Source organism: Pseudomonas sp. GW456-L13 (assembly GCF_017350115.1).
Taxonomy (GTDB): Bacteria; Pseudomonadota; Gammaproteobacteria; order Pseudomonadales; family Pseudomonadaceae; genus Aquipseudomonas; species Aquipseudomonas jessenii.
Window position 1 is genome coordinate 1,120,001 of the sequence record NZ_JACNAS010000001.1, and the last position, 461,373, is coordinate 1,581,373.

At 59.3% G+C, this 461,373-nt stretch carries 414 protein-coding genes, 15 tRNA genes, 1 other RNA gene, 7 pseudogenes and 1 riboswitch (2 of these 438 only partly in view); of the genes and pseudogenes, 201 read left to right on the forward strand and 236 right to left on the reverse strand.

Annotated elements, in window-relative coordinates:
• Both J4D25_RS05000 and J4D25_RS05005 read right to left on the reverse strand, forming a co-directional pair.
• A protein-coding gene (locus J4D25_RS05000) for an OsmC domain/YcaO domain-containing protein (protein ID WP_057715524.1) crosses the window boundary here: on the reverse strand, window positions 1-1,227 show its 5' portion. Its footprint begins 978 nt before the window's first position; the window shows 1,227 of its 2,205 coding nt (coding positions 1-1,227); it begins with the start codon at window positions 1,225-1,227; its stop codon lies beyond the left edge, outside the window.
• 77 nt (window positions 1,228-1,304) lie between these two features.
• Window positions 1,305-2,183, reverse strand: coding sequence for a LysR family transcriptional regulator (locus J4D25_RS05005; RefSeq protein ID WP_057715525.1), 879 nt, complete (start codon window positions 2,181-2,183; stop codon window positions 1,305-1,307).
• 100 nt (window positions 2,184-2,283) lie between these two features.
• On the opposite strand from J4D25_RS05005, the gene J4D25_RS05010 reads away from it, so the two are divergent.
• The 11 genes from J4D25_RS05010 to J4D25_RS05060 all read left to right on the forward strand — a co-directional run bounded on the left by J4D25_RS05010 (window position 2,284) and on the right by J4D25_RS05060 (window position 19,356).
• Window positions 2,284-3,675, forward strand: a complete 1,392-nt coding sequence (locus tag J4D25_RS05010; protein WP_057715526.1) for an aldehyde dehydrogenase family protein — start codon at window positions 2,284-2,286, stop codon at window positions 3,673-3,675.
• A gap of 526 nt (window positions 3,676-4,201) precedes the next feature.
• A complete protein-coding gene (gene bcsQ, locus J4D25_RS05015; protein ID WP_057715527.1) occupies window positions 4,202-5,380 on the forward strand; it encodes a cellulose biosynthesis protein BcsQ in 1,179 nt (392 codons plus the stop codon).
• Entirely contained in the window at window positions 5,377-7,608 is a 2,232-nt protein-coding gene (gene bcsA, locus J4D25_RS05020) for a UDP-forming cellulose synthase catalytic subunit (protein WP_057715528.1), read from the forward strand. Before bcsQ ends, bcsA begins: the two co-directional genes overlap by 4 nt.
• Window positions 7,605-9,908, forward strand: coding sequence for a cellulose biosynthesis cyclic di-GMP-binding regulatory protein BcsB (gene bcsB / locus J4D25_RS05025; RefSeq protein ID WP_258536483.1), 2,304 nt, complete (start codon window positions 7,605-7,607; stop codon window positions 9,906-9,908). The genes bcsA and bcsB overlap by 4 nt, the downstream gene beginning before the upstream one ends.
• 22 nt (window positions 9,909-9,930) lie before the next feature.
• Window positions 9,931-11,157, forward strand: a complete 1,227-nt coding sequence (gene bcsZ, locus J4D25_RS05030; RefSeq protein ID WP_057715530.1) for a cellulose synthase complex periplasmic endoglucanase BcsZ — start codon at window positions 9,931-9,933, stop codon at window positions 11,155-11,157.
• A complete protein-coding gene (locus tag J4D25_RS05035; protein ID WP_057715531.1) occupies window positions 11,133-14,996 on the forward strand; it encodes a cellulose biosynthesis protein BcsC in 3,864 nt (1,287 codons plus the stop codon). Before bcsZ ends, J4D25_RS05035 begins: the two co-directional genes overlap by 25 nt.
• Window positions 14,997-15,013: 17 nt before the next feature.
• Window positions 15,014-15,682 (forward strand): SGNH/GDSL hydrolase family protein, encoded by a 669-nt coding sequence (locus J4D25_RS05040; protein ID WP_057715532.1) that lies wholly within the window; start codon window positions 15,014-15,016, stop codon window positions 15,680-15,682.
• Window positions 15,679-16,353 (forward strand): alginate O-acetyltransferase AlgF, encoded by a 675-nt coding sequence (locus J4D25_RS05045; RefSeq protein ID WP_057715533.1) that lies wholly within the window; start codon window positions 15,679-15,681, stop codon window positions 16,351-16,353. The genes J4D25_RS05040 and J4D25_RS05045 overlap by 4 nt, the downstream gene beginning before the upstream one ends.
• Window positions 16,354-16,371: 18 nt before the next feature.
• Window positions 16,372-17,781, forward strand: a complete 1,410-nt coding sequence (locus J4D25_RS05050) for an MBOAT family protein (protein ID WP_057715534.1) — start codon at window positions 16,372-16,374, stop codon at window positions 17,779-17,781.
• Entirely contained in the window at window positions 17,781-18,935 is a 1,155-nt protein-coding gene (locus tag J4D25_RS05055) for a cell division protein FtsQ (RefSeq protein ID WP_057715535.1), read from the forward strand. The genes J4D25_RS05050 and J4D25_RS05055 overlap by 1 nt, the downstream gene beginning before the upstream one ends.
• 79 nt (window positions 18,936-19,014) lie before the next feature.
• Window positions 19,015-19,356 (forward strand): hypothetical protein, encoded by a 342-nt coding sequence (locus tag J4D25_RS05060; RefSeq protein ID WP_057715536.1) that lies wholly within the window; start codon window positions 19,015-19,017, stop codon window positions 19,354-19,356.
• A 159-nt stretch (window positions 19,357-19,515) separates the two neighbouring features.
• On the opposite strand, the gene J4D25_RS05065 is transcribed toward J4D25_RS05060, so the two are convergent.
• On the reverse strand, window positions 19,516-19,797 hold the full coding sequence (locus J4D25_RS05065) for an excalibur calcium-binding domain-containing protein (RefSeq protein WP_079246776.1): 282 nt from the start codon (window positions 19,795-19,797) through the stop codon (window positions 19,516-19,518).
• A gap of 129 nt (window positions 19,798-19,926) precedes the next feature.
• Between J4D25_RS05065 and J4D25_RS26920 the strand changes: the two genes are divergently transcribed.
• A complete protein-coding gene (locus J4D25_RS26920) occupies window positions 19,927-20,055 on the forward strand; it encodes a hypothetical protein (RefSeq protein WP_258536484.1) in 129 nt (42 codons plus the stop codon).
• Between the two features lie 102 nt (window positions 20,056-20,157).
• Here the strand turns inward: J4D25_RS26920 and J4D25_RS05070 are convergent, their stop codons facing one another.
• Complete coding sequence (locus J4D25_RS05070) at window positions 20,158-20,406, reverse strand: hypothetical protein (protein ID WP_057715537.1); 249 nt, start codon at window positions 20,404-20,406, stop codon at window positions 20,158-20,160.
• Window positions 20,407-20,724: 318 nt separating this feature from the next.
• Here J4D25_RS05070 and J4D25_RS05075 point away from each other — a divergent pair.
• Both J4D25_RS05075 and J4D25_RS05080 read left to right on the forward strand, forming a co-directional pair.
• Window positions 20,725-20,982, forward strand: a pseudogene (locus J4D25_RS05075) (hypothetical protein); the annotation flags it as partial.
• Window positions 20,980-21,300 (forward strand): annotated as a pseudogene (locus tag J4D25_RS05080) (integrase); the annotation flags it as partial. The pseudogenes J4D25_RS05075 and J4D25_RS05080, both read left to right, overlap by 3 nt.
• Before the next feature lie 89 nt (window positions 21,301-21,389).
• Here J4D25_RS05080 and J4D25_RS05085 read toward each other — a convergent pair.
• The 9 genes from J4D25_RS05085 to thrS all read right to left on the reverse strand — a co-directional run bounded on the left by J4D25_RS05085 (window position 21,390) and on the right by thrS (window position 28,843).
• Window positions 21,390-21,466: transfer RNA gene (locus J4D25_RS05085), tRNA-Pro, on the reverse strand.
• Window positions 21,467-21,555: 89 nt separating this feature from the next.
• Window positions 21,556-21,912, reverse strand: coding sequence for a MerR family transcriptional regulator (locus tag J4D25_RS05090; RefSeq protein ID WP_003179985.1), 357 nt, complete (start codon window positions 21,910-21,912; stop codon window positions 21,556-21,558).
• Complete coding sequence (gene ihfA, locus J4D25_RS05095) at window positions 21,893-22,195, reverse strand: integration host factor subunit alpha (RefSeq protein ID WP_002553164.1); 303 nt, start codon at window positions 22,193-22,195, stop codon at window positions 21,893-21,895. Before ihfA ends, J4D25_RS05090 begins: the two co-directional genes overlap by 20 nt.
• Before the next feature lie 3 nt (window positions 22,196-22,198).
• The gene (gene pheT, locus J4D25_RS05100) at window positions 22,199-24,577 is read right to left on the reverse strand and encodes a phenylalanine--tRNA ligase subunit beta (protein WP_057715538.1); all 2,379 of its coding nucleotides are present in this window, start codon (window positions 24,575-24,577) and stop codon (window positions 22,199-22,201) included.
• A 26-nt stretch (window positions 24,578-24,603) separates the two neighbouring features.
• Complete coding sequence (pheS, locus tag J4D25_RS05105) at window positions 24,604-25,620, reverse strand: phenylalanine--tRNA ligase subunit alpha (protein ID WP_007975711.1); 1,017 nt, start codon at window positions 25,618-25,620, stop codon at window positions 24,604-24,606.
• Between the two features lie 109 nt (window positions 25,621-25,729).
• Window positions 25,730-26,086 carry a 50S ribosomal protein L20 gene (gene rplT / locus J4D25_RS05110; RefSeq protein ID WP_007905879.1) on the reverse strand — a complete coding sequence of 119 codons (357 nt, stop codon included), beginning with the start codon at window positions 26,084-26,086 and terminating at the stop codon, window positions 25,730-25,732.
• Window positions 26,087-26,114: 28 nt separating this feature from the next.
• On the reverse strand, window positions 26,115-26,309 hold the full coding sequence (rpmI, locus tag J4D25_RS05115; RefSeq protein WP_002553160.1) for a 50S ribosomal protein L35: 195 nt from the start codon (window positions 26,307-26,309) through the stop codon (window positions 26,115-26,117).
• Between the two features lie 60 nt (window positions 26,310-26,369).
• The gene (infC, locus tag J4D25_RS05120) at window positions 26,370-26,921 is read right to left on the reverse strand and encodes a translation initiation factor IF-3 (protein WP_172435703.1); all 552 of its coding nucleotides are present in this window, start codon (window positions 26,919-26,921) and stop codon (window positions 26,370-26,372) included.
• Complete coding sequence (gene thrS / locus J4D25_RS05125; RefSeq protein ID WP_057715539.1) at window positions 26,921-28,843, reverse strand: threonine--tRNA ligase; 1,923 nt, start codon at window positions 28,841-28,843, stop codon at window positions 26,921-26,923. The genes infC and thrS overlap by 1 nt, the downstream gene beginning before the upstream one ends.
• 375 nt (window positions 28,844-29,218) lie before the next feature.
• Here thrS and J4D25_RS05130 point away from each other — a divergent pair, with 375 nt between their 5' ends.
• Window positions 29,219-29,521: a hypothetical protein gene (locus J4D25_RS05130; protein ID WP_057715540.1), complete on the forward strand. Its 303-nt coding sequence runs from the start codon at window positions 29,219-29,221 to the stop codon at window positions 29,519-29,521.
• 292 nt (window positions 29,522-29,813) lie between these two features.
• Window positions 29,814-30,026, forward strand: a complete 213-nt coding sequence (locus tag J4D25_RS05135) for a cold-shock protein (protein WP_003179963.1) — start codon at window positions 29,814-29,816, stop codon at window positions 30,024-30,026.
• A gap of 70 nt (window positions 30,027-30,096) precedes the next feature.
• Here J4D25_RS05135 and J4D25_RS05140 read toward each other — a convergent pair whose 3' ends face one another.
• Window positions 30,097-30,417, reverse strand: a complete 321-nt coding sequence (locus tag J4D25_RS05140) for an I78 family peptidase inhibitor (protein WP_008047240.1) — start codon at window positions 30,415-30,417, stop codon at window positions 30,097-30,099.
• A 165-nt stretch (window positions 30,418-30,582) separates the two neighbouring features.
• Window positions 30,583-30,888 (reverse strand): hypothetical protein, encoded by a 306-nt coding sequence (locus J4D25_RS05145; protein ID WP_007975706.1) that lies wholly within the window; start codon window positions 30,886-30,888, stop codon window positions 30,583-30,585.
• A 132-nt stretch (window positions 30,889-31,020) separates the two neighbouring features.
• On the opposite strand from J4D25_RS05145, the gene J4D25_RS05150 reads away from it, so the two are divergent.
• Window positions 31,021-31,233, forward strand: a complete 213-nt coding sequence (locus J4D25_RS05150; protein WP_057715541.1) for a hypothetical protein — start codon at window positions 31,021-31,023, stop codon at window positions 31,231-31,233.
• 33 nt (window positions 31,234-31,266) lie between these two features.
• Here J4D25_RS05150 and J4D25_RS05155 read toward each other — a convergent pair whose 3' ends face one another.
• The 8 genes from J4D25_RS05155 to J4D25_RS05190 form a co-directional block, all read right to left on the reverse strand.
• Window positions 31,267-32,235 (reverse strand): nucleoside hydrolase, encoded by a 969-nt coding sequence (locus tag J4D25_RS05155; RefSeq protein ID WP_057716637.1) that lies wholly within the window; start codon window positions 32,233-32,235, stop codon window positions 31,267-31,269.
• 103 nt (window positions 32,236-32,338) lie between these two features.
• Window positions 32,339-32,743 (reverse strand): D-ribose pyranase, encoded by a 405-nt coding sequence (rbsD, locus tag J4D25_RS05160; RefSeq protein WP_057715542.1) that lies wholly within the window; start codon window positions 32,741-32,743, stop codon window positions 32,339-32,341.
• Entirely contained in the window at window positions 32,740-33,657 is a 918-nt protein-coding gene (gene rbsK / locus J4D25_RS05165; protein WP_057715543.1) for a ribokinase, read from the reverse strand. Before rbsK ends, rbsD begins: the two co-directional genes overlap by 4 nt.
• 74 nt (window positions 33,658-33,731) lie before the next feature.
• On the reverse strand, window positions 33,732-34,751 hold the full coding sequence (locus J4D25_RS05170) for a LacI family DNA-binding transcriptional regulator (protein WP_057715544.1): 1,020 nt from the start codon (window positions 34,749-34,751) through the stop codon (window positions 33,732-33,734).
• 3 nt (window positions 34,752-34,754) lie between these two features.
• Entirely contained in the window at window positions 34,755-35,732 is a 978-nt protein-coding gene (locus J4D25_RS05175; RefSeq protein WP_057715545.1) for an ABC transporter permease, read from the reverse strand.
• Entirely contained in the window at window positions 35,729-37,282 is a 1,554-nt protein-coding gene (locus J4D25_RS05180; RefSeq protein ID WP_057715546.1) for a sugar ABC transporter ATP-binding protein, read from the reverse strand. Before J4D25_RS05180 ends, J4D25_RS05175 begins: the two co-directional genes overlap by 4 nt.
• 55 nt (window positions 37,283-37,337) lie before the next feature.
• Window positions 37,338-38,294: a sugar ABC transporter substrate-binding protein gene (locus J4D25_RS05185; RefSeq protein ID WP_057715547.1), complete on the reverse strand. Its 957-nt coding sequence runs from the start codon at window positions 38,292-38,294 to the stop codon at window positions 37,338-37,340.
• 191 nt (window positions 38,295-38,485) lie between these two features.
• A complete protein-coding gene (locus J4D25_RS05190; RefSeq protein WP_057715548.1) occupies window positions 38,486-38,947 on the reverse strand; it encodes a hypothetical protein in 462 nt (153 codons plus the stop codon).
• Window positions 38,948-39,297: 350 nt separating this feature from the next.
• Between J4D25_RS05190 and J4D25_RS05195 the strand changes: the two genes are divergently transcribed.
• From J4D25_RS05195 to J4D25_RS05205, 3 genes are all read left to right on the forward strand, one after another.
• On the forward strand, window positions 39,298-40,386 hold the full coding sequence (locus J4D25_RS05195; protein ID WP_057715549.1) for an asparaginase: 1,089 nt from the start codon (window positions 39,298-39,300) through the stop codon (window positions 40,384-40,386).
• Window positions 40,387-40,567: 181 nt separating this feature from the next.
• On the forward strand, window positions 40,568-40,837 hold the full coding sequence (locus J4D25_RS05200; RefSeq protein ID WP_046041595.1) for a DUF1654 domain-containing protein: 270 nt from the start codon (window positions 40,568-40,570) through the stop codon (window positions 40,835-40,837).
• A 4-nt stretch (window positions 40,838-40,841) separates the two neighbouring features.
• Window positions 40,842-41,531: an endonuclease gene (locus tag J4D25_RS05205; RefSeq protein WP_057715550.1), complete on the forward strand. Its 690-nt coding sequence runs from the start codon at window positions 40,842-40,844 to the stop codon at window positions 41,529-41,531.
• An 83-nt stretch (window positions 41,532-41,614) separates the two neighbouring features.
• Here the strand turns inward: J4D25_RS05205 and J4D25_RS05210 are convergent, their stop codons facing one another.
• A complete protein-coding gene (locus J4D25_RS05210; RefSeq protein ID WP_057715551.1) occupies window positions 41,615-41,980 on the reverse strand; it encodes a hypothetical protein in 366 nt (121 codons plus the stop codon).
• A 250-nt stretch (window positions 41,981-42,230) separates the two neighbouring features.
• Between J4D25_RS05210 and csrA the strand changes: the two genes are divergently transcribed.
• The gene (csrA, locus tag J4D25_RS05215; protein WP_007975691.1) at window positions 42,231-42,422 is read left to right on the forward strand and encodes a carbon storage regulator CsrA; all 192 of its coding nucleotides are present in this window, start codon (window positions 42,231-42,233) and stop codon (window positions 42,420-42,422) included.
• A gap of 185 nt (window positions 42,423-42,607) precedes the next feature.
• On the opposite strand, the gene J4D25_RS05220 is transcribed toward csrA, so the two are convergent.
• Window positions 42,608-43,063 carry a DUF2214 family protein gene (locus tag J4D25_RS05220; protein ID WP_057715552.1) on the reverse strand — a complete coding sequence of 152 codons (456 nt, stop codon included), beginning with the start codon at window positions 43,061-43,063 and terminating at the stop codon, window positions 42,608-42,610.
• Between the two features lie 203 nt (window positions 43,064-43,266).
• Between J4D25_RS05220 and J4D25_RS05225 the strand changes: the two genes are divergently transcribed.
• Window positions 43,267-44,019: a carbonic anhydrase gene (locus J4D25_RS05225; protein ID WP_057715553.1), complete on the forward strand. Its 753-nt coding sequence runs from the start codon at window positions 43,267-43,269 to the stop codon at window positions 44,017-44,019.
• Window positions 44,020-44,094: 75 nt separating this feature from the next.
• On the opposite strand, the gene J4D25_RS05230 is transcribed toward J4D25_RS05225, so the two are convergent.
• On the reverse strand, window positions 44,095-44,289 hold the full coding sequence (locus J4D25_RS05230; RefSeq protein ID WP_057715554.1) for a hypothetical protein: 195 nt from the start codon (window positions 44,287-44,289) through the stop codon (window positions 44,095-44,097).
• Between the two features lie 251 nt (window positions 44,290-44,540).
• Here J4D25_RS05230 and J4D25_RS05235 point away from each other — a divergent pair, with 251 nt between their 5' ends.
• The gene (locus J4D25_RS05235; RefSeq protein WP_057715555.1) at window positions 44,541-44,747 is read left to right on the forward strand and encodes a hypothetical protein; all 207 of its coding nucleotides are present in this window, start codon (window positions 44,541-44,543) and stop codon (window positions 44,745-44,747) included.
• Window positions 44,748-44,996: 249 nt separating this feature from the next.
• Here the strand turns inward: J4D25_RS05235 and J4D25_RS05240 are convergent, their stop codons facing one another.
• Window positions 44,997-45,653, reverse strand: coding sequence for a trypsin-like peptidase domain-containing protein (locus tag J4D25_RS05240; RefSeq protein ID WP_057715556.1), 657 nt, complete (start codon window positions 45,651-45,653; stop codon window positions 44,997-44,999).
• A gap of 945 nt (window positions 45,654-46,598) precedes the next feature.
• Between J4D25_RS05240 and J4D25_RS05245 the strand changes: the two genes are divergently transcribed.
• Window positions 46,599-46,781, forward strand: coding sequence for a hypothetical protein (locus J4D25_RS05245; RefSeq protein WP_057715557.1), 183 nt, complete (start codon window positions 46,599-46,601; stop codon window positions 46,779-46,781).
• Window positions 46,782-47,568: 787 nt separating this feature from the next.
• On the opposite strand, the gene J4D25_RS05250 is transcribed toward J4D25_RS05245, so the two are convergent.
• Window positions 47,569-47,645, reverse strand: a tRNA-Val gene (locus J4D25_RS05250).
• A 183-nt stretch (window positions 47,646-47,828) separates the two neighbouring features.
• Here J4D25_RS05250 and J4D25_RS05255 point away from each other — a divergent pair.
• The gene (locus tag J4D25_RS05255) at window positions 47,829-49,112 is read left to right on the forward strand and encodes an FAD-binding oxidoreductase (protein ID WP_057715558.1); all 1,284 of its coding nucleotides are present in this window, start codon (window positions 47,829-47,831) and stop codon (window positions 49,110-49,112) included.
• A 117-nt stretch (window positions 49,113-49,229) separates the two neighbouring features.
• On the opposite strand, the gene J4D25_RS05260 is transcribed toward J4D25_RS05255, so the two are convergent.
• The 5 genes from J4D25_RS05260 to J4D25_RS05280 all read right to left on the reverse strand — a co-directional run bounded on the left by J4D25_RS05260 (window position 49,230) and on the right by J4D25_RS05280 (window position 55,925).
• Window positions 49,230-50,201 carry an XdhC family protein gene (locus J4D25_RS05260; protein WP_057715559.1) on the reverse strand — a complete coding sequence of 324 codons (972 nt, stop codon included), beginning with the start codon at window positions 50,199-50,201 and terminating at the stop codon, window positions 49,230-49,232.
• A gap of 1 nt (window position 50,202) precedes the next feature.
• Window positions 50,203-51,441 (reverse strand): cytochrome c, encoded by a 1,239-nt coding sequence (locus tag J4D25_RS05265; protein ID WP_057715560.1) that lies wholly within the window; start codon window positions 51,439-51,441, stop codon window positions 50,203-50,205.
• A gap of 2 nt (window positions 51,442-51,443) precedes the next feature.
• A complete protein-coding gene (locus J4D25_RS05270; RefSeq protein ID WP_015095868.1) occupies window positions 51,444-51,983 on the reverse strand; it encodes a (2Fe-2S)-binding protein in 540 nt (179 codons plus the stop codon).
• On the reverse strand, window positions 51,976-54,807 hold the full coding sequence (locus J4D25_RS05275) for a xanthine dehydrogenase family protein molybdopterin-binding subunit (protein ID WP_057715561.1): 2,832 nt from the start codon (window positions 54,805-54,807) through the stop codon (window positions 51,976-51,978). The genes J4D25_RS05270 and J4D25_RS05275 overlap by 8 nt, the downstream gene beginning before the upstream one ends.
• A 176-nt stretch (window positions 54,808-54,983) precedes the next feature.
• The gene (locus J4D25_RS05280) at window positions 54,984-55,925 is read right to left on the reverse strand and encodes a LysR family transcriptional regulator (RefSeq protein WP_057715562.1); all 942 of its coding nucleotides are present in this window, start codon (window positions 55,923-55,925) and stop codon (window positions 54,984-54,986) included.
• Window positions 55,926-56,050: 125 nt separating this feature from the next.
• On the opposite strand from J4D25_RS05280, the gene J4D25_RS05285 reads away from it, so the two are divergent.
• The 4 genes from J4D25_RS05285 to aldA are packed head-to-tail and all read left to right on the forward strand — an operon-like array spanning window position 56,051 to window position 60,816.
• Complete coding sequence (locus tag J4D25_RS05285) at window positions 56,051-57,346, forward strand: MFS transporter (RefSeq protein WP_057715563.1); 1,296 nt, start codon at window positions 56,051-56,053, stop codon at window positions 57,344-57,346.
• 17 nt (window positions 57,347-57,363) lie between these two features.
• Window positions 57,364-58,548 carry an L-rhamnonate dehydratase gene (rhmD, locus tag J4D25_RS05290; RefSeq protein ID WP_057715564.1) on the forward strand — a complete coding sequence of 395 codons (1,185 nt, stop codon included), beginning with the start codon at window positions 57,364-57,366 and terminating at the stop codon, window positions 58,546-58,548.
• Window positions 58,549-58,562: 14 nt separating this feature from the next.
• On the forward strand, window positions 58,563-59,363 hold the full coding sequence (locus J4D25_RS05295; protein WP_057715565.1) for an aldolase/citrate lyase family protein: 801 nt from the start codon (window positions 58,563-58,565) through the stop codon (window positions 59,361-59,363).
• 19 nt (window positions 59,364-59,382) lie between these two features.
• Window positions 59,383-60,816 (forward strand): aldehyde dehydrogenase, encoded by a 1,434-nt coding sequence (gene aldA / locus J4D25_RS05300; protein ID WP_057715566.1) that lies wholly within the window; start codon window positions 59,383-59,385, stop codon window positions 60,814-60,816.
• 180 nt (window positions 60,817-60,996) lie between these two features.
• On the opposite strand, the gene J4D25_RS05305 is transcribed toward aldA, so the two are convergent.
• The 19 genes from J4D25_RS05305 to leuC all read right to left on the reverse strand — a co-directional run bounded on the left by J4D25_RS05305 (window position 60,997) and on the right by leuC (window position 80,118).
• Window positions 60,997-61,073, reverse strand: a tRNA-Asp gene (locus J4D25_RS05305).
• Window positions 61,074-61,178: 105 nt separating this feature from the next.
• A tRNA-Asp gene (locus J4D25_RS05310) sits at window positions 61,179-61,255 on the reverse strand.
• Window positions 61,256-61,308: 53 nt separating this feature from the next.
• Window positions 61,309-61,384 (reverse strand) — tRNA-Val (locus tag J4D25_RS05315).
• 218 nt (window positions 61,385-61,602) lie between these two features.
• A complete protein-coding gene (locus J4D25_RS05320; RefSeq protein WP_057715567.1) occupies window positions 61,603-62,379 on the reverse strand; it encodes an SDR family oxidoreductase in 777 nt (258 codons plus the stop codon).
• Window positions 62,376-63,587: an O-succinylhomoserine sulfhydrylase gene (locus J4D25_RS05325; protein WP_057715568.1), complete on the reverse strand. Its 1,212-nt coding sequence runs from the start codon at window positions 63,585-63,587 to the stop codon at window positions 62,376-62,378. The genes J4D25_RS05320 and J4D25_RS05325 overlap by 4 nt, the downstream gene beginning before the upstream one ends.
• An 81-nt stretch (window positions 63,588-63,668) precedes the next feature.
• On the reverse strand, window positions 63,669-65,174 hold the full coding sequence (gene purF, locus J4D25_RS05330) for an amidophosphoribosyltransferase (RefSeq protein ID WP_007975670.1): 1,506 nt from the start codon (window positions 65,172-65,174) through the stop codon (window positions 63,669-63,671).
• Window positions 65,175-65,215: 41 nt separating this feature from the next.
• A complete protein-coding gene (locus J4D25_RS05335; RefSeq protein ID WP_007975669.1) occupies window positions 65,216-65,776 on the reverse strand; it encodes a CvpA family protein in 561 nt (186 codons plus the stop codon).
• A gap of 98 nt (window positions 65,777-65,874) precedes the next feature.
• Window positions 65,875-66,543 carry an SPOR domain-containing protein gene (locus J4D25_RS05340; RefSeq protein ID WP_057715569.1) on the reverse strand — a complete coding sequence of 223 codons (669 nt, stop codon included), beginning with the start codon at window positions 66,541-66,543 and terminating at the stop codon, window positions 65,875-65,877.
• Complete coding sequence (gene folC / locus J4D25_RS05345) at window positions 66,527-67,834, reverse strand: bifunctional tetrahydrofolate synthase/dihydrofolate synthase (RefSeq protein WP_057715570.1); 1,308 nt, start codon at window positions 67,832-67,834, stop codon at window positions 66,527-66,529. The genes J4D25_RS05340 and folC overlap by 17 nt, the downstream gene beginning before the upstream one ends.
• Window positions 67,831-68,751, reverse strand: coding sequence for an acetyl-CoA carboxylase, carboxyltransferase subunit beta (accD, locus tag J4D25_RS05350; protein ID WP_008047319.1), 921 nt, complete (start codon window positions 68,749-68,751; stop codon window positions 67,831-67,833). The genes folC and accD overlap by 4 nt, the downstream gene beginning before the upstream one ends.
• A 191-nt stretch (window positions 68,752-68,942) precedes the next feature.
• Window positions 68,943-69,569 (reverse strand): phosphoribosylanthranilate isomerase, encoded by a 627-nt coding sequence (locus J4D25_RS05355; RefSeq protein WP_057715571.1) that lies wholly within the window; start codon window positions 69,567-69,569, stop codon window positions 68,943-68,945.
• Window positions 69,570-69,632: 63 nt separating this feature from the next.
• The gene (gene truA, locus J4D25_RS05360) at window positions 69,633-70,457 is read right to left on the reverse strand and encodes a tRNA pseudouridine(38-40) synthase TruA (protein ID WP_057715572.1); all 825 of its coding nucleotides are present in this window, start codon (window positions 70,455-70,457) and stop codon (window positions 69,633-69,635) included.
• Between the two features lie 280 nt (window positions 70,458-70,737).
• Complete coding sequence (locus tag J4D25_RS05365) at window positions 70,738-73,347, reverse strand: FimV/HubP family polar landmark protein (RefSeq protein WP_057715573.1); 2,610 nt, start codon at window positions 73,345-73,347, stop codon at window positions 70,738-70,740.
• Window positions 73,348-73,553: 206 nt separating this feature from the next.
• Window positions 73,554-74,564: an aspartate-semialdehyde dehydrogenase gene (locus J4D25_RS05370; RefSeq protein WP_057715574.1), complete on the reverse strand. Its 1,011-nt coding sequence runs from the start codon at window positions 74,562-74,564 to the stop codon at window positions 73,554-73,556.
• A 254-nt stretch (window positions 74,565-74,818) separates the two neighbouring features.
• Window positions 74,819-75,931, reverse strand: coding sequence for an aspartate-semialdehyde dehydrogenase (gene asd / locus J4D25_RS05375; RefSeq protein ID WP_057715575.1), 1,113 nt, complete (start codon window positions 75,929-75,931; stop codon window positions 74,819-74,821).
• A gap of 66 nt (window positions 75,932-75,997) precedes the next feature.
• Complete coding sequence (gene leuB / locus J4D25_RS05380; RefSeq protein WP_007997553.1) at window positions 75,998-77,080, reverse strand: 3-isopropylmalate dehydrogenase; 1,083 nt, start codon at window positions 77,078-77,080, stop codon at window positions 75,998-76,000.
• 50 nt (window positions 77,081-77,130) lie between these two features.
• Window positions 77,131-77,898 (reverse strand): class I SAM-dependent methyltransferase, encoded by a 768-nt coding sequence (locus J4D25_RS05385; protein ID WP_057715576.1) that lies wholly within the window; start codon window positions 77,896-77,898, stop codon window positions 77,131-77,133.
• A gap of 145 nt (window positions 77,899-78,043) precedes the next feature.
• Window positions 78,044-78,688 (reverse strand): 3-isopropylmalate dehydratase small subunit, encoded by a 645-nt coding sequence (leuD, locus tag J4D25_RS05390; RefSeq protein WP_015095895.1) that lies wholly within the window; start codon window positions 78,686-78,688, stop codon window positions 78,044-78,046.
• An 11-nt stretch (window positions 78,689-78,699) separates the two neighbouring features.
• Window positions 78,700-80,118, reverse strand: a complete 1,419-nt coding sequence (gene leuC / locus J4D25_RS05395) for a 3-isopropylmalate dehydratase large subunit (RefSeq protein WP_057715577.1) — start codon at window positions 80,116-80,118, stop codon at window positions 78,700-78,702.
• Window positions 80,119-80,266: 148 nt separating this feature from the next.
• Between leuC and J4D25_RS05400 the strand changes: the two genes are divergently transcribed.
• On the forward strand, window positions 80,267-81,157 hold the full coding sequence (locus tag J4D25_RS05400) for a LysR family transcriptional regulator (RefSeq protein ID WP_057715578.1): 891 nt from the start codon (window positions 80,267-80,269) through the stop codon (window positions 81,155-81,157).
• A gap of 65 nt (window positions 81,158-81,222) precedes the next feature.
• The gene (locus J4D25_RS05405) at window positions 81,223-84,501 is read left to right on the forward strand and encodes a PAS domain S-box protein (RefSeq protein WP_057715579.1); all 3,279 of its coding nucleotides are present in this window, start codon (window positions 81,223-81,225) and stop codon (window positions 84,499-84,501) included.
• Between the two features lie 46 nt (window positions 84,502-84,547).
• Here the strand turns inward: J4D25_RS05405 and J4D25_RS05410 are convergent, their stop codons facing one another.
• The 10 genes from J4D25_RS05410 to gltX form a co-directional block, all read right to left on the reverse strand.
• Window positions 84,548-84,994, reverse strand: coding sequence for an Hsp20 family protein (locus tag J4D25_RS05410; protein WP_057715580.1), 447 nt, complete (start codon window positions 84,992-84,994; stop codon window positions 84,548-84,550).
• Window positions 84,995-85,126: 132 nt separating this feature from the next.
• Window positions 85,127-86,086, reverse strand: coding sequence for a tRNA-dihydrouridine synthase (locus tag J4D25_RS05415; RefSeq protein WP_057715581.1), 960 nt, complete (start codon window positions 86,084-86,086; stop codon window positions 85,127-85,129).
• A 201-nt stretch (window positions 86,087-86,287) separates the two neighbouring features.
• On the reverse strand, window positions 86,288-86,725 hold the full coding sequence (locus J4D25_RS05420; RefSeq protein WP_057715582.1) for a thioesterase family protein: 438 nt from the start codon (window positions 86,723-86,725) through the stop codon (window positions 86,288-86,290).
• A 49-nt stretch (window positions 86,726-86,774) separates the two neighbouring features.
• The gene (locus tag J4D25_RS05425) at window positions 86,775-87,608 is read right to left on the reverse strand and encodes an alpha/beta fold hydrolase (protein ID WP_057715583.1); all 834 of its coding nucleotides are present in this window, start codon (window positions 87,606-87,608) and stop codon (window positions 86,775-86,777) included.
• 29 nt (window positions 87,609-87,637) lie between these two features.
• The gene (locus J4D25_RS05430) at window positions 87,638-88,177 is read right to left on the reverse strand and encodes a TetR/AcrR family transcriptional regulator (protein ID WP_057715584.1); all 540 of its coding nucleotides are present in this window, start codon (window positions 88,175-88,177) and stop codon (window positions 87,638-87,640) included.
• 194 nt (window positions 88,178-88,371) lie between these two features.
• Window positions 88,372-88,447 (reverse strand) — tRNA-Glu (locus J4D25_RS05435).
• Window positions 88,448-88,527: 80 nt separating this feature from the next.
• Window positions 88,528-88,603: transfer RNA gene (locus tag J4D25_RS05440), tRNA-Ala, on the reverse strand.
• 53 nt (window positions 88,604-88,656) lie between these two features.
• Window positions 88,657-88,732 (reverse strand) — tRNA-Glu (locus J4D25_RS05445).
• A 79-nt stretch (window positions 88,733-88,811) separates the two neighbouring features.
• Window positions 88,812-88,887: transfer RNA gene (locus J4D25_RS05450), tRNA-Ala, on the reverse strand.
• A 203-nt stretch (window positions 88,888-89,090) separates the two neighbouring features.
• On the reverse strand, window positions 89,091-90,572 hold the full coding sequence (gene gltX, locus J4D25_RS05455; RefSeq protein ID WP_057715585.1) for a glutamate--tRNA ligase: 1,482 nt from the start codon (window positions 90,570-90,572) through the stop codon (window positions 89,091-89,093).
• A 230-nt stretch (window positions 90,573-90,802) separates the two neighbouring features.
• Between gltX and J4D25_RS05460 the strand changes: the two genes are divergently transcribed.
• Window positions 90,803-91,891 carry an HlyD family secretion protein gene (locus J4D25_RS05460; protein ID WP_057715586.1) on the forward strand — a complete coding sequence of 363 codons (1,089 nt, stop codon included), beginning with the start codon at window positions 90,803-90,805 and terminating at the stop codon, window positions 91,889-91,891.
• A gap of 49 nt (window positions 91,892-91,940) precedes the next feature.
• Window positions 91,941-93,431 (forward strand): MDR family MFS transporter, encoded by a 1,491-nt coding sequence (locus J4D25_RS05465; protein ID WP_198530265.1) that lies wholly within the window; start codon window positions 91,941-91,943, stop codon window positions 93,429-93,431.
• Between the two features lie 117 nt (window positions 93,432-93,548).
• On the opposite strand, the gene uvrB is transcribed toward J4D25_RS05465, so the two are convergent.
• On the reverse strand, window positions 93,549-95,564 hold the full coding sequence (uvrB, locus tag J4D25_RS05470; protein ID WP_057715588.1) for an excinuclease ABC subunit UvrB: 2,016 nt from the start codon (window positions 95,562-95,564) through the stop codon (window positions 93,549-93,551).
• Window positions 95,565-95,899: 335 nt separating this feature from the next.
• On the opposite strand from uvrB, the gene J4D25_RS05475 reads away from it, so the two are divergent.
• Window positions 95,900-97,096, forward strand: a complete 1,197-nt coding sequence (locus J4D25_RS05475; protein ID WP_057715589.1) for an amino acid aminotransferase — start codon at window positions 95,900-95,902, stop codon at window positions 97,094-97,096.
• Window positions 97,097-97,333: 237 nt separating this feature from the next.
• Window positions 97,334-97,543 (forward strand): hypothetical protein, encoded by a 210-nt coding sequence (locus J4D25_RS05480; protein ID WP_057715590.1) that lies wholly within the window; start codon window positions 97,334-97,336, stop codon window positions 97,541-97,543.
• Here J4D25_RS05480 and J4D25_RS05485 read toward each other — a convergent pair.
• The gene (locus J4D25_RS05485; RefSeq protein WP_057715591.1) at window positions 97,540-97,770 is read right to left on the reverse strand and encodes a hypothetical protein; all 231 of its coding nucleotides are present in this window, start codon (window positions 97,768-97,770) and stop codon (window positions 97,540-97,542) included. The two genes, J4D25_RS05480 and J4D25_RS05485, sit on opposite strands and share 4 nt — an antisense overlap.
• A gap of 227 nt (window positions 97,771-97,997) precedes the next feature.
• Between J4D25_RS05485 and J4D25_RS05490 the strand changes: the two genes are divergently transcribed.
• A tRNA-Asn gene (locus J4D25_RS05490) sits at window positions 97,998-98,073 on the forward strand.
• Between the two features lie 134 nt (window positions 98,074-98,207).
• Here the strand turns inward: J4D25_RS05490 and J4D25_RS05495 are convergent.
• Complete coding sequence (locus tag J4D25_RS05495; protein ID WP_057715592.1) at window positions 98,208-99,725, reverse strand: nucleobase:cation symporter-2 family protein; 1,518 nt, start codon at window positions 99,723-99,725, stop codon at window positions 98,208-98,210.
• A gap of 254 nt (window positions 99,726-99,979) precedes the next feature.
• On the opposite strand from J4D25_RS05495, the gene J4D25_RS05500 reads away from it, so the two are divergent.
• Window positions 99,980-100,261 carry a BrnT family toxin gene (locus J4D25_RS05500; protein ID WP_057715593.1) on the forward strand — a complete coding sequence of 94 codons (282 nt, stop codon included), beginning with the start codon at window positions 99,980-99,982 and terminating at the stop codon, window positions 100,259-100,261.
• A 3-nt stretch (window positions 100,262-100,264) separates the two neighbouring features.
• Window positions 100,265-100,570, forward strand: coding sequence for a BrnA antitoxin family protein (locus tag J4D25_RS05505; RefSeq protein WP_057715594.1), 306 nt, complete (start codon window positions 100,265-100,267; stop codon window positions 100,568-100,570).
• A 55-nt stretch (window positions 100,571-100,625) separates the two neighbouring features.
• Here the strand turns inward: J4D25_RS05505 and J4D25_RS05510 are convergent, their stop codons facing one another.
• Entirely contained in the window at window positions 100,626-101,456 is an 831-nt protein-coding gene (locus J4D25_RS05510; protein ID WP_057715595.1) for an arylamine N-acetyltransferase, read from the reverse strand.
• A 113-nt stretch (window positions 101,457-101,569) separates the two neighbouring features.
• Window positions 101,570-102,364 (reverse strand): exodeoxyribonuclease III, encoded by a 795-nt coding sequence (locus tag J4D25_RS05515; protein ID WP_057715596.1) that lies wholly within the window; start codon window positions 102,362-102,364, stop codon window positions 101,570-101,572.
• A gap of 348 nt (window positions 102,365-102,712) precedes the next feature.
• On the opposite strand from J4D25_RS05515, the gene J4D25_RS05520 reads away from it, so the two are divergent.
• On the forward strand, window positions 102,713-103,039 hold the full coding sequence (locus J4D25_RS05520; RefSeq protein ID WP_198530247.1) for a hypothetical protein: 327 nt from the start codon (window positions 102,713-102,715) through the stop codon (window positions 103,037-103,039).
• A 35-nt stretch (window positions 103,040-103,074) separates the two neighbouring features.
• Here the strand turns inward: J4D25_RS05520 and J4D25_RS05525 are convergent, their stop codons facing one another.
• Together J4D25_RS05525 and J4D25_RS05530 are read right to left on the reverse strand one after the other, a co-directional pair.
• The gene (locus J4D25_RS05525; protein ID WP_057715597.1) at window positions 103,075-104,481 is read right to left on the reverse strand and encodes a DUF1254 domain-containing protein; all 1,407 of its coding nucleotides are present in this window, start codon (window positions 104,479-104,481) and stop codon (window positions 103,075-103,077) included.
• 112 nt (window positions 104,482-104,593) lie between these two features.
• Window positions 104,594-106,165 (reverse strand): GGDEF domain-containing protein, encoded by a 1,572-nt coding sequence (locus tag J4D25_RS05530; protein WP_057715598.1) that lies wholly within the window; start codon window positions 106,163-106,165, stop codon window positions 104,594-104,596.
• Window positions 106,166-106,408: 243 nt separating this feature from the next.
• Here J4D25_RS05530 and J4D25_RS05535 point away from each other — a divergent pair, with 243 nt between their 5' ends.
• Window positions 106,409-106,876 (forward strand): hypothetical protein, encoded by a 468-nt coding sequence (locus J4D25_RS05535; RefSeq protein WP_057715599.1) that lies wholly within the window; start codon window positions 106,409-106,411, stop codon window positions 106,874-106,876.
• Between the two features lie 187 nt (window positions 106,877-107,063).
• Here the strand turns inward: J4D25_RS05535 and J4D25_RS05540 are convergent, their stop codons facing one another.
• Window positions 107,064-108,818: a murein L,D-transpeptidase gene (locus J4D25_RS05540; protein WP_057715600.1), complete on the reverse strand. Its 1,755-nt coding sequence runs from the start codon at window positions 108,816-108,818 to the stop codon at window positions 107,064-107,066.
• Window positions 108,819-108,899: 81 nt separating this feature from the next.
• On the opposite strand from J4D25_RS05540, the gene J4D25_RS05545 reads away from it, so the two are divergent.
• From J4D25_RS05545 to J4D25_RS05570, 6 genes are all read left to right on the forward strand, one after another.
• Entirely contained in the window at window positions 108,900-109,601 is a 702-nt protein-coding gene (locus J4D25_RS05545) for a murein L,D-transpeptidase catalytic domain family protein (protein WP_057715601.1), read from the forward strand.
• 107 nt (window positions 109,602-109,708) lie between these two features.
• On the forward strand, window positions 109,709-111,415 hold the full coding sequence (locus tag J4D25_RS05550; RefSeq protein WP_057715602.1) for a copper resistance system multicopper oxidase: 1,707 nt from the start codon (window positions 109,709-109,711) through the stop codon (window positions 111,413-111,415).
• A 10-nt stretch (window positions 111,416-111,425) separates the two neighbouring features.
• Window positions 111,426-112,328: a copper resistance protein B gene (locus J4D25_RS05555; protein WP_057715603.1), complete on the forward strand. Its 903-nt coding sequence runs from the start codon at window positions 111,426-111,428 to the stop codon at window positions 112,326-112,328.
• Window positions 112,329-112,380: 52 nt separating this feature from the next.
• Window positions 112,381-112,764 (forward strand): copper homeostasis periplasmic binding protein CopC, encoded by a 384-nt coding sequence (gene copC / locus J4D25_RS05560; RefSeq protein ID WP_057715604.1) that lies wholly within the window; start codon window positions 112,381-112,383, stop codon window positions 112,762-112,764.
• A 3-nt stretch (window positions 112,765-112,767) separates the two neighbouring features.
• A complete protein-coding gene (copD, locus tag J4D25_RS05565) occupies window positions 112,768-113,691 on the forward strand; it encodes a copper homeostasis membrane protein CopD (protein WP_057715605.1) in 924 nt (307 codons plus the stop codon).
• A 90-nt stretch (window positions 113,692-113,781) separates the two neighbouring features.
• Complete coding sequence (locus J4D25_RS05570; protein ID WP_057715606.1) at window positions 113,782-114,567, forward strand: transporter substrate-binding domain-containing protein; 786 nt, start codon at window positions 113,782-113,784, stop codon at window positions 114,565-114,567.
• 68 nt (window positions 114,568-114,635) lie between these two features.
• On the opposite strand, the gene J4D25_RS05575 is transcribed toward J4D25_RS05570, so the two are convergent.
• The gene (locus J4D25_RS05575) at window positions 114,636-114,857 is read right to left on the reverse strand and encodes a hypothetical protein (protein WP_057715607.1); all 222 of its coding nucleotides are present in this window, start codon (window positions 114,855-114,857) and stop codon (window positions 114,636-114,638) included.
• A 412-nt stretch (window positions 114,858-115,269) separates the two neighbouring features.
• Between J4D25_RS05575 and J4D25_RS05580 the strand changes: the two genes are divergently transcribed.
• The 8 genes from J4D25_RS05580 to J4D25_RS05615 all read left to right on the forward strand — a co-directional run bounded on the left by J4D25_RS05580 (window position 115,270) and on the right by J4D25_RS05615 (window position 123,327).
• Window positions 115,270-116,220, forward strand: coding sequence for a glycosyltransferase family 2 protein (locus J4D25_RS05580; protein ID WP_157858931.1), 951 nt, complete (start codon window positions 115,270-115,272; stop codon window positions 116,218-116,220).
• Window positions 116,221-116,222: 2 nt separating this feature from the next.
• The gene (locus J4D25_RS05585) at window positions 116,223-117,119 is read left to right on the forward strand and encodes a DapH/DapD/GlmU-related protein (protein WP_057715609.1); all 897 of its coding nucleotides are present in this window, start codon (window positions 116,223-116,225) and stop codon (window positions 117,117-117,119) included.
• The gene (locus J4D25_RS05590; protein ID WP_057715610.1) at window positions 117,119-117,745 is read left to right on the forward strand and encodes a hypothetical protein; all 627 of its coding nucleotides are present in this window, start codon (window positions 117,119-117,121) and stop codon (window positions 117,743-117,745) included. Before J4D25_RS05585 ends, J4D25_RS05590 begins: the two co-directional genes overlap by 1 nt.
• 294 nt (window positions 117,746-118,039) lie before the next feature.
• Window positions 118,040-118,276, forward strand: a complete 237-nt coding sequence (locus J4D25_RS05595) for an acyl carrier protein (protein ID WP_057715611.1) — start codon at window positions 118,040-118,042, stop codon at window positions 118,274-118,276.
• Between the two features lie 137 nt (window positions 118,277-118,413).
• On the forward strand, window positions 118,414-119,376 hold the full coding sequence (locus J4D25_RS05600; RefSeq protein ID WP_057715612.1) for a lysylphosphatidylglycerol synthase transmembrane domain-containing protein: 963 nt from the start codon (window positions 118,414-118,416) through the stop codon (window positions 119,374-119,376).
• A gap of 17 nt (window positions 119,377-119,393) precedes the next feature.
• Window positions 119,394-120,146 carry a trans-aconitate 2-methyltransferase gene (locus J4D25_RS05605; RefSeq protein ID WP_057715613.1) on the forward strand — a complete coding sequence of 251 codons (753 nt, stop codon included), beginning with the start codon at window positions 119,394-119,396 and terminating at the stop codon, window positions 120,144-120,146.
• A gap of 14 nt (window positions 120,147-120,160) precedes the next feature.
• Entirely contained in the window at window positions 120,161-121,300 is a 1,140-nt protein-coding gene (rffA, locus tag J4D25_RS05610) for a dTDP-4-amino-4,6-dideoxygalactose transaminase (RefSeq protein WP_079246778.1), read from the forward strand.
• Between the two features lie 383 nt (window positions 121,301-121,683).
• The gene (locus tag J4D25_RS05615; protein ID WP_057715614.1) at window positions 121,684-123,327 is read left to right on the forward strand and encodes a hypothetical protein; all 1,644 of its coding nucleotides are present in this window, start codon (window positions 121,684-121,686) and stop codon (window positions 123,325-123,327) included.
• A gap of 55 nt (window positions 123,328-123,382) precedes the next feature.
• Here J4D25_RS05615 and J4D25_RS05620 read toward each other — a convergent pair.
• Window positions 123,383-123,604, reverse strand: a pseudogene (locus tag J4D25_RS05620) (site-specific integrase); the annotation flags it as partial.
• A 107-nt stretch (window positions 123,605-123,711) separates the two neighbouring features.
• Between J4D25_RS05620 and dusA the strand changes: the two are divergent.
• A complete protein-coding gene (gene dusA / locus J4D25_RS05625) occupies window positions 123,712-124,716 on the forward strand; it encodes a tRNA dihydrouridine(20/20a) synthase DusA (RefSeq protein WP_079246828.1) in 1,005 nt (334 codons plus the stop codon).
• Between the two features lie 54 nt (window positions 124,717-124,770).
• Here dusA and J4D25_RS05630 read toward each other — a convergent pair whose 3' ends face one another.
• Window positions 124,771-125,604: an undecaprenyl-diphosphate phosphatase gene (locus J4D25_RS05630; RefSeq protein ID WP_057715616.1), complete on the reverse strand. Its 834-nt coding sequence runs from the start codon at window positions 125,602-125,604 to the stop codon at window positions 124,771-124,773.
• A 524-nt stretch (window positions 125,605-126,128) separates the two neighbouring features.
• Here J4D25_RS05630 and J4D25_RS05635 point away from each other — a divergent pair.
• From J4D25_RS05635 to J4D25_RS27255, 5 genes and pseudogenes are all read left to right on the forward strand, one after another.
• A complete protein-coding gene (locus J4D25_RS05635; RefSeq protein ID WP_057715617.1) occupies window positions 126,129-126,869 on the forward strand; it encodes a winged helix-turn-helix domain-containing protein in 741 nt (246 codons plus the stop codon).
• A gap of 29 nt (window positions 126,870-126,898) precedes the next feature.
• Window positions 126,899-127,642, forward strand: a complete 744-nt coding sequence (locus J4D25_RS05640; RefSeq protein WP_057715618.1) for an EAL domain-containing protein — start codon at window positions 126,899-126,901, stop codon at window positions 127,640-127,642.
• A gap of 34 nt (window positions 127,643-127,676) precedes the next feature.
• Window positions 127,677-128,363 carry a winged helix-turn-helix domain-containing protein gene (locus J4D25_RS05645; protein WP_057715619.1) on the forward strand — a complete coding sequence of 229 codons (687 nt, stop codon included), beginning with the start codon at window positions 127,677-127,679 and terminating at the stop codon, window positions 128,361-128,363.
• 352 nt (window positions 128,364-128,715) lie between these two features.
• Window positions 128,716-130,110, forward strand: coding sequence for an undecaprenyl-phosphate glucose phosphotransferase (locus J4D25_RS05650; RefSeq protein WP_057715620.1), 1,395 nt, complete (start codon window positions 128,716-128,718; stop codon window positions 130,108-130,110).
• Between the two features lie 283 nt (window positions 130,111-130,393).
• A pseudogene (locus tag J4D25_RS27255) lies at window positions 130,394-130,571 on the forward strand (IS3 family transposase); the annotation flags it as partial.
• A gap of 23 nt (window positions 130,572-130,594) precedes the next feature.
• On the opposite strand, the gene rfaH reads toward J4D25_RS27255, so the two are convergent.
• Window positions 130,595-131,101, reverse strand: a complete 507-nt coding sequence (gene rfaH / locus J4D25_RS05655; protein ID WP_057716639.1) for a transcription/translation regulatory transformer protein RfaH — start codon at window positions 131,099-131,101, stop codon at window positions 130,595-130,597.
• 665 nt (window positions 131,102-131,766) lie between these two features.
• Here rfaH and J4D25_RS05660 point away from each other — a divergent pair.
• From J4D25_RS05660 to J4D25_RS05735, 16 genes are all read left to right on the forward strand, one after another.
• A complete protein-coding gene (locus tag J4D25_RS05660) occupies window positions 131,767-132,207 on the forward strand; it encodes a low molecular weight protein-tyrosine-phosphatase (RefSeq protein ID WP_079246779.1) in 441 nt (146 codons plus the stop codon).
• Window positions 132,208-132,244: 37 nt separating this feature from the next.
• Window positions 132,245-134,470 (forward strand): polysaccharide biosynthesis tyrosine autokinase, encoded by a 2,226-nt coding sequence (locus J4D25_RS05665; RefSeq protein ID WP_057715622.1) that lies wholly within the window; start codon window positions 132,245-132,247, stop codon window positions 134,468-134,470.
• 336 nt (window positions 134,471-134,806) lie between these two features.
• Window positions 134,807-135,925, forward strand: a complete 1,119-nt coding sequence (gene wecB, locus J4D25_RS05670) for a non-hydrolyzing UDP-N-acetylglucosamine 2-epimerase (RefSeq protein ID WP_057715623.1) — start codon at window positions 134,807-134,809, stop codon at window positions 135,923-135,925.
• A gap of 88 nt (window positions 135,926-136,013) precedes the next feature.
• The gene (gene wecC / locus J4D25_RS05675; RefSeq protein ID WP_057715624.1) at window positions 136,014-137,282 is read left to right on the forward strand and encodes a UDP-N-acetyl-D-mannosamine dehydrogenase; all 1,269 of its coding nucleotides are present in this window, start codon (window positions 136,014-136,016) and stop codon (window positions 137,280-137,282) included.
• 161 nt (window positions 137,283-137,443) lie between these two features.
• The gene (locus tag J4D25_RS05680) at window positions 137,444-138,877 is read left to right on the forward strand and encodes a hypothetical protein (RefSeq protein ID WP_057715625.1); all 1,434 of its coding nucleotides are present in this window, start codon (window positions 137,444-137,446) and stop codon (window positions 138,875-138,877) included.
• Window positions 138,798-140,006, forward strand: coding sequence for a hypothetical protein (locus J4D25_RS05685; protein ID WP_131726880.1), 1,209 nt, complete (start codon window positions 138,798-138,800; stop codon window positions 140,004-140,006). The genes J4D25_RS05680 and J4D25_RS05685 overlap by 80 nt, the downstream gene beginning before the upstream one ends.
• Window positions 139,969-140,490 carry an acyltransferase gene (locus tag J4D25_RS05690; protein WP_079246780.1) on the forward strand — a complete coding sequence of 174 codons (522 nt, stop codon included), beginning with the start codon at window positions 139,969-139,971 and terminating at the stop codon, window positions 140,488-140,490. Before J4D25_RS05685 ends, J4D25_RS05690 begins: the two co-directional genes overlap by 38 nt.
• Before the next feature lie 373 nt (window positions 140,491-140,863).
• Complete coding sequence (locus J4D25_RS05695) at window positions 140,864-141,568, forward strand: WecB/TagA/CpsF family glycosyltransferase (RefSeq protein ID WP_277814394.1); 705 nt, start codon at window positions 140,864-140,866, stop codon at window positions 141,566-141,568.
• A 272-nt stretch (window positions 141,569-141,840) separates the two neighbouring features.
• The gene (locus J4D25_RS05700) at window positions 141,841-142,131 is read left to right on the forward strand and encodes a hypothetical protein (RefSeq protein ID WP_079246781.1); all 291 of its coding nucleotides are present in this window, start codon (window positions 141,841-141,843) and stop codon (window positions 142,129-142,131) included.
• 88 nt (window positions 142,132-142,219) lie between these two features.
• Window positions 142,220-143,332: a polysaccharide biosynthesis/export family protein gene (locus J4D25_RS05705; protein ID WP_079246782.1), complete on the forward strand. Its 1,113-nt coding sequence runs from the start codon at window positions 142,220-142,222 to the stop codon at window positions 143,330-143,332.
• Window positions 143,333-143,345: 13 nt separating this feature from the next.
• Entirely contained in the window at window positions 143,346-144,005 is a 660-nt protein-coding gene (locus J4D25_RS05710; protein ID WP_057715627.1) for a YjbF family lipoprotein, read from the forward strand.
• Window positions 144,002-144,769 (forward strand): capsule biosynthesis GfcC family protein, encoded by a 768-nt coding sequence (locus J4D25_RS05715; RefSeq protein WP_079246783.1) that lies wholly within the window; start codon window positions 144,002-144,004, stop codon window positions 144,767-144,769. The genes J4D25_RS05710 and J4D25_RS05715 overlap by 4 nt, the downstream gene beginning before the upstream one ends.
• Entirely contained in the window at window positions 144,766-146,850 is a 2,085-nt protein-coding gene (locus tag J4D25_RS05720) for a YjbH domain-containing protein (protein ID WP_057715629.1), read from the forward strand. The genes J4D25_RS05715 and J4D25_RS05720 overlap by 4 nt, the downstream gene beginning before the upstream one ends.
• On the forward strand, window positions 146,847-147,236 hold the full coding sequence (locus J4D25_RS05725) for a VanZ family protein (protein WP_057715630.1): 390 nt from the start codon (window positions 146,847-146,849) through the stop codon (window positions 147,234-147,236). The genes J4D25_RS05720 and J4D25_RS05725 overlap by 4 nt, the downstream gene beginning before the upstream one ends.
• Before the next feature lie 122 nt (window positions 147,237-147,358).
• On the forward strand, window positions 147,359-148,192 hold the full coding sequence (galU, locus tag J4D25_RS05730; protein ID WP_057715631.1) for a UTP--glucose-1-phosphate uridylyltransferase GalU: 834 nt from the start codon (window positions 147,359-147,361) through the stop codon (window positions 148,190-148,192).
• Window positions 148,193-148,260: 68 nt separating this feature from the next.
• Window positions 148,261-148,722 (forward strand): mannose-1-phosphate guanylyltransferase, encoded by a 462-nt coding sequence (locus J4D25_RS05735; protein ID WP_109790591.1) that lies wholly within the window; start codon window positions 148,261-148,263, stop codon window positions 148,720-148,722.
• Window positions 148,723-148,760: 38 nt separating this feature from the next.
• On the opposite strand, the gene J4D25_RS05740 is transcribed toward J4D25_RS05735, so the two are convergent.
• Window positions 148,761-149,390, reverse strand: coding sequence for a hypothetical protein (locus J4D25_RS05740; RefSeq protein ID WP_373423030.1), 630 nt, complete (start codon window positions 149,388-149,390; stop codon window positions 148,761-148,763).
• Between the two features lie 71 nt (window positions 149,391-149,461).
• Window positions 149,462-149,830 carry a hypothetical protein gene (locus J4D25_RS05745; RefSeq protein WP_057716643.1) on the reverse strand — a complete coding sequence of 123 codons (369 nt, stop codon included), beginning with the start codon at window positions 149,828-149,830 and terminating at the stop codon, window positions 149,462-149,464.
• 472 nt (window positions 149,831-150,302) lie between these two features.
• On the opposite strand from J4D25_RS05745, the gene tal reads away from it, so the two are divergent.
• The gene (gene tal / locus J4D25_RS05750) at window positions 150,303-151,229 is read left to right on the forward strand and encodes a transaldolase (RefSeq protein WP_057715632.1); all 927 of its coding nucleotides are present in this window, start codon (window positions 150,303-150,305) and stop codon (window positions 151,227-151,229) included.
• 204 nt (window positions 151,230-151,433) lie between these two features.
• Here the strand turns inward: tal and rssC are convergent, their stop codons facing one another.
• From rssC to J4D25_RS05765, 3 genes are all read right to left on the reverse strand, one after another.
• Complete coding sequence (gene rssC, locus J4D25_RS05755) at window positions 151,434-151,916, reverse strand: anti-sigma factor antagonist RssC (protein ID WP_057715633.1); 483 nt, start codon at window positions 151,914-151,916, stop codon at window positions 151,434-151,436.
• Complete coding sequence (gene rssB, locus J4D25_RS05760; RefSeq protein WP_057715634.1) at window positions 151,916-153,097, reverse strand: two-component system response regulator RssB; 1,182 nt, start codon at window positions 153,095-153,097, stop codon at window positions 151,916-151,918. The genes rssC and rssB overlap by 1 nt, the downstream gene beginning before the upstream one ends.
• Window positions 153,098-153,486: 389 nt before the next feature.
• Window positions 153,487-154,176 carry a VacJ family lipoprotein gene (locus J4D25_RS05765; protein ID WP_057715635.1) on the reverse strand — a complete coding sequence of 230 codons (690 nt, stop codon included), beginning with the start codon at window positions 154,174-154,176 and terminating at the stop codon, window positions 153,487-153,489.
• A gap of 202 nt (window positions 154,177-154,378) precedes the next feature.
• Between J4D25_RS05765 and J4D25_RS05770 the strand changes: the two genes are divergently transcribed.
• On the forward strand, window positions 154,379-154,999 hold the full coding sequence (locus J4D25_RS05770; RefSeq protein WP_057715636.1) for a phosphatase: 621 nt from the start codon (window positions 154,379-154,381) through the stop codon (window positions 154,997-154,999).
• Between the two features lie 112 nt (window positions 155,000-155,111).
• A complete protein-coding gene (locus tag J4D25_RS05775) occupies window positions 155,112-155,375 on the forward strand; it encodes a DUF4404 family protein (RefSeq protein ID WP_057715637.1) in 264 nt (87 codons plus the stop codon).
• Between the two features lie 174 nt (window positions 155,376-155,549).
• Here the strand turns inward: J4D25_RS05775 and queF are convergent, their stop codons facing one another.
• The gene (gene queF / locus J4D25_RS05780) at window positions 155,550-156,380 is read right to left on the reverse strand and encodes an NADPH-dependent 7-cyano-7-deazaguanine reductase QueF (RefSeq protein WP_057715638.1); all 831 of its coding nucleotides are present in this window, start codon (window positions 156,378-156,380) and stop codon (window positions 155,550-155,552) included.
• Window positions 156,381-156,441: 61 nt separating this feature from the next.
• A complete protein-coding gene (locus tag J4D25_RS05785; protein ID WP_057715639.1) occupies window positions 156,442-156,963 on the reverse strand; it encodes a plastocyanin/azurin family copper-binding protein in 522 nt (173 codons plus the stop codon).
• A 155-nt stretch (window positions 156,964-157,118) separates the two neighbouring features.
• On the opposite strand from J4D25_RS05785, the gene J4D25_RS05790 reads away from it, so the two are divergent.
• Window positions 157,119-157,799: a heavy metal response regulator transcription factor gene (locus J4D25_RS05790; protein ID WP_057715640.1), complete on the forward strand. Its 681-nt coding sequence runs from the start codon at window positions 157,119-157,121 to the stop codon at window positions 157,797-157,799.
• A complete protein-coding gene (locus J4D25_RS05795) occupies window positions 157,799-159,148 on the forward strand; it encodes a heavy metal sensor histidine kinase (RefSeq protein ID WP_057715641.1) in 1,350 nt (449 codons plus the stop codon). Before J4D25_RS05790 ends, J4D25_RS05795 begins: the two co-directional genes overlap by 1 nt.
• Window positions 159,149-159,254: 106 nt before the next feature.
• On the opposite strand, the gene J4D25_RS05800 is transcribed toward J4D25_RS05795, so the two are convergent.
• From J4D25_RS05800 to J4D25_RS05810, 3 genes are all read right to left on the reverse strand, one after another.
• Window positions 159,255-160,499, reverse strand: a complete 1,245-nt coding sequence (locus tag J4D25_RS05800; RefSeq protein WP_057715642.1) for a lipoprotein-releasing ABC transporter permease subunit — start codon at window positions 160,497-160,499, stop codon at window positions 159,255-159,257.
• 66 nt (window positions 160,500-160,565) lie between these two features.
• Window positions 160,566-161,249 carry a lipoprotein-releasing ABC transporter ATP-binding protein LolD gene (gene lolD / locus J4D25_RS05805; protein WP_173677889.1) on the reverse strand — a complete coding sequence of 228 codons (684 nt, stop codon included), beginning with the start codon at window positions 161,247-161,249 and terminating at the stop codon, window positions 160,566-160,568.
• A gap of 7 nt (window positions 161,250-161,256) precedes the next feature.
• A complete protein-coding gene (locus J4D25_RS05810; protein ID WP_057715643.1) occupies window positions 161,257-162,507 on the reverse strand; it encodes a lipoprotein-releasing ABC transporter permease subunit in 1,251 nt (416 codons plus the stop codon).
• 94 nt (window positions 162,508-162,601) lie between these two features.
• Here J4D25_RS05810 and J4D25_RS05815 point away from each other — a divergent pair, with 94 nt between their 5' ends.
• Entirely contained in the window at window positions 162,602-163,183 is a 582-nt protein-coding gene (locus J4D25_RS05815; protein WP_057715644.1) for a PilZ domain-containing protein, read from the forward strand.
• A 14-nt stretch (window positions 163,184-163,197) separates the two neighbouring features.
• Complete coding sequence (locus tag J4D25_RS05820) at window positions 163,198-163,920, forward strand: glycerophosphodiester phosphodiesterase (RefSeq protein ID WP_057715645.1); 723 nt, start codon at window positions 163,198-163,200, stop codon at window positions 163,918-163,920.
• 42 nt (window positions 163,921-163,962) lie between these two features.
• Here the strand turns inward: J4D25_RS05820 and sthA are convergent, their stop codons facing one another.
• From sthA to J4D25_RS05835, 3 genes are all read right to left on the reverse strand, one after another.
• Entirely contained in the window at window positions 163,963-165,357 is a 1,395-nt protein-coding gene (gene sthA, locus J4D25_RS05825) for a Si-specific NAD(P)(+) transhydrogenase (RefSeq protein ID WP_007984277.1), read from the reverse strand.
• Window positions 165,358-165,564: 207 nt separating this feature from the next.
• Window positions 165,565-166,602, reverse strand: coding sequence for an FAD:protein FMN transferase (locus tag J4D25_RS05830; protein ID WP_057715646.1), 1,038 nt, complete (start codon window positions 166,600-166,602; stop codon window positions 165,565-165,567).
• Window positions 166,603-166,897: 295 nt separating this feature from the next.
• Window positions 166,898-168,361 (reverse strand): glyceraldehyde-3-phosphate dehydrogenase, encoded by a 1,464-nt coding sequence (locus tag J4D25_RS05835; RefSeq protein ID WP_057715647.1) that lies wholly within the window; start codon window positions 168,359-168,361, stop codon window positions 166,898-166,900.
• A gap of 363 nt (window positions 168,362-168,724) precedes the next feature.
• On the opposite strand from J4D25_RS05835, the gene mfd reads away from it, so the two are divergent.
• The 3 genes from mfd to J4D25_RS05850 are packed head-to-tail and all read left to right on the forward strand — an operon-like array spanning window position 168,725 to window position 175,463.
• Window positions 168,725-172,174, forward strand: a complete 3,450-nt coding sequence (mfd, locus tag J4D25_RS05840; protein WP_057715648.1) for a transcription-repair coupling factor — start codon at window positions 168,725-168,727, stop codon at window positions 172,172-172,174.
• A 10-nt stretch (window positions 172,175-172,184) separates the two neighbouring features.
• Complete coding sequence (locus J4D25_RS05845) at window positions 172,185-172,763, forward strand: CsiV family protein (protein ID WP_057715649.1); 579 nt, start codon at window positions 172,185-172,187, stop codon at window positions 172,761-172,763.
• A 6-nt stretch (window positions 172,764-172,769) separates the two neighbouring features.
• Window positions 172,770-175,463, forward strand: coding sequence for a DEAD/DEAH box helicase (locus tag J4D25_RS05850; protein WP_057715650.1), 2,694 nt, complete (start codon window positions 172,770-172,772; stop codon window positions 175,461-175,463).
• A 145-nt stretch (window positions 175,464-175,608) separates the two neighbouring features.
• On the opposite strand, the gene J4D25_RS05855 is transcribed toward J4D25_RS05850, so the two are convergent.
• From J4D25_RS05855 to J4D25_RS05865, 3 genes are all read right to left on the reverse strand, one after another.
• On the reverse strand, window positions 175,609-176,346 hold the full coding sequence (locus tag J4D25_RS05855; RefSeq protein ID WP_057715651.1) for an S-methyl-5'-thioinosine phosphorylase: 738 nt from the start codon (window positions 176,344-176,346) through the stop codon (window positions 175,609-175,611).
• A 12-nt stretch (window positions 176,347-176,358) separates the two neighbouring features.
• Window positions 176,359-177,369 carry a beta-N-acetylhexosaminidase gene (nagZ, locus tag J4D25_RS05860; RefSeq protein WP_007974039.1) on the reverse strand — a complete coding sequence of 337 codons (1,011 nt, stop codon included), beginning with the start codon at window positions 177,367-177,369 and terminating at the stop codon, window positions 176,359-176,361.
• A gap of 158 nt (window positions 177,370-177,527) precedes the next feature.
• Window positions 177,528-178,235, reverse strand: a complete 708-nt coding sequence (locus tag J4D25_RS05865; protein ID WP_007974041.1) for a TetR/AcrR family transcriptional regulator — start codon at window positions 178,233-178,235, stop codon at window positions 177,528-177,530.
• A 229-nt stretch (window positions 178,236-178,464) separates the two neighbouring features.
• Here J4D25_RS05865 and lexA point away from each other — a divergent pair, with 229 nt between their 5' ends.
• Window positions 178,465-179,073, forward strand: coding sequence for a transcriptional repressor LexA (gene lexA, locus J4D25_RS05870; protein ID WP_007995278.1), 609 nt, complete (start codon window positions 178,465-178,467; stop codon window positions 179,071-179,073).
• A gap of 10 nt (window positions 179,074-179,083) precedes the next feature.
• Window positions 179,084-179,560, forward strand: a complete 477-nt coding sequence (gene sulA, locus J4D25_RS05875) for an SOS-induced cell division inhibitor SulA (protein ID WP_008052977.1) — start codon at window positions 179,084-179,086, stop codon at window positions 179,558-179,560.
• Window positions 179,561-179,652: 92 nt separating this feature from the next.
• Here sulA and J4D25_RS05880 read toward each other — a convergent pair whose 3' ends face one another.
• The 7 genes from J4D25_RS05880 to J4D25_RS05910 form a co-directional block, all read right to left on the reverse strand.
• On the reverse strand, window positions 179,653-179,886 hold the full coding sequence (locus J4D25_RS05880) for a hypothetical protein (RefSeq protein ID WP_046041430.1): 234 nt from the start codon (window positions 179,884-179,886) through the stop codon (window positions 179,653-179,655).
• Window positions 179,887-179,980: 94 nt separating this feature from the next.
• Complete coding sequence (locus tag J4D25_RS05885) at window positions 179,981-180,505, reverse strand: DUF6586 family protein (RefSeq protein WP_057715652.1); 525 nt, start codon at window positions 180,503-180,505, stop codon at window positions 179,981-179,983.
• 240 nt (window positions 180,506-180,745) lie between these two features.
• Entirely contained in the window at window positions 180,746-183,373 is a 2,628-nt protein-coding gene (gene topA, locus J4D25_RS05890; protein ID WP_057715654.1) for a type I DNA topoisomerase, read from the reverse strand.
• A gap of 114 nt (window positions 183,374-183,487) precedes the next feature.
• A complete protein-coding gene (locus tag J4D25_RS05895) occupies window positions 183,488-183,724 on the reverse strand; it encodes a DUF1653 domain-containing protein (RefSeq protein ID WP_057715655.1) in 237 nt (78 codons plus the stop codon).
• A gap of 95 nt (window positions 183,725-183,819) precedes the next feature.
• Entirely contained in the window at window positions 183,820-184,995 is a 1,176-nt protein-coding gene (gene fadA / locus J4D25_RS05900; RefSeq protein ID WP_008023006.1) for an acetyl-CoA C-acyltransferase FadA, read from the reverse strand.
• 29 nt (window positions 184,996-185,024) lie between these two features.
• A complete protein-coding gene (gene fadB / locus J4D25_RS05905; RefSeq protein WP_057715656.1) occupies window positions 185,025-187,172 on the reverse strand; it encodes a fatty acid oxidation complex subunit alpha FadB in 2,148 nt (715 codons plus the stop codon).
• 619 nt (window positions 187,173-187,791) lie between these two features.
• Entirely contained in the window at window positions 187,792-188,229 is a 438-nt protein-coding gene (locus tag J4D25_RS05910; RefSeq protein WP_057715657.1) for a hypothetical protein, read from the reverse strand.
• A gap of 104 nt (window positions 188,230-188,333) precedes the next feature.
• On the opposite strand from J4D25_RS05910, the gene J4D25_RS05915 reads away from it, so the two are divergent.
• A complete protein-coding gene (locus J4D25_RS05915; protein WP_046041383.1) occupies window positions 188,334-188,774 on the forward strand; it encodes a universal stress protein in 441 nt (146 codons plus the stop codon).
• Here the strand turns inward: J4D25_RS05915 and J4D25_RS27140 are convergent.
• Window positions 188,768-188,902: pseudogene (locus tag J4D25_RS27140) on the reverse strand (outer membrane lipoprotein carrier protein LolA); the annotation flags it as partial. The gene J4D25_RS05915 and the pseudogene J4D25_RS27140 sit on opposite strands and share 7 nt — an antisense overlap.
• A gap of 55 nt (window positions 188,903-188,957) precedes the next feature.
• Window positions 188,958-190,877, reverse strand: a complete 1,920-nt coding sequence (locus tag J4D25_RS05920; protein WP_008022990.1) for an ATP-binding cassette domain-containing protein — start codon at window positions 190,875-190,877, stop codon at window positions 188,958-188,960.
• Between the two features lie 215 nt (window positions 190,878-191,092).
• Here J4D25_RS05920 and J4D25_RS05925 point away from each other — a divergent pair, with 215 nt between their 5' ends.
• Window positions 191,093-193,021 carry a transglycosylase SLT domain-containing protein gene (locus J4D25_RS05925; protein WP_057715658.1) on the forward strand — a complete coding sequence of 643 codons (1,929 nt, stop codon included), beginning with the start codon at window positions 191,093-191,095 and terminating at the stop codon, window positions 193,019-193,021.
• Window positions 193,022-193,120: 99 nt separating this feature from the next.
• Here the strand turns inward: J4D25_RS05925 and J4D25_RS05930 are convergent, their stop codons facing one another.
• Window positions 193,121-194,908, reverse strand: coding sequence for an ABC transporter transmembrane domain-containing protein (locus J4D25_RS05930; RefSeq protein WP_198530267.1), 1,788 nt, complete (start codon window positions 194,906-194,908; stop codon window positions 193,121-193,123).
• A 251-nt stretch (window positions 194,909-195,159) separates the two neighbouring features.
• On the opposite strand from J4D25_RS05930, the gene J4D25_RS05935 reads away from it, so the two are divergent.
• A complete protein-coding gene (locus J4D25_RS05935) occupies window positions 195,160-195,339 on the forward strand; it encodes a PA1571 family protein (protein WP_057715660.1) in 180 nt (59 codons plus the stop codon).
• Between the two features lie 90 nt (window positions 195,340-195,429).
• Here J4D25_RS05935 and pdxB read toward each other — a convergent pair whose 3' ends face one another.
• Window positions 195,430-196,572, reverse strand: a complete 1,143-nt coding sequence (pdxB, locus tag J4D25_RS05940; RefSeq protein WP_057715661.1) for a 4-phosphoerythronate dehydrogenase PdxB — start codon at window positions 196,570-196,572, stop codon at window positions 195,430-195,432.
• 255 nt (window positions 196,573-196,827) lie between these two features.
• Between pdxB and J4D25_RS05945 the strand changes: the two genes are divergently transcribed.
• Window positions 196,828-198,222 carry an MATE family efflux transporter gene (locus J4D25_RS05945; RefSeq protein ID WP_057715662.1) on the forward strand — a complete coding sequence of 465 codons (1,395 nt, stop codon included), beginning with the start codon at window positions 196,828-196,830 and terminating at the stop codon, window positions 198,220-198,222.
• A 126-nt stretch (window positions 198,223-198,348) separates the two neighbouring features.
• Here J4D25_RS05945 and tusA read toward each other — a convergent pair whose 3' ends face one another.
• Together tusA and rlmM are read right to left on the reverse strand one after the other, a co-directional pair.
• Entirely contained in the window at window positions 198,349-198,600 is a 252-nt protein-coding gene (tusA, locus tag J4D25_RS05950; protein WP_056721984.1) for a sulfurtransferase TusA, read from the reverse strand.
• 191 nt (window positions 198,601-198,791) lie between these two features.
• The gene (rlmM, locus tag J4D25_RS05955) at window positions 198,792-199,865 is read right to left on the reverse strand and encodes a 23S rRNA (cytidine(2498)-2'-O)-methyltransferase RlmM (protein ID WP_057715663.1); all 1,074 of its coding nucleotides are present in this window, start codon (window positions 199,863-199,865) and stop codon (window positions 198,792-198,794) included.
• A gap of 222 nt (window positions 199,866-200,087) precedes the next feature.
• Here rlmM and acnA point away from each other — a divergent pair, with 222 nt between their 5' ends.
• From acnA to J4D25_RS05970, 3 genes are all read left to right on the forward strand, one after another.
• Complete coding sequence (acnA, locus tag J4D25_RS05960) at window positions 200,088-202,829, forward strand: aconitate hydratase AcnA (RefSeq protein WP_057715664.1); 2,742 nt, start codon at window positions 200,088-200,090, stop codon at window positions 202,827-202,829.
• 193 nt (window positions 202,830-203,022) lie between these two features.
• Entirely contained in the window at window positions 203,023-203,814 is a 792-nt protein-coding gene (locus J4D25_RS05965) for a CPBP family intramembrane glutamic endopeptidase (protein WP_057715665.1), read from the forward strand.
• Window positions 203,815-203,919: 105 nt separating this feature from the next.
• Window positions 203,920-205,485 carry a PAS domain-containing methyl-accepting chemotaxis protein gene (locus J4D25_RS05970; protein ID WP_057715666.1) on the forward strand — a complete coding sequence of 522 codons (1,566 nt, stop codon included), beginning with the start codon at window positions 203,920-203,922 and terminating at the stop codon, window positions 205,483-205,485.
• 188 nt (window positions 205,486-205,673) lie between these two features.
• Here J4D25_RS05970 and J4D25_RS05975 read toward each other — a convergent pair whose 3' ends face one another.
• Window positions 205,674-206,351 (reverse strand): alpha/beta family hydrolase, encoded by a 678-nt coding sequence (locus tag J4D25_RS05975; RefSeq protein WP_057715667.1) that lies wholly within the window; start codon window positions 206,349-206,351, stop codon window positions 205,674-205,676.
• A gap of 94 nt (window positions 206,352-206,445) precedes the next feature.
• Here J4D25_RS05975 and ccoN (J4D25_RS05980) point away from each other — a divergent pair, with 94 nt between their 5' ends.
• The 8 genes from ccoN (J4D25_RS05980) (at window position 206,446) to ccoP (J4D25_RS06015) (ending at window position 213,353) form a co-directional block, all read left to right on the forward strand.
• Window positions 206,446-207,870 carry a cytochrome-c oxidase, cbb3-type subunit I gene (gene ccoN, locus J4D25_RS05980; RefSeq protein WP_057715668.1) on the forward strand — a complete coding sequence of 475 codons (1,425 nt, stop codon included), beginning with the start codon at window positions 206,446-206,448 and terminating at the stop codon, window positions 207,868-207,870.
• 10 nt (window positions 207,871-207,880) lie between these two features.
• Window positions 207,881-208,489, forward strand: a complete 609-nt coding sequence (ccoO, locus tag J4D25_RS05985; protein WP_057715669.1) for a cytochrome-c oxidase, cbb3-type subunit II — start codon at window positions 207,881-207,883, stop codon at window positions 208,487-208,489.
• 3 nt (window positions 208,490-208,492) lie between these two features.
• Window positions 208,493-208,705, forward strand: a complete 213-nt coding sequence (locus J4D25_RS05990) for a cbb3-type cytochrome c oxidase subunit 3 (protein WP_057715670.1) — start codon at window positions 208,493-208,495, stop codon at window positions 208,703-208,705.
• A complete protein-coding gene (ccoP, locus tag J4D25_RS05995) occupies window positions 208,702-209,655 on the forward strand; it encodes a cytochrome-c oxidase, cbb3-type subunit III (protein WP_057715671.1) in 954 nt (317 codons plus the stop codon). The genes J4D25_RS05990 and ccoP (J4D25_RS05995) overlap by 4 nt, the downstream gene beginning before the upstream one ends.
• Before the next feature lie 482 nt (window positions 209,656-210,137).
• On the forward strand, window positions 210,138-211,580 hold the full coding sequence (ccoN, locus tag J4D25_RS06000) for a cytochrome-c oxidase, cbb3-type subunit I (protein ID WP_008050393.1): 1,443 nt from the start codon (window positions 210,138-210,140) through the stop codon (window positions 211,578-211,580).
• Window positions 211,580-212,188 carry a cytochrome-c oxidase, cbb3-type subunit II gene (ccoO, locus tag J4D25_RS06005; protein ID WP_009042961.1) on the forward strand — a complete coding sequence of 203 codons (609 nt, stop codon included), beginning with the start codon at window positions 211,580-211,582 and terminating at the stop codon, window positions 212,186-212,188. Before ccoN (J4D25_RS06000) ends, ccoO (J4D25_RS06005) begins: the two co-directional genes overlap by 1 nt.
• Before the next feature lie 5 nt (window positions 212,189-212,193).
• Window positions 212,194-212,379: a CcoQ/FixQ family Cbb3-type cytochrome c oxidase assembly chaperone gene (locus tag J4D25_RS06010; protein ID WP_003175465.1), complete on the forward strand. Its 186-nt coding sequence runs from the start codon at window positions 212,194-212,196 to the stop codon at window positions 212,377-212,379.
• Window positions 212,376-213,353: a cytochrome-c oxidase, cbb3-type subunit III gene (gene ccoP / locus J4D25_RS06015; protein ID WP_057715672.1), complete on the forward strand. Its 978-nt coding sequence runs from the start codon at window positions 212,376-212,378 to the stop codon at window positions 213,351-213,353. The genes J4D25_RS06010 and ccoP (J4D25_RS06015) overlap by 4 nt, the downstream gene beginning before the upstream one ends.
• A 241-nt stretch (window positions 213,354-213,594) precedes the next feature.
• Here ccoP (J4D25_RS06015) and J4D25_RS06020 read toward each other — a convergent pair whose 3' ends face one another.
• Complete coding sequence (locus tag J4D25_RS06020; protein WP_131726882.1) at window positions 213,595-213,813, reverse strand: hypothetical protein; 219 nt, start codon at window positions 213,811-213,813, stop codon at window positions 213,595-213,597.
• A gap of 417 nt (window positions 213,814-214,230) precedes the next feature.
• Here J4D25_RS06020 and ccoG point away from each other — a divergent pair, with 417 nt between their 5' ends.
• From ccoG to J4D25_RS06060, 8 genes are all read left to right on the forward strand, one after another.
• Window positions 214,231-215,646, forward strand: coding sequence for a cytochrome c oxidase accessory protein CcoG (gene ccoG, locus J4D25_RS06025; RefSeq protein ID WP_057715674.1), 1,416 nt, complete (start codon window positions 214,231-214,233; stop codon window positions 215,644-215,646).
• 11 nt (window positions 215,647-215,657) lie between these two features.
• On the forward strand, window positions 215,658-216,197 hold the full coding sequence (locus J4D25_RS06030; RefSeq protein ID WP_057715675.1) for a FixH family protein: 540 nt from the start codon (window positions 215,658-215,660) through the stop codon (window positions 216,195-216,197).
• A 119-nt stretch (window positions 216,198-216,316) separates the two neighbouring features.
• A complete protein-coding gene (locus J4D25_RS06035) occupies window positions 216,317-218,770 on the forward strand; it encodes a heavy metal translocating P-type ATPase (RefSeq protein WP_057715676.1) in 2,454 nt (817 codons plus the stop codon).
• 22 nt (window positions 218,771-218,792) lie between these two features.
• A complete protein-coding gene (gene ccoS / locus J4D25_RS06040; RefSeq protein ID WP_056721958.1) occupies window positions 218,793-219,011 on the forward strand; it encodes a cbb3-type cytochrome oxidase assembly protein CcoS in 219 nt (72 codons plus the stop codon).
• Window positions 219,004-219,687 carry a sulfite exporter TauE/SafE family protein gene (locus J4D25_RS06045; protein ID WP_057715677.1) on the forward strand — a complete coding sequence of 228 codons (684 nt, stop codon included), beginning with the start codon at window positions 219,004-219,006 and terminating at the stop codon, window positions 219,685-219,687. The genes ccoS and J4D25_RS06045 overlap by 8 nt, the downstream gene beginning before the upstream one ends.
• Window positions 219,688-219,924: 237 nt before the next feature.
• Window positions 219,925-221,307 carry an oxygen-independent coproporphyrinogen III oxidase gene (hemN, locus tag J4D25_RS06050; protein ID WP_057716644.1) on the forward strand — a complete coding sequence of 461 codons (1,383 nt, stop codon included), beginning with the start codon at window positions 219,925-219,927 and terminating at the stop codon, window positions 221,305-221,307.
• A gap of 90 nt (window positions 221,308-221,397) precedes the next feature.
• Window positions 221,398-222,132: a fumarate/nitrate reduction transcriptional regulator Fnr gene (fnr, locus tag J4D25_RS06055; protein WP_046041331.1), complete on the forward strand. Its 735-nt coding sequence runs from the start codon at window positions 221,398-221,400 to the stop codon at window positions 222,130-222,132.
• A gap of 80 nt (window positions 222,133-222,212) precedes the next feature.
• Window positions 222,213-222,761: an adenine phosphoribosyltransferase gene (locus J4D25_RS06060; protein ID WP_008057870.1), complete on the forward strand. Its 549-nt coding sequence runs from the start codon at window positions 222,213-222,215 to the stop codon at window positions 222,759-222,761.
• Between the two features lie 139 nt (window positions 222,762-222,900).
• Here the strand turns inward: J4D25_RS06060 and J4D25_RS06065 are convergent, their stop codons facing one another.
• From J4D25_RS06065 to dnaX, 5 genes are all read right to left on the reverse strand, one after another.
• Window positions 222,901-224,049 carry an acyl-CoA dehydrogenase family protein gene (locus J4D25_RS06065; RefSeq protein WP_057715678.1) on the reverse strand — a complete coding sequence of 383 codons (1,149 nt, stop codon included), beginning with the start codon at window positions 224,047-224,049 and terminating at the stop codon, window positions 222,901-222,903.
• A 208-nt stretch (window positions 224,050-224,257) separates the two neighbouring features.
• On the reverse strand, window positions 224,258-224,860 hold the full coding sequence (gene recR, locus J4D25_RS06070; protein WP_057715679.1) for a recombination mediator RecR: 603 nt from the start codon (window positions 224,858-224,860) through the stop codon (window positions 224,258-224,260).
• Window positions 224,861-224,939: 79 nt separating this feature from the next.
• Window positions 224,940-225,971: an NADP-dependent oxidoreductase gene (locus J4D25_RS06075; RefSeq protein WP_057715680.1), complete on the reverse strand. Its 1,032-nt coding sequence runs from the start codon at window positions 225,969-225,971 to the stop codon at window positions 224,940-224,942.
• Between the two features lie 277 nt (window positions 225,972-226,248).
• Window positions 226,249-226,587 (reverse strand): YbaB/EbfC family nucleoid-associated protein, encoded by a 339-nt coding sequence (locus tag J4D25_RS06080; RefSeq protein ID WP_007971455.1) that lies wholly within the window; start codon window positions 226,585-226,587, stop codon window positions 226,249-226,251.
• A 67-nt stretch (window positions 226,588-226,654) separates the two neighbouring features.
• Window positions 226,655-228,736, reverse strand: coding sequence for a DNA polymerase III subunit gamma/tau (gene dnaX / locus J4D25_RS06085; RefSeq protein ID WP_057715681.1), 2,082 nt, complete (start codon window positions 228,734-228,736; stop codon window positions 226,655-226,657).
• 123 nt (window positions 228,737-228,859) lie between these two features.
• On the opposite strand from dnaX, the gene J4D25_RS06090 reads away from it, so the two are divergent.
• Entirely contained in the window at window positions 228,860-229,657 is a 798-nt protein-coding gene (locus tag J4D25_RS06090; RefSeq protein WP_057715682.1) for an ABC transporter substrate-binding protein, read from the forward strand.
• A gap of 60 nt (window positions 229,658-229,717) precedes the next feature.
• On the opposite strand, the gene ffs is transcribed toward J4D25_RS06090, so the two are convergent.
• From ffs to J4D25_RS06120, 6 genes are all read right to left on the reverse strand, one after another.
• An RNA gene (gene ffs, locus J4D25_RS06095) (signal recognition particle sRNA small type) lies at window positions 229,718-229,814 on the reverse strand.
• Between the two features lie 111 nt (window positions 229,815-229,925).
• The gene (locus J4D25_RS06100) at window positions 229,926-231,092 is read right to left on the reverse strand and encodes a putative zinc-binding metallopeptidase (RefSeq protein WP_057715683.1); all 1,167 of its coding nucleotides are present in this window, start codon (window positions 231,090-231,092) and stop codon (window positions 229,926-229,928) included.
• A 222-nt stretch (window positions 231,093-231,314) separates the two neighbouring features.
• The gene (gene ligA, locus J4D25_RS06105) at window positions 231,315-233,672 is read right to left on the reverse strand and encodes an NAD-dependent DNA ligase LigA (RefSeq protein WP_057715684.1); all 2,358 of its coding nucleotides are present in this window, start codon (window positions 233,670-233,672) and stop codon (window positions 231,315-231,317) included.
• A gap of 212 nt (window positions 233,673-233,884) precedes the next feature.
• Window positions 233,885-234,739 (reverse strand): cell division protein ZipA, encoded by an 855-nt coding sequence (gene zipA, locus J4D25_RS06110; RefSeq protein WP_008050196.1) that lies wholly within the window; start codon window positions 234,737-234,739, stop codon window positions 233,885-233,887.
• Window positions 234,740-234,996: 257 nt separating this feature from the next.
• Window positions 234,997-238,485 carry a chromosome segregation protein SMC gene (smc, locus tag J4D25_RS06115; RefSeq protein ID WP_057715685.1) on the reverse strand — a complete coding sequence of 1,163 codons (3,489 nt, stop codon included), beginning with the start codon at window positions 238,483-238,485 and terminating at the stop codon, window positions 234,997-234,999.
• 2 nt (window positions 238,486-238,487) lie between these two features.
• Window positions 238,488-239,147: a GntR family transcriptional regulator gene (locus J4D25_RS06120; RefSeq protein ID WP_057715686.1), complete on the reverse strand. Its 660-nt coding sequence runs from the start codon at window positions 239,145-239,147 to the stop codon at window positions 238,488-238,490.
• A gap of 277 nt (window positions 239,148-239,424) precedes the next feature.
• Here J4D25_RS06120 and xdhA point away from each other — a divergent pair, with 277 nt between their 5' ends.
• The 4 genes from xdhA to guaD all read left to right on the forward strand — a co-directional run bounded on the left by xdhA (window position 239,425) and on the right by guaD (window position 245,562).
• Window positions 239,425-240,879, forward strand: coding sequence for a xanthine dehydrogenase small subunit (gene xdhA / locus J4D25_RS06125; protein WP_057715687.1), 1,455 nt, complete (start codon window positions 239,425-239,427; stop codon window positions 240,877-240,879).
• Window positions 240,872-243,271 (forward strand): xanthine dehydrogenase molybdopterin binding subunit, encoded by a 2,400-nt coding sequence (gene xdhB / locus J4D25_RS06130; protein ID WP_057715688.1) that lies wholly within the window; start codon window positions 240,872-240,874, stop codon window positions 243,269-243,271. Before xdhA ends, xdhB begins: the two co-directional genes overlap by 8 nt.
• Window positions 243,272-243,406: 135 nt before the next feature.
• Window positions 243,407-244,249, forward strand: a complete 843-nt coding sequence (xdhC, locus tag J4D25_RS06135; protein ID WP_057715689.1) for a xanthine dehydrogenase accessory protein XdhC — start codon at window positions 243,407-243,409, stop codon at window positions 244,247-244,249.
• 8 nt (window positions 244,250-244,257) lie between these two features.
• Window positions 244,258-245,562 (forward strand): guanine deaminase, encoded by a 1,305-nt coding sequence (gene guaD, locus J4D25_RS06140; protein ID WP_057715690.1) that lies wholly within the window; start codon window positions 244,258-244,260, stop codon window positions 245,560-245,562.
• 176 nt (window positions 245,563-245,738) lie between these two features.
• Here guaD and J4D25_RS06145 read toward each other — a convergent pair whose 3' ends face one another.
• Window positions 245,739-246,503 carry a GntR family transcriptional regulator gene (locus J4D25_RS06145; RefSeq protein WP_007971481.1) on the reverse strand — a complete coding sequence of 255 codons (765 nt, stop codon included), beginning with the start codon at window positions 246,501-246,503 and terminating at the stop codon, window positions 245,739-245,741.
• A 355-nt stretch (window positions 246,504-246,858) separates the two neighbouring features.
• On the opposite strand from J4D25_RS06145, the gene J4D25_RS06150 reads away from it, so the two are divergent.
• Entirely contained in the window at window positions 246,859-248,073 is a 1,215-nt protein-coding gene (locus J4D25_RS06150; protein WP_057715691.1) for a benzoate/H(+) symporter BenE family transporter, read from the forward strand.
• Between the two features lie 112 nt (window positions 248,074-248,185).
• Here the strand turns inward: J4D25_RS06150 and J4D25_RS06155 are convergent, their stop codons facing one another.
• Window positions 248,186-248,530: a YggL family protein gene (locus J4D25_RS06155; protein WP_007971486.1), complete on the reverse strand. Its 345-nt coding sequence runs from the start codon at window positions 248,528-248,530 to the stop codon at window positions 248,186-248,188.
• Window positions 248,531-248,765: 235 nt separating this feature from the next.
• Here J4D25_RS06155 and dacB point away from each other — a divergent pair, with 235 nt between their 5' ends.
• A complete protein-coding gene (gene dacB, locus J4D25_RS06160; RefSeq protein WP_057715692.1) occupies window positions 248,766-250,226 on the forward strand; it encodes a D-alanyl-D-alanine carboxypeptidase/D-alanyl-D-alanine-endopeptidase in 1,461 nt (486 codons plus the stop codon).
• A 138-nt stretch (window positions 250,227-250,364) separates the two neighbouring features.
• Here the strand turns inward: dacB and J4D25_RS06165 are convergent, their stop codons facing one another.
• From J4D25_RS06165 to rlmKL, 3 genes are all read right to left on the reverse strand, one after another.
• A complete protein-coding gene (locus J4D25_RS06165) occupies window positions 250,365-252,764 on the reverse strand; it encodes a GGDEF domain-containing protein (RefSeq protein ID WP_057715693.1) in 2,400 nt (799 codons plus the stop codon).
• 211 nt (window positions 252,765-252,975) lie between these two features.
• Window positions 252,976-253,131 (reverse strand): hypothetical protein, encoded by a 156-nt coding sequence (locus J4D25_RS06170; RefSeq protein WP_157858933.1) that lies wholly within the window; start codon window positions 253,129-253,131, stop codon window positions 252,976-252,978.
• A 67-nt stretch (window positions 253,132-253,198) separates the two neighbouring features.
• Window positions 253,199-255,469, reverse strand: a complete 2,271-nt coding sequence (rlmKL, locus tag J4D25_RS06175; RefSeq protein ID WP_057715695.1) for a bifunctional 23S rRNA (guanine(2069)-N(7))-methyltransferase RlmK/23S rRNA (guanine(2445)-N(2))-methyltransferase RlmL — start codon at window positions 255,467-255,469, stop codon at window positions 253,199-253,201.
• Between the two features lie 530 nt (window positions 255,470-255,999).
• Between rlmKL and rmf the strand changes: the two genes are divergently transcribed.
• Window positions 256,000-256,215: a ribosome modulation factor gene (gene rmf, locus J4D25_RS06180; protein ID WP_003223300.1), complete on the forward strand. Its 216-nt coding sequence runs from the start codon at window positions 256,000-256,002 to the stop codon at window positions 256,213-256,215.
• A 284-nt stretch (window positions 256,216-256,499) separates the two neighbouring features.
• On the opposite strand, the gene J4D25_RS06185 is transcribed toward rmf, so the two are convergent.
• A complete protein-coding gene (locus J4D25_RS06185) occupies window positions 256,500-257,519 on the reverse strand; it encodes a quinone-dependent dihydroorotate dehydrogenase (protein WP_057715696.1) in 1,020 nt (339 codons plus the stop codon).
• A 228-nt stretch (window positions 257,520-257,747) separates the two neighbouring features.
• Here J4D25_RS06185 and J4D25_RS06190 point away from each other — a divergent pair, with 228 nt between their 5' ends.
• The 8 genes from J4D25_RS06190 (at window position 257,748) to cobA (ending at window position 269,322) form a co-directional block, all read left to right on the forward strand.
• On the forward strand, window positions 257,748-258,959 hold the full coding sequence (locus tag J4D25_RS06190; RefSeq protein ID WP_057716645.1) for a CmpA/NrtA family ABC transporter substrate-binding protein: 1,212 nt from the start codon (window positions 257,748-257,750) through the stop codon (window positions 258,957-258,959).
• 15 nt (window positions 258,960-258,974) lie between these two features.
• Entirely contained in the window at window positions 258,975-259,550 is a 576-nt protein-coding gene (locus J4D25_RS06195) for an ANTAR domain-containing response regulator (RefSeq protein ID WP_057715697.1), read from the forward strand.
• 336 nt (window positions 259,551-259,886) lie between these two features.
• Window positions 259,887-261,098, forward strand: coding sequence for a NarK/NasA family nitrate transporter (locus tag J4D25_RS06200; protein WP_057715698.1), 1,212 nt, complete (start codon window positions 259,887-259,889; stop codon window positions 261,096-261,098).
• Between the two features lie 7 nt (window positions 261,099-261,105).
• Window positions 261,106-262,773 carry a bifunctional protein-serine/threonine kinase/phosphatase gene (locus J4D25_RS06205; RefSeq protein WP_057715699.1) on the forward strand — a complete coding sequence of 556 codons (1,668 nt, stop codon included), beginning with the start codon at window positions 261,106-261,108 and terminating at the stop codon, window positions 262,771-262,773.
• A gap of 289 nt (window positions 262,774-263,062) precedes the next feature.
• Complete coding sequence (nirB, locus tag J4D25_RS06210) at window positions 263,063-265,516, forward strand: nitrite reductase large subunit NirB (RefSeq protein ID WP_057715700.1); 2,454 nt, start codon at window positions 263,063-263,065, stop codon at window positions 265,514-265,516.
• A complete protein-coding gene (gene nirD, locus J4D25_RS06215) occupies window positions 265,513-265,830 on the forward strand; it encodes a nitrite reductase small subunit NirD (RefSeq protein WP_046042889.1) in 318 nt (105 codons plus the stop codon). Before nirB ends, nirD begins: the two co-directional genes overlap by 4 nt.
• Entirely contained in the window at window positions 265,830-268,547 is a 2,718-nt protein-coding gene (locus tag J4D25_RS06220; RefSeq protein ID WP_057715701.1) for a nitrate reductase, read from the forward strand. The genes nirD and J4D25_RS06220 overlap by 1 nt, the downstream gene beginning before the upstream one ends.
• Window positions 268,548-268,557: 10 nt before the next feature.
• The gene (gene cobA, locus J4D25_RS06225) at window positions 268,558-269,322 is read left to right on the forward strand and encodes a uroporphyrinogen-III C-methyltransferase (RefSeq protein WP_057715702.1); all 765 of its coding nucleotides are present in this window, start codon (window positions 268,558-268,560) and stop codon (window positions 269,320-269,322) included.
• Window positions 269,323-269,395: 73 nt separating this feature from the next.
• Here the strand turns inward: cobA and J4D25_RS06230 are convergent, their stop codons facing one another.
• From J4D25_RS06230 to ppsA, 8 genes are all read right to left on the reverse strand, one after another.
• A complete protein-coding gene (locus tag J4D25_RS06230) occupies window positions 269,396-270,427 on the reverse strand; it encodes an OmpA family protein (RefSeq protein ID WP_057715703.1) in 1,032 nt (343 codons plus the stop codon).
• Window positions 270,428-270,534: 107 nt separating this feature from the next.
• A complete protein-coding gene (gene sigX / locus J4D25_RS06235; RefSeq protein WP_015096065.1) occupies window positions 270,535-271,125 on the reverse strand; it encodes an RNA polymerase sigma factor SigX in 591 nt (196 codons plus the stop codon).
• Window positions 271,126-271,215: 90 nt separating this feature from the next.
• Complete coding sequence (locus J4D25_RS06240; RefSeq protein ID WP_008048604.1) at window positions 271,216-272,040, reverse strand: mechanosensitive ion channel domain-containing protein; 825 nt, start codon at window positions 272,038-272,040, stop codon at window positions 271,216-271,218.
• 2 nt (window positions 272,041-272,042) lie between these two features.
• Window positions 272,043-272,291, reverse strand: coding sequence for a hypothetical protein (locus J4D25_RS06245; RefSeq protein ID WP_008017601.1), 249 nt, complete (start codon window positions 272,289-272,291; stop codon window positions 272,043-272,045).
• 62 nt (window positions 272,292-272,353) lie between these two features.
• Window positions 272,354-273,349 (reverse strand): zinc transporter ZntB, encoded by a 996-nt coding sequence (locus J4D25_RS06250; RefSeq protein WP_057715704.1) that lies wholly within the window; start codon window positions 273,347-273,349, stop codon window positions 272,354-272,356.
• 26 nt (window positions 273,350-273,375) lie between these two features.
• Entirely contained in the window at window positions 273,376-273,867 is a 492-nt protein-coding gene (rraA, locus tag J4D25_RS06255; protein WP_008027412.1) for a ribonuclease E activity regulator RraA, read from the reverse strand.
• Between the two features lie 120 nt (window positions 273,868-273,987).
• A complete protein-coding gene (locus J4D25_RS06260; protein WP_057715705.1) occupies window positions 273,988-274,977 on the reverse strand; it encodes an alpha/beta fold hydrolase in 990 nt (329 codons plus the stop codon).
• Between the two features lie 197 nt (window positions 274,978-275,174).
• The gene (gene ppsA, locus J4D25_RS06265) at window positions 275,175-277,550 is read right to left on the reverse strand and encodes a phosphoenolpyruvate synthase (protein ID WP_007988920.1); all 2,376 of its coding nucleotides are present in this window, start codon (window positions 277,548-277,550) and stop codon (window positions 275,175-275,177) included.
• A 174-nt stretch (window positions 277,551-277,724) separates the two neighbouring features.
• On the opposite strand from ppsA, the gene J4D25_RS06270 reads away from it, so the two are divergent.
• Window positions 277,725-278,543, forward strand: coding sequence for a pyruvate, water dikinase regulatory protein (locus tag J4D25_RS06270; protein WP_008048584.1), 819 nt, complete (start codon window positions 277,725-277,727; stop codon window positions 278,541-278,543).
• A 117-nt stretch (window positions 278,544-278,660) separates the two neighbouring features.
• On the opposite strand, the gene prpD is transcribed toward J4D25_RS06270, so the two are convergent.
• The 6 genes from prpD to J4D25_RS06300 all read right to left on the reverse strand — a co-directional run bounded on the left by prpD (window position 278,661) and on the right by J4D25_RS06300 (window position 287,285).
• Window positions 278,661-280,145, reverse strand: coding sequence for a 2-methylcitrate dehydratase (gene prpD / locus J4D25_RS06275; RefSeq protein WP_057715706.1), 1,485 nt, complete (start codon window positions 280,143-280,145; stop codon window positions 278,661-278,663).
• Between the two features lie 196 nt (window positions 280,146-280,341).
• The gene (prpF, locus tag J4D25_RS06280; RefSeq protein WP_057715707.1) at window positions 280,342-281,532 is read right to left on the reverse strand and encodes a 2-methylaconitate cis-trans isomerase PrpF; all 1,191 of its coding nucleotides are present in this window, start codon (window positions 281,530-281,532) and stop codon (window positions 280,342-280,344) included.
• Window positions 281,533-281,598: 66 nt separating this feature from the next.
• Window positions 281,599-284,193, reverse strand: coding sequence for a Fe/S-dependent 2-methylisocitrate dehydratase AcnD (gene acnD / locus J4D25_RS06285; protein WP_057715708.1), 2,595 nt, complete (start codon window positions 284,191-284,193; stop codon window positions 281,599-281,601).
• 196 nt (window positions 284,194-284,389) lie between these two features.
• A complete protein-coding gene (gene prpC, locus J4D25_RS06290) occupies window positions 284,390-285,517 on the reverse strand; it encodes a 2-methylcitrate synthase (protein ID WP_057715709.1) in 1,128 nt (375 codons plus the stop codon).
• A 161-nt stretch (window positions 285,518-285,678) separates the two neighbouring features.
• On the reverse strand, window positions 285,679-286,569 hold the full coding sequence (prpB, locus tag J4D25_RS06295) for a methylisocitrate lyase (protein WP_057715710.1): 891 nt from the start codon (window positions 286,567-286,569) through the stop codon (window positions 285,679-285,681).
• Window positions 286,566-287,285: a GntR family transcriptional regulator gene (locus J4D25_RS06300; RefSeq protein ID WP_008048579.1), complete on the reverse strand. Its 720-nt coding sequence runs from the start codon at window positions 287,283-287,285 to the stop codon at window positions 286,566-286,568. The genes prpB and J4D25_RS06300 overlap by 4 nt, the downstream gene beginning before the upstream one ends.
• 297 nt (window positions 287,286-287,582) lie before the next feature.
• Between J4D25_RS06300 and J4D25_RS06305 the strand changes: the two genes are divergently transcribed.
• From J4D25_RS06305 to pabB, 4 genes are all read left to right on the forward strand, one after another.
• Window positions 287,583-288,119 carry an ATP-dependent zinc protease gene (locus tag J4D25_RS06305; RefSeq protein ID WP_046042906.1) on the forward strand — a complete coding sequence of 179 codons (537 nt, stop codon included), beginning with the start codon at window positions 287,583-287,585 and terminating at the stop codon, window positions 288,117-288,119.
• A 5-nt stretch (window positions 288,120-288,124) separates the two neighbouring features.
• Window positions 288,125-289,660, forward strand: coding sequence for an inactive transglutaminase family protein (locus J4D25_RS06310; protein WP_057715711.1), 1,536 nt, complete (start codon window positions 288,125-288,127; stop codon window positions 289,658-289,660).
• Window positions 289,660-290,646, forward strand: coding sequence for an alpha-L-glutamate ligase-like protein (locus J4D25_RS06315; protein WP_057715712.1), 987 nt, complete (start codon window positions 289,660-289,662; stop codon window positions 290,644-290,646). The genes J4D25_RS06310 and J4D25_RS06315 overlap by 1 nt, the downstream gene beginning before the upstream one ends.
• 218 nt (window positions 290,647-290,864) lie before the next feature.
• Entirely contained in the window at window positions 290,865-292,208 is a 1,344-nt protein-coding gene (gene pabB / locus J4D25_RS06320; RefSeq protein ID WP_057715713.1) for an aminodeoxychorismate synthase component I, read from the forward strand.
• A gap of 109 nt (window positions 292,209-292,317) precedes the next feature.
• Here the strand turns inward: pabB and thrH are convergent, their stop codons facing one another.
• A complete protein-coding gene (thrH, locus tag J4D25_RS06325; RefSeq protein ID WP_057715714.1) occupies window positions 292,318-292,935 on the reverse strand; it encodes a bifunctional phosphoserine phosphatase/homoserine phosphotransferase ThrH in 618 nt (205 codons plus the stop codon).
• A gap of 173 nt (window positions 292,936-293,108) precedes the next feature.
• Here thrH and J4D25_RS06330 point away from each other — a divergent pair, with 173 nt between their 5' ends.
• The 3 genes from J4D25_RS06330 (at window position 293,109) to J4D25_RS06340 (ending at window position 296,724) form a co-directional block, all read left to right on the forward strand.
• Window positions 293,109-293,849, forward strand: coding sequence for a phosphoadenylyl-sulfate reductase (locus J4D25_RS06330; protein ID WP_057715715.1), 741 nt, complete (start codon window positions 293,109-293,111; stop codon window positions 293,847-293,849).
• Window positions 293,850-294,397: 548 nt separating this feature from the next.
• The gene (locus tag J4D25_RS06335) at window positions 294,398-295,939 is read left to right on the forward strand and encodes an NCS1 family nucleobase:cation symporter-1 (RefSeq protein ID WP_057715716.1); all 1,542 of its coding nucleotides are present in this window, start codon (window positions 294,398-294,400) and stop codon (window positions 295,937-295,939) included.
• Between the two features lie 56 nt (window positions 295,940-295,995).
• A complete protein-coding gene (locus tag J4D25_RS06340; RefSeq protein WP_007988885.1) occupies window positions 295,996-296,724 on the forward strand; it encodes an aspartate/glutamate racemase family protein in 729 nt (242 codons plus the stop codon).
• Window positions 296,725-296,853: 129 nt separating this feature from the next.
• On the opposite strand, the gene J4D25_RS06345 is transcribed toward J4D25_RS06340, so the two are convergent.
• Window positions 296,854-297,777 (reverse strand): LysR family transcriptional regulator, encoded by a 924-nt coding sequence (locus J4D25_RS06345; protein ID WP_057715717.1) that lies wholly within the window; start codon window positions 297,775-297,777, stop codon window positions 296,854-296,856.
• 124 nt (window positions 297,778-297,901) lie between these two features.
• Here J4D25_RS06345 and J4D25_RS06350 point away from each other — a divergent pair, with 124 nt between their 5' ends.
• Window positions 297,902-298,648 (forward strand): 3-oxoacyl-ACP reductase family protein, encoded by a 747-nt coding sequence (locus tag J4D25_RS06350; RefSeq protein WP_057715718.1) that lies wholly within the window; start codon window positions 297,902-297,904, stop codon window positions 298,646-298,648.
• 137 nt (window positions 298,649-298,785) lie between these two features.
• On the opposite strand, the gene J4D25_RS06355 is transcribed toward J4D25_RS06350, so the two are convergent.
• A complete protein-coding gene (locus tag J4D25_RS06355) occupies window positions 298,786-299,481 on the reverse strand; it encodes an HAD-IA family hydrolase (RefSeq protein ID WP_057715719.1) in 696 nt (231 codons plus the stop codon).
• A 248-nt stretch (window positions 299,482-299,729) separates the two neighbouring features.
• Here J4D25_RS06355 and J4D25_RS06360 point away from each other — a divergent pair, with 248 nt between their 5' ends.
• Window positions 299,730-303,062 (forward strand): RHS repeat-associated core domain-containing protein, encoded by a 3,333-nt coding sequence (locus tag J4D25_RS06360; protein ID WP_057715720.1) that lies wholly within the window; start codon window positions 299,730-299,732, stop codon window positions 303,060-303,062.
• A gap of 55 nt (window positions 303,063-303,117) precedes the next feature.
• Here J4D25_RS06360 and J4D25_RS06365 read toward each other — a convergent pair whose 3' ends face one another.
• From J4D25_RS06365 to J4D25_RS06400, 8 genes and pseudogenes are all read right to left on the reverse strand, one after another.
• Entirely contained in the window at window positions 303,118-303,327 is a 210-nt protein-coding gene (locus J4D25_RS06365; RefSeq protein ID WP_057715721.1) for a hypothetical protein, read from the reverse strand.
• Between the two features lie 107 nt (window positions 303,328-303,434).
• Window positions 303,435-303,617 carry a hypothetical protein gene (locus tag J4D25_RS06370; RefSeq protein ID WP_057715722.1) on the reverse strand — a complete coding sequence of 61 codons (183 nt, stop codon included), beginning with the start codon at window positions 303,615-303,617 and terminating at the stop codon, window positions 303,435-303,437.
• Between the two features lie 16 nt (window positions 303,618-303,633).
• Window positions 303,634-304,047 carry a YMGG-like glycine zipper-containing protein gene (locus tag J4D25_RS06375; protein WP_109790620.1) on the reverse strand — a complete coding sequence of 138 codons (414 nt, stop codon included), beginning with the start codon at window positions 304,045-304,047 and terminating at the stop codon, window positions 303,634-303,636.
• 167 nt (window positions 304,048-304,214) lie between these two features.
• Complete coding sequence (locus J4D25_RS06380; protein ID WP_007988063.1) at window positions 304,215-304,583, reverse strand: hypothetical protein; 369 nt, start codon at window positions 304,581-304,583, stop codon at window positions 304,215-304,217.
• 311 nt (window positions 304,584-304,894) lie between these two features.
• Entirely contained in the window at window positions 304,895-305,083 is a 189-nt protein-coding gene (locus tag J4D25_RS06385; RefSeq protein ID WP_057716647.1) for a hypothetical protein, read from the reverse strand.
• 146 nt (window positions 305,084-305,229) lie between these two features.
• Window positions 305,230-305,550, reverse strand: coding sequence for a YbjQ family protein (locus tag J4D25_RS06390; protein WP_057715723.1), 321 nt, complete (start codon window positions 305,548-305,550; stop codon window positions 305,230-305,232).
• Window positions 305,547-305,723: pseudogene (locus J4D25_RS06395) on the reverse strand (6-aminohexanoate hydrolase); the annotation flags it as partial. The pseudogene J4D25_RS06395 and the gene J4D25_RS06390, both read right to left, overlap by 4 nt.
• Before the next feature lie 16 nt (window positions 305,724-305,739).
• Window positions 305,740-306,393: a hypothetical protein gene (locus tag J4D25_RS06400; RefSeq protein WP_131726883.1), complete on the reverse strand. Its 654-nt coding sequence runs from the start codon at window positions 306,391-306,393 to the stop codon at window positions 305,740-305,742.
• A 1,018-nt stretch (window positions 306,394-307,411) separates the two neighbouring features.
• On the opposite strand from J4D25_RS06400, the pseudogene J4D25_RS26935 reads away from it, so the two are divergent.
• Window positions 307,412-307,642, forward strand: a pseudogene (locus J4D25_RS26935) (site-specific integrase); the annotation flags it as partial.
• Between the two features lie 295 nt (window positions 307,643-307,937).
• Window positions 307,938-308,969, forward strand: coding sequence for a DUF4062 domain-containing protein (locus J4D25_RS06405; protein ID WP_057715727.1), 1,032 nt, complete (start codon window positions 307,938-307,940; stop codon window positions 308,967-308,969).
• A 521-nt stretch (window positions 308,970-309,490) separates the two neighbouring features.
• Here the strand turns inward: J4D25_RS06405 and J4D25_RS06410 are convergent.
• Window positions 309,491-309,580 (reverse strand) — tRNA-Ser (locus tag J4D25_RS06410).
• Between the two features lie 308 nt (window positions 309,581-309,888).
• Here J4D25_RS06410 and J4D25_RS06415 point away from each other — a divergent pair.
• From J4D25_RS06415 to J4D25_RS06425, 3 genes are all read left to right on the forward strand, one after another.
• A complete protein-coding gene (locus tag J4D25_RS06415; protein ID WP_057715728.1) occupies window positions 309,889-310,578 on the forward strand; it encodes a crotonase/enoyl-CoA hydratase family protein in 690 nt (229 codons plus the stop codon).
• A 214-nt stretch (window positions 310,579-310,792) separates the two neighbouring features.
• On the forward strand, window positions 310,793-311,515 hold the full coding sequence (locus J4D25_RS06420) for a 1-acyl-sn-glycerol-3-phosphate acyltransferase (RefSeq protein ID WP_057715729.1): 723 nt from the start codon (window positions 310,793-310,795) through the stop codon (window positions 311,513-311,515).
• A 159-nt stretch (window positions 311,516-311,674) separates the two neighbouring features.
• The gene (locus tag J4D25_RS06425) at window positions 311,675-312,646 is read left to right on the forward strand and encodes a magnesium and cobalt transport protein CorA (RefSeq protein ID WP_057715730.1); all 972 of its coding nucleotides are present in this window, start codon (window positions 311,675-311,677) and stop codon (window positions 312,644-312,646) included.
• Window positions 312,647-312,746: 100 nt separating this feature from the next.
• Here J4D25_RS06425 and J4D25_RS06430 read toward each other — a convergent pair whose 3' ends face one another.
• The 3 genes from J4D25_RS06430 to J4D25_RS06440 form a co-directional block, all read right to left on the reverse strand.
• Window positions 312,747-313,469 (reverse strand): amidotransferase, encoded by a 723-nt coding sequence (locus tag J4D25_RS06430; RefSeq protein WP_057715731.1) that lies wholly within the window; start codon window positions 313,467-313,469, stop codon window positions 312,747-312,749.
• A 95-nt stretch (window positions 313,470-313,564) separates the two neighbouring features.
• Window positions 313,565-315,709 carry a 3-hydroxyacyl-CoA dehydrogenase NAD-binding domain-containing protein gene (locus J4D25_RS06435; protein ID WP_057715732.1) on the reverse strand — a complete coding sequence of 715 codons (2,145 nt, stop codon included), beginning with the start codon at window positions 315,707-315,709 and terminating at the stop codon, window positions 313,565-313,567.
• Window positions 315,710-315,733: 24 nt separating this feature from the next.
• Window positions 315,734-316,939: an acetyl-CoA C-acetyltransferase gene (locus tag J4D25_RS06440; RefSeq protein WP_057715733.1), complete on the reverse strand. Its 1,206-nt coding sequence runs from the start codon at window positions 316,937-316,939 to the stop codon at window positions 315,734-315,736.
• 595 nt (window positions 316,940-317,534) lie between these two features.
• On the opposite strand from J4D25_RS06440, the gene J4D25_RS06445 reads away from it, so the two are divergent.
• Window positions 317,535-318,356 carry a cytochrome c gene (locus tag J4D25_RS06445; protein WP_057715734.1) on the forward strand — a complete coding sequence of 274 codons (822 nt, stop codon included), beginning with the start codon at window positions 317,535-317,537 and terminating at the stop codon, window positions 318,354-318,356.
• Window positions 318,357-318,476: 120 nt separating this feature from the next.
• Here J4D25_RS06445 and J4D25_RS06450 read toward each other — a convergent pair whose 3' ends face one another.
• The 10 genes from J4D25_RS06450 to J4D25_RS06495 form a co-directional block, all read right to left on the reverse strand.
• Window positions 318,477-319,286, reverse strand: a complete 810-nt coding sequence (locus J4D25_RS06450) for a transglutaminase family protein (protein WP_057715735.1) — start codon at window positions 319,284-319,286, stop codon at window positions 318,477-318,479.
• Window positions 319,283-320,233, reverse strand: coding sequence for an alpha-E domain-containing protein (locus J4D25_RS06455; protein ID WP_057715736.1), 951 nt, complete (start codon window positions 320,231-320,233; stop codon window positions 319,283-319,285). Before J4D25_RS06455 ends, J4D25_RS06450 begins: the two co-directional genes overlap by 4 nt.
• Window positions 320,234-320,245: 12 nt before the next feature.
• Window positions 320,246-321,655 (reverse strand): circularly permuted type 2 ATP-grasp protein, encoded by a 1,410-nt coding sequence (locus J4D25_RS06460; protein WP_057715737.1) that lies wholly within the window; start codon window positions 321,653-321,655, stop codon window positions 320,246-320,248.
• Between the two features lie 365 nt (window positions 321,656-322,020).
• The gene (locus J4D25_RS06465) at window positions 322,021-322,365 is read right to left on the reverse strand and encodes a ribonuclease E inhibitor RraB (RefSeq protein ID WP_007971898.1); all 345 of its coding nucleotides are present in this window, start codon (window positions 322,363-322,365) and stop codon (window positions 322,021-322,023) included.
• Window positions 322,366-322,575: 210 nt separating this feature from the next.
• Entirely contained in the window at window positions 322,576-322,809 is a 234-nt protein-coding gene (locus J4D25_RS06470) for a hypothetical protein (RefSeq protein WP_057715738.1), read from the reverse strand.
• A 216-nt stretch (window positions 322,810-323,025) separates the two neighbouring features.
• A complete protein-coding gene (speE, locus tag J4D25_RS06475) occupies window positions 323,026-323,901 on the reverse strand; it encodes a polyamine aminopropyltransferase (protein WP_057715739.1) in 876 nt (291 codons plus the stop codon).
• 160 nt (window positions 323,902-324,061) lie between these two features.
• Window positions 324,062-324,253: a PLD nuclease N-terminal domain-containing protein gene (locus J4D25_RS06480; protein ID WP_057715740.1), complete on the reverse strand. Its 192-nt coding sequence runs from the start codon at window positions 324,251-324,253 to the stop codon at window positions 324,062-324,064.
• A gap of 80 nt (window positions 324,254-324,333) precedes the next feature.
• Window positions 324,334-324,864, reverse strand: coding sequence for a hypothetical protein (locus tag J4D25_RS06485; RefSeq protein ID WP_057715741.1), 531 nt, complete (start codon window positions 324,862-324,864; stop codon window positions 324,334-324,336).
• Between the two features lie 235 nt (window positions 324,865-325,099).
• Window positions 325,100-325,618 (reverse strand): ankyrin repeat domain-containing protein, encoded by a 519-nt coding sequence (locus tag J4D25_RS06490; RefSeq protein ID WP_057715742.1) that lies wholly within the window; start codon window positions 325,616-325,618, stop codon window positions 325,100-325,102.
• 97 nt (window positions 325,619-325,715) lie between these two features.
• A complete protein-coding gene (locus tag J4D25_RS06495) occupies window positions 325,716-327,554 on the reverse strand; it encodes a long-chain-acyl-CoA synthetase (RefSeq protein ID WP_057715743.1) in 1,839 nt (612 codons plus the stop codon).
• A 357-nt stretch (window positions 327,555-327,911) separates the two neighbouring features.
• Between J4D25_RS06495 and J4D25_RS06500 the strand changes: the two genes are divergently transcribed.
• On the forward strand, window positions 327,912-328,190 hold the full coding sequence (locus J4D25_RS06500; protein WP_057715744.1) for a DUF3509 domain-containing protein: 279 nt from the start codon (window positions 327,912-327,914) through the stop codon (window positions 328,188-328,190).
• 60 nt (window positions 328,191-328,250) lie between these two features.
• Here the strand turns inward: J4D25_RS06500 and mtnC are convergent, their stop codons facing one another.
• From mtnC to aroC, 5 genes are read right to left on the reverse strand one after another with little or no spacing between them, the layout of a single operon-like run.
• A complete protein-coding gene (gene mtnC, locus J4D25_RS06505; RefSeq protein ID WP_057715745.1) occupies window positions 328,251-328,934 on the reverse strand; it encodes an acireductone synthase in 684 nt (227 codons plus the stop codon).
• A 4-nt stretch (window positions 328,935-328,938) separates the two neighbouring features.
• On the reverse strand, window positions 328,939-329,484 hold the full coding sequence (locus J4D25_RS06510) for an acireductone dioxygenase (RefSeq protein ID WP_057715746.1): 546 nt from the start codon (window positions 329,482-329,484) through the stop codon (window positions 328,939-328,941).
• Window positions 329,485-329,504: 20 nt separating this feature from the next.
• On the reverse strand, window positions 329,505-330,125 hold the full coding sequence (locus tag J4D25_RS06515; protein WP_057715747.1) for a methylthioribulose 1-phosphate dehydratase: 621 nt from the start codon (window positions 330,123-330,125) through the stop codon (window positions 329,505-329,507).
• Complete coding sequence (locus tag J4D25_RS06520) at window positions 330,122-331,273, reverse strand: MFS transporter (protein WP_057715748.1); 1,152 nt, start codon at window positions 331,271-331,273, stop codon at window positions 330,122-330,124. The genes J4D25_RS06515 and J4D25_RS06520 overlap by 4 nt, the downstream gene beginning before the upstream one ends.
• 29 nt (window positions 331,274-331,302) lie before the next feature.
• A complete protein-coding gene (gene aroC, locus J4D25_RS06525; RefSeq protein WP_057715749.1) occupies window positions 331,303-332,394 on the reverse strand; it encodes a chorismate synthase in 1,092 nt (363 codons plus the stop codon).
• 83 nt (window positions 332,395-332,477) lie between these two features.
• Here aroC and J4D25_RS06530 point away from each other — a divergent pair, with 83 nt between their 5' ends.
• The gene (locus tag J4D25_RS06530; RefSeq protein ID WP_057715750.1) at window positions 332,478-333,476 is read left to right on the forward strand and encodes an alpha/beta hydrolase; all 999 of its coding nucleotides are present in this window, start codon (window positions 332,478-332,480) and stop codon (window positions 333,474-333,476) included.
• Window positions 333,477-333,564: 88 nt separating this feature from the next.
• Entirely contained in the window at window positions 333,565-334,356 is a 792-nt protein-coding gene (locus tag J4D25_RS06535; RefSeq protein ID WP_057715751.1) for a hypothetical protein, read from the forward strand.
• A 128-nt stretch (window positions 334,357-334,484) separates the two neighbouring features.
• Here the strand turns inward: J4D25_RS06535 and prmB are convergent, their stop codons facing one another.
• Window positions 334,485-335,393 (reverse strand): 50S ribosomal protein L3 N(5)-glutamine methyltransferase, encoded by a 909-nt coding sequence (prmB, locus tag J4D25_RS06540; RefSeq protein WP_057715752.1) that lies wholly within the window; start codon window positions 335,391-335,393, stop codon window positions 334,485-334,487.
• 238 nt (window positions 335,394-335,631) lie between these two features.
• On the opposite strand from prmB, the gene J4D25_RS06545 reads away from it, so the two are divergent.
• The 5 genes from J4D25_RS06545 (at window position 335,632) to J4D25_RS06565 (ending at window position 338,409) form a co-directional block, all read left to right on the forward strand.
• Window positions 335,632-336,222 carry a cysteine hydrolase family protein gene (locus J4D25_RS06545; RefSeq protein ID WP_056721821.1) on the forward strand — a complete coding sequence of 197 codons (591 nt, stop codon included), beginning with the start codon at window positions 335,632-335,634 and terminating at the stop codon, window positions 336,220-336,222.
• A 131-nt stretch (window positions 336,223-336,353) separates the two neighbouring features.
• Window positions 336,354-336,674, forward strand: coding sequence for a hypothetical protein (locus J4D25_RS06550; RefSeq protein WP_008048404.1), 321 nt, complete (start codon window positions 336,354-336,356; stop codon window positions 336,672-336,674).
• 78 nt (window positions 336,675-336,752) lie between these two features.
• Window positions 336,753-337,310 carry a Smr/MutS family protein gene (locus J4D25_RS06555; RefSeq protein ID WP_057715753.1) on the forward strand — a complete coding sequence of 186 codons (558 nt, stop codon included), beginning with the start codon at window positions 336,753-336,755 and terminating at the stop codon, window positions 337,308-337,310.
• A 77-nt stretch (window positions 337,311-337,387) separates the two neighbouring features.
• The gene (gene folE, locus J4D25_RS06560; RefSeq protein ID WP_007988130.1) at window positions 337,388-337,933 is read left to right on the forward strand and encodes a GTP cyclohydrolase I FolE; all 546 of its coding nucleotides are present in this window, start codon (window positions 337,388-337,390) and stop codon (window positions 337,931-337,933) included.
• Window positions 337,934-338,037: 104 nt separating this feature from the next.
• Window positions 338,038-338,409: a glutathione S-transferase N-terminal domain-containing protein gene (locus J4D25_RS06565; RefSeq protein WP_046042961.1), complete on the forward strand. Its 372-nt coding sequence runs from the start codon at window positions 338,038-338,040 to the stop codon at window positions 338,407-338,409.
• Between the two features lie 166 nt (window positions 338,410-338,575).
• Here J4D25_RS06565 and J4D25_RS06570 read toward each other — a convergent pair whose 3' ends face one another.
• On the reverse strand, window positions 338,576-339,742 hold the full coding sequence (locus J4D25_RS06570) for a PLP-dependent aminotransferase family protein (protein WP_057715754.1): 1,167 nt from the start codon (window positions 339,740-339,742) through the stop codon (window positions 338,576-338,578).
• Between the two features lie 82 nt (window positions 339,743-339,824).
• Between J4D25_RS06570 and J4D25_RS06575 the strand changes: the two genes are divergently transcribed.
• The 3 genes from J4D25_RS06575 to J4D25_RS06585 all read left to right on the forward strand — a co-directional run bounded on the left by J4D25_RS06575 (window position 339,825) and on the right by J4D25_RS06585 (window position 342,606).
• Complete coding sequence (locus J4D25_RS06575) at window positions 339,825-340,268, forward strand: MarR family winged helix-turn-helix transcriptional regulator (RefSeq protein ID WP_057715755.1); 444 nt, start codon at window positions 339,825-339,827, stop codon at window positions 340,266-340,268.
• A 289-nt stretch (window positions 340,269-340,557) separates the two neighbouring features.
• On the forward strand, window positions 340,558-341,907 hold the full coding sequence (locus J4D25_RS06580) for an NCS2 family permease (protein ID WP_057715756.1): 1,350 nt from the start codon (window positions 340,558-340,560) through the stop codon (window positions 341,905-341,907).
• Window positions 341,908-341,979: 72 nt separating this feature from the next.
• Window positions 341,980-342,606 (forward strand): LysE family translocator, encoded by a 627-nt coding sequence (locus J4D25_RS06585; protein WP_057715757.1) that lies wholly within the window; start codon window positions 341,980-341,982, stop codon window positions 342,604-342,606.
• A 209-nt stretch (window positions 342,607-342,815) separates the two neighbouring features.
• On the opposite strand, the gene uraH is transcribed toward J4D25_RS06585, so the two are convergent.
• Window positions 342,816-343,169 carry a hydroxyisourate hydrolase gene (gene uraH / locus J4D25_RS06590; RefSeq protein WP_003223171.1) on the reverse strand — a complete coding sequence of 118 codons (354 nt, stop codon included), beginning with the start codon at window positions 343,167-343,169 and terminating at the stop codon, window positions 342,816-342,818.
• Between the two features lie 434 nt (window positions 343,170-343,603).
• Between uraH and puuE the strand changes: the two genes are divergently transcribed.
• From puuE to J4D25_RS06630, 8 genes are all read left to right on the forward strand, one after another.
• On the forward strand, window positions 343,604-344,530 hold the full coding sequence (gene puuE / locus J4D25_RS06595) for an allantoinase PuuE (RefSeq protein WP_057715758.1): 927 nt from the start codon (window positions 343,604-343,606) through the stop codon (window positions 344,528-344,530).
• A complete protein-coding gene (gene uraD, locus J4D25_RS06600; RefSeq protein WP_057715759.1) occupies window positions 344,527-345,042 on the forward strand; it encodes a 2-oxo-4-hydroxy-4-carboxy-5-ureidoimidazoline decarboxylase in 516 nt (171 codons plus the stop codon). The genes puuE and uraD overlap by 4 nt, the downstream gene beginning before the upstream one ends.
• Before the next feature lie 91 nt (window positions 345,043-345,133).
• A complete protein-coding gene (alc, locus tag J4D25_RS06605; protein WP_057715760.1) occupies window positions 345,134-346,129 on the forward strand; it encodes an allantoicase in 996 nt (331 codons plus the stop codon).
• A gap of 124 nt (window positions 346,130-346,253) precedes the next feature.
• A complete protein-coding gene (locus tag J4D25_RS06610) occupies window positions 346,254-346,757 on the forward strand; it encodes an ureidoglycolate lyase (RefSeq protein WP_007993087.1) in 504 nt (167 codons plus the stop codon).
• Window positions 346,758-346,807: 50 nt separating this feature from the next.
• Complete coding sequence (locus J4D25_RS06615) at window positions 346,808-348,112, forward strand: urate hydroxylase PuuD (protein WP_057715761.1); 1,305 nt, start codon at window positions 346,808-346,810, stop codon at window positions 348,110-348,112.
• A 164-nt stretch (window positions 348,113-348,276) separates the two neighbouring features.
• Window positions 348,277-349,635, forward strand: a complete 1,359-nt coding sequence (locus J4D25_RS06620) for a nucleobase:cation symporter-2 family protein (RefSeq protein WP_057715762.1) — start codon at window positions 348,277-348,279, stop codon at window positions 349,633-349,635.
• A 168-nt stretch (window positions 349,636-349,803) separates the two neighbouring features.
• Window positions 349,804-350,589, forward strand: coding sequence for an outer membrane protein OmpK (locus tag J4D25_RS06625; protein ID WP_057715763.1), 786 nt, complete (start codon window positions 349,804-349,806; stop codon window positions 350,587-350,589).
• Window positions 350,590-350,966: 377 nt separating this feature from the next.
• Window positions 350,967-351,752: an outer membrane protein OmpK gene (locus tag J4D25_RS06630; protein WP_057715764.1), complete on the forward strand. Its 786-nt coding sequence runs from the start codon at window positions 350,967-350,969 to the stop codon at window positions 351,750-351,752.
• Window positions 351,753-351,867: 115 nt separating this feature from the next.
• Here the strand turns inward: J4D25_RS06630 and J4D25_RS06635 are convergent, their stop codons facing one another.
• Both J4D25_RS06635 and J4D25_RS06640 read right to left on the reverse strand, forming a co-directional pair.
• A complete protein-coding gene (locus J4D25_RS06635) occupies window positions 351,868-353,040 on the reverse strand; it encodes a patatin-like phospholipase family protein (RefSeq protein WP_057715765.1) in 1,173 nt (390 codons plus the stop codon).
• Between the two features lie 132 nt (window positions 353,041-353,172).
• Window positions 353,173-354,105 (reverse strand): lipid A biosynthesis lauroyl acyltransferase, encoded by a 933-nt coding sequence (locus tag J4D25_RS06640; protein WP_057715766.1) that lies wholly within the window; start codon window positions 354,103-354,105, stop codon window positions 353,173-353,175.
• Window positions 354,106-354,223: 118 nt separating this feature from the next.
• Here J4D25_RS06640 and minC point away from each other — a divergent pair, with 118 nt between their 5' ends.
• From minC to J4D25_RS06675, 7 genes are all read left to right on the forward strand, one after another.
• Window positions 354,224-354,961 (forward strand): septum site-determining protein MinC, encoded by a 738-nt coding sequence (gene minC, locus J4D25_RS06645; RefSeq protein ID WP_057716648.1) that lies wholly within the window; start codon window positions 354,224-354,226, stop codon window positions 354,959-354,961.
• A gap of 202 nt (window positions 354,962-355,163) precedes the next feature.
• On the forward strand, window positions 355,164-355,976 hold the full coding sequence (gene minD, locus J4D25_RS06650) for a septum site-determining protein MinD (protein ID WP_057715767.1): 813 nt from the start codon (window positions 355,164-355,166) through the stop codon (window positions 355,974-355,976).
• Between the two features lie 3 nt (window positions 355,977-355,979).
• On the forward strand, window positions 355,980-356,234 hold the full coding sequence (minE, locus tag J4D25_RS06655) for a cell division topological specificity factor MinE (protein WP_007974947.1): 255 nt from the start codon (window positions 355,980-355,982) through the stop codon (window positions 356,232-356,234).
• Window positions 356,235-356,415: 181 nt separating this feature from the next.
• Window positions 356,416-357,051: an RluA family pseudouridine synthase gene (locus J4D25_RS06660; RefSeq protein ID WP_046037585.1), complete on the forward strand. Its 636-nt coding sequence runs from the start codon at window positions 356,416-356,418 to the stop codon at window positions 357,049-357,051.
• 207 nt (window positions 357,052-357,258) lie between these two features.
• Window positions 357,259-358,548, forward strand: a complete 1,290-nt coding sequence (locus J4D25_RS06665) for a M18 family aminopeptidase (protein WP_057715768.1) — start codon at window positions 357,259-357,261, stop codon at window positions 358,546-358,548.
• 36 nt (window positions 358,549-358,584) lie between these two features.
• Window positions 358,585-358,899 carry a hypothetical protein gene (locus tag J4D25_RS06670; RefSeq protein WP_057715769.1) on the forward strand — a complete coding sequence of 105 codons (315 nt, stop codon included), beginning with the start codon at window positions 358,585-358,587 and terminating at the stop codon, window positions 358,897-358,899.
• 126 nt (window positions 358,900-359,025) lie between these two features.
• Window positions 359,026-361,128 carry a mechanosensitive ion channel family protein gene (locus tag J4D25_RS06675; RefSeq protein ID WP_219733049.1) on the forward strand — a complete coding sequence of 701 codons (2,103 nt, stop codon included), beginning with the start codon at window positions 359,026-359,028 and terminating at the stop codon, window positions 361,126-361,128.
• Between the two features lie 81 nt (window positions 361,129-361,209).
• Here the strand turns inward: J4D25_RS06675 and J4D25_RS06680 are convergent, their stop codons facing one another.
• Complete coding sequence (locus J4D25_RS06680; protein WP_131726885.1) at window positions 361,210-361,746, reverse strand: hypothetical protein; 537 nt, start codon at window positions 361,744-361,746, stop codon at window positions 361,210-361,212.
• A 201-nt stretch (window positions 361,747-361,947) separates the two neighbouring features.
• Window positions 361,948-362,661 (reverse strand): UTRA domain-containing protein, encoded by a 714-nt coding sequence (locus tag J4D25_RS06685; protein ID WP_057715771.1) that lies wholly within the window; start codon window positions 362,659-362,661, stop codon window positions 361,948-361,950.
• Between the two features lie 362 nt (window positions 362,662-363,023).
• Between J4D25_RS06685 and J4D25_RS06690 the strand changes: the two genes are divergently transcribed.
• From J4D25_RS06690 to J4D25_RS06715, 6 genes are all read left to right on the forward strand, one after another.
• Window positions 363,024-364,088 carry an ABC transporter substrate-binding protein gene (locus tag J4D25_RS06690; RefSeq protein WP_057715772.1) on the forward strand — a complete coding sequence of 355 codons (1,065 nt, stop codon included), beginning with the start codon at window positions 363,024-363,026 and terminating at the stop codon, window positions 364,086-364,088.
• A gap of 178 nt (window positions 364,089-364,266) precedes the next feature.
• Entirely contained in the window at window positions 364,267-365,073 is an 807-nt protein-coding gene (locus J4D25_RS06695) for an alkaline phosphatase family protein (RefSeq protein WP_057715773.1), read from the forward strand.
• 5 nt (window positions 365,074-365,078) lie between these two features.
• Window positions 365,079-365,915, forward strand: coding sequence for an ABC transporter permease subunit (locus J4D25_RS06700; RefSeq protein ID WP_198530268.1), 837 nt, complete (start codon window positions 365,079-365,081; stop codon window positions 365,913-365,915).
• On the forward strand, window positions 365,902-366,702 hold the full coding sequence (locus J4D25_RS06705) for an ABC transporter permease (protein WP_057715775.1): 801 nt from the start codon (window positions 365,902-365,904) through the stop codon (window positions 366,700-366,702). The genes J4D25_RS06700 and J4D25_RS06705 overlap by 14 nt, the downstream gene beginning before the upstream one ends.
• Window positions 366,699-367,688 carry an ABC transporter ATP-binding protein gene (locus J4D25_RS06710; RefSeq protein WP_057715776.1) on the forward strand — a complete coding sequence of 330 codons (990 nt, stop codon included), beginning with the start codon at window positions 366,699-366,701 and terminating at the stop codon, window positions 367,686-367,688. Before J4D25_RS06705 ends, J4D25_RS06710 begins: the two co-directional genes overlap by 4 nt.
• Window positions 367,689-367,722: 34 nt before the next feature.
• Window positions 367,723-368,376, forward strand: a complete 654-nt coding sequence (locus J4D25_RS06715) for an HAD family phosphatase (RefSeq protein WP_057715777.1) — start codon at window positions 367,723-367,725, stop codon at window positions 368,374-368,376.
• A gap of 114 nt (window positions 368,377-368,490) precedes the next feature.
• Here the strand turns inward: J4D25_RS06715 and J4D25_RS06720 are convergent, their stop codons facing one another.
• Window positions 368,491-369,453, reverse strand: coding sequence for a zinc-binding dehydrogenase (locus tag J4D25_RS06720; protein WP_057715778.1), 963 nt, complete (start codon window positions 369,451-369,453; stop codon window positions 368,491-368,493).
• A gap of 138 nt (window positions 369,454-369,591) precedes the next feature.
• Here J4D25_RS06720 and J4D25_RS06725 point away from each other — a divergent pair, with 138 nt between their 5' ends.
• On the forward strand, window positions 369,592-371,673 hold the full coding sequence (locus J4D25_RS06725; protein ID WP_198530248.1) for a carboxy terminal-processing peptidase: 2,082 nt from the start codon (window positions 369,592-369,594) through the stop codon (window positions 371,671-371,673).
• 145 nt (window positions 371,674-371,818) lie between these two features.
• Window positions 371,819-373,609, forward strand: coding sequence for a bifunctional diguanylate cyclase/phosphodiesterase (locus J4D25_RS06730; RefSeq protein ID WP_057715780.1), 1,791 nt, complete (start codon window positions 371,819-371,821; stop codon window positions 373,607-373,609).
• Window positions 373,610-373,633: 24 nt separating this feature from the next.
• Here J4D25_RS06730 and J4D25_RS06735 read toward each other — a convergent pair whose 3' ends face one another.
• The 5 genes from J4D25_RS06735 to J4D25_RS06755 form a co-directional block, all read right to left on the reverse strand.
• Entirely contained in the window at window positions 373,634-374,041 is a 408-nt protein-coding gene (locus J4D25_RS06735; RefSeq protein WP_057715781.1) for a sel1 repeat family protein, read from the reverse strand.
• On the reverse strand, window positions 374,042-374,413 hold the full coding sequence (locus J4D25_RS06740; RefSeq protein WP_007898892.1) for a hypothetical protein: 372 nt from the start codon (window positions 374,411-374,413) through the stop codon (window positions 374,042-374,044). It lies immediately after the preceding gene.
• Complete coding sequence (locus J4D25_RS06745) at window positions 374,410-374,751, reverse strand: helix-turn-helix transcriptional regulator (protein WP_007974980.1); 342 nt, start codon at window positions 374,749-374,751, stop codon at window positions 374,410-374,412. Before J4D25_RS06745 ends, J4D25_RS06740 begins: the two co-directional genes overlap by 4 nt.
• A gap of 114 nt (window positions 374,752-374,865) precedes the next feature.
• On the reverse strand, window positions 374,866-375,321 hold the full coding sequence (locus J4D25_RS06750; RefSeq protein WP_057715782.1) for a YkvA family protein: 456 nt from the start codon (window positions 375,319-375,321) through the stop codon (window positions 374,866-374,868).
• A gap of 292 nt (window positions 375,322-375,613) precedes the next feature.
• Complete coding sequence (locus tag J4D25_RS06755) at window positions 375,614-376,330, reverse strand: FKBP-type peptidyl-prolyl cis-trans isomerase (RefSeq protein ID WP_057715783.1); 717 nt, start codon at window positions 376,328-376,330, stop codon at window positions 375,614-375,616.
• Between the two features lie 270 nt (window positions 376,331-376,600).
• Between J4D25_RS06755 and J4D25_RS06760 the strand changes: the two genes are divergently transcribed.
• Window positions 376,601-378,403, forward strand: coding sequence for a di-heme-cytochrome C peroxidase (locus tag J4D25_RS06760; RefSeq protein ID WP_057715784.1), 1,803 nt, complete (start codon window positions 376,601-376,603; stop codon window positions 378,401-378,403).
• A 28-nt stretch (window positions 378,404-378,431) separates the two neighbouring features.
• Window positions 378,432-379,568 (forward strand): catalase family protein, encoded by a 1,137-nt coding sequence (locus J4D25_RS06765; protein ID WP_057715785.1) that lies wholly within the window; start codon window positions 378,432-378,434, stop codon window positions 379,566-379,568.
• Between the two features lie 190 nt (window positions 379,569-379,758).
• Here the strand turns inward: J4D25_RS06765 and J4D25_RS06770 are convergent.
• The 4 genes from J4D25_RS06770 to J4D25_RS06785 all read right to left on the reverse strand — a co-directional run bounded on the left by J4D25_RS06770 (window position 379,759) and on the right by J4D25_RS06785 (window position 380,295).
• Window positions 379,759-379,835, reverse strand: a tRNA-Asp gene (locus tag J4D25_RS06770).
• Window positions 379,836-379,850: 15 nt separating this feature from the next.
• Window positions 379,851-379,926, reverse strand: a tRNA-Val gene (locus J4D25_RS06775).
• Between the two features lie 197 nt (window positions 379,927-380,123).
• Window positions 380,124-380,200 (reverse strand) — tRNA-Asp (locus tag J4D25_RS06780).
• A gap of 19 nt (window positions 380,201-380,219) precedes the next feature.
• Window positions 380,220-380,295, reverse strand: a tRNA-Val gene (locus J4D25_RS06785).
• 159 nt (window positions 380,296-380,454) lie between these two features.
• Between J4D25_RS06785 and rdgC the strand changes: the two genes are divergently transcribed.
• From rdgC to sugE, 3 genes are all read left to right on the forward strand, one after another.
• A complete protein-coding gene (gene rdgC / locus J4D25_RS06790; RefSeq protein WP_007969735.1) occupies window positions 380,455-381,375 on the forward strand; it encodes a recombination-associated protein RdgC in 921 nt (306 codons plus the stop codon).
• 137 nt (window positions 381,376-381,512) lie between these two features.
• Window positions 381,513-382,478 carry a bile acid:sodium symporter family protein gene (locus J4D25_RS06795; RefSeq protein WP_057715786.1) on the forward strand — a complete coding sequence of 322 codons (966 nt, stop codon included), beginning with the start codon at window positions 381,513-381,515 and terminating at the stop codon, window positions 382,476-382,478.
• Between the two features lie 131 nt (window positions 382,479-382,609).
• Entirely contained in the window at window positions 382,610-382,924 is a 315-nt protein-coding gene (gene sugE / locus J4D25_RS06800) for a quaternary ammonium compound efflux SMR transporter SugE (protein ID WP_007977599.1), read from the forward strand.
• Window positions 382,925-383,050: 126 nt separating this feature from the next.
• Here sugE and J4D25_RS06805 read toward each other — a convergent pair whose 3' ends face one another.
• The 3 genes from J4D25_RS06805 to J4D25_RS06815 all read right to left on the reverse strand — a co-directional run bounded on the left by J4D25_RS06805 (window position 383,051) and on the right by J4D25_RS06815 (window position 387,527).
• On the reverse strand, window positions 383,051-384,925 hold the full coding sequence (locus tag J4D25_RS06805; RefSeq protein WP_057715787.1) for an MFS transporter: 1,875 nt from the start codon (window positions 384,923-384,925) through the stop codon (window positions 383,051-383,053).
• Between the two features lie 110 nt (window positions 384,926-385,035).
• Complete coding sequence (locus tag J4D25_RS06810; protein WP_057715788.1) at window positions 385,036-386,187, reverse strand: TDT family transporter; 1,152 nt, start codon at window positions 386,185-386,187, stop codon at window positions 385,036-385,038.
• 149 nt (window positions 386,188-386,336) lie between these two features.
• Window positions 386,337-387,527, reverse strand: coding sequence for an MFS transporter (locus J4D25_RS06815; protein ID WP_057715789.1), 1,191 nt, complete (start codon window positions 387,525-387,527; stop codon window positions 386,337-386,339).
• A 148-nt stretch (window positions 387,528-387,675) separates the two neighbouring features.
• Here J4D25_RS06815 and J4D25_RS06820 point away from each other — a divergent pair, with 148 nt between their 5' ends.
• Both J4D25_RS06820 and J4D25_RS06825 read left to right on the forward strand, forming a co-directional pair.
• Window positions 387,676-388,212: a TetR/AcrR family transcriptional regulator gene (locus J4D25_RS06820; RefSeq protein WP_057715790.1), complete on the forward strand. Its 537-nt coding sequence runs from the start codon at window positions 387,676-387,678 to the stop codon at window positions 388,210-388,212.
• 215 nt (window positions 388,213-388,427) lie between these two features.
• Window positions 388,428-391,898 (forward strand): PAS domain-containing hybrid sensor histidine kinase/response regulator, encoded by a 3,471-nt coding sequence (locus J4D25_RS06825; protein WP_057715791.1) that lies wholly within the window; start codon window positions 388,428-388,430, stop codon window positions 391,896-391,898.
• Window positions 391,899-392,069: 171 nt separating this feature from the next.
• On the opposite strand, the gene rmuC is transcribed toward J4D25_RS06825, so the two are convergent.
• Entirely contained in the window at window positions 392,070-393,434 is a 1,365-nt protein-coding gene (gene rmuC / locus J4D25_RS06830) for a DNA recombination protein RmuC (protein ID WP_162252406.1), read from the reverse strand.
• A 175-nt stretch (window positions 393,435-393,609) separates the two neighbouring features.
• Entirely contained in the window at window positions 393,610-393,933 is a 324-nt protein-coding gene (locus tag J4D25_RS06835; RefSeq protein WP_079246787.1) for a hypothetical protein, read from the reverse strand.
• A gap of 1,007 nt (window positions 393,934-394,940) precedes the next feature.
• On the opposite strand from J4D25_RS06835, the gene J4D25_RS06840 reads away from it, so the two are divergent.
• The 3 genes from J4D25_RS06840 to J4D25_RS06850 all read left to right on the forward strand — a co-directional run bounded on the left by J4D25_RS06840 (window position 394,941) and on the right by J4D25_RS06850 (window position 397,351).
• Window positions 394,941-395,165 (forward strand): hypothetical protein, encoded by a 225-nt coding sequence (locus tag J4D25_RS06840; protein ID WP_008051046.1) that lies wholly within the window; start codon window positions 394,941-394,943, stop codon window positions 395,163-395,165.
• 276 nt (window positions 395,166-395,441) lie between these two features.
• Complete coding sequence (locus tag J4D25_RS06845) at window positions 395,442-395,924, forward strand: hypothetical protein (RefSeq protein WP_057715794.1); 483 nt, start codon at window positions 395,442-395,444, stop codon at window positions 395,922-395,924.
• Between the two features lie 146 nt (window positions 395,925-396,070).
• Window positions 396,071-397,351 carry an OmpP1/FadL family transporter gene (locus J4D25_RS06850; protein ID WP_057715795.1) on the forward strand — a complete coding sequence of 427 codons (1,281 nt, stop codon included), beginning with the start codon at window positions 396,071-396,073 and terminating at the stop codon, window positions 397,349-397,351.
• 180 nt (window positions 397,352-397,531) lie between these two features.
• Here J4D25_RS06850 and J4D25_RS06855 read toward each other — a convergent pair whose 3' ends face one another.
• The 14 genes from J4D25_RS06855 to cobO all read right to left on the reverse strand — a co-directional run bounded on the left by J4D25_RS06855 (window position 397,532) and on the right by cobO (window position 409,070).
• On the reverse strand, window positions 397,532-398,098 hold the full coding sequence (locus J4D25_RS06855; protein ID WP_057715796.1) for a glutathione peroxidase: 567 nt from the start codon (window positions 398,096-398,098) through the stop codon (window positions 397,532-397,534).
• Between the two features lie 55 nt (window positions 398,099-398,153).
• A complete protein-coding gene (locus tag J4D25_RS26945) occupies window positions 398,154-398,276 on the reverse strand; it encodes a hypothetical protein (protein WP_008051054.1) in 123 nt (40 codons plus the stop codon).
• Window positions 398,273-399,481, reverse strand: a complete 1,209-nt coding sequence (locus J4D25_RS06860; RefSeq protein WP_057715797.1) for an MFS transporter — start codon at window positions 399,479-399,481, stop codon at window positions 398,273-398,275. The genes J4D25_RS26945 and J4D25_RS06860 overlap by 4 nt, the downstream gene beginning before the upstream one ends.
• 52 nt (window positions 399,482-399,533) lie before the next feature.
• The gene (locus J4D25_RS06865; protein WP_057715798.1) at window positions 399,534-399,938 is read right to left on the reverse strand and encodes a MarR family winged helix-turn-helix transcriptional regulator; all 405 of its coding nucleotides are present in this window, start codon (window positions 399,936-399,938) and stop codon (window positions 399,534-399,536) included.
• A 173-nt stretch (window positions 399,939-400,111) separates the two neighbouring features.
• Window positions 400,112-400,843, reverse strand: a complete 732-nt coding sequence (locus J4D25_RS06870) for an adenosylcobinamide-GDP ribazoletransferase (RefSeq protein WP_057715799.1) — start codon at window positions 400,841-400,843, stop codon at window positions 400,112-400,114.
• A 2-nt stretch (window positions 400,844-400,845) separates the two neighbouring features.
• Window positions 400,846-401,421 carry an alpha-ribazole phosphatase family protein gene (gene cobC, locus J4D25_RS06875; protein WP_057715800.1) on the reverse strand — a complete coding sequence of 192 codons (576 nt, stop codon included), beginning with the start codon at window positions 401,419-401,421 and terminating at the stop codon, window positions 400,846-400,848.
• Window positions 401,418-402,473 carry a nicotinate-nucleotide--dimethylbenzimidazole phosphoribosyltransferase gene (gene cobT / locus J4D25_RS06880; RefSeq protein ID WP_057715801.1) on the reverse strand — a complete coding sequence of 352 codons (1,056 nt, stop codon included), beginning with the start codon at window positions 402,471-402,473 and terminating at the stop codon, window positions 401,418-401,420. Before cobT ends, cobC begins: the two co-directional genes overlap by 4 nt.
• Complete coding sequence (gene cobU / locus J4D25_RS06885; protein ID WP_057715802.1) at window positions 402,470-402,991, reverse strand: bifunctional adenosylcobinamide kinase/adenosylcobinamide-phosphate guanylyltransferase; 522 nt, start codon at window positions 402,989-402,991, stop codon at window positions 402,470-402,472. Before cobU ends, cobT begins: the two co-directional genes overlap by 4 nt.
• A gap of 148 nt (window positions 402,992-403,139) precedes the next feature.
• Complete coding sequence (locus J4D25_RS06890; RefSeq protein WP_057715803.1) at window positions 403,140-404,591, reverse strand: cobyric acid synthase; 1,452 nt, start codon at window positions 404,589-404,591, stop codon at window positions 403,140-403,142.
• On the reverse strand, window positions 404,588-405,580 hold the full coding sequence (cobD, locus tag J4D25_RS06895) for a threonine-phosphate decarboxylase CobD (RefSeq protein WP_057715804.1): 993 nt from the start codon (window positions 405,578-405,580) through the stop codon (window positions 404,588-404,590). Before cobD ends, J4D25_RS06890 begins: the two co-directional genes overlap by 4 nt.
• Window positions 405,573-406,481: an adenosylcobinamide-phosphate synthase CbiB gene (gene cbiB, locus J4D25_RS06900; RefSeq protein ID WP_057715805.1), complete on the reverse strand. Its 909-nt coding sequence runs from the start codon at window positions 406,479-406,481 to the stop codon at window positions 405,573-405,575. The genes cobD and cbiB overlap by 8 nt, the downstream gene beginning before the upstream one ends.
• The gene (gene bluB, locus J4D25_RS06905; protein ID WP_057715806.1) at window positions 406,478-407,128 is read right to left on the reverse strand and encodes a 5,6-dimethylbenzimidazole synthase; all 651 of its coding nucleotides are present in this window, start codon (window positions 407,126-407,128) and stop codon (window positions 406,478-406,480) included. The genes cbiB and bluB overlap by 4 nt, the downstream gene beginning before the upstream one ends.
• Window positions 407,125-408,462: a cobyrinate a,c-diamide synthase gene (locus J4D25_RS06910; protein ID WP_057715807.1), complete on the reverse strand. Its 1,338-nt coding sequence runs from the start codon at window positions 408,460-408,462 to the stop codon at window positions 407,125-407,127. Before J4D25_RS06910 ends, bluB begins: the two co-directional genes overlap by 4 nt.
• Window positions 408,459-409,070: a cob(I)yrinic acid a,c-diamide adenosyltransferase gene (gene cobO, locus J4D25_RS06915; protein ID WP_057715808.1), complete on the reverse strand. Its 612-nt coding sequence runs from the start codon at window positions 409,068-409,070 to the stop codon at window positions 408,459-408,461. The genes J4D25_RS06910 and cobO overlap by 4 nt, the downstream gene beginning before the upstream one ends.
• A gap of 81 nt (window positions 409,071-409,151) precedes the next feature.
• Window positions 409,152-409,386, reverse strand: a riboswitch (cobalamin riboswitch).
• 153 nt (window positions 409,387-409,539) lie between these two features.
• Here cobO and J4D25_RS06920 point away from each other — a divergent pair.
• Together J4D25_RS06920 and J4D25_RS06925 are read left to right on the forward strand one after the other, a co-directional pair.
• Complete coding sequence (locus J4D25_RS06920) at window positions 409,540-410,124, forward strand: hypothetical protein (protein WP_057715809.1); 585 nt, start codon at window positions 409,540-409,542, stop codon at window positions 410,122-410,124.
• Window positions 410,125-410,190: 66 nt separating this feature from the next.
• Window positions 410,191-411,504: a sorbosone dehydrogenase family protein gene (locus tag J4D25_RS06925; RefSeq protein ID WP_057715810.1), complete on the forward strand. Its 1,314-nt coding sequence runs from the start codon at window positions 410,191-410,193 to the stop codon at window positions 411,502-411,504.
• Between the two features lie 141 nt (window positions 411,505-411,645).
• Here the strand turns inward: J4D25_RS06925 and J4D25_RS06930 are convergent, their stop codons facing one another.
• The 6 genes from J4D25_RS06930 to J4D25_RS06955 all read right to left on the reverse strand — a co-directional run bounded on the left by J4D25_RS06930 (window position 411,646) and on the right by J4D25_RS06955 (window position 416,978).
• Window positions 411,646-412,299, reverse strand: coding sequence for an O-methyltransferase (locus J4D25_RS06930; RefSeq protein ID WP_057715811.1), 654 nt, complete (start codon window positions 412,297-412,299; stop codon window positions 411,646-411,648).
• Window positions 412,300-412,317: 18 nt separating this feature from the next.
• Window positions 412,318-412,854: a C40 family peptidase gene (locus tag J4D25_RS06935; RefSeq protein WP_057715812.1), complete on the reverse strand. Its 537-nt coding sequence runs from the start codon at window positions 412,852-412,854 to the stop codon at window positions 412,318-412,320.
• A gap of 165 nt (window positions 412,855-413,019) precedes the next feature.
• Complete coding sequence (locus J4D25_RS06940; RefSeq protein ID WP_057715813.1) at window positions 413,020-413,652, reverse strand: C40 family peptidase; 633 nt, start codon at window positions 413,650-413,652, stop codon at window positions 413,020-413,022.
• A gap of 222 nt (window positions 413,653-413,874) precedes the next feature.
• On the reverse strand, window positions 413,875-414,579 hold the full coding sequence (hda, locus tag J4D25_RS06945) for a DnaA regulatory inactivator Hda (protein ID WP_007984552.1): 705 nt from the start codon (window positions 414,577-414,579) through the stop codon (window positions 413,875-413,877).
• 230 nt (window positions 414,580-414,809) lie between these two features.
• Window positions 414,810-415,883 carry an AI-2E family transporter gene (locus tag J4D25_RS06950; protein ID WP_057715814.1) on the reverse strand — a complete coding sequence of 358 codons (1,074 nt, stop codon included), beginning with the start codon at window positions 415,881-415,883 and terminating at the stop codon, window positions 414,810-414,812.
• A 36-nt stretch (window positions 415,884-415,919) separates the two neighbouring features.
• Entirely contained in the window at window positions 415,920-416,978 is a 1,059-nt protein-coding gene (locus J4D25_RS06955; RefSeq protein ID WP_057715815.1) for a DUF2066 domain-containing protein, read from the reverse strand.
• Between the two features lie 384 nt (window positions 416,979-417,362).
• On the opposite strand from J4D25_RS06955, the gene purM reads away from it, so the two are divergent.
• From purM to J4D25_RS06980, 5 genes are all read left to right on the forward strand, one after another.
• Window positions 417,363-418,421, forward strand: coding sequence for a phosphoribosylformylglycinamidine cyclo-ligase (gene purM / locus J4D25_RS06960; protein ID WP_057716649.1), 1,059 nt, complete (start codon window positions 417,363-417,365; stop codon window positions 418,419-418,421).
• Complete coding sequence (purN, locus tag J4D25_RS06965) at window positions 418,421-419,071, forward strand: phosphoribosylglycinamide formyltransferase (RefSeq protein ID WP_057715816.1); 651 nt, start codon at window positions 418,421-418,423, stop codon at window positions 419,069-419,071. Before purM ends, purN begins: the two co-directional genes overlap by 1 nt.
• An 8-nt stretch (window positions 419,072-419,079) precedes the next feature.
• Window positions 419,080-419,793, forward strand: a complete 714-nt coding sequence (locus J4D25_RS06970) for a DUF3108 domain-containing protein (protein WP_057715817.1) — start codon at window positions 419,080-419,082, stop codon at window positions 419,791-419,793.
• Window positions 419,794-419,994: 201 nt separating this feature from the next.
• Window positions 419,995-420,411, forward strand: a complete 417-nt coding sequence (locus J4D25_RS06975; RefSeq protein ID WP_057715818.1) for an OsmC family protein — start codon at window positions 419,995-419,997, stop codon at window positions 420,409-420,411.
• Between the two features lie 62 nt (window positions 420,412-420,473).
• Window positions 420,474-421,334 carry a pirin family protein gene (locus J4D25_RS06980; RefSeq protein ID WP_057715819.1) on the forward strand — a complete coding sequence of 287 codons (861 nt, stop codon included), beginning with the start codon at window positions 420,474-420,476 and terminating at the stop codon, window positions 421,332-421,334.
• Window positions 421,335-421,618: 284 nt separating this feature from the next.
• On the opposite strand, the gene J4D25_RS06985 is transcribed toward J4D25_RS06980, so the two are convergent.
• From J4D25_RS06985 to J4D25_RS07000, 4 genes are all read right to left on the reverse strand, one after another.
• Window positions 421,619-422,347 carry a dienelactone hydrolase family protein gene (locus J4D25_RS06985; RefSeq protein ID WP_057715820.1) on the reverse strand — a complete coding sequence of 243 codons (729 nt, stop codon included), beginning with the start codon at window positions 422,345-422,347 and terminating at the stop codon, window positions 421,619-421,621.
• Window positions 422,348-422,414: 67 nt separating this feature from the next.
• The gene (gene htpG, locus J4D25_RS06990; RefSeq protein WP_057716650.1) at window positions 422,415-424,319 is read right to left on the reverse strand and encodes a molecular chaperone HtpG; all 1,905 of its coding nucleotides are present in this window, start codon (window positions 424,317-424,319) and stop codon (window positions 422,415-422,417) included.
• 81 nt (window positions 424,320-424,400) lie between these two features.
• On the reverse strand, window positions 424,401-424,853 hold the full coding sequence (locus J4D25_RS06995; protein WP_057715821.1) for a PaaI family thioesterase: 453 nt from the start codon (window positions 424,851-424,853) through the stop codon (window positions 424,401-424,403).
• Entirely contained in the window at window positions 424,850-425,326 is a 477-nt protein-coding gene (locus J4D25_RS07000) for a PaaI family thioesterase (protein ID WP_057715822.1), read from the reverse strand. Before J4D25_RS07000 ends, J4D25_RS06995 begins: the two co-directional genes overlap by 4 nt.
• A 158-nt stretch (window positions 425,327-425,484) precedes the next feature.
• Here J4D25_RS07000 and J4D25_RS07005 point away from each other — a divergent pair, with 158 nt between their 5' ends.
• A complete protein-coding gene (locus J4D25_RS07005; protein ID WP_057716651.1) occupies window positions 425,485-425,757 on the forward strand; it encodes a hypothetical protein in 273 nt (90 codons plus the stop codon).
• A gap of 67 nt (window positions 425,758-425,824) precedes the next feature.
• Here J4D25_RS07005 and J4D25_RS07010 read toward each other — a convergent pair whose 3' ends face one another.
• The 12 genes from J4D25_RS07010 to sdhC all read right to left on the reverse strand — a co-directional run bounded on the left by J4D25_RS07010 (window position 425,825) and on the right by sdhC (window position 440,307).
• On the reverse strand, window positions 425,825-426,226 hold the full coding sequence (locus J4D25_RS07010) for an MAPEG family protein (RefSeq protein ID WP_057715823.1): 402 nt from the start codon (window positions 426,224-426,226) through the stop codon (window positions 425,825-425,827).
• Complete coding sequence (locus J4D25_RS07015) at window positions 426,226-426,963, reverse strand: DUF599 domain-containing protein (RefSeq protein ID WP_057715824.1); 738 nt, start codon at window positions 426,961-426,963, stop codon at window positions 426,226-426,228. The genes J4D25_RS07010 and J4D25_RS07015 overlap by 1 nt, the downstream gene beginning before the upstream one ends.
• Window positions 426,964-427,235: 272 nt before the next feature.
• Window positions 427,236-428,549 (reverse strand): branched-chain amino acid transport system II carrier protein, encoded by a 1,314-nt coding sequence (gene brnQ, locus J4D25_RS07020; protein WP_057715825.1) that lies wholly within the window; start codon window positions 428,547-428,549, stop codon window positions 427,236-427,238.
• Window positions 428,550-428,951: 402 nt separating this feature from the next.
• Window positions 428,952-429,833: a succinate--CoA ligase subunit alpha gene (sucD, locus tag J4D25_RS07025; protein WP_007919877.1), complete on the reverse strand. Its 882-nt coding sequence runs from the start codon at window positions 429,831-429,833 to the stop codon at window positions 428,952-428,954.
• Window positions 429,833-430,999 carry an ADP-forming succinate--CoA ligase subunit beta gene (gene sucC, locus J4D25_RS07030; RefSeq protein ID WP_007919879.1) on the reverse strand — a complete coding sequence of 389 codons (1,167 nt, stop codon included), beginning with the start codon at window positions 430,997-430,999 and terminating at the stop codon, window positions 429,833-429,835. The genes sucD and sucC overlap by 1 nt, the downstream gene beginning before the upstream one ends.
• 196 nt (window positions 431,000-431,195) lie before the next feature.
• Entirely contained in the window at window positions 431,196-432,632 is a 1,437-nt protein-coding gene (gene lpdA, locus J4D25_RS07035) for a dihydrolipoyl dehydrogenase (RefSeq protein WP_007998079.1), read from the reverse strand.
• A gap of 98 nt (window positions 432,633-432,730) precedes the next feature.
• Window positions 432,731-433,951: a 2-oxoglutarate dehydrogenase complex dihydrolipoyllysine-residue succinyltransferase gene (gene odhB / locus J4D25_RS07040; RefSeq protein ID WP_057715826.1), complete on the reverse strand. Its 1,221-nt coding sequence runs from the start codon at window positions 433,949-433,951 to the stop codon at window positions 432,731-432,733.
• 42 nt (window positions 433,952-433,993) lie between these two features.
• On the reverse strand, window positions 433,994-436,825 hold the full coding sequence (locus J4D25_RS07045; RefSeq protein ID WP_057715827.1) for a 2-oxoglutarate dehydrogenase E1 component: 2,832 nt from the start codon (window positions 436,823-436,825) through the stop codon (window positions 433,994-433,996).
• A gap of 253 nt (window positions 436,826-437,078) precedes the next feature.
• Complete coding sequence (locus tag J4D25_RS07050) at window positions 437,079-437,783, reverse strand: succinate dehydrogenase iron-sulfur subunit (RefSeq protein ID WP_008063297.1); 705 nt, start codon at window positions 437,781-437,783, stop codon at window positions 437,079-437,081.
• Between the two features lie 11 nt (window positions 437,784-437,794).
• Complete coding sequence (sdhA, locus tag J4D25_RS07055) at window positions 437,795-439,567, reverse strand: succinate dehydrogenase flavoprotein subunit (protein ID WP_057715828.1); 1,773 nt, start codon at window positions 439,565-439,567, stop codon at window positions 437,795-437,797.
• Between the two features lie 3 nt (window positions 439,568-439,570).
• Complete coding sequence (gene sdhD, locus J4D25_RS07060; protein WP_008049683.1) at window positions 439,571-439,939, reverse strand: succinate dehydrogenase, hydrophobic membrane anchor protein; 369 nt, start codon at window positions 439,937-439,939, stop codon at window positions 439,571-439,573.
• Entirely contained in the window at window positions 439,933-440,307 is a 375-nt protein-coding gene (sdhC, locus tag J4D25_RS07065) for a succinate dehydrogenase, cytochrome b556 subunit (RefSeq protein WP_057715829.1), read from the reverse strand. Before sdhC ends, sdhD begins: the two co-directional genes overlap by 7 nt.
• 364 nt (window positions 440,308-440,671) lie before the next feature.
• Between sdhC and gltA the strand changes: the two genes are divergently transcribed.
• Window positions 440,672-441,961, forward strand: a complete 1,290-nt coding sequence (gene gltA / locus J4D25_RS07070) for a citrate synthase (protein ID WP_007977501.1) — start codon at window positions 440,672-440,674, stop codon at window positions 441,959-441,961.
• A gap of 929 nt (window positions 441,962-442,890) precedes the next feature.
• On the opposite strand, the gene J4D25_RS07075 is transcribed toward gltA, so the two are convergent.
• The 3 genes from J4D25_RS07075 to J4D25_RS07085 all read right to left on the reverse strand — a co-directional run bounded on the left by J4D25_RS07075 (window position 442,891) and on the right by J4D25_RS07085 (window position 445,993).
• The gene (locus J4D25_RS07075; protein ID WP_057715831.1) at window positions 442,891-444,549 is read right to left on the reverse strand and encodes a cation acetate symporter; all 1,659 of its coding nucleotides are present in this window, start codon (window positions 444,547-444,549) and stop codon (window positions 442,891-442,893) included.
• The gene (locus J4D25_RS07080; RefSeq protein WP_057715832.1) at window positions 444,546-444,857 is read right to left on the reverse strand and encodes a DUF485 domain-containing protein; all 312 of its coding nucleotides are present in this window, start codon (window positions 444,855-444,857) and stop codon (window positions 444,546-444,548) included. Before J4D25_RS07080 ends, J4D25_RS07075 begins: the two co-directional genes overlap by 4 nt.
• Window positions 444,858-445,141: 284 nt before the next feature.
• Complete coding sequence (locus tag J4D25_RS07085; protein ID WP_057715833.1) at window positions 445,142-445,993, reverse strand: glycine betaine ABC transporter substrate-binding protein; 852 nt, start codon at window positions 445,991-445,993, stop codon at window positions 445,142-445,144.
• A gap of 288 nt (window positions 445,994-446,281) precedes the next feature.
• Here J4D25_RS07085 and J4D25_RS07090 point away from each other — a divergent pair, with 288 nt between their 5' ends.
• Window positions 446,282-447,877 (forward strand): hypothetical protein, encoded by a 1,596-nt coding sequence (locus J4D25_RS07090; protein ID WP_057715834.1) that lies wholly within the window; start codon window positions 446,282-446,284, stop codon window positions 447,875-447,877.
• Between the two features lie 126 nt (window positions 447,878-448,003).
• On the opposite strand, the gene J4D25_RS07095 is transcribed toward J4D25_RS07090, so the two are convergent.
• A complete protein-coding gene (locus tag J4D25_RS07095; RefSeq protein WP_057715835.1) occupies window positions 448,004-448,372 on the reverse strand; it encodes a hypothetical protein in 369 nt (122 codons plus the stop codon).
• A gap of 225 nt (window positions 448,373-448,597) precedes the next feature.
• Here J4D25_RS07095 and J4D25_RS07100 point away from each other — a divergent pair, with 225 nt between their 5' ends.
• Both J4D25_RS07100 and J4D25_RS07105 read left to right on the forward strand, forming a co-directional pair.
• A complete protein-coding gene (locus J4D25_RS07100; protein WP_057715836.1) occupies window positions 448,598-449,896 on the forward strand; it encodes a serine/threonine protein kinase in 1,299 nt (432 codons plus the stop codon).
• Window positions 449,889-450,677, forward strand: a complete 789-nt coding sequence (locus J4D25_RS07105; protein WP_057715837.1) for a VacJ family lipoprotein — start codon at window positions 449,889-449,891, stop codon at window positions 450,675-450,677. Before J4D25_RS07100 ends, J4D25_RS07105 begins: the two co-directional genes overlap by 8 nt.
• A 147-nt stretch (window positions 450,678-450,824) precedes the next feature.
• Here the strand turns inward: J4D25_RS07105 and J4D25_RS07110 are convergent, their stop codons facing one another.
• Window positions 450,825-451,739, reverse strand: coding sequence for a DUF808 domain-containing protein (locus J4D25_RS07110; RefSeq protein ID WP_057715838.1), 915 nt, complete (start codon window positions 451,737-451,739; stop codon window positions 450,825-450,827).
• Window positions 451,740-451,873: 134 nt separating this feature from the next.
• On the opposite strand from J4D25_RS07110, the gene J4D25_RS07115 reads away from it, so the two are divergent.
• On the forward strand, window positions 451,874-452,479 hold the full coding sequence (locus J4D25_RS07115; RefSeq protein WP_057715839.1) for a TetR/AcrR family transcriptional regulator: 606 nt from the start codon (window positions 451,874-451,876) through the stop codon (window positions 452,477-452,479).
• Window positions 452,480-452,550: 71 nt separating this feature from the next.
• Here the strand turns inward: J4D25_RS07115 and J4D25_RS07120 are convergent, their stop codons facing one another.
• The 3 genes from J4D25_RS07120 to kynU all read right to left on the reverse strand — a co-directional run bounded on the left by J4D25_RS07120 (window position 452,551) and on the right by kynU (window position 456,704).
• Window positions 452,551-453,960: an amino acid permease gene (locus J4D25_RS07120; protein ID WP_057715840.1), complete on the reverse strand. Its 1,410-nt coding sequence runs from the start codon at window positions 453,958-453,960 to the stop codon at window positions 452,551-452,553.
• A gap of 74 nt (window positions 453,961-454,034) precedes the next feature.
• Complete coding sequence (locus tag J4D25_RS07125) at window positions 454,035-455,348, reverse strand: OprD family porin (protein WP_057715841.1); 1,314 nt, start codon at window positions 455,346-455,348, stop codon at window positions 454,035-454,037.
• 105 nt (window positions 455,349-455,453) lie between these two features.
• On the reverse strand, window positions 455,454-456,704 hold the full coding sequence (kynU, locus tag J4D25_RS07130; RefSeq protein WP_057715842.1) for a kynureninase: 1,251 nt from the start codon (window positions 456,702-456,704) through the stop codon (window positions 455,454-455,456).
• Window positions 456,705-456,914: 210 nt separating this feature from the next.
• Between kynU and J4D25_RS07135 the strand changes: the two genes are divergently transcribed.
• A complete protein-coding gene (locus J4D25_RS07135) occupies window positions 456,915-457,388 on the forward strand; it encodes an Lrp/AsnC family transcriptional regulator (RefSeq protein WP_057398413.1) in 474 nt (157 codons plus the stop codon).
• Between the two features lie 102 nt (window positions 457,389-457,490).
• On the opposite strand, the gene J4D25_RS07140 is transcribed toward J4D25_RS07135, so the two are convergent.
• The 4 genes from J4D25_RS07140 to kynB all read right to left on the reverse strand — a co-directional run.
• The gene (locus tag J4D25_RS07140) at window positions 457,491-458,504 is read right to left on the reverse strand and encodes a helix-turn-helix domain-containing protein (RefSeq protein WP_057715843.1); all 1,014 of its coding nucleotides are present in this window, start codon (window positions 458,502-458,504) and stop codon (window positions 457,491-457,493) included.
• A gap of 22 nt (window positions 458,505-458,526) precedes the next feature.
• Complete coding sequence (locus J4D25_RS07145; protein WP_057715844.1) at window positions 458,527-459,930, reverse strand: amino acid permease; 1,404 nt, start codon at window positions 459,928-459,930, stop codon at window positions 458,527-458,529.
• A 98-nt stretch (window positions 459,931-460,028) separates the two neighbouring features.
• On the reverse strand, window positions 460,029-460,883 hold the full coding sequence (kynA, locus tag J4D25_RS07150; RefSeq protein WP_057715845.1) for a tryptophan 2,3-dioxygenase: 855 nt from the start codon (window positions 460,881-460,883) through the stop codon (window positions 460,029-460,031).
• A protein-coding gene (gene kynB, locus J4D25_RS07155) for an arylformamidase (RefSeq protein WP_057715846.1) crosses the window boundary here: on the reverse strand, window positions 460,880-461,373 show its 3' portion. 172 nt of this gene lie beyond the right edge of the window; 494 of the gene's 666 nt are visible here — the last part of the coding sequence; the start codon falls outside the window, past its right edge — the gene reads right to left on this strand; it ends in the stop codon at window positions 460,880-460,882. The genes kynA and kynB overlap by 4 nt, the downstream gene beginning before the upstream one ends.

Sequence of the window (461,373 nt, forward strand, 5' to 3'; positions counted from 1 at the left end):
CATCAAGGTCACACACATCACCGGGAACTCCCCGCCCAACGATGCATCCTTGACCAGCACCGGGAAGCCCTGCTCTTCCAGGGCCTGGATACCAGCCAGAATCCCCGGGTATTTCGCCAGTACTTCCTGCGGCACATCCGGCAGGGCCATTTCGCCTTCGAGGATTTCGCGTTTGACCGCGCGCTCGAAGATCTCCGACAGGCACTGCACCTGGGCTTCGGCCAGGGTGTTGCCGGCGCTCATGCCATTGCTCAGGAACAGGTTTTCGATCAGGTTGGACGGAAAGTACACCACCTCATTGTCCGACTGGCGCACAAACGGCAGTGAACAAATGCCGCGCTGGGTGTTGCCGGAGTTGGTGTCGTACAGATGCGAACCACGCAACTCGTCATCCCGGTCGTAAATCTTCAGGCAGTACTCGTCGAGGATTTCAGTCGGCAGTTCGTCCTTCGGGCCAGGCTTGAACCAGCGCTCGTCCGGGTAATGCACAAACGCCGCGTTGGCGATGTCCTCGCCCCAGAACTGATCGTTGTAGAAGAAGTTGCAGTTGAGCCGCTCGATAAACTCGCCCAGTGCCGATGCCAGCGCGCCTTCCTTGGTCGCGCCTTTGCCGTTGGTAAAACACATTGGCGAGTGCGCATCGCGGATGTGCAGCGACCACACATTGGGAACGATATTGCGCCACGAAGCGATTTCAATCTTCATGCCCAGGTCAGCCAGGATGCCCGACATGTTGGCGATGGTTTGCTCCAGCGGCAGGTCCTTGCCCACAATGTAGGTGCCCGCCTCGCTGGTCGAGTGCGGCATCAGCAACGCCTGGGCATCGGCGTCGAGGTTTTCGACCTCTTCAATCACAAACTCAGGCCCGGTTTGCACCACCTTCTTTACCGTACAACGGTCGATGGAGCGCAAGATCCCCTGACGGTCCTTGGCGGAAATGTCCGCCGGCAATTCAACCTGAATCTTGAAAATCTGGTTGTAGCGGTTTTCCGGATCAACAATGTTGTTCTGCGACAGGCGGATATTTTCGGTGGGGATATTGCGAGTTTCGCAATACAGCTTCACGAAGTACGCCGCACACAACGCCGACGAAGCCAGGAAGTAATCGAACGGCCCCGGTGCCGAGCCATCGCCCTTGTAGCGAATGGGTTGATCGGCAATCACCGTGAAGTCGTCGAACTTGGCTTCAAGTCGAAGGTTGTCGAGAAAGTTGACCTTGATTTCCATGTGCGATTACCAGAATTACGAGCTAAACGATTTGGCCGCCATTATCCGGTTTTTCGGCACAGACCGTTAACTTTCCGCTATTTATCGATCAACACCACACCGCGCTCCTCAAGCAAGCGCACAAACATCGTCAGGCTCTGCGACACGGTCCCCCTGCGCCACACCAGCCAGGTGCGTAAATAGCGGAACGACTCCGACAACGGCCAGACACTGACCGTCGTGCATCCAGGCATGCTTTCGAGCATGCTGCGGGGCATCAGCGCCAGGCCGGCACCGGCGCTGACGCAGGCCAGCATGCCGTGATAGGACTCCATTTCGAAAATCTTGCCGGGCACCGCCGCGCCATTGGCGAACCAGCTTTCGAAATGATGGCGATAAGAGCAGTTGGAGCGGAAGGCATAGATGTTTTCGCCATTCACATCCTTGGCCCGATGAATCGGGTCATGGTTGATTGGGGCGATCAGGACCATTTCCTCCTCGAATGCAGGCACGCCCTCCAGCGCCGGATGCAACACCGGACCATCGACAAATGCAGCGGCCAGCCGCCCGGACAGCACTCCATCGATCATGGTCCCGGAGGGGCCGGTGGACAGGTCCAGTTCGACCTTGGCGTGCTTCTGGTTATAGGCGGCCAATAGCTCTGGAATACGTACCGCTGCAGTACTTTCCAGCGAACCCAGGGCGAAGGCTCCCTGCGGTTCTTCACCCGCCACGGTGGCGCGCGCCTCCTGAACCAGGTCGAGAATACGTCGAGCGTAATCCAGAAAGCTCCAGCCGGCCGGCGACAGGCGCAGGCGACTCTTCTCGCGAATAAACAGATCCACACCCAGGTCCAGTTCAAGCTGTTTGATTCTGGTCGTGAGATTCGATGGCACCCGGTGAATATGCTGGGCGGCCACGCTGATGCTGCCGTGCTCGGCGACAGCCTTGAAAATTTCGAGCTGAACCAGATCCAAGACATTCTCCAAACGTGAACGTTATGCTCAGTATTATTCAGTTTCCAGAAAACATATAGCCCCATAACCTGAGCACATTCCTACCTCGCAGGACGGTGCCATGACCAACGTATCCAGCCTTACCCATGCCATTTCGATCAACCCCGCCACGGGCGAGCAGATCGGCCATTACCCTTTCGAATCCGATTCGGCATTACAGGCCGCGCTGACGCGGGCCGCTACCGGGTTTCGCGCCTGGCGCGGCAAACCGGTTGAACAGCGCGCGCAACTGTTGATCAACCTCGGTCAGGCCTTGCGCAACAATGCACAGGCTATGGCGAACATGATCACCCAGGAAATGGGTAAGCCGATTGCTCAGGCCCGCGGTGAAATTGAAAAATGTGCGCAGCTCTGCCAGTGGTACGCCGAACATGGCCCCGCCATGCTGAGCCCGGAACCGACCCTGGTTGAAGGCGGCAAGGCACGCATTGAATATCGCCCCCTGGGCCCGATTCTCGCCGTGATGCCGTGGAACTTCCCCATCTGGCAAGTCCTGCGCGGCGCGGTCCCCACCCTGCTCGCCGGCAATACCTACGTACTCAAGCACGCGCCAAACGTCATGGGCAGCACCTACCTGCTGCTGGAGGCCTTCAAGCAAGCGGATTTCCCCGAAGGTGTTTTCGAGGTCATCAACGTCACCCCGGACGGTGTATCCAAGGCGATCGCCGATCCACGCATCGCGGCCGTCACCCTCACCGGTAGCGTGCGAGCGGGCATGGCCATCGGTGCTCAGGCCGGAGCCGCGCTGAAGAAATGCGTATTGGAACTGGGCGGCTCCGACCCGTTTATCGTTCTCGACGACGCGGACCTCGATGAGGCGGTAAAAGCCGCCGTGATCGGGCGCTATCAAAACACCGGACAAGTCTGCGCCGCAGCCAAACGACTGATAGTCGAGCAAGGCATTGCCCGGGAATTTACCCGCAAGTTCGTCGAGGCCACCCAACAACTGGTTGTCGGTGATCCACTGGCTACCACCACCTATATCGGCCCGATGGCTCGCTTCGATCTGCGCGATGAACTGGATCAACAGGTGCGCGACACACTAAAAGAAGGCGCGACGTTGCTGATGGGTGGAAAGAAGGCTGAAGGCCCAGGTAACTACTATGAGCCCACTGTACTCGGCGACGTGACCGATCAGATGACATCATTCAAACAGGAGTTGTTTGGTCCGGTGGCCTCAATCATCACGGCCCGAGACGCAGCCCATGCGCTGGAGTTGGCCAATGACAGCGAGTTCGGCCTCACCGCCACCCTCTACACGCGCAATGTTGAACTCGCCCAGCAGATGGCCAGCGAACTTGAAACCGGCGGCGTGTTCATCAACGGCTATAGCGCCAGCGATCCGCGTGTCAGTTTTGGTGGCGTGAAGAAGAGTGGCTTTGGCCGTGAACTCTCGCATTTCGGTGTGCGTGAATTCTGTAATGCACAAACGGTTTGGCTGGATCGGCGCTAGGGCCGGTATAAATAGGGGTAATTTTCAGACACGAAAAAGCCCAGCCTTCTCAGGCTGGGCTAATTCATTGAAAAACAGGGTCGGGACGGAGTGATTGAAACTCGCTCCCTGGCACCCCATACAGTTAATCAATACTCATCCCTGGTTCAATTTACCCATCTTCAAGCCCAGTAAAAACGGACCATCCTGCGCATCACTCTTCTCATCGAAGGCGATCAACATTCACACTCCATCGCACCGAAAGTTATTTATCCGGACAAGTAACCCCATTACCTTTCATCCTGTTACACCTTATTGAACAGTGATTACTTGACAAACTCTAACACTCACACTTTCCACAAATAACACCCCCCAATAACAGTCAGACCAACATCAATTAGTCTCGCTGACTTCTTATAACATTCGTTGACACTAAGACGTAGACACCCTAGATTAATGGCACTCTGCCAACGCCAAGACGACGCATCAACTTTTAAAAGTTAATGGAATGCTGAGTTTCTGAGTTATTTCATAACTGGTACAACGCATGAAATATGTAGACGATATTGCGAAACTCTTTACACGTTTTGGCGCCAATGCGGAGAGTTACCAGGAAATACAACCGAACTACAAAGATTTCAAAGACGACCCGGTTACACCAGAACTCGCTGAGCCAGAACCGTCGGTGGCCTTGCCTCCCCCAACACCAACACCAACACCAACGCCCCCTGTATTTCTAATGGACGAGCCACAGCCTTCTTTATTGGTTGGTGCGTTGGTCGAGCCTGTGAAGAATGTTGTCCTCTCGCAACCTTCACCCATATCCCCTCCCCTGACCAAGCCACCTGCGAGTTCTGCTACGTGCGATCGTCAGCGATTGAGCGACCTGTTGCGTGAACTCAACCAGGTTCGTCGGGACGGTCTACCAGAAATAACTCGCAAGCGGACCAAGGCGAAGGTCATTGCTATCGTTTCGGCGAATGGTGGAGTGGGTAAAAGCACCGTCGCCGCCGGCCTCGCAAAAACCCTTCGGCGCCCTGGCGGGCGTACCATCGCTATTGATCTGGACCCTCAGAACGCGCTGTCCGGCCACTTGGGTATCACCCGGCAGGTTCCCGGGCTGATCCAGCTCAAAGAACAGCACGCAGACTGGGGCGCTCATTGCCTGCCGGGCTTTAGCGACAGCGAGTGCCTGCCCTTCGGCACTGGCGAGGTGAACGACCGCCGATTGCTCAAGCAGTTGATGCTTGAAGATTCTGACTGGTTGAATCAGCACCTTGCGTCAATGAACCTCAGCGAAAACGATACCGTGATCCTGGACACTCCTTCGGGTGCGACCGTCTATTCGCAACAGGCACTCGACGCCGCCGATCTGGTGCTGGTAATGACGGTGGCCGACGCGGCCTCCTACCTGGCACTGGACACTATGACCCAGTGGCTGGAAACCAGCCCAAGACGCGCGCAGCGGCACCGGTATGTGCTCAACCAACGGGATGACTCGCGTTCGTTCTGCAGGGACATGGGCGTGCTGTTTCGGCGGCGGCTCGGCGCCAACCTGATCGGGACGATTCGCCTCGATCACCAGTTCAACGAGTCGCTGGCCTATGGTCGGGACCTGCTGCAGTACGCACCTGAGAGCATTGGCTGTCAGGACATTCTCTCGCTGTCAGGCGCGGTCCATGCCCTGCTTTTCGCGGATGCTTCCAGCCTGCAGGGCACGCCATGACCGCCCGGCTGAATCAGGCACCTGCGAAGGCGTGGTGGCTGGAGGAGCTATTGGACACTTTCCAGGCTCACGTCAGTCGATGGCCCAAGCGTTGGCGCCAAGGCCTGAAGCTCTCAGCCGTGTTGTTCGCCGCATTGCTGGTGCTGGGTATCCTCACCGCGCCGCTGAACCTGTATTCCCAGGCCGCGTTTGCTGTCGTCTGTTTCGCCACCAGCCTGATCATCCGCAAGCAAGCCGGGCGTCTGGCGATCCTGACGCTGATCACCCTCTCGCTGATCGCTTCGCTGCGCTACATGTACTGGCGCCTGACCGACACCCTGGGCTTCGACAATTGGCAGGATGCCGTATTTGGCTACGGGCTGGTGCTGGCCGAGCTGTATGCCTTGCTCATCCTCGTCTTCGGCTACGTACAGACCGCTTGGCCGCTGCATCGTAAACCGCAGTTTCTGCAACAGCCGCCCGCTGAATGGCCGACGGTAGACGTTTTCATTCCCACCTATAACGAAGCGTTGGGCATCGTCAAACTGGTGGTGCTTGCCGCTCAGGCCATCGACTGGCCCGAGGGCAAACTGCGGGTGCACATGCTCGATGACGGACGCCGGGAGGAATTCAAGGCTTTCTGTCAGCAGATTGGTGTCAACTACATCACCCGCGACAACAATGACCATGCCAAGGCCGGCAACCTCAACGAAGCACTCAAAGTCACCGACGGCGAGTTCATCGCCATATTCGATGCCGACCACGTGCCCACCCGCTCCTTCCTGCAGATCACCATGGGCTGGTTTTCAAAGGACCCGAACCTGGCGTTGCTGCAAACACCGCACTTCTTCTATTCACCCGATCCGTTCGAAAAAAACCTCGATACCTTTCGCTCGGTACCCAATGAAGGTGAGTTGTTCTACGGCCTGGTGCAGGACGGCAACGACCTGTGGAACGCAGCGTTTTTCTGCGGCTCTTGCGCGGTCATCCGGCGGACTCACTTGCTGGAAGTCGGCGGCATCGCCACCGAAACCGTGACGGAGGATGCGCACACGGCACTCAAGCTCAATCGCCGTGGCTTCAATACGGCCTATCTCGCCATTCCACAAGCGGCGGGCCTGGCCACCGAAAGCCTTTCCCGACACATCAGCCAGCGCATACGTTGGGCGCGAGGCATGGCGCAGATTTTTCGGACCGACAATCCGCTATTTGGCAAAGGTCTGAACCTGGGGCAGCGCATCTGCTACCTCAACGCCATGATGCACTTTTTCTACAGCCTGCCCCGGCTGGTGTTCTTGACTGCACCCTTGGCCTATCTGTTTTTCGACGCGCAGATTTTCCATGCCTCGGCGTTGATGGTCACGGTCTATGTACTGCCGCATATTTTCCATTCCAGCCTGACCAACTCCGCCATCCAGGGGCGTTTCCGCCATTCCTTCTGGAACGAAGTGTATGAGTCGGTTTTGGCCTGGTACATCATGCGACCAGTACTGTTGGCCCTGATCAGCCCTTCGCTGGGCAAGTTCAATGTGACCGACAAGGGCGGCACCATCGAGAAGGACTATTTCGACTGGAAGCTTGCACGGCCTTACATCGTGCTGCTGACCTTGAACATGATCGGTCTGGTGATTGGCGTGATGAAGCTGGTCGGGAGTGATTCGGCCGAGGTCACGACCCTGCTGATCAACCTGGCCTGGACCGTGTACAACATCATCATCGTCAGCACCGCCGTAGCGGTGGCCACTGAGTCCTCCCAGGTACGCAACGAACCCAGGGTGCCCGCTGACCTGCCCGTGCGTGTCTACCGCGAAGACGGCACCTGGTTCGATTGCAAAACTCAGGACTTCTCACAAAACGGCGTGGGTCTGGCACTGCCACCGCAGGTGCAGCTCAGCGTCGATGAGAAGCTGCGGCTGTGCATTTTGCGCACGCCGCCTTCAAGCCTCTTTCCCGCAACAACGATCTTCAACAACGACGGCGTGGCAGGCGTGCAATTCGAGGGCCTGACCCTGCGCCAGCAAAGCGAACTGGTGCGACTGACCTTTTCACGGGCCGACACCTGGGCCAATACCTGGGGTAACGGCCGCCTCGACGCGCCCATGTCGGCATTGCGCGAGGTCAGCAGCATTGGCTTACGCGCCATCCTGCGCTTGTTCGTTGCAAGCCTGAAGGACAGCCACGCGCTGCTGCGCAAACGCCCCGACACTCCATCACCCATCGACTCCACCGCGGACACGCAACGATCTTGAAGCCTTCCACTCGCCGGACCTTTCTTCCTCGTCGCTCACTCATGCTGATCGCCTGCTCGCTAGTGGGCTGGAACGGCTGGGCATTGAGTGCTGCCGCCCAAATCAGCGCCACAGAGCCGGCGGTGTTGCCGGTCGCATCGTTGCCCGTGACCGATGCCCCGGGCAACAGCTATACCCGCACCCTCAAGGAGCTGGGCAAAAGCTATTCGATGACCCTAAAAGGCGTGGAGGCGACCGACAGTGTGAATTTCGATGTGCGCGCCGATGAGGTCGTCACGGCTGCACAGGTCACGCTGCAGTACAGCTACTCACCGGCGCTGCTGGCCGACCTTTCGCAAATCAACGTGCTGATCAACGATCAAGTGGCCGCCAGCCTGCCCCTCCCGAAGGAAGAGGCCGGTAAATTGCAGACCCGGACCGTGCAGATTCCGCCGCAGACCATCACCGAATTCAATCGGCTCAGCCTGCAGTTCATCGGTCATTACACGATGCAATGTGAAGACCCTTTGCACTCCAGCCTTTGGGCCAGGATCGGCAACGAGAGCCAGCTGAGCCTCCAGGTGACGTCGATTAAACAGCCCAACGACCTGTCCGCTCTGCCGCTTCCCCTGTTCGATCGTCGAGACGCCTCGCCCCTGAAGCTGCCCTTCGTGTTCGCCGCGCGCCCGGGCGGTCCTGAACTTGAGGCCGCCGGGATCCTGTCGTCCTGGTTTGGCGCCCTGGCCAGCTACCGTGGCGCAACCTTCCCCGCCAGCCTCACCAGCCTGCCGGCCAAGGGCAACGCGGTGGTGTTTGTCATCGGTAACGAATCAACGACCTTGAGTGGTTTGCCGATCAAAGAGGCCACGGGGCCGACATTGACCCTCATGAGCAACCCGAATGATGCTCAGGGCAAACTGTTGATCGTCTCCGGGCGCGATGGCGCCGATCTCAAGGTCGCCGCGACAGCGTTGGTCCTCGGCGGCTCGGCCTTTTCCGGGCAGAGCGTGGTGATCGACCGGATCGACTCGCTCAAGCCACGCCAACCGTACGACGCGCCAAACTGGCTGCCCTCCGATCGCCCGGTTCGCCTGGGTGAGCTGGCCAAGCCCGCAGAACTCAATGTGTCGGGTTACAACCCGGGACAAATGACGGTGGCGCTGCGCTTGCCACCCGACCTGTTCAACTGGCGTGAGCCCGGTGCGCAACTTGACCTGAAATACCGCTATACGCCGCAACCGGTCTCCACAAACTCTTCGTTGCTGATCAGTTTCAACGACACCTTCATCAAGTCGATCGACCTGCCCTCGATCGAGAAACTCGGCAACAGCGACAGCCTGCTGTCGATGCTCAAAACCGACGACAGCCTGGCCCGCACGTCGCGCATGCTGTTGCCGCTCAATTCAGTTGCGCTGCAATCGCGCCTGCAGTTTCGCTTCATGTATGACTACATCAAACAGGGCGAATGCCGCGACATCATCATCGACAACATGCGCGGTGTGATCGACCCGGACTCGACCCTGGACCTCAGCCAGTACGAACACTTCATGGCCATGCCCAACCTCGGGGTGTTCAAGGACAGTGGCTTCCCGTTCACCCGCATGGCCGACCTGTCTGAAACATCGGTGATCCTGCCCGACGAGCCAGGCCCGGCCGATCTGAGCGCCTATCTGACCCTGCTGGGCCGCTTCGGCGACTCCACCGGTTATCCGGCCACCGGCGTTAAGGTGGTCCACGCCGATCAGGTGGCCGAGCAAAGCGACCGGGATTTGCTGGTGCTCGCCTCGGGCAACAATCAGCCGCTGCTACAGCAATGGCAAAGCCTTCTGCCGGCTAAAGGCGAAGACGCTGCGCAGTACTTTGAACTGTCTGACCTGCCCTTGCGCCTGCGCAACTGGATCAGCCCGGATACGAAAACCAATCTACGCGAAGCGCGCAGCAGCTTCAGGTTTAGCGCTGAGGACGGCAGTGCTTATCTGACCGGATTCGAATCGCCGCTCAAGAGTGGCCGTAGCGTGGTGTTTATCGCCGGCACAAGGCCAGACGGCCTGGCCGACGTGACCAACGCCCTGCTCAGCAGCGAAGAAAATGCCCAGCAATTGCAAGGCAGTCTGGTGGTGGTCAGGGGCAAGCATGTCGAGTCGTTAGTCGCCGAGCAGGATTACTACGTCGGGCGCCTGGGTCCGTTGCGCTATCTGCAGTGGTACCTCTCGCAGAACGTAATTGCGCTCATGCTGTTCACCCTCCTCGGGGTCCTGCTGCTTGCTTGCATGGCCTATCTGGCCCTGCGCTTACGGGCCAAACGTCGTCTTGGCCAATGAGCGGCGCAGGCCTGTGTCGTCCATGAGCAGCCGGGGTACTTCACTTTGCCAGGGCCTGTGCGGTAACGCGCGCAGGTTGAGCGCGGTGCTTGCGCTTGCCCTGCTGGCGCCGGCGATAGCGGCCGCAAACTCCTGCGAGTCGCCAGCCTGGCCACTGTGGCAAACCTACGCAACGCGCTTCGTCCAGGACGACGGCCGGGTTCTGGAATCGAGCCTGAAGAGCAATCACAGCACCTCTGAAGGGCAGTCCTACGGCATGCTCTTCGCACTGATCGGCAACGATCAGCCACGCTTCGACACGCTCTGGCGCTGGACCTCGGCCAACCTCGCCGGCGCAGACATCGCCACACGCCTGCCGGGCTGGTTATGGGGGCAAGGCACGGACGGTCAGTGGCGCCTGCAAGACGCCAATTCGGCCGCCGACGCCGACCTGTGGATCGCCTACGCCCTGCTCGAAGCCGCACGCCTGTGGGATCGGCCGGACTATCGCCAGGACGCCCTGCACCTGATGGCGACGATCGAAGCGCAATTGGTCGTCAACCTGCCCGGGCTGGGTCCGATGGTATTGCCTGGACCACAGGGCTTCGTCCAGCCGGACGCACTCTGGCGCCTGAACCCCAGCTACCTGCCACTGCCACTGTTACGGCGGCTGGCCAAGGAAGCACCGTCCGGGCCCTGGCAAGCGATTGCCCGCAACACCGCGACGATGATCGCCCAATCCAGCCGCCACGGCTTCGTCGCGGACTGGGTCGGTTATCAAGGCACTTCAGCGCAATCGGGTGTTTTCGTCAGCGACCCGATCAATGGCGACACGGGCAGCTACGACGCCATTCGCGTGTACCTCTGGCTGGGCATGAGTGATACCTCCGAGCCGCTGGCAGCGCTGCTGCTCAAACGGCTGGACGGCATGGCCCGCAACACCGTAGCGACGGGTTCCCCCCCGGAAACAGTCGAGGTTCGCCACGGCAGTGCCCGGGGTCAGAGCCCGTTCGGATTCCGGGCTGCGCTGATTCCCTACCTTCAGGCCAAGGGGCAACCCGGGTTGGCCGATCAGCAGCGACACCGCGTGGAACTCGCCTTGCGCGAGGCACTGGCCAGGCCTGATGCCGACGTCGGTCCGCCGCGTTACTACGACTTGATGCTCAGCCTGTTCGCGCTCGGCTGGGCAGATAAACATTACCGATTCCGGGAAGACGGAACGCTGAAACTCTCCTGGGAGACCGCATGCACGCGCACCACCGCACGCTAGTCATCGCCGCCATGAGCGCATGGACGGCTGCTGCCCACGCTCAAAGTCCGACGCCACAGACATTACTCGTCGAGCAAGGGCAGTACTGGCAGTTGCACAAAAACCCTCAACGCGCTGCGGAAGTCTGGCGGAAAGTCCTGCTGCTGGACCCGGTCCAGGTTGACGCACTGTATGGCCTGGGTTTGATCGGCGTGCAACAGGGCAAGCCACAACAGGCGCAGCAATACCTCGCCCGCTTGCAGGCCATCGAGCCAGCGCCTCGGCAGGCACTGCAATTGGCGCAGGATATCGCCCTGGCACAACCGCAGAGCCAGCAGCGCCTGGAAGAGGCTCGGCGCCTCGTCGATGCCGGTGAGCGCGACAAGGCGACCGCCGAGTTTCGCTCGCTGTTCGATGGCCGTCCGCCTCAAGGCACGATCGGTCGCGAGTATTACAACAACCTTGCCTTCAATCAGGCTGACTGGCCTGAAGCACGCAGCGGATTTCAGCGCCTGCAACGAGAAATGCCCAATGACTCGATCGTCGCGCTGTTTTACGCCAAGCATCTGGTGCGCCATGAAGACAGCCGTGCCGAAGGTATCCGCGCCCTGGCCGCGCTGACCCAGCGTACCGACATTGCCGGTGATGCCGACGAAAGCTGGCGCCTGGCGCTGACCTGGATCGGTCCACCCAATCCGGCACAAGTGCCGTTGTTCGAGGCGTACCTCAAGACGCATCCGGATGACGTGGAAATTCGGGCGCAGATGGACAAGGGCAAGCAACAGGTAGTAGCAACGACGGCCAGTAAGGGATGGCAACCGCCCGCCGACGTCGCGCGCGGCCTGAAGGCGCTCAAGGCAGGCGATCAGGCCACCGCCGAACAGGCTTTTCAAGCGCGCTTGAAAAGCCAACCCGATGATGCCGATGCGCTGGGCGGTCTTGGGGTTGTTCGCCAACAGCAACGCCAACTGGCCGAAGCGGAAAAGCTCCTGGGTCAGGCCACGCGACAACCTGACGGCAGCCAGTGGCAGGTGGCGCTGAACGAAGTGCGCTACTGGTCTGCGTTGCAGCAGGCTCGGGACGCCCAGGCCAAAGGCCAGACAGCCCAGGCACAGGCCCAGGTAAACCAGGCGCTGCGTCTGGCCCCGAACGGGGTGGACGCTCGCCTCGCCCTGGCGGATATTCAGGCCAGCGCGGGCCAGTTCGATGACGCTCAGGGCAACTATCGCCTGGTATTGAACCTGCGCCGCGACGACCCTCAAGCACAGGAAGGGCTGGTCAACGTGCTGCTCAAGAGCGGCAAGAACGATGAAGCGCTGCAACTGATCAACAGCCTGCCCGCCACCGGGCAGGCAAAGATCGGCCAGTCCGCACGCCTGAAAGCCTTGCGTGCGACGCAACTGGCCGCCCTCGCCGAACAACGCAACGACCTGCCCGCAGCGCGCAACGCCTTGCAAGACGCGTTGCGCTACGAACCGGACAACATCTGGACGCGTTTCGCCCTGGCCCGCCTGAACCTGGCGATGGACGAACCGCAAAAGGCCCGGGACCTGATCAACGCCATGCTCCAGGCCCATCCCGACAATGCCGATGCGCTTTACGTCAGCGCCTTGCTGTCGGTCCAGTTGGGTGAGTGGAAAGCCGCACAGACAACATTGGGACGCTTGCGCCCCGACCAGCGCACCCCGGACATGCAAGCGCTGGCCGCTGATGTCAGCCTCAACCTGCAACTCAGCCAGGCGATAGAGTTGGGCAAACGCGGACAGCGCCAGGAAGCCCTGACCTTGCTCGATCGTATTCAGCCGATGGCCAACAACAGTCCGGATCGCACAGCGAGCCTGGCTACGGCCTATGTCGACATCGGCGAACCGACCCGTGCACTGGCCCTCATGCGCGGCCAGTTGCAACACACCACGGCGCCCTCGGCGGATTTCATCCTGCAATACGCCGCTGTCCTGCTTAAATCCGGAGAAGACGCACAGGTCAACGAGATTCTGCGCGACCTTCAGAACAGGCCCTTGAACGCGCCGGCTCGCAAGCGTTTCGACGACCTGCTCTACCTCTATCGCATCCGCCAGGCTGACCAACTGCGTGAACGCGGCGATCTGGCCAATGCCTATGACACGCTGGCGCCCGCACTGGCACAACGTCCCGGTGACAGCGCTGCCGTCGCAGCCCTGGCGCGGATGTACTCGGCCAATGGCGACACGGCAAAAGCCCTCGAACTCTACAAACCGCTGTTACAGCGCCAGCCAAACGACCCACAACTGCTGCTGGGTGCTGCCGACGCGGCGGTGCTGGCACATGACACGGCCTTTGCAGAACAGGCGCTGCAACAGCTGCTCAAGACCGAATCCGGTAACCCTCAAACGCTGACCGAGGCCGCACGTCTCTACCAGAACATGGGCAAAACCGGCACGGCCACCGATCTGCTGCGCAAGGCAGTGGCCATCGAACAGAACGAGAAACGCAGAAGCCAGGGCGGCCAACTGGCCGGTTCGACGGTGGCGCCCAACCCTTTTGCCGGGGTGTCGGGTTCACGTAACGAAGTCAGTCGCGACACCTTGCTGGCAGCCATCCCGCCACCGGCTCAAGAGATGCCGGGCCGCATGACGTCCCACACCCCTTTCGGCGTCGATGCCCCGCCAAGGCCGCAGCAGGCGAGCAATCCATTCGAGTCGCAGCTGCCACGTGCAGCATTGGTGAGCGAGGACATCAGTCCCGCACAACTGGCACTGAGTAAAATCCTCCAGGAGCGCAGTGCCTACGTGACCCAGGGCGTGAGCATTCGTAGCAACGACAGTGAGTCGGGACTGAGCAAACTGACCGACATTGAAACACCGCTGGAAATCAATATTCCGCTGGATGAAAGCCGCGTCGCCCTGCGCGTGACGCCGGTCTCGCTGAACGCCGGCAGTGCCAGCAGCGAGGCGTTGTCGCGTTTTGGCAATGGTGCGCAGAGCGGCAGCGTCGGTTCGCAAAAAGCCGAGGGCGTCGGCCTTTCCGTCGCCATTCAACGGCCCGCGGATGGGCTCAAAGCCGATCTCGGCACCACCCCCCTCGGCTTCAAATACAGCACAGCCACCGGCGGCATCAGCGTTGATCGCCCCATCAGCGACACCTCTAATGTCCGTTACGGCGTGAGCGTTTCCCGGCGTCCGGTGACTGACAGCGTCACCTCGTTTGCCGGCACCACGGACAAACGCAGCGGGCAGTCCTGGGGCGGTGTGACCGCCAACGGCGGGCGCGGCCAGTTGAGCTTCGACGACAACGAAGTCGGCGTATATGGCTACGCCTCCTGGCACCAGTTATTGGGCAACCATGTCGAGTCCAACAGCCGCAGTGAACTGGGCAGCGGTGTGTACTGGTACCTGCAAAACGCAACGGACAGCAAACTGACCGTCGGCCTGAGCATGACCGGCATCAGCTACGCCAACAACCAGGACTATTTCACATACGGCCACGGCGGCTATTTCAGCCCGCAGACGTTCTTCGCCCTGGGCGTACCGGTGACCTGGGCACAACGCACCGGGCGCTTGACGTATCAAGTCAAGGGTTCGGTCGGCGTGCAGCACTTCGAGCAGGACAGCGTCGACTATTTCCCGACCGACAAAGCCCTGCAGGCGGCCTCGGGCCTGCGCTACGCCGGGCAAAACAAAACCGGGATCGGCTACAGCGTCGCCGCGGCGGCTGAATACAAGGTCGCTTCGAACTTCCTGCTGGGCGCCAATCTGGGCCTGGACAACGCCCGCGACTACCAACAAATCAGCGGTGCCCTGTCCTTGCGCTACCAGTTCGAGGAGATCAACGGCCCCATGAGCCTGCCGGTCAGTCCGTACACCTCGCCTTATTCCAACTGATCATTCTGGAGCTTTCGATGCCCACTTCTGCCCTTGCCGGTCTGACTCTCCTTGTCCTTGGGGAGAGCCACATGAGCCTTGCGGACCATTTGCTGGAGCCGCTGCACGACAACCTGACGCGCCAAGGCGCCCAGGTCCACTCCATCGGTGCCTGCGGCGCCAGCGCCGGCGACTGGCTGATCAGCAAGAAGGTCGACTGCGGTGCCGAGCGCAAAGGCAACGACAAGATCGTGATCAAGGGCCGTGACGCCACTACCACACCGATCCAGGACCTGATCGCCGCCGACAAGCCCGACCTGGTGGTACTGGTCATCGGCGACACCATGGCGTCCTATGACAAGCCGGTGTTTCCGAAGGCCTGGGCATGGCAAAGCGTCACCGGCCTGGCCAAGGCCATCGCGGCCACCGGGACCCGTTGCGCCTGGGTGGGCCCGGCCTGGGGCAAAGCCGGTGGCATGTACCAGAAGAATGACGCCCGCACCCAGTTGATGTCGCAGTTTCTGGCCGCAAACGTGGCGCCTTGCACCTACATCGATTCGCTGACGTTTTCCAAACCCGGACAGTGGATCACCACCGACGGCCAGCACTTCACCGTCGCCGGTTATCAATCCTGGGGCAATGCGATCGGTGATGCCGTGGCCAAACTGCCCGCCGACCGCATCAGCAGCACAGGAGCCGGTAAATGACCCGATTCGCATTCAGCTGGGCACTGTTCGCGCCCTTGATGCTGAGCCTGCAAGCCGAGGCTGCCGACATTGCCCTGTACCCGACGGGCCCGGATCAGGACTCGGCCTTCCTGCGCTTTATCAACGCCGCCGACCACCCCCTGCAACTGCTGGCCGAAGGCTCGCGGGCTAGCCTCAAACTCGAAGGCACCCATGCTGTGTCCGACTACTTGCCCGTGCCCGCCAACCAGCCGATCAAGGGCACCCTGGAACGCAACGGCAAGAGCCAGCCGCTGGACATCCAGGTGGCGGCAGGCGAATTCGCCAGCGTGATCGCCTTGCCGGATAGCGCACAAGGTATCCGCCAGGTCGTCATCCGTGAGCAACCCGACGACTTCAATAGCCTGAGGGCCTCGCTGGCGTTTATCAGCGCCGATCCTGCGTGCACCCAGGCCGGTTTGCGCGCTGCGGGGAAGAACGCCGACCTGTTCAAGGAAGTGGCCAACGGCAGCGTGCAACGCCGAGCGATCAACCCGGTCAGCCTGTCGGTTCAATTGGTCTGCGCCCAAACCAACGTCGGTGCCCCGCTTGACCTGGGCCAGCTCAAGGCCGGCGAGCGCTACAGCGTCGTGCTGCTGCCTGGCGCAAATGGCCCTTACCTGTTGCTCGCGACTGACGTCCTGGCCCACTGATCGGATCGCGCCACCACCATGGTTTTTGCTTCTCTCGAGTTTCTGACGTTGTTCCTGCCGCTGTTCCTGTGTGCCTATGCAGTGTGCCCAACCGCCTGGCGCAACGTCACGCTACTGATCGGCAGCTGGCTGTTCTATGGCTGGTTGAGCCCACAGTTCCTCGCGGTGCATGTGGCGCTGACGATCACGGCGTGGGTCGGCGGCTTGCTGATTGACGCCTTACGGGAAGAAAGCAAGGGCCGCGTACGGCTACTCGCAACGCTGATCGTGCTCAACACGGCGGTGCTGTGCTGGTACAAGTACGCCAACATCGTCGCCGGCACCTTGATCGATGCCGCCACCTGGTACGGCGCCATGCCCCTGGACTGGCAGCGGGTCATCATGCCGGCCGGGCTGTCGTTTATCGTATTGCAGGCGATTTCCTATCTGGTGGATGTGCATCGCCACACCGTGCCGGTTGAACGCAGCTTCATTAACTACGCCACCTATATTTCGATGTTCGGCCATTCGGTCGCCGGCCCCATCATTCGCTATGACTGGGTTCGGCGCGAGCTGAATCAACGTTGTTTCAACCTGCAGAATTTCTCGCTGGGTGCGCGCAGGTTCATGGTCGGGATGAGCATGAAGGTGCTGGTGGCCGACACCCTGTCGCCCGTGGTCGATGTGGCGTTCAATGTGCAGAACCCAAGTTTCTCTGACGCCTGGATAGGCTGCGTTGCCTATTCCTTGCAACTGTTCTTCGACTTCGCCGGCTACAGTGCCATGGCCATTGGGCTGGGACTGATGCTGGGTTTTCACTTTCCCGAGAACTTCGACCGTCCGTATCTGGCCAACAGCATCCAGGACTTCTGGCGCCGCTGGCACCTGTCGCTGTCCAGCTGGTTACGTGACTATCTGTACATTCCGCTGGGTGGCAATCGCAACGGCACCTGGAAAACCTACCGCAACCTGTTCCTGATCATGGCCATCGCCGGCCTCTGGCACGGTGGCGACAGCTGGAACTACCTGTTGTGGGGCTGCGCCCATGGCCTCGCGTTATGCGTTGATCGTGCCTGGAGCCGTTCCACCCTGCCCTCTGTACCGCCGGTGCTGTCCCATGGCCTGACTCTACTGTTTGTGTGCCTGGCCTGGACACTGTTCCGCGCCCCCGACTTTCATAGCGCGTTGAGTCTGTATGCCGGGCAGTTCGGCCTGCAGGGCATCGCCCTCGGTGATGAACTGTCCGTGACCCTGCGCCCGGTACACGGCCTTGCAGGCTTGCTGGGTGTGTTCGGTGTCATCGCACCACTGCTGCGCCCTTACTGTGAGAAACGACTGGGCGGCATTGCGTTTTACGCCGCAGCCCTTTGGCCCATCGCCGGTTTCATGCTGTCGTTCGCACTGATCGCCAGTCGCGAAACCGTACCTTTCCTGTACTTCCAATTCTGATGACGACCCCAAAGCACACCCCGCCACCCACTCAGCCAGATGAGCTGGCGACACGCAGCAGTCGGCTGGCAGGCGTGGCGTTGCTGATATTCCTGTTCATCGGGCTGCTGTCCTCTGGCCGTCTGATCGTCTCAGGGCAGATCTCGCTGTTGCCCGATAAAGTGCTGACCCCGCAGCTTTTTGACGGCGATATCACTCATCGGATCGCCAGGGAACTGTCGAACGCTCAACTCCCCACGACCTTCGCCGAGCTGGAGCGCGGTGTCAGCTGGCTCCTGCTCAGTGACAGCGGGCCAAGGGTTCGCTCGGGTTGTCCTGACTGGTTGTTTTTGGCCGATGAGCTCAAGGTCAATCATCAAGCACAGCGCAATGCCGATGCCAAAGTCCAGGCAGTGATTGATCTGAAGCAGCAGCTCTCCCAACGTGGCATCAGCCTGCTGGTGGTCATCGTTCCAGACAAGAGCCGCATCGCTTCCGGGCAGCGTTGCGCACTGCACCGCCCAGCCACTCACGAAAGGCGCATCCAGGCCTGGACCTCGAAGCTGGATGTGGCTGGCGTGGCGAATCTGGACCTCACCGGTGCGCTGACGCCACTGGGGGCCAGTGCCTGGTTGCGCACCGATACGCACTGGAGCGAGTCCGGCGCGAAGGCGGCGGCCGAGGCTATCGCGCAGCGACTGAAGACCCTGGGCATCAGCGCAACGCCACGCAGGTCGTTCAACGAAAGTCATGCCCCGCTCGCGGTGCGACCTGGCGATCTGGTCCATCTGGCGGGCATCGACTGGCTGCCGCTTAAATGGCAACCCGCACCCGAAATGGTCGCCCAGACCAGCACCCACGAACTTCCCGTTGCGTCAGCCGCCAGCCCTGACACGGAGGCAGACCTCTTTGGCGATGCCGACCTCCCCAACACCGCGCTCATCGGCACTTCATTCTCACGCAACTCCAACTTTGCAGGGTTTGTGCAGCAGGCGCTGGGCGCCCCCGTAGGCAACTTCGCCAAAGACGGTGGAGCGTTCTCTGGCGCTGCCAACAGCTACCTCAACAGCCCGGCCTTCAAAGAAACGCCGCCAAAGCAAATCATCTGGGAGATCCCGGAGCGGGACCTGCAGTCGGCTTACATCGAACCCATTGCCTATCGCTTGTTGCGGTAGGCATGCCTTCCCTTAAACTCCACCAGGAACGCGCCTACACTGAAATGCACAGCGATTGAGAGGACATGGAGCTCCACGCATGCGGACTAGCGCCCTTGTGATACTCCTTATCAGCTATGCCGTGCTGATGGTGATTTTTTTCAAGCTAAATGCTCGAAACAATCGACGCCGCAGAGAGGGTCTTTACGAAGCTTTTGAAACGACTATGCGACAGCATGGGATCAAATCTTTCGAGATCCTCAAGGAAAGTATTTATATCGGTAACAACTTTCGGCCATCAGAACTGTGCCGGGTATTGCTGGACGATTCAGGGCACTACTTTCTTTACTTGCACGCCAGCAACGCGCAACCAACTTTAACGCCGCTGACCGAGGAGCGAGCGTTACAAGCTGCACAGGGTGACATAGGAATTCAGGCATAGATCATCGCAACCGCTGCCACCAGTCACCTCCGGGGAGAGTGCGTGTAATGCAACTGGCGAGGTGAACCAATAGAACGTAGCTCTCCTTCAAAGCGTGCCTTACGCCCTTCATCAGATTTCCACGACCCACTTACTAGCCTGCCGGTGAACTGCGAATAGTCACCGGCACCACTGCGACTCACAGGGTACTCCGTCGTTGTCGCCATCCATTTTCATTCCTGGGCAATTACGCAGAAAATTTTTGGCCTCTGCGCACGACGTCATCTGCGAGCAATACTTGCGTCCGTCGCATTTGACTGGAGCCGAAACAGGCTTCGGCGCAGTCAAGACCACGGAGATTCTTTGAGGACTCGATAGCTGAGCCTCAGCCCAGGACTGTAATTCAGGGGAAAGCTTCCAAGCCAACAGACCAACAACAAGCACAACCAAAATCAGTTTCATCTTGATCCATCCATGATGAGAGACCGTTTGTGTTCTCACGTTGCCTGCTTTACAGCGTAATCCACTAATCCACATACAGCCTGCCGGTGGGAGGCGGCAAATTGCTACGCGAGATGGAAGGAAGAGCAGATGCCAAATACTGACCTGCTCCCTTCCCCGCTGTTCAGGATCAGCGAAAACCAACTCGCCCTGAAGGCCATTGATAAAAATGGAGAACTCATCAAGATGACGCTCGCGGTGATGATGACGTCGGTGTGACTCAGGCCAGTCACGCCCGACAGCGCATTCGGAGCAAGGAAATACCTCCCCTTTTCCTCGGCATGCTCACGCCATCACCCGGCGTGAGCATGCGCTGATTACTCAGGTAAAGGCGAAGTCCGCCTCGGTGATGGCTGCCTGTGGGACGCCGGTCAACGTGATGCTTCCCACACCCGGCTGGCCAGTGACGGTTATGACGGCCTCGCCGAACTGTTCTCCAACAGTGAGATTCGCGAAGGTCAATCCGCTGACGCTAAGGTTGATCAGGTCAGTGCCGCCCTCGAAGTCGGCGATAGTGTCCGTTCCCCAGAGGGAGGGAAAGTTCACTGCGAAACGTCCGCAGGGATTCATCGATGAGATCGTGGCAGCGCGGGTGGCGGCATGACCCTCTTACCAATAGCAGCCCCGCTCTACATGCTCTGGCTCATCTACAAGGGGCCGCGACGGTAAAGTCAGGGTCGCTTATTTCCCTTTGCCCAACCTGCAATCATCAGTACCAACCCAGGAATCCAAAGACCGGGCGCGGTGATAGTAACGCCGCAGATCGCCAGTGGCAGCCCAGTTAAGAACAACGGATTTCGAAACGCCTTTTCCATAGCATCAACTCCTTTAAGAACGTATCTCATTAAACCACAAACCCTGCCGGTGAACGGCGGGCGAAGAATCCCTATGTCCAATCGAAGCGCGGCCCAAGTCGCGCCCGTCCCTCCCCGTTTTATCCGAGCCATGGATGCACCTGGCTACTTGGGAATGTGCCGGGATGTATTCAAAAAAACTGTCCGGCCGAACGTTCGCGAATTTCCCATAGGAAAACAGAACGTTGGCTTCGACCGGATTGAGCTCGACCCGTGGGCGGACGTCTATATCGAAGCCATGGCAATTGAAAAGACCGCAAATCAGGACAGCAATCGCCCTCGCAGCGAGCGCCAGCCCGAACGCCGTAAACAGAAACAAGCGCAGCACAAAGATCACTGGACGAAGGTTGAAGAGAGGTATTTGACGCAAGCATTCAAAGAAGCCCGGGAGGCGTCGAACTGCTACGCAGGATGGAAAGAAGAAGAGATGCCGGGCTTTCACGAAGTGCGCGCGCTGTCGCTGCACCTGTACAAAAAAGCCGGAAAGGATGGACAGAAAATCGCTGGTCATGCGAGCGAAGGCATGACCAAAAACTACCAGCGGGACCACGAGGACATCGTCTGGTCCGAGGCAATTCCGGACCTGAATATCAGTGAAATCACCGGGTAGTTTTGCGCCAGTTTTGTGCAGGTTTTGCGCAGGCACAAAAAAGCCGATCTATATGATCGGCCTAAATGCCTGATATTACTCAGTAAATATGGTCGGGACGGAGTGATTCGAACACTCGACCCCTAGCACCCCATGCTAGTGCGCTACCGGACTGCGCTACGCCCCGACTAGGCGTGAAACCCATCCCTCATCTCGAGGAACGCTCAAGAATATATCGCAAGCTTTTGAAAACTGGAAGTATTTAAAAGCGAGAATTTATTTCTTGAGTACCACCAGAACATCTTCGAGCTCGGCGATCATCTGGCGGATCATTTGCTTGTATTGGGTGGTGTCGTCTTTGGCTTCATCACCGGACAAACGCAGGCGCGCTCCGCCGATGGTGAACCCCTGATCGTAAAGGAGCGCGCGGATCTGCCGGATCATCAGCACGTCCTGGCGCTGATAATACCGGCGGTTTCCGCGGCGTTTGACAGGGTTGAGTTGAGGAAACTCCTGCTCCCAGTAGCGCAGCACGTGTGGTTTTACCGCACACAGCTCGCTGACTTCACCAATGGTGAAGTAGCGTTTGCCCGGGATGACGGGGAGCTCGTCGTTATGACTTGGTTCCAGCATAAGCCTCAACTCGGGCCTTCAACTTCTGCCCTGGACGAAAGGTGACCACACGGCGAGCCGTGATCGGGATTTCTTCCCCCGTTTTCGGATTGCGGCCAGGCCGCTGGCGTTTGTCCCGAAGGTCGAAATTGCCGAAACCGGACAATTTGACTTGTTCGTTGTCTTCGAGAGCGTGCCTGATTTCTTCAAAAAACAGTTCGACCAATTCCTTGGCCTCCCGTTTGTTCAGGCCCAGCTCTTCATACAGACGTTCCGCCATCTCAGCTTTCGTCAGAGCCCCCATACGTCACTTCCTTAACGTGGCGTTCAACCTTTGTTCGAGCGAGGTGAGGATGTTTTGTGTTGCGGTATTCACCTCATCGTCATTAAGAGTGCGCGATGGATGCTGCCAGGTCAAGCCGACTGCGAGGCTTTTTCTATCAGGATCAATGCCTTTACCCTGATACACGTCAAATAGCCTGAGGTCTGTCAGCCATTCGCCTGCATTTTCACGGATTACGTCCAGTACAGCCGTGGCTGCAACGTCTTTGTGCGCAATCAGTGCAAGGTCACGACGCACTTCAGGAAAGCGCGATAACTCGTGGAATTTTGGCATTTTGCCCGACGCCACTTCCGCCAGAACCAACTCGAAGACGAAGACCGGACGGTCGAGACCGAGGGTTTTCGACAATTCAGGGTGGATCGCGCCAATGAAGCCGACCAGACGACCGTCACGTTCGATGCGCGCGGTTTGACCCGGGTGCAGCGCTGGGTGCTTGCCTGGCACGAAAGTGAACGAATCCAGGGCACCGGCAAAACCCAGCACCGCTTCCACGTCTGCCTTGACGTCAAAGAAGTCGACGGTATCGCGACCCTGCGCCCAGCCTTCCGGCAGGCGACTACCGCAAACAACACCCGCCAACATCGGCTCTTGCTTGAGACCTTCAAGCTGGCCAACGAAACGCAGGCCGCTTTCGAACAGACGCACGCGATCCTGCTGACGGTTCAGGTTGTGCTGAAGCGCCTTGACCAGACCCGGCCACAGCGACGAACGCATGGCAGCCATGTCATTGGAGATCGGATTGGCCAGCAGCAACGGCTCCACACCCGGATTAAACAGTTCGAACTGTTTCGGATCGATGAAGCTATAGGTAATTGCTTCCTGATATCCACGAGCAACCAGCAGGCGGCGCAGTTCAGGCAGGTCGCTGCGGGCTTCTGCCTTGGCTTGCGGCGCCAGACGCGCTTGCGGATAACGAACCGGCAAACGGTTGTAGCCATACAGGCGTGCCAGTTCTTCGATCAGGTCGACTTCCAGGCTGATATCGAAGCGATGGCTTGGAACTTCTACACGCCACTGCCCTGCCCCATCGGCAGTAATGGTCAGGCCCAAGGCGTTGAGCAGACGCTCCACCTCGGCCGAATCCATTTCCATACCCAGCATCTGGGTAATACGCTGGGCACGCAGGGTGATCGGAGCAATTTTCGGCAGGTGCTGTTCGCTGACGGTCTCGATGATCGGACCCGCTTCACCACCGGTGATTTCCAGCAGCAAACCAGTCGCGCGCTCCATGGCTTCGCGGGCCAGCTGCCAGTCCACGCCACGCTCATAGCGATGGGATGCATCGGTGTGCAGGCCATAGGAACGGGCCTTGCCTGCTACGGCGATCTGATCGAAGAAGGCGCTTTCCAGGAACACATCACGTGTGGTCGCGGAAACACCGCTGTGCTCGCCACCCATGACACCGGCAATTGCCAGTGCGCGGGAGTGGTCGGCAATCACCAGCGTATCGCTACGCAGGCTGACTTCCTGGCCGTCGAGCAGCACCAGCTTCTCGCCCTCTTCAGCCATGCGCACGCGGATGCCACCGTTGATTTCGGCGAGATCGAAGGCGTGCAGCGGCTGACCCAGTTCCAGCATCACATAGTTGGTGATGTCGACGGCAGCGTCGATGCTGCGCACGTCGGCACGACGCAGACGCTCGACCATCCACAGCGGCGTTGCTTTGGACAGGTCGACGTTACGGATCACACGCCCCAGGTAACGCGGGCACGCGGCGGGCGCCAGCACTTCTACCGAGCGCACTTCGTCGTGGGCGGCAGGAACCGAAGCCACCACCGGACGGACCACCGCAGCGGCGTACAGGGCACCCACCTCACGGGCCAGACCGGCCAGGGACAGGCAGTCACCACGGTTCGGGGTCAGATCGACCTCGATGCTGGCGTCTTCCAGGTCCAGGTAAACGCGGAAATCCTCGCCCACCGGCGCATCGGCAGGCAGTTCCATCAGGCCGTCATTGCCTTCACCAACCTGCAGCTCGGTTTGCGAGCACAGCATGCCGTTGGACTCGACGCCACGCAGCTTGGCCTTCTTGATCTTGAAGTCGCCTGGCAGCTCGGCGCCGATCATGGCGAAAGGAATCTTCAAGCCCGGGCGCACGTTTGGCGCACCGCAAACAACCTGGAAGGTTTCCGAACCGTTGCTGACCTGGCACACGCGCAGTTTGTCGGCGTCCGGGTGCTGCTCGGTGCTCAGCACCTCGCCAACGACCACGCCACTGAAAACACCGGCGGCCGGCGTAACGCTATCGACCTCAAGACCGGCCATCGACAGACGAGCAACCAGCTCGTCGCGACTTACCTGCGGGCTAACCCAGCCACGCAGCCATTGTTCACTGAATTTCATCCTGCTCTCCTAAGAATTCGTTACGACTAGCGAAATTGCGCGAGGAACCGCAAGTCGTTGTCGAAGAACAGACGCAAGTCGTTCACGCCGTAACGCAGCATGGCCAGACGCTCTACGCCCATGCCGAAGGCAAAGCCCGAGAACTCTTCCGGGTCGATCCCGGACATGCGCAGCACGTTCGGGTGAACCATGCCGCAACCCATCACTTCCAGCCAGCCGGTCTGCTTGCAGACGCGGCAGCCTTTACCGCTGCACATCACGCATTCCATGTCGACTTCAGCGGATGGCTCGGTGAACGGGAAGTACGAAGGACGGAAACGCACCGCCAGTTCCTTTTCGAAGAAAACCCGCAGGAACTCTTCGATGGTGCCTTTGAGGTCGGCGAAATTGATGTCGCGATCGATCAGCAGGCCTTCGACCTGGTGGAACATCGGCGAGTGGGTGATATCGGAGTCGCTGCGGTATACACGGCCTGGGCAGACGATGCGGATCGGCGGCTGTTTCGACTCCATGGTGCGGACCTGTACCGGCGAGGTATGGGTGCGCAACAACATGTTCGCATTGAAATAGAAGGTGTCATGCATCGACCGGGCCGGGTGGTGGCCGGGGATGTTGAGCGCTTCGAAGTTGTGATAGTCGTCTTCGACCTCAGGGCCTTCGGCGATGCCGTAGCCAATACGGGTGAAGAACTGTTCGACGCGTTCCAGAGTACGGGTAACCGGATGCAGACCACCGGAGGTCTGACCACGGCCAGGCAGGGTCACGTCAATGGACTCGGCGGAGAGTTTGGCAGCCAGATCGGCTTCTTCAAACAATGCCTTGCGCGCATTAAGGACCTCTGTGACACGCTCCTTGGCAACGTTGATCAGCGCACCGACCTGCGGACGCTCTTCTGCCGGCAAATTCCCCAGGGTCTTCATCACCTGAGTCAATTCACCCTTCTTGCCAAGGTAGTGAACCCGGATTTGCTCCAGGGCATTGATATCTTCAGCGCTTTGCACAGCCTCTAGAGCTTGAGAGACGAGCGCATCCAGGTTTTCCATGTACAGACTCCAGATACAAAATAGGGGAAGAGCTTGAAGGCTCTTCCCCTATTTATGACGTTTAACACCTGACCCCACAGATGCGAGGCCGGGTGACTGTCGGGGGTACTTAAGCCAAGGTGGCTTTAGCTTTCTCGACAATCGCAGCAAACGCCGCTTTTTCGTTCACTGCCAGATCAGCCAGAACCTTACGGTCGATCTCGATGGACGCTTTTTTCAGGCCGGCGATGAAACGGCTGTAGGACAGACCGTTGATACGAGCACCAGCGTTGATACGAGCGATCCACAGAGCGCGGAACTGACGTTTTTTCTGACGACGGTCACGGTAGGCGTATTGGCCTGCCTTGATTACCGCTTGCTTGGCAACACGGAATACGCGGGAGCGTGCGCCGTAGTAGCCTTTAGCAAGTTTCAGAATTTTTTTGTGACGCTTACGGGCAATGACGCCACGCTTTACACGAGCCATGAGTTACTTCCTCTATTCTTGACTAAAATTAACGAAGGCGCAGCATGCGCTCGACTTTTGCCACGTCAGACGGATGCAGCAAGCTGCTACCGCGCAGTTGACGCTTACGCTTGGTCGACATTTTGGTCAGGATGTGGCTCTTGAAAGCGTGCTTGTGCTTGATACCGTTAGCAGTTTTCAGAAACCGCTTAGCAGCACCACTTTTGGTCTTCATTTTTGGCATGTTCGGATACTCCGCATTCAGTTGATAAACATAATCAGAAGGCCTGCCGTGCCCTGTTGATTACTTCTTCTTTTTCGGGGCGATGACCATGATCAGCTGGCGTCCTTCCATCTTAGGATGCTGTTCGACCGAACCGTACTCGAGCAAGTCACCTTCAACTCGCTTGAGGAGTTCCATCCCCAGCTCCTGGTGGGCCATCTCACGGCCGCGGAATCGCAAGGATACCTTGGCCCTGTCCCCGTCACTCAGGAAACGTACCAGGTTGCGCAGTTTTACCTGGTAATCCCCTTCCTCCGTCCCTGGACGAAACTTGATTTCTTTAACCTGAATCTGCTTCTGGTTTTTCTTGGCCGCAGCAATCTGCTTCTTCTTTTCGAAGATCGATTTGCCGTAGTCCATCAGTTTGCAAACAGGTGGTACTGCATCGGCGGAAATCTCCACCAGATCCAGCTTGGCCTCTTCAGCCTTAAGAAGCGCGTCTTCAATTGACACAATCCCGAGCTGTTCACCTTCAGCCCCAATTAACCGAACCTCGCGTGCCGAGATATTCTCGTTGATCGGGGCTTTCGGTGCAGTTCGTTTATCTTGTCTCATTTCACGCTTAATAATAATTACTCCGAATCTTGGCGACCACGCCGGGAAACCGCTTGCGCGAGGAACTCAGCGAACTGGGCGACGGGCATCGAGCCCAGGTCAGCACCTTCACGAGTACGCACAGCGACAGTCTGCATCTCGACTTCCCGATCTCCGATAACCAAGAGATAAGGAACCTTGAGCAAAGTATGCTCGCGGATTTTAAAGCCGATTTTTTCATTTCTCAAGTCAGACTTGGCACGAAATCCGCTTTCGTTGAGGGTTTTTTCAACCTCGGCGGCGAAATCAGCCTGTTTGTCAGTGATATTCATCACCACTGCCTGGGTCGGAGCAAGCCACGCCGGGAATGCACCCTCGTAGTGCTCGATCAGGATTCCGACGAAACGCTCGAAGGACCCCAGGATCGCCCGGTGCAACATCACCGGGTGCTTGCGACTGTTGTCTTCGGAGACGAATTCGGCTCCCAGACGGACCGGCAGGTTAAAATCGAGCTGCAGGGTACCACACTGCCAGACGCGACCGAGACAATCTTTCAACGAGAATTCGATCTTCGGACCGTAGAACGCACCCTCGCCCGGCTGCAGATCGTACGGCAGGCCCGCGCTATCAAGGGCTGCGGCCAGCGCAGCTTCGGCGCGATCCCACAGCTCGTCGGAACCGACGCGTTTTTCCGGACGAGTGGACAGCTTCATCTCGACGTCTTTGAAGCCGAAATCGGCGTAAACGTCCATGGTCAGCTTGATGAACGCAGCGGACTCGGCCTGCATCTGCTCTTCGGTGCAGAAGATGTGGGCGTCGTCCTGAGTGAACGCGCGCACGCGCATGATGCCGTGCAAGGCACCCGATGGCTCGTTACGGTGGCACGCACCAAACTCTGCCAGGCGCATTGGCAGTTCGCGGTAGCTTTTCAGGCCCTGGTTGAACACCTGCACGTGGCAAGGGCAGTTCATTGGCTTGATCGCGTAGTCGCGGTTTTCCGACTGGGTGGTGAACATGTTGTCGGCGTAGTTGGCCCAGTGCCCGGATTTCTCCCACAGGCTGCGGTCAACGACTTGCGGCGTCTTGATTTCCAGGTAGCCATTGTCGCGCTGAACCTTGCGCATGTACTGCTCGAGCACCTGGTACAAAGTCCAGCCGTTCGGATGCCAGAACACCATGCCCGGCGACTCTTCCTGGGTGTGGAACAGGCCCAGGCGCTTGCCGATCTTGCGGTGGTCGCGCTTTTCGGCTTCTTCAATGCGCTGGATGTAAGCCGCCAGTTGCTTCTTGTCCGCCCATGCGGTGCCGTAGACGCGCTGCAATTGCTCGTTCTTGGCATCGCCGCGCCAGTAGGCACCGGACAGTTTGGTCAGCTTGAAGGATTTCAGGAAGCGGGTGTTCGGCACGTGCGGACCGCGGCACATGTCGACGTATTCTTCGTGATAGTACAGGCCCATGGCCTGCTCGTTCGGCATGTCTTCGACCAGGCGCAACTTGTAGTCTTCGCCACGGGCCTTGAACACTTCGATCACTTCGGCGCGCGGAGTGACTTTCTTGATCACGTCGTAATCTTTCTCGATCAGCTGCTGCATGCGCTGTTCGATGGCCGCCAGGTCGTCCGGAGTGAAAGGACGCTCGAAGGCGATGTCGTAATAGAAACCTTCATCGATGACCGGACCGATGACCATTTTGGCGGTCGGGTACAACTGCTTGACCGCGTGGCCAACCAGGTGGGCGCAAGAGTGGCGAATGATCTCCAGCCCCTCTTCATCCTTTGGCGTGATGATTTGCAGCGACGCGTCGCTGTCGATGATGTCGCTGGCGTCGACCAGCTTGCCATCGACCTTGCCGGCAACGGTGGCCTTGGCCAGGCCTGCACCGATGGATGCGGCGACGTCGGCTACGGAAACCGGATGATCGAATGAACGTTGACTGCCGTCGGGAAGAGTAATAGTTGGCATGGCGCCTCCTCTCCTAGTGGTGACCCCTACCAAAGGTCACGTGGGTTGGGATGAGCCAGTACAAGATCCGGTCCAGGCCGTTCAATGACGAACGCCTGCCTTACAGCGGCAGGAGCCTTGCGGCCAACCGGGAAACCGAACCAGAGTGACTGGGATTCAAATCAGGGTTAATCGTGCATCTGCCGCCACCGGGACTGAAGGTCCATCGGAGCCTGCAAACGCCCGAGCCACGCATGCTAGCACAGATGAACGGTTGCCACCGTGCGCAGGTTTTGCAGCAGGGTAAATTGGCTGTTTTTATGCCAGAGTGCTGAACTTGAAGCGCACTATCGCCCTCAGATAACAAGATATCTGACCCACAAGGAGTATCTCAGCATGCGTCTGAATCGTTTATTCGCCGTAGTCGCCCCCGTCATTCTCCTCCTGCCACTGGCCGCCCATGCAGAATGGCCAAAAGGCGAACGACAGAAATACATGGCTCAGTGCGTTCCTGCCGCTGCCGAGAAGATTGGTACGCCGGCAGCAAAATCCCACTGCGCCTGCGGTGCCGATGCCATCAAATCGTACCCTGCCGCCGACATTCAGGCCCTGATGAACAACACGGCCAGCGACACATTGAAGCAGCAGGCACTGAGCAAAATTGCAGCCTGCAAGGCCACCAAAACAGAGCAAAAATAAGCCCGCCCCCACGCTTTCAGCCCCTGAAATACTGTTAAAAAGCCGCTGAAACAGGACCTTTCGTACAATTTATTCAGGTTTTTCAGCTTTTTTTATTGCCTTAACTTTCGGCCGAAAGCCTTATAGAACGGGGCTTTCAGCCGCTAAAGGACACAAAGAAAAAACGTCTGATTGGCAAACAGTGCGTCCGGGGGGCTCCCAAACCGAACATTTCGACTATGATACTCGGGTGTGCCCAGTTGGCCTGAGCAGCACAGTACTACTGAAAATATATGTTTCTTGGAGATACACCATGTCTAATCGCCAAACCGGCACCGTTAAATGGTTCAACGATGAAAAAGGCTTCGGCTTCATCACTCCTCAAGGTGGCGGTGACGACCTGTTCGTACACTTCAAAGCTATCGAAAGCGACGGTTTCAAAAGCCTGAAAGAAGGCCAGACTGTTTCCTTCGTGGCTGAGAAAGGCCAAAAGGGTATGCAAGCTGCTCAAGTCCGCCCAGAGTAATTTCCAGGCGCACTAAAAAAACCCCGTCCATGTGACGGGGTTTTTTATGGGTGAAACAAAAGTCGAACGATCAGCCGCAGTTGACGCGGGTCACTACCCGGCTGGCATCGGTGTTCAGGTTCAGGCGATCGGAACGGTACTCCAGCGTCACCATATCGGTTGGCAGCAGGAACCGTGCACTTTGCGCCCCGGCACGGGTACGCGCCTGCTCGAGCAGCTGCGGCGATGCCTGTTTGCCGATGGTGAACTCGGCAGCCTTTGCCTCACAGCGACTGTGACCCGTGTCAGTCGTCGCAACATCCGTTGTTGCCGACTCCGTAGAGGGAGTGCTGCAACCGGCCAGCGTGGCAACGGCCAACAAAGTACCCAATGACGCGAGCTTCCAAGGCATGAAGCCTCCTTATTCAATGATTAAGCTGAGATCGTGCGACAACCAGACTGGCGTTTGGTTTCACAGGGAGCGCTGGCACCCTGCCCATGATCCGGACGAGCCGCGATTCTGCCTGAGCGTCGCCCTGCCCTTAATCACTGAATCGTGACTGAATATGAACGACGCTCAATAGACGTCGATGTAGTCGTAAGGAGGATTGGGCCAGTTCTCTTTCAAGGCATTGAAGATTTGCATGACCCAGACTTCATCGCTGGCCGCGACCCGCCCGACATAACCGGAGCCCTTGGCCCAGGTTTCGAGCCGGAACAACAACCCGTCGATATCGGTACCGCCCACGACACCCGAGGAGATGTAGGCAATGCCCCCCTTGGTGACCCGCAACTGGGTGTGCTCATCGTCACTGGCGCCAGCCAGCAACTGACGCACCGCCTCGAGGGTCAGGCCATCCGGGGAGTTCAAATCGATCTGCACAGCGCGTTCCTTGAATATTCGTCAGAGACCAAGTGTCGCACAGCCCTCCTTTCATGCCTAAGTCGACGTGTCAAAAGCCCCGCAAAATGGTTAACTCGGTACTCAGACTTCCCCGACCTCCCGAGTGCCATCATGACCACCGTAAGCATCGACGCTGCCATCAAGGCCAAGTGGCAAGACGGCCACAGCTCCTACAGCCCAAGCAGCACGGAAGAGCTCGCCATTATCGGTATCGACCTTCTGGTCAGGGACCTTGGAACCGAAGCCGCCCAATCGTTCATCGAGCAAATTTTCGAGAAACATCTATCGGACCAAAAGACCGAAGCGGTTAGTACGAGGGAGTAAAGCCCGCAGGCAAGCACCTGCGGGAGATGATGCTTACTTCAGGCGGGCCAGGCGCTCGGTCAGCAAATCGAAGAAGCCCTGGGCGTCGCCGCTTTCTACCCAGAAGGCGTTCTTTGGCGCCTTCAAGCCGTCATACCAGTCGACGATGGTTTGTCCAAAGGTCGGTCCTTCGCGGCTGTCGACCACCACGTTGACCGAACGACCGCTGAACAATTGCGGCTTGAGCAGATAAGCGACAACCGTGGCGTCATGCACCGGGCCGCCCGGAAGGCCGTAGTGTTCCATGTCGCCCTTGATGTACTCATTGAGAATACTGCCCACCAGACGACTGGCGTTGTTGTTCAGCGCGGCAATCTGGTTCAGTCGCGCCTCGCTGGTAAGGATCTTGTGGGTCACATCCAGCGGCAGGTAGGTCAGCTTCACGCCACTGTTGAGCACCACCTCGGCCGCTTGCGGATCGGCGAACAGGTTGAACTCGGCCACCGGCGTGATGTTGCCGCCATTGAAGTGCGCGCCGCCCATGACCACCACTTCCTTGATGCCCTGAACGATACCCGGCTCCTGGATCAACGCCAGGGCCAGGTTGGTCTGCGGGCCAAGCATGGCGATGGTAATGCTGTGGGGCTCGGCAGATTTCAGGGTGTCGATCAGATAAGTGATGGCGCTGCCCCTGGCCAGACCTTTCCTGGGCTCATGCACGGCAATGCCCGACACCCCTTCCTTGCCATGAATGTCCTCGGCGTAGATGGGTGTGCGCATCAGGGGCCTGGGCGCCCCCGCATAGACCGGCACCTCTTCGCGCCCCGCCCACTCCCGGGCCAGCCGCGCATTGCGTGAGGTCTTGTCCAGGCGAACGTTGCCGGCAACGGTGGTCAATGCCCGGACATTCAGTTCGTCCGGCGACGCCAGGGCGAACAACAGGGCAACGACGTCGTCAGCCCCCGGATCGGTGTCGATGATCAGGTCGATCTTTGGTGCCGCCTGGGCGTTGGTTGCGGTCATCAGGGTCAAAAGCAGCAGGCTCCGGAGCAGTGGGTTCAGTTTCCGAGCATAGCGATACGGGGCGCACGCCTTGTGCCAGGGACATCAAAACGCGGACAGCCAGTCAAAACGTAACCCCGGCGACCAGCACAATGTTGCAGTACGGCTGGCATTCGCCTGTACGAACAATCGCCCTGGCTTGTCGGCTCAGGACCTTGAATTGTTCATGGGTGAGCAACTCACGCCGACCCAACGCGCCTTCGCCATCCAGCGCTTCCAGCGTGACCAGGGCCGACGGCTTTTTATCGAAGATTTCCTGAGCCAGCACATGGCTTTCGACCTGCATTTCACTGAGCACGACCTTCAAGGTGCTGACAAAGTCCGGAATGCCATGGGTCAGGGCCAGGTCGATCAATTCAACGCCCGGAGGAACCGGCAGCCCCGCATCCCCGATGACGACCCTGTCGCCATGTCCCAATGAAGCGATCAGTCGCGACAGCGCAATGTTGAGCAGAGGTGTCTTTTTCATGGGGTTTTAAACGCCTGTACATCGCTCAAGGCGGGAATTGAAGGCTGCGCGCCGGCACGGGTGACCGACAGCGCCGCGGCCACCTGCCCGAAGCGGATCGCCTGCGCCTCATCGTTACCCGCCGCCAGTGCCGCAGCGAAACCGCCGACGAACGTATCGCCGGCCGCCGTGGTATCCACAGCCTTTACCACGGGCGCGGGGAAATGTTCGAAGCGTTGGCCATCGGCAAACAGCGAACCTTGCGCACCGAGAGTGATGATCACCTTGCCGGCGCCCAGGGCAATCAGGCGGGTTGCCGCGGCTTGTGCGGTGTCCAGGGAGTCCACTGACAGTCCGCTCAGGGCCGACGCTTCGCTTTCGTTGGGAATCAGGTAATCGATGGACGCGTACCAGTCCGATGGCAGTGGACGACTGGCCGGAGCCGGGTTGAGGATGACTGTCTTGCCCAGCTCGCGGCCGCGCTTGAGCGCATGGCCAACAGACGCATCGGGCACTTCCAGCTGACAGATGAGCACGTCTGCCGCACGTATCACCGAATCAAAACGGTCAATGGTTTCTGCGGTCAATGCACCGTTGGCACCGGGGACGATCACGATGGAGTTCTGACTGCTGTCGTCGACCACAATCAACGCCACGCCGCTGGAACCGTCAACGGTGCTCACCGCCCGGCAATCGATCTGCTCGGCCAACAGCGCCCCGCGCAGTGCCTCACCATAAGCGTCATTGCCCACGCAGCCGATCATCGACACCTGGGCTCCCAGCCGCGCCGCAGCCACGGCCTGATTGGCGCCCTTGCCACCGGAGACGGTGGTAAACGATTGACCAATCAGCGTTTCACCGCCCTTGGGCAAGCGCGGGGCCCGGGTCACCAGGTCCATGTTCAAACTGCCAATTACCACTACTTTTGCTGACATACATTGCTACTCATCGATTCTGTTTCGGCGGCGCTTTTGATTCAGCGGCTTTCTGTTTTCAACGGCTTTTTGTTTCAACGGAATTGGGCAAACACGCTGGCCAGCGGCGCCGTCGATTCACGCATGACGATACTCGGCGTCACGATCCGCTGATCGGTCGCCAGACCCGGCGTGGCGATTCGGCGCAAAAGCACTTCGGCAGCCATTTCGCCGAGCTGCAGGATCGATTGCCCGACCGTGGTCAGCGACGGGTAGACATACCGACTCATCTGGATATCGTCGAAGCCGATCACCGACAACTCGCTCGGTACGCGAATATTGCGCTCGGCGGCGGCCCTCAGCACACCGATGCCGATCATGTCGTTGGCCGCAAAAACAGCGGTAGGCGGATTGCTTTCCAGCAGAATCGCGGCAGCGCTGTAACCGCCGGTGCTGGTGAAATCGCTTTCCAGCATGCGCCCGGGAGAGACTTCGACGCCCGCCTCCTTCAAGGCCCTGCGATAACCCGCCAGACGCATCTGCGCCACACTGGTGCTTTGCGGCCCGCTGATCGTGGCGATATCCCGGTGCCCCAACTCCAACAGGTGCCGGGTCGCCAGATACGCGCCGTATTCATGGTCGATGCGCACCAGGTCCGCATCGACACCGTCCAGTCCGCGGTCGACGATCACCATGGGCGTGCGGACGCCTTTCAGGCCTTGTGCCAGGCCACTGTCGCCGCCGGCCGAGGCGACGATCAGGCCGTCGATGCGTTTTTCCAGCAGCACACGCAGGTAGCTGCGCTGCTTGTCCGGATTGTCGTCGGAGTTGCACAGGATGACGCAGTAGCCGTTTCGCTCGCAGTAATCCTCGATACCCCGGGCCAGTTCGGCGAAATACGGGTTGAGACTGTTGGGCACCAACAGGCCGATGGTCGCCGTGGTCTTGGCCTTGAGCGAACGGGCCACGGCGCTGGGGACGTAGTCGAGGGTCTGGATCGCCGCCTCGACCTTGATCCGCACCTCTTCACTGACCGGGCGGGTCTTGTTCACCACATGGGAAACCGTGGTGTAGGAAATGCCGGCAAGGGCTGCCACATCTTTGATAGTCGCCATGACTCAGGTCCGCCGGCTTGCGCGCTGACTGCGATAAGTATCCAGCACCACCGCCACCACGATCACCGCGCCGGTAATGATGCGCTTGGTCGGTTCGGTTGCCCCGATCTGCGCCAGCCCCGCGGCCAGCACGGAAATGATCAGGACGCCAAAAAACGTGCTGATCACCGAGCCGCGCCCGCCCATCAGGCTGGTCCCGCCGATCACGACGGCCGCGATCACCTGCAATTCAAGACCGGAGCCAGCATTCGGGTCGGCGGCTTCCAGGCGAGAAATCTGGAACAACGCGGCAACGCCGGCCAGCAACCCCATCAGGCTGAAGACCAGGACCTTGTAAGGCTTCGGGTTGATCCCCGCCAGCCGCACAGCCTCTTCGTTGGTGCCGATACCGATCAGGTAGCGACCGAACACCGTCCGGGTCAACACGGCCTGAGCGACGAAAATGATCAGCAACGCAATGATGAACGACGGCGAAATGCCGAAGGCAATCGGATTGGACAGCCAGGCGAACGCATCGCCGATGTAGGCCGTACGCGAACCGGTCATCTGGTACGCCACACCGCGAGCCATTTCCAGCACGCCCAGGGACACGATGAATGATGGTATCCGCCACGCCACAGTGATCGAGCCGGTGATGGTACCGGCAAGCGCCGCGACGGCCATGCCCAGCAACGCCGCCGGCAGCACGCCCCAGCCCCACCCAAGAATCGCCACGCTCACGGTCGAGGCCGCCAGCGCCAGCACCGAGCCCACCGACAGGTCGATGCCACCGATGATCAACACAAAGGTCATGCCGACCGCCAGCACCATCAGGTCCGGAATCTGGTTGGCCAGAGTGCTGAAAGTATCGTACGACAGGAAGTGACTGCTCAGCACCGAGAACAGCACGATCATCGCCAACAAGGCACCCGCCAGCCCCAGATAGGTGCCCAGGCCGTAGAAGTTGCCACTGCGTTTGCCGGCATAAGAAGCGGTATTCATGGAAGATCCCTAGGCGCGGCTTCAACGAGCTGCGCATCACGTTTTTGGTAGCCGGCGAAAGCAGCGGCGAGCAACTCATCCTGGGTCCAGCTGTCGCGATCGAAGGTATCGATCAGGCTTCCTGCCGACAGCACGCCGATCCGGTCGCAGATCAGCATCAGCTCGCGCAAGTCGCTGGAGACCACCACCAGCGCCTTGCCCTGGCGGGTCAATTCACCGAGCAGGTTGTAGATATCGAACTTGGCGCCGACGTCGATGCCGCGGGTCGGCTCGTCGAACAGCAACACCGAGCAATCGCGCTCCAGCCAACGGCCGATAACGACTTTCTGCTGATTGCCGCCGGACAACTCGGACACCAGTTGTGCCGGACCGGAACTGCGGATGCGCATGGCGTCAATCTGACGCTGGGCCAGGGCGCGTTCCTTATCGTTGTCGACAAAGCCCGCGCCGGAGATGCCGGGCATGTTGCCCAAGGCGATATTGGCGCCGATCGACTGCGTCAACAAAAGGCCTTCGCCCTTGCGATCTTCAGTGATCAACGCGATGCCATGCCCGACCGCATCCACTGGCGAACGCACATTGATGACCTGCGCCGGCGCACCCAGGGCAATCGTGCCGCTGTCGGCGATATCCGCACCGAAGATCAGTCGCAGCAATTCAGTGCGCCCCGCGCCGATCAAACCGGAAATCCCGAAAATCTCTCCGGCACGGACTTCGAACGACACGTCGCGAACCTTGTCGGACCGGCTCAGGCCGTTGACCGTCAACACCGGAGCGCCGATCTTGCGCGCCCCCATATCGATATGTTCGCCGAGTTCGCGGCCGACCATCAGCGTGACCAATTGCTCGCTGTTGTAGTTGGCCATCGGCTCGACACAGACCAGGTTGCCGTCGCGCAGCACGGCAATGCGTTGCGCGACCCGCGCCAACTCTTCGAGGCGATGGGAGATGTAGATAATCGATACGCCGCGAGACTGCAGGCGGGTGATCTGCTCGAACAGCATTTCGACTTCGCGGGCAGTGAGCATCGCGGTCGGCTCGTCGAGAATCAGCACATGACAATCGCCAATCAGGTTGCGGGCGATCTCCACCATTTGCTGGTGGCCGATGCCCAGCTCGCCGACCAGGGTGTCCGGGTCGATGGCGTCTAGCCCGACATGAGCCATGGCCTCGATGGCGGCCTTGCGCAACTGCTTGCGACTGATCCAGCCGCCTTTGCTGGGCAAGTTGTCGAGAAACAGGTTTTCCGCCACCGACAGGGTCGGCAGCAGATTGAGTTCCTGCATGACCATGCGGATACCCAGCGCTTCAGCCTGAGCCCGGCTACCCGGACGGTAGTCCTGCCCCTGGTACTGCATCTGGCCGGTGGTCGGCGTGACCAACCCGCCAATAATCTTCGAAAGCGTGCTTTTGCCCGCACCGTTCTCGCCGGTCAGCGCCAGCACTTCCCCGCGCATGAGCGTCAAGTCGATGCCGGCCAGGACCGGTTGGGCGTAAGTCTTGCCGATACCACTGACCGAAAGGACAGCGTTCGGAGCGCAAACTGACATAGAAACTCTCCATGCGCCCGTCCGGCTGGACGAGCGCCGTTACGTCGCCAGAAGGCTACTTGGTGACCAGTTCTACCGGCGTTTCGATCACGCCATTGGCGCCGCCGTCGACCTTCTCGCCCTTGAGAATCTTCAATGCAGTCTCGATGCCGAACACCGCCTGTTTAGCCGCGAACTGGTCCGCAGTGGCCAGCACGCGACCATCCTTGAGCATAGGCTGGATGGCATTGATGTTGTCGTAGCCCACCACCTGCACCTTGCCGGCCTTGCCCGCGGCGCGCACCGCAGACACCGCACCGACCGCCATGCTGTCGTTGCCGGCCAACAGGGCCTTGGTTTGCGGGTATTCGCTGAGAATCGACGCAGCTACCTTGTTGCCCTTGTCGATCTCCCAGTCTCCGGACTGCAGGGACACGACCTTGATCTGCGCCGCCTCCATCGCATCCTTGAAACCTGCGGTCCGCTGCTGGGCATTGGTAGTGGTGGACACACCTTCGATGATGCCGACTTCGTCACCGGCCTTCAGCTGTTTGGCCAGGTAGTCCCCCACCAGCCGTGCGCCCTTGCGATTGTCCGGGCCTACGAACGGAACATTGATGTTTTTGCTTTTGACGACGGCGGGGTCCAGCTGGTTGTCGATGTTGATCACGGTGATACCGGCATCGATGGCTTTCTTGATCACCGGGACCATGGCCTTGGAGTCTGCCGGCGCAATCACCAGTGCATTGACCTTGGCCAGGATCATCTGCTCGACGATACGCGTCTGGCCTGCGGTGTCGGTTTCATCCTTGATGCCGTTGGAGATGAGGTCGAATTCGCCGGAGTGATCTTTCTGGTAGGCCTTGGCGCCGTCCTCCATTGTCAGGAAGAACTCGTTGGCCAGGGATTTCATGACCAGAGCGACTTTCGGTTTTTCAGTGGTTTCAGCAAAAGCCGAAGAGACAGGCAATGCAGCGGATGCAGCAGCCAACATAGCGACAGCGAGAAGACGTCCAGCGAATGGCAGCTTCATGGGTTCACTCCGATCTTATGATTATTGTGAGCAACGCTTGCGCTGGCGTAAGCTTCACGGCCCGCCGTGATGAAAAGCCATCATTGGAGCCGCGCAAACGTTTGCGTGAACCAAACTATGCGAACCCTGCCGGTATTTGTCAACGACCTGAAAAGCGCTTTCAGCTATGTTTGGCGAAAAACGGCATTCAGCTATGCCGTGGTATTGACCACCGATCCCGTGCCAGAACTCTTGGCCATTTCCTTGATCAGGCTCGCACTCACTTGCAGGATGGCGCCGTTGGTGTCGGCAACTTGCCCCTGTATGGCTGCTACTGCTGTGGTCTTGGCTTCCGGGGTTGGATAGGACGCTGCCTGGGCTTGTGCCAGTTGCTGCTGTTGCTCGCGCAATTGCTGCTGCAATTCCTTCAGACGCTTGAGCAAGACCTTCACCGCAACGCTGGTGTTATCGCTGGCTTCCGATTCGGCCTTTACGCCGGCACCCTCCCCCAGACCTACCGGGCCCGTCTTGACCTGGTTGCCATCGCTTTCCTTTGCACCCAGCGCTTGAGCAGCCGAATCAGCGGCTGCGTCGCTCAAGGCACGAAGGGTGGTGGCCGATTTGCCAGCGATGGTGATGCCGGCGGCATTGGGAATGCCAACAGATAACGACATGTGAACTCCTGAAGAAAAAATCCCTTGAAGGAGCATCGACCGGCGCCGGCGTTTCTTTAGTCATGACGGATGATTTGATCCGTTTAAATCCCAAACAAGACCACGATCCGTTTCGGAGAGCCGAACGCGAAAGTTAAACATGTTCGGCATTCCGGACGCCCAGCCCCGAAACCGCTCTGGACACAAACAGCAATACCGTTACAAATCATTAACTTAGGTGTGTTTTTCAATTCAGCGTATTACTGGTACAGATCCTGCTCTTCCCCTCGCACCCCCGGCGTTCAGATTCGCCCGGGGCGTATCTAGATGAACCTGCATCTGCACCGTCTCACAACTAGAAGAGAAAAATAATGACATCTGCACTCAAGACCTTCGTTCCGGGCGCCTTGGCCCTGCTGTTGCTTCTACCCACTGCCCTTCAGGCCAAAGAAGCCGAAACCCAACAAAAACTGGCCAACGTGGTGATCCTCGCCACCGGCGGTACCATTGCCGGCGCGGGGGCCAGCGCCGCCAATAGCGCAACCTATCAAGCGGCGAAAGTCGGCATTGAACAGTTGATCGCCGGCGTTCCTGAGCTGAGCCAATTGGCTAACGTTCGCGGCGAACAGGTCATGCAAATCGCCTCCGAAAGCATCACCAACGAAAACCTGCTGCAACTGGGTCGCCGCGTAGCCGAGCTGGCCGACAGCAAAGACGTCGATGGCATCGTGATCACCCACGGCACCGACACCCTGGAAGAAACGGCGTACTTCCTCAACCTGGTGGAAAAAACCGAGAAGCCGATCATCGTCGTGGGCTCCATGCGCCCAGGCACCGCGATGTCCGCCGATGGCATGCTGAACCTGTATAACGCGGTGGCCGTGGCCAGCAGCAAAGACGCGCGAGGCAAAGGTGTACTGGTGACCATGAACGATGAAATCCAGTCGGGTCGCGACGTCAGCAAAATGATCAATATCAAGACCGAAGCGTTTAAAAGTGCCTGGGGTCCGCTGGGCATGGTGGTAGAAGGCAAATCCTACTGGTACCGCCTGCCGGCCAAGCGTCACACCATGGATTCCGAATTCGACATCAAGACCATCAAGAGCCTGCCTGACGTCGAGATCGCCTATTCCTATGGCAACGTCAGCGACACCGCCTACAAGGCCCTGGCTCAGTCCGGCGCCAAAGCCATCATCCACGCCGGCACCGGCAATGGCTCGGTATCGTCGCGAGTGGTGCCCGCCCTGCAAGCCCTGCGCAAGGATGGCGTGCAGATCATTCGTTCCTCCCATGTCAACGCCGGCGGTTTTGTACTGCGCAACGCCGAACAGCCTGACGATAAATACGACTGGGTCGTGGCCAACGACCTGAATCCACAAAAAGCCCGGGTCCTGGCGATGGTCGCGTTGACCAAAACCAATGACAGCAAAGAGCTGCAACGGATGTTCTGGGAATACTGATTCGCCCTCGCCCGACCGGATCCGGTCGGGCACCCCGTGCGCCACTCGCCAGCCTTGGCGAGTGGCTGCCGCGGATCTGACAAAAAAACTCCCTTCGCCTTACGCCAAACGGAACAAATCGCTGTCAGAGGATTTTCTTGGTTTTTAAGCAGTTGCGAAATGGCCTACAGTTAAATACTGTATGCACGTACAGCTTAATAAGGATAATTCCGTGGACACCACCTCAGCCTCTCCCGACACCTATGTACGCATGGGCCTGCGCGTTCAGAAAATCATCAACTCCCCTACCGCACAAAAAGCCAGGGCAGCGTTGATCTTCCGCCTTCCCGACGAGCCGGTGGATGAATGGGAACGCTTACTGGAAGAAATAGACGAAAACGACAACGTCACCCTCGCCTATCGCGACGATGGCGGTGTGCAGATTTTCTGGGTTGTGCCGAAGGAAGATTGAGTCGATGAGTGTCCGCTGGTTTGCTTTGCTGTTTCTGTTTTTTGTCATGGGGGCGCAAGCCGACGCGCCGCGCACTTTTACCGAAGCGAAAAAGGTCGCCTGGAAGCTCTACGCGCCCCAGTCCACCGAGTTTTACTGTGGCTGCAAGTACACCGGCAACCGGGTGAACCTTGAAGCCTGCGGTTATGTGCCACGTAAAAATGCCAAGCGCGCATCCCGCATCGAGTGGGAGCATATTGTTCCGGCCTGGCAAATCGGCCATCAACGCCAGTGCTGGCAAGAGGGCGGTCGCAAGAACTGCACCCGCTACGACCCGGTTTACCAGAAGGCCGAGGCTGATTTGCACAACCTGGTGCCCAGCATTGGCGAGGTCAATGGCGATCGCAGCAACTTCAGCTTTGGCTGGCTGCCCGAGCAGTCGGGGCAATATGGTTCCTGCCTGACCCAGGTCGACTTCAAGGCCAAGAAAGTCATGCCCCGCCCTTCCATTCGCGGCATGATCGCCCGGACCTACTTCTACATGAGCAAGCAGTATGGCTTGCGCCTGTCGAAACAGGATCGACAACTGTACGAAGCCTGGGACAAGACCTATCCGGTACAGGCCTGGGAACGCCAACGCAATCAGAGCGTGGGGTGCGTCATGGGGCGCGGCAACGAGTTCGTCGGCCCGGTAGACATGAAGGCCTGCGGCTGAATCCAGGACGGGACACTGAAACAAAAAAGGCCCCGGTGCTAAACGCCCGAGGCCTTTTTTGTTTCTTCAACGTCTGCGCTACGTTATTGAGCGGCTGGACGCTCAAGCACCAGCAATTCGATGTTCTGTTTCTTCGCGCGAGTGAGTGCCGCGCGAACTTCATCCTGTTTGGCTTCGGCTTCGGCTTTCGAATTGAATGGCCCCACCAGGATTCGGGTATTGCCATTCTCCTTGACGACACTGGACATGAAACTGTGCTCGATCAGCCAGCCACTCAGATCACTGACCGCCTGAGGGGTTTCACCTCGCACTTCAAGATCCCATTGCGGACCGGAAACTGGCGCGGGTACGGCAGCCATGGCCGGCTTGGGCTTCGGCGCATCCACACGGCTGCCCTCGCCACATCCCGCCAGTGCCAATATCGCGATGATCAAAACCATTTTGCGCACGACGCTTCCCTCCAAATGCATAAAGCGGCGATTTTAACACCCATGAATACTTCACGAGTGCCGTAAAATGGGCTCAAAACAACGAGATTGATGATTGCGGCCTCTGTATAGTTACACCTTGGGAATTAATGCCACATCTGCGCGTCAGAAAGAGGCACCCAAACCACGAGACTTCGCACTAATCTATACATACCACCGACCTCTGCACTGTCCGAATCAGGTGCCCCACAAAGCAATCAAGGAGAAGACCATGCTGATACTCACCCGCAAAGTCGGTGAAAGCATAAACATTGGTGATGACATTACGATCACCATCCTGGGCGTAAGCGGCCAGCAAGTCAGGATCGGCATCAACGCTCCGAAGGACGTTGCAGTGCATCGTGAAGAAATTTACCAGCGCATTCAGGCCGGCCTGACCGCCCCGGAAAAGCCGCAATCCTGAATCCTGTTGCAGTCAGTAGCCAGCCCGTTCAGTCCGGAATTACGGCTGGCTAAAGATTCAGCACCCCATCGCCCTGCGCTTTCGCCCCCACCCAAACCCCTGGGGCCGATACTAGCGGCAAGCTCCATCCTTTTGCTGTCAGACTTTTCTGGTTTACCCCAGGGAAGGATGCGTTCACTGCGCAGTCAACCAAGCATCACGCCTCGCGCCATGCCAGTCGCTGCCACCACCATCAGCAACACCAGCAGCGCCTCGATATGACTGATCCGTGCAAACAGCTTCGCACGGCCGGTATCGATCGCCACTTTACGGGCAAGCGCTATCCGCCATTTGATCAGCGTCACCATCGGCGCAATCTCCAGCAACAAGATCAGGACGAACAGCGTCATCTTCAGATGAAACAGCGGCTGATGCAGGTAATAGTCCGCGCCCTTCTCGTACCCGCCAAAGGCTCGCATCCCGCCACTGATCAATAAAACGACAGCTGAAATACCCCAGATATTGTCCGCCATCAAAACACTGCGCACCTCTGTGGCGCCATCGGCCAAACGCCGAAAAGCCGTGCCTCGAACCAATACCGCCCAGAATCCCAAGGCAAATGCCAGAAGATGAACCGCCGCCAGAAACCATTGAGTCAGCATCGAGAAACTCCTGCCAGGTCGAAGTTGTATGAGCCTGTCAGTAGTAGCCCATGAAATGGCTGCGTGCACGCCATCCGCAGACAATGCCCGGAACACAATATGACAGACCTACTAGACTCCACTGCGCCGGTATTGAGCGTCCGTGACAGTACCCGCCCCAACAGCAACTCACTCTCACCCCATTGAACTGAGTAAACAAAATCATGTGTAAATCATGTGATTCAAGCTCTGCTTCAAACACAACAGGCCGTCGTCGTTTTCTTCAATTTGCCGGATTGAGCGCAGGCGCCCTGCTGCTGACCGGCACACTGCCCGGCAAGATCATCCAGGCAGCCGAAAAAGCGTCAGCCCCACCCAAACCTCAAAACGTAATCAGTCCCGACATGGCGTTGAAAAGACTGATGGAGGGCAATGCACGATATGTAGGCGGCACTTCCACGACGCACGATTTCAAGGCAGAGCGAGAGGCCTTGGTGTCCGGCCAAAATCCGTTCGTGGCCGTGCTGAGTTGTTCTGACTCGAGGATCGCCCCGGAATATGCGTTCGACACCGCGCGCGGCGATCTTTTCTCCATCCGCGTTGCGGGCAACTTCGTTACACCGGAAGGCTTGGCCAGTCTTGAATACGGGGTTGCCGTACTGGGCGCCCCGCTGATTCTCGTACTCGGGCATGAGAGTTGCGGTGCCATCGAGGCCGGTATCAAGGCGGTCAAGGATCAGACAATTTTTCCCGGTCATATCCCGAAACTGACTGACGCACTCAAGTCGGCAGTCGAGGCAGTACTCAAGCAGCCCGGGAACCTGATGGAAAACGCCACCGCGCAAAACGTCAAAAATTCGGTCAACAACCTGAAACAGGCCTCGCCATTGCTGACTGATGCGCAGAGCAAAGGCGCGCTCAAGATCGTGGGCGGTATCTATCGCCTGGCGAGCGGCAAGGTGGAGTTGATCGTTTGACCCGCAATGCGCACGCCCCCAGCATCGGTGCATGACCCCGCATGCAAAGAGCCCAGCGCGACGGCTGGGCTCTGGTTATCTTCGGTTTTGCATCATTTTATCCGCGAGGACTCTGGCCCTCTCGATCAACAGGTTCTGCCTGTCCTCGTGAGTAGCCTCGCCCACAATCGGGGCAGTCAGATTGCTTTCGGCAATCAATGCAGCGCAGAAATATCGATCCCAGACAGTCGTGTCCACAGGTGCCTGTTTGCTCATTTGATCGGCGTTCATAGGCGGCTCCTTTTGATAAGGTCGCCTTGCTAGTTTACGCCTGAATAACAAAAAATCCGGACCATCATTCACAGGCACCCGCCATTCGTCGCCTGCCGGAACACAACGAGGAATTCGCCCGTATCCATGGCTTGAGGCTTGCTAAGATCGCCCGTAGCAGCGCCGGAACGACATGATTCTGACGCCGCAGCCATTCAATCAATGCTTAAGGACGCCAGCGATACGCTTGGTCAGTCACCGGGAGATGTAACGTGTCAACGCTCAACGAAATCGCAATGAACCACGCGAGAATGGCCAAGGAAAAAGCAGGAAAGTCGACCGAACTGAGCGAGCGCCACCTCCAGATCGTAGGGAGCTTCGAAGTACCGTCCATTGAAGTACAACAGAACATCCCAATGCACCTGATCGCAGGAGCACAGGAAGGCCACCACGGCCTTGCAGCGACCTTTGCCCTCTGACGCCTATTGAGGCTGGCGACGACCTGAACGATTACCTGGCAATCACTGGTGGCCCGGTATCCGCTCAGCAATCGTCGCGCCCGCATCAACGTTCACATTGCCCAGCGTGAACGAGCCCGATACGTTGTGAACACCTGAAGAAATCCGGGACAACAAAAAGGGCCCACCTTTCGGTGAGCCCTTCCAGGCCGCCCAGCAGAGCGGACTTTATCTGGTACGCGCGATGGCCAATGGGTTGAAAGCTAAAAGTTATTTCGCGACATACTTCGCGCCGTGCGGGTCGTCAAGTTTTGCCTGCAATATCCCCCACTCGCGCTGAATGATCGAGTATGGAATAAAGATGCTGAGCCTCTCAGCCCCCTTTACGCCGGAGTGATTGCTCACATCGTTCAGGGTGGTTGAATAGAAACCAATATTGATGCCGACAATATGGCCGTCACTTGCAAGGACCGGCCCGCCCGACATGCCCTTGATCAGCGGGGCATCGTGGATGGCATAGAGATCACCGCTGTGTTCAGCGGCATTGACGAAAGGCGTTTCATACACCTTGCCCTTCCCGGTAGTGGTCATGAAGTAAGGACTCGCCCCAACGGCAGTTATGCTCTCGCCCACACGCGGTGCGCGCCATGACGGGTAGCGGCCGTTGGCCTTGTGCAGGATGAAGACGAGATCACAACCAGTGCTGCAGCTGTACTTCACGTTGGGGATGAACGGAGTGTGGCGAGTGGTTACGGCGTAGTCCTCGTTCCATTGCACGGCCGAGGCCATGTATAGATACGGTGCGGGAAAGCCCGAGTAGACTAAAAAATATGAATCATTCGCAGATCCCGAAAAGTCGGGTTTTACGATGCCGTTGCATCCTGCAGTTACAGCTCCTATTAAAAAGCAGGCCATGATCTTGATCATGATATATCACCGACTTAATAGGGAGAATGTGACTGTTTTTTGTTGTCAATATTTTGTCTTTTATTGGGTTGCAGTACTCCTCGCCGCTTGTTCCAGTTTGACGCTTTCTTACTTATGGCTGAGATTGTAATGGGGCGTATGAATAAATCGCGCTAAGACCAATCGCTTTTCGATCAACTTAAAAAGTTCAAATATTTGGCGCCTGAAAAACGTTAAAGACGAGAATAAAAACCAAGAGTTTCTATGGACTCCCTCGTTAATTACGCCAACGGTCATGGGAAGTAGCACCTACCTGAATCATTCGCCATGCCCTTCACCCACAAAAGCAACAAGAAGCCTGAAGGCAATCCAGTTGTCCTGCACTACAGCGGCGCCGTAACTCACTAACGAAACTCAATATATGCTGACGGATCAGCACCCACCCTTTTTTTCTCACCCGTTAAGCCCGCCCATACGGGAGTTTTTCGCCTGCTACCTACAGTGTGCGCACCTCTTGGCTACGATTTTTTTCATGGAGGAAGCGCGATGTCAGAATGTCTTACCGCCGCCCCGCTCAATCCTCCCGACGAAGACTTTATTGCCCTCGATGAAGTTGCTGCCTGGATCGACCAGCGCGGCTCTAAGTGTGTATTTGATCGCATCAACAGGCCGACGTTACGGTGTTTAACAAACCCCAACGCCTGTCTTCTAACAATCTGACGATTATCAAATTAACTCGCATGAAATGTGTAGTGCTTGAATTACTAACAAGCGGTGAGGAGCGTGTTATTGGCAACGAGGAAATCCTTATGAAGTTAAATAAGGACCCTTATAATTACAAAGGATTGCCCATGTGCCACAGTAGACTGCAAGTGAAATCCAAGAAGCTCACTAAAGGCAACAACTTCCTCCGTACAGTAAGAAGCCGTGGTGACTGCTTGATCATGTGCATCAATCATCACTTGAATGGCGTTTAACACATGCGTCAAGGTGATGAAGAGCATGCCGGACAACAGCGTCGACAGGGTGCTGGCCGATCTGCGCTACTGCACTACCCAGTGCGCGCGGGGCATGATTATCCCCTTCGAACGGCTCTGGCGTGAGCACCTGCGGATCGCTAAACCGGAAGCGGCCATTGTGGCTACGTGACTTCAGCAAGCGGCAGCTCAAAGTCATGTTCTGTTTTTTTTTGGGGGGGGGGAGGCGCGAATGCACCTTCGACGAGGCGAAGGATCATCTGCTTGAGGCTTTGGCCCAAGTAAAGAGGCCTTGCCGTTCTTATCGCCTTGCCAGGGCTTTGACTTCTCCGGCAGAGGCGGCCCCGACAAGGGGCGTGCGCTGAACGCCTGCAAGGTGCGAAAGCATTGGCAGATCCGCCACGCTGAACTACTTGGTTTTTGTCGCCTGCACCTTGTCTCGAATTGGTGCCCACCCTGACCAGTTGCTGGCCATTCAGTAATCCATCTGAAACACACCAGGCCGGGCAAGCGGTAATGACTTTACCCAGCGCAACGCCAAGTGTCCCGAACACAACCCTGAAAAAAAATAACATTGAACCTGCAGGTGAACGGAGGGCGATGAAACGCTATGAGGGCCGCGCTACATGAGGTTGTCAGTGAATGTCTGCAGGCGCCGCGCACACCTACGACCACGTACCGGCCGGCGAGCGCCCCACTTTTCATGAGATCCGAGCCTTGGGGACATGGCTGTACGAGCGGTAGAAATTCCCACAGGAGTCCTTCCAAGCGCTGATGGGGCATGCAGACGAGAAGATGACGAAGCACTATCAGGAGGGGCACGACGAAAAGTAAATCGAGTACATGGAGGTGGGCGCCAAGTTGGCGTTTTGAGCGGGGAGTTTGCAAATCGCAGACAACAAAAAAGGGCCCACCTTTCGGTGAGCCCTTCTAGACCGCCCAGCAGAGCGGATTTTGTTTGGTAGGCGCGATTGGACTCGAACCAACGACCCCCACCATGTCAAGGTGGTGCTCTAACCAACTGAGCTACGTGCCTGCTGTGAGGCGGCATTCTACGGAATTCCGGAGGGGTGTCAACACCTTTTTTCGCGCTAACCCTATGAATATGCAAAATATTTAATTTTGCCGGTACAAAGAAGATTTTCCGGGTGCTGGCGGGCGATTTTCAACTCGGGTAGGATCAACGCACTCGTAAAATATATTAAACAGAGGCTGCCGGATGGCTAACACTCCCTACCCAGAATCCTATTACGCCGCATCGGCCAATGCGGTTCCACCGCGCCCGGCGTTGCAGGATGACGTGGAGACCGATGTCTGTGTGATTGGCGCCGGTTATACGGGGCTGTCCGCTGCCCTGTTTCTGCTGGAGAACGGCTTCAAGGTCACGGTGCTCGAGGCTGCCAGGGTGGGTTTCGGGGCGTCCGGGCGTAATGGCGGCCAGATCGTTAACAGCTATAGCCGCGATATCGATGTCATCGAGCGCACGGTCGGTCCCAAGCAGGCCCAGTTGCTGGGGCAGATGGCGTTCGAGGGTGGGCGAATCATTCGTGAGCGGGTCGCCAGGTACAACATTCAGTGCGACTTGAAGGACGGTGGCGTGTTCGCCGCGATGACCGCCAAGCAGATGGGTCATCTCGAATCCCAGAAGCGCCTGTGGGAGCGTTTCGGGCACACCCAGCTTGAGTTGATGGATCAACGCCGCATCCGCGAGGTGGTTGCCTGCGATCAATACGTCGGCGGGATGCTCGACATGAGTGGCGGCCACATCCATCCGCTTAACCTGGCGCTGGGTGAAGCGGCGGCGGTCGAGTCCCTCGGCGGGACGATCTATGAGCAGTCGCCGGCCGTACGCATCGAGCGCGGGGCCAGCCCGGTGGTGCACACGCCGCAGGGTAAGGTCCGGGCCAAATTCATCATCGTCGCCGGCAACGCTTACCTGGGCAATCTGGTGCCGGAACTGGCCGCCAAGTCGATGCCTTGCGGCACACAGGTGATTACCACCGAGCCATTAGGTGAAGAACTGGCCAAGACCCTGCTGCCTCAGGATTACTGCGTCGAAGACTGCAATTACCTGCTCGACTACTACCGCCTCAGCGGCGACAAGCGTCTGATTTTCGGTGGTGGCGTGGTGTATGGCGCGCGGGATCCGGCGAACATCGAAGCGATCATCCGGCCGAAGATGCTCAAGGCATTCCCGCAGCTCAAGGACGTGAAGATCGATTACGCGTGGACGGGCAACTTCCTGCTGACCCTGTCGCGCCTGCCCCAGGTCGGACGCCTGGGCGACAACATCTACTATTCCCAGGGCTGCAGCGGCCATGGCGTGACCTACACGCACCTGGCGGGCAAGGTGCTGGCCGAAGCGCTGCGCGGCCAGGCCGAGCGTTTTGACGCCTTTGCCGACCTGCCCCACTACCCGTTCCCCGGCGGCCAGTTGCTGCGCACACCGTTTGCGGCATTGGGTGCGTGGTATTACGGATTGCGGGATAAATTCGGGTACTAAGCGACACGCAATACATTGTGGGAGCGAGCCTGCTCGCGATATCGGTCTGGCAGCCAACGAATGTGTTGGATGTTACGACCTCATCGCGAGCAAGCTCGCTCCCACAGGTTTTGGGGGTTAGAGACGATCTCGTGGGATACCGCTTCGGATCCGCAAGATATCGGCCAGTACCGCCAGCGCGATCTCTGCCGGCGTCTTGCTGCCCAGGTTCAGCCCGATGGGAGCATGAATCCGCCCCAACTCGACATCCCCCAGACCACCGATGCGCCGCAACCGCTCGAAGCGCTTTTGCGAGGTCTGCATGGAGCCCATCACACCGATGTAAAACGCGTCGGTGCGCACTGCCTCCATCATCGCCAAATCGTCGATACGTGGATCGTGGGTCAACGCCACCACCGCCGTGTCGCTGTGGCAACCGCCGTCAGCGATGAACACCGACGGAAGTTGACGGCGAATCTCCACATTTTCCAGCACGACGCCTTCGAGCACTTCGTCCCGCGGGTCACACAGAATCACCTCGAACCCAAGCCCCACGGCAAACTCCGCACAGGCCTGGGCGACACTGGAATACCCCGCCAGCAGCAAGCGCTGGGCCGCGCCGACGCGTACACGCACCCGGTCGATTTCACGCTCGATACGCACACCCTGCTCACGATCATCGAACAGGCTGCGCACACCACTTTGCAGATCAACCTCGCGGATCAACCGACGTCGGCCCAACAGCGCCGACTCCAGTTCCCGCAGATGCGCTTGCACCTCGCAATCGGCCTCGAGCTTCTCGACCAGCACGTCCAGCACCCCGCCACAGGGCAGGCTGACGCGTGAGCGTGGATCGTCGCCTTCGCCGTAACGAACAACGCTGACTGGCTCCAGAAACGCGTCCTCGGCGACTCGCTCGAGAAAGTCTTCCTCGACACAGCCACCGGACAGCGAGCCAATCCAGTACCCCTGCGTGTTCACCGCCAGCAGCGAACCCGGTGCGCGCGGTGCCGAGCCGTAAGTGGCCAGCACCGTACACAGCCAGATGCGCTGACCGGCCGCCGACCACTCCAGCGCCCGACGCACCACTTGCAGATCCAGATGCTGCATATCAGTGGGCCTTGTGCTCGAGCGGCGGCGCATCGGCCCGCAACTTCTGCACGTCGTTCACTGCCAGATCATTCGGCTGACCACCCCAGCCCTGACGCAGGTAGTTCAGCAGGTCCGTGAGTTGTTCGTCATTCAGCTTATCGACAAACCCTGGCATCGGTTGCATGTGTTCGAATCCGGAGAACTTCTGCTCACCGATACCGTCGTCGATCACCCGCACCAGGTTGCGCGGATCTTCCAGGCGCAGCGTGGTGTTGCCGCGCATGGCGACGGCGATGTGCGGTTTGCCCTCACCGCCCGGTGCATGGCAACCGGCGCAGACATTCAAATATTCCTGACGGCCACGCTGGACACTCGGGCTCAGTTTGTCCAACGGCACTTCGACGAGCACTTTCGCCGCAGGCGGCTGATCGCCGAGCAGGAAAGTCGCCATCGCCGCCAGATCCGGATCGCTGAGGCCCTGGGTGCTGTTGTGGAACACCGGGAACATCTCGTTGAACATCGTGCCCTGGGCGCTCATGCCGTGTTTGAGGAACGAGCTCAGGTCCTGATGATTCCAGCCACGGGCCGCCAGGTCAGTGGCCAGCAGACTCGGCGCCAGATAACCATTGAGAATGCCGCCGGTCATGCGTTTGTCCATCTGCATAGCACCGGGCAGGCCGCGCGGGGTGTGGCACTCGCCACAGTGCCCCAGCACGTCGACCATGTACTGGCCGCGCTTCCAGGCTTCGCTTTTGCCTTCAGCCGGTTCCAGCTTCACGTCCTTGCCGTACATCATGTTCCAGCCCATCAGGCCCAGGCGCACGTTGAACGGGAAGCTCAGGCTGGTGACCGGTGCTGCGCGCTCGATCGGCTCGACGGTTTTCAGGTAGGCATGAATCGCGTCGGAATCTGCACGCGGGATCAGGTGATACGAGGTGTAGGGCATCGCCGGATACAGGTTCGCGCCATCACGGCGCTTGCCTTCGGTCAGCGCGGCGAAGAACTCGTCATCGTTGTACAGACCGATACCGTGCTCTTTGCTCGGGGTGATGTTGGTGCCGTAGATCGTGCCGAACGGCGACACGATCGGCAGGCCGCCCGCGTACGGCGCGCCACCCGGTGCGGTGTGGCACGCCATGCAGTCGGCGGCGCGGGCGAGGTACTCGCCTTGCTTGACCTGCGCATCATCGGCGTGAGCTGCCACCACAGGCGCAGCCAGACCAACCGCCAGCGCCAGGCGGCTAAGTAGAAGCTTCATGCTTAACCCTCCTTGACCAGGCCGAGATCGGTCAGCACGTTGCGGGTGGCGCTGTAGTAGCGCACGTACCCGGTGCAACGGCAGATGTGATGACCGAGGCTGTCCTCGATGACTTTTTCCAGCTGGCTTTTGACGATGGGCTGACGCTGCAGCTTTTCCACCAGCACGGTCGCGGCATTCACGAAGCCCGGCGCGCAGTAGCTGCACTGGAAGGCGAACTCGTCGACGAAACGCTGCTGGATCGGGTTCAGCTCGGTGACCTTGCCCTGCTCGTCGCAGGTCGCATGGCCTTCGATGGTCCGAACCTTCTTGCCTTCGAAATAGTGCGCGCCGGTGATGCAGGTGCGCACTTCTTCACTGGTGCCGTCCGGGTTGTCGACGATCACCACGCAGGCGTGGCAGATGCCCTGGCCGCAGCCCAGGCGCGAACCGGTGAGGTTCTTGTATTCGTGCAGGTAGTCGATCATCGGCAGGTCATCAGGGATGTCCACCGGGCCGACGGATTGACCGTTGAGGGTCAGTTGAAGCGGACGGTTAGCCATTGAGGGCCTCCTTGATGCGTGCAGAAGTGATAGGCAGGTCGCGGACACGTTTACCGATGGCATGGGCCACGGCGTTACCGATGGCACCGACCACCGGGATCATCACCACCTCGGCGATGCCCTTGGACGGGTCGCTCGGCGACAATGGCGGCAGGATTTCCGCAGTCTGTTTCCACACCGCGACGTGACGCGCCATCGGCAAGCGGTAACGGTTAAAGTTCCAGTCACCCTCCCCCGGCCCGCCTTCGTACAACGGCATCTCTTCCATCAGCGCATGGCCGATGCCCATGGCGATCCCGCCTTCGAGCTGACCCCTGACCAGTTCTTCCACCAGAACCCGACCGCACTCGACCCACGAGTGATGGTTGAGCACCGACACCTCGTTCGAACCCTTATTGACCTTCACTTCCACCAGCGTCGCGACCGGGCTGTAGTAAGTCACCGCCGCGTTGTTCAGCTGGGTCGCCGGGTAGGCGATGCCCTGCCGATCCAGCAGATGGAAACCGGCGCTGTTCATCTGCGCTTTCTTCGCCTTCGGTGCACCGTCGCCGTACTTCACGGCCAGACCGTCGAGCGGCAAGCGCTCACGCACGCCGTCGATGCTGAACTCGGCCTCGGCCCAGCTCCAGCGGTTGAAACCGTGCACGGTGGCGCCGCTCACCAGGCCACGCTCGTGAACGCGCTTGGCCAGCATGGCGAAAGGCAGTGGCTCCATACCGTTGGCCGTGAGCTTACCGTCGACCCAATGGGCGTCTTCGCGGCGCACCACGTAAGGGTTGGCCTGACCGCCGTAAGGGCCTTGTCGCCAGATTTCCAGCGCCGCCGGCCACAGGCCGTGGTTGAACAGCACGCGCGCCGCTTCACGGGTCGCGTGGCTGAAGTAGTACGCCGAGTTGGTGGCCGACGAAGCCGAAGCGACCTTGCCGACCCAGCGCGGATTGCGCAGGAAGTTGTCCTGCTCGGCCTGGCTCATGATGTACGGGTTGCCGCCACTGACCAGCTGCAACTCTTTCCATTCGGTTTCGCCGGTCTTCACTTCGTGCGCCGGAACACCGAGGAAATCGGCCACGACCATGGCCTGAGAGGTGGACATGCCGGTGCCGATTTCGATACCGATGTGGCGCAGGCTGATGCGACCTTCGGCGGTGAATTCAATGCTGGCCATCGGCGCTTCGGAACCGGTACCGAAGTCTTTCTGGCAGATGGCGAAACCCACCCCGTACCAGTTGTCCGGATCGGCGGCTTCGCGTTGTTTCTTGATCGCCTCGCGGTTTTTCCAGACTTCGTGAACCGCGGCCTTGTCGAGAATCTCGTGCAGGCGCAAGGCACCGGCCGGGATCGCGCCCTGGGTGTTTTTCATGCCCGAGCGCAGTGCGTTCTTGCGACGCAGCTCAATCGCATCGACACCGAGGCGACCGGCGATTTCATCGACCATCATCTCGGTCGCCGCCATGCTTTGCAGGGTGCCGTAGCCACGCATCGACCCGGCTTCAACGGCGCGGGAGTGATAAGCCGTGACCTGCAGATCGTTCTGCGGCATGTAGTAGATCGACTGTGCCGCCGTGGCGCCCACCGCAGCCACCGATGGGCTGTAGTTGATTCGTCCGCCACCGTCGACGCTCATCTCGGAGCGGAAAATCTTGAAGCTGTGGTCGTTCTTGTCCACCGCCAATTGGTAGCGAATGTCGAACGGGTGACGCTTGATGCCGCTCTGGAACTGCTCGTAGCGGTCGTTGGCCAGGCGTACCGGTACACCGGCGCCGTACAACGCCGCGAGGGCTGCGTAGTAGACGAAAATGTTGTGATCTTTCGAGCCATAACCGACGGTGTAACCCGGGTGCATGTTCAGGTTGGCCAGGCCGAAACGCGACGGCGCGATCATCTTCGCGGTTTCGGTCGCGGTTTCCAGTGGGCACTGTGTCGCCACCACGAAATGCAGGGTTTTGGTGGCCGGGTCGTACCAGCCGTTGCCGTTGTCCGGCTCGAGGGCGGCCGGTTCGATCGACGGGGTCTTGTAGCGCTCGTCGAACACCAGCCAGTTGTCCGGCGGCGTATCGATCTGCTGCTTCATGCGCTCGGCGTAGAACAACCCGCGCTCGGTCAGGTTGCCGTGCAGGTTCGGCTGGGAGTTCCACACCGGACGACGGTTTTTCAGCATCGGGAACAGAATCGAATCCTTGAGGCTGGCGAATTCGTCTTCGTCCGCCGAGGTCGCGCCGCCGACGCGCACGTAGCGGAAGCTGCCGTACGGATCGCCTTCGTAGAACGGCACCTGGGCACCGTAACGAATCGCCTTGTCATTGAATTTGAGTTGGTTCTTGGCCTGACGGAAGCGCTCGAAGTCGTTCCAGATCAGGATCGCCACCGGGTGGCCGATGAACATCGGCACCTTGCCGGCCGGCAACAGCGGATCCGGGGCGTGCTCCTCAGGGAACACGATACCGTCCTTGACCAGGTCTTCGGCGGTGACGATGCGGTCCGGTTGCAACTCGGCACCGAGCCACGACAGGTCGATGCCAGCAAAGATGTGGTCGGCCTTGATGGTTTTGAGCAGCATGGCGTGGCCTTGCTGCTGCGGCCAGCCCGGCATGTCCTTGGCGCGGATGTCGCGGGCAAAGACCTTGCTGCCGCAGACCTTGGACAAGGCATCGTTACGGGCGCGCGCCTTGCCATTGTTGCCGAGCCACTGCTCGGACGGCACGGTCACGCTGTTTTCCATCAAGGCGGCCAGCGCCTGGCTGCTCAATGGCGTGAGCGTCACGCTCACACCCGCTACCAGCCCGCCCTGAAGGAACGAGCGCCGGGATATATCACGGTTGGACATGGATCATCCTCTGGGCGGTTATGGGGTCCGCCCTTCTGGTTATGTTCTGGAAATCTCGAGTCTTGCAGAAGCCCTTTTCGACGATACAAAGGGCTGTTGTTGACAGTGCAAAGCTGACCGAAAGGTTAAGTTTATAGGCTTATGCCTTCGCGGAAAACTAAAAACTGACCAAGAAATCAAAAAACCGCGGCTTTTCGTCGCAGCAGATCGATGAACAACCCCAACTCCCGGCTGATGTGCTCGCCCTTGCGCAACAACAACCCGAAGGGCGCCATCTGCACATCCAGTTCCACCGGCAGCGCCACCACCAGGCCCATTTTAAGATAGTCGCGCAATGCGGTTTCCGACAGGACCATGATCGCGTCGGTCAGCTGAATCAGTTGCTGCATGGAGTACACCGAACTGCATTCGATGATGTCTGCCGGCAACGGCAACGCCAGGCGCTGCAACGCCTGATCCAGACCGATGCGCGCCGGACTGGTTTCCGGTTGCAGGATCCACGGCCAACCGCTGACCAGCTCCGCCATCTCCAGTTTTTTGCGTCGCGCCAGCGGGTGGCCGGCGTGCACCACCACCAGCAAGCGTTCGTTACCCAGTTGCTCGAAGACGTAATGCTCACTGTCGGTGGCGGCATTGCGCCGGGCGATGGCAAGGTCGATGCGACCCTGTTCCAGCAACTGGATCACCTGGTCGCTGGTGTCGCCCATGATGCGGATCCGCAGCTGCGGATTGAGCGACTTGATTTCAGCAATCGAATCCATCACCAGGCCCGGCGCCGCGCCCATGATGGTACCGATCGACAGATAGCCGTAGCCGCCCAGCTGCCGCGCCATCAGATCCTCGGCACAACGGTCGAGGCCACTGAGGGCCGACTCGGCAAAGCGAATCAGCTCCTGGCCCAACGCTGTCGGGCGCATCCCCCGCGGCAGGCGTTCGAACAGATCGCAGCCGAACATGTCTTCAATCTCATGGAGCATGCGGGTTGCCGCCGGTTGCGACATGTTCAGGCTTTGCGAAGCGCGGTGCAGGTTCTGGCTGCTACTGAGCGTCACCAACATGTGCAGATGCTTGTAACGCAGGCGATTGAGCAGGCTGCGGGAGATGATCGGCGTGGTCATGACGGGCCTTTTTTATCGATACCCTGAAGGTATCAGTTGTGAGCTAGATTCGATTTGTAACGCATCGATCAGCGGCCGTACAGTCTTCCCCATAAGAACAAATGCCCTACCAAAGGAAAACTGCGATGAAGACTCTACCCGCGCCTCTGCTCGCCAAAATTTCCTGGCGGCTACTCCCGTTTCTCCTGCTGATGTACATCATGGCCTTCCTCGACCGCGCCAACGTCGGGTTCGCCAAACAAGCCTTTCAAGCCGACACCAATATCAGCGATGCCGCCTTCGCCTTCGGCGCCGGGGTGTTTTTCGTGGGTTACGCGTTGCTTGAAGTGCCGAGCAACCTGATCCTGCACCGCGTCGGCGCCCGCCTGTGGATGTGCCGGATCATGGTCACCTGGGGCCTGGTCTCCGCCGCCATGGTCTTCGCCCACACAGAAACCAGCTTCTACATCCTGCGCTTTCTGCTGGGCGTGGCCGAAGCCGGCTTCTTCCCCGGCGTGATCCTCTACCTCACCTACTGGTTCCCCAGCGCCGTGCGCGGCAAGGCCATGGGTTTCTTCTATTTCGGTGCACCGCTGGCCTTCATCTTTGGCAGCCCGCTGTCCGGCCTGCTGCTGGAGCTGGACGGCTTCGCCGGCTTCCACGGCTGGCAATGGCTGTTTGCCGTTGAAGGCCTGATGGCGACGGCTGTGGGCATCTGGGCCTACTGGTACCTGGACAACCGCCCGGCCGACGCCAAGTGGCTGACCGTCGAGGAACGCCAACAAGTGCAAAGCCTGCTCAATCAGGAAGACAGCCATAAACAGAACCACGGCCGCAGCCTGCTCAACGTGATCTGCCAACCCTCGGTGCTGTACCTGTGCCTGATTTACCTGCTGATCCAGGCCAGCGTCTATGGCGTGGTGTTTTATCTGCCGAGCCAGGTCGGAGGGCTGCTGGGGACCAAGGTCGGGCTGATGGTCGGCCTGGTGACAGCGATCCCCTGGATCTGCGCATTGATCGCCGCCTACCTGATTCCCGGCTACAGCGACCGCACCGGCGAACGCCGCCGCACCGCGTGCCTGACCTTGCTCATGGCCGCCGCCGGGATCGCCTGCTCGGTGACCTTCAGCAACCCGCTGCTGGGGATCATCGCCCTGTGCTTTGCCGCCTCCGGCTTCATCGCCGTGCAACCGGTGTTCTGGACCTTCCCCTCCAGCTACCTCGCCGGCAGCGCCGCCGCGGCCGGGATCGCTCTGATCAACTCGTTCGGCGCTCTCGGTGGCTTCATCGCCCCGGTGCTGAAGAACTGGGCCGAAGGCGCCTTCCACTCACCGGCAGCAGGCTTGTACGTGCTGGCCGCTACCACCGTCATCGCCGCGTTGCTGGTGCTGGGCATACGCGCGCCCGGCCATAAAGCCTCGAACAAACCGGCCACCGTTTAAACCTGAGGAGTCACACCATGGGCATTCCAACCATCAAACACGTCCGCGCTTTCACTCTGCGAGGCGGCGGCGCGGATTATCACGACCAGGCCGACGGCCACTGGATCGACGATCACATTGCCACGCCGATGAGCAAATACCCCGAGTACCGTCAGAGCCGCCGCACCTTCGGCATCAACGTACTCGGCACCCTGGTGGTGGAAATCGAAGCCAGCGACGGCACCGTCGGTTTTGCCGTGACCACCGGTGGCGAACCTGCCGCGTACATCGTCGAGAAACACCTGGCGCGCTTCCTTGAAGGCGTCCGGGTCACCGACATCGAAAAAATCTGGGATCAGATGTACCAGTCGACCCTGTATTACGGGCGCAAGGGCATCGTCATCAACACTATCTCCGGCGTCGACCTGGCGCTGTGGGACTTGCTCGGCAAGATCCGCCAGGAGCCCGTGCATCAGTTGCTCGGCGGTGCGGTGCGCGACGAGTTGCAGTTCTACGCCACCGGCGCCCGTCCGGACCTGGCGCAGAAAATGGGTTTCATCGGCGGCAAGATGCCGCTGCACCACGGCCCCGCCGAAGGTGAAGAAGGCCTGCGCAAGAACCTCGAAGAACTGGCGACCATGCGCGAGCGTGTCGGCCCGGACTTCTGGCTGATGCTCGATTGCTGGATGAGCCTGGACCTCAACTACGCCACCAAACTGGCGGTTGGCGCCCACGAATACGGCTTGAAATGGATCGAAGAAGCCCTGCCGCCGGACGACTACTGGGGCTACGCGGCCCTGCGCAACAACGTGCCCAAAGGCATGCTGGTGACCACCGGCGAACACGAAGCCACGCGCTGGGGTTTCCGCATGCTGTTGGAGATGGGCTGCTGCGACATCATCCAGCCGGATGTCGGCTGGTGCGGCGGGATCACTGAACTGGTGAAGATCTCGGCCCTGGCCGACGCCCACAACGCGCTGGTCATCCCCCACGGCTCTTCGGTATACAGCTACCACTTCGTCGCCACCCGGCATAACAGCCCGTTCGCCGAGTTCCTGATGATGGCGCCGAAGGCCGACGAAGTGGTGCCGATGTTCCACCCGCAATTGCTCGGCGAACCGGTGCCGGTCAATGGCCGCATGCGCCTGTCCGCGCTCGACCAGCCAGGTTTCGGCGTGACCCTCAACCCCGAATGCCAACTGCATCGGCCGTATAACCGCTGAGAAAGGAGTTCGACATGAACATGCCGCACAACGCGTTCAAGGCAGCGCTGAACAGCTCAGGGACCCAATATGGCATCTGGGCCGGGTTCGCCACCGGCTACGCCGCCGAGATCGTCGCCACCACCGGTTACGACTGGATGCTGATCGATGGCGAGCACGCGCCCAACACCGTGCCCGGGGTACTCGCTCAGTTGCAGGCCGTGGCGCCTTACTCGACCGCGCCAGTGGTGCGCGCAGTGAATGGCGATGCCAACCTGATCAAGCAACTGCTGGACATCGGCGCACAGACGCTGATGATCCCGATGGTCGAAACCGCCGCGCAGGCACAGGCACTGGTGCGCGCCATGCGCTACCCGCCCCACGGCATTCGCGGTGTCGGCGGCGGCCTGACCCGCGCCACCCGCTGGGACGACGTGCCGGATTATCTCAATACCGCCCACGAACAACTGTGCCTGATCGTGCAGGTGGAGTCGCGCACCGGCGTGGAAAACGTCGCAGCGATTGCCGCCGTCGAGGGTGTGGATGCGGTGTTTATCGGCCCGGCGGATTTGTCGATCGGCCTGGGCCACGCCGGCAACCCCGGCCATCCGGAAGTCCAGGAGCGGATTCAATACGCCGTGAACGCCACACTGGCAGCCGGCAAGGCCTGCGGCATCCTCGCCCCCAACGAAGAAGACGCCCGCCGCTACCAGCGCTGGGGCTGCCAGTTCATTGCAGTGGCCATCGACATCAGCCTGCTGCGCCAAGGCGCCATGGCCAGCCTCGCCCGCTACCGCGAACCCGCTGCCACTCAAGCGCCGTCACGCACTTACTGATCTGCCAAGGAGTCGCACCATGTCATCCGTGCCTGTTTACGAAAACTTCATCGACGGCCAGTTCGTGGCCAGCGCTGCCCACCTCGATGTGATCAACCCGGCCACCGGCGCCGTGCTGTCGAAAGTCCCGGCCTCGACCGCCGAGGACGTCGAGCGCGCCCTCGCCGCCGCCTGTGCCGCCCAGAAAGGCTGGGCGCGCAAACCGGCCAATGATCGCGCCGGTTACTTGCGCCGGATCGCTGCCAAACTGCGGGAAAACGTCGCGCACCTGGCGCGCACCATCACTCTGGAACAAGGCAAGATCAGCGGGCTGGCGGAAGTCGAAGTCAATTTCACCGCCGACTACCTCGACTACATGGCCGAATGGGCCCGGCGCATCGAAGGTGAAATCATCACCAGCGACCGCCAGAACGAAAACATCTTCCTGTTCCGCAAACCACTGGGCGTGGTGGCCGGGATCCTGCCGTGGAATTTCCCGTTCTTTCTGATCGCTCGCAAGATGGCCCCGGCCCTGCTGACCGGCAACACCATCGTCATCAAGCCCAGTGAAGAAACCCCGAACAACTGCTTCGAATTCGCCCGACTGGTGGCCGAAACCGACCTGCCGCCCGGTGTGTTCAACGTGGTCTGTGGCGACGGGAAGGTCGGCGCCGCCCTGAGTTCGCACAAGGGCGTGGACATGATCAGCTTCACCGGCAGCGTCGACACCGGCTCGCGGATAATGGCCGCCGCCGCGCCGAACATCACCAAGCTCAATCTGGAGCTGGGCGGCAAGGCTCCGGCTATTGTGTTGGCGGATGCAGACCTCGACCTGGCCGTGAGGGCGATCCGCGATTCGCGCATTATCAACAGCGGGCAGGTGTGCAACTGTGCCGAGCGGGTGTATGTCGAACGCAAGGTGGCGGATCAATTTATCGAACGCATCGCGGCAGCAATGAGCGCGACCCGCTATGGCGACCCGATTGCCCAGCCCGACGTGGAGATGGGTCCGCTGATCAACCGCCAGGGGCTGGACAGCGTCAACCGCAAAGTCCGCACCGCGCTGAGCCAGGGCGCAAGCCTGATCAGCGGCGGGCAGATGGCCGACCTGCCCAATGGCTTCCATTTCCAGCCAACGGTGCTGGCGGGTTGCCGCGCGGACATGGAGATCATGCGCGAAGAGATTTTCGGGCCGGTGCTGCCGATCCAGATAATCGACGACCTGGACGAAGCCATCGCCCTGGCCAATGACTGCGACTATGGCCTGACTTCATCGATCTACACCCGCGACCTGAGCAAAACCATGCAGGCCATGCGTGAACTGGATTTTGGCGAAACTTACGTCAATCGCGAGAACTTCGAAGCGATGCAGGGCTTCCACGCCGGCGTGCGTAAATCGGGTATTGGTGGCGCGGATGGCAAGCATGGGCTGTATGAGTACACCCATACTCATGCGGTGTATTTGCAAGGCTGATTGCCGAAAACCAACAACCGAGCAGGAGCGTGCTTGCTCGCTCCTGCAGAATGGGTCGCAAAAACTTAAATCGCAGAAACAAAAAACCCCGGTCTTTCGACCAGGGTCTTTGCTATCGACTCGAAGTAACCAGTGGTTTCTTCGTAGCTCCAAGGCGTTCAGTGGGCCTCGGGGTAGATATGGCGCAGCGGACGGGACTCGAACCCGCGACCCCCGGCGTGACAGGCCGGTATTCTAACCGACTGAACTACCGCTGCGTATCGCTTTGAGCTGACGCTCAAGTAACTTGTCTGATTGAAAGCTCCGAGACTTTTCAATCTCTCTTTCAATCTCGAATCAAGGCATGCCTGACTCGGAAAATATGGCGCAGCGGACGGGACTCGAACCCGCGACCCCCGGCGTGACAGGCCGGTATTCTAACCGACTGAACTACCGCTGCGCGTCGGTGGAGGCATTTCAGCCTACCTCTTGCTTTCGCAAGTATCTCGGAAGTGGTGGGTGATGACGGGATCGAACCGCCGACATTCTGCTTGTAAGGCAGACGCTCTCCCAGCTGAGCTAATCACCCGTTTGCATCTCCGAGGCCGCGAAATTTACGCAGGTAGCGAACCTAAGTCAATAGCAGGATTGAAGTTTTTCTGAAAAAGACAAAATTATGTATGTGCAGCAAGTGCGCTTTCGCGAGCAAGCCCGCTCCCACAGGGGAATGCATTCCAAATGTGGGAGCGGCGGTGCGACGATTCGACTTGCTCGCGAAAGCAGCACATTCAACATCAATCCCGGAGCTTACTCGCTGTAAATCATCTTCTTGGTCATGCCGCCATCGACCACGAATTCCTGGCCGGTGACAAATCCGGCATTCCTCGACAGCAGCCAGGCCACCATCGCCGCGACATCCTCGACCTTCCCCACCCTGCCCGCCGGATGCTGGGCATGATCGGCCTCGGTCAAGGGTTCGGCACGTTGCACCGAGGGGTCGCGCGCATCGATCCAGCCAGGACTGACGGCATTGACCCGGATCTCCGGGCCAAGGCTGATGGCCAACGCATGCGTCAGGGCCAACAAACCGCCCTTGCTCGCCGCATAGGCCTCCGTGTCGGGCTCCGACTGCCCGGCGCGGGTCGAGGCCAGATTGACGATGGCGCCGCTGTGAGCGCGCAGATACGGTGCACAGTGCTTGGCCAGCAACATCGGCCCACTGAGGTTCACCGCCAACACCCGATTCCAGTGAGCCAGGTCGAGGCTTTCCAGGGTGATGTTGTGCGGATCGGCAACCGCTGCATTGCATACCAGCGCATCCAGGCGCCCGAACTGACCGAGCACCTCGGCTACGCCCAGCGCGACTTGCCCCTCGTTGGAGACATCCATGGCGATGAACCAGGCGTTGTCGCCCAGCACTTTCGCCACTTTCGAACCCCGCTCACGGTCCAGATCCGTCAGCACGACTTGCCAGCCTTCGCTGATCAGCCAGGCCGAAATCCCCAGGCCAATGCCCCGCGCAGCACCGGTCACCAGCGCTACGCGGCCATTTGAGCCGGTGGCCGGCGCAGACAACTCGATCACAACGCAGCCAGGCCGCGCGCCAGATCGGCTTGCAGGTCCGCCACATCTTCCAGGCCGACCGCAACGCGGATCAGGCTGTCACGAATGCCCGCCGCTTCACGCTCTTGCGGCGCCAGGCGACCATGGGAGGTGGTGCTCGGATGGGTGATGGTGGTTTTGCTGTCACCCAGGTTGGCGGTGATCGAAATCAGGCGCGTGGCGTCGATAAAGCGCCAGGCGCCCTCTTTGCCGCCCTTGACCTCAAAACTGACGACCGCACCGAACCCCTTCTGCTGGCGCAGCGCCAGTTCGTGCTGCGGATGGCTCTTGAGGCCGGCGTAATGGACTTTCTCGATACCGTCCTGCTGCTCCAGCCACTCGGCCAGTTGTTGGGCGTTGGCGCAATGGGCCTTCATCCGCAGGTTCAAAGTTTCCAGGCCCTTGAGGAAGATCCAGGCGTTGAACGGGCTCAGGGTCGGCCCGGCGGTGCGCAAGAAACCAACCACCTCTTTCATCTGCTCGCCGCGACCGGCCACGACACCGCCCATGCAACGACCCTGGCCGTCGATGAATTTGGTGGCCGAGTGCACGACGATGTCCGCGCCCATTTTCAGCGGCTGTTGCAGCGCCGGGGTGCAGAAGCAGTTATCGACCACCAGCATCGCGCCTTTGGCGTGAGCGATTTTCGCCAGTTCGGCAATGTCCACCAGCTCGGCCAGCGGGTTGGACGGCGATTCGACGAACAGCAATTTGGTGTTGGCCTTGATTGCCGCGTCCCAGCCGGACAAGTCCGCCAAGGGCACGTAATCGACTTCGATACCGAAACGCTTGAAGTACTTCTCGAACAGGCTGATGGTCGAGCCAAATACGCTGCGCGACACCAGCACGTGATCGCCGGCGCTGCACAGGCTCATCACCACCGCCATGATCGCGGCCATGCCGGTCGCGGTGGCCACGGCCTGCTCGGCGCTTTCCAGCGCGGCAATGCGCTCTTCAAAGGCACGCACAGTCGGGTTGGTGTAGCGCGAGTAGACGTTGCCCGGCACTTCGCCGGCAAAACGCGCGGCGGCATCGGCGGCGGTACGGAATACATAGCTGGAAGTGAAGAACATCGGATCACCGTGCTCACCTTCCGGCGTACGGTGCTGACCGGCACGTACGGCCAGGGTATCGAACGCTACGCCTTCGAGGTCGCTGTCCAGCCGACCGGCATCCCAATCCTGACTCATGCTGTCACTCCTTGCCTTGCTCTTGATAGATAAAAGTCTTTTTGCCAGATACAAAACCGGCCCCTCAGGGCCGGTAATTACTCAGTTGTTGTACAGATCGATGATCGCACTGACTGCCTGCGTCTTGACCTTGGAGGCATCGTTGCGTGCCTGCTCGATCTTGTTCAGATAAGCCTCGTCGACGTCGCCGGTGACGTACTGGCCGTCGAACACCGCGCAATCGAACTTGTCGATCTTGATCTTGCCGCCCCCGACCGCTTCGATCAAGTCAGGCAAGTCCTGATAGATCAGCCAGTCGGCACCGATCAGGTCTGCCACGTCCTGGGTCGAACGGTTGTGGGCGATCAGCTCGTGAGCGCTCGGCATGTCGATGCCGTAGACGTTCGGGTAGCGAACCGCTGGCGCCGCGGAGCAGAAGTAAACGTTCTTGGCACCGGCTTCGCGGGCCATCTGGATGATCTGCTTGCAAGTGGTACCGCGAACGATGGAATCGTCCACCAGCATCACGTTCTTGCCGCGGAATTCCAGCTCGATGGCGTTGAGCTTCTGGCGTACGGATTTTTTCCGCGCAGCCTGGCCCGGCATGATGAAGGTCCGGCCGATGTAGCGGTTCTTCACGAAGCCTTCGCGGAACTTCACGCCCAGGTGATTCGCCAGCTCCAGGGCCGCGGTGCGGCTGGTGTCCGGAATCGGGATGACCACGTCGATGTCGTGATCCGGACGCTCGCGCAGGATCTTCTCGGCGAGTTTCTCGCCCATGCGCAGACGGGCCTTGTAGACCGAAACGCCGTCGATGATCGAGTCCGGACGCGCCAGGTAGACGTGTTCGAAGATGCACGGGGTCAGGGACGGGTTGGTCGCGCACTGACGGGTGTACAGCTTGCCCTCTTCAGTGATGTAGACCGCTTCGCCCGGAGCCAGGTCGCGAATCAGGGTGAAGCCGAGTACGTCCAGGGAAACGCTTTCCGAGGCGATCATGTACTCGACGCCTTCGTCGGTGTGACGCTGGCCGAAAACGATCGGGCGGATGCCGTGCGGGTCGCGAAAGCCCACGATGCCGTAGCCGGTGATCATTGCTACGACGGCATAACCACCGACGCAACGGTTGTGCACGTCGGTGACGGCGGCGAAAACGTCTTCTTCGGTCGGCTGCAACTTGCCGCGCTGGGCCAGTTCGTGCGCGAACACGTTGAGCAGTACTTCCGAATCGGAACTGGTGTTGACGTGGCGCAGGTCAGATTCGTAAATCTCCTTGGCCAGTTGTTCAACATTGGTCAGGTTACCGTTGTGCGCCAGGGTGATGCCGTAAGGCGAGTTGACGTAAAACGGTTGAGCTTCAGCCGACGTCGAGCTGCCCGCGGTTGGATAACGCACATGGCCAATACCCATGTGACCGACCAGGCGCTGCATGTGACGTTGCTGGAACACGTCACGCACCAGGCCGTTGTCCTTGCGCAGGAATAACCGGCCATCATGGCTGGTCACGATACCGGCAGCGTCCTGGCCGCGGTGCTGGAGGACGGTTAGCGCGTCATACAGCGCCTGATTGACGTTCGACTTACCGACGATACCGACGATGCCACACATGCGACGCAACCCCTACTTAATGGATCTGAACTGAGCACTACTCACTGAGGCGTTTTGGCCATCGGCAAGAGTTGCTCCTTGAACGGAATATCAGCGGGTACGCTGATTCCGCTGGCAAGCCACTGACTGCTCCACCCGAGGATCAGGTTTTTGGACCAGTCTGCAACCAATAGAAATTTTGGCACGAGCTGTGACTCTTTCCACCACCCGTCCTGCTGTACCGGCCCCAGGCTCAACAGCCCGACGGCGATAACCACCAGCAACCCGCCACGCGCGGCGCCGAAGGCCATGCCGAGGAATCGGTCGGTCCCGGAGAGCCCGGTGACGCGAACCAGTTCGCCGATAAGATAATTGATCATTGCGCCTACGATTAAAGTGGCGACAAACATGATGGCACAGCCCGTTATTATACGTGCCGATGGCGTTTGAATGTACCCGCCGAGGTACTCGGACAGTGAGCCACCGAACATCCAGGCTACGACTCCTGCGATGATCCAGGTCAACAGCGACAGTGCTTCCTTGACGAAGCCGCGGCTCAGACTGATCAATGCGGAGATGGCGACGATTGCAACGATCGCCCAGTCAACCCAGGTAAATGGCACAGTGCAGCCTACAGACGGATAAGGCGGCGCATTTTAGCAGAGCCCATGCTTATCGGTAAGCTGCGATTGTCAGTGCATTTCATATCGGGGCGATAGTTTTAGCCACGTTCCGGTTGAAAGCGCACCACAAACCCCTTGAGGTTCTGCTGGCGGTTGAGCAAGTCACGCAGCCGGTCGGCTTCGGCACGCTCGATCAGCGGCCCGACAAACACCCGGTTTTTGCCGTCGGCGGTACGGATGTAGGCGTTGTAACCCTGGCTGCGCAGGGTTTTCTGAAGTTTTTCCGCGCTTTCACGGTTCGACAGGCTGGCCAGTTGCACCGACCAGCTGACAGACAAACCATTGGCATCGACACGGCTTTGCGTGGTGTCCGGCTTGCCCGGTGCCGCGGTGATCGGCTGGGCAGGCGCCGTTGCAGGCTTAGCCGCCAAAGCCGGGACCGGCGCGGGTGCAGCCGGCTTGGCTGCTGGCGCTGGAACCGCAGGCGCTGGAGCCACCGGAACAGCTGGCACCGCCGATTCCTGCTGGGCGATTTCGTCATCGCTCGGCACGGGCTCCTGAGGCAGGGCTTGCGGCTCAGGCACCGCCACGGGCTCGACCTGCACCTGGGGCATCGCCGGCGCCTGCGGAGCCGCGGGCGCTTCGACCGTCACCTGGCGCTGTTCGTCCTGGCGGGAAAACAGCATCGGCAGAAAAATCACCGCCAGCGCGACCAACACCAGGGCGCCAACCATGCGCTGCTTGTATGCCTTATCCAGCAATGCCATTTGCCGCTTCCTCCGTGGAGCGCCGGGCCAGCCATTCAAGGGCCTCGGCGACACAATAAAATGATCCGAACAACAGGATTTCGTCGTCGCTCGTGGCCTGAGCGCACTGCCCTTCCAGGGCGGCCGCGACACTGTCGTATGACGTGACCGACGCACCAAGACCTTGCAACGCGGCGTGCAAATCCGCAACCGAACGCGCCCGAGGCGAATCCAGAGGTGCGACAGCCCAGTGCTGGACACTAGCATTCAATTCGCCGACAACACCACCCAGGTCTTTGTCCGCCAGCAACCCGAACACCGCCAGACGCTTGCCGATCGGCGGACGGCTGGCCAGGCGACGAGCCAGATACTCCGCCGCATGGGGGTTATGCCCCACATCCAGCAATAGATTCAAGCGCTTGCCTTGCCACTCGAACTCACGGCGATCCAGGCGACCGACCACCCGGGTGGCCCGTAGCGCCTCGATAATCTGCGCATCTGCCCAAGGCAAGCCGAGCAGCAGGTAAGCCTGCAACGCCAGCGCGGCGTTTTCCATCGGTAGATCGAGCAGTGGCAGGTCGCGCAGCTCCACCACGCGCCCTTGCCCATCGACACCGCGCCATTGCCAGTTGTGATCGGTCACACCGAGGTCAAAATCGCGCCCACGCAGGAAAAACGGGCAATTAAGCTCGCGCGCCTTGTCCAGCAGAGGTTGTGGAGGATTCAGATCGCCGCAGAGCGCAGGCGCGCCCTGACGGAAAATACCGGCCTTCTCAAAGGCCACGGACTCCCGGGTATCACCGAGGTAATCCGCATGATCGACACCGATACTGGTGACCAGCGCCATGTCGGCGTCCACCACGTTGACCGTGTCCAGGCGACCGCCCAGACCGACTTCCAGCACCACTGCATCGAGCCCGGAGCGCTGGAACAGCCAGAATGCCGCCAGGGTGCCCATTTCGAAGTAAGTCAGGGAAGTGTCGCCGCGCCCGGCCTCTACCGCGGCAAAGGCCTCGCACAGCTCGGTATCCGTGGCTTCGACGCCATTGACTGTTACCCGCTCGTTGTAACGCAGCAGGTGTGGGGAGTTGTAGACCCCCACTTTCAAGCCCTGGGCCCGCAGCAAGGACGCCACGAACGCACAGGTGGAACCCTTGCCGTTGGTCCCGGTGACCGTGATCACCCGAGGCGCCGGCTTGCCCAGTCCCATACGGGACGCTACCTGCTGCGATCGCTCCAGGCCCATGTCGATGGCCGAAGGGTGCAACTGTTCAAGGTAGGCGAGCCATTCGCCAAGGGTACGTTGGGTCATAGGCTGGCGGGTACCGGTGGAACCACGATCGGCTCGATAGGGGCAGCAACGAACTTCGGCGTCGGCAGGCCCATCATTTGCGCCAGCAGGTTGCCCAGACGCGGACGCAGTTCCTGACGGTCGATGATCATGTCGATGGCACCGTGCTCCAGCAGGAACTCGCTGCGCTGGAAGCCTTCCGGCAGTTTTTCGCGCACGGTTTGCTCGATCACACGCGGACCGGCAAAACCGATCAACGCCTTCGGCTCGCCGACAATCACGTCGCCGAGCATCGCCAGACTGGCGGAAACGCCGCCGTAGACCGGATCGGTCAACACGGAGATGAACGGGATGCCTTCTTCACGCAGACGGGCCAGCACCGCGGAGGTCTTGGCCATTTGCATCAGGGAAATCAGCGCTTCCTGCATCCGCGCACCGCCGGAAGCGGCGAAGCAGATCATCGGGCAACGTTTTTCCAGGGCGTAGTTGGCGGCGCGAACGAAACGCTCACCGACGATGGCGCCCATCGAACCGCCCATGAAGGAAAATTCGAACGCCGAAACCACGACCGGCATGCCCAGCAAAGTGCCGCTCATGGAAACCAGTGCGTCTTTTTCGCCAGTCTGCTTTTGTGCAGCGGTCAGGCGGTCCTTGTACTTCTTGCCGTCGCGGAATTTCAGACGGTCAACCGGTTCCAGGTCTGCACCCAGCTCGGCACGGCCTTCAACATCGAGGAAGATGTCGATACGGGCGCGGGCGCCGATACGCATGTGATGGTTGCACTTGGGGCAAACGTCCAGGGTCTTTTCCAGCTCCGGACGATACAGCACAGCCTCGCAAGACGGGCATTTGTGCCAAAGACCTTCAGGCACCGAGCTCTTCTTGACCTCGGAACGCATGATCGAAGGGATCAGTTTGTCTACTAACCAGTTGCTCATGCTTTCTTTCTCCAGTACCGGCGGCCCGAACGCTCTGGTTCGCGGCCCCGTGTATGCCCTAGCGCTAAATTCATGTGTGCGGCGATGATCAGTGAATGGCCGGGTCAGCGAAACGTGACCTGCGTACCACCCCATAACCCTCAGCCGTTTTGTACAGTGCAGTGGACGGCGGCAGACTGCCAGCCGTCACATCAACGGGTGCTACCGCGTACCGCTTTGATAAATGCCTGAATCTTTGCGTGATCCTTGATGCCCTTGCTCGCCTCAACCCCGCCGCTGACATCCACGGCATAAGGCCGAACGCGGGCAATCGCTTCGGCGACGTTATCCGGCGTCAGACCGCCCGCCAGAATGACCGGCTTGCTCAGGCCTTGCGGTATCAGTGACCAGTCAAACGCCTCCCCGGTTCCTCCGGGAACGCCTTCGACATAGGTATCGAGCAAGATTCCGCTGGCACTGGCATAAGCATCACAGGCCGCGGCGATGTCATCACCCGCCTTGACCCGTAGCGCCTTGATGTACGGCCGGTGCCAGCCTTCGCATTCAGCGGCGGTTTCGTCGCCATGGAACTGCAGAAGGTCCAGCGGCACGGCGTCGAGGATTTCCCCCAGCTCGCAACGGCTGGCATTGACGAACAAGCCCACGGTGGTCACGAACGGCGGCAGCGCCTTGATGATCGAGCGCGCCTGCTGGACCGTCACCGCACGGGGGCTTTTGGCGTAGAACACGAATCCGATGGCATCCGCCCCGGCCTCGACGGCTGCCAACGCATCCTCTATGCGGGTAATCCCACAGATCTTGCTGCGAACGGCTGACATGTCGATACAACTCCAAGACAAATCCGGGAAAGTCCCGGATGGTAACAAAAGCGTTCGAGGGCGTCAGCCGCCAAGTTCCGAGAAGCCGGTCAGGAAGTGCGGACCGATGTAGCGCTCGGGCAACTCGAACTCGTCACGGTACTCGACCTGAACCAGATACAAGCCGAATGGATGCGCGGTCACGCCACCGGTCCGTCGAATCCGGCTCTCCAGCACCTCTTTCATCCACTCCACCGGACGCTCTCCGGCGCCAATGGTCATCAGCACACCGGCAATGTTGCGCACCATATGATGCAGGAAGGCGCTGGCGCGAATATCCAGCACGATCATCTTGCCGTGACGGGTAACGCGCAGGTGATGCAATTCCTTGATCGGCGACTTGGCCTGGCACTGACCGGCGCGAAAAGCACTGAAATCATGGATGCCGAGCAGGTACTGGGCGGCCTCGGCCATGCGCTCGACGTCCAGCGGACGGTGGTTCCAGGTCACCTCTTCGTTCAAGTGCGCCGGGCGGATCTGATCGTTGTAGATCACGTAGCGATAACGCCGGGCAATGGCCTTGAACCGCGCATGGAAATGCGCCGGCATGACCTTGGCCCAACTGACACTGACGTCATGGGGCAAGTTGATGTTGGCGCCCATGGTCCAGGCCTTCATCGAGCGCTCGACCTGAGTGTCGAAATGCACCACCTGTCCGCAGGCATGCACCCCGGCGTCGGTACGCCCGGCGCACATCAGCGAAACGGGCGAGTCGGCGACTTTGGACAAGGCGTTTTCGAGGGTTTCCTGCACGGTGAGCACCCCGGACGCCTGGCGCTGCCAGCCGCGGTAGCGCGAGCCTTTGTATTCGACGCCCAGCGCGATCCGGAAAAAGCCGTCGGCTGCCATTTCGGCGGCCGGGTTATCTATATTTGCCAAGGAGGGACAGCCTGATGATGTACCAAAGGCGGGCATTATAAGGCCGCCGGGCGGGGATGCCAGAGAGTTCTCCATTGACTGTCCCGGCCTCATCGCGGGCAAGCCCGCTCCCACAGGTTTTGTGAACGACATAAATCTCTGTGGGAGCGGGCTTGCCCGAGATGAGGCCCGAGCAAACAACATCAATTAATGAGCCAAACAAAAACGGCAGCCTCAATGGGCTGCCGCTTTTTTTCAACCTGCCGATCAATCAAGCCAGGCGCGAAAGCATCTCCTCGGCTTCACTCTTCTGCTCGGCACTGCCTTCGCTTACCACCTCATTGAGGATGTCGCGAGCACCGTCGCTGTCGCCCATGTCGATATAGGCCTGAGCCAGATCGAGCTTGGTAGCGGCTTCGTCAGTGCCCGAGAGGAAGTCGAAGTCATCATCGCTATCCAGCGCGGCATCAGCTTCGGTAAAGGTCGGCTCGCCGATGCTGTTGGACAAGCTCTCCAGTTCGGCGTTGACATCATCCAGCTCTGCCGCGAACGCATCCGGCGCGTCCAGTTCCTCGGCCAGCGACAGATCGAAATCGGCCGGCAACTCCAGATCATCCAGCGCGACCTCAGGAACAGCCGGGGTTTCGGCAACCGGGAAATCCTTCACGCCCTCATCCAGATCCAGCAGGAAATCGTCTTCAGCCAGCATCGCCGGCGACGGTTGCGCACCGAGATCCAGGTCAAGGTCGAAGTCCGACAGATCGTCGAGGTTTTCCTTGATTTCTGTCTGCTGCTGCAACACCGACTCAAAGCTCAGATCGTCGTCCAGCGGGAACTCACCAAGGTCTGGCAACGCCGCCACTTCAGGCTCCGCTGCAGGTGCAGGTGCAGGCGCCAAAGGCGTAATCGCGTCCAGATCATCCAGGCTCAGGTCGAAGGCGCTGTCGAGGTCATCCTCGAACGGTGCTGGTTCTGGTTCTGGCGCCGGTGCTTGCGGCTCATCGAGCAACAGCTCCTTGACGTATTGCGCATCCAGTTCGGCAGCAACGGCGGCCGCGGCGATGCCACCGGCAGCCACCAGCGCCATGGCCGGGAAGCGACTTTTGAGTTTTTCAACCTGGGCGAAGTTGTCGCCATTAGCCACCAACTGACGCTCCTGGCCGACGAACGCATCGCGGTCGCCTTGCTGGCCGTAGACTTCCATCAGTTTCAAGCGCAGATCGCTGCGCTTGGGCTCTTGCTTGACGCCGTCCTCCAGCAACGCGGCGGCCTGGTTCAGGCGACCGGCATTGATGTGCGACTGAGCCTGACCCAGCACGTCGTCGGAACGCTCGGCAGCCGGCGCCACCAATGGTGCGGCGATCGGCGTGGTCATCACCACCGGAGCAACCACCGGCGCTGGCGCGGGAGCAGGCGTCGGGGCAGTCGCCAGCTTCACGCTCGGCGGCGGAACTTCCAGGCCTTCGAAGCTGCTTTCCGGCAAGTCGAAATCGGCCGAGAACGGCTGATCTTCGGCCAAGGCACGGGCCATGCGCAGATGTTTCTCGGCTGCTTGCTGGGCTTTGCGTCGACGCGCCAGCAACAGCAGCAGGAGCAGGAGAATCACCGCACCGCCACCGACCAGGCCCAGCAGCAGCGGATTGGTCAGCAATTCATTGAACTTCTGATCGTCAGATGCCGCCGGTGTCGCCTCGACGGGCTTCTCGGCTGGCGCGGGCGTTGCCTCAGGGGCAGGCGCAGCGGCAACCGGTGCAGGCGCTGCCTCCGGGTTGGCAGCCAGCTCGGCCGACATTGCCGGCGCGGTCGCAGCCGCTGGAGCAGCCGCAGCGCCCTCGGTTTGCAACTTGGCCAGTTGGTTGTTCTTCAACTCGAGCAGGCGCTGCAGCTTGTCCACCTGGCTTTGCAGATCGGCCATGCGGCTTTTCAGTTCGGCGTTATCACGACGACTGGTGTCGAGGCTTTCCTGGGTCACCGCCAGCTTGTTGCTGAGGGCCTTGGCATCTCCGGCAGCCCCTTTACCAGGGTTCTTGCCGGACTCGGCAGACACCAGGCTCAACTTGTCGGTGGCTGCTTGCGCCGGAGCACCCTCGGTACGAGCGCGATTGGTGGCGTCGAGCTGTTGCTGCCCTGCCCCGGGTTTTGCCACATAGCGGCGACCCTGGCGCCAGGCCTTGTTCTGTGCGGCCACTTCGGCAATGGCCTTGACTTGCGGCAGGCCAGTGCTCTGCGCCTGGTCCGGCATGCGCAGCACCTGGCCGGTTTTCAGGCGATTGATGTTGCCGTCGATAAAGGCATCCGGGTTCAACGCCTGGATGGCCAGCATGGTTTGCTGGATCGAGCCGCCATTACGCGCTTTTGCGGCGATTTCCCACAAGGTATCGCGCGGCGTGGTGGTGTATTGGGACGGTTTGGTCGCACCGGTGACGGGCGCGGCAACCGTCGACGTCGGCTGTGCAGCCGCTTCAGCGGTTTGCGGCGAGAATTTGGACGGATCGAGCAGCACACTGTAGTCGCGCAGCAAGCGGCCGTTCGGCCACATGACCTGAACCAGGAACTTCACCATGGGTTCGGAAAGTGGCTTGCTGGAGGTCACGCGCAGGATGCTTTTGCCGCTGGCGTTGAGCACCGGGGTGAAGGTCAAGTCGTTGAGAAACGCCTGGCGGTCGACACCGGCCTTGGCGAAATCGTCTGGTGAGGCCAGGCTCGGTACCACTTCGGCTGCGGTGAGATCCTTGACATCGAGCAGCTCGATTTCCGCCACCAACGGCTGGTTGAGCGTCGATTTCAGGGTCAACTCCCCGAGCCCGAGGGCATGCGCCATACCGGAGGACAGCGCCGAGGCGGCCGCTATTGCTAACACCAGTTTGCGAACTTGAACCATTAGCTCATCCTTAGTTTGAACATTCCTCGGCCAGCGAGAAGGTATTGATAGTCGCTGCCGTAAGGCATTGCACGCAACGGCGAGGGTCGTCGCGCGCGGTCATTTCATTGATGCCCGGCAAAGCCCCGCAGAGTGGCTCTGCCTTCAGCACTCCGGCAAGCATAGGCTCGCGCGGAATCATTCGACAAATTGTTGCAAAGTATCTTTTACAGCAGGTCTTTTATCAACAACTCGGCCAGCTGCACAGCGTTGAGCGCCGCGCCTTTGCGTACGTTATCTGACGTCAGCCACAGATTAAGTTCCGACGTGTCGTCAATACCATGGCGAACCCGACCAACGTAGACCACATCCTGGCCTACCGCATCGCCCACCGGGGTCGGGTAGTCGCCGGCTTCCACCAGTTCGATGCCGGGAGCGTCTTCCAGGGCCGCATTGACTTTCCCCAGGTCGATTTCACTCGCGGACTGCAGGGTCACGCTATAGCTATCGCCAAAAAACACCGGGGCTTGAATGCAAGTGACGGAAATCTTCAATGAAGGCCGCGCCATGACCTGGCGCAGCTCACGCACCAGGCGTTTTTCCAGCAGCGTATGACCTTGCTCATCCGGTTTACCGACCTGGGCCAACAGGTTGAAGGCCATCTGCCGATCAAAGAATTTCGGCTCCAGCGGCCGCACATTCAGCAGTTCGGCGGTTTGCCGGGCGAGCTCACTCACGGCTTCGCGGCCCTGGGCCGATACCGCCAGGCTGGCGGTCAGGCTGATGCGCTGCAAATCAAGCAAATCCATCAGTGGCGCCAGCACCACCGCCAGCGTGGTGGCCGACGGGCTTGGACTGCTGACCTGAAAGGGTTTTTTCAAGCCGGCCAACACCTGGGCATTGGCTTCAGGCACAACCTGTGGCGCCTTTTCGGCCGGCAGGGCACCGGAGAGATCGATAACCGAGCAACCGGCATCGGTCGCGCGGGAAGCGAAACTCAACGAAACCGCCGGGCCGGCGGCAAAGAATGCCAACTGCACCTTGCTGAAGTCGAACTGATCGACTTCCCGCACCCGCACGTTCTTGCCACGAAACGGTACCGAACTGCCGGCCGACTCGCTGCTGGCCAACAGGTGCAGGTTGCCGATCGGGAAATCGCGCTCTTCGAGAATCTGCACAAGTGTTTCGCCGACAGTACCGGTGGCGCCGATCACGGCAATATCAATGGACTGGCTCATGGTTTGACCTCTGGCGAAACGGGGGGAGCGGCACTTTACCGGGTGGGTGGGATACAGGCAATTTCTGCCGGGGATTTGTAGTGTCTGTACCGGCCTCATCGCGAGCAAGCTCACTCCCACAGGGTACGCATTCCAATGTGGGAGCAAGCTTGCTCGCGATGACGGAATATCAGGCAACCCATAAACATCAGGTTGCCGGGAATAAAAAACCCGCGCCTCTTTCAAGGCGCGGGTTCTTTCATTGCATCAACCGATCAACGCTCGAGCAGGATCCGCAGCATGCGACGCAGCGGTTCGGCCGCGCCCCACAGCAACTGGTCGCCGACGGTGAACGCGCCGACGAATTGCGAGCCCATGTTCAGCTTGCGCAGACGACCAACCGGGATGTTCAGGGTGCCGGTGACCTTGTTCGGGCTCAGCTCCTGAATGCTGGTTTCGCGGTTGTTCGGCACCAGCTTGACCCAAGGGTTGTGCTGGCTGATCAACCCTTCGATATCAGCGATCGGTACGTCTTTGTTCAGCTTGATGGTCAGCGCCTGGCTGTGGCAGCGCATGGCGCCGATGCGCACGCAGATGCCATCGACCGGGATCGGGCTCTTGAAGCGACCGAGGATCTTGTTGGTCTCGGCCTGGGCCTTCCACTCTTCGCGGCTCTGACCGTTCGGCAGTTCCTTGTCGATCCACGGGATCAGGCTGCCGGCCAACGGTACGCCGAAGTTTTCAGTCGGGTAAGCGTCGCTGCGCATGGCTTCAGCCACACGGCGGTCGATGTCGAGGATCGCGCTGGCCGGATCGGCCAGTTGATCGGCAACAGCGGCATGGGTCGCGCCCATTTGCTTGATCAGTTCACGCATGTTCTGCGCGCCGGCACCGGAGGCCGCCTGATAAGTCATGGCGCTCATCCACTCCACCAGGCCAGCTTCGAACAGGCCACCGAGGCCCATCAGCATCAGGCTGACGGTGCAGTTGCCGCCGATGTAGTTCTTGGTGCCCGCGTCCAGTTGCTGGTCGATGACCTTGCGGTTGACCGGATCCAGAACGATCACCGCATCATCCTGCATACGCAGGCTGGAAGCGGCGTCGATCCAGTAACCCTGCCAGCCGGCTTCACGCAGCTTGGGGAAGACTTCGCTGGTGTAGTCGCCACCCTGGCAGGTCAGAATCACGTCGAGGGTTTTCAGCTCTTCAATGCTGTAAGCGTCCTTGAGCGGAGCAATGTCCTTGCCCACGGACGGGCCTTGGCCACCGACATTGGAAGTGGTGAAAAACACCGGCTCGATAAGATCGAAATCCTGCTCTTCCAGCATCCGCTGCATGAGCACGGAACCGACCATGCCGCGCCAACCGATCAGACCTACACGTTTCATCGCAACTACACCTTCTTGAAATGTGGGCCGCTGCCTTGTCTTGAATTTGGCAGCGGGCCCGAGAGATTACAGATTCCGCAGCGCGGCGACTACTGCGTCACCCATTTCCTGCGTACCGACTTTAGTGCAACCGGCCGACCAGATGTCACCGGTGCGCAAGCCCTGATCCAGCACCAGGCTGACGGCTTTCTCGATGGCATCGGCCGCGGCCTGCTGGTTGAAGCTGTAACGCAACATCATCGACACCGACAAAATGGTCGCCAGCGGGTTGGCGATGCCCTTGCCCGCGATGTCCGGGGCCGAACCGTGGCACGGCTCGTACATGCCCTTGTTGTTGGTGTCCAGGGACGCCGACGGCAGCATGCCGATGGAACCGGTGAGCATCGAGGCCTGGTCGGACAGGATGTCGCCGAACATGTTGTCGGTAACGATCACGTCGAACTGCTTCGGTGCGCGCACCAGCTGCATCGCGGCGTTGTCGACGTACATGTGGCTCAGTTCGACTTCAGGATAATCCTTGGCCACTTGTTCGACCACTTCACGCCACAGTTGGCTGGAGGCCAGTACGTTGGCCTTGTCCACCGAGCACAGCTTCTTGCCACGAACCATGGCCATGTCGAAACCGACACGGGCGATGCGGCGGATTTCGCTTTCGCTGTACGGCAGGGTGTCATAGGACTGACGCTCGCCGTTTTCCAGGGTACGGGTACCACGAGGCGCGCCGAAGTAGATGCCGCCGGTCAGCTCGCGAACGATCAGGATGTCCAGGCCGGCCACGATTTCCGGCTTCAGGCTGGAAGCCTCGGCCAGTTGCGGGTACAGGATCGCCGGACGCAGGTTGCCGAACAGGCCCAGTTGCGCACGGATTTTCAGCAGACCGCGTTCAGGGCGGATGTCACGTTCGATGGCATCCCATTTCGGGCCGCCAACGGCGCCCAGCAACACGGCGTCGGCCGCGCGGGCACGCTCCAGAGTCTCGTCGGCCAACGGCACGCCGTGCTTGTCGATGGCAGCGCCACCGATCACGTCGTGGCTCAGTTCGAAACCCAGGGCGAACTTGTCGCTGGCCAATTCCAGCACCTTGACCGCTTCGGCCATGATTTCCGGGCCAATACCGTCACCTGGGAGAATCAGAATCTGCTTGCTCATGCTTTCCTCATGTCATCAGTCGGTGCGCCTTGGGCGCACCCGGAAAAATTCTATCGCTCGGCCATCAGTACCAGCACATCCGTACTGAACGAACCATCGGCCTCAATCTCAAAATATTCGCGCACTTCATTGCCCATCGACTGCTGCAACTCGCGGATCGCCGCGCGCATCACTTGCGGTGTGCGCATGCGCTCGACCCAGCTGTTGTATTCCAGGCGCAAGCGCTGACGGGTGGTACTGCGGGTGTGCAGCCCCGCCTCGCTGACCTGGCGCAACCACTCGCCAGCGGAATAATCGCGCACATGGCTGGTGTCGCGCAGCACTTCGACGCTTTGCAGGTAAGTGTCGAACAGCGGGCTACCCGGTGACAACACGTCGACGAACGCCGCCACACCGCCCGGCTTCAGGACTCGACGCACCTCCCGCAGGGCCACGCCCAGGTCGCTCCAATGGTGCGCCGAATAGCGGCTGAAGACGAAATCGAATTCGCCATCGGCGAACGGCAGGCGCTCGGCGGCACCGTTGACCGTGGTTACGTTGCTCAAGCCACGGTCGACAGCAGCGGCAGCGACCACGTCGAGCATTTGCTGCGACAGGTCGTAGGCCACCACCTCTTTCACCAATGAGGCTACGTGAAAACTCACGTGACCTGCGCCGCACCCCAGATCCAGGACCCTGGCCTCGCCCTGCCCCGCCAGTTCGGCCTGTAGCAGCGCGAATTCGGTGCCTTGAGCGTGTACGGCGCTGCTCAGGTAGGCCGAGGCCTGTTCACCGAATTGCTTCTGGACTACCTGGCTGTGTCGGGCGGTGCTGGTCATGGGGACTTCCTTTTTGGGGTGAGTCTTGGGGGTGTCTGTTCTGGCCTCATCGCGAGCAAGCTCGCTCCCACAGGTTTTGTTTACGCCGCAAATCCAATGTGGGAGCGAGCTTGCTCGCGATGGCGTCATTACGCCTTAAGCAAATTCAAGCGTCGCGAAACAACCAAGGCTGGCTCGCACGATGCTTGGCCTCAAATGCCGCAATCGCATCGCCGTCCTGCAAGGTCAGGCCGATATCGTCCAGGCCGTTCAACAGGCAATGCTTGCGAAAGGCATCAATCTCAAAGCTCAACACCTTGCCATCCGGACGGGTCACGGTCTGGGCCTGCAGGTCAACCTGCAACTGATAACCCGGATTGGCCTCGACCTGCTGGAACAGTTCGTCGACTTCGGCGTCGCTCAGGATGATCGGCAGCAAGCCGTTCTTGAAGCTGTTGTTGAAGAAGATGTCGGCATAGCTCGGCGCGATGATGCTGCGGAAACCGTACTCTTCCAGCGCCCACGGCGCGTGTTCACGGCTGGAGCCGCAACCGAAGTTCTCGCGGGCCAGCAACACGCTGGCGCCCTGGTAACGTTCGGCGTTGAGGACGAAGTCCTTGTTCAGCGGACGCTTGGAGTTGTCCTGGTAAGGCTGGCCCACATCCAGGTAGCGCCATTCATCGAACAGGTTCGGGCCAAAGCCCGTGCGCTTGATCGACTTCAAGAACTGCTTCGGGATGATCTGGTCGGTGTCGACGTTGGCACGATCCAAAGGCGCGACAAGACCAGTGTGCTGGGTAAAAGCTTTCATGCTGCGCTCCTTCAGATCAATTCACGGACGTCGACGAAACGACCGTTTATAGCAGCGGCCGCGGCCATGGCCGGGCTGACGAGGTGAGTACGACCACCGGCACCCTGACGGCCTTCGAAGTTACGGTTGGAGGTCGAGGCGCAATGCTCACCGGACTCCAGGCGGTCCGGGTTCATCGCCAGGCACATCGAGCAACCCGGCTCACGCCATTCGAAACCGGCTTCGAGGAAAATCTTGTCCAGGCCTTCCGATTCAGCCTGGGCTTTAACCAGGCCCGAGCCCGGCACCACGATGGCCTGCTTGATGGTCGAGGCCACTTTACGGCCCTTGGCGATCACGGCCGCCGCACGCAGGTCTTCGATCCGCGAGTTGGTGCAGGAACCGATGAACACGCGGTCGAGCTGAATGTCGGTGATCGCCTGATTGGCGGTCAAACCCATGTACTTCAAGGCACGGACGATGGAGTCGCGCTTGACCAGGTCCATTTCCTTCGCAGGATCCGGCACGTTCTGGTCTACCGCCAGCACCATCTCAGGCGAAGTACCCCAGCTGACTTGCGGCTTGATCTGGGTCGCATCGAGCTCGACAACCGTATCAAACGTGGCATCGGCGTCAGACACCAGGTCTTTCCAGGCTTCAACGGCCAAGTCCCATTCCGCGCCTTTCGGGGCAAATGGACGGCCCTTGACGTAAGCCACGGTTTTTTCGTCCGCAGCCACCAGGCCTACGCGAGCGCCGGCCTCGATGGACATGTTGCAGATGGTCATGCGGCCTTCGACGGACAGGTCGCGAATCGCGCTGCCGGCGAACTCGATGGCGTGGCCGTTACCGCCGGCGGTGCCAATCTTGCCGATCACCGCGAGCACGATGTCCTTGGCGGTCACGCCGAACGGCAATTGGCCTTCGACGCGCACCAGCATGTTTTTCATTTTCTTGGCGACCAGGCACTGGGTGGCGAGCACATGCTCGACCTCGGAAGTGCCGATACCGTGAGCCAATGCGCCGAATGCGCCATGGGTCGAGGTATGGGAGTCGCCGCAGACCACGGTCATGCCGGGCAAGGTTGCGCCTTGCTCCGGGCCGATGACATGGACGATGCCCTGGCGAACGTCGTTCATCTTGAACTCGACGATGCCGTATTCATCGCAGTTGTCATCGAGGGTCTGGACTTGCAGGCGCGAAACCTGGTCAACGATGGCGTCGATGCCACCCTTGCGCTCCGGCGTGGTCGGTACGTTGTGGTCCGGGGTCGCGATGTTGGCATCGATGCGCCATGGCTTGCGGCCGGCCAGACGCAGGCCTTCGAAGGCTTGCGGCGAGGTCACTTCGTGGATGATGTGACGATCGATGTAGATCAGCGCAGAGCCATCGTCGCGCTGCTTGACCAAATGCGAATCCCAGAGCTTGTCGTAGAGCGTTTTGCCGGCCATCAGACGGTTTCCTCATCAGCTTGTTTCTATGCCCTGGGTCTTGAGCGACTCAATAACCCCTTGGCTTGTGAGGCTGATCCTATGGGGTTACATTAAATAACTCAAATTCATATTTTTTATGCTTTGGATAACCAACTGGAATGCAACTATGGACCTGGCCAACCTCAATGCCTTTATTGCCATCGCCGAGACCGGAAGCTTCTCCGGCGCCGGGGAACGGCTGCACCTGACCCAGCCGGCCATCAGCAAGCGCATCGCCGGGCTGGAGCAGCAATTGAAGGTGCGGTTGTTCGACCGTCTGGGTCGTGAAGTGGGTCTGACCGAGGCCGGGCGCGCCCTGCTGCCGCGGGCTTATCAGATTCTCAATGTCCTCGATGATACGCGCCGTGCCCTGACCAACCTCACCGGCGAAGTGACCGGCCGTCTGACCCTGGCCACCAGTCACCACATCGGCTTGCACCGTTTGCCACCCTTGCTGAGGGAGTTCACCCGACTCTACCCACAAGTGGCGCTGGATATTCAGTTCCTCGATTCGGAAGTGGCCTACGAGGAAATTCTCCATGGCCGCGCCGAACTGGCGGTCATTACCCTGGCGCCAGAACCCCATGCGCTGGTCAAGGCCACCCCGGTATGGGACGACCCGCTGGACTTCGTGGTTGCGCCGGAGCATTCGTTGCTCAATAACGGCAAGGTCAGCCTGGCGGACATCGCCCGACACCCGGCGGTCTTCCCCGGTGGCAATACCTTTACCCACCACATTGTGCAGCGGCTGTTTGAAGCCCAGGGCCTGACGCCAAACATCGCCATGAGCACCAACTACCTGGAAACCATCAAGATGATGGTCTCGATCGGCCTGGCCTGGAGCGTTTTGCCGCGCACCATGCTCGATGACCAGGTGGCGCGCATACCTTTGCCGGGCATACAGCTCACTCGCCAGCTAGGCTATATCTTGCACACAGAAAGGACGCTGTCGAATGCTGCGCGGGCCTTCATGGCCTTGCTGGACGCTCAACTCGATCAGCCAGGGACTCAAGGCTAAGCTGTGCTAATCCTGTAGAGCCGCGAATTCCTGCCCCAAACGCCCATTCAGCCCAAGGCTTGCCAATGCCCAAATCTGTTGACCGTATTCCGCCAATGCCGCGTATACAGGCACTTGACCCGAAAAGCTCCGAACAGAGCTGGGAAAGTGCCCCGCAATTGTTGGCCGCGCTCAACGGCGCGCGCTTGGGTGCGTGGTATTGGGACATCGAGCGCGGAAAGATCAGTTGGTCCCGGGGCACGCAGGCGCTGTTCGGCTTCGATCCCCGCAAACCGTTGCCATCGGATCTGGAATACCTCGACTTGCTGCCTCCGGAGGATCGCGCGAAAACCGTTCGCGCGTTCCACGCAGTCATCGCTGGCGCACCGCTGGAGCAAGCGATGCATCACCGCATCCGCTGGCCCGATGGCAGCCTGCACTGGCTGGAAATCAGCGGCAGCCTGTTACCGGACAAGCACGGCCGGCCACGGATGATCGGTGTAATCCGCGAGATTACCCACCAGCGCCAGCGCGAACAGGCGTTGAGCAGCTCGGAAAAACGCTTCGCCACCCTGTTCCACCTGTGCCCCAACATGGTCCTGCTGACCCGCCAGGAAGACGGCCTGATCACCGAAGCCAACCAGTATTTCGAAAGCCTGTTCGGCTGGCCGGTGCAAAACGCGATCGGCCGCACCACCTTGGAACTGGGCCTGTGGGTGCATCCCGAACAACGGGCCGAACTGGTCAAGGCCACCAAAGCCAAAGGCGACTTGGTCAGCATGGAAGTGCAGTTTCGCGCCAGCAATGGCCAGGTCCACGACGGCATCCTCAGTGCGCAAAAGGTCGAGCTCGAAGGCCAGCCCTATCTACTGAGCACGTTCCTTGACACCACCGAGCGCAAAGTCGCCGAACAGGCCCTCAAGGACAGCCAGGAACGCCTCGACCTGGCACTGGACTCGGCGCAACTCGGCACCTGGGACTGGCACATCCCCAGCGGCATGCTCTACGGATCGGCACGGGCCGCCCAACTGCACGGTCTGGACGCCAAGCCCTTCCACGAGTCCTTCGACGAGTTCTTCGAAGGCGTGCCCGGCGAAGAACGCGACACCATGCGCGACGCCTACCGCAGTCTGCGTGAAGGCCCGGCCGGCAACTATCAATTGACCTACCGCGTGCAATTGCCCGACGGCACCTCGCGCTATCTGGAAAGCCGTGCCCGTCTCTACCGCGATGACAACGGCGTGCCGGTGCGCATGGCCGGCACCTTGCTCGACATCACTGATCAGGTGGAGCGCGAACAACGGCTGGTGGCCTCCGAAGAGAAATTCGCCACGCTGTTCCAGGTCAGCCCCGATCCGATCTGCGTCACCCGCCAGGACTCCGGCCAGTTCATTGAAATCAACTCCAGCTTCACCCAGACCTTCGGCTGGAGCACCGCCGATGTGATCGGCCGCAGCGCCGACGAAATCGGCCTGTGGGACGCTTCGGCGAAAAGCCTGCGACGAATCGAACAAGTGATCCGCGAACAAGGCCTGAACAACGTGGCCATTCTGGTCCAGCACAAGGAAGGACAGACCCTGACTTGCGTGATTTCCAGCCGCCAGATCAGCGTCGGCGACCAGCCCTGCATCGTCACCACCCTGCGCGACATCACCCAGCAACAGCGCTCGGAAGCGGCGCTCAAGGCCAGTGAAGAGAAATTCGCCAAGGCCTTCCACTCCAGCCCCGACGCCATCACCATCACCGAGCGCGACACCGGACGCTATCTGGAGGTCAACGACGGCTTCTGCCGCCTGACCGGCTACCGCGCCGAGGAGGTGGTGGGCCGCACGGTGTACCAGGTCGGGATTTGGGCCGAAGAAAAACAACGCTCGGCGCTGCTGGCCGAATTGCAGATCAAGGGACGGGTTCATCACCAGGAAATGCTCGGGCGCAACAAGCGCGGCGAACTGCTCACCGTCGAAGTCTCGGTGGAACCGATCACCCTCAATGAAACCGCCTGCCTGCTGCTGACCGCGCGCGACGTCAGCCTGCTGAAAAATGCCGAAGCGCAGATCCGCCACCTGGCCTATCACGACCCACTGACCAACCTGCCCAACCGTGCCTTGCTGATGGACCGCCTGAGCCAGCAGATCGCCCTGCTCAAACGGCATAACCTGCGGGGCGCGCTGATGTTCCTCGACCTCGACCATTTCAAGCACATCAACGACTCCCTCGGGCACCCGGTGGGCGATACCGTGCTGAAAATCATCACCGCGCGCCTGGAGGCCAGCGTGCGCATGGAGGACACCGTTGCGCGCCTGGGCGGTGACGAATTCGTGGTACTGCTCAGCGGCCTCGAAGGCTCGCGCAGCGAGGTCAGTGAACAGGTTCGCGAAGTGGCCGACACCATCCGCGAGCTGCTGTCCGAACCGATGTTCCTCGACGGCCAGCGCCTGCAAGTGACACCCAGCATCGGCATTGCGCTGATCCCCGATCACGGCTCGACCCCGACCGACCTGCTCAAGCGCGCCGACATCGCGCTTTATCGCGCCAAGGACTCGGGTCGCAATACCACGCAGATGTACCACAACACCATGCAGAAGGCCGCGAGCGAACGCCTGCGCATGGAAACCGACCTGCGCCTGGCCCTTTCCCGGGGCGAGTTTCGCGTGCATTACCAACCCCAGGTCGACGCCCGGGGCGACCGCATCGTCGGTGCCGAGGCCCTGGTGCGCTGGAATCATCCGGAACTCGGCCCGCAGTCACCCGCCGAGTTCATCAAGGTGCTGGAAGACAGCGGACTGATTCTGGAGGTCGGCACCTGGATCCTCGACGAAGCCTGCCAGGCCTTCAAACGGTTGATCGACGACGGTCTGGTGAATCCGTATAAATTCAGCCTGTGCGTGAACATCAGCCCGCGCCAGTTCCGCCAGAACGATTTCGTCGAACGTGTCGAAAACAGCCTGAACACCTATGGCCTGCCCTGCTCCCTGTTGAAACTGGAAATCACCGAAGGCATCGTGATCCAGAACCTGGAGGACACCATCAGCAAAATGCGCCGCCTGAAAAAACTCGGTGTCAGCTTCGCCATGGACGACTTCGGCACTGGCTACTCCTCGCTGACCTACCTCAAGCGCTTGCCGGTCGACACCCTGAAAATCGACAAGTCATTCATCCGCGACGCCACCAGCGACCCGAACGACGCCGAGATCATCCGCGCCATCGTCGCCATGGCCCACAGCCTGGATTTGAAAGTGATTGCCGAAGGGGTGGAAACGGCAGAGCAGCTTGAGTTCCTGCAGGGGCTGGAGTGTCACTTCTACCAAGGGTATTTGCACAGCCTGCCGTTGCCGGTGGAGGAGTTTCAAAAACTGCTGAAGTGACGGGCACAAAAAAGGGCGCCAGTGGCGCCCTTCTTCTTGCTCCGACTCAGTGTTGCAGAGCCGGCTTTTGCGTCCCGTTGATCGGGATGCGCTTGGCTTTCGCCTCTTCCGGAATCACCCGTAGCAGGTCGATGCTCAACAGACCGTTGCTCAGGCCGGCAGCCTTGATCTCGATGTGGTCCGCCAGACGGAAGGACAGCTTGAACGCACGCTGGGCAATGCCCTGATACAGATAAGTGACGTCTTCGTTCGCGTCGCGTTTACCGCCACTGATGGTCAGCACACCTTTCTCGACTTCGAGCTCCAGATCTTCTTCCTGGAAACCGGCCGCGGCAATTACGATGCGGTATTGATCGTCGCCGTGTTTCTCCACGTTATAGGGTGGATAGCTGCTGCCTGGCTCGTTGCGCAGGGCGGTCTCGAACAGGTCGTTGAAACGGTCGAAACCTACCGAGGAACGGAACAGTGGGGCCAAGGATAATGTAGTAGCCATGATGCAAATCTCCTGAAAACAATCAGCAAGGTTTTTTGTCTCCGCGACCCGAATTCGGCATCGCGTAATCCTTAAATAGGGACCGCTGATTGCATTTCAAGAGATTGTTTTCTGCTTTTTTTACAAAAAATTTCAGGCCGCTTCCGCCACCGGCAGCCCCAGCAAACGCGAGACGTTATCCGGCTCGGTCTCACGACGCAGCACGGTAAAGAGCTCTACCGCCTCGGGATAATTGCGGGTCAGCATCGCCAGCCATTGCTTCAGACGACCCGGCGACTGGCGTGGCGTCATTTGTGCCTTGGCTTGCAGCCAGAAGTCCTGAATCAGCGGCAACAACTCGCTCCAGGTCATCTCGACCACCTCTTCACCGGCCCGCGCCGCGGCGATCTGCCGGGCGAGATCCGGGCGCGAAACCAGGCCGCGACCGAGCATGATGTCTTCCACGCCGCTGATCTCGCGGCAACGACGCCAGTCTTCGACGCTCCAGATATCGCCATTGGCGAACACCGGCACCTTGACCACGTCCTGCACCCGCGGAATCCACTCCCAGTGTGCCGGCGGCTTGTAGCCGTCGACCTTGGTCCGCGCATGCACCACGATATGTTCGGCACCGCCTTCGGCCAGGGCCGTGGCACACACCAGCGAGCCGTCCGGGCTGTCGAAGCCCAGGCGCATCTTGGCGGTGACTGGAATGTGCGCGGGGACGGCACGACGGACGTGCTCGACGATCTGGTTGAGCAGCTCGGGTTCCTTGAGCAATACCGCACCACCACGGGATTTGTTGACGGTCTTGGCCGGACAGCCGAAGTTCAGGTCGATCACTTCGGAACCCAGCTCACAAGCCAGCGCGGCATTTTCCGCCAGGCACACAGGATCGGAACCGAGCAGTTGCACACGCAGCGGCACACCGGAGGCCGTCCGGGCACCGTTGAGCAACTCCGGACCGAACTTGTGGAAATAGGCAGGCGTGAGCAACTGGTCGTTGACCCGAATGAACTCGGTCACGCACCAGTCAATACCACCCACACGGGTCAGCACATCGCGCAGGATGTCGTCGACCAACCCCTCCATGGGCGCCAAAGCAATTTGCATGAAAAACACACTCGAGGAAAAACGTGCGGCAGTTTACTGGATAATCGAGCGAAAGACTTGCGCATACCCTTGTGGCGAGGGGGCTTGCCCCCGTTGGGTCGCGAAGCGGCCCCGGCATTTCGTCAGATAAATTGCATCGACAGGTTTTGCGACTGCTTCGCAGCCGAACGGGGGCAAGCCCCCTTGCCACAGGAACCAGTGTCAGGCCGGGGTTTGCAACGCCGGGCCATAACCCTCGATGAACTCCGCCGGCATGCGCTTGGGCTTGCCCGTGGACAGTTCGATGCAGACGAAGGTGGTCTGCGCGCGCAATAGCGTGGTGTTGTCGCTGGGACGGACCAACTGGAAGTGCCGGGTCATTTTAAGGCGCTGATCCCAATCGACGATCCAGGTCGCCAATTGCAACTCATCGTCCTCATAGGCTGCCGCCAGGTAATCGATCTCGTGCCGCACCACCGCCATCGCCCGGTCCAGCCGCCGATACTCGACCAGGTCCAGGCCAAGACGCTGGGAGTGGCGCCAGGCACAGCGTTCGAGCCAGGTCACGTAGACCGCGTTGTTCGCGTGCCCCAACCCGTCAATGTCCTCGGCGCTCACTTGCAGATCAATGATGAACGGCGTTTCCCGATCCCAGCCCATGCCCGACTCCCTGGTCAGATAATTTCGACCGGGGCAGTGTAACGGAAGCTCAGGCGGATTGGCGTGATTGCAGACTGCGCCCGGCCAGCAGTGATAACACGCCATCAATCACCCGAGGGTCGGCCAACACTCGCTGATGACCACCGTCTTTCAAACGCAACAAGCGGCTGTCGAACCAGGCTTCATGGATCAGCTGGGATTCCTTCACAGAGACAAAGTTGTCGTCTTCGGCGTGGACAATCAGGCCGGGCATGTCGAGTTGATAGTGCGCGACATCCAGCGTCGCGGCTCGCATGCCGACGTCTTGCTCGACCTGGCGAATGAACGCCGAGCGGGCCTTCGGTGGCAGCCCGACATAGCGGGCAAAACCACGCAACACACCAAGAATCCGCGCCGGGGCCGCAATGCTGACCAGGGTTTCGGTGCGCAGGCCCAACTGGACCGCGAGCATCGCACTGGCGCCGCCCATGGAGTGGCCGATGACCGCTTGCAGGGGTGGCAGTTCGGCGGCCGCTTCCAGCATGGCGCGGGCGAACAGCACCACATTCGCTTCACTGCCCGGTGAGCGACCGTGGGCCGGGCCATCCAGGGCCACGACCGAGTAACCGGCATCGACCAGCGCGGTGATGAGGCTGGCAAACTGCGTCGGCCGCCCTTCCCAGCCATGCATCAGCAATACTGCCGGGCCCTGACCCCATCGCAAGGCCGAGAGACCGAAACGCAGGGTGACCCGCTCGGACTTGGCCAACAGTGGCAGCTCCCAGTCACGCAGCGGCAGATCCCGTGGCGTCATGAACGCCTGTCGCATTTTGCTTGCGACCAGTTTCGGGGCAAACCAGCCCAAGGTGCCATTAACGCCACGAACCCACTTTAACGTGCTCATCGCATTCTCCTCAGGCCGCAGCCTTCAGGTCAACGCACTGCCGATTTGGCCGCGCGCAGTAATCGATCGGACAACTCTCCTGGCCCCAGCGCCCGCGCCAGAGCCAGCCCACCCACCATCAAGGCCATGTCGGCCAGGGCTTTTTCGGTTTCTTCAGGGCTGGCCGCCAACTGCGCGACCATCAATTCCACATGCTCATTGAGCGCGACACGAAACGCTTCCGGCAGCCGCCCCAGTTCGCCGACCGATGCCGGGATCGGACAGGCCGATTCGGAGGAATCACGGTGCTTGCGCGACAGATAGAACGCCGCCACCAGCGCGCGGCGCTCTTCGCCGGTCAACTCCGCGTCCATGTCGGCAATCAAGTCACGGCGGTGACCGAGCAATTGCCTGAACGCCTCCAGCATCATCGCGTCCTTGCTTTCGAAGTGGGCGTAGAAGCCGCCGACCGTCAGGCCCGCCGCGCCCATCACTTCGCCCACGCTTGGCTCGGCCGGGCCGCGCTGAATCAGCGCTGCGCTGGCAGCCTTGAGGATGCGTTCGCGGGTCTGGGCTTTTTTATCGTTCATCGTTGCCTCCGAATATTACGATTGAAATATTATTCTCATAATAAATTTTAGCAAGTCATGGGCGTGACCGCTGGTCTGAAGAACAGTTTTTTTTGGAAATTTTGGAAATGGAGGAATTTGGCCAAACACCAGACAAACAAAAGGGCCATTCAATAATTGAATGACCCTTATAAATCCCGCAGAGCGGGTAATCGTGGCGTCCCCTAGGGGACTCGAACCCCTGTTACCGCCGTGAAAGGGCGGTGTCCTAGGCCACTAGACGAAGGGGACACAAACCCTTCTATACAACTGATCAGTGCTGAGTGCTGATCGATTCAAGGCCGGTGTGGCCAGACCTTGAACTGTAAAATTGGTGGAGCTAAGCGGGATCGAACCGCTGACCTCCTGCATGCCATGCAGGCGCTCTCCCAGCTGAGCTATAGCCCCGGATTTTTCGCCTCGCGGCGGAGCGACATCTTGCAACATCGCTTCTGTAAAACTGGCGTCCCCTAGGGGACTCGAACCCCTGTTACCGCCGTGAAAGGGCGGTGTCCTAGGCCACTAGACGAAGGGGACGCAAACCCTTCTATACAACTGATCAACGCTGAGTGTTGATCGCTTCAAGGCCGGTGTGGCCAGACCTTGAAGTGTAAATTGGTGGAGCTAGACGGGATCGAACCGTCGACCTCTTGCATGCCATGCAAGCGCTCTCCCAGCTGAGCTATAGCCCCTCATCGTTGATGTCATCGCTGAGGACGGGGCGAATCTTAAGGGCGTATCGAAAGCCTGTCAAACTTATTTTTCAAAAAAATTAAAATTTTTTGCCGACATAACAATCACTTACCGCCCTCCCCCCCGAAAAATCGGGGTCTGAGGACCACTGCGCGCCCAACGACGGGCACACACAATGGCCATCAGCCCTTCATCAATCGCTTCAGGCAATCGCGCCCAACAGCTTTTCCCACTCCTTGTTTTCTTTCTTCGACACGCCGCCCAGCAGGTCAATGGCCTGGCGCAGACGGAAACGGGTCAGGTCCGGCCCGAGGATTTCCATCGCATCGAGCACCGACACCGAGCTGGCCTGACCAGTGATCGCAGCGAACATCAGCGGCATGGCATCACGCAGCTTCAGCTCCAGGGATTCGACCACCGCCTGAATGGTCGCGGTGATGCTGTCCTTTTCCCACTGACGCAGGCTTTCGAGCTTCCACAGGATCAACTGCATCAACTGACGAACCTGATCACCCGACAGTTTCTTCGATTCGAACAACTTCGCATCCGGGTTCACGCCACCGGCAAAGAAGAACCCGGCCAGCGGTGCCACCTGGCTGAAGGTTTCGACCCGGCCCTGTACGTGCGGTGCGATCTTCATCATGTATTCGGAATTGAACGCCCACTTCTGCACGCGCGCGGCGAACTCTTCCACCGGCAGGTCGCGCAGCCACTGGCCGTTGAGCCACGACAGCTTCTCGATGTCGAAGATCGGCCCGCCGAGGGACACGCGCTTGAGGTCGAAGTTGTCGACCATTTCCTGCAGCGAGAACTTCTCGCGCTCGTCCGGCATCGACCAGCCCATGCGACCCAGGTAGTTGAGCATCGCTTCCGGCATGAAGCCCATGCGCTCGTAGAACGTCACCGAGGTCGGGTTCTTGCGCTTGGACAGCTTGCTCTTGTCCGGGTTACGCAGCAGCGGCATGTAGCACAGCTCCGGTTGTTCCCAGCCGAAGTATTCGTAAAGCAGGATCAGCTTCGGTGCCGATGGCAGCCACTCTTCGCCACGCAATACGTGGGTGATGCCCATCAGGTGGTCGTCGACCACGTTGGCCAGGAAGTAGGTCGGCAGGCCGTCGGTCTTCATCAGGACTTGCATGTCCATACGGTCCCACGGGATTTCAACGTCGCCACGGAGCATGTCCGGCACCACGCAAACGCCTTCGCTCGGTACTTTCATACGGATGACGTGCGGCTCGCCAGCGGCCAGGCGACGGTCGACTTCTTCCTTGGACAGCAGCAGCGCGCGGCCGTCATAACGCGGGGTTTCGCCGCGAGCCATCTGCTCGGCGCGCATCTGGTCCAGCTCTTCGGCGGTGCAGAAGCACGGGAAGGCATGGCCCATTTCGACCAGTTGCTGGCAATACTTCTGGTAAATGTCGCCGCGCTCGCTTTGACGGTACGGACCGTGCGGGCCGCCGACATCCGGGCCTTCGCTCCAGTCGATCCCGAGCCAGCGCAAGGCGTCGAAAATCTGCTGTTCGGACTCGCGGGTCGAACGCAGCTGGTCAGTGTCTTCGATCCGCAGGATGAACTCACCGCCGTGCTGCTTGGCAAAGCAGTAGTTGAACAAGGCGATATAGGCGGTACCTACGTGGGGATCCCCGGTAGGCGATGGCGCGATGCGAGTGCGGACGGTGGTCATGGCATGTCTCGAAAAGAATAAAAGCGAAGTTCAAACAAGGCGCGAATGGTAACAGGCGACACCCGCCCGGCTCCAGTGAACAGGGCATTTAAGCCAAGGTTGCGTCTGTAACGCCCGTATAGGGAGGTGAATGGCCGAAAATCAGCCGACAGCATTTACCGCTTATCGGCTGTATGCCAGATTTGCCCGCTGATAACTTCTCTTACAATTTCTCGACTACAGTTTGCCCCATGCCTGCCCAACTCAAGCGTCGCCTCTTCTCGTTCCTGCTGATTGTCCTGTTGGTTGCCGGGGGCCTGTTTGCCCATTGGCTCTTGAAGGGGCGCTTTTATGAAAGTACCGACAACGCTTATGTCCAGGGCGAGATCACCCGCGTGTCGAGCCAATTGGGCGCGCGTATCGATCAGGTGCTGGTGCAGGACAACCAGCATGTCGAGAAAGGCCAGTTGCTGGTCAAACTCGAAGGCGACGACTTCCGCCTCGCTGTCGACCGCGCCAATGCCGCCCTGGCCACCCGCCAGGCCGAACGCCTGCAAGCCCAGAGTAAACTGACCCAGCAGGCCAGCCTGATTGCCGCCAGCGAAGCGCAGGTCGCGTCCAGCCAGGCCAGCCTGGGTCGCTCGCAGATCGACCTGACCCGCGCCGAGACCTTGCGCAAACCCGGCTATATCTCGGAAGAACGGGTGACCACCCTCTCCGCCGACAACCACATCGCACGCTCGCAAGTGGCCAAGGCCCAGGCCGACGCGCAAAGCCAGCGCCAGCAGGTCAATGCGCTGAATGCAGAGATCAAACGCCTCGATGCGCAGATCGCCAACGCCAAAACCGACCTGGCCCAGGCCGAACTGAACCTGACCCGCAGCGAAATCCATGCCCCCATCAGCGGCCTGATCGGCCAGCGTGCAGCCCGCGAAGGCCAATATGTGCAGGCCGGCGCTTACCTGTTGTCGATCGTGCCGGACGAAGACATCTGGATTCAGGCCAATTTCAAGGAAACCCAGATTGGCCACATGCAACCCGGCCAGGAAGCCGAACTGACCTTCGACGCCTACAGCGACACCCCGATCAAAGCCCGGGTCGACAGCCTGTTCGCCGCCTCGGGCGCGCAGTTCAGCCTGTTGCCGCCGGACAATGCCACGGGCAACTTCACCAAAGTCGTACAACGGATTCCGGTCAAACTGACCTTCGCCGCGGACAATCCGCTGCGCGGCAAGATCCGCCCGGGCATGTCGGTCACCGCCAAGGTGAACATCAAGGACACCCCTGAAGAAATCACCCCCAAAGTGAGCCACAAAGACGCCCCTGACGATGGCCGGTGATCAACTGATCCGCCCGGTCGGCGAACCGACCCGGCGGGACTGGATTGCGGTGATGAGCGTGATGCTCGGTGCGTTCATGGCGGTGCTGGACATCCAGATCACCAACTCCTCGCTCAAGGACATCCAGGGTGCACTGTCGGCGACCCTGGAAGAAGGTTCGTGGATTTCCACCTCGTACCTGGTGGCGGAAATCATCATGATCCCGCTCACGGCCTGGCTCGTGCAGCTGCTGTCAGCCCGGCGCCTGGCGGTATGGGTGTCCCTCGGATTCCTGGTCGCGTCCCTGCTCTGCTCCATGGCGTGGAGCCTGGAAAGCATGATTGTGTTCCGCGCCCTGCAAGGCTTTACCGGTGGCGCGCTGATTCCGCTGGCGTTCACCCTGACCCTGATCAAGCTCCCGGAACACCACCGCGCCAAAGGCATGGCCATGTTCGCCATGACCGCCACCTTCGCGCCCTCCATCGGCCCGACCCTCGGCGGCTGGCTGACGGAAAACTGGGGCTGGGAATACATTTTCTACATCAACATCCCGCCCGGCCTGATCATGATCGCCGGCCTGATGTACGGCCTGGAGAAGAAAGAAGCCCACTGGGAGTTGCTGAAAAGCACCGACTACGCCGGCATTCTCACCCTCGGCGTCGGGCTCGGTTGCTTGCAGGTGTTTCTGGAGGAAGGCCATCGCAAGGACTGGCTGGAATCGAGCCTGATCGTAACCCTGGGCAGCATCGCACTGGTCAGCCTGATCAGCTTTGTGATCGTGCAGACCTCCAAACCCAACCCGCTGATCAACCTCGGCATCCTGCGCAATCGCAACTTTGGCTTATCAAGCATTTCCAGTGTCGGGATGGGGGTCGGGCTGTACGGCTCGATCTACCTGTTGCCGCTGTACCTGGCGCAGATCCAGAACTACAACGCCCTGCAGATCGGCGAAGTGATCATGTGGATGGGCGTGCCGCAGCTGTTTCTGATTCCGCTGGTGCCCAAGTTGATGAAATACGTCTCGCCCAAATGGCTGTGCACACTGGGCTTCGGGCTATTCGGGTTGGCGAGTTTCTCTTCAGGCGTGTTGAACCCGGACTTTGCCGGGCCGCAGTTCAATCAGATCCAGATCATCCGCGCCCTGGGCCAACCACTGATCATGGTCACCATCTCGCTGATCGCCACCGCCTACATCCTGCCCCAGGATGCGGGATCGGCCTCGAGCCTGTTCAACATCCTGCGCAACCTCGGCGGCGCCATCGGCATCGCCCTGCTCGCCACGCTGCTGGATGCGCGGACCAAGGTTTACTTTGATTACCTGCGTGAATCCATCGTGCCGAGCAATCCGCAGGTCGCTGAACGGATCGCCTCACTGGCTGACCGGCTGGGCAATGAAACGGCAGCCCTGGGCAAACTCAGCGAGATCGCCCACCAACAGGCGTCGATCATGGCCTACAACGATGCGTTTCATTTTGTCGGGATTGCGTTGGGGATCAGCATGGTGGCGGTGTTGCTGACCAGGAAGTTGCCGGAGGGGTTGAAGGCTGGGGAAGCACACTAATTGATACTTGCAGCGCCCTGACCGGCCTCATCGCGAGCAAGCTCGCTCCCACAGGGATCACACCGAACCTTGTGGGAGCGAGCTTGCTCGCGATGAGGCCAGTTCAGACACTACAAATCAAACAGTAATCAACCGCTCGCGCAACTTGCCAATCTCATCGCGCATCTGCGCCGCCGCTTCAAACTCCAGATCGCGCGCCAACGCATACATCTTCTCTTCCAAGGCCTTGATACGCTTGGCGATCTCGCCCGGCGAACGCAATTCCGCTTCGTATTTGGCGTTCTCTTCCGCCGCCTTGGCCATGCCCTTGCGCTTCTTGCTGCGCGAACCCGGCACGGTGGCGCCTTCCATGATGTCGGCGACGTCCTTGAACACACCTTTGGGGGTGATGCCGTTGGCCAGGTTGAAGGCGATCTGCTTGTCTCGACGGCGCTCGGTTTCGCCGATCGCGCGCTCCATGGAACCAGTAATCCGGTCGGCATACAGAATCGCCCGGCCATTAAGGTTACGTGCCGCACGCCCGATGGTCTGGATCAGTGAGCGCTCGGAACGCAGGAAACCTTCCTTGTCGGCATCGAGGATCGCCACCAGCGACACTTCCGGCATATCCAGGCCTTCGCGCAGCAGGTTGATCCCCACCAGCACATCGAAAGTACCCAGGCGCAGATCACGGATGATCTCGACCCGCTCCACGGTGTCGATGTCCGAGTGCAAATAGCGCACGCGCACACCGTGATCGGCCAAATAATCAGTCAAGTCTTCAGCCATGCGCTTGGTCAGCGTCGTGACCAGCACTCGCTCTTCCAGAGCGACGCGCTTGGTGATTTCCGACAGCAAGTCGTCGACCTGGGTCAGTGCCGGGCGAATCTCGATTTGTGGGTCCACCAGCCCGGTCGGGCGCACCACCATGTCAATGACGCGGCCAGCGTGTTCGGCTTCGTAGTTGCCCGGGGTCGCCGATACGAAAATCGTCTGCGGGCTGATGCTTTCCCACTCATCGAAACGCATCGGCCGGTTATCCAGCGCCGAAGGCAAGCGGAAACCGTATTCCACCAGTGTCTCTTTACGCGAACGGTCGCCTTTGTACATCGCACCGACCTGCGGAACGCTGACGTGGGACTCGTCGATCACCAGCAAGGCATCGGCAGGCAGGTAATCGTAAAGGGTTGGTGGTGCCGCGCCGGCTTCGCGGCCGGACAGATAGCGCGAGTAGTTTTCGATGCCGTTGCAGTAACCCAGCTCGAGGATCATCTCCAGGTCGAAACGGGTGCGCTGCTCCAGGCGCTGGGCTTCCACCAGTTTGTTGTTGGAGCGCAGGTATTCCAGACGCTCCTGCAACTCGACCTTGATGCCCTCGACCGCGCCCATCAGGGTTTCCCGTGGCGTCACGTAGTGGCTCTTCGGGTAGAAGGTGAAGCGCGGCAGTTTGCGAATGACTTCACCGGTGAGCGGATCGAACGCCGACAGGCTTTCCACTTCATCGTCAAAGAGCTCGATGCGGATCGCCTCGAAGTCGGATTCCGCCGGGTGGATATCGATCACATCGCCACGCACGCGGAAGGTCGCACGGGCAAAATCCATGTCATTGCGGGTGTATTGCAGGTCAGCCAGGCGTCGCAGCAATTCGCGCTGGTCGAGCCGGTCGCCGCGATCCACGTGCAACACCATCTTCAGATAGGTTTCCGGGCTGCCCAGACCGTAGATGCACGACACCGTGGTGACGATGATCGCGTCCTTGCGCTCGAGCAATGCCTTGGTCGCCGACAAACGCATCTGCTCGATGTGGTCGTTGATCGATGCATCCTTCTCGATGAAGGTGTCCGAGGACGGCACGTAGGCTTCAGGCTGGTAGTAGTCGTAGTAGGAAACGAAATACTCCACCGCGTTGTTCGGGAAGAACGCCTTGAACTCTCCGTACAACTGCGCCGCCAGGGTCTTGTTCGGCGCCAGCACCAGGGTCGGGCGCTGCACCTGGGCGATCACGTTGGCGATGCTGAACGTCTTGCCCGAGCCGGTCACACCGAGCAGCGTCTGGTGCGCCAGCCCGGCTTCGATGCCCTCGACCATCAGGCGGATGGCTTCCGGCTGATCGCCGGCGGGCTCGAAACGGGTGACTAGCTGGAATTCAGACATGAAATACCTCTGGATCACTCTTGCCGGCAAAACCGGCACGAACGAGAAAGACCGCAAACGACCGATGTCGCCCGAAGAAAAAACTGGATTGTGCTCAATGTGGAGCCGATTGCCAGCGCTTTCAAGGCAAACGTCCTACATCGCGCAAAACCATTGCCGACGCCTTTCGACTAACGGTCGCAAAATAATCGGAAAAACTTACCTTAAAAGCCGAATAGCCTGTCGCCATTGATCGCGGATGGCCTCTATACTAGCTCCCCGTTTGTGCACCGCTCTAGTGCATTCGGCTGGAGCGCGACACGTCCCTCCACTCTCCATTCAGAGCCGCCGCAATAATGAGCCTGTTCTCCGCTGTCGAAATGGCACCACGCGATCCAATCCTGGGCCTCAACGAAGCATTCAACGCCGATACCCGGACCAACAAAGTCAACCTGGGGGTCGGTGTTTACTGCAACGAGGAGGGGCGAATTCCACTCCTGCGCGCCGTTGTCGAAGCCGAAACCATTCGCGCCGCTCAACACGTTTCCCGTGGCTACCTGCCAATCGACGGTATCGCCGCTTACGACCAGGCTGTGCAAAAGCTGCTGTTCGGCAATGATTCGCCACTGATCGCTGCCGGCCGTGTAATCACCACCCAGGCCGTTGGCGGTACTGGCGCACTGAAAATCGGTGCCGACTTCCTCAAGCAACTGCTGCCGAACGCCGTTGTGGCGATCAGCGACCCGAGCTGGGAAAACCACCGCGCGCTGTTCGAAACCGCCGGTTTCCCGGTGCAGAACTACCGTTACTACGACGCCGCGACCCACGACGTGAACCGTACCGGCATGCTGGAAGACCTGAACGCGCTGCCAAACGGCTCGATCATTGTGCTGCACGCCTGCTGCCACAACCCGACCGGCGTGGACCTGAGCCCGGCGGACTGGAAAAACGTCCTGGACGTGGTCAAAGCCAAAGGCCACGTGCCGTTCCTCGACATGGCGTATCAAGGTTTCGGCGATGGCATCGACGAAGACGCCGCTGCCGTACGCCTGTTTGCCGAGTCGGGCCTGACTTTCTTCGCCTCCAGCTCCTTCTCCAAGTCGTTCTCGCTGTACGGCGAGCGCGTGGGTGCCCTGTCGATCGTCAGCGAATCGAAAGAAGAAAGCGCGCGCGTGTTGTCGCAAGTCAAACGCGTGATCCGCACCAACTACTCCAACCCGCCGACCCACGGTGCCAGCGTTGTCGCTGCAGTGCTGAACAGCCCGGAACTGCGCGCCCAGTGGGAAGCCGAACTGGCCGAAATGCGCCTGCGCATTCGTGGCATGCGTACCCAGATGGTCGACCTGCTGGCACAAAAAGCGCCTCAGCGCGATTTCAGCTTCGTCGGTCGTCAGTGCGGCATGTTCTCCTACTCCGGCCTGACGGTTGAGCAAGTTCACCGCCTGCGCAACGAGTTCGGCATCTACGCCCTGGACACCGGCCGCATCTGCGTGGCCGCGTTGAACCAGAGCAACATCAAGGTTGTGACGGACGCTATCGTCCAAGTCATCTGATGACACCTTGAAATGAAAAACGGGAAGCCATGTGGCTTCCCGTTTTTTATTTGTCACAGATAATTTTCGGCAACTAGAGCGAGCCCTCTAAACTGCACACAACTATCCACTGTGGGAGCGAGCTTGCTCGCGATAGCGATTGTCCTGCCAACATCAATGTTGAATGTGATGCCCTCATCGCGAGCAAGCTCGCTCCCACAGGTTTGAATACACCCTGGAATTCCTGCGAGAACCCACATGAAAAACGATGACCTGCGCGCCGACCGTGATGACCTGGATGACCTGGATCACTTCACCCCCCGCGCCCCGGCAAAACGCGGCAACAACCTGGTGATGCAAGTGGCCGCCGGTGTGTTTCTCGGCGGCCTGGCCCTGTGGCTGGTGCAATTGGGTGCCACGGCGCTCTACGCCAAACTGATGCTTGGCACGATTACCTTCGGCGGTTAAGCCAGTTCGGTCGCACGCTGGCTGGCAGCGTCGTCGTAGGCGACATACAGCGATTCAGCGACCTGGCTCTTGATCGCTTTAGTGCTTTCCAGGCCCAGGACAAAACCTTCGGCCTTGCCGCCAGCACGGTTCAATGCTTCAGCGGTGCCGGCCTGAGTGATGGCGTCGAACAACTTTTCGGCGTGAGGGCCGACACCTTTGGGCAGGCTGATCAGAGAGATGCTCATGGGTGCACCCCGTGGTGTCGAGGTGTGAGGGTCAAATGATTCATGGCGCGTACCTTTTCGGCGAATGGCCGGCAGCGCGTGTCACCACTTCCGGGCGGCCATGGTAGACCTCTGGGGCGATCCTGGTAACCGCCAATCGCCGCCAAACCACCGTCCGTCCCGATGATTCGCTCCAATTGTTATTCAATGCTTGACTTCTCTTTTTGAATCAGTAAGATACGCGCCATTCCGCGATAGCTCAGTTGGTAGAGCAAGTGACTGTTAATCACTGGGTCCCTGGTTCGAGTCCAGGTCGTGGAGCCAGACAGCAACATCGAAAAGCCCCTGAATCGAAAGATCCAGGGGCTTTTTTGTGGTCGATTGAAAAGCCAACGCCTGAAAAGCAAAAAGCCGATCTGTCTATTCGACAGATCGGCTTTTTTCAGTTGCCGTGAACGTCAGACATGCTCACTGCTTTTCGTGTGGACCGCCCGTGGTTCCGCCACGCCGTGTTCCGATTCCAGCACCGGAATCTCCTTGCCGTCGCAATCGTGCAGTTTACCGTCACTGAAGTAGTCCCCTTCACGCAACGCCGCCAGATCCTGATAACGCAGCACCCGCTCGGTACCGGCCGCAAACACCGATTGCTGGTCGGAGTTACCGGCAGTCAGATGGTTGAAGGTCAGGTTCAGCACGATGGCCATGATTGCCGAAGAACTGATGCCCGAATGGAAAATGGTCGCGAACCAGCTCGGGAAGTGATCGTAGAAGCTAGGTGCCGCGATCGGGATCATGCCGAAGCCAATCGAGGTCGCGACGATGATCAGGTTGACGTTGTTGCGGTAGTCGACCTTGGACAAGGTCCGAATGCCGCTGGCCGCGACGGTACCGAACAGCACGATGCCGGCGCCACCCAATACGGAGGTCGGTACGGCGGCGATGACCCGGCCCATGAAGGGCAGCAGACCGAGGATCACCAGGAACAGACCGCCGGTGGCCACCACGTAGCGGCTCTTGATGCCGGTGACTGCCACCAGACCGACGTTCTGGGCGAAGGCGCTCTGGGTGAAGGAACCGAAGATCGGCGCGAACATGCTCGACAGCATGTCGGCGCGCAGACCGTTGCCCAGGCGCTTGGAGTCAACCTTGGTGCCAATGATCTCACCGACGGCCAGAATGTCCGCCGAGGTCTCCACCAGCGTCACCATCACCACGATGCACATCGACAGGATCGCAGCGAAGTGGAAGGTCGGCATGCCGAAGTGGAACGGCGTCGGGAAGCCGAACATCGGGCCCTGGGTTACGGACGAGAAATCCGCCATGCCAAGGAACACCGCGATCACCGTACCAATGACCATGGCCAACAGAATCGACAGGCGGGAGATGGTCGCACTGCCGATTTTGCTCAGAAACAGCACCAGCACCAGCGTTACCGCCGCCAGACCGATGTTCGCCATGCTGCCGAAGTCCGGCGCATGGCTGTTGCCGCCCATTGCCCAGCGCGCGGCTACCGGCATCAGCGTCAGGCCGATGGTGGTAATCACGATGCCGGTCACCAGCGGCGGGAAGAACTTGGTGATACGCGAGAACACCGGGGTTATCAGCAACCCGATCAGGGACGCCGCTATCACCGCCCCCAACACCGATTGAAACCCGCCCTCCCCGCCACTGCTGACAATCGCCACCATGGTCGCGACGCCGGAGAAGGATACGCCCTGCACCAGCGGCAATTGACAACCAAAAAACGGTAAACCCAGGGTTTGCAGCAGTGTTGCCAGCCCCCCCGCAAACAATGAAGCAGCAATCAACAAACCGATGTCCGCCGGCGAGAGCCCGGCCGCCTGGCCGATGATCAATGGCACCGCGACGATACCGCCATACATGGTCAGAACATGTTGCAGGCCATAAGCCATATTCGCGCCGATCCCAAGATTTTCGTCCTCGGGCCGTTGGTGTGAAACATGGGGCGTTTTCATGGAGGGGGTTCCCTGGTTTTTGTTATGCGCACACTGTATGCAAGACATAGGACAAATGTCTATAGAGTTGTATACAACTTATCGGTCACAAAATGGATACTTGTCCATTTCCGCCTGACACCCACCCTCCTGGCCACGCCAAAAACCTTGAAATACATCCCTCGCCGCCCACACCCGCGTGCTGACTAGTCTTTTGAATTCCTGGCGACCATCGGTAAGGCCCGCCTCTTCTATATACATATAAAGTATGCATAATGAAGTCATTCGAAATTCAGTTCCACAAGGCCAAGAACGCAGCCAACAAACTCAAGCACCAAGGCATCAGCCTCGCAGAGACTGAACCGGTATTCCATGACGAGCGAGCGCTGACCATCGAGGACAACCACCATGATGAACAACGCTGGATCACCCTGGGGCTGGACGCCAAAGGCCGGTTGCTGGTTGTCGTGTACACCCACCGCGATCCGAATTTCGTTCGAATCATTTCCGCGCGCATCGCCACCAAAAGCGAGCGTCGTCAGTACCTGGAGGCATGACCGATGAAAGACGAATACGATTTCAGTAACGCCAGGCGCGGGGCCGTGGCGCCCGCCAAAGGCAAGACCCGCATTACCATCATGCTCGATGACGCAGTCATCGAAGCAGCCCGCACACTGGCAGAACACGAGGGGTACGGCTACCAGACGGTGATCAACAATACCTTGCGCCGAGCCCTGCTCAACGAAGGCAAGAGCGCACACCTGAAACAAACCCTCACCCCTGCCGAACTCAAGGGGCTGGAGCAGAAACTGGCAGAGGCCTTGCGCGAAATCCAACGGGTGATGGAGCCGGGTGTTCGACCCTGAAACACAAAGGGCCGATCAATCGGATCAGCTCTGTGCGATGCCCAGGATCAGCCTGTTACTGCGGCGCTGCGATCAATCGTTTCAGAGTCCGTGCCAATTGCGCCTGTTCCGGTACGCGAATGCCGAACTCGCTGCCCAGCAGGCCAATCAGTTCCTGAACGTCCGTCACCTCCCGCCGCTCGCTGTCATGGCCAATCCGGTGAATCGCGAAGCTGCCATTGTTGAGCGTGCGTCGCCACCCCTCCCCGGTGCGTGCCACCATCAACTGCTTGACGAAAGACGACTCGGGGTGGGTCGAGACGTACCAGTTGCCCACAGCAAAATCGATATCTTCCTGGCGTTGCAGGTCGAAGATGTACATCGCTCGCCATTCACCCGCAACGTTGGCGCGCAGGGTAAAGCCGTCGACGTGCAGATCGATGCGATACGACTCGTGCGGGGTTGGTTGTTCGGCGCGGGTATCAAGCAACAGGGGCGCGGTCGGTACCATGCCGCCGAAGCCGACGTCGGTGATGTAGCGCACGTCATTGATGATGACCAGGCTCAGGCGGTGGGTCCGGGCAGTCCAGGAGCCCTCCGGCTGACCCATCACCACCCGGCCGCTGATGGCACGGGCGTCGAAACCCAATTCCTGTAGCAAGGCCAGGAACAGGTTGTTGAGTTCGTAGCAGTAACCGCCACGACCATCGTGCAAGACCTTCTGCTCTATGGACGGCAAGTCGATCAGCACCGGCTCGCCGGATAATGTGGTGAGGTTTTCAAACGGGAAAACGCCGGTATGGCGCAGTTGCAGCTGGCGCAAGGTTTCCAGTGTCGGTGCTGGAGGTGCATCGAAGCCCAGGCGTTGCAGATACAAAGCACGGTCGGTCAGGCGTGGCTCGCTCATCGTTCAGTCCTTTTGCACGCAGCGGCGGATTGCTCCGCCAGTGGCCGCTATGTATACGGGATCAAGCATTGCCGCCGACAATTGATTTAGCCAATCACCCGGTATGAAAACACTCAACACCGCTTGTGCGAGCCCAATTGAATCCAGGTCGGCGCGTGATCACTGGCATGGGGCTCGTTGCGCACCCACGCATCCACCCCGGCGTCTTGCAGATACGGACTCAGGGCCGGGTTGAGCAGCAGATGGTCAATGCGCAGCCCCGAGTTTTTCTGCCAGTGCTGACGGAAATAATCCCAGAACGTGTAGAGCCGATCCTGTGGATGCAAGTGCCGCAATGAATCGGTCCAGCCCTGGTCCAGCAACCGCTGGTAGCACTCGCGACTTTCCGGTTGCAGCAAGGCGTCCTTGAGCCAGGAGCGCGGGTTGTAGATGTCCAGGTCGGTGGGCACCACGTTGTAGTCCCCCGCCAGCACCACCGGATGTTCGCTGCCTTCAAGCGTCTGCGCGTAACGGATAAGCCGTTCGAACCACGCCAGCTTGTAATCGAATTTCGGCCCCGGTTGCGGGTTGCCGTTGGGCAAATACAGGCAACCCACCAGAACTCCGTGGACAGCGGCTTCCAGATACCGACTATGGTTGTCGCTGTCATCGCCGGGCAACCCGCGTCGGCTTTCCAGCGGCTGCGCATCCCGCGCCAGGATCGCCACGCCGTTCCAGGACGCCTGACCCTGCCAGATGGCGCCGTAGCCGGCCGCTTCAAGCTCAGCCGCCGGGAATGCGCTGTCCACTGCCTTCAATTCCTGCAGGCAGGCGATATCCGGTTTTTCCCGCTCAAGCCAGGCCAACAGATTCGGCAGGCGTGCGCGCAGGCCATTGACGTTGAACGTGGCGATCCGCAACTTTTTCATGAACGGACACTCCTGAGGACGAGGTGCCTGACGTGTGACACCGGCAGGTTTCGCAGGTTGCGTCAGCGATCCCGGGGGCGCTAGCACCTTGAGCGCAAGCTGGTCGATCATAGGCCTTGCTGACGCTGAGAGCTGTGTGGGAGCGAGCTTGCTCGCGATGGCGCCGTATCAGTGGCCAACCATTTGCCTGACCTGTCGCTTTCGCGGGCAAGCCCGCTCCCACAGGGTTCTCGTTTGGCCATGGATCGGTGGCCCCCTGAGGCCCCGTGCCACTCGTCAACCGGGGCGGCACCAACCGCGTGCCCCTTCACACTAACATCAGGTAACGACTCATCCCGGGAGACGACCATGGTGAACAGAAAAATGACTTCGCTGGTCATGGCCGGATGGTTGTCGGCTACGTCCCTGGCCACGTTTGCGGCGTCCGGCGATGGTCCTGGCGCGACCGGTACGGCACCCGGCGCAACCCGCAATTCAACTCTGCTGCCAGACAACAACAGGCCCAGCGATCCCTCGGGTAATAACGGGCGCGGACAGAGCCCCGGCTCGTCAAGCGGCAGCACCGGCGTCAATGGCCCGGGCAGTGGCGCGGGCGGCGGCACCGGTGCGCCCGGTGGCGGAACCGGCGGTGCTGGCGGCGGAACAGGTAGCTGGACAGGCAAAAGCCGCCAATGACATGCCGTCATTGGCCGCTTTTAGTGACCTGAGGCCTACATCGGCTTGACCGCTGGCGGGTTCCACTTGCCATTCAGCGCCTCGGCTTTCGGGCCGTACAGACGCATGGTCAGGTTGAACGGCCCTTTGGGTGCCGGTAGCCAGTTGGCCTCCAGATCCTTGCCAGGGCTTTCGTTCTGGAAGTAGAGATCCAGCGAGCCATCGGCGTTGTTCTTGAACGGCATCCAGCTACTGACCGCAAAACGATTGAGTGAGTTGGCGACCTGGAACCCTTCCGGGTCATACAGGGTGATCGACCAGAAGGCATTCACTGGCGGCGCCTCGCCCTTGTTGAAATGCAGCACATACTTGTTTGCGCCCTCGAGCGGCTTGCCGTTGCTGTCGCCGATGTTCAACGGATAAATCGCGTCCTCGGGCAGGTTGGCACCGAGCCCCACCTGCGTAACGATGGCGCGTTTGAGGTAGTAGTTGCCATAGACGCCCATGGTGTCAGTGTTCATCGACCAGCCATTGACCTCTCGCGCCAGGGTCGGCACTTTCCAGGTCATCAAGGCCTGCGCATCCTGGGGCACCCTTTGCAGCGCGGCCTGGATTTGCGGATCCAGCGTGTCCATGTCGAACGACTTGCCGGGTTCGATGCCGATCCGTTTGATCTGCGCCAGCATGGGCTGGTCGGTGCTGTGCGGCGGATTCACTTTCAGCAGTTCGGCAGCGTAAGTGAAGTAGTTGGCAGCCGACATGGAATCGACCTGAATCTTCGGTGGCGTTTTCATGTCCACCGCCGGGTCGACCTTCACGGTGACGGCTTCAGGCTCCTTGCCCAACCGGGACAACGGCGTAACCGTGTAACCGGCCTGGATCTTGTGCACCGCCGCGTAATCCGCCGCGCCATCAGTCTTGGTACGGCCGATGACCCAGACAAACGGAGTTGGCGCCGGCAGGTGGCTCATCCCGGCGGGCACCGTCCCGGTCCATCCCGGCGGCGTCACCAGAAATTGCCCGGCCTCAGTGCCCGTGGTGCGCCAGCCCGGCGAAGCGAATACGTCGGTCCACATATCCAGCATCGGTAACAGGTAGAAACGCCCATCGGTATCGGGCGCGGCGATCACCAGCGGTTCCTTGGTCAAGTCCAGCCAGGCAATCGAATACAACGTGTCGAAATTAGAGCGCACCACCCCTCTGAAATCGGCAGGCGGGTACTGCGGCACACTCACAAACATGTTCATCGGGCCTTTACCGAACTCCTTGCCCGGCTCGATGTTGGTGAACTGCTTGCGAGTGACGTCCATGCTCAGCAGCGGGTAAAAATAGATGTAGGCATCCACGCCGATCGAGTGAGCTTCTTCGGCGGTGATTTTCGATTGCGCGTGGCTGGCCAGCGGAAAGATGGCAGTGGCTGCGACGGTCAAAGCAACGGCTGTCAACGTTTGAGGTATCAACATGTTGGCGATCGTCCATGCGAGTGGATGTCTGCCGGGATCGACAGAACAATCGGAACTCTAGACGATCAATTCCGCCAGACCAGGGAGACAGACCACCGGCAGCAACAGCACCTCAACGGTCGGAGCGCATCAACGCCTCGACGCCACCGGCCATCGACAACGTTGCCACGCGGTTTCTCCCCGAATGCTTGGCCTGATACAACGCCGCATCCGCCCGCTCGACAAACACATCCATGCTGTCACGCCCCGACGGCACGAACGAATAGCAACCAAGACTCACCGTCACGTAGCCATTGGGCGAGCCGGTGTGGCTGATGTTCTTGTCGATGACGCTGCGGCGGATCTGCTCGGCAATCGTCATGGCGCCGTGGATGTCGGTGTCCGGCAGCAGCACCGCAAACTCTTCGCCGCCGTAACGCACCGCCAGATCGGCCTTGCGGTGGCAGCAACTCTTCAGCGCGCGTACCACTTCGGCCAGACAGTGATCCCCCACCACGTGGCCGTAGGTGTCGTTGTAGCGCTTGAAGTAATCGATATCGAGCATGATCAGGCTCAAAGGGCTCGCCTGCCGGGCGCCGCGCCCGAACTCGACGTCCAGCGCCCGCTCGAACAATCGGCGGTTGGCCAATCCGGTCAGGCTGTCGTGGGTGGCGATCAGCTCCAGCGCTTGCTGTGCCCTGCGCAAATCCGACTCGACCCGCTCGCCAACACGCACCTGATGCAGGAACACCCACCCGAACAGCCCCACGCCCAGCAATACCAGGGCAACAATGAGACTGGAGCGAAACGCCGTGTCGTACCAGCCCGCGAGAATGGATTCCGTGGACGATGCCGCCGTGACCACCAGCGGATACGCCTCCAGCTGTCGGTAACCGTAAAGGCGTGTCACACCATCGATGATGGATGTGAACATCGCATTGCCGGAGCTGGCCAGTGGCAGGGACTTCTGGAAAATCTCGCTCTGGGCCAACGACGTGCCAATCTGCGCCTCCACAAAAGGTCGACGCGCCAACAGCGTGCCATCGGTCAAGCCGAGAAACATCGAGCCGTTGTCGTCGAGGCTGAAGCTTTTGAAGAACTGGTCGAAGTACGACATCTTGATCCCGGCCAGCAATACGCCCTGGAAACGGCCGTTCTTGTCGTTGACCCGTTTGGAAACCGGAATGATCCACTCACCATTTTCCCGACTGCGAATGGCCGGGCCGATATGCGCCACCGACGATACGTTCTGCTGGTGATACTTGAAGTACTCGCGATCGGCGACGCCGGGCCCCCGAGGCAGATTTTCAAACGAGGTCACCACCCACTGGCCCTTCTGGTCGAACAGCAGGATGCCGTGCAACTGATCCAGCGCCAGCACGCGCCGAGCGAAGGTCTGCTGCAAGCGTGGCTGTTGGTCCGGGCCGAACCCGTCGACCTGAATCCAGTCCACCAGGCTGGTCAACACCAGGTCGGCCTTCATGAAAGTGTCTTCGGCTTGCTGCGCCATGGCCCGCGTCAGGTTCGAAGACGCCACTTGCGCCAGGCTCAGGTCGTGGCGACGGGACTGTTCCAATTGCAGGTAGAGCAAACCGCACAGGCACAGGCACACCGTGGCAATGAACAAGACCGCGGCCTTGCGCAGCGGTATGCGTTTCAATGCGATGCCAGGGGCGTGGTCCGGGTCGTTAAAGCGCGTGGGCAAAAGTTCATCCTGTCGGGGGCAAGGCATGGGCAACGCCCCAAAGCCCTCAGTCTTCGGGTGGCGTAGTTTACGGGGTTATCCAGGACAAATGGGTGGCCACTTGCCCAGCGGTATCACACCGCCCGTCGGTGCTGCCCGGACACAACGTCCGCACCCTGCCTGCGCTGCAAACATGACCCAGGGCAAGCGCTGCCTGTGCGTCAACGAGCTACGATTAAACAAACCTCAATACAGGGAATCGACATGAGCAAGGCAGACGAACTAGCCGCAAAACTGAAACAGACACGGCTGACCAGCGCGGATCAGGCGATCGATGGCTGGCCGGGCCAGGTCTACGAACTGTATCAACGGATAGAGACCTGGCTACAGCCCTTGACCGAAGCTGGCCTGATCCTGCGGCGCAACCCCACCCACGTCTTCGAGAGCCACCCCGATGGCGACGCTTGCGACTACGCTATCGACCAGTTGGTGATCACCGGCAACGGGCACAGCATTACCTTTGACCCGGTTGCACGCTTCACCGCCGACGGTGAGGGGCGGGTCGAGATCCACACAACAGACAACGAACTCGCCCTGTTGCGCACCGTGGACGAACACGGTGAAACACACTGGTGGCTACAAACGATCGAGCAGGCCACCACACAGCTGGACGCAGTGGCGCTGACTGAAACCGATCTGCTTGTCGTGGTCCAGCAAGGGCTGGCGCTTTAGGGGCTAATGCCAGTCAGTTAAGCGTTTGAACACCGCAAATCTTGTGGGAGCGAGCTTGCTCGCGATGACGGTTGGACAGTCACGTAAGGGGTGCCTGACAGTCCGCCAACGCGAGCAAGCTCGCTCCCACAGGTTTCGTGTGTTAAGTGATCAGTAATACGCTCCGCCGCCCGTTTCCAGTCTTTCGCTACAGCTTGTTCTGCCCCGTCACCACCAGCGGTATCTCTGCGCGACGCAAGTCCAGAGCTGGCAATTTCGTAGGCTGACTCAAGCCCTGCAGCACCCTGGCATCGTAATCATAAATGTCGGGCTTGAACGTCACCCGCCCGTCATTGCTCAGGTCCACGGTCCAGTAAGCCAACAACACCGGCACTTTCACCGGTAGCGGGATGTTCTCGGTCCTGCCATTGGCCAACTGTTTTTGAATCCCGGCGCTGTTCCAGCGCACCGGGTCGTTAAACAACAGCTCGACCAGTTGCAAGGGGTTTTCCACGCGGATGCAGCCTGAACTGGTGGCCCGGACCGTTTTGGCAAACAGCTCGCGGTGCGGCGTGTCATGCAGGTAAATCGCATAGTCGTTGGGGAAGCGGATCACCACCTGCCCCAGCGAACTGTCGGGGCCGGCATCCTGACGCAGGTGGATGCCTCGCGGGTTGCTCCAGTCAACACTCGACGGATCGAGCACATTGCCTTCGCGATCCAGCACGCGAATCCGGTTGGCCGCCAGATAACCCGGATCGTTCTGGACTTTCGGAATCACGTCCTGCTTGAGGATGGTCGGCGGCACGGTCCAGGTCGGGTTGAACGTGATGTAGGTGATTTCGGCCTGGAATACCGGCGTACTGCGCACCGGCTTGCCAACCTGCACTCGCGAACGCCAGATCGGCAGACCGTCACGGTACATCGCCACCTTGTATCCGGCGATATCGACGATCACAAACGTGCCCTGCAGTTTGTACAAAAGCCACCGGGCGCGCTCCATGTTGACCCGCACCTGATCGATCCGCGCCTCGACCGGCACGTTCAGCGCCGCCAACGTCACCGCCCCCGCCACGCCATCGGCCCCCAGGTACTGCTCGGTCTGATACTTCTTCACCGCGGCAATGACCTTGTCGTCGTAACCGGCTTTTTTCGACAGGTGCGCGTCCAGGTAACCGCCCGCCACCAGACGCGCACGCAATTGAGCCACCGCCACCCCGTCCATGCCGGGCTTGAGCGATTGCCCTTCAGTGACTTTCGGCCAGCCGCCCGCATCATGGACCTGGCGCAACCGGGCCAGGCCTTCACGCAAATTGCGGTAAATCTCTTCCTGAGGAGGCGCATCGGCGAATGCACGCGCAACGTCATGGGCATCGAGGGCGGCGAACAGGTTGTTCATGTCCTCGTGGGCATTGCCGCCGGCAGGATCGAAATTCCAGTGAATGTCCAGCCGCGACGGATCGACTTTACCCCGGCGCAGTTGCAGCAGCGCGGTGATGAACGTGCGGGTCGCCGCCATGTCGAACATCGCCCGTTGCGCCGTGGAAGGCATGGCCGCCACCAGCGACTCATGGGCCTGAGCCAGTTCGGTGATGCGGAAATCCGCCGGATTCAGGCCGTCGATCCGGGTGGCTTCGAGGCTCTTGAGTAATTGCGCCACGTCACGATCATCCGTCCACGCGGCGCGATAGTTGCGATGCATATAGAAATCCAGCACCACCCGACTGACATCCACACGCTGATGGCGCCTGGACGTGAGCAACGGCGGAAAGGCCGATCGCAGCGGTTCCAGGGTCGCTTGAATCGCTTGGCCGACCGCGTCGTCGGGCGCCGCGGCATCGATTGTGCTGCTCGCCGCAGATACCGGCTCAATCGGCGAAACTTGCCCAAACGCTGCACCGCTGATCAGAAAGCCCATAAAAAATATGCGGCTTATGACGAATGACCTTGTTAACTGCACCATGGATAATCCTTAATCCCCCGTTTCAAACGGCTAGTTTTCCGCTCGCTGCTAGACTCGAAATTATCATGATGAGACCCGACTATGGCGCTAATCCGCTTTGGCCTTTTATTTGCCATTTTACTGACGTGCCTTTCAGTAACGTCAGCCTACGCCGATTCGCTTGAAAACGCGCTGGTCAAAGCAGCACCCGGCGCCGACGCCAAAGTGATTGCCCTGGCCGTTCGTGCCACTCAATGCAGCCGTGCCCAAGGTGTCGCCCCCGCCCAACGACTGGCGGTGATCGATTACTCCCTGCCCTCGACCGAACAACGGCTGTGGGTCTTCGACCTTAAACGGCGCAAGTTGCTGTTTCACGAACTGGTCGCCCATGGCCGCAACAGCGGTGAAAACATGGCCACGCTGTTCTCCAACCGCAACGAAAGCCACGCCACCAGCATCGGTCTGTTCCGCACCCAGCAAAGCTACCTCGGCCAGAACGGTTACTCGTTGCGCATGGAAGGCCTGGAGCCCGGCTTCAACGATAACGCCTTTGACCGGGCCATCGTCATTCACGGCGCGCCCTATGTCAGCCCGGTGCTGGCCCGCGCCAATGGCCGCATCGGCCGCAGCCTGGGTTGCCCGGCCGTCAGACCGGCGATTGCCCATCGGCTGATTGATTCGATGAAGGACGGGCAGTTGTTGTTTTCCTACTACCCGGACCAACGCTGGCTGAAGTCATCGTCCTACATCAACTGCAGCGGCGACACGGTGGCCTCAAGGGAAAAGTCCACTTCACGCCGGTAAGCGACGCCCAACCTGTCAAAACTGTAATCTTCGCCTCAGCCAGCTGAAAGGCACCGCCTGCTAGCCTCATCGACAAGTTCAACAGGCTGACGGGCGGAACAGACGGCATGCACTCCCACACTTCAAGACGCACCTTCGTCAAAGGCCTGGCCATCGGCGGGCTCTTCGGCGGCCTCGGGTTATGGCGCACACCGGCCTGGGCAATCAGCAGTCCCGGCGAACCGCAGGTGTTGGCCGGTAATGAATTCGACCTGTTCATCGGCGAATCCCCGGTCAACTTCAGCGGCAACCCACGCACCGCGATGACCATCAACGGCGGCATCCCCGGCCCGCTGCTGCGCTGGCGTGAAGGCGATACGGTGACACTGCGGGTGCGCAACAGACTCAAGGACAGCACGTCCATTCACTGGCACGGCATCTTGCTGCCGGCCAACATGGACGGCGTGCCGGGGCTGAGCTTCAAGGGCATCGAACCGGGCGGCCTGTACGTCTACCAGTTCACCGTGCGCCAGAACGGCACCTACTGGTATCACAGCCACTCGGGGTTTCAGGAGCAATCCGGCGTCTACGGCCCGCTGGTGATCGACGCCAAAGATCCGGAGCCGTTCCAGTACGACCGCGACTACGTGGTGATGCTCAGCGACTGGACCGACGAAGACCCGGTCGGCCTGATGAAGACGCTGAAAAAACAGTCCGATTACTACAACTTCAACAAACGCACCGTGGGCGATTTCATCCACGACGTCAGCGAAAAAGGCTGGGGGCCGACCGTCGCCGATCGCAAAATGTGGGCCGAAATGAAGATGAACCCCACCGACCTGGCGGACGTCGGCGGCGCCACTTACACCTACCTGTTGAACGGCCAGGCACCGGATTCGAACTGGACCGGGGTGTTCCGCCCCGGGGAAAAGCTGCGGCTGCGCTTCATCAACGGCTCGGCCATGACCTACTTCGACGTGCGCATCCCCGGCCTGAAAATGACTGTGGTCGCCGCCGATGGCCTGTACGTCAAACCCGTGAGCGTCGACGAGTTTCGCATCGCCGTGGCGGAAACCTTCGACGTTATCGTCGAACCGACCGAAGCGGCCTACACCCTGTTCGCCCAAGCGATGGATCGCACCGGCTACGCACGGGGCACCCTGGCGGTGAAGACAGGACTGGTTGCGCCGCTGCCGCCACTGGACCCGCGCCCCCTGGTGACCATGGATGACATGGGCATGGGCGGCATGGACCACGGCAGCATGGCGGGCATGGATCACAGCAACATGGCTATGGGCGATATGCCCGGCATGCAGTCCCACCCGGCCTCGGAAACCGACAACCCGCTGGTGGACATGCAAGCCATGTCCACCTCACCGAAACTCGACGACCCCGGCATGGGCCTGCGCAACAACGGGCGTCGCGTACTCACCTACTCCGACCTGCGCAGCACCTTCGAAGACCCGGACGGCCGCGAGCCTGGCCGCACCCTTGAGCTGCACCTGACCGGCCACATGGAAAAATTCGCCTGGTCGTTCAACGGCGTGAAGTTCTCTGATGCAGAGCCGTTGCGCCTCAAGTACGGCGAGCGGCTGCGGATCGTGCTGGTCAACGACACGATGATGATGCACCCCATCCACCTGCATGGCATGTGGAGCGACCTCGAAGACGAGAACGGCCAGTTCATGGTGCGCAAACACACCATCGACATGCCACCGGGCTCCCGGCGCAGCTATCGGGTTACGGCCGATGCGCTCGGCCGCTGGGCCTATCACTGCCATCTCCTGTACCACATGGAAATGGGCATGTTCCGTGAAGTTCGCGTGGAAGAATGAGGTGCGCCCCATGATTCGATTCACCCCGGTTTTTTTCGCACTCGTGACCTCGACGGCAATGGCCGCCAGCGATGACATGCAAGGCATGGATCACAGCCAGATGGACCACGGCCAGATGCAAGGCATGGATCATAGCCAGATGGACCACGGCCAGATGCAAGGCATGGACGAGGGCCAGATGCAGCCCGCCGCCCCCAGCGAAAGCCGCACGCCGATCCCGGTGCTGACCGATGCCGATCGCGCTGCGGTGTATGCCGATCCCGCCGGCCACCACGTACATGACAGCACGCTCAACTCCTTTTTCCTCGCCGACAAACTGGAATGGCAGGACGCCGATGACGGCAGCACCCTGGCCTGGGATTTGTCCGGTTGGGTCGGCGGTGACATTGATCGCCTGTGGCTGCGCTCCGAAGGCGAGCGCACCAACGGCGTGACCGAGGACGCGGAAATCCAGGCCCTGTGGGGCCACGCCATTTCCCCGTGGTGGGACGTCGTCAGCGGCGTGCGCCAGGACTTCAAACCCGGTGCCCCGCAAACCTGGGCCGCGTTCGGCGTGCAAGGCATGGCGCTGTACAACTTCGAGGCCGAAGCCACGGCCTTCATCGGCGAAGGCGGTCAGAGCGCCGTGCGGCTGGAGGGCGACTACGACATCCTGCTGACCAATCGGCTGATCCTGCAGCCGACCGTCGAGCTCAACGCCTACGGCAAAAACGATCCGCAACGGGGCATCGGCGCGGGGCTATCCAACACCGAGGCTGGCTTGCGCCTGCGCTACGAAATCCGCCGGGAATTCGCGCCCTACCTCGGCGTGACCTGGAACCGCACCTACGGCAACACCGCCGACTACGCTAACGACGAAGGTGAGGACCGCAGCGAAACCCGCCTCGTGCTCGGTGTTCGGATGTGGTTCTGAACAGACTCACCCAAAACCAACAACAACCGCTTCGAGCGGTAAAGGACCTTGCATGCGCATCTTCAAACCCACCGCTATCGCAGTCGCGTTGCTCAGCGGCCTGCTTGTTAGCACCCTCGCTCAAGCGCACCCCAAACTACTCTCTTCCACCCCGGCGGAAGGCGTAGAAGGTGCATCACCCGACAAGATCGAACTGCACTTCTCCGAAAACCTCGTCACCCAGTTTTCCGGTGCAAAACTGTTGATGACCGAAATGGCCGGCATGGCCCACGCCCCAATGCCGGTCAAGGCCAAAGTCAGCGGCGGCAGCGATCCGAAGACCATGTTCATCATCCCGGCAGCGCCCCTGGCTGCCGGTACCTACAAGGTCGAATGGCGCGCGGTGTCGTCGGACACCCACCCGATCACCGGCAACGTCACCTTCAAAGTGAAATGATCGATGAGCGACTCGGCCAACGTCGTGCTGCGGTTTGTGTTGTATGTGGATTTGATGTTGTTGTTTGGCGTGGCGCTGTTCGGGCTCTACAGCTTCAAGGGACAGGAACGGCTATCCGGGACAGTCTTGCCCTTTCGCCGGCTATTGACGGGAACAGCCGGGCTCGGCGCGCTGCTGTCCATCGCCGGCATGGTGCTGATGGTCCGCGTCATGAGCGGTGAATCAGACGTTACCGAGTTGCGCCCTCACCTCGAAATGATGCTGTTCGAGACAGACGTCGGGTTGGCCTGGGCCGTGCGGATGATTGCATTAGCGGTCGCGGGTTTGGCGTTGATGTTCAACCCACGCGCGCCCGGCATCAGCCTGGTGATCGCCGCCACGGCCGGCGGCATCGCCCTCGCCAGCCTGGCCTGGAGCGGGCATGGCGCCATGGACGAAGGCAGTCGCCGTTATTGGCATTTCGCTACGGACATCCTGCACCTGTTGGTGGCGGGTGTCTGGCTCGGCGCGTTGCTGGCGTTTGCGTTGATGGCGCAACCCCGGGCCCTGCAAACCGAAGCGCACATACGGTTGCTGGCTCACGCAGTCAGGCGATTTGAGCTTGTCGGTGCGCTGGTCGTTGTGATCATCACCGTGACGGGCGTGGTGAACTACCTCTTCATTGTCGGGCCGAAGCTCGATGAGGTTTTACTCAGCCACTACGGAGTTTTGCTGGCGATCAAAGTACTGCTGTTTGCCGGGATGCTGGTGTTGGCGGCGCTGAACCGCTTTTATCTTGGCCCCTTGCTGGAGCGGTCGTTGCGAGAGGGCCAGTATCGCGTGGCAGCCCATGCACTTCGACGCAGTGTGTGGGTGGAAATGGCCGCGGCGATATTGATTTTGGGGTTGGTGGCGTGGCTGGGTACGTTGAGCCCGGAAGTGGAGTGAGTCATCTTCAGGGGCGTTGATTTTTCACACCGGTGAAAGTTTCACTACACTCCCCTTTCAAAACCACTCCAGCACAAAAGCCCGATAACAATGACGAAAATCAAAAGAGCAATGATGCTCGGCGGCTTGCTCGCACTCTCCCTTGGCGCCCAGGCAGAACCTTCGCATCTGGACAGCGTCATGCAACAGGGACAGCTGCGCGTCTGTACCACCGGCGACTACAAGCCCTACACCCTCAAAGCCGAGGACGGCGAATACTCCGGCATCGACATCGCCATGGCGCGAGCCCTGGCCGACAGCCTTGGCGTCAAGGTCGAGTGGGTGCCCACCACCTGGAAAACCCTGATGCCCGACATGCTCGCCGGCAAGTGCGACATCGCCATGGGCGGCATCTCGGTCACCCTGGAACGGCAGAAAAAAGCCTTCTTCAGTAGCATCCTGGACGTCGACGGCAAAATCCCGCTGGTGCGCTGCGAAGACCAGGCGCTGTACCAGACCGTCGAACAGATCAACCGGCCAACGGTTCGCCTGGTCGAACCCGCCGGCGGTACCAACGAAGCCTTCGTCCACGCCTTCCTGCCCAAGGCGCAATTGAAGTTGCACGACAACGTGACCATCTTTCAGGAACTGCTGGATAAAAAAGCCGACGTGATGATCACCGACGCATCCGAGGCGCTGTATCAGCAGAAGCTCAAGCCGGGCCTGTGCGCGGTCAACCCCACGCACTACATGCAATACGGCGAAAAAGCCTACCTGCTGCCCCGCGACGACATCACCTGGAAGCTGTACGTCGATCAGTGGCTGCACCTGGCCAAGGCGACAGGCAACTACCAGAAGATTCTGCGCCAATGGCTGGCGGTGCCTGACGCCAAGTAACGGATCGTTTTTTTCGCACAACAAAGGGCGCCCCCAAAGGAGCGCCCTTCTTCATTGCGGAGCGCGTATCAATCGTCGTGCAGCAAACCTGAGCCGTATTCGCCGAAGCTATTGCCGAGCGCACTGCCATGGAAATTCATCTTGTCGGGATTGCTGCTGGTCGGCCCCGGGCCAAACCCGGCTGGCTGCACCGAGTCGGCGGAATAATCACGATGAGAACTCACACCCGAACAGGCGCTCAACAACAAAGCACCGGCAAGCAGCGAGACTTTGACGAGGGTTGCGATCATTTTTTTATTCCTGAGGGTTGAGGCGCGGGGACGTGACCTTTGGCGGTCAGCCTATGCTTCGTCTGTGCCGGACAACGTGAAACTTTGTGGGATGACAGCGTTGGTTCAGGAGCCCGGCGCACCCGAAAGTGCCCCGCGCACAGCCGCCTTCGTTCGGTGCCCTGTACACAGTTGTCCGACGCCTGGCGGCTGGTAGAGCCTGATGGCCCACTTTACATGAGCAGTAATGTAGTTCATGTGTTCGGTGGCCGGTTCCCTGAGGATTACCAATCGGTTGGCATATAGCATACCCTCCCCCCTCTGCACGTGATGCCAAGTAGCAAACAACAACTCTACAAGCCTGTAAAATCCAGGCAGGACGCGTTAGCAGCATGCGTCATCGCACAATCGAATGATCAGGATGAGGCTCAAGGTGATTGATAAAACCGTCTCAGTAAGCTTGGTGGTACCCGTTTATAAAAGCGCAAGTACGCTCCCGCAATTTTACGAACGCGCGCGCGCGACTCTTGATCAGATTTGCGACGACTGGGAGATTATTCTTGTCGATGACGCGAGCCCGGACCAGACGTGGCTTGCCGCTCTGGCACTGCACGAACAAGACCGCAGAGTCAAAGTCGTTCGCTTCGCGAAGAACAAGGGGCAACAACATGCTACGTTGTGCGGCATCGGCTATGCCTGCAAACGCTGTGTCGTGACAATCGACGATGACCTGCAGTGCTTCCCCGAAGACCTCCCACTGTTTATTGATCAACTTCAAGCCGGCAAGCATGTCGTCATCGGAAAGATCCCGATGGCTGAAAAACAGCACAGCGCCTGGCGCAACATGGCTTCGCGCATCAACCAGAAACTGGTTAGCAAGGTCATGGGCAAACCGACCGGTTTCAGCCTCTCGAGCTACAGGGCCATGAGTCAACAGGTGGCAAGACAGCTCGCCAGATATCAGGGCTCACACCCACATATCGCCGCGATGCTTTTTAATTCGGTGCCCGTCAGCATGATGGCGAACGTGAGCATTCGCCACGCGCCGCGCGCCGATGGCGGCCCAAGCACTTATACCCTTGGCAAGATGTTCAAAACGCTTTCGTTCCTTATCGTCAATTACTCCCTGTTACCACTTCGCTACGTGTCGATCTGGGGCTTTTTGGTCAGCGCGTCGAGCATTTTATTCGCTATGTATGTTCTGCTGCGCACCCTCCTGACCGATCAAATAGTGCCAGGCTGGGCATCGCTCGCGATCTTGCTGTCATTCCTCGCCGGTAACATCCTTCTGGCACTAGGTGTGCAAGGCGAGTACCTCGGAAGACTGGTCGAAAATGCAACCCACCTTAGTCAATTCCCCATTATTGAAGAGCATGTGGAGTAAAGATGACATCCGCTTACCGCGTCGTGGATTATTTCCCTGCTGAACACATTTTAAACAATGGGGTCTTTGCACACCTCGACGAAATCGATGCGCAAACACCAGGCGCACTGGTGTACTGTCAGAACTTGCACTATTTGCAAAAGGCTTTGGCTACGCCCAACGTCGCGTGTGCCTTGTGCCCCGAAAGTTTAAAAAATGAAGAGTTAGCGACTGAAAAATCAATTGTATTCTGTGCCGACCCACGCACCTCTTTTTTCCGCCTCTACAACCGTTTGAGTGAAGAGACAAAGTGCGCAGCTGCGCAAGCACCGCGCATCGGCGACAATTGCACGCTGCACCCCAGCGCCGTTATCTCGCCACTGGCCACACTGGGTAACAATGTCGAAATTTCAGCAAATGTGGTGATCGAAGGCCCTGTCGAGATCGGAGACAATGTCTACATCGGTTCAAATGCCGTTGTAGGCGCCGAAGGCTTGATCACGCTACGCAACGACAACGGCACGCTGATGGTGGTTAAACATCAGGGCGGTGTACGCATTGAATCGGGTTGCCAGATACTTGCTGGCGCAGTAATCGCGAGGTCCTTGTTCCAGCAGCCGACAACCATCAGCGAAAATTGCCAGATCGGCATCATGACCAACATTGGTCATGGCGCCGTGATTGGCAAGAACTCTGTGATTTCTGGCAATACCGTTATTGCAGGACGCACACGCCTGGGGACCGGCGCATGGGTTGGCGCCTCTTGCTCCATCGCACAGGGCCTTGTGATTGGCGACGCGGTACAAATAAAAATGGGCTCGGTTGTCATCGGCGACATCGCCCCAAACGGCGTCGTTTCTGGAAACTTCGCAATCAATCACAGGGCTAACATGACAGCCCACCTCAGGAAACAAAAGTGATGCACTTCATCGAGCTATCACTGGGATTCAAAGGCGAACGAACCTACATACAAGGGTCCGACATGCTCAATGCCACGATGCAGGCCATCACTCACCACGCACCGCACGCACGGATCGAAAAGCTGGACTTCAGAATCAGTAGAATGACCAAACATCTACTCACCTGTCACTGGTGGCCTAGATCAACCCCTCGATCATTGCCGGGTGAGGCTGTCGCTACCTTCACCTTTCAACTCGATGGTATTGATCATGAAGGCAAATTGATTCAAGGCGAAGGTTGCGCCGACACACGACGTGCTTACGACGAGTCGCTGGTTGAAAAACAATGTGTTTTCACACCCGCCCATCGGTCAGTGACCCTGACGACCATGCCAGATGACTTCTCTCCGATCGAAGTGCTGGTATCCATGAACAAGGCACTGCATCTCAAGGAATTGAGCATACCCAGTGGCAGCCAATGGGTCTTCTGTCGCTGGGAAAGCCCAAAGTGGCCGCCGTGTTCTGACTTGAGCGGGGTAGGGCTGACACTTGAGCAGACGCTGGGCACTCGATTGACCCGTAGTCGCATTGAGCTCAATGCAGAACATATCGGCATGCTCTACTTCAGCGCCCTCAAGGTCGAGTAGCCTACCGCTAGCATTCGAACCTTGCAGTAAGGCGAGGTACCAGTTCAGCGAAGCTTATGGCTCGACGATCAACACTACACGCCTCTCACGACAGCTGCTAATGTGCGGCATCTTTTTGAAGCAGGCAACAGAGCAGCCCCCTCTGTTGCATGGAGTGTGGCAACATGACCACCGTTCAGCTCAGTAGCCTGCAGACAACCTCGTCAACTGCCAGCGATGCCACCAAGCTTCCCTCCCGCAGTACAAACGTACCGGCCGGGGTAACTTCAACACCTATACGATGAATTACTAACCATGCCCCAGACAAAAGAACAACTTATCAACATTATTTCCCAGGCTGATGTTGTAGCAGATGCCTCAACGCTGCGCGACAACATCAACCTGAGCGACCAGGGCATTGACTCTCTCGGCATGTTCAACATCATTCTGTCTATCCAGGATCACTACGCCATCGAGATCCCTGACGAGGATATTGAAGACCTTAAATCCATCAATGACCTGGCCGATTACATAAAATCAAAACTGCAATAACCGACATCCCTTGTCATGTAAGGGAGGGAGGCAGACAGTATGCTCACTCTCCCTCATGCCGTTCTCGACCGTGACAGGGTTCACCAGCCTATTATCTACATAGCGTTAGCCTCACCCTCCTACGTTGAGCACCCTGCATGCCTTTGACGTTTTTGAAATTGTTGATCGCGTTTTTTATCTGTGCATTTCTCATACACACATTTGACCTTAAACTAACGGCATTAATCAGCGACATTACAGCATGGCACTACCTTGCGCTGGCTGCTGTTATCCCAATCACTTTGAGTTCTTTTTTTTCTGCCAACCGCTGGCAAGTGTTCCTGCGGCTCAATTCGATTGACGAAGCGTTAACAAACCTCTGGAAAATAAATCTGATCTCTCAATTTCAAGGTTTGATTTTACCCTCAACACAGGGAGCGGATGCCTTTCGTATGCTTCACATCGAACGACGCCACCCGAAAAAGCGGGGTACCGCAGGCAGTACGGTAATTATTGAGCGCATGATTGGACTATTGGTGTTATGTACCTTTACCCTTTTTGCCTTGCCCTTCTTACCTGCATCAGACAACTACACGCTGCTCATCATGACCGTCGGTGCCGTCAGCAGCATAGCAGTAGTGACCCAAATTATATTGACCAGCAAAAAAATCCATGCACTTTATAGCCACCGCACCGTCAAAAACTCGTTACTTGCTCTATTGCTGATGTATATTCAAAAGCTTCATGCCAGCACGATAAACTTCCCCTACCGGCAGGCGCTCACGTCATCCCTGCTTTTTATCTGCTGCTATCAAATATCCCTGATATCGGTAGTGTATTTGGTATTTCGTGCCTATGGCTATGACATCCCCTTCATTCAGCACTTTGCTCTCTATCCAGTCATCGCCATCCTGACCATGGTTCCAATAACAGTGGGCGGGCTTGGGGTACGCGAAGGTTTTTTTGTTTATTTTTATGGTCTACTAGACGTACCAGCCAATATAGCTGTAGGCGCCTCCCTGGCAAACTACACTCTAATGGCCCTGATCCCTGCCACTTGCGGTGGCTTTATTTACTTGTGGGATACTATTCGGGAAAATCACCAGCAGGACAGAAACTAAAACAGAGAGCCAGATTGATGCCCCCAGATCGCACCCCGCTCCCCAAGTCCGCCTTTGAAGTGCTTGCCCTGGCAGAGGCACGCCACTGGTGGTTTCGCACCCGTAACCGCGTGATCATTTGGGTGCTGAAATCTCACATCGGCAAAATCCGGAATTTCCTGGAGATTGGTTGCGGTACCGGCTTTGTGCTGGAAGGGATTCAGCAGGAGTATCCCGAAACGACACTCACCTACACCGAGTTTTTCGATGAAGGCCTGATGCACGCACGTCGACGCGTGCCCGGCGCAAGCTTTGAAAAGCTGGACGCGCGCGCCATGAACGATGCAGCGCGATTTGATGTAATTGGCGCTTTTGATGTCATCGAACATATCAATGAAGATGAACAGGTACTGGCGAACCTTTCCCGTGCACTGCATAAGGATGGTCATCTATTGCTGACCGTTCCCCAGCAACGGTGGCTGTGGTCCGCGGCGGATGAACGCGCCTGTCATGTGCGCCGCTACACTCGACGCGAGCTTGTCGACAAGGTTGGCCGCGCCGACCTTGAGGTTCAATACGTCACATCCTTTGTCACCCTGCTCGTCTCCTTGATGTGGCTGGCACAACAGCGCCCCGGTCAAAAAAATGCGGAAGTAAACAACGAGTTCGATATTTCTGACCGGACCAATCGGCTCCTTGAATTCGTTATGAAGATAGAGTTTGACCTTTTGAAGGCAGGCATCACCTTTCCTCTCGGCGGCTCACTCTTGCTGTTAGCCAAAAAACAATAATCTGGAGACCTACAGTGAGCGACGTTAAAATTCCCTTCAATCGCCCTTTCATGACGGGAAAGGAACTTTACTATATTGCAGAAGCAAAGTTCCTTAATAAGCTTGCTGGAGACGGCCCCTTCACTCGACGTTGCCATCAGTGGCTTGAACAGTACACCGCCAGCGAAAAGGCACTGTTGACGCACTCTTGTACTGCTGCCCTGGAAATGTCAGCCCTATTGCTGAATATTGAACCTGGGGATGAGGTCATCATGCCCTCTTACACCTTCGTCTCCACTGCCAACGCTTTTGTATTGCGCGGTGGAATACCGGTGTTTGTCGATATCAGAGAAGACACACTGAACCTGGACGAACGCTTGATTGAGGCTGCGATTACACCTCGCACCAAGGCAATCGTTCCGGTTCACTACGCTGGCGTCGCATGCGAAATGGACACGATTATGGAGATCGCCCGCCGGCACGGTCTCCGCGTGGTTGAGGATGCTGCGCAGGGGGTCATGGCCTCCTATAAAGGAAGAGCCTTGGGCAGTATTGGTGATCTGGGCGCATATAGCTTCCATGAAACCAAGAACGTGATATCCGGCGAAGGCGGCGCGCTACTGGTTAACGACCCGACACTGTCATTACGCGCCGAGGTTATTCGGGAGAAAGGTACGGACCGCAGCCGTTTCTTCAGAGGTGAAGTGGACAAGTACACTTGGCAGGAAGTCGGTTCTTCCTACCTGCCAGGTGAATTGACCGCCGCTTTTCTTTGGGCGCAGCTGGAAGAGGCACAGTCGATTACACAAAATCGCCTGGGCAGCTGGAACCACTATCACCAAGCGCTCGAAGGGCTTGAATCGACAGGCGCAGTACGCCGCCCGATCATTCCGGCAGATTGCACACACAATGCACACATGTACTATGTCTTGCTTGCTCCCGGCATCGATCGCCAACGCACGCTAGAGAAACTTAAACACGACAATATCCACCCGGTGTTCCATTACGTACCGCTGCATTCCTCACCGGCAGGACTGCGCTACGGCCGACAACATGGCGCGATGACAAATACAGACACCCTGTCGGAGTGCTTGATTCGCTTGCCACTGTGGGTGGGGCTGACAACGGAACAACAGGCAGGTATCGTCGACTCGCTACAGCGCGCCATATCCTGAAGAGGAACACGCAGCGTGCAATTGCTGATCTGCACACTGCGTAGCTGCACCCATGACATTGGACGCACGGTATATCGTTATCAGTAGATAAATGAACTAACCGCTCAGCACACTAGTGGCCTGACCTCTACTTTTGGCGAGTACTAAAAATGGGGGCTTACCGGGCGAACTGGCGTAACGAAGTGATTTTACAGGCTCGCTTCAGGTAGTCAGAGCGCATTTCAGCACATCTGAGGACTTACTTGGAGTTTCCAGAGAGCTTTCAGGTTCAATGGGTACAATGCAGGTTCAATGCTGGGATTGGGCTATCATTGGCGCCGATTAATAAGCCTTTACTGACGAAGATAGAATAATCGATTTTTAAATCGACTGGGTGTTGAAGAATGAGAGATATTTTAACAAATAAAATTCCAATAATTGTTCTGGCATTGTTCTTTGCTGTATTACTGAGCGGGGTATTTCTTCCGGTTTACTCCGATGAAGTCATGACAAAATTCAGGGTTGCGCGGCTATTTCTGGAGGACGGAAATGCGGTTACCCTTTATCCACAATGCACAACAACTGCAGGGCGGACAGTTTCATGGGTATTTTATCCGGCCGGTATATTACTGTCGGCGATCTATGCCCACCTGGGTCCTTTTGGCTTGAGAGTGAGCGGGATTTCTTTATCGCTGATCTGGTTTGCCTTGCTCGCGTATTGGTGCTTGGCGCAGGCGCGTGATGTTGGAGGGGCTCTTCAGCGTTTCGCTGGATTGGTGGCGGTGGCTTCACTGGGCGTCCTACCCTATCTGTGGGTCTTGTCGCGCCCTGAACAACTTCTGATGCTGCCGATCCTGGTGCTTTGTTTGTTGGCGCTCTTCTTCAAGGAGCAGAAGTCTGCGCGCGCGCAGGTGGCAATGACTGTTGGGCTTGCATTGTTGCTGACATTATTTTTCTATGCTCACCCGAAGAGCATGTTCTATGCACCATTCGCGCTAGCGGCCGTGTGGTTCGCGACGGCAACGTACCACAAAGCGATTCGCTATGGCTTGTGGCTGTTCGTCGTGGTTCTGTGCATTCAGAACTTTCACTATTTCAGCGCGCTGGCGGGTTGTCAGGATGCGCCGAACATTCAAAAAATGCTGGCGGCCAACACATTGTTACCGGGTATGCTGTTCTCTGCACCAGCTGAGTTTGTCAGCGCCGCATACAATAATTTAATAAGCTTCCCTGACCGGGTGTTGATACATCTGACCTTTAATGCCACTTTTCAATCAGGCTGGCTGCCTCCTATGGTCGGTAGCTTTGAAGAGTTGCCGTACCTCAATCTTGCCATTTATTATTTTCTGTACGCGTTTATTATCGGAATCCACGTTGTAAGCATCCCGGTATTTCTGTTCCAAGTGGTTCGCCGCCAAGTGTCTGCGTCTGTGGTGCTGGCGCTGTTGTTGGTCGGCGCAGATTTGATCAATGCGTTTTTTTACAACATCCAGAATTTTTATGCAGGCATTCAATTCATGCCTGTGTCGATCATCATCACAGCCCTGTTGATGCATTCCCGACGCGCAGTGAAGCCGAGTAACATACCCACGCTAGTCGCCTATTCACTGTTGTTGCTGCTGTCTATGGCGTCGATGGTGACACTGTTAGCCCTCGTGACCCCTGACATCACACGCAACTCCTCCTTCGCTCAATCGAGCTTGCCCGGGCAGCCACTTTCGATTCCGGTGCTGGGGACTCAGCTTCACTTGGATTCAATCAACAAACTGGGGGCGTCATGTGGTATTCCTGCGGAGTCGGCAGAAAATGTCGTAGTGGACCACATGACATATTTTGCCTTTTTGCGCGACAAGAAACCGATCCACGTGCTCTATGTGTCTGAGATCGGCTACGGTGGCGACTTGAGTAACGGCAGGCTGCTGCCATTTCTCAAAGGACTGAATAGCCCAGGCCTGGTCACGCGTTGCGAATGGGTGCCGTATGAATTCCGGCAGGCCCAGGAGAAGGACGATATGGGCTACTGCTGTGTCAATTTCGGCAAGATCTGACTAGCGTTACCGGCATTAGTGCCCTCGGCACCCCGGAAACGGGAGGCCGAGGGGGCTCGATCATTTCCTTGACCGTCACGCCCTTGCGATGGGCCTTGGCAATTGCACCAGGTTCGGCCAGCTCAGCTTCGCGCCGCTTGAGCCGGGCTTGGGTCGTGGTCTTGCGATCGAAGGTCTGGCTTTCCTGATAAACTGTCATACCCTTTTGCATGATGCGGATCTGTGCGGTGTACGCTGCAGAGCCATCCTTGCGCTTGCGAACGGTGATCGATCCCATGGATTTTGCTACACGAGTGGTTTGCGTTGATACATAGCAGCAAGGCTCACTCAATATTAAGCAAAAACCGTAGTAAACCGTAGCAAATGAGAAGTAGCTAAATGCCGATGAAACCCACAGAAAACCTGGCCTATCCAGCAGATTCGGTATCCAGGAGGTTTTCTGTTGCACCCATGATGGATTGGACTGATAGACACTGCCGCTTCTTCCTGCGCCTATTGTCAAAAAACGCCCTGCTCTACACCGAAATGGTCACCACTGGCGCGCTTCTCAACGGCGACCACGAACGCTTCCTGCGTCACAACGAAACCGAACACCCGCTCGCCCTGCAACTCGGCGGCAGTGTTCCACTGGACCTGGCTGCCTGCGCGCGTATGGCTCAGGAGCATGGTTACGACGAGGTGAACCTGAATGTCGGCTGCCCGAGTGATCGGGTGCAGAACAATATGATCGGCGCGTGCCTGATGGGGCATCCGCAGTTGGTGGCCGATTGTGTGAAGGCGATGCGTGATGCGGTGTCGATTCCGGTGACGGTCAAGCACCGTATCGGGATCAATGGCCGGGACAGTTACGAGGAGCTGTGTGATTTCGTCGGCACGGTGCGGGATGCCGGGTGCACCAGTTTTACCGTGCATGCGCGGATCGCGATTCTGGAGGGATTGTCGCCGAAGGAGAACCGTGACATCCCGCCACTGCGTTATGACGTGGCGGCGCGGTTGAAGGCGGACTTTCCTGAACTGGAGATTATTCTCAACGGCGGGATCAAGACGCTGGAGGCCTGCCACGAACATTTGCAGACGTTCGACGGCGTGATGTTGGGCCGCGAGGCGTATCACAACCCCTATGTGATGGCCGAGGTGGATCAGCAGCTGTTCGGCAGCACGGCGCCGGTGATCAGCCGGGCTGAGGCGCTGGCGCAGTTGCGTCCTTATATAGCGGCGCACATCGCTGCAGGTGGTTCGATGCACCACATCACCCGGCATGTGCTCGGGCTGGGCACCGGGTTTCCGGGAGCACGCAAGTTTCGGCAGTTATTGTCGGTGGATATTCACAAGGCCAAAGAACCTTTGGCCTTGCTGGATCAAGCGGCGGAGTTGCTTGAGGGGCGTTAACGGTTAGCCGCTGCCCTGCGACCAGGCTGCATGTCCTGCAGCCTGGTGCAAGTGTCAGAGCGCTGCAGCTTCGGTCCAGTCAACCCAACCGAATACCCACGTTGCCAGAATCAGCAAACCGAATCCGATCCGGTACCAGGCGAACACGGCGTAACTGTGGCTGGCGATGAACTTGAGCAAACCACGCACGGCGATCATGGCGAAAAAGAACGCCGTCACGAAACCCAGCGCAAATACTGGCAGGTCGCCAGCCTGAAACAGATCCCGATACTTATAGCCTGAATACACTGCTGCACCGACCATGGTCGGCATCGCCAGAAAAAACGAAAACTCCGTGGCAGCCTTACGCGACAGACCAAACAGCAACCCACCGATAATCGTCGATCCGGAGCGCGAGGTGCCCGGGATCATGGCCAGGCATTGCGCGAAACCGACCTTGAGGGCGTCGGCCCAGCGCATATCGTCAACATGCTCGACAGACACCACATGTTCCCGCTGCTCGGCCCACAACATGATGATGCCACCCACCACTAATGCCACTGCTACAGTGATTGGATTAAACAGATACTCATGGATCTTATCGGCGAACAACACCCCCAGGACCACTGCCGGAAGAAAACCGATCAATAGATTCAAGGTGAAACGTTGTGCATTGCGTTGAGTCGGTAAGCCGGTAACGATCTCGAGAATCTTGCGACGGAACTCCCAGACAACTGCCAGGATCGCGCCCAATTGAATGATGATGTTAAAAGCCATGGCTCGCTCGCCGCCGAAGCTGAGCAAGTCCGCGACAACAATCTGGTGCCCTGTACTTGATATCGGCAAAAACTCCGTCAGACCTTCGACCATCCCTAAAACCAACACTGATATGGTTGTCCAAAGATCCATTAATTCCTCCCTCAACGACAAATACCCATGCGTCGACTTCGCTCTGATTCAACGCCAACACGAAAGTAAAGCGCATTAGACAAACTAATAAAACTCAATGTTATGAAATGTCCATGGTCAACACCACCAACATGAACGTTATATAACGGTTAATATTGGATAGCTCCGAGCCAAACAAGAGCAATCACTCGCACTTGAATCAACAAAGCCCTACTGCCTCATGGCACCCAATGAAAAAAATCAAGCCGCGGGAACTTTAGCGGCATCCACGGTCGTATTGATGCGAAAAACCGGGACATCGGGACAAAAGATGGCACAATGATATGACCTGTCAGCCCGCGAGATTCCAATAGGCCATCAGGCCTCTTGAGCCATTGGTAAGCAAACGATCACGTGAGAATCACCAGCAACGTTAAAAAAAGATAGCGACCGCTTGAAAAACGAGTGAAATGTTACCAATTGTCAGTCACAACCGAGAATGGGTGCTTTAACATTCAAATGCCAGCACCCAGCCGAGTCAAAGCATGATGCTTACAGGGAAAATAACGACTACAGACCACAGCTACGCGAAGGAGGAGAAAGGTATTCTCACCGTTGGGCGAACCCACACGCTAGCTGAGGGCTTTAGGGAATTAGTCGCAAGCCACGTAGGCAAGGATATTGCCGTTGATGCAATGTGCTATAGCAACTCATTCAAAAGAAACAAGAATACTGATTCATACCGTGCAATTTTTATCGTAATCGACAGCCCTCAAGCATTTGTTGAAAGCCTCACCGCGGTAGAAAATATTCGCGTCGAAAATCTGGCGTCAATAATTTTCGTAGCCATCACCGGTAGAGGCACCTACAACAAGATGAAGTATTATTTTGCCGGGGCCGACTACTGTATTAATTGCGATACTCTTGCAGACAAAAAGTCTGATGTACTGTCCGAATTTTTTAACAGTCCAGAATGGCAAAAAAAGCATAATTTGCTTTTGGACCCCACTCGCATGTGCCTGATTGGCGAGTATAAAAAACTTGATGTATCGTTTGCAGAAATGAAAATTCTTGAGGCTTTTTCTCAGACCAAAAACCAAATATTGAGCCATGATGAAATCGCCAGGATCATGGGGCTGAATATAAATTTTTATGACCCAAGAGCCTTGGAAAAGTCGATCAGTCGCCTTCGCGGCAAAATAAAAGGCATGTATGGAACCAACGCCATTCAAAGTATCCGTGGGCATGGATATCGTTTAATCAGGGGTCTGATCTCGACAACCTGATTCTTAATGTAAAAGGGAGTTTCTGTTTTATGAACGCAACAGGGAGCGTGCGATTCTACGATCACGCAGAGCATTACCTGTCTCGACAATTGATCCTCACTCGGGATGACTGCCCGTTTGCCAGCGAGATCAGAATACATTTTGACGATTCTGCTTCCGCGCCCTGCGCGCCAGAGGCGTATCAGATGAGTGGGATCTACAGTGAAGTACTGATGCAAACCAGGCTGATTGCGTTCTCACTAAAAGATCGCGACACCACTAACGGGAGCAAGTACTTAAGCCGTAGTTTTGTTTGCGTAAAACAGTCGGACCTCGCCAACTCTGCGCTCACGGAAGAGTTGATACAGTCCGGCGCTGCTCTGCGCGAATTTGGCCAGACACTGGTTATCGCGCTCAATGAACTACCCCTCTCGGCAGTCAGCTTCGCAGAAAAAAAGAAAATCCTTCATAACGTGTATCTATTGAAAGATCACGGCATAGAAATCGCGCTCGACGATTACAACATCGACGATGAAAGTATCGAAATCTTTACAACCCTGAATCTATTCGACTATATAAAGATTTCCACTTCCTCTCTAGACTTGAGTCTCAAGCTCAGCGGCAATCCAGAATTATTCAATCGCCTCCACGAACGCATGACCATGCTCACTCACAACACAAAAGTCTCCTTTATAGCAGACAGAGTCGAGCATGCTGCCAGCCATATACTGGCACGTGCGCTGCCCTTTGATTACTTCCAAGGGAGCCATTACTCCCCCGCCGACAACCTTTAAATCAACACCCAGATGTGCAAATCAGGAGAGAGCCATGGATAGCAGCACAAACCTCCCTAGAAAATACTTTGTCGTGGTTACTCACAACCCCGCACTACAACTAGAGCTTGAGGCATTACTGACCAGCAAGCGATATAACAGTTACGGCACGTCACAGGCAAAGATGTTTTATGAAGGCGTTGCCCCACCCACTTCCGCCCCCAAGCTTATGGAATTTATTTCCCCGCAGGTAGCCAAGATGGTTCCTCCGGTTATCAAGCATGATACCCAGCGCATCCTTTCGACGTTCAAGTCCGAATGGCAAGCAGTCCAATCCGTAACGAAATTTACTCACTTCACATCAACTGCGGACAACGCCAGAGATGACACCAGGGAATGCGTCTCCCAGGCGGCCAAACCGCACGCTCCACTGACTGAAACCTGGCGACTGAGCGATGCCAACGGCGCGCTGACCAAAGATGGCGTGGAGATTGCCTTGACTGGCCTGGAGGCCACGCTGCTGAAAAAAATGCTGCACCATGAAGATCGCGTGGTCAGCAAGGACGATCTTATCCGCAGCATCGGCAGAGAACCTGAACACTATCGGGGTCTCGAAATGTGCCTGAGCCGACTACAGGATAAGTTTAAAAACGCCAGTAACGGCGAACGTCTTTTCCGTGCAGTAAGGAATCGTGGGTACTGCCTGATACAAAAAATCGTACGCGTAAAAAAATCAGCCTGAACCATTCAGGCGTTCGCCCCGGCAGTGCAATACAACAATAAAAAAGCACGCCAATTTATCTCCCCCCCTCTCCACCCGCCCCGCCTCTAAAAAGCCGTGTTAATAAAGTTGAATCCAGACTATTTCTAACGCCGCTCTCGCCCAGATATATCAACCATATACACCGCCCACTCGTTAAAAGTCGTCAGACAGTGCTCCCCCTAATAACTTAATCTATCCATTGATGACGGCGCCGCCCTCTTGGCGTTTCGATCATCAATGCTCCGCCATCTAACATGAACAATAACTCTTATTTCATTAATTTTGGCTTTTGTCTGTCGAAACGCGAATGGACGTATTTTGGGGATAACGTATGGTTAACAATCTTCGTATCAATCGAAATACCACTCTCAAAGGACTGACCTTCTGGGGACAGTGGGCACTGGGTCAGGGCTTTGTTGTCGCCCTGTTACTTCTAATGGTTTATTACCAGACTGGAACGGTAGAGTTCTATTATCGAGTATGCGCAACGCTTACGGTGCTTGCATCGGTTCCGGCCTATACATGGTGCGGCGTCTATGCAAAGAAAGACAATTACCTGGAAGGGTTGATAAGACTACTGATGGGTTGGTCAATGACACTGGCAGCGTTAGCTATTGTCGCCTTTCTCTGTAAGGCCAACGAACTGTTTTCCCGTCAAATCATTCTTGTATGGGCTATCGGCAGCTACATCGGACAGGCACTGTTGTACGTCCCACTGCATGGTTTTTCGAAGTACTACCAACGGGCGCTTCAAGTTGAGCGCAGAACGCTGATAGTGGGTACTGGCGAGCTGGCACTGGGACTGGCTAACAAGCTTCGTGCCCTCGAGCACTTCCCATTGGTCGGCCTGGTAAGCTCCGACACCACTCCTTTGCTGGAGACAGGCGCGCCACCGGTTGTAGGCCCGCAAGAGGAACTGCTCGAACTGATCAAGACTCATGACATCCGACGCCTGTACATCACGCTCCCCCTGAGCGAAGCGGTACAAATCGAAGAAATGTATGTCGACTTGCTGGATGCCCACGTCGATGTTGTCTGGGTCCCGGACTTGAACAGCCTGACGCTGCTCAATCACTCGGTCAGTGATGTGGATGGCATGCCGGCAATCCATTTGATTGAATGCCCGCTGACCAGCCAACCCACTGCCGCGTTGAGCAAAAGCCTGCTCGATAAATGCGTGGCGCTGATGGCCATTATCGCTCTAAGCCCGTTACTTTTGATCATTGGCCTGGCCGTCAAATTCACCTCCCATGGTCCGGTATTTTTCAAACAGGACCGCCACGGGTGGAACGGGAAGGTCATCAAAGTCTGGAAGTTTCGATCCATGCGCGTTCACGACGATCACGAGGTGAAGCAAGCCAGTCGTAACGACTCGCGAATTACCCCGATCGGGCGCTTTATCCGTCGCACTTCCATTGACGAGTTGCCGCAGCTGTTCAATGTATTGCAAGGTCATATGGCGCTGGTCGGACCTCGCCCTCATGCCGTTGCGCACAACAACTACTACTCCGGCAAGATTCTCGCCTACATGGCTCGCCATCGAATCAAACCGGGGATCACCGGGCTGGCTCAAATCAACGGGTGCCGCGGCGAGACCGACACCATCGACAAGATGCAGAAGCGCGTCGAGATCGACCTCAAGTACATCAATAACTGGTCGTTGTGGCTGGATGTGAAAATCCTGGTGAAGACGCCGTTCACCTTGCTGTCAAAAGACATTTATTGAGGGGACGCCTGCAGGCTAACCAGGGGACGCAAGCCATTTACCCAGTGCGCTTGCGCCGTCACTAGTGGCTGGTTTTTCCCAGCCATGCCTGCAACTACACCAACACCGGCAGGTTGTTCTGCTGTCGACTCTCGTGGCGATGCTCATCGCCAACTTCTTTTAAGTCTCCGCTCGATACCGTACAGCTTTTTGACCAGATTCAGGGCGATTCGGCACGCCCGGACTTACCTTCAGGCAGGCGCAACGGCAGCAGTTGACCGCTAAATAAGTGGATACCGGGTAATCGCGTGACGACAAACACCGTATTTGCGAACTGGAACGCCAGTTACGCCGCAAAGCAGCGGCCCTGGCTGAGACCGCTGCTTTCCTGGTGCTGCGACAAAAGCTAAATGCCTACGGGGGGGGGAACTAAGACGACGGCAACTGACCTTGTTGCCAGGCGGTATCTGCTTGTTGATTGGCAGGCCGGGAGCAACGCTCCGTGTCAATGCTTACTGATACCAACCAAGGGCATGCTGATTCTTTGCTCACGTTGCAGCAATGTCATCAGGAGCAACACTCGCTGCTCGCCCTCCATCGCCAGGAAGATCGCTTCCACATCGACAAAAGGCCCCTCATTGATACGCACCCGCTCTCCACAGGCAAACCGAGCCTCCACAGGGGTTCCGCTATCGTGCTCATGAAGTTGTGCGATCAAGTCATCACCTACGGGTACCGGTTTGCCTCCAAAACTGACAATTCGCAATACACCGCGAGTAGAACGCAAAGGCGCCCAACTCTCACCTAAGCCGAGCTGGATAAACAGATAACCCGGAAACAGCGATTCGCGAACAATCCTCCTGCGCCCCTGCATCTCACGCTCGCGCCGATGCGTAGGGCGAAAACAGGTATACCCCTGGTTAACCAGATTGATCTCTGCACGCTCGTCCTGGCTCGCCTTGCATTGCACCAAATACCATGCGCTAGAGGTGAGACTCTCAGGCAAGGTCATTTGAACAGCCGAAGCACTATGGAAGGACACAATCAGCCCCTTCTGCACCTGTGTGGTCAAGTAGCTCCGTGGTTTTCTCATCGATCTTGCGACGAATTTCTCCCAAGGATGGAAATGCACCTGAAAAACGGAGTTGGCCGATCATGGAAACGTAACCCTTCAAAAACATACGAAACTTATTAGCAATACAGGAACGCTAGTGAACCCTTCGCCCAAGGCAAAACCCCGAACATCATTAGCATCAAATTACGTATCAAGACGTTTAACACACTCCAATACAGGACAACACAAAAAAGCCAAAAACGTTAAAAACCGTCAGACAGGAACCAACAATGTTATTTAACTGTTATTTAATATCTGGCTTTATATATGGAATTTTTTTTGCCATATGCTTTCAATACTCGCGTGGCATTTAATGGTTGATGTTGTCGTGGGTTGCCAGTTATGATTTTTAGCATAGCAACTGTCAAGCACACTCCAAGTCCGGATTCCAGCAGGCCAGAGTCTTCGCAGTCAAAAGCTTCATCCAGCACGGTAACTCCTCACGGAAAGAGGCACACACCCAATAGCTGCAAGCCGTCACAAAAGTGCCATTGAAGAAAAGCATAGTTTTAGTCTTTCCAATTGCACATCACCACAAGTGTGGAATTTCCAGGGAGGTTGCCTTGTTTAACAAGATTCTAATCGTTTGCATTGGCAACATTTGCCGAAGTCCCACTGCCGAACATTTATTGCGAGCAGCACTGGGGCAGTCCGATATCGAAGTTAGCTCTGCCGGTCTTGGCGCACTACAAGATCACCCGATCGAACCCACCGCCCGGATCGTACTGGAAGAGCATGGCCATCTGCCAGAAGAGCACAAAGCCAATCAACTGACTCCTGCCGCCATCAGCGAATCGGATCTGATCCTGGTGATGGAGCAGTCGCACATAGACCGTGTTCTCAAGATCGCGCCTGAAGCGCGAGGCAAGGTCCTCTTGCTGGGCAAGTGGCAGAACAACCGCGAAATCAGCGACCCCTACCGTCAAGGCAAACCTGCTTTTGTGCATGCATACGCGTTGATTGAAGAAGCAGTAACCGCCTGGGCAAAGCGTCTCGCACGCTAAACCACTCCTCGAATACCTGTTAAAAAAGAACCCACTTATGCAGCAAACTCCAGCATTAACCTCACATGACGATGATGATATCGACTTGATGGGCCTACTCGGGACACTGGTCGATCATAAATGGTTGATTGCCGGGATCACTGCTGCCTCTATGGCCGTTGGAACGGCCTATGCGGTGTTGGCCAATCCTGTTTACCAGGCAACTGCCTTGCTACAGGTGGAGGCAAAAAAGAATGACTTACTCGGTTTCTCCGATATCAACAGCATGTTGGGTAAAGAGTCACCTTCCGCCACAGAAATTGAATTAATCAAATCGCGCGCCATCATCGGTAAGGTTGTCGACAATCTATCGCTCGATATCACTGTCGAGCCGAACCGTTTTCCGGTGATCGGCGACTTTATTGCTCGTCGGTTCAAACCAGACGCTGTTAATACGGTCGCGACGCCATGGCTTGGCATGAACAGTTTTGCCTGGGGTGGCGAAACCCTGAAAATATTTCAGCTCGAGCTCCCACAAGAGCTTCTGGGTCAGGAATTAACTTTCATCACCGGTGAAAGTGGCCACTTCACTTTGCTGGATGAAGACGACAATGTCCTGATCGAAGGCCAAGCGGGCCAAGCCTATGACCAGGACGGCATTAAACTGCAAGTCGAAGTGTTGCAGGCTAATCCTGGTACAACGTTCAGCATTGTGCGTGACCCACGTCTGACCAGTATTTTGAAGTACCAAAAGGTACTTGATGTATCAGAGCGCGGTAAAGAATCCGGCATGATCGGGCTTGCTCTTGAAAGCGAGAAACCGGCTGAAGCCATTCAAATCCTCAATGAAATCGCCAAGCTCTACGTACGGCAAAATGTCGAGCGGACTTCGGCCGAAGCCGCTCAAAGCCTGGAGTTTCTAAAAGATCAACTGCCTCAGGTCCGAAAAGACCTGGAAAAAGCCGAAAACGCCCTGAACAAGTATCAAATTCGTAGTAAATCCATCGATATCAGCCTGGAAGCCAAAGCCATTCTCGATCAGATCGTGGCGCTTGATACCAGCATCTCCGAACTGAAATTGCAGCAAGCGGAAATGGATCGCAAGTTTACCCGTCAACACCCTGCCTATCGGGCTTTGCTCAGCCAATTAGGCGAACTGACAGCGAAGCAGGACGGTTTGGCCAAAAAAGTCGAGGGCCTGCCTTCAACACAGCAAGAACTCCTTAGCCTCACCCGCGACGTAAAAGTCAGCACCGAAATTTATACCCAGCTCCTGAATAAATCCCAGGAACTGGATGTAATGCGTGCCGGCACTGTGGGCAACGTGCGCTTGATCGATACCGCCGATGTGGATCTGAAAAAGCCCGTTAAACCCAAGAAGCCCCTGATCGTTCTCATCGCCACCCTGCTCGGGGCTTTCCTGGCGACTGCAGTGGTGCTTTTTCGCAAAGCCCTTAGCCGCGGCGTGGAAAATCCGGACCAAATTGAACAGCTGGGGTTGCCGGTGTACGCATCCATTCCATTCAGCACGCTGCAAAAAACTGAAGAAAGCAAAACCTTCCGAAGTGGCCGAGGCCGTGCTAACAACACCGCCCCCATACTGGCAAGCAGTCACCCCACCGACCTGGCCATAGAAGGATTGCGCAGCCTGCGCACCAGCCTTCACTTCGCCATGCTCGAAGCCAGCAATAATCGTCTGATGATCTTCGGCCCGAGCCCCAAGGTAGGTAAAACGTTCGTTTCCGCCAACCTCGCCGCAGTCATCGCTCAGACCGGCCAGCGCGTATTGCTGATCGACGTGGATATGCGCAAAGGGTATTTGCATAAGGTGTTCGGAACCCCCGCTGAAAACGGGCTTTCTGATTTACTCGTCAAGCGCTGCGACCTGGCAACTGCGATCAATAAAACTGAATTCGAGCACCTTGACGTTATCGGTCGCGGACAAATACCGCCCAACCCTTCAGAACTGCTAATGCATGCAAACTTCAGTGCCTTTCTGGAGCAAGTCAGCGCCCAGTACGACCTGGTAATTCTGGATACACCACCGTTGCTGGCGGTGACGGATGCGGCGATTGTCGGTCGCCAGTCGGGTACAAGTTTGATTGTGACGCGCTTTGCGCTCAACCCGGTTCGTGAAATTGAATTGACCATGCGCCGCTTTGCACAAAATGGTGTTGATTTGAAAGGCGCCATTTTCAATGGTGTTGAAAAAAGAGCCTCGGCCAAATATGGCTATGCCGACTATGGTTATTACAACTACGAATATAAATCAGAGAACGTTTAGTTAATTAACTGCTGTCTATACCCCCGCTACCGTCGAGCAGTAATGAATGGCGGTAGCCATATCAACTCCACCTTGCTACCTGCAGCTGAAAAAATGCAGACACATTAATAAATAGTGACGCTCTCAGGGACTGGCAATTAATCCTGGGGCGGTAGCGTGGCAAAAATCAAATTCGTACAGCCCTACATCAATGGTTATCCATTAATTCGGCGTATTTCTCTGGATCAACAAAAGTTGGGTCGCCGTTGTTTTATCAGCATCGATCCGAAACGACATTTGTTAGTCAGTCCAAACATCCCTCCACCTTCAGCTACGAACATAGCAATGGATCGCCCTATGAAGACCCTATGCATTTTTGGTACCCGTCCTGAGGCCATTAAAATGGCTCCACTTGCGTTGGCACTGGCGGCAGACGAACGCTTTGAGGCGAAAGTCTGCGTCACCGGCCAACACCGTGAAATGCTCGATCAAGTACTGGGGTTGTTTGCCATTGAGCCGGACTTCGACCTGAACATCATGAAACCCGGCCAGGACCTGACCGACGTTACCAGCGCGATCCTGCAAGGGCTGAAGAAAGTCCTGGCGGAATTCAAACCCGATATCGTGTTGGTTCACGGAGATACCGCCACCACCTTTGCTGCCAGCCTCGCGGCCTACTACCAGCAGATTCCGGTTGCGCACGTGGAAGCCGGTTTGCGCACGGGCAATCTCTACTCTCCGTGGCCGGAAGAAGGCAATCGAAAACTCACGGGGGCGTTGGCCAACCTGCACTTTGCGCCAACCGAAACGTCGCAAGCCAATCTGCTGCGCGAGGGCGTTGATCCAGACACGATCGTCGTCACTGGCAACACAGTGATCGATGCCCTGCTGGATGTCGTCAAGCGTCTCGATCAGGACCAGGCACTGCTTGCCCAAGCCTCTGCACCGGCGGCCTTTCTCAACCCTGCAAGAAAATTGATCCTCGTGACAGGCCATCGCCGGGAAAGTTTCGGTGACGGCTTCGAGCGCATCTGTCAGGCGTTAATGGAGGTTGCCCAGCAACATCCAGGGGTCGATATCGTCTATCCCGTGCACCTCAATCCCAATGTGCGCGAGCCCGTCAATCGTCTACTCACCGGCATTGACAACATCTACCTGATCGATCCCCTGGACTACCTGCCTTTCGTTCACATGATGAGCCGTGCGCATATCATTTTGACCGACTCCGGAGGCATCCAGGAGGAAGCGCCGTCACTGGGCAAACCTGTGCTGGTGATGCGCGATACCACGGAACGGCCAGAGGCTGTTGCCGCAGGCACGGTGAAACTGGTCGGCACCGAAACCGCCGATATCGCCCGCGAGTTGAATCGTTTGCTGACCGATACGGTCGCCTACCGCACCATGAGTTACGCCCATAACCCCTACGGCGACGGTAACGCCTGCCAGCGCATCATCGAGGCGCTGCTCGCTCGATAACCCCCTCCCTTGCTTAACAGCCGTTGCGTTGCGCGGCTGTTATCTCGCTTGAAAAACGTATCTACACATCACTATTCAAGGACGTTCCATGCCTTTCAAAACCATCTCCGTCGTTGGTCTCGGGTATATCGGCTTGCCCACTGCGGCTGTCTTCGCTTCACGCAAAAAACAAGTGATTGGCGTCGACGTTAATCAAAATGCGGTCGATATCATCAACCGCGGTCAGATTCATATCGTTGAGCCAGACCTGGATATGGTGGTGCATGCCGCCGTGACTGAAGGCTACCTACGCGCCTCCACCCGGCCGGAACCCGCCGATGCTTTTCTGATTGCCGTGCCCACACCGTTCAAGGGCGACCATGAACCGGACTTGGGCTACATCGAATCGGCCAGTAAAAGCATTGCCCCGGTGTTGAAGAAAGGCGATCTGGTCATTCTTGAATCGACCTCCCCGGTGGGCGCTACCGAACAGATGGCCGCCTGGCTCGCCGAAGCTCGTCCAGACCTGAGCTTTCCGCAAACCCACGGTGAAAGCTCCGACATCCGCATTGCTCACTGCCCGGAACGGGTACTGCCCGGCCATGTGCTGCACGAATTGGTGCAGAACGATCGGGTCATTGGGGGCATGACACCTAAATGCTCCGCGTTGGCCATCAGCCTTTACAAGATCTTCGTCCAAGGCGAATGCATCGTCACCAACGCCCGCACTGCGGAAATGTGCAAACTCACCGAAAACAGTTTTCGCGACGTGAACATCGCCTTCGCCAACGAACTCTCGATGATTTGCGACAGACTGGATATCAACGTCTGGGAACTGATCCGCCTTGCCAACCGCCACCCAAGGGTCAATATCCTGCAGCCTGGCCCCGGGGTTGGCGGACACTGCATTGCAGTTGATCCGTGGTTCATCGTTAGCAAAACCCCAGATGAAGCTCGCTTAATTCGGACTGCTCGGGAAGTGAATGACAGTAAACCAGAATGGGTACTAGATAAAGTTAAGATTGCTGTCGCAGAGTTACTCCAGAAAAACCCATTAAAAACCGCCTACGAAATTACAATTGCATGTTTTGGCCTAGCCTTCAAACCCGATATTGACGACTTGCGCGAGAGTCCGGCAGTTTCAATCACCCAGAAAATCGCTGCTTTCCACCCTGGGCGAGTGTTGGCAGTCGAGCCGCACATTGAAGAACTCCCTGCGAAATTAACTAACCAGCTAACATTGAGCAGCATTGATCATGCGCTACCTGAAGCAGACGTTATTGTCCTGCTCGTAGACCATAAAATTTTTAAAGAAATCAGTCTAGAGCAACTAGAAAATCGCAAACTTATTGACACTCGAGGTATCTGGAACAGCTAATTCGCAGCATGAATTAATTTTTATTGACGCTGCCTTTGCACACAACAAAGGCAGCATCCTTACAACCCATAAAAGACAAAATAGAGCTAAGCACACCACAATGCACGACCTGAGCTTTCCACCCTACAAAAACTCCACTTTGCAAATCAGGAATGCTCTTAATGAAGGTTAGCAAAGGAACATCTTTGAGCATCATCAGCACATCTCTGCTATTTTTTATTAACGAGATGGCCCTTCTATCTATTATTGCTTCAGCCCTATACTTAAAATTCAAGAAAAAGCCATTTGAGTGCTTACTCGTAATTTGCTTTTATCTGACTTTTCAATGGACCTGGAGTGCGATCAGCGCAAACACAGGCGTAAGTAATCTTGAGCCAGCACATGTCAAGACCATAGCAGGATCAATCTTTTTAGCGATCATTCTTACCAAATATTTATCTAAGCCTGCAAAATTTCAAATACTATGCATTGCAGGAATCTTTCTATTACTAATGAAAGGTACGTTTTTTGCCGCAAACAAGATGGTAGCCATAAAATATTTAATCAACATGTACATCCCAATGATCATCACGATCATTAGTATGGGCAACATTTCTTTCAGCAAAAACAGAGAAAAGATTTCTAGCAAAATAGAAACCTATATTGCTTTGATCTTGATTGGCTCGCTAATCGGTGCATTGGCGCATGTAGTATCAGGCTACGACACCCTAATTTCGTTAACGTCCTCTCTAGCAGACAATAGACAAGACACCGATAGCATCATGCAAGAAATCGATGGCGAGTTTAAATATTTCACGGCTGGAGCCGCAACGAAAATAGCAGGAATCCCTGTAATTAGAAATCCCGGGTTAATTATCGACTCCATCCTCGCAGGTTATACTCTTGCCTTCATAATTGTTTATATTATTTATTTCGTACGCAGAAACAAAGCCGTACTACTTGGCGCATCGTGCTTCTTACTATTTATCACATTTTCAAAAGGCGCCTGGGTCATACCGATCATCACCATATTCATAACTGAAATAAACAAATTTCTTTGGAAGAAGTCAGTAAAACTTAGACTTATTACCAACATACTACTAATTTCGGTAATTTCGCTCAGCACGATAGTTTCTGCCTCACGGGGAACCGGCGATAGTTCATTCATTCACTTTATGGGGCTTTCCCAAGTATTCGTATTCCACCCATCTATTGCAGGGAATGATTTAGGTAGCGGAGGAAACTATGCTGATTCTGAATTTACAGAAAAACTAAAAACCGGAGCAGAAAGCACAATTGGCGTTATCTATTATCATACTGGTGCAGCAGGACTTGCACTACTCATAGCATTAAACGCCTCAATACTTATGTCCCTACTAAAGAAAAACGATCGAAAGCATAGCGTTCTAATAGGCATGCTGGCAGCTCAGCTTATTTTGTCTTTCCTTCAAGAAAACACATACAACCTAGCATATAGCTTCCCGCGAATACTGATATTCATCGCAATCATTTTTGAAATTAACAGAACCAATACCCATGCAAATCAAAAAAATAATCCCCTTAGCCATAATGGCACTGGGTGCAGGATCAATCTTCCTATCAATACTATTACTTAAACATCATCTTTCACCTGAAGATTATGGACGTTATTCAGGACTTATAACGCTCACAATGATCACATCAGCAATAGGACTGCTTTCTTATGAACAATCTACGCTCAGACTTGCAATCATCTCGGCGCAAAACACCTTACTTCTACCCTCCAACACAGTGGTGACTGCTCTACTTATAGCAGCATCCACATCGGCGGCATCTTCTTTTTTTTACACTCACTTTTTTGATTGCAATAGTTCCCCCTGGAAAATATTCATAATTTGCTTCTCTCTATCCGTAGCTTTATTCGCATCATCACTCCATCGTTTGTGCTCAAACTTCACGAACAGCCAAATTACACTGCACAGTTGGAAAATAATATTCCTGGTAATCATCGTGGCAATCCTTTACTTCAAAGGAAATGTGGATTACGAAACGATTGAAACAACACTTCTACTAGCGTGCCTATTAGGGCTTTCATCAGCAGCCTTTTCAATACGAGGTAGAATTGACTCTTCTGCACTGCAAATAAACACCATACCTTTTACTGCCAGCTTTTTGGGCTCTACCGCTATAATAGTGGCAATCAACAGTTTTGATAAATTTGCTGTAGGCAAGCTGATTGGCAAAGAGGAGCTTGGAAATTATTTTTACACAGCCACAATTTACACCTATCCATTTTTAATTATTTCATCCTTCATAGGACTTACACAACTAATTTCATTTAAAACAAAATTTAACATCAGCGATCTAAAGAGACAGATCAGACAAGTACTAATACTGACACCACTGTCGCTAATAGCTTACTCTGGAGTATCAGCATACGTCATCTCGCTAGTCAGCCCAACAGAAAACCAAGACCATGCTTTAATAGCTATATTCTTAGGGATTTCAATGACCCGAATTGCTTATGCTGTGATCTCATCTGCAATGGGGGCGACAGGGTTGAGCAAGACCATATTTATTGCGAACCTTTACTTCATTATTCTCTCAATACCACTTTTAATACTACTGTCGCAGTTTCCAGCAAGCACATATACAATTGCCACAACCGTCCTCGGACTCTTACTAATCAGATCACTCCTTTACTTTATATTTCTAATCAGGCAAGAACATGAAAAAGCTACTAGCACAATTCAGCTTCGAAGCTAAGCAATGGTTTATTCTACTTACTAAATACGCACCCGGTAAATTTGGGTGTCACATTCGAAATTTAACATGGGGGTATAAGGCTGGAAAATTTTCTACCATCTGGGACGGAACCCATATAAATCACCCAGAAAAACTGAAAATTGGCCATAATGTTTCGATCAATAGAGGCTGTACAATTCATGCAGGCGGCGAAATTGATATAGGCGACAATGTTTTAATTGGCCCTAAAGTCGTCATATACTCGCAAAACCACAAATTTCGCTCTTTAAGTAAAAATATTGCTGAACAGGGCTACTCCTATAAAAAGGTCACCATCGAAGACGATGTATGGATTGCTTCTGGCGCAATTATATTGCCAGGCTCTTACATTTCGAAAGGTGCAATCATTGGTGCGGGTGCGGTTGTTCGAGGCAGCATTCCCAGCCTTGCCATCGTAACCGGCAACCCCGGCACTATCACTGGAACTCGGACACAAATGGATTAATAGATAAATCACTGACTCTATTGCAGGGTTGTCGATGACATTGAATTCATTTCACCAACAAGCGATTAACCTGCAAATTTTTTCTTTTCTGGCTGGATACGTATCAACTTACTCATCGTTAGTTCATTGCGAAACTACTCCTGTACCGGTACGAGCGCGCGCGCATTGGCAGCAGACGCGCGATCTAACTGCGTAGTTATTTACCCAGCTAGCGACCTTCAACAGCGATCGCACAATTGCTGGTAAAAAATCTATTCAATTGGCAGGACCGCTTTTTACTTCCCCGCTGGCCTAGGCGTATTACTCGCTCGCCTTTACACCCCAAACCCCGCTGAGATTAACCATGCAAAGAATTGAAGTTTTGGACTGCCCCATGGATGTCGCTTCCATGGACAACACGGTCGAGACAATTCGCAACGCGATTACTGCCGGCCACTTCACCCAGCACGTGGTAGTGAATGTCGCCAAGCTAGTAAACATGCGCGACGACCCTCAGTTGAGCGAATCCGTCCGTTCTTGTGACATCATTAATATCGACGGTATGGGTGTGGTGTTGGGTGCCCGCTTTCTCGGCCACTCAGTGCCCGAACGCGTCGCGGGTGTCGACCTGTTTCATGAATTGCTGGAGATGAGCGCCGCCAACCAGTTTTCGGTGTTTTTGTTGGGCGCCAAGGACGAGGTCGTTTCCACCGCCGCCAGCAAGGTGAAAGCGCTTTACCCTGGGCTGAAAGTCGCCGGGTATCACCATGGCTATTTCTGGGACGACGAAGCCGCACTGGTCGAGAAGGTTCGGGCTTCAGGTGCTCAGCTGCTGTTCGTCGCCATCACTTCGCCGATGAAAGAAAACTTTATCAACCGCTGGCGCGATCAGTTGGGGGTCACCTTTGTGATGGGGGTGGGCGGAACGTTCGATGTGGTCGCGGGGAAGGTAAAACGTGCGCCGCAATGGATGCAGAATTACGGGCTGGAATGGCTGTACCGTGTTATCCAGGAACCCGGCAGGATGTGGAAGCGCTACTTGACCACCAACAGCAAGTTCGCCTGGTTGCTTATAAAAGAAAAGCTTAAGCGGTCTTGAATATCATCGCCGTACTCGTGGCGCGGACGGGTAATGTTAGAAACAGTGGGTGCGCGTTATAAAACGTCAGACCTGTCAGGCGTCCTACGCAGGTATTCTTAAGGCAATAATCGCAAGATAAACCTCACTGAGGAACGACCCAGAGGTCCACTCTCATCGAGTTCGAATCAATACTATCCTTAACGTTAATGGACGCTCAGCGTTTTTGGCCTTGCACGCTCGCTTCTTAGTTTCACCGCCAATACCGACGATGCATCAAAAAGGAATCTACCATGACCAAACTACTTGTTTCCGCCCTAATGCTTTCTTTAAGTGCCTCCGTTTTGGCCGCTGAGCCTCCCGCAGCGTCTTCTGCTCCAGGCACACCTGCAAAACCCGCAGCAAACGCTCCTTTGAGTCTGAACACCCCTCTCGTGGGCAGCCTGACCACAGGGACTGCTCTCGGCATCGGCGCCGCGGTTATTGCCGGCGCCGCTGCGCTGTCATCCAGTGGTGGCGGAAGCAACAATGACGGCGGCACTACTGGCACTACCGGCACCACTGGCACCACCGGTACACGCTAAGCGCACCGCGAGGTCGATAGCCTTCTACCACCCGGAGCAATCCGGGTGGTTCCGTTTTGATGTGTTCCCTCCACAAGTGTCCTCAATCATGATTCGTAGTTTGTCGCTCGCTGTGCTTGCAGGTATTGCCCTGCAAGGCTGTATGTTCTCACCCGGTCAACACCTGGATACCAGCCAGGTCGGCCGTGAAGGCTCACCGGAAAGCAGTCGGATCGAGTTGATTCCGATAACGCCCAAACTGATTGCCCAGAACGCGGCGACAAAAGTGCAAGCCTCGATGCCCGCCGAGTTGTTGGCGTACAAGCCGGGTGCTTACCGGATTGGCGCCAATGATGTGTTGTACATCACTGTGTGGGACCATCCTGAGTTGACTGCGCCATCGGGCGCGCAACAGCAAATTGATGCGAACGGTCGCCTGGTACGCCCGGACGGCACTCTGTTTTACCCCTATATCGGCAACATTCATGCCGCAGGTAAAACCATCGAGGAGCTACGCGGTTTTATTGCTGAGCGCCTGACTCAATTCGTCGACAGCCCCCAGGTTGACTTGAGTGTTTTGCGGTTTGCCAGTCAAAAAGTCGTTATTTCCGGTGCTATTTTGAAAGCCGGTCAACAACCCATTACCACTTCGCCGCTCAGTGTCGTCGAAGCCATGGGTACTGCTACTGTCGATCCATTGAATGCCGACCTTGCCGGCCTGACACTGACCCGGGACGGACGTGAGTATCCGCTCGACCTGGACTCGCTGAACAGCAAAGGCTCGGAGTTGCATAACGTCTATTTGAAAGACGGCGATCAGTTGTACCTGCCCTACAACGACCGGAAAAAGATCTACGTCATGGGTGAGGTCAACCAGCCTCGGGCGCTCACGTTCAAAATCAATCGGATGAATCTGGCGGATGCGGTCGGAACGGTCGGTGGACTGAACCAGACCACATCCAACGGCAATGCACTGTATGTCATTCGAGGTGCCGAGAACCTTGAAACCGAGCCGGCAAAGGTCTTTCAGCTGGACGCCGAATCGCCTACCGCGTTTGCTCTCGCCAGCCGCTTCGATCTGCAACCCCAGGACATCGTCTACGTCGGCCCTGCAGGCGTGACCCGCTGGAACCGCTTGATCAGTCAGTTGCTGCCCTCGGCTACTATCCTGGGTACCGGAGCGGCCGCTCAAAACAATCTCAGTGAAGCCAGCAGTCGATAAGGTTTGAGCCGCTTTGAAAACTTTGCGTAACAGCTCATGCCTGGCGGTGGGTTTACTGCTGTGTGGCTGCAATCCGTTGATGCAGGCGTCCCTGGATACCTTTAAAGCCGCCACACTGGGCGTCCAGCCGCTGCAAGTGACTGCAGCGCAAGTGGAGGCCGTGCCCTATGCGCAGATCAAGGTCACCACGGACGTCAGCGAAGGTGTGCTGGCGAAGCTTCGCCAGCAGGACGACCTGGAGTTCTGGGTCGCCTCCGGCAAGCAAGTGCTGTTGATGCGCGATGGTCTGGTCGTGCGCACTGTCGGCCTGAGCATCAATCTCGATGGCACGCGCTTCGACGGTGAGTCGCCGTTCAAGCGTGGCTTGCAGCAATTGCCCGACGGTTACAGCAGTACCCGCTGGATTGATGTCTATCAGGGTCCGCGGGTCGGACTGGCTGTTAACAGTCGTTTCAGTCGACAGGGCATCGAAACCGTCACCATCCTGGACAAGGACTATGCGTTGCAGCGCATAGATGAACGCGTCGACATCCCCGAGCTGGGATTCAAGGCCACCAACCGTTTTTGGGTCAGGCCTGACGATGGCTTGATCCTGCAGAGCGAACAACATCTCACGCCGGAACTTTTCTTGAAGATTGTGCAATTGCGCCCTGACCGGGAGACGGCTCGGTGAGATATTCGAAAACGCTATCGGCTTGCCTGTTGCTGGCAAGTTCTGCGATGACTCAGGCCGCTGTCACGGTCACGGGTGATGTACAAAACGCCGGATCCTTCACGTTCGTGCCAGGCACGCGCTTACTCGATGCCGTCAGCCTGGGACGCCCGAACGCCGAAAGTTACTGGTTGGCCGCCGCCTGGCTGCACCAGCCACTGTTGGAGCAGCAAACCCGCCTTAAGGCCGGCGTGCTGTTCGATCTGAAGTTGCTTCAACGTGGGGCCTTGCTTGAAGAAAAAAACAGCCTTGCGGCCCTGGCTGCGCGTCTGTTTGAAGAGGTCAGCCGACTGCCCGTTACCGGCCGCAAAGTCGCGGTGCTCGACCCCGTGGCGCTGGAGGTTGGGTTCGCCCCTAATTACTCGCTCAGTGACGGTGACCAGCTGATTTACCCTCTACGCCCGACGACGGTCACTGTCCTGGGTGCAGTTGAACAGCCCTGCACGCTGCCCTATCGCGCCCTGCTGCCAGCCCAGGAATATCTCAAAAGCTGTCTGCCGGTGACCGACGCAGATGCCGATTACCTGTGGTTGATTCAGCCCGATGGCCTGGTCAAGCGAGTCGGCAACGCCGCCTGGAACCGCGAAGATGGGGTGATTGCCGCCGCCGGCAGCACAATTCTGGTGCCCGTGCGCAACGATGATCTGGATTTGCCCACACCCGACTTGAACGAGCAGCTTGCTCAGTTTCTCGCCACCCAACCGCTGCCCGAGGTGGCCCCTTGAAGTTACGTTTTGCCGCCGTAGTGTTGTTGCCCTACAGCTTGGCTCATGGAGAGCCGCGTTTTACCCAGAATGATTTCGGTGGTGTGGGTTTGTTGCAAACCCCTACCGCACGGATGGCACCCGCCGGCGAATTCAGCCTGAACGCCAACCGGACAGACCCTTACTCGCGCTATAGCATTTCAATACAGCCCCTCGATTGGCTAGAAGGTAGTTTTCGTTATACCGCTATCAGCGACCGTAAATACGGGGCCGAATCATTCAGTGGCGACCAGAGCTATAAAGACAAGGCGGTCGATGTCAAAGCCCGCCTCTGGAAAGAAAGCCACTGGTTGCCCGAGGTCGCGCTCGGTTTTCGGGATGTCGGGGGCACCGGCCTGTTTTCCAGCGAATACTTTGTGGCGAACAAACGTTACTACGACCTGGATTTCAGCCTCGGCGTTGCCTGGGGTTACATCGGTAACCGTGCGGACCTCGAGAACCCGCTGGGGTACATCGACGAGCGCTTTGATACACGCCCGGTAAACACCGGCGCGGACGCGGGCAACGTCAATACCGGCTCGTATTTTCGCGGCTCGCCCGCGTTGTTTGGCGGTGTGTCCTATCAGACGCCCTGGGCGCCCTTGAGCTTGAAACTCGAGTTCGACGGTAACGACTACAAGCACGAGCCGCTGGATAATAGCCTGAAGCAGGACTCGCCCATCAACATCGGGGCGGTCTTCAAGCTAAGTGACTCTGTCGATCTGACCGCCGGTTGGGAGCGCGGCAACACCGCGTTGTTCGGCATCACTTTTCATACCAATTTCGCCAGCCGCAAGGCGCCGGCCAAGCGCTACGACCCCGCTGTCGAGGCGCTGCCGGCACATGCGCCAACTGCGCCGCTCGACCAGGTCGACTGGGCGGGGGTTTCCAAACGATTGGAAAACAACGCCGGTTATAAGGTCGAGCGTATTGCTCAGCGCGATTCCGAGCTGATTGTGTATGGCGAGCAGTCGCGCTATTTCTACTCAGCCAAAGGTGTGGGCCGGGCCAGCCGGATTCTGGACAACAGCGCGAATGACGAAATCGACTGGTTCACGCTGGTGAACAAGCGTTACGACATGCCCGTTGAAGAAACCAGTGTGCCCCGCGAAACCTTCCGGGAAGTGGTGAATAACCAACAGGACCTTACTGACCTGCACCGCACCACCGAATTGAACCGGGCCACGCCACACATTGAAAACACGCTGTACACCCAGCCCCTTGAGCGTTTTACCTATGGTATCGGCTTGGGTTACAAGCAAAACATTGGTGGTCCCGACGGTTTGCTGTACCAGTTGACCGCTGATTTGGACGCAGAATACCGCTTTACCCGCAACACGTGGACGAGCGGGGTCATAAGCACCAATCTCCTGAACAACTTTGATAAGTTCACGTACGACGCGCCGAGCAATCTGCCCCGAGTGCGGACCGATTTGCGCAAGTACGTCATCACCTCTGATGTAACAATGCCGACATTTCAACTCAACCATGCCAAGCAACTGGATCAAGACTTGTATGGCATGGTGTATGGCGGTTATCTGGAATCAATGTTCGCCGGGGTCGGTGGTGAATTGCTGTACCGCCCCATGGGCGAGCGTTGGGCCGTGGGTGCTGATTTGAACTTTGTACGCCAGCGTGACTTTGACCAGGGTTTTGGTCTGCGCGATTACAACACCACGACCGGTCACATCACCACCTATACCGAACTGCCGTTCGACTTGCAGGCTGCGGTCAGTGTTGGACGCTACCTGGCGCGCGATTGGGGTGCCACGATCGATCTGTCGCATGAGTTCACTAACGGCGTGAAGTTCGGTGGCTGGGTCACCCGAACCACGGCCTCGAAAGAAGAGTTCGGCGAGGGTAGCTTCGACAAAGGTATCTATATCTCGGTCCCCTTCGACGAGTTGATGAGCGTTTCCACGATGCGTCGCGCCAACCTGGTCTGGGCTCCGCTGACCCGCGATGGTGGCGCGCGTCTGAACCGCCAATATTCGCTGTACACAATGACCAATGGCCGCGACAAAGATGCGTTCTATAAGAACTTTGAGAAAATCACCGAATGAGTTCGTTGTTCCTGGGTGTCACACAACTTCCCCAATGGATACGAACTCTGATTTTCATCAGCGTTGGCGCGGTCTTACTGGCAGCCGGGTTGCGAGCGCAACCCATTCCCGAAGCCTTTGTCCAGGAAGACAAGCTGCATCACTTGATAGGCTTTTTCGCTTTGTCGTTTAGTTGCCGGCTGGCCTTCCTGCGGGTCAACGTGCGCTGGATCGCCTTGGGCTGTCTGGTGACGGGTATCCTGATCGAGTATGCACAAGGACTGATGCCGCTGCGCACAGCATCACCTTACGACGCCCTGGCGAATGCTGTCGGTGTGCTGATCGGCTTGATTGTGTGGCGTTGTAAGCACCCAATCAAACAGTCCGCTGAGCTCCCGGACACTTAAGACCACGGCTTCGTCCGTGAGCATAGTGAGAATTTGGAAGCTCTACCTATTGGCGGGGGCATCTTAGTGCTCTCCGCAGAAAATGACGGCTTCTCTTATACATTGGAAAAAAGGACGCTTCTATGATCCGTAAATGTCTATTCCCTGCTGCCGGCTATGGCACGCGCTTTCTGCCCGCCACCAAGTCGATGCCGAAGGAAATGCTGCCGATCGTCAACAAGCCGCTGATCCAGTACGGCGTTGAGGAAGCACGGGATGCCGGCCTGCAGCACATGGCGATCGTCACCGGGCGCGGCAAGCGGGCGCTGGAAGACCATTTCGATATCAGCTACGAGCTGGAGCATCAGATTCGTGGTACCGACAAGGAGAACTATCTCAACGGTACCCGCGAGTTGATGGATACCTGCACCTTCTCTTACACCCGTCAGGTGGAGATGAAGGGGCTGGGGCACGCCATTCTCTCTGGCCGTCCGTTGATTGGTGATGAGCCGTTTGCGGTGGTGCTGGCGGACGACCTGTGCTTGAACCTGGAAGGCGATGGTGTGCTGTCGCAGATGATCGCGCTCTATAAGCAGTTCCGTTGCTCGATCGTGGCCATTCAGGAAGTACCCAACGACCAGACGCACAAGTACGGCATCATCGCCGGCGAGCAGATTCGCGAAGGTATTTACCGGGTTAACAGCATGGTTGAAAAGCCTAAACCGGAAGATGCCCCGTCCAATCTGGCCATTATTGGTCGTTACATTCTGACGGCCGATATCTTTGACTTGATTGCTGATACCGAACCCGGCAAGGGCGGTGAGATCCAGATCACTGACGCGTTGATGAAGCAGGCACAAAGCGGTTGTGTCCTGGCATACAAGTTCGAAGGTCACCGCTTTGACTGCGGCGGAGCGGAAGGTTATATCGACGCGACCAATTTCTGTTATGAGAATTTGTATAAGAAAGGCCTGTAACCGGTAATTTTCAGCTCTTGGGTGCCGCGTTTCTGAGCGGCCATAAACCTTTTGCAAGGCAGACCACTATGAACGCTTCCAGATCACCGATCGACTCTGTCTATAAATCGCTGGACCCTTTTGCACCGGGCAATATGGTTTTGGGGCAGGAGTTCACCGAGGGCAACAGTGGATTGATGGCCTGGTTGCGGACGTACGAAAAAGCACCCTCCTCTACCTCCCCTCAACCCAGATTGCTGGTGGAACGCATCGGGCTTTTCCCCTCCTCCGGGGACATTCGATGTGCAGTCAGTAATCCGACTGCCGTACTGACGCATCTTCGTTCGTTGTACGCCAGTAAAGCGCTGGACTTAGACGAGAGCGACGGCCTAAGCCTGACGTTCACTGAATGGCGCTTCAAGATCCACCTCTCGCAGACCGAGCCAGAAATCGTGCTGAACGTTGAGAGTCGTGGCGATGTTGCACTGATGCAGTTGAAAACTGCAGAGCTGCTGGCCCGGATTGATGAGAAAAGCAGTAGTGAGTCCTAGCTCCACCCTCTTGCCGGGACTCGACATCAAGCCAATCGCTATAACCGTGACGGCCCGCCAGAAGTACGCCAATGAGGCTGCATAAAAGCCTTTTCTGCCCCCGACAGAGTCACTGCCAGCGAGTTCAAGACCCCCTCGGCGGTGTACTTGGGAATGCTCGTACTCAGTAGAATCCCCGCTAGCCCCAGCGCCAGGGCCGGCAAAGGAATTTTGCGGATTTCCCTTCTCTCCAGCCTGAAAAGAAAGACGCACGCCGCGGCTGATCCCACAACCGCCCCGGCAATCGCTTCCGGCAGAGGATGAATCGTCTGACCGACATACTGGATGCTGAACCACCAGGTCGATAGCAGCCCCGCTCCCAGCGCCAGCCATCGAAGACGATGATCCAGTTGGCGCAACAGCAAACTCAGTACAACGGTCGACACCAGGCAGGCGTTCATTGCGTGGCCACTGATGACCGCGATATCCAGGCTTTCCAGGCCGATTCCCCAGCCCTTGAAAAGCACTTTACTGAAACCTACGACGAGATAGGCTACGAACAGTACGCCTAGCCATAAGAGGGCGAGTTTTCTGGATGCCGTGCACCATAACCAACCCGCGACGACCATGGCCGCTGGAAGCATGACTGTGATTCCGGCGTATTGTGCGATGTACAGTTTTGACTCCAATCTACTTCCTCACGCCTGATGCAATTTTCCAGTGTAATGGACACTGGGCGCGTGTTCAGTAGATACAGCGCTCATCGATCCGAAAAGCACTTCAGACGGTTCTCTACGACAAGCACCGAATAACTCGCGATGTGCATTGCCAGTCCGTCCTCTACCAGCGCGTCCAGCAAGGCCGCCTGTGCCGCGAAGCGCAGGTCGCGGTTGAGTTTTCGAGAGGCGTGCATCTGATCGATCAGAACATGCGTCACTTGATAAGGAGTGTTAATCCTCAAACGTCCCAGCCAGACAGATAGTTTTTTTGCTGTTTTAGTCTGCCTGATATCCTGTACGCCTGTTGCCTTGTCCGAAGAGGGGCTTTTCGAAACTTCCACGATCTCTTCAAACACGTTGGTCAACTTTTTTAATGCGTAGCCGAGCATCAGATCATCAAACGCATCCAAAAACATATACCTCTTCACTTTGTGAAGTCATTTCCACCATGCAAACACTTGCTATTATCACACTACACTTTATTCGCTTTATATATTCGACGTATTCTAACGATCACACCTTATTAGATAACACCCCACCAACAACAAGATTACCTTTGCGACAACTTAGTGGACTTTTTATAACAATCACTGAGGGCGCAACCAAACTATATAGAATTCAAAAATTTAGCGGTATTACACCCAGGACACAGTGAGCGTTATCAGAAGATTCAGGTGCTAGGTGATGTGATTGCAAGGCGATAACCGTCAGATGAGTTGAACCTGTGAGCCCGCCTGGCATCCTATTTATCGATACCGCCCCCCACCTTTCAAACACCTGTTTTCAGGTTGTTGCCACAGGGGGCATTGATACACGTACACGCCCTTGAGTGGCTGTCAGCGCTCGGGTAATGTCATCAGACCCATAGGACAGAGCACGCCCATGACTTCCAAGCTGGAACAACTCAAACAAATGACAACCGTGGTTGCCGACACCGGCGACTTCGAAGCAATCGCTCGCGTTAAACCCGTGGACGCCACCACCAACCCTTCCCTGCTGCTCAAGGCCGCGGCCATTCCTGCGTATGCCGAGCTGCTGAACGCCTGCGTCAATGACTGCAAGGGCGATGTGGGCCTGGCCAGCGACCGTTTTGGCGTGGCCGTGGGGCAAGAAATCCTGAAAGTGATTCCGGGCCGCATTTCCACCGAAGTGGATGCGCGCCTGTCGTTCGACACTGATGCCATGCTCAAGCGTGCGCATCGCCTGATCGAGCTGTACGACAAGGCCGGTATTGGCCGCGACCGCGTGCTGATCAAGATCGCGTCCACCTGGGAAGGCATCCGCGCTGCCGAGATCCTGGAAAAGGAAGGCATCCAGACCAACCTGACCCTGTTGTTCTCCTTTGCCCAGGCGGCCGCCTGTGCCGACGCCGGGGTGTTCCTGATTTCGCCGTTCGTGGGCCGTATCTACGACTGGTACAAGAAAGCCAACGGCAACGACTACACCGGCGCGGATGATCCGGGCGTGCAGTCGGTGACGCGCATCTACAACTACTACAAGGCCAATGACTACAAGACCGTGGTCATGGGGGCGAGCTTCCGCAACCTGGGCCAGATCGAGCAACTGGCCGGCTGTGACCGCCTGACCATCAGCCCGGACCTCATCGACAAGCTGGCCGCGGATACCGGCAAGCTGGAGCGCAAACTGGCGCCTGGCCATGCCGGTGAAGCGCGCCTGAGCCTAAACGAATCGCAGTTCCGCTGGCTGTCCAACGAAGATGCGATGGCGACCGAGAAACTCGCCGAAGGCATTCGTCAGTTCGCGCGGGATCAGGAGAAGCTCGAGGCGTTGTTGCAGGCCAAGCTGTGATCTGAGCGGGTGTAATGCAAAAAGGGCGAACCTGTGAGGGTTCGCCCTTTTTTGTATGTGCTTGGTGACTGGCAGGACGCCATCGCGAGCAAGCTCGCTCCCACAGGAGTTCGCGGGATGACTGAGGTCGTGTGCTAAACGAGGACCTGTGGGAGCGAGCTTGCTCGCGATGGGGGTCTGGCTGACCCACATCAGTTCAGGGGATCAATGGCGTTCGAGCGCATTCACCAGGTCATGGAAGGCTTCACGATTGGTGTCGTTCAGGCCCATGAGGATCTTGTGCGCTTCGAGCACCTTGATCCGCACCACTTCTTCGGACTGATCCTGGTCTGGCAGGTCGTCCAGGCATTCCGGGCACGGCACCGGCTTGTCAACGATGTTGAACACCTGCTCGAAGCCCATGGACTGCAGCAGCCGCGTGATGTCTTCGTGGGTGGTGACGACGGTCGGCAGCAGGCCAACCTTCTGCCGCGACAGGATCGACAGCTTGGCCAGCAGGCCAAGTGTGGTGCTGTCGATGCTGCGGGTTTCGGTCAGATCGATCACGATCGAATTGAAATTCAACGCGCTGAAGATCCGCTCAATAGTCGCATCCAACGCCGAACACAGGGTCAGGCGAACTTCACCGACGAACTTCAGGACGAAGGTGCCATCCTGCTCGGCGAACTGGATTCTACCGGTACTCATCAAAGATTCCTGCTCAACACCAACAGGGCGATATCATCCGGCATCTCCCCTAGCGTGGCCAATCCAAAAACCTGCCGCAGCCCATCCAGGGTGCCGCCCGCAGCCTTGACCCGTTGGGGCAACGCCGCTTCTTTCTCTTTGAGTGTGGGTTCTGGCAAAAGATCCAGAATGCCATCAGACATCAGCGTCAGGCTGAACGTCGGTGGCAGTTCCAGCACGTGGTCTTCGTAGGTGGCTTCGTTGAAGAGGCCCACCGGCAGACCACGCCCTTGCAGATAACGAACACTGTCTGGCGTGTACAACACTGGCAACGGCAAATGACCGCCGATGCTATAGGTCAACAAACCGGTCTCCTCGTCGATGACTCCACCGACCATTGTGACGTGTTTACCCAGCTTACAACTGATCAGGCCCCGGTTGATATGACCAAGAACCTCTGAAGGCTTGAATTCCGGCAGGGTGCCGCTGCGCTTGGACTCGAACAGCAAGCGCGTGGTCATGAACTTCAACAGCACGGTGACGAAGGCTGAGGAGGCGCCGTGACCGGAAACGTCCGCCAGGTAAAAGGCGACCCGTCGCTCGTCGACCCGGAAGTAGTCGACGAAATCACCCGACAGGTACAGCGACGGGATGATCTGGTGAGCAAACTTGAACTCGTCGATGGTCCAGGGGCTGACCGGCAGCATGTTCATCTGCACCTGGCGACCGGCGTTCTGGTCCTCCTGGAGCAGGTTCAGGCTGGCTTCGAGCTCGCGATTGGCCTTCTCCAGCTTCTCGCGGTAGCGCTGGTTCTCCAGCAGCAGGCGCGCACGATCCAGGGCCCGGCGCACAGAGTGCTCGAGCACAGCCAGATCTTCGAGAGGCTTGATCAGGTAGTCCGCCGCGCCCAGGCGCAGGGCTTCGACCGCGTCATTCATCACGCCGGCACCCGACACCACGATCACCGGGGTTTGCGGCGACAGTTCGGTGACCTGGCGAATGAGTTCGAGACCGCCCATCTGCGGCATGCGCAGATCGCAGATGACCAAGTCGGGCTTGTCTTGCTCGAATACCTGAAGACCCTGCTGACCATTGCTGGCCTGCAAGACGCTGAAACCACTGTCTTCCAAATAGGCGGCGAGGCTCGCGCGCACTACTTCGTCATCATCGATTATCAGCAGCGTGGCACTGGTTTTTGGCATGTGGGCAAACGGCGCCAGAATTAGGTTGGCGTAGCAGGCGGGGATTTTGGCCCGGCACTGACTACTGGATTCGCTTTCTAGCCTCTCTGTAGCACCGCTTTCGGGCATTTGCCCTACACACGTGTTCACCAGAGGTGCCCTTCTAAGGCGCAGACGGTACTCCCATCCGCGGGGCGTTTCAAGCTCACGCCGATGGTCGCCTGACGTCTTTATTTGTCAAATCACCGAGAGTTATAAGAACAGGCAAATCCGTAACCCAATGGAAGGTTCGAACCCACGAGTCAAACCGGCCGGGACTACAGTGAAAACCGCGATTTCATCCGCATGCGGCTCTTCGCAGACAAAAAAGGCGGCCTTGATGGCCGCCTTTTTCAGTTTACCGGTCGAGATCAAAAATCGTCTTCGACCTGACCGTCCTTCACCTTGAATTCACGGTTCTGCAAGTACGCATTACGGATGAAGGTGTACTTGTCGCCGGTGATCAGCTTCTCGCTCGACAGCAGGTTGGCACGGGTATCGATGATGTCCAGGGCGTAGAACGAGTTACGCACCGGAACGTCGTTTATGTAACGATAAGCGCCGGTGTAGCTGTCGACGTACTTGGACGGCGCATCACGCAAGGTGCTTGGCCCCAGCAGCGGCAGCATCACGTAAGGGCCGCTGCCGACACCCCAGTAGCCCAGCGTCTGACCGAAGTCTTCGTCATTGCGCTGCAGGCCCATTTTCGTGCCGACATCAATGACGCCCAGCAAGCCGAAGGTGGTGTTGAAAATGATTCGCGCGGTATCAACGCCTGCGGCATGAGGTTTGGCCTGCAGGATATCGTTGGCCAGGTTGCGCACATCGCCGATATTACGGAAGAAGTTGTGAACGCCGTCTTCGACAAACTGTGGCGTCACGTACTCGTAGCCCTGGGCCAGGGGTTTGAGCGCGTAGGTGTCGATCACGTCGTTGAACTTGAAAATCGGGCGGTTGACGCTTTCCCAAGGATCCTCTTCCGTGGCTGCCTGGGCAGCGAACGGAACCAGCATCACGCTGGCGCATACACAAATCCTGGCTAGATGATTGCTCCAGCGCATAGAAAAAAAACTCCTTGGTTTGTACTGGCTCGGGCACTTGGCCCAAGCAATAAGTTGGCAAGTATAAGACGTAAACGCCGTTTAACGCACTTTGTACGAGATCCACACGGAAGGAATCGTGCCAAATGTGAGCGTTTCACATCCATGTCATTCAACTGTCACCGTCGTCCACTAGCCTTCAGGCTATTTCAGGGACGTCCACATGCCGCTCGCCGAAGCCTTACCCCAAACCGCACCCAGCCTGACCGCCGTACTGTTCGGCCTCAGTGGCTGCCTGGTGGATTTCGGCGCGCACACGCACCGGCACGGCAGCCACTCGGCCGAACACGCCGAGGCCACGCCCGGCGCACTGGATAGCCTGCGCAGCTTGCAGCGCCAGCAAATCCCCTGCGCCTGGCTCGATGAATTGCCCCCTGCCCTCAGCCAATCCCTGGCCGCGGCGCTGCCGGAATGGATCAAACCCTCGCAACATTCAGCTACAAACAACCCATGGCCCGCTCCGAATGCCTGCTGGCACGCCTTGATGACCCTGAACGTCGAGCGACTCGACGGCTGCGTACTGGTGAGCGGTGAACCCCGTTTGCTGCAGGCGGGGCTCAATGCCGGGTTGTGGACCATCGGTCTGGCGTCCTGCGGCTCGCTGTGCGGGCTGGCGCCCGAGCAATGGCAAGCGCTGCCCCCGCAGGAGCGCGACATCAAACGCGCCAAGGCGACGATGCAACTGTTTGGTCTGGGCGTGCATTCGGTGATCGATCACCTCGGTGAACTCGATACCTGCCTGGCCGATATCAGCTTGCGTCGGCTCAAGGGCGAAAAGCCCTGATCGAGATCATGCACGTTGGGCGCGAGTGGATTAATCTAAAGGTCAGACATCGACCTTTGGCCTGCCGCCATGGTCTATGCCAGTGCCTATCGATAAAAGAAGGAAGAACGCCATGCCTGCCCGCGAACTGCAAGAACAGCTCAATGCCCTGCGCGAGCAATTGGAACAGAATCCTCCATTGTCTGAAGCCGAACGCGCAGAGTTGAACGAACTGATGCAACAGATCGAGTTGAAGCTTGAACTCGAAACCAAAACCCAGGATTCCAGCCTCGCCGATGGCGTAAACCTGGCTGTCGAGCGCTTTGAACTCGAACACCCTACCCTTGCCGGCACCCTGCGCAACATCGGGCAGGCCTTGGCCAATATGGGAATCTGAACCCCGCCAGACGCAAAAAAGCCCTGCTAGTGATAGCAGGGCTTTTTCTTTTCTGCACTTGGCAATGCAAGTCCCCTGTGGGAGCGGGCTTGCTCGCGAAAGCGGTGGGTCAGTCAACATCATCGTTGAATGTGAAGCCGCCTTCGCGAGCAAGCCCGCTCCCACATTAAAGCGTTACTGGCGGACCAGACGGTGGTTCGGCAGTTGAACGGTTTCAGTGCTGCGATACGGGTTGATATCCAGCCCGCCACGACGCACATAACGCGCATACACCGTCAGCTTCTCTGGCTTCAGCAACCGCTGCAGGTCGAGAAAGATCCGCTCTACACACTGCTCATGGAAGTCCGAGTGCTGGCGGAAGCTGACGATGTACTCGAGCAGGCTCGCGTGATCCAGCGCCGCGCCACGGTACTCCACCGCGACGCTGCCCCAGTCCGGCTGGCTGGTGACCGGGCAGTTGGATTTGAGCAAATGGCTGTGCACGCTCTCCTCGACAATGCGCGAATCATCGCAACGCAACAGTTCCGGCCGTGGATGCTCGTAGTTGCTGACGCTGATATCCAGTTCATCGATGCACACGCCCGGCAAGGCCACGACGCCTTCGCTCTCGACCTCCTTGAGACTGCGAATGCGCACACCCACCGGCTTGCCGGCAGCCGCCGACAGGTCCTTGGCCAGCGTCGCCTCAAGGCTCGCGGTATCGGCAAACGGCGTCTGGTTCAGGGAGTTGAGGTAGAGCTTGAACGACTTCGACTCGATGATGTTCGGCGAATCCGCCGGAATGCTGAATTCGCCGATCGCCACCACCGGCTTGCCCGACGGCAGCAGCCAGGACAACTCGAAGCAGTTCCAGAAGTCCACGCCTTTGTACGGCAGGGTTTGCGCCGTCAGGCCCAGCTCCGCCCACTTCGCGGTGCGCGGGATCGGGAACAGCAAGGACGGCGTGTAGGTGGCGATGTATTCGCTGGACTTGCCCAGCGGCGAGTGTTCGGCTGCGGGATGCATGGCGGAAACCTGACTGAAGAATCAGCGGATTCTATCAGCCTTTGCTCCCGCCTTTGAGTGCTTACTGACTGACAGTCAGTTTGCCGACCATGCCGGCCTGGTAATGACCGGGAATATTGCAGGCAAACTCAAGGCTGGTGGCCTTGCTGAAGGTCCAGGTCAGCTCGGCGGTCTTGCCCGGTTCCACCAGCACGCTGTTGGGGTCATCATGCTTCATGCCGTGGTCCATTTTGCTGTGATCCATGCCGGCCATTGCCTTCATACCGGTTGGCGCCAGCATGCCGCTCTGTTGCATCTGCAACATTTCCTGCTGGTGCCTGGCGTGCAATGCCGCATCCCCCAAGTTGAACTCATGCAGCAACTGGCCTTTATTGACCAGCACGAAGCGCACGGTTTCCCCGGCCTTGATATCGAGGGACTTCGGCGCGAAGGACATGTCCCCCATCACCACCTCGATGCTGCGGGTCGCCTTGGCCGCCGAGGCCGGTTGACCGAAATCGTAGGTATGCCCGGCGTCTGCCCACACCGGTGAACTCAGCGCCAGCAAACACAGGATTTGCGCCACGGATTTGCGTAAAAACATCGTCATACTCCAACAAGTTAAGGCTCAGCATGCGCAAAACTCTAAACTGCTGCCACTGCCCGTAACCTGACAACCAGATTACAACTTTGTCAGGTTGCCCTGTGCGAATGCTGCCCACGGTATAAAGCCTTCGTTCCACTTGCCATGAGTCGCCCATGAAACTGCTGATCGTCGAAGACCAACCGAAAACCGGCCATTATCTGCGCCAGGGCCTGACCGAGGCCGGGTTCAACACGGAACTGGTGGCCGACGGCAACACCGGCCAGCAATTGGCCCTCAGCGGCGAATATGCCCTGCTGATTCTTGATGTGATGCTGCCGGGTCGTGATGGCTGGCAGATTCTGCAAGCGGTACGCAGCGCCGGCCTGGACACGCCGGTACTTTTTCTGACCGCCCGTGACGCCGTGGAGGACAGGGTTCACGGCCTCGAACTGGGTGCCGATGACTATCTGGTCAAGCCGTTTGCCTTCTCCGAACTGCTGGCCCGGGTCCGCAGCCTGTTGCGTCGCGGCAGCACCACGCCGCAGGAGACCAGCCTGCAACTGGCCGATCTGCGCCTGGACCTGATCCGGCGCCGGGTCGAACGCAGCGGCCAGCGTATCGACCTGACCGCAAAGGAATTCGCCCTGCTGGAAATGCTCCTGCGCCGCCAGGGCGAAGTCCTGCCCAAGTCGCTGATTGCGTCCCAGGTCTGGGACATGAATTTCGACAGCGACACCAATGTCATCGAGGTGGCGATCCGTCGCCTGCGCCTGAAGATCGACGATGAATTCCCCAACAAGCTGATCCATACCGTACGCGGCATGGGCTACGTCCTTGAAGAGCGTCCCGCCTGATGCGCCGTCTCTCCTTGAGCAGCCGCCTGGCCCTGCTGTTTGCCGCATGCACCGCCGTGGTGTCGTTGTTCGCCGGGGTGCTCTTCAGCCGCGCCAGCGAGGCGCACTTCGTTGAACTCGACCAGCAACTGCTGGACGGCAAGCTGATTGGCTTGCGTCGGGCCCTGCACGACTTACAGTCGAGTGACAGCGAAGTGAAACTGGCGGAGGAATTGAGTCGGCAGGCTGACCTGTCCCTGCGAATCACCGGCAGTGACGGCCAGCGCTGGTATGACAGTTCGACCAACATTCCCCAGGCACTGCCGCGCCGGTCCGGATTGTCGACGGTGAGCCATGAAGGCACAGATTACCGCGTCCTCAATGCACCGCTTTTCGCGGACAAACCCGAGTCACCGCAACTGACTCTGCTGTTGGACATCACCCATCACCAGCACTTTCTGCAACGCATGCAGCATTTGATCTGGCTGACCGTCGGCCTGTCAGCCCTGGCCACCGCACTGCTGGGCGCCTGGGCGGCACGCAGCGGTTTGCGCCCGTTAAGGCGGATCAGCGCGGTGGCCAGTGGTGTTTCCGCGCAATCGCTGAACTCGCGACTACCTGAAGAAAACATGCCGCCGGAACTGGCGGAAATGGCCCACAACTTCAACGCCATGCTCGGACGCCTCGACGACTCGTTTCAGCGCCTGTCGGCCTTCTCCGCCGACATTGCCCATGAACTGCGCACGCCATTGTCGAACCTGCTGACCCACACCCAGGTCACCCTCACCCGCCCTCGCCCCATCGAGGACTACCGCGAAGCCCTGCACAGCAACCTCGAAGAGCTGCAATGGATGGCGCAACTGGTCAACGACATGCTCTATCTGGCCAAGGCTGACCATGGACTGTTAATCCCCAAGCGCGAACCGCTGGAACTGGGACAGGAAACGGATCTGCTGCTGGAGTTTTTTGCGCCGCTGGCTGAAGACGCGCAGGTAAAACTGAGTCGTGACGGCAATGCCCGCCTCGAAGGTGACCGCAGCATGTTGCGCAGGGCACTGTCGAACCTGCTGGACAACGCACTGCGATTCACACCGGTCGATGGCGAGGTTCGGGTGCGAATCGTCGATCAGCCCAAAGAGTTGCGCCTGACTGTTGAAAACACCGGCCAACAGATTTCCAAAGATCTATTGCCGCGCCTGTTTGACCGGTTTTACCGGGCCGATCCTGCGCGTCGCGAAGGCACTAGCGAACATGCGGGACTGGGACTGGCGATCACCCAGTCGATCATCCGTGCCCATGGCGGGCAGATTCGTTGCGAATCGGAGAATGGGTGGACGCGGTTTGTGATCGAGTTGCCAAGGGGGGATTGAGGCCGGCAGGTACAGCCCCATCGCGAGCAAGCTCGCTCCCACAGTTGACCGAGTTGACTCAGATCTACTGTGGGAGCGAGCTTGCTCGCGATGGCGGTGTTACTGGTTACGAATATCTAAGTGCATGAGCCGGCTCGATCTTCGCCGCACGCCAGGCCGGGTAAACCGTGGCCAGGAAGCTCATGACAAACCCCGCCGTGCAGATCAGCGCCACATCCGCGCCTTGCAACTCAGACGGCAGGTTACTGACGAAGTACACGTCGGAACTGAAGATGTGCTGCCCGCTGACCCGCTCGATCCAGCCCACGATCTGGCTGACGTTCAGTGCGGCAATCACGCCCAATACACCGCCAATCAAGGTGCCGACGATGCCGATCACCGTGCCCTGCACCACGAAGATCGCCATGATCTGCCGTGGCGTGGCGCCGATGGTGCGCAGGATCGCGATGTCCGCACCCTTGTCGTTCACCACCATGATCAGGGTCGCGATGATGTTGAACGCCGCCACCGCGACGATCATCAGCAACAGCAGGCCGATCATGGTTTTTTCCATCTTCATCGCGCTGAACAGGCTGCCCTGGGTGTGGGTCCAGTCGTCAGCCTTGTAGGCGGCGCCCAGCCCCGTGGCGATGTCGTTCGACACTTGCGGCGCGGCATACAAGTCCTTCACCGCCAGGCGCACGCTCTGCACCTGATTCGGCTCCCAGCGCTGCATCTGCGCGGCATCGGCCATGTGGATCAGCGCCATGGTGCCGTCCAGTTCCGCACCGACCTTGAACACGCCGACCACATTCAGCCGCTGCATGCGCGGGGTAATGCCGCCCGGCGCATTGCTGACCTCAGGCACGATCAAGGTGATCTTGTCGCCCACGTTCAAGCGGAAGCGGCGCGCCGTGATCTGCCCGATCACCACGCCGAATTCGCCCGGTTTCAGGGCTTCCAGGCTCCCCTGAACGATGTGCTTGGCGACGATCGACACCTGGCCTTCCAGCGCCGGGTCGACACCGCTGACCTGGATCGGCTGCATCGTGCCCTTGTAGGACAGCATGCCCTCCATCTCGGTGAACGGCACCGCCGCCGTCACTTCCGGGTTTTTCATCGCGGCCGCCGCCACGGGCTTCCAGTCGTCAATCGGGTTCACGCCGACGATGGTGGCGTGCGGCACCATACCGAGGATGCGTGAGCTCATTTCGCGCTGAAAGCCGTTCATCACCGACAGCACCACGATCATCGCCAGCACGCCGAGGGCGAGGCCGATCATCGAGGTCATCGAGATGAAGGAAACAAAGCGATTGCGGCGCTTGGCGCGGGTATAGCGCGTGCCGATAAAGATCGATAACGGTCTGAACATTCGCTGGGGCACCGTATAAAAATAAAAGACCCGACGCACCTTTCGGTCGCGTCGGGTTTCAATCCGTTAGATGGGAGTCAGGCAACCTTCCTGCAAGTGCAGGACGCGGTCCATCTGGCGGGCGAGGTTCATGTCGTGGGTCACCACCAGGAACGCCGTGCGCATCGAGGTGCTGAGCTCCAGCATCAAGTCCTGGATCCCCTGGGCGGTGTGGGAATCGAGGTTGCCGGTCGGCTCGTCGAGCATCACCAGGCCCGGATTGTTCACCAGGGCGCGGGCGATGGCCACGCGCTGACGCTCACCACCGGACAGTTCGGCCGGCTTGTGCTCCAGGCGATGACCCAGCCCTACCCGCTCCAGCAACGCCGTGGCACGCTGACGCGCTTCGGGGATCGCGGTCTTGCCGATCAACAGCGGCATGCAGACGTTTTCCAGGGCGGTGAATTCCGGCAGCAGGTGGTGGAACTGGTACACGAAGCCGAGGGCGCGATTACGCAGCAGGCCGCGCTTCTTCTCGCTCAGTGCCGACAGTTCTTCACCGTCGAGCCAGACGCTGCCCTTGGTCGGTGTATCGAGGCCGCCCAGCAGGTTGAGCAAGGTACTTTTGCCCGAGCCCGACTTGCCGACAATCGCCACACGCTCGCCCGGGTGCAACTCCAGTTGCAGGCCGGCCAACACTTCCACCGATTCCGGGCCTTCCTCGTAGGATTTGCCCAGGCTGCGGCAGCTCAAGATTGCTTTATCACTCATGCCCGACTCACTCATAACGTAGCGCCTCCGCAGGCTGGGTGCGCGCGGCACGCCAGGCTGGATACAGGGTGGCGAGGAAACTCAGGACCAACGCCGCGGAGCAGACCATTACGACGTCCTGGCTCTGCACCTGCGACGGCAGGTAATCGATGAAGTACACGTCGGCGTTGAGGAACTTGTGCCCGATCAGGCCTTCGAGGGCCGAGATCGCGGCGCTGACGTTCAGCGCGGCGAAGATCCCGACCACCGCGCCGATCGCGGTACCGACTACGCCAATGACAGTGCCTTGCACCATGAACGTGCGCATGATCGTGCCCGGTGTGGCGCCCAGCGTGCGCAGGATCGCGATGTCGCCCTTCTTGTCATTCACCACCATCACCAGCGTGGAAATAATGTTGAACGCAGCGACGGCAACGATCAGCAGCAGCAACAGGCCGATCATGGCTTTTTCCATGCGGATCGCCTGGTACAGGTTGCCGTGGGTGCGGGTCCAGTCGCGGGCGTAGTAGCGGTCTTCGCCGAGGTCGCGGGCGATGCTCCACGCGGTGCGCGGCGCCTGGAACAGATCGTCGAACTTCAGGCGCAGGCCCTGGACCTGATCCGGTTTCCAGCGGTGCAGCCGGGCCAGATCCTGCAGGTTGGTGACGCCAAGATAGCCATCGAGCTCACCGGCGCCGACATGGAAGATGCCGACCACGGTAAAACGCTTCATGCGCGGGAACATCCCCGCCGGGGTCACCGTGACTTCGGGCGCGACGAAGGTCAGCTTGTCGCCGATGGCCGCACCGAGCTTGGCCGCAGCCTTGTCGCCGATGACGATGCCGAACTCACCCGGCACCAGGTCGTCGAGTTTTCCCTGGGTCATGAATTGATCGATGATCGACACCTGGCGCTCTTGCGCCGGGTCAATGGCATTGAGCAGGACTTTCGAGACCTTGCCGTTATTGGTCAGCAAACCCTGCATTTGCGTAAACGGCGCCACGGCCGTCACCTGCGGGTTCTGCTTGATCTTCGCGGCCAGGCCTTGCCAATCGCTGATCGCCTCACCGGACTCGATGGTCGCGTGGGGCACCATGCCCAGCACGCGGGTGCGCATCTCATGATCGAAGCCATTCATCACCGACAGCACCACGATCATCACGACCACGCCAAGGGCGAGCCCGATCATCGAAGTCAGGGAAATGAATGACACAAAATGATTGCGACGCTTTGCACGGGTGTAACGCGTGCCGATAAATACGAAGAGAGGTCTGAACATGTCGGGGCTTGTTCGGAGGGAAAAGGAACGTCCTTGTGGCGGGGGTCGATAACCAGCTTTACACTCAGACCACCGCCGCTACCATGGGTTCGCCATGTCGACATTAGATGAAGAAGATCGCCGCGAATACTACCGTATCGAGGATACGATCGCACTGGAAATTCGGCCCCTGTCCGCTACTGAAGCCACAGGCCAGGAAGTGTTGCAGGATGCTTCCCCGCTCTTCAACTTGCTCAGCGAACTGCACCTGAGCGAATTCGAGTCGCAACACCTGTTGCGCCAGATCAGCGAACGCGACCGGAACCTCGCGGCGTTCCTCAAATCCCAGAACAAACGCATCGACTTGCTGAGCCAGGTGATCGCCATCACCGTGCTCGGGCAGATCGGCGAGCCGCAGCCGGTGATCATCTCCGAAGGCGGCATCGACTTTCAGCATCCATCGCCCATTGCCGCCGGCGCACGCCTGTCGGTCAGGCTGGTACTGATGCCCCAAGCCCTGGGCCTGCTACTGCGCGCCCGCGTCACCCATTGCGACCGCAAGGGCGACGGCTATGACGTCGGCACCGAGTTCGAATACCTGACCGACGCCCAACGCCAACTGCTGGCCCGCCACATCTTGCAAAAGCAGGCCCAGGAACGACGCCTGGCCCGCGACCAACTCGAATCAGGCAATTAAATTAAGGAAGAACCGTGACCCTCATCTACGGCCATCGCGGCGCCAAGGGCGAAGCACCGGAAAACACCCTGACCAGCTTTCAGGAATGTCTCAAGCACGGCGTGCGTCGCTGCGAACTGGACCTGCACCTGTCCATGGACGGCGAGCTGATGGTCATCCACGACCCGACCCTCAAGCGCACCACTGACCGTCGCGGCAAGGTCGTCGAACACACGGCGGCCGAGCTTGTGACGTATGACGCACGCAAGGGTGGCCCGGGCTGGATCAAGCCGTGCCCGATTCCGACGCTGGAACAGCTGTTCGAGCAATGCGACTTCGATCACTGGCAGCTGGAAGTCAAAAGCGCATCAAGGATGCGTGCCGCGACCACCGTGCTGGCGATTCGCGAAATGGTGCAGCGTCATGGCTTGATGGACAAGGTGACCATCACCTCGAGTTCCCGTGAAGTGCTCAAGGCGGCGCTGGAGTTGGTGCCGGACGTATCCCGCGGGCTGGTGGCCGAGTATGCCTGGCTTGACCCACTGAAGGTCGCCGCCAGCTATGGCTGTGAGATTCTGGCGCTGAACTGGACCCTGTGCACGCCGGAACGCCTGCAAAGGGCGCAACGTCAGGGGCTGCATGTGTCGGTATGGACCGTCAACGAGCCCGCGCTGATGCGCAGACTCGCCGACTTCGGCGTTGACAGCCTGATTACAGACTTTCCCGGTTTGGCCACCGCCACGCTCGAGAATTGCTGAAATCGGTCTCCCCGGCCGGCTCAGGCCACCGGCCGGAGCCCGTCAAAAAAGCCGGTTGAGGCCGTCGTACGCGGCTACCCGATAGGCCTCGGCCATGGTCGGGTAGTTGAACGTGGTGTTGACGAAGTACTTCAACGTGTTGAGTTCGCCCGGCTGGTTCATGATCGCCTGACCGATGTGCACGATCTCCGACGCCTGATAACCGAAGCAGTGAACACCCAGCACTTCCAGGGTTTCACGGTGGAACAGGATCTTCAGCATGCCTTGCGGCTCGCCGGCGATCTGCGCCCGCGCCATGCTCTTGAAGAAGGCCTTGCCCACTTCGTACGGCACCTTGGCCTGAGTCAGTTCCTGCTCGTTCTTGCCGATCGAACTGATCTCCGGAATGGTGTAGATGCCGGTCGGCACGTCATTCACAAAGCGCCAGCTGCCGTTATCGACGATGCTGCCAGCGGCCGAACGGCCCTGGTCGTGGGCGGCACTGGCCAGGCTCGGCCAGCCGATCACGTCGCCGGCGCCGTAGATGTTCGGCACGCAGGTGCGGTATGCCTCGTCGACTTCGATCTGGCCACGGCTGTTGACCTTTACGCCGATGTTTTCCAGCCCCAACTGATCGGTGTTACCGGTACGACCGTTACACCAGAGCAAGGCGTCGGCCTTGATCTTCTTGCCGGACTTGAGGTGCAGGATCACGCCGTTGTCCACGCCTTCGACGCGGTCGTAGTCTTCGTTGTGGCGAACCGTGATGTTGTTATTGCTGAAGTGATAACTCAGGGCCTGGGAAATTTCCGAGTCGAGGAAACTCAGCAGTTGCCCACGGTTGTCCACCAATTCAACCAATACACCCAGACCGCTGAAGATCGAGGCGTATTCGCAACCGATCACGCCGGCGCCGTAAACGATGAGTTTACGCGGTGTGTGGCCGAGGCTGAGGATGGTATCGCTATCGTAGATACGCGGGTGGTGAAAATCGATGTCCGCCGGGCGATAAGGACGCGAACCGGTGGCAATGATGATGTGCTTGGCCACCAGTTTCTCGACCACGCCGTTGGCGCAGACCACTTCGATGGTTTGCTCGTCGGCGAAGCTGCCGGTGCCGAAGAACACGTCGACGCGGTTACGGGCGTAGTAGCCGGTACGCGAAGCGACTTGCTTGGAGATGACTTTCTCGGCGCTTTTCAACACGTCCGGGAACGAGAACCAGCGCGGCTCACCAATGGCCCGGAACATCGGGTTGGTGTTGAATTGCATGATCTGCCGCACCGAGTGACGCAGTGCCTTGGACGGGATGGTGCCCAAGTGAGTGCAGTTGCCGCCGACCTGGCGACGGCTATCGACCATCGCCACCTTGCGCCCTGCCTTGGCGGCGTTCATTGCCGCGCCTTCCCCTGCCGGGCCGGAACCCAACACCACCACGTCGTAGTTGTAGACAGCCATGCGTACTCCTCAGAACAGGCCGCGGTACCCTCGGCACCTGCGGCTAAATCACGCCAATGCGTGGCATGAAGGAACAATTTGGGGCCAGTGCAGAACCCGGACACAGTCTATAGAAGCGTCAACGCCGCGCACATTAACCCTTGGTCGCGTCGTAGGCTACTTTTGCCTGCGCTACAACGCCAGTTTTCAATGCTCAAATCGCCGAAATCATTCGGTTTTTTTGCCACTGAGGCGTTCAAAAGCGCGACTGCTGCGTGTGACGAAACCTGTATCGGCACGAATCACAAAAAATGCGCCGATATCGTGTTTTTCTGCGTAGTCCCAACCGCGCTCAGGACCGAGAATCAGCAACAGCGTCGATAAGCCATCGGCCATCAACGCAGAAGGATGAATCACTGTGACGGATGCCAGGTTGTGTGAGACCGGCGCACCGGTGCGGGCATCGAAGGTGTGGGAAAAACGCTGTCCGTCCTGCTTGAAATAATTCCGGTAGTCGCCGGAAGTGGACAGGCCATAGCCGTCGACAACAATGACCCGCTCCGCCAGCTGCCGGTCATCCCGCGGCTCTTCCAGGGCAATGCGCCACGGCGAGCCGTCAGCCTTCTTGCCGGACGCCTTGAGCTCACCCGTGGCCTCGGCGAGGTAGTCATGGATACCCATCGCCTCGAGCCTTGCGGCAATCGTGTCCACGGCATAACCGGCGGCGATGCTGTTGAAGTCGACCTCCACGGCGGCGTCCTTGCACAACCGGTCACCATCGATGCGCAAGTGTTCATGACCGACGCGCTTGCGGGCTTCGGCGAGCGCCTCGGCGGTCGGGACTTTTTCCCCGCGGGCCTGCGGGCCAAATCCCCAGAGGTTCAGCAATGGCTCCACCGTCAGGTCGTAGGAACCGTCGCTTTGCGCTGACAGTTGCTCGCCCACGCGGACCAATTCGAGGATCGACGCCGGCATTGCCTGACAGCCGTTGGCCGGCAATGCATTGAAGCGCTCGATGTCCGAGTCGCTGCGGTAGGTCGACATTTGCCGGTCAATGTCAGCGAGGATCTGCTCGACCTGGACACGGACTTCGTCCGGCGCCGGAAGGTCGGCATGGCGCACATACTTGATCGAATAAGTGCTGCCCATGGTCGGGCCGCCGAAGCTCTCCAGAGTGTCGCCGTTGCCGCAGCCTGATAGTGCGCCGAGCAGCAAAAATGCCACCCCCTGCCACCTGATCAACAATTCCCGAGCTCCCCAATGCATCCCCTGACACACCGCCAGGGCCAGCCATTATGCGATAGAACCGTGGGTGCGGGCTTGCTCGCGATGAGGCCATCACATCCAGCATTGATATCTCTCTCAGACCGCTATCGCGAGCAAGCTCGCTCCCACATCGGATAGCTGGCGTGATCACTACCGTGCAAACACCACCGAATCCTGTGGGAGCGAGCTTGCTCGCGATGAGGCCAGTGCGAACAACACATCCCCCAATAGACAAAAGCAGCACAAACAAAAACGCCCCGACCAAGGCCGGGGCGTTTTCATGTGCAGCTAAGGCTTAGCGCGGGAATGCTGGCGGGTTTACACCGGCCATGTCTTCCATCACGCGAACTACCTGGCAGCTGTAACCGAACTCGTTGTCGTACCAGACGTACAGAACAACGCGGTTATCCTGGGTGATGGTCGCTTCAGCGTCCACTACGCCTGCGTGGCGCGAGCCAACGAAGTCTGTGGAAACCACTTCCTGGGAGCTGACGTAATCGATCTGCTTGTGCAGATCCGAGTGCATGGCCATCTGGCGCAGGTACTCGTTGATCTCTTCGCGAGTGGTGGCCTTTTCCAGGTTCAGGTTCAGGATAGCCATCGACACGTTCGGCGTAGGAACGCGAATCGCGTTACCGGTCAGCTTGCCCTTCAACACTGGCAGAGCCTTGGCGGCTGCAGTGGCGGCACCGGTCTCGGTGATTACCATGTTCAGCGGCGCGGCGCGGCCACGACGGCTGCCCTTGTGGAAGTTGTCGATCAGGTTCTGGTCGTTGGTGAACGAGTGAACGGTTTCGACGTGGCCGTTGACGATGCCGTACTTGTCATTCACAGCTTTGAGCACCGGCACGATGGCGTTGGTGGTGCACGAAGCGGCCGAGATGATCTTGTCGTCAGGGGTGATTTCGCCGTGGTTGATGCCGTGCACGATGTTCTTCAGCGCGCCCTTGCCAGGTGCGGTGAGGATTACGCGGGCAGCGCCCGGGCAAGCCAGGTGCTGGCCCAGGCCATCGGCGTCACGCCATACACCGGTGTTGTCGACGATCAGAGCGTTTTCGATGCCGTACTGGGTGTAGTCGACTTCGGCCGGGCCCTTGGCGTAGATAACCTGGATCAGGTTGCCGTTGGCGGTGATGGTGTTGTTGGCTTCATCAATGGTGATGGTGCCATCGAACGGGCCATGAACCGAGTCGCGACGCAGCAGGCTGGCACGTTTGACCAGGTCGTTCTCGGCGCCCTTGCGGACAACGATGGCGCGCAGACGCAGGCCGTCGCCACCACCGGTTTTCTCGATCAGGATGCGCGCCAGCAGACGGCCGATACGACCGAAGCCGTACAGGACAACGTCGGTGCCTTTGCGGGCGGAAGCGTTCTGCTGGCCAACCACGTCGGCCATCTCTTCACGGACGAACTGCTCGGCACTACGACCATTGCCTTCGGCCTTGTATTTGGCCGCCAGCTTGCCCAGGTCTACCGAAGCGGCACCGAGCTTGAGCTCGCTCATCGCCTTGAGTAGCGGGAATGTTTCGTGGACGGAGAGTTCGGTTTCGTCGGTCTGGCGATGACGGGCAAAGCGGTGCGCTTTGAGGATCGAAATCACCGAGCGGTTGATCAGGCTGCGGCCATAGATCGAGCTCACCACGTTGTTATTGCGGTAGAGCTGACCGATAAGCGGAATCATCGCTTCTGCGAGTGCTTCACGGTCGATCCATTCACCAAGACACTGGTCGGGCTTCTGAGTCACGGGAACCTTCCACATGTAGGGGCAGAAAAAAGGGGCTACATTATGCCGCCGAGTGACAGCGGTAGCAATGCGCGCCCGTCGCGCTTTACGTAACAAATCGTCGTTCAAAAAAATTACGCCTCGCTCCAGCCCAATAAAACCGGGGCTTTCAGCACAGTCAATTTTTTGGAGCCAAAGTCTCGTTATCCGTAACCCTCCGTAACACTCGTTGTTTTTGCCACTACATATTCATTAATTTCAGGTAAAAAAGCGCAGAATTTTGTCTTTACCACTACATTTCGCCAAACCCGTGCTTTAGACACAGTCAGCAACTGACAGGCGGCATCGTAGACCGCTACAATTACCGACTTTGTCGCAACGCTTGGAGCTCAACCTTCCGTGCCCGTTCTGCGTCTACCGCTTCTCCCTGCCGCGGCAGGTAAACAGCACTGGGGCAACCTGCCCGGTGCCGCCCTGAGCCTGGCCATTGCCGAGGCCGCCAGCGCTGCCAAGCGCTTTACCCTGCTGCTGACCGCCGACAGCCAAAGTGCCGAACGGCTGGAACAGGAGCTGGCTTTCTTCGCCCCGGATTTGCCCGTATTGCACTTTCCCGACTGGGAAACCCTGCCCTACGACCTGTTCTCACCGCACCAGGACATCATTTCCCAACGTATCTCGGCGCTCTATCGACTGCCGGAGTTGAGTCATGGCGTGCTGGTGGTGCCGATCACCACGGCCCTGCACCGCCTGGCGCCCACCAAATTCCTGCTCGGCAGCAGTTTGGTGCTGGATGTCGGCCAGAAGCTAGACGTCGAGCAAATGCGCACCCGGCTTGAAGCCACCGGTTATCGCTATGTCGATACCGTGTACGAGCATGGCGAGTTCACGGTCCGCGGCTCGTTGATCGACCTGTTCCCGATGGGCAGCAAACTCCCATACCGCATCGACCTGTTCGACGACGAAATCGAAACCCTGCGCACCTTCGACCCGGAGAATCAACGCTCCATCGACAAGGTCGACTCGGTCAAACTGCTGCCGGCCAAGGAGTTCCCGCTGGAGAAAGAAGCCGTGACCCGCTTCAAGGCGCGTTTTCGCGAGCGCTTCGATGTCGATTTCCGTCGCTGCCCTATCTTCCAGGACTTGAACAGCGGGATCACCCCGGCCGGTATCGAGTACTACCTGCCATTGTTCTTCGAAGAAACCTCGACGCTATTCGATTACCTGCCACAGGACACGCAAGTGTTTTCCCTGCCGGGCATCGAACAGGCCGCCGAGAATTTCTGGAACGATGTGCGCAATCGCTATGAAGAACGCCGTGTCGATCCTTCCCGTCCTTTATTACCGCCAGCCGAGTTGTTCCTTCCAGTGGAAGACTGCTTCGCGCGCCTGAAGAACTGGCCGCGCGTAGTGGCCAGCCAACAGGACATTGAAAGCGGTGGCGGCCGCGAGCGCTTCCCGGCTCGAGAACTGCCGAACCTGGCCATCGAAGCCAAGGCCACCCAGCCATTAGCGGCACTGGCTGGTTTCCTCGACGAATTCCCCGGTCGCGTGTTGTTTACCGCCGAATCGGCAGGCCGCCGCGAAGTGTTGCTGGAGCTGCTGGAACGCCTGAAGCTGCGACCAAAAACCGTCGACAGCTGGCCGGACTTTGTCGCCGGCAAGGAACGCCTGGCGATCACCATCGCCCCGCTCGACGAAGGCTTGCTGCTCGATGACCCGGCCCTGGCCCTCGTCGCCGAAAGCCCGCTGTTCGGCCAGCGCGTGATGCAGCGCCGTCGCCGCGAAAAACGCGCCGATGCCAACAACGATGCTGTCATCAAGAACCTCACCGAGCTGCGCGAAGGTGCGCCGGTGGTGCACATCGACCACGGTGTCGGCCGCTACCTGGGCCTGGCGACCCTGGAAATCGACAGCCAGACCGCTGAATTCCTCGCCCTGGAATACGCCGAAGGCGCCAAGCTTTATGTGCCGGTGGCCAACCTGCACCTGATCGCCCGCTACACCGGCAGCGACGATGCCCTGGCCCCGTTGCATCGCCTGGGCTCCGAGACCTGGCAGAAAGCCAAGCGCAAAGCCGCCGAACAGGTGCGCGATGTGGCCGCCGAGTTGCTCGACATCTATGCACGTCGCGCTGCCCGCGAAGGCTACGCTTTCGCAGATCCGAAGGCCGACTACGCCACCTTCAGCGCCGGTTTCCCGTTCGAAGAAACCCCGGACCAGCAAACCACCATCGAAGCGGTGCGCGAAGACATGCTTGCGCCCAAGCCGATGGATCGCCTGGTGTGCGGCGACGTCGGCTTCGGCAAGACCGAAGTGGCAATGCGCGCCGCGTTCATTGCAGTGCACGGCGGTCGCCAGGTAGCGATCCTGGTGCCGACCACCCTGCTCGCCCAGCAGCACTACAACAGCTTCCGCGACCGCTTTGCCGACTGGCCGGTGAGCGTGGAAGTGATGAGCCGCTTCAAGTCGGCCAAGGAAGTGAATGCGGCGGTCGCGGACCTGGCCGAAGGCAAGATCGACATCGTCATCGGCACGCACAAGCTGCTGCAGGACGACGTGAAGATCAAAAACCTCGGGCTGGTGATCATCGACGAAGAGCACCGTTTCGGTGTCCGTCAGAAAGAACAGCTCAAGGCCCTGCGCAGCGAAGTCGACATCCTGACCCTGACCGCCACGCCGATTCCGCGCACGCTGAACATGGCGGTGTCGGGCATGCGCGACCTGTCGATCATCGCCACGCCGCCGGCCCGTCGCCTGTCGGTACGCACCTTCGTCATGGAGCAGAACAAGAGTACGGTCAAAGAGGCCTTGCTGCGTGAGTTGCTGCGTGGCGGCCAGGTCTACTACCTGCACAACGACGTGAAGACCATCGAGAAATGCGCTGCCGATCTGGCCGAACTGGTGCCGGAAGCACGGATCGGTATCGGCCACGGGCAGATGCGCGAACGCGAACTCGAACAGGTGATGAGCGACTTCTACCACAAGCGCTTCAACGTGCTGATTGCCTCGACCATCATCGAGACCGGCATCGACGTACCGAGCGCCAACACCATTATCATCGAGCGTGCCGACAAGTTCGGCCTGGCACAGTTGCACCAGTTGCGCGGCCGGGTCGGACGCAGCCACCACCAGGCGTACGCCTACCTGCTGACGCCGCCACGCCAGCAAATCACCCCGGACGCGGAAAAGCGCCTGGAAGCGATTGCCAACACCCAGGACCTCGGCGCTGGCTTCGTGCTTGCCACCAACGACCTGGAAATCCGTGGCGCCGGCGAACTGCTCGGCGACGGCCAGAGCGGGCAGATTCAGGCCGTCGGCTTCACGCTGTACATGGAAATGCTCGAGCGCGCGGTGAAGTCGATCCGCAAGGGCGAGCAGCCAAACCTCGATCAACCGCTTGGCGGCGGTCCGGAAGTCAACTTGCGGGTACCGGCGTTGATCCCGGAAGACTACCTGCCGGATGTCCACGCTCGCCTGATTCTCTACAAGCGCATTGCCTCGGCCACCGACGAGGACGGCCTCAAGGATTTGCAAGTGGAGATGATCGACCGTTTCGGCCTGTTGCCGGAACCGACCAAGAACCTGATCCGCATCACAGCATTGAAATTGCAGGCCGAGCAACTGGGCATCAAGAAAGTCGATGGCGGCCCCCAAGGCGGTCGCGTCGAGTTCGCCGCACAGACGCCGGTCGACCCGTTGACCCTGATCAAACTGATCCAGAGCCAGCCAAAACGCTACAAATTCGAAGGTGCCACGATGTTCAAGTTCATGGTTCCGATGGAGCGCCCGGAAGAGCGCTTTAATACTGTAGAGGCGCTTTTCGAGCGCCTCGTTCCGAAAACTGCTTGAAGGACGCCGCATGCGCCTGTTTCGCTCACTGACCCTGCTGACCCTGTTGATGCCAGCGCTGGTCGCACCCACGGCATATGCCGATGACCTGTATCAGGTCGAAATGATTCTGGTCCGTCAAAACACCGTGCCGGCAATCGTCAGTCGCGCCGCGCCGGAAGACTGGGCCGCTGGCGCCCAACCGGTCAGCCCCGACAGCCTGCGCACGCCAAGCCTCAATGGCGAGGTGGAAAAACTCACCAGCAGCGCTGACTACACGGTGTTGCTGCACAAGGCGTGGCAACAGCCCCTCGGCGAAACCGCCAGCAAAGTGGCGATCAGCGACGGCAAGGAACAGTATGGTCAGTACCCGATCGAGGGCACACTGAACATGAAACTGGGGCGCTTTACCGACGTCGACGCCGATTTCTGGGTCAACCAGATCGATGCCAATGGCATGGTGACCGCCAGCGAGCGCTTGAAACAGGAAAGCCACACCAAAAACGGCCAATTGAACTTCCTCGACAACGGCCACCTCGGCCTGCTGATCAAGATCACCTCGCTGACCGCCCCCGCCCCCCGAGCAGCTCCCGAAGAAATTCCGGACTGATTCCCAATGTCCGCGACCCTGAGCAAACCCCTGGCACCGTCCTGGGTCAGCCGATTCAAGGAACAGAGCCTGGAGCGTGGCCGCCGCTACGCGCTGGAGAATCGTGTCAGGATCGTCGAAGCCGGCGACGCAACCATCGTCGCCGCGTGTGAAGGCTCGGGCGGTAACGTTTACCGTCAGACCATTCGCCTGCGCGAGTCAGCCAAGGGCACTCTGCTGATGGTCGACGCCACCTGCTCCTGCCCGGTCCACAGCAACTGCAAACATTGCGCGGCGGTGCTCCTGCAAGTGCAGGAAACCCTCGACTACCCCGCTGCCGCCAAAGATGCCGAACTCCTGGAAAAACTCCAGGCGGTCCTGGAAAACCGCAGCCCGAAAGCACCGCCGCAAGTGCTGGTGGACAATGTGCAGCCCGTTCCCCGCCTGTGGCTGGCCAGCATCGAGTTCAGCGCGTTCGAACCGCGCAACGGTCGAATGCAGCGTTACATCCAGCATCGCGCGGCGCTGTCTTTCAGTTACCTGGACGAGTACGTTTCCGGGCAGAAAAACACCGACATCCTGATTCGTCAGGAAACCCAGACGCTGCGGATAAAACGCCACCCGGAAGTGGAACAGTCCTACCGAGAGCAACTGCGAATCCTCGGCTTCAAAATCGCCACCCGGCAAAGCAAGGCCCTGCCGGAAAGTGCCGGCGAGCTGTTCGAGATGGTCAATGACAGCGCCTGGCTGACCTTTACCCTCAATGAACTGCCGAAGTTGCGCACCCAGGGCTGGGAATTGCAGATCGACGAGGAATTCGGTTTCGACCTGACGGCGGTAGACGACTGGTACGCCACCGTCGAACAGGCACCGGAACGCGACTGGTTCGACCTGGAATTGGGGATCATCGTCAACGGCGAACGTCTGAGCCTGTTACCGATCCTGCTCAACCTGATGCGCTCCCACACCGAAATCCTCAACCCGGAGCGCCTTGCCCGACGCCGCGACGATGAGCTGATCCTGGTCAATATCCCCAATCGCCCGAACTCCGGGCACGGCCCGTTGCAAGTCGCCCTGCCCTTCGGCCGCTTGAAACCGGTGCTGGCCACCCTCGGCGAGTTCTACCTGCAGGAGCCCGGCGACACCACGCTGCGCCTGAGCAAGGCCGATGCCACACGCCTGAACCCACTGGAAGACATGCCACTGCTCTGGGAGGGTGGCGAACAGATCCGCACCTTTGCCCAGCGCCTGCGCGACATCAAGGACCACACGGCCGTCGCCCCGGACGGCCTGAATGCGACGTTGCGTCCGTATCAGCTTGAGGGCTTGAGCTGGATGCAATCGCTGCGGCAGCTGGAAGTGGGTGGAATCCTTGCGGATGACATGGGCCTGGGCAAAACCCTGCAGACACTGGCGCACGTCCTGAGCGAGAAAAACGCCGGTCGTCTCGATCGTCCGTGCATGGTGGTGATGCCGACCAGCCTGATCCCCAACTGGCTCGACGAAGCGGCGCACTTCACGCCGCAGCTCAAGGTACTGGCGCTGTACGGTGCCAGCCGCAAAAAGCACTTCGACAAGCTGGCCGACTACGATCTGATCCTGACCACCTATGCGCTGCTGCCCAAGGATGTCGAACGCCTGGCGGCGCAGCCCTTGCACATACTGGTGCTGGATGAAGCGCAATACATCAAGAACCCGACCAGCAAGGCCGCCCAGGCTGCCCGCGAGCTCAACGCCCGGCAGCGCCTGTGCCTGAGTGGCACGCCGCTGGAAAACCATCTCGGTGAACTCTGGTCGCTGTTTCACTTCCTGTTGCCCGGCTGGCTGGGCGACGTCAAAAGCTTCAACCGCGATTACCGCGTGCCGATTGAAAAACGCACCAGCGAGGTCAGGCTCCAGCACCTCAACGGCCGGATCAAACCTTTCCTGCTGCGCCGCACCAAGGAACAGGTTGCCACCGAGTTGCCGCCGAAAACCGAGATCATCCACTGGGTCGAACTCAATGAGGCCCAGCGCGACGTGTACGAAACCATGCGCCTGGCCATGGACAAGAAAGTCCGCGACGAGATCACCCGCAAAGGCGTGGCCCGCAGCCAGATCATCATTCTTGAAGCCCTGCTCAAGTTGCGACAGGTGTGCTGCGATTTGCGCCTGGTCAACGAGGCGACCCTGCCAAGCCGTGGCAGTACGTCAGGCAAGCTCGATAGCCTGATGGAAATGCTCGAGGAATTGTTCGAGGAAGGTCGGCGGATCCTGCTGTTCTCGCAGTTCACTTCAATGCTGTCACTGATCGAAGACGAACTGAACAAGCGCGGCGTGGCCTACGCTCTGTTGACCGGCCAGACCCGCGACCGCCGCACACCGGTGAAGGAATTCCAGAGCGGCAAGCGTCAGATTTTTCTGATCAGCCTGAAGGCCGGTGGCGTTGGCCTGAACCTGACCGAAGCGGACACGGTGATTCATTACGACCCGTGGTGGAACCCGGCGACGGAAAACCAGGCGACCGACCGTGCGTATCGCATCGGCCAGGAGAAGCCGGTGTTCGTCTACAAACTGATCGCGCGCGGAACGGTGGAAGAAAAGATTCAGCACCTGCAAAAGGAAAAATCCGACCTCGCGGCCGGCGTATTGGATGGGCGCAAGGCCGGGGACTGGAAACTGCAGAGCGATGATATCGAGGCGCTGTTTGCGCCGCTGCCGGAAAACCTCGAAAAACGTTGAGATCTGTGGCGTTTTTAATCCGCCATCGCGAGCAAGTCGGATCGCCGCACCGTCGCTCCCACAGATTCAGAGGTGTCCGCAAAAGACGCGGACACTGTGGGAGCGAGCTTGCTCGCGATGAAGTCAACTCGGTATCAAGCAGGCCTCAGCCCTTGAGCACCCGCGCCAACGTCGACTTCACCTTGCCCATGCCGTCATGCAACGCCTGCTCGATCTCGGCCATGGTGATCACCGCCGTCGACTTGCCCGCCGCCGGGTTCACCACCAGCGCCAGACAGGCGTAATCGAGTTCCAGCTCGCGGGCCAAGGCGGCTTCCGGCATACCGGTCATGCCGACGATGTCGCAGCCATCGCGCTCCAGCCTGGCGATTTCAGCCACCGTCTCCAGGCGCGGCCCTTGAGTGCAGGCATACACGCCATGACTGCTGTAGCCCACGCCTTCCGCCGCCAATGCCGCAATCAGTTGCTGACGCAACGGTTCGCTGTAGGGGTAGCTGAAGTCGATATGGGTGACGTGCTCCAGGTCATCGGCAAAGTAGGTGTGCTCACGACCGCTGGTGTAGTCGATCAACTGATGCGGCACGCAGAAATGCCCGGCGCCCATCGCGGCATGGATGCCGCCCACGGCGTTGACCGCCAGGATGGCTTCGGCACCGGCCTGCTTCAGCGCCCAGAGGTTGGCGCGGTAGTTGACCTGATGCGGTGGAAAACGATGGGGATGACCGTGACGCGCGAGGAACAGTACTTCCTTGCCGGCATACTCGCCGATCTGAACGTCGGCCGAAGGTGCGCCATAAGGCGTGTCCACTGCCAGTGACTGGCGAATGCTCAGGCCTTCGAGTTGAGTCAGGCCAGTGCCACCGATAATCGCGTAAACCGTCATAACGAACAGTCCTTAATCAATCAATTGAGCTTCTTTGAGCGCGCCGACAGCGGCCAGCCAGCGCGGATCCTGACGGTATTCGGTGCTGGCAAACGACTGGCCGCGCATCCGCGCAATGCGCTCGGAAGGCTTGACCTTCAGACGCTGGGCAGCGCTCAGGGCCAGTTCGGCGGCCGCACGGTCGTTGCACACCAGACCCATGTCGCAACCGGCAGTCAGCGCCGCTTCGATACGGCTGGCGGCATCGCCGACCACGTGAGCGCCTGCCATGGACAGGTCGTCACTGAAGATCACGCCATCGAACTGCAATTCGCCACGCAGGATGTCCTGCAACCAGCGGCGGGAGAAGCCGGCGGGCTGGGAATCGACTTGTGGATAAATGACGTGGGCCGGCATGACCGCGGCCAGTTGCTTGCTCAGCCTGGCAAACGGCACCAGGTCATTGGCACGGATCTCGTCGAGGCTGCGTTCGTCGTTGGGAATCGCGACGTGAGAATCCGCTTCAGCCCAGCCGTGGCCGGGGAAGTGCTTGCCGGTGGCAGCCATCCCGGCGCTGTTCATCCCGCGGATGAATGCACCCGCGAGCAAGGCTGCGCGCTCGGGATCACCTTCGAACGAACGGGTGCCAACAACGGCGCTGCGCTGGTAATCCAGGTCCAGCACCGGGGCAAAGCTCAAGTCCAGGCCAACGGCCAACACTTCGGTGGCCATGATCCAGCCGCACTGCTCGGCCAGGTATTCGGCGTTCGGGTTGTCGGCAATGGCGCGCATGGCGGGCAATCGCACGAATCCCTGGCGCAGGCGCTGCACGCGGCCGCCCTCTTGATCCACCGCCAACAGCAGATCGGGACGGATGGCGCGAATGGCCGCACTCAGCTCGCGCACTTGACGCGGATGCTCGATGTTGCGGGCAAAGATGATCAGGCCACCCACTTCGGGCTGGCGCAACAATTGGCGATCTTCAGCCGTCAGCCAGGTACCGGCGACGTCCACCATCAACGAGCCTTGCAAGCCAGCAGTCATAGAAATTCCTTGATAACAGAAAACCCGGCCCACACGAATTCGCCGCAAGACGCTATGCCCGGCAGGTCGGCGATTTCAATGGGAAACGGGTTCAGAACGAGAGTCGGCATGGGCGGCTAGCTTAGCGGATGTCAGCTGCCGCGCCCACCCGTGTGCGGTTAAACCTTGGCGGCAACCGGTGTCGATTTGCTACGCGGACGCAACTGGGCCGTGGCCATGGCCGTGTCGGTAACGCCGGATTCGGCGCGCATGCCGGCAGCCAGGAACGGCACCATCAGGCGCATGACCTGCTCGATCGAGGTGTTCACGCCGAAATCGGTTTCGGCAATCGCGCGCAAGGCCTTGATACCGGACATGCTGAACGCCGCCGCACCCAGCATGAAGTGCACGCGCCAGAACAGTTCGATAGGTGGAATACGTGGCGCTGCTTCGTTGACCAGCATCATGTAGCGGCGAAACACCTTGCCGTACATGTCTTCCAGATAACGACGCAAGTGCCCCTGGCTCTGACTGAACGCCAGTCCCAGCAAACGCATGAAGATAGACAGGTCGTTGCCACTGCGCGGCTGCACCACCAATGCCTGCTCGACGAGGATTTCCAGCAACTCTTCGAGTGTCGGCTTGATTTCAGGCTTGGCCTGACGCCGCTCCAGCTCTTTATCGAGGCTGATGCAGAATGGCCCGAGGAACCGCGAGAAAACCGCTTGAATCAACGCCTTCTTCGAACCGAAGTGATAGTTCACCGCCGCCAGGTTGACACCCGCCTTGCTGGTGATCAGACGCAACGAGGTTTCGGCGAAACCTTTTTCCGCGAACAACTGCTCGGCGGCATCAAGAATGCGTTCAACGGTTTCCGACTGGGCCATGGCTACTCCGCCTGACAAACACTTGTTTGAAACATACGTTTCAGCCTGTGCATTGTCAAGTCTGGCAGTTCGTTTCGGGAATGGTCGGTCAGACATTTAACCACACAACGGCAAAGCTTCAATCCACCAGCTGTTTGACCGTCCGGCGGCGACTGAAAAATGGAGCATTGCCAAGACCGCCTTACTGTATATAATCCCAGTCACTGTATAAAAAAACAGAGCGATCGATATGCTAAAGCTGACGCCACGACAAGCAGAGATTCTGGCCTTCATCAAGCGCTGCCTGGAAGACAATGGGTATCCACCCACCCGCGCGGAAATCGCTCAGGAACTGGGTTTCAAGTCACCCAATGCGGCGGAAGAACACCTCAAGGCACTGGCCCGCAAGGGTGCAATCGAGATGACGCCTGGCGCCTCCCGTGGCATCCGCATTCCCGGCTTCGAAGCCAAGGCCGACGATTCCACCCTGCCGATCATTGGCCGGGTAGCAGCCGGCGCCCCGATTCTTGCGCAGCAACACATCGAAGAGTCCTGCAACATCAATCCCGCCTTCTTCCATCCGCGCGCCGACTACCTGCTGCGCGTCCATGGGATGAGCATGAAGGATATCGGCATTTTCGACGGCGACCTGCTGGCGGTCCACACCACCCGCGAAGCCCGTAACGGCCAGATCGTCGTTGCGCGGATCGGCGACGAAGTGACCGTCAAGCGCTTCAAGCGTGACGGCAGCAAAGTCTGGCTGATCGCCGAGAACCCCGAGTTCGCCCCTATTGAAGTGAACCTTCAAGACCAGGAACTGGTGATCGAAGGCTTGAGTGTCGGCGTCATTCGCCGCTAAAGGAGGCACCATGCAGTTCCCACAGACATCACCACAGCAAACCCAACTGCCGTTGTTCGAAGCGTTCATGGCACAGCCATTGGCGCCGATCCTGAAAGACGTAGTCGAGTCCCCCTGGAGCGCCGAACCTGACGCTTTCAGCGAGCTGTCACTGCGTGGTGCAGCCGGGAACTGCCTGAGCCTTCTGGCACCGATCCTCAGAGAACTGAGCCAGGACCAGGACGCACGCTGGCTGACACTGATCGCGCCACCTGCCAGCCTGACTCAAGCCTGGCTGCGAGATGCCGGCCTTAACCGCGAGCGCATTCTGCTGCTGCAACCCCGGGGCACCCAGAGCGCCCAGCAACTGACTTGCGAAGCACTGCGCCTGGGTCGTAGCCACACGGTGGTCAGCTGGATCAACCCGCTGAGCCCCCAATCGCGACAACAACTGATCAGCGCCGCCCGTACCGGGGACGCTCAGAGCCTGAATATTCGACTGGGTTAACCGGCGGACAAACGCGTGATTCACCGCGCAAGGCTTCTCCAGGGACAGAGAAGCCGATGAGTAACGACATCAGGAAAAGCGACAGGCGGCGGTCAATGAAGAACCCGCGACCCCTCTTCCTTGTCGAATTCGCCTTCAACCAGGCGACCGGCCATCTGAACACCGACGCTCAACATCGCCTTGGCGACTTCCACGTGCTGCCCTTGCAGGAATGCCTTGGCGTCCTCGGAGAAATCCAAAGTAACCAGAGAACCCTCGTCCTCGGCCCTGCGCAGCTCGATACGGCCGTCTGGTAACTCGACAATTTCTAGAAAGGACGTTGGCATAAAGGACTGTTCTCCACGAAAGGCGGGGATTATATAGGCATCGGCCAGGCTTCGCTCGGGATCTTGACCAGATGCCATCCCAAAACTGTTTCTGTCAGCACTCGTTCAGGCCTTCGCGAAAGCGGATCGCCAATCCTTTCAGATTCTGACGCCAGCTCTCCAGCTCCTCCCGACTCAGCTCTTGCGGCGCCTCCTCTTCATCCAGATTGACAGCCTGAATCAGTGGCTGGGTCACGTCGCCTTTTGGCTTGTGGGGCGCGCGCGGCGGCTGAAACAACGCAGCATGGGCAGCCAACAACTTGGCCAGCCAGGTCTCCGGGTTGTTGGCCAGCTCGACCAGCTCAGCCATTTCCGGAATGGCGATGGTGTCCAGCACCTCGCGAGTCAGCAACAACTCTGCACGGGGCGCATTGGCCTGAGGCAAGCGATAGAAACCGGCGATCTCATGACACAGGCCCAGCAGCGCGCCGTACAGATGAAACAGCGCGGATTCGCGCCCAGCCTGGATCAGCGCCAGCGAATTCATCGCCCGCCCCTCTTCAGTGCGGGCCAGCGCTTCGAGCGACAAGCCGGCGAAATAAATCTTCTGATTGGTGCGGGTGTACAGTTCGTGGGCCATGACGGCAGCCTCCACAACGAAATAATTGCTTCACGCAGGTCTGACAGTGTCGTGGATCAGCCGATCCGACCGCAAGCCCAAAACAAAAAAGCCGCATGAAAACCCGAGGGTTCTCATGCGGCCTTGCGCACTAACTGTAGGAGCGAGCTCGCTCGCGATGGACCTGAGAGCAACGCGGGCATTCTGATGGCCCGCGTCATCGTTGACGACCATCGCGAGCAAGCTCGCTCCTACAGTTTTTTAAGCCTTGGCTGCCGGACGCTTGTCTTCGACCGCCCACTTGCCGCCATCGTAGAACGCTTTCCAGCCAGTCGGCTTACCGTCAACTTCGGTCTGCACGTACTGCTCCTTGGTCTTGCGGCTGTAACGGATCACGGCTGGCAGACCATCCGGATCTTTCTTCGGTGCTTCGCAGAGGAAGTGATACTTCGGATCGATCTCATCCTTGTGCGGGATGATTTCCATCACCAATGGAGCACGAGTCTCGCGGTTTTTCGGGAACTGGCTGGCCGCCAGGAACAGACCGGATGCACCGTCGCGCAGAATGTAGGTGTCATTGACCTTTTCGCACTTCAGCTCAGGCATCTTCACCGGATCCATCTTCGGCGGCGCGGCATCACCACTCTTCAGCAGTTTGCGGGTGTTCTTGCAGGTGGCATTGGTGCAACCGAAGAACTTGCCGAAACGGCCGGTCTTGAGCTGCATCTCGCTGCCACACTTGTCGCACTCCAGGCTCGGACCTTCATAGCCCTTGATGCGATAAGTGCCCTCTTCGATTTCGTAGCCATCGCAATCCGGGTTGTTACCGCAGATGTGCAGCTTGCGCTTCTCATCGAGCAGGTAGGCGTCCATCGCCGTGCTGCAGATCGGGCAGCGATGCTTGCCACGCAACACCAGCGACTCCGATTCACCCTCGTCGTCCGCAGCGATTTCATCGCCCGGCACCAGGTTGACGGTGGCCTTGCAGCGCTCTTTCGGCGGCAGGCTGTAACCCGAGCAACCGAGGAACACGCCGGTCGACGCGGTACGGATCTGCATCGGCCGGCCGCAGGTGGTGCACGGAATGTCAGTCATGACGGGCTGATTGGCCCGCATGCCGTGTTCCGGGCTTTCGGCTACTTCGAGTTTCTTCTTGAAGTCGCCGTAGAACTCATCGAGCACGTTTTTCCAGTCGCGTTCGCCTTGGGCCACGTCATCGAGATGCTCTTCCATGCCGGCGGTGAAGCCGTAGTCCATCAGGTTGGAGAAGCTTTCGGCCAGACGCTCGGTGACGATGTCGCCCATCTTTTCCGAATAGAAACGACGGTTGTGCAGCGCCACGTAGCCGCGGTCCTGAATGGTCGAAATGATCGCCGCGTAGGTCGAAGGACGACCGATACCGCGCTTTTCCATTTCTTTTACCAGGCTGGCTTCCGAGTAACGCGCCGGCGGCTTGGTGAAGTGCTGGGTCGGATCAAGCTTGATCAGCTTCATCGCGTCGCCCTGGGCCATGTCCGGCAGTACGTCGTCATCGCCTGGCTTGGCGATTTGCGGCATGACGCGGGTGTAACCGTCGAACTTCAGGATGCGGCCCTTGGCGCGCAGCTCGAAGTCGCCGGCACCGACAGTGACCGTGGTCGACAGGTATTGCGCCGGCAGCATCTGGCAGGCGAGGAACTGGCGCCAGATGAGCTCGTAGAGGCGCTCAGCGTCACGCTCCATGCCCGACAGCTTGCTTGGCTCGGTATTGGCGTCGGACGGACGAATCGCTTCGTGAGCCTCTTGTGCGCCTTCCTTGCTGCTGTAGACGTTCGGGGTTTCCGGCAGGTATTTCTTGCCGAATTCGCCTTCAATATAGGCACGCGCCATCGCCACGGCATCAACCGAAAGGTTGGTGGAGTCGGTACGCATATAAGTGATGTAGCCAGCTTCGTAAAGACGCTGGGCCATCATCATGGTCTTCTTCACACCGAAGCCAAGCCGATTGCTTGCGGCTTGCTGCAAGGTGGACGTGATGAAGGGGGCCGACGGCTTGCTGCTGGTCGGTTTGTCTTCGCGCTTGACGATGCTGTAGCTGGAAGCCTTGAGCTTCTCCAGCGCGGCCATGGCCTGGGTTTCATTGAGCGGCTTGAAGGCTTCGCCTTTCTCGCGGGCCACGTCGAAGCGCACGGTCGCGCCTTTTGCGGTGCCGAGGTCGGCGTGAACTTCCCAGTACTCTTCCGGGTTGAACGCGCGGATTTCACGTTCGCGCTCGACCACCAGCTTCACGGCAACCGACTGCACGCGACCGGCGGACAGACCGCGAGCGATCTTGGCCCACAGCAGCGGCGAAACCATGTAACCCACCACGCGGTCGAGGAAACGACGCGCCTGCTGGGCGTTGACGCGATCGATATCCAGCTCGCCTGGTTTCGAGAAGGCTTCCTGAATCGCCTTTTTGGTGATTTCGTTGAACACCACGCGCTTGTAGCGGGTATCGTCACCACCGATGGCTTCGCGCAGGTGCCAGGCAATGGCTTCCCCCTCGCGGTCCAAGTCGGTTGCGAGATAGATGGTGTCAGCATCCTTGGCGAGCCGGCGCAGCTCTTCGATGACTTTTTCCTTGCCCGGGAGGATCTCGTACTTGGCTTTCCAGCCATGATCCGGATCGACACCCATGCGCGCGACCAGCTGCTTGCGCGCTTTTTCTTTCGGCGACAGTGCCGGCGCTTCACCCGCAGCAGCCTTGCCGCGCTTGGCGGCTGGCTCTTTGCTGGCGCTAGCCGAACCGCTGGTGGGCAGGTCTCGGATATGGCCGATACTCGACTTCACCACGTATTCGTTGCCCAAATACTTGTTGATGGTCTTGGCCTTAGCCGGGGATTCCACAATGACCAGCGATTTGCCCATGGATCAGAAAATTCCTGAATTCGAGAAGTGAAAGGCGGTTGGCGCCTGACGCGGCACCGCTATATATAGTGGCTACAAGATGAGGTCAAGCGCAGGGCTCTGCGCGCACTCCCCTTATGGCTGCGGAAAAACGCTCGGTTCGGCCTGCACCAAAGCAAAGCGTGGCACCTGTTCGCCGTCAACCTCGACGGACTCCAGGAACATGCTCAAGGGACGCACCCAAAAGCCGTAATCGCCATACAGGGCTTGGTAGAAGACCACTTCTTCTTCGGTTTCCGAATGCCGCGCAACACTGAATACGCGGTACTGCGGACCTTTGTAATGTTGGTAGAGCCCAGGTTGTATCGGCATGCTTTGGCCCTCACTCAAATTTTTTCAAAATAAAAAAATAAATCCGGAAAAACAAAAACCGGGGCACTTGGCCCCGGCTTCCATCAACGAGACGCTTAAACGCGTTCGAAGACGGTGGAGATGCCTTGGCCGAGACCAATGCACATGGTGGCTACCCCGAAGGTACCGCCATTCTGCTTCATCACATTGAGCAAAGTGCCGGAGATGCGCGCACCGGAGCAACCGAACGGGTGGCCCAGGGCGATCGCGCCGCCGTGCAGGTTAACCTTCTCGTTCATCTTGTCGAGTACTTTCAGATCTTTCAGCACTGGCAGGGCCTGTGCGGCGAAAGCTTCGTTGAGCTCGAAGAAGTCGATGTCGGAAATGCCCAGACCCGCGCGCTTCAGTGCTTTTTGTGTGGCCGGTACTGGACCATAGCCCATGATTGCCGGATCCACACCTGCCACTGCCATCGAACGAATCACCGCCAGAGGCTGGATACCCAGATCCTGTGCACGCTGCGCCGACATCACGATCATGCACGAGGCACCATCGGTGATCTGCGACGAGGTACCGGCTGTCACGGTGCCGCCCTTCGGATTGAACGCCGGCTTCAGAGCCGCCAGGCTTTCCAGGGTAGTTTCCGGACGAATGGTTTCGTCGTAGTCGAAGGTTTTCAGGAAACCGTTCTCGTCGTAGCCCTGCATCGGGATGATTTCGTCTTTGAACTTGCCTTCCACGGTCGCCTTGTGGGCGAGTTGGTGGGAGCGCACGCCGAAAGCGTCCTGCTGCTCGCGAGTGATGCCGTGCATTTTGCCCAGCATTTCCGCGGTCAGGCCCATCATGCCCGAGGCTTTCGCCGCGTACAGCGACATGTGCGGGTTCGGATCGACACCGTGCATCATGCTCACGTGACCCATATGCTCGACGCCACCAACCACGAAAACGTCACCGTTGCCGGTCATGATCGCTTGCGCGGCAGTGTGCAGAGCGCTCATGGACGAGCCACACAGGCGGCTGACGGTCTGGCCGGCCGAAGTGTGCGGGATCTGGGTCATCAGCGACGCCATGCGCGCGATGTTCCAGCCCTGCTCCAGGGTCTGGTTCACACAGCCCCAGATCACGTCTTCGACTTCGTTCGGGTCGACCTTGACGTTACGTTCCAGCAGTTTACTGATCAGGTGCGCCGACATGTCTTCGGCACGGGTGTTGCGGTGCATGCCGCCCTTGGAGCGGCCCATCGGAGTACGACCGAAGTCGACAATCACGACGTCTCTAGGATTCAAGCTCATAAGTTCACTCTCACTCTAGTTGGGGGCGCTTAACCGAAGAAGCTCTGGCCGTTCTTGGCCATTTCGCGCAGCTTCGCGGTCGGGTGGTACAGCGCGCCCAAATCAGCGTACTGGTCAGCCAGGGCAACGAACTCTGCCACACCGATCGAATCGATGTAACGCAGCGCACCGCCACGGAATGGAGGGAAACCAATACCGTAGACCAGACCCATGTCGGCTTCGGCAGCGGTTTCGACAATGCCGTCTTCTAGGCAACGCACGGTTTCCAGGCACAACGGGATCATCATCCAGTTGATGATGTCTTCGTCGGTGACTTCGCGCTGCTCGTAAACGATCGGCTTGAGCACTTCCAGTACCGAAGGATCGGCAACCTTCTTCTGCTTGCCTTTCTTGTCGGTCTCGTAGGCGTAGAAGCCCTTGCCGTTCTTCTGGCCCAGGCGCTTGGCTTCGTAGAGCACGTCGACGGCCGAGCGACGGTCGTCCTTCATGCGGTCCGGGAAGCCTTCGGCCATTACGTCACGACCGTGGTGACCGGTGTCGATGCCGACCACGTCCATCAGGTAGGCCGGGCCCATAGGCCAGCCGAATTTTTCCATGATCTTGTCGATACGGACGAAGTCCACACCGGCGCTGACCAGCTTGGCGAAACCGCCGAAGTACGGGAACAGGACGCGGTTGACCAGGAAGCCCGGGCAGTCATTGACCACGATCGGGTTCTTGCCCATTTTCTTGGCGTAGGCAACGGTGGTGGCAACAGCCAGCTCGCTGGACTTCTCGCCACGGATCACTTCCACCAGCGGCATCATGTGCACCGGGTTGAAGAAGTGCATGCCGACGAAGTTTTCCGGACGCTTGAGGGCTTTGGCCAGCAAGGTGATGGAAATGGTCGAGGTGTTGGACGCCAGGATGGTGTCCTCCTTGACCTTGTCTTCAACTTCGGCCAGTACCGCTTGCTTGACCTTCGGGTTCTCGACGACCGCTTCGACCACCAGATCCACGTGACCGAAGTCGCCGTAAGACAGGGTTGGACGGATGCCGTTGAGCACTTCAGCCATTTTCGCGGCGGTCATGCGACCTTTATCAACGCGGCCGACCAGCAGTTTGGCGGCTTCGGCCAGACCCTGCTCGATACCGTGCTCGTTGATGTCCTTCATCAGGATCGGCGTGCCTTTGGAGGCCGACTGATAGGCGATACCGCCACCCATGATGCCGGCGCCCAGTACGGCGGCCTGCTTCACGTCCTTGGCGATTTCGTCGTAGGCCTTGGCCTTTTTCTTCAGTTCCTGATCGTTCAGGAACAAGCCGATCAGGCTCTGCGCGGCAGAGGTCTTGGCCAGTTTGACGAAACCTGCAGCTTCAATTTCCAGCGCCTTGTCGCGACCGAAGTTCGCGGCTTTCTGGATGGTCTTGATCGCTTCAACCGGCGCCGGGTAATTCGGACCAGCCTGGCCGGCCACGAAACCCTTGGCGGTTTCGAAAGCCATCATTTGTTCGATGGCGTTCAGCTTCAGCTTTTCCAGCTTCGGCTGGCGCTTGGCCTTGTAGTCGAACTCGCCGGAGATGGCGCGCTTGATCAGTTCCAGCGCGGCATCCTGCAGTTGCTCAGGAGCAACCACGGCGTCGACGGCGCCGACTTTCAGCGCGTCTTCAGGACGGTTTTCCTTGCCGGCGGCGATCCATTCGATGGCGTTGTCGGCACCGATCAGGCGCGGCAGGCGCACAGTACCGCCGAAGCCCGGGTAGATGCCCAGCTTGACTTCCGGCAGACCGATCTTGGCCTTGGTGGACATGACGCGGTAGTCCGCCGCCAGACACATTTCCAGACCGCCACCCAACGCGATGCCATTGATCGCGGCGACGGTCGGGACGTTGAGGTCTTCGAAATCGCTGAAAATCTTGTTGGCTTCGAGGTTGCCAGCAACAAGTTCTGCATCCGGCAGCTTGAAGTTGTCGACAAATTCGGTGATGTCGGCGCCGACGATGAACACGTCCTTGCCACTGCTGACGATCACGCCCTTGATCGAAGCATCTGCCTTGATGGTGTCTACGGCCTGACGCAGTTCGTTCAGGGTTAGACGGTTGAACTTGTTGACGGACTCACCCTTGAGGTCGAACTTCAGTTCGACGATGCCACTTTCAAGAGCCTTAACCGTGATGGCTTTACCTTCGTAAATCATCAACTGATCTCCACGATATGGAAGCTGAACAGTACACGTCGGACGCAGGCGAACGGCTTGGCAGGGACGTTGATCGTCAATGCTACGCCCATTCCCCCGGCACACCCGCCAACGCGATAGTCGGGATTCTGTAGGAGCGGTCTGAAATACAAACGCTCAATTCATACGCCCGTTTGATTTGGGTACGTCACCTTCACGGAATTTCCGACAATTGTCAATCGCCCGAAACACGGGTTGAAACGCGACTTTCCGGTCATATCCGTACTGCGAAGACCTTAAACACGCTTGAGCATGCAAGGTCATTCATAGAATCAATTGTTAGAAAGTTCGCCCTAATTCGCTGCAGCCCGTGTTTAACAAGCTACGCTGGCGGAACCCAGGGGAAAATTGTGAACGCTTTTGGCGAATGCCCAGCGTAAGATCAGCCAACACCGTTTTTACCGGCCTGCCTGGCCAACTCCAGCCCGATGATGAATGTCGGGCTTTTTATTGCCTGCGAAAAACACCTGTAGGAGCGAGCTCGCTCGCGATGGACGTCAACGATGACGCGGGAAGCCTGGCACCCCGCGGCGCTCTCAGGTTCATCGCGAGCAGGCTCGCTCCTACAGGGGATCGGGGTTCAGGCGAGGGCTTTGAGGGTGGCGTCGATCTGCTGCAACACCTCGGCCTCGCCCTTCTCGCCCCAGTACAACGTGATCATTTGCTTGTCCGCCTCGACTTTGTAGACGTTGGCCGGCAATTTTTCGAAATGATCGAGCAGTGCCCTGTCTTCACAGATTTCCTGCCATTGATTAACCCAGACACCCGGTGATTTTTGCCAGTAACTCCAGCACGCCGGCTGATTGCCACGTCGAGATCGATGGTACTGGGCGCAGGGGCTCGGCGGCCCCTGGCTGAGCCAGTGCGGCCACTCCTGAGGCGCCAATTGCATGGCCAGCCCGATGCGCCGAGCCTCCATCCGCAAGGCGATGCGCCCGCTCTGAACTCGCGACGGCCGCAACCATGCCAGCGGACTCAGCACCACCAGCAGGATTGACACCACTATCCAGACCGTCATATCTGTACTCCCGAATTTGAATGAGCCCATTGTGTCACTTTGGAACCAATGCGCTTGAAACCAGCCATACTTACCAATATTGCATCCCTCAGGAGGAGCACCTCATGCCCTACAACCATATTCTGGTCGCTGTAGATCTGACCGAAGAGTGCGACCCTGTGATTCACCGCGCTCGCGAACTGTCGGTGAGCAACGGTGCGAAATTGTCGCTGGTGCACATTGTCGAGCCGATGGCGATGGCCTTCGGCGGCGACGTGCCAATGGACCTGTCACAACTGCAACAGCAGCAGTTCGACCAGGCCAAGGAGCGCCTTGACCGCTTGATCCTGAAATACCCGGAGCTCTCCAGGGAATACAGCCACCTGACCTACGGACAGCCACGCCAGGAGATCCACCACCTGGCCAAGGAGCAAACCTGTGACCTGATCGTGGTGGGCAGCCATGGCCGGCATGGTCTGGCACTGTTGCTGGGCTCCACCGCCAATGACGTGCTGCATGGCGCGCCTTGCGATGTGCTGGCGGTGCGTCTGCAAAACAAAAGCTGACAACACGCCCTTGTAGGAGCGAGCCTGCTCGCGATGAACCTGAGAGCGCCACGGGGTGTCAGGCTCCCCGCGTCATCGTTGACGACCATCGCGAGCAAGCTCGCTCCTACAGGGGGATTGCATTTCATATGAAAAGCCCGGCATTCATCACTGAACGCCGGGCTTTTTTTGTTACCGGGTCAATCAGGCATCCAGTTCGGCCCAACGCTCGACCATGATGTCGAGTTCAGCCTGCAACTGCTCCAATTGAGCAATCACCGCAGCCGTTTCGGCCGCCGGACGCTGATAGAAGCCGGCATCCGCCATCTGTGCTTCAACGGCGGCAATCTGCTGCTCCATGGCCTCGATCTGCCCCGGCAACGCTTCCAGTTCGCGCTGCAATTTGTAGCTGAGCTTTTTCTTCGCCACTGGCGCTTCGACAGCTGCCGCAACCGGCGCAGGCTCGGCCTTCACCACCGCGGAGTTCAGGTCGGCCTTGCCGGACTTGCTCTCGGTCACGCCCAGCAGACGCGGCGAGCCGCCCTGGCGCAGCCAGTCCTGGTAGCCACCGACGTACTCGCGAACCTTGCCTTCACCTTCGAAGACCAGAGTACTGGTGACCACGTTGTCGAGGAATGCCCGGTCGTGGCTGACCATCAGTACGGTGCCGTTGAAGGTCAGCAAGACCTCTTCCAGCAGTTCGAGGGTTTCGACGTCGAGGTCGTTGGTCGGTTCGTCGAGTACCAGCAGGTTCGCCGGCTTGCTGAACAGCTTGGCCAGCAACAGACGGGCACGCTCACCACCCGACAGCGCCTTGACTGGCGTGCGGGCACGCTGCGGGCTGAACAGGAAGTCGCCGAGGTAGCTCAGCACGTGGCGGCTCTGGCCATCGATATCGATGAAGTCGCGACCTTCGGCCACGTTGTCGATCACGGTTTTTTCCAGATCCAGCTGATGGCGCAACTGGTCGAAGTAGGCGACATCGATCCTGGTGCCCTCTTCCACTTTGCCGCTGGTCGGCTGCAAGCCGCTGAGCATCAGTTTCAGCAGGGTGGTCTTGCCGGTACCGTTGGCGCCGAGCAGACCGATACGGTCGCCGCGCTGCAGCACCATGGAGAAATCCTTGATCAGGAACGGACCGTCCGGGTGAGCGAAACTCACGTTATCGAGGACCATTACCTGCTTGCCGGACTTGTCGGCGGTTTCCAGCTGGATATTGGCCTTGCCGGTACGCTCACGGCGCTCGCTGCGTTCGACACGCAAGGCTTTGAGCGCACGTACGCGGCCTTCGTTACGGGTGCGACGGGCCTTGATGCCCTGGCGAATCCACACTTCTTCCTGGGCCAGGCGCTTGTCGAACAGCGCGTTGGCGGTCTCCTCGGCCGCCAGTGCGGCTTCCTTGTGCACGAGGAAACTGGCGTAGTCGCCGTTCCAGTCGATCAGGCCGCCGCGATCCAGTTCGAGGATGCGGGTTGCCAGGTTCTGCAGGAAAGAACGGTCGTGCGTGATGAACAGCACGGCGCCCTGGAAATCCTTCAGCGCTTCTTCAAGCCAGGCGATGGCACCGATGTCCAGATGGTTGGTCGGTTCGTCGAGCAGCAGCAGGTCCGGCTCGGACACCAGGGCCTGGGCCAGCAGGACGCGACGACGCCAGCCGCCGGACAACTCGGCGAGGGTCTTGTCGGCCGGCAGTTGCAGGCGGCTCAAGGTGCTGTCGACGAGGGTCTGCAAGCGCCAGCCATCGCGGGCTTCGAGGTCGTGCTGGACGTGCATCAGCTTGTCCAGATCGGCGTCAGTGACGATGTTCTGGCTCAGGTGGTGATATTCGGCGAGCAAGGCGCCAACGCCGTCCAGGCCTTCGGCCACCACGTCGAACACTGTCCGCTCGTCGGCCACCGGCAATTCTTGCGGCAATTCGCCGATCTTGAGCCCGGGTGCGCGCCAAACGGAGCCGTCATCGGGCTTCTGGTCGCCCTTGACGAGCTTCATCATGCTGGACTTGCCAGTGCCGTTGCGGCCGATGATGCACACCCGCTCACCACGGGCGATCTGCCAGGACACCTTGTCCAACAACGGCATAGCGCCGAAAGCAAGGGACACATCGCTGAATTTGAGCAGGGTCATGAGCTTCTCCAAAAACCGGGCGCGCATTCTACCTGACTTGAGGCTTCAGAAGGCCGGCAATTTCACTCTCGTAGCACTCTGCATGACAAATGTTGCGAACTGATGCGGGAAGACCCGCAAAGCTTTCACCGGCTGCTGGCAAAAGGCTAAGCTACAGACAATTCAGCGCGGGCCTGGCCCGCGCTTGTCATGATTTTTCTCTGCCCGGACGTCTCATGCGCAGTCGCCTTTTCAATCTTTTATCTGCTTTTTTACTGTCTGCCGCTGCCGTTCAATCCGCCCAGGCGGTGGACCTGTCCACCCAACGCCAGTATTACGATGAAGCCAAGCGCGCCCTGGCCAAGGGCGATAGCGGACCGTATTTCCGTTACAGCCAGGCCCTCGCCGATTATCCGCTGGAACCCTACCTGGCGTACGACGAACTGACCGCGCGCCTGAAAACCGCGAGCAACGCCGAAATCGAGAAATTCCTCGCCGAACACGGCGACCTGCCCCAGGCCAACTGGATGAAGTTGCGTTGGTTGCGCTGGCTGGCGGAACGGGGCGACTGGGCGACCTTCGTCAAGTACTACGACCCGAAAATGAACTTCACCGAACTGGACTGCCTGAATGCGCAGTACCAGATCAGCCACAACCTCAAAGCCGAAGGTTACGCCAACACTGAAAAGCTCTGGCTGACCGGTAAATCCCAGCCCGAAGCCTGCGATGCCCTGTTCGGCATGTGGGCCGCCGATGGCCAGTTGACCGAGCAAAAACGTTGGGAACGCGCCAAACTCGCCGCCCAGGCGCGCAACTATCCCCTGGCCAACAGCCTGATCAACGGCATGACCACCCTCGCCCCTCGCGGCCGCTTGCTGGTGGACGTGGCGCAGAAACCGGAACTGCTCAACCAGCCGTCACGCTTTACCCCGGCCGATGAAGCCATGTCCGATGTGGTCAGCCTCGGCCTGCGCCGCCTGGCTCGTCAGGACCCGGACAGGGCCATGAATCTGCTCGACGGTTACGCCAGCAGCATGCATTTCTCCCGGGATGAAAAAGTGGCGATCGCCCGGGAAATCGGGCTGACCCTCGCCAAACGTTTCGACAGTCGAGCCCTGGACGTCATGACCAAATACGATCCGGAACTGCGCGACAACACGGTTTCCGAATGGCGCTTGCGCCTGCTCCTGCGCCTGGCGCGCTGGGACGATGCCTATCAGTTGACCCGCCGCCTGCCCCAGGACCTGGCCACCACCAACCGCTGGCGTTACTGGCAGGCCCGCACCCTGGAGCTGGCGCAACCGCAGAACCCGGAAGCCCAGACCCTGTATCGAAGCGTGGCTCGTGAGCGCGACTTTTATGGGTTCCTCGCGGCGGATCGCTCGCAGTCACCCTATTCGCTGAATAACAAGCCGCTGGTGATGAGCCAGGCGCTGATCAACAAAGTGCGCAACACCCCCGGCATACGTCGCGCCCTGGAGTTCCACGCTCGCGGGCAAATCGTCGACGGGCGCCGCGAGTGGTACCACGTCAGCCGTCACTTCAGCCGCGACGAAATGGTCGCCCAGGCCAAACTGGCCTACGACCTGAAATGGTACTTCCCGGCCATTCGCACCATCAGCCAGGCGCAGTACTGGGACGACCTGGATATCCGTTTCCCGATGGCCCACCGCAACACGCTGGTGCGTGAAGCGAAGAATCGCGGCCTGCATCCGAGCTGGGCGTTTGCCATCACTCGCCAGGAAAGCGCCTTCATGGAAGATGCCCGCTCCGGGGTCGGCGCCTCGGGCCTGATGCAACTGATGCCCGCCACCGCCAAGGAAACCGCACGCAAGTTCAGCATTCCCTATAGCTCGCCACAGCAACTGTTCAACCCGGACAAGAACATCCAGCTCGGCGCCGCGTACCTGAGCCAGGTGCACAGCCAGTTCAACGGCAACCGCGTCCTCGCCTCCGCCGCCTACAACGCCGGCCCGGGCCGAGTGCGCCAATGGCTGCGCGGTGCGGACCACCTGAGTTTCGACGTGTGGGTGGAAAGCATTCCGTTCGACGAAACCCGCCAGTACGTGCAAAACGTGCTGTCGTATTCGGTGATCTATGGCGAGAAGCTCAACTCACCGCAGCCAATCGTGGATTGGCATGAGCGGTATTTCGACGATCAATGATCACTGCAGGAGCGAGCCTGCTCGCGATGGACATTAGAGTGCCGCTGGGTGTCAGGCATCCCGCGTCATCGTTGACGACCATCGCGAGCAGGCTCGCTCCTACAAGAGTTCCCCAGCGTTAATCAATCCATCACTGAACTGCAACGCCGCCAACCGCGCATACAACGCATTGCTGGCAATCAGCTCCAGATGCGTGCCCACCGCCACCAGTTTCCCTTGGTCCATCACCGCAATTCGGTCGGCGTTTTTCACCGTGGCCAGGCGATGGGCGATCACCAGGGTGGTCCGGTTTCTCATCAGGCTCGGCAGCGCCTGCTGGATCAGGTGTTCGCTTTGGGCGTCGAGGGCGCTGGTGGCCTCGTCCAGGAGCAGGATCGGGGCGTCTACCAGCAGCGCACGGGCAATGGCCAGGCGTTGGCGCTGGCCGCCGGACAAGCCGAGACCACCGTCCCCCAGATGAGTCTGGTAACCATTGGGCATGGCTTCGATAAAGTCATGGGCGTAAGCGACTTTTGCCGCTTCCTGTACCTCGGCCAACGTCGCCTGCGGATTGCCGTAGCGAATGTTTTCTTCAATGCTGCCGAAAAACAGCGCCGGGGTTTGCGACACCAGGGCAAAACAGCGACGCAGGTCCAGCGGGTCGAGTTGAGTCAACGGCACGCCATCGAGCAGGATGCGCCCCTCGGCCGGGTCGTAAAAACGCAGCAGCAAGTCATACACCGTGGATTTTCCGGCCCCCGATGGCCCGACCAGCGCCAGCGTCTCACCGGCATTGACGGTCAGGCTCAACCCGTCAACAGCATAATTTTCCGGCCGCGACGGGTAGGAAAAACGCACATTGTGCAGTTGTAGTTGGCCATTGACCCGCTCCGGCAGCTTCACCGCGTCCGCCACCGGCGGCAAGATGATGTTTTCCGAACGCAGCAACTCGGCAATCCGCTCGGCCGCGCCGGCTGCCCGCTGCAACTCGCCAATCACTTCGCTCAACGTGCCGAACGCGCTGCCGACAATCAGGCTGTAGAACACGAACGCCGCCAGCTCGCCAGCGGAAATTCGCCCGGCGATGACGTCCATGCCACCAACCCAGAGCATCACCCCGACCGCACCCAAGACCAACACGATCACCAGGGTAATCAGCCAGGCCCGCTGGAAGATGCGCTTGCGCGCGGTGTTGAGCGCCTCTTCCACCGTCACGGCAAACCGTCGCTCGTCCTGGGCCTGATGGTTGTAGGCCTGCACGGTCTTGATCTGCCCCAGGGTTTCGGACACATAACTGCCGATATCGGCAATCCGGTCCTGACTCAGGCGTGAGAGGTTACGCACCCGGCGTCCGAAGATCAGGATCGGCGCGATCACCAGGGGCAAGGCAACCACCACGATGCTGGTGAGTTTGGGGTTAGTGATGAACAGCAGGACGATCCCACCGATCACCATCAGCAAATTGCGCAGGAACAATGACAGCGAAGAACCGATGACCGATTGCAGCAGCGTGGTGTCGGCGGTCAGGCGGGACTGGATTTCCGAGCTGCGATTGTCTTCGTAAAACCCCGGGTGCAGGTAAATCAGATGATTGAACACGTTGCGGCGGATATCGGCGACGCAGCGCTCGCCGATCCACGACACCAGGTAAAACCGTGCAAAGGTTCCTATCGCCAATCCCGCCACCAGTAACATGAACAGACCGATGGACTGATTGAGCAGATGCGGTGACTGGGTCATGAACCCCTCGTCCACCAGCAGGCGGATGCCTTGCCCCATGGACAAGGTGATGCCAGCGGTGACGATCAGCGCCAGCAAGGCGCCAAAGGCCTGCCAGCGATATGGCGCGATGAAGCGACTGGCCAGGCGAATGGCACGGCGGTGACGGGCAGAGAGCATCGTAATCATCCTGGACAAGGCAATCATTAGGGTCAGCCTATACCGCTCAATGGGGTGGCTTGCTGCAAATCACAATGAGTCGGGTTAATTATGTCCGCCAACACTAGAGGCTAGACGCTATTGGTCTAAAGTTCGGGTAGCCACGTGGTGGCATTTCTGGTGGACTGGTTCTGCCCCCCAGGAAAGATCGCAGGGAGTTGTCATAGCCCGGTCACCTGGCGGTTCTACAGTAAGCACACAACCTGATGAGGAGACAGGCCATGTCCTTGCAACACAGCAGCGATGACAAGATTCAAGTGATCCGCACGCAACCAGACCAGTCTCTGGGTTGCTCGATTATTGACGAGCAGGGTCGCGAAGTACCGATCACTGAAGAAATGATCCAGAAAGCTTGCAGCGAACTGGATAAGCGATTGGTCAAACCTGCCAAACAAAAGTGATATAGCCACCGTCTTCTTGACCCGGCCCATTGTTGGCCGGGTTTTTTATGGGCGCCTGTCCGGACATTGTGGGGCGCCCTTCGCGGTCTATCAGACTGCCGTTGCCCCCAACGCCGCCACAATCCTCTGCAACTCAGGCGCATCCCCCTCGATCCGCACCTGCAATCCGTCGATCTCTCGACGCGAAGGATAATTCTTGCGCAACGCATCAAATGCCGCTCGCTGTTCGCTGACACTGCCGACAAGGCTGCGACGGAAGTCCGCATCGTCACGTCGCGGGTCATACACGCCACGGCACAGCATCGCCAACGCCCAGGCCGGGTCACTTTGCGCATTGAGGGTCACGTGCGACAGCCACGGCGCCGGCAGCAAATCGCCCAGGCTGACCCGGGCTGGCTGCCCAAGGAAATCGCAATAGGCCTGATAAATCTGCGCGGTGCCCCGCTGCTTGCCGTCGAGGCTGTAGCCGGCAATGTGTGGCGTTGCCAGCACGCAGAGTTCGGCCAGCGCCACGTCGACTTCAGGCTCGCCTTCCCAGACATCGAGCACCGCTTGCAGGTCTTCGCGCTCCAGCAGCACGTCGCGCAGTGCTGCATTGTTGACCACCGGCCCGCGACTGGCATTAATCAGCCAGGTGCCGGACCTGAGCTGGTTCAAGTGTTTTTCATCGAACAAATGCCAGGTCGATTGCTGACCCTGTTTAGTCAATGGCGTGTGCAGACTGATGACGTCGCACTCGTCGATGATCTGCTCGAGGCTGACGTAGTCTCCACCTTCCGCAGTTTGCCGTGGCGGATCGCACACCAGCACCTTCCAGCCCAGGCCTTGCAATACCTTGACCAGGCGTCCACCCACTTCGCCGGCACCGACCACGCCGTAGGTACGCCGGGTCAGGTCGACACCCTCGATTTCGGCAAGGGTCAGCAGACTGCCGAGCACATAGTCGACCACACCACGGGCATTGCAGCCCGGCGCGCTGGACCAGGTAATACCGGCCTGCTGAAAGTAATTCAGGTCCAGATGATCGGTGCCGATGGTGCACGTACCGACAAAGCGCACCTTGCTGCCCTCGAGCAGCGCGCGATTGACGTTGGTCACCGAGCGCACCAACAGCACATCGGCCTGCTCGACCGTGGCACGGTCGATGGCGCGACCCGGTACCCGGCGGATTTCACCGAAGCCTTCGAAGAAGGCATCGAGCAGAGGGATATTTTCGTCGGCAACAATCAGCATGGCAGGCTCCTTTGGCGGGGTGGCAGTGTAGGCGCAGAATTCATCTCTGTGTAGGAGCGAGCATGCTCGCCATGGGCGTTAACGATAACGAGGGCTGCCTGAATGAACGCGGCGCCCCCACATTCATCGCGAGCGAGCTCGCTCCTACAGGGAGAGCGGAGCGATTACAAATACCCAACACAGTCTTTTCCTGACCGAAGCGTCAACGCGTAGAATGCGCAGCCCTGCGCATCAAAACCTCTGGACGCTTCGCTTGTGAATTCCGTGACTGACACTACCGCCGCCCCACGCACGACCCCGGTTCGCCTGGAACTCAAGGGCCTGCTCGGCCTGGCCCTGCCGATCATGATCGCGCAACTGGCCACCACGGCCATGGGCTTCGTCGATGCGGTGATGGCCGGCCGCGTCAGCCCACGGGACCTGGCATCGGTGGCCCTGGGCAACTCGATCTGGATTCCGGTCTACCTGTTGATGTCCGGCGTCCTGCTGGCAACCACACCCAAGGTCGCGCAACGCTTTGGCGCCGGGCAGTTTGACGAAATCGGCCCGCTGGTCCGCCAGGCGCTGTGGCTCGCATTGTGTGTCGGGTTGATCGGCAGCGGCCTGTTGCTCGGCGCCGAGCCGATCCTGCACTGGATGAAAGTCGATCCGCAATTGATCGAGCCGAGCATGGGTTACCTGCACGGGATCGCCTTCGGCTTGCCGGGCATGGCGTTCTATTACGTGCTGCGCTGCTACAGCGATGGCATGGGTCGGACCCGTCCGAGCATGGTCATCGGCTTGTGCGGGCTACTGCTGAACATCCCGCTGAACTACACGTTGATCTATGGCCATTTCGGCGCACCGGCCCTGGGCGGTGTTGGTTGCGGCTGGGCCAGCGGCATCGTGATGTGGTTCATGGCGTTGAGCATGGCCGGCTGGACCTTCTGGGCCCCGTTCTATGCCCGCACCCGTGTGCTGGTGCGCTTCGACCGGCCGAAATGGGCCGTGATCAAGCGCCTGGTCAGCATTGGCCTGCCGATCGGTATCGCCGTCTTCGCCGAGTCCAGCATCTTCGCGGTCATCGCCCTGCTGATCGGCAGTCTCGGCTCCACCGTGGTGGCAGGGCATCAAATCGCCCTGAATATCAGCTCGTTGCTGTTCATGATTCCTTACTCGCTGGGCATGGCGGTGACCGTGCGGGTCGGCCAGGCACTGGGGGCCGGCAATCCTTGGCAGGCGCGCTTCGCGGCGAAGGTCGGGCTCGGCGCGGCACTGGTGTTCGCGGCGTTCTCGGCGGCACTGATCCTGCTCCTGCGCGAACCTATCGCCTCGATCTACACGCCTGACAAGGCCGTGATCCAGATTGCGTCGATGTTGATTGTGTATGCCGCGCTGTATCAGTTTTCCGATGCCATCCAGGTGATCTGCGCCGGCGCGCTGCGTGGGTACCAGGACACCCGGGTGACGATGATCCTGACCTTGTTCGCCTATTGGGGCATCGGCCTGCCGGTCGGCTACGTGCTGGGACTGACCGATTGGTTCGGTCCGGCCAGCGGCCCGAGCGGGCTGTGGGAAGGGTTGATTGCCGGTTTGAGCTGTGCGGCGCTGATGCTGTCGATCCGACTGACGCTCAGTGCGCGCCGGCGGATTCGTAACAGCCAGGGTTGATCGCCACAACCCTGCAGGAGCGAGCTTGCTCGCGAAGGTCGTGAACGATAACGCGCAAAAACCAGATGCCCAACGGCGCCTTCGTTATTTTCGCGAGCAAGCTCGCTCCTACAGGGGGCTTGTTGGTTAAACAGACTTCTTGCGAATCCAGTAGAGGTAGGTGCCCTCATCTTCGTGCTGTGCCACCAGTTCATGGTCGAGAAACACACAGAACTTGGGAATGTCGCGACGGGTCGACGGGTCGGTGGCGATCACTTTGAGCAGGCCGCCGGGCACCAGATCACGGATGTGCTGATGCAGCATCATCACCGGCTCGGGGCAATTGAGGCCGGTGGCGTCGAGGGTGCCGTCTACCGGCGTATCAAGCATTTCACTCATGATTCACTCCTGAAGCTGGCCGGCATTGTCGCGCATTGCCGGGTGTAACGTCATCTGTGGCATTACGCCGCCCCCTTGTAGGAGCGAGCCTGCTCGCGATGATCGTTAACGATAACGCTGGATGCCTGACACCCCAATGCGCTCTCAGGTCCATCGCGAGCAGGCTCGCTCCTACAGGGGATTGCGGTGTTTCAGCGGGACTTGGGTTTCTTCACGTCCAGTCGACGCAAATGGCAAGTCACTTCCTCGCGGTCGTGGTACAGCTGCTTGCAGCCAATCTCGACCTTGATACCCCGGGCCTTGAAGCCATCGGCAATGCGCTCGAGCAAACGCTTCACTTCGGCATAGCGCTGCTTCATCGGCAGCTTGAGATTGACCACCGCCTCGCGGCAGTGGCCGTCGCCGATCCACTCTTCCAGCATCGCGGCGTTGCGCGCCGGCTTCTCGACGATGTCGCAGACCATCCAGTCCACCGGTTGCTTGGGCTTGAAGGTGAAACCGTCAGCCATCAAGTGCTGCACCAGACCGGTGTCCATCAGGCTTTCGGCCATCGGGCCGTTGTCGATGGCCGTGACCAGCATGCCACGGTTGACCAGTTGCCAGGTCCACCCACCAGGGGCGGCCCCCAAGTCAACGCCGGTCATGTCGCCATGCAGGCGCTCGTCCCACTGGTCGCGCGGGATGAAGTGGTGCCAGGCCTCTTCCAGCTTGAGGGTCGAGCGGCTCGGCGCCTCGCGGGGGAACTTCAAACGGGGAATGCCCATCGGCCACATCGCCGAGTTGTTCGACTCCGCCAGGCCCATGAACACTTCACGACCGCTCTTGAACGTCAGCAGCAAACGCGGCTTGTGGGCATCTTCCACCAGCTTGCCGGCCGCCATCAGCGCCTTGCGCAGGTGCACTTCGAATTTCTTGCAGAAGTTCGACAGTTCCTTGCCGTCGTTGGTGTCGACCATTTCCAGCCACAGGCTGCCGCACAGCGGAAAGTCCGCCATGTGGGCGAGGATCACACTGATGCGGTCGGTTTCCGGCAGATCGATGAAAATCCCCCGGGCCCATTGGCGCGGGAAGATCAGCTCGGCAAAACGCTGCCCGCGCATCAGGCGCTCGGCGCCGTCTTCTTCGGTGCAGACAAACTCGGCGCAGGCAGTTGCCGCCTTGGCCTTGGCATAACCGGCCACGTTCAAGCGCGCGGCGAGGTCGGAAATCTCGGAACAGACTTCGCCTTCGAAGCCCGGCCGGCAATGCATAAAGAGGGTGTTCATTAATACTCCTGGACCCTGTAGGAGCGAGCTCGCTCCCACAAAGAGAGACCGCTTGCCCTGAAGCAAAGCCTGTCACGAAAACCGGCGCATGATAGCCGAGATCGGAAGCTGGAGCTTGTCGATAGAACCCGGTTATTAGCCAGCTACTGAAAACAGAGCTAGGTTTAATGTTCTGCCCATCCCCTCAGTCCGTAGCCGTGCGGACTCAAAGGAGTGATTGCAATGCCGTCCCTCGATAGCCTGAATACGCTCAAGACCCTGCAAGTCGGCAACAAGACCTACCACTACTTCAGCCTGCCCGAGGCCGCCAAAAGCCTGGGTGATCTGAACAAGTTGCCGATGTCGTTGAAAGTCCTGCTGGAAAACCTGCTGCGCTGGGAGGACGAAAAAACCGTCACCGGTGCCGACCTCAAGGCATTGGCCGCGTGGCTCAAGGAGCGTCGTTCCGACCGCGAGATCCAGTACCGCCCCGCGCGAGTGCTGATGCAGGACTTCACCGGCGTACCGGCGGTGGTCGACCTGGCCGCGATGCGCGCGGCGATGGCCAAGGCCGGCGGCAATCCGCAACGGATCAACCCGCTGTCGCCGGTGGACCTGGTGATCGACCACTCGGTGATGGTCGACAAGTTCGCCAGCAGCAGCGCCTTCGAGCAGAACGTCGACATTGAAATGCAGCGCAATGGCGAGCGCTATGCGTTCCTGCGCTGGGGCCAGAGTGCCTTCGACAATTTCAGCGTGGTGCCGCCGGGCACCGGGATCTGCCACCAGGTGAATCTTGAATACCTCGGCCGCACGGTCTGGACCAAGGACGAGGACGGCCGCACTTACGCCTTCCCGGACACTCTGGTTGGCACCGATTCCCACACCACCATGATCAACGGCCTCGGCGTGCTTGGCTGGGGTGTCGGCGGTATCGAGGCGGAAGCGGCGATGCTCGGGCAACCGGTGTCGATGCTGATTCCCGAAGTCATCGGTTTCAAACTCACCGGCAAGCTCAAGGAAGGCATCACCGCCACCGACCTGGTGCTGACCGTGACCCAGATGCTGCGCAAGAAAGGCGTGGTGGGCAAATTCGTCGAATTCTACGGCGACGGCCTTGCCGACCTGCCCCTGGCCGACCGCGCGACCATCGCCAACATGGCCCCGGAATACGGCGCCACCTGCGGTTTCTTCCCGGTGGACGACATCACCCTGGATTACCTGCGCCTGTCCGGCCGGCCCCTGGAAACGGTGCAACTGGTCGAGGCCTACAGCAAGGCCCAGGGCCTGTGGCGCCTGCCCGGCCAGGAACCGGTGTTCACCGACAGCCTGGCGCTGGACATGGGCAGCGTCGAAGCCTGCCTCGCGGGGCCGAAACGCCCGCAGGACCGGGTGACGCTGCCGAATGTCGCGCAAGCGTTCAGCGACTTCACCGACCTGCAATTCAAGCCCACCAGCAAGGAGGAAGGCCGCCTGGAAAGTGAAGGCGGTGGCGGTGTTGCCGTCGGCAATGCCGATATGGCCGGCGAAGCGGATTACGATTACGAAGGCCAGACCTATCGCCTGAAAAACGGCGCCGTGGTCATCGCCGCGATCACCTCCTGCACCAACACCTCCAATCCCAGCGTGATGATGGCCGCCGGGCTGGTGGCGAAGAAGGCCGTGGAAAAAGGCCTGAAACGCAAACCCTGGGTGAAGAGCTCGCTGGCCCCCGGCTCGAAAGTGGTCACCGACTACTACAAGGCGGCCGGCCTGACCCAGTACCTCGATGAATTGGGCTTTGCCCTGGTCGGCTATGGCTGCACCACTTGCATCGGCAACTCCGGGCCGCTGTCGGAGCCCATCGAGAAAGCCATCCAGCAAGCCGACCTCACCGTGGCCTCCGTGCTCTCGGGCAATCGCAACTTCGAAGGCCGGGTGCATCCATTGGTGAAAACCAACTGGCTGGCCTCCCCGCCGCTGGTGGTGGCCTATGCGCTGGCCGGCACGGTGCGCACCGACCTCAGCCGCGAGCCGCTGGGCGATGGCAAGGACGGCAAACCGGTGTACCTGCGGGACATCTGGCCAAGCAGCAAGGAAATTGCCGACGCCGTGAATCAGGTCAACACCGCCATGTTCCACAAGGAGTACGCCGAAGTGTTTGCCGGTGACGAACAATGGCAGGCGATCAAGGTTCCGCAGGCGGCGACCTATGTCTGGCAGGACGACTCGACTTACATCCAGCACCCGCCGTTCTTCGACGACATCGGCGGCCCAGCGCCGGTGGTCAAGGATGTCAGCGGCGCCAGGATCCTCGCACTGCTCGGCGACTCGGTGACCACCGACCACATTTCCCCGGCCGGCAACATCAAGGTCGACAGCCCGGCAGGGCAATACCTGCGCGACAAAGGCGTGGAACCGCGGGACTTCAACTCCTACGGCTCGCGGCGTGGCAACCATGAAGTTATGATGCGCGGCACCTTCGCCAACATTCGCATACGCAACGAAATGCTCGGCGGCGAAGAAGGCGGCAACACCCGCTACATTCCCACCGGGGAAAAAATGTCGATCTACGACGCCGCCATGCGCTATCAGGCTTCGGGCACGCCGCTGGTGGTGATCGCCGGCCAGGAATACGGCACCGGCTCGAGTCGCGACTGGGCGGCCAAGGGCACCATCCTGCTGGGGGTGAAAGCAGTCGTCGCCGAAAGCTTCGAACGGATTCACCGCTCCAACCTGGTGGGCATGGGCGTGCTGCCGTTGCAATTCAAGCTGGATCAGAACCGCAAGAGCCTGAAACTGGGCGGCAGCGAAACCCTGGACATCCTCGGCTTGACCGGCGTCGAGCTGACGCCACGGATGAACCTGACGCTGGTCATCACCCGCGAAGACGGCAGCCGCGAGAAGATCGAGGTGTTGTGCCGCATCGATACGTTGAATGAGGTGGAGTACTTCAAGTCCGGTGGGATTCTGCACTACGTGTTGCGGCAGTTGATCGCGTCTTGACCGACCGCTGACAAAGACACCGCCTTCGGGCGGTGTCTTTGTTTGGGGCACGAAAGTCCATGTGGGAGCGAGCTTGCTCGCGATATGGACATAACATTCAACATTGTTGCCGACAGTCGGTAAGCTATCGCGAGCAAGCTCGGTCCCACAGGGGTTTGGCGGTGCATCGCAAATCCCGACAAAAGGACTTCAAATGATTGCCCTGCCATGGACGCTTCTGGCCCTGCTTTCCTTCGGCTACGGCCTGGCGCTGACCTACGGCCATCTCGGCTGGCTCTCGGCAATCTCGGTGTTCCTGTTGCTGGTCGCAGGTGTCGCCGTCCGCCAACGCGACATCCCTTTTGCCCGCAACCTCGGCCACGGCCTGTTCATCGTCCTGGCCCTGGCATTGGCGACGCATTGGCTACCCGGCTTCTATAACGGTCGCGCCATCGACCCCCAGCGTTTTACCGACAATGCCGTGTCATTCGCCATGCACCTGAACCTGGACAAACCGCTGATCGGCTTCTGGCTGCTACTGGTTTGCCCGTGGATTGTCGGCCGCCGTTCGCTTCGGTTGTCACTGTATGACACCGTACTGGCCCTGGCCTTGAGCGCCATGCTGGCATTGGGTGGCGCGCTGTTGCTGGGCGTAATCGCCTGGGCGCCGAAATGGCCGGATCAAGCCTGGCTGTGGTTGCTGAACAATCTGCTGCTGGTGACGCTGGTCGAGGAGGCGCTGTTCCGTGGCTACATCCAGGGCGGCCTGACCCGGTATCTCAAAGACCGGCCCTACGGTGAACACCTCGCCCTGCTGCTGGCGTCATTGGTCTTCGGCCTGGCCCATGCCGGCGCGGGATGGCAGTGGGTATTGCTGGCAACGCTGGCCGGGGTCGGCTATGGCCTGGCCTATCGGTTCGGGGGGCTGGGTGCCGCCATCGCCAGCCACTTTGGCCTGAACCTGCTGCACTTCGGTCTGTTCACCTATCCGATGCTCGCCGGCTGACGCAAGGGTCATTTTGCGACGCATTGCCGATTATCGAAAAATAATCTCAACAATCCGCCAGCCTTGCCGATACAGCACTTGAAAGCCTTGCGGATTAAAAAAGCCATGCGTAACAACCAGCCAATTACACAACGCGAGCGGACCTTCCCGGCTCAGCAACGGTTGATTTCCACCACCGATGCCAAGGGCATGATCACCTACTGTAACGACGCTTTCGTCGAGATCAGCGGGTTTTCCCGAGAGGAATTGATCCGTGCACCGCACAACCTGGTCCGTCACCCCGACGTCCCGGCGGCGGTGTTCGCACACATGTGGGACACGCTGAAACAAGGCTTGCCATGGATGGGCATTGTCAAGAATCGCTGCAAGACCGGTGATCATTACTGGGTGAACGCCTATGTGACACCGATCTTCGAAGGCAATCAGGTGATCGGTTATGAGTCGGTGCGGGTCAAGCCCACCGCCGAACAGATCCGCCGTGCCGAAGCGCTCTACCAGCGCATCAACCAGGGCAAGTCAGCCATTCCCTCCTCGGATAAATGGTTGCCGATCCTGCAGGACTGGCTGCCGTTCATTCTGGTCAGCCAATTGAGCTTCATGATCGGTGCCTCGTTGAACTCCCACTGGGGGTTTGCCCTGGCTGCCGGTCTTTCGGTGCCACTGGGCCTGATGGGCCTCCAGTGGCAACAACGAGGCCTCAAGCGTTTGCTGCGCCTGGCCGAGCAGACCACCTCCGATCCGTTGATCGCACAGATGTACACCGACAGTCGCGGCGCCCAGGCGCGTCTGGAAATGTCCATCCTCAGTCAGGAAGCACGCCTGAAAACCTGCCTGACGCGTCTGCAGGACACGGCCGAACACCTGACCGTTCAGGCCCGACAGTCCGACGCCCTGGCGCACAACAGCTCCAGCGGCCTGGAACGTCAACGGGTCGAGACCGAGCAAGTGGCCACCGCGGTCAACCAGATGGCCGCGACCACCCAGGAAGTCGCCAGCCACGTGCAACGCACCGCCGACGCCACCCAGGAAGCCAACCGCCTGACCGGTCGTGGTCGTGACATCGCCGGGGAAACCCGCGAAGCCATCCAGCGCCTGTCGGTAGTCGTCGGTGAAACCGGCGTGACCGTGACCCAACTGGCCAAGGACAGCAACGAAATCGGTGGCGTGGTCGACGTGATCAAAGGCATCGCCGACCAGACCAACCTGCTGGCCCTGAACGCCGCCATCGAAGCGGCCCGTGCCGGCGAAATGGGTCGCGGATTTGCGGTGGTGGCCGACGAAGTCCGTCAGCTGGCGCAACGCACCAGCGAGTCCACCGGGCAGATTCACGCACTGATCGCCAAGCTCCAGCACACCGCCGGCACCGCCGTGCAAACCATGGAAGCCGGGCATCGTCAGGCGGAAGAAGGCGTGGCGCGGGTACTGGAAGCGGACCAGGCCCTGGTGGGGATCAGCGAAGCGGTGGCCAATATCACCGACATGACCACCCAGATCGCCGCCGCGACCGAAGAGCAAAGTGCCGTGGCCGAAGAAATCAGTCGCAACATCAGCAACATTTCGGAACTGGCGGACCAGACCTCGGAACAGGCACAGAACTCGGCGTTGCTGAGTGAAGAGCTGACCAAGACTGCCAATACACAGTATTCGTTGGTGGAGCGGTTTAACCGCTGATTGCTACTGGAATGATAAAAACCCGGACAGTGAGAGCTTCCGGGTTTTTTATTGAGCCGGTGAAAGTGATGTTGTCTGGTAGTCCCTCATCGCGAGCAAGCTCGCTCCCACAGGGTTTTGAGCCACACCACAAATCACTGTGGGAGCGAGCTTGCTCGCGATGGGGGCCTCACAGCCTGCACAAAACCTCACTGAAGGAATGAAGCCACCTTCTGCGCCGCAGCCGCCAAATGCTGCTCATGGCTAAACCCCGAAGCCTTCAGCGGCTTCAAGTCATGATCCCCCGCCACCAGCCAGAACACCTCGATACCCGGCGATAGCGCATAACCCTCGACCGCTTCCCGGTTGCCCAACGCATCGCGCTCACCTTGCACGATCAAGGTCCGCGTCTTCAGCGCCACCAAATGCTCGACCCGTGGCTTCTCCGGTTTGCCCACCGCATAGAACGGATAACCCAGGCACACCAGCCCATCCGCGCCCAACTCATCCGCCAGCAGACTGGCCATGCGCCCGCCCATGGACTTGCCGCCGATGGCCAGCGGCCCAGTGACATGGCGTCGCACCTGGGCATACACCTCACGCCAGCATTCCAGCAGTTTCGGCGCGGGGTTCGGCGGACGTCTACCGCCATCGAGGCGCCGTTGCGCCATGTAGGGAAACTCGAAGCGCAACACGTTGACGCCTTGAGCGGCGAGGCGTGCAGCCATGTCGCTCATCCAGTCGCTGTCCATCGGTGCGCCGGCGCCATGGGCGAGGATCAGCGTCGCCGCAGCCTTGCCAGCGGCAGCATTCCACAACCATCCATGATCCCGCACGCACTGCGCCCATTGATCCCCGTCAATACCGGCCTTGTGCCCTTTGTCCATGCTTGCCTCGCTTTTAGTCTGCCTATAACTCCGGCCGAAGGGTGCACTGCCTTGCGCTGCGCGCTCACTTCGGCTGAACCGTGGATGGGGAACCATGAACACTTCTATCAGTACCGCCTACAACTACAAGGTGGTCCGCCAATTCGCCATTATGACGGTGGTGTGGGGCATCGTCGGCATGGGGCTCGGGGTTTTTCTCGCTGCCCAGTTGGTCTGGCCCGAACTCAACTTCAATTTGCCGTGGACCAGCTTCGGCCGCCTGCGCCCACTGCACACCAACGCCGTGATCTTCGCCTTTGGCGGCTGCGCGTTGTTTGCCAGTTCGTTCTATTCGGTGCAACGCACCTGCCAGACCCGGTTGTTTGCGCCGAAAATCGCCGCGTTCTGTTTCTGGGGCTGGCAGCTGGTGATCCTGCTGGCGGCCATCAGCCTGCCGCTGGGCTACACCAGCTCCAAGGAATACGCCGAGCTGGAATGGCCGATCGACATCCTGATCACCATTGTCTGGGTCGCCTACGCCATCGTGTTCTTCGGCACGATCATGCAGCGCAAGACCAAGCACATCTATGTCGGTAACTGGTTCTTCGGTGCGTTCATCGTCACCGTGGCGATCCTGCACATCGTCAACAACATGGAACTGCCGGTCAGCTTCACCAAGTCCTACTCGCTGTACTCCGGTGCCACCGATGCGATGGTGCAATGGTGGTACGGGCACAACGCCGTAGGCTTCTTCCTCACCGCCGGTTTCCTCGGAATGATGTATTACTTCGTGCCGAAACAGGCCGAACGTCCGGTGTACTCCTATCGTTTGTCCATCGTGCACTTCTGGGCACTGATCACCCTTTACATCTGGGCCGGTCCGCACCACTTGCACTACACGGCGCTGCCGGACTGGGCGCAGTCGCTGGGCATGGTGATGTCGCTGATCCTGCTGGCGCCGAGCTGGGGCGGGATGATCAACGGCATGATGACCCTTTCGGGTGCCTGGCATAAGTTGCGCAGCGACCCCGTCCTGCGCTTCCTCGTGGTGTCGCTGGCGTTCTACGGCATGTCGACCTTCGAAGGGCCGATGATGGCGATCAAGACGGTCAACGCCCTCTCCCACTACACCGACTGGACCATCGGCCACGTACACGCAGGCGCCTTGGGCTGGGTGGCGATGATCTCCATCGGCGCGCTGTACCACATGATCCCGAAAGTCTTCGGCCGCGAGCAGATGCACAGCATCGGCCTGATCAACGCGCACTTCTGGCTCGCCACCATCGGCACCGTTCTGTACATCGCCTCGATGTGGGTCAACGGCATCGCCCAGGGCCTGATGTGGCGTGCGGTGAACGAGGACGGCACGCTGACCTACTCCTTCGTCGAAACCCTGGTGGCCAGCCACCCAGGCTTCGTCGTGCGGCTGGTGGGTGGCGCGATCTTCCTCAGCGGCATGTTCCTGATGGCCTACAACACCTGGCGCACCGTGCGGGCCTCGCAGCCTGCCGAAGTCGCCGCTGCCGCGCAGATGGCCTGAGGAGTCCGCCATGAAACACGAAACTATCGAGAAAAACGTCGGCCTGTTGCTGCTGCTGATGATCCTGGCCGTGAGCATCGGCGGCCTGACCCAGATCGTCCCGCTGTTCTTTCAGGACGTGACCAACAAACCGGTGGAAGGCATGAAGCCCTACACCGCGCTGCAACTGGAAGGTCGCGATATCTATATCCGCGAAGGCTGTGTCGGCTGTCACTCGCAGATGATCCGTCCGTTCCGTGCCGAGACCGAACGCTACGGGCACTACTCGGTGGCTGGCGAAAGCGTGTGGGATCACCCGTTCCTGTGGGGCTCGAAACGCACCGGGCCGGACTTGGCCCGTGTCGGTGCGCGCTACTCCGATGACTGGCACCGCGCGCACTTGTACAACCCGCGCAACGTCGTGCCGGAGTCGAAGATGCCGGCGTACCCGTGGCTGGTGGCCAACCCGGTCGACAGCAGTCATACCGAAACCAAGATCAAGGCCATGCGTACCCTGGGCGTGCCGTACACCGACGAAGACATCACCGGCGCCGTCGCTTCACTCAAGGGCAAGAGCGAAATGGATGCATTGGTCGCCTACCTGCAAGTGCTCGGCACTGCCATCAAGAGCAAGAGGTGAGCCATGCCCCTGTCTTTTACAGAGATCGAATTGAGCACTGGAATGATCCGCGGCCTGGGCACCGTCGTGGTGTTCGTGGCCTTCGTCGGCCTGACACTGTGGGTATTCAACGGCAAGCGCAGCCCGGAATTCGCCGAAGCGCGCCTGCTGCCGTTCGCCGACGAGCCACAACCCGACATCACTGACGAATCAGCAACAAGGAGTACCCGGCCATGACCACCTTCTGGAGTACGTGGATCTGCGTACTGACCATCGGCAGCCTGATCGGCCTGACCTGGTTGCTGCTCAGCACCCGCAAGGGCGAAACCAAGGGCAGTGTCGACCAGACCATGGGCCACAGCTTCGACGGTATTGAGGAGTACGACAATCCGTTGCCGCAATGGTGGTTCATGCTGTTCGTTGGCACCTTGGTGTTTGCCGTCGGCTATCTGATCCTCTATCCGGGCCTGGGCAACTGGAAAGGCATCCTCCCCGGCTACGAAAACGGCTGGACCGGGGTGCACGAATGGGAAAAGGAAATGGCCAAGGCGGACACGAAGTTCGGGCCGATCTTCGCCAAATTCGCGGCAATGCCCGTGGAAGAAGTGGCCAAGGACCCGCAGGCTCTGAAAATGGGCGGCCGCCTGTTTGCCTCCAACTGCTCGGTGTGCCACGGCTCGGACGCCAAGGGTGCATTCGGCTTTCCCAACCTGACCGACAGCGACTGGCGCTGGGGCGGCAACCCGGAAACCATCAAGACCACCGTCATGGGCGGCCGGATGGCGATGATGCCGGCCTGGGGTGAAGTCCTGGGGGAGGAAGGTGTGAAAAACGTCGCCGCTTATGTGCGCCATGATCTGGCCGGCCTGCCGTTGCCCGCCGACAGCAAAGCCGACCTGCAAGCCGGACAGCAAGCCTTCAGCACCACCTGCGTCGCCTGTCACGGAGCCAACGGCCAGGGCACTGAAGCCATGGGCGCACCGAACCTGACCCACCCGGCCGGCTTCATTTACGGTACAAGCCTGACGCAGCTTGAACAGACGATCCGGCATGGTCGCCAAGGCCATATGCCGGCGCAGAACGAACTGCTCGGCAACGATAAGGTGCAGTTGCTGGCTGCGTATGTGTACAGCCTGTCACACGGTTTGAATACCGAGCGCCTGCAGGCTGAAGACAACCGCAAATAAATTTCGACCGCTCTGCTGCCGCATTCTCCCGGATGCGGCAGTTCCCTGCCCCTTTGCGACCCATTGTCGCACCCTCGCACAGACTTTCTTTCGGAACCCCGGATTCGAGTCTAAGCTTCCCCCGATGCGGACTGGCCGGTGCCGGTTCCAGGTCGACCCTGAACGATGTGTTCGACGAATCTGCCCGATGACAGGCCGCAAAGGCTGGTAGATACCGGCTGTCGCGCCAGTTGCCTTCGGTCAGCCAAACGTTGCGTTTGAACACACCGCGTTACATCCGACCTGACCCCCTCGCCTGATCAGTCCGCCGGGACGTTTTGCCCACGGGCAATTTTGTCCCTACGCGGTGCATGGAAAGGCCGCAGAATCAGCTTTTGAAAGCATTGACCCAGGTCATGGCGCGTTGCAATGACCCCCTGCTTTCTCCATACTTGCGGCCGATTTTTAATCCTAATAAAACACCCAAACCGTGGAACCTTAGAATGAGCACAGCAATCAGTCCGACTGCTTATAACTATAAGGTAGTCCGCCAGTTCGCCATCATGACGGTGGTCTGGGGGATCCTTGGCATGGGGCTTGGTGTCTTCATCGCCTCGCAACTGGTCTGGCCGGAGTTGAACTTCGGTCTGGCATGGACGAGCTTTGGACGCCTGCGCCCGTTGCACACCAACCTGGTGATTTTCGCCTTCGGTGGATGTGCACTGTTTGCCACTTCTTATTACGTCGTGCAGCGAACCTGCCAAACGCGACTGATTTCCGACAGCCTCGCCGCCTTCACCTTCTGGGGATGGCAAGCGGTGATCGTCGGCGCGATCATTACCTTGCCGATGGGTTTCACCACCACCAAGGAATACGCGGAACTGGAATGGCCCCTGGCTATTCTGCTGGCCATTGTCTGGGTCACCTACGGTCTGGTGTTCTTCGGCACCATCGTCAAGCGCAAGACCAAGCACATCTATGTGGGTAACTGGTTCTACGGCGCGTTCATCGTCGTGACCGCGATGCTGCACATCGTCAACCACATGTCGCTGCCGGTCAGCCTGTTCAAGTCCTACTCGGCCTACTCGGGTGCGACGGACGCGATGATCCAGTGGTGGTACGGCCACAACGCCGTGGGCTTCTTCCTGACCACCGGCTTCCTGGGCATGATGTACTACTTCGTGCCGAAACAGGCCGAACGTCCGATCTACTCCTATCGCCTGTCGATCGTGCACTTCTGGGCGCTGATCACCCTGTACATCTGGGCCGGTCCGCACCACCTGCACTACACCGCGCTGCCGGACTGGGCTCAGTCCCTGGGCATGGCGATGTCGATCATCCTGCTGGCGCCAAGCTGGGGCGGCATGATCAACGGCATGATGACCCTGTCGGGCGCCTGGCATAAGCTGCGCACCGACCCGATCCTGCGCTTCCTGGTCGTCTCCCTGGCGTTCTACGGCATGTCGACTTTCGAAGGCCCGATGATGGCCATCAAGACCGTCAACTCCCTGTCGCACTACACCGACTGGACCATCGGCCACGTACACGCCGGCGCTCTGGGCTGGGTTGCGATGATCTCGATCGGCGCCATCTACCACATGATCCCGAAACTGTTCGGTCGTGCGCAGATGCACAGCACCGGCCTGATCAACACCCACTTCTGGCTCGCGACCATCGGTACCGTGCTCTACATCGCCTCGATGTGGGTCAACGGCATCACCCAGGGCCTGATGTGGCGTGCAATCAACGATGACGGCACCCTCACCTACTCGTTCGTCGAAGCGCTGCAAGCCAGCCACCCGGGCTTCATCGTCCGTGCCCTGGGCGGCGCGTTCTTCGCCACCGGCATGTTGTTCATGGCCTACAACGTATTCCGCACCGTACGCGCCTCGAACCCGGCTGAAGCCAAAGCCGCCGAACAGATTGCCGTAGTTGGAGCTCACTGATGAAGCATGAAGCAGTCGAGAAGAATATTGGCCTGCTGGCCTTCTTCATGGTCATCGCCGTCAGCATCGGCGGCCTGACCCAGATCGTTCCGCTGTTTTTCCAGGATGTCACCAACAAGCCGGTCGAGGGCATGAAGCCCCGCACCGCCCTTGAACTGGAAGGCCGGGACGTTTATATCGCCAACGGTTGTGTCGGCTGCCACTCGCAGATGATCCGCCCGTTCCGTGCTGAAACCGAACGCTATGGCCACTACTCGGTCGCCGGTGAAAGCGTCTGGGACCACCCGTTCCTGTGGGGTTCCAAGCGTACCGGTCCGGACCTGGCCCGCGTCGGCGGTCGTTACTCCGATGACTGGCAGCGTGCGCACTTGTACAACCCGCGCAACGTGGTGCCTGAGTCGAAAATGCCAGCCTACCCGTTCCTCGTGGAAAACAAGCTCGACGGCAAAGACACCGCCAAGAAAATGGAAGTCTTGCGCACGCTCGGCGTCCCTTACACCGACGAAGACATCGCCGGCGCCAAGGATGCTGTGAAGGGCAAAACCGAAATGGACGCGCTGGTGGCCTATCTGCAAGGCCTGGGCACCATCATCAAAAGCAAACGGTGATCTAAATGGATATCGGGATGATTCGTGGCCTGGGCACCGTCGTTGTGATGGTGGCCTTCATCGGTCTGGCGCTGTGGGTATTCAGCCCCAAGCGCAAGTCTGAGTTTGAAGACGCGACCTTGCTGCCTTTTGCGGATGATCCCGAAGCCATCAAGCACGTCGAGCAAGCTTCTAGGAGTAACAAAGAATGACTACATTCTGGAGTCTGTACGTCACAGTCCTCAGTCTCGGTACGATCTTTTCCCTGACCTGGCTGTTGCTGTCGACCCGCAAGGGCCAGCGCAGCGAGCAGACAGACGAGACCGTCGGGCACTCCTTCGATGGCATCGAGGAGTACGACAACCCGCTGCCGAAATGGTGGTTCATGCTGTTCGTGGGCACCATCATCTTCGCACTGGGTTACCTGGTGCTGTATCCGGGCCTGGGTAACTGGAAAGGCCTGCTGCCGGGTTATGGCTACCTCGACAACGAGAAGCAGACCCCGTTCGCCAACGGCCAGACCGGCTGGACCGGCGTTCACGAGTGGGAAAAGGAAATGGCCAGGTCGGACGCCAAGTTCGGTCCGATCTTCGCCAAGTTCGCGGCCATGCCAATCGAAGAAGTGGCCAAGGACCCGCAAGCCCTGAAGATGGGCGGCCGCCTGTTCGCCTCCAACTGCTCGGTTTGCCACGGTTCCGACGCCAAGGGCGCCTACGGCTTCCCTAACCTGACCGACGCCGACTGGCGCTGGGGCGGCGACGCGCAAGCCATCAAGACCACCATCATGGGCGGCCGTCACGCGGTGATGCCTGCGTGGGCTGAAGTGATCGGCGAGCAAGGCGTGGCCGACGTGGCCGCGTTTATCCTGACCAACCTCGATGGCCGCAAGCTGCCGGAAGGCGCCAAGGCCGACCCGGCTGCCGGGCAGAAACTGTTCGCCACCAACTGCGTGGCGTGCCACGGTCCGGAAGGCAAGGGTACGCCAGCGATGGGCGCACCTGACCTGACTCACCCGGCAGCGTTCATCTACGGCTCGAGCTTCGCTCAACTGCAGCAGACCATCCGTTACGGCCGTCAGGGCCAGATGCCTGCACAAGAGGCAATGCAGGGTAACGACAAGGTTCACCTGCTGGCCGCTTACGTCTACAGCCTGTCTCACGGTGAGAAGGCAGCGGACGCCGAGTAAGGCAAACGCTTGAAGCAACAAAAAACGGCCCCGCCAATGTGAATTGGCGGGGCCGTTTTCATTTCAAGTCTACGCACGCTTATTTGCGCATAGTTCCATGGACTTGCTGGCGAGTCATCCGGGTTATTATTTTTCACGCACTCTTCGATCAACCAATGTAAAACGGCTTCGCCATTTTTAGTTGGCGAAACCGTTTTAGACGCTCATGAACACACTTCGCATTCATGCGTATTGGTTGTAATCAAGGAAGGTTACCGCCACCCAGACTGTCCAGACCACCAGTCCCTTTCTTGTTGCCTGAAGAGCGATTTTCCTGAACTTTTTTCGCCGTCGGCGCCACCATATCCACAGTCGTGGCTGGTGCCGGAATCGTGCAATCTGTACCAGGCTCATGAGCTTCGACAGTGACTGGTCCAACAGACTGAGTTGCCCAGGTGCAATCTTTATCATTAATAGACATTTTTACTTATCCTTAAGTAGATTTTTAAATATACGACACGCAATACCACAATCAAATCTTATTGCTGCCGCAGTGACAACTTATTAAAACAAGAACCAAACATCCATCGACCAACAATCACAAAGTATGACCAAAGTTAAAAACATATTCTTTATACAGCAGACTTTTGATATCTCTTTCCACCCAGGCACCCGTCGACGCTCGACGGAGAAAAAAGATAAATCGTCTATAGTCAATTGACCTGCATCATGTTTTGTTACATCTGCTACACCATTCATGATTTTTCCCCAACGCGACCAAAGGTCGCACCCGCAGGCTAGAGCGACAGGCGTATCATTGCGCCACTGCAACACCCCTTTTTGACCGCGGTCGGCACGTACTGACCGAGGCATTTTTCCACTGCCGTGGGATGCAATGATGAGCAACCAGATTCCGGTACACGACGTCACTCCACCCACCAAGAACGCGAACAACAGCGTCGACCTCTACGCCTCCAGGGAAAAAATCTACACCCGCGCCTTCACCGGCCTGTTTCGCAACCTGCGGATGACCGGCGGAGCCCTGTTGTTCCTGCTGTATTTCGGCACGGTGTGGCTGGACTGGGGCGGTCATCAGGCCGTGTGGTGGAACCTGCCGGAGCGCAAGTTCTTCATTTTCGGCGCCACCTTCTGGCCTCAGGATTTCATTCTGCTGTCCGGCATGTTGATCATCGCCGCCTTCGGCCTGTTCTTCATCACCGTGTACGCCGGACGGGTCTGGTGCGGCTATACCTGCCCGCAAAGTGTCTGGACCTGGATTTTCATGTGGTGCGAAAAAGTCACCGAAGGTGACCGCAACCAACGCATCAAGCTCGACAAGGCGCCAATGAGCGCCAACAAGTTCGTGCGCAAGCTCAGCAAACACAGCTTGTGGCTGTTGATCGGCTTCGTTACCGGCATGACCTTCGTCGGCTACTTCTCGCCGATCCGCGAACTGGTATTCGAATTTTTCACCGGCCAGGCGGATGGCTGGTCGTACTTCTGGGTCGGTTTCTTCACCCTCGCCACTTACGGCAACGCCGGCTGGTTGCGCGAACAGGTGTGCATCTACATGTGCCCGTACGCACGCTTCCAGAGCGTGATGTTCGACAAGGACACCCTGATCGTTTCCTACGATCCGCGCCGTGGCGAAGGCCGTGGACCGCGTAAAAAAGGTATCGACTACAAGGCCCAGGGCCTGGGTGACTGCATCGACTGCACCATGTGCGTCCAGGTCTGCCCGACGGGCATCGACATCCGCGACGGCCTGCAAATCGAATGCATCGGTTGCGCCGCCTGCATCGATGCCTGCGACGCCATCATGGACAAGATGGACTACCCTCGCGGACTGATCAGCTACACCACCGAGCACAACCTGTCCGGACAGAAAACCCATAAACTGCGCCCGCGCCTGATTGGCTATGCCATTGTGCTGCTGGCGATGATCAGCCTGCTGGTAACGGCATTCTTCATGCGTGCGCTGGTGGGTTTCGATGTCAGCAAGGACCGCGTGCTGTACCGCGAGAACGCCGAAGGCCGGATCGAAAACGTCTACAGCCTGAAAATCATGAACAAGGACCAGCGCGACCATACCTACCTGCTCGAAGCATCCGGCCTGCCGGATCTCAAATTGCAGGGTCGACGCGAGATCAAGGTCGCGGCCGGCGAGATCGTCAGCCAGCCTGCTGAGCTGTCCGTTGCACCGGAAAAACTGCCGTCGAGCACCAACGAGGTGAAATTCATCCTCAAGGACGCCGATGACGACAGCGTCCACATTGAAGCCAAGAGCCGGTTCATCGGCCCACAGAATCGTTGAGAGAACTGAACATGCCCGCAGCAAATGCCGCAAGCCCCTGGTACAAGCACCTCTGGCCGTGGATCATCATCGGGATCCTGGCCTGCTCGGTGGCCCTGACCTTGTCCATGGTGACCATCGCGGTGAACAACCCGGACAACCTGGTCAACGACAACTACTACGAGGCCGGCAAAGGCATCAACCGCTCCCTCGACCGTGAGCTGCTGGCCCAGACCCTGAAAATGCGCGCCAGCGTTCATCTCGACGGCATGACTGGCGAGGTTGACCTGCGCCTGAGCGGCGACAGCCAGCCCAAGACCCTGGAGCTGAACCTGATCTCGCCGACCCAGCCGGAAAAGGATCGCAAGATCACCCTGACCCGCAGCGAAACCGAACAGGGCCGCTACATCGGCCAGTTGAGCGACAAGATCGAAGGCCGGCGTTTTGTCGAGTTGCTTGGCACTCAGGACGAGCACATCTGGCGCATGTTCGAAGAGGAACCGGTCAGCCATGACAAGGATCTGTTGCTGGGTGACGAACCGCTGCAAGGTGCTGAAGACCTGAAGAAGTAAAAGCGCGCTTCGCGCATCGCGAGCAAGCTCGCTCCCACAGTTGATTCCTGTGGGAGCGAGCTTGCTCGCGATGAGGCCCTATCCGACGATAGAGATTCAGCAGTACTAGTGAATACTCCATGACCACCACCCCACTCCCCTGCTACCACTGCGCCCTGCCCGTCCCGGCCGGCAGCCGCTTCACCGCTGCGGTCTTGGGGCAAACCCGCGAATTCTGCTGCCCGGGTTGCCAGGCCGTGGCCGAGGCCATTGTCGCCGGTGGCCTGGAAAACTATTACCAGCACCGCAGCGAAGCCTCGGCCAACCCTGAAGCGCTGCCGGTGCAACTGGTGGATGAACTGGCACTGTACGACCGCGCCGATGTGCAGCAGCCCTTTGTCCGCCACGATGGCGAACTGGCCGAAACCACACTGCTGATGGAAGGCATCAGTTGCGCGGCCTGCGGCTGGCTGATCGAAAAACACCTGCGCACCTTGCCGGCCGTAGCCGAAGCGCGCCTGAACCTGTCCAACCATCGCCTGCACGTACGCTGGGCCGATGGGCAGTTGCCGCTGAGCCAGGTCCTCAGCGAACTGCGTCACATCGGGTACGCCGCACACCCGTATCAGGCCGACCGGGCCAGCGAACAACTGGCCAGCGAAAACCGCCTGGCCCTGCGCCAGCTCGGCGTGGCCGGTCTGCTGTGGTTCCAGGCGATGATGGCAACCATGGCCACCTGGCCTGAATTCAACATCGACCTCAGCCCCGAACTGCACACCATCCTGCGCTGGGTCGCGCTGTTCCTCACCACCCCGATTGTGTTCTACAGCTGCGCGCCGTTCTTCAAAGGCGCCATGCGCGATCTGCGCACCCGCCACCTGACCATGGACGTTTCGGTGTCGCTGGCCATCGGCAGTGCCTACATCGCCGGGATCTGGACGTCCATCACCGGGGTCGGCGAACTGTATTTCGATGCCGTCGGCATGTTTGCCCTGTTCCTGCTGGCCGGGCGTTATCTGGAGCGGCGCGCCCGCGAACGCACCGCCGCCGCCACCGCGCAGCTTGTGAATCTATTGCCCGCCTCGTGCCTGCGATTGACAGCCGACGGCCAGAGCGAACGCATTCTGCTCAGTGAACTGCGTGTCGGCGATCAGGTGCTGGTTCATCCGGGCGCCATTCTCCCGGCTGACGGCAAGATCCTCGACGGCCAGTCGAGTGTCGACGAGTCGCTGCTGACCGGCGAATACCTGCCGCAACCACGCACCCTCGGCGACGCGGTCACCGCCGGCACAATGAACGTCGAAGGCGCACTGACCGTCGAGGTCCAGGCCCTGGGCCAGGACACTCGCCTCTCGGCCATCGTTCGCCTGCTCGATCGTGCCCAGGCGGAAAAACCGCGCCTGGCCGAAATCGCCGACCGCGCCGCGCAATGGTTCCTGCTGTTGTCGCTGATCGCTGCCGCCGCGATTGGCCTGTTGTGGTGGCAGTTGGATGCCTCGCGAGCCTTCTGGATCGTGCTGGCGATGCTGGTGGCGACGTGTCCGTGCGCCTTGTCGCTGGCGACGCCGACCGCGCTCACCGCCGCCACCGGCACACTGCACAAACTCGGTCTGTTGCTGACCCGCGGCCATGTGCTGGAAGGCCTGAACCAGATCGACACGGTGATTTTCGACAAGACCGGCACCCTCACCGAAGGACGCCTGGCGCTGCGCTCGATCCGCCCCCTCGGCGCGCTCGACAGCCATCAATGCCTGAGCCTCGCTGCCGCCCTGGAAAACCGCTCCGAACATCCGATCGCCCGCGCTTTCGGTCGTGCGCCGATGGCTGCCGAAGAAGTCCACAGCACACCGGGCCTTGGCCTGGAGGGGCTGGTTGATGGGCGGCGTCTGCGTATCGGCCAACCGCGTTTTGTCTGCGAACTCAGCGGCGCCATGGTGCCATCGATGCCCGAAGAACCCGGCCAATGGCTGCTACTCGGCGACACCGACGGGCCGCTGGCCTGGCTCGTCCTCGATGATCGCTTGCGTGCCGATGCGCCCGCGCTGCTCGCCGCGTGCAAGGCCCGTGGCTGGCGCACGCTGCTGCTGTCCGGCGACAGCTCGCCGATGGTCGCCAGCGTGGCCGCGGAACTGGGTATCGATGAAGCCCGCGGCGGCTTGCGTCCGGACGATAAACTGCAGGTCCTGCAACAACTCCACAAGGAAGGCCGCAAGGTGTTGATGCTCGGTGACGGGGTCAATGACGTGCCGGTGCTGGCGGCTGCGGATATCAGCGTCGCCATGGGCTCGGCCACCGACCTGGCAAAAACCAGTGCCGACGCCGTGCTGCTGTCCAACCGCCTCGACGCGCTGGTGCAAGCCTTCAGCCTGGCGCGGCGCACCCGTCGGGTCATTATCGAGAACCTTCTGTGGGCCGGGTTGTACAATGGCCTCATGTTGCCCTTCGCCGCCCTCGGCTGGATCACTCCGGTATGGGCTGCGGTGGGCATGTCGATCAGTTCGTTGACCGTGGTGTTGAACGCGCTGCGCCTGACTCGCATGCCGAGCGCGCCCGCCCCCGGCACCACGCCAGAAACCCGCCCGCTGCCGGCCTGAGCCGCGCGGGCATGGAGTCCAGATGCCAGCTCTTTACGTGATGATTCCCGCTGCGCTGCTGATCGTGGCCATCGCCGTCTATATCTTCTTCTGGGCGGTGGACAGCGGTCAGTACGACGACCTGGACGGCCCGGCCCACAGCATCCTGTTCGACGACCAGGACCCGAACCACACCGCCGCCGTCGACGAGGCCAGCGGCCAACCGGCCAAAACGGACGACAAGGCCCCGCCCCATGCTTGAATTGACGCCACTGCTGGTGTCTGCGGTGATCCTCGGCTTGCTCGGCGGCGGCCATTGCCTGGGCATGTGCGGCGGCTTGATGGGCGCGCTGACCCTGGCGATTCCCAATGAGCAACGCAGCCGCCGCTTTCGTCTGCTGCTGGCCTATAACCTGGGCCGGATTCTGAGCTATGCCTGTGCCGGACTGCTGATCGGCCTGGCCGGATGGGCCGTGGCCAGCAGCCCGGCGGCGATGTTCCTGCGCATCCTCGCCGGCTTGCTGCTGATTGCCATGGGCCTGTACCTGGCCGGCTGGTGGAGCGGCCTGACCCGTATCGAAAGCCTCGGTCGAGGCCTGTGGCGGCACATCCAGCCAGTCGCCAATCGGTTACTGCCGGTGTCGAACGTTCCGCGTGCGCTGCTGTTGGGCGCGCTCTGGGGCTGGCTGCCGTGCGGCCTGGTCTACAGCACCTTGCTATGGTCGGCCAGCCAGGGCAACGCGCTGGACAGCGCATTGTTGATGCTCGCGTTCGGGCTCGGCACCTGGCCGGTGTTGCTGGCGACAGGCCTTGCCGCCGAGCGCATCACCGCACTGTTGCGCAAGCGCAGCGTGCGGATGGCCGGCGGGATGCTGGTGATGCTGTTTGGCATCTGGACCTTGCCGGGGCCGCATCAGCATTGGTTGATGGGGCACTAACATTGTGGCGAGGGGGCTTGCCCCCGTTCGGCGGCGAAGCCGTCGTAAACCCGGCAACTCCTTTCGCACTGACTCACCGCATTCTCTGATTTTGGGGCTGCTTCGCAGCCCAACGGGGGCAAGCCCCCTCGCCACAAATGAGCTTCAAACGCCCACTTGATGCAAATCAAGATGCCCCACCCCGCCCTCGCATAAAGTGGCTGACACTGCCAGCCTATCCGGGGGAATGCCCGCATGATGCTCGACGCCATTCGTTGGGACACCGATCTGATCCGCCGTTATGACCTGGCGGGACCACGCTACACCTCGTACCCGACCGCCGTGCAATTCAACAGCCAGGTCGGCACCTTCGACCTGTTTCATGCCCTGCGCGACAGCCGCAAGGCCCAACGCCCGTTGTCGCTGTACGTGCACGTGCCGTTCTGCGCGAACATTTGCTATTACTGCGCCTGCAACAAGGTCATCACCAAGGATCGCGGCCGGGCGCAACCGTACTTGCAGCGTCTGGAGCAGGAAATCCAGTTGATCGCCTGCCACCTCGACCCTACGCAGAAAGTCGAGCAACTGCACTTCGGTGGCGGCACACCGACCTTTCTCAGCCACGACGAACTGCGCCAGTTGATGGCGCATTTGCGCAAACACTTCAATTTGCTGGACGACGACTCCGGCGACTACGGCATCGAGATCGACCCGCGCGAGGCCGACTGGTCGACCATGGGCCTGCTGCGGGAACTGGGTTTCAATCGGGTCAGCATCGGCCTGCAAGACCTCGACCCGGCCGTGCAACGTGCAGTCAATCGCCTGCAAAGCCTGGAAGAAACCCGCGCGGTGATCGATGCCGCCCGCACCTTGCAGTTTCGCTCGATCAATATCGACCTGATCTACGGCCTGCCGAGACAGACACCGGAGAATTTCGCCCGCACCGTGGAAGAGGTCATCCGCCTGCAACCGGACAGACTATCGGTGTTCAACTACGCCCACCTGCCAGAACGCTTCATGCCGCAGCGGCGCATCAACAGCGATGAACTGCCGACACCGGCGCAGAAACTGGAAATGCTGCAGCGCACCATCGAGCAACTGATCAGCGCCGGCTACCGCTACATCGGCATGGACCACTTCGCCCTGCCCGACGATGAGCTGGCGATTGCCCAGGAAGAATCGACCCTGCAACGCAATTTCCAGGGCTACACCACCCACGGTCATTGCGATCTGATTGGCCTCGGCGTGTCGGCGATCAGCCAGATCGGCGACCTGTACTGCCAGAACAGCAGCGACCTTAACCAGTACCAGAACGCGCTCGCATCCATGCAACTGGCCACCAGCCGCGGCCTGCTGTGCAATGCCGATGACCGGCTGCGGCGTGCGGTCATCCAGCAATTGATCTGCAATTTCAGTCTCGAATACGCTGCCATCGAGCAGGCCTTCAACATCGATTTCCAAGGCTACTTCGGCGAACTCTGGCCTCAACTGCAGGACATGGCCAAAGACGGGCTGATCGAACTCGATCGCGACAGGATCACCATCCTGCCCGCCGGGCGACTGTTGGTGCGCTCGGTGTGCATGGTGTTCGACGCGTACCTGGAACAACACAGTCGCCAGCGATTTTCACGGGTAATCTAATTCTGCAAGCTAGCACCCCAGACTGGCCTCGATATCCTATGGTGAGTTACCCTTACGTCTTATGTGTGAATTCCCACAAGGATTGAAGAAATGTCCGAGCCAGTAAAACTGCGCGCTCATAATCAAGCCCATTGCAAGGATTGCAGCCTGGCCCCTCTTTGCCTGCCACTTTCGCTGAATCTGGAAGACATGGATGCGCTGGACGAAATCGTCAAACGTGGCCGGCCGCTGAAAAAAGGCGAATTTCTGTTCCGTCAGGGCGATACCTTCGATTCTGTCTACGCGGTCCGTTCTGGCGCCCTCAAGACCTTCAGCCTGAGCGACACCGGTGAAGAACAGCTCACCGGCTTCCACCTGCCCAGCGAACTGGTCGGCCTGTCGGGCATGGACACAGAAAAGCACCCTGTGTCGGCACAAGCCCTGGAAACCACCTCGGTGTGTGAAATTCCTTTCGAGCGTCTCGACGAACTGGCCCTGCAATTGCCGCAGTTGCGCCGTCAGCTGATGCGGGTGATGAGTCGCGAAATCCGTGACGACCAGCAGATGATGCTGCTGTTGTCGAAAAAGACCGCCGACGAACGCATCGCCACCTTCCTGGTCAACCTTTCGGCACGTTTCCGCGCCCGGGGTTTTTCCGCCAATCAGTTCCGCCTGAGCATGTCGCGTAACGAAATCGGCAACTACCTGGGCCTGGCGGTGGAAACCGTATCCCGCGTCTTTACCCGCTTCCAGCAAAACGAGCTGATTGCGGCAGAAGGCAAGGAAATCCGGATTATCGACCCGATCCAGCTGTGCGCCCTGGCCGGTGGCTCACTGGAAGGCTGAAACAAAACGTTGCGGCTGAGCGAAACGGGTCAGCCGCCGTTATACTGCGTCGTTTGCAGCCCTGCCAGGACACCACGACGATGGTCTTCGACTCCTTCGACATCAAATCCCTCATCCGCCCTGTCATCGACTTCCCGAAACCGGGTGTGATCTTTCGCGACATCACCCCGCTGTTCCAGTCGCCCACGGCCCTGCGCCTGGTGATGGACAGCTTCGCCCACCGTTATGTCGAGGCTGACTTCACCCACATCGGCGCGATGGACGCCCGTGGCTTCCTGATCGGTTCGGTACTGGCCTATCAGTTGAACAAGCCGCTGGTGCTGTTCCGCAAGCAAGGCAAGCTGCCAGCCGACGTGCTGGCCGAGGGCTATGCGACCGAATACGGCGAAGCCTTCCTGGAAGTGCACGCCGACAGCCTATGCGAGGGGGATTCGGTGGTGATGTTCGATGACCTGATCGCCACCGGCGGCACCCTGATTGCCGCCGCCAACCTGATCCGCCGCATGGGCGCCCGGGTGCATGAAGCGGCGGCGATCATCGATCTGCCGGAGCTAGGTGGCTCGCAGCGTCTGGAAGACATGGGCATTCCTACGTTCTGCCTGACGCAGTTTGCGTTGAGCGACAAGTAAGCGGCGCCGGTCAGACCGCCATCGCGAGCAAGCTCGCTCCCACATTCGACCGCGTTCTGTCAGAAAGAATGCAATCCACTGTGGGAGCGAGCTTGCTCGCGATGGCGTCAGCGGCAACACCACTAAATTCAAGATCGGCTCAAAGCCCCATCTGCTTGCTGATGATCTCGTTCATCACTTCCCGCGTCCCGCCGCCAATCGACAGGATGCGGTTATCGCGGTACAGCCGCTCCACCAGGCTCTCGCGCATGTAACCCAGCCCACCGAGTATCTGCACCGCATCGTTCACGATCCGGTCCGCAGTATCCGTCGCAAAATTCTTGGCCATGGAAATCTCCTTGATCACACTCTGCCCCGCCGCCATTTTCGCGGCCTGGCGGTATGTGAACTCCCGGGACACCTCCAGCGCGGTCGCCATCTCGGCGAGGCGATGCTTGATCACCTGAAACTTGCCGATCGGTTTGCCAAAGGCTTCGCGCTCGAGCGCCCATTTCAGGCTCTCTTCCAGCGCCAGCTGTGCGGTCATGTTGGCCATCAATGCTAGGGCCAGGCGTTCGCTCTGGAAGTTGCCCATGATGCAAGCAAAGCCCATGTTCTCGGCGCCGATCAGGTTTCCTGCGGGCACTGGGCAATCATCGAAGAACAGTTCAGCGGTGTCTGACGCCCACCAGCCCATTTTCTTCAGCTGCCGTCCTACGGTGAATCCCGGTGTGCCCTTCTCGATCAGTAACAGGCTGATGCCACCGAAACCCGGTTCGCCCGTTCGCACTGCGACGGTATAGAAATCCGCGCGCACGCCGCTGGTGATAAAGGTCTTGCTGCCACTGACCCGGTAAAAGTCACCGTCGCGCACGGCACGGGTTTGCAGGTTGGCGACGTCGGAACCGCCGCCGGGCTCGGTGATGGCCAGGGCGCTGATCTTCTCTCCCGACAGCACCTGGGGCAGCACTCGGTCCCGCACTTCGGGTCGGGCCCACTTGAGGATGGGCGGCAAGCCGATATCCAGCGACCCCAGGCCGGCAACCAACCCGCCTGAGCCACAACGCATCAACTCTTCACTGGCGGCAACCTTTGCGAACAGATCCCCTTCGTGGCTGCCTCCGTAGGCCTCCGGGTACCCGATGCCGAGAATCCCCGCCGCGCCGGCCTTGAGGTAGAGCTCGCGAGGAAAGCTTTCGGCTTCTTCCCACTGCGAGATGTCAGGAAGAATCTCGCGCTCGACGAAACGTCTGACGCTGTCGCGGACCAATTGGTGGCTGGGGTCGAAGTATTCCTGAAAGGCAGACATCGGCGAGCTCCACTGAAGGGGTCAGTGAAGTTAACCGAGCGCTTGCTTGGTTTTCAACAGGATTGTGTCATTCAGACGGACCGCGCCGCCTGCATCGCGAGCAAGCTCGCTCCCACAGGGGTTCTGCGGTGCACACAAAACCAATGTGGGAGCGAGCTTGCTCCGGGCGGCGATCCGACGATGGCGTCAGCATGGACGCCACATGAACTCAGAGCGAAATCGGCTTACGCCCGGCAAACGAATGCGCCAGCGTCCCGCCATCCACCAGCTCCAGCTCGCCACCCAGCGGTACGCCATGGGCGATGCGCGAGGCGATCAGGCCTTTGCTGCTGAGCAATTGGGCGATGTAGTGCGCCGTGGCTTCACCTTCCACGGTCGGGTTGGTGGCCAGAATGACTTCGGTGAAGGTGCCGGCCTCTTCGATCCGTGCCATCAACTGCGGAATGCCGATGGCTTCCGGCCCCAAGCCGTCGAGCGGCGACAGATGGCCCTTGAGCACGAAATAGCGCCCGCGAAAACCGGTCTGCTCCACCGCATAGACGTCCATCGGCCCTTCCACCACGCAGAGCAAGGTGTCGTCGCGACGGGTATCGGCGCATTGCGGGCACAGATCATCTTCCGTCAGCGTACGGCACAAGCGGCAGTGACCGACCCCTTCCATGGCCTGGCTCAGGGCCAGCGCCAGGCGCGAGCCGCCGCTGCGGTCACGCTCGAGCAACTGCAACGCCATGCGCTGGGCGGTTTTCTGACCCACGCCTGGCAGAATTCGCAGGGCGTCGATCAGTTGGCGAATCAAAGGGCTGAAGCTCATGGTGGAAAAGTCCGACAAAACAACGAGACGCGGTTTATACCCGCGCCTCGGTTGAGCGTCAAATTGCAGCGTGAATTACTCAGTCCCGGGAAACCCGAACCACCAGCTTGCCGAAGTTGCGCCCTTCCAGCAGGCCGATAAACGCATCAGGCGCCTGTTCCAGGCCATCGACCACGTCTTCGCGGAACTTCACCTTGCCATCGCGCACCCAGGGCGCCATGGCACTGAGGAATTCCGGCTGGCGATCACCATAGTCATCGAACACGATGAAGCCCTGGATGCGCACTCGCTTGGTCAACAGGGTGCGCTGCAACAGTGGCAGATGATCCGGGCCGCTCGGCGCCTCATGGGCGTTATAGGACGCGATCAAGCCACACAGCGGAATCCGTGCCTTGGGGTTGAGCAATGGCACCACGGCGTCGAATACCTTGCCGCCGACGTTTTCATAATAGATGTCGATGCCCTTGGGACAGGCTTGCGCCAGTTCGTCGGCAAAGTCCGGGCTCTTGTGGTCGATGCAGGCGTCGAAGCCCAACTCGTCGACCACATAACGGCACTTTTCCGCACCGCCCGCTACACCGACCACGCGCAGCCCCTTGATCTTCGCCACCTGGCCGACCACCGAGCCCACCGCCCCGGACGCCGCTGCGACCACCAGGGTTTCGCCGGCCTTCGGCTGGCCGATGTCCATCAGCCCCATGTAAGCGGTCATACCCGGCATACCCAGTACCCCGAGAGCCATCGAAGGGCTTGGCAGCGCGGGAATCGGAATGATGCTGCGACCGTCATTGATGCTGTGGCTTTGCCAACCGGTGGCACCGACCACCAGATCACCTTCCTGAAACTTCGGATTGAGCGAGCGCTCGACCCGGCTGACAGCGCCCCCGGTCATGACTTCGCCGATTTCCACCGGTGCGGCGTAGGACGGTGCGTCACTCATGCGCCCGCGCATGTAGGGATCCAGCGACAGGAAAACGGTCTTGAGCAGCACCTGACCGTCGGCCAGGTCCGGTAGCGCCACCCGCTCCATACGGAAGTTTTCCGGCGTTGGCGCGCCCACCGGGCGAGAAGCCAGGACAATGCGTTGATTGAGGGTCATGGGGTCGGACATGGCAGCGTCTCCTGTGATCGATGAGGTTCAGTGATGTAGGGAGCAGACCTTTGTGGCGGTATGGCGTTCGATGTTTATTCAGCAAGACCGAGGCGAATTCTTCGCGGGCAAGTCGGATCGCCGCACCGCCGCTCCCACATTTGGAATGCACCCCCCCTGTGGGAGCGAGCTTGCTCGCGATGACGGCATTCCAGACACTACATCTCCAATGCCGAAAACAAAAATGCCAGGCGCTATGCCTGGCATTTTTGTAACTCATCTGCCGCCTGAAGGCGAATCAGAATGGCAGTTTCATGCCCGGCGGCAGTTGCATGCCGGCAGTCATGCTGCCCATTTTGTCCTGGCTGTTGGCTTCGATCTTGCGCACGGCATCGTTGACCGCGGATGCGATGACCGCTTCCAGCATTTCCTTGTCGTCTTCGCTCATGCCTTCGACCAGGCTTGGGTCGATGGTCACGCTCTTGACGTCATGACGACCGGTCATCACCACGGTGACCATATCGCCACCGGCCTTACCGGTGACTTCGGCGTTGGCCAGTTCTTCCTGCATCTTGGCCATTTTTTCCTGCATCTGCTGCGCCTGCTTCATCAGGCCGGCCATGCCACCTTTCATCATGGTAATCACCTCAAAAGTACTTGGATTAAAACAGCGCCCGGCCCATGCGGCCAGGTGCCTTCAGTTATTAGCCCTGAGTGACCAGGGCGTCGACAGGTTCAATAGTATCGTTACGGACCACTGCACCGAACTGCTGCATCATTTGCTGGATGAACGGATCACCGTGGATCGATTCCTCTGCCTCGCGCTGACGGTTGGCGCGGCGGCGCGAAGCCGCTTGTGCCGGGGTTTCCTGCTCGGGCTTGATCAGCTCGATGCTCAGGGTCAGCGTGCGCTGGTGATACTGGTTCAGCGCATCGTTGAGGCGCCGCTGTTGAGTGGCGTTGAACAAGGCACTGTGGGCCGGGTCCAGGTGCATCAGCCAATTGTCGCCATCGACCGCGATCAGCGTGCAGTTGGCGGCGATACTGCCGGTCATGCCGGAGATCGGCAATTTCGGGAACAGCTCCAGCCATTGCAGGGCCAGACCGGTGGCCGGCATCGCCGCGGGCTCAGGCTCGGGCTCCGGAGCCGGGTCGGCGGCATGCTCGCTGGCCAGTTCGTCGAGGTAACTGTAGGCCGAATCCATGTCCGGCTCGATGTAATCCTCGTCCAGCGGCGGCTCGTCATCCAGGTCCATGCCCGGCGTCGCGGCATCGACGTCGGCCACCGAAGGTTCCGGGATCGGCGCGGCGGCCCACTCCGGGGCGTCCGGCACCACGCTGTCCGGCGTCGGCAACGGCATTGGCGGTAATTCGGGTTGTTCGCTGGCGGTTTCCAGCACCGGCTCTGCCGCCGGTTGCTGGACGGGCGCTGGCTCGACCGGGTCATTCCACGGCAGGTCGACAACCTCTTCGACCACGACCGCTTCAACCACAGGCACAGGCGCAGGTTCTGGCACAACGACTGGCGCAACCGGTTCCGGTGCAGGCACTGGAGCTGCCACTGGCGCAGCCGCTATCGGTGCAACGGCCGCAGCGACTACCGGCGCAACAACTGGCGCGGCAGCCACTGAGTTTGCGGAATCAACTGTGGCCTGGCTGATCCCCACTGGCTTTAGCGGTTGCCTCGGGGCATCCGCGGTGTCTGCGGGCCGGAACGCCAGCATCCGCAGCAACACCATTTCAAAACCGCCCCGGGGATCCGGCGCCAGCGGCAGGTCGCGGCGCCCGATCAGGCCCATCTGGTAGTAGAACTGCACGTCTTCGGCCGGCAACGCCTGGGCCAGTGCCAGCACGCGATCGCGGTCGCCGTGACCGTTATCGACACCTTCCGGCAAGGCCTGGGCGATGGCAACGCGGTGCAGCACATTGAGAATTTCCGAAAGCACGCCGTTCCAGTCCGGGCCTTGTTCGGCCAGATGGCGGACGGCTTCGAGCAACGCCTTGGCATCGCCTTCGATCAGGGCATGCAGGACGTCGTAGACCTGCCCGTGATCGAGGGTCCCGAGCATCGCCCGCACGTCGGCGGCCATGACCTTGCCTTCACCGAAGGCAATCGCCTGGTCGGTCAGGCTCATGGCATCACGCATCGACCCGTCGGCGGCACGGCCCAGCAGCCACAGCGCATCGTCTTCGAACGGCACGTTCTCGACACCCAGTACGTGGGTCAGGTGCTCGACAACGCGTTCCGGCGTCATGTTCTTCAGGGAGAACTGCAGGCACCGCGACAGAATCGTTGCAGGAAGTTTCTGCGGGTCAGTGGTCGCCAGGATGAACTTGACGTAGGGTGGCGGCTCTTCAAGGGTTTTGAGCAGTGCGTTGAAGGAATGGCTGGAGAGCATGTGCACTTCGTCGATCAGGTAGACCTTGAAGCGCCCGCGGCTCGGGGCGTACTGCACGTTGTCGAGCAGTTCGCGGGTATCTTCGACCTTGGTACGGCTCGCGGCGTCGATCTCGATCAGGTCGACAAAGCGGCCTTCGTCGATTTCGCGACACACCGAGCATTCGCCACAGGGGGTCGAAGTGATACCTGTCTCGCAGTTAAGGCATTTGGCAATGATCCGCGCGATGGTGGTCTTGCCGACCCCACGGGTACCGGTAAAGAGATAGGCGTGGTGCAGCCGCTGGCTGTCCAAGGCATTGATCAGAGCCTTGAGCACATGGGTCTGGCCGACCATTTCGCGGAACGAGCGCGGACGCCATTTACGTGCAAGAACCTGATAACTCATCGAAAACCGTCGCAGCGAAGGAAGCAGAAGCGGCTAATGCTAGCGGAGCAAGGGACAAATTGCATCCGGTGCGCTCGTGTATTGTGGCTAAGCTGCACATCGGGGGCTTTTAACGGAGTGTTTATGCGGCTGGCCTTGGGGGCATTGCTGTTGATCAGCCTGGACGGCGTGGCTGCGCAAGCACCGCTGCGCTTCGTGATATCCGACAGCTGGACCATGCCCATGGTGCAGCTTGAACGGGGCAAGCCGACCCAGGGCATCCTGTATGACGTGATGCTCAGCCTCGCGACTCAGGTCGGCGTGCCGGCCGAATTCCATGTGTTGCCTCGCGGGCGGGTGGAAAACGCCATGGCGCAAGGCGAGGTCGATGTCCGCTGTTATGCCGCGCAATCGTGGCTGCCCGATCAGCCTGACGATTATCTCTGGAGCATCCCGCTCTTCATTCAACCTGACTTGTTGATCACCCGGCATGCGCCGCCCGGCGCAGTCAACCCCGCCGACTTGCCGGAACAGCCCATTGGCACCGTGCTCGGTTACAGCTACCCGACCCTGCAGCCGCTGTTCGACACCGGCCAACTGCAGCGCGACGACGCACGCAATCAGGAACAAGTGCTGGAAAAGCTCCTGGCCGGCCGCAATCGCTATGCCGTCAGCAATCAATGGAGCCTGGACTGGTTCAATCACCGCCTGCTGCCGGAGCAGCAACTGCAAGGCGTGGCAGTGCTGCAGGAAAACCAAATCGGTTGCTACGTTCGCAACGACCCGAAGATCCCGGTGCAGAGCATCCTGCGCACCTTGGCGCGAATGAAGATGTCCGGGGAGATCGATGAGGTTGTTCGGCTGTATATCGGTGGCGAGCCTGCGGCTGTGGATAAACCGCAAACGGCAAAAAACCGCCCCGGAGAAGATCCTGGCAGCTAGCGAAAGTCTGATTTCAGAAAGATAACGCGAGAGAACACTCGCGTGGCGTTAAGGTGGTAACCCTACCAGCCACACCCCGGCACACAATGTCACCGCTGCGGCTGCTCCCTTCCAGGCCTGACCGGGTTCACGGCTGATCGTTGCGGGGGGACCGATAGGGTCACCATAACGACGCTCACCTGTCGGCGAGCCGCGCCATTGTACCTATCTGAGGCGAAGTTACAACCGTTGGTTTCGGATTAAAAACATGAGGGGCTTCAAGCACTTGCTATTGCGCCTCAAGCACCTCGTCCGCCCTGCCGCCCTCCTGCTGAATCACCAGGTGAATAAAGTGCAGCTTGGCAATGACCGCTGGCGGCAGGACGAACGGATAGAAATCCGGCTGCCCCATGCTGCGTGACAATTCGTTGAGCATGCCGGCCAGTTCGATCCAGGCATTGACGAACGACAGGAACGCCGCGCCGCCGGGATGCTGCGGATCGTAAAGGGTTTGAGGTGGAAACGGCTGATAGTCGAAGTCCATTTCCCGGGCACTCATGCCAAACCCCAGCGCGGTGTCCACCGCATCCATCATGTGCAGGTAATGCGCCCAGGTTTCCGCCCAGTCTTCCCACGGATGCATGGTCGCATAGGCGCTGACGTAGTGCTGCTGCCAGTCGAGCGGTGCGCCCTGCTGATAATGCCGCTCGAGGGCTTCGGCATAGCTGGCGCGCTCATCGCCGAACAATCCGCGAAAAGGCTCAAGCCACTGGCCATGGGCGATCAATCGATCCCAATAGTAGTGCCCGACTTCGTGACGAAAATGCCCGAGCAGCGTGCGATAGGGTTCGCGCATTTGCACTCGCACCTGCTCACGGTGCGCATCGTCGGCTTCCTTGATGTCGAGGGTGACCAGGCCATTGGCGTGCCCGGTAGTGGGTGGTTTGCCTTCGAGGTCCACGCCGATGAAATCGAAGGCAAGGCCCGCGTCTTCATCGACGGCTTTGGGAATCACCTGTAACCCCAGGCTGACCAGTTGCGCGACCAGACGCCGCTTGGCGGTTTCCACCTTGCGCCAGCGCTCGTGGTTGTCGGCTATCGATAGGTCAGGAATGGTGCGATTGAGGCTGCAGGCAATGCACAAGACGTCACGGTCATTGGCAGGCAGCAACCAATTACAGGCCGCCGGGGAGTCGAGATTGGCGCAGCGTCGAAACAGGCCCGCCCCGGGATCGGCATCCAGCCGCCAGGTGCCTGCCTGCACACCCGGTTGCAGCGCAGACAAGCGACTCCGCTCCGGCTGATAACCCAACGCCGCTGAACAGGCCAGGCACTGGCTGTTGCGAAAGAACAGCGACTGCCCGCAACGACAGGACCAGACCTTGCTGTTGCGCGAGCTTTCGCCCATGAACGGCGCGGCGATGCGCGAGCTGAGTTGCTCGAAGAAAGGGTACATGGCGATCTCTCCCTGGGGCTTGCCAAGACTAGATCATTACCGTGACAAGATCGTTCCCACACGCAAGACCATCCCTGACTGTGGCGAGGGGGCTTGCCCCCGTTCGGCTGCGCAGCAGTCGTGAATGCGGCTAGCTCGGAGTGTCAGCAAAGACAGTGTTTGCCGGTTTTAGGGTTGCTTCGCAACCCAACGGGGGCAAGCCCCCTCGCCACAGGGTTCGTGCTAGACCGGGATGTTGTGATCCTTCAGGAACGCCACAAACGCCTCTTCATCCAGCACCTTCAGCCCCAGCTCATTGGCCTTGGTCAACTTGGAGCCCGCACCCGGCCCAGCCACCACGCAATGGGTCTTGGCCGATACCGAGCCGGCGACCTTGGCGCCGAGGCTTTCGAGTTTGTCCTTGGCGATATCGCGGCTCATCAGCTCCAGCGAACCGGTCAGCACCCAGGTCTGCCCGGCCAGCGGCAAGCCTTCAACGACCTTCCTCTCGCTCTGCCAGTGCATGCCGAAATCAGCCAGTTGCTTCTCTGCCGCTTCGGCCAATTGGCGATTGGCCTCGACCGCGAAGAACTCGCGCACCGAATTGGCCTGTTTTTCCGGCAGCGCCTGGCGCATATCCAGCCAGTCAGCACCGATCACAGCCTGCAGCGAGCCGAATTTGTCCGCCAGTTTCTGCGCCCCGCCCGGCCCTACCAAGGGGATATGCAGTTTGTCGAGGAAACCGCCCAGCGTGGTGCTCGCCGAAAACTCGGCACCCAACTCGCCCTGATCCTGAATCTGCAGGCCATGCCTGAGCAAATCAGCGATCACCTGCTGGTTATGCTCATCCTCGAAGAAACTGTGGATCTCGTGCGCGACTTCCAGGCCAACATCCGGCAAGTACGTCAGCACCTGCGGCAAGGCCTGTTGCACCCGCTCCAACGAACCCAGGGAGCGGGCCAGGACCTTGGCTGTCTCCTCGCCGACATCAGGAATCCCCAGGGCGTAGATGAACCGCGCCAGCCCCGGCCTCTTGCTGTCTTCGATGGCGCCGAGCAGGTTCTTGCTCGACAGTTCGGCAAAGCCTTCCAGATCGACGATCTGCTCGAAGGTCAGGGCGTACAGATCCGCAGGCGAGCTCACCAGGCCTTCGTCGACCAGTTGCTCGACACTCTTCTCACCCAGGCCTTCAATGTCCATGGCGCGACGGGAAACGAAGTGAATGATGGCCTGTTTAAGCTGCGCGCCACAGGCCAGCCGGCCGACGCAGCGATACACCGCGCCTTCACTGACCGTTTCGCGCCCCTTGCTGCGCTTGATCAGTTGCGTGCGCTCGACATGGGAACCGCACACCGGACATTGCTCGGGGATCTGTACTGGCCGGGCGTTTTCCGGACGACGCTCCATGACCACTTGCACCACTTGCGGAATCACGTCACCGGCACGGCGGATGATCACCATGTCGCCGATCATCAGGCCCAGGCGCGCGACTTCGTCCATGTTGTGCAAGGTGGCGTTGGCCACCGTGACGCCCGCGACCTTGACCGGTTTCAGACGCGCCACCGGCGTCACCGCCCCGGTGCGGCCGACCTGGAATTCCACATCGAGCAGCTCGGTGAGCTCTTCCATCGCCGGGAATTTGTGGGCGATGGCCCAGCGCGGTTCGCGGGCGCGGAAACCCAGTTCGCGTTGGGAGGCAATGCTGTTGACCTTGAATACCACGCCGTCGATTTCATATGGCAGCGCGTTGCGACGCTCACCGATGTCGCGGTAGTAATCCAGGCACTCGGCGATACCGTGCGCCAGTTTCAACTCATGACTGATCGGCATGCCCCAAGCCTGGAGTTGCTGCAAATTGCCGATGTGCGTATCGGCGATGTCCGCCGATACCTGGCCGATGCCGTAGCAGCAGAACTCCAGCGGGCGATTGGCGGTGATCTTCGAGTCCAGCTGGCGCAAACTGCCCGCCGCCGCGTTGCGCGGGTTGGCGAAGGTCTTGCCGCCGACTTCCAGTTGCGTGGCGTTGAGCCGCTCGAAACCGGCCTTGGACATGAACACTTCGCCGCGCACCTCCAAGGTCGCCGGCCAGCCGGTGCCGTGCAGCTTGAGCGGAATGTTGCGTACGGTGCGCACGTTGACGCTGATGTCTTCGCCGGTGGTGCCATCGCCGCGGGTCGCGCCGCGCACCAGCACGCCATCCTGATACAGCAGGCTGACGGCCAGGCCATCAAGCTTGGGCTCACAGCTATATTCAACGGTTGCGCCGCCACCGAACAGGTCGCCCGCCGGCAGGTCCAGGCCTTCGGTCACCCGGCGGTCGAACTCACGCATGTCGGTTTCTTCGAAGGCGTTGCCGAGACTGAGCATCGGCACTTCGTGACGCACCTGGGTAAACGCCGACAGCGCCGCGCTGCCCACTCGCTGGGTTGGCGAGTCACTGGTGATCAGTTCGGGATTGGCCGCTTCCAGAGCCTTGAGCTCGCTGAACAAGCGGTCGTATTCGGCGTCCGGAATGCTCGGTTCGTCGAGCACGTGGTAACGATAGTTGTGCTGATCCAGCTCAGCGCGCAGCTCTAAAATACGGTTCTTGGCGGCGGTCATGGGTGTTCTCTCATAAAGCAAAAGAGCAGCCGAGGCTGCTCAATTTTCATATTTCGGCCCGGCAAGGGGCTGCATTTGTGGCGAGGGGGCTTGCCCCCGTTCGGCGGCGAAGCCGTCGCAATGCCGGAGAATTCGGTGTCGTGGATGGGGCTGCTTCGCAGCCCAACGGGGGCAAGCCCCCTCGCCACAAGAGCCCGCTCCAACCATTTCAATCAACGTTTCTGGGTCAGGGCGCGGCGTTCGAACTCGACAATGCGCTGACGGTAGTGCTCGATCGTCTGGGCGGTCAGCACGCTGCGCTGGTCGTCCTTGAGCTCACCGTTGAGCTCCTGGGACAGTTTACGCGCCGCTGCCACCATCACGTCGAAGGCTTGCTTCGGATGGCGAGGACCTGGCAGACCCAGGAAGAAACTCACCGCCGGGGTGCTGAAGTGGTCGATGTCGTCCAGGTCGAATACGCCAGGCTTGACGGCGTTGGCCATGGAGAACAGCACTTCACCGTTGCCGGCCATGCTTTCGTGGCGATGGAAAATATCCATCTCGCCGAAACGCAGGCCGCTCTCCAGAATGTTCTGCAACAGCGCCGGGCCCTTGAAGCCGGCAGCGTCGCGGCAGATCACGCTGATCACCAGCACTTCTTCAGCTTGCGGCTGATCCTTGTCGTTGACCGCTGGCGCGGACTTGGTGTCGTCCGGGAAATCGTCGTCGCGGCTGCTGAAGCTCGGGCCGCCGTCCAGATCCAGGCTGAGGTTCATGTCGCCCTGGGAAGGCTCGCTGTGGCCACGCTTGCCGCGTTTGGAGCCCGACTCGCGAGGCTCCCGGGCCGGCATGCTCACCGACGGCAGATCCTGCTCGTCCAGTTGCGGCTCTTTATGTGCGTCCAGCACGCGTGGCGGGCCCAGCAGCTCGGCGCTGCTGTCCTCGTCCGGCAGGTTGGACAGACTTCGATCAAGACGGAACTTCAGTTTTCCCTTGCCGCCGCGCATACGGCGCCAGCCATCGAAAAGAATACCGGCAATGACAATAATGCCGATGACGATCAGCCACTCGCGCAGACCGATTTCCATGTAATCCCGTGCCTCTATAAAAAATGCTGAAAAATAAGGGGTTTACAACCTGCAAACCGCTTTAAAACGTGGCGCCAACTCTATGTTCTGACAGGCGTTTTGCCCACGTATACGAAAAATTGACATTAAACTAGCACGACCAAAGGCAACTTTACACCGTCTACCACGTTGGCTAGCGCGAATATGTCGATTGGCCAGCAAGTCGAAGCCAGGAAAAGAGTCCTACAAGCCGCAAACACTCTTCCTACAACCCCGACTCAGGCATCCACCATCGCCATCGCCTCCTCGACATCCACCGCCACCAGTCGTGAACAACCGGGTTCGTGCATCGTCACACCCATCAGTTGTTCGGCCATTTCCATGGCGATCTTGTTGTGGGTGATATAGATGAACTGCACTGTCTGTGACATCTCTTTTACCAATCGCGCGTAGCGTCCAACGTTAGCGTCATCCAGTGGCGCGTCAACCTCATCGAGCATGCAGAACGGCGCCGGGTTCAACTTGAAGATCGCAAAAACCAGGGCCAATGCGGTCAGGGCCTTTTCGCCGCCGGAGAGCAAATGGATGGTGCTGTTCTTCTTTCCTGGCGGCTGCGCCATGATTGTTACCCCTGTATCGAGTAGATCTTCGCCCGTCAGTTCCAAATACGCGCGGCCTCCACCGAAAACTTTTGGGAAAAGTGCCTGTAAACCGCCATTGATCTGATCAAAGGTATCCTTGAAACGGTTGCGGGTTTCCTTGTCGATCTTGCGAATCACGTTTTCAAGGGTTTCAAGGGCTTCCACCAGATCGTCGTTCTGCGCATCCAGATAACGCTTACGCTCCGATTGTTGCTGGTACTCATCGATGGCCGCCAGGTTGATCGCGCCCAGACGCTGGATCCTGGCGGCGATGCGCTCGAGTTCTTCCTCAGCTTCCTTCTCGCTGGCCTCGGCAGTCAGCGTCGCGAGTACGCCGTGGAGATCGTAGCCGTCTTCCAGCAATTGGTCCTGCAAAGTCTTGCGGCGTACGGTCAGGGCTTGCCATTCCATGCGCTGGGTTTCGAGCTGGCTGCGAATCAACTGGGATTGCTGTTCGGCCTGGCTGCGGCGCTTCTCGGCGTCGCGCAGTTCGCGGTCGGCATCTTCGAGGGCGATCTGCGCGGTCTTGAGCTCTTCGTCGACGGTCATGCGCTTGTCGAGCAACTCCTCGAGTTTCAGGCGCAGCTCTTCCAGTGGCGCTTCGCCCTCCTCCAGATTGAGGCTCAGTTGCTCGCGTTTTTCGGTCAGCCGCTCGGACTGCATCTCCAGACGCTCCAGCGCCTGGCGCGTCGAATCATGCTGCGCCTTGAGCGAGCCCAGACGCACCGCCAGCTGATGGGCGTGATCCTTGTGCTGCCGCGCTTCCTGACGCACCCGGTCCAGACGCTCACGCAGGCTGTCGCGCTGGGCCAGCAGCAACTCACGCTGCTCGGTGTCCTGCGCCATGCTGTCGAGGGCTTCCTGCAATTGCAGGCGCGCTTCGCCGATGTTTTCGTGTTCCAGCGCTCGCTGCTCATCGAGTTCGATGAGCTCTTCGTCGAGGCGGGTACGGCGCAGGGTCAATTGTTCGGCCTTGGCCTTGCCGGCGGACAATTGAGCCTTCAATTCACCTTGCTGACGCGCTTCGTCCTGCAGCAAACGGCGCAGATGTTCGCGACCGTTCTCCTGCTGACGCTGCTGCGCCCTGAGATTCTGCAGACGGGTTTCCAGGGATTCGACAGCGGCTTCGCGTTCTTCGCGCTCCAGGCCCAGTTGCTGGATTTCCTGACCCCGGGCGAGCACGCCGCTTTCCGCTTCACTGGCCCGACGCACCCGCAGAAAATGCCGACCGACCCAGTAACCGTCGCGGCTGATCAGGCTCTGCCCGGCAGCCAATTGACTGCGCAAGGCCAAGGCCTGTTCCAGGCTGTTCACCGGTTTGACCTGCCCCAGCCATGGCGACAGATCGAGCTGCGCCTCGACCTTGTCCAGCAGGCTGCCCGGCACCCGTACGCCATCGCTGGACGGGCTGAGCAAGCGCAAGTCGCCCTGGGCAAACCCGGACAGATCGAAATCGTTGAAATCGTCCACCAGCACCGCTTGCAGGTCGGCACCCAGCACGGTTTCCACCGCCAGTTCCCAACCGGCCTCAACCTTCAGGCCTTCTGCCAGGCGCGGGCGATTCGCAAGATTCTGTTCGCGCAGCCATTCGGCGGTACCGGTGCCCGGGTCGAGCGCGGCTTGCTGCAAAGCTTCGAGTGAAGCCAGTCGACCGTTGAGGCGCTGCAAATCGCCTTGCGCCTGCTGCTGCGCGGTCAGCGCTTGCTGCAATTCCTGACGCAACTGCTCAAGCTTTTCGACCTGGGCTTCTTCGCTGGTCTGCAAATCCTCGAGCGTCGCTTCGGATTCGGCGAGCTGCTCGCTGAGCGCCATGATCGCCGCGTCTTCCGGGTCCGCCGAGAGCAAGGCGCGTTCTTCGCCAAGACGCTTCTGGCGATCGGCCAGGCGCTCCAGGCTGGTTTCCAGTTGCTGGATCCGCGATTGCTGCACTTCGGCCTGACGGCGCGGCTCGGCGGCGGTGAGGTTGAACGTATCCCACTGCTCTTGCCAGCCGTGCATGGTGGTTTCGGATTCTTCCAGCGCGGCAGCGGCCTCTTCGGCGGCGGCGCTGGTGACTTCCTGCTCCGGGGTGAGCATGTCCAGCTCTTCGCCGAGGGTCAGCAGCAGCGTGCGGTCGTGGCCCAGGTGCGATTCGGTTTCCAGGCGCGCGCGCTCGGCCTCTTTCAGGTCATCCTGCAACTGGCGCAAACGCTGCTGACCGTGCTGGATGCTCTGCTCGACCCGGGCAATGTCGCCGCCGACCGAGTAGAAGCGCCCCTGCACCAGGTTGAAGCGCTCCGACAGGTCGTGGTGCCCGTCACGCAGGCGCTCGATGCTTGCGTCGGCATTGCGCTGTTCGGCCACCAAGGCTTCGAAAGAAACTTCCTGGTTGCCGATGATCGCTTCACGCTGGCCGACCTGATCGTTCAGCGCCTGCCAGCGCAGGGCCGACAGCTGGGCCTTGAGCTGACGCTCCTCGCCCTTGAATTCCTGATACTTCTTGGCGGCCTCGGCCTGGCGGTGCAAGCGTTCGAGCTGACGCTCAAGCTCTTCGCGCAGGTCGGTCAGGCGCTCAAGGTTCTCGTGGGTGCGGCGGATGCGGTTTTCCGTCTCGCGCCGGCGCTCCTTGTACTTGGAGATACCCGCGGCTTCTTCGATGAAGTTGCGCAGGTCTTCGGGCTTGGACTCGATCAGCTTGGAGATCATCCCCTGCTCGATGATCGAATAGCTGCGCGGGCCAAGGCCGGTGCCGAGGAAGATGTCGGTGATGTCGCGGCGCCGGCATTTGGTGCCGTTGAGGTAATAGGTAGTCTGGCTGTCGCGGGTTACTTTGCGGCGAATGGAGATTTCCGCATAAGCGGCGTACTCCCCGAGCAAGGTGCCGTCGGAGTTGTCGAACACCAGTTCGATACTCGCCTGGCTCACCGGCTTGCGGCTGGTGGAGCCGTTGAAGATGACGTCGGTCATCGATTCGCCGCGCAGGTTCTTCGCCGAACTCTCACCCATCACCCAGCGCACGGCGTCGATGATGTTCGATTTGCCGCAGCCATTGGGCCCGACCACCGCCGCCATGTTACTGGGGAAGTTCACCGTGGTCGGGTCGACGAAGGATTTGAACCCCGCCAGCTTGATGCACTTGAGCCGCACCCTCAGGCGTCCGTCAGGGCAGAGATCACCAGATCGCAACTGCGCTGGGCGTAAGCCGTCAGCACTTCACGAATCTGCACAAAGTCACGGGCCAGCACCGCAGCGAGCAAGCGTTCGAACAGTTCGAGGAATTCGCTCATCGACGCTTTGCGCTGCTCCAGCGCGAGAAAATAGGCACGGCTCATGGCCGGCTGCAGATTCTCGACTGTCTCCTGCAAGTACGGGTTGTTGGCGAACGGGTACGCGGCGCGCATCACGTTGAAGCTGTCGTCGACGAAAGTGCGGATGTCCTGACGCTCGTAGCTGGCAGTCAGGCGTTGCTGGATCTGCACGAACGGCGCCATGTCGGCCTGGGTTTTCCAGCCGCTGGCCACGGAGTTACCGAGCAGGATATAGAGTTCGCTCATCAGCGTGCACAGGCTCTGCACCTTGTGCGGCGTGAGCTCGGTGACGTGGGCGCCACGTCGCGGCAGGATCGCGATCAGGTGCCGACGCTCGAGGATCAGCAAGGCCTCGCGGACCGAACCGCGGCTGACGTTGAGGGCCAGCGTGACCTTCTGTTCCTGGATGCGCTCTCCGGGCTTCATTTCGCCGCGAATGATGCGTTCGGCGAGGTGGTGAGCGATTTGCTCGGCGAGGCTGTCCGGCGCCTTGAACGTCATGGTTGTCCTTCAAACTCTTTGATCTGTACAAGCGGCGCAGTGTAGCGCAATTGCTTCGTCAGGGCGGAGTGCCCGCCCGGAGGTTTTTGGCACGATTCAAGCAAATTCAAGCAAAAAAGCAGGCTATCGAACCAGCGACAATAATTAAGGAACAGGTGGTTAATCGACAAATTGCAATTTCCTGACCTTTAAGTCAGAAAATCATTGACCGAAAAGTCAGACCTGCTAAATTCAGTTCCTATCGGTTAACAACAATAATGAGTCTGCGAGGCCTTCCGTGATCCAGTTTTTACTAAACCAGGAACTCCGTAGCGAGCACGCCCTGGACCCGAACCTGACCGTGCTCAATTATCTGCGCGACCATGTGGGCAAGCCCGGCACCAAAGAAGGCTGCGCCAGCGGTGACTGCGGCGCCTGCACCGTGGTGGTCGGCGAATTGCAGACCGATGATGACGGCCGCGAACACATTCGCTATCGCAGCCTCAACTCGTGCCTGACCTTCGTGTCGTCCCTGCACGGCAAGCAACTGATCAGCGTCGAAGACCTCAAGCACAAAGGTGAACTGCACAGCGTGCAGAAAGCCATGGTCGAGTGCCACGGCTCGCAATGCGGCTTCTGCACCCCCGGTTTCGTGATGTCGCTGTTTGCCCTGCAAAAGAACAGCGATGCACCGGATCATGCCAAGGCCCACGAAGCACTGGCCGGCAACCTCTGCCGTTGCACCGGCTACCGGCCGATCCTGGAAGCCGCCGAGCAGTCCTGCTGCGCCAAGCAACCGGACCAGTTCGACGCCCGCGAAGCCGACACCATCGCACGCCTGAAAGCCATTGCCCCGACCGATATCGGCGAACTCAACAGCGGCGACAAGCGCTGCCTGGTGCCGCTGACCGTGGCCGACCTGGCCGACCTCTACGACGCTTATCCACAGGCCCGCCTGCTGGCCGGCGGTACTGACCTTGCGCTGGAAGTCACGCAGTTCCACCGCACCCTGCCGGTGATGATCTACGTCGGCAACGTCGCCGAGATGAAGCGCATCGACCGCTTTGACGATCGCCTGGAAATCGGCGCCGCCACGTCCCTGTCCGATTGCTACGAGGCCTTGAACGCCGAGTACCCGGACTTCGGTGAATTGCTGCACCGCTTCGCGTCCTTGCAGATCCGCAACCAGGGCACCCTGGGCGGCAACATCGGCAACGCCTCGCCGATTGGTGACTCGCCGCCCCTGCTGATCGCCCTCGGCGCGCAAATCGTGCTGTGCAAAGGCGAAACCCGCCGTACCCTGGCGCTGGAAGATTACTTCATCGATTACCGTGTCACTGCGCGCCAGGAAAGCGAGTTTATTGAGAAGATCATCGTGCCCCGCGCCAGCGTCGAAAAACTGTTCCGTGCCTACAAGGTTTCCAAGCGCCTGGACGATGACATCTCGGCAGTCTGCGCCGCCTTCAACATTCGCCTGGAAAACGGCGTCGTCGCTGAAGCCCGCGTCGCCTTCGGCGGCATGGCCGCCATCCCGAAACGCGCCGCAGCCTGCGAAGCCGCATTGCTCGGTTCGCCATTCAACAACGCCACTGTCGAACGCGCCTGCGCTGCCCTGGCCGAAGACTTCACGCCGCTCTCGGACTTCCGCGCCAGCAAGGAATATCGCCTGCTCAGCGCACAGAACCTGCTGCGCAAATACTTCATCGAACTGCAAACACCGCACATCGAGACTCGGGTGACCGCTTATGTCTAATCATCACGCCGTAGAGAAGACCCAAGCCGAATTGGCTGAACTGTTCGCCAAGGACCTGACCACCGGTGTCGGCCGCAGCGTCAAGCACGACAGCGCCGCCAAGCATGTGGCCGGTGAAGCGCAGTACATCGACGACCGCCTGGAGTTTCCGAACCAGTTGCACGTTTATGCGCGCATGTCGGACCGTGCCCACGCCCGGATCATCAGCATCGACACTTCGCCCTGCTACGCCTTTGAAGGCGTGCGCATCGCCATCACCCACGAGGACGTGCCAGGCCTGAAGGACATCGGTCCGCTGCTGCCGGGCGATCCGCTGCTGGCGATCGATACCGTGCAATTCGTCGGTCAACCGGTGATCGCCGTGGCGGCGAAAGACCTGGAAACCGCGCGCAAGGCGGCGATGGCCGCGATCATCGAATACGAAGACCTGGAGCCTGTGCTGGACGTGGTCGAAGCCCTGCGCAAACGCCACTTCGTACTCGACAGCCACACCCACAAACGCGGCGATTCGGCCACTGCGCTGGCCACTGCCGAACATCGCATCCAGGGCACGCTGCACATTGGTGGCCAGGAACACTTCTACCTGGAAACCCAGATCTCTTCGGTGATGCCGACCGAAGACGGCGGCATGATCGTCTACTGCTCCACGCAGAACCCCACCGAAGTGCAGAAGCTGGTGGCAGAAGTGCTGGACGTGTCGATGAACAAAATCGTTGTCGACATGCGCCGCATGGGCGGTGGTTTCGGCGGCAAGGAAACCCAGGCGGCCAGCCCGGCATGCCTGTGCGCGGTGATCGCGCACCTCACCGGCCAGCCGACCAAGATGCGTCTGCCACGGGTCGAAGACATGCTGATGACCGGCAAGCGTCACCCGTTCTATGTCGAGTACGACGTGGGCTTCGACAGCACCGGCCGCCTGCACGGCATCAACCTGGAACTGGCCGGCAACTGCGGTTGTTCCCCTGACCTGTCGGCGTCGATCGTCGACCGCGCGATGTTCCACTCGGACAACTCGTACTACCTGGGCGATGCGACCATCAACGGTCACCGCTGCAAGACCAACACCGCGTCGAACACCGCCTACCGTGGTTTCGGCGGCCCGCAAGGCATGGTCGCCATCGAAGAAGTGATGGATGCCATCGCCCGTCACTTGGCCCTTGATCCGTTGGCGGTGCGCAAGGCCAACTACTACGGCAAGACCGAGCGCAACGTCACCCACTACTACCAGACCGTCGAGCACAACATGCTCGAGGAAATGACCGCGGAACTGGAAAAAAGCAGCCAATATGCCGAGCGCCGCGAAGCGATCCGTCGCTACAACGCCAACAGCCCGATCCTGAAAAAGGGCCTGGCGCTGACCCCGGTGAAATTCGGTATTTCCTTCACCGCCAGCTTCCTCAACCAGGCCGGTGCCCTGGTGCACGTCTACACCGACGGCAGCATCCACCTGAACCACGGTGGCACCGAAATGGGCCAGGGCCTGAACACCAAGGTCGCGCAAGTCGTGGCCGAAGTGTTCCAGGTGGAAATGGACCGCGTGCAGATCACCGCGACCAACACCGACAAAGTACCGAACACCTCGCCGACCGCCGCGTCCAGCGGTGCCGACCTGAACGGCAAGGCCGCGCAGAACGCCGCCGAAACCATCAAGCAACGCCTGGTGGAATTCGCGGCTCGCCAGTACAAGGTCAGCGAAGAGGACGTGGAATTCCACAACGGCCACGTTCGGGTTCGCGATCACATCCTGACCTTCGAAGCGCTGATCCAGCAGGCGTATTTCGCCCAGGTGTCGCTGTCGAGCACCGGCTTCTACAAGACCCCGAAAATCTACTACGACCGCAGCCAGGCTCGCGGCCGTCCGTTCTACTACTTCGCCTTTGGCGCGGCGTGCTGCGAAGTGCTGGTCGACACCCTGACCGGCGAATACAAGATGCTGCGCACCGACATCCTCCACGACGTCGGCGCCTCGCTGAACCCGGCCATCGACATCGGTCAGGTCGAGGGCGGTTTCATCCAGGGCATGGGCTGGCTGACCATGGAAGAGCTGGTGTGGAACAACAAGGGCAAGCTGATGACCAACGGCCCGGCCAGCTACAAGATCCCGGCCGTGGCGGACATGCCGCTGGACCTGCGGGTGAAGCTGGTGGAAAACCGCAAGAACCCCGAAGACACGGTGTTCCATTCCAAGGCTGTGGGCGAGCCGCCGTTCATGCTCGGCATCGCCTCGTGGTGTGCGATCAAGGACGCCGTGGCGAGCCTGGGCGATTACCGGCATCAACCGAAAATCGACGCCCCGGCGACGCCGGAGCGAGTGTTGTGGGGCTGTGAGCAGATGCGTCAGTTGAAGATGGCGAAGGCTGTCGAGACTGAGACCGAGTTGGCTTCGCTCTAGGACCGAGGTGCGGCTATCGCGAGCAAGCTCGCTCCCACAGGGTTATGTGCTGACTGATGGACCTGTACAAATCCAATGTGGGAGCGAGCTTGCTCGCGATGGCGGACTAACAGACACACAGATGTCGAGGTGAACATGTACAACTGGATCGACGCCCTCGCCGACCTGCAAAACCAGGGTGAGCCCTGCGTGCTGGTTACCATCATCGAAGAGCTCGGCTCGACGCCGCGCAACGCTGGCTCGAAGATGGTCATCAGCGCGAACCAGAGCTTCGACACCATCGGTGGCGGGCACCTGGAATACAAGGCCATGAAGATCGCTCGCGAGATGCTCGCCAGCGGCAAGCAGGACACCCATCTGGAGCGCTTCAGCCTCGGCGCCAGCCTCGGCCAGTGCTGCGGTGGCGCGACCGTATTGCTGTTCGAACCGATGGGCCAGGTTCAGGCGCAGATCGCCGTGTTCGGTGCCGGCCACGTCGGCCGCGCGCTGGTGCCACTGCTGGCCAGCCTGCCCTGCCGGGTGCGCTGGATCGATTCGCGGGAAGATGAATTCCCCGAGCAGATCCCCCATGGCGTGCGCAAGATCGTCAGCGAAGAACCGGTGGATGAAATCGATGATCTGCCGGCCGGCAGCTACTACATCGTGATGACCCACAACCATCAACTCGACCTCGAACTGACCGCTGCGATCCTCAAGCGCAACGACTTCGCCTACTTCGGCCTGATCGGTTCGAAGACCAAACGGGTGAAGTTCGAACATCGCCTGCGCGACCGCGGTTTCGACAACAGCGTCGTGCAACGCATGCGCTGCCCGATGGGCATCGGCGAAGTCAAAGGCAAGCTGCCTGTGGAAATCGCCATCTCCATCGCCGGCGAAATCATCGCCACCTATAACGCGAACTTCGGCCAGCAAACCTCCAGCGCCGGATCGATTGCCAAACTGCTGCCTGCCTCACGCCGCAGCCAAGCCTCCAACTGAGAATTCTCATGCCTCTGACTCGCAAAGCCTACCGCGCCGCCATCCTGCACAGCATCGCCGACCCAGCCGTCGTTGGCATCGAAGCCTCCTACGAGTATTTCGAAGACGGCTTGCTGGTTGTGGATAACGGCCAGATCAGCGCCCTCGGTCACGCCAGCGAACTGCTGCCGACCCTGCCGGCTGACGTCGAAATCACCCACTACCAGGATGCACTGATCACCCCCGGCTTCATCGACACCCACATCCACCTGCCGCAAACCGGCATGGTCGGCGCCTATGGCGAGCAACTGCTGGACTGGCTCAACACCTACACCTTCCCGTGCGAAAGCCAGTTCGCCGACAAAGCCCACGCCGACCAGGTCGCGGACATTTTCATCAAGGAACTGCTGCGCAACGGCACCACCACTGCGCTGGTATTCGGCAGCGTGCACCCGCAATCGGTGAACTCGTTCTTCGAAGCGGCCCAGCAGCTCGACCTGCGGATGATCGCCGGCAAGGTGATGATGGACCGCAACGCCCCGGACTACCTGACCGACACCGCCGAATCCAGCTACGTCGAAAGCAAGGCGCTGATCGAGCGCTGGCACGGCAAGGGTCGCCTGCACTACGCGGTCACCCCACGCTTCGCACCGACCAGCACCCCGGAACAGCTCACCCTGGCCGGCCAGTTACTGACTGAATACCCGGATCTGTACATGCAGACCCACATCAGCGAAAACCTCAAGGAAATCGAGTGGGTCAAGGCGCTTTTCCCGGAGCGCAAGGGTTACCTGGACGTCTACGATCACTACCAGTTGCTCGGCGAGCGCTCAGTGTTCGCCCACGGTGTGCACCTGTGCGATGACGAGTGCGCGCGACTGGCAGAAACAGGTTCGGCCATCTCGTTCTGCCCGACCTCGAACTTCTTCCTCGGCAGCGGCCTGTTCAACCTGCCGATGGCCGAGAAGCACAAGCTCAATGTCGGTATCGGCACCGATGTGGGTGGTGGCACCAGTTTCTCGCTGCTGCAAACCCTCAACGAAGCCTACAAGGTCATGCAACTGCAAGGTGCACGCCTGAGCCCGTTCAAGTCGCTGTACCTGGCCACCCTCGGCGGCGCCCGCGCATTGCGCCTGGAAGACAAGATCGGCAACCTGCAACCGGGCACCGACGCCGACTTCCTGGTGCTGGACTACAACGCCACGCCGCTGCTGAGCTATCGCCTGAAGCAGGCCAATAACATCGCCGAGACATTGTTTGTGTTGATGACCCTGGGGGATGACCGGACTGTGCTGCAGACCTATGCGGCGGGGAACCTGGTGCATCAGCGATAAAATTTGCGCCCATAAAAAAATCCCCCGTGATCATCAGATTCCGGGGGATTTTTTATGCCCTATACCTGTAGGAGCGAGCCTGCTCGCGATGAACCTGAGGGCGCCACGGGGTGTCAGGCTTCCCGCGTAATCGTTAACGACCATCGCGAGCAGGCTCGCTCCTACAGGGGGCGGTGTCAGATTTTCGCGGGCGAACGCCCAGGCTTCTTGGTCTGCAACAAATGCGAGAACACCGCATGCAGATCATCCGACGCACTTTCCTCATCGAGGTTGAGTTTGCTGTCGATGTGATCCATGTGATGCATCATCAGGTTTACCGCCAGTTCAGCGTCGCGCTTTTCGATGGCGTCGATCAACTGGGTGTGCTCGTCGTAGGAGCAATGGGAACGGTTGCCGCTTTCGTACTGGGCGATGATCAGCGACGTCTGGGACACCAGGCTGCGCTGGAAGCTGATCAACGGGGCGTTTTTCGCCGCTTCGGCCAGTTTCAGGTGAAACTCGCCCGACAGACGGATACCGGCACCGCGATCACCGCGCGAGAAGCTGTCGCGTTCATCGTTGACCATCTGGCGCAACTCGGCAATCTGCTCGGCGGTAGCGTGCTGAACCGCCAATTCGGTGATCGCACGCTCGACCAGACGGCGGGCCATGAACACCTGACGGGCTTCTTCGACGCTCGGGCTGGCGACCACGGCGCCGCGATTCGGACGCAGCAGCACCACGCCTTCATGGGCCAGGCGCGACAAGGCGCGGCGAATGATGGTGCGGCTGACCCCGAAAATTTCCCCCAGCGCTTCTTCGCTCAACTTGGTGCCGGGCGCCAGACGCTGCTCGAGGATGGCCTCGAAGATATGCGCGTAGACAATATCGTCCTGGGTACCGCTGCGGCCGGCTTTGCCTGCTCGCGGTTGTTTCTTTAGGGGTTGCAACTGTTCGTTCATGGGCACTCGAGTCGGAAGAACTGCGGCGAATTGACCGTGACTGTAATACGGCACAGTGGGTCGCTGGCAAGTATCGCGTAAAAAACACTGCGATTGTACACAATGGAGGGTGGCAACACGACTGTACGGCTGAATGTTGCCTCGGCTGTATTGCAACGTCTGGTTACTTTTGAGTTTAGGCTTGTTCGCAGAATCCGCCTTTGTAACGCGATCCCTGTGGGAGCGAGCTTGCTCGCGATGGCGGCGTCACATTCAGCACTTCTGTTGGCTGATCCACCGTTATCGCGAGCAAGCTCGCTCCCACAGAGCTCGTGTTGCAGCGGACATCTTCATCTGTAAAAGGAACACCGCCGTCATGAACGACGCCACCCACACGCAAATCCGCCCGTTGGCCGACACCTCGCCCTCGGCCATCGTCGCCGGCTTCATCGCCATGATGACCGGCTACACCAGCTCCCTGGTGCTGATGTTCCAGGCCGGGCAAGCGGCGGGCCTGAGCAGCGGGCAGATTTCTTCGTGGATCTGGGCGATTTCCATCGGCATGGCGGTGTGCTCCATCGGCCTGTCCTTGCGTTATCGCACGCCGATCACCATTGCCTGGTCGACCCCGGGCGCAGCGCTGTTGATCACCAGCCTGGGCGGCGTGAGCTACGGCGAAGCCATTGGTGCCTATATTACCTGCGCGGTGCTGGTGACGATTTGCGGGCTGACCGGCAGCTTCGAACGACTGGTGAAAAAGATTCCGGCATCCCTGGCCGCCGCCCTGCTGGCGGGAATCCTGTTCAAGATCGGCAGCGAGATTTTCGTCGCAGCGCAACACCGCACTGCCCTGGTACTGGGGATGTTCGTCACTTATCTGGTGGTCAAGCGCCTGTCGCCGCGCTATGCGGTGTTGGCGGCATTGCTGATCGGCACGGCATTGTCAGGGTTCATGGGGTTACTGGACTTCAGCGACTTCCACCTGGAAGTGGCCACGCCGGTCTGGACCACACCGCATTTCTCCCTGGCCGCGACCATCAGCATCGGCATCCCGCTGTTTGTCGTCGCCATGACCTCACAAAACATGCCCGGCATCGCCGTATTGCGCGCCGATGGTTACACGGTACCCGCCTCGCCGCTGATCACCACCACCGGCATCGCCAGTTTACTGTTGGCACCGTTCGGTTCCCACGGGATCAACCTGGCGGCGATCAGCGCAGCGATCTGCACCGGTCCGCACGCCCATGAAGACCGTAACAAGCGCTACACCGCGGCGGTCTGGTGCGGGATCTTCTACGGGATTGCCGGCGTGTTCGGCGCGACGCTCGCGGCATTGTTTGCCGCGCTGCCCAAGGAACTGGTGCTGTCGATTGCGGCGCTGGCGCTGTTCGGCTCGATCATCAATGGCTTGAGCATCGCCATGAGCGAAGTGAAGGAACGTGAAGCGGCGCTGATCACCTTCATGGTCACCGCATCGGGGCTGACGCTGTTTTCCATCGGTTCGGCGTTCTGGGGGATTGTCGCGGGGGTGGTGACGCTGCTGATCCTGAACTGTAGGAGCGAGCTTGCTCGCGATGGTCGTCAACGATAACGCCGGGAACCTGAGACCCCGCAGCGCTCTCAGGTTCATCGCGAGCAAGCTCGCTCTTGCAAAAAAAGCAAAAAAAAACGGCGACCCTCGGGTCGCCGTTTTTTTCAGAACATCAAGCTACCGGATTGATCGGCTTTTCCGGGTACCAGACGTCCAGCAGCGGGCTGACTTCAACGCTGGTCAGCTCGGTGCGGCCTTTGAGCCAGGCTTCAACGGCAGCGCGCTGTTCAGCGCTGACCGAGCCACGCTTCTGCAGGCAAACCAGACCGTAGTCGTCGCCGCCAACATAGCCCAGACCGTTGGCTTCCATGGCTTCTTTGAGGAACGCGTCGAGGAAAGCATCAATGGCTTCATCAGCCAAATCTTCTTTGAAATCCAGGTTCAGTTCGAAACCCAGCTCTTGAAATTCATCGACGCACAGTTTTTTGCGCAGACGCTGGGAACGGTTAGTCGCCATTGGAACAATCCTCTTAAGTAATAACGGGCGGCACTTTAGCAGTTTAAGCCGCCGATTGCCTGACTCTCTGGGCCACCACGCCTACCGTCGGTAAAAAAATAGCCGATCAGGATGCTCGCGCACGGCACAAGCCGTGACACCTTGGGGCATAATGCCGACACTTTCATGACCATTGAGGGAATTTATCTCCATGCCCTCTTTATATTTCCCCCTCGGCTGTAGGGTTTTATTTCAGATGATCAAATCTTTGCGTCCTTTGCTGTTGGCCGGTTTTCTTCTCCCACTGGCCCTCGCCGTTTCCGCCGCTCCAATCAATACCGCGTTGTCGCCCAACGTTGAAAAAGCCCTGAAAGCCAGCAAGCTGCAGGACAACGCCCTGTCGCTGGTGATGATCCCGCTCACAGGCCCCGGCACCCCGACGGTGTTCAACGCTGACGTGTCGGTCAACCCGGCATCGACCATGAAACTGGTCACCACCTACGCGGCGCTGGAAATGCTCGGCCCGAACCACCAGTGGAAAACCGAGTTCTACACCGACGGCACCCTCAGTGGCGGCATTCTCAACGGCAACCTCTACCTCAAGGGTGGCGGCGATCCGAAGCTGAACATGGAAAAACTCTGGCTGCTGATGCGCGACCTGCGCGCCAACGGCGTGACCCAGGTCACCGGCGACCTGGTGCTGGATAAAACCTTTTTCGTGCAACCGCAACTGCCGGAGTTCAATGACGACGGCAACGACGATAACAAGCCGTTCCTGGTCAAGCCCGACTCGCTGCTGGTCAACCTCAAGGCGCTGCGCTTCGTCGCACGCAATGACTCGGGCAAGGTGCTGGTCTCGGTGGAACCGCCGATTGCGAGCATCCGCATCGACAACCAGGTCAAGGCCCTCAACTCCAAGCAATGCACCGGTGGCGTGCGCTACAACCCGGTGGCACAGGCCGACGGCAGCGTGACCGTGACGGTCGGCGGCCAACTGGGTGAAGGCTGCAGCTCGCAGACTTACCTGTCGCTGCTCGACCACGCGACCTACACCGCCGGTGCCGTCCGCGCGATCTGGAAGGAGCTGGGTGGCAGCATTCAGGGCAGGGATGTGCTGGCGCCAACACCGAAAGACGCCAAGGTCCTGGCCCGGGCGTTCTCGCCGGACCTGGCGGAAATCATCCGCGACATCAACAAGTACAGCAACAACACCATGGCCCAGCAGTTGTTCCTGAGCCTGGGCCAACGCTTCCGCACCGATGCCGACGGTGACGACGCCAAGGCTGCCCAGCGTGTCGTGCGCCAGTGGCTGGCGAAAAAGGGCATCACCGCGCCGCACCTGGTGATGGAGAACGGCTCCGGCCTGTCCCGTGCCGAGCGTGTCAGCGCCCGAGAAATGGCCTCGATGCTGGAAGCTGCCTGGCACAGTCCGTATTCCGCCGAATACATCAGTTCGATGCCGATCGCCGGCACCGACGGCACCATGCGCAAACGCCTGAAGACCACTGCGATGCGCGGTGAAGCCCACGTCAAGACCGGCACCCTGAACACCGTGCGGGCGATCGCCGGTTTCAGTCGCGACGTCAACGGCAACACCTGGGCGGTGGTGGCGATCCTCAACGACAAGGCCCCGTTCGGCGCCTCGTCAGTGCTCGATCAGGTGCTGCTGGACCTGTACCGCCAACCGAAAACGCCGCAAACGGCGTCGGTGTTGTAACCGAATCTAGAAAGCTCCAGAGATCTACTGTGGGAGCGAGCTTGCTCGCGATGGCGGCATGACAGTCAGCATCAATGTTGAATGTAAAACCGCTATCACGAGCAAGCTCGCTCCCACAGGGTCTGCGTACAACCCGGGTTAACTCATCTCCCCCTCTACCCGATCCCTTCCTGCCTGCTTCGCCGCGTAAACCCCCGAATCCGCACGCAACAGCAAGGCATCGGCGCCCTCCCCGACCCGCCAACTGGCAATCCCGAAACTGGCAGTGACCGTACCGACACCTTCAATGGGTGAACTGCGCAGGCCTTGCCACAATTGCTGGGCCAACATATAGGCCTGTTCGCCGCTGATATCCGGGCACAGCACCATGAACTCCTCACCGCCCAAGCGGCAGAACACATCGGTGCGACGCAGCCGGTGGCCGATCCGTTGGCACACGGCCTGCAACACCCGATCACCGATGGCATGACCATGCAGGTCATTGATGCGCTTGAAATGGTCGATATCGAGCATGATCACCGACAGATCCCCACCGCCACGCTCCACCCGGGCCATTTCGATGGTCAAGCGCTCCTGGAAATAACGCCGGTTGTGGATACCGGTCAGGGAATCGGTGACCGACAACGCGCGCAACTCTTCTTCCACCCGCTTCCTATCGGAAATGTCCGAGATGTAGCCGTGCCACAGCACACCGCCACCAGGCAGTTCCTCTGGCGTGGCCTCGCCACGCACCCAACGCAGACCCCGTTGCGGCAATTGCACGCGGTATTCCTCGCGCCAGGGGCTGAGGGTGTCGGCCGAGGCGCGGATCGAGGCACGGACACGGGTGCTGTCCTGGGGGTGAATCCGGGTGAAGATCGCTTCGGCATTGAGCAGCAGCACGTCAGGTTCCAGCTCGTAGATCTCGCGAATGCCGTCGCTGGCGTAGATCACGCTGAAACGCCCGTCGAACTCCATCTTGAACTGGTAGATGCCACCGGGCACATGGGCGCTGAGTTTCTTCAACAACAGATCCCGCGCCGCGAGCGCCTCATGGACCCGCTTGCGTTCGGTGATGTCGATGCACACCGCCAGGTGCCCGACCCACAGGCCTTGCTCGTCGAGCACTGGCGTGGCGAGCATGTTGACTATCAAATGGCTGCCATCGCCACGTACCAGCGTCCACTCCCGCGCCTCGTGGCTGCCCTGCGCGTCGCCTTCGACCAGCATCGCCTGGCAAGTCGGCACCGGTTTACCATAGCGTGCGCTCAACTCTGCCGAGCGAGCGACCAGCTCCCGGGGCAGGTGCAGACTCTCCAGGGTCATATACCCCACCACCTCGGCACTGGTATAGCCAAGCATCTGCTCAGCACCGGCGTTGAAGGTACTGATGACACCGCGCAGGTCGGTGGCGATGATCGCGACCTGGGTGGCGGCATTCAGCACACCACGCAACTGACCATGGGTGCCGCGCAGCTCCTGCTCTCGATCCCGTAGCTCCCGGGTGCGTTGCTCGACCATTTTCAACGCCCGCTGCCGCTGGCTGACCAACACGTACAGCAAGGCACTGAGCATCACGCTGAGCATTCCACCCAACACCACCACACTGGTCACGGAGGAATGATTGGCCTTCACGAACGCATCGCTGGGCTGGATATCGACTTGATAGTCATGGTCGGCCATGCGCAACAGGCGCGTGGCCGACAGCTCGCTGATGGCCGGCGGGTTGGGTGACTCGAACAGCACCTCGTGCTGGTCATCGATCGACAAATCGAGGATGCGCACCGAGAGATAGTCATGGCTGGCGTCCGGCAGTCCGTCCGCCAACAACTGGCGCATGCTGATCACGGCCATGACATAACCGTAGGGCTTCGTGGGTTTGCGGTCCTGACTGCTGCGCTGCATGAGCGGCGCGACCAGCAGCACGCCGCGGGCATAAGCCGGTTCGATACTCACCAGATGCATCGGTTGTGATACCGCCATACCGCCACGCTGATCGGCTCGAGCGAGCGTGGCACGCCGCAGTGGCTGGGCCAGCAAGTCGTAACCGAGGGGAGCGCCGAGTTTGCTTTGCGTCTGGCTGTACAGCACCGCCACGTACTCATCTCGCTCGCCGGCCAGTTGCAGTTGGCCGTCGGCGTTGAGCTCTCTCAGGGTGAAGTTGTTCAAGCCCTCGTCTCGCACCCGACGCTCGAACGCCACCCGCTCGTCACGAGTGACCCGCTGGGCATAGGAATACGCTTGGGTTCGCAGCAGCAAAGGTTGGGTGTAGCCGTCGAATTCCGCTCGGGACACCGAATCGGAATTGGCGAAAAACCGGCGCAGGCCGTCGAGGCGCTGCTCCTGATCTTCGAAACGCTCTTCGATACGGCTGTAACGTTCACTGGCCAGCAGTTGGAAACGTTGCCGCAATTGATGGTGAAACAGATTCAGCGTCGACCACGCCAGCAACCCGGTGAGCACCCCGCCAACCAGCAATACCAGCAGCGCGACCAACCAGGCCGAGGCATCTTCGCTGATTATTCCCAGGATCCTGGGGCGCACGGCGTGCAACGACATAAAACGCAAACTCAAAACGCCAGGTGCGGAGAAGCCCTTTGGCCATGAACTGAGTTATAGCTATTAGCCACTAATTTGACCAGCACTGAAACCCTGTAGGAGCGAGCTTGCTCGCGATGGTCGATAACGATAACGCGTGCTTTCTGAATACACGCGGCGCTTTCGGGTTCATCGCGAGCAGGCTCGCTCCTACAGTGAATCAGCACAGCTATCAACGAGCCGTAATTTTCCAGGCGCGATGGATCTTGGCGTTGCGGGCAAAATCCGGGTCGATGGTCTGGGCGGTGATCTCCTCGACCGCATAACGCTCGCCGAAGCACTGTAGGAGCGAGCTTGCTCGCGATGGACTCAAGAACACCGCGTGCATTCAGAAAGCACGCGTTATCGTTATCGACCATCGCGAGCAGGCTCGCTCCTACAGGAAGGCTCAACCGTCAACGAGCCGTGATTTTCCAGGCGCGATGGATCTTGGCGTTGCGGGCAAAATCCGGGTCGATGGTCTGGGCGGTGATCTCCTCGACTGCATAACGCTCACCGAGGTTGGCTTCCAGTTCAAACTTGCGGAAGTTGTTGGAGAAGTACAACACGCCGCCGGGCGCCAGTCGCGCCATGGCCAGGTCGATCAGTTGCACCTGGTCGCGCTGCACGTCGAAGACACCTTCCATGCGCTTGGAGTTGGAGAACGTCGGCGGGTCGATGAAGATCATGTCGTACTCGTCACGACTGGCTTCGAGCCACGCCATCACATCACCCTGCTCCAGGCGGTTCTTGTCGGAGAAACCGTTCAACGACAGGTTGCGACGCGCCCAGTCCAGATAGGTTTTCGACAAGTCGACACTGGTGGTGCTGCGCGCGCCGCCCTTGGCCGCATGCACACTGGCCGTCGCGGTGTAGCAGAACAGATTGAGGAAGCGCTTGCCGGCCGCCTCTTTCTGGATACGCATGCGCATCGGCCGGTGGTCGAGGAACAGACCGGTGTCGAGGTAGTCGGTGAGGTTCACCAGCAGCTTCACGCCACCCTCATTGACCTCGACGAACTTGCCCTGTGCCGCCTGGCGCTCGTACTGCTTGGTGCCGCTCTGGCGCTCGCGGCGCTTGACCACCACACGGCTCTTGTCGATGTTCAACGCCTGCGGGATGGCTGCCAGGGCATCGAACATGCGGGCCGAAGCCTTTTCCGGATCGATTGATTTCGGCGCGACGTACTCCTGGACATGCACCCAATCGTGATACAGGTCGATGGCCATGGAGTATTCCGGCATGTCGGCATCGTATACGCGGTAGCAGTCGATGCCTTCACGCTTGACCCACTTGCCCAGGGCCTTGAGGTTCTTTTGCAGGCGGTTGGCGAACATCTGCCCGCCTTCGCTCAGGCGCGGCTGCTCGACCACTGGAGCCGGTGCCGGCGCCGGTTTGATCGGGTTGCCGTTTTTGTTGAACTTGCGTTCCTGCGGTTCGTTCGGCGCCTGATCGTAGGCGGCTTGCTCGCGCTCGACCTGGCGCTGCTCCGGAGTACGACGCTCGCCGGTGACGAATTGATCCGGCAACACCTTGATCAGCAACAGCTTGCACGGCAAGGCGCCGTTCCAGAACGAATACTGCTTGTGGCTGCGGATGCCCATGCGCTTGCCCAGGTCCGGGGCGCCGGTGAACACCGCGGCTTCCCAGTTGAGGCAAGCCTGACGCAGGCGTTCGCCAAGGTTCTGGTAGAGGTAGAGCAGGCTCGCCTCGTCGCCCAGACGCTCGCCGTATGGTGGGTTGCAGATCACCAGGCCTTTCTGGTTCTGGTCCGGACGCGGCTCGAAGGTCGCGACTTCGCCCTGGTAGATCTTGATCCACTCACTGAGGCCGGCACGTTCGACGTTGTTGCGGCCCGGTTGAATCAGGCGCGGGTCGGCTTCGTAACCGCGAATCCACAGCGGCGGCTTGGCCAGGCCGGCCGCGGCGCGTTCGGTGGCTTCTTCGTGGAGTTTTTTCCACAGCGCCGGTACGTGACCGAGCCAGGCGGTGAAGCCCCACTGCTCGCGACGCAGGTTCGGCGCCATGTCGGCGGCGATCATGGCGGCTTCCACCAGGAACGTGCCGACGCCGCACATCGGGTCGGCCAGAGCGCCGCCTTCGGCCGCGATACGGGGCCAGCCGGAACGGATCAGGATGGCGGCCGCGAGGTTTTCCTTGAGCGGCGCCGCACCTTGCTGCAAGCGATAGCCGCGCTGGTGCAGGCTGTGACCGGACAGGTCAAGAGACAGAATGGCTTCGCCACGATCCAGGCGCAGGTGAATGCGCAGGTCCGGGTTGAGCTTGTCGATGGACGGACGGTCGCCTTGCGGGGTGCGCAGTTTGTCGACGATGGCATCCTTGACCTTCAGCGCGCCGAAGTGGGTGTTGTCGATACCTGAGCCATGGCCGCTGAATTCGACAGCCAGGGTGCCGTCATTGAGCATGTGGTCTTGCCACTCGATGTCCAGCACGCCGTGGTACAGGTCTTCGGCGTCCTTCATTTGGAAACGCTTGAGCACCAGCAGCACGCGGTTGGCCAGGCGCGACCACAGGCACAGGCGATAAGCGGTTTCCATTGTGGCCATGCCGCGTACGGCAGAGGTGTGCTCCCGCGCTTCCTCAAGGCCAAGCCCGACGGCTTCCTCGATGAGCAGGCCTTCAAGGCCTTTTGGGCAAGTGAGGAAGAGTTCGAAACGATCGGACATGGGAATTCCAGAACCTTTAGCTAAGTGACCGGGCAACGCATTGCCGGTCCGGTTTTCAATCAGGCACTTTTCTCGAAGAGCGCCCGCGTGGCACGAAGGTGTGCCGTTCCACCCCTGCTGCTCGGGTTAAATGAGCTTAGATGCAAGGACAGATAAAAAAGTTGATGCAACAAAATGTCATAAGTCGACCCTTCGTCGAATAGTGCTTCCCGGCAACGGGAGCCATTCTCACTAAAGGATTAAGCCCATCATCCAGCGCAGAGCCGATCATACCGGGGTTTGGCCAATAAATACGCTACAAACGCTCTGTTACTTATGGCGTTAGCACATGAACGGTTACGTCCTTATGACAAAACGATCATTCCCTCGATGTGACGCATTGGTTAGAACTCAATACAGGTTGGCGCCGCAATGACGCCAACACCTTGGCTCGTCACGCCGGCAACGAGCCCCCAACGGCAGAGTTTTTCTGCCAGACCTCAATAGAGGTCGACGCGATAAATACAGTCAACAAGTGAGGGCAACACCCTATGAGAAGACTTAAGCGTGATCCGTTGGAAAGAGCATTTTTGCGCGGATATCAATATGGCGTTGGTGGTAAATCCCGTGAGCTTTGCCCATTTACTCTACCGTCGGTACGTCAAGCCTGGATTAACGGTTGGCGAGAAGGACGCGGCGACAACTGGGACGGTATGACCGGCACTGCGGGAATCCACAGACTCAACGAACTTCACGCCGTCGGCTAATTACAGGGCAGAACACTCCGACACGACAATCTGATTTGTACTGAATTAACCATGCACGTCCCATCCGGACGGCGGGCTCCGGCCCAGGGGCTCCTTTAAAGGGGCCCTTTTTTATGCCTGCTTCACATTCAGCGACGATACCCTTGTGGCGAGGGGGCTTGCCCCCGTTGGGTCGCGAAGCGGCCCCGAAACCAATCGACTCGGTGACACAGGTAAAACACAGTGGCCGGAATTGCGGCTGCTTCGCAGCCGAACGGGGGCAAGCCCCCTCGCCACAAAGCTCGCTAGCGTAGTGCTGCGATGGCGTCTACCGACTCACGAATCAGCGCCGGGCCTTTGTAGATGAAGCCCGAGTAGATCTGCACCAGGCTCGCGCCTGCGGTGATTTTCTCCGCCGCGTGCTTGCCTTCGGTAATACCGCCGGCAGCGATGATCGGCAGCCGACCACCCAGCTCCGATGCCAGCACTTTCACGGTGTGGGTGCTCTTGTCGCGAACCGGCGCGCCGGACAGACCACCGGCTTCTTCGCCGTGCTCCATGCCTTCGACGCCTATACGGCTCAGGGTGGTGTTAGTCGCAATGACCGCATCCATCCCGGTTTCGATCAGCGCTTGCGCAACTTGTGCGGTTTCTTCGTCGCTCATGTCCGGCGCGATCTTGATCGCCAGCGGTACATGTTTGCCATGACGCAATGCCAATTCCGCGCGGCGCTCGGCCAGATCGGCCAGCAACTGCTTGAGCGAGTCACCGAATTGCAGGCTGCGCAGGCCCGGCGTGTTCGGCGAGCTGACGTTGACCGTCACATAGCTGGCGTGGGCGTAGACCTTGTCCAGGCAGATCAGGTAGTCGTCCACGGCACGCTCGACCGGCGTATCGAAGTTCTTGCCGATGTTGATGCCCAGCACGCCCTTGTATTTGGCCGCCGCCACGCGGGCCAGCAGGTGATCGACGCCGAGGTTGTTGAACCCCATGCGATTGATGATCGCCTCGGCTTCCGGCAGACGGAACAGGCGTGGCTTCGGATTGCCCGGCTGCGGACGCGGCGTGATGGTGCCGATTTCGACAAAACCGAAACCCAGTTGGGCGAAACCATCGATGGCCGCGCCGTTCTTGTCCAGGCCGGCGGCCAGCCCCACCGGATTCGGGAAGTCCAGGCCCATGACATTCACCGGCGTCTTCGCCGGGGCCTTGCACAGCAAGCCGTTGAGCCCAAGACGCCCGCCCGCGCCGATCAGGTCCAGGGACAGATCGTGGGAGGTTTCCGGGGAGAGTTTGAACAACAGCTGACGGGCCAGGGTGTACATGGGCGGATTTGACTCGATTGGCGGCGAATTGAGGCGGCGATTATAGCCGGGCAACGGGGTGGCAAGCGAGGCGCGTGATCAAATCAACGGATAATGGCATATGCCTTGCACCACTCTGGGCACCAGCACCCATGCCAACGACCGAATGTGTGCAAAGACAATGGCGTCGTCCCCGACCTGCTCATGCAAGAACTCGGGACGACGTTTTTTTTGCAAGGTGAACACGCGATGAACGAACCATCAGCCGGCCCTCTGGCCTGGGTCAATGGCAGCGATGCCCCGGAAAAAACCGAAATCAATCTCGGCTTCATGGCTCTGAGCGACTGCGCCTCGGTGGTTGTCGCCGCCACCCAGGGCTTCGCCCAACCCCATGGCTTGACCCTGAACCTCAAGCGTCAGTCGTCCTGGGCCAACCTGCGGGACAAACTGGTCAGCGGCGAACTCGATGCCGCCCACAGCCTCTACGGTCTGGTTTACGCCGTTCACCTGGGCATCGGTGGCGTGGCCGCGACCGACATGGCCGTGCTGATGGGCCTGAATCAGAACGGCCAGAGCATCAACCTGTCCCGTGGTTTGCAAGCGCTTGGAGTGACCAGTCCTGAAGCACTGGAACGGCACGTGCACCAAACTCGCTCAAAATTCACCTTCGCCCAGACGTTTCCAACCGGCACCCACGCCATGTGGTTGTATTACTGGCTCGCCAGCCAGGGCATTCACCCGCTCCTGGATGTCGACAGCGTGGTGGTGCCGCCGCCGCAAATGGTCGCGCACCTGCGGGCCGGGCGTATCGACGGGTTCTGCGTCGGCGAACCCTGGTCCGCCAGTGCCGTGCAACAGGACCTCGGCTTCACCTTGGCGACGACCCAGACCATCTGGCCCGATCATCCGGAAAAGGTCCTGGGCTGCACCCGCGCCTTCGTCGAGCAATACCCCAACACTGCCCGCGCGTTGGTGATGGCGATTCTGGAGGCCAGTCGCTTCATCGAAGAAAGCAGCGAAAATCGTCGCAGCACCGCGCAATTGCTCAGTGCAGCGCAATACCTCGATGCGCCGCTGGAGTGCATCGAGCCGCGCCTGCTGGGCGACTATGTCGATGGTCTGGGCAATCGCTGGCAAGACCCACACGCCCTGCGCTTCCACGGTGAAGGCGAGGTCAATCTGCCGTACCTGTCCGATGGCATGTGGTTCATGACCCAGTTCCGTCGCTGGGGTTTGTTGCGCGACGACCCGGATTACCTCGCCGTGGCCCGTCAAGTCCAGCAACTAGACTTGTATCGTGAAGCGGCCAGCGCTGTAGGGGTCGCGGCACGGGGCAAGGAGATGCGCAGCAGTCAGTTGATCGACGGCAAGACCTGGGACGGTTCGGACCCGGCCGGTTATGCCCGCAGTTTCAAACTGCACGCCATGAGCGACAGCTCGCACCGATCCGCCAGCCGCTGACAGGAGACCATGAACATGCTGCGTATCCTGCTGATCAACGACACCGCTAAAAAAGTCGGGCGCCTGAAGGCCGCCCTGATCGAGGCCGGATTCGAAGTGATCGATGAATCCGGCCTGACCATCGACCTGCCCGAACGCGTCGAAACGGTGCGTCCGGATGTGATTCTGATCGATACCGAGTCACCGGGCCGCGATGTCATGGAACAAGTGGTGCTGGTGACTCGCGACCAGCCACGACCGATTGTGATGTTCACGGACGAACACGACCCCGATGTGATGCGACAGGCGATCAAGTCCGGTGTCAGCGCCTACATCGTCGAAGGCATTCACGCACAACGCCTGCAGCCGATTCTCGATGTGGCCATGGCACGTTTCGAAAGCGATCAGGCCTTGCGTGCCCAACTGCATGCCCGCGACCAGCAATTGGCCGAGCGCAAGCGCATTGAACTGGCCAAGGGACTGCTGATGAAAATGAAGGACTGCAACGAGGAAGAGGCCTACACACTGATGCGCCGCCAGGCGATGAGCCGCCAGCAGAAGCTGATTCAAGTGGCGGAGCAGATTATTGCCATGAGCGAGTTGCTCGGCTGAAGTCCAGTGACGCTTGTAAGGGCGCCATCGCGAGCAGGCTCGCTCCCACAGGTGGTTTGTGTTCGACGCCATTCCCTTGTGGGAGCGAGCCTGCTCGCGAATGGCTGCTCGATTTCGAGTGTTGGCACAGATCTCGCTAAGTAATCACCACAGGTAACCAACGGCGGTTGCCCCACCTACGACAAAGACGTCGCTCACCTCATTTGCCCTTGGCGGATCGGGTAGCGGCGTTTTTTCGTTTTGGCCCCACAGCACGGGGCCGGTGGTGCGGCCGTATCGGCGCCCCACCTGCAAGCTCATGACTCCTTTCGAGACTCTTCACAGCTGAGGTGCGCAATGAATTCAAGCTTCTGGAAATCCGGCCATACACCCACATTGTTCGCAGCCTTCCTCTATTTCGACCTGAGCTTCATGGTCTGGTACCTGCTCGGTCCTTTGGCGGTACAGATCGCCGCCGACCTGCACCTGACGACGCAGCAACGAGGGCTGGTGGTCGCCACGCCGATTCTGGCCGGGGCGGTGTTGCGCTTCGTGATGGGGATGCTGGCTGATCGCCTGTCGCCCAAAACCGCCGGCCTGATCGGTCAGGTCATCGTGATCTGCGCGCTGTTCGGTGCCTGGAAACTCGGGATCCACAGCTACGAGCAGGCGTTGCTGCTGGGCCTGTTCCTCGGCATGGCCGGCGCTTCGTTCGCCGTCGCCTTGCCCCTGGCCTCGCAGTGGTATCCGCCGCAGCATCAAGGCAAGGCCATGGGCATCGCCGGCGCGGGGAACTCGGGCACGGTGCTCGCCGCATTGATCGCCCCGGTGCTGGCGGCGGCGGTTGGCTGGAGCAACGTGTTCGGTTTCGCCCTGATTCCGCTGATTCTGACCCTGATCGTCTTCGCCTGGCTGGCCCGCAATGCCCCCGAGCGGCCAAAAGCCAAATCCATGGCCGACTACTTCAAGGCCTTGGGCGATCGTGACAGCTGGTGGTTCATGTTTTTCTACAGCGTGACATTCGGCGGCTTCATCGGTCTGGCCAGTGCCCTGCCCGGTTATTTCAACGACCAGTACGGCTTGAGCCCGGTGACCGCCGGCTACTACACCGCAGCCTGCGTGTTCGGCGGCAGCCTGATGCGCCCCTTGGGTGGCGCGCTGGCTGACCGGTTCGGCGGCATTCGGACTCTGCTGGCGATGTACACCGTCGCGGCGATCTGCATTGCCGTGGTCGGCTTCAATCTGCCGAGTTCCTACGCCGCACTGGCACTTTTCGTCTGCACCATGCTCGGTCTGGGCGCAGGCAATGGCGCGGTATTCCAATTGGTGCCCCAGCGTTTTCGCCGGGAAATCGGCGTGATGACCGGCCTGATCGGCATGGCCGGCGGTATCGGTGGCTTTGCCCTCGCGGCCGGCATGGGCGCGATCAAGCAAAGCACCGGCAGCTATCAACTGGCACTGTGGTTGTTCGCCAGCCTCGGCGTTCTGGCCTGGTTCGGTCTGCACGGCGTAAAACGTCGCTGGAGAACCACCTGGGGTTCGGCCGCCGTGACGGCAGCGCGAGTCTGACGCCCCGATGAGCCTGCAACTGAGTTTCGCCGAAGCCAGCGCCATCGGTCCTCGCGAGGAAAACCAGGATGCCCTGCGCCTGGTCACGCCGGCTCCGGCGCTGGCCGCGAGCAAGGGTTACCTGTTCGCGATTGCCGACGGAGTCAGCCAATGCGTCGATGGCGGTCTGGCTGCCCGTTCGACCCTGCAGGCCCTGGCGCTGGATTACTACGCCACGCCGGAAACCTGGAGCGCCGCACAGGCACTCGATCGCCTGCTGCTGGCGCAGAACCGCTGGTTACAGGCCAATGGCGGCGGACAACCGCTGCTGACCACCCTGAGTGCGCTGGTCCTGCGCGGCCGGCGTTTTACCCTGGCCCATGTCGGCGATTGTCGGGTGTATCGCTGGCACGCCGACCAATTGCAGCGAATCAGCGAGGATCACGTCTGGGACCAGCCGGGCATGCAGCATGTGCTGAAACGGGCGCTGGGGCTCGATCAACACCTGGTGCTGGATTTTCTCGACGGTGAGTTGCGCCCCGATGAATGCTTCGTCCTGCTCAGCGACGGCGTCTGGGCCGTCCTGGGCGATACCGCCATTGCCGCGATCCTGCGCGATCAACCGGATTTGCACAGCGCTGCGAACACCCTGGTTAATGCTGCGCACCTGGCGGGCAGCCAGGACAACGCCAGCGCCATGCTGGTGCGGGTCGATGCCCTCGGTGAAGCGAGCATTGGCGATGCGTTGATGCACTTACAGCAATGGCCACTGCCGCCTGCCCTGAAACCGGGTCAGGCGTTCGAGGGCTGGCAGGTCGAAGGGATCGTCGCACAGAGCCAGCAATCACTGCTTTATCGCGTTCGCGACAGCCAGCAACAACCCTGGCTGTTGAAAACCCTGCCCGGTCGCCTGCACGACGATCACCAGGCCGGGCAAGCGTTACTGTCGGAAGAATGGTTTCTCAAACGCGTGGCCGGTCGACATTTTCCTGAAGTCCACTCCGCCAGTCAGCGTCAGCATTTGTACTACGTGATGCGTGAATATTCGGGCGCTACCCTGGCCCAACGACATGAGCAAGGCGGACCGCTGCCGCTGCCCCAGTGGCAAGACATCGCCGAACGCTTGCTGCGAGCGGTCGGCCTGTTGCATCGACGGCAGATCCTGCATCGCGATATCAAACCGGAAAACCTGCTGCTGGGGGACGATGGTGAGTTGCGCCTGCTGGATTTCGGCCTCGCCTACTGCCCCGGGCTTTCGCAAGATCTGCCCTGGGCGCTGCCGGGTACACCCAGTTACATCGCGCCCGAAGCCTTTCGCGGCGAAGTACCGACGCCACAGCAGGACTTGTACGCCGTCGGAGTAACCCTGTATTTCCTGCTCACCGGGCATTACCCCTATGGCGAAATCGAAGCCTTCCAGCGCCCGAGGTTTGGCCTCCCGGTCAACGCCAGCCGCTACCGGCCCGACCTGCCGGACTGGATCGCCCATAGCCTGGAGCGCGCCGTGGCGGCGGCCCCCGACCAGCGTTTCGAAACAGCGGAAGAATGGCTGCTACTGATCGAACAGGGCGAGCGCCACAGCTTGAGCGTGCGCCCCAGGCCTTTGCTGGAGCGCGAACCGCTGAAAGTCTGGCGAACATTGGCGCTGGTATCGTTGCTGCTCAATCTGGTGCTGCTGATGGTTGCGCTCCATTAGCGGGCAAAGCGCCTTGAATCGGTGCACTCCCTCACGGTTCTGCCCTTGTGAACGGGGAAAATGCCAACAAACACGGGATTTGAGCGACTTGGCATAACCACTGCATTACCTCTTTCAACAGACATACAGCGCAGGCTTCAACGACGAAGGTTGCACTTCCCGAGAGAACGGGACCAGGACAAAGGCGTCCTCGCTAGGCAACTAGCGGGACGCCTTTTTTTGTTTGCGCAAAATTTGTCGAGCATGGCCTGCCACTGATGAGGCAGGCCCGAGCTCCCCGGAGAACCTGATGAAAAAACTAAAACTGGTGATGATCGGCAACGGCATGGCCGGGGTCCGGACCCTGGAAGAGCTGCTCAAACTGAGCACGGAGCTGTACGACATCACGGTCTTCGGTGCCGAACCGCACACCAACTACAACCGCATCCTGCTGTCGCCGGTGCTGGCGGGCGAACAGACCTTCGAAGAAATCGTGCTCAACGACCTGGACTGGTACCTGGAAAACAACATCAAGCTGCTGCTCAACCGCAAGGTGGTGGAGATCGACCGGGTCAAGCGCCGGGTCATTGCCGAAGACGGCAGCGAAGCCGAATACGATCGCCTGCTGATCGCCACCGGCTCAACGCCTTTCATCCTGCCCATTCCCGGCAACACCCTTGACGGCGTGATCGGCTACCGCGACATCGCCGACACCCAGGCCATGATCGACACCGCGAAAACCCACCGGCACGCCGTAGTGATCGGCGGCGGCCTGCTCGGCCTGGAGGCCGCCAACGGCCTGATGCTGCGGGGCATGCACGTCACCGTGGTGCATATCGGCGAGTGGTTGCTGGAGCGGCAACTGGACAAGACCAGCGGCCAGTTGCTGCAAACCGCGCTGGAATCTCGCGGCCTGCACTTTCGCCTGTGCGAGCAGACCCAGGCCTTGCACGACGCTGGCAACGGCCGGGTCGGTTCGGTGCAATTCAAGAACGGCGACATCATTCCCGCTGACCTGGTAGTGATGGCCGCCGGCATTCGCCCCAATACCGAATTGGCGGAGAAATCCGGCATTCCGTGCAGCCGCGGGATTCTGGTCAACGACACAATGCAAACTTACGACCCACGGATCTATGCCATCGGCGAGTGTGCCAGCCACCGCGGTATCGCCTATGGTTTGGTGGCGCCGCTGTTCGAACAGGCCAAAGTCTGCGCCAACCACCTGGCCCAACTGGGTTTTGCCACCTACAAGGGTTCGGTGACCTCGACCAAATTGAAGGTTACCGGTATCGACCTGTTTTCCGCCGGCGACTTCATGGGCGGTGAAGGCACCGAGACCATTACCCTCTCGGACCCGATTGGCGGCATCTACAAAAAACTGGTGATCAAGGATGACGTGCTGGTGGGCGCCTGCCTGTACGGCGATACGGCGGATGGCGGCTGGTATTTCCGGCAGATCCGTGAAAACCATGCCATCAGTGAGATCCGCGATCACTTGATGTTCGGTGAAAATGCGCTTGGCGACGTAGGACATCAAGGCCAGGACAAAGCCATGAGCATGGCCGACAACGCCGAAGTCTGCGGCTGCAACGGCGTGTGCAAAGGCACCATCGTCAAGGCGATCCAGGAGCACGGGCTGTTCAGTGTCGACGACGTCAAGAAACACACCAAGGCTGCCAGCTCCTGCGGCTCGTGCGCGGGTTTGGTGGAGCAGATCCTGATCAACACCGTGGGCGGCGCGGCGGACGTCAAACCGAAAAGCGAAAAGGCCATCTGCGGCTGCAGCGATCTCAACCACGGGCAAATCCGCCAGGCCATCCGCGAGCAGCACCTGCTGACCATCGCCGGCACCATGAGCTACCTGAACTGGCGCACACCCAACGGCTGCGCCACCTGCCGCCCGGCGCTCAACTACTACCTGATCTCCACCTGGCCAGGAGAAGCCAAGGACGATCCGCAATCGCGCCTGATCAATGAACGCGCCCACGCCAATATTCAGAAAGACGGCACCTACTCTGTAGTCCCGCGGATGTGGGGCGGTGTGACCAATCCTTCAGAGCTGCGGCGCATTGCCGACGTCGCCGACAAGTACAACGTGCCGATGGTCAAGGTCACCGGTGGCCAGCGCATCGACTTGCTGGGTATTCGCAAGCAAGACCTGCCGGGGGTGTGGAAAGACCTGGACATGCCGTCCGGCCACGCCTATGGCAAATCCATCCGCACAGTGAAAACCTGCGTCGGCAGCGAGTTCTGCCGCTTTGGCACCCAGAATTCAACACAGCTGGGCATTGAACTGGAACATGACCTGTTCAACATGTGGTCGCCGCACAAGGTGAAACTGGCTGTCTCCGGTTGCCCGCGCAACTGCTCGGAAGCCGGTATCAAGGATGTGGGAATTATCGGTGTGGACTCCGGCTGGGAGATGTACATCGGCGGCAACGGCGGGATCAAGACCGAAGTCGCGGAATTTTTCGTCAAACTGAAAACCGCCGAAGAAGTGCGCGAATACAACGGTGCATTCCTGCAGCTCTATCGCGAAGAAGCCTTCTACCTCGAGCGCACCGTGCACTACCTGCAACGGGTCGGCATGGAACACATCAAGAAAGCCGTGCTGGAAGATCCGGAGCGGCGCAAGGCGCTCAACGATCGCCTGCAATTCTCCCTGTCGTTCGAACAGGATCCGTGGAAAGAGCGCCTGGAACAGCCCCAGCTGAAAAAAGAATTCGACGTCATCCCCGTGAAAAACCTGGAGGTGCTGGCATGAACTGGCTGGATATCTGTGCACTGGAAGAGATCAATGCCCTGGGCTCGCGGATCATCGCCGGGCCAAAGGGAGACATCGCGATTTTCCGTACCAGCGACGACGAAGTGTTCGCCCTCGACGACCGCTGCCCGCACAAGGGCGGCCCGTTGTCCCAAGGTCTGGTCTACGGCAAGCGTGTGGCCTGCCCGCTGCACAACTGGCAAATCGACCTGGAAAGCGGCGAAGCCCTGGCCCCGGACATCGGCTGTGCCCATCACCATCTCGCCCGGGTGGAAAATGGCCGGGTGATGCTGGCCCTGCGGGATGCAGGCTGATGGACCGCCAGATCACTGCGTCCACCTGCTGTTACTGCGGGGTCGGCTGCGGGGTGCTGATCGAGCACGACGGCGAGCACATCCTCGGCGTCAGCGGCGACCCGGCGCACCCGGCCAATTTCGGCAAACTGTGCAGCAAGGGTTCGACCCTGCACCTGACCGGCGACTTGACGGCGCGGGCGTTGTACCCCGAACTGCGCCTCGGTAAAAGCCTGGCCCGCCACCGCACCGATTGGGATACCGCCCTCGATCACGCCACCAGCGTGTTTGCCGCGACCATTGCCGAACATGGCCCGGACAGCGTGGCGTTCTACATTTCCGGGCAACTGTTGACCGAGGACTACTACGCCTTCAACAAGCTGGCGCGTGCCCTGGTAGGCACCAACAACATCGACAGCAATTCGCGCCTGTGCATGTCATCGGCGGTGGTCGGCTACAAGCGCAGCCTGGGTGCCGACGCCCCGCCCTGCAGCTACGAAGACCTGGAGCTGAGCGATTGCGTGATGATCGTCGGCAGCAACATGGCCTACGCCCACCCGGTGCTGTTTCGCCGGCTGGAAGCAGCCAAATCCCGCCGGCCGCAGATGAAGGTCATCGTCATTGACCCACGTCGCACAGATACCTGCGATCTGGCTGACCTGCACCTGGCGATCTTGCCGGGCACCGATGTCGCCTTGTTCCATGGGATTTTGCATCTGCTGCTGTGGGAAGACTGGATAGATCGTGACTTCATCAGGGACCACACCGAAGGCCTGGCCGAGCTGAAAAACCTGGTGCGTGACTACACGCCGCAAATGGTTTCGCAGCTCTGCGGTATCAGCCTCGGGCAATTGCAGCAATGTGCCGAGTGGATCGGCACATCACCGAGCTTTCTGTCGCTGTGGTGCATGGGGCTTAACCAGTCCACCGCCGGCAGCGCGAAAAACAGTGCATTGATCAATCTGCACCTGGCCACCGGGCAGATCGGTCGTCCCGGCGCCGGACCTTTCTCCCTCACCGGTCAGCCAAATGCCATGGGCGGACGGGAAACCGGCAGTTTGTCCAACTTGCTGCCCGGTCACCGTGACGCCGCCAATGCACAACACCGTGCGCAAGTGGCGTCCTACTGGGGCGTCGAGCAACTGCCGGAAAGCCCCGGGCTCACTGCGATCGAATTGTTCGAGCAAGTGCGCAACGGCAAGATCAAGGCGTTGTGGATCGCCTGCACCAACCCCGCGCAATCCATGCCGGACCAGACGGCCGTGCGCGCAGCTCTGCAAGCCTGCCCGTTCGTGGTGTTGCAGGAAGCCTTCAGCACCACTGAAACCGCGAAGTTCGCCGACCTTCTGTTGCCCGCCGCCAGTTGGGGGGAAAAGGAAGGTTGCGTGACCAACTCCGAGCGACGCATTTCCCACGTACGCCAGGCAATCGTCGCACCGGGTGAGGCGCGGCCGGACTGGGCAATCACCGTAGATTTCGCACAACGCCTGGAAAAACACCTGCGTCCCGGCCAAGCCAGCCTGTTTGAATTTGATAATCCCGCTCAGGTCTTTGACGAATACAAACAACTGACTCAAGGTCGCGACCTGGATCTGTCCGGTATCAGCCATGCACTGATCGATCGTCTCGGCCCGCAGCAGTGGCCCTTCCCTGCGGGTGCCGTTGAAGGCACGGCCCGGCTGTACGTCGACGGGGTATTTGCCACTGCCAATGGGCGCGCACAGTTCGTGGCCGATCCATACCGTGCCGCCAAAGAGCAACGCGATGCACGCTTCCCGCTGACCCTGATCACCGGCCGTCTGCGCGATCAATGGCACGGCATGAGCCGCACCGGCACCGCTGCGCAGCTGTTTGGCCATGTCAGCGAAGCGGAGTTGAGCCTGCACCCGGACGAACTGCGCCGCCATCGCCTGCAGCCGGGGGATCTGGTCAGCCTGAAAAGCAGGCGCGGCGCAATCGTCGTCGCGGTTGCCAGCGATGACAGCGTGCGTCCAGGCCAGGCCTTTTTGCCGATGCATTGGGGCGATCGTTTTCTCAAGGGCGGGGTGAACAGTCTCACTCTGCCCGCATTCGATCCTTTGTCGAAACAGCCCGAACTTAAACACAGCGGCGTTCGCCTGGATCCGGTGGATTTGCCCTGGAAACTATTCGCACTGATCGAGGGCGATGTTCAACGGCATTTTGAAACGCTACGACCGCTCTGTGAGGCGTTTTCCTACGTCAGTCTCAGTCTGGTTGGCCGTGAGCGCCCTGCCCTGCTTGTGCGGGCTGCCAATACTTCAGCACCTTCGGCAGAGTTGCTAAGCGAAATCGATAAAAACCTGGCGCTCGATGACGGCCCGGTACTGGCTTACGACGACCCTCGACGGGCCATAGGCAAGCGCGTGCGGATCGAAAATGGCCGGATCACTGCCATTCGACTGGCCGGTGAAACCCTTGCCCAGCACTGGTTGCAGGGGCTGTGGCTCGAAGGTCGCGCGGACCAGCAACTGCGGCGCTGGCTGCTTGCGCCGCTGAGCGCACCACCGGGCAATCTCGACATGCCCTTCAACTCGAACAAGATCCTGTGCAATTGCAAGAACGTCGGCCAGAACGCGATCTGCGCCGGCATCAGCCGTGGCCTGGACTTGCAGGGGCTCAAGCAAGAACTGGGTTGCGGCACGCAATGCGGGTCCTGCGTTCCGGAAATCAAACGCCTGCTGGCTGCCACGGCGCAGCCAGTCACCGTCTTCTCGTGAGGAAAACACTATGAGTGCAAAAGTCTGGCTGGTAGGTGCGGGCCCGGGTGATCCGGAGTTGCTCACGTTGAAGGCGGTACGTGCCTTGCGCGAGGCAGATGTGGTGCTGATCGATGACCTGGTCAATGTCGCGGTACTCGAGCATTGCCCTGGGGCGCGGATCATTCCGGTGGGCAAGCGTGGCGGCTGCCGCTCTACCCCACAAGCGTTCATCCATCGCCTGATGCTTCGTTATGCCCGGCAGGGTAAATGCGTAGCGCGGCTCAAGGGCGGCGATCCATGCATTTTCGGCCGCGGTGGTGAAGAGGCGCAGTGGCTGCGTGAGCGTGGGGTCGAAGCCGAGTTGGTCAACGGCATCACTGCCGGGCTGGCGGGGGCAACGCAATGCGATATTCCGCTGACTTTGCGCGGTGTAGCCCGTGGTGTCACGCTGGTCACCGCACACACCCAGGACGACAGCCAATTGAACTGGCAGGCACTGGCCCAAGGCGGAACGACGCTGGTGATTTACATGGGAGTGGCCAAGCTCGGTGAAATCCGTGAGCAGCTATTGGCCGGCGGCATGGCAACGGATACGCCCGTGGCCATGATTGAAAATGCCTCCTTGCCCCATCAACGGGAATGTCGGAGCACTCTCACAAACATGGATGAAGCTGCCTACAGATTCCAGCTGAAAAGCCCTGCCATACTGGTGATCGGTGCAGTGGCAGCCTGTGCAACTCAATCGCTGTGGGAGCGTGAATTGCCTGTGATGGCGGCAGATCAGTCAGCGTAGTTTCACCTGTTCCACTAAATCGCAGACAAAGAAAAGCCCGGCCTGAGCCGGGCTTTTCAGAGCTGCGAGCTAATTACTTAGCTTGAGCTTCAACCTGCGCTTCTACGCGACGGTTAACTGCACGACCAGCGTCAGTTTTGTTGTCAGCAACTGGGCGGGATTCGCCGTAGCCAACAGACTGAACGCGGGACGATTCAACACCGTACTGGTTGGTCAGAACTTGTTTAACGGCGTTTGCACGACGCTCGGACAGTTTCTGGTTGTAAGCGTCAGGACCGACGGAGTCAGTGTGACCTTCAACAGTAGTGCTGGTGGATGGGTACTGCTTCATGAAGTCAGCCAGGTTCTTGATGTCGCCGTAGCTGTTTGGCTTGACTACCGACTTGTCGAAGTCGAACTTCACGTCCAGCTCAACACGAACAACTTCAGCAACTGCCGGGCAGCCGTCAGCGTCAACAGTTACGTTGGCTGGGGTGTCTGGGCACTTGTCAACGTTGTCGCAAACGCCATCGTTGTCGCTGTCAGAGCAAACTTCCGGAGCTGGAACTGGAGCAGCAGCTGGCTTGCTGCCGCCACCGAAGTTCACACCGATACCGACGCTAGGAGCCCACTCGGTGTTGCCCTGGTCGATGTTGTACTGAGCTTCAACGCCAGCACGGGCGTAGAAGTTGTCAGTGAAGTACAGCTTGGCACCGCCGCCAACGTTGGCGAAGGTGGAACGGTTACGACCGTTCGAGCCGTTCTGGTCGATGCTCTGGTCGGAGAAACCGCCCGAGACGTAAGGACGCAGCATGTCGCCTGGGTTGTTGAAGTGGTACAGAGCGTCCAGAGCGGTGTTCGCGCCCTTAACGTTCTTGCCATCGTTTGCACGGGCATTGTGCACTTCGTCGTAGGCCAGACGCAGTTCAACGTCGTCTGTCAGGAAGTAACCGATAGAACCACCCGGCAGGATGCCGTCGTTCTTGAAGTTACGGTCGCTATCGAAATATTGCTTCTTTGCGTAGCCTTCGATTTCAACTGCGCCTTGGCCCTGTGCCAGAGCGCCGATGGAAGTGGCGGCAATAAGAGAACCAATGGCCAAGCCCAAGGTGTTTTTCAGTTTCATCCGTTAAATCCCCATCTGGTGATTGTGAAGCAGTCCCGCAAACCGGGGGACAACTCGGCGGCAAGTCTAACAGAACTTGCCTACACGTAAGAGATATTTGCGCTGAACTAAGTTTCAGCAATGCCTGCAAATTTCTCACGCAATTTATCTAGAGCGCGTTTGTACCGCATTTTTGTTGCGCTCAAACCCATATGCATGATGTCTGCGATTTCCTGAAACTCCAGCTCTGCGACAAATCGTAGCACCAGAATTTCACGATCAATCGGGTTCACATACACCAACCAGCGATCAAGTCCGCCTTTTTCCTCAGGTTTCGGCGTCTTTTCTTCAGACGCTTCCTCGAGGGGGTCAAGACTCAATGCGTCCATCAAGCGACGCTTTCGCCGTTCCTTCCGATACTGTGTGATGCACTCGTTGTACGTGATGCTATATAGCCATGTCTTGAACTTCGATTTACCTTCGAAGTTCTTCAGGCCATACAGCACCTTCAACATGACCTCCTGACAGACATCGTCTGCGTCGCGATCGTTCCCTAGATATCGTGCGCACACGTTAAATAATGTTCGCTGGTAACGCCGCATCAGTTCTTCATAGGCGCGTGTTACGTGAAACAGCTCGGTATGCGAGCGCGCGACCAACTCCTCATCAGAGAGCTCGCGGGGGTCGTAGCGCATGGATAACGATTGGGCTTTATTCAAAACAAGTCGGGCCGACAGTCAGGTCAATGTCCGCCGCAGCCAGCGTGAGCAGGCATTTTGCGGCGGCATACATTAGCAGGGTTTGCCGGGTTAGCGGCTACTCACATGCTGCTCAAGGAGGATCCGATTGGAAAGAGAGACTAGCTCACCCTCATCGGTCAGCAATGTGGTTTTAACCGTGCCGATCTCTTCGATCTGGCCTTCGACCTCGCCAACACGCACTTGTTGCCCAACCTGGTACAGCTCACGCACGTAGATTCCCGCAAGAATCTGGCCGGCAATTTCCCGGCTTCCCAACCCCATGGCCAGCGCTACTGCCAGACCAACGGTTATCAACACAATCACGATCACATGGTTCAGCAGGTCAGTCTTGACCTCCAACTGGCTGATCGCAACCGAAATACTGATGATAATCACCAGGCCCTGGGCAATCCGTCCAAGCCCTGAAGCATAGTCCAGCCCCACGCCTTCTGCCGCTCCGCGCACCAGCCCGTTGGCCAGTTGCGCCAGCAAGACACCGACCAGCAACACCAGCGCCGCGCCGAACACCTTCGGCAAATACAACGCAAGCATGTCCAGCGTAGCTGAAACTCGCTCAAGGCCAAGGGATTCTGCGGCAGAAACCAGAAAAATCAGCAGAACGAACCAATAGACGATTTTGCCGATCAGCGTCGAAATAGGAACTTGCAACCCTGCACGGGACAGCAATTTGGTCAGACCGGTGCCACCCATCAAGCGATCAAGGCCCAGTTTGGCGAGCAACTTCGAGAGCAAGGTGTCCAGCAGTTTGGCCACGACAAAACCCAACAGCAGCACAACCAGTGCGCCGAACAGGTTCGGAATGAAGTTCGCAACCTTGGTCCACAACGCAGTCATTGCAGTGACGAGGCTCTGAGTCCAGAGATCAAGTTCCATATTCAATCAGCCTTATCAGCAGTGCGAGCAGTAGGTTTACGAAGACGGGATACCGGCGCGACATGGGCCGATCCGTTATTCAGGGCGATCATCAGTGCGGGCAACCAGCGCCCCAGCAGGCTGAACAGATCACCGGCGCCGACCTGGCGGTTGGCGGTTTTCAGCACACGCCCCAGGCACGCATCGTCGTCCCGGGTGGACGGTGAGGCGTTGAGCATGTCGCGTAAAGACTGTTCAAACGGATCGTGCATACGCACCTCTCGTGATGTCTGTGGGAGACGCGGTCAGTTTTGGTCGGGTCACATGGTTTCCCTCAGACCCAGCGCAAACGTCGGAACAACCACCACTGCCCGAGTGCCACCGAGACCATCATCAGGCAAGCGATCAGAAAGCCGTAAGGGCTGGCAGAGAATGGAATTCCACCGACGTTGATCCCCAAAAGCCCGGCCAGAAAACTCATCGGCAAAAAGATCCCGGTGATGATCCCGAAGCGATACATCGTGCGGTTCATGCGCACGCTCAAGCGACGGTCTTCAGCCTCCAGGACCAGCCCCACCCGCTCCCGGGTCAATTCCAGCTCTTCGAGGTAGCGGGTCAGGCTGTTGTTCAATTCGTTCCAGTAATCGCCGTCATCCTCGACGAACCAGGGCAACTTGATTCGCGTCAACTGCCCGAAAATGTCCCGCTGCGGAGCCAGAAAGCGCTTCAACGCAGCCGCCCGGCGACGAATCTGCAAAACCGCCCCGTGCTCAGGAGTATACCGTTCGTCGGCATCCAGCTTTTCTTCTTCCTCATCGACCACTTCCGAGAGACAGCTGACCAGATCCTGCACCTTGTTGGTGAGGTACTGCGCCATGCAAAGGATGAGTTCGGAGGCAGTTTTCGGCCCCTTGCCCTCGGACAGTTGCACCAGCAACTCGTCAGTGGCACGCAAAGGACGCAAACGCAGGGAAATGACACGCTGGGCAGAGCCGAAAATCCGCACCGACACCATGTCTTCCGGTTCGGCGCCAGGGTTCAGATTGACCCCGCGCAAAAATAGCAGCAGCTCGCTGTCCGAAAGCTGCAAAAGTCGCGGACGGGTGTTTTCTTCGAGTAACAGGTCACAGCTGAATTCGCTCAGACCGCTGGATTTGCGCAACCAGGTCCGGGTTTGCGGATGACTGCGATCCCAGTGCAGCCACAGGCTTTCATGGGCCTGCAGCTGCAAGTCATCGAGTTCAGTCCGGGCAATCGAACGCGCACCGCCTTTACCGTCCAGCACCAGGGCATGCACCAGCCCCCATTGCGCGTTTTCTTCCTCGAACATCCGCACTCCTTTGGTCAACCGGCGCTTTATTCAGGCATTTTCAGCGGGCTGGGCGAGATGATCACGCCGTTGTTGTCCGCATAAATGTATTCGCCTGGACGGAACGTCACGCCGGCAAACGTCACCACAACGTTGAGATCGCCGAGCCCGCGCCTGTCGGATTTCCTCGGGTGGCTGGCGAGGGCCTGAACGCCCAGATCGGTCTGCGCGATGATATCGACGTCGCGGATGCAACCGTAGATCACCAGCCCTTCCCAACCGTTTTTCGCGGCTTTCTCGGCCAGCATGTCACCGAGCAACGCATGACGCAGGGAACCGCCACCGTCTACCACCAGCACTTTGCCATTCCCCTTGAGCTCGACCTGCTCCTTGACCCGCGAGTTGTCTTCAAAGCATTTGATGGTCACGATTTCGCCGCCGAAGGAATCACGGCCGCCGAAATTGCTGAACATCGGTTCCAGCACCTGCACCAGCTCCGGATAGGCGTCGCACAGGTCAGGCGTGATGTAATGGTTCATCGAGAAACTCCTGTAAGAGGAAGACAATCGAGGATGTCGGAAAGTGACCAGAACAGCTCAATGCGTCATATCTTAGCCGCAAGCCGACCGGAGCGAAATGCCCTTGTCAGAGCGTCAGGCTCAGATCGCCGCGACCAAATCCTGTTGCGCTCCCGGCAAAGGTGTCTGTTGATCGGCCAACCAGCGCGTCACCAAAGGCCAGACTTCAGCCTGGGCTGCCTTGCTGACGAGCATTTCCACGTGACCGAAATTGTCGCCGAAGCCCTGCTCGCGCTCCAGGTTGATGAATTGCTTGTGCTCGGAACCGAATTGCTCGAACAGCTTGCGACACGCCCACGCAGGATCCTGATGATCACCCGCAGCGCTCACGGCAAGCACCGGCAACTTGACCTCGGCCAAACCCGCCCACCAGTTTTTATCGGCATCGCCAAAGCGCCCGAACAGACCGTACCAGCGCATGCCTTCCAGGGCCAGGCCGATGGGCTCGTCCTCCGGACCGCGCTTGAGCCTTGAGCCGGACAACTGGGCAAAACGCTTGAGAATGAAGCGACCGCTCCACTCTACCGGCGGAATCTTCAATGGCCAGTAGGTGCGACTGACTTGTGTACCGAAAAACGCCGCCGAGGCCACGACGGGCTCACCGATGTACTCGCCACCCAGCGCTGCGGCCAGTGTAATACCGCCCAGTGAGTGACCGATCCAGTGTGGCACCTGCCCGCTCTGTTCGCGCACGAACGCGCCAATGGCCGGCAGGTCATAGCGTGCGTAGTCGGCAACACGGTTCTTGCGGTAGTCGTGGTTACGCTGGGACAGGCCGTGACCGCGCATTTCCGGAATCCAGACATCGAACCCCAGACGGGCCAGGTAAGCGCCCAACCCCAGGCCTTTGGGAGAAAACCAGAACCGGCGATTGGAAAAGCTGCCGTGCAGCAGGATCACCGGCACGCCACGGGAGGACGACTCATCGGCCATGCCAAGGCGTGTCACAGCCAATTCGACGGTGAAGTCGGGACTGTTACCGGGTTTCAAACGATACACATCTTCGCTCAGATCACCGCGCCGTTCGGCACTGATCAGGGCGACAGGAAATAGGTTGCTGCTGCTTTGCATAATCTCTTGCACAAAAAAGGGCGGCATCCAGATGGAGCCCGCCCTGCTTGAATCACATAAAGACCGCTCCCTGTAGGAGCGAGCCCTGCTCGCGAAGAACTCGGGACACCACGTTTATCCAGGATAAACGCGTTATCGTTGACGTCCATCGCGAGCAAGCTCGCTCCCACAGAAAGGGGCGGCCCGTTTACACCGGATCAGGCCGAAGCTTGACCTTCCGCCAGGAAGAACCAGGTTTCCAGTACGGAGTCAGGGTTCAACGAAACGCTTTCAATGCCCTGCTCCATCAGCCACTTGGCCAGGTCCGGGTGGTCCGAAGGACCCTGACCGCAGATACCGATGTATTTGCCGGCCTTGTTGCACGCGGCAATCGCATTGGCCAGCAGCTTCTTGACCGCCGGATTACGCTCGTCGAACAGGTGGGCGATGATGCCGGAGTCACGGTCCAGGCCCAGGGTCAGCTGGGTCAGGTCGTTGGAGCCGATGGAGAAACCGTCGAAGAACTCGAGGAACTCTTCAGCCAGGATGGCGTTGGACGGCAGTTCGCACATCATGATCACGCGCAGGCCGTTCTGGCCACGAGCCAGACCATTTTCCGCCAGCAGATCCACCACCTGGCTCGCTTCGCCCAAGGTACGGACGAACGGCACCATGATTTCGACGTTGGTCAGGCCCATCTCGTTGCGCACGCGCTTGAGGGCGCGGCATTCGAGCTCGAAGCAGTCGCGGAACGATTCGCTGATGTAACGCGAGGCACCGCGGAAGCCCAACATCGGGTTCTCTTCTTCCGGCTCGTATAGCTTGCCGCCGATCAGGTTGGCGTATTCGTTGGACTTGAAGTCCGACAGACGCACGATGACCTTTTTCGGCCAGAACGCAGCCGCCAGGGTGCTGATGCCTTCGACCAGTTTCTCGACGTAGAAGCCGACCGGATCGTTGTAACCGGCGATGCGCTTGTCGACGCTTTCCTTGATGTCCAGCGGCAGGCCGTCGTAGTTCAGCAGTGCCTTGGGGTGCACGCCGATCATGCGGTTGATGATGAACTCCAGGCGGGCCAGGCCCACACCGGCGTTCGGCAGCTGTGCGAAGTCGAAGGCGCGGTCCGGGTTACCGACGTTCATCATGATCTTGAACGGCAGCTCAGGCATGGCGTCCACGGAGTTCTTCTTGATGTCGAAGCCCAGTTCGCCTTCGAAGATGAAACCGGTGTCGCCTTCAGCGCAGGAAACGGTCACGCCCTGGCCATCTTTCAACAGCTGGGTGGCGTTGCCGCAACCTACTACCGCTGGAATACCCAGCTCACGGGCGATGATCGCCGCGTGGCAAGTACGGCCGCCACGGTTGGTGACGATCGCGCTCGCGCGCTTCATGACCGGCTCCCAGTCCGGGTCGGTCATGTCGGAAACCAGTACGTCGCCTGGCTGGACCTTGTCCATCTCGGACACGTCCTTGATGATGCGGACCTTGCCGGCGCCGATACGCTGGCCGATGGCGCGACCTTCCACCAGCACGGTGCCGGTTTCTTTCAACAGGTAACGTTCCATGACGTTGGCCTGGGTGCGGCTCTTCACGGTTTCCGGACGGGCCTGCACGATGTACAGCTTGCCGTCGTCACCGTCCTTGGCCCACTCGATGTCCATCGGGCACTGGTAGTGCTTCTCGATGATCATCGCCTGCTTGGCCAGTTCGCTGACTTCGGCGTCGGTCAGGCAGAAACGTGCGCGCTCAGCCTTGTCCACGTCGACGGTCTTGACCGAACGACCGGCCTTGGCCTCGTCGCCGTAGATCATCTTGATGGCTTTGCTACCCAGGTTGCGGCGCAGGATCGCCGGGCGACCCGCGGCCAGCGTGCCTTTGTGAACGTAGAACTCATCCGGGTTCACCGCGCCTTGTACGACGGTTTCACCCAGGCCGTAGGCGCCGGTGATGAACACCACGTCACGGAAGCCCGACTCGGTATCGAGGGTGAACATCACGCCGGCAGTGCCGGTTTCGGAACGGACCATGCGCTGCACGCCAGCGGACAGGGCAACCAGCTTGTGGTCGAAGCCCTGGTGCACGCGATAGGAAATGGCACGGTCGTTGAACAACGAGGCGAACACCTCTTTGGCGGCGCGAATGACGTTTTCGACACCACGGATGTTCAGGAAGGTTTCCTGCTGACCGGCAAAGGATGCGTCGGGCAAGTCTTCGGCGGTGGCGGAAGAACGCACGGCCACGGCCATGTCAGGGTTGCCGGCGGACAGCGTGGCGAACGCGGTACGAATTTCGGCATTCAGTTTTTCAGGGAACTCGGCTTCCATGATCCATTGGCGGATCTGGGCACCGGTCTTGGCCAGCGCATTCACGTCATCGACGTCCAGGGCATCGAGCGCATCGTGAATCTGCTGATTCAGGCCGCTCAGTTCCAGGAAATCACGATAAGCCTGAGCGGTCGTGGCGAAGCCGCCGGGCACCGATACACCGGCACCTGCAAGGTTGCTGATCATCTCGCCCAGGGATGCGTTCTTGCCCCCCACATGCTCAACATCGTGTTTGCCGAGCTTATCGAGGGAAACTACGTACTCTACCAAGGTGATCTCTCCACTAACTGTGTTGGAAAAGCTCAGAAACCGGCTGCTTAAGTGAGCATTTGCCGGTTATATGGCCTGGACCTGGAAAATAAGTGAGAATGCGGGCCAATGGCGGCCGGCAAATCGCGCCTATCATATCCAAGATTCGTCACTAGCTTAAGGCCCAAGGTGCAAATGAAACGATCTGCTTTCTTTATCTCCGATGGTACCGGCATTACCGCCGAAACCCTGGGTCAAAGCCTTCTGGCGCAGTTCGAAAACATTACCTTCAGCAAAGTCACGCGGCCGTACATCGACAACGTGGACAAAGCGCGGGCCATGGTACAACAAATCAACAAAGCCGCCGAAACCGACGGCTTCCGTCCGATTATCTTCGACACCATCGTCAATCAGGACATTCGTGAGATTCTCGCAACCTCGAATGGTTTCATGATCGACATTTTCTCGACGTTCCTGGCACCGCTTGAACAGGAACTGACCGAGCATTCTTCCTATACCGTGGGCAAGTCCCACTCCATCGGCGCCAACACCAACTACATGGAGCGTATCGAGGCCGTTAACTTCGCCCTCGACAACGACGACGGCGCCCGCACGCACTATTACGACAAGGCCGACCTGATACTAGTGGGCGTGTCGCGATGTGGTAAGACGCCGACGTGCCTGTACATGGCGATGCAGTTCGGTATCCGTGCAGCCAACTACCCGCTGACCGAAGACGACATGGAGCGCCTGCAACTGCCGTCCGCCCTGCGCGCCCACCAGCACAAGCTGTTCGGCCTGACCATCGACCCGGACCGCCTTACCGCGATCCGCAACGAGCGCAAGCCCAACAGCCGCTATTCGAGCTACGCCCAGTGCGAGTTCGAAGTTCGCGAGGTGGAAAACCTGTTCCGCCGCGAGAACATTCCGAACATCAACTCCACGCACTTTTCCGTAGAAGAAATCTCCGCGAAGATTCTCGTGGAGAAAGGTGTGGAGCGGCGTTTCAAGTAGTTCTTTATTGCCTGTTCCGGCCTCATCGCGAGCAAGCTCGCTCCCACAGTTGGTTTGTGTTCACCGCAGATCTCCTGTGGGAGCGAGCTTGCTCGCGATGAACGATAACTCGGTCTCCTAGATAACAAACAAATCCACAAACCGGTTTACCGGTGTCGCCTCAAGTTTCTGCCGATCCTTGCACAACGCAAAAATCTCTTCGCTACGCTGACTGGTGAATCGTGTCAGCAAGTTCGCCCTGAACTTGTCCTCCAGCAACGGAATGCCTTCGACCCGACGTCGACGATGCCCAATCGGGTATTCCACCACCACGTTTTCAGTACTCGACCCGTCCTTGAAAAACACCTGCACAGCGTTGGCAATGGAGCGCTTGTCGGACTCCAGATACTCACGGGTGAAACGCGGATCCTCGACAATCACCATCTTGTCGCGCAACACATCGATGATCGGATGCGCCTTGTGGAAATCATCTTCGTAATACTCGGCAACCAGATTGCCAAAGACCAGCGGCACGGCAGTCATGTACTGGATGCAGTGATCGCGATCAGCGGCATTGGCCAGCGGGCCGACCTTGGAAATGATGCGAATCGCCGACTCGTGAGTGGTGATGACGATCCGGTCGATTTCGTGCAGACGATTGCGCACTTGCGGATGCAGGGTCACCGCCGCCTCACAGGCCGTTTGCGCATGGAACTCGGCCGGAAAACTGATCTTGAACAACACGTTTTCCATCACATAACTGCCGTACGGTCGCGAGAAACTGAACGCACGCCTGTCTTCAGGCTTGAGCGCCAGATCATTGTTAGTGTGGCTGAACAATACGTCGTAAAACCCCCACTGCCTGGCACTCAACACACCGGGAATACCCATTTCGCCGCGCATCGCCATGTCCGCCAAACGCACGCCACGACTGGACGCATCCCCCGCCGCCCAGGATTTACGCGAACCGGCATTCGGCGCATGCCGATACGTGCGCAATGCCTGACCGTCAGCAAAGGCGTGAGACAACGCCGACAACAACTGCTCGCGATTGGCACCCATCAGCTTGGCGGTGACTGCGGTCGAGGCCACTTTCACCAGAATGACGTGATCGAGGCCGACACGGTTGAACGAGTTTTCCAGGGCAATCACGCCTTGAATCTCATGGGCCATGATCATCGCTTCAAGCACTGTACGCACGGTCAGCGGTGCCACACCATTAGCCAGGTGCTTTTGTGATAAATGGTCGGCTACCGCGAGAATACCGCCGAGGTTGTCCGACGGATGCCCCCACTCCGCCGCGAGCCAGGTGTCGTTGTAGTCGAGCCAGCGCACGATGCAGCCGATGTCCCACGCCGCCTTCACAGGATCGAGCCGGTAACTGGTCCCCGGCACCCGGGCGCCGAACGGCACGACAGTGCCTTCTACCACTGGCCCCAAATGCTTGGTGCACTCGGGAAAACGCAGGGCCAGCAGGCCGCAACCCAAGGTATCGATCAGACAGTTGCGCGCAGTATCCAGCGCCTCTTTTGACTCGATCTTGTAGTTGAGGACGTAATCGGCAATGTCCTGCAGGACCTTGTCGTAGTCGGGGCGGTTGTTCAGGTCGACGTTGGCACTCATGTTCGATTCACTCTGCGGTGTTCGTTGATGGGACCTCGGTTCAGGGCAATCTCAGTCAATGACAAATTCTTATGATTGAAATGCAGGCCACTGTGGGAGCGAGCTTGCTCGCGATGGCGGTGCATCAGCCAGCACACGTATTGAATGTGTTGGCCCCATCGCGAGCAAGCTCGCTCCCACAGGGGTTTGGATGATCTTAGAAAGAATCACCCGGCACACGGACAAACCCTTCCATCAACACCCGTGCACTGCGGCTCATGATCGCTTTGTTCACGGTCCACTCGCCATTGACCTGGCTGGCCTCGGCGCCGACGCGCAAGGTACCGGACGGGTGGCCGAAGCGCACCGCGTTGCGTTCGATACCGCCTGCCGCGAGGTTAACCAGCGTACCGGTGATCGCTGCCGCCGTGCCGATTGCCACCGCAGCAGTACCCATCATCGCGTGGTGCAACTTGCCCATGGACAGTGCACGCACCAGCAGGTCGACATCACCCGCCGCAATGGCCTTACCACTGGACGATACGTAATCCGCCGGTTTGGCGACGAAGGCCACCTTCGGCGTGTGCTGCCGCTTGGCCGCTTCGTCGACGTTCGAGATCAGGCCCATGCGCAATGCGCCGTAAGCGCGGATGGTTTCGAACATCAGCAAGGCTTTCGGGTCGCCGTTGATCGCGCCCTGCAACTCGGTGCCCTTGTAGCCGATGTCTTCGGCATTGACGAAAATCGTCGGGATACCAGCGTTGATCATCGTGGCCTTGAAGGTGCCGACGCCGGGCACATCCAGGTCGTCCACCAGGTTGCCGGTAGGGAACATCGAACCGCCGCCGCCCTCTTCGTCCGCCGCCGGATCGAGGAACTCGATCTGCACTTCGGCCGCCGGGAAGGTCACGCCGTCGAGTTCGAAATCGCCGGTTTCCTGTACTTCACCATTGGTGATCGGCACGTGGGCGATGATGGTCTTGCCAATGTTGGCCTGCCACACGCGAACCACCGCCACGCCGTTGTGCGGGATGCGGCTGGCGTCCACCAGGCCATTGCTGACGGCGAACGAACCGACCGCCGCCGACAGGTTGCCGCAGTTGCCGCTCCAGTCCACGAAGGGCTTGTCGATGGACACCTGACCGAACAGGTAATCGACATCGTGATCGGCCTTGATGCTTTTCGACAGGATCACGGTTTTGCTGGTGCTGGAAGTCGCGCCACCCATGCCGTCGATTTGTTTGTCGTACGGGTCGGGGCTGCCGATCACCCGCAGCAGCAAAGCGTCGCGGGCCTGACCCGGGACCTGTGCCGCTTCAGGCAAATCCTTCAGGCTGAAAAACACGCCTTTGCTGGTGCCGCCACGCATGTATGTCGCTGGAATTTTGATCTGCGGTGCATGAGCCATGGTGCTCGTTACTCCTAATCTGAAAACAGACACGGGACTTAAAGTCCCGTGTCTGCAAAGCGTGTGTTAAACAGCAACCGCCGATTCTTCGAGGAAGTCCTGGGCGAAGCGTTGCAGCACGCCACCGGCTTCGTAGATCGACACTTCTTCAGCAGTGTCGAGGCGGCAGGTCACCGGCACATCGACGCGCTCGCCATTCTTGCGATGGATCACCAGGGTCAGCTCGGCACGCGGGGTGCGGTCGCCAATCACGTCGTAGGTTTCGCTGCCGTCGATGGCCAGGGTGTGGCGGTTGGTGCCCGGCTTGAATTCCAGCGGCAACACGCCCATGCCCACCAGGTTGGTGCGGTGAATGCGCTCGAAACCTTCGGCGGCAATCGCTTCCACACCCGCCAGGCGCACGCCCTTGGCCGCCCAGTCGCGGGACGAACCCTGACCGTAGTCGGCACCTGCGATGATGATCAGCGGCTGCTTGCGATCCATGTAGGTCTCGATGGCTTCCCACATGCGCATCACTTTGCCTTCCGGCTCGACGCGGGCCAGCGAACCCTGCTTGACCTTGCCGTTTTCCAGAACCATTTCGTTGAACAGTTTCGGGTTGGCGAAGGTCGCGCGCTGCGCGGTCAGGTGGTCACCACGGTGAGTCGCGTAGGAGTTGAAGTCCTCTTCCGGCAGGCCCATTTTCGCCAGGTATTCGCCCGCGGCGCTGTCGAGCATGATGGCGTTGGACGGCGACAGGTGATCGGTGGTGATGTTGTCCGGCAGCACCGCCAGCGGGCGCATGCCCTTGAGCGGACGGGCGCCGGCCAGTGCGCCTTCCCAGTACGGCGGACGGCGGATGTAGGTGCTCATCTCGCGCCACTCGTACAGCGGCGCGACTTTTGGGCCTGTGTCTTCGTGGATCGCGAACATCGGGATGTAGACCTGACGGAACTGCTCAGGCTTGACCGAGGCTTTCACCACGGCGTCGATTTCTTCGTCGCTCGGCCAGATGTCTTTCAGGCGGATTTCCTTGCCATCCACCACGCCCAGCACATCTTTTTCGATGTCGAAGCGGATGGTACCGGCAATGGCGTAAGCAACGACCAATGGCGGCGATGCGAGGAACGCCTGCTTGGCGTACGGGTGAATCCGGCCGTCGAAGTTACGGTTACCGGACAACACAGCAGTGGCGTACAGGTCACGGTCGATGATCTCTTGCTGGATCACCGGGTCCAGTGCGCCGGACATGCCGTTGCAGGTGGTGCAGGCGAAGGCCACGACGCCGAAACCGAGCTGTTCCAGCTCATCGGTCAAACCGGCTTCATCGAGGTACAGCGCCACGGTTTTGGAGCCCGGTGCCAGGGACGACTTGACCCACGGCTTGCGGGTCAGGCCGAGCTTGTTGGCATTGCGCGCCAGCAGGCCGGCAGCGATCACGTTGCGCGGGTTGCTGGTGTTGGTGCAGCTGGTGATGGCAGCGATGATCACTGCGCCGTCCGGCATTTGGCCTGGCACATCGTCCCACTGACCGGAGATACCTTTGGCAGCCAGATCCGACACCGCCACACGGGCGTGCGGGTTGCTCGGGCCAGCCATGTTGCGCACCACAGAAGACAGGTCGAACGTCAGGCCGCGCTCGTACTGCGCGCCTTTGAGGCTGTCAGCCCACAGGCCGACCTGCTTGGCGTAGTTCTCGACCAACTGCACCTGCTCGTCTTCACGTCCGGTGAGCTTGAGGTAGTCGATAGTCTGCTGATCGATGTAGAACATCGCCGCGGTGGCGCCGTACTCCGGGGCCATGTTAGAGATGGTCGCGCGGTCGCCGAGGGTCAGCGCCGCAGCACCTTCACCGAAGAACTCCAGCCACGCGCCAACCACTTTTTGTTTGCGCAGGAACTCGGTCAGCGCCAGCACCATGTCGGTGGCGGTGATGCCCGGCTGCAGCTTGCCGGTCAGCTCGACGCCGACGCTTTCCGGCAGACGCATCCACGATGCGCGGCCGAGCATTACGCTTTCGGCTTCCAGACCACCGACACCGATGGCGATCACGCCCAACGCATCGACGTGCGGGGTGTGGCTGTCGGTGCCGACGCAGGTATCAGGGAAGGCCACGCCGTCACGCACCTGGATCACCGGAGACATTTTCTCCAGGTTGATCTGGTGCATGATGCCGTTGCCCGGCGGGATCACGTCGACGTTCTTGAACGCCTTCTTGGTCCAGTTGATGAAGTGGAAGCGGTCTTCGTTGCGACGGTCTTCGATGGCGCGGTTCTTCTCGAACGCTTCCGGATCGAAGCCACCGCGCTCGACGGCCAGGGAGTGGTCGACGATCAGTTGGGTCGGCACCACCGGGTTGACTTGCGCCGGATCACCGCCCTGCAGGGCGATGGCGTCACGCAGGCCGGCGAGGTCAACCAGCGCGGTCTGGCCGAGAATGTCGTGGCACACCACGCGGGCCGGGAACCACGGGAAGTCGAGGTCGCGCTTGCGCTCGATGAATTGCTTCAGGGATTCGGTGAGCGTGGCCGGGTCGCAGCGACGCACAAGGTTTTCCGCCAGTACACGGGAGGTGTACGGCAGGGTGTCGTAGGCGCCAGGCTGGATCGCCTCGACCGCTGCGCGGACATCGAAGTAATCCAGGTGGCTGCCGGGCAGCGGTTTACGAAATTGTGTGTTCATCGTCAGGACTCGGTCACGGTAGTTACAAAAGGTGGGGCCTGGCACCAGACTTGAAGTGAACACAATCCACTGTGGGAGCGAGCTTGCTCGCGATGGTGTGTCAGTCGACACCAATGTGAATGACACTCCATCGCGAGCAAGCTCGCTCCTACAGGGATCTGCGTTGCATTCAGATCCCGGTGCCGGCCGCCACCATTCAGCGTTGTTCGATTGGTACGAACTTGCGCTGCTCAACGCCGGTGTATTCGGCGCTTGGACGGATGATGCGGTTGTTGGCACGTTGTTCGTACACGTGGGCGGCCCAGCCGGTCAGGCGCGAGCAGACGAAGATCGGCGTGAACAACTTGGTCGGGATGCCCATGAAGTGGTACGCCGAGGCATGGTAGAAGTCGGCGTTCGGGAACAGTTTCTTCTGCTCCCACATGGTCTTGTCGATGGCTTCGGACACCGGGAACAACACCTTGTCACCCACTTCGTCAGCAAGCTTTTTCGACCAGCCCTTGATCACCTCGTTACGCGGATCGTTGTCCTTATAGATCGCGTGGCCGAAGCCCATGATCTTGTCCTTGCGCTCGAGCATGCCGAGGGTGCCCTTGATCGCGTCTTCCGGCGACGAGAAACGCTCGATCATTTCCATCGCCGCTTCGTTGGCGCCGCCGTGCAGCGGACCGCGCAGCGAGCCAATGGCCGCGGTGATGCACGAATACAGGTCGGACAGGGTCGAGGCGCAAACACGTGCGGTGAAGGTCGACGCGTTGAACTCGTGCTCCGCGTAGAGGATCAGCGAAACGTTCATCACCTTGACGTGCAGCGCGCTCGGCTTCTTGCCGTGCAGCAGGTGCAGGAAGTGGCCGCCGATGGACTGCTCGTCGCTCACGCAATCGATGCGCTTGCCTTCGTGGCTGAAGCGATACCAGTAGGTCATGATCGCCGGGAACGCGGCCAGCAGGCGGTCGGTCTTGTCGTGTTGCTCGGAGAAGTTGTTCTCCGGCTCCAGGTTGCCCAGGAACGAGCAGCCAGTGCGCATCACGTCCATCGGGTGGGCGTCGGCGGGGATGCGTTCCAGCACTTCTTTGAGCGCTTGCGGCAGGTCGCGCAGCTTGCTCAGTTTGGCAACGTAGGCTGCCAGTTGCGCCTTGCTCGGCAGTTCGCCGTACAGCAGCAGGTAGGCAACTTCTTCGAACTGTGCGTCAGCCGCCAGTTCACGTACGTCATAACCACGATAGGTCAGACCGGCACCCGACTGGCCCACGGTGGACAGTGCGGTTTGCCCGGCTACCTGGCCACGGAGCCCGGCGCCACTGAGTACTTTTGCTTCGGCCATTGCTGTCTCCAATTCTTGAATTTTTTAGGGAAACCAATCTTTCATCTGTAGGAGCGAGCTTGCTCGCGATGGACGCCGATGATGACGCGGGAAAACTGATACCCCGCGGTGTATGGCCCACCATCGCGAGCCAGCTCGCTCCTACAGGTACACGGTGTTCATTATTTTTTCGCGGCGAACAACGCATCGAGCTTCTGCTCGAAGGTGTGGTAGTCGATGCGATCGTAAAGCTCCATGCGAGTCTGCATGGTGTCGATGACGTTCTGTTGCGTGCCATCGCGACGGATGGCGGTGTAGACGTTTTCTGCAGCCTTGTTCATGGCACGGAACGCCGACAGCGGGTACAGCACCAGCGATACATCCGCTCCAGCAAGCTGTTCGGTGGTGTACAGCGGCGTCGCGCCGAACTCGGTGATATTGGCCAGGATCGGCGCTTTCACGCGATTGGCGAACAGCTTGTACATTTCCAGTTCAGTGATGGCTTCCGGGAACACCATGTCAGCGCCGGCCTCGATGCACGCGGCGGCGCGATCCAGGGCAGACTCCAGACCTTCCACCGCCAGGGCGTCGGTACGGGCCATGATCACGAAGCTGTCATCGGAACGGGCATCGACTGCAGCCTTGATGCGGTCGACCATTTCCTGCTGGGTCACGATTTCCTTGTTAGGACGGTGACCGCAGCGCTTGGCGCCGACCTGGTCTTCGATGTGAATCGCCGCCGCGCCGAACTTGATCATCGACTTCACGGTACGGGCGACGTTGAACGCCGAGGAACCGAAACCGGTGTCCACATCCACCAGCAGCGGCAGGTCGCAAACATCGGTGATGCGGCGCACGTCGGTCAGCACGTCATCCAGGCCGGTGATGCCCAGGTCCGGCACGCCGAGGGAGCCGGCAGCCACCCCGCCACCCGACAGGTAGATCGCCTTGAAACCGGCGCGCTTGGCCAGCAGCGCATGGTTGGCGTTGATCGCGCCGACCACTTGCAATGGATGCTCGCTGGCGACCGCATCGCGGAAACGCTGGCCTGGAGTGCTCTTGTTCAAACTCATGACTCACCTCGTTTGGCTGTCGGGTTAGCGCCGTCCTGGTAATGACGGGCGATGTTGCGTTTGGAGGCGCCGATGTGACGACGCATCAACAACTCGGCCAGTTCACCGTCACGGTCGGCGATGGCATCGAGAATTCGGTGGTGCTCGGCGAACGCCTGGTGCGGGCGATTGGGCGTGGTGGAAAACTGGATGCGGTACATGCGCACCAGTTGATACAGCTCGCCGCAGAGCATTTGGGTCAGCGTACGGTTGCCGCTGCCCTGGATGATTCGGTAGTGGAAGTCGAAATCGCCTTCCTGCTGGTAGTAGCCTCTCCCGGCCTGAAACGCCTCATCGCGTTCGTGGGTTTCCAGGACCCGACGCAGCTCGTCGATTTCTTCGAGGCTCATGCGCTCGGCGGCCAGGCGACAGGCCATGCCTTCCAGGGATTCGCGGATTTCGTATAGCTCAATCAGTTCGGCGTGATTGAGCGACACCACCCGTGCGCCGACATGCGGCACGCGAACCAGCAGGCGCTGGCCTTCCAGACGGTGGATGGCCTCGCGCAACGGGCCACGGCTGATGCCGTAGGTGCGCGCCAGTTCCGGTTCGGAGATTTTGCTGCCCGGCGCGATATCGCCTTTGACGATAGCCGCCTGAATGCGTCGGAAGACGTTCTCGGAAAGCGTCTCCGTATCGTCTTGCGTAGAAACCGGGGGATCGAGTTGATCCAGCATATTGTCGACACCTTGTAAGCCAGTGCCGCAAAAACTATCGAATAGTGGCGACACAGTCAAAGTATAAATCGATATTGTCGACAATCTTCTGATAACCGGTTGCACCATTACGAAGCAACCGGCCTATTTATAGCCACCGGCCAGCGCTGGCGCCATCAAACCACCGTGCTAGAATGCCGCCCGCATTTGTTTGTCACATCTGCACTGCCTGTCATAAAAACCTGACAGGCATACGAGGGAGCTTGCGCAGCGATGCCAGGGCCTTGAATCAAGTCGGACCGCTGCGCATCAGGATTTATGAGACTCAAGCCCTTCCCCACCTTCCTTTATTTCCTTTGCCTGCCCGGTTTCGCAATGGCCGGGGAAAAGACCGTGTATGGCCTTAACGAGTACGCATCGCTCAATGGCATCGATCTGGAAGTGGCGGCCAAACTCGACACCGGGGCGAAAACCGCCTCCCTGAGTGCACGGGATATCAAACGTTTCAAACGCAACGGCGAGTCGTGGGTGCGCTTTTACCTGGCCATCGACGCCGCCCATTCGCACCCGATCGAACGCCCGCTGGCCCGTGTCAGCAAGATCAAGCGCCGGGCCGGCGACTACGATCCGGAGGAAGGCAAGAAGTACACCGCTCGCCCGGTGATCGAACTGGACATCTGCATGGGCTCGGCCCTGCGCAGCATCGAAGTGAACCTGACCGACCGCAGCGCTTTCCAATACCCGCTACTGATTGGCTCCGAAGCCCTCAAACGTTTCGATGCTCTGGTTGACCCCAGCCTTAAATATGCTGCCGGCAAACCTGCCTGCACCACCGACGCTCATACCGCCGAGTAATTCAAATGCGCTCTCTTACCCTTCACCTGAAACTGCTGATCGCCATCCTGGTGGTGCTGGGCATTTCAGTTACGGCCTATCAGATCTTCGTGCTGGGCATCCCCGTGACCGAAGACGCCACCGACGACCTGTGGAACATCGACGCCAAGGTCGAGTTCGTCGCCAGTGCCAAGGATCCGGTCAAGATCCAGATGTTCGTGCCTCCGCTGAGCCGCGACTTCGTGAGCCTCAACGAGAGCTTCATCTCCAACAACTACGGCGTGGCCGTGAACCGGGTCGACGGCAACCGCAAGGTCACCTGGTCGGCACGCCGGGCCAAAGGCAATCAGACGCTGTATTACCGCCTGGTGCTGACCAAGCGTTATTCCGGTGAGAAAGCCAAGATCAAAGGCCCGACCTTTCGCGACAGCATGACCATCGAAGGCCCGGAAAAAATCGCCGCCGAAGCCCTGCTGGCACCGATTCGCCAACACTCGGCCGATGTCGAAACTTTCGTCGGCGAAGCCATCAAGCGGGTCAACAACCTTAATGACGACAACGTGAAGCTGCTGCTGGCCGGTGATCCATCCGCGGCGCACAAGGCGAAAATCGTCGAGCTGCTGCTGTCCATCGCCCACGTGCCGATCGAGAAGGTCCACACCATCCGCCTGGTGGCCGACCAGCCGCAAATGCCGGAACTGTGGCTGCGCAGTTTCAATGGCACCGACTGGCTGTACTTCAACCCGGAAACCGGTGAACAGGGCCTGCCGACCGACCGCCTGCTGTGGTGGACCGGCGACGAAAACCTGATCACCGTCGATGGTGGCAAGAAAGCCAACGTGACCTTCAGCCTGAACAACAGCGAAATGAACGCCATTCGCCTGGCCAAGCTGACCGACGAAAACACCGACGCCAACTTCCTCGAGTACTCGCTGTACGGCCTGCCGCTGCAAACCCAGCAGACCTTCATGATCATGGTGATGATCCCGATCGGCGTGCTGGTGATCCTGATCCTGCGCAACCTGATCGGCATCCAGACCCTGGGCACCTTCACCCCGGTGCTGATCGCCCTGGCCTTCCGCGAAACCCAGCTCGGCTTCGGTATCGTGCTGTTTACCATCATCACGGCACTGGGCTTGTCGCTGCGCTCCTATCTCGAACACCTGAAACTGCAAATGCTGCCGCGGCTGTCGGTGGTGCTGACGTTCGTGGTGGTGCTGATTGCAGCCATCAGCCTGCTCAGCCATAAACTCGGCCTGGAACGCGGTTTGTCGGTGGCGCTGTTCCCGATGGTGATCCTGACCATGACCATCGAACGCCTGTCGATCACCTGGGAAGAGCGCGGCGGTGGCCATGCCATGAAAGTGGCCGTCGGCACGCTGTTCGCCGCGTCCCTGGCGCACCTGATCATGAGCGTGCCGGAACTGGTGTACTTCGTGTTCACTTTCCCGGCGATCCTGCTGATTCTGGTGGGCTTCATGCTGGCCATGGGTCGTTATCGCGGTTACCGCCTGACCGAACTGGTGCGCTTCAAGGCCTTCCTGAAAAAGGCTGACGCCTGATGTTCGGCCTCTGGAAGACCTGGAAGGCCCTGGAAGCCCGGGGCATCATGGGGATCAATCGGCGCAACGCAGACTACGTGCTCAAATACAACAAGCGCAGCCTGTACCCGATCGTCGATGACAAGATCATCACCAAGGAACGCGCCATCGCCGCCGGCATCCATGTGCCCGAACTGTATGGCGTGATCTCCACCGAGAAGGAAATCGACAATCTCGAAGAGATCATCGGCGCACGCAATGACTTCGTGATCAAACCGGCCCAGGGCGCTGGCGGAGATGGCATCCTGGTCATCGCCGACCGCTTTGAAGGGCGTTATCGCACGGTGTCCGGCCGGATCATCAGCCATGAAGAAATCGAACACCAGGTTTCCAGCATCCTGACCGGCCTGTACTCCCTGGGCGGTCACCGCGACCGGGCGCTGATCGAATACCGCGTGATTCCGGACCAGATCTTCAAGAGCATCAGTTACGAAGGCGTGCCGGACATTCGCATCATTGTTTTGATGGGCTACCCGGTGATGGCCATGTTGCGCCTGCCGACGCGCCAGTCCAACGGCAAGGCCAACCTGCACCAGGGCGCCATCGGCGTCGGTGTGGACCTGGCCACCGGCCTCACCCTGCGCGGCACCTGGCTGAACAACATCATCAACAAACACCCGGACACCACCAATGCAGTGGATGGCGTGCAACTGCCCTACTGGGACGGTTTCATGAAACTCGCCGCTGGTTGCTATGAGTTGTGCGGCCTGGGCTACATCGGTGTCGACATGGTTCTGGACCAGGAAAAAGGCCCGCTGATTCTGGAGCTCAACGCCCGGCCGGGGCTGAATATCCAGATTGCCAATGACTGCGGCCTGACGTTGCGCACTCATGCGGTCGAGGCGCGGCTGGAAGACCTGAAGGCGCGTGGCGTGAGTGAATCGGTCGAAGAGCGCGTGGCGTTTGTGCAGGAGATGTTTGGGCATATTCCTGCGGTCGAGGGCTGAGGCCCTTCTCTTGCTCGCGATGAACTGAGACCCATCGATTGTAGGAGCGAGCTTGCTCGCGATGAACCTGAAAACACTGTGGGGGGTCAGGCATACAGCGTTATCGTTGACGACCATCGCGAGCGAGCTCGCTCCTACAGCAATCAATCCCCTCTAGGAGCAATTCTCCGAGGGGACTACAATCGCCACCCCGCCTCGATGGCTGACTTCCCCCGCCCATGTTGACCTGTTCCGTACACCCGCTGCCCTATCGCGCCAACCCCGCCGAATATTTCGCGGCGATTCGCCATGCGCCCGGTGCCGTCCTGCTCGACAGTGGCCGCCCCAGCGCCGACCGCGGTCGCTATGACCTGCTCAGCGCCTGGCCACTGGAACAACTGACGGTGTCGCCCGACGAAAGTGGCGATGCTTTCCTGCAACGCCTGCGCAACAACCTGACACGCCTGGGCGAAGCCATTCTGCCGGAAGATTATGAGTTGCCGTTTGCCGGTGGGTTGATCGGTTACCTGAGTTACGACTTCGGCCGACATCTGGAGCGCCTGCCGAGCCAGGCCAGTGATGACCTGCATCTGCCTGACGCGCGTTTCGGTTTGTACGGCTGGGCCTTGATCAGCGATCACCTTTCACGGACCAGTCAATTGGTGTTCCACCCGACCCTGCCCGACAGCGAGCGTCAGCGCCTGATCGAACTGTTCAGTCAGCCCGCACCGGAAGTGGTCACGCCCTTCAAACTGCTCACCCCGATGACTGCCGATCTGAGCGCAGACGAGTATCAACAGGCCATCGAGCGCATCCAGCAGTACATTCAGGCCGGCGACTGCTATCAGGTCAATTTCGCCCAACGGTTTCGCGCACCCTGCCTGGGTGATCCGTGGGCCGCTTACTGTGCGCTACGCGCTGCTTGCCCGACGCCTTTTTCCGGTTTCCAGAACTTGCCTGATGGCGATGCCGTACTCAGCCTGTCGCCGGAACGCTTCGTCAAAGTCAGCCAGGGTCATGTGGAAACCCGCCCGATCAAGGGCACTCGCCCCCGGGGCCTGACGCCCGAGCAGGACGCCGCGAACGCCGCCGAATTGCTGGCCAGCCCCAAGGACCGCGCGGAAAACCTGATGATTGTCGACCTGCTGCGCAATGACCTCGGTCGCACCTGCCGCACAGGCTCGGTACGGGTGCCGGAATTGTTCAGCCTGGAAAGCTATCCGAACGTGCACCACCTGGTGAGCAGCGTCACCGGTGAACTGGCGGATGAGCGCGATGCCCTGGACCTGATCGCCGGCAGCTTCCCCGGCGGCTCGATTACCGGCGCGCCAAAGATTCGTGCCATGCAGATCATCGACGAACTGGAGCCGACCCGGCGCGGCCTGTATTGCGGTTCGTTGCTGTACCTGGACGTACGCGGCGAAATGGACAGCTCCATCGCCATCCGTAGTTTGCTGGTCAAGGACGGGCAGGTGTGTTGCTGGGGCGGTGGCGGGATTGTCGCGGACTCGCAGTGGCAGGCTGAGTATCAGGAGTCGATTACCAAAGTGAAGGTACTGCTCGATACCCTGCAAAACCTGTAGGAGCGAGCCTGCTCGCGATGGAGCAACTGACGACGCGGGCTGTCTGGTGCCCCGCGTTATCGTTGACGACCATCGCGAGCAGGCTCGCTCCTACATACAGGGAATGTGATTACAAGCTCAGGGTCCGGTTTGATGCCTTGATGAACTCCTGCTTCAACGCTTCAAACGTGTGCACCGCCGGGAACTGCGGGAACTGCGCAATCACGTTATCCGGCGCATGGAACAGAATCCCGGCATCGGCCTCTCCCAGCATCGTGGTGTCGTTGTAGGAATCCCCCGCCGCGATCACCCGGTAGTAGAGGCTCTTGAAGGCCAGGACCGATTGACGCTTGGGATCTTTCTGACGCAGTTGATAGTCGGTGACTCGCCCAGTGTCGTCAGTAATCAGGCGATGGCAGAGCAAGGTCGGGAAGCCCAGCTGACGCATCAGCGGCTGGGAGAACTCATAGAAGGTGTCCGACAGGATCACCACCTGGAAGCGCTCGCGCAGCCAGTCGACGAACTCGATGGCGCCATCGAGCGGCTTGAGCGTGGCGATCACTTCCTGAATGTCGGAGAGCTTCAGGCCGTGCTCGTCGAGAATTCGCAGGCGCTGCTTCATCAGCACGTCGTAGTCGGGAATGTCCCGGGTAGTGGCCCTGAGGGATTCGATCCCGGTTTTTTCGGCGAAGGCGATCCAGATTTCCGGAACCAGCACACCTTCAAGATCCAGACAGGCAATTTCCACAAGACACTCCCATTTGTATTGATTATTGAGTCGAGCGAGCAAAAAGACTGCCGAACTCTAGCGATTCGGGCCTGCCTGCGCAACGCAGAGGATGCCCCGGCCCGTGCAGCTTTTTGTTACCATCGACCCCATATAGAGCGCCCAGCGCCACCGACCTGTAGGAAGCCGCCCTGATGAGCCCAACGTTCGACGTCGTGGAACTCGCCACGACCTATGCCAACAAATCCGCCCAGGACATTCTGAAACTCGCGTTTGCCGAGTTCGGCGATGACCTGTGGATATCTTTCAGCGGCGCCGAAGACGTGGTGCTGGTGGACATGGCCTGGAAGCTGAACAAGAACGTCAAAGTGTTCAGCCTCGACACCGGTCGCTTGCACCCCGAGACCTACCGGTTCATCGATCAGGTGCGCGAGCACTACAAGATCGACATCGAACTGGTGTCGCCGGACTACACGAAACTTGAGCCGTTCGTGAAGGAAAAAGGCCTGTTCAGCTTCTACAAGGACGGCCATGGCGAATGCTGCGGCATCCGCAAGATCGAACCGCTGCGCCGCAAGCTGTCAGGCGTGACGGCCTGGGCGACCGGCCAGCGTCGGGACCAGAGCCCCGGCACCCGCAGCGCCGTCGCGGTGATGGAAATCGACACCGCGTTCTCCACCCCGGAACGTACCCTGTACAAGTTCAACCCGCTGGCGCAAATGACCAGCGAAGAGATCTGGGGCTACATCCGCATGCTGGAGTTGCCGTACAACAGCCTGCACGAACGCGGTTTCATCAGCATCGGCTGCGAACCCTGCACCCGCCCGGTACTGCCGAACCAGCATGAGCGTGAAGGCCGTTGGTGGTGGGAAGAAGCGACGCAGAAGGAATGCGGGCTGCATGCGGGGAATATCATCAGCAAGTCGAAAGCGTAAATGCCCCTGTAGGAGCGAGCTTGCTCGCGATAAACCCAAGAGCGCCATGGGGTGTCAGGAATACAGCGTTTTCATTGACGACCATCGCGAGCAAGCTCGCTCCCACAAAAATGTGTACACATAAATGTCACCATCGGTGCCATTTATGTGTGCACTTTTCGTTTCTGCGCCCCCAAAAGTTACATTCCCCCGCCTGACGTACACCGCCATGTCCTCCTGAATCCCCTTCGTAAAATAAATACCTGTTCAATCGGTCAATTTTAATTGCCTATTTTTCAGTAAGTTGGCGAACCGACATAACAAAACGAAATGAATAGCGCGTTTCATAGATCTCCCGACTGGCATGGATCTGGCTTAAGTGCATACATGTTTTGTATACAATCAATTCAAAACATACACACACTTTAGATCCGCAAGCCTGAAGCGCCCTATCCCGTACAGGCTGCAGATGCCCCGTAACCAATGATATTCGCCATCCGCGACGAAGATTTGTCGAGCCAACGCTCATGCACAGTCATCGCGAGGTCGAGCATCAGGAGCCTGCCGGAATGCGTACTAGTCTCTCCAATAACAACATCGCGCTGGATCTACCCTCCTCCCATTCCATCCACACCGTCGACAATCAGGCGCATCACGCTCCCGTGGTGCTCAGCCCCCGATTGCACAACAAGGACCTGGCACCGACCAAGTCCGAAGGTCGGCGCTGGGGCCGCTACAGCATCTTTGCCCTGTGGACCAACGACGTGCACAACATTGCCAACTACTCGTTTGCCATAGGCCTGTACGCCTTGGGTCTGGGTGGCTGGCAGATTCTTCTGTCCCTGGGAATCGGCGCCGCGCTGGTTTACTTCTTCATGAACCTGTCTGGCTACATGGGCCAGAAAACCGGGGTGCCGTTTCCGGTCATCAGCCGGATCAGTTTCGGCATTCACGGTGCGCAGATTCCTGCATTGATCCGCGCCGTTATCGCCATCGCCTGGTTCGGTATCCAGACGTATCTTGCGTCCGTGGTCTTTCGCGTGCTGTTAACCGCGGTCCATCCCGGGTTCGCCGACTACGACCACGACTCGATCCTCGGTCTGTCGACCCTGGGCTGGGTGTGTTTCGTCGCGATCTGGTTCGTGCAACTGGCGATCCTGGCCTATGGCATGGAGATGGTGCGACGCTACGAGGCATTTGCCGGCCCGGTGATTTTGCTGACCGTCGCCGCCCTTGCCGCGTGGATGTACACCCAGGCCGATGCGACCATCGCCTGGTCTATCCGTGAGCCGCTGACTGGCGGTGAGATGTGGCGCAACATCTTTGCCGGTGGCGCACTGTGGCTGGCGATCTACGGCACCTTGATCCTCAACTTCTGCGACTTTGCCCGTTCTTCGCCGTGCCGAAAAACCATCAAGGTCGGAAATTTCTGGGGCTTGCCGGTGAACATCCTGGTATTCGCCGGCATTACCGTCCTGCTGTGCGGCGCGCAATTTCAGATCAATGGCCGGATCATCGAAAGCCCGACCGAAATCATCGCCTCGATCCCCAACACCTTCTTCCTGGTGCTCGGCTGCCTGGCGTTCCTGATCGTCACCGTGGCGGTGAACATCATGGCCAACTTCGTCGCCCCGGCGTTCGTACTCAGCAACCTGGCGCCCAAGTACCTGACCTTCCGCCGCGCCGGGCTGATCAGCGCGACCATCGCCGTGCTGATCCTGCCGTGGAACCTCTACAACAGCCCGCTGGTGATCGTGTATTTCCTGTCCGGCCTCGGTGCCCTGCTCGGCCCGTTGTACGGGGTGATCATGGTCGACTACTGGCTGGTACGCAAAGGCCGGATCAACGTGCCGCAGTTGTACAGCGAAGACCCTGACGGCGCGTATTACTACAGCCGCGGTGTCAATTTGCGCGCGGTGGCGGCGTTCATTCCTGCAGCGTTGATCGCCATCGTCCTGGCATTGGTACCGGGCTTCCACAGCGTATCGCCATTCTCCTGGCTGATTGGTGCCGGTATCGCCGGGATGCTCTACCTGATCATCGCCAAGCGCCAACCGCATTACGTCGATGTTAGCGGCGAAGCCATCGCGGTCGACAACGTCAGCCACTGATCCTGTCGCGGCCCGGCGTTGTCGGGCCGCAGAACCAACTGCAATAAGGACTCCCCATGCGCATTCTCGTGGTCAACGTCAACACCACCGAATCCATCACCCAGGCCATCGCCCGTTCGGCGCAGGCCGTCGCGTCACCCGGCACGGAAATCGTCGGCCTCACCCCGCACTTCGGTGCCGACTCCATCGAAGGCAATTTCGAGAGTTACCTGGCGGCCATCGCGGTCATGGACCGGGTGATGTCCTACGACCAGCCGTTCGACGCCGTAATCCAGGCCGGCTACGGCGAGCACGGCCGTGAAGGCTTGCAGGAACTGCTCAATGTGCCGGTGGTGGACATCACCGACGCCGCCGCCAGCACGGCGATGTTCCTCGGTCACGCCTATTCCGTGGTCACCACCCTCGACCGCACCGTGCCGCTGATCGAAGATCGCCTCAAGCTCTCCGGCCTCTGGGACCGTTGCGCCTCGGTACGGGCCAGTGGGCTGGCCGTACTGGAACTGGAACACGAACCGCAGCGCGCACTGGAGGCCATCGTCCATCAGGCCGAACTGGCGGTGACCCAGGACAAGGCCGAAGTGATTTGCCTGGGCTGCGGCGGCATGGCCGGGCTGGACGAGCAGATTCGCCGACGTACCGGGGTACCGGTGGTGGATGGGGTGACGGCGGCGGTGACCATTGCCGAATCATTGGTGCGACTGGGGCTGTCGACATCGAAGGTGCGGACTTATGCGACGCCACGGCCGAAAAACATCATTGGTTGGCCGGGGCGGTTTGCCCGGTAGACCGCGGTGCCCCAATCGCGAGCAAGCTCGCTCCCACAGGTTATGCATCGCACCTCAGTAATGTATTCGACGCAAACCTGTGGGAGCGTGGCTTGCCCGCGATGGCAACACCTCGGTCTTAAGCCAGGCTCAAACCGCACTGAACCTCTGCCCCAACCCCCGCTCGGCAAACTGCTCAATGACAAACTCGACAAACGCCCGGGTTTTGCCCGGCAGCAGTTTGTGTTCGGCGTAATAGATGGAGGTGTAGCCGTCGTCGATGTACCAATCCGGCAACACCCGCTGCAGCCTGCCCGACTCCAGATAGCCCGCGGCAAACGGCATGCTCACCAGCGCAATGCCAAGGCCCTGCGCGGCCGTGGCGCAGGCGGCCTCGGAATCGCTCATGGTCATCCGCGCCTTGAGCGACAACGGGCTGTGTTGCTGATTGCGATGGGTCAACTGCCAGGAGCGTACCCGACCGGTCTGCGGTGAGCGGATCAGAATCCCGTCATGGTGCTTGAGGTCATCCGGCTCGCTGATCGCTGCATGTGTCTCCAGGTAGTCCTGCGTAGCCACCAACACCCGATGCGCCGGACTCAGCCGGCGTGCCACCACGCCCTGGGGCAATTCGAAGCCGCCGCCGATGGCCGCGTCGAAACCCTGCCCGATCAGATCGACCTGGCGGTTGTCGAAGTGCCAGTCCGGGTTGATCGCCGGGAATCGCCGCAGAAACTCGCCGAGCATCGGCACAATGTACAGGCAGCCAAATACTGTCCCCATGCTGACTTTCAAGGTGCCCGCCGGCTGCCCTCCGGCGCTGGCGAGATTGGCCACGGCATTCTGGATCGTGTGCAGGCTGCCGCTGACTTCGCCGAGAAACAACTGACCGGCTTCCGTCAGGGTCAGGCTGCGAGTGCTGCGCTGGAACAATCTGACACCCAGGCGCGCCTCGAGCTTGGCAACGCTCTTGCCCACCGCCGCCGGTGTCAGGCTCAAGCGCCGCGCAGCCTCAGCAAAGCTGCCGACCTCGGCACTGCGCACAAAGCATTCGATACTGCTGAAGGTTTCCATAAGCGCCACTATAAACTTTTGGTTTACACAGACTATCGCAACTATGGTCTACACAGCACGTAATCCTGAATCGATACTAGCCTCCATCAACCGGGACATCTCGCCTCGGGACTTGGAGATCGATATGACTACTCAGAACCTCAGCGGCAAAGTGGCCTTGATTCAAGGTGGTTCCCGCGGCATCGGCGCAGCCATCGTCAAGCGCCTGGCCGCTGAAGGCGCCACCGTTGCCTTCACCTACGTCAGCTCCACGGCCAAAGCCGAAGAACTGCAAGACAGCATCACCGCCAAGGGCGGCAAGGCCCTGGCCATCAAGGCCGACAGCGCCGACGCCGACGCCATCCGCAGTGCCGTGTCCGCCACGGTAGAAGCCTTCGGTCGCCTGGATATCCTGGTCAACAATGCTGGGGTACTGGCGGTCGCACCGCTGGCCGAGTTCAAACTCGAAGACTTCGACCAGACCCTGGCCATCAACGTGCGCAGCGTGTTCATCGCCACCCAGGCCGCCGCCAGACACATGACCGAAGGCGGTCGCATCATCAATATCGGCAGCACCAACGCAGACCGCATGCCCTTCGCCGGTGGTGGCCCGTACGCCATGAGCAAGTCGGCGCTGGTCGGCCTGACCAAAGGCCTGGCCCGTGATCTCGGCCCGCAAGGCATCACCATCAATAACGTGCAACCGGGCCCTGTCGACACCGACATGAATCCGGCCGAGGGTGACTTTGCGGAAAGCCTGATCCCGTTGATGGCCGTGGGCCGTTACGGCAAGGCCGAAGAGATCGCCAGCTTCGTCGCCTACCTTGTCAGCCCTGAAGCGGGCTATATCACGGGGGCCAGCCTGACCATCGACGGTGGTTTCGGCGCCTGATGCGTTAAACGCAAACCCTATGTGGGAGCGGGCTTGCTCGCGAAAGCGGTGAATCAGACGACATCAATGTTGCCTGGTACACCGCCTTCGCGAGCAAGCCCGCTCCCACATTTGCCAGAGTCGACCCGTCTTTTTAGCTAGGCCCACTCAAGCGCCGGCAAACCAAAAGCACTCGGTACAAACGCCTTCAGCGTACGAAGAATGCCATCGGCGTGTGCGTACCTGGCATCTGCCATTGCCGCATCCGGAATCGCAATTGCCGTCATCCCTGCCGCTTTCGCCGCAGTGACGCCGAAGGGCGAATCCTCGAACACCAGGCAGTCTTGCGGTGCAACGCCCAGGCGCCGCGCCGCCGTCAGGAAAATATCCGGTGCTGGTTTGGCCGCGCCCACCTCGGCGTCATCGGCGGTGACGATAAAATCGAACAAGGCGAACCAGTCGCGGTGCAAGGTGGTTTTCTGGCCGAACGACTGGCTCGAAGAACTGGTGCCTACGGCAATGGGAATATTGTTGGCCTTCAGATGCCGTACCAGTTCCTGTGCTCCGGGCATTGCCTGCGCTGTAGGAAAACGCTCGCGCATCAGCGGCTCGCGGATCACCAGAAACTCTTGTGCCGTAATCGGCAAGTCCAGCGCTTCAACCACATAGCGCGCCAGATCGCCCGCGCCCCGGCCAATGATGTTCTGTTTGATGCTCCAGTCGAACGTCCGGCCGTAACGCGCGGCAATGATGGAGGTGACTTCGGTGTAGATGCCTTCCGTGTCCAGCAACAAGCCGTCCATATCGAAAATCACGGCCTTGATCGGGCCGAATGCTTTCAGTGGTGCATTCATCGCATCTGATCCGTTTTCTAAGGTATCCCGGGCAGCTCAGGTACGGCCGATGCCCCATGGATTAAAGGATTCAGCAGCATAGCGAGCGCCGCTGGTCTAGAGCAATGATGAAATTCCGATCGACGCCGAATGGCCCTCCGCGATTTAGCGAATAGCCCTACAGCAAGCGCCACCCTTTCCCGACTTCTTTCCTCGCCGATCCCCCGCAGAGTTTCGCGCTCCACATTCCGCCAAGCGAAAGACAGCAGATGTTCGATCCCCAAGAGGTATTGGCATGCCCCGCCAGCGGTCCCCTGATACTTTGCCCCGGCAGGCATGAACGCCACGAGGACGCCGCCAGACAGGCGAAAAACCCCAATGGTGTCAGTATCGACACCGCCGAGCGAACCGCCACCCACAACGGCCCGGTGTCGATGGTTACCGGTGAAGAACTGCTGACCCTGACCGATGGCACCCTCGACGGAATCCTGCCTTTCGACTTCACCCGCCTCTATCGCACCAGTGCCGTCGAAATCGACAGTGGCCTCGGTTTTGGCTGGAGCCATTCGCTGTCCCAGCACCTGGAACTCCACAGCGAGCGGGTGCTGTGGATCGACCCCGAAAACCGCCGCACGCCCTTTCCACGGCCGACGGCGGCGCGCCCGGTGATCCACAACAGCCTGTCGCGGGCGGCGATTTACCTCGGCGAAGAGCCGGACGAATTGATCCTCGCCCTGGCCGGCCACCGCGCGCGGTTCTACCACTTTCATGACGGCCGGCTCAGCACGATCAGCGATGCCTACGGCAACCGCCTGACGGTGCAACGGGACCGCTGTGACCGGATCCAACGCCTGGACAACGGCGCCGACCGCGCCTTATTGCTGCGTTACGACGTCAAGCACCTGGTGGCCGTCGACTATCAGGTGTTTCAGCGCGGCGACTGCGAGGCAAACACCTGGCGCACCGAACAGACACTGGTCAGTTACCGCTACGACGCCCGCCAGCGCTTGATCGAGGCAACCAACGCCGCAGGTGAAAGCGAACGCTATGACTACGACGAGCAGCACGTGATCCTGCAACGGCAACTGGCCGGCGGCGCGAGTTTCTTCTGGGCGTGGGAACGCTCTGGCAAGGCAGCCCGCTGCATCCATCATTGGGCCTCGTTTTCGCAAATGGAGGCACGTTACGCCTGGGACGATAAAGGCTGTGTGACAGTGAACAACGCTGACGGTAGCGAAGAGGTTTACGTTCATGACAACCGCGCACGCCTGGTACGCCAGGTCGGGCCCGACGGCGGTGAGTTGCACAAGGCCTACGACGATCAGGGTCGCCTGATCGCCGAGCAGGACGCCCTCGGCGCCGTCACCGAATACCATTATGACGAAGCCGGCCGGTTGATCGCGCGGCGTGCGCCCGATGAGGCGCCCATGACCTGCAACTATCGGCACGGTTTCCTGCGCACCCTCACCCGTGGTCAGGCGACCTGGACCTGTCAGCGCAATGCCCAGGGCGACATCACTGCTGTTTCCGATCCCGACGGGCAGATCACCCGCTATTTCTACGACCCCAAAGGGCGCTTGCTGACAATCCGATTCCCCGATCAGAGCGGTCACCGGTTTGTCTGGAACGCCCTGGGGCAACTGTTGGAGGAGACCTTGCCGGACGGTGCCCAGCGTGCTTTTTCCTACGATGTGCTGGGCCGGCGGATTACCCGGCAGGACGAACACGATGCCGTCACCGGCTATGAGTGGGACGCCGTGGGTCGACTGACCAGGATCACGCTGCCCACCGGTGCCTGCCGTGCCTATCGCTACAACGCCTACGGCCAGGTCACCGCCGAAACCGACGAACTGGGACGGGTAACCCGTTACGAATACGCCGACGACCTGCACTTGGTCAGCCGTCGGATCAACCCCGACGGCAGCACGCTGAAGTACGGCTACGATCATGCGCAACTGTTGCTCACCGAGTTCGAAAACGAGGTCGGCGACTCCTATCGGCTGGACTACACGCCTGGCGGATTGATCCGACAGGAAACCGGCTTTGATGGCCGTCGTACCACCTATGCGTATGACGGTAATGGCCAGTTGCTGAAAAAAACCGAGTTCGGCGACGACGGTTCGCAACTCGTCACACAATACCAACGCGACAGCGCCGGGCGCTTGTTGCTCAAGACCCTGCCCGACGGGATCAAGGTCGAGTACCACTACGACAACTCAGGGCGACTGGTTCGCATCGATGACGGTCAGGGCCATCCGCTGGCGTTCGAATACGACCGCCAGGGCCGGTTGATCACCGAGCATCAGGGCTGGGGCACCCTGCGTTACGGCTACGATGCCTGTGGTCGGCTCAAGCGGCTGCGCCTTCCGGACGACTGCGTCCTTGTCTACCACCACGCCAAGGGGGGCGTCCTCACTGCCATCGATCTCAATGGCACGCGCCTGACCTGCCACCGTTTTGTCGGCGGGCGCGAACAGCAACGCCAACAGGGCCTGCTACTCAGCGACTACGCCTATGACGAGCAAGGCCGCTTGCAGGTCCATTGCGTCAGCCAAAAGCAACGAGCGCTGTATCGCCGCGAGTATGCCTACAGCGCCAAGGGCAATCTCCTGCAGATTACCGACAGCCGTCACGGCCAACGCCACTATCAATACGATGCGTTCGACCGCCTGACCGGCGTACGCCACGACCGCGATCCGTTCGCGGAGAACTTCACCCATGACCCGGCCGGCAATCTGCTGATCCGTGGCCGTCCAGGCCCGTTCGTGCTCCAGGGCAACCGTCTGCACCGCCATTGCAACAGCCACTACGACTACGACGCCTTCGGCAACCTGATCCGCGAACGCCGCGGCATGCCGCCCCAAGTCACCCAATACACCTATGACAGCCAGCACCGCCTGATCAGCGTCAGCACCCCGGACGGTAAAAGTATCAGCTACCGCTACGACGCCTTCGGCCGGCGCATCCGCAAAACCATCGACAGCCAGACCACGCAATTCTTCTGGCAAGGCGACCAGCTCATCGCCGAAAGCGCTCCCGAGCACTACCGCAGCTACGTTTACGAACCCGGCAGCTTCCGCCCGCTGGCGCTGCTTGACGGAAAAGGCCGGGCAGACGCCCGCCCGCTCTACTACCAACTCGACCACCTCGGTACTCCGCAGGAACTGACCAACTACGGCGGCGCTATCGTCTGGTCGGCCAAATACACCGCCCACGGCAAACTTCGTGAAGTGAGCCAGGGCGACGGCGAACGACTCAAACAGCCTCTACGGTTTCAGGGGCAATACTTCGACGCCGAGAGCGGCCTGCACTACAACCGTCATCGCTACTACCATCCCGACATTGGTCGTTATCTGACGCAGGATCCGGTCATGCTGGCCGGTGGGTTGAACCCCTATCGGTACACCCGGAACCCGACGGGGTGGGTGGCGCCATTGGGATTGGGGGGGAATTGCCCGCAGGAGAACAAGCCGGGATGCTCGGTGCCGTATGGGCAAGGAAGGGCAAAGGTTGATGAGGGAGAGCCTGATGCGCCCTCTCCAAAACCTTCTAATAATTACGGGTATTGCGGAGATTCACTAGAGCCCCGGGGAGTTTTTTAACCGGATTCCCCCCTCGGACCGACGCTTTAAAGAAGCAATCGGGACCCAGGGTTCTTCACTGTCGCTTTGTATTAGCTGGCTCACCCGCGCCATCGTCCCGATCTTCTGGATCGGCCTCTATATCATCGTCGTCGCTCGCAACCTGCTCCACACCTGCATCATCATCGTCCGGTGGTCGTTGGTCACGGCTCAAGGAATCGGTAGGCGACGGCAGCGGATACTCCGGTGTTTCATCAACGTCGGGGACTTTCCGATCAGTATTCATATCGCACCTCTTGTGTGACCTGAAGTGCAGGCCACGACCTGGCGAGGATCGGGCGATGGACGCGTTCGATCAGCTGGACAACCGGTCAATCCGCCAGCACGATTCGATCAGTCCTCGTCCTCTTCCTCATCTTCAAACTCGATATTCCCCACATCGCCCGCATCATCAGCATCGTTAAGCGGTACCGTCGCATCATCCATCAGCGATCCCGGATCTTCATTGCCGGGATCGTTTATAGATGGCTGTGCGCTCGGCCCCTTTTCTTCCTTGTCTTCGCTTTTCGCAGTCATGGGATGCCTCGCTCAACTAGTGATGCTTATTGTGGTGCTTGTTCGAATGTTTATGTCCGCCACCGGAATGGGAGTGGCCGCTATCACTCCCCAGATCATTGCCGACCGCACCGCCGGCTGCACCGCCAAGACCGGCACCGATGGCCGATCCGGTCGAACCGCCAAGACTGTTGCCGATCACTGATCCACCCGCCGCGCCCAAACCACCGCCTACCGCCGCTTCGGTGCGACTGCGCTTTGGCGCGGCAATGGCACTACCGGCCGCGCCGCCGACTCCGGCACCGACGGCCGCACCCGTGCTGCCACCCAGCTGGCCACCGACAACATTGCCCAGCACCCCACCAAGACCACCGCCCACTGCGGCATCTCCATTACCTCCCGCCAGCGCCACCTGAGAGACCAGCAATCCAAAAACAATTGCAGGCACCATCAATAGTCGAGCATTCAGGCTTCCGTTTTTTTTGTCGTTGGTTTTCGGGTTCATGGCACGCCTCGCATTCTTCCAGGGTATGGAAGATTTGAGCTGCTGCGGCGTAAAACGTTCATAAATGAAAAAGCCCGGCATCAAGCCGGGCTCTTTTCAAATCTGGATCAGGATCAGTGACGCTTGTGACCATTGGCCAGGTTGCTGCCCACGCCGCCGCCCAATGCACCGCCCAGGCCAGCACCGATGGTGGCACCGGACTTGCCGCCGAGACTATTGCCGATTACCGAACCACCGGCCGCGCCGACACCGCCACCGATAGCAGCGCTGGTGCGATGACCTTTTTTGGCGGCAACTGCGCTGCCTGCCGCGCCAGCGACGCCCGCGCCAATCGCGGCGCCAGTGCTGCCGCCCATCTTCTGGCCGACGACGTTACCCAATGCGCCGCCCAAGCCACCGCCCAGCGCGGCAGTGCCGTCACCAGCCATTGCACCTTGAGCAACCAGAAGCCCCAGAACCAGAGCGGGCAGTGTTAAACGCATGACAAAAACCTCAAAAATAGGGGGTACACAAAAGGGGGCGAGATTGAATGCTTTTGCGCGGATAAAGTCCAGCACACCGGTCCAACTTCGCGATTGGCGAGGGTTGGACAGCGTTTACCGAAAAGGTTTTATCGCGGACAAAAAAAAGCCCGCTGGGGAAACGGGCCAGGTGTTGCTTTCTAACGGATGAGTCGAGATTACGGAGGGTGTTGTGAAAAGTTCGTGAAAGATCCCCCCCTTCAAAAAAATTGTCATAAAACTTTTCGAGCATGAAAAACCCCGCTCTATGACGGGGTCTACCTGACGTTCGATTACTTCCTGACCGGCGCTGTCACCTTGGGTAAAAATTTGCCCTTCAGTACCCGGCACGCCCTGGTCTTGATCTTGTCGACCTCAGTCTGGTCCTCGCCGAAACTGGCCACATACTGGGTCTGACCACACCGCACGGAGTTGTTGATCGGAAACTCTGCGCCATCGTCCTCGATATACGGATCAACCATCTCTCCACCCTTTTCAAAAAGCGCGATCGACAGCGGCAAGCCCTTTGCCTGAAGGAATATCGATCGCCAAGGTTTTTGAGACTAGACGGTCACTAACGGACCTGCCGTTCGGATTTCCCCGTGACCGACGAATGGCTTCTCACCTTTTACCTCAACTTGACCGCAGTCCCGGTCACAAACACCACGACCATCCCTCCCTTTCCGGCCGGCATGCTGATCTCATAATCAAGCCCGACCACCGCGTCCGCCTGAAGCGCCTGAGCCCGCTCCTTGATCTCATCGGTGGCCTGAATGCGTGCTTCCTTCAACGCTCGCTCCAGTGTCTGGGAACGCCCGCCGAAAAAGTCGCGCATCCCGGCAAACACGTCGCGGACAACGTTGATCCCTTGCACCGACTCGGCGCTGACGATGTCCAGGTAGGCGGTAATTTGCCGGCCTTCGATGGACTGGGTCGTGGTGATGATCATGGGTGTTCCTTCCTGTTCAGATAGTCAGCCAACGCGTCAAACGCCGGCAAAGTGACGGGATCATTGGCCGAGTTGTTGGCCACCGGATGGGATGCGTAGCGGACGATGACCATCTCGGCCTTCGGGTCGACATAAATGCGCTGCCCATGGACCCCACGCGCCATGAATGCCCCGCCTGCCATTTAACTTTCAGTTGGATTTCGCAGGTACATCGATGAAGTCATAGATGCCCTTGAAAAGATTCACGTGGATCCTGGAACAGGTATCCGGATTTTTTCGGATGTAGACAACGTCATTTTCCACTGGCCCGCAGGTCGTGACCTTGGACGCGTCAGCGAGAACCGCATACCGAATTAAGGGATCAACCTGTGATGAAGCGAGCATGCCGGCTCCCATCAGGGTCCCGATGAAGAAAATCTTCAGCCCTGGAACATGTTCTTCGACAGACGCGCCAATCCGCACACCAAACAACTCTTTCACCTGCCAACAGACGAGCATGCACATGCTGATCAAAAGCAGTGAAACGGGTACAGATAAAATGAAACCACCGATTGTCGAGGCGTACCTGATATTTTCGACTTCAATTCCAGTGGTAGCGTTGATGGTTTTCTCCGCTACGATTTTACAAATGTAAAAAACGATTGCTGTGTAGGCTAGGGAGCTTGGCCATTTCTTTGCAAAAGCACTGATGTTCTTTCGGTTGCGAAAAGCAAAATACGCACCACATGAAAGTACAGCCGTAAAAATTAAAGCGGTCAGAGTCTCATGCTCAAGAAACTGCGCAAGCCACACCGCAAAAATCAACACGGCAGCCTTGATCATGTTCTTTATTTCAATGCTCATTCTTGCGAAAAACCCTATTCAAAACTGTGTTTTGCATGGGAAGCAGCATATCGAGGCACCCTCGCTCTGGCTGTAGGAGAGCTCCGCGAGTTGCGAAGGACGTTACGTTTGCTTCGTTTTCGCTTGGTTATCGGCAGGATGATGTATTTGGGGCCGGATTGCGGAGTAGATGGGGCATACGAACGGGAATATGATCCGGCAACATTCCCATATCGCCCTTTTTCAGACGCCAAAAACCACAAACCCCCGACTTTCTCTAGGAAAATCAGGGGTTTGTGTTTGCAGAATGTGGCGGTGAAGGAGAGATTCGAAACTACCCGTGAGCGATTTTCGGAACCTACCCTCCCGGTTTACAAGGGCTGCAGCCTGGCAGTGTGCGTAGGATCTGTCCCAGTGTTGTCCCAGAGTTTAAACGCGTCAGGTTGTGAAACACGGCCGTGACAGGTGTTTTCCCCGTTTTATGTTGAGCCATGGGAAAAAGGTAATTTTGGTAATGAGTTGCCGAAACTCGTAAAAAACCCAATAAAATCAGATAGTTGATATGTTTTTATAGAGGTAACAATAAGGTAAGTAAATGGTTATAAAATTACTTTCAGTACAAGTAATGCCCATCCGCTACCAAACCCAGTGAAATATGGCCTTGAACAAAATATTACCCTTCCCCTTACCTTAAATTACCCTCTGAGGTAATGGGTGAAAGCCACGATCTACAAGGGCTCTGGCCCGTTTTGATCCCTCGCTTACTAAAATTACCCTTTTCCCAACCCACCTCTGAAAAAATGGCCATGCGCCATTCGTTTTGGCGTTTTTCACGCCCTCTAAATCGGTACTGACAGCCAGGAAATTCGTGGTGATGCTGTGCAATACCACAGAACACCGGAAAGCCGCACGGGCTGCTCCTCACAGCTGTTTTGCTATTGTGCTGGGCGGTTACTGATTCGCACCTGGTGCGAACAGTTCCGAAATCGAAAACTCCGTCTGCAGCTGATTTTCGCAACCGTGGCCCTTGTAAACCGGGCGTCTCTTCAAGGCTCACTTGCTCGCGGCCGGGGTTCGCTATCGAGGGCCTGGCCAATGCCGGCATACCTACGCCAGTCAGTTGTTGACTACCGGAGTGGCCTCGATCGACTGGATCGCCGAGCAGATGGGGCATACCAACGGGAATATGATCCGCCAGCACTACGGTACGTGGATCAACGAGGACGGACCGGATGTTGTTGGGATGCTGCAGTTGGCATTGAATCTTTAGAGGTTGGAACACCAACATTAACGGGTAGCCATCGGCCACAGCTCTCGCTAAAAAATGGGGATTGTAAAATGATGGCATCCCACGCTAGCCTTGGCAAAACGCCAGCTAAGGATTTGCAGGAATAGTGCCCCTCATTGACTGCCTCACATCCCCACCCAATCGTCAAGCGCAGCCCACTGCCGCGTTTAAACGTACCATTTAGCTTTATTGTCGGCTCACTTCATTCAATGGCCAGTAAATCAGTTCGTTTTTTATTTGCCGACTAACATAATTTTTATGTCCCTAAGGATTAGTAATGTCTAAAAAATATCAAGTTTTCATCAGCTCCACTTATCAGGATCTCGTAGAGGAGCGCGAGCAAGTAATAAAAGCAGTCTTGGAAATGGGTCATATTCCCGTTGGAATGGAGATGTTCAGCGCAGCAGATGAAGAGCAATGGAAGATCATCGCCAGACAGATTGACGAAATTGATTATTACGCGGTGATCGTCGCTCACCGCTACGGCTCTGTGACGCCAGAAGGAATTGGCTATACCGAAAAAGAGTATGACTACGCAATTGAAAAGGGGGTTCCCATACTAGGTTTTGTTCTTGACAACTCTGCCCCATGGCCTAGAGATAGATGTGAGACTGAAACAAAATCCCAGCAGCGCTTAGCGAATTTCAAGACAAAAGTTAAATCAAGACTGGTAAATTTTTGGTCATCAAAAGATGACTTGCATGGAAAATTCTCAATTTCTTTAATGAAGGCGATCACTGGAAACCCACGAACTGGATGGATTAGAGCGGACCAAGTCACTGGCGCTGAAGTTACAAAAGAGTTGACACGATTGAGTAGCGAGAATGCTAGCCTCAGAGAGCAGATCGAGAAAATCAAGAAAGCAGAAGATATGCAAGTTGACGAGGTTCGTTCGGCAATTCGAATTCTTAGCGCCAACAAGAGAAATCTAGGTGCAAGAACTAGAGACAAGCCTAAGTGGGAAGATGTTACATTCAAAGAAGTAACGCTTGCAGATGTGTTCCATTGGGTTGCGAAGAATATGATCGTCGAAAACTCCAGCGAAGACATTGGTAAAAATATTGCACTCCATCTAGAGGGCCCTACATATGTTGTACACTTCCCAATCGGCAAGAATATCGTAACCGATATTCTTGCCGACCTTGCTGCACTAGAACTCGTAGAGCCCTCTAAGAAAAAGCACTCTGTAAGCGATACCGCAAGTTATTGGTCTCTTACTAAGCTAGGCAAGCAAGTACTTAAAGAGTTTCGGCGCGTATTGCTGGAAGAGGGCATCCAAGCATCCGAGATACTAACCGAAACAGAATAGAACCTTTTTAAGTCGACTACAACAATTAACCTCGACCTAGCCAACAAGCAATACACCGCTTAAATAGAGTACGTCGGTGGACGAGAAACAAAAATCGAATAAATACTCGAAGCCAAGATATCTACAAAGCTAGGGACGATTCCAGCCCCTAGCTTCATCGATCTTTTATTTATATTAGTCCTGGTCGGAGCGCCTTCCGGTGGGTGTGCCACAAACCACTGAAAAGAAGGCCATACCATCCTCCTGGGTGACAGTCCCGACCGCTTGACGATAATCCGGTGCTTCCTGCCCCCTTTCACGAATTAAGCGCTTGAACACGCCATAGCGGCTTTGCGGCGCATTCCTTTGATGGTGTGATGTCCCAATCTAAGTAGACGACACCGAGGCCTGACGACAGGGGCTTCGAGATGAACGACTTCCCCTCAGTCCCATATTGGTCCCATACAGCCCTTTTTCAGACGCCAAAAACCACAAACCCCCGACTTTCTCTAGGAAAATCAGGGGTTTGTGTTTGCAGAATGTGGCGGTGAAGGAGAGATTCGAACTCTCGATACAGTTTCCTGTATACACACTTTCCAGGCGTGCTCCTTAAGCCACTCGGACACTTCACCGTATCTCTTCAAACATGTTCTGTCTGTCGAGGCGCGCTAATGTAGTCGAAAGCTTTTCCGATGGCAAACATTTTTTTCAGAATTTTCATGCGGTTAACGCGATTCAGCGTTTCCGGTCGTTCCCGGCCATGGCAAACCGGCCAATCTCCGGCTTCGTGCCCTCTTCTATATAGAGGGGAATGCGCAGCAGGCACGGCGGGCTGCGCCTGACGGGCGGGCAAAGGGTGACTGGCGGGTCAGTCACGGCGCTTTACCTGGCTTGCGGCGGTGGGTAACGTCTGCCCAACTTTATTGAAAGGAATAGCGTCATGAGTGAGTTGATTTCCTACCATCTCGAAGACGGTATCGCGACCCTGACCTTGAGCAATGGCAAGGTCAATGCCATCTCCCCGGATGTGATTGCCGAGTTCAACGCTGCGCTGGATCGGGCAGTGGCTGATCGTGCGGTGGTGATCATTACCGGCCAGCCGGGCATTCTCTCTGGCGGTTATGACCTGAAGGTGATGACGGCCGGTCCTAGAGAGGCCGTGGCGCTGGTGACCGCCGGCTCGACCCTGGCCCGCCGCCTGCTGTCGCACCCCTTCCCGGTGATCGTGGCGTGCCCGGGGCACGCGGTGGCCAAGGGCGCGTTCCTGCTGTTGTCGGCTGACTATCGCATCGGCGTTGAAGGTGCGTTCAGCATTGGCCTGAACGAAGTGCAGATCGGCATGACCATGCACCACGCGGGCATCGAGATTGCCCGTGACCGCCTGAACAAAGTGGCGTTGCAACGTTCGGTGGTCAACGGCGAGATGTTCAATCCACAAGGCGCCGTGGCGGCCGGCTTCCTCGATGTCGTGGTCTCGCCTGAAGAACTGCAAGGCGCGGCACTGGCGGCGGCTCGTCAGTTGAAGAAGATCAACATGACCGCGCACAAGAACACCAAATTGAAAGTGCGCAAAGCGCTGCTGGAGGCCCTGGACAACGCGATCATCCAGGATCAGGAGCATTTGGGCTAAGCCCGGATCTGCTGCCACGAAAAGCCCGACCGTCGTGTCGGGCTTTTTCATACATGTCTGCGTTAAACGTCTGTGACCGCTCTAGGCTGCATCTGACCAAACAGTCGGAAACATCAGCTCAAACATCGACCATCTCCCACTTCCCTGGGAGCAATTGCCGAAAACAGTGCACATCCGTACACTGCGCCACCTTTTGTCCCGGTGGGGCCTGTAAATGCTGTTTTTGTGCCGTATGTCATTGATGGGCCTGCACTTTATCGTGGCGGGTGTGCTGGGGGTGATGCTCGGCCTGTGCCGGCCGTTCAATCCGGACAACAGCCGCCTGTGCGCACGCCTGTACGCATGGCCGGCCATGTGCATTTTGCGTTTGCGAGTGAAGGCCGAAGTCGGGCCGTTGATGGATAAACCCGACAGCTGCGTGATCATCGCCAATCACCAGTCCAACTATGACCTGTTTGTGTTTGGCAACGTGGTGCCCCGTCGTACCGTGTGCATCGGCAAAAAGAGCCTGAAGTGGGTGCCGCTGTTCGGGCAGTTGTTCTGGCTGGCCGGCAATGTGCTGATCGACCGTGGCAATGCACAAAAGGCACGCAAGTCGATGTTGACCACCACCCACACCCTGCAAAACAAAGACACCTCGATCTGGGTTTTCCCGGAAGGCACGCGCAACCTGGGTGAGGACTTGCTGCCCTTCAAGAAAGGCGCCTTTCAGATGGCCATTGCCGCCGGGGTGCCGATTGTCCCGGTGTGCGTCAGCAGTTACGTCAAACACATGCGGTTGAACCGCTGGCGCAGCGGGAAAATCCTGATTCGCTCGTTGCCGGCGATTCCCACCGCTGGATTGAGCCTGGACGACATGCCCCTGCTGATCGCCCAGTGCCGCGAGCAGATGCGTGAATGCATCGAATCGATGGACCGGCAACTGCAAGCCGCCTGAAAAAGAAACCCGCCTGGTGCGGGTTTTCTTTTGCCTGTGCGTCTTTGCCCAGAACTCGGCAGATTTAACTGACTCTCAAACACTGCAAGGCTAAGCTGAGCCACACTGCCAATGCATTCGTTGCCAATTGAAAGCTGCCAAAAGAAGTGAACCACCATCATGGGTAGAGTTGTTGCTGCTGCGGTTTATAGCGCCGGTAAGAGAGTCACTGATATCAGCCTTGACGAAGGCGCAGCCTGGGCTGCAAAGCCCGGGCACTTTGTCTGGATCGGCCTCGAAGAGCCGAACGCCGAGGAGCTCTACAACCTGCAACGCCAGTTCAACCTGCACGAACTGGCCATCGAAGACGCCCTGGAAAAGCACAGCCGACCGAAGCTGGAAACCTTCGGCGATGCGCTGTTCATCGTGACGTATTCGCCCATCCGCCATGAGGGCAAACTCGAGTTCATCGAGACGCATATCTTTGCCGGCAATGGCTACATCATTACTGCGCGCAACGGTCACTCAGCGTCCTACGCCCATGTCCGACAGCGCTGTGAGGCGCGTCCGCTATTGCTTGAGCACGGGGAAGATTTCGTACTCTATGCCATCCTCGATTTCGTGATCGAAAACTACCAGCCGATGGGCGAAGCCATTCACGGGGAAATCGATGAGTTGGAGCGCAACGTGTTGTGCGGCTCGCTCAATGACTACGACATCCAGAAGCTACATGGCCTGCGTCGTGATGTTTTGCGCTTGCGTCGTTATGTGGCACCGATGATTGAGATCGGGGAGGAATTGCAGAGGCTGAGCTTCCCGTTCATCGACAAGAACATGCGCCCGTACTTTCGCGATGTGCAGATTCATGTAACGCGGCAGATGGAAGACCTGACGACGCTGGCGGATATTGCCAGCCAGACGATTGAGGTCGGGGTGCTGTTGGAGGCCTCTCGCCAGAGCGTGGTGCAACGCAAGTTTGCGGCTTGGGCGGCGATTCTGGCCTTCCCGACGGCAGTGGCGGGGATCTACGGGATGAATTTCCAGAACATGCCGGAGTTGGGCTGGCACTACGGGTATTTCGGGGTGCTGGGGTTTATTACGGTGGGTTGTCTGGGGTTGTGGGCGAGCTTCAAGAAATCGGGGTGGCTGTAGGAGCGAGCCTGCTCGCGAAAAACCTGAGAGCACCGCGGGCTGTCAGGTTTGGCGCGTTATCGTTCACGACCATCGCGAGCAGGGCTAGCTCCTACAGGTTTTAAACAGCTGTTGGCTTGTGCGCGACAAACCGCATCATCCACTCGGCAACCGTGGTGCCGTGGTGTTCCTGTTCCAGGCTCGCGATACCTTTGGAGTAGACCTGCTCGCCCAGTGCCTGCTGGCGAATTTCCAGTAGGGCACGGGAGTAATCGTGGATGAACTCCGGATGCCCCTGGAAGCACAGCACCTGATCGTTGATGTGGTAGGCGGCAAACGGGCAGAAGTCGCTGGAAGCGATGACCGTGGCGTTCTCCGGCAGCGACGTGACCTGGTCCTGGTGGCTGATCAGTAGCGTCAATTCTTCGCGCACCGGGTTCATCCACGGCGCCTTGGCGGCCAATTTGTAATTGTGGGTGCCGACGCCCCAACCCTGGGTCGCACGCTCGCTCTTGCCACCGAGCAGCAACGCCAGCAACTGATGACCGAAGCAGACGCCCAGCAACTTGTCGCCGCGCTCGTAGCGGGTCAGCAGATATTTCTTGAGGGTTTCGATCCACGGGTCGGTGCCGAAAGAGTCGGCCTTGCTGCCCGTCACCAGGTAGGCGTCGAACGTCAGGTCGTCGCTTGGGTACTCACCCTGCACCACGTTGTAGACCGTGAACTCGGCGGCAATTGGCTGCTGCGAAAACAGGTGTTTGAACATCTGCCCGTAGCCCTGATATTGGTCAACCAATTCCGGACGCAGGTGGTCGGTTTCCAGAATGCAGATGCGTAACGACATAAAAAATACCTGACACGTGATGGGAATAATGCACACCCCAGAGCCTGCCTTGAAACGCTGTGACAAGGCAAGCCCCGAAATGCATCATCTCCCCCTTAGAACGCCTCCCCTTTGGCGGCCTTCTCCAGCAGCAAGGCGGGAGGCGCGAACCGCTCGCCATACTGTGTGGCCAGATACTGGGCTCGGGCCACAAAGTCCTGCACGCCGTACTGGTTGATGAACTGCAGCGCACCGCCGGTCCAGGCGGCGAAACCGATGCCGAAGATCGAGCCAACGTTGGCATCCGCCGTCGAGGTCAACACCCCCTCCTCCACACAGCGCACGGTTTCGATGGCTTGCACGAACAGCAGGCGATCACGCACGTCCTTGGGCGAAATCTGCCCGTCGGCTTTCTCGAAGCGGGTTTTCAACTCAGGCCACAGGTGTTTCTGGCCGCCCGCCGGATACTCGTAGAAACCTCCACCGCCAGCCTTGCCCGGACGTTTGAACTCATTGAGCAACAAGTCAATCACGGTAAATGCCGGGTGTTCTGTCAGCGGCTTGCCTTCTGCTTGCAGGTCCTTGGCCGTTTGCAGGCGGATATGGTTCATCAGGCTGAGGGAAACTTCGTCAGAGATCGCCAGCGGTCCTACTGGCATGCCGGCCTTGCGCGCTTCAGTCTCGATCATCGCCGCGCTCACGCCCTCACCCAGCATGGCAATGCCTTCATTGGTGAAGGTGCCGAACACCCGCGACGTGAAGAAACCGCGGCTGTCATTGACCACAATCGGGGTTTTCTTGATTTGCAGGACGTAATCGAAGCCGCGGGCCAGGGTTTCATCGCTGGTGTTGGCGCCCTTGATGATTTCCACCAGCGGCATTTTTTCCACGGGGCTGAAAAAATGCAGGCCGATGAACTTGCTCTGATCGGGCACGGCACACGCCAGGCCGCTGATCGGCAAGGTCGAGGTGTTGGAGGCGATCACCGCGTCCGCGCCGACGACCTTCTGCGCCGCCAACGAGACTTTGGCCTTCAAATCTCGATCCTCGAACACGGCCTCGATGATCAGGTCGCAACCGGCCAGGTCGGCATCGCTTTCGCTGGTTTGAATGCGTGACAGAACGGTGTCGCGTTGCTCGATGCTTATTTGTCCGCGAGCAACCTTCTTGTCCAGCAGCGCCGCCGAATGCGCCTTGCCCTTCTGCGCCGCCGCGAGGTTGATGTCCTTGAGCACCACATCGATCCCCGCCGACGCACTGACAAACGCAATACCGGCGCCCATCATCCCGGCGCCGAGCACGCCGACCTTGCGGGTGACATAAGGTGCAAAGCCTTGAGGCCGCGAGCCGCCGGCATTGATTTCGTTGAGCTGGAACCAGAACGTGCCAATCAGGTTTTTCGAGACCTGGCCGGTGGTCAGTTCGGTGAAGTAGCGGGTTTCGATCAAGTTCGCCGTGTCGAAGTCCACCTGGGCGCCCTCGACCGCTGCGCAGAGGATTTTCTCTGGCGCGGGCATCGTGCCCTGGGTTTTACTGCGCAGGATCGAAGGCGCAATTGCCAGCATCTGCGCAACTTTCGGGTTTGACGGTGTGCCGCCCGGAATCTGGTAGCCCTTCACGTCCCAGCGCTGCACCGCCGCTGGATTGGCCAGAATCCACGTCCGCGCCTTGGCCAACAAGTCTTCGTGATCGGTCGCCAGCGCGTCGATCAATCCTGCCTGCAATGCCTGTGGTGGCCGCACTTTCTTGCCTTCAAGCAAATAAGGCAGGGCTTTTTCCAGGCCGAGCATGCGTACCATGCGCACCACGCCTCCGCCACCCGGCAGCAGGCCAAGGGTGACTTCCGGCAGGCCGAGTTGCACCGACGGGTGGTCCAGCGCCACGCGGTGATGGCAGGCCAGGCAGATTTCCCAGCCGCCGCCCAGTGCGGCGCCATTGATCGCCGCGACCACAGGCTTGCCGAGGGTTTCCAGGGCGCGCAACTGGCCCTTGAGGCTCAGCACCATGTCGTAGAAGGCCTTGGCCTGGGGTTTGCCAACCTTGATCAGCTCGTTGAGATCGCCGCCAGCGAAAAATGTCTTCTTGGCCGAGGTGATAATCACACCGGCGATGCTGTCCTTGTCGGCCACCAGGCGCGTAACGCAGTCCGCCATGGCTTCGCGGTACACCGCGTTCATGGTGTTGGCACTCTGGCCCGGCATGTCGATGGTCAGGACGACGATCTGGTCCTGGTCTTTTTCGTAACGAATGGCTTCGCTCATAACTGGGTTCCTTGATGTCCGGGCTCAGAGGCGTTCGATGATGGTGGCAATGCCCATGCCGCCGCCGACACACAGGGTCGCGAGGCCATAACGCAGGCGCCGGGCTTCCAGCTCATCGAGCAGCGTGCCGAGAATGGCGCAGCCAGTGGCGCCCAGCGGGTGGCCCATGGCGATTGAGCCGCCGTTGACATTGACCTTGTCCGGATCGACGGCCATGTCCTTGATGAATTTCAACACCACCGACGCGAAAGCCTCGTTGACCTCGAACAGGTCGATGTCTTCGACCCGCAGCCCGGCCTTGGCCAACGCCTTGCGGGTCGCCGGCGCGGGGCCGGTGAGCATGATGGTCGGATCGGTGCTGCTGACTGCCGTGGCGACAATCCGCGCCCGGGGCTGCAAGCCCAGCGCCCGGCCCTTGGCTTCGGAGCCGATGAGCATCAGCGCCGCGCCGTCGACAATCCCGGAGCTGTTGCCGGGGGTGTGCACATGGTTGATCCGCTCGACATGGCTGTATACCCGCAGCGCGGTGGCATCGAAACCCATCTGCCCCATCATCTCGAAACTCGGCTTGAGCTTGCCCAGGCCTTCCAGGGTCGAGTCGGCGCGAATGAACTCATCGTGATCGAGCAGGATGATGCCGTTCTGGTCCTGCACCGGCACCAGCGATTTGTTGAACGAGCCATCGGCCCGCGCCCGTGCAGCCTTTTGCTGGGAATGCAGGGCGTAGGCATCGACGTCCTGACGGCTGAAGCCTTCAAGTGTGGCGATCAGGTCGGCACCCACGCCCTGTGGCGTGAAGTGACTGTGCAGGTTGGTCGCCGGGTCCAGCGCCCAGGCCCCGCCATCGCTGCCCATCGGCACCCGGGACATCGACTCGACACCACCGACCACCACCAGGTCTTCGAAACCGGAACGCACTTTCATCGCGCCGAGGTTCACGGCCTCCAGCCCCGAAGCACAGAACCGGTTGATCTGTACTCCCGCCACGCTGACATCCCAATCGGCCACCTGAGCGGCAGTCTTGGCGATGTCGGAACCTTGATCACCAATCGGGGTTACGCAGCCAAGCACCACATCATCGACCTGGCTGGTGTCCAGCGCTGTGCGCTGTTGCAGTGCGGTGAGCAAACCAGCCACCAGGTTCACCGGTTTGACGCTGTGCAAGGCGCCATCGGCCTTGCCTTTGCCACGGGGCGTGCGTAACGCGTCGAAAATCAATGCTTGGGTCATGACGTCCTCGAACCGCAGTGCAGGTGGGTAAATACCGAGTGTCCACTCTTGGCCCGAGCTGCGTTTGATTCAATGACCGCAGCGCTCACAGACATTGACGCTCACGCTCAGACGAACGGTAGTCAGCTACCGTTCAGGACACCAAGCTGTCTAGCCAACGGCTGCCAAAGAAGCTGGCACTAGGCCTCATGCTATTTTTAACGCGAATTTGAAGAACACCATACGAAATGGATCTAAGCCAAGCGTATCGCGGGCTCTAAGGTGAACATGTACGAAGTTGTCGTCGGGTTTTGCCGAGGCACTCGTCACTACAGGAAGTGCAACGCGCTGCCATCATGGATGCTATGCGGGCAGGCATCAGGAAATAACAAAAAAGGCGGTCAAGCCATGTTCAAACAATCGAAAGTACGTCAAGCCGGGCTCATCCTTTTCGCCACCACGCTGTTGTTGATATTGCCGAACCTGACCAAGGTCATCGGCTAGTCGCGTCTATAAAGCTACGGCGTCACAGTTTTTGAATTGCCACTCTCAAAATGTGACTGGCCCGCTACCCGGGCCAGCGTGGCTGTGCCAATCTTTGCGGCACTTGCACGACATGGACGGCGATCACTTGAAAATGCTCATTCTGCTCGGGGCCACGCTGTTCGGCTCGCCCCTGTATGCCGCACAGCTGAACCTGGAGCTGGGCGCGAACAGTCGCACCTGGCAGACCGAGCAATTGCTCAAGCATCCTCAGGTTCAAACCATCGACATCAGCAACGACGTTTCCTACAAGCGGGACATGAGTTACCGCGCCGTGCCGCTGTCCGCACTGCTGACCGGCATCAAGCCTGAAGACCACCTGCAAGCCGTGGCCCTGGATGGCTTTGCCGCCGAAATGACAGCCGCGCCGTTGCTCAATACCCAGGGTGCACAGGCGTGGCTGGCGATTGAAGACCCGGCCAAACCCTGGCCACCGCTATCCGAAGGCAAGCCAGGCGCCGGGCCGTTCTATCTGGTCTGGAGCAATCCGCAGGCCGGCAACATCAGCCCAGAACAATGGCCATTCCAGGTGGCGAGCATCAAACGCCTGGCACCCGTGGCCGAGCGCTTTCCCGCACTGCTGCCCGATCCGACATTGAAGGCGGATGATCCGGTGAACAAGGGATTTGCGTTGTTCCAGAAGAACTGCCTGGCGTGTCATCGACTCAATGGCGCCGGGGACGCGCAATTCGGGCCGGACCTGAATATTCCGTACAACCCGACCGAGTATTTCGGTGCGGACTTCCTCAAGCGCTACATCCGCGATCCACAGAGTTTGCGCCAGTGGCCGCAAGCGAAGATGCCCGGGTTCTCGGCCGAGGTGTTGCCGGATGGGGATCTGCAGAGCCTGGTGGGGTATTTGCAGCATATGGTCGGGCGCAAGGTTAAGCCGTAACAACATCGTACCTGTGGGAGCGAGCTTGCTCGCGATAGCGGTGTATCAGTCACAAAAGTATTGACTGAAATGACGCCATCGCGAGCAAGCTCGCTCCCACAAGGTTCCTTGGTATCGCGCCTACTGCTGCTGCACTGAAATCACCGGCGCTGGCGTCGGTGACACCAGCACCTTGGCGTGCATCTGCTCACACCCGCCGCCCCGGCGCATCCCGCGCACCGGGCAGGCATCCAGGTAATCCAGGCCCACCGCCAGTTTCAGATGGCGTTCCGGCCGGGCCAGCTCATTGGTCACGTCGAAGCTGTACCAGGCGTCATCCAGCCAGGCTTCGGCCCAGGCGTGGCTGGCCAGGTGTTCGCTGTTTTCGCTGTACAGATAGCCCGACACATAACGCGCTGGAATGCCCAGGCTGCGGGTGCAGGCGAGAAACGCGTGGGTGTGGTCTTGGCACACGCCGGACCGTCCGGCAAAGGCCTGGGCCGCGCTGGTGTCCACTTCCGTGGAGCCCGGTGTGTAGGTCATATGCTGGTTGAGGCCGTGCATCAGATCGATCAGCGCCGTGCGATCGCGACGTTGCCTGCATTCCTTCTCGGCGAACGCACGCAGGGCGGCGTCGGCTTCGGTCAAACGGGTGAAGCGCAGAAACGGCAGTGCCGACTGGCTCTCGTGTTCGGCCTCACGCAATTCGTCGATATCGACCTGGCCACGGGCACCGATGATGATCGCCTCATGGGGCTCGTCCATGGTCAGCACATGCAGGATGTTGCCGAACGGATCGAGTTGCGCCCGCACCGGACGCGGCAGGTCGAGCTGCCAGCTGAGCACGTGCTGGCGCTCGCTGTCGTGGGGGGTCAGGCGCAGATACTGGATGCTCGCCCGCACCTTGTCTTCGTAGTGATAGGTGGTTTCGTGGCTAATGGAAAGTCTCATGCGGCCTCCAGATAAGAACTGTGAATCGCGTTACCCAACTGGCGCACCAGCGGGATGAACTCGGTCAGCCAGGCGTGCAGGCCTTCTTCGAGAATTTCATGGATGCCGGTGTAGCGCAGGCGTGCGTCCATTTCTGCCGCCAGGCGTTGTGCCGGGCGACCGTTGGCCCCCGGCAATTGCGAGAGAATCTGGTCGATTTCTTCGGTGCAGGCGCGCAAGGATCGCGGTACATCGGCCCGCAGCAACAGCAACTCCGCCACATGCCTGGCGCCGGGGGCGTCGCGGTAGATTTCCGTGTAGGCCTCGAACGACGACAACGCCCGCAACAACGCGCTCCACTGGTAATACGCGTGAGCGGTGCCATCGCTGACCGCTTCGGCCTGATCGCCGGCCATTTCGTAGCGGGCATCGAGCAGGCGCAAGGTGTTGTCCGCCCGTTCGATAAAGGTCCCCAGACGAATGAAGCGAAACGCATCGTTACGCATGATGGTGCCGTAGGACGCCCCCCGGAACAGGTGGGAACGTTCCTTGATCCACTCGCAGAAACGGCTCATGCCGTAGCGACTGAGGCCCTGTTCGGCGATGCCGCGAATTTCCAGCCAGGTGGCGTTGATGTTTTCCCACATGTCGGCGGTGATGCGCCCTCGCACCGCATGGGCGCTGGCCCTTGCCGCACCGAGACAGCTGTAGATGCTCGCCGGGTTGGCCGCATCCAGGGCGAAGAAATGCAGCAGCCGTTCGGCATGCAGTTCGCCATGACGCTCCAGGTAATCGTCCAGGGTGCCGGTGATCAACAGCGGCATGGCCAGTTCGTGCAAACCGTCGCCACGACCGTCCTGCGGCATCAGCGACAGCGAATAGCTGATGTCGAGCATCCGGGCGAGGTTTTCCGCCCGCTCCAGGTAACGCGACATCCAATACAAATCCGAGGCAGTTCTACTTAACATGACAGGCTTCCTTTAATCCTCGACCACCCAGGTGTCCTTGGTTCCACCGCCCTGGGAGGAATTGACCACCAGTGAGCCCTCGCGCAGGGCGACGCGGGTCAAGCCGCCGGGCACGACCCGGGTTTCACGACCCGACAGGACAAACGGCCGCAAGTCGATGTGGCGTGGCGCAATGCCGTTTTCGACAAAGGTCGGACAGGTCGACAGCGACAGCGTCGGTTGCGCGATATACGCATGGGGCTTGGCGATGATCCGCGCACGGAAGGCTTCGATTTCCGCCGCCGTCGCCGCCGGCCCCACCAGCATTCCGTACCCGCCGGAGCCTTGGGTTTCCTTGACCACCAGTTCTGGAAGATTGGCCAGCACATGGGAAAGCTCAGACGGATTACGGCATTGCCAGGTCGGCACGTTCTTCAGGATCGGTTCTTCATCGAGGTAGAAACGGATCATGTCGGTAACGAACGGATACACCGATTTGTCGTCCGCTACCCCCGTGCCAATGGCATTGGCCAGCACCACGTTGCCGGAACGGTAGGACGACAGCAGCCCCGGCACACCGAGCATCGATTCCGGGTTGAAGGCCAGTGGATCGAGGAAGGCGTCGTCGAGGCGACGATAAATCACGTCGACCGCTTTCGGCCCGTCGGTGGTGCGCATGTAGACCTTGTCGTCCCGCACGAACAGGTCCGCGCCCTCCACCAGTTCCACGCCCATTTCCCGCGCCAGGAACGCATGTTCGAAGAACGCACTGTTGAAGCGCCCCGGCGTCAGCACCACCACGCTCGGGTTATCGATCGGGCTTGAACTTTTCAGGGTGTCGAGCAGCAAGTTCGGGTAGTGGTCGATGGGGGCAATGCGTTGCGCCGCGAACAACTCGGGAAACAGGCGCATCATCATCTTGCGATCTTCGAGCATGTAGCTGACGCCGCTCGGCGTACGCAGATTGTCTTCGAGCACGTAGTAGGTGCCGTCGCCGTCGCGCACCAGGTCGACGCCGGAGATGTGCGAATAGATATCGCGGTGCAGGTCCAGGCCCTGCATCGCCAACTGGTACTGTTCGTTGGCCAGCACCTGCTCGGCCGGAATGATGCCGGCCTTGATGATGCGCTGCTCGTGGTAAAGGTCGGCGAGGAACATGTTCAACGCCTTGACCCGCTGGATGCAGCCGCGTTCGACAATCCGCCATTCGCTGGCGGGGATGCTGCGTGGAATGGTGTCGAAGGGAATCAGGCGCTCTGTGCCCTGCTCGTCCCCGTAGAGCGTGAAGGTAATCCCGGCGCGATGAAACAACAGATCGGCCTCGCGTCGCCGTTGTGCCAGAAGCTCGTCAGGCGTCTCGGCCAGCCAACGGGCAAACTCCCGATAATGCGGGCGGACCTGGCCGCCGGCATCGTACATCTCATCAAAATAGTTGCGGATCATGCCGTACTCCTTGTCACTCGGACGTCCAGACCTTCGCAAGGCCCGTGCCATCGGCATAAACGCTTAAATTTCAATCGGTTGGATAATCAACGCGCACGTACCGCACCAATCCTGTGCGGTAAATGCCCCAACCTGATCGCCCCCGCTTCATTGCAAGGCGTGGTGGTCGCCTATCACCAGCATAGTCAGAGTTGATTTCACTGCCCGGCAATGGGTACGGATAATCCAGGCATTCGCTGAAAAGCTCACCGAACTTCCCTTTTAGCCGCCTGCCCTGGCGGTTTTTTTTTGGTCTCCAACGCCCACAAATGAAAACGGCCAACCCGAAGGTCAGCCGTGATTGCTGATTGTCACTGTTCATAAGGTTATGCGAGTCGCCCTCGTACCTCCTGTTTCACACCCCAGCCTTCGATGATGCCGCCCAGAGGCTCGACCACTGCTTCGAAACCCTGTTCGAAGTCGCCGATATCGTCGTAGGTGGCATACATGACCTTGCACAGCTCCAGCGCCCAAGCGCCGTCGTCGCGCACACTGACTTGCGCATCCAGGGATTCACCACGGTGGAAATGACCTGCCGCCCTGCGTGCCCGCTCCTCATCCGGGAAAATGGCGTAGAACTCGATGGGATGAAACCGTGAAAAGTCAAAACCGCCTTCTTTCATGCGGCGCAGCACGCTGCTGCTGATGTCTTCTTGATAGGCTGTGCTCATGAAACGTCCTCCTCAAAACGATGGATAGACTTTCCGTACTCCCTCACCCGCAACCGAACAGCGCGAGCGACGGCAACCGATGTGCCGGCGGGAAACAAGCATGGAGCTGACAAGACCAGACCTTAGCGATTCATTCGCTGATCTCGCTTGCAGAGTAGCCTCAAGACAGAGCCCGTGCCAAGGCCTGGATGCGAATGCGACAGGTGTCGTTCAGATTGGAGTAATGCCGAGGATTTGAATGCTGTTCTGGAGTTTCAGGCTTTTGACCGTCGGATTGTCGGTGCGCCCCTCCAGATCATTGAGGTCGAGTTCGGCAGCAACTGGCAGGCGACGCGCGCGGATGAGTTTGGCGGCTTGCTCGTTGTTCGGGCATTCCGCGCTTTCGAACACTTCGTCAACTTGTTCGCCGTGATCATCTACGAAGGTGACTTTCCACTTTTGCATTGGTGCCTCCTCGATAAAACCCATGGATGGGCCTACCTCTATCTCGACCTTGTTAGCTGGCTAATTGTTCCGGTGGATCTGCACCCATCGCAAATTTCTGTAGGAGCGAGCCTGCTCGCGAAAAACTTGAGAACGCCGCGTTAAATCAGACATCCCGCGTCATCGTTCACGTCCATCGCGAGCAGGCTCGCTCCTACAGGTCTGCGTTTCAATCCATCAGTCGTTACTTGGCTTGTTCACTGCCTGCAACACGTATTGCGGCAAGGCGAAGGCGCCGATGTGGATTTCAGGATTGTAGTAGCGGGTGATGATGCCGCTGCCCGCGAAGCGCTGTTGCAGGGTTTCGCGGGACAACTTGCGATAAGCGGTATTGGTGGCGCCCCAGGCGAAGGTCATCGAGCCACCGATGTAGGTCGGTACGGCGGCCTGATAGAAGTGCCAGTCCGGGAACAGGCTGCGCAGGCGACCGGCGGTGGTCTTCACTTCTTCGATCTGCATGAACGGCGTGCCGTTCTGGGTCACCAGGATGCCGCCTTCGTTCAGGCAGCGGTGGCAAGCCTGGTAGAAGTTTTCCGAGAACAGCACTTCGCCCGGTCCGATCGGATCGGTGGAGTCAGAAATGATCACGTCGAACTTTTCAGTGGTGGTAGCGACGAAACGCATGCCGTCGTCGATCACCAGGTTCAGGCGTGGATCATCGAATGCACCCTTGGAGTGATTCGGCAGGAATTCCTTGCACATGTCGACCACGGTGCCGTCGATCTCGACCATGGTGATGTGCTCGACGCTGCGGTGCTTGGCCACTTCACGCAACATGCCGCCGTCACCGCCGCCGATGATCAGCACGCGCTTGGCGGCACCGTGCGCCAGGATCGGCACGTGGGTGAGCATTTCGTGGTAGATGAATTCGTCGGCTTCGGTGGTCTGGATCACGCCGTCCAGCGCCATCACCCGGCCCATGCGCGGGTTTTCGAAGATCACCAGGTGCTGGTGCTCGGTGCGCACTTCGTGCAGCAGTTTTTCCATGCGAAAACGCTGGCCGTAGCCTTCGTAGAGGGTTTCCAGGTAGTCGCTGGCAGGGATGTTGCTCATGGGAAGTGCTCCGATGAATGCGGGTGGCAACGGACGGTTACCCGCCCATGATGGCCAATCGAGCGTCTCGATTGGCCGGGAAAGGCGCGCATTCTACGTCGCGCAACATGACAGGTCGAACCTCTGTTGATCAGCATTCCACAATCCTGTGGGAGCCTGTTCAGAGTTTGACGTTGCCCCGCGGCCCGGCAATGGCCCAGATGATCAGTCCCAGCACCGGCAACAGCGCGATCAGCAGTACCCAGAGGATTTTCATCCCAGTCCCGGCACTACTTTTGAAGACGTTGATGATGGCCCAGATGTCCAGGACAAAAATGATCAAGGCAACCAGGCTGTTGAACGTAGAACCCATGGTGACGCTCCCGAAAAGTGATATGCCCCCTCAGGATAGACGGTCGTCGCGAGGATTCCTTTTTATTGACAGTGTCTGGATCAGACGTGGATCGCCACTTTCAGGGCTTCCAGGGAAGGAGCGGCTGTAATGCCCACTTCGGTGCACAATTCCAGCACCCGTGGCACGTCGTTGCCGTAGACCAGGACCACCTGCAACTCGTCATCGAGCAACTGGCTGAAGTTCATCAGCGTGTAGCCACCGTTTTCCTTGTTCATGCTGCTCATCTGCACCTGGATGCGGTTGAGCGCGGTCAGGGCTTCGGTCCTGGCCAGTTGCTTGGGCTTGAGATTGAACTCCACACCCGGGCCGAACGAGGCGACGATCTGCGCGAACAGGTCCACGTAAGTGTCAGCCTGGAACAGCACCGTTTCCGGCAGGCTGCCAACCACCACCCACTCACCCAGCGGGATCGGGAAGGTTTCGTCGTAGTTGATGTCCGGATTGGCCGTCAGAAAAGCCTCGGGATCGGCGTAGGCCTGGGCCGCTTCGTCCGCGACCTTGAGGATTTCGTCTTCGCCCATGCACCCGGAGCTGATTTTGCTGATGAGTTCGACGAGTGCGGCTTTCATGGGGAGGATCCTGTAGCGAGGTGAATTTTGAGGGCGCGAAGGATAGCGCATTAATGAGGGAAATGCGGACCTGTGGCGAGGGGGCTTGCCCCCGTTGGGTCGCGAAGCGGCCCCAAAAGATTCAATTGGGGTACATCAGAAAGACCGCATATGCTGATTCTACGACTGCTTCGCAGCCGAACGGGGGCAAGCCCCCTCGCCACAATTGGGATTAACAGCCTCAAGTCATTCGATATCAGCCAATCAGCTTCTCAAGCTGCGCAACGGTATCGGAAGCCCCCATGGTCCTGGCAGCCTCCAGCGCGGTGATGCCATTGGCGTCCTTGGCTTTCGGGTCGGCGCCCTTGCTGATCAGGTAATCGACCACTTCGACGCGGTTGAACATCGCCGCCATCATCAGCGCCGTGCGGCCATCGAAGGACGAGCCTTCAACCTGGGCGCCGCCATCGACCAAGGCCTTGATCACCGCCAGGTCGCCCTTGAAGGCGGCACCGGCAATCGGGCTCTGGCCGTTGTCGTTGCGGATCTCCGGGTCGGCCTTGTGCTCCAGCAGGACTTTTACCGTGTCCACATGCCCGTGATACGCGGCCAGCATCAGCAAGGTATCGCCCTTGTGGTTACGCAGGTTCGGCGGCAAACCCTTGGTCAGCAGCGCGGCCATCATCGCCGCATCGCCCTCCCGTGCCTTGTTGAATACCTGTTCGGTAAATTCGGCGGCTTCTTCGGGGGTCATCTGGCGGCTTTTGTCTGACATTGGGCACTCCCTTTTCTGTCATTCGTAAAAACCGACAGTTTCCCGAGCGCCCCCGGCACTGTCACTTGTTTTTTCTCATGGGCCGCCATAGTCAGATTCAATAGCGGTACTTGCCGCCGTGAATGTCGGACAACAACTGCTCCGTGACCTGTACATAAGTCTGTGTCCCCGGCAGCCAGGCATAGATCGGGTCATCGCCGGTTTTACCCGGGTCGAAGGCCTCGTCCTTGAGTCGGGTCTTCTGATATTTGAACGTCCCGGTGGTTTCCATTTTCACTTTCACCCGCAGGAACAACGGCACCGCATAGGCCGGCATCTGCTCGCGGGCGAAGGCCAGCAGCTCACTGAAGTCCAGGGTTGCCAGGGATTCGGCGGGAGTAATCGCCGCCATCCCGGCCCGACCATTGGTGTTGCGGATTTCCACGCCATAGGCCACGGCTTCGGAAATAAGCGGGTGTTGCAGGAGGATGTTTTCGACCTCCGTGGTCGAAACGTTTTCGCCCTTCCAGCGGTAGGTGTCGCCCAGGCGGTCGACAAACTGTGCATGCCCAAAGCCGATGTTGCGCAACAGGTCGCCGGTGTTGAAGTAGCGGTCTCCCTTTTCGAACACATCCTGAAGCACGACCTTGGCGGTTTTCTGCGGATCGGTGTAACCGTCCAGGGGGGCCTTGTCGTCGATTTTTGCCAGCAACAACCCCTGCTCACCCTTGGCGACCTTGCGCATCAGGCCATTGGCCTGTCGAATCGGCGCGCCGCTGTCATGGTCGTACGCGACCAACTCCCAGGACATCAGGGAAAAGCCGATGGTGTTGTCGAAATTGAGAATGTTGGTGAAACCGATATTGCCGTCGCTGGCAGCGTACAGCTCGCAGATGTGATTCACCGCAAAGCGGGTCTTGAACTCGCTCCAGGCGCCGGGGCGCAAGCCGTTGCCGATCATTTTCTTCACATCGTGCCGGCTGTCCTCGGAGCTGGGCGGTTGATCGACCAGGTAGCGGCACAGTTCGCCGACATAACCGATGGTGGTCGCCCGGTACTTGCGCGCATCGTTCCAGAACTGACTGGCGCTGAATTTGCGGCGGATGGCGAACCCGCTGGCCCCACTGACGGCCGAACCCCAGCACACGCAAAGGCCCGTGGCGTGGTACAGCGGCAAGGTGCAATAGACGACATCCTCGGGGCGCATGTCCAGGGCGATCATGCCGAAGCTCGCAGAGCTGCGCATCCAGCGACCGTGCTTGAACACGCCGGCCTTGGGCAGCCCCGTGGTGCCCGAGGTGTAGATATAAAAGCAGGGATCGTCGAAGAAAATCTGCTGGCTGCTGGCCGGGTTGTCGCTGGCGTCGTCGAGGCTGACGGTCATCAGGTTGATGAAACCTTCAGGTGCGATACCGGGTTGGCGAGAGGTGTCCTGATCGGCAACGAACCAGGTTCGCGCAGCCTTGATCGACACCCGCTCACGCACCGCCAGGTACGCCGGGACCAACTCCTCACCGACAATGATCGCCACCGGTGCCACCAGGTTCACACTGTGTACCAGAGTGTCGCGAGTCTGCGAGGTATTGAGCAGCGCACTGATCGCGCCGACCTTGGCCACCGCCAGAATCGTCACCAGCAATTCCGGGCGGTTCTCGATGAAGACCGCCACCACATCACCCTTGCCGATGCCTTGGCCGATCAGGTGATGGGCGATGCGATTGGCCCATTGGTTGACCTCGGAGTAACTGAGCGTTACGTCACCTTGCAACAGCGCCGGGCCATCCGGGTTGCGCAACGTGGCTTGCTCGAAACTCCAGCCCAAACCACACGCCTGGGTCGGGTCCTTGACGTTGGCGGCCTTCATGCCCCTCACCACCCGGGGGATGGCCTTGGCGATGGAAGGCAGCTTGCGGAGCATCATGCTCCAGGTAATCGTGTCGTTCGACGTGCGACTCATGATGCTCCCGTTCGATCTTTTTATTGTCGGGCTGCGATGACTGAACCCGAAAATACGTCAACGGTTCTTGAGCTGTACACGCGGTTTTTGAAATGTTTTGTATCTGCGATCTTGATCTGCGATTGATACAGGGCCAATCGTGAACCCCCGCACACGCAATGGTTCCATCGAATCGCCGAGCGACCTCGCAAAATGCAGGATGCACGATGGCCGTTCATGCAGAATGCACGAAAGCAAAAATCACCACAGATACTAACTTGTTGTTTTATAAGATAATTTACAAACAGCCCATACTGGCACAATCACTGCAACCCTCTCCGTATGCTTGTCATTCAAGAGCCAACGGAGCTGAAAGAAATGAACCTGATTCAGGAAAAATTTTCGTCCCTGTTCTCCAACTTCGAAGTCACCACCCATGCCCGGCCTGACGGTGGGATCCTGCTGACCCTGAGCGGCGGCGAAGGCAAGGTGTTCAAGCGCTCGATTTCCTATCAGCAATTGCACAATGGCGACCAACTGACGTGGGTCATCAGTGCGATTCGCCGCGACCTCGCCGAACAAGCCAGTGAACTGCCGCAGATTTCCATGCTGCAGAGCCAGCAACGGTTTGCCCTGCCGACCTATCACTCGCTTTAAACAGTTGTGGGAAAAACACTGTGGGAGCGAGCAGGCTCGCTCCCACAGGTTTTGCGGCGTTTAGAAATTGGCGGGATTTATCCGCGCAAAGCTGTCCACGGTGACATGCCCCGCCAGTTCCCCACCCTCGCGGGCCAGCCCGCAAGTGGCCATCCCCGCCATGCGCGCCGCGTCGAGTTCTTCGACGATGTCCGACAGAAACAGAATCTGCCCCGCCTCAAGGTTGATCGCCTGAGTGATGTTGGCGTAGGACTGCGCCTCGCGCTTGGGGCCCGAAGTGGTATCGAAATAGCCGCTGAACAGTGGCGTCAGATCCCCCGCCTCTGAGCAGCCGAAGATCAACCGCTGGGCCTGGATCGAACCGGACGAATAAACAAACAGTTGAAAGCCGTCCCGATGCCAGCGCTTGAGCGCTTCAACGGCGTCCGGGTACACATGTCCCTTCAACTGCCCGGCCTGATAGCCCTGCTCCCAGACCATGCCCTGCAATGCTTTCAGCGGCGTGGCCTTGCGGTCTTCAGCGATCCAGCCCAACAGGATCTCGACGACCCGCTCGACGTCGGCGTCCGGTTCGTTGCTGTCGCGGCGCACGGCAGCCAGTTGCTCCGCCACATCGGCGCGTTCGGCATGCTGACGGACAAACGCCGGCAAGTGTTTGGCGGCATAGGGGAACAGCACGTCGAACACAAAACTCACCGCGCTGGTGGTGCCTTCGATGTCGGTGAGAATCGCTTTGATCGGCATCGACTCAGTCCTCCAGGCGCGGGAATTGGCTGGCGATGTCTTCGCCGGTGAAATTGGCCACCCAACCTTCCGGGTTGTTGAACAGACGGATCGCGACGAAGTGCGGATGCTCGCCCATGTCGAACCAGTGTTTGGTTCCGGCCGGTACCGAGATCAGGTCGTTTTTCTCGCACAGCACCGCGTAGACGTAATCGTCGATGTGCAGGGTAAACAGGCCACGGCCGGCAACGAAAAATCGTACTTCATCTTCGCCGTGGCGATGTTCGTCGAGGAACTTGGCACGCAGTTCGGCTTTTTGCGGGTGATCGCTGTTGAGGCTGATCACGTCGACAGTGACGTAACCGCGCTCGGTCATCAGCTTGTCGATTTGCTCCTGGTAGGCGGCAATCACTTCGTCCTGAGTGGCGCCCGGCTGGATCTTCGCCGCGGCTTGCCAGCGGTCGAAGCGTACGCCCTGCTCGGCCAGGGTCGAGGCGATGTCTTCGAAATGGGTCAGCACCTTGTTGGGGATTTCAGGGCTGGAGACGTGATAGACGGACAGGCTGCTCATCAGGGCAACTCCTTAACGGTTCATGCTTTAAAGAGCGAGCGCATCTTCAACTCGCACTCGAACAAAAATTCAAAGGCCTCGATCTGCCGCAGGGCATCGCTCATGCGCGCGCCCCAGGTGTACAGGCCATGGCCACGGATCAGGTAGCCGACGCAATCGGGATGGGCGTCGAGCCAAGGCTGCACCTTGGCGGCCAGTCGCGCAATGTCCTGGTCGTTGTCGAAAATCGGCACCCGCACCCGGGATTCGTGGGTCGTCACACCGCTGAAGGCCTTTTGCAGTTCGTAGTCTTCGAACTCGATAAAGTCTTGCGGCGTCAGGCGCGACAGCACGGTGGCGTTCACGGAGTGGGTGTGCAACACGGCACCGATCTCCGGGCGCCAGCTGTAGAGCTGGGTGTGCAACAGGGTTTCGGCGGACGGTTTCTTGCCCGGTTCCAGGCTGTTGCCGGACAGGTCGGTGGCCAACACGTCGTCCATGCCCAGTTGCCCCTTGTGCTTGCCGGACACGGTCAACAAGGCTTCGCTCGGCGACAGGCGCGTCGAGTAATTACTGCTGGTGGCCGGCGACCAGCCGCGGCCATACAGAAAACGCCCGGCGTCGATGATTTCCTGGGCGAGTTGTTCACGGGTAAGGCTCATGGCCTGTCCTCTTGCATACGTGTGGCAATGATAACGGCAGCCGCGACGGCTGCGAGACTGGCAATACTAAATGTCCATGCCGCGCCGAGGGCATTCCAGCTGTAGCCGGAATACAACGCGCCCAACCCACCGCCGGTGCCGGCCAATGCGGCGTACAGCGCCTGGCCCTGGCCTTGCTGGCGCGCACCGAAGCTACGTTGCACGAATGAAATGGCAGCGGCGTGAAAGCTGCCGAACGTCGCCGCGTGCAGGATCTGGGCAAACAGCAGTACCCAAAGAAACTCTGCCAGCGAACCCAGCAACAGCCAACGCAACGCCGCCAGCAGAAAGCTGGCCATCAGCACCCGGCGCAGTGAAAAGCGCGCAAAGATCCGGCTCATGGCCAGAAACATCAGGACTTCGGCGACCACGCCGACCGCCCAGAGCATGCCGATCACACCCCGGCTGTAACCCAGGCGCTCAAGGTGCAAGGTCAAGAACGTGTAATACGGTCCGTGGCTCATTTGCATCAGCGCCACGCAGCTGTAAAACGCCAAAACGCCGGGGTTGCGCAGTTGCTTGAGGAATCCCTCCCCCGCCACCCGGTTGCCCGGGGCCGGTTGGGCATTGGGCACCCACAGACTGCTGAGCACGATGCCCACCATGATCAGCACCAGCGCCGCCGGATAGATGTCCAGGCTCAGCCATTCAAACAAACGGCCCAGCGCGACCACGGTGATGATGAAACCGATCGAGCCCCACAGGCGAATCTGGCTGTAGCGCGAGGTCTGGCTCTGCAAATGCGCCAGGGTGATGACTTCGAACTGTGGCAACACCGCGTGCCAGAAGAACGCATGCAAGGCCATGACCATCGCCAGCCAGGCGTAGGTCTTGCTGACGAAGATCAGCGAAAAGGTCAGCAGCGTGCACACCGCGCCGAAGCGCACGATGGCCAGTCGCCGACCGGTGTAGTCGCCCAGCCAGCCCCAGATGTTCGGCGCCACACAGCGCATCAGCATCGGGATCGCCACCAGCTCGCCGATCCGCGCTGCGCTGAACCCCAGGTGATCGAAGTACAGCGCCAGAAACGGCGCTGTCGAACCGAGCAAGGCGAAATAGAACAGATAGAAACTGGAGAGCCGCCAGTACGGGAGCGCCGCAGTCGCCATCAGACGGCTGCGACCATGATGTCAGCCATTTACAGCTGACCCAGCACCGGCGTGCTCACACGCACGTCGGCGTTTTGCCCACGATGGCGCAGCAGGTGATCCATCAGCACGATGGCCATCATCGCCTCGGCAATCGGCGTGGCGCGGATGCCCACGCACGGGTCGTGACGGCCCTTGGTGATCACTTCCACCGGGTTGCCATGGATGTCGATGGAACGGCCCGGCGTTGTGATGCTCGACGTCGGCTTCAGCGCCAGGTGCGCAACGATGGGTTGACCGGAGGAAATACCGCCGAGAATGCCGCCCGCGTTGTTGCTGAGGAAACCTTCCGGGGTCATTTCATCGCGATGCTCGGTGCCACGCTGGGCGACGCTGGCAAAACCGGCGCCGATTTCCACGCCCTTGACCGCGTTGATGCTCATCAGCGCATGGGCCAGCTCCGCGTCGAGGCGATCGAAGATCGGCTCGCCCAGGCCCGGCATCACGCCTTCGGCGACCACGGTGATTTTCGCACCGACCGAATCCTGGTCGCGACGCAACTGGTCCATATAGGCCTCCAGCTCAGGCACTTTGTCCGGGTCCGGGCTGAAGAAGGCGTTCTGCTCGACCGAATCCCAGGTCTTGAACGGTATTTCAATCGGCCCCAACTGGCTCATGTAGCCGCGAATGACGATGCCCTGGCTGGCCAGGTATTTTTTTGCAATCGCACCGGCCGCGACGCGCATCGCGGTTTCCCGGGCCGAGCTGCGACCGCCGCCGCGATAATCGCGCTCGCCGTACTTGTGGTGGTAGGTGTAATCGGCGTGGGCCGGGCGGAACAGGTCCTTGATCGCCGAGTAGTCCTTGGACTTCTGGTCGGTGTTGCGGATCAACAGGCCGATGGCGCAACCGGTGGTGCGGCCTTCGAACACGCCGGAGAGGATTTCGACTTCGTCGGCTTCCTGGCGCTGGGTCGTGTGGCGGCTGGTGCCGGGCTTGCGGCGGTCCAGGTCACGCTGCAGATCCTCCAGGGATATCTCCAGCCCCGGCGGGCAGCCATCGACAATGGCGACCAACGCCGGGCCATGGCTTTCGCCCGCGGTGGTGACAGTGAACAGCTTGCCGTAGGTATTGCCGGACATGCAGGACGCTCCGTGAAATGAACCTGAATACGTAATGCGCGCCAGTATACGCAGGCTACCCAAGTAGTTCATCCTCGAACCTTATGGGTGCCCGTGAGTCCAACCGGCATCTTCTTGATAATGGCGCGATGATGCTGCGAGTTCTAGCCTTGAGCCTTACCCTGATTTCCGGCTTCGCCCAGGCGACTGTCCTGCAACGACCGATCACATTGGATACGGGCACCGGCGAGCTTTTCGGCTCGCTGTTGCTGCCAAAATCCGACAATCGAGTGCCGGTTGTCCTGATCATTTCAGGCTCCGGCCCTACGGATCGTGACGGAAACAACGCCGACGGCGGGCGCAATGACAGCCTCAAGCGCCTGGCCTGGGTGCTGGCCAAACACAACATCGCCAGCGTGCGTTACGACAAGCGTGGCGTGGCCGCGAGCCTGGCGGCGACCCCGGATGAACGCAATCTGACGGTGGAAGCTTATGTGGCCGACGCCCAAGCCTGGGGCCGGAAACTCAAGACCGATCCGCGTTTTGGCCAGTTGATCGTGCTGGGTCACAGCGAAGGCGCCCTGATCGCCAGCCTCGCTGCGCCGGATATCGATGCCGACGCGGTGATATCTGTCTCCGGCAGCGCAAGACCGGTGGATCAGGTCATTCGCGAGCAACTGGGCAATCGCCTGCCTCAACCGCTGATGCTGCGCAGCAATCAATTGCTCGACAGCCTCAAGGCCGGAAAAACCGACGACAATGTGCCGCCACCCTTGCAGGTGATTTTCCGTCCGAGCGTGCAGCCTTACCTGATTTCCCTGTTCCGCCAGGACCCGGCCGCGGCATTTGCGAAGTTGAAGATGCCAGCACTGATCATCCAGGGCAGCAACGACATCCAGGTCGGCGTCAATGACGCAAGGCTGCTCAAGGCTGCCAAACCGGACGCCGAACTGGCGCTGATCGAGGGCATGAACCACGTCATGCGCATCGTGCCTAACGACGTCAAACGCCAACTGGCCTCCTATAAGGACCCGCAGCTGCCCCTGGCGGCGGAACTGGGCACGCGAATTCTCGGTTTTATTGACGGACTTCGCGCCAGTTAACCTCCAGTCTTGAAAAAAACGGCCGATAAGCCTTTGTCGCCAACACATTGGTTGGCGACAAGCTGAGCTTGGACAGGATCTCGCCGTTATGACTGACACCCAGACTTCACCCGACACCAGCGCTGAAAAAGACGCACCGCCAGCGGTCGAGCTGCCCTGGGCGGACCTCCACGTCGAGCACCACAAGATGCTCCGTCTGGCGCCGCTGCAGACTGACCGCAACACAGGCGGACGCCCATTGCGCTTTATCGAGTTAGGCTATGCCGAACGCAATGACAAGACGCACAGCCTGATGCGCATGAACATCACCCTGCCCGGCCAGCGCGTACGCAAGGAACAGAATCATCTGGACGTGTGGGTCGATCACGCTGAAAAACGCGTGCATTTCGGACCGGAAAGCGGACTGCAGATTGAACCGCTGAACCGTGGCATTGGTCGCTACATGGCGGCCCAGGGCATCAATTGGGCGAAAAAGCGCTGGCCGACCTACACCGTCGACGGCTTTGACCTGAACAACAAGGATGCACTGAACGAAGACACTCGCCTGCGCCGCGATCATTTTTTACGCGTGCACGGTTTCGACGTGGCGTATGCCGATGCCCAGCATTTGAAAGGCAGCGTCAAGCCGGTCAAGGTCGGCGACCTTTCTGGCGACTGGAACAGCGAAAAACTGCAGGTCGTGGAAATCCTCGAGGCGGCGCAGATGCTCCAGCAAGCCGAACAGAACCTGGCCGAGCAGGAAGTCAAACTCAAGAAACACGAAGAAAAGGTCAGCAAGTACAAACGCGAAGACGCCGGGTTGCGATTCACCATCACCTGCCTGGTGGCATTTGCGGTGTTTCAGGCGGGGTTGTTGATCTGGATTGCCACGCATCGTTGAAGGCTTGAGACCGCGGCGCATTCATTGTAGGAGCGAGCTTGCTCGCGATGGACGTTAACGATGACGCGTGTATTCTGAATAAACACGTCGCCCTTACGTCCATCGCGAGCGAGCTCGCTCCTACAAGGTCAGACGCGAGAAGCGAACAACGCCTGATGCTCACGACACTGCTGCGCGCTGAGCATGAACACACCATGGCCGCCACGCTCGAACTCCAGCCAGGCGAAGTCGACTTCCGGGTACAACGCCTCGACGTGCACCTGGCTGTTGCCCACTTCGACAATCAGCAAGCCCTTCTCGGTCAGGTGATCCGCCGCCTCGGCAAGCATGCGCCGCACCAGGTTCAAACCGTCATCACCGCAGGCCAGGCCCAGTTCCGGTTCGTGCTGGTATTCGTCCGGCATGTCGGCGAAATCTTCCGCATCGACGTAGGGCGGGTTCGACACGATCAGGTCGAAACGTTGACCCGGCAAGCCCTCGAAACCGTCGCCCTGCACCGTGTACACACGCTCATCGACACCATGGCGCTCGATGTTCTGATTGGCCACTTCCAGCGCTTCGAACGACAGGTCCGCCAACACCACCTCGGCATGCTGGAACTCATAGGCGCAGGCGATGCCGATGCAACCGGAACCGGTGCACAGGTCGAGAATCCGCGCCGGCTCGGTAGCCAGCCACGGGGTAAAACGGTTTTCGATCAACTCGCCGATGGGGGAGCGCGGGATCAGCACACGCTCATCGACGATGAACGACATGCCACAGAACCAGGCCTCGCCCAGCAGATACGCGGTAGGCACCCGATCTTCGATGCGGCGCTTGAGCAAAAGCTGCAGGTGAACCACTTCGTCTTCTTCCAGATTGCAGTCGAGGTAGCTGTCGGATATTTCCCATGGCAGGTGCAACGCGCCCAACACCAATTGCCGGGCTTCGTCCCAGGCGTTGTCAGTGCCATGGCCGAAAAAAAGATCCTCCCCATGGAAGCGGCTGACGGCCCAACGGATATGGTCACGCAGGGTACGAAGGCGGGAAGTGATCACGACGGCAAACTCCAGAAAAATCGACGGGGGATTCTACCAGTCAAACGACTTCACGACGACGCGGGAAAGTACCGATTCAAATGTAGGAGTTATCCATTTTTTCGCTAGGCTATTGAACAAAACGTGACTATTGACAAGGCTACAGGCCAGCAACGACGGCACCTACGATCGTAGCGATTCACAGAACCGCTCAGCCAGAGGACAATGGCGCAAAAGCCCCACTCCAAGGAGCCCCAGAATGTCTGTTCCAAAAACGATGTTTCAACTCAGCGGCCGCGGTTATGCAGCGGCCAATCTGAGCCATGCCACCCTGGTCATCATCGATGCCCAGAAAGAATACCTCAGCGGTCCCCTGGCCCTGAGCGGCATGGATGAAGCTGTCGCGAACATCAAGCAATTGCTCGCCGCTGCCCGCGCCGCCGGCCGGCCGATCGTGCATGTCCGCCACCTCGGCACCCTCGGCGGGCTGTTCAACCCACAGGGCGTAGGTGGTGAGTTCATTCCGGGCCTGGAGCCACAGAGCGATGAAACCGTCATCGGCAAATTGTTGCCAAGCGCTTTTCACGGCACCGAACTGGCACAACGCCTGGAAGACCTCGGCGCCCTTGACCTGATCGTCTGCGGCTTCATGAGCCACTCCAGCGTCAGCACCACGGTGCGTGCCGCCAAGAACCTGGGCTTCCGCTGCACCCTGGTGGAAGACGCCTGCGCCACCCGCGACCTGCCTTACAAGGGCGGCGTACTCAGTGCCGCACACGTCCATCAGACGGAAATGGCGATCATGGGCGACAACTTCGCCACCCTCGCGCTGACCCGTGAACTGATCTGATCGACGCTCAATGAGCGGCCTGGAACGCCGCTCATCCGCAAAAGCCTCCCATTTGCCGTAATTGTCTTAGCCTCAGGAACATCCCGGTCAACTCCCGGTCGAAGGGCCGATACCCATTGAGGAAGGTCGGAATGAAGTTATCCGATGGTTTTGACGCTCGCCGCTTGCGGCCCAAAGGCCAAAGCAACTGGCGTTTTCGAATCGGCGCGACGTTCGCGGCGTTGCTGGCGATGTGCGGCGTGTTGCTCGCCATGGCCGGTGCCGCCAGCCTGCTCGGCCACGCACCCGCCCTGGGTGAATTGAACACAAGCCGCACCGGTGCTGCCGTGATCCTGGCCATCGGCCTGTTCGTGCTGTACCTCGGTGTTTGGCTATGGCGCCGTTGCCGTCGTCGCTCGCGGCAGTCGCGGGAGCTGGCCATGTCCCCGCACCTGATGAAAAAACACGACTGAGCCTGGCATCGCGCGCGTTTTTGTCGCGCCCGATTCGCTTCGAGTTGGGTAAACTGGCCGCCCTTCGCGGAGGCTGACATGCAAGACGACGATTTTTCCCTGTTCAAAAGCGCGATCCAAGGCGTCAAGCCGATCAAGCACGATCGCGCCGAAACCGGCAAACCCAAGGCTGACCGCGCGCAGATTGCCAAGCTGCGTCAAGCGGCCACCGTGCGCACCGAATCCACCACCGTCGACGGGCTGTCCGATCAGTTCGTCATCGACGTCGGCCCTGAAGACGAGCTGATGTGGGCCCGCGATGGCGTGCAGGAAAGCCAGATGCGCAAGCTCAAGGTCGGGCAGATTCCTTTCGAAGGCAGCCTCGACCTGCACGGCATGAGCGTGGAAAAGGCCCGGGAAACCCTCTGGGCATTTTTGGCTGAAGCCACCAAATTCGAAATCCGCTGCGTGCGCGTCACCCATGGCAAGGCTGTTCGCCTGGACGGCAAGCGGCCGATGATCAAAAGCCACGTCAACACCTGGCTGCGCCAGCATCCACAGGTACTCGGCTTTACCTCGTGCCAGGCGAAACATGGTGGTGCCGGCGCGGTTTATGTGATGCTCAAACGCACCATGATGGAAGGTCGTGACGAGTAAAGCTGACGCGTCACGCTTGCAGCGTCGTGTCCGTCACCGTACCCTTGCCCTTTGCGTAAAATCCCACAGGTAGTTTCATGTCCCTGGAACAGAATTACACGGCGATCCTCGGCCAGCTCGGCGAGGACGTTTCCCGCGAAGGCCTGCTCGACACGCCAAAACGTGCCGCCAAAGCCATGCAGTACCTCTGCCGCGGCTATGAACAGACACTGGAAGAGGTCACCAACGGTGCCCTGTTCAGCTCCGACAACAGCGAAATGGTGCTGGTCAAGGACATCGAGTTGTACTCGTTGTGCGAACACCACCTGCTGCCGTTCATCGGCAAGGCTCACGTCGCCTACATCCCGAGCGGCAAGGTCCTGGGCCTGTCGAAAGTCGCGCGGATCGTCGACATGTACGCCCGCCGCCTGCAGATCCAGGAAAACCTCAGCCGCCAGATCGCCGATGCGGTCCAGCAGGTCACCGGCGCCCTAGGCGTTGCGGTGGTGATCGAGGCCAAGCACATGTGCATGATGATGCGCGGCGTGGAAAAGCAGAATTCGACGATGATCACCTCGGTGATGCTCGGTGAGTTCCGCGAGAACGCCGCCACCCGCAGCGAATTCCTCAGCCTCATCAAGTAATTTGCGGCACGAAGAAAACCGGCGTTCATCGCCGGTTTTTTTTCGCCCGCAAAAAATCAGGTAAGCTGCGCGCCCTTATTCGTTTGCACCGTGAGGCTTTCAACGTGTTCGTAAAAGCGCTTCGTGTCGGCCTTGGCCAACTGATCATCTTCATCGACTTCATCACCCGCCCAGGCAAGAAGCAGCGCCCGGCGGAAGTTCAGGCACAGGTCAATTCGGCTGCCAAGGGCCTGACGCTGTATCAATTCCACGCCTGCCCGTTCTGCGTGAAGACTCGCCGTACCCTGCGCCGCCTGAATGTGCCGGTGGCCCTTCGCGACGCGAAGAACAACGAACAGGATCGCCAGACCTTGCTGGAGCAAGGCGGCAAGATCAAGGTGCCGTGCCTGCGCATTGAAGAGAATGGCCAGACCACCTGGATGTACGAGTCCAAGGTGATCATTGATTATCTGGACAAGCGTTTTGCGGCAGCCTGAAAAATTTGGGCGGGGCTGATGCCCCCATCGCGAGCAAGCTCGCTCCCACAGTGGACTTGTGGTGTACACAAAACCTGTGGGAGCGAGCTTGCTCGCGATGAGGCCGGCACAGGCACCATAAATTTCAGACAAAAATAAACCGGCCCATTGGCCGGTTTATTTGTATCTAGGCTGCTTTTGCGGCCTGGGCAGCACGCACCACCGCCGCCAACCGCTTGAGCCCCTCATCCAGCCGCGCCGGATCAATGTGGCTGAAGTTCAATCGCAGATACCCCGGATGGTTGTCCGGCTCGGGGAAGAACGGCTCCCCCGGCATGAACGCCACGTCGTTGGCCAGCGCGGCATTCAGCAAGGTGCGGGTGTCTTGCGGCTGCTTGAGTTTCAACCAGAAGAACAGCCCGCCCTGCGGCACGTTCCAGTCCGCCAGATCGGAGAAGTGCGTTTCCAGCGCAGCCTGAAACGCATCCCGACGCCCCCGATAAAAATCGCGCAACTCACTACGGTGTTGCTGATATTTCTCGGTGCCGATCCATTGCAGCGCCTGCCACTGGCCGACCCGATTGGTGTGCAAATCCGCCGACTGCTTGAGTTTCAACAGATGTGGAAACAGGTCCGGGCTGGCGATCAAGTAGCCGACACGCAAACCCGGCAACAGGGTTTTCGACACGGTCCCGGTATAGATCCAGCTGGCCCTCTTCAAGCGACTGACAATCGGCGTGGCGCAGCCACCGTCAAAGGTCAGCTCGCGGTAAGGCTCGTCCTCAATCAGCGTCACGCCAAACTCATCGAGCAATGCCGCCACCGCGTTGCGTTTGGCTTCGCTGTAACGCACCGCCGATGGATTCTGGAATGTCGGGATCAAGTAGATGAAAGCCGGGCGGTGTTGTTCCAGGCGAGCACGTAGCGCCGTCAAGTTCGGTCCGTCAGCCTCCAGCGACACGGTCAGGCAGTCGGCGCCGAACAGCTGGAAAATCTGCAATGCCGCCAGATAAGTCGGCGCTTCGAGCAGAATTTCGGTGCCCTTGTCGATATACAGCTTGGCGGCCAGGTCGAGGGTCTGCTGTGAGCCGCTGACCACCAGTACCTGACTTGCCTCACATGGCACTCCCAACGCTCGCGCCTCGGCGGCCAGCGCTTCGCGCAGCGCCGGTTCGCCTTCGCTCATGCCGTATTGGCCCATGGAAACCGGCATCTCGGCCCACTCGACCTTCGGCAACATGGTTTCGGCCGGCAAGCCGCCGGCAAACGACATCACCTGCGGACGTTGGGCCGCAGCGAGGATTTCACGGATCAAGGAACTTTTAAGGCGTGAGACACGTTCGGAAAAAGCCATGGGGATCACCGGTAGCGAGGCATGTGAAAAATGAGTCAAACTTGTTGACCGAAATTACGCCTCCCCGAACGGATACGTCAATATGCTTGACCTTAAAAACCCGCTTTCCCAGCAGCAAGCCATGGAAGCGTTTTTCTTCGGCTACCAGGCCTTCACCGCCAAGGCCGATGAAATGCTCGAACGTCGCGGCCTGAGTCGGGTGCATCAGCGCATTGTGTTTTTCATCGCCCGCTATCCGAACCTGAGTGTCAAGGAACTGCTGGCTTTACTCGGGGTGAGCAAGCAGGCGTTGAACATGCCGTTGCGTCAGTTGGTCGAGATGCATCTGGTGGACAGCGTCGCGTCCGAGTCGGACAAGCGTAAGCGGCTGCTGGAACTGACCGATGACGGCGCTCGTTTCGAACAGTCGTTGCGCCGTGAGCAGGTGAAATTGCTGGAGCGGGTGTTTGCCGAGGCTGGGGAGACGGCGGTGAATGGCTGGCTGGCGGTGAATCTGGCGCTTGGGGAGAATCAACAAAAAACCTGAGCCCGAAAGTCCTTCGCGAGCAGGCTCGCTCCTACAGGGGTATGCGATCAACTGTGGAAGCGAGCTTGCCCGCGATGGCATCGGAACAGGCGATATATCCCTATTGCCAAACTTTTCGTCTACAAAATCAAAAACATTATTTGCTTTCTTTGTATACAAAAGCATAATCCACTTCGTGCGAGTTCCTGACCAAGCGGTCAACAAATTCGCAAGTACCTCAAAGGGCCGCTGCCACCCCTCTCGGATCCGGCCCTGGAAATAAAAATAAAACTCTTGAGGAGTACTCGCTGTGGAAAGCCGCAAATCCGAAGCACCGACGCTGGAAATCTCGCCGCCATTACGCAATGGCTTGCTGGAACGTCTGTTCAAACTCAGCTTGCACGGCACCACGGTGAAGACCGAGCTGATTGCCGGTCTGACAACCTTCATCACCATGGCTTACATCATTTTCGTCAACCCCAACATCATGGCCGACGCCGGGATCGATCACGGGGCGGCGTTCGTCGCCACCTGTATCGCCGCGGCACTCGGTTGCCTGTTGATGGGCCTGTACGCCAACTGGCCGGTCGGCCTGGCACCAGGCATGGGGCTGAACGCCTTCTTCACCTACACCGTGGTTGGCACCATGGGCTACAACTGGGAAACCGCCCTCGGCGCGGTGTTTGTGTCCGGTGTGTTGTTCATGATCCTGACCTTCTCGCGGATCCGCGAATGGCTGCTCAACAGCATCCCGGTCAGCCTGCGCTTCGCCATGGGCGCCGGCGTGGGTCTGTTCCTGGGGCTGATCGGCCTGAAAACCGCAGGTATCGTCGTCGATAGCCCGGCGACCCTGATCAAGCTCGGCTCCCTGCGCGAACCCGGTCCGCTGCTCGCCGCCGTGTGCTTCCTGATGATCGCCATCCTCAGCTATCACAAGGTGTTCGGCGCGATCCTCATCAGCATCATCACCGTGACCCTCGCCGGTTGGGGCCTTGGGCTGGTGCACTACGAGGGCATCATGTCCGCCCCACCGAGCCTGGCTCCGACCTGGATGGCCATGAACGTTGTGGGTGTATTCAACATCAGCATGGTCAGCGTGGTCCTGGCCTTCCTCTTCGTGCACATGTTCGACACCGCAGGCACCCTGATGGGCGTTGCCCAGCGTGCCAACCTGGTGGGCGCTGATGGCAGGATCGAAAACCTCTCCCGCGCCATGAAAGCCGACAGTGCTTCCAGCGTATTCGGTGCGGTAGTCGGCGTTCCGCCGGTCACCAGCTACGTGGAAAGTGCTGCCGGTGTCGCAGCGGGTGGTCGGACTGGTCTTACCGCAGTGACCGTAGGTGTGCTATTTATTGCAGCCATGTTCTTCGCACCGCTGGCCGGCATGATCCCTGCCTATGCAACCGCGGGTGCGCTGATTTATGTAGCGATGCTGATGATGGGCGGCATGGCCCACATCGAATGGGACGAAGCCACCGACAGTATTCCGGCGATCGTTACCGCAATCATGATGCCGCTGACCTTCTCGGTCGCCGACGGCATCGCACTGGGCTTCATCACCTATGTGGCGATGAAGGCCGGTACCGGCAAGTACAAGGAAATTTCGGTGAGCCTGTGGGTGCTCTGCGCGATCTTCATCGCCAAGTTCATCTTCTTGTAAACCACACGCGGTACACGCTTGAAAACAGCCTCACCCCGTCGGGTGGGGCTTTTGTGCAAATGGAGGAAAGTGATGAGTCTGGAAACCTGGCTGCTGTTCAGCGGCGCTGCGCTGATAGTGATCCTGATCCCGGGGCCGCTGTCGTTGCTGATGATCAGCAACAGTCTGAATTACGGCTTGCGCCGCTCTTACCCGGCCTTTCTCGGCGGCGTGTCGGCATCGATCTGCCTGCTGAGTGCTTCGGCGCTGGGCCTGGGGGCGTTGTTGCTGGCGTCGGAACAGCTGTTCAGTGCCCTGAAGATTCTTGGCGCCCTTTACCTGTTCTACCTCGCCTGGCAGAGCTGGCAGCAATCGCGCCTGCCTTCCCATGGCGCGGAAGTGCCACAGGCCGCGCCGGTGCCACGCTTTCGCGCACTGTTCGGGCGTGCGTTCATGCTGGGCGCAAGCAACCCGAAAGACATCCTGTTCTTCGCCGCTTTCCTGCCGCAGTTCTTGAGTGCCGAACAGCCGTTCCTGCCACAACTGCTGGTGATGATCGTGACCTGGACCGTGCTCGACCTGCTGTGCAAATTGGCCTACGGCCTCAGCGCCCATGGTGCGGCACGGTATCTGCGCAGCGGCAAGGGCCAGAGCTGGTTCAACAGGATCAGTGCGGGGTTGTTCAGTGGTGCGGGGGCTGCATCGTTGTTGAGCCGATAACAGTTGTAGGGGCGAGCTTGCTCGCGATGGACGTTAACGATGACGTGGGCCATCTGAATGCCCGCGTTGTCTGGGCCTCCATCGCGAGCAATCGAGCGTCGACCGGCTGCTCCTACAGAAGACGAAAAAAAGCCCGCAGTGTGAGCGGGCGAAAGACCAAAGAAGCTATATGCGCAGTCGCTTCCAGGTTGCAGCAGCTGCCTGGGGGATCAGCTGCCGCGATAGGTGGAGTAGCTGTAAGGCGAAATCAACAACGGCACATGGTAGTGATCCTGCTCGGCGGAGATGCCAAAACGCAGCACCACCACATCAAGGAATGCAGGCTCCGGCAGCTGAACGCCACGGGCGCGGTAGTAATCGCCGGCATGAAACTGAACCTGATAGACCCCGGTGCGGTAGTCATCGCCTTGCAGCAGCGGTGCATCGACACGGCCATCGCTGTTGGTTATCGCGCTGGCGACCAATTCCAGGTGCGATCCTTCAACGCGGTACAACTCGACCTTGATCGAGCTGCCCGGGCAACCGTGTGCTGCGTCCAAAACGTGTGTAGTCAAACGTCCCATTGATTCTGCGCGCCTGCCTGCGTGGAGCAGTCAGACTTCGCGCCTCCCGAAGTCAGTTGAAAAGGAGACCGCACCGATTCGGAGCACGAAAAGCTGCGGCGAGCGACTAATTAAGACACTTTTCAAAAAAATTGTACACAATAAAAACGACATTTTTCGTATGGCGTCCGCCATCTGCATATTTACCGCCGATTTCCCGCCAAACCGCACAGTCTATGAACCCTTCAATCAATAATTGACCAGTCAGGCAGATTTCTTGCAGGCTCACGCCAATAGCAGTAAAAGATGACAGTCGGTGAAAAATGCGAAAAATCAGGCTTACAAAGTGAATATAAAGTTGTATACAATCAGCCCATCGCTGTGACGCAAGCCCGCCATCCCATTTTCAGCTGCGTCACACCAACCGTCATCATCGAATAAGAAGGAAGCCTGCAGTGAGCGCTGACTACCCACGCGACCTGGTCGGTTACGGCAGTAACCCTCCTCACCCCCACTGGCCGGGCAATGCCCGTATTGCCCTGTCGTTCGTACTCAATTACGAAGAAGGCGGCGAGCGCAACATCCTGCACGGCGACAAAGAATCCGAAGCGTTCCTCTCGGAAATGGTTTCAGCCCAGCCGCTGCAAGGCGCGCGCAACATGAGCATGGAATCCCTCTACGAGTATGGCAGCCGTGCCGGCGTGTGGCGGATCCTGAAGCTGTTCAAGGAATTCGACATTCCACTGACCATCTTCGCCGTGGCCATGGCCGCCCAGCGTCACCCGGACGTAATCCGCGCCATGGTCGATGCCGGCCACGAGATCTGCAGCCATGGCTATCGCTGGATCGACTACCAGTACATGGACGAAGCCCAGGAACGCGAGCACATGCTCGAAGCGATCCGCATCCTTACCGAAATCACAGGCACTCGCCCGCTGGGCTGGTACACCGGCCGCACGGGTCCGAACACCCGTCGCCTGGTGATGGAAGAAGGTGGTTTCCTCTACGACTGCGACACCTACGACGACGACCTGCCCTACTGGGAACCGAACAACCCGACCGGCAAGCCGCACCTGGTGATCCCGTACACCCTGGACACCAACGACATGCGCTTCACCCAGGTCCAGGGTTTCAACAAGGGCGACGACTTCTTCGAATACCTGAAAGATGCGTTCGACGTGCTCTACGCCGAAGGCGCCGAGGCTCCGAAGATGCTGTCGATCGGCCTGCACTGCCGCCTGATCGGCCGTCCGGCGCGTCTGGCTTCACTCAAGCGCTTTATCGAATACGCTAAAAGTCATGAACAGGTGTGGTTCAGCCGTCGCGTCGACATCGCGCGTCACTGGCAAGAAACCCACCCGTACACAGGGGCTGCCAAATGAGCACCTTTCAAACCGTCAAACCTTCGGCCCTGAGCCGCGACGCCTTCGTCGCCGCTTTCGCCGACATCTACGAACATTCGCCATGGGTGGCCGAGAAGGCCTACGACCTGGGCCAGGATGCCTCGATCGATGAGATCGAAACCCTGCACCAGCGCATGAGCGACATCCTGTTGAGCGCCGATCACACCAGTCAGCTGGCATTGATCAACGCTCACCCGGACCTGGCCGGCAAAGCCGCCGTCCAGGGCCAACTTACCGAAGCCAGCACCAATGAACAGGCTGGCGCCGGTATTCACCAATGCACGGCCGAAGAGTTTTCTCGCTTCACCGAGCTGAACGACGCCTACAAAGCCAAGTTCAAGTTTCCCTTCATCATGGCGGTAAAAGGCAGCAACCGGCATCAGATCCTCGCAGCGTTCGAAACGCGCATCCACAACCCGGTCGACACCGAGTTCAAGTGCGCGCTGGCGGAGATCAACAAGATCGCCCTGTTCCGATTACTGACCCTATAGCAAGCCTGGCCCCAGCGGATTCAAGAACGCCGAAACCGCCCGGGGGCCTGGCAAGTATCCCAAGCCACTTATTTAAAGGCAGACAAGAAGAATGAAAGCTTACGCCGTACCTTTCGAGAAGTTCGTCAACCTGGCCGATGCCCGCCTGGGCACCAAAATCATCTCGGTCACCGATGACTGGTTCGCAGACGCCAACCGTCTGTTCCAACCGACCCCGGCCGTATGGAAGGAGGGCGTGTTCGATGACAACGGCAAGTGGATGGACGGCTGGGAATCGCGCCGCAAGCGCTTCGAAGGCTTCGACAGCGCAGTGATCCGCCTGGGCGTACCGGGTTCGATCAAGGGCGTCGACATCGACACTTCATTCTTCACCGGCAACTTCCCGCCATCGGCGTCCCTGGAAGCCTGCTTCCTGACCGAAGGCGAGCCGAACGAAAACACCCAGTGGGTTGAAGTGCTGTCGGCCGTCGAGCTGCAAGGCAACAGCCACCACTACCACGAAATCAACAACGACCAGGCCTTCAGCCACCTGCGCTTCAACATCTACCCGGATGGCGGCGTGGCCCGTCTGCGCGTGTACGGCGTGCCGTTCCGTGATTGGTCGGCTACCGGTGACAACGAGCAAGTCGACCTGGCTGCAGCCCTTAACGGTGGTCGCGCCCTCGCCTGCTCCGATGAACACTTCGGTCGCATGAGTAACATCCTCAACCCGGGCCGTGGCATCAACATGGGCGATGGCTGGGAAACCGCGCGTCGTCGTACCCCGGGCAATGACTGGGTCATCGTCGCGCTGGGTCATGCCGGCGAAGTCGAGAAAGTCATCGTCGACACCCTGCACTTCAAAGGCAACTACCCGGACAGCTGCTCGATCCAGGGCGCGTTCGTGAAGGGCGGTACCGACAGCCAGATCGAAACCCAGTCGCTGTTCTGGCGCGAACTGCTGCCAAGCCAGAAGCTGGAAATGCACGCCGAACACACCTTCGCCGAGCAGATTAAGGCACTGGGCCCGATCACCCACATCCGCCTGAACGTGTTCCCGGATGGTGGTGTGAGCCGCCTGCGCGTTTTGGGCAAGGTCGCTAAATAAGCGGTGGGACCAATCGCGAGCAAGCTCGCTCCCACAGGTTTTGTGAACGCCACAGTCCACTGTGGGAGCGAGCTTGCTCGCGATGGCGATAGAACTAACAACACAGAATTCGGATAAGAACAGCATGCGCACACTGACGATTGAACCGCTGACCAAAGAAGCCTTCGCCCCTTTCGGTGACGTGATCGAAACCGACGGCAGCGATCACTTCATGATCAACAACGGTTCGACCATGCGCTTCCATAAACTGGCTGTGGTCGAAACCGCTAAGCCAGAGGACAACGCGATCATCAGCATCTTCCGCGCCGATGCGCAGGACATGCCGCTGACCGTCAGCATGCTGGAACGCCATCCGCTGGGCAGCCAGGCTTTCATTCCGCTGCTCGGCAACCCCTTTCTGATCGTGGTCGCGCCACTTGGCGATGAACCTGTATCAGGCTTGGTCCGCGCCTTCGTCACCAACGGCAGGCAGGGCATTAATTACCATCGCGGCGTCTGGCACCACCCGGTGCTGACGATCGAAAAGCGGGATGACTTCCTGGTGGTTGATCGCAGTGGCACAGGCAATAACTGCGATGAGCATTTTTTCAAAGAGGATGAGCGTTTGATCCTCGCCCCCCACCAATAAGAGAAGGTCTGATCACTCGACAACAGAGTGACAGGCGAGAGGTAAAGACTGTGGAAGCACATCTGTTGGAATGGCTGAACCTGAGCGTGCGCTGGGTTCACATGATTACTGGCGTGGCCTGGATCGGTGCGTCGTTCTACTTCGTCTGGCTGGAAAACAACCTCAATCGGGTCAATCCGAAAAGCGGTCTGGCCGGTGATTTGTGGGCGATCCACGGCGGCGGTATCTATCACCTGGAAAAATACAAACTGGCTCCACCGACCATGCCGGACAACCTGCACTGGTTCAAATGGGAAGCCTACTTCACCTGGATGTCGGGTATCGCGCTGCTGTGCGTGGTGTTCTACTCCAACCCGACGCTCTACCTGCTGGCTCCGGGCAGCACCCTGAGCGGTCCTGAAGGCGTGGCCATCGGCCTCGGCTCGCTGTTCATCGGTTGGTTCATCTACTCCTTCCTGTGCGACTCGGCCCTGGGCAAACGCCCTGCCCTGTTGGGTTTCATCCTGTTCGTCCTGATCATCGGCGCTGCCTACGGCTTCAGCAAAGTGTTCAGCGGTCGGGGTGCGTACCTTCACGTCGGCGCGATCATCGGCACCATCATGGTCGGCAACGTGTTCCGCATCATCATGCCGGCACAGCGCGCACTGGTTGCGGCGATTGCCGAGAACCGCACGCCGGATCCGGCGCTGCCGGCCAAAGGCCTGTTGCGTTCGCGTCACAACAACTACTTCACCTTGCCGGTGCTGTTCATCATGATCAGCAACCACTTCCCGAGCACCTACGGCAGCCAGTACAACTGGTTGATCCTGGCCGGGATCGCGGTACTGGCGGTGTTGGTGCGTCACTACTTCAACACCCGTCACGACAGCCACAAGTTTGCCTGGACCCTGCCGGTGGCAGCGGTGGGCATGATCTGCCTGGCTTATGTGTCCGGTCCGAAGCCGATGTCCAGCGCCCCAGAAGTGGCCAACGCTCCAGCGAAAATCGAATACCAGCCGCTGCCGGAAACCGCAGTGGGCGGTGGTTTGAAACCTGCTGAAGCCAAACCTGCACAAGCACCTGCTGCCGCTCCGGCTCAGGCATCCAATGCCGGCCCGGGTTTCGACAAGGTGCACAGCGTGATTCAGGAACGTTGCACGGTTTGCCACTCGGCGAAGCCAACCAGCCCGTTGTTCAGCGCGGCACCGGCCGGTGTGATGCTGGACACTCCCGAGCAGATCCGCCAGAACGCACCGCGGATTCAGGCGCAAGCCGTCACCAGCCAGATCATGCCACTGGGCAACATCACGCAGATGACTCAGCAGGAACGTGACCTGATCGGTGCCTGGATTGTGCAGGGAGCCCAGACCAATTAATCGCTAAAAGCTTCGCGGGCAAGCTCGCTCCCACAGGTTTTGCATGGCCTGTGTGGGAGCTGGCTTGCCTGCGATTGGCCGCAACGCGGTCCACCAGATTCGAATACAGCTGCCAGCAGCACTGCAGCTGTAAATCACAAGAATAAAAAGATCCGAGGTGTTGCATGTCCGAGCTATCCGAAGCGCGCATCCCCGACGCACCCGCCATTCAGCGTTTGCCCCTCTTGCAACTGATCCTGGTCGGTTTGCAACATGTTCTGCTGATGTACGGTGGTGCCATCGCGGTACCGCTGATCATCGGACAGGCCGCTGGCCTGAGTCGTGAAGAAATCGCCTTCCTGATCAACGCCGACCTGTTGGTGGCGGGTATCGCCACCATCGTCCAGTCCCTCGGCATCGGCCCCATGGGCATTCGCATGCCGGTGATGATGGGCGCCAGTTTCGCCGCCGTCGGCAGCATGGTCGCCATGGCCGGCATGCCCGGTATCGGCCTGCAAGGGATCTTCGGCGCGACCATCGCCGCCGGGTTCTTCGGCATGATCATCGCCCCGTTCATGTCCAAAGTCGTACGCTTCTTCCCGCCGCTGGTGACCGGCACAGTCATCACCTCGATCGGTTTGTCGCTGTTCCCCGTGGCTGTGAACTGGGCCGGCGGCGGTGCCAGCGCCACTCAATTCGGTTCACCGATTTACCTGACCATCGCCGCACTGGTACTGGGCACCATCTTGCTGGTGCATCGCTTCATGCGCGGTTTCTGGGTCAATATTTCCGTGCTGATCGGCATGTGCCTGGGCTATGTGCTCTGCGGCCTGCTCGGCATGGTCGACCTCAGCGGCATGGCTCAGGCTCCATGGCTGCAATTCGTCACTCCGCTGCACTTCGGCATGCCCAAATTCGAACTCGCGCCGATCCTGTCGATGTGTCTGGTGGTAGTGATCATCTTCGTCGAGTCCACCGGGATGTTCCTGGCGCTGGGCAAGATCACCGGCCAGGAAGTCTGTCCACGGATGCTGCGTCGAGGCTTGTTGTGCGATGCCGGCGCTTCGTTCTTCGCCGGCTTCTTCAACACCTTCACCCACTCCTCCTTCGCCCAGAATATCGGCCTGGTACAGATGACCGGCGTGCGTTGCCGTTCGGTGACCATCGTTGCCGGCGGACTGCTGATCGTCCTGAGCCTGCTGCCCAAAGCCGCGTTTTTGGTGGCGTCGATTCCTCCGGCAGTACTGGGCGGCGCAGCGATTGCGATGTTCGGCATGGTCGCCGCCACCGGAATCAAGATTCTCCAGGAGGCCGACATCGGTGACCGTCGCAACCAGTTGCTGGTGGCGGTGAGCATCGGCATGGGTCTGATCCCGGTTGTACGCCCGGAGTTTTTCGCCCACCTGCCCGTGTGGATGAGCCCGATCACCCACAGCGGCATCGCCATGGCCACCCTCAGCGCGCTGACGCTGAACCTGCTGTTCAACATCCTTGGTGGCGCCGAACGCGCGGCCATCAACGACTGCCACGCTCACACGCATTAACCCGGAAACACACGCCCCCCTGTAGGAGCGAGCCTGCTCGCGATGAACCCGAGAACACCGCGTTTATCCAGATAACACGCGTAATCGTTGACGACCATCGCGAGCAGGCTCGCTCCTACAGGGTAAGGGTTTCCTGCGCCTTAAAATAAAAACAAGAGGGAGCAACAGATGATTCGGACACAAACCAACCTGCTGTTGGGTGCTGGCCTGCTGGCCGCGAGTCAGGCCATGGCCGGCGATCTGCTGCTGTGGCAGACCAACAGCCTGAGCTATCTGTATGGCAAGAACTTCGCGATCAACCCGGCGATCCAGCAGACGATAACCTTCGAACACGCCGACCGCTGGAAGTACGGCGACAACTTCATGTTCATCGACAGCACCTACTACAACGGCGAGAAAGACCGAAACAAAGGCGTTCATGCCTATTACGGCGAGTTCAGCCCACGCCTCTCCTTCGGCAAGATCCTCGACCGCCGTTTCGAATTCGGCCCGATCAAGGACGTGCTGCTGGCCATGACCTACGAGAACGGCGAAGACGACACCGAGGCCTACCTGATCGGTCCCGGTTTCGACCTGGCGGTACCGGGTTTCAACTTTTTTACCCTGAACTTCTATTACCGCCAGACCGAAGGCTCGCGCCCTGGCGATGATGTCTGGCAAATCAGCCCGGCCTGGTCCTACACCCTGCCACTGGGCAACTCGAACCTGTTGATCGACGGCTACATCGACTGGGTGGTGGATAACGACCAGAACGCCCGCGGCACCTATCACGCCAACCTGCACTTCAACCCGCAGATCAAATACGACCTGGGCAAAGCCCTGGGCTGGCGCGAGAAACAGGTGTATGTCGGCACCGAATACAGCTACTGGAAAGACAAATACGGCGTCCAGGACAGCTCCCGTTTCAACACCAATGAAAACACCGCCAGCCTGCTGGTAAAGGTGCACTTCTGATGCTGCTCCGCAACCGTGCCCAAAACCTGCCGTCGGTGCGCCGTTGCGGAGCACTTGAGACCTGGCCGAGGAGTCAGTATTCTCCGCGGCCGCCCGAATCCGGTTTAAAAAAAAGCCCGGATGTAAAACCTGACCAGAAAGCCAACTTATCCCGGCTCTGGCAGGCACCAAGGCACTCCAAAACCCCTCTCAATCGACCGCTCTTGAGCCGTCGAACGGGAGTTTTTTTGCTTTTTGAAAGCCTTGGCTCAGCTCTTGCTAACAGCATTAAAGCTGACCGAATGGATGATTTTTTACCGCTACAGAAAAAGGCGCCACACCAGAGCGCCGACCTTAAAAAAATAACGTGGAACCACCTACTTTTTGGGAGCAACCGAATGAAACGTACGTGCACTAGCCTGATGCTGGCGGGATCGATGCTGGCCGGGGGCCAGGCCATGGCCGGCGATTTGCTGCAGTGGCAAAACAACAGCCTGACCTATCTGTATGGCAAGGACTTCCAGGTCAACCCGCGCATCCAGCAGACGGTGACCTTCGAACACGCCGATGCCTGGAAGTACGGCGACAACTTCTTCTTCATCGACAAAATCTTCTACAACGGCAAGGAAGACCATTTCGCGGGTGAAAACACTCACTACGGCGAATTCCAGCCACGCCTGTCGTTCGGCAAGATCTTTGACCAGAAGCTGGAGTTCGGCCCGATCAAGGACGTGCTGCTGGCCATGACGTATGAGTTCGGCGAAGACGACACCGAGTCGTACCTGGTCGGTCCTGGTTTCGACCTGGCCATTCCTGGTTTCGATTACTTCCAGTTGAACTTCTATAATCGTCACACCGAGGGTGGCCGTCCGGGTGACGATGTCTGGCAGATCACTCCGGTCTGGTCCTACACCATTCCGGTGGGTGGCTCGGACGTCCTGATCGACGGCTTCATGGACTGGGTGGTAGACAACGACGTCAACAGCAAAGGCGAGTACCACGCCAACCTGCACTTCAACCCGCAGGTCAAATACGACCTGGGCAAGGCGTTGAATCTGGGTGCCAAGCAGCTGTACGTCGGTGTCGAGTATGACTACTGGAAAAACAAATACGGTATCGAAGACAGCGAGGGCTTCAAGACCGATCAGAGCGTGACCAGCTTCCTGGTCAAGGTTCACTTCTGATCTGAACACCTCCTGTAGGAGCGAGCCCGCTCGCGATGGTCGTGAACGATAACGCTGGGGTCCTGATACCCCGCGGTGTCCTTTCGTCCATCGCGAGCGGGCTCGCTCCTACATCTCAAGCCGAAACCAAAGACTCCCCAATTCCAAGAAACCGGCACAACTCCCCGCGCTTGGCCAACGCATCCCGCCGCCCCAGTTCAATCAACTCGCTGCAATACCCCGCCTCGAACAGCAGGTAGCTCAAAACCCCCGCCCCGCTGGTCTTGGTCGCCCCCGGCCCGCGCAGAAACAGGCGCAATGCCGCCGGCAATTCCTGGCGATGACGCGCGGCAATCTCATCGATCGGCTGGCTCGGTGAAATCACCAACACGTCCACCGGCGCCACGCCCAAAGCGCGGGTGGGTGTACCGTCGGGCATCAGGTGACTGAACTGGTTCAGGCGCTGCAACAGCTCGATGTCGCTTTCCAGGCTGTCAATGAACGTACTGTTGAGCATGTGCCCGCCGATCTGCGCCAGGGACGGCTGCTGACCGGTGTAGCTACGCAACAAGGGTTGTCGCGGGTCAATCCCGCGGGGGTTGCCACTGACGCCCACCACCAGCACCCGACTGGCACCCAGATGCAACGCCGGACTGATCGGCGCCGACTGACGCACCGCGCCATCACCGAAATACTCTTCGCCGATTTTCACCGGGGCGAACAGCAGCGGGATGGCCGAACTGGCGAGCAGGTGTTCAACGGATAACCGGGTGGGAACACCGATACGCCGATGGCGCAACCAGGCATCGATCTTGCCGCCGCCCTCATAGAAGGTGACGGCCTGGCCGGACTCATAGCCGAACGCGGTAACCGCCACCGCATGCAATTGCTTCTGTGCGATCGCTTCGGCGATGCCACCCATATGCAGCTTGTCGTTGAGCAAATCCCGCAACGGAGAACTGTTGAGCAGCGCCACCGGAACCTGGGCACCGATGCCGAGCAAACTGTGGCTGACAAAACGGCTGGCCTGGCGGACCACCCCGGGCCAGTCGCTGCGCAACACCAGATGACTGCGAAAGCCCTGCCAGAATGCCGTCAGGCGTTCGATGGCGTTACGAAAGTCCATCGCCCCGCTGGCGAGGCTGACGGCGTTGATCGCGCCCGCCGAGGTGCCGACGATCACCGGGAACGGATTGCGGCCCCCCGGCGGCAGCAATTCGGCAATCGCCGCCAGCACCCCGACCTGATAGGCCGCCCGAGCCCCGCCACCGGAAAGAATCAACCCTGTAACCGGTTCGCCTGGACTCATGCACAACTCTCCATGGTGCTTGATGGGATTTCGTTGTTTCAACCTGTTCCCTTGCTCGCGATGGTTGTGAAAACGCCGCGGGGGTCAGGTGTCCCGCGTTATCGTTGGCCACCATCGCGAGCGTGCTCGCTCCTACACGCGCTTGGCGTACAGCTTGGGCTCGCCCGGTGGACGGCTCTTGAAGCGGCGATGGGCCCACAGGTATTGCTCGGGATGCTCGCGCAGAACGCTTTCAATCCATTGGTTGATGCGCAGGCAGTCGGCCTCCTCGGTTTCGCCGGGGAAGCCTTCGAGCGGCGCATGGATCACCAGGCGATATCCGCTGCCGTCCGCCAGACGTTCCTGGGTGAACGGCACCACCAGCGCCTTGCCCAGCCGCGCAAACTTGCTCGTGGCGGTGACGGTCGCGGCCTGAATGCCGAACAGCGGCACGAAAATGCTTTGCTTGGCGCCGTAGTCCTGATCCGGTGCGTACCAGATCGCCCGGCCCGCGCGCAGCAGTTTGAGCATGCCGCGCACGTCTTCGCGTTCCACCGCCAGCGAATCGAGGTTGTGCCGCTCGCGGCCCTGGCGCTGGATGTAGTCGAACAGCGGATTCTTGTGCTCGCGGTACATGCCGTCGATGGTGTGCTGTTGACCGAGCAACGCCGCGCCGATTTCCAGCGTCGTGAAGTGCAGGGCCATCAGGATCACGCCCTTGCCCTCACGCTGAGCCTGCTGCAAATGCTCCAGCCCTTCGATATGAGCAAGATTTGCCAGGCGCTTGCGCGACCACCACCAGCTCATCGCCATCTCAAAGAATGCGATGCCGGTGGAGGCGAAGTTTTCCTTGAGCAGGCGTTTGCGTTCGGCGGCGGTTTTTTCAGGAAAACACAGTTCCAGATTGCGCTTGGCAATGCGCCGTCTGTCGCCGGCTACCCGATACATCAATGCGCCCAGTGCGCGACCGATCCACAGCAGTGCCGGGTACGGCAGCTGGACGATCAGCCACAACAGCCCCAGGCCACACCACAGTGGCCAGAAACGTGGAGATAGAAATGCTTTTCGAAAACGCGGGCGGTCCATTAATGCTTCCGGAATGACAATGGCCGCGCATTCTACATCGTTCGACCCGGCTTGCGGCCCGCGGGCGTTCTCGTTATAAGTCTCGGCACTTTTAGTGACAAGTCGTTGTATGCCGACCATGAGCCAAACCGAACCGCAAGACCAAGATCCCGTGTTCCAGTTGAAGGGCAGCATGCTGGCCATTACGGTGCTGGAACTGGCCCGTAACGACCTCGAAAGCCTTGATCGGCAACTGGCCGCCAAGGTCGCCCAGGCGCCCAACTTCTTCAGCAACGCGCCACTGGTACTGGCCCTGGACAAACTCCCGGCCAACGGAGGCGCGGTCGATCTGCCAGGGCTGATGCGCGTCTGCCGCCAGCATGGCCTGCGTACCCTGGCGATCCGCGCGAGCCGCATCGAAGACATTGCCGCCGCCATCGCGGTCGACCTGCCGGTACTGCCACCGTCCGGTGCCCGGGAGCGTCCACTGGACCTGACCGAAGGCGAACCGAAGAAAAAACCGGAAAAACCGCCCGAGCCGACCATCAAGCCGACGAAAATCATCACCTCGCCGGTACGCGGTGGCCAGCAGATTTATGCCCAGGGCAGCGATCTGGTGGTGATCTCCTCGGTAAGCCCGGGAGCGGAACTTCTCGCCGATGGCAACATCCATGTATACGGCCCGATGCGTGGTCGCGTGTTGGCCGGCGTCAAGGGCGACACCAAGGCGCGGATTTTCTGTCAGCAAATGAGTGCTGAACTGATTTCCATCGCCGGGCATTACAAGGTTTCCGAAGATCTGCGCCGCGACCCGCTATGGGGTTCGGGTGTGCAGGTCAGCCTGTCCGGCGACGTGTTGAACATCATTCGGCTTTAACGGATACTGCCGCATTTTCCAAGCATCTCTAAAACGTAGCGAAAACGGCTCAAACGAAGTAGGAAAAAGGCCGAAAGCAGTGTTTACCGGGGGTAAACGCCGCTCAAAACCGGATTCCAGCCAAGGCTGTCCGACTGCAGTAGTTTTTCAGGAGATGTTTTTCAGGGACTGAAAAGTCCTTTTTCCTTAGGGGTGAAACACCTTGGCCAAGATTCTCGTGGTTACATCCGGCAAGGGTGGTGTGGGTAAGACCACCACCAGCGCCGCTATCGGTACCGGCCTCGCTCTGCGCGGCCACAAAACAGTGATCGTCGACTTCGACGTGGGCTTGCGCAACCTCGACCTGATCATGGGTTGCGAGCGCCGCGTGGTGTATGACTTCGTCAACGTGGTCAACGGCGAAGCCAACCTGCAACAGGCTCTGATCAAAGACAAGCGCCTGGAAAACCTCTACGTGCTGGCCGCCAGCCAGACCCGCGACAAAGACGCGCTGACCGTCGAAGGCGTGGAAAAGGTCCTGATGCAACTCAAGGAAGACTTTGAGTTCGTGGTCTGCGACTCCCCGGCAGGCATCGAGAAAGGCGCACACCTGGCCATGTACTTCGCCGATGAAGCGATCGTCGTGACCAACCCGGAAGTCTCCTCGGTACGTGACTCCGACCGCATGCTCGGCCTGCTGGCCAGCAAGTCCCGTCGCGCCGAACGCGGCGAAGACCCGATCAAGGAACACCTGCTGATTACCCGTTATCACCCGGAACGTGTGAGCAAAGGCGAAATGCTCGGCGTAGAAGACGTCAAGGACATCCTTTCGGTGACCCTGCTCGGCGTGATCCCTGAATCCCAGGCGGTGCTCAAGGCATCCAACCAGGGTGTTCCGGTGATTCTCGACGACCAGAGCGATGCCGGCCAGGCCTACAGCGATACCGTTGACCGCCTGCTGGGCAAGGTCGTGGATCATCGATTCCTTGATGTACAGAAGAAGGGATTCTTCGAGCGCCTGTTTGGAGGCAACTAAGCAATGAACCTTTTTGACTTCTTTCGTGCCAACAAAAAGCAAAGCACCGCGTCGGTAGCGAAAGAGCGTCTACAGATCATCGTGGCGCACGAACGCGGCCAACGCAGTACCCCGGACTACCTGCCAGCCTTGCAGAAGGAACTGGTGGAGGTGATCCGCAAGTACGTCAATATCGGGTCCGATGACGTGCACGTCGCACTGGAAAGCCAGGGCAGCTGCTCGATTCTGGAACTCAATATCACCCTGCCAGATCGCTGAGTCGATCCGGCTGGAGCCACGGCGGCTCAGGCTTTCACGGCCCTTTGTGTAGGAGCGAGCCTGCTCGCGATGTAGTGTCAGTCGACTTCGATGTAGCTGACACACCATCGCGAGCAGGCTCGCTCCTACAAGGACAGCGAAAGCCTGGGCCGCCGTTGGCGTTTGTTACGAGGCTGTTTTAATGCCGCTGTCCAACATCCACATCATCCATCAGGATGCCGCCGTACTGGTGGTGAACAAACCGACCCTGTTGCTCTCTGTCCCTGGCCGGGCCGATGACAACAAGGACTGCCTGATTACCCGCCTGCAGGAAAACGGCTACCCGGAAGCGCGAATTGTCCATCGCCTGGACTGGGAGACTTCCGGCATCATCCTGCTGGCCCGCGACCCGGACACCCATCGCGAACTGTCCCGGCAATTTCACGACCGCGAAACCGAAAAGGCCTACACCGCCCTGTGCTGGGGTCAGCCGGAACTGGACAGCGGCAGCATCGACCTGCCCTTGCGCTACGACCCGCCGACCAAGCCACGCCACGTGGTCGACCATGAGTTCGGCAAACACGCACTGACCTTCTGGCGAGTGCTGGAGCGTTGCGGCGACTGGTGCCGCGTTGAGCTGACACCGATCACCGGCCGCTCCCACCAGTTGCGCGTGCACATGCTCTCGATTGGTCATCCGCTGCTGGGTGACGGGCTCTATGCCCATGAGCAGGCGCTGGCGGCTTGGCCGCGCCTGTGTCTGCACGCGAGCATGCTCAGCTTCACCCATCCGCAAAGTGGCGAACGCCTGCGCTTCGAGTGCCCGGCACCGTTCTGAACGCAACGCACTCCCCCCTGTAGGAGCGAGCTTGCTCGCGATGGTCGTCAACGATAACGCGGGAAGCCTGGCGCCCCGCGGCGTTCTTGGGATCATCGCGAGCAAGCTCGCTCCTACAGGGGGGGGGGGCGCCACTCCACCCGCACGCCACCGCCAATTCCCTGACCAATACGTTAAACTGGCGCCACTGCTGTCTGGAGCTACTTTATGCGCGAAGAGTTGAACCAAGGCCTGATCGATTTCCTCAAGGCCTCCCCTACCCCGTTCCATGCCACCGCCAGCCTTGTTCAGCGTCTGGAAGCGGCGGGCTACCAACGCCTCGACGAGCGCGAGCCGTGGAATACCGAAGCCAACGGTCGCTACTACGTCACCCGCAACGACTCTTCGATTGTCGCGATCAAGATGGGCCGCCATTCACCGCTGCACGGCGGTATTCGCCTGGTCGGCGCCCACACCGACAGCCCGTGCCTGCGCGTCAAGCCGCAACCGGAACTGCAACGCCAGGGCTTCTGGCAACTGGGCGTTGAAGTCTATGGCGGCGCGCTGCTGGCGCCGTGGTTCGACCGCGACCTGTCCCTGGCGGGCCGCGTAACCTTCCGTCGTGATGGCAAGGTCGAGAGCCAGTTGATCGACTTCAAGGCACCGGTCGCGATCATTCCGAACCTGGCGATTCACCTCAACCGCGAAGCCAACATGGGCTGGGCAATCAACGCCCAGACCGAACTGCCGCCGATCCTCGCGCAATTTGCCGGTGACGAGCGCGTGGACTTCCGCGCGGTGCTCACCGATCAACTCGCCCGTGAACACGGCCTGAACGCGGACGTGGTGCTCGATTACGAGCTGAGCTTCTACGACACCCAAAGCGCTGCGGTCATTGGCCTGCATGGCGACTTCATCGCCGGCGCGCGCCTGGACAACCTGCTGTCGTGCTACGCCGGCCTGCAAGCGCTGTTGACGGCCGACACCGACGAAACCTGCGTGCTGGTCTGCAACGACCACGAAGAAGTCGGTTCCTGCTCGGCCTGCGGTGCCGACGGCCCGATGCTTGAGCAAACCTTGCGTCGCTTGCTGCCTGAAGGTGATGAATTCGTACGCACCATTCAGAAATCCCTGCTGGTTTCGGCTGACAACGCCCACGGCGTGCATCCGAACTACGCCGACAAGCACGATGCCAACCACGGCCCGAAACTCAACGCCGGCCCGGTGATCAAGGTCAACAGCAACCAGCGCTACGCCACCAACAGCGAAACCGCCGGGTTCTTCCGTCACCTGTGCATGGCTGAAGAGGTGCCGGTGCAAAGCTTCGTAGTGCGCAGCGACATGGGCTGTGGTTCGACCATCGGCCCGATCACCGCCAGCCACCTGGGCGTGCGCACCGTGGATATCGGCTTGCCGACGTTCGCCATGCACTCGATCCGCGAACTGTGCGGCAGCCATGACCTGGCGCACCTGGTCAAGGTGCTGAACGCGTTCTACGCCTGCCGCGAATTGCCGTAAACCCCGCAATACCCTGTAGGAGCGAGCCTGCTCGCGATGGACGTGAACGATTACGCGTGTTTTCCGGATAAACGCGGCGCCCTGAAGTTCATCGCGAGCAAGCTCGTTCCTACAGACAACACGGTGCAAAAAAGCCGCCTAGACTTCCAGTATCCCTTCGACAAGGCCGTCTCCATGATTTCGATGTCTACCTTTCACGCCATGCTGATTCCGATTCTTGCCGGGATGCTCCTGCTGGCGGTCGGCTTCAACTTTCGCGACAAAAATGCCGGTGTGTTTGCCATGTGGATCGGCATGCTGACCATTCTCGCGACCGTTGTTCTCAAGATCCTCGCCAAACTCAACGAATAATTCCTCGCCCTTGGCTCGCATTGATTTTGACGGGCTCGTACACTCGGTCGATCCGCTCCCTGCGAGGTTGACCGCCTAGTGTTCGCTCGTCTTTTTTCCCTCCCGTGTATTGTCCTTGTCTGCCTGATGACGCTGCTGTCAGTGGCGCCTGCCCAGGCGGCCGGCCTGCCGGGCCTGCTCAACAACCAGGCCAAGGCGCAGCCCGAAGCACAGGAACCGCTGGGGCAATCTCTGGACGAAGTGATCAAGTCACTGGAGAACGACCAGCAACGCACCAAGCTGCTGGCCGACCTGAAAAGGCTCCGCGACACCACCAAACAGGCCCAGCCGATTACCGAAGAAGGCGTACTGGGCCTGATTGGCGGAACCCTGGCCAATTTCGAGAAGAAATTTTCCGGCGTCGACAGTCCCCTCACGCTCTGGTCCAGTGAATTCGATCAGGCCAGGGAAGAACTGGTGGCGCTGGCGCTGCCGGCCAATGAATGGCTGCCCATGCTGTTCGCCTTTGCCATGATCCTGATGATCTGGAGCCTGCTGGCCGCCGCCCTGATCTGGATCAGCCACCGCGTGCGGATGCGTTTCGGCCTGACCGAAGAACTGCCGCAGCATCCCAGGGCCCTGGACATGTTGCGTTTTGCGCTGCGCAAACTCGGGCCATGGCTGATCGCCCTGGTGATCACGGTCTACATGAGCTACGCCCTGCCCTCGTCCCTGGGCAAAAGCCTGGCGATGGTGCTGGCCTATGCACTGGTGGTCGGCACCTGCTTCTCGGCCATCTGCGTGATTGCCTTTTCCCTGCTCGACGGCCCACACCGCCACCGCGCCTTGTACATCCTGCGGCACCAGGCGTTTCGGCCGCTATGGCTGATCGGCAGCTTCGCCGCGTTTGGCGAAGCGCTGAGCGATCCGCAACTGGTCAACAGCCTCGGCAGCCATCTGGCCCATACCGCCGCGACTGCCGCCAACGTCCTGGCCGCGCTCTCCACGGGGCGCTTCATCCTGCGTTTCCGCCGGCCGATCGCCCACCTGATCCGCAACCAGCCGCTGTCCCGGCGCCTGACCCGCCGCGCCCTCAACGACACCCTGTCGATTCTCGGCACCTTCTGGTACGTGCCGGCGTTGGTGCTGGTGGCCATTTCCCTGTTCGCGACGTTCATTTCCGCCGGCGACACCAGCACCGCCCTGCGCCAGTCGCTGATCTGCACCGTTTTGCTGGTGTTGTGCATGGTCATCAACGGCCTGGTACGCCGCCACGCCCTCAAACCGCAGCGCGGCATCCGGCGCTACGCGGTGTATTCGGAACGGCTGAAAAACTTCTTCTACACCATCGTTCACCTGTTGGTGTGGCTAGCCTTTATCGAACTCGGCCTGCGGGTCTGGGGCATGTCGTTGATCCGCTTTACCGAAGGCGACGGACATGAAGTCAGCGTCAAACTGTTCAGCCTCGCTGGCACGCTGCTGTTCGCCTGGCTGATCTGGATTCTCAGCGATACCGCCGTGCACCACGCACTCACCCGCTCGCGCAAAGGCCTGGCCAACGCCCGCGCACAGACGATGATGCCGCTGATCCGCAATGTGCTGTTCATAGCGATTTTCATCATCGCGCTGATCGTTGCCCTGGCGAACATGGGCATGAACGTCACGCCCCTGCTGGCCGGTGCCGGTGTGATCGGTCTGGCCATCGGTTTTGGTGCGCAGTCGCTGGTAGCCGACCTGATTACCGGGTTGTTCATCATCATCGAAGACTCCCTGGCCATTGACGACTACGTGGATGTCGGCGGCCACCTCGGCACGGTCGAAGGCCTGACCATCCGTACCGTGCGTCTGCGGGACATCGACGGCATCGTCCACACCATTCCGTTCAGCGAAATCAAAAGCATCAAGAACTACTCCCGGGAATTCGGCTACGCGATCTTCCGGGTAGCGGTGCCGGCCAACATGGACATCGACAACGCAATCAAACTGATGCGCGAAGTCGGCCAGAAAATGCGCACCGACCCGCTGCAGCGGCGCAATATCTGGTCGCCGCTGGAGTTCCAGGGGGTGGAAAGTTTCGAGTCGGGCAACGCGATCCTTCGCGCCCGGTTCAAGACGGCGCCGATCAAGCAGTGGGAGGTTTCGCGGGCGTTCAACCTGTCGCTCAAGCGGCACATGGATGAAGCCGGACTGGATCTGGCGACACCGCGGATGAGTGTGCACATAATGACGCCGGGCGTAGCGCAAGAATAATCATGAAAAGGCAGCTTCAAATTATCCAAAGCTGCCTTGAACTGAAAAAATTCACGACTTGATCAAACTATAGAACCTGACTCAAGCAGCTGGTACTCCGACACTTCCTATAGTCAGTTCAATCGATGCAGGTTTTGCCGAGTACGGTTTTTTTTCAGGGTACTCAATCCAACTGTCGTCACCTGTTGGAACTAAATATTTGGTTGTACCTCTGATTGAATCCACCTTTATTTTTTGCGCTGCTATCAAGAAGTTATAGAGCGTATCCGCATCTTCAAAACCATCATCACCTCCAAACTGCAGAACCGGGGCGCCACAGGCCGTAACCAGATTAACCATTTTACTCCCCTGACTGGCGCCGCCCCACACCGAACCAGAAGCACTATCAAATAGTTGAAACATGGCCGGATCAGCGTTAAGCGTTAGAAACCCCTTTTCATTACAACCAATCCAACCATTCTGTTCGCCAGCCACCTGAATTTTGCAAAAAGGCCCCGTATAAATAAAATAAAACTGCGCTGGCTCCCCATTATTCCATCGAGTCCCAACTGTTCCATTTTCCAGCACCATGATCGGACGACCTGAAACCCTCAAAGTAGCACCAAATATTGAAAGCATAATAATTCCTTATAAAATTTAACTCCATAAGCTGCCTTAAAAGCAGCCATATCAACCTACACAAATAACCACTAAACAAGCCAACTAAATCACGCGCCATTAATTTCAAAGTTTAACAACACCAAACACTCCCCAAACAAATAACAATCAACCAACATCGTCCATCTCACACCAATACACCGATGTTCACCCTAAAAAATATCAAACTACATCAACTCCAACATGAATCGCATCATGCCGCCAGAACTCCAGGTCGCAGTCGATCAAGCGTTCATGCTGGTCATAGTTAACCCGGGCAATCTGCAAGCCCGGGCTACCCACCGACACCTTCAACGCCGCCGCCGCATCCACCGACAACGCCGTAGGTACAATCTCGAAGCGCACCCGCCCGTAGTGCAAATCGTAATGCCGCGCATACAACTCGGTAATCGACTGATTCAGATCGAACTCAAGAATCCCCGGGAAATACTGTGGGTTCAGATAGTGCTCCACATACAACACCAGTCGCCCGTCAATCCGCCGTGAACGGCAGATCTGAATCACGCTCGACAGCGCCGGCAATTGCAGCCAGGCACACACCGCCGCCGACGCCGGCTGCAATCGCGCCGAAATCACCTCGGTCGACGGCACCCGCCCCTGGGCGCTGACCATCGCGTGAAAGTGGCTACGCTGCATGAGGTTGTAGGCCAGGCGTGGCGGCGAGACGAACCAGCCGCGACGCTCCTCGCGATAAATCTGCCCCTGGGACTCCAACTGCAACAACGCTTCACGCAAAGTGATCCGTGTGGTGCCAAACAATTCACTGAGCTTGCGCTCGGCCGGCAATTTGCTGCCGGGGGTCAACAGTCCATGGTCGATCTGCTCCTGAAGCACCTGGCCGATGGCTGTTACCGCTTTTGTTGCCTCTTCACGCATCAACGTTTCCTTTCTGGACTAGACCAGCACCATTTCAGGGCAGAACCGCAGTGTAAACCGGCTCATTCAATAGTCTGCAGCGTAGGCAGTGCAGATGAACCAGATGTGACAAAGCCGCCCAACGGTCGCCATTCCCTGCCTTCAACAACTTGCAATTCATCGGCCAAGTCCCTTACCACCCGGGGTCTTGACCATGGTCTACGCTTAGCAGGCCAGTCGCGATACCGCTGAACAAAAAGTCATTCCGGGCGACGAACGACATCAAAGTGTCATCCAGCCCCCTTAAATTGGCTCAGGTATTGCTGACCTAGACCAACACGAACCGCAATCGCAGCGTTGAACACGACCCAAGGAGCTTCGGAATGAAAAAGCTTTTCCTGGCATCACTGTTAGGCTCGACCATCGCAATGTGCACCGCGGCCATCGCGGCCGATGATCTGAAAACCCTGGAAGCCGCTGCGAAAGCGGAAGGCGCCGTCAACAGCGTTGGCATGCCCAATGACTGGGCCAACTGGGCCGGCACCTGGAAAGACCTGAGCGACAAGTACGGCCTCAAGCACATCGACACCGACATGAGCTCGGCCCAAGAGATCGCCAAGTTCGCCGCGGAAAAAGACAACGCCAGCGCCGACATCGGCGACGTCGGTGCAGCGTTCGGCCCGATCGCGGTCAAGCAAGGCGTGGTCCAGCCTTACAAGCCTTCGACCTGGGATCAGATTCCGGCCTGGGCCAAGGACAAAGACGGCAACTGGGCACTGGCCTACACCGGCACCATCGCTTTCATCGTCAACAAGAAGTTGCTGCATGGCTCCGAGGCGCCAACCAAGTGGGCTGACCTCAAGGACGGCAAATACAAGGTCTCCATCGGCGACGTGAGCACCGCGGCCCAGGCAGCCAACGGCGTATTGGCCGCGGCACTGGCCAACGGTGGCGACGAGAAGAACCTGCAGCCTGCCCTGCTGCTGTTCGCCGACATCGCGAAGCAAGGTCGCCTGTCGATGTCCAACCCGACGATTGCCACCATGGAAAAAGGCGAAATCGAAGTCGGCGTGGTCTGGGACTTCAACGGCCTGAGCTACAAGGCCAAGATGGCCAACCCGGATGACTACGTGGTGCTGATCCCGTCCGACGGCTCGGTGATCTCCGGCTACACCACCATCATCAACAAGTACGCGAAAAACCCGAATGCAGCCAAGCTGACCCGCGAATACATCTTCAGTGACGCCGGCCAGATCAACCTGGCCAAGGGCAACGCCCGTCCGATCCGTGCCGAACACCTGACCCTGCCAGCCGAGGTGCAGGCCAAGCTGCTGCCTAACGAGCAGTACAAGAAGGTCACGCCGATCAAGGACGCGGACGCCTGGGAGAAGACTTCCAAGGCCCTTCCTCAGAAGTGGCAGGAAGAAGTCATCATCAATATGCAGTAAGCGGGTAGCCCACTAACGGGAGGCCTGATGGAGATCCCTGTGGGAGCGAGCTTGCTCGCGATAGCGACCTGACATTCAGCATTGATGTTGAATGGAAGTCCCTCATCGCGAGCAAGCTCGCTCCCACAAGGGATTGGTTGCGTACTTGAATCATCTGTTTCACGGAGTCATCGCCCCTATGAAGCACAACGTCATCCTTGTCGTGCTCGACGGCCTCAACTACGAGGTCGCCCGCCACGCCATGGGGCACCTGCAGGCCTACGTCGGCGCAGGACGCGCGGCACTCTACAAACTGCAGTGCGAGTTGCCGGCCCTGTCCCGCCCCCTGTACGAATGCATCCTGACCGGCGTCGCGCCGATCGACAGCGGCATCGTCCACAACAATGTCTCGCGCCTGTCCAACCAGCGCAGCATCTATCACTACGCCACTGACGCAGGCCTTGTCACCGCGGCGGCGGCCTATCACTGGGTCAGCGAGTTGTACAACCGTTCGCCCTTCGTGGCGGCCCGGGACCGTCACACCGATGACCCGCAACTGCCGATCCAGCATGGGCATTTTTACTGGAACGATCACTACCCGGATTCGCACCTGTTCGCCGATGCCGAAAACCTGCGCCTGCGCCATGCACCGAATTTTCTGCTGATCCACCCGATGAACATCGACGACGCCGGGCACAAGCACGGCCTCGACACCCCGCAGTACCGCAACAGTGCCCGCTCGGCCGACATCATCCTGGCCGACTACCTGCAAGGCTGGCTCGATGCCGGTTACCAAGTGCTGGTCACCGCCGACCACGGCATGAACAACGACCGCTCCCACAACGGGCTGCTTGCCGAAGAGCGCGAAGTACCGCTGTTCGTCCTCGGCGACGCATTCAGTTTCGATTCGGGCGCTGCGCCCGAACAGACTGACATTTGCGGCACCGTCTGCGAACTGCTGGGCGTGCCTCACGACAAGCCGGTGTGCCGGGAGCTTCTGAAGTGAATTCCATGACTCGCGGCAAATGGCTCGCAGCCTTGTGCCTGGTGCCATTTGCGCTGTTCTTCATCGTGTTCGAAATCGCACCGCTGACCTGGGTGATGATCAACAGCTTGCAATCGGAAGAGTTCGGCTGGGGCCTGGCCAACTTCACCAAGATCTTCAATTCGAAGTTCTACTTGCAGGCGATCCAGTACAGTCTCGAGATCAGTTTCTGGTCCAGCTTGTTCGGCATCATCATCGCGGTACTTGGCGCCTATTCCCTGCGCCGGGTGGACTCGAAACTGCGCAACTTCGTCAACGCCTTCGCCAACATGACCAGTAACTTCGCCGGTGTGCCCCTGGCCTTCGCGTTCATCATTCTGCTCGGCTTCAACGGCAGCTTCACCATCCTGCTCAAGCAGGCCGGGATCATTCAGGACTTCAACCTGTACTCCAAAACCGGGCTGATCCTTCTCTACACCTATTTCCAGATTCCCCTCGGCGTGCTGCTGCTGTATCCGGCCTTCGATGCACTGCGCGAAGACTGGCGCGAGTCCGCTGCGCTGCTCGGCGCCGACGGTTGGCAGTACTGGCGGCACATCGGCTTGCCTGTTTTGACGCCGGCACTGCTGGGCACCTTCGTGATCCTGCTGGCAAACGCCCTCGGTGCCTACGCCACGGTGTACGCCCTGACCACCGGCAACTTCAACGTGCTGCCGATCCGCATCGCGGCGATGGTGTCCGGTGACATTTCCCTGGACCCGAACCTGGCCAGCGCCCTGGCCGTGGTGCTGGTGGCCTTGATGACCCTGGTGACCATCGTGCATCAGTTGCTGTTGAAGAGGAGCTACCATGTCTCGCGCTGAACTGGGGCCCGCCGGTGTCTACCACCGCGTCGTGGTGTATCTACTGTTTGCCATCCTGCTGTTGCCGCTGCTCGGCACGCTGATCTATTCGATCTCCAGCAGTTGGTCGGCGACCATTCTGCCCAGTGGCTTCACCCTCAAGTGGTACATCCAGCTGTGGAGCGATCCGCGCTTCCTGAATGCGTTCGGGCAGTCGCTGCTGGTCTGCGTCGGTTCGCTGATTCTTTCGGTAGTGCTGATTCTGCCGCTGCTGTTCGTGGTGCATTACCACTTCCCGAAACTCGACGCACTGATGAACATCCTGATCCTGCTGCCCTTCGCCGTGCCGCCGGTGGTGTCGTCGGTGGGGCTGTTGCAGCTCTACGGCTCCGGACCGTTCGCCATGGTCGGGACGCCATGGATCCTGATCGGTTGCTACTTCACCGTGGCGCTGCCGTTCATGTACCGGGCGATCACCAACAACCTGCAGGCGATCAACCTGCGCGACCTGATGGATGCCGCCCAGTTGCTCGGCGCCAGCACCTTTCAAGCCGCCGTCCTGGTGGTGCTGCCGAACCTGCGCAAGGGCCTGATGGTGGCGTTGCTGCTGTCGTTCTCGTTCCTGTTCGGTGAGTTCGTGTTCGCCAACATCCTTGTCGGTACCCGCTACGAAACCCTGCAGGTCTACCTCAACAACATGCGCAACAGCAGCGGTCATTTCACCAGTGCGCTGGTGATTTCCTACTTCTTCTTTGTGCTGGTTCTGACCTGGATTGCCAATATCTTGAACAGGGACAAAAGCGAATGAGCTATGTCAGCGTCCAACATCTTCAGAAAAGCTTCGCCGGCACCACGGTGTTCAGCGACATCAATTGCGAAATCCAGAAAGGTGAATTCGTCACCCTGCTCGGTCCGTCCGGTTGCGGCAAATCCACCCTGCTGCGCTGCATCGCCGGCCTGACTTCGGTGGATGGCGGCAAAATCCTGCTCGATGGTGCCGATATCGTGCCGGTGAGCCCGCAGAAGCGCGGGATCGGCATGGTGTTCCAAAGCTATGCGCTGTTCCCCAACATGACCGTGGAGCAAAACGTCGCCTTCGGCCTGCGCATGCAAAAGGTCAATGCCGATGACAGCCGCAAACGCGTCGCAGAAGTGCTCAAACTGGTGGAACTCAATGACTTTGCCGCGCGTTACCCGCATCAACTGTCGGGCGGTCAGTGCCAGCGCGTGGCCCTCGCCCGCTCCCTGGTGACCCGGCCACGCCTGTTGTTGCTGGACGAACCGTTATCGGCCCTGGACGCGCGGATTCGCAAGCACCTGCGCGAACAGATCCGTCAGATCCAGCGCGAACTGGGCTTGACCACGATTTTCGTCACACACGATCAGGAAGAAGCCCTGACCATGTCTGACCGGATTTTCCTGATGAATCAGGGAAAGATCGTACAAAGTGGCGACGCCGAAACCCTCTACACTGCGCCAGTCGATGTGTTCGCCGCCGGGTTCATCGGCAACTACAACCTGCTGGACGCCGACAGCGCCTCGAAGCTGTTGCAGCGACCGATCAACAAGCGCATTGCGATTCGCCCGGAAGCCATCGAACTGAGCCTCGACGGTGAACTGGACGCGCAAGTGCGCAGCCACAGCCTGCTGGGCAACGTGATTCGCTACCGGGTCGAAGCCCGGGGCGTGGAATTGGTGGTGGATGTGCTGAACCGCTCGGCGGCCGACCTGCATCCCGATGGTCAGCGCCTGGCGCTTTCCATCGATCCGACGGCCCTGTGTGAGGTAGCCTGATGCCTTTGCTGACGCTGAAGAGAGAACTGCACTGATGGCCCTGGCAATTTTTGATCTGGACGAAACCCTGATCCACGGCGACTGCGCCTCACTGTGGAGCGAGCAAATGGTCCGCCTCGGCTGGGTCGATGGCGAGTCGTTCCTGCGTCGCGACAAGGAGTTGATGGATGCCTACGGCAGGGGCCATCTGGCCATGGAGGATTACATGACCTTCAGCCTGGAACCATTGATTGGTCGTACGCCTGAAGAAGTCGCGCACCTGGTTGGTCCGTGGGTAGAGGACTTCATCGAGCCGATCATTTTCAGCGATGCCACCAAAGCCATCGCCGCGCATCGCAAGGCCGGCGACCGGATCCTGGTGATCTCGGCCTCGGGCACCCACCTGGTCGGTCCCATCGCCGAGCGCCTGGGCATCGACGAGATTCTGGGCATCGAACTGGAAGTGGCCCATGGCGTCTACACCGGCCACACCGTTGGCCCCCTGACCTACCGCGAAGGCAAGATCACCCGCTTGCTGGAGTGGCTGGATGCAGAGGAGGAAAACCTCGAAGGCGCGAGTTTCTATTCCGACTCCCGCAATGACCTGCCGCTGTTGCTGAAGGTGGATTTCCCCCACGTGGTCAACCCGGATCCGGTGTTGCGCGAGCAGGCTGAAAAGGCTGGCTGGCCGATCCATATCTGGAAGTAACCCGGATCCCCTGTGGGAGCGAGCTTGCTCGCGATAGCAGTGTGTCAGTCAACGTTAATGCCGACAGACAGGCCGCCATCGCGAGCAAGCTCGCTCCCACAGTTTTTTGTGTTGTCAGGTGAGGCTTTCGTCAATCACCAGCACCACTTTCCCCGCCACGGTATTACTCGCCAACTCGGCAAACGCCGCCTCGGCATCCTTGATCGGGAATGTCCCGGCCAGTTGCGGGCTCAAGCGCCCCTCGGCAAACAACGGCCACACATGCTGGCCCAAATCACTGAACAGATCGGCCTTGAACTGATCGTCGCGACTGCGCAAAGTCGAACCCAGCAACTGCACACGCTTTGCCAGCACCTGGGCCAGATCCAGCTTGGCCTCGCGGCCGCCCATCAGACCGATCAACACCCAGCGGCCATCCTGCGCCAGCAGCTTGAGGTTCAGGGCCGCGTAATTGCCGCCCACCGGATCGAGAATCACATCGAACGGCCCCAGATCCCGCAGGCTCTCCAGATCGCCATTACGCACCACGCCGCCCTGGGCGCCCAGCGCTTCACAGTACGCCAATCGCTCTGCGGAGCCGACGCTGACCCAGCACGGGTTACCGAAGGCTTTGCACAGCTGAATGGCAGCTGAACCGATTCCACTTGCCCCGGCATGCAGAAGAACTTTCTGACCCGGTTTGAGCGCGGCCAGTTGAAACAAATTCAACCAGACTGTCGCATAAACTTCGGGCAATGCAGCCGCTTCGAACAGTGACATTCCATCGGGAACCGGCAGCACATGCCGCCCGTCGACAACCACCTCTTCGGCCATCCCGCCCCCGGCCAGCAAGGCGCAAACCCGATCGCCAACCTGCCAGGAGGACCCGGCACCCACCTCGCTGATGACCCCCGAGCACTCTAGACCGAGCACTTGGCTGGCCCCTGGCGGGGGCGGGTAAAGGCCGGCCTTCTGCAACAAATCGGCACGATTGAGGCCCGCTGCCGCCACTCGTATACGAACTTGTCCTACATCGCATGCAGGACTCGGCTCATCAACCCATACCACTTGACCGTCAACGCCTTGCAATGCTTTCACAGTGCCTCCATAGTGAGTCTGGACTGAGCCCGAAGCTATAGCGTCGGGTTTTTTGCATTATGCGACCGGCTCCCAAAGAACCGGCGACTTCAAAGACGGCCTAATATGCGTTATCAATTGTCCCCGCGTCGAATCAGCATGAAGCATCTGTTCCCCAGCACTGCCCTCGCTTTATTCATCGGTATCGGCTTGCTGCCGATGTCGAGCAATACATTCGCAGCCAATAGCTGGGACAAGCTTCAACCCGATCGTGACGAAGTGATCGCCAGTCTGAACGTCGTGGAGTTGCTCAAGCGTCACCACTACAGCAAGCCGCCGCTCGATGACGCACGCTCGGTAATCATCTACGACAGCTACCTCAAGCTGCTGGATCCGTCGCGCAGCTACTTCATGGCCAGCGACATTGCCGAATTCGACAAGTGGAAGACGCAGTTCGACGATTTCCTCAAGAGCGGCGACCTGAACGCCGGGTTCACCATCTACAAGCGCTACCTGGACCGCGTCAAGGCGCGTCTGGACTTCGCTATTGCCGAGCTGAACAAAGGCGTCGACAAGATCGACTTCACCACCAAGGAAACCTTGCTGATCGACCGCAAGGACGCCCCTTGGCTCAAATCCACCGCAGAACTCGACGACCTGTGGCGCAAACGCGTCAAGGACGAAGTCCTGCGTCAGAAAATCGCCGGCAAGGATTCCAAGCAGATCCAGGAAACCCTGACCAAGCGCTACAAGAACCAGTTGGCGCGCCTGGACCAGACCCGCGCGGAAGACATCTTCCAGGCGTACATCAACACCTTCGCCATGTCCTACGACCCGCACACCAACTATCTGTCGCCAGATAACGCGGAGAACTTCGACATCAACATGAGCCTGTCCCTCGAGGGCATCGGTGCCGTGTTGCAAAGCGATAACGACCAGGTGAAAGTCGTGCGCCTGGTGCCGGCAGGTCCCGCGGACAAGACCAAGCAGGTTGCACCGGCCGACAAGATCATCGGCGTTGCCCAGGGCAACAAGGAAATGGTCGACGTCGTGGGCTGGCGCCTGGACGAAGTGGTCAAGCTGATCCGTGGTCCGAAGGGCACCGTGGTGCGCCTGGAAGTTATCCCGGCCAGCAATGCGCCGAACGACCAGACCACCAAGATCGTGCCGATCACCCGTGAAGCGGTGAAACTCGAAGATCAGGCCGTGAAGAAGTCGGTCCTGAATCTGAAGCAGGACGGCAAGGACTACAAGCTCGGCGTCATCGAGATCCCGGCGTTCTATCTGGACTTCAAGGCCTTCCGTGCCGGCGATCCGGATTACAAGAGCACCACCCGCGACGTCAAGAAACTGCTGACCGAATTGCAGAAAGAGAAAGTCGACGGCGTGGTCATCGACCTGCGCAACAACGGCGGCGGTTCCTTGCAAGAGGCCACCGAGCTGACCAGCCTGTTCATCGACAAAGGCCCGACCGTGCTCGTGCGTAACGCCGATGGCCGGGTCGATGTCCTGGAGGATGAAAATCCGGGCGCGTTCTACAAAGGCCCGATGGCGTTGCTCGTCAACCGCCTGTCCGCCTCGGCTTCGGAGATTTTTGCCGGCGCCATGCAGGACTACCACCGCGCGCTGATAATCGGCGGCCAGACCTTCGGCAAAGGCACCGTGCAGACCATTCAGCCGCTCAACCATGGCGAGCTGAAACTGACCCTGGCCAAGTTCTACCGGGTTTCCGGGCAGAGCACCCAGCATCAGGGCGTCTTGCCGGACATCGATTACCCGTCGATCATCGACACCAAGGAAATCGGTGAAAGCGCCCTGCCGGAAGCCATGCCGTGGGACACCATCAAGGCGGCGATCAAGCCTGCGCTCGACCCGTTCAAGCCGTACATTTCGCAGCTCCAGTCCGAGCATGACGTGCGTACGGCCAAAGATGCAGAGTTCGTGTTCATCCGCGACAAGCTGGCCCTGGCGCAGAAACTGATGGCCGAGAAAACCGTCAGCCTCAATGAAGTCGAGCGCCGTGCCCAGCACGCCGACATCGAAGCCAAACAGCTGGCCATGGAAAACATCCGTCGCAAAGCCAAGGGCGAAGAACCGCTCAAAGAGCTGAAGAAAGAAGACGAGGACGCCCTTGCGGCCGAGGACGACAAGACCAAACCGGAAGACGACGCCTACCTCAGCGAAACAGGGCGGATTCTGCTGGACTACCTGAAACTCAACACGGCAGTGGCCAAGCACTGAGTTTGTACAAACAACTGATGGCAATTTAATGCTGACGCCCCGGTAGCGTCATCAAACAGTCATCATTCTGTCGTGAAATAAAGGACCGGGCGTGCTCTTTTTACCAAGGGCACGCCCGGTCCTTTTTTTATTGCCAGAGATCGCCATGACCACAACCGAACAGCTGAGTGCCTTGAGCTCGATCCTGAGTCAAAGCGGTTTACACAGTCTGTTCCAACCGATCATCAGCCTCTCTGAACGACGCATCCTCGGTTACGAAGCCCTCAGTCGTGGCCCCTCCAACAGCCCTCTGCACTCCCCTGTCGCCCTGTTCGCCGTCGCCCGCCAGGCCGGACGCCTGAGCGAGCTGGAAATTGCCTGCCGCAAAAGCGCTTGCCGACGCTTCAATGAGCAACAACTGCCTGGCCTGTTGTTCCTTAACGTGTCCCCGGAGTCCCTGCTCGAAGCGGCCCATCAACCGGGGCGCACCCTGCAATTGCTGCAGGATTTCGGCATTGCGCCAAGCCAGGTGGTCATCGAGCTCACGGAACAGACGCCGACGGATGATTTCCAGCTGCTGCAAACCGCCCTGCATCACTATCGGGCGATGGGGTTTTCAATTGCGCTGGATGACCTGGGAGCGGGCTATTCAAGTTTGCGCTTGTGGTCCGAGCTACGGCCGGATTACGTGAAAATCGACCGGCATTTCATTGATGGCATTCATCAGGATGCGCTCAAGCGCGAGTTCGTCGGCTCGATCCTGCAAATCGCCAAGGCCTCGCGGGCGCAAGTCATCGCCGAAGGTATCGAGCTCCCCGAAGAACTCACGGTGCTGACCGAAATGGGCGTGGACCTGGTGCAGGGCTATCTGCTCTGCCGCCCCCAGGAACACCCGCCACGGGATGCCCGGGCATTGATGCCCCGACAGGACAGCACCGCCGTTGCACTGAGCGAAGACGGCAGCGACCTCAGCGCCCTGCTCAACGAGCTGCCCGCGGTGAACCGCGACACGCCGACCGCCACGGTGCTCGAAGCCTTTCGCCGCCAGGCCAACCTGAACTCGCTGGCAGTCCTGGATGAACAGGGTCAACCCTGCGGCATTGTCCATCGTCATTCGCTCTCCGACGCCCTGCTCAAACCCTTTGCCACCGACCTGTTCGCCCGCAAGCCCATCAGCCGCCTGATGAACGATGACTTCCTCGCCGTCGAGCTGAGCCAGTCGCTGCAACAAGTCAGCCGCCTGATCACCAGCCGTGCCCGCCAGCGCATCGAAGAAGATTTCATCATTACCCTCAACGGCGGTTACCTGGGGTTGGGCCGGGTGATCGACGTGCTCAAGCTGATCACGGAACTGAAGATCCAGCAGGCCCGCTACGCCAACCCGTTGACCTTGCTTCCGGGCAACGTGCCGATTCAACAATGCCTGACGCGACTGCTGCAACAGCGAAGGGAATCGGTGATCTGCTACGTGGACATTGATAGCTTCAAACCTTTCAACGACATCTACGGCTATGGTCGCGGCGACGAAGTCCTGCTGTGCCTGGCGCAATGCCTGAACGATCGCGTCGACCCGTCCCGCGACTTTGTCGGCCATATCGGCGGCGATGATTTCCTGCTGGTGCTAGGCCCGGAAGACTGGCGCAAACGTTTGAACCAGTTGCTCGACGACTTCCAGAGCCAGTGCCGGCGCTTCTACCGCAGCGAGCACCTGGAAGCCGGCTGCTTCATCGCACCCAATCGCCAGGGGCAGCGCCAGGAGTTTGCGTTGTTGTCGCTGTCGATCGGCGTAGTGCATTTGCATCCACAGGCCTGTGGACAACTCGATGCGAGCCAGTTGGCCGAGATGGCATCACAGGCCAAGCACCATGCGAAGAATGTGCAGGGCTATAGCGTGCATGTGATTGATAGCCGGGTGGTTTCGACTGTTGAAGAGGTGCTCGTTTCCGGGCATCGATGAGGGCGCTTTCCGGCTTCACTCCCATCAACGAGGCGCCGAGGAAGACTTCAGCTCTTCGAGCTTGATCGGCGCCAATGGATGCCCGGCCTTCGCCGCCATCTCCCAGAATCGCGCCGCTTCGACCGGATCCGGAGCCTTGCTCGCCGTCCCGGCCAGCGTGATCACGCCCACCTGATACGCCGCCTTGCCATCGCCCGCCAACGCCGCCAGGCGCAACAAACGCACGCCCTCCTCACGAGCACCGAGGCCGACGCCGCGAAACGCCAGGATGTGCCCATAGAAGCTCTGGGCGCCGACATCGCCCAGGTTGGCCATGCGTGCGAACTGGCCTTCGAGCCAGCGCCAGCCACGTGGCTGACGGACAAACCATGACCAGTGAAACAATCGGCGCGCGAGCCAGTAACCAGCCCGCGCCTTGAGTTGTAAAAACACTCAGGCCTCGGCCGATTCCGGGTATTCGTACTCGAACACCCGCACCACTTCCGAAGCATGCCAGGACGCGGCGGCAACGCCGTCAGACGGCCCGGAAAAACGCCCGAGACGCTCGACACATTCAAAGAATCCGGTGCGCGGCAAGCGGCTGGCGCCCTGACTGATCACCAGTGAACTGCGCAATGGCTGCTCCGCCCTGGCGTCCAAAGCCGCCAGATGCTCAAGGGCCGCCGTCAGGGTCTGCATGGCCGGGGTCGGCAGCTGCAAACGCTCCAGCAATGCCCGATACGTCAACAGATGGCGCTGGCGACGCGCCTGATCCAGTTCGCCGAGCAATCCGTCCCAATGTTGACGACTGATGCGTACGCTCACGATTCATCCCTCCACCCTGGCACCGTCAATTCCCAGGCCAGGCTACGGCGAATCGCGGCGTCGGGCAGACGCTCGCCACTTTCGATCATGGCCAGGTAAGACGGGCTGATGCCTACCGTGCGGGCCAACGCCTCGATGGCGATGCCCTTCCCCTCGCGCAAACTGCGTAGTTGATCCAGACCCGGAAGTATCGCGTCTGGTGTCGCCGCCTGAGGCTTCGTGGCTTGAGGCGACGCTTGCTCTTTGATGCCCGCTGCTTTCAATAACGCCTGATACTGAGCCCATGGCAGAACCGCATATTCGGGCTCGCCTTCGCGTGTAATTATCTGAATATCCATCACTACCCCGTAGGACAACAACACTTAGCGAGTCGGCACTTTTCCCTAGAAGTGTAATCCTAACAGCGGCCAAGGTCGCGGGGGGCATCAATCTATGAACTCGTCAAAATCGAATCAGTGTTTTTTCGGGCCTTGAAGTTGAAGTTGTTCGGGGGTATCAGGCAGACGCTCAACCACCGCGAGCTTCTCGGGCACCTGCCGTTTGCGCCAGGCGCGGAAGGCATTGAGCTCGTCGTCGAGCACTTTCATCAGCCATGCCAGTACCGCGATGTCATCGAGCATGCCAAATACTGGAATGAAATCCAGGATCGCATCCACCGGACTGAGGAAATACATCAGGCCCGCGACAACCGAAACCAGCGCCTTGGGGCTGATGGCGCGATACTCACCACGCCAGTAGGCCAGGCAGAGTGCCTGCAACAGCTTCAAGTCGTCCTTGATCTTGCCCAATCGATTACCCTGGCTTGCGCCTTTACTGGCGACCGCGAACAACAGGGTTGGCAATCGACCGCGTGCCAGCAGACGTCCGGCCAGTGGCAGGAAACGAGCGAAACTCCAGGGCGTTTTCATCATTCCTCCCGTTGAAATGTTATCCACACAAATTGTGGATAACCTTGTGAACAGAGCTGCTTTTCATCGCTGTAAGCCCCGTTTTACAAGGCCCGCGTTCAGATCGGGCGTTTTTTACTCATCAAAAAAAACCCATAATTTCATTGACTTGGCGGCCTTGTGCGTCTACCGCCAACACTACTATGCCTAAGACTCCAGCCTAGAGCGTCTGTTCGTTTTGTTTACCCGTGCCGAACGCCAGATGCAACAACGCCCCGCATGAGCGAGGCGTTGTTATCGAAGCAGGCGCTGGTTACTTGGCAGCGGCGTCTTCTTTTCCCGGATCCTTGATGGCCAGCAGTTCCAGGTCGAATACCAGCACCGAGTTGGCTGGAATCGCCGGGCTTGGGCTTTGAGCACCGTAAGCCAGGTCAGCAGGGATGTACAGCTTGTACTTCTCGCCAACGTGCATCAGTTGCAGGCCTTCGACCCAACCCGGGATCACACCGCTGACCGGCAGATCAATCGGGCTGCCGCGCTCGACGGAGCTGTCGAATACGGTGCCATTGGTCAGCTTGCCGGTGTAGTGAACGGTCACTACGTCAGTCGGCTTTGGCTGAGGACCATCGGCTTTCTGCACGACTTCGTACTGCAAGCCCGAAGCGGTGGTGGTCACGCCAGCTTTCTTGGCGTTGTCTTCGAGGAATTTCTTGCCGGCAGCCGCCGACTCTTCGCTCATCTTGGCCATGCGCTCTTCGGCACGCTTTTGCAGTGCGGCGAACGCCTCGACCAGTTCTTCGTCTTTGAGCTTCTGCTCTTTCTTGCCGACGGCGTCTTCGATGCCCTGGGCTACAGCCTTGGAATCCAGGTCATCCATGCCTTCCTGAGCCAGGCTCTTGCCCATGTTCAGGCCAATGCCGTAGGAAGCTTTTTGCGCCGGAGTTTTCAGCTCTACGCTGGTCTGCGAATCACAACCCGCGAGTACCAGGCCAACCAGGGCTACCGCCGCCGCCAACCGATGCTGTTTCATGCTATTTCCTTGTTCATGCGCCTAAAGGGCAATCGAGTAAAGCCGCGAGCTTATCAGGCCGCCACGACCAATGGCTACCGGCATGAGAGCCGGAAACAATTGATAAGTTCAGGTGTTTAAACGCATTTCACAATTCCTGTCGATGAAGCTTCTTTCATCTTGTTCCGACGCAGGCTGATTCCTGAACCTACAATATCTGGCGTAATGGCCTCTTGCCCCACCCTGAGTGCTCGGGCATAACGGCAGGATAATTCGACAAGGAAGTTTATTTTGCGCCTCTTCTTTCGTTTGCTGATTCTCATCGCACTACTGCTCGGGCTGGTCATCGCCGTGGTTCTTTATTACGTCGCCAACCCGAAATTGCCGGCCTGGTCGCCCGCACAACAGGTGCATTACCTGGAGCAATGGAGCGCCGCCGATCGAGATACTTATTACTTCACGCCCCAGGGCACTCAGGTCAAAGGCTTGCGCTATGACTGGTTCACTGCCCTCGAACTGCCCTTCTCGCAACAACGCTTCGCCACCCCCGAATACCTCGCCCGCTTCGGTTTCCTGGTGGACCCCGGCCAGGCACCAACACCGAACAACCCCGGCAACCTCCCGGCAGGCTTTACCCGGCACCAGAACGCGGGGAGCCCGGATGTGTTTCTGGATATCACCTGCGCGGCCTGCCACACCGGTGAACTGCGTTTCAAGGGTCAAGCCCTGCGTATCGACGGCGGCTCGGCGCAACATGTGCTGCCGTCCAGTGTTCCTACGCTCAAAGGCGGCAGTTTCGGACAGGCCCTGGTGGCCAGCCTCGCCTCCACTTACTACAACCCGTGGAAATTCGAGCGCTTCGCACGCAACGTGCTTGGCCAGGACTACGAGACGCGCCACCAACAGTTGCGCAAAGATTTCAAATCTTCACTGGATACATTCCTCAAAGTGGCCTGGAACGACACCCATCGCGGGCTCTATCCGACCGAGGAAGGCCCGGGGCGCACAGACGCCTTCGGGCGCATCGCCAACGCCAGCTTCGGTGATGCGATTTCCCCCGACAACTACCGCGTGGCCAATGCCCCGGTCGATTATCCACAGCTGTGGGACATGTGGACGTTCGAATGGGTGCAGTGGAATGGTTCGGCGAAACAACCCATGGCCCGCAACATCGGCGAGGCGTTGGGCGTCGGCGCCACGCTGAACTTCTTCGACAAGAACGGCCAGCCGCTGATGGGCGATGCCCGCTATCCGTCGAGTGTTCGCGTACGCGATCTGCACCTGATCGAAGAAACCCTGCAACGACTCTCACCTCCGGCCTGGCCGGAAGACCTGTTGGGCGCGGTCGACAAGCCTCTGGCAGCCCAGGGGCGCACCTTGTTCGCCGAAAACTGCGCGGGTTGCCATGTACCGCGCACCACCCAGGGCGAGGGACGATACGTCCAGCACCTGAAAATGCTCCCGGTGGATTACATCGGCACAGACCCCGGCGCGGCCAACAACATCGCCGACCACCGCTTCGACCTGACAGCGCTGCAATGGAAGCAGGCCGAACTGGAACAACTCGATGTCGAGCCAAAACCCGACGAGCCTCTGGACCTGAGCAAGATGTCCGTGGCCAAGGGACTGGCCTATGTCACCGCCTATGTCCAGGGCCGCGCGTATCAAGACGCCAATGTCACCCCTGCCGAGCGCCCTGAAATGGACGGTTTCGGTCTGCCAATCGGAGTGCGCGAATTGCGTTCGTACAAGGCCAGGCCATTGGCGGGTGTATGGGCGACACCGCCGTTTCTGCACAACGGTTCGGTACCGAGTATTTATCAGCTGCTATCGCCTCAGGATGAGCGTGCGACCACGTTCTATAAAGGCACTTTCGAATACGACCCGGGACACCTGGGTTACCGCACCGAAGCCTTTGCCAATGGCTTCCTGTTCGACACGCGTATCACCGGCAACCACAACAGTGGCCATGAATTCCGTGCCGGCAAACTCGGCAATGGCGTGATCGGCCGCGGGTTGCAACCGCAAGAACGCTGGGCATTGCTGGAGTATCTGAAAGTGCTGGGCGGCCCGCTGGAGGCGCAATTGCCATGACCACTGCCTCAGTCAGGAGAACGTTCCCATGCTGATAACGCTCTGGCTGCGCCTGGGCGCCTTCCTCGCCAGGCTGTTGCTGTGGTCACTGGTCCTCGGCGTGCTGGGCTGGGCCCTGGCCAGCGCCTGGTTTGCCTGGCAGCATCGCGGGCCGGTCTCGGCGCAGGAGTTGATTGCGGACGACGAAGCGGCGATGACCCAGGACATCATCCAGACCGCCGTGCGCATCGTCGATCAGCACCGTGAAAGCACCCGCTACCTGCGCGACGCCCATGCCAAGGCCCATGGCTGTGTGAAGGCCGAGGTTCAGGTGCTGCCGGAACTGCCAGGCGAACTGCGCCAGGGTGTGTTCAGCGAGCCGGGTAAAACCTGGCAAGCGACAATGCGCCTGTCCAACGGCAATGCCTACCCGCAGTTCGACAGCATCCGCGACGCCCGGGGCATGGCGATCAAACTGTTCGATGTGCCGGGCAAGCAACTGTTGAGCGACCGGCAGGGCCGAGGTGAACAGGACTTTGTGATGTTCAACCACCCGAACTTCTTTGTCAGTAATGTCGCCGAATACCGTCAGAACGTCGCCGCCCAGGCCGATGGTAAAAAGATGATGGCCTTCTTCCCCGGCCGGGACCCACGCACCTGGCAGGTTCGCCACCTGTTCATTGCCCTGGCGACACTGGCCCCTGCCCCGTCGAGCCCGACCCAGACGACGTACTTTTCGGTTTCACCCTACAAATTCGGTGAAGCCAATGCGAAGTTCCGGGTCATGCCCGATCCCGATGGCTGCCCGGCCTACAACCTGCCGGAACAGAATCGCAAGCTGCCAAACTTTCTGCGCAATGCGCTGAACCAACAGCTGTCGACCGACCGGGTGCCTGCATGTTTCGCCTTGCAAATCCAGCGACAGGACGCCAACAAGTACATGCCGATTGAAGACACCAGCATTGAGTGGCGCGAGAGCGATGCGCCCTTCGAGACGGTGGCGCGAATCAAGGTTCCGGCGCAGGACTTCGATACACCGGCGCTGAACCTGCAATGCGACAACCAGTCGTTCAATCCCTGGTTCGGCATCGAGGCGCACCGACCGATTGGCGGGATCAATCGCCTGCGCAAGGCCGTGTATGAAGCCGTCAGCGACTACCGGCACAGCCGTAACGCCGAACTGTAGGAGCGAGCTTGCTCGCGAAAAACCCATGGGCGCCGCTGGCTATCTGAATCTACGCGTTATCGTTAACGACCATCGCGAGCGAGCTCGCTCCTACGGGGAGCGAGGAAAGCCAAATCCCGGACAGCAAAAAGCCCGCACAAGGCGGGCTTTCTGTGGTGACCTGGCGTTCAGTGTTCCAGGTTACCGAATATGGCGCAGCGGACGGGACTCGAACCCGCGACCCCCGGCGTGACAGGCCGGTATTCTAACCGACTGAACTACCGCTGCGCGTAGCGTTGAAAGTGGTGGGTGATGACGGGATCGAACCGCCGACATTCTGCTTGTAAGGCAGACGCTCTCCCAGCTGAGCTAATCACCCTTTACCTTCGTTGCGGGGCACATTATGCCACAGGTTTTTATAAAGTGTTGATTTATTTGAAGTTTTTTCAAAAAATCTAAAAACCGGTGAAACGATGCAACCTGCAGGAACAACATACAAACTTGGAACAGAAAAAAACCCGCGTTAGCGGGTTTTTCCGTGGTGACCTGGCGTTCAGTGTTCCAGGTTACCGAATATGGCGCAGCGGACGGGACTCGAACCCGCGACCCCCGGCGTGACAGGCCGGTATTCTAACCGACTGAACTACCGCTGCGCGTAACACTGAAAACGAATGGTGGGTGATGACGGGATCGAACCGCCGACATTCTGCTTGTAAGGCAGACGCTCTCCCAGCTGAGCTAATCACCCTTCGCTTCGGTGTGGCGCGCATTCTACGGAGCGACCCAACCTCTGGCAAGCACTTTTTAAAATAATTTTCTCAGCCCTTCCAAAGGCTTAGAGAAAGGTTGGCCTATGGCACGGCGAAGACAATAATGCCCCCCTTTGTATAAAGGAGAGACTCACCCCATGTGGTTCAAAAACCTGCTTATCTATCGCCTGACCCAAGATCTGCCTGTTGATGCCGAGGCGTTGGAAACTGCACTGGCCACCAAACTGGCGCGCCCATGTGCAAGCCAGGAGTTGACCACCTACGGTTTCGTCGCGCCATTCGGCAAAGGCGAAGATGCGCCACTGGTACACGTCAGCGGTGACTTCCTGCTGGTGTCCGCGCGCAAGGAAGAACGTATTTTGCCGGGCAGCGTCGTGCGTGACGCCGTCAAGGAAAAGGTCGAAGAGATCGAAGCCGAGCAAATGCGCAAGGTCTATAAGAAGGAGCGCGATCAGATCAAGGATGAAATCATCCAGGCCTTCCTGCCCCGCGCCTTTATCCGCCGCTCGTCGACCTTCGCCGCCATCGCGCCGAAACAGGGCCTGATCCTGGTCAACTCGGCCAGCCCGAAACGCGCCGAAGACTTGCTGTCGACCCTGCGTGAAGTGATCGGCACCCTGCCGGTGCGTCCGCTGACCGTGAAGATGTCCCCGACCGCGACCATGACCGAGTGGGTCACCACCCAGAAAGCCGCGGACGACTTCTTTGTGCTGGACGAGTGCGAACTGCGCGACACCCACGAAGACGGCGGCATCGTGCGTTGCAAGCGCCAGGACCTGACCAGCGAAGAAATCCAGCTGCACCTGAGCACCGGCAAAGTGGTCACTCAACTGTCCCTGGCCTGGCAGGACAAACTGTCCTTTGTCCTCGACGACAAAATGGTGGTCAAGCGCCTGAAGTTCGAAGACCTGCTGCAAGACCAGGCGGAACAGGACGGCGGCGACGAAGCCCTGGGCCAACTGGACGCCAGCTTCACCCTGATGATGCTGACCTTCGGCGATTTCCTGCCGGCGTTGGTTGAAGCGCTGGGTGGCGAAGAGACTCCGCAGGGGATCTAACGCCTTTTGATCTCTAATGTAGGAGCGAGCTTGCACGCGATGGAGTGTCAGTAGCCCCTCTTTGTCTGACACACCATCGCGAGCGAGCTCGCTCCTACAGGGGGGGTTGTGGAGTCACTTAAAATAAGGATCAGGCCATGCGCGCACTGGCTGCATTAAGTCGTTTTGTCGGCAACACCTTCGCTTACTGGGTACTGATTTTCGCTGTCGTGGCGTTTCTGCAGCCGGCATGGTTCATCGGCCTCAAAAGCGCCATCGTGCCCTTGCTGGGGCTGGTGATGTTCGGCATGGGCCTGACCCTCAAACTCGAAGACTTCGCCGAAGTCGCTCGCCATCCTTGGCGCGTGACCCTGGGCGTGGTTGCCCATTTCGTGATCATGCCGGGCGTGGCGTGGTTGCTCTGCCAGGTGTTCCACTTGCCGCCGGAAATCGCCGTCGGCGTGATTCTGGTCGGCTGCTGTCCAAGCGGCACCTCGTCGAACGTGATGACCTGGCTGGCCCGTGGCGACCTGGCGCTGTCGGTGGCCATCGCCGCCGTCACCACCCTCCTCGCCCCGCTGCTGACCCCAGCCCTGATCTGGCTGCTGGCCTCGGCCTGGTTGCCGGTGTCGTTCATGGAGTTGTTCTGGTCGATCCTGCAAGTGGTGCTGTTGCCGATCGTGCTGGGCGTGGTTGCTCAACGGGTGCTCGGCGACAAGGTTCGCCATGCCGTGGACGTGTTGCCGCTGGTGTCGGTGGTCAGCATCGTGATCATCGTCACCGCAGTCGTCGCCGCCAGCCAGGCGAAGATCGCAGAGTCCGGTCTGTTGATCATGGCCGTGGTCATGCTGCACAACAGCTTCGGCTACCTGCTGGGCTATTTCACCGGGCGCCTGTTCAAGCTGCCTCTGGCCCAGCGCAAGTCCCTGGCCCTGGAAGTCGGCATGCAGAACTCCGGATTGGGTGCCGCGTTGGCGAGTGCACACTTCTCGCCACTGGCGGCGGTGCCGAGCGCCTTGTTCAGCGTGTGGCACAACATTTCCGGGGCATTGCTTTCGACGTATTTCCGCCGCATGAGCGAGAAACAGGATCGGGAAATGGCGGCGCAACAGGCCAGTAACTGACTCGCGATCTTGATCTAAAAACTTGATCCCCGGGTTAATGCTGGGCACTATATTGCGCAACGCGAGGACGACCTCGCGGCTCGATCGAGTCATTAATCAGGGGACGACCCCGTCAGACGATGGAGGTCTTCATGTCCTGGATCATTCTGTTTTTCGCCGGCCTGTTCGAAGTGGGCTGGGCCGTCGGCCTCAAATACACCGACGGCTTCACCCGCCCGCTCCCCACTGTGTTGACCGTTGCGGCCATGGCTATCAGCCTTGGTTTGCTCGGCCTTGCGATGAAGGAATTGCCGCTGGGTACGGCCTATGCGATCTGGACCGGTGTCGGCGCCGTAGGCACGGTGATCGCCGGGATCATTCTGTTTGGCGAGTCCATGGCGCTGGTGCGGTTGGCGAGTGTGGCGTTGATCATTTCCGGGCTCGTTGGCCTGAAGGTCAGCGCTTAACTTTCAGACCGCCATCGCGAGCAAGCTCGCTCCCACAGGAATCGAAGGTGTTGCGACAATCTGCGACACACCGTGGATCCCTTGTGGGAGCGAGCCTGCTCGCGAAGCAGCCCGCGCAAACAACCGCTATCTTACGGCCCCACGCAAATCCCCCACCAACGCCTGCAACTTGACCGGCTCTGCCACCTCAACCGCAACCGCCGGCCCTGCCACCAACGTCACCCGAGACCACAACCGGCGAAACAGCCCTTTACCCGGATCGCGGCTGAAGAAACTCCCCCACAACCCCTGCAAAGCCAACGGAATCACCGGCACCGGGGTCTCTTCGAGAATCCGCGTCAAGCCGCCCTTGAACTCGTCGATCTCGCCATCGGCGGTCAATTTACCCTCGGGGAAGATGCACACCAGCTCACCGTCCTTCAGATACCGGGCAATGCGCGTGAAGGCTTGCTCATATATCTGGATGTCTTCCTGGCGCCCGGCAATCGGAATCGTCCCCGCGGTACGGAAGATGAAGTTCAGCACCGGCAGGTTGTAGATCTTGTAGTACATGACAAAACGAATCGGCCGACGTACCGCGCCGCCAATCAGCAAGGCGTCGACGAATGACACGTGATTGCACACCAGCAACGCCGCGCCTTCATCGGGAATCAAATCCAGATTGCGATGTTCGACGCGGTACATGGAATGGCTGAGCAGCCAGATCATGAAACGCATGGTGAACTCGGGGACGATCTTGAAGATGTAGGCGTTGACGCCGATGTTCAGCAACGACACCACCAGGAACAGTTGCGGGATCGACAGTTCGGCCACACTCAGCAAGACGATCGAGACAATCGCCGACACCACCATGAACAACGCGTTGAGGATGTTGTTGGCGGCAATCACCCGCGCCCGTTCGTTCTCCGCGGTACGTGACTGGATCAGCGCGTACAGCGGCACGATGTAGAAACCGCCGAAGACACCCAGGCCGAGGATGTCGAGCAACACCAGCCAGGCGTGACCAAAACCGAGGATCTCGATCCAGCCATGGCCGGCGGCGCTTTCCGGTATTGAGCCCGAATGCCACCACAGCAGCAGGCCGAAAACGGTCAGGCCGAACGATCCGAACGGCACCAGACCAATCTCGACTTTGCGCCCGGAGAGTTTCTCGCACAGCATCGAACCCAATGCGATGCCGACCGAGAACACCGTCAGAATCAGCGTCACAACGGTTTCGTCGCCGTGCATCCATTCCTTGGCATAGGCCGGGATCTGCGTCAGGTAAATCGCCCCGACAAACCAGAACCAAGAGTTGCCGACAATCGAGCGTGACACCGCCGGTGTTTGCCCCAGGCCCAGCTTCAACGTGGCCCAGGACTGGCTGAAAATGTTCCAGTTCAGGCGCATTTGCGGCGTGGCCGCCGCCGCCCGGGGAATGCTGCGGCTGGCCAGGTAGCCGAGCACGGCAATGCCGATGATCGCCGTGGACACCACCGGCGCGTAATGCGCCGAAGACATCATAACCCCGGCGCCAATGGTACCGGCCAGGATCGCCAGGAAGGTGCCCATTTCCACCAGGCCGTTGCCGCCTACCAGCTCATCTTCCCGCAGGGCCTGCGGCAGGATCGAGTACTTCACCGGCCCGAACAGCGCCGAATGGGTGCCCATGGCGAACAGCGCCAGCAGCATCAACGACAGGTGATCGAACATGAAGCCGACGGCGCCGACCGCCATGATGGCGATTTCCCCAAGCTTGATCAGGCGGATCAACGCGTCCTTGGCGAACTTTTCCCCGAATTGCCCGGCCAGGGCCGAGAACAGGAAAAACGGCAGGATAAACAGCAGCGCACACAGATTGACCCAGACAGAGCGGTCACCTTCGATGGTCAGTTTGTACAAAATGGCCAGGATCAACGACTGCTTGAACACGTTGTCGTTGAACGCCCCGAGGGACTGGGTGATGAAGAACGGCAGGAAGCGCCGGGTGCGCAGCAAGGTGAACTGTGAGGGGTGACTCATCTTCCATGTGTCCCTGGATTGTGGCTGGAGATCAGGTAAAGAATGGCCTGGATACAGTAATTGGAGTATCGAACGTCGATCCAGGCCACACCTTACCTAATCTTTGCCGGTTATTTCTTCAATCCGGCAATGCACGGCGAGACAAACAGCTCGCCACGCCAGGCGCCCAGCACCGTGCGCTTGCCGACGATCAGCCACATCACCGCCAGCAACGCCACCAGCACGCAGCCAAACACACTGAAGAACATCAGGTTCAAGGTACTGGCCAGTTTCAACGTCGCCAGAGAATAGACGCCCAGCGGGAAAGTGAAGCCCCACCAGCCAAGATTGAAGGGAATGCCGGCACGCAGGTAGCGCACAGTGATCAACAACGCCATCAGCATCCACCACAGGCCGAAGCCCCACAGGGTGATGCCGGCCACCAGACCCAATCCTGCGGCAATCTCACCGATTCCCGGCATGCCGTTGGCCGCGAAAATCAGCGGTGCATCGCCGCCCAGTACCAGCATGCCCAGCGCACCGGTGCCGATCGGGCCAAGGGCCAGCCAGCTCGAGGCGGCCATGTTTTCGTGGGGCAGTTTATGCAGGGCCATGCGCAGCAACAGAATGGTCAGGATGCTGAAGGCCACCGGCAAGGAAAACGCCCAGAGCACGTAGCTGGTCACCAGCACCACCAGTTGCGAATGAGCATCTGCCAAATGCGGCGCCAACAGGCCCCCGCTGGCGGCCGCCACTTCTGCCGCGACCACCGGCAACAGCCAGACCGCTGTCATCTGGTCAATGCTGTGCTCCTGACGGGTGAACATCATGTAGGGAATCAGCACGCCGCAGGCCAGCGACATGACCACATCCAGCCACCACAGCACCTCGGCGAGGTGAATCACGCCTTCCCCCCAGCGCGGCAGGCCGAACACCAGGAAGCCATTGATGATGGTCGCCAGCCCCATGGGGATGGTGCCGAAAAACATCGAAACCGTGGAATGGCCGAAAATCCGCCGCGCCTCGTCGAAAAACAGCACCCAACGCGCCGTGTATAGCACCGTAAACAGCAGGAACAGAGCGATATTGAACAGCCAGAGGGCTTCGGCAAAGGCGTGCAAGGCAGGTGTGGCAACCGGCAACTGCGCCAGTGCCAACGCCAGCACGCCGGTGCCCATGGTGGCCGCGAACCAGTTGGGGGTGAACTGGCGGATCACCTCGCGGGGATGCTGCAAGTGACTGAAAGGTTTGATTCCGGGCTTGATGCTATTGGCGCATGTCATGGCGTACTCCTGTCCTCTCGTGAGGTAGAGCCCATGTTAGATCCGAATAGAATATCTATATAACGGGTAATATCTCTATATCTTATCGATATCACTTATATAGCGTCAGACACTCCCTTCCGATTCGATCACCAATATCCGAGCCGGTCCTACCGGTTGGCCTCGCAGACCCTGGCCGAACGTGATCGCAGTAGACTCGCCATTGCGCTGAGAGCCAGCACAATCAGCATCGCACCATAACCATCGGTCGTTGCCACCAGACCAAACGTCCGCTCCAGGTTCCCGGCGAGTAGCGCCGGGAGGCAGAACGCCAGATAACTCAGCGCATAATATGCCGACATCAACCCGGCGCGCTCATGGGGCAAGGCCTGCGGCACCAGACTGCGCACCGCCCCGAGGAAACCGGCGCCGAAACCGCAACCGGCGACCAGCGTGCCGAGGAAAAACAGCGGCAAACTGGCGCTGTGCACGCCCAGTAGAATCAGGGCGACTCCCGCCGGCAGCGAACAGGCGCCCAGTTGCAGCGCCTTGGTCACAGCCTGATTGCGCAGGGTGTAAATCATCAGGGCGCCAGTCACCGTCAAGGCGGCGACGGTCGCCCCGCCAATCAGATTCGAGGTCGAGCCAGTCGCCGTGCGCACCAACGAAGGTGCCAGCGACGCGTAAAAACCGCCGAGTGCCCAGACCGCCGTGTTGAGCGGCAACACCCGCCACAAAGTGGAACGTGCCTGAGCCGGCACATGCAGGGTCGGTCGCAATGAGGCCCACACACCAGGCTGGCGCGAGACGCTTTCCCGCAATCGCCAGACATACACGGCCTGCATCGCGAACAGGGCCAGCAGCAGCCAAAAGGTCAAATGCAGCGGCGCGGGGGCAAACTCGGCCAACACACCACAACCCAGCGCCCCCAGAGCCATCCCGAGTAAAGGCGCGACGCTGTTGACCAGCGGCCCCTGCTCGCGGTCGGTGTCGAGCAGCGTTGCACTCAGAACCGCGGTTGCCATGCCGGTGGCGAACCCCTGCAGCACCCGGGCACTGATCAGCCAGGCGACGCTTTCGGCATGGATAAACAGCAACATCGCCAGGATGTTCAGCATCACCGCCGTAAAGATCACCGGTTTGCGCCCCAGGTAATCCGACAGCGAGCCGACCGTCAGCAACGCCGCCAACAGGCTGAGGGCGTACACGCCGAAAATCAGGGTCAAGGTCGCTGCCGAAAACTGCATCTGCTCCTGATACAGGTGATACAGCGGGGTCGGCGCAGTGGAGGCCGCCAGGAAACTGAGCAAGGTAACGGCCAAAAACCACAGGCTGGCACGATTTGAATGAGAACCGGGCATCGACACACTCCGCAAAAGCTAATTTTTTGCTTTTGCGGAGTGTGCTACTGGATCCCTCTTAAAGCAAATTCTTTGTGTTAAGGTCCGATGCATGGCTTTCAGGACCGGGTGCCAGCCGCAAGACCCGGTGCAATACAGGAAACACAAGATGACAGTTCCCACATTACGCCCCGGCGGCCGCAGCGCCCGGGTGCAAGAGTCGATTCATTCGGCCGTGCGCCAACTCCTTGAGGAGCAGGACCGCGCCAGCGTGACGGTGCCGCAAATTGCAGCGCGCGCGGGCGTCACGCCGTCCACCATCTATCGACGCTGGGGCGATGTGTCGGCGCTACTGGCAGACGTCGCCCTCGCCCGCATGCAGCCCGACAACGAACCGGCCAATACCGGCAGCCTTCACGGCGACGTGCGGGCCTGGGCGGAGCAGTACCTGGACGAGATGAGCTCCGAGCCCGGCCGCAACATGCTGTGCGACGTGCAGGCGGCGTTGAAGCCGAGTTATTGCGCGACCATCATTGGCGGGCAATTGCAGACGATTCTGGATCGCTATCCGGATGAGCCCAGGCCCAGTGTCGATCGGTTGATCAATCTGATCGCCGCGCCGACGGTGTTTCGCATCCTGTTTGCCGAGGCGCCGCTGAAGGTCGAAGAGTTGCATCGATTGATCGAGATCGCGTTCAGCCAGTGAGGCCCCCATCGCGAGCAAGCTCGCTCCCACAGGGGGGGCGAACACAGGGCAAATGTGGGAGCGAGCTTGCTCGCGAAGGGGCCCGTCCAGACACTGCAAATCCCCCTGCGACACCCCGCCACGCCACGACCTTGGTCGACACTGACTAACGCTGGCGGTCGTGCGAGACTGTCTGTCCGGGCGGGAGGTCCGGATGTCTTTTGTCTGGAGTCCCCATGTCGCTGTCCACCGGGCTGATTGCCGTCGTCGCCCTGGCCTATATGGCCATCCTGTTCGCCATCGCCTTCTATGGCGACCGTCGCAGCGCGCCCTTGCCGCCGCGTGTGCGGGCGTGGGTGTATAGCCTGTCGCTGGCGGTCTACTGCACCAGCTGGACCTTTTTCGGCGCCGTGGGCCAGGCCGCCGAACAGCTCTGGTCGTTCCTGCCGATCTACCTCGGGCCGATCCTGTTGCTGGTCGGCGCGCCGTGGGTCCTGCAAAAAATGGTGATGATCAGCAAACAGGAGAACATCACCTCGATCGCCGACTTCATCGCCGCACGCTATGGCAAATCCCAGTCGCTGGCGGTGGTGGTGGCGCTGATTTGCCTGGTCGGTGTGTTGCCCTACATTGCGCTACAGCTCAAAGGCATCGTGCTCGGCGTGAACCTGCTTATCGGCGCCGGTGCCGACGCCATGGGCACCCGCGCCCAGGACACCGCTCTGATTGTGTCGCTGGTGCTGGCGCTGTTCACCATCGTCTTCGGTACCCGCAACCTCGACGCCACGGAGCACCACCGCGGCATGGTGCTGGCCATCGCCTTCGAATCATTGGTGAAGCTGTTCGCGTTTCTCGCCGTCGGCGCCTTCGTGACCTATGGCCTGTACGACGGTTTCGACGACCTGTTCGACCAGGCCATGCTTGCGCCGCGCCTTGAACAGTACTGGAAGGAAACCATCAACTGGCCGTCGATGGTAGTGCAGACCGGTGTGGCGATGATGGCGATCATTTGCCTGCCACGGCAGTTCCACGTGACCGTTGTCGAGAACATCGATCCCCAGGATCTGCGCCTGGCCAAGTGGGTATTCCCGGCCTACCTCGCCCTCGCCGCCTTGTTTGTCGTGCCGATCGCCCTGGCCGGCCAGATGATGCTGCCCAGCTCGGTGTTGCCGGACTCGTTCGTCATCAGCCTGCCCCTGGCCCAGGCGCATCCGGCGTTGGCCCTGCTGGCGTTTATCGGTGGCGCATCGGCCGCCACCGGCATGGTGATCGTGGCCAGCGTGGCGCTGTCGACCATGGTGTCCAACGACATGCTGCTGCCTTGGCTGCTGCGTCGCAACAACGCCGAGCGCCCGTTCGAAGTGTTCCGCCAGTGGATGCTGTCGGTGCGCCGCGTCAGCATTGTGGTCATTCTGCTGCTTGCCTATGTCAGTTATCGCCTGCTGGGCTCGACCGCCAGCCTGGCGACCATCGGCCAGATCGCCTTCGCTGCCGTGACCCAGCTGGCCCCCGCCATGCTCGGCGCCCTGTACTGGAAACAGGCCAACCGCCGCGGTGTTTTCGCTGGCCTCGCCGCAGGCACCTTCCTGTGGTTCTACACCTTGATCCTGCCGATTGCCGCCCTCAGTCTCGGCCTGTCCTTGAACACGTTCCCGGGGCTGGCCTGGTTGCACAGCAATCCACTGAACCTGCCGATCACCCCGCTGACCCAGGGCGTGGTGCTGTCGCTGGCAGGCAACTTCACATTGTTCGCCTGGGTCTCGGTGCTGTCCCGCACCCGGGTTTCCGAGCACTGGCAGGCAGGTCGCTTCATCGGCCAGGAAATCAGCGCCCGCCCCAGCGCACGCTCGATGCTGGCAGTGCAGATCAATGACCTGCTGCAACTGGCGGCGCGCTTCGTCGGCGAAGAACGCGCCCGTCAAAGCTTCATCCGTTTTGCCTATCGCCAAGGCAAGGGCTTCAACCCGAACCAGAACGCCGACAGTGAATGGATCGCCCACACCGAACGCTTGCTGGCCGGTGTGCTTGGTGCCTCTTCGACCCGCGCGGTGGTAAAAGCCGCCATTGAAGGCCGCGAGATGCAACTGGAGGACGTCGTGCGCATCGCCGACGAAGCCTCGGAGGTGCTGCAATTCAACCGCGCCTTGCTGCAAGGCGCCATCGAGAACATCACCCAGGGCATCAGCGTGGTCGACCAGTCGCTGAAACTGGTGGCCTGGAACCGTCGCTATCTTGAACTGTTCAATTACCCGGACGGCTTGATCAGTATCGGCCGCCCCATTGCCGACATCATTCGCTACAACGCCGAGCGCGGATTGTGCGGCCCCGGCGAAGCCGAAGTGCACGTTGCCCGCCGCCTGCACTGGATGCGTCAGGGCCGCGCGCATACTTCCGAGCGGATGTTCCCCAATGGTCGGGTGATCGAACTGATCGGCAACCCGATGCCCGGCGGCGGCTTTGTCATGAGTTTCACCGACATCACCGCGTTCCGCGAAGCCGAACAGGCGCTGACCGAAGCCAACGAAGGCCTGGAGCAACGGGTCACCGAACGGACCCACGAATTGTCGCAGCTCAACGTTGCCCTGACCGAAGCCAAAGGCACCGCCGAGGCGGCCAACCAGTCCAAGACCCGTTTCCTCGCGGCCGTCAGCCATGACTTGATGCAACCGTTGAATGCGGCGCGGCTGTTCTCCGCCGCCCTCTCCCATCAGGAAGATGGTTTGTCCGGCGAAGCGCAGAAACTGGTCGGACACCTGGACAGTTCGCTGCGCTCGGCCGAGGACTTGATCAGCGACTTGCTGGACATTTCCCGCCTGGAAAACGGCAAGATCAATCCGAATCGCCAGCCATTCGCCCTCAACGAACTGTTCGATACCCTCGGTACAGAGTTCAAGGTGCTGGCGCGAGAGCAAAAACTGGAGTTCCGGGTTCGCACAAGCACGTTACGGGTCGACAGCGACATCAAATTGCTGCGACGGATTTTGCAGAACTTCCTGACCAACGCTTTCCGCTACGGCAAAGGGCCGGTACTACTGGGGGTTCGCCGGCACAAGGAGCAACTGTGCCTGGAAGTCTGGGACCGCGGGCCAGGTATTCCGGAAGATAAATTGCAGGTGATTTTCGAAGAGTTCAAGCGCCTCGACAGCCACCAGACCCGAGCCGAAAAAGGCCTCGGCCTGGGGCTGGCGATTGCCGACGGGCTATGTCGCGTGCTCGGTCATACTTTGCGCGTACGTTCCTGGCCGGGACGCGGTAGCGTGTTCAGCGTCAGTGTGCCGCTGGCCCGGGCGCAAACCGCAGCGCCGGTCAAGGTCGCCGAGTTCAATGGCAAATTGCTCAATGGCGCGCAGGTGCTGTGTATCGACAATGAAGACAGCATCCTGATCGGCATGAACAGCCTGCTCAGCCGCTGGGGTTGCCAGGTCTGGACCGCGCGCAATCGCGAGGAATGCGCCGCGTTGCTTGGCGAAGGCATGCGCCCGCAATTGGCGCTGGTGGACTACCACCTCGATCATGGCGAGACCGGAACCGATTTGATGGCCTGGTTGCGCACGCAAATGGGCGAGCCGGTCCCTGGCGTGGTGATCAGCGCCGATGGCCGGCCGGAGACGGTCGACCTGGTGCATGCCGCGGGGCTGGATTACTTGGCCAAACCGGTGAAACCGGCGGCGTTGCGGGCGTTGTTGAGCAGGTACATACCGTTGTAACGAGGTTCAACACAGCCTCCTGTGGCGAGGGGGCTCGCCCCCGTTGGGCTGCGTAGCGGCCCCAAACCATTCAATGAGCCTCTTCAGATAAAACGCGTTGCCGGACTGACGACTGCTGCGCAGCCGAACGGGGGCAAGCCCCCTCGCCACAAGGTCCACGCTCGCCCGGGGCTACTCCGGTAACTCGACCAGCCCATCCACATCGGTCATCGCCCGCTCCAGTAAGTCCGCCGGCAGACTCTTGCTTGCCCGCGCGCCCAGCAGCTTGAGTTGTTCACTGCGACTGACCAGGTTGCCGCGCCCCTCTGTCAGCTTGTTGCGTGCCGAACTGTAGGCCTTGTCCAGTTGCTGCAGGCGATTGCCCACCTCGTCCAGATCCTGGATGAACAGCACGAACTTGTCGTACAGCCACCCGGCCCGCTCGGCGATTTCCCGGGCATTCTGGCTCTGGCGCTCCTGTTTCCAAAGGCTGTCGATGACGCGCAGGGTCGCCAGCAACGTGGTGGGGCTGACGATCACGATGTTGCGGTCGAATGCCTCCTGAAACAGCGTCGGCTCAGCCTGCAACGCAGCAGAAAACGCCGCCTCGATCGGTACGAAGAGCAACACGAAATCCAGGCTGTGCAAGCCATCGAGGCGCTTGTAATCCTTGCCGGCCAGGCCTTTGACGTGATTGCGCAACGACAGGACGTGCTGCTTGATGGCGATCTGGCCGATGGCCTCGTCTTCAGCCGCGACGTATTGCTGATAGGCCGTCAGGCTGACCTTGGAGTCGACCACCACCTGCTTGTCGCCCGGCAGATAAATGATCACGTCCGGCTGGAAGCGCTCGCCGTCCGGTCCCTTGAGATTGACCTGAGTCTGGTACTCGCGGCCCTTCTCCAGCCCCGCATGCTCGAGCACGCGTTCAAGAATCAGCTCGCCCCAATTGCCCTGGGTCTTCTGCCCTTTCAAGGCGCGGGTCAGGTTGGTGGCTTCATCGCTCAAGCGCAAATTCAGCTGTTGCAAGCGCTCCAGCTCCTTGGCCAGGGAGAAACGCTCACGGGCCTCGTTCTGATAGCTTTCCTCGACACGCTTTTCGAAGGACTGGATGCGTTCCTTGAGTGGATCGAGCAACTGCCCCAGGCGCTGCTGGCTGGTTTCGGCAAAACGCTGCTCGCGCTCATCGAAAATTTTCCCCGCCAGCTCGGCAAACTGCGCGCGCAACTCGTCTCGCGAACCTTGCAGGTCGTTGAGGCGTTGCTGATGGCTGTCCTGTTGCTCGCGCAATTCGGCATTGAGCGACGCGGCCTGGGCATCCAGACGGCGCAATTCGGCTTCTTTGCCGGCGCGTTCGATATTCCACGCATGGGCGGCGTCCCGGGCGTCGTCGCGCTCGATCTGCAGCAATTCGACTTCACGACGCAGCGCAGCCAGATCAGCTTGTTTGGCGGCGTTGGCCTGGGTCAGATCAGCCGCTTCATCGCGGCTGGATTCGAGTTGTGCATTCAATCCGTCCTGCGCCAGTTGCGCCATGGCCAGGCGTTCTTGCAGCAGCGCGACATCGGCTTGCGTGGTGCTGGCCCGACGCTGAAGTTGCCAGGCCAATACCAGCAACGGCAACGCAGCCGCTGCCAGCCCCAGCAATACGCTGGTCAAGTCCATTGCCATAGCCACTCCTGCCATTCGGATAAAGCCTGAAGGTTAACCAAGGCGTCCGGTCTTGGACAGCTCAGTCTTCGATCAGCCCCAGTTCCTGTTGAGCGCGGTGATCGCCTGCCCGAGCGGCCTGACGCAGCAGGTCCTGACCGATCCGGCGGTCCCGGGCATTCCCGCATTCGCGGCACATCAACTGGCCAAGGCGACTTTGCGCAGCCACCACGCCTTCACGGGCCGGTTGCTTGAGCAAACGTCCGGCGATGTGTTTGACGTTACGGTTTTCGCCCAGATGCGGGCTGTCCAACAGCCACTCCGCCACGCGCATGGAAAAGCGCTTGGTAGGGGCAACAGAGGGCGGTGTGGAGGAAGAGGAAACAGGGGCTGAGCGAAACTTCATAAAGCACTGTGGGGCAGATCAGAAGGCGCGCAACTTTACTCTCTTTTTCTTACAGGTAAAGCTGAAAATATCCCGGCACGCCCGTCCTAGAGCAAGCGCTCGGGACAATCCACAGAAGCTGTGGATAACTCAGTGGACAACCGCCCTTGAACTCGCTCAAAGCCCTGTGGAATGGGGCTCGCAGTCAAACTGACGATTTTTTCACCAGTAAAAAAAAGCGATGTTTTTCATTGACTTAAATTTTGGTTACAGGCAGCCATTACGCTTGAACGTGAGATGACAGCGGGGTGACAGACCGCGCAACTAATGTGCACAAGTGCCTTTGCGATGGTTATATCCATGCACTTTTTCGGCGCATTTTTTTGTCATGCCTGGGGATAAGCCCTGGCAAACCCGGTGTCCAGAAGGCTGCGCTGCTACAAACGTCGATGACCGATGGTCGGATTTTGTCCCGAAACAGGGCGCATGAATCCCAGGTCTTGCAGCTTTATGCGCGCCTCCACAAGACAAAACAGCCCGATCAGGCACCGGCCAGGAAACTTTTTTCGCTACCACACTTCCCTTGCCCAGTTCAATCCGTTAGTATCCGCGGCGTTAGTACCAAGCTGAAAGTCAATTCTGGTCGAACAAATCCCCCCGGTCAGCCTTCCCGACGGAAGCCTCCACCGAACAAGCGGGATCGACCACCTCGATGGTTTCCAGGTAAATCTTGCGCCAACACAACCTTTGAATCGAAAGCAAAGGATGTTGCTCCGCCTGCCTACTCTGCTCGAACCAACCTGCAAATTGATCAGGATCTTCACCCCGGGCCCAGAACCTTTGCCCTCGATGTGTTGCCTGCCCTCCTAAGTACCTACCTGCCAGCCCAAGCGCGCCAACTTATCAGCGCTTCAAACTGGCTGCTTTGTTCCAGTCGGGTTCTTCGTTCGATCAATGGTGATCGACGTTACTGGAACGTTTTAACGTTGCACGGTTCTTATCCGTGTCATTTGTAGGAACACCCAATAATGTCTACTCAAATCCAGACTCAGGATGCCATTCGCACCCTAACCAACGCTTTTGCACCAATGAACTGCCTGATCATGGCCGCTCGCAAAGGCTGCTTCAGCTTCACCCTGGTCAACGAACACGGCATCGCTCGTCACAGCGAACGCCTGTACCCCGATCAATACTCCAGCGCCGAGCCGCTGCAGGCCGTGATCGAGCGTACCCGTCAGGCACTGGTTGCCTGAAACGCCAGAAAGGCTGAAAAACCCAAAAGCCCTGCCCGAAAAGCGGGGCTTTTTATTGCCCGATATTTCCCTTTCCTCGAATCAGGACTAAGCACGATCCGATATAACGGTTATAACTGATCGCTGGAAATATTTTAAAAACAGGCCTTTACAGCGCGAATATGACACTACACTTCAACTCAAGCGGCTTGACCCGCTTGCGGCGAGCCTGAGTCGATTCACAGCTGCCAAGCCCCCCTTCAGGTGTCGCCGTCCATTTCAGGTTTCGAGGGTTTTATGGGTATCGCTGCCAGCGAACTGTGCCGTTATGTGATTCGTCCGACATTGATCTATCTCGGACAACATAGCGCTACGGCCGAATCCCTGCTGCTGGGCATTGCCGCCAGCCAGTCCGCCCTTGGTTCCGCCCTGCATGACCGCCGTGGGCACGGCCTGTACCGCATCGCCGAGCCCCGTCACCAGGCCCTTTGGGACCATTACCTGGCCCTTGATCCGGAGCGTGCGAGCCTGGTCCGCGGCCTGGCCAGCCAGCATGCGTTCCTGAGTGGCCCGCACCTCGAGTTGACCGTCAACCTGCGTTACGCCACAGCCATCGCCTGGCTGCTGGTGGAAGAACAGAACACCCCCCTCCCCGCCCCTGATGATTTGCTGGGTATGGCCAGAATCTGGCGCCAGACATTTCAGCCCCAGGGACGTCTGCGTGATTTCACCTGCGCCTGGCAAACCTGTGTTTCACCGTTGAATCAGGTAGCCTGCTGACACCCTTGGATCCAAAGATCGCGCAACACGCCGCGATTCTGGTCTGATTGTCCTACAAAACCGCTCTAAATCAAGGCATACAGCCTATGGCGCCGGAACGAAAATGTTGGTAATTTTCGCCCCGGTGATCACCAGGAGTTCTAATAATGAAAAAAGTAATGCTCAAAACCACCATTAGTCTCGCCGTTGCCATGGCATCCACCCAGATCTTTGCAAGTGGCTTTGCCCTCAACGAACAAAGCATCAGCGGGATGGGGTCAGGTTTTGCCGGGCGATCTTCCTCTGCCGACGACGCATCCACCATTTTTGGCAACCCTGCCGGCATGTCGCGCATCAAGCGCGAACAAGTTACCGGCGGTGTTGCGATGATCGACGCACACACTGACATCAGCCACGCAAGCTCCTCCCCGAACAACCGTGGCAGCAATGACGGCGACATGGTTCCGTTCATCGCCGTGCCCATGGGTTACTACGTCAAGCCAATCGACGACCATTGGGCCTTCGGTATTGGCATATACGCCCCGTTCGGCCTGGTAACCGACTACGAAAACGGCTTTGAGGGTCGTTACTTCGGCAGCAAGAGCGAAGTCAAGATCGTCACCGTGCAACCGACTGTCAGCTACGCCTTCAACGACAAGGTTTCCATCGGTTTCGGCCCGACCATCAACCGCATCGACGGCAGCCTGGAATCGAACATAACGGCCTTGCCGACCTTAACGAACTTGCCCGATGGTCATGTCAAGATCAAGGGTGACGACACCGCCCTGGGCTACAACATCGGCGTGCTGGTCCAAGCCACCGACAGCACCCGTGTCGGCCTGACCTACCACTCGAAAGTGAAGTACAAGCTCGAGGGCGACACCAAGGTCAACTACAACCTGCTGGGCCTGGTCGGCCAGAACCCGAGCCAGAAATACGACGCTTCGCTGGATGTGACCACACCTGAATCGGTGGACTTTTCGGTCACTCACCAGCTCGACGACAAGTGGACTCTTTACGCAGGCAGCACCTGGACCCGTTGGAGCCGCCTGAAAGAAATCACCGTTGAAAACACAGGTGTTCCGGCTGTTCTGAACGGCCAGTTCGGCACCATCACCGAAGAACAGAACTGGCACGACACCTGGGCTCACGCCATCGGCGCGTCCTACCAGTTGAACAAGCAATGGGTACTGCGTACCGGCCTGTCCGTTGACCAGGCACCGACCAACAACGTCGACCGTTCCCCACGCATCCCGACTGGCGATCGCACGATTTTCAGCGTGGGCGCCGGCTGGAGCCCGACCGACGACCTGACCATCGACCTGGCGTACTCGTACCTGCGCGAGGAATCGGTCAAGGTCAACGGCGACGACCATGGCCAGACCTACAACGCCAAGTATGACAACTACGCGAACGGTTTCGGTCTAGGCGCGACCTACCGCTTCTGATGATTCCCGGCGAGCCTGAACCGCTCGCCATCGGAATCAAAAAAGCCCCGCTCTCCTCACGGAGGCGGGGCTTTTCATTTGTAGGAGCGAGCCTGCTGGCGATGGACGCGAACGATGACGCGTACTTTCAGGATTTACGAGACGCCTTGAGGTTATCGCGAGCAAGCTCGCTCCTACAGGTCAGGGGGTCGAAACAAGTGGTGGCGAAGCCAGGGCCTTTTCCACCGCCGCAATGAACTCGGGATCGTCCGGCTTGGTCAGGCTGGAGAAATTGGCGACCACCTTGCCTTGGCGGTCCACCACATACTTGTAGAAATTCCACTTCGGCGCGCTGCTTTGACTGGCGAGGACCTTGAACAAGTGCGTCGCATCCTCGCCGCGAACCCTTTGCGGCTCGGTCATGGTGAAGGTCACACCATAGTTGACGTAGCAGACCTTGGCAGTCTCGGCACCATCCTTTGACTCCTGCTTGAAGTCATTGGACGGAACGCCAATTACCTCCAGCCCTTGATCCTTGAAGCGCTGGTTCAGCGCCTCAAGGCCTTTGAACTGCGGAGCAAAGCCACAGAAGCTTGCGGTATTGACCACCACCAACGGTTTACCGGCGAAGCGCTGGCACAAATCGATGGATTCCTTGGCGCGCAGCTTTTGCAGTGATCCTTGCAACAGCTCCGGGCACTCGGCCGCGTAGGCCAGCCCGGTAAACGCCACCAGCAACGCGGGAACTGCAATCCAGCGCATCAGCATGTCGGTGCATCCTTGATAATTCGTCAAAAGCGACGTTACTCGCCCTCGCCGCTCGCTAGCAAGCACCCATGCCCAACTGCATCAGTGCCAGCCCGCCCTGATGCCAGCCCCACCACGACAATGCCAGCAATAAGGCGCAGACGGCGGCTACAGCGATCCGTGGCCAAAGGTTGTTCATATCGCACTCATTTGTGATTGCAGACGCTCTACCGGCCGCTCACGCACCGGCCAGTTCAGGGCGGCAGCCAACAGGCTCAAGAGAATCGCCACTTGCCAGATCAAGTCATAACTCCCGGTTCGGTCATACACCACGCCACCCAACCAGCCGCCCAGGAACGAACCGAGTTGGTGAAACAGGAAAACAATCCCGCCGAGCATGGACAGGTTTCGCACACCAAACAAGGTCGCCACCGTACCGTTGGTCAATGGCACCGTCGACAGCCACAAAAAACCCATGGCCATGCCGAACAGATAAGCCGTGGTGGTGGTCACCGGTGCCCACAGGAACAACGCAATGACCACCGCCCGCAGCAAGTACAACCCGGTGAGCAAACGCGGCTTGGACATGCGCCCGCCAAGCCATCCAGCGGTATAGGTGCCGAAGATGTTGAACAGGCCGATCAGTGCCAGCACCGTGGTGCCGACCGTCGCCGGAAGGTGTTGATCCACCAGATAGGCCGGCAGGTGCACACCGATGAACACCACCTGGAATCCGCACACGAAAAATCCGAACGCCAGCAGCCAGAAGCCGGAATGGGAGCAGGCTTCGCGCAGCGCTTCGCCAAGGGTCTGTTCGTGGCCCAGGACGGGCAGCGGCTTGTCCTTGAGCATGCCCACCAGCGGCACGATCAACGCCACCAGCAAGCCCAGCGCCAGCAGCGCCGCAGACCAGCCAAGCCATCCGATCAAACCGAGCGTGCCGGGCAACATCGCGAACTGGCCGAACGAACCGGCCGCACTGGCGATCCCCATGCCCATGCTGCGTTTTTCCGGTGGCACCGCGCGGCCGACCACCCCCAGGATCACCGAGAACGAAGTACCGGACAGTCCGATGCCGATCAGCAGGCCGGCGCTCAGGGACAGGGTCATCGCCGAGTCGGAGAGCCCCATGCAAATCAGCCCGGCCGCGTACAGGACGCCACCGATCAGCACCACTTTCGCTGCGCCGAAGCGGTCGGCCAGGGCACCGGTGAATGGCTGGGCGAGGCCCCAGATCAGGTTTTGCAGGGCGATGGCGAAGGCAAAGACTTCACGGCCCCAGCCGAACTCGGCGCTCATCGGCGCCAGAAACAGCCCAAAGCCATGGCGAACACCCAGAGACAACGCAAGGATCAGCGCACTCCCCAACAGAACCCAGCCGCAAGTACGCCACATCGATGTCATTGTTATTCTCCAATAGCGGGTATATACCCGCTTAAGATCGAAAAAACCGGCATCATGCCAGTTCGTCCAGCAGCTTCAATAAGGTTTCACGCTTCTCGGCACCCAGGCGATCGATCAAGCGTTGCTGCGCGGCTTCCCAGGCCGGCAAGGCCGCCGTGAGACGCTCTGCCCCGGCCTCGGTCAGCAGGACGATGCGATTGCGCATGTCCTCGCCCTCGACCAGCGTCACCAGGCCATCACCCTCCAGCACCCGCAAATTGCGCCCCAGGGTGCTGCGGTCCAGGCCCATGGCCTCGGCCAGGGTCGAGATGCTCGGCTGATCCAGACGCTGCAGATTGCACAGCAAAGAATACTGCGCAACGTTGATCCCGAAGCCGTCGAGAGCGCCGTCGTAGTGCCTGCTGACGCCACGGGCGGCGCGACGCAGGTTGATGCATAAACATTGGGAATCGAGCATGGTGCGTGTATATACCCGCGAGTCGGTTAAATCAAGTGGCATGGGGTTTGTTCAGTGATTGGGCGGTGTCCTGTAGATCGCCATCGCGAGCAAGCTCGCTCCCACAGTTGATCGCATTCCAATGTGGGAGCGGGCTTGCTCGCGAAGAGGCCGGAACATTCAACACAACCCGATCAGGCCAACGCCAAGCCTACCAGCACTGCAACTTCCAGCAACTCCAGCATCGCGCCCGCCGTGTCCCCTGTCGTGCCCCCCAGGCGCCGCAACATCACCTGGCGCAGCCAGACAAACCCCAGCGCCGCCAACACCACCGCCAGCGCTCCACTGACGCCGGCGATCAACACACAAGCCAATGCGCTGACCGCCAACACCTGCTTGCCCGGCGAACGCGGGAGATGATCGGCCAATGCCTGGCCCAGGCCACCGGCACGCACATAGGGCGTACTCAGGAACAAGCCGAGCAATGCGCTGCGACCGATCAACGGCACGATGATCAAGGCCAGCGAATGCGGCTGCTCGATCAACGCCAGCAGTGCGGTGAATTTAAGCAACAACACCAACACCAGCGTCACCACGGCGATCGGCCCGCTGCGCGGGTCTTTCATGATGGTCAGCGTGCGCTCACGGTCGCCAAAACCACCGAGCCAGGCATCGGCGCTGTCCGCCAGGCCATCGAGATGCAAGCCGCCGCTGAGCAGCACCCAAAGGCTCAGCAACAACGCCGCGTGCAGCAACGTCGGCGTGCCCAGCAGCAGCCAGTTAACCGCCCACAGAATCGCGCCAAAGAGTAATCCCACCAGCGGATAAAACAGCAACGACCGCCCCAGTTCCCGGGGCTCAGGCATTCCGGGCAGGCGAATCGGCAGACTGCTGAGAAATTGCAGGGCGATCCAGAATGGCAGCATGGTCAGAGCACTTCCTTCAACGAGCCCGCAGACTCCACCGTCAGCGAAAACAGCGCGCCATGCCCGACCTCAACGTTGAGCAGTTGCTCCCGTGGCAGCCCGCGCGCCTGTGCCAGCAACAGACGCATCACACCGCCATGGCTGATCAGCAGAATTCGCTCACCGGCACAGGTCGCGTGCAAACGCTCCAGCGCTGCCAGCACCCGTGCCGAAAAGTCTGCAACCGGCTCACCCTGAGGCGGCGTGAACGAATAGGGATCAGCCCAGAACAAGCCCAGGGCCTGCGCGTCGGTTTCCATCAACGCCGCCGCGCTCTGCCCTTCCCAGGCGCCGAAATGCAACTCCTGCAGGTCTTTGTCCAGCTGCACCGGCACACCCAGTTGCGCAGCGAGTTCCTCGGCAAACAGCGCACAACGTTGCAACGGCGAACTGACCAGCCGGTCCCACGGACCTTGCCCGACCACGGCGGCGCGCATCTGCGCCCAGCCCGTGTCGGTCAACGCATCATCGATACTGCCGCGCAAGCCGCCGCCGAGTTCGGTTTCACCGTGACGCAACAGATCCACGCGCAAGGTCATGCCGGACGATCTGCCACGGCGGCTTCGGCGAAGGTCGCCATTTGCCCGTGCAGGTCGCAAGCCAAGCGCAGCAGCGGCACAGCCAACGCCGCACCACTGCCTTCGCCAAGCCGCAGGCCGAGATCGAGCAAGGGTTGTGCATCCAGGGTTTCCAGCACATGACGATGCCCCGGCTCGGCGCCGCGATGACCGAACAACAGCCACTGACGACACTCAGGATTCAAGCGCACCGCAACCAGTGCCGCGACGCTGCAAATGAAGCCGTCCACCAGCACCGCGACACCTTCCTGGGCACACGCAAGATAGGCACCGACCAGCGCGGCGATCTCAAAGCCGCCGAGGTTGAACAGGGTCTGCAAGGCATCGCCACGCTGCGCGCCATGCAATGCCAGGGCGCGCTCGATGACCTGGGCCTTGTGACTGACACCTTCGGCATTGAGCCCGGTACCAGGCCCGGTCAGATGCACCACCGGGCAATCAAGTAGCGCACACGCCAATGCACTGGCAGCAGTGGTGTTACCGATGCCCATTTCGCCACCGATAAACAACTGCGCACCGGTGGCAATTGCCCGCTGCACGCTGTCACGACCGGCCTGCAAGGCGAGTTGCCCCTGGGCCTGGGTCATGGCCGGTCCCTGTACAAAATTCGCGGTGCCCGGGCCGACATTCAGATGGCGCACGCCCGGCAGGTTTAGCGACGGCGTCACCGTGCCAAGATCCACCACCTCAAGGGAAGCGCCCAGTTGCCGCGCCAGCACGCTGATCGCCGCGCCACCGCTGACGAAGTTGAGCAGCATCTGCCCGGTGACTTCCTGGGGAAACGCCGACACGCCCTCGGCGACGACGCCATGGTCGCCGGCAAAAATCGCGATCCACACCTGCTCCAGACTTGGCTTGACCCGCCCCTGCAATCCCGCCAGCTGCACCGCCACCGCTTCCAGCTGACCGAGGGAGCCGGCCGGCTTGGTCAGTTGCTGTTGCCGCGCCTGGGCCTGTTCGACCACTTGGGTATCGACCGGCTTGCACGGGTTCAACCACCAGGATTGAGTCATAACGCAGTTCCTTTCAGAGTCAGAGGCAGGCCGGCGACGGTCAGGACGACACGCTGACAACGCTCAGCCAGAGCTTGATGCAGCCAACCGGCTTCATCGACATAGCGGCGAGTCAATTCGCCCAGCGGCACGACACCCATTCCGGTCTCGTTGCTGACAAAAATGATTTCACCCGGCAGCGACGCCAGGCAGTCCAGCAAGGCATCACGCTCGGCGTGCAAGCGCTCGGCATCGTCGAGCATCAGCAGATTGGTCAGCCACAGGGTCAGGCAATCCACCAGCAGGCAGCGGTCGACACAGGCGGACTCACGCAGCACCCGGGCCAGTTCCACCGGTTCTTCGATCAAGGCCCATTCGGCAGGACGACGGGCGCGGTGATGGGCCACCCGCTCGCTCATTTCTCCGTCCAGTGGCTGGCTGGTGGCGATGTAGGTCACGGCCAGGGCGCTGTCGATGGCGAGTTTTTCAGCCAGGCGACTCTTGCCGGAACGGGCGCCGCCGAGGATCAGTTGGAGCATTGCTTATTCCTTAAAATCTTCGGGGAGGCGACGGCCCTCATCGCGAGCAAGCTCGCTCCCACAATTGATCCAGGCTGAACATACATTTTGATTACACCTCGTAACCTGTGGGAGCGAGCTTGCTCGCGATGGGGCCGCAACAGCCACCTCAGAACCCACAGAGCTGACGCAGCAGAGAAGTATCCAGATGCTTCTCCACCAGATCCGCCAGCCGCTCGATATCACGCTCGCGCAAGGCGTGGTAATCCACGGCCTGCACATCCTGCAACCCGGCCCAGCGCAGCAGAGCACTGCACGCCGCCGGCGATTCGAAAAGCCCGTGCAGGTAGGTGCCGAAAATCTGCCCGTCAGCACTTTGCGCGCCATCACAGCGGCCGTCATCCAGATGCACGGCGGCATGTTCCAGGGCCGGTCCGGTGGTCACGCCGGCATGAATTTCATAGCCCGCCACCGGCGCATCTTCCAGCGCCAGGCGACCACGCACATTGCGCAACTGCTTCTCTTGTTCGAGCTGGGTCTGGAACGCCAGCAGCCCCAAACCGGCACTGGAACCCGGCGCACCTTCGAGGCCCAGCGGGTCATGCACCTGCTCACCGAGCATCTGCAGGCCGCCACAGATCCCCAGCAGTTTCCCGCCGTAACGCAGATGCCGGGCGATGGCGGTGTCCCAGCCGTTGGCCCGCAGGTACGCGAGGTCGCTGCGCACACTTTTCGAGCCGGGAAGGATAATCAGGTCGGCGGGCGGAATCGCCTGGCCGGGGCCGATGAATTGCAGGTCCACTTGCGGATGCAGGCGCAGCGGATCGAAATCGGTGTGATTGCTGATGCGCGGCAGCACCGGCACCACCACCTTGAGCACCTGTTCGGCTTTATCGGTCTGGCGTTGATCGATGCCGTCCTCGGCCTCCAGGTGCAGATCCATCACGTACGGCAGCACGCCGATCACCGGTTTGCCGGTGCGCTCTTCAAGCCAGTCGAGACCGGGTTGCAGCAACGCGATATCGCCACGGAAACGATTGATGATGAAGCCTTTGACCCGCGCCTGCTCACTCGGCGACAGCAGTTCAAGGGTGCCTACCAGATGGGCAAAAACCCCGCCGCGATTGATATCGGCGATCAGCACCACCGGGCAATCCACCGCTTCGGCGAAGCCCATGTTGGCGATGTCCCCGGCCCGCAGATTGATTTCCGCCGGCGAGCCCGCACCCTCGACCATCACCAGCGGATACGCCGCGCTCAAGCGCTCGTGGGAGGCCAGCACCGCTTGCATGGCGATGGTTTTGTAGTCGTGATAGGCGACCGCATTCATGGTCGTGACAGCGCGGCCATGGATGATCACCTGGGCACCGGTGTCACTGTTGGGCTTGAGCAGCACCGGGTTCATGTCGGTGTGCGGCTCAAGGTTCGCGGCCTGGGCCTGTACCGCCTGGGCGCGGCCGATCTCGCCACCGTCGGCGGTCACCGCACTGTTGAGGGCCATGTTCTGTGGCTTGAACGGCACCACCCTGACGCCCTGACGCGTGACCCAGCGGCACAACGCGGTTACCAGCGTGCTTTTACCGGCATCCGATGTGGTGCCCTGCACCATCAGCGTGGTCATTGGTTTTCCTTGGCGAAATCGTCGAACGCCAGCGCCAGTCGTACCCAGGCGATTTCGTCACCGGGCAAGCCGAATCGCAGGCTGCTGTTGTGCGTGAACAACCGCAGGAGAATGCCGCGCCGGGCCATGAATTCATGCAGTTCTTCGGCGCGCTCGGTGATCAGCCACTGGAACAGCGCACAACCGCCCTGGGGCTCGAAGCCGTGCTGTTCGAGCAACGACGCAAGGCGCTCGCTGGCCTCTTCGGTGCGCACCCGTTGCCGCGTTTGTCCCTCGGTATCGCGCAGACAGGCCTGGCCCACTACACGGGTTGCCCCGCTCACGGCCCACGGACCCACTTGTTCTGCCAGCAACTTGAGCAGCTTGCGCTCGGCCAGCACAAACCCCAGGCGCACACCGGCCAGGCCGAAAAACTTGCCGAAGGAACGCAAGACGATCAATCCGACTTGATGGGCAAACGGCGCCAGGCTCAGTTGCGGCGTGTTATCCATGAACGCTTCGTCCACCACCAGCCAGCCACCGCGCTGCGCCAGTCGCGTGTGCCAGTCGAGCAGCCGACTGGGAGTGAGGCTCAGACCCGTGGGGTTATTCGGATTGACCACCACCAGCACGTCGAAACTGTCGATAAAGAAGTCGACTTCCTGCTCCAGCACTTCACGCACGATGTAGCCGTTGCGACGCCACGCTTCGGCGTGCTCGGCATAACACGGCGACAGTACGCCGACCTTGCCCGCCCGACGCAATCGCGGCAGCAGTTGAATCGCCATTTGCGAGCCGGCCACCGGCAATGCCTGCAAGGTGCCGTAGTAATCACAGGCGGCCTGCTCCAGACCGTCGTCCGTCTCCGGCAATCGGGCCCAGGCCCGCAGCGGAATATCCGGCACCGGAAACGGCCAGGGCGCAAGGCCGGTGGACAGGTCCAGCCAGTCGGCTTCATCTATGCCGTATTCGAGCGCCGCCTTGCGCAGTCGCCCACCGTGCTCAAGCATAAAATTCGGCCCCCAGGCAGAGAATCAGCAGCCATAACCATACCCCGCGCTGGACCAATTGCCAGCCCCGGTCAATCGAGTCGGCATCCGCCGGCACACCTTCGCCCAACTGCGGACGCTGATGCAGTTCGCCGTGATAAATCGCCGCCCCACCCAATTCGACACCAAGGGCACCCGCCCCTGCCGCCATCACCGGGCCGGCGTTCGGGCTATCCCAGATCGGGGCCTGGGTGCGCCAGCATTTCAATGCCAGCCGGGTTTTGCCCAGCAGCGCGTATGTCAGTGCCACCAGGCGCGCAGGAATGTAATTGAGCACGTCATCGACCTTCGCCGCCGCCCAGCCGAACCGTTCGAAACGCTCATTGCGATAACCCCACATCGCATCCAGCGTATTGCTCAGGCGGTAGAGCACCACGCCCGGCGCGCCCGCCACGGCAAACCAGAACAACGCTGCGAACACCGCATCGCTTCCGTTTTCCAGCACCGACTCGGTAGCGGCACGGGCTACTTCGGTTTCATCCAGTTCGCTGGTCTGGCGGCTGACCAGATAGCTCACCCGAGTGCGCGCCGCTTCCAGGTCATTATTGCGCAGGGCCTTGGCCACAGGCGTGACGTGCTCACCGAGGCTGCGCATGCCGAGGGCGCAATAGAGCGCGAGAATCTCGACGATCCAGCCGACATAAGGCGCCCAGGAGAATGCCGTGGCCAGTAGCGTCAGTGGCAACACGGCAATCACCCACGCGGTGACGCCATGGCTGCGCCAGCCGCGACCGCCGCCGTTGAAACGTTGCTCGATGCGCTCGGCAAAACGGCCGAACGCCACCAGCGGATGCCAGCGTTTGGGTTCACCCAGCAGCGCATCCAGCGCAACCGCGGCGACACTCAACAACGCCACACTCATTGACTCACTCCCCAATAATTTTCATACAGCAATTCATGTAGCGGACGCGCCTGCGCCCAGCCTTCGAGCACCAGCATCGGCGCCGGATAGAACTCTTTGACCGGCCCCAGGCACAGCACGGCCAACGGCTTGGCACCCGGCGGCAATCTCAACAGGTCCGCCAGTGCCTGTGGTTCGAACAGCGACACCCACCCCATGCCCAACCCTTCGGCACGGGACGCCAGCCACAGGTTCTGGATCGCGCAGGACAACGAAGCCATGTCCATTTCCGGCAGCGTGCGGCGGCCGAAGATATGCTGCTCGCGGTCATCCATCAGTGCGGCGACCAACACCTCGGCGCAATCGTTGATGCCTTCCACCTTGAGCTTCATGAACTCATCGCTGCGCTCGCCAAGGGCTTCGGCGGTGCGGATGCGTTCTTCTTCTATCAGGGCCTGGATTTGCCCGCGCAAGGCGCGATCGCTGATGCGGATGAAGCGCCAGGGCTGCATCAGGCCGACACTGGGGGCCTGATGCGCGGCTTCGAGCAGACGACGGAGCAATTCGGGCTCGACGGTGCCGCCGCTGAAGTGGCGCATGTCGCGGCGCTCGGCGATGGCGCGGTACACCGCCGCGCGCTCGGCTTCGGAGAATGCGTTGTCGCTCATGGCCTCTTCGCGAGCAGGCTCGCTCCCACAGGGTTTTGGTCAGGCGCAAACAGCGCGGCAATCGCCGAGGGGTTCGACGGAAAATAAAAGTGCACGTAAGAGGCAGTCATCCGCCCCTCACGGTAGACCGCCTCCGCTCCGCGCCCGCCGTTAGGGCTCAAGCCACGGGCAATCGGCGCCAGTTCAGTGGTGGTCAGCGAATGATGATAGGTGTGCCCGCGCAGCGAGCCTTCCGGCAGTTCCACCGCTTGCAAAGCCAGCGCTGCCAGGCGCTTTTGCATGACTGCATCACCGGCCAGCAAGCCAACCAGTTCGGCGCGAGTGCCTTCGACATCGGTCAGGGAGTCGAGCAGATACAGCATGCCGCCACACTCGGCGAGCAACGGTTTACCTGCCTGGTGGTGGGCGCGGATCGCATCGAGCATCGCGGTGTTTTGCGCCAGCGCAACATGATGCAGTTCCGGGTAGCCGCCCGGCAGATACAGGCTGTCCGCCTGCGGCAACGCACGGTCGCGGATCGGCGAGAAGAATGACAACTCGGCGCCCATCGCCCGCAGCAGATCCAGGCTCGCGCCATAGGTGAACGCAAAGGCTTCATCGCGGGCGACGGCAATGCGTACACCGGCCAGCAGCGGTTCGGCCGCGATGACATCAGGGGCGGCGAATTCGACTGCCGGTGGCAGCGCGACCTCGCAACTGCTGGCCAGGGCATCGGCTGCCGCGTCGAGGCGCAGGTCGAGATCGTTCAACTCACTGGCCTGCACCAGCCCCAGGTGCCGGCTCGGCAATTCGATCCCGGTTTCCCGGGACAGCGCGCCGTACCAGCGCAACCCCTCAGTCAGGCTGCCTTCGAGCAGTTGCGCGTGGCGCAGCGTGCCGACACGATTGGCCAGCACGCCGGCGAACGGCAAGTCCGGCTGATAACGCGCCAACCCCAGGGCCAATGCGCCAAAGGTCTGGGCCATGGCGGTGCCATCGATCACCCCCAGCACCGGCACACCGAAATGCCGCGCCAGGTCGGCGCTCGACGGCGTACCGTCGAACAACCCCATGACGCCTTCGATCAGGATCAGGTCGGCTTCAGCGGCGGCTTCCCACAGCAACCGGCGACTCTCCTGCTCGCCGACCATCCACATGTCCAGCTGATACACCGGCGCACCGCTGGCGCGCTCGAGGATCATCGGATCGAGAAAGTCGGGCCCGCACTTGAACACTCGGACCTTGCGCCCCTGATTGCGATGCAATCGGGCCAGTGCCGCGGTGACGGTGGTCTTGCCTTGGCCAGAGGCCGGCGCGGCAATCAGTACCGCCGGACAGTGCCGAGGCTGACTCACAATTCGACGCCTTTCTGCGCTTTGATCCCGGCTTGAAAGGCGTGCTTGATCACGCCCATTTCGGTGACGGTGTCAGCCATCTCGATCATCTCCGGCTTGGCGGCACGACCGGTGACCACCACGTGTTGCATCGGCGGTCGGGCCTGCAAGTCGCTGAGCACTTGATCGAGATCGAGGTAGCCGTGCTTGAGAGCGATGTTCAGCTCATCGAGCACCACCAGACCGATGGACGGATCGCGCAGCAGTTGCTGCGACACTGCCCAGGCCGCTTCGGCGGCGGCGATGTCGCGCTGGCGGTCCTGGGTTTCCCAGGTAAAGCCTTCGCCCATCACATGAAAACGCACCTGCTCGGGAAAGCGCCGGAAGAACAACTCCTCCCCCGTACTGTTGCGGCCCTTGATGAACTGCACCACGCCGCATTGCATGCCGTGCCCCATGGCGCGGGCAAGCATGCCGAAGGCCGAACTGCTCTTGCCCTTGCCGTTGCCGGTCAGCACCAGCAGCAGGCCACACTCGTTCGGGGAATTGGCGATGCGCTCGTCGATCACGGCTTTTTTGCGCTGCATGCGCGCCAGGTGGCGTTCGTCACGATCGGGGGTATCAGTCATGGGGGAGCTCTCCGTTGAGGCAGGAATAACGGCGGGCAGGCACAAGAATAGAAGGCAACAAGCCTGGCATCGCCCACCGTGATGCCGCTGGATGAATCAGGCCGGTCTCCGGGCTCATGAGTGGCCGCGGGGCCAGACCGTGCGCCTTCCCGCATCAAATCGACACAGTGGCATCACACACAGTTTTCACTCATTTACCGTTGCGGGGGCAGCGCCGGAATTGCGGGCCTTCGACCAACAGAAGGACTCACTCACCGGCTTCCCTGTTTCACTCTGTCGACCCAAGCCACAGAGCACCTGAAACAAGCCGCGAAGGTTAGAGGGTTGGGGGTGGAGCGTCAATTAAAGCCGGGAGGCCATCGACCGAATAACTGCCATCAATCAATAAACTGACGTCAATCTTGTGCCACGCTCCCAGCAGTGATATCAAAGAGCCACAAACTCACAACACAACAACAAGGGTGAGCCCATGCAAGGCATGATCATCAGCAATCCAAAGCTGGAATTCCTGCGCCCGGTGCTCGAACGCTGGTTCGAATGCATCGACCGTTACAACGCCGTCCGCGGTGATGGCGACACACCGTACTGGCACGACGAGAAGGCCAATCTCGGACTGCTGTCTGCCGCCGCCTGGATGGCCGAGATGGTCACGCTGCAACAGACGCCCACCCGCAAGCAGACCGAAGAAGGCGAACGCAACAGCCGCGCCGACCTGCTCCTGGCTTCACCCGAAACCCGCGCCTACATCCAGACCAGCCAGCGCTGGCCACGGGTCAACAGCCTCAATCTGACCCAGGCCCTGCTCGATGTTGCCAGCGATGCGAAGCGCGTGAGCCACGCCAGCGACCTGAAACTCGGCTGCCTGTTCGTCGCCCCGCAAAAAGCCCAGCAGGGCGCCACACCGGAAGAACTCCAGGACATGGTCGACGACCTGCAAAAGGAACACACCTGCGCTGTTGCCTGGTATTTCCCTTATGCCTACCGCAAGTTGCGCAACGAAGCCGGCAACTATCACCCCGGCATAGCAGTGCTGTTCAAGGAGGCACGTGGCTAAGGGTTGAACCATCGGACGACAACGCGCCTCTATGATTAGAACAAGGCACTCATAGGGAAGCCCCGTATGCGCACGCCCCCGCTCGTTCTCGTTATCGCGTTCTGCGGAGGGCTCGCCGCTTGTGGCGGGACCGCCCGCCTGCAAGTCTCCGACGGCACCGGCCCTTCTCCTCAACTGCCAGAACCCGACAAAACCCTGATCCCGACCGTGAACATCGCCCCGGCCATCGGCTGGCCGCAGGGTGCGAAGCCCATCGCCGCCAATGGCACCCAAGTGGCCGCTTTTGCCGAAGACCTGGATCACCCGCGCTGGCTTTATGTACTGCCCAATGGCGATGTGCTGGTGGCGGAAACCAATGCCCCCCCAAAACCCGAAGACGGCAAAGGCATTCGCGGCTGGATCATGAAGAAATTCATGGGGCGTGCCGGAGCCAGGGTGCCCAGCGCCAACCGCATCACCTTGCTGCGCGACAAGGACCACGATGGGGTCGCGGAAACCCGCACGGTGTTTCTGCAAAACCTCAACTCGCCCTTCGGCATGACCCTGGTCGGCAATGACCTGTATGTGGCCGACACTGATCGCCTGCTGCGCTTTCACTATAAAAGTGGCGATACGCAGATCAAGTCAGCGCCGGCAAAAGTGGTCGACCTGCCGGGCGGCCTGCTGAATCACCACTGGACCAAAAACGTCATCGCCAGCAAGGACGGCAGCAAGCTGTACGTCACCGTAGGTTCCAACAGCAACGTTGCGGAACACGGCATGGACAAGGAAGAAGGTCGCGCGGCGATCTGGGAAGTGGATCGCGCCACCGGCCAGCAGCGGATCTTTGCGTCCGGCCTGCGCAACCCCAATGGCATGGCCTGGGAACCGCACAGTGGCGCGCTGTGGACTGCGGTCAACGAACGGGATGAAATCGGCAGCGACCTGGTACCGGACTACATCACCTCGGTGAAAGACGGCGCATTCTATGGCTGGCCGTACAGTTACTTCGGCCAGCATGTCGATATTCGCGTCGAGCCGCAAAACCCGGACCTGGTGGCCAAGGCTATCGCCCCGGACTACGCCGTCGGCCCGCACACGGCATCACTGGGCCTGACGTTTGCCGAAGGCAACAAGTTACCGTCGCGCTTCAGGGAAGGCGCCTTCATCGGCCAGCACGGCTCCTGGAACCGCAAGCCGCACAGCGGCTACAAAGTGATTTTCGTGCCCTTCCGCGCCGGCAAGCCGGTCGGGAGTCCGGTTGATGTGCTCAGCGGGTTTCTCAATGGCAAGGAAGAAGCCATGGGCCGCCCGGTGGGCGTGGTGATCGACCGACAGGGTGACCTGTTGGTGGCCGATGATGTGGGGAACAAGGTGTGGCGGGTGTCGGCTGCCAGATAACACCATCCCGGATGAACTCAGAACCCTGTGGGAGCGAGCTTGCTCGCGATGAGGCCGGCACATTCAACATCGATGCTGACTGACCCACCGCTATCGTCGGAACGCCGCCCGGAGCAAGCTCGCTCCCACAGGATTTCCAGCTCAGCGTTTGCGACAGAGAGTCAACCCATCCCCCAACGGCAACAACGACAGATCCACCCGCGCATCGTCCTTCAACGCCCGGTTGAGCGCCTGGATCGCCCGGGTGTCCGCGCTCTCGGGACTGGTCTCGAGCACGCGCCCGCTCCATAGCGTGTTATCGAACACCGCCAGCCCGCCGACCCGCAGCAATCGCAGGGCGTGCTCCAGATAAGCCGGGTAGTTGGCCTTGTCGGCATCGATGAAAATCAGATCGAACTGGCCTGGCTGGTCCAGCTTGCCGAGAGTTTCCAGCGCAGGTGCCAGACGCAGATCGATGCGTCCGGCCAGCCCGGCTTCCTGCCAGTAACGCAGGGCCGTGGCGTTGTAGTCGCCGGGAATGTCACAGCAAATCAGCGAGCCACCAGCGGGCAATGCCGCCGCCATGCACAGTGCGCTGTAACCGGTAAAGGTGCCGACTTCGAGCAAACGCCTGGCCCCCGTCAGTTTCACCAGCAAAGCAAGAAACTGCCCCTGCTCAGGCGCCACCTGCCAGCGTGCCATCGGCAGCGCCTGGGTCTCATCGCGCAAGCGCTTGAGCAGAGGCGTTTCACGCAGGGAAACATCGAGCAGGTATTGGTACAGGGCGTCGTCGAGATTGAGCGTGCGAGCAGTCATGACCACCAGCTCCGGAGGTTATGGATTGCGCGCCAAATGTTCAGGCTGCAGAACACGCTTGGCGCTCAGGTAAGCTTTTTGCCAATACGCCTTGGACAGGCTGTCGAGCTTCACGGTGCCGCCGGTGGCCGGCGCATGGACGAAACGCCCCTCTCCCACATAGATGCCAGCATGACTGACCTGGGAACCGCCATTGGTGGCAAAGAAAAGCAGGTCGCCGGTCTGCAAGCCATCCTTGCCCACATTCGCCGCTTGCATGGAGATCATCTCGCGCGTGGTACGCGGCAAGGCAATACCGGCGACATCGCGGTACACATAAGCGATCAGGCCGCTGCAATCAAATCCGGAATCCGGCGTATTGCCGCCCCAGCGATAAGGCGTGCCCACCAGACCGAGCGCGCGAAACAGCACGTCTTCCGCTTCGGGCGAAAAAGCCTGTGAGGAACCAAATACGATGGGAGCGCGAACCACCGGCGCAGGAGGCGGTGTGCGGCTGGCGCAGGCACTGAGCAGCGCTGCGAAGAACATGATTGCGAGGCGGGCCGACGTCGTCATAAGCAGAACATCCTGATCTGGCTGCGGCTTTTTCTGCGGGGAGCGCAGAAAAGAAAACCGCCTGCGTGGGACGCAGGCGGTTTGCCATCATTTGTAGATCAAGATTCTAGCGGCTACACGACAAACTTCAAGTAAGACTTTAAGTTCGCCTTACAAATTGTCCGCTTATTTGCGTGCAGTGACGATTGGCGACGCGTTAGGTGCCATTGCCAGGGCGCGCTTGGCTTCGATGAAGGTCTTGCTCCAGTAGCTGTCGCCCAGGCTATCGATGCGCACACCGCCGCTGCGGCGGCTGCTGGAGTGGATGAACTGGTTGTCACCCAGGTAGATCCCGGCGTGACTGACGCGACCACGACGACCGTTGGTTGCGAAGAACAGCAGGTCGCCCGGCTCAAGCTTGCTGCGCGAGACCAGCGGGGCGTCCACGTTGATCATTTCGCGGGTGGAGCGCGGCAGGTTCATGCCCGCTTCTTCGCGGAACAGGTAACCGATGAAACCACTGCAATCGAAGCCGGCTTCAGAAGTACCGCCGAAACGGTAGCGGGTACCGATCAGGGACATGCCACGTTCGAGGATGCTGTCGGCCAGGACCGGAAGCTGGTAGGACTTGCCGCCAGCGAAGTCTGCGAGTTCTTTTTCGGTAGCCAGTTCTTCCTGGAAGAGAGCGGAAGACTGGGCGGTAGCCGAGTTTTGAACCTGCTGTTGCGGAGCTTGCTGGGCCACTGGAGTGTGGGCAGCGCAACCGAACAACAGGGTAACGAGTGCGAGAGGCACGAGGGGTGCGAAGCGATTTAGCATGGGCACGACCGTGGCTGAAAGTTGTAAAGAAGCCGAGACTATGCCCGCTATCAACCTCATTTGCAAATTCAATCGATCTTTTTGTGACTTATCCGTTTCTCGTTTACATCTAAGCGCTTAAGCCCATTTTAAACACACGCGCGGCCTGCAACCTTGCAGGAAAGCGGGATTTCTGGCGCCTGAAATATGCCGAAACGGCTAAACGCCCCGGTTTCAGCGGGCTTACCAGCCGAGAGTTTCTTTCAAAAACGGGATTGTCAGCTTGCGCTGAGCCTGGAGGGAGGCCTGGTCGAGGCGCTCGAGCAACTCGAACAGCGCACTCATGCTGCGGGTACCGCGAGTCAGAATGAAATGCCCGACTTCATCGGTCAGATGCAGACCGCGACGGGATGCGCGCAATTGCAGGGCACGCAGTTTGTCCTCATCGGACAGCGGACGCATCTGGAAGATCAAGGCCAGGGTCAGGCGGGATTTGAGATCCGCCAGCTTCACCGGCAGCTCCCGAGGGGATGTCGACGCGGCAATCAGCAAGCGCCGACCGCTGTCGCGCAAGCGATTGAACAGATGAAACAGCGCCTCTTCCCAATCTGCTCGTCCGGCGACCACCTGCAAATCATCCAGGCAGACCAGCTCGTACTGTTCGAGGTTGTCGAGGATTTCAATGCCGCGATCGAGCAGCTCGGCCAACGGCAGATACACCGCCGGCTCGCCCAATTGCTCGAAGCGCAGGCAGGCGGCCTGCAACAGGTGCGTACGCCCTACCCCGTCCTTGCCCCAAAGGTAGATCAGGCTTTCGGTCCAGCCGGCGTCGGCTTCGCACAGCCGCTCGACATAGCCGAGTGCAGCGGCATTGGCGCCTGGGTAGTAGTTGATAAAGGTGGCGTCGTCACGCAGACGCACACCTAGGGGCAGCTGAATCGGTTTCATGCTGACTGAACAGTTCCAAAGGAACCGTTAGTGGCCTCTGTGTAAAGTTTGCGAAGTTTATACCCGTGAAGCGGACCGCACAATGCGACAGACCACAAGCAAAATCAAAGGTTTGCGTTAATGCATTGGTTTTGTGACAGATTCTTTGGCGGTGCATGTGACAGTCGGGCGACGCCGGCAGGCTGATCCGGTACGAACCCGGGCAGCCCGCCATCGGCTATCGCCGGCCCTTACACCTGCGGCTCGTCGGCCCTCCCGTAGATATCAGAATCCTTATACAAATCATGCACATGGCGCACCAGCACCATGATCACCGCGGCGACCGGCAATGCCAGCAGCACACCGGTAAAGCCAAACAGTTCACCACCGGCCAGGATCGAGAAAATCACCGCCACCGGGTGCAGACCAATCCGGTCACCGACCAGCAACGGCGTCAGCACCATACCCTCCAGCGCCTGGCCGACCATGAACACCGCGACAATTCCGAGCATTGGATAAAGATCACCACCGAACTGGAACAGCCCCGCAAGCAGCGCCGCGCCAATGCCGATGATAAACCCCATGTACGGCACGATCGCCGCCAGACCGGCAATCAGGCCAATCAGCAGACCCAGTTCCAACCCGACCAGCATCAGGCCGGCTGCATAGATCACACCCAAGGCCACCATCACCAGCAACTGTCCGCGCACGAACGCTCCGAGCACTTCATGGCATTCACCCGCCAGCGACACCGCGCGCGCTTCACGATCACGGGGCAGCAGGCTGCGGACCTTGGCCATCATCAGGTCCCAATCCCGCAACAAGTAGAAGCTCACCACCGGAATCAACACCAGGTTCGCCAGCCAGCCGATCAACGCCAGCCCCGAGGCCGTTGCATGGCTCAGCACCACGCCGACAACATCAGTGGTCTGACTCATATGCTCGCTGATGGCGGCCTTGAGCTTGTCGAACTTCCAGAAACCGTCCGACAGGCCGAACTTCGATTGCGCCCAGGGCAACGCCGTGTGCTGCAGCCAGTCGAGCATTTGCGGGGCCAGCTCATACAAACGAAACAACTGCCTGGCGAGCAAGGGCACCAACACCAGCAGCAGCGCGGTGAAGATCAATGTAAACAGGGTAAACACCGCCACGACACCCCAGGTTCTGGACAAGCCTGCCTTCTCCAGCCGATCCACCAGCGGGTCGAACAGGTAGGCCAACAGCAGCGCCACCAGGAACGGCGTCAGGATCGGATGCAACAACCAGACAAACACACACAGCAGGACCATCCCGCCGAGCCAGAACCAACGCCGCGTATCGGCCATGAACCACTCCATTGCTTCTATATAAAGAAAGAAAAACTACCAGCGAAAACGTAGCTGCGGGATCGGGGCCGGCGCGGCGGCTGGCACCGGGCTGCCGGTGGTTGGCTGAACGGGCGCTACCGGGGCCGGGACCGGGGCCTGACCCGCCGGCGCCTCCTGCAGTCTGGCCAGCGACAGTTGCGCACGCAACTGATCGACGCTGCCATTGACCCGATAAAGAATCCGGTCACCGTCGACACTGCGCACACGCCCGCCAAACGGTTCCAGCAATCGTCCGAGCGACGCGTAGCGCTCAAGATTCATGCCTTGCACTTCCAGCAATTGCTCACTCGAAGCACCCGGCCTGGCGACAAACCGCGGCGCCAGGCGCTCGTTGACAGCCAGCATCACCGCATCGGCCACGGCGGCCTGATCGGCGCCCTGCACACTGCCGGCCTCTTTTTTATCCCCCAGCCACAATTGCCACTTGGCTTGCCATTGCCCGCCCTCTTCCCTGGCGTGTACGGCAAGCAGGGCGTCGGCATTGTAGCGTTCCGATGCCGCATGCAAAGGTGCGGGATCTGCGCCCTCCAGGTTCGGCGCGGTTGCGACGATCTGTTCGTTCAGGTCCGCCAATGGCAAGCGCAATGGCAAGCCCCGATGCTGAGCAGCCCGACGCAGCGGCGCCGCGCTGGCCTGGCCGTCGCCCACCAGGCTCGAACCCTCGGTGGAATCATTCAACCACCAGCCGAGGATCGACGGCCGATTGGCCCCCCACATGGCCAGGCCGGCGCGGCGCAAGGCCTGCTCGGTGGTACCCGGATCGAAATCGACCTTCAGGACTTCCGGGGGCCCGGCCTCAAAGCCGTATTGGCTGATGATCTGTTGCGGGTCTTTGCGAATCGCTGCCAACCCCGGACTTTGAGCGGCCTTGGGGTCGCCGGTCAGGCGCAGTACCAACGTGTCCAACGCACGCTGAGTCGCCTGGTCGCGCTCCTCGGGCGACTGGCCATTCACCGGCTCGCGCACCAGGTAAAGGCCTTTGACGGTTTCGGCTTGACTGACCAGGCTGACCACTGACAAACAACTCACAAGCAAGAATTTACAAAAACGCATGGAGGATTCCTGACGACAAGAGCGGCTGGAACAGACCGCATGAAGACGATCGAGCAAGACTGTGACCGTTGCCCGACGCAAAACATTCACACGTTCCGGGTAAGTTTTCGCACTGTCATAACGATAGACGGTTAATGCGATACCTTATACAGCCATGCAGGATGCCACCGACACCGCGCATTAACGGTTTTTTTGAACGGATATGGCCCTGCTGTCGGCCTGAGGATGGCCGCTGCGGCTCAAGCCTGATAAAATCGCGCGCCTTCGCAGACCGGCAACAGCCGGGCACCCTGAAATTCGTGCATGGCCCTCGCCTTCGCCTGTTTCGGCGGTCCCGATGGACTCGGTCGTTACCCAGAAATCCCCCCCCTAAAGGCCTGGATCATGAGCAAGCAACCCTCCCTGAGCTACAAGGACGCCGGTGTAGACATCGACGCCGGTGAAGCATTGGTCGAACGCATCAAGAGCGTCGCCAAGCGCACTGCGCGCCCGGAAGTCATGGGCGGCCTGGGCGGTTTCGGCGCCCTCTGCGAAATCCCGGCCGGCTACAAGCAGCCTGTGCTGGTTTCCGGTACTGACGGCGTCGGCACCAAGCTGCGCCTGGCACTGAATCTGAACAAGCACGACAGCATCGGCATCGACCTGGTTGCCATGTGCGTCAACGACCTGGTGGTGTGCGGCGCCGAGCCGCTGTTCTTCCTGGACTACTACGCTACCGGCAAACTGAACGTCGACACCGCTGCCCAGGTTGTGACCGGCATCGGCGCAGGCTGCGAACTGTCGGGCTGCTCGCTGGTTGGCGGCGAAACCGCTGAAATGCCGGGCATGTACGAAGGTGAAGACTACGACCTGGCCGGTTTCTGCGTCGGCGTCGTGGAAAAATCCGAAATCATCGACGGTTCCAAGGTTGCTGCCGGCGATGCCCTGCTCGCCCTGCCGTCTTCCGGCCCGCACTCCAACGGCTACTCGCTGATCCGCAAGATCATCGAAGTATCCGGCGCCGACATCGAGAACATCCAGCTCGACGGCAAGCCGCTGACCGACCTGCTGATGGCCCCGACCCGTATCTACGTGAAGCCGCTGCTCAAGCTGATCAAGGAAACCGGCGCTGTCAAAGCCATGGCCCACATCACTGGCGGCGGTCTGCTGGACAACATCCCGCGCGTTCTGCCAAAAGGCGCTCAAGCCGTGGTTGACGTGGCAAGCTGGAACCGCCCGGCAGTGTTCGACTGGCTGCAAGAGAAAGGCAACGTTGACGAGAACGAAATGCACCGCGTGCTGAACTGCGGCGTAGGCATGGTCATCTGCGTGGCTCAGGAGCACGTTGAAACCGCCCTGAACGTTCTGCGCGAAGCGGGCGAGCAGCCTTGGGTCATCGGCCAGATCTCCACCGCTGCCGAAGGCGCAGCTCAGGTTGAACTGAAGAACCTCAAGGCTCACTGATGCCTAAGACCTGTGATGTCGTGGTGCTGTTGTCCGGCACCGGCAGTAACTTGCAGGCCCTGATCGACAGCACGCGGACCGGCGACAGCCCGGTCCGCATCGCTGCGGTGATTTCCAACCGCGCCGACGCCTACGGCCTGCAACGCGCCAGGGACGCGTGTATCGACACCCGTGCCCTGGATCACAAGGCTTTCGAAGGTCGCGAGGCCTTCGACGCCGCGCTGATCGAACTGATCGACGCCTTCAATCCCAAACTCGTGGTACTCGCCGGATTCATGCGCATTCTCAGCGCTGGTTTCGTACGCCACTATCAGGGTCGCCTGCTCAATATCCATCCCTCGCTGCTACCCAAATACAAAGGGTTACACACCCATGAGCGCGCGCTGGAGGCTGGCGACACCGAGCACGGCTGCTCCGTGCACTTCGTCACCGAGGAACTCGATGGCGGACCACTGGTCGTACAAGCTGTAATACCGGTAGAGTTACAGGATTCGCCGCAGAGTCTGGCGCAGCGGGTCCATGTTCAGGAACACCTGATCTACCCGATGGCCGTACGCTGGTTTGCCGAAGGTCGTCTAGCCCTCGGCGAGCAAGGTGCTTTACTGGATGGACAGTTACTCGCGGCCAGCGGCCACTTGATTCGAAACTAGGAGATTTTATGCGTCGCGCCCTGCTCTTCGCTTGCGCTCTGCTCGCCTTGCCCTTCGCCCAGGCGGCAGACCTTCAACCTTTCTCCGCCAGCTACACCGCCGACTGGAAACAGCTGCCCATGAGTGGCACTGCCGAGCGCAGCCTGACTAAGGAAGCCAACGGCGTCTGGAAGCTCAGCTTCAAGGCTTCGATGATGATCGCCAGCCTGTCCGAAGAAAGCACCCTGACCGTGGACAAGGACACCTTGCTGCCCCAGTCCTACCACTTCGAGCGTGGCGGCCTGGGCAAAGCCAAGAAAGCCGACCTGGATTTCGACTGGGCCGCGAAAAAGGTCACCGGCACCGATCGTGGTGACGCGGTCGATATTCCGCTGAACCGCGGCATGGTCGACAAATCCACCTATCAACTGGCGCTGCAACATGACGTGGCTGCCGGCAAAAAGAGCATGAGCTATCAGGTTGTCGATGATGGCGAAGTCGATACCTATGACTTCCGTGTGCTGGGCTCGGAAAAAGTCGACACCAAGGCTGGCCAGATCGATGCGATCAAGGTCGAGCGCGTACGCGATCCGACGCAAAGCAAGCGCATCACCGTGCTGTGGTTCGCCAAGGATTGGGACTACCTGCTGGTCCGCCTGCAACAGGTCGAAACCGACGGCAAGGAATACAACATCATGCTCCTGGACGGCACGGTCAACGGCAAGCCAGTCAAAGGCAGCTGATCCGGATCGAGACCAGTAGGAGCGAGCTTGCTCGCGATGGACTTTAACGATGACTCGCCCTGGCGGATACACACAGTGCCAGTGAGATCATCGCGAGCAAGCTCGCTCCTACAGATTGGAACACCCGACAAACGCGATGGCTCTACACCTTCAAGGTCCTTTTTGATCGAATGAGTTTTCCTGTCGCCTGCGAGGTTTGCCATGACTGTTACCGTCAACACCGTTTCTGCCGAAGGTTTGCGCCACAGCGTCCAGATCGATGACCACGAACTCTTCGCCGACGCGCCCGCCACGGCTGGCGGAGAGGGTTCGGCGCCGGAGCCACACGATTATTTCGATGCCGCGCTGGGTGCCTGCAAAGCCCTGACCCTGAAGCTGTATGCCAGGAAGAAAGACATCCCGCTGACCGGTGTCGGCGTCGAGGTCAAGCGCGACAACAGCCTGGAACAGAAAGGCCAGTACGCGCTGCACGTCAAACTGACCCTCAAGGGCGTACTCACCGACGCCCAGCGCGATGAACTGCACCGTGTGGCCGATCGCTGCCCGATCCACAAGCTGATGACCACGTCTGAAGTCAGCATCGAAACGCATTTGTCCGAAGGCGCGTTCAGCCAATAGCGGCAAGGGTTGCCCAAGCGGGTTATGCTCGAACGCATTACCCGCTCAGCCTGGAACGCACCATGAACACTCCGCTCGTGATCCGCCCCCGCACCGAAGATGTCGAGGGCCAGCCGATTCTTCGCCCGCTGCCATCGGCCAAGTGCCGCAGCGTCGGGCCATTCGTGTTTTTCGACCACATGCTGGAAACCCGTTATCCACCGGGCAAAGGCATGAACATCCGCCAGCATCCACACATTGGCCTGTCCACCCTCACCTACTTGTTCCAGGGGCAGATCCAGCACAAGGACAGTCTCGGTTCCGATCAAGTGGTCGGGACTGGCGACGTCAGCTGGATGACGGCCGGCAGCGCCATCGCCCACGTCGAACGCACGCCCGAGGCCCTGAAAGAAAGCGGCTTCACGATGCACGGCCTGCAGATCTGGCTGGCTTCGCCCAAGGATAAAGAACAAGGTCCGGGGCATTACAGCCACCATCCAGCGTCCACATTGCCGGTCAGCGAAAACCTGGGAGTGAAGATTCGCATGATTGCCGGGTCAGGCTTTTGCCTGGAATCGCCAGTGCCAGTGCTTTCTCCTACGCTGTACGCGGAACTGCACCTGCAAACGGCGACGACATTGCTGATTCCCACCGAGCATGAAGAACGTGCGCTGTATGTGTTGAGCGGCGAAGTGCAACTCGATGGCGAGCCAATAGAGCCGTACTCGCTGGTGGTACTGCCTGCGGGGGAAGAGATGACACTGTTTGCCGAAAGCGACAGTCACGCCGTGTTGTTCGGCGGTGCTCCGCTGGACGGGCCGCGGCGGATCAACTGGAATTTTGTCGCGAGCGATCCGGCGGCGATTGATGAAGCACGCCGGCGTTGGGCAGCCGGGGATTGGCCGACGGTGCCCGGGGAAGTTGAGCGAATCGAACTGCCCTGAAACTTTCAGCACCCGTTATGCCGCCATCGCGAGCAAGCTCGCTCCCACAGTTGACCGTGCCGGCCGCAAGAATTGTGTACGACACATTTCCCCTGTGGGAGTGAGAGGTTCGAATTGCCCTGAAAACTTCAGCGCCAGTTATGCCGCCATCGCGAGCAAGCTCGCTCCCACAGTTGACCGTGTCGGCCGCAAGAATTGTGTACGACACCATTCCCCTGTGGGAGCGAGCTTGCTCGCGATGGGGCCGGCGAAGACACCGGCCCCATCCAGGCTGAAAACAGCTATCAGCCCTTGAACACTTCATCCAGCAAGTTATGCATCGACGTGAACGCCCGGGCAGCCACCTTGGCGTCATACATCATCATGCCCGGCACATTGGCGTGCGGGTCGGTGAACGAGTGGAACGCACCGCCATAGCTCAGCAACTGCCAGTCCACACCCGCCGCGTTCATTTCGTCTTCGAACGCCGGCAACTGCTCCTTCGGCACCAATGGATCGGATGCGCCATGCAGCACCAGGACCTTACCCTTGATGTTTTTCGCATCAGCCGGATTCGGTGTGTCCAGCGTGCCGTGGAACGATACCGCTGCCTTCACCGGCGCGCCGGTACGGGCAAACTCCAGGGCACAGCAACCGCCGAAGCAGAAACCGAAAGTGGCCAGTTTCGAAGTATCGACAGCCACTTCACCCTGGCTTTGTAGCTGCTCGAACGCCACCTGCATGCGCTTGCACAACAATGGGCGATCATTCTTCAACGGCATCATGGCCGCGCCGGCCTCGTCATTGTTCGTCGGTCGAACCGATTGACCGTAAAGATCTGCGATCAACACCACATAACCCTTGGATGCCACCGACTTGGCGATCTCCTCGGCACCGGCGCTGACGCCCATCCAGTTCGGCGCCATCAACAAGCCTGGGCGCGGGCCTTTATGGTCGGCATCGAAGGCCAGACGGCTTTCGTAAGCCTGGCCGTCAATCTGATAGGCAACGGAACGTACAGTGATTTGGCTCATTTCTGACTCCTGATGTTTTAGCACCGAAATGAAAAAACCCGCCGAAGCGGGTTTTTCTACAACACCGTCAGGCCGATAGCTCGACCAACAGCTTGTTCAGACGGCGCACATAGGCCGCCGGGTCTTTCAAGCTGTCGCCGGCCGCCAGGGCCGCCTGATCGAAGAGGATGTGCGACAGGTCGCCAAAGCGCTCGTCGCTCTGCTCGTTGTCGAGCTTCTCGATCAGCGGGTGAGCCGGGTTGAATTCGAAGATCGGCTTCGAATCCGGAACCTTCTGACCGCTGGCTTCCAGGATCTGGCGCATCTGCAGGCCCAGGTCCTGCTCACCGATGGCCAGGATTGCCGGGGAGTCGGTCAGGCGATGGGAAACCCGCACTTCAGCAACGGACTCGCCCAATGCGGTTTTCAGCCGCTCAACCAGACCTTCTTTGGCCTTGGCGACTTCTTCCGCGGCCTTCTTGTCCTCTTCCGAGTCCAGGTTGCCCAGGTCCAGGTCACCGCGCGCTACGTCGACAAAGCTCTTGCCGTCGAAGTCGCTGAGGTAGCTCATCAGCCACTCGTCGATACGGTCGGTCAGCAGCAGCACTTCGATGCCTTTCTTGCGGAAGACTTCCAGGTGCGGGCTGTTCTTGACCTGGGCGTAGGTTTCGCCGGTCAGGTAGTAGATCTTGTCCTGACCTTCCTTGGCGCGCGCCAGGTACTCGGCCAGGCCGACAACCTGCTCGCCATCATCGCCGTGGGTCGATGCGAAACGCAGCAGGCCAGCGATTTTCTCCTTGTTGGCGAAATCTTCTGCCGGGCCCTCTTTCATGACCTGACCGAAGTTTTTCCAGAAGCCCTTGTATTGCTCAGGCTCGTTCTTCGCCAGTTTTTCCAGCATGTCCAGGACGCGTTTGGTCAGCGCCGACTTCATCGAGTCGATGATCGGGTCTTTCTGCAGGATTTCCCGCGACACGTTCAGCGACAGGTCGTTGGAGTCGACCACGCCCTTGATGAAGCGCAGGTACAGCGGCAGGAAGGACTCGGCCTGATCCATGACGAACACGCGCTGCACGTACAGTTTCAGGCCTTTCGGCGCCTCACGCTGGTACAGGTCGAACGGCGCACGGGTCGGCACGTACAGCAATGAGCTGTATTCGAGCTTGCCTTCGACCTTGTTGTGGCTCCAGCTCAGCGGATTTTCGAAATCGTGAGCGATGTGCTTGTAGAACTCCTGGTATTCCTCGTCCTTGATCTCGGTACGCGGACGGGTCCACAGGGCGCTCGCGCGGTTGACGGTTTCCCACTCAACGGCCGGCTGCTCTTCACCTTCGGCAGCGGCCACTTCTTTCGGCAGCTCGATCGGCAAGGCGATGTGGTCGGAGTACTTCTTGATGATGTTGCGCAGACGCCAGCCATCGGCGAACTCGTCCTCACCGGACTTCAGGTGCAGGACGATGCGAGTGCCGCGCTCAGCCTTGTCGACGGTTGCGACTTCGAAATCGCCTTCGCCTTTGGACGACCAATGCACGCCTTCGCTGGCCGGGCTGCCGGCGCGACGGCTGAACACATCGACTTTGTCGGCGACGATGAAGGCGGAGTAGAAACCGACACCGAACTGGCCGATCAGGTGCGAGTCTTTCTTCTGGTCGCCGGTCAGGTGCTTCATGAAATCGGCGGTGCCGGACTTGGCGATTGTACCCAGGTGGGTGATCGCGTCTTCGCGGCTCATGCCAATACCGTTGTCTTCGAGGGTGACGGTTTTAGCGTCCTTGTCGAAGCTCACGCGGATTTTCAGTTCGGCACCACCTTCCAGCAGCTCTGGCTTGGCCAGGGCTTCGAAACGTAACTTGTCGACAGCGTCAGAGGCGTTCGAGATCAATTCGCGAAGGAAAATTTCCTTGTTGGAATACAGCGAATGGATCATGAGATGCAGCAGCTGCTTCACCTCGGTCTGGAAGCCCAGGGTTTCCTTTTGAGTTTCCACACTCATGGTCATCAAACTCCAATCAGATGGCATAAGCCGCGACCTTGAGGATCGACGGCGGGTTGTCCTCAGAGTTTGGGGCTGAGTTCAGGATTTCAAGGGCTCTTCGAGTTTGAAATGTGCACGAGCCGTGGCAATGGGCTCGGCTTCGGTGCTTTGCCAGGCGGTAATCGCCACATTGGCGACCCGGCGACCCTGGCGCCAAACCTGGCATCGGGCCCAGGTATCGCGAAACTGTCCGGCTCGCAGGTAATCCAGGGAGAAGTCGATGATCTTCGGCACCCCGGGCGTTCCGGTAAACACCAACAGGTGCAGCGCCGCGGCCAATTCCATGAAACCGGCGATCACACCGCCATGAATCGCCGGCAACAAGGGGTTACCGATGTTGTCCTGGTTCGCTGGCAGCTTGAACAACAACTCATCTCCCACCCGGGAACATTCGACGCCGATCAGCCGGGCATAGGGAATCAAATCCAGCAACGAGGCGTAATCGCCCTGTTCATGGGCCTTTTGCAACTGATCTTTCAGCGACTCGCTCATTGCGCACCTCCGGCAACCGCGCCACCAAAGCCCTTGGTGCCTTTGATGTTCTTTCCCATGCGCATGAAAGTGCCCATCACATGGGCAATGGGTTGCCCGGGGTCATCCTGATAGGCGAAGCCACGGGCAAAAATCACGTCGGTGGTGACCCGATAGCACTGGGCAAAGCCGTAGACATCCTTATGTGGTTCGGCGGCGTGCATGTAGTCGATGCGCAGGTCCAGAGTCGGGCAGACTTCGAATTCCGGGAGCACGCAGAGGGTCGCCATGCCACAGGCGGTGTCCATCAGCGAAGTCAGCGCTCCGCCATGAATCACGCCGGTTTCGGGATTGCCGACGATCTGCGGGCTGTACGGCAGCACAATCGTCAGCCCTTCGTTGCTGGCGCTGTGAACGCTTAGTCCAAGTACCTGGCAATGTCGCAGCGCCGACAGAAAGCGCTTTGCACGCTCAAAAACGGGGTTTTCAGTCATTTGATAAAAACTCTTGTTTATGTCTGTACAGTGCGGTGGCGGTCCGGGTAAAAGTTCCACACTAGAACAAACTTATATATCTGAAAAAATTAAGGAACTTAACCCTGATGCGTGGGCTCTTAATGCCAGTAGATGCTTTTCATCAGGAGAAACACCCCATGCGTAAGACTTTAGCTATTGCCTTGATGTTGACCGCTTCCCTCGGTCTCGCTGCCTGCGATAAAAAATCCGAGGACAAAGCTCAAGATGCGACCAAACATGCCGAGCAAGCTCAGCAGGACATGAACAAAGCTCAGGATAAAGTGAACGACGCTGCGAAAGAAAACGCCGAAGCTGCCAAAGCTCAGGCCGAATCGAACGCAGAAGCGGCAAAAGAGGCCGCTCCAGCCGCTCCGGCCGCTCCGGCCGCTCCAGAAGCACCTAAGAACTAATACGGTTTTTAGAGTGGCAAAAGAAAACCCGCCAAGTGCGGGTTTTCTTTTGCCTTAAAAAAAATGGTTAGAGCAAAATCGTTCGAAAAGTCGGACTAATCATCAACAACAGCGAACAGATCAATCCCACCAGCCAAACCAAACTGCGCTGCCAGGCCAGATCCTTCCAGTAACACACCAGGTAAATAACCCGCGTGATCACGAATATGATCGCCAGGCAGTCGATCAGCCAGCCCGCCGTCTGCGTGGTATGCGCCATCAACACACCCACCGCGAACAATATGAACGCTTCGAAACTGTTCTGATGCGCCGCCACCGCCCGAGCTCCCAGACCTGTGAGTTGCATCTGCTGTTGGCGCGGCAGGTGGTTATCGTAACCACCCTGCTCTTTCATGGCCCTGGTCACGGGCATTCGCGCCAGATAAATCAACACCGCACTGATAAACACGCACCAGAATGGAATACTCATCAAGCTGCCTCTTTAATTGCCTCCGGCAACGGCGCCTCTGTAGGGGTATAGACCATCACATCAAGAACGTCGGAATGAAACTCGCGGTGGTACAAAACAAACACGACGCCGGCACTCATCAACATGAACAGCCACGGGCTGACAAACCAGGCCAGCATGGTCATGCCGAAGTAGTAGGAACGCAGCCCGAAGTTGAACTGGTTGGCAGCCATGGAGATGACGCGAGCGGCGCGTGACGCGAATGCTTTGCGCTCTTGCTCCGATACATGGCGCTCACCGACCATCGGCGCCGAACCCACCAGTACCGCCGCAAAGTTGTACTGGCGCATGCACCAGCTGAACGTGAAGAACGCATAGACAAACACCAGCGCCAGGCACAGCAACTTGATTTCCGACATGCCCTGGGACGCCTGTTGCACCATCGGGATATCCGCCAACAACGATACCGCCCGTTCCGAAGCCCCCAATACCGTGAGAATACCGGCCAGGATAATCAATGTACTGGAGGCGAAGAACGACGCATTGCGCTCCAGATTGCCGATCACGCTGGCATCGGCGATGCGGTTGTCGCGCAGCAGCATGCGGCGCATCCAGTCTTCACGATACAGGTGCAGCACACTGGCCAGGCACGCGGTGTCACGGCCTTTCCATGTGGCATAGCGGGTGTACCCGCCCCAGCAGATAACAAACCAGACGGCGGCAAGAATGTGGATCAGGTTGGCTTGGATGAACGACATGCAGATCCTTGTGATGTGTTTGCGGTGTACATAAACCCTGTAGGAGCGAGCTTGCTCGCGAAGACCCTGAGAGCAACGCGTTTATCCAGAAATCACGCGCTATAGTTCACGACCTTCGCGAGCAAGCTCGCTCCTACAAGGGCCATGGCAGTATTTCGACGTTAGCGCAGAAGAAAAGACACCGCATCACCCCATAAAAAAATGCCCCGTATCGATTGATACGGGGCATTTCTGTTTTGTTCACAGGCCCGTTTGTGACGGGCCGGTAAAGCTTAAGCCAGCGCTTCTTCGCGCTTGCCCAACATACGGTCGCAGACCACGGCGACCACCAGCGTCATCACCGACGGCACCAACCACGCCAGGCCCTGCTCGCTAAGCGGCAGGTGGGCCATTTGTGTCGGCATCCAGTCCGCCAGGCCGGCCCCCTTAAGGGCATCGATCAGGCCGAAGATGAACGACACCAGCATCACCGGGCCGAGGATACGACCCTGCTCATGCCAGAAGTCCTTGCAGAAGCTCAACGCCACCAGAACGATGCACGGCGGGTAGATCGCGGTCAGTACCGGGATCGAGAACGCGATCAGCTTGGTCAGGCCCAGGTTGGACACCAGCAGCGAGAACGCCGCCAGGATGATCACCAGTGTCTTGTAAGACAACGGCACCACACGGCTGAAGTACTCGGCGCAGGCACAGGTCAGGCCGACCGCGGTCACCAGGCACGCCAGGGAGATCAGCACGGCAAGGAAACCACTGCCCAGCGAACCGAAGGTGTGCTGCACGTAAGCGTGCAATACCGCCGCGCCATTGGTAGCGCCAGCGGCCACTTCATGGCTGCCCGAACCTAGACGGAAAAGGCTGACATACACCAGCGCCAGACCCACGCCGGCGATGAGCCCGGCGATGATCGCATAACGGGTGATCAGTGCTGGCGACTCGACGCCGCGGGAACGGATGGCGTTGACGATGACGATGCCGAACACCAGGGCGCCCAGGGTATCCATGGTCAGGTAACCATTGATGAAGCCTTGGGAAAACGGTGCTGCAACGTATTCAGGGGTTGCATGGCCAATGTCACCGGCCGGCAAGGCGAATGCTGCAATGCCCAGCACGGCCAGGGCGATGATCTTCAGCGGCGCGAGGAAGCGCCCTACGGTATCCAGCAAACGGCCCGGATACAGCGAGATGAAGAACACCAGCAGGAAGTAAACCGAGCTGTAGAGGAACAGCGCCAGCGGGCTCTCGCCGGTCAGGGGCGCCAGGCCCACCTCGAAGGATACCGTCGCGGTACGTGGCGTCGCGAACAGCGGGCCAACAGCGAGGTAGCAAGCCGCTGCCAGCAGGCCACCGGCCACTTTACCGATCGGGCTGCTCAAGGCATCCATTGCTCCGCCGACCTTGGCCAGCGCCACAACAGTGATCACCGGCAGACCAACTGCGGTGACCAGGAAACCCAGCGCCGCCATCCAGACATTGGGCCCGGACTGTAAACCGACGATAGGTGGGAAGATGATGTTGCCAGCCCCGACGAACAGGGCAAACGTCATAAAACCAAGTGCCAGGATGTCCTGGCCTTTCAACACTTTCATTAAGGAAATACCACACTACTGAATCGGAATTTAGAGAGGGATTTCCCTATGGGTGAGGGAAATGCTGTCAGTCCGTATAAGACCGACCCTTTTAGCGCGTTGCGCGCCTTGTGGGCCGCAGACGCAAAAATGGCGCATAGACTAACGAATTTGACCGATAAACGCACTGTTAGAGGGCGAACTATCCGATATACGACATCTTTGTGTCGCGTTTCTGCATGTTGATAGATGTCGCCTGTCAGTCCGCCATCGCGAGCAAGCTCGCTCCCACAGTTGACCGCGTTCCAATGTGGGAGCGAGCTTGCTCGCGATGGCGTCCGCACTGTCAACGCAAACCCCGGAAACGACAAAGGCCACCCGAAGGTGGCCTTTGTTTGGTGAAGCGTCAGCTAAGCGCGAGGCTTACTTGACAGCCCAACCAGTCAGCTCGGCCAGGGCCTTGCCGATGTCTGCCAGCGAACGCACGGTTTTAACGCCTGCGTCTTGCAGAGCAGCGAATTTCTCGTCTGCAGTGCCTTTGCCGCCAGAGATGATTGCGCCAGCATGGCCCATGCGCTTGCCCGGAGGAGCAGTCACACCAGCGATGTAGGATACAACCGGCTTGGTCACGTGTGCCTTGATGTAGGCAGCCGCTTCTTCTTCAGCCGAACCGCCGATCTCACCGATCATCACGATCGCTTCGGTCTTCGGGTCTTCCTGGAACAGCTTCAGGATGTCGATGAAGTTCGAACCCGGGATCGGGTCACCACCGATGCCGACGCAAGTCGACTGACCGAAACCGGCGTCAGTAGTCTGCTTCACAGCTTCGTAGGTCAGGGTGCCGGAACGGGAAACGATACCGACCTTGCCTGGCAAGTGAATGTGACCTGGCATGATGCCGATCTTGCATTCGCCTGGGGTGATCACGCCTGGGCAGTTAGGGCCGATCAGGACTACGCCCAGCTCGTCGCACTTAACTTTAGCGTCCAGCATGTCCAGGGTAGGAATGCCTTCGGTGATGCACACGATCAGCTTGATGCCGCCGAAAGCAGCTTCCAGGATCGAATCTTTGCAGAAAGGAGCCGGAACGTAGATCACGCTTGCGGTGGCGCCAGTGGCAGCTACGGCGTCTTTAACGGTGTTGAACACTGGCAGGCCCAGGTGCTCGGTGCCGCCTTTGCCTGGAGTTACACCACCAACCATCTTGGTGCCGTACTCGATGGCTTGCTGGGTGTGGAAACTACCTTGCGAACCGGTAATACCCTGGCAGATAACTTTGGTGTCTTTATTGATCAGGACGCTCATTATTTGCCCTCCGCAGCTTTGACAACTTGTTGAGCAGCGTCGGTCAGGCTGGTAGCAGCGATGATGTTCAAACCGCTTTCTGCCAGTACTTTAGCGCCCAGCTCAGCGTTGTTGCCTTCAAGGCGAACAACAACCGGGATTTTCACGCCGACTTCTTTCACTGCACCGATGATGCCTTCGGCAATCATGTCGCAGCGAACGATGCCGCCGAAGATGTTGACCAGTACTGCAGCGACGTTGGTGTCGGACAGAATGATCTTGAACGCTTCGGTAACGCGTTCCTTGGTAGCACCACCGCCCACGTCGAGGAAGTTGGCTGGTTTGCCGCCATGCAGGTTGACGATGTCCATGGTACCCATGGCCAGGCCAGCACCGTTGACCATGCAACCGATGTTGCCTTCCAGCGCTACGTAGTTCAGTTCGAACTTGGCAGCGTGCGCTTCGCGCGGATCGTCTTGCGACGGATCGTGGAAAGTCTTCAGCTTAGGCTGACGGTACATGGCGTTGGCGTCGATGTTGATCTTGGCGTCCAGGCAGTGCAGATCGCCGTCAGCCTTGATCACCAGCGGGTTCACTTCCAGCAGGGCCAGGTCGTGATCCTTGAACAGTTTGGCCAGACCTACGAAGATCTTGGCGAACTGGGCAACTTGCTTGCCTTCCAGACCCAACTGGAATGCCAGCTCGCGACCCTGGAATGGCTGAGCGCCAACCAGTGGATCGATAGTGGCTTTCAGAATTTTTTCTGGAGTGTCGTGAGCGATTTTCTCGATGTCCACGCCACCTTCGGTGGAAGCCATGAACACGATACGACGGCTCGAACGGTCAACGACAGCGCCCAGGTACAGCTCTTTAGCGATATCAGTGCACGATTCAACCAGGATCTTGGTGACTGGCTGACCATTGGCGTCAGTCTGGTAAGTCACCAGACGCTTGCCCAGCCACTGCTGTGCGAAGGCTTTGGCGTCTTCTTTGCTGCGAACCAGCTTTACGCCGCCCGCTTTACCGCGACCACCGGCGTGGACCTGGGCTTTGACAACCCACTCGCTGCCGCCGATTTTGTCGCAAGCTTCTGCTGCTGCTTCCGGGGTGTCTACCGCGTAACCGGTGGAAACTGGCAGGCCGTACTCAGCGAACAGCTGCTTACCCTGATACTCGTGAAGATTCATGCTTATTACCGTCTTCGTTAGGTACTGCGCATTCGGTGCTGCACTCATTCAAGTGCCGCACCACCTGTGACTGCTGCTTGCATAGCCTTTCCGGATACCCGGTGCAGCTATGCAAGACTGCGTCCAGCGGATATTCCGCGGTGAGTCTTGCATGCAAGGCTCACGACGGGCCATTCCGCCGTGGTTTCTTATTGTCTTAACGCTTCTTGCGGTTGGCGATGTGGATGGCGCCGCCATTCACAGCCAAAGCAGCTTCGTGCAAGGCTTCAGACAGGGTCGGATGGGAGAAAACCATCATGCCCAGGTCTTCAGCGCTGGTGCCGAATTCCATACCGATCGCGCCCTGCTGAACCAGTTCCGCAGCGCTCGGGCCAATCACGTGGACGCCCAATACGCGGTCTGTCTTGGCATCTGCGATGACCTTGACGAAACCACCGGTGTCGTTGGCAGCCATGGCACGGCCAGAGGCTGCGAACGGGAAGGTGCCGACGTTAACTTCAACGCCTTCAGCTTTCAAGGCCTGCTCGGTTTTACCGACCCACGCGATTTCCGGGTGAGTATAAATAACCGAAGGGATCAGATCATAGTTCATCTGGGCCTTGTGGCCCTTGATGCGCTCGACAACCATGATGCCCTCTTCCGAGGCCTTGTGTGCCAGCATCATGCCGCGAACCACGTCGCCGATGGCGTAAACGCCCGGTACGGTGGTGGCGCAGTGATCGTCAACGTGCACGAAACCGCGCTCGTCCAGGGTCACGCCGCAGTCGGCAGCCAACAGATCAGTGGTCACCGGACGGCGACCAACGGCTACGATCAGCTTGTCGAAAGTGATGTTCTGTTCGCCCTTGGCATCGGTGTAGTTCACCACGACTTCGTCGCCGTTCACTTTGGAACCGGTGACGCGAGCGCCCAGCTTGATGTCCAGACCCTGTTTGGTCAGGGTTTTCAGCGCTTCCTTGGAAACAGCGGTGTCCGCTGCCATCAGGAAGGTGTCCAGGGCTTCCAGGACAGTCACTTCTGCACCCAGACGCGACCAGACCGAACCCAGTTCCAGACCGATCACGCCAGCGCCGATCACGCCCAGACGCTTGGGTACGGATTGGAATTCCAGGGCACCAGTCGAATCGACGATCACATTCTGGTCAACCGGAGCTGGCGGAATGTCGATCGGACGCGAACCTGGAGCCAGGATGACGTTTTCGGCTTCGATGATTTCTACCGAGCCATCAGGCTTGGTGACTTCAACTTTCTTGCCGGCCAGCAGCTTGCCGTGACCCTGGATCGAGGTCACACCGTTGGCTTTGAACAGGGTCGCAACGCCGGAGGTCAGGCCTTTGACGATGTTGGCTTTACGGCCGACCATCGCCGGCACGTCCATGGTCACGCCAGCGTGATTGATACCGTGGATCGCGAAACCGTCCTGGGCTTCGTGGAATTTCCACGAACTGTCCAGCAGGGCCTTGGATGGAATGCAGCCGACGTTCAGGCAGGTACCGCCCAGAGCCAGTTTGCCTTCCTTGTCGGTGTACTTCTCGATGCAGGCCGTCGAAAGACCAAGCTGAGCGGCCTTGATGGCAGCCACATAGCCGCCAGGGCCAGCGCCGATCACTACTACGTCAAATTTCTGCGACATTCAAAAAATCCTCTTTAGCGAAAAGCTTCAAGCCGCGAGCGGCAAGCCAGGCTGCGGGTTTTCCGACAGCCCGGGCTTGCAGCTCATGGCTGCTTCTATCAGATATCCAGCAACAGACGAGCCGGATCTTCCAGCAGGTTCTTGATGGTCACCAGGAAGGTCACAGCTTCTTTGCCATCGATCAGACGGTGATCGTAGGACAGTGCCAGATACATCATCGGACGGATAACGACCTGGCCGTTGATGGCCATCGGACGCTGGATGATGTTGTGCATGCCCAGGATGGCTGCTTGTGGCGGGTTGACGATCGGGGTCGACATCATCGAACCGAAAGTACCACCGTTGGTGATGGTAAAAGTACCACCGGTCATTTCGTCCATCGACAGTTTGCCGTCGCGGGCTTTCTTGCCGAAGGTGGCGATGCCGCCTTCGATTTCAGCCAGGCTCATCAGTTCGGCGTTACGCAGAACCGGTACAACCAGGCCGCGATCGCTGGAAACTGCAACGCCGACGTCAGCGTAGCCGTGGTAAACGATGTCGCCGCCATCGATCGACGCGTTGACAGCCGGGAAGCGTTTCAACGCTTCGGTGGCTGCTTTCACGAAGAACGACATGAAGCCCAGGCGCACGCCGTTGTGGGACTTCTCGAACAGGTCCTTGTACTTCGAACGCAGCGCCATGACTTCGGTCATGTCGACTTCGTTGAAGGTGGTCAGCATCGCCATGTTCGATTGAGCTTCAACCAGACGCTTGGCCACGGTGGCACGTACGCGGGTCATCGGTACGCGCTTCTCGATGCGATCGCCTGCAGCGAATACCGGAGCGGCGGCGGCAGGTGCAGCAGCCTTGGCAGGCGCGGCAGCCGGAGCGGCTTTCTTGGCTTCGACAGCGGCAACCACGTCTTCCTTGGTTACACGACCATCTTTGCCGGTGCCTTTGACGGAAGCCAGGTTGATGCCGTTTTCTTCGGCCAGCTTGCGAGCAGCTGGAGCCGCGATAGCGTCTTCGTCAACGCCGGCAGCTGGAGCAGCGGCAGCAGCGGCCGGAGCAGCAGCGGCAGCCGGAGCGGCAGCAGCAGCGCCGCCTTCAACGATGGAGCCCAGAACTTCGTCGGACAGAACGGTTTCGCCTTCGTTCTTGACGATAGCGCCCAGCACGCCGTCAGCGGTAGCCAGCACTTCCAGCACGACTTTGTCGGTTTCGATGTCGACGATCAGTTCGTCGCGCTTGACCGCGTCGCCCGGTTGTTTGTGCCAGGTGGCAACGGTGCCATCGGCAACCGATTCCGGGAAAGTGGGGGCTTTGATCTCGATAGCCATTGTCTGTGGTTCCTTAAATTCGGTTTCAGGTGCGCGAAGGCGTTAAACAGTAAAGGCGTCTTGCAGCAGTTGTTCCTGCTGTTCGGCGTGCATCGATGCGTAACCGCATGCAGGTGCAGCAGAAGCCTCACGGCCCGCGTACTCGAGTACGAGAGACTTGTTGAGGTTGCTGATGCTGCGACGCATGTGGTGTTGGCTGCAGTACCACGCACCCTGGTTCATCGGCTCTTCCTGACACCAGACGGCATGCTTGACGTTGGTATAAGGAGCCAGGACTTCTTTCAAGTCGTCCTCAGGGAATGGGTACAGCTGCTCGATACGCACGACAGCGATGTCGTCACGACCTTCGGCACGGCGTTTTTCCAGCAGGTCGTAGTAGACCTTGCCGCTACACAGAACAACGCGCTCGACCTTTTTCGGGTCTTGGGCATCGATTTCCGGGATAACGGTCTGGAACGAACCTTCGGCCAGATCTTCCAGCGTCGAGATGGCCAGCTTGTGGCGCAACAGCGACTTCGGAGTCAGGACTACCAGTGGCTTGCGCAGCGGGCGGATCACCTGACGGCGCAGCAAGTGGTAGATCTGAGCCGGCGTCGTCGGCATGCACACCTGAATGTTGTGCTCGGCGCACAACTGCAGGTAACGCTCCAGACGAGCCGAGGAGTGCTCCGGACCCTGACCTTCATAACCGTGCGGCAGCAGCATGGTCAGACCGCACAGGCGGCCCCACTTGTGCTCGCCACTGGTGATGAACTGGTCGATAACTACCTGGGCGCCGTTGGCGAAGTCGCCGAACTGGGCTTCCCAGATAACCAGGGCATTCGGCGTGGTGGTCGAGTAACCGTACTCGAACGCCAATACCGCTTCTTCGGACAGGAACGAGTCGTACAGGTCGAAGCGTGGCTGACCGTCGTACAGGTTCTGCAGCGGGATGTAGGTGCCCGCGTCCTTCTGGTTGTGCAGGACAGCATGGCGGTGCGAGAACGTGCCGCGGCCGATGTCCTGGCCAGTCATGCGAATCGGGTGACCTTCGAACGCCAGGGTCGCGTACGCCATGGTTTCGGCGTAACCCCAGTTGATCGGCAGGCCGCCGGCTTGCATCTTCTGGCGGTCTTCGTAGATCTTGGCAACCTGGCGCTGAACCACGAAGCCTTCCGGGATTTCCAGCAGCTTGGCGGACAGTTCCTGCAAGGTCTTGAGGTCGAAGCGAGTGTCGTGACGCGCGGTCCAGGCGTGGCCCAGATACGGACGCCAGTCCACGAACAACTCTTTGTTCGGCTCTTTGACCAGGCTTTTCACTACGTGCAGGCCGTTGTCCAGCGCGTTGCGGTACTCGTCGACTTTCGCCTTGACACGCACAGCATCCAGCACACCGGCCTGAGTCAGACGATCGGCATACAGCTCACGGGTGGTGCGCTGCTTGGTGATCTGCTGATACATCAGAGGCTGGGTGCCGCTTGGCTCGTCGGCCTCGTTGTGGCCGCGACGACGGTAGCAGACCAGGTCGATCACCACGTCACGCTTGAACTGCATGCGGTAGTCGATGGCCAGCTGGGTCACGAACAATACGGCTTCCGGATCATCACCATTCACATGGAGGATCGGCGCCTGGATCATTTTCGCAACGTCGGTCGCGTACTCGGTGGAACGCGAGTCCAGCGGGTTGCTGATGGTGAAACCGACCTGGTTGTTGATCACGATGTGCACGGTACCGCCGGTCTTGAAACCGCGGGTCTGCGACATCTGGAAGGTTTCCATGACCACGCCTTGACCTGCGAATGCAGCGTCACCGTGGATGGAGATCGGCAGAACCTTCTCACCGGTCGGGTCGTTGCGACGATCCTGACGGGCGCGAACCGAACCCTCGACCACCGGGGAAACGATTTCCAGGTGGGACGGGTTGAACGCCATGGCCAGGTGAACTTCACCGCCGGTGGTCATCACGTTGGACGAGAAGCCCTGGTGGTATTTCACGTCACCGGAACCCAGCTCGACCTTCTTCTTGCCTTCGAACTCGTCGAACAGCTCGCGCGGGTTCTTGCCGAAGGTGTTGACCAGCACGTTCAGACGGCCACGGTGGGCCATGCCGATGACGATTTCCTTGGTGCCGTAGGAACCGGAACGCTGGATCAGCTCGTCGAGCATCGGAATCAGGCTTTCGCCGCCTTCCAGACCGAAACGCTTGGTACCCGGGTATTTGGTGCCCAGGTATTTTTCCAGGCCTTCGCCGGCGGTCACGCGCTCGAGCAGGTGGCTCTTGATGTCGGCGGAGTACGTCGGACGACCGCGCACGCTTTCCAGACGCTGCTGGAACCACTGGCGCTGCTCGGAATCGGTGATGTGCGTGAATTCAGCGCCGATGGTGCGGCAATATGTCTGCTGCAACGCTTCGTGAATTTCGCGTAGGCTCGCTTCCTCTTTGCCGATGAACAGGTCGCCGGCACGGAAGGTCGTATCAAGATCGGCATTGGTCAAGCCGTAATGATTGATCGACAGGTCTGCAGGTGCAGGACGCTGCCACAGCCCCAGCGGGTCAAGCTGGGCTGCCTGGTGGCCACGCATACGGTAGGCCTGGATCAATCGCAGCACTTCAACTTGCTTCTTCTCGTGCTCACTGCTCACGCTGCCGGCGGAAACCGGTTGGGCGCGGCGCTGGTTCTTTGCCAGCAAGACGAAATGATCGCGAATTGTGGAGTGCGAAACATCGGTGGCAGAGTTGCCGTCAGCAGGCAACTTCTGGAAGTAGGTGCGCCACTCTTCTGGCACAGCGTTAGGGTCGTGCAGGTAGAGCTCGTAAAGCTCTTCCACATAGGCAGCGTTACTACCGGATAGGTAGGCGCTGTTCCACATGCGCTGCATCACGCTTTCTTGCATGCTTGGTCACCCTCGGTTAGGGGAACACCATCGATGTCGACACCGAGCAAACTTGCAGAAGTCCGAATGCAGCGACCAAAACAAGCCACTAGGATCACACTGATAGTCCGGGTACCAGCCCGGATGCCCCTGCTTGTCTCATTTCTTCAAAATAAGAGCCGCAGCCTTTTAAGCTGCTGCTCAGGTTAAAACTACGGCGCCGGTTGAAGCCTGCGCCGTAGCATCTACGGGTACAGCGGGTACAGCAGCTGAATCACACGCCGCTTGAGAGCAACATGTTACGGATGTGACCGATGGCCTTAGTCGGGTTCAGGCCTTTCGGACATACGTTGACGCAGTTCATGATCCCGCGGCAGCGGAATACGCTGAACGGGTCATCCAGCGAAGCCAGACGCTCGGACGTCTTGGTGTCACGGCTGTCTGCCAGGAAGCGGTACGCTTGCAGCAGGGCAGCTGGACCCAGGAACTTGTCCGGGTTCCACCAGAAGGACGGGCAGGAAGTCGAGCAGCAAGCGCACAGGATGCACTCGTACAGACCGTCCAGCTTTTCACGCTCTTCAGGGGACTGCAGGCGCTCGATGGCCGGAGCCGGCGTGTCGTTCTGCAGGTATGGCTTAACCTTTTCGTATTGCTTGTAGAAGATGCTCATATCGACGACCAGGTCACGGATAACCGGCAAACCTGGCAGAGGACGAACGATCAACTTGTTACCTTTTACGACAGCAGACAGCGGCGTGACGCACGCCAGGCCGTTTTTGCCGTTGATGTTCATGCCGTCGGAACCGCAAACACCTTCACGGCAAGAGCGACGATAGGAGAAACCCTCGTCCTGCTCTTTGATCAGGGCCAGCACGTCCAGCACCATCAGGTCTTTACCACCGGTATCAACCTGGAATTCCTGCATGAACGGCGCGGCGTCCTGATCAGGGTTGTAACGATAAACGCTGACTTGCAACATGGCGGCCACCCTTAATAAGTCCGAATCTTAGGTTCAAAAGTCGGAACAGTCTTCGGCGAGAAGTTCACGGCACGCTTGGTCACGCGCTTGTCACCCGGGAAGTAAAGGGTGTGGCACAGCCAGTTTTCGTCGTCACGATCTTCGAAGTCTTCACGGGCGTGAGCACCACGGGACTCTTTACGTACTTCTGCAGCGATGGCGGTGGCTTCGGCCACTTCCAGCAGGTTCTGCAGCTCCAGAGCTTCGATACGTGCAGTGTTGAACGCCTGCGACTTATCGTTGATCTTCACGTTGGCGATGCGCTTGCGCAGGTCAGCCAGCTGGGCAATACCCTTCTGCATGTATTCGCCGGTACGGAATACACCGAAGTAGTTCTGCATGCAGTTTTGCAGCTCGCGACGCAGGGTTGCCACGTCTTCGCCTTCGGTACGCTCGTTCAGGGCGGACAGGCGCGCCAGGGCAGCCTGGATGTCGGCGTCGGTGGCTTCGTCGTATTCGATACCGTCGGTCAGCGCCTTTTCCAGGTGCAGACCGGCAGCACGGCCGAATACCACCAGGTCGAGCAGCGAGTTGCCGCCCAGACGGTTGGCACCGTGAACCGATACGCAAGCCACTTCACCTACAGCGAACAGACCAGGGATGATCTCGTCCACGCCTTCGGCGTTCTGGGTGATTGCCTGGCCATGAATGTTGGTGGCAACGCCGCCCATCATATAGTGGCAGGTCGGAACAACCGGAACCGGAGCAACAACCGGGTCAACGTGCGCAAAAGTCTTCGACAGCTCGCAGATGCCTGGCAGACGGCTGTGCAGCACTTCTTCGCCCAGGTGGTCGAGCTTGAGCATCACGTGGTCGCCGTTCGGACCGCAACCGTTGCCGGCGATGATCTCTTTAACCATCGAACGGGCAACAACGTCACGACCGGCAAGGTCTTTGGCGTTCGGAGCATAACGCTCCATGAAACGCTCGCCGTGCTTGTTGATCAGGTATCCACCTTCACCACGGCAACCTTCTGTAACCAGTACACCAGCGCCGGCGATACCGGTCGGGTGGAACTGCCACATTTCGATGTCTTGTACCGGTACGCCAGCACGCAGCGCCATGCCAACGCCGTCACCGGTGTTGATCAGGGCGTTGGTGGTCGAAGCGTAGATACGACCTGCACCGCCGGTGGCCAGTACGGTGGCCTTGGCGCGGATGTAGGTGGTTTCGCCGGTTTCGATGCAGATGGCGATCACGCCGACGAACTCGCCTTCGCCGTTCTTCACCAGATCGACAGCGTAGTACTCGTTCAGGAACACGGTACCGGCTTTCAGGTTGCCCTGATAAAGGGTGTGCAGCAGAGCGTGACCGGTACGGTCGGACGCAGCGCAAGTACGCGCAGCCTGGCCGCCTTTACCGTAGTCCTTGGACTGACCGCCGAATGGACGCTGGTAGATACGACCTTGCTCGGTACGCGAGAATGGCATACCCATGTGGTCCAGCTCGTAAACGGCAGCCGGGCCTTCCTGACACATGTATTCGATAGCGTCCTGGTCACCGATGTAGTCGGAACCCTTGACGGTATCGTACATGTGCCAGCGCCAGTCATCGTTCGGGTCAGCGGACGCGATCGCGCAGGTGATGCCGCCCTGGGCGGATACAGTGTGCGAACGGGTCGGGAAAACCTTGGTGATCACGGCAGTCTTGTGACCGCCCTGTGCCAGTTGCAGCGCTGCGCGCATGCCGGCACCGCCACCACCAATAATGATGGCGTCGAAAGAAATCGTTGGAATGTTAGCCATGACTCAGATACCCCAGAGAATCTGCACGCCCCAGACGAAGTAAGCGAACATCGCAACGCCGCAGACTGCCTGGAAAAGGAAACGTATAGCGGTCGCGGACTTGCCGAACGCCATTGGCGTCAGGTAGTCGGTCGCGATGGTCCACATGCCGACCCAGGCGTGAGCGCCGAGGGCAACAAGGGCCAGGAGGCTGAAAATACGCATTCCGTTATGGGCGAACAGTTCATGCCACTGGGCGTACTCGAGGCCAGGGTTGGCCACGATGTATCCGATCAGGAAGATGAAGTAAGCCGCGAGAACGACCGCAGACACACGTTGCGCCATCCAGTCATAGAGGCCCGAACGCGACAGGTTCGTGACGTTAGTTACCATATCCAAACTCCTGCCAGAACGATTACCACCACGGAAACGGCGATAACGATTTTCGAGCCCAGCTTGCCGCCTTCCAGCGTCTCACCGATGCCCATGTCCATCATCAAATGGCGCACACCGGCTACCAGGTGATAAAGCAGAGCGGACAGGATGCCCCATGTCACTAGCTTGGCTAGCGGACTGGTCAGACACGCTTTCACCTGACCGAAGCCTTCCTCGGAGCTCAGCGACTTGTCCAATGCGTAAAGCATGATGGCAAGGCACACGAAGAGGATGACACCGGAGATTCGGTGAAGGATGGACGTGTAAGCAGTGACTGGGAGTTTGATGGTCCTTAGGTCTAGGTTTACAGGTCGTTGGCTTTTCACGGCTTTTTTTTCACACTGAAGAGCCCCTAACAATCAGGGCAAAGTTGTTGGGGAGTGCACTGGTCAGGTAACCACCACCCAGGGATGCGACCCCCAATGAAAGCAAGCCCAAAAGCCCTTGGCGGTCGGTGGCCGAGTATAGACAGTTAGGCTACTAATGACAACGCAAACACCTAACCCAAACAGCTGATTGCGCAACTGACATAAAAGGCGTAAATGGCAGCCAATTTCGAGAAAAAAGTCCGGTTAAAGCCTTCTGGAGCAAGACTTTAGGCAAATTGACATTCGAATTTATCTCACTATAGTGGTGCGGGCCCTGCGTGGGGGGTCTGTCTGATGATTTCAAGCATAAATAGGAGGCCACATGGCTGACAAAAAAGCGCAGTTGATCATCGAGGGCGCAGCCCCCGTCGAGCTGCCCATTTTAACCGGCACCGTTGGTCCCGATGTTATCGATGTTCGGGGCCTGACGGCCACGGGCCGTTTCACCTTTGACCCTGGCTTCATGTCGACCGCCTCGTGCGAGTCGAAGATCACCTATATCGACGGCGACAACGGCATTCTGCTGCACCGCGGCTACCCGATCGAACAGCTGGCTGAAAAGTCGGACTATCTGGAAACCTGCTATCTGCTGCTCAACGGCGAACTGCCGACCGCAGAACAGAAGGCCCAGTTCGTCAGCACCGTGAAGAACCACACCATGGTTCACGAGCAGCTGAAGACCTTCTTCAACGGCTTCCGTCGCGACGCCCACCCGATGGCCGTCATGTGCGGCGTAGTCGGCGCCCTCTCGGCGTTCTACCACGACTCCCTGGACATCAATAACCCGCAGCATCGCGAAATCTCCGCGATCCGCCTGGTTGCCAAGATGCCGACCCTGGCCGCGATGGTTTACAAGTACTCCATGGGCCAACCCATGATGTACCCGCGCAACGACCTGTCGTACGCGGAAAACTTCCTGCACATGATGTTCAACACCCCGTGCGAGATCAAACCGATCAGCCCGGTACTCGCCAAGGCCATGGACCGGATCTTCATCCTCCATGCCGACCACGAGCAGAACGCCTCGACGTCCACCGTGCGCCTGGCAGGCTCTTCGGGCGCCAACCCGTTCGCCTGTATCGCCGCCGGTATCGCTGCACTGTGGGGCCCTGCCCACGGCGGTGCGAACGAAGCCGTACTGACCATGCTCGATGAAATCGGCGATGTTTCGAACATCGACAAGTTCATCGCCAAGGCCAAGGACAAGAACGATCCGTTCAAACTGATGGGCTTCGGTCACCGCGTTTACAAAAACCGCGACCCGCGCGCCACGGTCATGAAGCAGACCTGCGACGAAGTATTGAAGGAACTGGGCATCCAGAACGATCCGCAACTCGAACTGGCCATGCGCCTGGAAGAGATCGCCCTGACCGACCCGTACTTCATCGAACGCTCGCTGTACCCGAACGTCGACTTCTACTCGGGGATCATCCTCAAGGCGATCGGCATTCCAACCAGCATGTTCACCGTGATCTTCGCCCTGGCGCGGACCGTCGGCTGGATCTCCCACTGGAAAGAGATGCTCTCCAGCCCGTACAAGATCGGCCGTCCGCGCCAGTTGTACACCGGCTACGAGTCGCGTGACATCACCAAGCTGGAAGACCGCAAGTAAGATCTGTCTTGCTGTAGCGTGTTGAGTTGTACCGGGAACGGCCTCTGCTTTTTATATAAAGAGCAGGAGGCCGTTTTTGTTTGTGCGCTTTTTTGATGGTGTACATATCCGTTTCTGCGGTTACGGCCGCTATTGGTTCCGCCCTTACGGCGGGTCACTTGGAAAAGCGCCAAGCAACCAAGCGCTTTTGCCCCTGACATTCGGTGCCTCGCCTAGGCTCGGCATTCCCTCGCTCCGGTCCTGCTCCGTGGGCCCGCCGCCATCGGCCATCCATGCCGGGTTGCCCACTGCGCATAACCTCCACTCGGCCTCACGGGGGGCGTACACCGCAACAGCGGTAGGAGCGCGCTTGCTCGCGATGGACGTCAACAATAACGCGTGCTGCCTGATTGATCGTGTTGTCCAGACGTTTTTCGCGAGCAAGCTCGCTCCTACAGGGCCGAGCGTTAGCTCGCCTGCAGCTTTTGATCTTGATCCACCCGCCCCCTCGGCAGGCTGAGCGGAGGTGTTTATCCGGGGATTGGCGCGCAGCGTCGTTCGACGCAGTCGAACTCATTGCATGTAGGTCGAAGCGAAGCCGACCGGAGGGCAATGCCCCCGGATGAATACCGCAGCGAAGGAACGCCGAGCCTCAGCGAGGGGCCGTACGTTCGGGGCGAGCGTTTTTTTGGTTACTTTTTTTAGGCGCTTGTAAAAAAAGTGACTCGCCGTAAGGGCGAAACCATAAGTCGCCGTTACCGAAGGAATGGATATGTACACCCTCAAAAAACACTCCAACTGACACAAAGTCTTCGCGAGCAGGCTCGCTCCTACAGTAAAACGGGCAAATCCAAAAAAAACCGGGTCGATTACCGCCCAATAAAAAATGCCCCGATCTCTCGATCGGGGCATTTCTGTTTAACCCAACTTACACAAACAATCTCGAAGCCTTAGTGCGAAACCGCCCCACTCGCCCCCAACCCCGTCTGCGAACGAACAAACTGCGGGAAGAACAGCGCCCGCTCATTGTCAGCCGCAGTGGACTTGTCGGTAACCGAGAAGAACCAGATCCCGACAAAGGCAATCATCATCGAGAACAGCGCCGGGTACTCATACGGGAAGATAGCTTTCTCGTGATGGAGGATCTGCACCCAGATGGTCGGACCAAGCACCATCAGGCCCACGGCACTGACCAGCCCCATCCAGCCACCGATCATCGCACCGCGAGTGGTCAGCTTTTTCCAGTACATGGAAAGCAGCAGCACCGGGAAGTTACAGCTCGCCGCGATGGAGAACGCCAGGCCCACCATGAACGCGATGTTCTGGCTTTCGAACAGAATACCCAGACCGATCGCCAACACCGCCAGCGCGATGGTGGTGATTTTCGAGACGCGAATCTCGTCCTTCTCGTTGGCCTTGCCCTTCTTGATCACGCTGGCATACAGGTCGTGGGACACCGCCGAAGCACCGGCCAGGGTCAGGCCGGCAACCACTGCCAGAATGGTCGCAAACGCTACTGCCGAGATGAAGCCCAGGAAGATACTGCCGCCAACCGCGTTGGCCAGGTGCACCGCCGCCATGTTGTTACCGCCCAGCAAGGCGCCAGCAGCGTCTTTGAAAGCCGGGTTGGTGCTGACCAGCAGGATCGCGCCGAAGCCGATGATGAAGGTCAGGATGTAGAAGTAGCCAATGAAACCGGTTGCGTACAACACGCTCTTGCGAGCTTCCTTTGCGTCACTCACGGTGAAGAAGCGCATCAGGATGTGTGGCAGGCCAGCGGTACCGAACATCAGCGCCAGACCGAGGGAGAACGCCGAGATCGGATCTTTCACCAGGCCGCCAGGGCTCATGATCGCATCAGCTTTCGGGTGGACCTTGATCGCCTCGGAGAACAGCATGTTGAAGTCGAAGTTGACGTGCTTCATCACCATCAGCGCCATGAAGGAAGCGCCGGACAGCAGCAGGACAGCCTTGATGATTTGCACCCAGGTGGTCGCCAGCATGCCGCCGAACAACACGTAAAGGCACATCAGAATACCGACCAGGATCACCGCAACGTGGTAATCGAGACCGAACAGCAGTTGGATCAGCTTGCCGGCACCGACCATTTGCGCGATCAGGTAGAACGCCACCACCACCAGCGAACCGCAAGCGGACAGCGAGCGGATCTGGGTTTGCCCCAGGCGATAGGACGCCACGTCGGCAAAGGTGTATTTGCCCAGGTTACGCAGACGCTCGGCGATCAGGAACAGAATGATCGGCCAGCCCACCAGGAAGCCGATCGAGTAGATCAGGCCGTCGTAGCCAGAGGTGAACACCAGCGCGGAAATACCCAGGAAGGACGCAGCCGACATGTAGTCACCGGCAATCGCCAGACCGTTCTGGAAACCGGTGATCTTGCCGCCAGCGGCGTAGTAGTCGGCTGCCGAATTATTACGCTTGGAAGCCCAGTAGGTGATGCACAGGGTGGCACCGACGAAGGCGACAAACATCACGATCGCGGACACGTTAAGCGGTTGCTTCTGCACGGCACCGGTCAGGGCGTCAGCCGCCCAGGCGCCAGGTGCGAAAGCTGCGATGCTCAAAAGAGCCATTAGACGGCGGATCATTGCTGAGCCTCCTTGAGAATCGCATTGTTCAGGTCGTCGAACTCGCCGTTGGCGCGTCGTACGTAGATACCGGTCAGGATGAAAGCCGAAATGATCAGCCCGATACCGATCGGTATGCCCCAGGTAATCGAGGACTCAGGGCTGATTTTCGCCCCCAGCACCTGCGGCCCGTAGGCAATCAGAAGGATGAATCCGGAGTAAAGCCCTAGCATGATCGCCGAAAGAATCCAGGCGAATCGTTCCCTCTTGCTAACCAGCTCCTTGAAGCGCGGGCTGTTTTGAATCGAGAGGTAAATGCTGTCGTTCATTGTTTTTATCCTCGCAGCACAGATTTAGTTGGAACGGTATCCACTCTATGCGGCTGCGGGGCAGGTTCCAGACGACCTTAGTCTTAGAACCCCATGACGTATTCGCCAATTGCAGGAGCGAGCTTGCTCGCGATGAATTTGAAGGCGCCGCACTTTTTCAGACAGCACGCGTTAACGTTCACGCCCATCGCAAGCAAGCTCGCTCCTACAGAAAAGCAAAGGGCCGCTTGGCATAAGTTTGCCAAGCGACCCTGGGAGATGCTGACCAGACGCGTCAGCTCAAATTACTTGGTCCAGTCAGCCACACGCTCAGGGTGTTTGGCGATCCAATCCTTCGCCGCGGCTTCAGGTTTGGCACCATCCTGAATCGCCAACATCACCTGGCCGATTTCATCCTTGGATTCCCACTGGAAGTTCTTCAGGAACTTGGCCACTTCCGGCGCCTTGGCTTCCAGGCCCTTGCTGCCGATGCTGTTCACGGTTTCAGCCGCGCCGTACACGCCTTTCGGGTCTTCGAGGAAGCGCAGTTTCCACTTGGCGAACATCCAGTGCGGTACCCAGCCGGTAACCGCGATGGATTCGTTCTTCTTCTCGGCACGGGTCAGCTCGGCGATCATGCCGGCGCCGGAACTGGCCTTGAGTTGATAACCGGTCAGGTCGTAGTCCTTGATCGCCTGATCGGTCTTGAGCATCACACCTGAACCGGCGTCGATGCCGACGATGCGGTTCTTGAAGGTGTCGTCGGTCTTGAGGTCGTCAATGGACTTGGCCTTGACGTACTCAGGCACGATCAGGCCGATTTTTGCGTCCTTGAAGTTCGGGCCGTAGTCGACGACCTGATCCTTGTTCTTCGTCCAGTACTCACCGTGGGTCACCGGCAGCCAGGCCGACAGCATGGCGTCGAGTTTGCCGGTGGCCACGCCCTGCCACATGATCCCGGTAGCGACGGCTTGCAGCTTCACGTCATAACCGAGTTTCTGCCTGATCACTTCAGCCGCCACGTTGGTCGTGGCGACACTGTCCGACCAACCGTCGACATAACCGAGCGTCACGTCCTTGCCGGCGGCGCTCGCCACGGCCGAACTGATCGCCAGCACCAAAGCCGCACCTGCGCCCAAGAGTCGTCGCATCTTCATCGTTACTTCCCCGAAAGTGCTGCGCTCGACGGATGCCGAGTCGCTTAAACGTATTGTTATGGTGCACAGCGCCCCCATCACGCCCACCGCAAACTCGTTCGAACATCAGCGGAGTACTGACACTTGCGATAATCAACCTGACGCTCATGGCGACCTGCTCTGCCAGCGACCTCAAGACATCGAGAAACGACATCAGAAAGCCATTAATCCTCAGCGCAACTGACCCCCCCTGCCAATCCGCTCGAACTTTGCATGTCAAAATCATGCAGGCCACCAAGCACGCGGTAAATGCAGGTAACATGCGCCGCTTTGCTCCCACACGGCCTGACCATGTCCGCGACATCCCGCTTTCCTTTTGCTGCTTATCTATTCGCTTGCCTGCTGGGGCTGTTTGCCCTTGGCGGCTTCTGGTACGGCCTCGGCAAACCGGTGATCCTACCGGACGTCGCCAGCGCGACGCACAAGCTGCAATGCGCCTCCTACACGCCGTTCGACAAGGATCAATCGCCGTTCGACCAGCCATTCAAATTGCGTCCAGAGCGCATGGACGCCGACCTCGCACTGCTGGCGACCCGTTTCGAATGCATCCGCACCTATTCCATGACCGGCCTCGAAGCCCTGCCGGACCTGGCGCGCAAGCATGGCTTGAAGCTGATGATCGGTGCCTGGGTCAACAGCAACCCGGTGGACACCGAGAAAGAAGTCGACCTGCTGATCGCCTCGGCCAATGCCAACCCGGACGTGGTGAGCGCAGTGATCGTCGGCAACGAAACCCTGCTGCGCAAGGAAGTCACTGGCGCGCAATTGGCGAAGCTGATCAACAAGGTCAAGAGCCAGGTCAAACAACCTGTCACCTACGCCGACGTCTGGGAGTTCTGGCTCAAGCATCCGGAAATTGCCCCCGCCGTGGACTTCCTGACCATTCACTTGCTGCCCTACTGGGAAGATGATCCGTCGAACATCGACGCAGCCCTGCAGCATGTGGCCGACGTACGCCAGGTGTTCGGCAACAAATTCGCGCCCAAGGATGTGCTGATCGGCGAAACCGGCTGGCCAAGCGAAGGTCGCCAGCGCGAAACGGCCCTGCCGAGCCGGGTCAACGAAGCCAAGTTCATTCGCGGCTTTGTCGCCATGGCCGAGCAACAGGGTTGGCACTACAACCTGATCGAAGCCTTCGACCAGCCCTGGAAACGCGCCAGTGAAGGTGCGGTCGGTGGATACTGGGGCTTGTTCGACGCCGATCGCCAGGACAAGGGCGTGCTGGCGGGGCCCGTGACAAACGTACCGTACTGGTCGCAGTGGCTGGCGGTGGGCGGCTTGATCTTCATCGGCACCTTGCTGCTCGGTGGTCGGGTCCGCACGACGCGGTCGGCACTGGTGCTGCCCCTGCTCGGTGCCTTGGCTGCGTGTTCGATTGGCGCCTGGGGCGACCTGGCACGGGTGACCACGCGTTTTACCAGTGAATGGCTATGGGTCGGATTGCTGACCGCGCTGAATCTGCTGGTGCTGGCTCATGCCGCGCTGACATTGAGCCTTCGCAACGGTTGGCGGGGGCGGGCTTTCAACCTGCTTGAGCGCCGGGCTGGCTGGCTGGTTGCAACGACAGGTTTCGCGGCAGCCGTGATGATGCTGGAACTGGTGCTCGATCCGCGTTATCGCAGCTTCCCGAGTGTCGCGTTCATCGTGCCGGCACTGGTCTATCTGTGCCGCCCGGTGAACGTGCCGCGCCGCGAGATTGCGCTGCTGACCTTCATCATCGGTGCCGGCATTGCACCGCAGCTGTACCGTGAAGGTTTGCAGAACCAGCAGGCCTGGGGTTGGGCGCTGGTGAGTGTGTTGATCGTGGCTGCGTTGTGGCGCTGCTTGCGGGTTCGCAAGGTTTAACTCTTTAGCGACCTGACTGAGCTCATCGCGAGCAAGCTCGCTCCCACAGTAGATCTTCAGTAAACACAATGTTTGCGTGCGATAAAGATCAAATGTGGGAGCGGGCTTGCTCGCGAAGACGGACTTTTAAGCGCTACGGGAAGCCCTGACCAACCGCAACCCCGCAATCACCACCGCAAACACTGCCAGCGTGGTGTTGTACAACGCCAGTGCCGGAAAACCGAACACCAGCGCCAGCACCGCCAGCCACCAGCCTGCCCGCCCCGGCACGACAAAGCCGATGATCGCCGCACCCAGCGCAGCCCAGCCCAACACCCCGAAATGGATCATCAGCCCCAGGTTCGAACGTACCAGGCATTCCCAACGATTCGCTTCATCCACACAAATGCCAACCCACTGCGCATCCTCCATGAAGCCATAGCGCGCGCCATAACTGGCGGCCAGCCATAAAGGCAGCAAAACAAGCAGCAGAATCACGGGCAAGCGGCGAGACATGAAACACTCCAATTGGCGAAAAGCGGCGGCCAGCTTAATCGCCCTTAAGCGTTTCGCAAGCGATAACAACTGTTAACTGGTCTTTCAATCGCTGCAAAGTGTATCGTCCAGCTACTATTACTTCGAAATTAAGCCTGTTTGGTGCCGAGGGTTGGCACTTTGGCGCAAATCTGGTGGTCATAGCCTGCGAAATTCATTCGGCACCTTCCTCTAAGGGATTTAGTCATGCTCCGTTCCTTGCGCTTCGCTGCCCTGTTTGGCGGCCTTATATTGAGTGCGTCCGCACTGGCGGCCGACATTGACGCCGCCAGCTATGGCTACCCCCTGACCAACCCGTTCGAGGCGACCATCGCGACCACACCGCCGGACCTGCGTCCGGAGTTACCTCTGGACGAAGACATCGATCAGACGGTGCGCAGTGTCACCTTGCGTCCGGAACGGGCGTTCGAATTGCCGAACAACTTCTGGGCGGTCAAGACGCTCGACTACCGCATTGCCACCCAGGATCACGCCGCACCGCTGATGTTCCTGATCGCCGGCACCGGCGCGCGCTATGACAGCACCCTGAACGAATACCTGAAGAAGCTCTATTACAAAGCCGGCTACCACGTGGTGCAGTTGTCATCGCCCACCAGCTATGACTTCATGAGCGCCGCATCACGCTTCGCCACGCCGGGTGTTTCCAAGGAAGACGCCGAAGATCTGTACCGGGTGATGCAGGCCGTACGGGCACAGAATCCGAAAGTGCCGGTCACCGATTACTACCTGACCGGGTACAGCCTGGGTGCACTGGATGCCGCTTTCGTCTCTCACCTGGACGAAACCCGCCGCAGCTTCAACTTCAAGAAAGTCCTGCTGCTCAACCCGCCGGTCAACCTCTACACCTCGATCACCAACCTCGACAAGCTGGTCCAGACCGAGGTCAAGGGCATCAACACCAGCACCACATTCTATGAACTGGTACTGGACAAGCTGACCCGCTACTTCCAGCAAAAGGGCTACATCGACCTCAATGACGCCCTGCTCTACGACTTCCAGCAGTCCAAGCAGCACCTGACCAACGAGCAGATGGCCATGCTGATCGGCACCTCGTTCCGCTTTTCGGCGGCCGACATCGCCTTCACTTCGGACCTGGTCAACCGTCGCGGCCTGATCACCCCACCCAAGTTCCCGATCACCGAGGGCACCAGCCTTACGCCATTCCTCAAGCGTGCGCTGCAATGCGACTTCGACTGCTACATCACCGAACAAGTGATCCCGATGTGGCGCGCCCGCACCGACGGCGGCAGCCTGCTGCAACTGATTGACCAGGTGAGCCTGTATGCACTGAAGGACTACCTGCACGAAAGCCCGAAAATCGCGGTCATGCACAACGCCGATGACGTAATCCTCGGTCCTGGCGACCTGGGCTTCCTGCGCAAGACCTTCGGTGATCGCCTGACCGTTTACCCGTATGGCGGCCACTGCGGCAACATTAACTACCGCGTCAACAGCGACGCCATGCTGGAGTTTTTCCGTGGCTAAATATCTCCTGCTTTTCGCAGCGTTACTCTGTGCAGGCGTCGCCAATGCCGACAACAGCAAAGCCAATGCCCCCGTGGTCGTCGACAGCGATGGCTTCAAGGAGCCACTGAGCAAACTCAAATTCAACCCGGGCCTGGATCAGCGCGAGTTCGAGCGTTCGACGCTCAACGCGCTGGCCGTCTACGATCCGCTGGAAGAGTGGAACCGGCGCGTCTATCACTTCAACTACCGCTTCGACCAATGGGTGTTCCTGCCGGTGGTCAATGGTTACCGCTACGTTACCCCGAGCTTCCTGCGCACCGGTGTCAGCAACTTCTTCAACAACCTCGGCGACGTGCCGAACCTGATGAACAGCCTGCTGCAACTCAAGGGCCAGCGCTCACTGGAAACCACCGGGCGACTGCTGCTCAACACCACCATCGGCATCGCCGGCCTGTGGGACCCGGCCACCGCCATGGGCCTGCCGCGTCAGAGCGAAGACTTCGGCCAGACTTTAGGCTTCTACGGCGTGCCGGGCGGCGCTTACTTCGTCCTGCCGATCCTCGGTCCGTCGAACCTGCGTGACACCGGCGGCCTGCTGGTGGATTACTCGGCCGAGAATGCGATCAACTTCCTCAACGTGGCCGAAGTCAGCTCCAACCATCCGGAAGTCGTGATCCTGCGCGGCATCGACAAGCGCCACCAGACCGGCTTCCGCTATGGTCAGATGAACTCGCCATTCGAGTACGAAAAAGTGCGTTACGTGTACACCGAAGCGCGCAAGTTGCAGGTTGCCGAGTAAACAAGCCCCCCAAAAAACACTGTGGGAGCGAGCTTGCTCGCGATGAGGCCGTTACATTCAACATTGATGTTGACTGTTACACCGCCATCGCGAGCAAGCTCGCTCCCACAGTTGTTATGTACTGCAGATAAATCCTCTATTCGCGCTTCAGCCTTTCAGGACTTTCCAGATCTTGCCGGCAGCCATCACCCCAACCAACACCACCGCCCCCGCCACAATCCCCGCTACTCCATTGAGCAACGTCGGTACGATAAACCCGGCACCACCCGCCCCCGCGCTGACACTTTCGATCCAGTGATGCACCACCGGCACGCCGTGGGTCAGGATGCCGCCGCCGACCAGGAACATCGCCGCGGTGCCGATCACCGACAGGCTTTTCATCATGTACGGAGCCGCACGCAAAATCCCGCCACCGATGCTCTTGGCCATCTGACCAGGCTTCTGGGTCAGCCATAGCCCCAGATCATCGAGTTTGACGATACCCGCTACCAACCCGTAGACACCGACAGTCATGACGATGGCGATCCCCGACAGCACGACGACTTGCTGGGTCAGCGCCGACTCGGCGACGACGCCGAGGGTGATGGCGATGATTTCGGCCGAGAGAATGAAGTCGGTACGGATCGCGCCCTTGATCTTGTCCTTTTCAAACGCCACCAGATCCACCGCCGGGTCTGCCACAGCTTCGACCAATTCGGCATGTTCAGCCTGATCTTCAGCCTTGCTGTGCAGGAACTTGTGGGCGAGCTTCTCAAACCCTTCAAAGCACAGATAGGCACCGCCGACCATCAACAGCGGTGTGACCAGCCACGGAATGAACGCACTGATCGCCAGCGCCGACGGCACCAGGATCAGTTTATTGATGAACGAACCCTTGGCGACCGCCCAGACCACCGGGATTTCCCGTTCGGCACGCACGCCACTGACTTGCTGAGCGTTGAGCGCCAGGTCGTCACCGAGTACGCCGGCCGTTTTCTTGGCGGCCATTTGGGTCATCAAGGACACGTCATCCAGCACGGTCGCGATGTCGTCGATCAGCACCAGCAAACTGCTTCCTGCCATGAATCAGGTTTCCTTCTGCAATGAATGCGCAGCAGCATAGCGCGACATAAGAGCCTACGGTGCATTCTTGAGCGCCGCGCGAGGCCGGTGATACCATGCGCAACCGCCAGAACAGGCAAGGAATCACCCGGTTTATGAGCACTATCCGCGAGCGCAACAAACAACTGATCCTGCGTGCCGCCAGTGAGGAATTCGCCGACAAAGGCTTCGCTGCGACCAAAACCAGCGACATCGCAGCCAAGGCGGGATTGCCAAAGCCCAACGTCTACTACTACTTCAAGTCCAAGGAAAACCTCTACCGCGAGGTTCTGGAAAGCATCATCGAGCCCATCCTGCAGGCCTCGACACCGTTCAATCCGGACGGCGAGCCCGGTGAAGTGCTCAGCGGCTACATTCGCTCGAAAATCCGCATCTCCCGCGACCTGCCTTTCGCCTCCAAAGTGTTCGCCAGCGAAATCATGCACGGCGCCCCCCACCTGAGCAGCGATCTGGTCGAGCAGCTCAATGGCCAAGCGAAACACAACATCGAGTGCATCCAGACCTGGATCGACCGCGGGCAAATCGCCCCCATCGATCCCAACCACCTGATGTTCAGCATCTGGGCCGCGACCCAGACCTACGCCGACTTCGACTGGCAAATCACCGCCATCACCGGCAAGACCAAGCTGGATGACGTGGACTATGAAGCGGCGGCGCAGACGATTATCCGGTTGGTGCTCAAAGGGTGTGAGCCGGACTGATAGCGGCCCAGGATCAATGCCGACTCGGCAGTCCATGAAAACTGCCGGTCGGGATTGCATGTTTGCGCCCTCTAAACCTTCGGCAGCGGATTCAACGCCACGGCTGCCTTGGGTTTTCTGAAGAAGATCCAGTAGACAACCGTGAGGATCAGCAGGAAAGGCACACCGAATACCAAGGTCATTTTGAATGCATCGGTGAAGTAGGTGGTGATCATCACCGCGCCCATCAGCAGCAGCCCCAACAGCGTGGTGTACGGGAACAGGCGCATGCGGAAGGACAGTTTCCGTTCGCCGTTGCGCTCGTGGTAGCGACGGAAGCAGTAATGGGTCAGGAAGATCATGAACCAGGTGAAGATCGCGCCGAACATCGAGATCGCCATCATCAAGGTGAAGGAGCTTTCCGGGTACAACACGTTGAGCAAGGTCGCCAGGGCAATGCCGGAGCTCGACAGCAACAAGGCATTCAGCGGGATTCCGGTCTTGCTCAACACCCCCATGGACTTGGGTGCATAACCGCCGCGGGACAGGCTGAACATCATGCGGGTGGTGATGTAGAGCTGACTGTTCATCGCCGACAACGCCGCAATCAGGATCACGAAGTTCATCACGCCGGTTGCGCCGGGAATACCAATGGTCTGCATGACGGTGACGAACGGGCTCTGCGCTTGACCGGCCTGGACCCACGGCACAATCGCCAGCATCAGGGCCAGGGTCAGCAGGTAGAACACCACCAGCCGTACGATTGTCGCGCGAAAGGCCTTCTTCACCGCCCGCTCCGGGTCCTGCGCCTCACCGGCGGCCACCGCGATCATTTCCACGCTCAGATAGCTGAAGATCGAGACGATCACCGCAATCCACATGCCTTGCAGACCATTGGGAAAGAAGCCGCCGTGGGCCGTGTAGTTGTGCATGCCGTAATCCGGGTTGCCGGAACCGTACACCACATACACCGCGAGGATGATGAAGCCGACAATCGCACCGATCTTGATGGTCGAGAACCAGTACTCGAAGGTGCCGAAGGTTTTCACGCTGATGGCATTGAGCACGATCAGCATGCTCGAGAACGAAACAATCCAGATCCATTCAGGCACGTTGGCGAACCAGTACTTCATGTACATCGCCACCGCCGTCACTTCCGTGCCCACTGCCAGCACAATCGCCGCCCAATAGGCATAGCGCACCAGGAACCCGGCCAATGGGCTGACATAGAATTCGGCATAGGCACCGAACGAGCCTGAGGTCGAATGGGCCACGGTCATTTCCGCCAGACAGCCCATCAACAGCAGGGTGATGATCGCGCCAATGGCGTAGCTGAGCAGCACGCTCGGCCCGGCATAACCGATGGCGTAGGCACTGCCCATGAACAGCCCGGTGCCAATCGCGCCGCCAATGGCGATCATGCTCATCTGACCCGAGGTGAGCTGGCGCCTGAGGCCCTGCTCACGCTTGGAGATGTTTTCAAAACCGGTGTTATCGGTCATTTATCTGTCCTCTGAATATTGTCTTTCTTGAAGAGAGCAAGTCGTTGGGATTGCCGTTGGGGATCAGCCACGAATCAGAAGATATTCAGCGGATACTCGACGATCACCCGGACTTCATTGTTGTCGGTGGTGTCCGCCCGGGCGACCTGGCCGGTGGAACGTATACTGGCCTGACGCACACGTATCGACAGGTCCCTGGCCTTGCCCTCCTGCACCACGTAGCGCGCTTCAAGGTCGCGCTCCCAGCGCTTGCCATCGCTGCCGTAACGTCCATAGGCACCATTGGGGCCGCCGTCGTAGTGGCTGTCGTCGATATGGTCACCGCTCACATAGCGCGACATGAAACTCAGGCCCGGCACGCCGAAAGGCGCCATGTCCAGGTCATAACGCAGCTGCCAGGAACGTTCATTGGGCGCGTTGAAGTCGAGGATCTGTACCGAGTTGGCAAGGAATATCGAGGTGCCCGGCTGTTGATCGAAGCCGAGATAATCGAACGGCTCATCGCCATCGACCCGTTGGTAGGCCAGGGTCACGCGGTGCGCACCCACCTTGTAAGCGGCGGCCAGCGACCAGGTAGTGTTGTCGATCTTGCCGGCCAGGCTCTGGCCAGAGTCGTTGGTGCGATAGAGGTTGAAATCCAGGTTCAGCGACTGGTTTTCGCTCAGGGCATAGCTGTAGTTGGCATTGGCGTAATACTGCCGCCAGATATCAGCGAACTGCGAACCGTACAGGCTGACGCTCAACTGATCGTTCAGGGCATAGCTGCCGCCCAGATAATCGACACTACGGGTTTCCACCCCGGCATACAGCGCCTTGAGGGCGCCATCGTCGTTGGTCGACGCACTGTCATTGCCCGAGGTGAAGTGCCCGGCATCGAGTTGCAGTCCTTTCAACTCGCTGCTGGTCAGCTGGAAACCATTGGCGTAGGTGGTGAACAGGCGCGCCGAGCCGGTGCCGAACACCGGGTTGAGCGGTGTCAGGTTGCCGTATTTGAGTTCGGTCTTCGAGATCCGCGCCTTGAGTGCACCACCCGCTTCGGAATACTCATCCTCGGCGCGTCCATTGGAATCGACCGGCAATAAACCGGTGCCGGTACGGCCCCTGCCGCTGTCGAGCTTGAGCCCCAACTGCGCGTAGGCGTCGACTCCGAAGCCCACAGTGCCCTGGGTATAGCCGGAACGGTAATCGAGCATGAGCCCGTGGGCCCACTCCTCCCGATAGTTCTGACCGCCGGGGTTGTTAAGGTTGTTTCGGTAAAAATAGAAATTGCGATTGGTCAGGGTCAGGCTGCTGTCTTCAACGAATCCATTGTCGGGTGCGGCATAGGCCACTTGGCCGAGACAGCTGGTAATGGCGAGCGGCAAGGCGGGCCAAAGGGACGGTTTCATTCTGCGTGCTCCTTATTATTGTGTTTTCACAGAACTGCTTATCGGAGGCGACCGAAGCCCTGCTGCCGGGAAATTCGCGGCAGCAAGACAAAGGCTTCGGGGGTATCAGGTGACGCTGTGGCGGATCTGGAATTGCTCTTGCGACCAGGTTTTCTGATCGAGTATGTCGCCGAGGATCTGCACCGCATCCCAGACCTCGGTGAAGCTGGTGTACAGCGGGGTGAAGCCGAACCGCATGATCCGCGGCTCGCGGTAATCGCCGATCACGCCACGGGCGATCAAGGCCTGGATCACCGCATAACCTTGAGGATGTTCGAAGCTGACATGGCTGCCACGTTTGGCGTGTTCGCGTGGAGTGACCAAGGTCAGTTCGTGAGCGGCGCAGCGCTGCTCGACCAACTGGATGAACAGGTCCGTCAGGGCCAAGGACTTGCTGCGCAGGCTGGCCATGTCGGTCTGGGCGAAAACATCCAGACCACACTCGACCATCGCCAATGAAGTGATGGGCTGGGTGCCGCACAAATAGCGGGCGATTCCGCTGCTCGGCTGGTAATGCGACTCCATGGCGAACTGCCGCGAATGACCGAACCAGCCGGACAGCGGTTGCGCCACCAGATCGCACAGCTCAGGGGAAACCCAGACGAAAGCTTGCGAGCCCGGACCGCCATTGAGGTACTTGTAGGTGCAACCGATGGCGTAGTCGGCGCGCGCCTGATGCAGATCGACCGGCACCGCCCCGGCGGAATGCGCCAGGTCCCAGATGGCCAGCGCGCCACACTCATGGGTCAGCGTGGTCAGGGCCTGCATGTCGTGCATGTAGCCGGTCTTGTAGTTGACGTGGGTGAGCATGACCACCGCAGTGTCCTGGTCAATCGCTTGCGGCAGCTCTTGCGGGCTGTCGACCAGACGCAGGGTGTAGCCCTGCTGCAGCATGTCCGCCAGACCTTCGGCGATATACAGGTCAGTCGGGAAGTTGCCGGTCTCGGTGACGATCACCCGCCGCGTCGGCGCCCGCGTGGCCTGCACGCGCAGGGCGGCGCTGAGCACCTTGAACAGGTTGATCGAGGTGGTGTCGGTCACCACCACTTCGCCGTCACCGGCGCCAATCAGCCCTCCCAGTCGATTGCCCAGACGTTCAGGCAGGTCGCGCCAGCCAGCGCTGTTCCAACTGCGGATCAGGCCATTGCCCCATTCCTCGGCGATCACTGCCTGAGCACGCGCCAGTGCTGCGACCGGGCGCGCGCCCAGGGAGTTGCCGTCGAGATAGATCACCCCTTCAGGGAGCGCAAACTGCTGACGCAGAGGGGCCAGAGCGTCCTGCGCATCAAGCGCCAGACAATCGTTTCTTGTAGTCATTGGGTGTCCTGCTTTTTTGAAAGAAGTGCCGTCCGGGCAAATCGCGATAGTCGGGTGTGAGTGTCGTGTTTCAAGCGTTGTTTGCGCCTTCACGATGAGGAAATAATGAACGAAGCTTTAGAGAATTTTCGTGCAAAGTAAGCGGCCATCTTGTATTTATCTCGAAGAAAATTCGAATCCAACTCCAAATATCGCGGATTTATTCTAGCCATGACTCTCGACTCGACAGACCTGCGGATCCTGCATCTCTTGCAACGGGACGGCCGCATCAGCAATCACGAAATGGCAGAGAAGGTCGCACTGTCGCCGTCGGCCTGTTTGCGCCGTTTACGCTTGCTGGAAAGTGAAGGAATCATCACCGGCTATCGCGCGATGCTGAACGCCGAAAAGTTGGGAGTCGAACTGGAAGCCATCGTCCATGTGTCATTGCGACAGGACGTCGAGGATTGGCACGAGACCTTCATCAAGAAGGTCCAGTTGTGGCCGGAGGTGGTCACCGCCTACGTGATTACCGGGGCGAGCAACTATGTGCTGCGGGTCCAGGCGCGCAACATCAAACACTTCTCCGACTTCATCGTCAACCAACTGAACCGCACGGCGGGGGTGACTGATATCCGCTCGGAAATCGTGTTGCAGAAAATCAAGGAGCAGGAGACGTTGCTTGATTTGGTAGTGCGTAAGTGAGCGCCAGTTAATGGATATCGATGGTCAGGTGATGAATTGTGGCGAGGGCGCTTGCTCCCGCCGGTGCACGAAGCGGTCCTGAAATTCTGGGCGGCGGAATACTCAGGCCCCGCGCATGCGCCGGGCTTCGTTACGCTGCAAGGTCATGCTGGGGGACTCGTCAAACAACTTGCGGTATTCGGCGCAAAAACGTCCGAGATGCGTAAAGCCCCAGCCCATGGCGATCGCGGAAATATTACGCGACGAGCCGTGTTCGAGGATTTCCTGGCGCACAGCGTTCAACCGGTACTTTTTCAGGTAGGCCATCGGCGACAGGGCGAAGTACTTCTTGAACGCCTCGAACAGCTTGAAACGCGAGACCCCGGCCGCGACCTCGATGTCCTCCAGGTGCAAGGCTTCGCGAGCATTGTCGTGAATGTATTGCTTGGCCCTGATCAAGTAGTGCGGAAGTTTCACGCCGAGCACGTTGCGCAATTCTTCGGAGTAGTTGTTCGGCTGGGCGAGGATCAAGCCTTTGATCAATGAGCTTTCGATGTCCCGAGTGAAGGCCACCTGTTCGTACAGTTCACTGCTGCGTTCCAGCTCCTCGATGAAATAACGCGCCATGCGCCACCACGAGGCCGACGCGCCGTCCACCGCATCCATCACCGGCTCGAAACACAGCGGCGTATCCAACGGTCGCTGCAGCATGCCTTCCAGCGACTCGCTCATGGCGACGCGGGTGATCACCACCTGAACTTTGCGACAGTCCCCGGAGATCGCCAGCATCTGGTTCTCATTCGGGGAAATGATCACCCCTTGATCGCGGTTGGATTTCAACACGCTGCCGTTCTTGCTCAGTTCCTGCTCGCCCACCAAAGGCAAACTCAGGCTGTAACTGCTGAAGTGCTCGGCGTCTTCGATATCGATGGTGACGTCGGTACCGTATGAGAGAGTGCCCAGGGTCGTGGCCATCGACTTGAACACATTGGCGCTGTGATGAAAGCGGATCCGCTCGGGCGTCGAAGTCTGAAGGCGGTGCGGCCCGCAGATACCAGACATCCAGTTCCTCGCGCCCTCGAGGTCATAGTGATCGATACGAATGTCGCGAAACTGCGGATCAACGTTGCTACTCATCACGGCGCCCCCACGGCAAAGGCTATTGAACCACCGGCAAGGCCCGATCCTTGGCCATACGCATCCGGTAAAAGCCGAAGATGATCAACACCCACACCGGTATGGCGAAGACTGAAGCGCGTATACCTGGAATCATCAGCATGACGCAGACGATCATGACCATGAAGGCCAGGCACAGGTAGTTGCTGAAGGGAAACCAGAACGACTTGAAGCCCGGAACGATGCCTTGCTGGCTCATGATTTTGCGAAACTTCAGGTGCGTCAGGCTGATCATCGCCCAGTTGATCATCAGCGATGCGACCACCAGTGCAAAGAGCAACTCAAGCGCTTCATGCGGGGCGAGGTAGTTGACCAGCACGGACAGCAGGGTGATCAACGCCGATACGCCCAGCGCCAGCAGAGGCACGCCCTGCTTGTTCAGTTTCATCAGCGCCTTGGGTGCGTCGCCCTGTTCGGCCAGGCCATAGAGCATGCGGCTGTTGCAGTAGACGCCACTGTTATAGACAGAGAGCGCAGCGGTGAGCACCACGAAATTGAGGATGTGCGCTGCTGTGTCGCTGCCGATCAAGGAGAAGATCTGCACGAACGGGCTGCCGCCATAGGCATCGCCCGAAGCGCCGAGTGTCTGTAGCAGTTGGTCCCACGGATACAACGACAGCAGCACGGTGAGCGCGCCGACGTAGAAGATCAGCACGCGATAAACCACCTGGTTGATCGCCTTGGGAATCACCTTTCCCGGCTCGCTGGCTTCAGCGGCGGTGATGCCGACCAGCTCCAGGCCGCCGAAGGAGAACATGATGAACGCCATCGCCATCAGCAGACCGCTGTAGCCGTTTGGGAAGAACCCGCCGTGGTCCCACAGATTGCTGACCGAGGCCTGCGGGCCGCCCGTTCCGCTGAACAGCATGTAGCAGCCCAGGGCGATCATGCCAATGATCGCTACGACCTTGATGATTGCGAACCAGAATTCCATCTCACCGAAGACTTTGACGTTCATCATATTGATCAAATTGACCAGGACGAAGAACACCGCCGCGCTGACCCAGGAGGGGACTTCCGGCCACCAGAACTGCACGTACTTGCCGACGGCCGTCAACTCGGCCATGCCCACCAGCACATACAGCACCCAGTAGTTCCAGCCGGACAGAAAGCCGGCATAGCCGCCCCAGTACTTGTGGGCAAAATGACTGAAGGAGCCGGCCACCGGTTCCTCGACAATCATCTCGCCCAGCTGGCGCATGATCAGAAAGGCGATGAATCCGGCAATCGCATAGCCGAGGATCATCGACGGCCCGGCCGACTTGAGCACGCCGGCAGAGCCGAGAAACAACCCGGTACCTATCGCGCCGCCCAATGCGATCAGCTGAATATGACGATTTTTCAGCCCTCGCTTGAGTTCGCCTTGTCGCAAGATTTCATCCGCCATCTGGTTACCTTCTAATTGTTATGGTCAGGCATGGTTTGAATGCGTCAATTTTTTCAATTGCCGCCCGGTTTAAGCGTTCAGACATGACTCTCGGTAAATCAGAGCGTTGAGCGCACTCGCCACAACTCCGGGAACAGCACGGTATCGAGCATCTTGCGCAGATAACCGACACCTTCTGTGCCACCGGTCCCTGGTTGGAAGCCGATGATCCGCTCGACCGTGGTCACATGCCGGAAGCGCCATTGCCGGAACGAATCCTCAAGGTCGATGAGTTTCTCCGCCAACTGATAGAGATCCCAATAACGCGAAGGGTCCGTGTAGACCACGCGCCACGCAGCTTCGACCGACGCGTCATGCGCCGTCGGACTGGTCGGATCACGCTCGAAACGCTGTGGGTCGATGGTCAAGCCAGCGCTGGCCATCAAGCGAATCGCCTCGTCATACAGCGACGGTGTGGCGATCGCCTTTTCAAGCGCCTGCAACAGTTCCGGCCGATGCGCATGGGGGCGCAACAGGGTCGCGCTTTTGTTGCCCAGAATGAATTCGATCTCGCGGTACTGGAACGACTGAAAGCCCGATGACTGCCCCAGAAAGGGCCGTATCGCGTGGTACTCGGTGGGAGTCATGGTGGCCAGCACCGTCCAGGCATGCACCAGCTGATCAAAAATCCGCGAGACCCGCGCCAGCATCTTGAATGCGGGCGGCAACTCTCCCAGTCGAACGTGCTCACGGGCGGCGTTGAGCTCGTGCAGCATCAGTTTCATCCACAGCTCCGAGGTCTGATGCTGGATGATGAACAGCATCTCGTTATGGTCCGGAGACAAAGGGTGCTGTGCGCTGAGAATGCGCCCCAGATCCAGGTAGTCGCCGTAGCTCATGGAGTCGGAAAAATTCAGCTCGGCGTTATGCCATTCTTCCGTCTGGTTTGCAGGTGAATAGGGGCATTGGCTCATTGAGTCGGTTCCTCAAGTTGCGGTTTGTTCAGTGGACGCAAAATTGCCCTGACCGGACTGGCGTCCAGATGGGCAAAACGCAGCGGCAGCGCGATCAATTCATAGTCCCCTTCCGGGACGTCATCGAGCACGATGCCCTCGAGGATAGCCATGCCATGTCGGGCCACGGCATTGTGCGAATCCATGGTTTTGGATTGCTGAGGGTCCAGCGACGGCGTATCGATACCGATCAAGCGCACACCGAGGCTCGCCAGCAGGTCGACGGTTTCTTTGGCGACTGCGGAGAAATCAGGATCCCAGGCGCTCAACGGCGCTTGTCGCCAGGTGCGCAGCAGCACCCGTTCAGGCAGGTCTTGCAAGCGACCTTCAAGCTGTTCGGGGTGCACCAGCCGGCCGCTGTTCAGGCAATGCAGCACACGGCAAGGCCCCATATAGACATCGAGCGACACATCGCCAATGGCCGCGCCATCAGCGCTGTAATGCAGTGGCG

Bases quoted from the DNA above. Each gene is read 5' to 3' on its own strand.
- J4D25_RS05485 (WP_057715591.1), bottom strand. From the start codon at position 97,770: ATGAGCATCTCTCTGATCAGCCTGCCCAAAGGTGTCGGCCCTCACGCC.
- J4D25_RS06555 (WP_057715753.1), top strand. From the start codon at position 336,753: ATGCAAGACGACGATTTTTCCCTGTTCAAAAGCGCGATCCAAGGCGTC.
- J4D25_RS07115 (WP_057715839.1), top strand. From the start codon at position 451,874: ATGAGCACTATCCGCGAGCGCAACAAACAACTGATCCTGCGTGCCGCC.
- J4D25_RS05695 (WP_277814394.1), top strand. From the start codon at position 140,864: ATGGATGTCGCTTCCATGGACAACACGGTCGAGACAATTCGCAACGCG.
- J4D25_RS05010 (WP_057715526.1), top strand. From the start codon at position 2,284: ATGACCAACGTATCCAGCCTTACCCATGCCATTTCGATCAACCCCGCC.
- J4D25_RS05790 (WP_057715640.1), top strand. From the start codon at position 157,119: ATGAAACTGCTGATCGTCGAAGACCAACCGAAAACCGGCCATTATCTG.
- purM (WP_057716649.1), top strand. From the start codon at position 417,363: ATGAGCAAGCAACCCTCCCTGAGCTACAAGGACGCCGGTGTAGACATC.
- J4D25_RS26920 (WP_258536484.1), top strand. From the start codon at position 19,927: ATGCCAAATACTGACCTGCTCCCTTCCCCGCTGTTCAGGATCAGCGAA.
- J4D25_RS06865 (WP_057715798.1), bottom strand. From the start codon at position 399,938: ATGCTCGATTCCCAATGTTTATGCATCAACCTGCGTCGCGCCGCCCGT.
- leuD (WP_015095895.1), bottom strand. From the start codon at position 78,688: ATGAAAGCTTTTACCCAGCACACTGGTCTTGTCGCGCCTTTGGATCGT.
- J4D25_RS05410 (WP_057715580.1), bottom strand. From the start codon at position 84,994: ATGGCTACTACATTATCCTTGGCCCCACTGTTCCGTTCCTCGGTAGGT.
- J4D25_RS05425 (WP_057715583.1), bottom strand. From the start codon at position 87,608: ATGAGCACGTTAAAGTGGGTTCGTGGCGTTAATGGCACCTTGGGCTGG.
- J4D25_RS07045 (WP_057715827.1), bottom strand. From the start codon at position 436,825: ATGCAAGAAAGCGTGATGCAGCGCATGTGGAACAGCGCCTACCTATCC.
- J4D25_RS05520 (WP_198530247.1), top strand. From the start codon at position 102,713: ATGGTGAACAGAAAAATGACTTCGCTGGTCATGGCCGGATGGTTGTCG.
- gltA (WP_007977501.1), top strand. From the start codon at position 440,672: ATGGCTGACAAAAAAGCGCAGTTGATCATCGAGGGCGCAGCCCCCGTC.
- recR (WP_057715679.1), bottom strand. From the start codon at position 224,860: ATGAGCTTCAGCCCTTTGATTCGCCAACTGATCGACGCCCTGCGAATT.
- J4D25_RS05050 (WP_057715534.1), top strand. From the start codon at position 16,372: ATGGTTTTTGCTTCTCTCGAGTTTCTGACGTTGTTCCTGCCGCTGTTC.
- J4D25_RS06665 (WP_057715768.1), top strand. From the start codon at position 357,259: ATGCGCGAAGAGTTGAACCAAGGCCTGATCGATTTCCTCAAGGCCTCC.
- J4D25_RS06870 (WP_057715799.1), bottom strand. From the start codon at position 400,843: ATGCTGCCATTCTGGATCGCCCTGCAATTTCTCAGCAGTCTGCCGATT.
- J4D25_RS05415 (WP_057715581.1), bottom strand. From the start codon at position 86,086: ATGCAAATTGCTTTGGCGCCCATGGAGGGGTTGGTCGACGACATCCTG.
- J4D25_RS06345 (WP_057715717.1), bottom strand. From the start codon at position 297,777: ATGGAAACCTTCAGCAGTATCGAATGCTTTGTGCGCAGTGCCGAGGTC.
- J4D25_RS05325 (WP_057715568.1), bottom strand. From the start codon at position 63,587: ATGAGTCAGGATTGGGATGCCGGTCGGCTGGACAGCGACCTCGAAGGC.
- J4D25_RS06335 (WP_057715716.1), top strand. From the start codon at position 294,398: ATGCGTACTAGTCTCTCCAATAACAACATCGCGCTGGATCTACCCTCC.
- nagZ (WP_007974039.1), bottom strand. From the start codon at position 177,369: ATGACTGCTGGCTTGCAAGGCTCGTTGATGGTGGACGTCGCCGGTACC.
- J4D25_RS06695 (WP_057715773.1), top strand. From the start codon at position 364,267: ATGAAGCACAACGTCATCCTTGTCGTGCTCGACGGCCTCAACTACGAG.
- J4D25_RS06930 (WP_057715811.1), bottom strand. From the start codon at position 412,299: ATGACTGCTCGCACGCTCAATCTCGACGACGCCCTGTACCAATACCTG.
- J4D25_RS05205 (WP_057715550.1), top strand. From the start codon at position 40,842: ATGAGTGTCCGCTGGTTTGCTTTGCTGTTTCTGTTTTTTGTCATGGGG.
- purF (WP_007975670.1), bottom strand. From the start codon at position 65,174: ATGTGTGGCATCGTCGGTATCGTCGGTAAGTCGAACGTCAATCAGGCG.
- J4D25_RS05630 (WP_057715616.1), bottom strand. From the start codon at position 125,604: ATGGATCTTTGGACAACCATATCAGTGTTGGTTTTAGGGATGGTCGAA.
- asd (WP_057715575.1), bottom strand. From the start codon at position 75,931: ATGAAACGTGTAGGTCTGATCGGTTGGCGCGGCATGGTCGGTTCCGTG.
- J4D25_RS06755 (WP_057715783.1), bottom strand. From the start codon at position 376,330: ATGAAACAGCATCGGTTGGCGGCGGCGGTAGCCCTGGTTGGCCTGGTA.
- J4D25_RS06150 (WP_057715691.1), top strand. From the start codon at position 246,859: ATGAACGACGCCACCCACACGCAAATCCGCCCGTTGGCCGACACCTCG.
- J4D25_RS06250 (WP_057715704.1), bottom strand. From the start codon at position 273,349: ATGTTCGAGGAAGAAAACGCGCAATGGGGGCTGGTGCATGCCCTGGTG.
- J4D25_RS05785 (WP_057715639.1), bottom strand. From the start codon at position 156,963: ATGTTTTTACGCAAATCCGTGGCGCAAATCCTGTGTTTGCTGGCGCTG.
- sucC (WP_007919879.1), bottom strand. From the start codon at position 430,999: ATGAATCTTCACGAGTATCAGGGTAAGCAGCTGTTCGCTGAGTACGGC.
- J4D25_RS05795 (WP_057715641.1), top strand. From the start codon at position 157,799: ATGCGCCGTCTCTCCTTGAGCAGCCGCCTGGCCCTGCTGTTTGCCGCA.
- J4D25_RS05365 (WP_057715573.1), bottom strand. From the start codon at position 73,347: ATGGTTCAAGTTCGCAAACTGGTGTTAGCAATAGCGGCCGCCTCGGCG.
- J4D25_RS06520 (WP_057715748.1), bottom strand. From the start codon at position 331,273: ATGGCGACTGCGGCGCTCCCGTACTGGCGGCTCTCCAGTTTCTATCTG.
- J4D25_RS05155 (WP_057716637.1), bottom strand. From the start codon at position 32,235: ATGACCGCAACCAACGCCCAGGCGGCACCAAAGATCGACCTGATCATC.
- J4D25_RS06460 (WP_057715737.1), bottom strand. From the start codon at position 321,655: ATGATCCGCAACTATTTTGATGAGATGTACGATGCCGGCGGCCAGGTC.
- J4D25_RS06940 (WP_057715813.1), bottom strand. From the start codon at position 413,652: ATGCTAAATCGCTTCGCACCCCTCGTGCCTCTCGCACTCGTTACCCTG.
- J4D25_RS05815 (WP_057715644.1), top strand. From the start codon at position 162,602: ATGTCGACATTAGATGAAGAAGATCGCCGCGAATACTACCGTATCGAG.
- rpmI (WP_002553160.1), bottom strand. From the start codon at position 26,309: ATGCCAAAAATGAAGACCAAAAGTGGTGCTGCTAAGCGGTTTCTGAAA.
- J4D25_RS05700 (WP_079246781.1), top strand. From the start codon at position 141,841: ATGACCAAACTACTTGTTTCCGCCCTAATGCTTTCTTTAAGTGCCTCC.
- J4D25_RS05370 (WP_057715574.1), bottom strand. From the start codon at position 74,564: ATGAGCCAGTCCATTGATATTGCCGTGATCGGCGCCACCGGTACTGTC.
- J4D25_RS05665 (WP_057715622.1), top strand. From the start codon at position 132,245: ATGCAGCAAACTCCAGCATTAACCTCACATGACGATGATGATATCGAC.
- J4D25_RS06585 (WP_057715757.1), top strand. From the start codon at position 341,980: ATGAGTCTGGAAACCTGGCTGCTGTTCAGCGGCGCTGCGCTGATAGTG.
- bcsA (WP_057715528.1), top strand. From the start codon at position 5,377: ATGACCGCCCGGCTGAATCAGGCACCTGCGAAGGCGTGGTGGCTGGAG.
- xdhC (WP_057715689.1), top strand. From the start codon at position 243,407: ATGTACAACTGGATCGACGCCCTCGCCGACCTGCAAAACCAGGGTGAG.
- J4D25_RS06825 (WP_057715791.1), top strand. From the start codon at position 388,428: ATGTCGCTGTCCACCGGGCTGATTGCCGTCGTCGCCCTGGCCTATATG.
- J4D25_RS06810 (WP_057715788.1), bottom strand. From the start codon at position 386,187: ATGACATGCGCCAATAGCATCAAGCCCGGAATCAAACCTTTCAGTCAC.
- J4D25_RS06060 (WP_008057870.1), top strand. From the start codon at position 222,213: ATGGTCTTCGACTCCTTCGACATCAAATCCCTCATCCGCCCTGTCATC.
- J4D25_RS06495 (WP_057715743.1), bottom strand. From the start codon at position 327,554: ATGAGTCGCACGTCGAACGACACGATTACCTGGAGCATGATGCTCCGC.
- ccoS (WP_056721958.1), top strand. From the start codon at position 218,793: ATGCCAGCTCTTTACGTGATGATTCCCGCTGCGCTGCTGATCGTGGCC.
- J4D25_RS06835 (WP_079246787.1), bottom strand. From the start codon at position 393,933: ATGAAGTTTCGCTCAGCCCCTGTTTCCTCTTCCTCCACACCGCCCTCT.
- J4D25_RS06490 (WP_057715742.1), bottom strand. From the start codon at position 325,618: ATGTCAGACAAAAGCCGCCAGATGACCCCCGAAGAAGCCGCCGAATTT.
- J4D25_RS06220 (WP_057715701.1), top strand. From the start codon at position 265,830: ATGGACCGCCAGATCACTGCGTCCACCTGCTGTTACTGCGGGGTCGGC.
- truA (WP_057715572.1), bottom strand. From the start codon at position 70,457: ATGGCAGCCGACGGCTTTTTCCGGATCGCGCTGGGCGTCGAATACAAA.
- J4D25_RS06340 (WP_007988885.1), top strand. From the start codon at position 295,996: ATGCGCATTCTCGTGGTCAACGTCAACACCACCGAATCCATCACCCAG.
- J4D25_RS06120 (WP_057715686.1), bottom strand. From the start codon at position 239,147: ATGACGTTCAAGGCGCCGGACAGCCTCGCCGAGCAAATCGCTCACCAC.
- J4D25_RS05685 (WP_131726880.1), top strand. From the start codon at position 138,798: ATGCAAATCAAAAAAATAATCCCCTTAGCCATAATGGCACTGGGTGCA.
- wecB (WP_057715623.1), top strand. From the start codon at position 134,807: ATGAAGACCCTATGCATTTTTGGTACCCGTCCTGAGGCCATTAAAATG.
- J4D25_RS05510 (WP_057715595.1), bottom strand. From the start codon at position 101,456: ATGAGCGAGCCACGCCTGACCGACCGTGCTTTGTATCTGCAACGCCTG.
- J4D25_RS06470 (WP_057715738.1), bottom strand. From the start codon at position 322,809: ATGCAAAAGTGGAAAGTCACCTTCGTAGATGATCACGGCGAACAAGTT.
- J4D25_RS06305 (WP_046042906.1), top strand. From the start codon at position 287,583: ATGAGACTCAAGCCCTTCCCCACCTTCCTTTATTTCCTTTGCCTGCCC.
- minC (WP_057716648.1), top strand. From the start codon at position 354,224: ATGAGCCAAACCGAACCGCAAGACCAAGATCCCGTGTTCCAGTTGAAG.
- rbsK (WP_057715543.1), bottom strand. From the start codon at position 33,657: ATGTCAGCAAAAGTAGTGGTAATTGGCAGTTTGAACATGGACCTGGTG.
- J4D25_RS07010 (WP_057715823.1), bottom strand. From the start codon at position 426,226: ATGAGTATTCCATTCTGGTGCGTGTTTATCAGTGCGGTGTTGATTTAT.
- J4D25_RS06245 (WP_008017601.1), bottom strand. From the start codon at position 272,291: ATGCACGATCCGTTTGAACAGTCTTTACGCGACATGCTCAACGCCTCA.
- J4D25_RS06020 (WP_131726882.1), bottom strand. From the start codon at position 213,813: ATGTCTATTAATGATAAAGATTGCACCTGGGCAACTCAGTCTGTTGGA.
- rdgC (WP_007969735.1), top strand. From the start codon at position 380,455: ATGTGGTTCAAAAACCTGCTTATCTATCGCCTGACCCAAGATCTGCCT.
- tusA (WP_056721984.1), bottom strand. From the start codon at position 198,600: ATGAGTGAAATGCTTGATACGCCGGTAGACGGCACCCTCGACGCCACC.
- J4D25_RS05735 (WP_109790591.1), top strand. From the start codon at position 148,261: ATGAACGCTTCCAGATCACCGATCGACTCTGTCTATAAATCGCTGGAC.
- J4D25_RS06480 (WP_057715740.1), bottom strand. From the start codon at position 324,253: ATGGGTTCTACGTTCAACAGCCTGGTTGCCTTGATCATTTTTGTCCTG.
- J4D25_RS07075 (WP_057715831.1), bottom strand. From the start codon at position 444,549: ATGATCCGCCGTCTAATGGCTCTTTTGAGCATCGCAGCTTTCGCACCT.
- J4D25_RS06385 (WP_057716647.1), bottom strand. From the start codon at position 305,083: ATGGTTGATCCGTATATCGAGGACGATGGCGCAGAGTTTCCGATCAAC.
- J4D25_RS05480 (WP_057715590.1), top strand. From the start codon at position 97,334: ATGAAAAACGATGACCTGCGCGCCGACCGTGATGACCTGGATGACCTG.
- rmf (WP_003223300.1), top strand. From the start codon at position 256,000: ATGAGAAGACTTAAGCGTGATCCGTTGGAAAGAGCATTTTTGCGCGGA.
- J4D25_RS05135 (WP_003179963.1), top strand. From the start codon at position 29,814: ATGTCTAATCGCCAAACCGGCACCGTTAAATGGTTCAACGATGAAAAA.
- J4D25_RS05765 (WP_057715635.1), bottom strand. From the start codon at position 154,176: ATGCGCTGGAGCAATCATCTAGCCAGGATTTGTGTATGCGCCAGCGTG.
- uraD (WP_057715759.1), top strand. From the start codon at position 344,527: ATGAGCACCTTTCAAACCGTCAAACCTTCGGCCCTGAGCCGCGACGCC.
- bluB (WP_057715806.1), bottom strand. From the start codon at position 407,128: ATGAGCGACAACGCATTCTCCGAAGCCGAGCGCGCGGCGGTGTACCGC.
- J4D25_RS06535 (WP_057715751.1), top strand. From the start codon at position 333,565: ATGACTGACACCCAGACTTCACCCGACACCAGCGCTGAAAAAGACGCA.
- J4D25_RS06430 (WP_057715731.1), bottom strand. From the start codon at position 313,469: ATGTCGTTACGCATCTGCATTCTGGAAACCGACCACCTGCGTCCGGAA.
- J4D25_RS05850 (WP_057715650.1), top strand. From the start codon at position 172,770: ATGTCCGCGACCCTGAGCAAACCCCTGGCACCGTCCTGGGTCAGCCGA.
- J4D25_RS05130 (WP_057715540.1), top strand. From the start codon at position 29,219: ATGCGTCTGAATCGTTTATTCGCCGTAGTCGCCCCCGTCATTCTCCTC.
- uraH (WP_003223171.1), bottom strand. From the start codon at position 343,169: ATGGGACGTTTGACTACACACGTTTTGGACGCAGCACACGGTTGCCCG.
- J4D25_RS07145 (WP_057715844.1), bottom strand. From the start codon at position 459,930: ATGGCGGATGAAATCTTGCGACAAGGCGAACTCAAGCGAGGGCTGAAA.
- queF (WP_057715638.1), bottom strand. From the start codon at position 156,380: ATGCATCCCGCAGCCGAACACTCGCCGCTGGGCAAGTCCAGCGAATAC.
- ccoN (WP_008050393.1), top strand. From the start codon at position 210,138: ATGAGCACAGCAATCAGTCCGACTGCTTATAACTATAAGGTAGTCCGC.
- J4D25_RS06390 (WP_057715723.1), bottom strand. From the start codon at position 305,550: ATGATCATCACCACGACCCAGTCCATCGAAGGCCGGCAAATTACCGCC.
- cobU (WP_057715802.1), bottom strand. From the start codon at position 402,991: ATGCTCCAACTGATCCTCGGCGGCGCCCGTTCCGGCAAGAGTCGCCTG.
- J4D25_RS06155 (WP_007971486.1), bottom strand. From the start codon at position 248,530: ATGGCGACTAACCGTTCCCAGCGTCTGCGCAAAAAACTGTGCGTCGAT.
- cobT (WP_057715801.1), bottom strand. From the start codon at position 402,473: ATGACTCAATCCTGGTGGTTGAACCCGTGCAAGCCGGTCGATACCCAA.
- dusA (WP_079246828.1), top strand. From the start codon at position 123,712: ATGAAACCCACAGAAAACCTGGCCTATCCAGCAGATTCGGTATCCAGG.
- J4D25_RS06200 (WP_057715698.1), top strand. From the start codon at position 259,887: ATGAATTCAAGCTTCTGGAAATCCGGCCATACACCCACATTGTTCGCA.
- J4D25_RS06660 (WP_046037585.1), top strand. From the start codon at position 356,416: ATGCCGCTGTCCAACATCCACATCATCCATCAGGATGCCGCCGTACTG.
- purN (WP_057715816.1), top strand. From the start codon at position 418,421: ATGCCTAAGACCTGTGATGTCGTGGTGCTGTTGTCCGGCACCGGCAGT.
- J4D25_RS06010 (WP_003175465.1), top strand. From the start codon at position 212,194: ATGGATATCGGGATGATTCGTGGCCTGGGCACCGTCGTTGTGATGGTG.
- J4D25_RS05240 (WP_057715556.1), bottom strand. From the start codon at position 45,653: ATGATCAAGATCATGGCCTGCTTTTTAATAGGAGCTGTAACTGCAGGA.
- folC (WP_057715570.1), bottom strand. From the start codon at position 67,834: ATGACCCAACGTACCCTTGGCGAATGGCTCGCCTACCTTGAACAGTTG.
- J4D25_RS07135 (WP_057398413.1), top strand. From the start codon at position 456,915: ATGACTCTCGACTCGACAGACCTGCGGATCCTGCATCTCTTGCAACGG.
- J4D25_RS07050 (WP_008063297.1), bottom strand. From the start codon at position 437,783: ATGTTGCAAGTCAGCGTTTATCGTTACAACCCTGATCAGGACGCCGCG.
- minE (WP_007974947.1), top strand. From the start codon at position 355,980: ATGAACCTTTTTGACTTCTTTCGTGCCAACAAAAAGCAAAGCACCGCG.
- J4D25_RS05405 (WP_057715579.1), top strand. From the start codon at position 81,223: ATGCCCAAATCTGTTGACCGTATTCCGCCAATGCCGCGTATACAGGCA.
- aroC (WP_057715749.1), bottom strand. From the start codon at position 332,394: ATGTCCGGCAATACCTACGGCAAGCTGTTCACTGTCACCACCGCGGGC.
- J4D25_RS06715 (WP_057715777.1), top strand. From the start codon at position 367,723: ATGGCCCTGGCAATTTTTGATCTGGACGAAACCCTGATCCACGGCGAC.
- J4D25_RS06975 (WP_057715818.1), top strand. From the start codon at position 419,995: ATGACTGTTACCGTCAACACCGTTTCTGCCGAAGGTTTGCGCCACAGC.
- J4D25_RS05595 (WP_057715611.1), top strand. From the start codon at position 118,040: ATGCCCCAGACAAAAGAACAACTTATCAACATTATTTCCCAGGCTGAT.
- mtnC (WP_057715745.1), bottom strand. From the start codon at position 328,934: ATGCCGATCAAAGCGATTCTCACCGACATCGAAGGCACCACCAGCGCG.
- J4D25_RS06400 (WP_131726883.1), bottom strand. From the start codon at position 306,393: ATGAGCATTGAAATAAAGAACATGATCAAGGCTGCCGTGTTGATTTTT.
- lexA (WP_007995278.1), top strand. From the start codon at position 178,465: ATGCTAAAGCTGACGCCACGACAAGCAGAGATTCTGGCCTTCATCAAG.
- J4D25_RS05270 (WP_015095868.1), bottom strand. From the start codon at position 51,983: ATGGCTAACCGTCCGCTTCAACTGACCCTCAACGGTCAATCCGTCGGC.
- J4D25_RS05140 (WP_008047240.1), bottom strand. From the start codon at position 30,417: ATGCCTTGGAAGCTCGCGTCATTGGGTACTTTGTTGGCCGTTGCCACG.
- J4D25_RS05265 (WP_057715560.1), bottom strand. From the start codon at position 51,441: ATGAAGCTTCTACTTAGCCGCCTGGCGCTGGCGGTTGGTCTGGCTGCG.
- J4D25_RS06190 (WP_057716645.1), top strand. From the start codon at position 257,748: ATGAACGAACCATCAGCCGGCCCTCTGGCCTGGGTCAATGGCAGCGAT.
- copC (WP_057715604.1), top strand. From the start codon at position 112,381: ATGCGCATCTTCAAACCCACCGCTATCGCAGTCGCGTTGCTCAGCGGC.
- J4D25_RS06510 (WP_057715746.1), bottom strand. From the start codon at position 329,484: ATGAGCAGCCTGTCCGTCTATCACGTCTCCAGCCCTGAAATCCCCAAC.
- rssC (WP_057715633.1), bottom strand. From the start codon at position 151,916: ATGAGTACCGGTAGAATCCAGTTCGCCGAGCAGGATGGCACCTTCGTC.
- J4D25_RS06440 (WP_057715733.1), bottom strand. From the start codon at position 316,939: ATGACCCAAGCATTGATTTTCGACGCGTTACGCACGCCCCGTGGCAAA.
- pdxB (WP_057715661.1), bottom strand. From the start codon at position 196,572: ATGCTGATTGTTGCCGACGAAAATATCCCTCTGCTCGATGCCTTCTTC.
- acnA (WP_057715664.1), top strand. From the start codon at position 200,088: ATGCCGTCCCTCGATAGCCTGAATACGCTCAAGACCCTGCAAGTCGGC.
- J4D25_RS06860 (WP_057715797.1), bottom strand. From the start codon at position 399,481: ATGACATCGATGTGGCGTACTTGCGGCTGGGTTCTGTTGGGGAGTGCG.
- J4D25_RS06230 (WP_057715703.1), bottom strand. From the start codon at position 270,427: ATGAAACTGAAAAACACCTTGGGCTTGGCCATTGGTTCTCTTATTGCC.
- J4D25_RS05420 (WP_057715582.1), bottom strand. From the start codon at position 86,725: ATGGGCTGGGATCGGGAAACGCCGTTCATCATTGATCTGCAAGTGAGC.
- J4D25_RS05725 (WP_057715630.1), top strand. From the start codon at position 146,847: ATGAGTTCGTTGTTCCTGGGTGTCACACAACTTCCCCAATGGATACGA.
- J4D25_RS05385 (WP_057715576.1), bottom strand. From the start codon at position 77,898: ATGACCAGCACCGCCCGACACAGCCAGGTAGTCCAGAAGCAATTCGGT.
- zipA (WP_008050196.1), bottom strand. From the start codon at position 234,739: ATGGAAATCGGTCTGCGCGAGTGGCTGATCGTCATCGGCATTATTGTC.
- J4D25_RS07085 (WP_057715833.1), bottom strand. From the start codon at position 445,993: ATGAAGATGCGACGACTCTTGGGCGCAGGTGCGGCTTTGGTGCTGGCG.
- J4D25_RS06300 (WP_008048579.1), bottom strand. From the start codon at position 287,285: ATGCTGGATCAACTCGATCCCCCGGTTTCTACGCAAGACGATACGGAG.
- J4D25_RS05045 (WP_057715533.1), top strand. From the start codon at position 15,679: ATGACCCGATTCGCATTCAGCTGGGCACTGTTCGCGCCCTTGATGCTG.
- J4D25_RS05895 (WP_057715655.1), bottom strand. From the start codon at position 183,724: ATGCCGATACAACCTGGGCTCTACCAACATTACAAAGGTCCGCAGTAC.
- sulA (WP_008052977.1), top strand. From the start codon at position 179,084: ATGCAGTTCCCACAGACATCACCACAGCAAACCCAACTGCCGTTGTTC.
- J4D25_RS06075 (WP_057715680.1), bottom strand. From the start codon at position 225,971: ATGTCCGACCCCATGACCCTCAATCAACGCATTGTCCTGGCTTCTCGC.
- J4D25_RS06845 (WP_057715794.1), top strand. From the start codon at position 395,442: ATGGGTATCGCTGCCAGCGAACTGTGCCGTTATGTGATTCGTCCGACA.
- J4D25_RS05035 (WP_057715531.1), top strand. From the start codon at position 11,133: ATGCACGCGCACCACCGCACGCTAGTCATCGCCGCCATGAGCGCATGG.
- brnQ (WP_057715825.1), bottom strand. From the start codon at position 428,549: ATGAAAGTGTTGAAAGGCCAGGACATCCTGGCACTTGGTTTTATGACG.
- J4D25_RS06090 (WP_057715682.1), top strand. From the start codon at position 228,860: ATGCGGCTGGCCTTGGGGGCATTGCTGTTGATCAGCCTGGACGGCGTG.
- dacB (WP_057715692.1), top strand. From the start codon at position 248,766: ATGATCAAATCTTTGCGTCCTTTGCTGTTGGCCGGTTTTCTTCTCCCA.
- J4D25_RS05525 (WP_057715597.1), bottom strand. From the start codon at position 104,481: ATGTTGATACCTCAAACGTTGACAGCCGTTGCTTTGACCGTCGCAGCC.
- J4D25_RS05680 (WP_057715625.1), top strand. From the start codon at position 137,444: ATGAAGGTTAGCAAAGGAACATCTTTGAGCATCATCAGCACATCTCTG.
- bcsZ (WP_057715530.1), top strand. From the start codon at position 9,931: ATGAGCAGCCGGGGTACTTCACTTTGCCAGGGCCTGTGCGGTAACGCG.
- J4D25_RS05430 (WP_057715584.1), bottom strand. From the start codon at position 88,177: ATGAACGATAAAAAAGCCCAGACCCGCGAACGCATCCTCAAGGCTGCC.
- J4D25_RS06730 (WP_057715780.1), top strand. From the start codon at position 371,819: ATGACCACAACCGAACAGCTGAGTGCCTTGAGCTCGATCCTGAGTCAA.
- J4D25_RS05400 (WP_057715578.1), top strand. From the start codon at position 80,267: ATGGACCTGGCCAACCTCAATGCCTTTATTGCCATCGCCGAGACCGGA.
- J4D25_RS06970 (WP_057715817.1), top strand. From the start codon at position 419,080: ATGCGTCGCGCCCTGCTCTTCGCTTGCGCTCTGCTCGCCTTGCCCTTC.
- J4D25_RS06815 (WP_057715789.1), bottom strand. From the start codon at position 387,527: ATGCCCGGTTCTCATTCAAATCGTGCCAGCCTGTGGTTTTTGGCCGTT.
- J4D25_RS06685 (WP_057715771.1), bottom strand. From the start codon at position 362,661: ATGCGTGAAGAGGCAACAAAAGCGGTAACAGCCATCGGCCAGGTGCTT.
- sthA (WP_007984277.1), bottom strand. From the start codon at position 165,357: ATGGCTGTCTACAACTACGACGTGGTGGTGTTGGGTTCCGGCCCGGCA.
- lpdA (WP_007998079.1), bottom strand. From the start codon at position 432,632: ATGTCGCAGAAATTTGACGTAGTAGTGATCGGCGCTGGCCCTGGCGGC.
- dnaX (WP_057715681.1), bottom strand. From the start codon at position 228,736: ATGAGTTATCAGGTTCTTGCACGTAAATGGCGTCCGCGCTCGTTCCGC.
- J4D25_RS06935 (WP_057715812.1), bottom strand. From the start codon at position 412,854: ATGACGACGTCGGCCCGCCTCGCAATCATGTTCTTCGCAGCGCTGCTC.
- fadA (WP_008023006.1), bottom strand. From the start codon at position 184,995: ATGAGCTTGAATCCTAGAGACGTCGTGATTGTCGACTTCGGTCGTACT.
- cobC (WP_057715800.1), bottom strand. From the start codon at position 401,421: ATGACCTTGCGCGTGGATCTGTTGCGTCACGGTGAAACCGAACTCGGC.
- alc (WP_057715760.1), top strand. From the start codon at position 345,134: ATGAAAGCTTACGCCGTACCTTTCGAGAAGTTCGTCAACCTGGCCGAT.
- J4D25_RS05550 (WP_057715602.1), top strand. From the start codon at position 109,709: ATGCACTCCCACACTTCAAGACGCACCTTCGTCAAAGGCCTGGCCATC.
- J4D25_RS06500 (WP_057715744.1), top strand. From the start codon at position 327,912: ATGAACCTGATTCAGGAAAAATTTTCGTCCCTGTTCTCCAACTTCGAA.
- csrA (WP_007975691.1), top strand. From the start codon at position 42,231: ATGCTGATACTCACCCGCAAAGTCGGTGAAAGCATAAACATTGGTGAT.
- J4D25_RS05285 (WP_057715563.1), top strand. From the start codon at position 56,051: ATGAAGACTCTACCCGCGCCTCTGCTCGCCAAAATTTCCTGGCGGCTA.
- J4D25_RS05880 (WP_046041430.1), bottom strand. From the start codon at position 179,886: ATGCCAACGTCCTTTCTAGAAATTGTCGAGTTACCAGACGGCCGTATC.
- kynU (WP_057715842.1), bottom strand. From the start codon at position 456,704: ATGACTACAAGAAACGATTGTCTGGCGCTTGATGCGCAGGACGCTCTG.
- J4D25_RS05640 (WP_057715618.1), top strand. From the start codon at position 126,899: ATGAACGCAACAGGGAGCGTGCGATTCTACGATCACGCAGAGCATTAC.
- J4D25_RS05915 (WP_046041383.1), top strand. From the start codon at position 188,334: ATGCCCTACAACCATATTCTGGTCGCTGTAGATCTGACCGAAGAGTGC.
- J4D25_RS06415 (WP_057715728.1), top strand. From the start codon at position 309,889: ATGAGTGAGTTGATTTCCTACCATCTCGAAGACGGTATCGCGACCCTG.
- J4D25_RS06450 (WP_057715735.1), bottom strand. From the start codon at position 319,286: ATGAGACTTTCCATTAGCCACGAAACCACCTATCACTACGAAGACAAG.
- J4D25_RS07080 (WP_057715832.1), bottom strand. From the start codon at position 444,857: ATGAACGACAGCATTTACCTCTCGATTCAAAACAGCCCGCGCTTCAAG.
- rlmM (WP_057715663.1), bottom strand. From the start codon at position 199,865: ATGAACACCCTCTTTATGCATTGCCGGCCGGGCTTCGAAGGCGAAGTC.
- J4D25_RS06405 (WP_057715727.1), top strand. From the start codon at position 307,938: ATGTCTAAAAAATATCAAGTTTTCATCAGCTCCACTTATCAGGATCTC.
- J4D25_RS06420 (WP_057715729.1), top strand. From the start codon at position 310,793: ATGCTGTTTTTGTGCCGTATGTCATTGATGGGCCTGCACTTTATCGTG.
- uvrB (WP_057715588.1), bottom strand. From the start codon at position 95,564: ATGTCTGAATTCCAGCTAGTCACCCGTTTCGAGCCCGCCGGCGATCAG.
- J4D25_RS05245 (WP_057715557.1), top strand. From the start codon at position 46,599: ATGGCGTTTAACACATGCGTCAAGGTGATGAAGAGCATGCCGGACAAC.
- J4D25_RS06360 (WP_057715720.1), top strand. From the start codon at position 299,730: ATGTTCGATCCCCAAGAGGTATTGGCATGCCCCGCCAGCGGTCCCCTG.
- sucD (WP_007919877.1), bottom strand. From the start codon at position 429,833: ATGAGCGTCCTGATCAATAAAGACACCAAAGTTATCTGCCAGGGTATT.
- xdhB (WP_057715688.1), top strand. From the start codon at position 240,872: ATGTCTAATCATCACGCCGTAGAGAAGACCCAAGCCGAATTGGCTGAA.
- J4D25_RS05600 (WP_057715612.1), top strand. From the start codon at position 118,414: ATGCCTTTGACGTTTTTGAAATTGTTGATCGCGTTTTTTATCTGTGCA.
- J4D25_RS05910 (WP_057715657.1), bottom strand. From the start codon at position 188,229: ATGACGGTCTGGATAGTGGTGTCAATCCTGCTGGTGGTGCTGAGTCCG.
- J4D25_RS05990 (WP_057715670.1), top strand. From the start codon at position 208,493: ATGCCCCTGTCTTTTACAGAGATCGAATTGAGCACTGGAATGATCCGC.
- J4D25_RS06330 (WP_057715715.1), top strand. From the start codon at position 293,109: ATGAGCCCAACGTTCGACGTCGTGGAACTCGCCACGACCTATGCCAAC.
- J4D25_RS05615 (WP_057715614.1), top strand. From the start codon at position 121,684: ATGAGAGATATTTTAACAAATAAAATTCCAATAATTGTTCTGGCATTG.
- J4D25_RS05935 (WP_057715660.1), top strand. From the start codon at position 195,160: ATGTCCTTGCAACACAGCAGCGATGACAAGATTCAAGTGATCCGCACG.
- J4D25_RS07095 (WP_057715835.1), bottom strand. From the start codon at position 448,372: ATGTCTCGCCGCTTGCCCGTGATTCTGCTGCTTGTTTTGCTGCCTTTA.
- J4D25_RS06820 (WP_057715790.1), top strand. From the start codon at position 387,676: ATGACAGTTCCCACATTACGCCCCGGCGGCCGCAGCGCCCGGGTGCAA.
- J4D25_RS06710 (WP_057715776.1), top strand. From the start codon at position 366,699: ATGAGCTATGTCAGCGTCCAACATCTTCAGAAAAGCTTCGCCGGCACC.
- J4D25_RS05555 (WP_057715603.1), top strand. From the start codon at position 111,426: ATGATTCGATTCACCCCGGTTTTTTTCGCACTCGTGACCTCGACGGCA.
- J4D25_RS06165 (WP_057715693.1), bottom strand. From the start codon at position 252,764: ATGTCGTTGCACGCCGTGCGCCCCAGGATCCTGGGAATAATCAGCGAA.
- J4D25_RS05585 (WP_057715609.1), top strand. From the start codon at position 116,223: ATGACATCCGCTTACCGCGTCGTGGATTATTTCCCTGCTGAACACATT.
- nirB (WP_057715700.1), top strand. From the start codon at position 263,063: ATGAAAAAACTAAAACTGGTGATGATCGGCAACGGCATGGCCGGGGTC.
- J4D25_RS06920 (WP_057715809.1), top strand. From the start codon at position 409,540: ATGCAAGGCATGATCATCAGCAATCCAAAGCTGGAATTCCTGCGCCCG.
- J4D25_RS05800 (WP_057715642.1), bottom strand. From the start codon at position 160,499: ATGTTCAGACCGTTATCGATCTTTATCGGCACGCGCTATACCCGCGCC.
- J4D25_RS05705 (WP_079246782.1), top strand. From the start codon at position 142,220: ATGATTCGTAGTTTGTCGCTCGCTGTGCTTGCAGGTATTGCCCTGCAA.
- rlmKL (WP_057715695.1), bottom strand. From the start codon at position 255,469: ATGTCCGATCGTTTCGAACTCTTCCTCACTTGCCCAAAAGGCCTTGAA.
- J4D25_RS05475 (WP_057715589.1), top strand. From the start codon at position 95,900: ATGAGCCTGTTCTCCGCTGTCGAAATGGCACCACGCGATCCAATCCTG.
- tal (WP_057715632.1), top strand. From the start codon at position 150,303: ATGACTTCCAAGCTGGAACAACTCAAACAAATGACAACCGTGGTTGCC.
- ccoO (WP_009042961.1), top strand. From the start codon at position 211,580: ATGAAGCATGAAGCAGTCGAGAAGAATATTGGCCTGCTGGCCTTCTTC.
- ligA (WP_057715684.1), bottom strand. From the start codon at position 233,672: ATGACCGCCGCCAAGAACCGTATTTTAGAGCTGCGCGCTGAGCTGGAT.
- J4D25_RS06625 (WP_057715763.1), top strand. From the start codon at position 349,804: ATGATTCGGACACAAACCAACCTGCTGTTGGGTGCTGGCCTGCTGGCC.
- J4D25_RS06635 (WP_057715765.1), bottom strand. From the start codon at position 353,040: ATGAGTCCAGGCGAACCGGTTACAGGGTTGATTCTTTCCGGTGGCGGG.
- J4D25_RS05975 (WP_057715667.1), bottom strand. From the start codon at position 206,351: ATGGACAAAGGGCACAAGGCCGGTATTGACGGGGATCAATGGGCGCAG.
- sdhD (WP_008049683.1), bottom strand. From the start codon at position 439,939: ATGGTAACTAACGTCACGAACCTGTCGCGTTCGGGCCTCTATGACTGG.
- J4D25_RS05535 (WP_057715599.1), top strand. From the start codon at position 106,409: ATGAGCAAGGCAGACGAACTAGCCGCAAAACTGAAACAGACACGGCTG.
- J4D25_RS05070 (WP_057715537.1), bottom strand. From the start codon at position 20,406: ATGAATCCCTGCGGACGTTTCGCAGTGAACTTTCCCTCCCTCTGGGGA.
- J4D25_RS06350 (WP_057715718.1), top strand. From the start codon at position 297,902: ATGACTACTCAGAACCTCAGCGGCAAAGTGGCCTTGATTCAAGGTGGT.
- J4D25_RS06570 (WP_057715754.1), bottom strand. From the start codon at position 339,742: ATGGCTTTTTCCGAACGTGTCTCACGCCTTAAAAGTTCCTTGATCCGT.
- J4D25_RS06745 (WP_007974980.1), bottom strand. From the start codon at position 374,751: ATGGATATTCAGATAATTACACGCGAAGGCGAGCCCGAATATGCGGTT.
- J4D25_RS05775 (WP_057715637.1), top strand. From the start codon at position 155,112: ATGCCTGCCCGCGAACTGCAAGAACAGCTCAATGCCCTGCGCGAGCAA.
- cobD (WP_057715804.1), bottom strand. From the start codon at position 405,580: ATGCTTGAGCACGGTGGGCGACTGCGCAAGGCGGCGCTCGAATACGGC.
- copD (WP_057715605.1), top strand. From the start codon at position 112,768: ATGAGCGACTCGGCCAACGTCGTGCTGCGGTTTGTGTTGTATGTGGAT.
- J4D25_RS05845 (WP_057715649.1), top strand. From the start codon at position 172,185: ATGCGCCTGTTTCGCTCACTGACCCTGCTGACCCTGTTGATGCCAGCG.
- J4D25_RS06890 (WP_057715803.1), bottom strand. From the start codon at position 404,591: ATGACCACGCTGATGGTGCAGGGCACCACATCGGATGCCGGTAAAAGC.
- J4D25_RS06750 (WP_057715782.1), bottom strand. From the start codon at position 375,321: ATGAAAACGCCCTGGAGTTTCGCTCGTTTCCTGCCACTGGCCGGACGT.
- J4D25_RS05230 (WP_057715554.1), bottom strand. From the start codon at position 44,289: ATGAACGCCGATCAAATGAGCAAACAGGCACCTGTGGACACGACTGTC.
- J4D25_RS06630 (WP_057715764.1), top strand. From the start codon at position 350,967: ATGAAACGTACGTGCACTAGCCTGATGCTGGCGGGATCGATGCTGGCC.
- leuB (WP_007997553.1), bottom strand. From the start codon at position 77,080: ATGAGCAAGCAGATTCTGATTCTCCCAGGTGACGGTATTGGCCCGGAA.
- J4D25_RS06950 (WP_057715814.1), bottom strand. From the start codon at position 415,883: ATGGCCGATACGCGGCGTTGGTTCTGGCTCGGCGGGATGGTCCTGCTG.
- J4D25_RS05835 (WP_057715647.1), bottom strand. From the start codon at position 168,361: ATGTGGAAGGTTCCCGTGACTCAGAAGCCCGACCAGTGTCTTGGTGAA.
- J4D25_RS06995 (WP_057715821.1), bottom strand. From the start codon at position 424,853: ATGAGCGAGTCGCTGAAAGATCAGTTGCAAAAGGCCCATGAACAGGGC.
- J4D25_RS05570 (WP_057715606.1), top strand. From the start codon at position 113,782: ATGACGAAAATCAAAAGAGCAATGATGCTCGGCGGCTTGCTCGCACTC.
- J4D25_RS05460 (WP_057715586.1), top strand. From the start codon at position 90,803: ATGCCTGCCCAACTCAAGCGTCGCCTCTTCTCGTTCCTGCTGATTGTC.
- J4D25_RS06980 (WP_057715819.1), top strand. From the start codon at position 420,474: ATGAACACTCCGCTCGTGATCCGCCCCCGCACCGAAGATGTCGAGGGC.
- J4D25_RS05060 (WP_057715536.1), top strand. From the start codon at position 19,015: ATGCGGACTAGCGCCCTTGTGATACTCCTTATCAGCTATGCCGTGCTG.
- guaD (WP_057715690.1), top strand. From the start codon at position 244,258: ATGCCTCTGACTCGCAAAGCCTACCGCGCCGCCATCCTGCACAGCATC.
- ccoG (WP_057715674.1), top strand. From the start codon at position 214,231: ATGAGCAACCAGATTCCGGTACACGACGTCACTCCACCCACCAAGAAC.
- J4D25_RS05500 (WP_057715593.1), top strand. From the start codon at position 99,980: ATGAAGTCATTCGAAATTCAGTTCCACAAGGCCAAGAACGCAGCCAAC.
- J4D25_RS06045 (WP_057715677.1), top strand. From the start codon at position 219,004: ATGCTTGAATTGACGCCACTGCTGGTGTCTGCGGTGATCCTCGGCTTG.
- J4D25_RS06705 (WP_057715775.1), top strand. From the start codon at position 365,902: ATGTCTCGCGCTGAACTGGGGCCCGCCGGTGTCTACCACCGCGTCGTG.
- J4D25_RS05635 (WP_057715617.1), top strand. From the start codon at position 126,129: ATGATGCTTACAGGGAAAATAACGACTACAGACCACAGCTACGCGAAG.
- J4D25_RS06855 (WP_057715796.1), bottom strand. From the start codon at position 398,098: ATGCTGATGCGCTGGATTGCAGTTCCCGCGTTGCTGGTGGCGTTTACC.
- pheT (WP_057715538.1), bottom strand. From the start codon at position 24,577: ATGAAATTCAGTGAACAATGGCTGCGTGGCTGGGTTAGCCCGCAGGTA.
- J4D25_RS06640 (WP_057715766.1), bottom strand. From the start codon at position 354,105: ATGGACCGCCCGCGTTTTCGAAAAGCATTTCTATCTCCACGTTTCTGG.
- J4D25_RS07000 (WP_057715822.1), bottom strand. From the start codon at position 425,326: ATGACTGAAAACCCCGTTTTTGAGCGTGCAAAGCGCTTTCTGTCGGCG.
- J4D25_RS05545 (WP_057715601.1), top strand. From the start codon at position 108,900: ATGGCGCTAATCCGCTTTGGCCTTTTATTTGCCATTTTACTGACGTGC.
- J4D25_RS05090 (WP_003179985.1), bottom strand. From the start codon at position 21,912: ATGCTGGAACCAAGTCATAACGACGAGCTCCCCGTCATCCCGGGCAAA.
- J4D25_RS06425 (WP_057715730.1), top strand. From the start codon at position 311,675: ATGGGTAGAGTTGTTGCTGCTGCGGTTTATAGCGCCGGTAAGAGAGTC.
- J4D25_RS06380 (WP_007988063.1), bottom strand. From the start codon at position 304,583: ATGCGTTTAACACTGCCCGCTCTGGTTCTGGGGCTTCTGGTTGCTCAA.
- J4D25_RS06530 (WP_057715750.1), top strand. From the start codon at position 332,478: ATGGGTGCCCGTGAGTCCAACCGGCATCTTCTTGATAATGGCGCGATG.
- cbiB (WP_057715805.1), bottom strand. From the start codon at position 406,481: ATGAGTGTGGCGTTGTTGAGTGTCGCCGCGGTTGCGCTGGATGCGCTG.
- sugE (WP_007977599.1), top strand. From the start codon at position 382,610: ATGTCCTGGATCATTCTGTTTTTCGCCGGCCTGTTCGAAGTGGGCTGG.
- J4D25_RS06310 (WP_057715711.1), top strand. From the start codon at position 288,125: ATGCGCTCTCTTACCCTTCACCTGAAACTGCTGATCGCCATCCTGGTG.
- J4D25_RS06575 (WP_057715755.1), top strand. From the start codon at position 339,825: ATGCTTGACCTTAAAAACCCGCTTTCCCAGCAGCAAGCCATGGAAGCG.
- J4D25_RS06610 (WP_007993087.1), top strand. From the start codon at position 346,254: ATGCGCACACTGACGATTGAACCGCTGACCAAAGAAGCCTTCGCCCCT.
- J4D25_RS05055 (WP_057715535.1), top strand. From the start codon at position 17,781: ATGACGACCCCAAAGCACACCCCGCCACCCACTCAGCCAGATGAGCTG.
- ccoO (WP_057715669.1), top strand. From the start codon at position 207,881: ATGAAACACGAAACTATCGAGAAAAACGTCGGCCTGTTGCTGCTGCTG.
- J4D25_RS05180 (WP_057715546.1), bottom strand. From the start codon at position 37,282: ATGTCAGTTTGCGCTCCGAACGCTGTCCTTTCGGTCAGTGGTATCGGC.
- J4D25_RS06270 (WP_008048584.1), top strand. From the start codon at position 277,725: ATGAAACGATCTGCTTTCTTTATCTCCGATGGTACCGGCATTACCGCC.
- sdhA (WP_057715828.1), bottom strand. From the start codon at position 439,567: ATGGCTAACATTCCAACGATTTCTTTCGACGCCATCATTATTGGTGGT.
- ccoP (WP_057715671.1), top strand. From the start codon at position 208,702: ATGACCACCTTCTGGAGTACGTGGATCTGCGTACTGACCATCGGCAGC.
- J4D25_RS06445 (WP_057715734.1), top strand. From the start codon at position 317,535: ATGGACGGCGATCACTTGAAAATGCTCATTCTGCTCGGGGCCACGCTG.
- J4D25_RS06680 (WP_131726885.1), bottom strand. From the start codon at position 361,746: ATGCTTTCAATATTTGGTGCTACTTTGAGGGTTTCAGGTCGTCCGATC.
- J4D25_RS05040 (WP_057715532.1), top strand. From the start codon at position 15,014: ATGCCCACTTCTGCCCTTGCCGGTCTGACTCTCCTTGTCCTTGGGGAG.
- rhmD (WP_057715564.1), top strand. From the start codon at position 57,364: ATGGGCATTCCAACCATCAAACACGTCCGCGCTTTCACTCTGCGAGGC.
- J4D25_RS07090 (WP_057715834.1), top strand. From the start codon at position 446,282: ATGCAGGTAACATGCGCCGCTTTGCTCCCACACGGCCTGACCATGTCC.
- J4D25_RS06375 (WP_109790620.1), bottom strand. From the start codon at position 304,047: ATGGTGCCTGCAATTGTTTTTGGATTGCTGGTCTCTCAGGTGGCGCTG.
- J4D25_RS06690 (WP_057715772.1), top strand. From the start codon at position 363,024: ATGAAAAAGCTTTTCCTGGCATCACTGTTAGGCTCGACCATCGCAATG.
- acnD (WP_057715708.1), bottom strand. From the start codon at position 284,193: ATGAACACACAATTTCGTAAACCGCTGCCCGGCAGCCACCTGGATTAC.
- J4D25_RS05505 (WP_057715594.1), top strand. From the start codon at position 100,265: ATGAAAGACGAATACGATTTCAGTAACGCCAGGCGCGGGGCCGTGGCG.
- J4D25_RS06670 (WP_057715769.1), top strand. From the start codon at position 358,585: ATGGACGTGAACGATTACGCGTGTTTTCCGGATAAACGCGGCGCCCTG.
- J4D25_RS05295 (WP_057715565.1), top strand. From the start codon at position 58,563: ATGAACATGCCGCACAACGCGTTCAAGGCAGCGCTGAACAGCTCAGGG.
- J4D25_RS06840 (WP_008051046.1), top strand. From the start codon at position 394,941: ATGTCTACTCAAATCCAGACTCAGGATGCCATTCGCACCCTAACCAAC.
- J4D25_RS06170 (WP_157858933.1), bottom strand. From the start codon at position 253,131: ATGCACGCGGTGTTCTTGAGTCCATCGCGAGCAAGCTCGCTCCTACAG.
- J4D25_RS05255 (WP_057715558.1), top strand. From the start codon at position 47,829: ATGGCTAACACTCCCTACCCAGAATCCTATTACGCCGCATCGGCCAAT.
- J4D25_RS06370 (WP_057715722.1), bottom strand. From the start codon at position 303,617: ATGACTGCGAAAAGCGAAGACAAGGAAGAAAAGGGGCCGAGCGCACAG.
- ccoN (WP_057715668.1), top strand. From the start codon at position 206,446: ATGAACACTTCTATCAGTACCGCCTACAACTACAAGGTGGTCCGCCAA.
- J4D25_RS05865 (WP_007974041.1), bottom strand. From the start codon at position 178,235: ATGGCCCAGTCGGAAACCGTTGAACGCATTCTTGATGCCGCCGAGCAG.
- J4D25_RS07140 (WP_057715843.1), bottom strand. From the start codon at position 458,504: ATGAGTAGCAACGTTGATCCGCAGTTTCGCGACATTCGTATCGATCAC.
- J4D25_RS06455 (WP_057715736.1), bottom strand. From the start codon at position 320,233: ATGTTAAGTAGAACTGCCTCGGATTTGTATTGGATGTCGCGTTACCTG.
- fnr (WP_046041331.1), top strand. From the start codon at position 221,398: ATGTCCGAGCCAGTAAAACTGCGCGCTCATAATCAAGCCCATTGCAAG.
- J4D25_RS07120 (WP_057715840.1), bottom strand. From the start codon at position 453,960: ATGACCGATAACACCGGTTTTGAAAACATCTCCAAGCGTGAGCAGGGC.
- J4D25_RS05200 (WP_046041595.1), top strand. From the start codon at position 40,568: ATGCACGTACAGCTTAATAAGGATAATTCCGTGGACACCACCTCAGCC.
- J4D25_RS06550 (WP_008048404.1), top strand. From the start codon at position 336,354: ATGAAGTTATCCGATGGTTTTGACGCTCGCCGCTTGCGGCCCAAAGGC.
- J4D25_RS05855 (WP_057715651.1), bottom strand. From the start codon at position 176,346: ATGACGGTTTACGCGATTATCGGTGGCACTGGCCTGACTCAACTCGAA.
- prpB (WP_057715710.1), bottom strand. From the start codon at position 286,569: ATGAGTTTGAACAAGAGCACTCCAGGCCAGCGTTTCCGCGATGCGGTC.
- cobO (WP_057715808.1), bottom strand. From the start codon at position 409,070: ATGACTGATACCCCCGATCGTGACGAACGCCACCTGGCGCGCATGCAG.
- J4D25_RS05340 (WP_057715569.1), bottom strand. From the start codon at position 66,543: ATGGCATTGCTGGATAAGGCATACAAGCAGCGCATGGTTGGCGCCCTG.
- J4D25_RS06100 (WP_057715683.1), bottom strand. From the start codon at position 231,092: ATGTACCCTTTCTTCGAGCAACTCAGCTCGCGCATCGCCGCGCCGTTC.
- J4D25_RS06465 (WP_007971898.1), bottom strand. From the start codon at position 322,365: ATGAGCACAGCCTATCAAGAAGACATCAGCAGCAGCGTGCTGCGCCGC.
- ihfA (WP_002553164.1), bottom strand. From the start codon at position 22,195: ATGGGGGCTCTGACGAAAGCTGAGATGGCGGAACGTCTGTATGAAGAG.
- J4D25_RS05970 (WP_057715666.1), top strand. From the start codon at position 203,920: ATGCGTAACAACCAGCCAATTACACAACGCGAGCGGACCTTCCCGGCT.
- J4D25_RS06435 (WP_057715732.1), bottom strand. From the start codon at position 315,709: ATGAGCGAAGCCATTCGTTACGAAAAAGACCAGGACCAGATCGTCGTC.
- kynA (WP_057715845.1), bottom strand. From the start codon at position 460,883: ATGAGCCAATGCCCCTATTCACCTGCAAACCAGACGGAAGAATGGCAT.
- J4D25_RS05650 (WP_057715620.1), top strand. From the start codon at position 128,716: ATGGTTAACAATCTTCGTATCAATCGAAATACCACTCTCAAAGGACTG.
- J4D25_RS05930 (WP_198530267.1), bottom strand. From the start codon at position 194,908: ATGATTACGATGCTCTCTGCCCGTCACCGCCGTGCCATTCGCCTGGCC.
- J4D25_RS05830 (WP_057715646.1), bottom strand. From the start codon at position 166,602: ATGCATTGGGGAGCTCGGGAATTGTTGATCAGGTGGCAGGGGGTGGCA.
- J4D25_RS06185 (WP_057715696.1), bottom strand. From the start codon at position 257,519: ATGTACACCCTGGCCCGTCAGCTGTTGTTCAAACTCTCCCCGGAAACC.
- J4D25_RS06725 (WP_198530248.1), top strand. From the start codon at position 369,592: ATGAAGCATCTGTTCCCCAGCACTGCCCTCGCTTTATTCATCGGTATC.
- J4D25_RS05770 (WP_057715636.1), top strand. From the start codon at position 154,379: ATGCCGCTCGCCGAAGCCTTACCCCAAACCGCACCCAGCCTGACCGCC.
- J4D25_RS05540 (WP_057715600.1), bottom strand. From the start codon at position 108,818: ATGGTGCAGTTAACAAGGTCATTCGTCATAAGCCGCATATTTTTTATG.
- htpG (WP_057716650.1), bottom strand. From the start codon at position 424,319: ATGAGTGTGGAAACTCAAAAGGAAACCCTGGGCTTCCAGACCGAGGTG.
- J4D25_RS26945 (WP_008051054.1), bottom strand. From the start codon at position 398,276: ATGAACAACCTTTGGCCACGGATCGCTGTAGCCGCCGTCTGCGCCTTA.
- J4D25_RS06620 (WP_057715762.1), top strand. From the start codon at position 348,277: ATGTCCGAGCTATCCGAAGCGCGCATCCCCGACGCACCCGCCATTCAG.
- pabB (WP_057715713.1), top strand. From the start codon at position 290,865: ATGTTGACCTGTTCCGTACACCCGCTGCCCTATCGCGCCAACCCCGCC.
- J4D25_RS05065 (WP_079246776.1), bottom strand. From the start codon at position 19,797: ATGAAACTGATTTTGGTTGTGCTTGTTGTTGGTCTGTTGGCTTGGAAG.
- J4D25_RS05195 (WP_057715549.1), top strand. From the start codon at position 39,298: ATGACATCTGCACTCAAGACCTTCGTTCCGGGCGCCTTGGCCCTGCTG.
- J4D25_RS06985 (WP_057715820.1), bottom strand. From the start codon at position 422,347: ATGAGCCAAATCACTGTACGTTCCGTTGCCTATCAGATTGACGGCCAG.
- J4D25_RS06700 (WP_198530268.1), top strand. From the start codon at position 365,079: ATGACTCGCGGCAAATGGCTCGCAGCCTTGTGCCTGGTGCCATTTGCG.
- aldA (WP_057715566.1), top strand. From the start codon at position 59,383: ATGTCATCCGTGCCTGTTTACGAAAACTTCATCGACGGCCAGTTCGTG.
- J4D25_RS07125 (WP_057715841.1), bottom strand. From the start codon at position 455,348: ATGAAACCGTCCCTTTGGCCCGCCTTGCCGCTCGCCATTACCAGCTGT.
- J4D25_RS05965 (WP_057715665.1), top strand. From the start codon at position 203,023: ATGATTGCCCTGCCATGGACGCTTCTGGCCCTGCTTTCCTTCGGCTAC.
- J4D25_RS05275 (WP_057715561.1), bottom strand. From the start codon at position 54,807: ATGTCCAACCGTGATATATCCCGGCGCTCGTTCCTTCAGGGCGGGCTG.
- J4D25_RS06795 (WP_057715786.1), top strand. From the start codon at position 381,513: ATGCGCGCACTGGCTGCATTAAGTCGTTTTGTCGGCAACACCTTCGCT.
- J4D25_RS05170 (WP_057715544.1), bottom strand. From the start codon at position 34,751: ATGGCGACTATCAAAGATGTGGCAGCCCTTGCCGGCATTTCCTACACC.
- J4D25_RS06355 (WP_057715719.1), bottom strand. From the start codon at position 299,481: ATGAATGCACCACTGAAAGCATTCGGCCCGATCAAGGCCGTGATTTTC.
- J4D25_RS07005 (WP_057716651.1), top strand. From the start codon at position 425,485: ATGCGTAAGACTTTAGCTATTGCCTTGATGTTGACCGCTTCCCTCGGT.
- accD (WP_008047319.1), bottom strand. From the start codon at position 68,751: ATGAGCAACTGGTTAGTAGACAAACTGATCCCTTCGATCATGCGTTCC.
- J4D25_RS06205 (WP_057715699.1), top strand. From the start codon at position 261,106: ATGAGCCTGCAACTGAGTTTCGCCGAAGCCAGCGCCATCGGTCCTCGC.
- J4D25_RS06145 (WP_007971481.1), bottom strand. From the start codon at position 246,503: ATGAACGAACAGTTGCAACCCCTAAAGAAACAACCGCGAGCAGGCAAA.
- J4D25_RS06515 (WP_057715747.1), bottom strand. From the start codon at position 330,125: ATGAGCCTTACCCGTGAACAACTCGCCCAGGAAATCATCGACGCCGGG.
- J4D25_RS06315 (WP_057715712.1), top strand. From the start codon at position 289,660: ATGTTCGGCCTCTGGAAGACCTGGAAGGCCCTGGAAGCCCGGGGCATC.
- J4D25_RS05590 (WP_057715610.1), top strand. From the start codon at position 117,119: ATGCACTTCATCGAGCTATCACTGGGATTCAAAGGCGAACGAACCTAC.
- J4D25_RS06035 (WP_057715676.1), top strand. From the start codon at position 216,317: ATGACCACCACCCCACTCCCCTGCTACCACTGCGCCCTGCCCGTCCCG.
- J4D25_RS05495 (WP_057715592.1), bottom strand. From the start codon at position 99,725: ATGAAAACGCCCCATGTTTCACACCAACGGCCCGAGGACGAAAATCTT.
- J4D25_RS06675 (WP_219733049.1), top strand. From the start codon at position 359,026: ATGACGCTGCTGTCAGTGGCGCCTGCCCAGGCGGCCGGCCTGCCGGGC.
- J4D25_RS06765 (WP_057715785.1), top strand. From the start codon at position 378,432: ATGCTGATAACGCTCTGGCTGCGCCTGGGCGCCTTCCTCGCCAGGCTG.
- ccoP (WP_057715672.1), top strand. From the start codon at position 212,376: ATGACTACATTCTGGAGTCTGTACGTCACAGTCCTCAGTCTCGGTACG.
- J4D25_RS06545 (WP_056721821.1), top strand. From the start codon at position 335,632: ATGTCTGTTCCAAAAACGATGTTTCAACTCAGCGGCCGCGGTTATGCA.
- rfaH (WP_057716639.1), bottom strand. From the start codon at position 131,101: ATGACCTTGCCTGAGAGTCTCACCTCTAGCGCATGGTATTTGGTGCAA.
- J4D25_RS05220 (WP_057715552.1), bottom strand. From the start codon at position 43,063: ATGCTGACTCAATGGTTTCTGGCGGCGGTTCATCTTCTGGCATTTGCC.
- speE (WP_057715739.1), bottom strand. From the start codon at position 323,901: ATGAGCAACATCCCTGCCAGCGACTACCTGGAAACCCTCTACGAAGGC.
- J4D25_RS05515 (WP_057715596.1), bottom strand. From the start codon at position 102,364: ATGAAAAAGTTGCGGATCGCCACGTTCAACGTCAATGGCCTGCGCGCA.
- J4D25_RS06030 (WP_057715675.1), top strand. From the start codon at position 215,658: ATGCCCGCAGCAAATGCCGCAAGCCCCTGGTACAAGCACCTCTGGCCG.
- J4D25_RS05885 (WP_057715652.1), bottom strand. From the start codon at position 180,505: ATGGCCCACGAACTGTACACCCGCACCAATCAGAAGATTTATTTCGCC.
- rplT (WP_007905879.1), bottom strand. From the start codon at position 26,086: ATGGCTCGTGTAAAGCGTGGCGTCATTGCCCGTAAGCGTCACAAAAAA.
- J4D25_RS07100 (WP_057715836.1), top strand. From the start codon at position 448,598: ATGCTCCGTTCCTTGCGCTTCGCTGCCCTGTTTGGCGGCCTTATATTG.
- J4D25_RS05185 (WP_057715547.1), bottom strand. From the start codon at position 38,294: ATGAAGCTGCCATTCGCTGGACGTCTTCTCGCTGTCGCTATGTTGGCT.
- rssB (WP_057715634.1), bottom strand. From the start codon at position 153,097: ATGCCAAAAACCAGTGCCACGCTGCTGATAATCGATGATGACGAAGTA.
- bcsQ (WP_057715527.1), top strand. From the start codon at position 4,202: ATGAAATATGTAGACGATATTGCGAAACTCTTTACACGTTTTGGCGCC.
- J4D25_RS06240 (WP_008048604.1), bottom strand. From the start codon at position 272,040: ATGGAACTTGATCTCTGGACTCAGAGCCTCGTCACTGCAATGACTGCG.
- J4D25_RS07015 (WP_057715824.1), bottom strand. From the start codon at position 426,963: ATGTCGTTCATCCAAGCCAACCTGATCCACATTCTTGCCGCCGTCTGG.
- hemN (WP_057716644.1), top strand. From the start codon at position 219,925: ATGCTCGACGCCATTCGTTGGGACACCGATCTGATCCGCCGTTATGAC.
- J4D25_RS05575 (WP_057715607.1), bottom strand. From the start codon at position 114,857: ATGATCGCAACCCTCGTCAAAGTCTCGCTGCTTGCCGGTGCTTTGTTG.
- J4D25_RS06195 (WP_057715697.1), top strand. From the start codon at position 258,975: ATGCTGCGTATCCTGCTGATCAACGACACCGCTAAAAAAGTCGGGCGC.
- prpC (WP_057715709.1), bottom strand. From the start codon at position 285,517: ATGGCCGAAGCAAAAGTACTCAGTGGCGCCGGGCTCCGTGGCCAGGTA.
- prpD (WP_057715706.1), bottom strand. From the start codon at position 280,145: ATGAGTGCCAACGTCGACCTGAACAACCGCCCCGACTACGACAAGGTC.
- J4D25_RS07110 (WP_057715838.1), bottom strand. From the start codon at position 451,739: ATGGCAGGAAGCAGTTTGCTGGTGCTGATCGACGACATCGCGACCGTG.
- J4D25_RS05645 (WP_057715619.1), top strand. From the start codon at position 127,677: ATGGATAGCAGCACAAACCTCCCTAGAAAATACTTTGTCGTGGTTACT.
- odhB (WP_057715826.1), bottom strand. From the start codon at position 433,951: ATGGCTATCGAGATCAAAGCCCCCACTTTCCCGGAATCGGTTGCCGAT.
- rbsD (WP_057715542.1), bottom strand. From the start codon at position 32,743: ATGAAAAAGACACCTCTGCTCAACATTGCGCTGTCGCGACTGATCGCT.
- J4D25_RS06925 (WP_057715810.1), top strand. From the start codon at position 410,191: ATGCGCACGCCCCCGCTCGTTCTCGTTATCGCGTTCTGCGGAGGGCTC.
- J4D25_RS06805 (WP_057715787.1), bottom strand. From the start codon at position 384,925: ATGAGTCACCCCTCACAGTTCACCTTGCTGCGCACCCGGCGCTTCCTG.
- J4D25_RS05355 (WP_057715571.1), bottom strand. From the start codon at position 69,569: ATGTCAGCCGTTCGCAGCAAGATCTGTGGGATTACCCGCATAGAGGAT.
- pheS (WP_007975711.1), bottom strand. From the start codon at position 25,620: ATGGAAAACCTGGATGCGCTCGTCTCTCAAGCTCTAGAGGCTGTGCAA.
- thrS (WP_057715539.1), bottom strand. From the start codon at position 28,843: ATGCCAACTATTACTCTTCCCGACGGCAGTCAACGTTCATTCGATCAT.
- J4D25_RS05260 (WP_057715559.1), bottom strand. From the start codon at position 50,201: ATGCAGCATCTGGATCTGCAAGTGGTGCGTCGGGCGCTGGAGTGGTCG.
- J4D25_RS05175 (WP_057715545.1), bottom strand. From the start codon at position 35,732: ATGAATACCGCTTCTTATGCCGGCAAACGCAGTGGCAACTTCTACGGC.
- prpF (WP_057715707.1), bottom strand. From the start codon at position 281,532: ATGGCTCATGCACCGCAGATCAAAATTCCAGCGACATACATGCGTGGC.
- gltX (WP_057715585.1), bottom strand. From the start codon at position 90,572: ATGACCACCGTCCGCACTCGCATCGCGCCATCGCCTACCGGGGATCCC.
- wecC (WP_057715624.1), top strand. From the start codon at position 136,014: ATGCCTTTCAAAACCATCTCCGTCGTTGGTCTCGGGTATATCGGCTTG.
- J4D25_RS06260 (WP_057715705.1), bottom strand. From the start codon at position 274,977: ATGCAAAGCAGCAGCAACCTATTTCCTGTCGCCCTGATCAGTGCCGAA.
- leuC (WP_057715577.1), bottom strand. From the start codon at position 80,118: ATGGCCGGCAAAACGCTCTACGACAAGCTCTGGGATTCGCATTTGGTC.
- J4D25_RS05810 (WP_057715643.1), bottom strand. From the start codon at position 162,507: ATGTTCAGACCTCTCTTCGTATTTATCGGCACGCGTTACACCCGTGCA.
- J4D25_RS05225 (WP_057715553.1), top strand. From the start codon at position 43,267: ATGTGTAAATCATGTGATTCAAGCTCTGCTTCAAACACAACAGGCCGT.
- J4D25_RS05280 (WP_057715562.1), bottom strand. From the start codon at position 55,925: ATGACCACGCCGATCATCTCCCGCAGCCTGCTCAATCGCCTGCGTTAC.
- J4D25_RS06065 (WP_057715678.1), bottom strand. From the start codon at position 224,049: ATGTCTGCCTTTCAGGAATACTTCGACCCCAGCCACCAATTGGTCCGC.
- J4D25_RS06080 (WP_007971455.1), bottom strand. From the start codon at position 226,587: ATGATGAAAGGTGGCATGGCCGGCCTGATGAAGCAGGCGCAGCAGATG.
- lolD (WP_173677889.1), bottom strand. From the start codon at position 161,249: ATGAGTGATAAAGCAATCTTGAGCTGCCGCAGCCTGGGCAAATCCTAC.
- J4D25_RS06955 (WP_057715815.1), bottom strand. From the start codon at position 416,978: ATGCGTTTTTGTAAATTCTTGCTTGTGAGTTGTTTGTCAGTGGTCAGC.
- hda (WP_007984552.1), bottom strand. From the start codon at position 414,579: ATGAAACCGATTCAGCTGCCCCTAGGTGTGCGTCTGCGTGACGACGCC.
- J4D25_RS05190 (WP_057715548.1), bottom strand. From the start codon at position 38,947: ATGTCGTTATCTGTTGGCATTCCCAATGCCGCCGGCATCACCATCGCT.
- fadB (WP_057715656.1), bottom strand. From the start codon at position 187,172: ATGATTTACGAAGGTAAAGCCATCACGGTTAAGGCTCTTGAAAGTGGC.
- topA (WP_057715654.1), bottom strand. From the start codon at position 183,373: ATGGGCAAATCGCTGGTCATTGTGGAATCCCCGGCTAAGGCCAAGACC.
- cobA (WP_057715702.1), top strand. From the start codon at position 268,558: ATGAGTGCAAAAGTCTGGCTGGTAGGTGCGGGCCCGGGTGATCCGGAG.
- nirD (WP_046042889.1), top strand. From the start codon at position 265,513: ATGAACTGGCTGGATATCTGTGCACTGGAAGAGATCAATGCCCTGGGC.
- J4D25_RS05605 (WP_057715613.1), top strand. From the start codon at position 119,394: ATGCCCCCAGATCGCACCCCGCTCCCCAAGTCCGCCTTTGAAGTGCTT.
- J4D25_RS05690 (WP_079246780.1), top strand. From the start codon at position 139,969: ATGAAAAAGCTACTAGCACAATTCAGCTTCGAAGCTAAGCAATGGTTT.
- J4D25_RS05925 (WP_057715658.1), top strand. From the start codon at position 191,093: ATGCGCAGTCGCCTTTTCAATCTTTTATCTGCTTTTTTACTGTCTGCC.
- galU (WP_057715631.1), top strand. From the start codon at position 147,359: ATGATCCGTAAATGTCTATTCCCTGCTGCCGGCTATGGCACGCGCTTT.
- folE (WP_007988130.1), top strand. From the start codon at position 337,388: ATGTCCCTGGAACAGAATTACACGGCGATCCTCGGCCAGCTCGGCGAG.
- J4D25_RS06365 (WP_057715721.1), bottom strand. From the start codon at position 303,327: ATGAATACTGATCGGAAAGTCCCCGACGTTGATGAAACACCGGAGTAT.
- rraA (WP_008027412.1), bottom strand. From the start codon at position 273,867: ATGAACCATTACATCACGCCTGACCTGTGCGACGCCTATCCGGAGCTG.
- J4D25_RS05920 (WP_008022990.1), bottom strand. From the start codon at position 190,877: ATGACCCTGCTCAAATTCAGCGATGTGTCCCTTGCTTTCGGCGCTATG.
- J4D25_RS05150 (WP_057715541.1), top strand. From the start codon at position 31,021: ATGACCACCGTAAGCATCGACGCTGCCATCAAGGCCAAGTGGCAAGAC.
- J4D25_RS06850 (WP_057715795.1), top strand. From the start codon at position 396,071: ATGAAAAAAGTAATGCTCAAAACCACCATTAGTCTCGCCGTTGCCATG.
- J4D25_RS06485 (WP_057715741.1), bottom strand. From the start codon at position 324,864: ATGAAAGCCGCACTCGTCGAACTCATCAGCAAAATCAGCTCCGGGTGC.